362 protein-coding genes, 2 tRNA genes, 2 pseudogenes and 1 riboswitch (1 of these 367 running past the window's edge) are annotated in these 461373 nt (G+C 71.8%); of the genes and pseudogenes, 216 read left to right on the top strand and 150 right to left on the bottom strand.

Features of this window, described 5'->3' with window-relative positions:
- Positions 1 to 60: 60 nt before the first annotated feature.
- Positions 61 to 1083: a non-homologous end-joining DNA ligase gene (gene ligD, locus DVK44_RS30635; protein ID WP_181957568.1), complete on the top strand. Its 1023-nt coding sequence runs from the start codon at positions 61 to 63 to the stop codon at positions 1081 to 1083.
- A gap of 97 nt (positions 1084 to 1180) precedes the next feature.
- Here ligD and DVK44_RS30640 read toward each other — a convergent pair whose 3' ends face one another.
- Together DVK44_RS30640 and DVK44_RS30645 are read right to left on the bottom strand one after the other, a co-directional pair.
- Entirely contained in the window at positions 1181 to 3403 is a 2223-nt protein-coding gene (locus tag DVK44_RS30640; RefSeq protein ID WP_408055418.1) for an OmpL47-type beta-barrel domain-containing protein, read from the bottom strand.
- A gap of 35 nt (positions 3404 to 3438) precedes the next feature.
- Positions 3439 to 5925 (bottom strand): ThuA domain-containing protein, encoded by a 2487-nt coding sequence (locus tag DVK44_RS30645; RefSeq protein WP_114663881.1) that lies wholly within the window; start codon positions 5923 to 5925, stop codon positions 3439 to 3441.
- A 230-nt stretch (positions 5926 to 6155) separates the two neighbouring features.
- On the opposite strand from DVK44_RS30645, the gene DVK44_RS30650 reads away from it, so the two are divergent.
- Positions 6156 to 7202, top strand: a complete 1047-nt coding sequence (locus DVK44_RS30650) for a multicopper oxidase domain-containing protein (protein WP_114665541.1) — start codon at positions 6156 to 6158, stop codon at positions 7200 to 7202.
- Positions 7203 to 7318: 116 nt separating this feature from the next.
- On the top strand, positions 7319 to 7678 hold the full coding sequence (locus DVK44_RS30655) for a cupin domain-containing protein (protein ID WP_408055419.1): 360 nt from the start codon (positions 7319 to 7321) through the stop codon (positions 7676 to 7678).
- 27 nt (positions 7679 to 7705) lie between these two features.
- On the opposite strand, the gene DVK44_RS30660 is transcribed toward DVK44_RS30655, so the two are convergent.
- On the bottom strand, positions 7706 to 8386 hold the full coding sequence (locus tag DVK44_RS30660; RefSeq protein ID WP_114663883.1) for an endonuclease V: 681 nt from the start codon (positions 8384 to 8386) through the stop codon (positions 7706 to 7708).
- A 100-nt stretch (positions 8387 to 8486) separates the two neighbouring features.
- Here DVK44_RS30660 and DVK44_RS30665 point away from each other — a divergent pair, with 100 nt between their 5' ends.
- The 6 genes from DVK44_RS30665 to DVK44_RS30690 all read left to right on the top strand — a co-directional run bounded on the left by DVK44_RS30665 (position 8487) and on the right by DVK44_RS30690 (position 14481).
- Positions 8487 to 8789: a YciI family protein gene (locus DVK44_RS30665; protein WP_114665542.1), complete on the top strand. Its 303-nt coding sequence runs from the start codon at positions 8487 to 8489 to the stop codon at positions 8787 to 8789.
- Between the two features lie 125 nt (positions 8790 to 8914).
- Positions 8915 to 9331: a spore wall synthesis regulator SsgD gene (ssgD, locus tag DVK44_RS30670; protein ID WP_114663884.1), complete on the top strand. Its 417-nt coding sequence runs from the start codon at positions 8915 to 8917 to the stop codon at positions 9329 to 9331.
- A gap of 354 nt (positions 9332 to 9685) precedes the next feature.
- A complete protein-coding gene (locus DVK44_RS30675) occupies positions 9686 to 11317 on the top strand; it encodes an ABC-F family ATP-binding cassette domain-containing protein (protein ID WP_114663885.1) in 1632 nt (543 codons plus the stop codon).
- A 146-nt stretch (positions 11318 to 11463) separates the two neighbouring features.
- Complete coding sequence (gene ddaH, locus DVK44_RS30680; RefSeq protein ID WP_114663886.1) at positions 11464 to 12240, top strand: dimethylargininase; 777 nt, start codon at positions 11464 to 11466, stop codon at positions 12238 to 12240.
- Between the two features lie 115 nt (positions 12241 to 12355).
- Positions 12356 to 13333 (top strand): acyl-ACP desaturase, encoded by a 978-nt coding sequence (locus DVK44_RS30685; protein ID WP_114663887.1) that lies wholly within the window; start codon positions 12356 to 12358, stop codon positions 13331 to 13333.
- A 191-nt stretch (positions 13334 to 13524) separates the two neighbouring features.
- Positions 13525 to 14481, top strand: coding sequence for a chitosanase (locus DVK44_RS30690; protein WP_114663888.1), 957 nt, complete (start codon positions 13525 to 13527; stop codon positions 14479 to 14481).
- 104 nt (positions 14482 to 14585) lie between these two features.
- Here the strand turns inward: DVK44_RS30690 and DVK44_RS30695 are convergent, their stop codons facing one another.
- Complete coding sequence (locus DVK44_RS30695; RefSeq protein WP_408055420.1) at positions 14586 to 14846, bottom strand: WhiB family transcriptional regulator; 261 nt, start codon at positions 14844 to 14846, stop codon at positions 14586 to 14588.
- A gap of 207 nt (positions 14847 to 15053) precedes the next feature.
- Positions 15054 to 16253 carry a saccharopine dehydrogenase family protein gene (locus tag DVK44_RS30700; protein ID WP_114663890.1) on the bottom strand — a complete coding sequence of 400 codons (1200 nt, stop codon included), beginning with the start codon at positions 16251 to 16253 and terminating at the stop codon, positions 15054 to 15056.
- A 268-nt stretch (positions 16254 to 16521) separates the two neighbouring features.
- Between DVK44_RS30700 and DVK44_RS30705 the strand changes: the two genes are divergently transcribed.
- The 3 genes from DVK44_RS30705 (at position 16522) to DVK44_RS30715 (ending at position 21177) form a co-directional block, all read left to right on the top strand.
- The gene (locus DVK44_RS30705) at positions 16522 to 17721 is read left to right on the top strand and encodes a CaiB/BaiF CoA transferase family protein (RefSeq protein WP_114663891.1); all 1200 of its coding nucleotides are present in this window, start codon (positions 16522 to 16524) and stop codon (positions 17719 to 17721) included.
- Positions 17718 to 18932 (top strand): acetyl-CoA C-acetyltransferase, encoded by a 1215-nt coding sequence (locus DVK44_RS30710; protein WP_114663892.1) that lies wholly within the window; start codon positions 17718 to 17720, stop codon positions 18930 to 18932. The genes DVK44_RS30705 and DVK44_RS30710 overlap by 4 nt, the downstream gene beginning before the upstream one ends.
- A gap of 64 nt (positions 18933 to 18996) precedes the next feature.
- Positions 18997 to 21177 (top strand): 3-hydroxyacyl-CoA dehydrogenase NAD-binding domain-containing protein, encoded by a 2181-nt coding sequence (locus DVK44_RS30715; RefSeq protein ID WP_114663893.1) that lies wholly within the window; start codon positions 18997 to 18999, stop codon positions 21175 to 21177.
- A 60-nt stretch (positions 21178 to 21237) separates the two neighbouring features.
- Here DVK44_RS30715 and DVK44_RS30720 read toward each other — a convergent pair whose 3' ends face one another.
- From DVK44_RS30720 to DVK44_RS30740, 5 genes are all read right to left on the bottom strand, one after another.
- Entirely contained in the window at positions 21238 to 21900 is a 663-nt protein-coding gene (locus tag DVK44_RS30720) for a TetR/AcrR family transcriptional regulator (protein WP_114663894.1), read from the bottom strand.
- Positions 21901 to 21963: 63 nt separating this feature from the next.
- Entirely contained in the window at positions 21964 to 23787 is a 1824-nt protein-coding gene (locus DVK44_RS30725) for a bifunctional sugar phosphate isomerase/epimerase/4-hydroxyphenylpyruvate dioxygenase family protein (RefSeq protein ID WP_114663895.1), read from the bottom strand.
- Between the two features lie 54 nt (positions 23788 to 23841).
- Positions 23842 to 24726: a shikimate dehydrogenase gene (locus DVK44_RS30730; protein WP_114665543.1), complete on the bottom strand. Its 885-nt coding sequence runs from the start codon at positions 24724 to 24726 to the stop codon at positions 23842 to 23844.
- Between the two features lie 72 nt (positions 24727 to 24798).
- Complete coding sequence (locus DVK44_RS30735; protein WP_114663896.1) at positions 24799 to 26169, bottom strand: MFS transporter; 1371 nt, start codon at positions 26167 to 26169, stop codon at positions 24799 to 24801.
- A 208-nt stretch (positions 26170 to 26377) separates the two neighbouring features.
- Entirely contained in the window at positions 26378 to 27490 is a 1113-nt protein-coding gene (locus DVK44_RS30740) for a LacI family DNA-binding transcriptional regulator (protein WP_114663897.1), read from the bottom strand.
- Positions 27491 to 27712: 222 nt separating this feature from the next.
- Here DVK44_RS30740 and DVK44_RS30745 point away from each other — a divergent pair, with 222 nt between their 5' ends.
- Positions 27713 to 29728, top strand: coding sequence for a Xaa-Pro dipeptidyl-peptidase (locus DVK44_RS30745; protein WP_114663898.1), 2016 nt, complete (start codon positions 27713 to 27715; stop codon positions 29726 to 29728).
- Positions 29728 to 31059 (top strand): M14 family metallopeptidase, encoded by a 1332-nt coding sequence (locus DVK44_RS30750; protein ID WP_114663899.1) that lies wholly within the window; start codon positions 29728 to 29730, stop codon positions 31057 to 31059. The genes DVK44_RS30745 and DVK44_RS30750 overlap by 1 nt, the downstream gene beginning before the upstream one ends.
- 72 nt (positions 31060 to 31131) lie before the next feature.
- On the opposite strand, the gene DVK44_RS30755 is transcribed toward DVK44_RS30750, so the two are convergent.
- A complete protein-coding gene (locus DVK44_RS30755; RefSeq protein WP_114663900.1) occupies positions 31132 to 32094 on the bottom strand; it encodes an FAD-dependent oxidoreductase in 963 nt (320 codons plus the stop codon).
- A 176-nt stretch (positions 32095 to 32270) separates the two neighbouring features.
- Between DVK44_RS30755 and DVK44_RS30760 the strand changes: the two genes are divergently transcribed.
- Positions 32271 to 33908 (top strand): ABC-F family ATP-binding cassette domain-containing protein, encoded by a 1638-nt coding sequence (locus DVK44_RS30760; protein WP_114663901.1) that lies wholly within the window; start codon positions 32271 to 32273, stop codon positions 33906 to 33908.
- Between the two features lie 84 nt (positions 33909 to 33992).
- Here the strand turns inward: DVK44_RS30760 and DVK44_RS30765 are convergent, their stop codons facing one another.
- The 3 genes from DVK44_RS30765 to DVK44_RS30775 all read right to left on the bottom strand — a co-directional run bounded on the left by DVK44_RS30765 (position 33993) and on the right by DVK44_RS30775 (position 38234).
- Positions 33993 to 36389, bottom strand: a complete 2397-nt coding sequence (locus DVK44_RS30765; RefSeq protein WP_114665544.1) for a Tex family protein — start codon at positions 36387 to 36389, stop codon at positions 33993 to 33995.
- Positions 36390 to 36501: 112 nt separating this feature from the next.
- On the bottom strand, positions 36502 to 37359 hold the full coding sequence (locus DVK44_RS30770) for an SCO6745 family protein (RefSeq protein ID WP_114663902.1): 858 nt from the start codon (positions 37357 to 37359) through the stop codon (positions 36502 to 36504).
- A gap of 92 nt (positions 37360 to 37451) precedes the next feature.
- Complete coding sequence (locus DVK44_RS30775) at positions 37452 to 38234, bottom strand: enoyl-CoA hydratase/isomerase family protein (protein WP_114663903.1); 783 nt, start codon at positions 38232 to 38234, stop codon at positions 37452 to 37454.
- Positions 38235 to 38470: 236 nt separating this feature from the next.
- Here DVK44_RS30775 and DVK44_RS30780 point away from each other — a divergent pair, with 236 nt between their 5' ends.
- The gene (locus DVK44_RS30780; protein ID WP_114663904.1) at positions 38471 to 38989 is read left to right on the top strand and encodes an ATP-binding protein; all 519 of its coding nucleotides are present in this window, start codon (positions 38471 to 38473) and stop codon (positions 38987 to 38989) included.
- Here the strand turns inward: DVK44_RS30780 and idi are convergent.
- From idi to galE, 3 genes are all read right to left on the bottom strand, one after another.
- Positions 38955 to 39548 (bottom strand): isopentenyl-diphosphate Delta-isomerase, encoded by a 594-nt coding sequence (gene idi, locus DVK44_RS30785; RefSeq protein ID WP_114663905.1) that lies wholly within the window; start codon positions 39546 to 39548, stop codon positions 38955 to 38957. The two genes, DVK44_RS30780 and idi, sit on opposite strands and share 35 nt — an antisense overlap.
- A 99-nt stretch (positions 39549 to 39647) precedes the next feature.
- The gene (locus DVK44_RS30790; protein ID WP_114663906.1) at positions 39648 to 40586 is read right to left on the bottom strand and encodes a cation diffusion facilitator family transporter; all 939 of its coding nucleotides are present in this window, start codon (positions 40584 to 40586) and stop codon (positions 39648 to 39650) included.
- A 177-nt stretch (positions 40587 to 40763) separates the two neighbouring features.
- Positions 40764 to 41756: a UDP-glucose 4-epimerase GalE gene (galE, locus tag DVK44_RS30795; RefSeq protein ID WP_114663907.1), complete on the bottom strand. Its 993-nt coding sequence runs from the start codon at positions 41754 to 41756 to the stop codon at positions 40764 to 40766.
- Positions 41757 to 42059: 303 nt separating this feature from the next.
- Here galE and DVK44_RS30800 point away from each other — a divergent pair, with 303 nt between their 5' ends.
- The 17 genes from DVK44_RS30800 to DVK44_RS30880 all read left to right on the top strand — a co-directional run bounded on the left by DVK44_RS30800 (position 42060) and on the right by DVK44_RS30880 (position 60714).
- The gene (locus DVK44_RS30800) at positions 42060 to 44006 is read left to right on the top strand and encodes a DUF5941 domain-containing protein (protein ID WP_114663908.1); all 1947 of its coding nucleotides are present in this window, start codon (positions 42060 to 42062) and stop codon (positions 44004 to 44006) included.
- On the top strand, positions 44003 to 44752 hold the full coding sequence (locus DVK44_RS30805; RefSeq protein ID WP_114663909.1) for a phosphocholine cytidylyltransferase family protein: 750 nt from the start codon (positions 44003 to 44005) through the stop codon (positions 44750 to 44752). Before DVK44_RS30800 ends, DVK44_RS30805 begins: the two co-directional genes overlap by 4 nt.
- Complete coding sequence (locus DVK44_RS30810; RefSeq protein WP_114663910.1) at positions 44740 to 45801, top strand: iron-containing alcohol dehydrogenase family protein; 1062 nt, start codon at positions 44740 to 44742, stop codon at positions 45799 to 45801. The genes DVK44_RS30805 and DVK44_RS30810 overlap by 13 nt, the downstream gene beginning before the upstream one ends.
- Positions 45779 to 46558 (top strand): CDP-alcohol phosphatidyltransferase family protein, encoded by a 780-nt coding sequence (locus tag DVK44_RS30815; protein WP_114663911.1) that lies wholly within the window; start codon positions 45779 to 45781, stop codon positions 46556 to 46558. The genes DVK44_RS30810 and DVK44_RS30815 overlap by 23 nt, the downstream gene beginning before the upstream one ends.
- Before the next feature lie 44 nt (positions 46559 to 46602).
- Positions 46603 to 47448 carry a glycosyltransferase family 2 protein gene (locus DVK44_RS30820; protein ID WP_114665545.1) on the top strand — a complete coding sequence of 282 codons (846 nt, stop codon included), beginning with the start codon at positions 46603 to 46605 and terminating at the stop codon, positions 47446 to 47448.
- 129 nt (positions 47449 to 47577) lie between these two features.
- Positions 47578 to 48507 (top strand): ABC transporter permease, encoded by a 930-nt coding sequence (locus DVK44_RS30825; protein WP_114663912.1) that lies wholly within the window; start codon positions 47578 to 47580, stop codon positions 48505 to 48507.
- Positions 48500 to 49288: an ABC transporter ATP-binding protein gene (locus tag DVK44_RS30830; RefSeq protein WP_114663913.1), complete on the top strand. Its 789-nt coding sequence runs from the start codon at positions 48500 to 48502 to the stop codon at positions 49286 to 49288. The genes DVK44_RS30825 and DVK44_RS30830 overlap by 8 nt, the downstream gene beginning before the upstream one ends.
- Before the next feature lie 404 nt (positions 49289 to 49692).
- Entirely contained in the window at positions 49693 to 50613 is a 921-nt protein-coding gene (gene hpnC / locus DVK44_RS30835; protein ID WP_114663914.1) for a squalene synthase HpnC, read from the top strand.
- The gene (hpnD, locus tag DVK44_RS30840) at positions 50610 to 51560 is read left to right on the top strand and encodes a presqualene diphosphate synthase HpnD (RefSeq protein WP_408055373.1); all 951 of its coding nucleotides are present in this window, start codon (positions 50610 to 50612) and stop codon (positions 51558 to 51560) included. The genes hpnC and hpnD overlap by 4 nt, the downstream gene beginning before the upstream one ends.
- 340 nt (positions 51561 to 51900) lie before the next feature.
- Positions 51901 to 53295 carry a hydroxysqualene dehydroxylase HpnE gene (gene hpnE, locus DVK44_RS30845; protein WP_114663915.1) on the top strand — a complete coding sequence of 465 codons (1395 nt, stop codon included), beginning with the start codon at positions 51901 to 51903 and terminating at the stop codon, positions 53293 to 53295.
- A 53-nt stretch (positions 53296 to 53348) separates the two neighbouring features.
- The gene (locus DVK44_RS30850) at positions 53349 to 54407 is read left to right on the top strand and encodes a polyprenyl synthetase family protein (RefSeq protein WP_162794297.1); all 1059 of its coding nucleotides are present in this window, start codon (positions 53349 to 53351) and stop codon (positions 54405 to 54407) included.
- Positions 54408 to 54543: 136 nt separating this feature from the next.
- Positions 54544 to 56556: a squalene--hopene cyclase gene (shc, locus tag DVK44_RS30855; RefSeq protein ID WP_114663917.1), complete on the top strand. Its 2013-nt coding sequence runs from the start codon at positions 54544 to 54546 to the stop codon at positions 56554 to 56556.
- The gene (locus tag DVK44_RS30860) at positions 56556 to 57263 is read left to right on the top strand and encodes a phosphorylase family protein (RefSeq protein WP_114663918.1); all 708 of its coding nucleotides are present in this window, start codon (positions 56556 to 56558) and stop codon (positions 57261 to 57263) included. Before shc ends, DVK44_RS30860 begins: the two co-directional genes overlap by 1 nt.
- 5 nt (positions 57264 to 57268) lie before the next feature.
- Complete coding sequence (gene hpnH / locus DVK44_RS30865) at positions 57269 to 58288, top strand: adenosyl-hopene transferase HpnH (protein ID WP_114663919.1); 1020 nt, start codon at positions 57269 to 57271, stop codon at positions 58286 to 58288.
- A gap of 110 nt (positions 58289 to 58398) precedes the next feature.
- Positions 58399 to 59793, top strand: a complete 1395-nt coding sequence (locus tag DVK44_RS30870) for an aspartate aminotransferase family protein (protein ID WP_114663920.1) — start codon at positions 58399 to 58401, stop codon at positions 59791 to 59793.
- 76 nt (positions 59794 to 59869) lie between these two features.
- Positions 59870 to 60493, top strand: a complete 624-nt coding sequence (locus DVK44_RS30875) for a helix-turn-helix domain-containing protein (RefSeq protein WP_114663921.1) — start codon at positions 59870 to 59872, stop codon at positions 60491 to 60493.
- A 23-nt stretch (positions 60494 to 60516) separates the two neighbouring features.
- The gene (locus DVK44_RS30880; RefSeq protein ID WP_114663922.1) at positions 60517 to 60714 is read left to right on the top strand and encodes a DUF6126 family protein; all 198 of its coding nucleotides are present in this window, start codon (positions 60517 to 60519) and stop codon (positions 60712 to 60714) included.
- A 6-nt stretch (positions 60715 to 60720) separates the two neighbouring features.
- On the opposite strand, the gene DVK44_RS30885 is transcribed toward DVK44_RS30880, so the two are convergent.
- The gene (locus DVK44_RS30885) at positions 60721 to 61557 is read right to left on the bottom strand and encodes a tyrosine-protein phosphatase (protein ID WP_162794130.1); all 837 of its coding nucleotides are present in this window, start codon (positions 61555 to 61557) and stop codon (positions 60721 to 60723) included.
- Positions 61558 to 61951: 394 nt separating this feature from the next.
- Positions 61952 to 62085, top strand: a riboswitch (cyclic di-AMP (ydaO/yuaA leader).
- A 21-nt stretch (positions 62086 to 62106) separates the two neighbouring features.
- On the opposite strand from DVK44_RS30885, the gene DVK44_RS30890 reads away from it, so the two are divergent.
- Positions 62107 to 63153: a M23 family metallopeptidase gene (locus tag DVK44_RS30890; protein WP_114663923.1), complete on the top strand. Its 1047-nt coding sequence runs from the start codon at positions 62107 to 62109 to the stop codon at positions 63151 to 63153.
- Positions 63154 to 63328: 175 nt separating this feature from the next.
- Positions 63329 to 64153, top strand: a complete 825-nt coding sequence (locus tag DVK44_RS30895; RefSeq protein WP_114663924.1) for an SGNH/GDSL hydrolase family protein — start codon at positions 63329 to 63331, stop codon at positions 64151 to 64153.
- Positions 64154 to 64169: 16 nt separating this feature from the next.
- Here the strand turns inward: DVK44_RS30895 and DVK44_RS30900 are convergent, their stop codons facing one another.
- From DVK44_RS30900 to DVK44_RS30925, 6 genes are all read right to left on the bottom strand, one after another.
- Positions 64170 to 65066, bottom strand: a complete 897-nt coding sequence (locus DVK44_RS30900; RefSeq protein WP_114663925.1) for an STM4011 family radical SAM protein — start codon at positions 65064 to 65066, stop codon at positions 64170 to 64172.
- 7 nt (positions 65067 to 65073) lie between these two features.
- On the bottom strand, positions 65074 to 66423 hold the full coding sequence (locus DVK44_RS30905; protein WP_114663926.1) for an STM4012 family radical SAM protein: 1350 nt from the start codon (positions 66421 to 66423) through the stop codon (positions 65074 to 65076).
- Positions 66420 to 67232, bottom strand: coding sequence for an STM4013/SEN3800 family hydrolase (locus DVK44_RS30910; protein WP_114663927.1), 813 nt, complete (start codon positions 67230 to 67232; stop codon positions 66420 to 66422). The genes DVK44_RS30905 and DVK44_RS30910 overlap by 4 nt, the downstream gene beginning before the upstream one ends.
- A gap of 1 nt (position 67233) precedes the next feature.
- Positions 67234 to 68445 (bottom strand): STM4014 family protein, encoded by a 1212-nt coding sequence (locus DVK44_RS30915; protein WP_181957570.1) that lies wholly within the window; start codon positions 68443 to 68445, stop codon positions 67234 to 67236.
- Between the two features lie 3 nt (positions 68446 to 68448).
- Positions 68449 to 69414 carry an STM4015 family protein gene (locus DVK44_RS30920; RefSeq protein WP_114663928.1) on the bottom strand — a complete coding sequence of 322 codons (966 nt, stop codon included), beginning with the start codon at positions 69412 to 69414 and terminating at the stop codon, positions 68449 to 68451.
- Positions 69415 to 69516: 102 nt separating this feature from the next.
- The gene (locus DVK44_RS30925; protein ID WP_228447704.1) at positions 69517 to 70395 is read right to left on the bottom strand and encodes a carbohydrate kinase family protein; all 879 of its coding nucleotides are present in this window, start codon (positions 70393 to 70395) and stop codon (positions 69517 to 69519) included.
- 271 nt (positions 70396 to 70666) lie between these two features.
- Between DVK44_RS30925 and DVK44_RS30930 the strand changes: the two genes are divergently transcribed.
- Positions 70667 to 71869: an MBL fold metallo-hydrolase gene (locus tag DVK44_RS30930; protein WP_114663929.1), complete on the top strand. Its 1203-nt coding sequence runs from the start codon at positions 70667 to 70669 to the stop codon at positions 71867 to 71869.
- Positions 71870 to 71893: 24 nt separating this feature from the next.
- Here the strand turns inward: DVK44_RS30930 and DVK44_RS30935 are convergent, their stop codons facing one another.
- From DVK44_RS30935 to DVK44_RS30990, 12 genes are all read right to left on the bottom strand, one after another.
- Positions 71894 to 72811: a lysophospholipid acyltransferase family protein gene (locus tag DVK44_RS30935; RefSeq protein WP_114663930.1), complete on the bottom strand. Its 918-nt coding sequence runs from the start codon at positions 72809 to 72811 to the stop codon at positions 71894 to 71896.
- Between the two features lie 65 nt (positions 72812 to 72876).
- Positions 72877 to 73530 carry a DUF1295 domain-containing protein gene (locus tag DVK44_RS30940; RefSeq protein WP_114663931.1) on the bottom strand — a complete coding sequence of 218 codons (654 nt, stop codon included), beginning with the start codon at positions 73528 to 73530 and terminating at the stop codon, positions 72877 to 72879.
- A gap of 40 nt (positions 73531 to 73570) precedes the next feature.
- Positions 73571 to 74749, bottom strand: coding sequence for an aromatic ring-hydroxylating oxygenase subunit alpha (locus DVK44_RS30945; RefSeq protein ID WP_114663932.1), 1179 nt, complete (start codon positions 74747 to 74749; stop codon positions 73571 to 73573).
- Between the two features lie 72 nt (positions 74750 to 74821).
- Positions 74822 to 77536: a PEP/pyruvate-binding domain-containing protein gene (locus DVK44_RS30950; protein WP_114663933.1), complete on the bottom strand. Its 2715-nt coding sequence runs from the start codon at positions 77534 to 77536 to the stop codon at positions 74822 to 74824.
- Positions 77537 to 77555: 19 nt separating this feature from the next.
- A complete protein-coding gene (locus DVK44_RS30955) occupies positions 77556 to 78644 on the bottom strand; it encodes an SAM-dependent methyltransferase (RefSeq protein WP_114663934.1) in 1089 nt (362 codons plus the stop codon).
- A 5-nt stretch (positions 78645 to 78649) separates the two neighbouring features.
- Positions 78650 to 79516 (bottom strand): thioesterase II family protein, encoded by an 867-nt coding sequence (locus DVK44_RS30960; RefSeq protein WP_114663935.1) that lies wholly within the window; start codon positions 79514 to 79516, stop codon positions 78650 to 78652.
- A 20-nt stretch (positions 79517 to 79536) separates the two neighbouring features.
- The gene (locus tag DVK44_RS30965; RefSeq protein ID WP_114663936.1) at positions 79537 to 87516 is read right to left on the bottom strand and encodes a type I polyketide synthase; all 7980 of its coding nucleotides are present in this window, start codon (positions 87514 to 87516) and stop codon (positions 79537 to 79539) included.
- 11 nt (positions 87517 to 87527) lie between these two features.
- The gene (locus tag DVK44_RS30970; protein ID WP_228447438.1) at positions 87528 to 89240 is read right to left on the bottom strand and encodes a D-alanine--poly(phosphoribitol) ligase; all 1713 of its coding nucleotides are present in this window, start codon (positions 89238 to 89240) and stop codon (positions 87528 to 87530) included.
- Positions 89241 to 89262: 22 nt separating this feature from the next.
- Positions 89263 to 91233, bottom strand: a complete 1971-nt coding sequence (locus tag DVK44_RS30975) for an aminotransferase class I/II-fold pyridoxal phosphate-dependent enzyme (protein ID WP_114663937.1) — start codon at positions 91231 to 91233, stop codon at positions 89263 to 89265.
- Positions 91230 to 91490, bottom strand: coding sequence for an acyl carrier protein (locus tag DVK44_RS30980; RefSeq protein ID WP_114663938.1), 261 nt, complete (start codon positions 91488 to 91490; stop codon positions 91230 to 91232). Before DVK44_RS30980 ends, DVK44_RS30975 begins: the two co-directional genes overlap by 4 nt.
- A gap of 86 nt (positions 91491 to 91576) precedes the next feature.
- Positions 91577 to 91825: an acyl carrier protein gene (locus tag DVK44_RS30985; RefSeq protein WP_114663939.1), complete on the bottom strand. Its 249-nt coding sequence runs from the start codon at positions 91823 to 91825 to the stop codon at positions 91577 to 91579.
- Positions 91826 to 91864: 39 nt separating this feature from the next.
- The gene (locus DVK44_RS30990) at positions 91865 to 92872 is read right to left on the bottom strand and encodes a beta-ketoacyl-ACP synthase III (RefSeq protein WP_114663940.1); all 1008 of its coding nucleotides are present in this window, start codon (positions 92870 to 92872) and stop codon (positions 91865 to 91867) included.
- A 416-nt stretch (positions 92873 to 93288) separates the two neighbouring features.
- Here DVK44_RS30990 and DVK44_RS30995 point away from each other — a divergent pair, with 416 nt between their 5' ends.
- The 7 genes from DVK44_RS30995 to DVK44_RS31025 all read left to right on the top strand — a co-directional run bounded on the left by DVK44_RS30995 (position 93289) and on the right by DVK44_RS31025 (position 99357).
- On the top strand, positions 93289 to 93537 hold the full coding sequence (locus DVK44_RS30995) for an acyl carrier protein (protein WP_114663941.1): 249 nt from the start codon (positions 93289 to 93291) through the stop codon (positions 93535 to 93537).
- Positions 93534 to 94772: a beta-ketoacyl-[acyl-carrier-protein] synthase family protein gene (locus DVK44_RS31000; RefSeq protein ID WP_114663942.1), complete on the top strand. Its 1239-nt coding sequence runs from the start codon at positions 93534 to 93536 to the stop codon at positions 94770 to 94772. Before DVK44_RS30995 ends, DVK44_RS31000 begins: the two co-directional genes overlap by 4 nt.
- 94 nt (positions 94773 to 94866) lie before the next feature.
- A complete protein-coding gene (locus DVK44_RS31005; protein WP_114663943.1) occupies positions 94867 to 95310 on the top strand; it encodes a DUF6041 domain-containing protein in 444 nt (147 codons plus the stop codon).
- A 10-nt stretch (positions 95311 to 95320) separates the two neighbouring features.
- Complete coding sequence (locus tag DVK44_RS31010; RefSeq protein WP_114663944.1) at positions 95321 to 96211, top strand: DUF6206 family protein; 891 nt, start codon at positions 95321 to 95323, stop codon at positions 96209 to 96211.
- 9 nt (positions 96212 to 96220) lie between these two features.
- The gene (locus DVK44_RS31015) at positions 96221 to 97003 is read left to right on the top strand and encodes a 4'-phosphopantetheinyl transferase family protein (protein WP_114663945.1); all 783 of its coding nucleotides are present in this window, start codon (positions 96221 to 96223) and stop codon (positions 97001 to 97003) included.
- Between the two features lie 12 nt (positions 97004 to 97015).
- Positions 97016 to 98278, top strand: a complete 1263-nt coding sequence (locus DVK44_RS31020; protein WP_162794132.1) for a RedV protein — start codon at positions 97016 to 97018, stop codon at positions 98276 to 98278.
- 314 nt (positions 98279 to 98592) lie between these two features.
- Positions 98593 to 99357 carry a response regulator transcription factor gene (locus DVK44_RS31025; protein WP_228447439.1) on the top strand — a complete coding sequence of 255 codons (765 nt, stop codon included), beginning with the start codon at positions 98593 to 98595 and terminating at the stop codon, positions 99355 to 99357.
- Positions 99358 to 99386: 29 nt separating this feature from the next.
- On the opposite strand, the gene DVK44_RS31030 is transcribed toward DVK44_RS31025, so the two are convergent.
- The 4 genes from DVK44_RS31030 to DVK44_RS31045 form a co-directional block, all read right to left on the bottom strand.
- Positions 99387 to 99761: a RedY protein gene (locus DVK44_RS31030; protein ID WP_114663946.1), complete on the bottom strand. Its 375-nt coding sequence runs from the start codon at positions 99759 to 99761 to the stop codon at positions 99387 to 99389.
- 67 nt (positions 99762 to 99828) lie between these two features.
- Positions 99829 to 101007, bottom strand: coding sequence for an L-prolyl-[peptidyl-carrier protein] dehydrogenase (gene redW, locus DVK44_RS31035; RefSeq protein WP_114663947.1), 1179 nt, complete (start codon positions 101005 to 101007; stop codon positions 99829 to 99831).
- Positions 101004 to 103937, bottom strand: a complete 2934-nt coding sequence (locus tag DVK44_RS31040; protein WP_114663948.1) for a beta-ketoacyl [acyl carrier protein] synthase domain-containing protein — start codon at positions 103935 to 103937, stop codon at positions 101004 to 101006. Before DVK44_RS31040 ends, redW begins: the two co-directional genes overlap by 4 nt.
- Before the next feature lie 72 nt (positions 103938 to 104009).
- The gene (locus DVK44_RS31045) at positions 104010 to 104798 is read right to left on the bottom strand and encodes an AfsR/SARP family transcriptional regulator (RefSeq protein ID WP_228447440.1); all 789 of its coding nucleotides are present in this window, start codon (positions 104796 to 104798) and stop codon (positions 104010 to 104012) included.
- 604 nt (positions 104799 to 105402) lie between these two features.
- On the opposite strand from DVK44_RS31045, the gene DVK44_RS31050 reads away from it, so the two are divergent.
- From DVK44_RS31050 to DVK44_RS31080, 7 genes are all read left to right on the top strand, one after another.
- The gene (locus DVK44_RS31050; protein WP_114663950.1) at positions 105403 to 107184 is read left to right on the top strand and encodes a sensor histidine kinase; all 1782 of its coding nucleotides are present in this window, start codon (positions 105403 to 105405) and stop codon (positions 107182 to 107184) included.
- Positions 107185 to 107191: 7 nt separating this feature from the next.
- Entirely contained in the window at positions 107192 to 107629 is a 438-nt protein-coding gene (locus tag DVK44_RS31055; RefSeq protein ID WP_114663951.1) for a roadblock/LC7 domain-containing protein, read from the top strand.
- A gap of 2 nt (positions 107630 to 107631) precedes the next feature.
- The gene (locus DVK44_RS31060) at positions 107632 to 108003 is read left to right on the top strand and encodes a DUF742 domain-containing protein (protein WP_114663952.1); all 372 of its coding nucleotides are present in this window, start codon (positions 107632 to 107634) and stop codon (positions 108001 to 108003) included.
- Complete coding sequence (locus tag DVK44_RS31065) at positions 107981 to 108610, top strand: GTP-binding protein (RefSeq protein WP_114663953.1); 630 nt, start codon at positions 107981 to 107983, stop codon at positions 108608 to 108610. The genes DVK44_RS31060 and DVK44_RS31065 overlap by 23 nt, the downstream gene beginning before the upstream one ends.
- Positions 108611 to 108641: 31 nt before the next feature.
- Positions 108642 to 109247: a GAF domain-containing protein gene (locus DVK44_RS31070; protein ID WP_114663954.1), complete on the top strand. Its 606-nt coding sequence runs from the start codon at positions 108642 to 108644 to the stop codon at positions 109245 to 109247.
- A 62-nt stretch (positions 109248 to 109309) separates the two neighbouring features.
- On the top strand, positions 109310 to 109906 hold the full coding sequence (locus tag DVK44_RS31075) for a helix-turn-helix domain-containing protein (protein WP_114663955.1): 597 nt from the start codon (positions 109310 to 109312) through the stop codon (positions 109904 to 109906).
- On the top strand, positions 109903 to 110535 hold the full coding sequence (locus tag DVK44_RS31080) for a GNAT family N-acetyltransferase (RefSeq protein ID WP_114663956.1): 633 nt from the start codon (positions 109903 to 109905) through the stop codon (positions 110533 to 110535). Before DVK44_RS31075 ends, DVK44_RS31080 begins: the two co-directional genes overlap by 4 nt.
- Here the strand turns inward: DVK44_RS31080 and DVK44_RS31085 are convergent.
- The 3 genes from DVK44_RS31085 to DVK44_RS31095 all read right to left on the bottom strand — a co-directional run bounded on the left by DVK44_RS31085 (position 110510) and on the right by DVK44_RS31095 (position 112905).
- Positions 110510 to 111028 (bottom strand): mycothiol transferase, encoded by a 519-nt coding sequence (locus DVK44_RS31085; RefSeq protein ID WP_114663957.1) that lies wholly within the window; start codon positions 111026 to 111028, stop codon positions 110510 to 110512. The genes DVK44_RS31080 and DVK44_RS31085 overlap by 26 nt on opposite strands.
- A 121-nt stretch (positions 111029 to 111149) precedes the next feature.
- Positions 111150 to 112097, bottom strand: a complete 948-nt coding sequence (locus tag DVK44_RS31090) for a transketolase family protein (protein ID WP_114663958.1) — start codon at positions 112095 to 112097, stop codon at positions 111150 to 111152.
- A gap of 94 nt (positions 112098 to 112191) precedes the next feature.
- Positions 112192 to 112905, bottom strand: a complete 714-nt coding sequence (locus tag DVK44_RS31095; RefSeq protein WP_114663959.1) for a thiamine pyrophosphate-dependent enzyme — start codon at positions 112903 to 112905, stop codon at positions 112192 to 112194.
- 152 nt (positions 112906 to 113057) lie between these two features.
- Here DVK44_RS31095 and DVK44_RS31100 point away from each other — a divergent pair.
- The 3 genes and pseudogenes from DVK44_RS31100 (at position 113058) to DVK44_RS31110 (ending at position 116683) form a co-directional block, all read left to right on the top strand.
- A tRNA-Pro gene (locus DVK44_RS31100) sits at positions 113058 to 113131 on the top strand.
- Between the two features lie 490 nt (positions 113132 to 113621).
- A pseudogene (locus DVK44_RS31105) lies at positions 113622 to 115061 on the top strand (S8 family peptidase); the annotation flags it as partial.
- Between the two features lie 200 nt (positions 115062 to 115261).
- Positions 115262 to 116683 (top strand): ricin-type beta-trefoil lectin domain protein, encoded by a 1422-nt coding sequence (locus DVK44_RS31110; protein ID WP_114663961.1) that lies wholly within the window; start codon positions 115262 to 115264, stop codon positions 116681 to 116683.
- A gap of 105 nt (positions 116684 to 116788) precedes the next feature.
- Here the strand turns inward: DVK44_RS31110 and DVK44_RS31115 are convergent, their stop codons facing one another.
- The 3 genes from DVK44_RS31115 to DVK44_RS31125 all read right to left on the bottom strand — a co-directional run bounded on the left by DVK44_RS31115 (position 116789) and on the right by DVK44_RS31125 (position 120219).
- Entirely contained in the window at positions 116789 to 118063 is a 1275-nt protein-coding gene (locus DVK44_RS31115; protein ID WP_114663962.1) for a pyridoxal phosphate-dependent aminotransferase, read from the bottom strand.
- Positions 118064 to 118190: 127 nt separating this feature from the next.
- Positions 118191 to 119264 (bottom strand): lytic polysaccharide monooxygenase auxiliary activity family 9 protein, encoded by a 1074-nt coding sequence (locus DVK44_RS31120; RefSeq protein ID WP_114663963.1) that lies wholly within the window; start codon positions 119262 to 119264, stop codon positions 118191 to 118193.
- Positions 119265 to 119430: 166 nt separating this feature from the next.
- On the bottom strand, positions 119431 to 120219 hold the full coding sequence (locus DVK44_RS31125) for a GntR family transcriptional regulator (RefSeq protein ID WP_114663964.1): 789 nt from the start codon (positions 120217 to 120219) through the stop codon (positions 119431 to 119433).
- 362 nt (positions 120220 to 120581) lie between these two features.
- Here DVK44_RS31125 and DVK44_RS31130 point away from each other — a divergent pair, with 362 nt between their 5' ends.
- The 7 genes from DVK44_RS31130 to DVK44_RS31160 all read left to right on the top strand — a co-directional run bounded on the left by DVK44_RS31130 (position 120582) and on the right by DVK44_RS31160 (position 128889).
- On the top strand, positions 120582 to 121844 hold the full coding sequence (locus DVK44_RS31130; protein ID WP_114663965.1) for a peroxidase-related enzyme: 1263 nt from the start codon (positions 120582 to 120584) through the stop codon (positions 121842 to 121844).
- A gap of 121 nt (positions 121845 to 121965) precedes the next feature.
- On the top strand, positions 121966 to 123054 hold the full coding sequence (locus DVK44_RS31135) for an ABC transporter substrate-binding protein (RefSeq protein ID WP_114663966.1): 1089 nt from the start codon (positions 121966 to 121968) through the stop codon (positions 123052 to 123054).
- Complete coding sequence (locus DVK44_RS31140; protein ID WP_114663967.1) at positions 123047 to 124234, top strand: ABC transporter ATP-binding protein; 1188 nt, start codon at positions 123047 to 123049, stop codon at positions 124232 to 124234. Before DVK44_RS31135 ends, DVK44_RS31140 begins: the two co-directional genes overlap by 8 nt.
- Positions 124231 to 125190 carry an ABC transporter permease gene (locus tag DVK44_RS31145; protein ID WP_114663968.1) on the top strand — a complete coding sequence of 320 codons (960 nt, stop codon included), beginning with the start codon at positions 124231 to 124233 and terminating at the stop codon, positions 125188 to 125190. Before DVK44_RS31140 ends, DVK44_RS31145 begins: the two co-directional genes overlap by 4 nt.
- Entirely contained in the window at positions 125187 to 125984 is a 798-nt protein-coding gene (locus DVK44_RS31150) for an ABC transporter permease (RefSeq protein ID WP_181957571.1), read from the top strand. The genes DVK44_RS31145 and DVK44_RS31150 overlap by 4 nt, the downstream gene beginning before the upstream one ends.
- 65 nt (positions 125985 to 126049) lie before the next feature.
- Positions 126050 to 127096, top strand: coding sequence for a dipeptidase (locus DVK44_RS31155; protein WP_162794134.1), 1047 nt, complete (start codon positions 126050 to 126052; stop codon positions 127094 to 127096).
- 2 nt (positions 127097 to 127098) lie between these two features.
- Positions 127099 to 128889, top strand: coding sequence for an FAD/NAD(P)-binding protein (locus DVK44_RS31160; protein ID WP_162794136.1), 1791 nt, complete (start codon positions 127099 to 127101; stop codon positions 128887 to 128889).
- 53 nt (positions 128890 to 128942) lie between these two features.
- Here the strand turns inward: DVK44_RS31160 and DVK44_RS31165 are convergent, their stop codons facing one another.
- On the bottom strand, positions 128943 to 129863 hold the full coding sequence (locus DVK44_RS31165) for an AEC family transporter (protein WP_114663970.1): 921 nt from the start codon (positions 129861 to 129863) through the stop codon (positions 128943 to 128945).
- A 266-nt stretch (positions 129864 to 130129) separates the two neighbouring features.
- Here DVK44_RS31165 and DVK44_RS31170 point away from each other — a divergent pair, with 266 nt between their 5' ends.
- The 3 genes from DVK44_RS31170 (at position 130130) to DVK44_RS31180 (ending at position 132987) form a co-directional block, all read left to right on the top strand.
- Positions 130130 to 131068, top strand: a complete 939-nt coding sequence (locus tag DVK44_RS31170; protein WP_114663971.1) for a 5-dehydro-4-deoxyglucarate dehydratase — start codon at positions 130130 to 130132, stop codon at positions 131066 to 131068.
- A 29-nt stretch (positions 131069 to 131097) separates the two neighbouring features.
- Positions 131098 to 132378, top strand: a complete 1281-nt coding sequence (locus DVK44_RS31175; protein WP_114663972.1) for a glucarate dehydratase family protein — start codon at positions 131098 to 131100, stop codon at positions 132376 to 132378.
- Between the two features lie 141 nt (positions 132379 to 132519).
- On the top strand, positions 132520 to 132987 hold the full coding sequence (locus DVK44_RS31180) for an ATP-binding protein (protein WP_114663973.1): 468 nt from the start codon (positions 132520 to 132522) through the stop codon (positions 132985 to 132987).
- A 165-nt stretch (positions 132988 to 133152) separates the two neighbouring features.
- Here the strand turns inward: DVK44_RS31180 and cobF are convergent, their stop codons facing one another.
- Complete coding sequence (cobF, locus tag DVK44_RS31185) at positions 133153 to 133938, bottom strand: precorrin-6A synthase (deacetylating) (RefSeq protein WP_114663974.1); 786 nt, start codon at positions 133936 to 133938, stop codon at positions 133153 to 133155.
- A 115-nt stretch (positions 133939 to 134053) separates the two neighbouring features.
- On the opposite strand from cobF, the gene DVK44_RS31190 reads away from it, so the two are divergent.
- Genes DVK44_RS31190 through DVK44_RS31200 form a run of 3 tightly spaced genes read left to right on the top strand, consistent with a single transcriptional unit; the run spans position 134054 to position 136874 of the window.
- On the top strand, positions 134054 to 134773 hold the full coding sequence (locus DVK44_RS31190; protein WP_114663975.1) for a (Fe-S)-binding protein: 720 nt from the start codon (positions 134054 to 134056) through the stop codon (positions 134771 to 134773).
- Entirely contained in the window at positions 134770 to 136212 is a 1443-nt protein-coding gene (locus tag DVK44_RS31195) for a LutB/LldF family L-lactate oxidation iron-sulfur protein (protein WP_114663976.1), read from the top strand. Before DVK44_RS31190 ends, DVK44_RS31195 begins: the two co-directional genes overlap by 4 nt.
- Positions 136209 to 136874, top strand: a complete 666-nt coding sequence (locus DVK44_RS31200; RefSeq protein ID WP_114663977.1) for a LutC/YkgG family protein — start codon at positions 136209 to 136211, stop codon at positions 136872 to 136874. Before DVK44_RS31195 ends, DVK44_RS31200 begins: the two co-directional genes overlap by 4 nt.
- A 33-nt stretch (positions 136875 to 136907) precedes the next feature.
- Here DVK44_RS31200 and DVK44_RS31205 read toward each other — a convergent pair whose 3' ends face one another.
- Positions 136908 to 137426, bottom strand: coding sequence for a DUF309 domain-containing protein (locus DVK44_RS31205; RefSeq protein WP_114663978.1), 519 nt, complete (start codon positions 137424 to 137426; stop codon positions 136908 to 136910).
- 112 nt (positions 137427 to 137538) lie between these two features.
- On the opposite strand from DVK44_RS31205, the gene DVK44_RS31210 reads away from it, so the two are divergent.
- Positions 137539 to 137612, top strand: a tRNA-Pro gene (locus tag DVK44_RS31210).
- Positions 137613 to 137671: 59 nt separating this feature from the next.
- Here the strand turns inward: DVK44_RS31210 and DVK44_RS31215 are convergent.
- From DVK44_RS31215 to DVK44_RS31230, 4 genes are all read right to left on the bottom strand, one after another.
- Positions 137672 to 138295 (bottom strand): TetR/AcrR family transcriptional regulator, encoded by a 624-nt coding sequence (locus DVK44_RS31215; protein WP_114663979.1) that lies wholly within the window; start codon positions 138293 to 138295, stop codon positions 137672 to 137674.
- Between the two features lie 158 nt (positions 138296 to 138453).
- Positions 138454 to 139806, bottom strand: coding sequence for an NAD-dependent succinate-semialdehyde dehydrogenase (locus DVK44_RS31220; RefSeq protein ID WP_114663980.1), 1353 nt, complete (start codon positions 139804 to 139806; stop codon positions 138454 to 138456).
- A gap of 61 nt (positions 139807 to 139867) precedes the next feature.
- Positions 139868 to 140968: an alcohol dehydrogenase catalytic domain-containing protein gene (locus DVK44_RS31225; RefSeq protein ID WP_114663981.1), complete on the bottom strand. Its 1101-nt coding sequence runs from the start codon at positions 140966 to 140968 to the stop codon at positions 139868 to 139870.
- Positions 140968 to 142452: an APC family permease gene (locus tag DVK44_RS31230; protein WP_114663982.1), complete on the bottom strand. Its 1485-nt coding sequence runs from the start codon at positions 142450 to 142452 to the stop codon at positions 140968 to 140970. The genes DVK44_RS31225 and DVK44_RS31230 overlap by 1 nt, the downstream gene beginning before the upstream one ends.
- Positions 142453 to 142653: 201 nt before the next feature.
- Between DVK44_RS31230 and DVK44_RS31235 the strand changes: the two genes are divergently transcribed.
- From DVK44_RS31235 to DVK44_RS31245, 3 genes are all read left to right on the top strand, one after another.
- Positions 142654 to 143310, top strand: a complete 657-nt coding sequence (locus DVK44_RS31235; RefSeq protein WP_114663983.1) for a TetR/AcrR family transcriptional regulator — start codon at positions 142654 to 142656, stop codon at positions 143308 to 143310.
- A 4-nt stretch (positions 143311 to 143314) separates the two neighbouring features.
- Complete coding sequence (locus DVK44_RS31240) at positions 143315 to 143500, top strand: hypothetical protein (protein ID WP_114663984.1); 186 nt, start codon at positions 143315 to 143317, stop codon at positions 143498 to 143500.
- A 175-nt stretch (positions 143501 to 143675) separates the two neighbouring features.
- Entirely contained in the window at positions 143676 to 145136 is a 1461-nt protein-coding gene (locus DVK44_RS31245; RefSeq protein WP_114663985.1) for an MFS transporter, read from the top strand.
- Between the two features lie 116 nt (positions 145137 to 145252).
- On the opposite strand, the gene DVK44_RS31250 is transcribed toward DVK44_RS31245, so the two are convergent.
- Entirely contained in the window at positions 145253 to 146299 is a 1047-nt protein-coding gene (locus DVK44_RS31250; RefSeq protein WP_114663986.1) for a cyclase family protein, read from the bottom strand.
- Between the two features lie 196 nt (positions 146300 to 146495).
- On the opposite strand from DVK44_RS31250, the gene DVK44_RS31255 reads away from it, so the two are divergent.
- The 3 genes from DVK44_RS31255 (at position 146496) to DVK44_RS31265 (ending at position 148366) form a co-directional block, all read left to right on the top strand.
- Positions 146496 to 146909 (top strand): nuclear transport factor 2 family protein, encoded by a 414-nt coding sequence (locus DVK44_RS31255; RefSeq protein ID WP_114663987.1) that lies wholly within the window; start codon positions 146496 to 146498, stop codon positions 146907 to 146909.
- 52 nt (positions 146910 to 146961) lie between these two features.
- Entirely contained in the window at positions 146962 to 147360 is a 399-nt protein-coding gene (locus tag DVK44_RS31260; protein WP_114663988.1) for a nuclear transport factor 2 family protein, read from the top strand.
- 61 nt (positions 147361 to 147421) lie between these two features.
- Complete coding sequence (locus DVK44_RS31265) at positions 147422 to 148366, top strand: SDR family NAD(P)-dependent oxidoreductase (protein WP_114663989.1); 945 nt, start codon at positions 147422 to 147424, stop codon at positions 148364 to 148366.
- A 22-nt stretch (positions 148367 to 148388) separates the two neighbouring features.
- Here the strand turns inward: DVK44_RS31265 and DVK44_RS31270 are convergent, their stop codons facing one another.
- From DVK44_RS31270 to DVK44_RS31285, 4 genes are all read right to left on the bottom strand, one after another.
- On the bottom strand, positions 148389 to 148949 hold the full coding sequence (locus DVK44_RS31270) for an ATP-binding protein (RefSeq protein ID WP_114663990.1): 561 nt from the start codon (positions 148947 to 148949) through the stop codon (positions 148389 to 148391).
- Positions 148950 to 149188: 239 nt separating this feature from the next.
- Positions 149189 to 149659, bottom strand: coding sequence for a MarR family winged helix-turn-helix transcriptional regulator (locus DVK44_RS31275; protein ID WP_114665554.1), 471 nt, complete (start codon positions 149657 to 149659; stop codon positions 149189 to 149191).
- Positions 149660 to 149802: 143 nt separating this feature from the next.
- Positions 149803 to 150609 (bottom strand): SDR family NAD(P)-dependent oxidoreductase, encoded by an 807-nt coding sequence (locus DVK44_RS31280; protein WP_114663991.1) that lies wholly within the window; start codon positions 150607 to 150609, stop codon positions 149803 to 149805.
- Complete coding sequence (locus DVK44_RS31285) at positions 150606 to 152186, bottom strand: acyl-CoA synthetase (RefSeq protein ID WP_114665555.1); 1581 nt, start codon at positions 152184 to 152186, stop codon at positions 150606 to 150608. The genes DVK44_RS31280 and DVK44_RS31285 overlap by 4 nt, the downstream gene beginning before the upstream one ends.
- Positions 152187 to 152353: 167 nt before the next feature.
- On the opposite strand from DVK44_RS31285, the gene DVK44_RS31290 reads away from it, so the two are divergent.
- From DVK44_RS31290 to DVK44_RS31310, 5 genes are all read left to right on the top strand, one after another.
- Positions 152354 to 153199: an enoyl-CoA hydratase/isomerase family protein gene (locus DVK44_RS31290; RefSeq protein ID WP_114663992.1), complete on the top strand. Its 846-nt coding sequence runs from the start codon at positions 152354 to 152356 to the stop codon at positions 153197 to 153199.
- Positions 153200 to 153212: 13 nt separating this feature from the next.
- Entirely contained in the window at positions 153213 to 154271 is a 1059-nt protein-coding gene (locus DVK44_RS31295) for an alcohol dehydrogenase catalytic domain-containing protein (protein WP_114663993.1), read from the top strand.
- 1 nt (position 154272) lies between these two features.
- Complete coding sequence (locus DVK44_RS31300) at positions 154273 to 155427, top strand: acyl-CoA dehydrogenase family protein (RefSeq protein WP_114663994.1); 1155 nt, start codon at positions 154273 to 154275, stop codon at positions 155425 to 155427.
- 92 nt (positions 155428 to 155519) lie between these two features.
- Entirely contained in the window at positions 155520 to 157517 is a 1998-nt protein-coding gene (locus tag DVK44_RS31305) for an alpha-ketoacid dehydrogenase subunit alpha/beta (protein ID WP_228447442.1), read from the top strand.
- 43 nt (positions 157518 to 157560) lie between these two features.
- Positions 157561 to 158250, top strand: coding sequence for a TetR/AcrR family transcriptional regulator (locus DVK44_RS31310; protein ID WP_114663995.1), 690 nt, complete (start codon positions 157561 to 157563; stop codon positions 158248 to 158250).
- Between the two features lie 61 nt (positions 158251 to 158311).
- On the opposite strand, the gene DVK44_RS31315 is transcribed toward DVK44_RS31310, so the two are convergent.
- Positions 158312 to 159976 carry a flavin-containing monooxygenase gene (locus DVK44_RS31315; RefSeq protein WP_114663996.1) on the bottom strand — a complete coding sequence of 555 codons (1665 nt, stop codon included), beginning with the start codon at positions 159974 to 159976 and terminating at the stop codon, positions 158312 to 158314.
- Between the two features lie 189 nt (positions 159977 to 160165).
- On the opposite strand from DVK44_RS31315, the gene DVK44_RS31320 reads away from it, so the two are divergent.
- The 5 genes from DVK44_RS31320 (at position 160166) to DVK44_RS31340 (ending at position 164255) form a co-directional block, all read left to right on the top strand.
- The gene (locus DVK44_RS31320) at positions 160166 to 160594 is read left to right on the top strand and encodes a carboxymuconolactone decarboxylase family protein (protein ID WP_228447443.1); all 429 of its coding nucleotides are present in this window, start codon (positions 160166 to 160168) and stop codon (positions 160592 to 160594) included.
- A gap of 35 nt (positions 160595 to 160629) precedes the next feature.
- Positions 160630 to 161370 (top strand): SDR family NAD(P)-dependent oxidoreductase, encoded by a 741-nt coding sequence (locus tag DVK44_RS31325; RefSeq protein ID WP_114663997.1) that lies wholly within the window; start codon positions 160630 to 160632, stop codon positions 161368 to 161370.
- Positions 161371 to 161405: 35 nt separating this feature from the next.
- Positions 161406 to 162665 (top strand): NAD(P)/FAD-dependent oxidoreductase, encoded by a 1260-nt coding sequence (locus DVK44_RS31330; protein WP_114663998.1) that lies wholly within the window; start codon positions 161406 to 161408, stop codon positions 162663 to 162665.
- Positions 162666 to 162722: 57 nt separating this feature from the next.
- Positions 162723 to 162917 (top strand): ferredoxin, encoded by a 195-nt coding sequence (locus DVK44_RS31335; protein ID WP_114665558.1) that lies wholly within the window; start codon positions 162723 to 162725, stop codon positions 162915 to 162917.
- Positions 162918 to 163013: 96 nt separating this feature from the next.
- Positions 163014 to 164255 carry a cytochrome P450 gene (locus tag DVK44_RS31340; protein WP_162794138.1) on the top strand — a complete coding sequence of 414 codons (1242 nt, stop codon included), beginning with the start codon at positions 163014 to 163016 and terminating at the stop codon, positions 164253 to 164255.
- A 78-nt stretch (positions 164256 to 164333) separates the two neighbouring features.
- Here DVK44_RS31340 and DVK44_RS31345 read toward each other — a convergent pair whose 3' ends face one another.
- Positions 164334 to 166043: a glycoside hydrolase family 13 protein gene (locus DVK44_RS31345; RefSeq protein WP_114663999.1), complete on the bottom strand. Its 1710-nt coding sequence runs from the start codon at positions 166041 to 166043 to the stop codon at positions 164334 to 164336.
- A gap of 306 nt (positions 166044 to 166349) precedes the next feature.
- Between DVK44_RS31345 and DVK44_RS31350 the strand changes: the two genes are divergently transcribed.
- From DVK44_RS31350 to DVK44_RS31360, 3 genes are all read left to right on the top strand, one after another.
- Positions 166350 to 167459 (top strand): LacI family DNA-binding transcriptional regulator, encoded by a 1110-nt coding sequence (locus DVK44_RS31350; protein WP_228447444.1) that lies wholly within the window; start codon positions 166350 to 166352, stop codon positions 167457 to 167459.
- 49 nt (positions 167460 to 167508) lie between these two features.
- Positions 167509 to 169386, top strand: coding sequence for a hypothetical protein (locus DVK44_RS31355; protein WP_114664000.1), 1878 nt, complete (start codon positions 167509 to 167511; stop codon positions 169384 to 169386).
- A gap of 76 nt (positions 169387 to 169462) precedes the next feature.
- The gene (locus DVK44_RS31360; protein ID WP_114664001.1) at positions 169463 to 170242 is read left to right on the top strand and encodes a GIDE domain-containing protein; all 780 of its coding nucleotides are present in this window, start codon (positions 169463 to 169465) and stop codon (positions 170240 to 170242) included.
- Positions 170243 to 170327: 85 nt separating this feature from the next.
- Here the strand turns inward: DVK44_RS31360 and DVK44_RS31365 are convergent, their stop codons facing one another.
- A complete protein-coding gene (locus tag DVK44_RS31365) occupies positions 170328 to 171263 on the bottom strand; it encodes a zinc-binding dehydrogenase (RefSeq protein ID WP_114664002.1) in 936 nt (311 codons plus the stop codon).
- A gap of 157 nt (positions 171264 to 171420) precedes the next feature.
- Here DVK44_RS31365 and DVK44_RS31370 point away from each other — a divergent pair, with 157 nt between their 5' ends.
- A complete protein-coding gene (locus DVK44_RS31370) occupies positions 171421 to 172062 on the top strand; it encodes an acyl-CoA-like ligand-binding transcription factor (protein WP_162794140.1) in 642 nt (213 codons plus the stop codon).
- A gap of 19 nt (positions 172063 to 172081) precedes the next feature.
- Here the strand turns inward: DVK44_RS31370 and DVK44_RS31375 are convergent, their stop codons facing one another.
- From DVK44_RS31375 to DVK44_RS31385, 3 genes are all read right to left on the bottom strand, one after another.
- Positions 172082 to 172753 carry an alpha-ketoglutarate-dependent dioxygenase AlkB family protein gene (locus DVK44_RS31375; RefSeq protein ID WP_114664004.1) on the bottom strand — a complete coding sequence of 224 codons (672 nt, stop codon included), beginning with the start codon at positions 172751 to 172753 and terminating at the stop codon, positions 172082 to 172084.
- Positions 172750 to 173289, bottom strand: a complete 540-nt coding sequence (locus tag DVK44_RS31380) for a methylated-DNA--[protein]-cysteine S-methyltransferase (RefSeq protein WP_114664005.1) — start codon at positions 173287 to 173289, stop codon at positions 172750 to 172752. Before DVK44_RS31380 ends, DVK44_RS31375 begins: the two co-directional genes overlap by 4 nt.
- A 122-nt stretch (positions 173290 to 173411) precedes the next feature.
- Entirely contained in the window at positions 173412 to 174026 is a 615-nt protein-coding gene (locus tag DVK44_RS31385; RefSeq protein ID WP_114664006.1) for a TetR/AcrR family transcriptional regulator, read from the bottom strand.
- A gap of 67 nt (positions 174027 to 174093) precedes the next feature.
- On the opposite strand from DVK44_RS31385, the gene DVK44_RS31390 reads away from it, so the two are divergent.
- Positions 174094 to 174660 carry a GNAT family N-acetyltransferase gene (locus DVK44_RS31390; RefSeq protein ID WP_114664007.1) on the top strand — a complete coding sequence of 189 codons (567 nt, stop codon included), beginning with the start codon at positions 174094 to 174096 and terminating at the stop codon, positions 174658 to 174660.
- Positions 174661 to 174713: 53 nt separating this feature from the next.
- Here the strand turns inward: DVK44_RS31390 and DVK44_RS31395 are convergent, their stop codons facing one another.
- Positions 174714 to 175379 carry a hypothetical protein gene (locus DVK44_RS31395; RefSeq protein WP_114664008.1) on the bottom strand — a complete coding sequence of 222 codons (666 nt, stop codon included), beginning with the start codon at positions 175377 to 175379 and terminating at the stop codon, positions 174714 to 174716.
- 84 nt (positions 175380 to 175463) lie between these two features.
- Between DVK44_RS31395 and DVK44_RS31400 the strand changes: the two genes are divergently transcribed.
- Positions 175464 to 176093 (top strand): DedA family protein, encoded by a 630-nt coding sequence (locus tag DVK44_RS31400; protein ID WP_114664009.1) that lies wholly within the window; start codon positions 175464 to 175466, stop codon positions 176091 to 176093.
- A 10-nt stretch (positions 176094 to 176103) separates the two neighbouring features.
- On the opposite strand, the gene DVK44_RS31405 is transcribed toward DVK44_RS31400, so the two are convergent.
- The gene (locus tag DVK44_RS31405; protein ID WP_114664010.1) at positions 176104 to 176937 is read right to left on the bottom strand and encodes an ABC transporter permease; all 834 of its coding nucleotides are present in this window, start codon (positions 176935 to 176937) and stop codon (positions 176104 to 176106) included.
- Entirely contained in the window at positions 176934 to 177857 is a 924-nt protein-coding gene (locus DVK44_RS31410; RefSeq protein ID WP_181957572.1) for an ABC transporter ATP-binding protein, read from the bottom strand. Before DVK44_RS31410 ends, DVK44_RS31405 begins: the two co-directional genes overlap by 4 nt.
- Positions 177858 to 177990: 133 nt before the next feature.
- Here DVK44_RS31410 and DVK44_RS31415 point away from each other — a divergent pair, with 133 nt between their 5' ends.
- Both DVK44_RS31415 and DVK44_RS31420 read left to right on the top strand, forming a co-directional pair.
- Positions 177991 to 179187, top strand: coding sequence for a sensor histidine kinase (locus DVK44_RS31415; RefSeq protein ID WP_114664011.1), 1197 nt, complete (start codon positions 177991 to 177993; stop codon positions 179185 to 179187).
- Positions 179184 to 179858, top strand: coding sequence for a response regulator (locus tag DVK44_RS31420; RefSeq protein WP_114664012.1), 675 nt, complete (start codon positions 179184 to 179186; stop codon positions 179856 to 179858). The genes DVK44_RS31415 and DVK44_RS31420 overlap by 4 nt, the downstream gene beginning before the upstream one ends.
- A gap of 21 nt (positions 179859 to 179879) precedes the next feature.
- Here DVK44_RS31420 and pgm read toward each other — a convergent pair whose 3' ends face one another.
- Positions 179880 to 181520, bottom strand: coding sequence for a phosphoglucomutase (alpha-D-glucose-1,6-bisphosphate-dependent) (gene pgm, locus DVK44_RS31425; protein WP_114664013.1), 1641 nt, complete (start codon positions 181518 to 181520; stop codon positions 179880 to 179882).
- A 141-nt stretch (positions 181521 to 181661) separates the two neighbouring features.
- A complete protein-coding gene (locus tag DVK44_RS31430; RefSeq protein ID WP_228447445.1) occupies positions 181662 to 182702 on the bottom strand; it encodes a LacI family DNA-binding transcriptional regulator in 1041 nt (346 codons plus the stop codon).
- 150 nt (positions 182703 to 182852) lie between these two features.
- Between DVK44_RS31430 and DVK44_RS31435 the strand changes: the two genes are divergently transcribed.
- From DVK44_RS31435 to DVK44_RS31495, 13 genes are all read left to right on the top strand, one after another.
- Positions 182853 to 183863, top strand: a complete 1011-nt coding sequence (locus DVK44_RS31435; RefSeq protein ID WP_114664014.1) for an asparaginase — start codon at positions 182853 to 182855, stop codon at positions 183861 to 183863.
- 91 nt (positions 183864 to 183954) lie between these two features.
- Complete coding sequence (locus DVK44_RS31440; protein ID WP_114664015.1) at positions 183955 to 184833, top strand: polysaccharide deacetylase family protein; 879 nt, start codon at positions 183955 to 183957, stop codon at positions 184831 to 184833.
- Positions 184834 to 185055: 222 nt separating this feature from the next.
- The gene (locus DVK44_RS31445; RefSeq protein WP_114664016.1) at positions 185056 to 186444 is read left to right on the top strand and encodes an MFS transporter; all 1389 of its coding nucleotides are present in this window, start codon (positions 185056 to 185058) and stop codon (positions 186442 to 186444) included.
- A gap of 107 nt (positions 186445 to 186551) precedes the next feature.
- Entirely contained in the window at positions 186552 to 187325 is a 774-nt protein-coding gene (locus DVK44_RS31450) for an SDR family NAD(P)-dependent oxidoreductase (protein ID WP_114664017.1), read from the top strand.
- Positions 187326 to 187399: 74 nt separating this feature from the next.
- Entirely contained in the window at positions 187400 to 188161 is a 762-nt protein-coding gene (locus tag DVK44_RS31455; protein WP_114664018.1) for an SDR family NAD(P)-dependent oxidoreductase, read from the top strand.
- Positions 188162 to 188236: 75 nt separating this feature from the next.
- The gene (locus tag DVK44_RS31460) at positions 188237 to 188761 is read left to right on the top strand and encodes a hypothetical protein (RefSeq protein WP_114664019.1); all 525 of its coding nucleotides are present in this window, start codon (positions 188237 to 188239) and stop codon (positions 188759 to 188761) included.
- A gap of 157 nt (positions 188762 to 188918) precedes the next feature.
- Positions 188919 to 189989 carry a LacI family DNA-binding transcriptional regulator gene (locus tag DVK44_RS31465; protein ID WP_114664020.1) on the top strand — a complete coding sequence of 357 codons (1071 nt, stop codon included), beginning with the start codon at positions 188919 to 188921 and terminating at the stop codon, positions 189987 to 189989.
- A 279-nt stretch (positions 189990 to 190268) separates the two neighbouring features.
- Positions 190269 to 191495: an extracellular solute-binding protein gene (locus DVK44_RS31470; protein ID WP_114664021.1), complete on the top strand. Its 1227-nt coding sequence runs from the start codon at positions 190269 to 190271 to the stop codon at positions 191493 to 191495.
- A gap of 14 nt (positions 191496 to 191509) precedes the next feature.
- Positions 191510 to 192472: a carbohydrate ABC transporter permease gene (locus DVK44_RS31475; protein WP_114664022.1), complete on the top strand. Its 963-nt coding sequence runs from the start codon at positions 191510 to 191512 to the stop codon at positions 192470 to 192472.
- A complete protein-coding gene (locus DVK44_RS31480) occupies positions 192469 to 193320 on the top strand; it encodes a carbohydrate ABC transporter permease (protein ID WP_408055374.1) in 852 nt (283 codons plus the stop codon). The genes DVK44_RS31475 and DVK44_RS31480 overlap by 4 nt, the downstream gene beginning before the upstream one ends.
- A gap of 55 nt (positions 193321 to 193375) precedes the next feature.
- Positions 193376 to 195688, top strand: coding sequence for an alpha-xylosidase (yicI, locus tag DVK44_RS31485; protein WP_114664023.1), 2313 nt, complete (start codon positions 193376 to 193378; stop codon positions 195686 to 195688).
- Between the two features lie 221 nt (positions 195689 to 195909).
- The gene (locus DVK44_RS31490) at positions 195910 to 196473 is read left to right on the top strand and encodes a DoxX family protein (protein WP_114664024.1); all 564 of its coding nucleotides are present in this window, start codon (positions 195910 to 195912) and stop codon (positions 196471 to 196473) included.
- A 384-nt stretch (positions 196474 to 196857) separates the two neighbouring features.
- Positions 196858 to 197601: an arylsulfatase gene (locus DVK44_RS31495; RefSeq protein ID WP_228447446.1), complete on the top strand. Its 744-nt coding sequence runs from the start codon at positions 196858 to 196860 to the stop codon at positions 197599 to 197601.
- A 272-nt stretch (positions 197602 to 197873) separates the two neighbouring features.
- On the opposite strand, the gene gndA is transcribed toward DVK44_RS31495, so the two are convergent.
- Positions 197874 to 199313, bottom strand: coding sequence for an NADP-dependent phosphogluconate dehydrogenase (gene gndA, locus DVK44_RS31505; RefSeq protein ID WP_114664026.1), 1440 nt, complete (start codon positions 199311 to 199313; stop codon positions 197874 to 197876).
- Positions 199314 to 199735: 422 nt separating this feature from the next.
- Here gndA and DVK44_RS31510 point away from each other — a divergent pair, with 422 nt between their 5' ends.
- From DVK44_RS31510 to DVK44_RS31540, 7 genes are all read left to right on the top strand, one after another.
- Positions 199736 to 200497: a DeoR/GlpR family DNA-binding transcription regulator gene (locus tag DVK44_RS31510; RefSeq protein WP_114664027.1), complete on the top strand. Its 762-nt coding sequence runs from the start codon at positions 199736 to 199738 to the stop codon at positions 200495 to 200497.
- 129 nt (positions 200498 to 200626) lie between these two features.
- A complete protein-coding gene (locus DVK44_RS31515) occupies positions 200627 to 201985 on the top strand; it encodes an ABC transporter substrate-binding protein (RefSeq protein ID WP_114664028.1) in 1359 nt (452 codons plus the stop codon).
- Positions 201982 to 202968 carry a carbohydrate ABC transporter permease gene (locus tag DVK44_RS31520; protein ID WP_114664029.1) on the top strand — a complete coding sequence of 329 codons (987 nt, stop codon included), beginning with the start codon at positions 201982 to 201984 and terminating at the stop codon, positions 202966 to 202968. The genes DVK44_RS31515 and DVK44_RS31520 overlap by 4 nt, the downstream gene beginning before the upstream one ends.
- Positions 202965 to 203864: a carbohydrate ABC transporter permease gene (locus DVK44_RS31525; protein ID WP_114664030.1), complete on the top strand. Its 900-nt coding sequence runs from the start codon at positions 202965 to 202967 to the stop codon at positions 203862 to 203864. Before DVK44_RS31520 ends, DVK44_RS31525 begins: the two co-directional genes overlap by 4 nt.
- Positions 203865 to 204854, top strand: coding sequence for a zinc-dependent alcohol dehydrogenase family protein (locus DVK44_RS31530; protein WP_114664031.1), 990 nt, complete (start codon positions 203865 to 203867; stop codon positions 204852 to 204854). It abuts the gene before it with no gap.
- Positions 204851 to 205798: a PfkB family carbohydrate kinase gene (locus DVK44_RS31535; protein WP_114664032.1), complete on the top strand. Its 948-nt coding sequence runs from the start codon at positions 204851 to 204853 to the stop codon at positions 205796 to 205798. Before DVK44_RS31530 ends, DVK44_RS31535 begins: the two co-directional genes overlap by 4 nt.
- 300 nt (positions 205799 to 206098) lie before the next feature.
- Positions 206099 to 207379, top strand: a complete 1281-nt coding sequence (locus DVK44_RS31540; protein WP_114664033.1) for a transglycosylase family protein — start codon at positions 206099 to 206101, stop codon at positions 207377 to 207379.
- Here DVK44_RS31540 and DVK44_RS31545 read toward each other — a convergent pair.
- Positions 207260 to 208291, bottom strand: a complete 1032-nt coding sequence (locus DVK44_RS31545; protein ID WP_181957573.1) for a DMT family transporter — start codon at positions 208289 to 208291, stop codon at positions 207260 to 207262. The genes DVK44_RS31540 and DVK44_RS31545 overlap by 120 nt on opposite strands.
- A 213-nt stretch (positions 208292 to 208504) precedes the next feature.
- Here DVK44_RS31545 and DVK44_RS31550 point away from each other — a divergent pair, with 213 nt between their 5' ends.
- From DVK44_RS31550 to DVK44_RS31580, 8 genes are all read left to right on the top strand, one after another.
- On the top strand, positions 208505 to 211102 hold the full coding sequence (locus DVK44_RS31550; protein ID WP_114664034.1) for a PA14 domain-containing protein: 2598 nt from the start codon (positions 208505 to 208507) through the stop codon (positions 211100 to 211102).
- Positions 211103 to 211203: 101 nt separating this feature from the next.
- Positions 211204 to 211971, top strand: coding sequence for a GNAT family N-acetyltransferase (locus DVK44_RS31555; protein WP_114664035.1), 768 nt, complete (start codon positions 211204 to 211206; stop codon positions 211969 to 211971).
- 188 nt (positions 211972 to 212159) lie between these two features.
- Entirely contained in the window at positions 212160 to 213665 is a 1506-nt protein-coding gene (locus tag DVK44_RS31560) for an SDR family NAD(P)-dependent oxidoreductase (RefSeq protein WP_114664036.1), read from the top strand.
- Between the two features lie 262 nt (positions 213666 to 213927).
- Complete coding sequence (locus DVK44_RS36855) at positions 213928 to 214101, top strand: hypothetical protein (protein WP_181957574.1); 174 nt, start codon at positions 213928 to 213930, stop codon at positions 214099 to 214101.
- Positions 214102 to 214264: 163 nt separating this feature from the next.
- A complete protein-coding gene (locus DVK44_RS31565) occupies positions 214265 to 215371 on the top strand; it encodes a DUF6777 domain-containing protein (RefSeq protein ID WP_114664037.1) in 1107 nt (368 codons plus the stop codon).
- Between the two features lie 39 nt (positions 215372 to 215410).
- Positions 215411 to 217483: a SpoIIE family protein phosphatase gene (locus tag DVK44_RS31570; protein WP_114664038.1), complete on the top strand. Its 2073-nt coding sequence runs from the start codon at positions 215411 to 215413 to the stop codon at positions 217481 to 217483.
- Positions 217484 to 217567: 84 nt separating this feature from the next.
- Positions 217568 to 218587 (top strand): aldo/keto reductase, encoded by a 1020-nt coding sequence (locus DVK44_RS31575; RefSeq protein WP_114664039.1) that lies wholly within the window; start codon positions 217568 to 217570, stop codon positions 218585 to 218587.
- Positions 218584 to 219525 (top strand): amidohydrolase family protein, encoded by a 942-nt coding sequence (locus DVK44_RS31580; RefSeq protein ID WP_114664040.1) that lies wholly within the window; start codon positions 218584 to 218586, stop codon positions 219523 to 219525. The genes DVK44_RS31575 and DVK44_RS31580 overlap by 4 nt, the downstream gene beginning before the upstream one ends.
- Here DVK44_RS31580 and DVK44_RS31585 read toward each other — a convergent pair.
- Positions 219479 to 220198 carry an alpha/beta hydrolase gene (locus tag DVK44_RS31585; protein WP_228447447.1) on the bottom strand — a complete coding sequence of 240 codons (720 nt, stop codon included), beginning with the start codon at positions 220196 to 220198 and terminating at the stop codon, positions 219479 to 219481. The genes DVK44_RS31580 and DVK44_RS31585 overlap by 47 nt on opposite strands.
- 139 nt (positions 220199 to 220337) lie before the next feature.
- Between DVK44_RS31585 and DVK44_RS31590 the strand changes: the two genes are divergently transcribed.
- The gene (locus DVK44_RS31590; RefSeq protein WP_114664041.1) at positions 220338 to 221213 is read left to right on the top strand and encodes an Fpg/Nei family DNA glycosylase; all 876 of its coding nucleotides are present in this window, start codon (positions 220338 to 220340) and stop codon (positions 221211 to 221213) included.
- A 14-nt stretch (positions 221214 to 221227) separates the two neighbouring features.
- Here the strand turns inward: DVK44_RS31590 and DVK44_RS31595 are convergent, their stop codons facing one another.
- Positions 221228 to 221896 carry a zf-HC2 domain-containing protein gene (locus DVK44_RS31595; RefSeq protein ID WP_114664042.1) on the bottom strand — a complete coding sequence of 223 codons (669 nt, stop codon included), beginning with the start codon at positions 221894 to 221896 and terminating at the stop codon, positions 221228 to 221230.
- 69 nt (positions 221897 to 221965) lie between these two features.
- Positions 221966 to 223150, bottom strand: a complete 1185-nt coding sequence (locus DVK44_RS31600) for an enolase C-terminal domain-like protein (protein WP_114664043.1) — start codon at positions 223148 to 223150, stop codon at positions 221966 to 221968.
- A gap of 118 nt (positions 223151 to 223268) precedes the next feature.
- Here DVK44_RS31600 and DVK44_RS31605 point away from each other — a divergent pair, with 118 nt between their 5' ends.
- From DVK44_RS31605 to DVK44_RS31655, 11 genes are all read left to right on the top strand, one after another.
- Positions 223269 to 224357 (top strand): zinc-dependent alcohol dehydrogenase, encoded by a 1089-nt coding sequence (locus tag DVK44_RS31605; protein WP_162794144.1) that lies wholly within the window; start codon positions 223269 to 223271, stop codon positions 224355 to 224357.
- The gene (locus DVK44_RS31610) at positions 224354 to 225136 is read left to right on the top strand and encodes an SDR family oxidoreductase (protein WP_114664045.1); all 783 of its coding nucleotides are present in this window, start codon (positions 224354 to 224356) and stop codon (positions 225134 to 225136) included. Before DVK44_RS31605 ends, DVK44_RS31610 begins: the two co-directional genes overlap by 4 nt.
- 1 nt (position 225137) lies before the next feature.
- Entirely contained in the window at positions 225138 to 226136 is a 999-nt protein-coding gene (locus DVK44_RS31615; protein WP_114664046.1) for a 2-hydroxyacid dehydrogenase, read from the top strand.
- Complete coding sequence (locus DVK44_RS31620) at positions 226133 to 227167, top strand: sugar kinase (RefSeq protein WP_114664047.1); 1035 nt, start codon at positions 226133 to 226135, stop codon at positions 227165 to 227167. Before DVK44_RS31615 ends, DVK44_RS31620 begins: the two co-directional genes overlap by 4 nt.
- Positions 227139 to 227900: an IclR family transcriptional regulator gene (locus DVK44_RS31625; RefSeq protein ID WP_114664048.1), complete on the top strand. Its 762-nt coding sequence runs from the start codon at positions 227139 to 227141 to the stop codon at positions 227898 to 227900. The genes DVK44_RS31620 and DVK44_RS31625 overlap by 29 nt, the downstream gene beginning before the upstream one ends.
- Positions 227887 to 228495, top strand: a complete 609-nt coding sequence (locus DVK44_RS31630; RefSeq protein WP_114664049.1) for a bifunctional 4-hydroxy-2-oxoglutarate aldolase/2-dehydro-3-deoxy-phosphogluconate aldolase — start codon at positions 227887 to 227889, stop codon at positions 228493 to 228495. The genes DVK44_RS31625 and DVK44_RS31630 overlap by 14 nt, the downstream gene beginning before the upstream one ends.
- A gap of 180 nt (positions 228496 to 228675) precedes the next feature.
- Positions 228676 to 230061 (top strand): MFS transporter, encoded by a 1386-nt coding sequence (locus DVK44_RS31635; RefSeq protein ID WP_114664050.1) that lies wholly within the window; start codon positions 228676 to 228678, stop codon positions 230059 to 230061.
- A 97-nt stretch (positions 230062 to 230158) separates the two neighbouring features.
- Positions 230159 to 230911 (top strand): LytR/AlgR family response regulator transcription factor, encoded by a 753-nt coding sequence (locus DVK44_RS31640; protein ID WP_114664051.1) that lies wholly within the window; start codon positions 230159 to 230161, stop codon positions 230909 to 230911.
- A 137-nt stretch (positions 230912 to 231048) separates the two neighbouring features.
- Entirely contained in the window at positions 231049 to 231348 is a 300-nt protein-coding gene (locus DVK44_RS31645) for a hypothetical protein (RefSeq protein WP_114665565.1), read from the top strand.
- A complete protein-coding gene (locus DVK44_RS31650; protein ID WP_114664052.1) occupies positions 231345 to 232811 on the top strand; it encodes a sodium/solute symporter in 1467 nt (488 codons plus the stop codon). The genes DVK44_RS31645 and DVK44_RS31650 overlap by 4 nt, the downstream gene beginning before the upstream one ends.
- Entirely contained in the window at positions 232808 to 234001 is a 1194-nt protein-coding gene (locus tag DVK44_RS31655) for a histidine kinase (protein WP_114664053.1), read from the top strand. The genes DVK44_RS31650 and DVK44_RS31655 overlap by 4 nt, the downstream gene beginning before the upstream one ends.
- Before the next feature lie 53 nt (positions 234002 to 234054).
- Here DVK44_RS31655 and DVK44_RS31660 read toward each other — a convergent pair whose 3' ends face one another.
- Complete coding sequence (locus DVK44_RS31660) at positions 234055 to 234576, bottom strand: hypothetical protein (protein WP_114664054.1); 522 nt, start codon at positions 234574 to 234576, stop codon at positions 234055 to 234057.
- 123 nt (positions 234577 to 234699) lie between these two features.
- Between DVK44_RS31660 and DVK44_RS31665 the strand changes: the two genes are divergently transcribed.
- On the top strand, positions 234700 to 234915 hold the full coding sequence (locus DVK44_RS31665) for a zf-HC2 domain-containing protein (RefSeq protein ID WP_114664055.1): 216 nt from the start codon (positions 234700 to 234702) through the stop codon (positions 234913 to 234915).
- Positions 234916 to 234962: 47 nt separating this feature from the next.
- Here DVK44_RS31665 and DVK44_RS31670 read toward each other — a convergent pair whose 3' ends face one another.
- Positions 234963 to 235610: a sigma-70 family RNA polymerase sigma factor gene (locus tag DVK44_RS31670; RefSeq protein WP_114664056.1), complete on the bottom strand. Its 648-nt coding sequence runs from the start codon at positions 235608 to 235610 to the stop codon at positions 234963 to 234965.
- Positions 235611 to 235908: 298 nt separating this feature from the next.
- Between DVK44_RS31670 and DVK44_RS31675 the strand changes: the two genes are divergently transcribed.
- Entirely contained in the window at positions 235909 to 237090 is a 1182-nt protein-coding gene (locus DVK44_RS31675; protein ID WP_114664057.1) for a CapA family protein, read from the top strand.
- A gap of 46 nt (positions 237091 to 237136) precedes the next feature.
- Here DVK44_RS31675 and DVK44_RS31680 read toward each other — a convergent pair whose 3' ends face one another.
- Positions 237137 to 237601 (bottom strand): universal stress protein, encoded by a 465-nt coding sequence (locus DVK44_RS31680; RefSeq protein ID WP_228447448.1) that lies wholly within the window; start codon positions 237599 to 237601, stop codon positions 237137 to 237139.
- Positions 237602 to 237737: 136 nt separating this feature from the next.
- Here DVK44_RS31680 and DVK44_RS31685 point away from each other — a divergent pair, with 136 nt between their 5' ends.
- The gene (locus DVK44_RS31685; RefSeq protein ID WP_114664059.1) at positions 237738 to 238622 is read left to right on the top strand and encodes a polysaccharide deacetylase family protein; all 885 of its coding nucleotides are present in this window, start codon (positions 237738 to 237740) and stop codon (positions 238620 to 238622) included.
- A gap of 74 nt (positions 238623 to 238696) precedes the next feature.
- On the opposite strand, the gene DVK44_RS31690 is transcribed toward DVK44_RS31685, so the two are convergent.
- Positions 238697 to 239359 (bottom strand): class F sortase, encoded by a 663-nt coding sequence (locus tag DVK44_RS31690; protein WP_114664060.1) that lies wholly within the window; start codon positions 239357 to 239359, stop codon positions 238697 to 238699.
- A gap of 311 nt (positions 239360 to 239670) precedes the next feature.
- Here DVK44_RS31690 and DVK44_RS31695 point away from each other — a divergent pair, with 311 nt between their 5' ends.
- Positions 239671 to 240156: a hypothetical protein gene (locus DVK44_RS31695; RefSeq protein ID WP_114664061.1), complete on the top strand. Its 486-nt coding sequence runs from the start codon at positions 239671 to 239673 to the stop codon at positions 240154 to 240156.
- Positions 240157 to 240244: 88 nt separating this feature from the next.
- On the opposite strand, the gene DVK44_RS31700 is transcribed toward DVK44_RS31695, so the two are convergent.
- The 3 genes from DVK44_RS31700 to DVK44_RS31710 form a co-directional block, all read right to left on the bottom strand.
- Entirely contained in the window at positions 240245 to 240778 is a 534-nt protein-coding gene (locus DVK44_RS31700; protein ID WP_114664062.1) for a hypothetical protein, read from the bottom strand.
- Positions 240779 to 240984: 206 nt separating this feature from the next.
- Positions 240985 to 241749 (bottom strand): bestrophin-like domain, encoded by a 765-nt coding sequence (locus tag DVK44_RS31705; protein ID WP_114664063.1) that lies wholly within the window; start codon positions 241747 to 241749, stop codon positions 240985 to 240987.
- 112 nt (positions 241750 to 241861) lie between these two features.
- Positions 241862 to 242290, bottom strand: a complete 429-nt coding sequence (locus DVK44_RS31710) for a hypothetical protein (protein WP_162794146.1) — start codon at positions 242288 to 242290, stop codon at positions 241862 to 241864.
- A gap of 336 nt (positions 242291 to 242626) precedes the next feature.
- Here DVK44_RS31710 and DVK44_RS31715 point away from each other — a divergent pair, with 336 nt between their 5' ends.
- The 3 genes from DVK44_RS31715 (at position 242627) to DVK44_RS31725 (ending at position 246811) form a co-directional block, all read left to right on the top strand.
- Positions 242627 to 243625 carry an SCO0930 family lipoprotein gene (locus DVK44_RS31715; RefSeq protein WP_114664065.1) on the top strand — a complete coding sequence of 333 codons (999 nt, stop codon included), beginning with the start codon at positions 242627 to 242629 and terminating at the stop codon, positions 243623 to 243625.
- A 208-nt stretch (positions 243626 to 243833) separates the two neighbouring features.
- Positions 243834 to 244646: an SAM-dependent methyltransferase gene (locus tag DVK44_RS31720; RefSeq protein ID WP_114664066.1), complete on the top strand. Its 813-nt coding sequence runs from the start codon at positions 243834 to 243836 to the stop codon at positions 244644 to 244646.
- Positions 244643 to 246811 carry a putative bifunctional diguanylate cyclase/phosphodiesterase gene (locus DVK44_RS31725; protein WP_114664067.1) on the top strand — a complete coding sequence of 723 codons (2169 nt, stop codon included), beginning with the start codon at positions 244643 to 244645 and terminating at the stop codon, positions 246809 to 246811. Before DVK44_RS31720 ends, DVK44_RS31725 begins: the two co-directional genes overlap by 4 nt.
- Positions 246812 to 246890: 79 nt before the next feature.
- Here the strand turns inward: DVK44_RS31725 and DVK44_RS31730 are convergent, their stop codons facing one another.
- Positions 246891 to 247811 (bottom strand): LysR family transcriptional regulator, encoded by a 921-nt coding sequence (locus DVK44_RS31730; protein WP_114665566.1) that lies wholly within the window; start codon positions 247809 to 247811, stop codon positions 246891 to 246893.
- Positions 247812 to 247905: 94 nt separating this feature from the next.
- On the opposite strand from DVK44_RS31730, the gene DVK44_RS31735 reads away from it, so the two are divergent.
- The 3 genes from DVK44_RS31735 to DVK44_RS31745 are packed head-to-tail and all read left to right on the top strand — an operon-like array spanning position 247906 to position 251376.
- Positions 247906 to 248667 (top strand): succinate dehydrogenase, encoded by a 762-nt coding sequence (locus DVK44_RS31735; RefSeq protein ID WP_114665567.1) that lies wholly within the window; start codon positions 247906 to 247908, stop codon positions 248665 to 248667.
- Between the two features lies 1 nt (position 248668).
- Positions 248669 to 250633, top strand: a complete 1965-nt coding sequence (locus DVK44_RS31740; RefSeq protein WP_114664068.1) for a fumarate reductase/succinate dehydrogenase flavoprotein subunit — start codon at positions 248669 to 248671, stop codon at positions 250631 to 250633.
- A complete protein-coding gene (locus DVK44_RS31745; RefSeq protein WP_114664069.1) occupies positions 250630 to 251376 on the top strand; it encodes a succinate dehydrogenase/fumarate reductase iron-sulfur subunit in 747 nt (248 codons plus the stop codon). Before DVK44_RS31740 ends, DVK44_RS31745 begins: the two co-directional genes overlap by 4 nt.
- A 15-nt stretch (positions 251377 to 251391) precedes the next feature.
- Here the strand turns inward: DVK44_RS31745 and DVK44_RS31750 are convergent, their stop codons facing one another.
- Both DVK44_RS31750 and DVK44_RS31755 read right to left on the bottom strand, forming a co-directional pair.
- Positions 251392 to 252402, bottom strand: a complete 1011-nt coding sequence (locus tag DVK44_RS31750) for an MsnO8 family LLM class oxidoreductase (protein ID WP_114664070.1) — start codon at positions 252400 to 252402, stop codon at positions 251392 to 251394.
- A 69-nt stretch (positions 252403 to 252471) separates the two neighbouring features.
- On the bottom strand, positions 252472 to 252687 hold the full coding sequence (locus DVK44_RS31755; RefSeq protein ID WP_114664071.1) for a dodecin: 216 nt from the start codon (positions 252685 to 252687) through the stop codon (positions 252472 to 252474).
- Positions 252688 to 253020: 333 nt separating this feature from the next.
- Here DVK44_RS31755 and DVK44_RS31760 point away from each other — a divergent pair, with 333 nt between their 5' ends.
- Together DVK44_RS31760 and DVK44_RS31765 are read left to right on the top strand one after the other, a co-directional pair.
- Complete coding sequence (locus DVK44_RS31760; protein WP_228447707.1) at positions 253021 to 253893, top strand: GNAT family N-acetyltransferase; 873 nt, start codon at positions 253021 to 253023, stop codon at positions 253891 to 253893.
- Positions 253890 to 254852: a lysophospholipid acyltransferase family protein gene (locus DVK44_RS31765; protein WP_114664072.1), complete on the top strand. Its 963-nt coding sequence runs from the start codon at positions 253890 to 253892 to the stop codon at positions 254850 to 254852. Before DVK44_RS31760 ends, DVK44_RS31765 begins: the two co-directional genes overlap by 4 nt.
- On the opposite strand, the gene egtD is transcribed toward DVK44_RS31765, so the two are convergent.
- Genes egtD through egtA form a run of 4 tightly spaced genes read right to left on the bottom strand, consistent with a single transcriptional unit; the run spans position 254747 to position 259171 of the window.
- Complete coding sequence (egtD, locus tag DVK44_RS31770; protein ID WP_114664073.1) at positions 254747 to 255709, bottom strand: L-histidine N(alpha)-methyltransferase; 963 nt, start codon at positions 255707 to 255709, stop codon at positions 254747 to 254749. The two genes, DVK44_RS31765 and egtD, sit on opposite strands and share 106 nt — an antisense overlap.
- Positions 255706 to 256476 carry an ergothioneine biosynthesis protein EgtC gene (gene egtC, locus DVK44_RS31775; protein ID WP_114664074.1) on the bottom strand — a complete coding sequence of 257 codons (771 nt, stop codon included), beginning with the start codon at positions 256474 to 256476 and terminating at the stop codon, positions 255706 to 255708. The genes egtD and egtC overlap by 4 nt, the downstream gene beginning before the upstream one ends.
- The gene (gene egtB, locus DVK44_RS31780) at positions 256476 to 257843 is read right to left on the bottom strand and encodes an ergothioneine biosynthesis protein EgtB (RefSeq protein ID WP_114664075.1); all 1368 of its coding nucleotides are present in this window, start codon (positions 257841 to 257843) and stop codon (positions 256476 to 256478) included. The genes egtC and egtB overlap by 1 nt, the downstream gene beginning before the upstream one ends.
- Positions 257840 to 259171 (bottom strand): ergothioneine biosynthesis glutamate--cysteine ligase EgtA, encoded by a 1332-nt coding sequence (egtA, locus tag DVK44_RS31785; protein WP_114664076.1) that lies wholly within the window; start codon positions 259169 to 259171, stop codon positions 257840 to 257842. The genes egtB and egtA overlap by 4 nt, the downstream gene beginning before the upstream one ends.
- A 175-nt stretch (positions 259172 to 259346) precedes the next feature.
- Here egtA and DVK44_RS31790 point away from each other — a divergent pair, with 175 nt between their 5' ends.
- Complete coding sequence (locus DVK44_RS31790) at positions 259347 to 260246, top strand: TIGR02452 family protein (RefSeq protein WP_114664077.1); 900 nt, start codon at positions 259347 to 259349, stop codon at positions 260244 to 260246.
- Here the strand turns inward: DVK44_RS31790 and DVK44_RS31795 are convergent.
- Positions 260231 to 260728 (bottom strand): type II toxin-antitoxin system PemK/MazF family toxin, encoded by a 498-nt coding sequence (locus DVK44_RS31795; protein ID WP_114664078.1) that lies wholly within the window; start codon positions 260726 to 260728, stop codon positions 260231 to 260233. The two genes, DVK44_RS31790 and DVK44_RS31795, sit on opposite strands and share 16 nt — an antisense overlap.
- A gap of 160 nt (positions 260729 to 260888) precedes the next feature.
- On the opposite strand from DVK44_RS31795, the gene DVK44_RS31800 reads away from it, so the two are divergent.
- Positions 260889 to 261158, top strand: a complete 270-nt coding sequence (locus tag DVK44_RS31800; protein WP_114664079.1) for a hypothetical protein — start codon at positions 260889 to 260891, stop codon at positions 261156 to 261158.
- Positions 261159 to 261242: 84 nt separating this feature from the next.
- Here the strand turns inward: DVK44_RS31800 and trxA are convergent, their stop codons facing one another.
- On the bottom strand, positions 261243 to 261623 hold the full coding sequence (gene trxA / locus DVK44_RS31805; protein ID WP_114664080.1) for a thioredoxin: 381 nt from the start codon (positions 261621 to 261623) through the stop codon (positions 261243 to 261245).
- Positions 261624 to 261766: 143 nt separating this feature from the next.
- On the opposite strand from trxA, the gene DVK44_RS31810 reads away from it, so the two are divergent.
- Positions 261767 to 263263: a dihydrolipoyl dehydrogenase family protein gene (locus tag DVK44_RS31810; protein WP_114664081.1), complete on the top strand. Its 1497-nt coding sequence runs from the start codon at positions 261767 to 261769 to the stop codon at positions 263261 to 263263.
- 72 nt (positions 263264 to 263335) lie between these two features.
- Here DVK44_RS31810 and DVK44_RS31815 read toward each other — a convergent pair whose 3' ends face one another.
- Positions 263336 to 265288 (bottom strand): polymer-forming cytoskeletal protein, encoded by a 1953-nt coding sequence (locus DVK44_RS31815; protein WP_162794148.1) that lies wholly within the window; start codon positions 265286 to 265288, stop codon positions 263336 to 263338.
- A 227-nt stretch (positions 265289 to 265515) separates the two neighbouring features.
- Between DVK44_RS31815 and DVK44_RS31820 the strand changes: the two genes are divergently transcribed.
- Positions 265516 to 267558, top strand: a complete 2043-nt coding sequence (locus DVK44_RS31820; protein ID WP_114665569.1) for a cellulase family glycosylhydrolase — start codon at positions 265516 to 265518, stop codon at positions 267556 to 267558.
- A 46-nt stretch (positions 267559 to 267604) separates the two neighbouring features.
- Here DVK44_RS31820 and DVK44_RS31825 read toward each other — a convergent pair whose 3' ends face one another.
- Positions 267605 to 267994, bottom strand: a complete 390-nt coding sequence (locus tag DVK44_RS31825) for a DUF488 domain-containing protein (RefSeq protein ID WP_114664083.1) — start codon at positions 267992 to 267994, stop codon at positions 267605 to 267607.
- 192 nt (positions 267995 to 268186) lie between these two features.
- On the opposite strand from DVK44_RS31825, the gene DVK44_RS31830 reads away from it, so the two are divergent.
- From DVK44_RS31830 to DVK44_RS31855, 6 genes are all read left to right on the top strand, one after another.
- On the top strand, positions 268187 to 268885 hold the full coding sequence (locus DVK44_RS31830; RefSeq protein WP_114664084.1) for a FadR/GntR family transcriptional regulator: 699 nt from the start codon (positions 268187 to 268189) through the stop codon (positions 268883 to 268885).
- Between the two features lie 199 nt (positions 268886 to 269084).
- Positions 269085 to 270512: a four-carbon acid sugar kinase family protein gene (locus DVK44_RS31835; RefSeq protein WP_114664085.1), complete on the top strand. Its 1428-nt coding sequence runs from the start codon at positions 269085 to 269087 to the stop codon at positions 270510 to 270512.
- The gene (locus DVK44_RS31840) at positions 270512 to 271369 is read left to right on the top strand and encodes a class II fructose-bisphosphate aldolase (protein WP_114664086.1); all 858 of its coding nucleotides are present in this window, start codon (positions 270512 to 270514) and stop codon (positions 271367 to 271369) included. Before DVK44_RS31835 ends, DVK44_RS31840 begins: the two co-directional genes overlap by 1 nt.
- A gap of 76 nt (positions 271370 to 271445) precedes the next feature.
- Entirely contained in the window at positions 271446 to 272411 is a 966-nt protein-coding gene (locus tag DVK44_RS31845; RefSeq protein WP_114664087.1) for an NAD(P)-dependent oxidoreductase, read from the top strand.
- Entirely contained in the window at positions 272408 to 273820 is a 1413-nt protein-coding gene (locus tag DVK44_RS31850) for a GntP family transporter (RefSeq protein ID WP_114664088.1), read from the top strand. Before DVK44_RS31845 ends, DVK44_RS31850 begins: the two co-directional genes overlap by 4 nt.
- A 279-nt stretch (positions 273821 to 274099) precedes the next feature.
- Positions 274100 to 277324 (top strand): alpha-L-rhamnosidase, encoded by a 3225-nt coding sequence (locus DVK44_RS31855; protein WP_181957683.1) that lies wholly within the window; start codon positions 274100 to 274102, stop codon positions 277322 to 277324.
- Positions 277325 to 277353: 29 nt separating this feature from the next.
- Here DVK44_RS31855 and DVK44_RS31860 read toward each other — a convergent pair whose 3' ends face one another.
- A complete protein-coding gene (locus tag DVK44_RS31860) occupies positions 277354 to 277845 on the bottom strand; it encodes a hypothetical protein (protein ID WP_114665571.1) in 492 nt (163 codons plus the stop codon).
- Positions 277846 to 278020: 175 nt separating this feature from the next.
- On the opposite strand from DVK44_RS31860, the gene DVK44_RS31865 reads away from it, so the two are divergent.
- Positions 278021 to 279364, top strand: a complete 1344-nt coding sequence (locus tag DVK44_RS31865; protein ID WP_228447449.1) for an LCP family protein — start codon at positions 278021 to 278023, stop codon at positions 279362 to 279364.
- A 196-nt stretch (positions 279365 to 279560) separates the two neighbouring features.
- Here the strand turns inward: DVK44_RS31865 and DVK44_RS31870 are convergent, their stop codons facing one another.
- The 10 genes from DVK44_RS31870 to DVK44_RS31915 all read right to left on the bottom strand — a co-directional run bounded on the left by DVK44_RS31870 (position 279561) and on the right by DVK44_RS31915 (position 290217).
- Positions 279561 to 280826: a serine hydrolase domain-containing protein gene (locus tag DVK44_RS31870; protein WP_228447450.1), complete on the bottom strand. Its 1266-nt coding sequence runs from the start codon at positions 280824 to 280826 to the stop codon at positions 279561 to 279563.
- A gap of 44 nt (positions 280827 to 280870) precedes the next feature.
- On the bottom strand, positions 280871 to 281803 hold the full coding sequence (locus DVK44_RS31875; protein ID WP_114664090.1) for a DUF6895 family protein: 933 nt from the start codon (positions 281801 to 281803) through the stop codon (positions 280871 to 280873).
- Positions 281804 to 281961: 158 nt separating this feature from the next.
- On the bottom strand, positions 281962 to 282798 hold the full coding sequence (locus DVK44_RS31880; RefSeq protein ID WP_114664091.1) for a hypothetical protein: 837 nt from the start codon (positions 282796 to 282798) through the stop codon (positions 281962 to 281964).
- Positions 282795 to 282998 (bottom strand): hypothetical protein, encoded by a 204-nt coding sequence (locus tag DVK44_RS31885; RefSeq protein WP_114664092.1) that lies wholly within the window; start codon positions 282996 to 282998, stop codon positions 282795 to 282797. The genes DVK44_RS31880 and DVK44_RS31885 overlap by 4 nt, the downstream gene beginning before the upstream one ends.
- Before the next feature lie 30 nt (positions 282999 to 283028).
- Positions 283029 to 284951 (bottom strand): APC family permease, encoded by a 1923-nt coding sequence (locus DVK44_RS31890; RefSeq protein WP_408055421.1) that lies wholly within the window; start codon positions 284949 to 284951, stop codon positions 283029 to 283031.
- 573 nt (positions 284952 to 285524) lie between these two features.
- Positions 285525 to 286523: an ABC transporter substrate-binding protein gene (locus DVK44_RS31895; RefSeq protein ID WP_114664094.1), complete on the bottom strand. Its 999-nt coding sequence runs from the start codon at positions 286521 to 286523 to the stop codon at positions 285525 to 285527.
- Positions 286524 to 286611: 88 nt separating this feature from the next.
- Positions 286612 to 287388 (bottom strand): amino acid ABC transporter ATP-binding protein, encoded by a 777-nt coding sequence (locus DVK44_RS31900; protein WP_269439634.1) that lies wholly within the window; start codon positions 287386 to 287388, stop codon positions 286612 to 286614.
- Entirely contained in the window at positions 287385 to 288419 is a 1035-nt protein-coding gene (locus DVK44_RS31905) for an amino acid ABC transporter permease (RefSeq protein ID WP_114664095.1), read from the bottom strand. Before DVK44_RS31905 ends, DVK44_RS31900 begins: the two co-directional genes overlap by 4 nt.
- Positions 288420 to 288436: 17 nt before the next feature.
- On the bottom strand, positions 288437 to 289006 hold the full coding sequence (locus tag DVK44_RS31910; RefSeq protein ID WP_114664096.1) for a GNAT family N-acetyltransferase: 570 nt from the start codon (positions 289004 to 289006) through the stop codon (positions 288437 to 288439).
- Complete coding sequence (locus DVK44_RS31915; protein ID WP_114664097.1) at positions 289003 to 290217, bottom strand: LLM class flavin-dependent oxidoreductase; 1215 nt, start codon at positions 290215 to 290217, stop codon at positions 289003 to 289005. Before DVK44_RS31915 ends, DVK44_RS31910 begins: the two co-directional genes overlap by 4 nt.
- Positions 290218 to 290665: 448 nt before the next feature.
- Here DVK44_RS31915 and DVK44_RS31920 point away from each other — a divergent pair, with 448 nt between their 5' ends.
- From DVK44_RS31920 to DVK44_RS31930, 3 genes are all read left to right on the top strand, one after another.
- Positions 290666 to 291046: a hypothetical protein gene (locus DVK44_RS31920; RefSeq protein ID WP_114664098.1), complete on the top strand. Its 381-nt coding sequence runs from the start codon at positions 290666 to 290668 to the stop codon at positions 291044 to 291046.
- A gap of 218 nt (positions 291047 to 291264) precedes the next feature.
- Positions 291265 to 291726, top strand: a complete 462-nt coding sequence (locus DVK44_RS31925; protein WP_114664099.1) for an ATP-binding protein — start codon at positions 291265 to 291267, stop codon at positions 291724 to 291726.
- Between the two features lie 83 nt (positions 291727 to 291809).
- On the top strand, positions 291810 to 292775 hold the full coding sequence (locus DVK44_RS31930) for a pirin family protein (RefSeq protein WP_114664100.1): 966 nt from the start codon (positions 291810 to 291812) through the stop codon (positions 292773 to 292775).
- Positions 292776 to 292955: 180 nt separating this feature from the next.
- Here the strand turns inward: DVK44_RS31930 and DVK44_RS31935 are convergent, their stop codons facing one another.
- From DVK44_RS31935 to DVK44_RS37425, 6 genes are all read right to left on the bottom strand, one after another.
- Positions 292956 to 293597, bottom strand: coding sequence for a TetR/AcrR family transcriptional regulator (locus DVK44_RS31935; RefSeq protein WP_228447451.1), 642 nt, complete (start codon positions 293595 to 293597; stop codon positions 292956 to 292958).
- Positions 293598 to 293828: 231 nt separating this feature from the next.
- The gene (locus DVK44_RS31940; protein ID WP_228447452.1) at positions 293829 to 294470 is read right to left on the bottom strand and encodes a response regulator; all 642 of its coding nucleotides are present in this window, start codon (positions 294468 to 294470) and stop codon (positions 293829 to 293831) included.
- 35 nt (positions 294471 to 294505) lie between these two features.
- Entirely contained in the window at positions 294506 to 295654 is a 1149-nt protein-coding gene (locus DVK44_RS31945) for a sensor histidine kinase (protein ID WP_331461641.1), read from the bottom strand.
- Between the two features lie 167 nt (positions 295655 to 295821).
- Positions 295822 to 298044: an MMPL family transporter gene (locus DVK44_RS31950; protein WP_162794150.1), complete on the bottom strand. Its 2223-nt coding sequence runs from the start codon at positions 298042 to 298044 to the stop codon at positions 295822 to 295824.
- A 493-nt stretch (positions 298045 to 298537) separates the two neighbouring features.
- Positions 298538 to 299488 carry a quinone oxidoreductase family protein gene (locus DVK44_RS31955; RefSeq protein WP_114664103.1) on the bottom strand — a complete coding sequence of 317 codons (951 nt, stop codon included), beginning with the start codon at positions 299486 to 299488 and terminating at the stop codon, positions 298538 to 298540.
- Positions 299489 to 299908: 420 nt separating this feature from the next.
- Positions 299909 to 300073, bottom strand: coding sequence for a hypothetical protein (locus DVK44_RS37425; protein ID WP_228447726.1), 165 nt, complete (start codon positions 300071 to 300073; stop codon positions 299909 to 299911).
- A 192-nt stretch (positions 300074 to 300265) separates the two neighbouring features.
- On the opposite strand from DVK44_RS37425, the gene DVK44_RS31965 reads away from it, so the two are divergent.
- The 5 genes from DVK44_RS31965 (at position 300266) to DVK44_RS31985 (ending at position 306767) form a co-directional block, all read left to right on the top strand.
- Positions 300266 to 301768: an FAD-dependent monooxygenase gene (locus DVK44_RS31965; RefSeq protein ID WP_114664105.1), complete on the top strand. Its 1503-nt coding sequence runs from the start codon at positions 300266 to 300268 to the stop codon at positions 301766 to 301768.
- A 123-nt stretch (positions 301769 to 301891) separates the two neighbouring features.
- Positions 301892 to 302845, top strand: a complete 954-nt coding sequence (locus tag DVK44_RS31970; RefSeq protein WP_114664106.1) for an alpha/beta hydrolase — start codon at positions 301892 to 301894, stop codon at positions 302843 to 302845.
- A 13-nt stretch (positions 302846 to 302858) separates the two neighbouring features.
- Positions 302859 to 303665: an amidohydrolase family protein gene (locus DVK44_RS31975; RefSeq protein ID WP_114664107.1), complete on the top strand. Its 807-nt coding sequence runs from the start codon at positions 302859 to 302861 to the stop codon at positions 303663 to 303665.
- Positions 303666 to 303879: 214 nt separating this feature from the next.
- Positions 303880 to 305997, top strand: a complete 2118-nt coding sequence (locus DVK44_RS31980; protein ID WP_228447453.1) for a hypothetical protein — start codon at positions 303880 to 303882, stop codon at positions 305995 to 305997.
- A 128-nt stretch (positions 305998 to 306125) separates the two neighbouring features.
- Complete coding sequence (locus tag DVK44_RS31985; protein WP_114664109.1) at positions 306126 to 306767, top strand: TetR/AcrR family transcriptional regulator; 642 nt, start codon at positions 306126 to 306128, stop codon at positions 306765 to 306767.
- A 46-nt stretch (positions 306768 to 306813) separates the two neighbouring features.
- Here DVK44_RS31985 and DVK44_RS31990 read toward each other — a convergent pair whose 3' ends face one another.
- Entirely contained in the window at positions 306814 to 307749 is a 936-nt protein-coding gene (locus DVK44_RS31990; protein ID WP_162794154.1) for a LacI family DNA-binding transcriptional regulator, read from the bottom strand.
- A gap of 402 nt (positions 307750 to 308151) precedes the next feature.
- On the opposite strand from DVK44_RS31990, the gene DVK44_RS31995 reads away from it, so the two are divergent.
- From DVK44_RS31995 to DVK44_RS37430, 6 genes and pseudogenes are all read left to right on the top strand, one after another.
- Positions 308152 to 309513, top strand: a complete 1362-nt coding sequence (locus DVK44_RS31995; RefSeq protein WP_114664111.1) for an MFS transporter — start codon at positions 308152 to 308154, stop codon at positions 309511 to 309513.
- A 107-nt stretch (positions 309514 to 309620) separates the two neighbouring features.
- Entirely contained in the window at positions 309621 to 313652 is a 4032-nt protein-coding gene (locus DVK44_RS36560; RefSeq protein WP_162794156.1) for a glycoside hydrolase family 3 C-terminal domain-containing protein, read from the top strand.
- Between the two features lie 55 nt (positions 313653 to 313707).
- On the top strand, positions 313708 to 313905 hold the full coding sequence (locus DVK44_RS32005) for a hypothetical protein (RefSeq protein ID WP_114664112.1): 198 nt from the start codon (positions 313708 to 313710) through the stop codon (positions 313903 to 313905).
- A 13-nt stretch (positions 313906 to 313918) separates the two neighbouring features.
- Entirely contained in the window at positions 313919 to 314698 is a 780-nt protein-coding gene (locus DVK44_RS32010) for an SDR family NAD(P)-dependent oxidoreductase (protein WP_114664113.1), read from the top strand.
- 129 nt (positions 314699 to 314827) lie between these two features.
- Positions 314828 to 315826: an aldo/keto reductase gene (locus tag DVK44_RS32015; protein ID WP_228447454.1), complete on the top strand. Its 999-nt coding sequence runs from the start codon at positions 314828 to 314830 to the stop codon at positions 315824 to 315826.
- Between the two features lie 1225 nt (positions 315827 to 317051).
- Positions 317052 to 317494, top strand: a pseudogene (locus DVK44_RS37430) (Tn3 family transposase); the annotation flags it as partial.
- 161 nt (positions 317495 to 317655) lie between these two features.
- On the opposite strand, the gene DVK44_RS32025 reads toward DVK44_RS37430, so the two are convergent.
- A complete protein-coding gene (locus DVK44_RS32025; RefSeq protein ID WP_114664114.1) occupies positions 317656 to 318339 on the bottom strand; it encodes a TetR/AcrR family transcriptional regulator in 684 nt (227 codons plus the stop codon).
- Positions 318340 to 318501: 162 nt separating this feature from the next.
- On the opposite strand from DVK44_RS32025, the gene DVK44_RS32030 reads away from it, so the two are divergent.
- Positions 318502 to 319206 carry an SDR family NAD(P)-dependent oxidoreductase gene (locus tag DVK44_RS32030; RefSeq protein WP_114664115.1) on the top strand — a complete coding sequence of 235 codons (705 nt, stop codon included), beginning with the start codon at positions 318502 to 318504 and terminating at the stop codon, positions 319204 to 319206.
- A gap of 356 nt (positions 319207 to 319562) precedes the next feature.
- Here the strand turns inward: DVK44_RS32030 and DVK44_RS32040 are convergent, their stop codons facing one another.
- The 6 genes from DVK44_RS32040 to DVK44_RS32065 all read right to left on the bottom strand — a co-directional run bounded on the left by DVK44_RS32040 (position 319563) and on the right by DVK44_RS32065 (position 325665).
- Positions 319563 to 320432 (bottom strand): dihydrodipicolinate synthase family protein, encoded by an 870-nt coding sequence (locus DVK44_RS32040; protein ID WP_114664116.1) that lies wholly within the window; start codon positions 320430 to 320432, stop codon positions 319563 to 319565.
- Positions 320433 to 320505: 73 nt separating this feature from the next.
- A complete protein-coding gene (locus tag DVK44_RS32045) occupies positions 320506 to 321495 on the bottom strand; it encodes a phosphoglycerate dehydrogenase (RefSeq protein WP_114664117.1) in 990 nt (329 codons plus the stop codon).
- Positions 321492 to 322532: an Ldh family oxidoreductase gene (locus tag DVK44_RS32050; RefSeq protein ID WP_162794158.1), complete on the bottom strand. Its 1041-nt coding sequence runs from the start codon at positions 322530 to 322532 to the stop codon at positions 321492 to 321494. Before DVK44_RS32050 ends, DVK44_RS32045 begins: the two co-directional genes overlap by 4 nt.
- Positions 322533 to 322552: 20 nt before the next feature.
- On the bottom strand, positions 322553 to 323377 hold the full coding sequence (locus tag DVK44_RS32055) for a carbohydrate ABC transporter permease (protein ID WP_114664119.1): 825 nt from the start codon (positions 323375 to 323377) through the stop codon (positions 322553 to 322555).
- A 2-nt stretch (positions 323378 to 323379) separates the two neighbouring features.
- Positions 323380 to 324204, bottom strand: coding sequence for a carbohydrate ABC transporter permease (locus DVK44_RS32060; protein ID WP_228447456.1), 825 nt, complete (start codon positions 324202 to 324204; stop codon positions 323380 to 323382).
- A 156-nt stretch (positions 324205 to 324360) separates the two neighbouring features.
- Positions 324361 to 325665 (bottom strand): ABC transporter substrate-binding protein, encoded by a 1305-nt coding sequence (locus DVK44_RS32065; RefSeq protein ID WP_114664121.1) that lies wholly within the window; start codon positions 325663 to 325665, stop codon positions 324361 to 324363.
- 169 nt (positions 325666 to 325834) lie between these two features.
- On the opposite strand from DVK44_RS32065, the gene DVK44_RS32070 reads away from it, so the two are divergent.
- From DVK44_RS32070 to DVK44_RS32100, 7 genes are all read left to right on the top strand, one after another.
- Positions 325835 to 326509 (top strand): GntR family transcriptional regulator, encoded by a 675-nt coding sequence (locus DVK44_RS32070; RefSeq protein ID WP_114664122.1) that lies wholly within the window; start codon positions 325835 to 325837, stop codon positions 326507 to 326509.
- A 491-nt stretch (positions 326510 to 327000) separates the two neighbouring features.
- On the top strand, positions 327001 to 328251 hold the full coding sequence (locus DVK44_RS32075) for an MFS transporter (protein ID WP_228447457.1): 1251 nt from the start codon (positions 327001 to 327003) through the stop codon (positions 328249 to 328251).
- A 295-nt stretch (positions 328252 to 328546) separates the two neighbouring features.
- The gene (locus DVK44_RS32080) at positions 328547 to 328993 is read left to right on the top strand and encodes an RlpA-like double-psi beta-barrel domain-containing protein (protein WP_114664123.1); all 447 of its coding nucleotides are present in this window, start codon (positions 328547 to 328549) and stop codon (positions 328991 to 328993) included.
- Positions 328994 to 329187: 194 nt separating this feature from the next.
- Complete coding sequence (locus DVK44_RS32085; protein WP_114665577.1) at positions 329188 to 330438, top strand: serine hydrolase domain-containing protein; 1251 nt, start codon at positions 329188 to 329190, stop codon at positions 330436 to 330438.
- Between the two features lie 8 nt (positions 330439 to 330446).
- Positions 330447 to 331142, top strand: coding sequence for a VanZ family protein (locus DVK44_RS32090; RefSeq protein WP_114664124.1), 696 nt, complete (start codon positions 330447 to 330449; stop codon positions 331140 to 331142).
- Positions 331143 to 331200: 58 nt separating this feature from the next.
- Positions 331201 to 331917 (top strand): response regulator transcription factor, encoded by a 717-nt coding sequence (locus DVK44_RS32095; protein WP_114664125.1) that lies wholly within the window; start codon positions 331201 to 331203, stop codon positions 331915 to 331917.
- Positions 331910 to 333058: a sensor histidine kinase gene (locus DVK44_RS32100; protein WP_114664126.1), complete on the top strand. Its 1149-nt coding sequence runs from the start codon at positions 331910 to 331912 to the stop codon at positions 333056 to 333058. Before DVK44_RS32095 ends, DVK44_RS32100 begins: the two co-directional genes overlap by 8 nt.
- Here DVK44_RS32100 and DVK44_RS32105 read toward each other — a convergent pair.
- Both DVK44_RS32105 and DVK44_RS32110 read right to left on the bottom strand, forming a co-directional pair.
- The gene (locus tag DVK44_RS32105) at positions 333014 to 335080 is read right to left on the bottom strand and encodes an ABC transporter ATP-binding protein (RefSeq protein ID WP_228447458.1); all 2067 of its coding nucleotides are present in this window, start codon (positions 335078 to 335080) and stop codon (positions 333014 to 333016) included. The two genes, DVK44_RS32100 and DVK44_RS32105, sit on opposite strands and share 45 nt — an antisense overlap.
- 235 nt (positions 335081 to 335315) lie before the next feature.
- Positions 335316 to 336185, bottom strand: a complete 870-nt coding sequence (locus DVK44_RS32110; RefSeq protein ID WP_228447459.1) for an SDR family NAD(P)-dependent oxidoreductase — start codon at positions 336183 to 336185, stop codon at positions 335316 to 335318.
- Between the two features lie 228 nt (positions 336186 to 336413).
- Here DVK44_RS32110 and DVK44_RS32115 point away from each other — a divergent pair, with 228 nt between their 5' ends.
- The 3 genes from DVK44_RS32115 to DVK44_RS32125 all read left to right on the top strand — a co-directional run bounded on the left by DVK44_RS32115 (position 336414) and on the right by DVK44_RS32125 (position 343058).
- Positions 336414 to 336659, top strand: a complete 246-nt coding sequence (locus DVK44_RS32115; RefSeq protein WP_162794160.1) for an acyl carrier protein — start codon at positions 336414 to 336416, stop codon at positions 336657 to 336659.
- 88 nt (positions 336660 to 336747) lie between these two features.
- Positions 336748 to 338319, top strand: a complete 1572-nt coding sequence (locus tag DVK44_RS32120; RefSeq protein WP_162794162.1) for an amino acid adenylation domain-containing protein — start codon at positions 336748 to 336750, stop codon at positions 338317 to 338319.
- Between the two features lie 221 nt (positions 338320 to 338540).
- Positions 338541 to 343058, top strand: coding sequence for a non-ribosomal peptide synthetase (locus tag DVK44_RS32125; RefSeq protein ID WP_162794164.1), 4518 nt, complete (start codon positions 338541 to 338543; stop codon positions 343056 to 343058).
- A gap of 120 nt (positions 343059 to 343178) precedes the next feature.
- On the opposite strand, the gene DVK44_RS32130 is transcribed toward DVK44_RS32125, so the two are convergent.
- From DVK44_RS32130 to DVK44_RS32140, 3 genes are all read right to left on the bottom strand, one after another.
- Positions 343179 to 344387: an aldo/keto reductase gene (locus DVK44_RS32130; protein ID WP_228447460.1), complete on the bottom strand. Its 1209-nt coding sequence runs from the start codon at positions 344385 to 344387 to the stop codon at positions 343179 to 343181.
- Positions 344388 to 344517: 130 nt separating this feature from the next.
- Complete coding sequence (locus tag DVK44_RS32135) at positions 344518 to 345369, bottom strand: aldo/keto reductase (protein WP_114664133.1); 852 nt, start codon at positions 345367 to 345369, stop codon at positions 344518 to 344520.
- Between the two features lie 57 nt (positions 345370 to 345426).
- A complete protein-coding gene (locus DVK44_RS32140; RefSeq protein ID WP_114664134.1) occupies positions 345427 to 346929 on the bottom strand; it encodes an MFS transporter in 1503 nt (500 codons plus the stop codon).
- A gap of 128 nt (positions 346930 to 347057) precedes the next feature.
- On the opposite strand from DVK44_RS32140, the gene DVK44_RS32145 reads away from it, so the two are divergent.
- The gene (locus DVK44_RS32145; RefSeq protein ID WP_114664135.1) at positions 347058 to 347996 is read left to right on the top strand and encodes a helix-turn-helix transcriptional regulator; all 939 of its coding nucleotides are present in this window, start codon (positions 347058 to 347060) and stop codon (positions 347994 to 347996) included.
- Positions 347997 to 348048: 52 nt separating this feature from the next.
- Here the strand turns inward: DVK44_RS32145 and DVK44_RS32150 are convergent, their stop codons facing one another.
- The gene (locus tag DVK44_RS32150) at positions 348049 to 348741 is read right to left on the bottom strand and encodes an MmyB family transcriptional regulator (protein WP_114664136.1); all 693 of its coding nucleotides are present in this window, start codon (positions 348739 to 348741) and stop codon (positions 348049 to 348051) included.
- 390 nt (positions 348742 to 349131) lie between these two features.
- Between DVK44_RS32150 and DVK44_RS32155 the strand changes: the two genes are divergently transcribed.
- A complete protein-coding gene (locus DVK44_RS32155) occupies positions 349132 to 350406 on the top strand; it encodes an FAD-binding oxidoreductase (RefSeq protein ID WP_114664137.1) in 1275 nt (424 codons plus the stop codon).
- A gap of 3 nt (positions 350407 to 350409) precedes the next feature.
- Positions 350410 to 351123: a flavodoxin gene (locus DVK44_RS32160; protein ID WP_114664138.1), complete on the top strand. Its 714-nt coding sequence runs from the start codon at positions 350410 to 350412 to the stop codon at positions 351121 to 351123.
- Between the two features lie 109 nt (positions 351124 to 351232).
- Here the strand turns inward: DVK44_RS32160 and DVK44_RS32165 are convergent, their stop codons facing one another.
- The 6 genes from DVK44_RS32165 to DVK44_RS32190 form a co-directional block, all read right to left on the bottom strand.
- A complete protein-coding gene (locus DVK44_RS32165; protein ID WP_114664139.1) occupies positions 351233 to 351646 on the bottom strand; it encodes an alpha/beta hydrolase domain-containing protein in 414 nt (137 codons plus the stop codon).
- A complete protein-coding gene (locus DVK44_RS32170; protein ID WP_114664140.1) occupies positions 351643 to 351873 on the bottom strand; it encodes a hypothetical protein in 231 nt (76 codons plus the stop codon). Before DVK44_RS32170 ends, DVK44_RS32165 begins: the two co-directional genes overlap by 4 nt.
- A 156-nt stretch (positions 351874 to 352029) precedes the next feature.
- Positions 352030 to 353781 carry a CocE/NonD family hydrolase gene (locus DVK44_RS32175; RefSeq protein WP_114664141.1) on the bottom strand — a complete coding sequence of 584 codons (1752 nt, stop codon included), beginning with the start codon at positions 353779 to 353781 and terminating at the stop codon, positions 352030 to 352032.
- Between the two features lie 116 nt (positions 353782 to 353897).
- Positions 353898 to 354647: an SDR family oxidoreductase gene (locus tag DVK44_RS32180; protein WP_114664142.1), complete on the bottom strand. Its 750-nt coding sequence runs from the start codon at positions 354645 to 354647 to the stop codon at positions 353898 to 353900.
- Between the two features lie 4 nt (positions 354648 to 354651).
- Positions 354652 to 355410, bottom strand: a complete 759-nt coding sequence (locus DVK44_RS32185) for an enoyl-CoA hydratase/isomerase family protein (RefSeq protein WP_114664143.1) — start codon at positions 355408 to 355410, stop codon at positions 354652 to 354654.
- Entirely contained in the window at positions 355407 to 357155 is a 1749-nt protein-coding gene (locus DVK44_RS32190; protein WP_114664144.1) for an AMP-binding protein, read from the bottom strand. Before DVK44_RS32190 ends, DVK44_RS32185 begins: the two co-directional genes overlap by 4 nt.
- A 448-nt stretch (positions 357156 to 357603) precedes the next feature.
- On the opposite strand from DVK44_RS32190, the gene DVK44_RS32195 reads away from it, so the two are divergent.
- The 5 genes from DVK44_RS32195 to DVK44_RS32220 all read left to right on the top strand — a co-directional run bounded on the left by DVK44_RS32195 (position 357604) and on the right by DVK44_RS32220 (position 378395).
- Positions 357604 to 358905 carry a damage-control phosphatase ARMT1 family protein gene (locus tag DVK44_RS32195; protein WP_114664145.1) on the top strand — a complete coding sequence of 434 codons (1302 nt, stop codon included), beginning with the start codon at positions 357604 to 357606 and terminating at the stop codon, positions 358903 to 358905.
- Positions 358906 to 359573: 668 nt separating this feature from the next.
- A complete protein-coding gene (locus tag DVK44_RS32205; RefSeq protein ID WP_114664147.1) occupies positions 359574 to 376517 on the top strand; it encodes a non-ribosomal peptide synthetase in 16944 nt (5647 codons plus the stop codon).
- A gap of 50 nt (positions 376518 to 376567) precedes the next feature.
- The gene (locus DVK44_RS32210) at positions 376568 to 376780 is read left to right on the top strand and encodes an MbtH family protein (protein WP_114665578.1); all 213 of its coding nucleotides are present in this window, start codon (positions 376568 to 376570) and stop codon (positions 376778 to 376780) included.
- 303 nt (positions 376781 to 377083) lie between these two features.
- A complete protein-coding gene (locus tag DVK44_RS32215; protein WP_162794170.1) occupies positions 377084 to 377548 on the top strand; it encodes an RICIN domain-containing protein in 465 nt (154 codons plus the stop codon).
- Between the two features lie 133 nt (positions 377549 to 377681).
- A complete protein-coding gene (locus tag DVK44_RS32220; RefSeq protein ID WP_114665579.1) occupies positions 377682 to 378395 on the top strand; it encodes a TetR/AcrR family transcriptional regulator in 714 nt (237 codons plus the stop codon).
- 76 nt (positions 378396 to 378471) lie between these two features.
- Here DVK44_RS32220 and DVK44_RS32225 read toward each other — a convergent pair whose 3' ends face one another.
- The 3 genes from DVK44_RS32225 to DVK44_RS32235 form a co-directional block, all read right to left on the bottom strand.
- Positions 378472 to 380103, bottom strand: a complete 1632-nt coding sequence (locus DVK44_RS32225; protein WP_114664149.1) for an MFS transporter — start codon at positions 380101 to 380103, stop codon at positions 378472 to 378474.
- Between the two features lie 164 nt (positions 380104 to 380267).
- Positions 380268 to 381686 carry a cryptochrome/photolyase family protein gene (locus DVK44_RS32230; RefSeq protein WP_114664150.1) on the bottom strand — a complete coding sequence of 473 codons (1419 nt, stop codon included), beginning with the start codon at positions 381684 to 381686 and terminating at the stop codon, positions 380268 to 380270.
- A 41-nt stretch (positions 381687 to 381727) separates the two neighbouring features.
- Positions 381728 to 383299 (bottom strand): SDR family oxidoreductase, encoded by a 1572-nt coding sequence (locus DVK44_RS32235; protein WP_228447461.1) that lies wholly within the window; start codon positions 383297 to 383299, stop codon positions 381728 to 381730.
- 364 nt (positions 383300 to 383663) lie between these two features.
- On the opposite strand from DVK44_RS32235, the gene DVK44_RS32240 reads away from it, so the two are divergent.
- The gene (locus tag DVK44_RS32240) at positions 383664 to 384503 is read left to right on the top strand and encodes an SDR family NAD(P)-dependent oxidoreductase (RefSeq protein WP_114664152.1); all 840 of its coding nucleotides are present in this window, start codon (positions 383664 to 383666) and stop codon (positions 384501 to 384503) included.
- A 152-nt stretch (positions 384504 to 384655) separates the two neighbouring features.
- On the opposite strand, the gene DVK44_RS32245 is transcribed toward DVK44_RS32240, so the two are convergent.
- Positions 384656 to 385798, bottom strand: coding sequence for an FAD-dependent oxidoreductase (locus DVK44_RS32245; RefSeq protein ID WP_114664153.1), 1143 nt, complete (start codon positions 385796 to 385798; stop codon positions 384656 to 384658).
- A gap of 257 nt (positions 385799 to 386055) precedes the next feature.
- On the opposite strand from DVK44_RS32245, the gene DVK44_RS32250 reads away from it, so the two are divergent.
- From DVK44_RS32250 to DVK44_RS32265, 4 genes are all read left to right on the top strand, one after another.
- Positions 386056 to 387048 carry an AfsR/SARP family transcriptional regulator gene (locus DVK44_RS32250; RefSeq protein WP_114664154.1) on the top strand — a complete coding sequence of 331 codons (993 nt, stop codon included), beginning with the start codon at positions 386056 to 386058 and terminating at the stop codon, positions 387046 to 387048.
- A gap of 71 nt (positions 387049 to 387119) precedes the next feature.
- Positions 387120 to 387539, top strand: a complete 420-nt coding sequence (locus DVK44_RS32255; RefSeq protein ID WP_114664155.1) for a type II toxin-antitoxin system RatA family toxin — start codon at positions 387120 to 387122, stop codon at positions 387537 to 387539.
- Positions 387540 to 387550: 11 nt separating this feature from the next.
- A complete protein-coding gene (locus DVK44_RS32260) occupies positions 387551 to 388837 on the top strand; it encodes an aspartate aminotransferase family protein (protein ID WP_228447462.1) in 1287 nt (428 codons plus the stop codon).
- Positions 388838 to 388888: 51 nt separating this feature from the next.
- Positions 388889 to 390100 carry a thioester reductase domain-containing protein gene (locus DVK44_RS32265; protein ID WP_114664156.1) on the top strand — a complete coding sequence of 404 codons (1212 nt, stop codon included), beginning with the start codon at positions 388889 to 388891 and terminating at the stop codon, positions 390098 to 390100.
- Between the two features lie 111 nt (positions 390101 to 390211).
- On the opposite strand, the gene DVK44_RS32270 is transcribed toward DVK44_RS32265, so the two are convergent.
- The 4 genes from DVK44_RS32270 to DVK44_RS32285 form a co-directional block, all read right to left on the bottom strand.
- Positions 390212 to 392965 (bottom strand): LuxR family transcriptional regulator, encoded by a 2754-nt coding sequence (locus tag DVK44_RS32270; protein ID WP_114664157.1) that lies wholly within the window; start codon positions 392963 to 392965, stop codon positions 390212 to 390214.
- Positions 392966 to 393526: 561 nt separating this feature from the next.
- Positions 393527 to 395263 (bottom strand): ABC transporter ATP-binding protein, encoded by a 1737-nt coding sequence (locus DVK44_RS32275; RefSeq protein WP_114664158.1) that lies wholly within the window; start codon positions 395261 to 395263, stop codon positions 393527 to 393529.
- A complete protein-coding gene (locus DVK44_RS32280) occupies positions 395263 to 397059 on the bottom strand; it encodes an ABC transporter ATP-binding protein (protein WP_114664159.1) in 1797 nt (598 codons plus the stop codon). The genes DVK44_RS32275 and DVK44_RS32280 overlap by 1 nt, the downstream gene beginning before the upstream one ends.
- A gap of 173 nt (positions 397060 to 397232) precedes the next feature.
- Positions 397233 to 399398 carry an MMPL family transporter gene (locus DVK44_RS32285; protein WP_114664160.1) on the bottom strand — a complete coding sequence of 722 codons (2166 nt, stop codon included), beginning with the start codon at positions 399396 to 399398 and terminating at the stop codon, positions 397233 to 397235.
- 257 nt (positions 399399 to 399655) lie between these two features.
- Here DVK44_RS32285 and DVK44_RS32290 point away from each other — a divergent pair, with 257 nt between their 5' ends.
- Positions 399656 to 400252, top strand: coding sequence for a TetR/AcrR family transcriptional regulator (locus DVK44_RS32290; RefSeq protein ID WP_114664161.1), 597 nt, complete (start codon positions 399656 to 399658; stop codon positions 400250 to 400252).
- Between the two features lie 16 nt (positions 400253 to 400268).
- Here the strand turns inward: DVK44_RS32290 and DVK44_RS32295 are convergent, their stop codons facing one another.
- From DVK44_RS32295 to DVK44_RS32340, 10 genes are all read right to left on the bottom strand, one after another.
- Positions 400269 to 401969, bottom strand: coding sequence for an SDR family NAD(P)-dependent oxidoreductase (locus DVK44_RS32295; RefSeq protein ID WP_114664162.1), 1701 nt, complete (start codon positions 401967 to 401969; stop codon positions 400269 to 400271).
- Positions 401966 to 403195, bottom strand: coding sequence for an ACP S-malonyltransferase (locus DVK44_RS32300; RefSeq protein WP_114664163.1), 1230 nt, complete (start codon positions 403193 to 403195; stop codon positions 401966 to 401968). The genes DVK44_RS32295 and DVK44_RS32300 overlap by 4 nt, the downstream gene beginning before the upstream one ends.
- A 114-nt stretch (positions 403196 to 403309) precedes the next feature.
- A complete protein-coding gene (locus DVK44_RS32305) occupies positions 403310 to 404692 on the bottom strand; it encodes a 3-deoxy-7-phosphoheptulonate synthase (protein WP_114664164.1) in 1383 nt (460 codons plus the stop codon).
- Positions 404689 to 406569: an anthranilate synthase family protein gene (locus DVK44_RS32310; protein ID WP_114664165.1), complete on the bottom strand. Its 1881-nt coding sequence runs from the start codon at positions 406567 to 406569 to the stop codon at positions 404689 to 404691. The genes DVK44_RS32305 and DVK44_RS32310 overlap by 4 nt, the downstream gene beginning before the upstream one ends.
- Positions 406566 to 407243, bottom strand: a complete 678-nt coding sequence (locus tag DVK44_RS32315; RefSeq protein WP_181957576.1) for an isochorismatase family protein — start codon at positions 407241 to 407243, stop codon at positions 406566 to 406568. Before DVK44_RS32315 ends, DVK44_RS32310 begins: the two co-directional genes overlap by 4 nt.
- Positions 407244 to 407332: 89 nt before the next feature.
- Positions 407333 to 408142, bottom strand: coding sequence for a 2,3-dihydro-2,3-dihydroxybenzoate dehydrogenase (locus DVK44_RS32320; RefSeq protein WP_114664166.1), 810 nt, complete (start codon positions 408140 to 408142; stop codon positions 407333 to 407335).
- Positions 408139 to 409623 carry an amidohydrolase family protein gene (locus tag DVK44_RS32325; protein ID WP_114664167.1) on the bottom strand — a complete coding sequence of 495 codons (1485 nt, stop codon included), beginning with the start codon at positions 409621 to 409623 and terminating at the stop codon, positions 408139 to 408141. The genes DVK44_RS32320 and DVK44_RS32325 overlap by 4 nt, the downstream gene beginning before the upstream one ends.
- Positions 409623 to 409892 (bottom strand): phosphopantetheine-binding protein, encoded by a 270-nt coding sequence (locus DVK44_RS32330; protein ID WP_114664168.1) that lies wholly within the window; start codon positions 409890 to 409892, stop codon positions 409623 to 409625. Before DVK44_RS32330 ends, DVK44_RS32325 begins: the two co-directional genes overlap by 1 nt.
- Position 409893: 1 nt before the next feature.
- The gene (locus DVK44_RS32335) at positions 409894 to 411513 is read right to left on the bottom strand and encodes a (2,3-dihydroxybenzoyl)adenylate synthase (protein ID WP_114664169.1); all 1620 of its coding nucleotides are present in this window, start codon (positions 411511 to 411513) and stop codon (positions 409894 to 409896) included.
- 13 nt (positions 411514 to 411526) lie between these two features.
- Positions 411527 to 412624: a ketoacyl-ACP synthase III family protein gene (locus tag DVK44_RS32340; RefSeq protein WP_114664170.1), complete on the bottom strand. Its 1098-nt coding sequence runs from the start codon at positions 412622 to 412624 to the stop codon at positions 411527 to 411529.
- Positions 412625 to 413013: 389 nt separating this feature from the next.
- On the opposite strand from DVK44_RS32340, the gene DVK44_RS32345 reads away from it, so the two are divergent.
- On the top strand, positions 413014 to 414324 hold the full coding sequence (locus DVK44_RS32345; protein ID WP_114664171.1) for a phenylacetate--CoA ligase family protein: 1311 nt from the start codon (positions 413014 to 413016) through the stop codon (positions 414322 to 414324).
- Positions 414325 to 414469: 145 nt separating this feature from the next.
- A complete protein-coding gene (locus DVK44_RS32350; protein WP_114664172.1) occupies positions 414470 to 419638 on the top strand; it encodes a type I polyketide synthase in 5169 nt (1722 codons plus the stop codon).
- A gap of 64 nt (positions 419639 to 419702) precedes the next feature.
- Here DVK44_RS32350 and DVK44_RS32355 read toward each other — a convergent pair whose 3' ends face one another.
- Positions 419703 to 420401: a TetR/AcrR family transcriptional regulator gene (locus tag DVK44_RS32355; RefSeq protein WP_114664173.1), complete on the bottom strand. Its 699-nt coding sequence runs from the start codon at positions 420399 to 420401 to the stop codon at positions 419703 to 419705.
- A gap of 334 nt (positions 420402 to 420735) precedes the next feature.
- Between DVK44_RS32355 and DVK44_RS32360 the strand changes: the two genes are divergently transcribed.
- From DVK44_RS32360 to DVK44_RS32405, 10 genes are all read left to right on the top strand, one after another.
- Positions 420736 to 422256, top strand: a complete 1521-nt coding sequence (locus DVK44_RS32360; protein ID WP_114664174.1) for an MFS transporter — start codon at positions 420736 to 420738, stop codon at positions 422254 to 422256.
- Positions 422257 to 422490: 234 nt separating this feature from the next.
- On the top strand, positions 422491 to 424398 hold the full coding sequence (locus tag DVK44_RS32365; protein ID WP_114664175.1) for a BTAD domain-containing putative transcriptional regulator: 1908 nt from the start codon (positions 422491 to 422493) through the stop codon (positions 424396 to 424398).
- A gap of 299 nt (positions 424399 to 424697) precedes the next feature.
- Positions 424698 to 424964, top strand: coding sequence for an acyl carrier protein (locus DVK44_RS32370; protein WP_114664176.1), 267 nt, complete (start codon positions 424698 to 424700; stop codon positions 424962 to 424964).
- Positions 424965 to 425182: 218 nt separating this feature from the next.
- Entirely contained in the window at positions 425183 to 432046 is a 6864-nt protein-coding gene (locus tag DVK44_RS32375; RefSeq protein WP_114664177.1) for a type I polyketide synthase, read from the top strand.
- A 104-nt stretch (positions 432047 to 432150) separates the two neighbouring features.
- Entirely contained in the window at positions 432151 to 439704 is a 7554-nt protein-coding gene (locus DVK44_RS37760) for a beta-ketoacyl synthase N-terminal-like domain-containing protein (protein WP_114664178.1), read from the top strand.
- A gap of 47 nt (positions 439705 to 439751) precedes the next feature.
- A complete protein-coding gene (locus tag DVK44_RS32385) occupies positions 439752 to 441377 on the top strand; it encodes a PfaD family polyunsaturated fatty acid/polyketide biosynthesis protein (protein WP_114664179.1) in 1626 nt (541 codons plus the stop codon).
- Positions 441374 to 443083, top strand: a complete 1710-nt coding sequence (locus DVK44_RS32390; RefSeq protein WP_114664180.1) for an acyl-CoA dehydrogenase family protein — start codon at positions 441374 to 441376, stop codon at positions 443081 to 443083. The genes DVK44_RS32385 and DVK44_RS32390 overlap by 4 nt, the downstream gene beginning before the upstream one ends.
- 1 nt (position 443084) lies before the next feature.
- Positions 443085 to 444878: an acyl-CoA dehydrogenase family protein gene (locus DVK44_RS32395; RefSeq protein ID WP_114664181.1), complete on the top strand. Its 1794-nt coding sequence runs from the start codon at positions 443085 to 443087 to the stop codon at positions 444876 to 444878.
- Positions 444879 to 444922: 44 nt separating this feature from the next.
- Positions 444923 to 445762: a 4'-phosphopantetheinyl transferase family protein gene (locus DVK44_RS32400; protein WP_114664182.1), complete on the top strand. Its 840-nt coding sequence runs from the start codon at positions 444923 to 444925 to the stop codon at positions 445760 to 445762.
- Positions 445763 to 445764: 2 nt separating this feature from the next.
- The gene (locus DVK44_RS32405; protein WP_114664183.1) at positions 445765 to 447054 is read left to right on the top strand and encodes an NAD(P)/FAD-dependent oxidoreductase; all 1290 of its coding nucleotides are present in this window, start codon (positions 445765 to 445767) and stop codon (positions 447052 to 447054) included.
- A 110-nt stretch (positions 447055 to 447164) separates the two neighbouring features.
- Here DVK44_RS32405 and DVK44_RS32410 read toward each other — a convergent pair whose 3' ends face one another.
- Together DVK44_RS32410 and DVK44_RS32415 are read right to left on the bottom strand one after the other, a co-directional pair.
- Positions 447165 to 448064, bottom strand: a complete 900-nt coding sequence (locus DVK44_RS32410; RefSeq protein WP_114664184.1) for an AfsR/SARP family transcriptional regulator — start codon at positions 448062 to 448064, stop codon at positions 447165 to 447167.
- Between the two features lie 175 nt (positions 448065 to 448239).
- On the bottom strand, positions 448240 to 449025 hold the full coding sequence (locus DVK44_RS32415; protein WP_181957577.1) for a MerR family transcriptional regulator: 786 nt from the start codon (positions 449023 to 449025) through the stop codon (positions 448240 to 448242).
- A gap of 91 nt (positions 449026 to 449116) precedes the next feature.
- On the opposite strand from DVK44_RS32415, the gene DVK44_RS32420 reads away from it, so the two are divergent.
- From DVK44_RS32420 to DVK44_RS32470, 11 genes are all read left to right on the top strand, one after another.
- Positions 449117 to 449542, top strand: coding sequence for a DUF3291 domain-containing protein (locus DVK44_RS32420; RefSeq protein WP_114665582.1), 426 nt, complete (start codon positions 449117 to 449119; stop codon positions 449540 to 449542).
- Positions 449543 to 449868: 326 nt separating this feature from the next.
- Positions 449869 to 451125, top strand: a complete 1257-nt coding sequence (locus DVK44_RS32425; protein ID WP_181957578.1) for an ATP-grasp domain-containing protein — start codon at positions 449869 to 449871, stop codon at positions 451123 to 451125.
- Positions 451122 to 452021: a hypothetical protein gene (locus DVK44_RS32430; protein ID WP_228447463.1), complete on the top strand. Its 900-nt coding sequence runs from the start codon at positions 451122 to 451124 to the stop codon at positions 452019 to 452021. Before DVK44_RS32425 ends, DVK44_RS32430 begins: the two co-directional genes overlap by 4 nt.
- On the top strand, positions 452018 to 453103 hold the full coding sequence (locus tag DVK44_RS32435; protein WP_114664186.1) for a PLP-dependent cysteine synthase family protein: 1086 nt from the start codon (positions 452018 to 452020) through the stop codon (positions 453101 to 453103). The genes DVK44_RS32430 and DVK44_RS32435 overlap by 4 nt, the downstream gene beginning before the upstream one ends.
- Positions 453100 to 454299, top strand: a complete 1200-nt coding sequence (locus tag DVK44_RS32440) for a dipeptide epimerase (RefSeq protein WP_114664187.1) — start codon at positions 453100 to 453102, stop codon at positions 454297 to 454299. The genes DVK44_RS32435 and DVK44_RS32440 overlap by 4 nt, the downstream gene beginning before the upstream one ends.
- Complete coding sequence (locus DVK44_RS32445) at positions 454296 to 455570, top strand: MFS transporter (protein WP_114664188.1); 1275 nt, start codon at positions 454296 to 454298, stop codon at positions 455568 to 455570. Before DVK44_RS32440 ends, DVK44_RS32445 begins: the two co-directional genes overlap by 4 nt.
- Before the next feature lie 10 nt (positions 455571 to 455580).
- Positions 455581 to 456510 (top strand): class I SAM-dependent DNA methyltransferase, encoded by a 930-nt coding sequence (locus DVK44_RS32450; RefSeq protein WP_114664189.1) that lies wholly within the window; start codon positions 455581 to 455583, stop codon positions 456508 to 456510.
- A gap of 10 nt (positions 456511 to 456520) precedes the next feature.
- Positions 456521 to 458131, top strand: a complete 1611-nt coding sequence (locus tag DVK44_RS32455) for an ABC transporter substrate-binding protein (RefSeq protein ID WP_114664190.1) — start codon at positions 456521 to 456523, stop codon at positions 458129 to 458131.
- The gene (locus DVK44_RS32460) at positions 458128 to 459102 is read left to right on the top strand and encodes an ABC transporter permease (RefSeq protein WP_114664191.1); all 975 of its coding nucleotides are present in this window, start codon (positions 458128 to 458130) and stop codon (positions 459100 to 459102) included. Before DVK44_RS32455 ends, DVK44_RS32460 begins: the two co-directional genes overlap by 4 nt.
- The gene (locus DVK44_RS32465) at positions 459099 to 459923 is read left to right on the top strand and encodes an ABC transporter permease subunit (RefSeq protein WP_114664192.1); all 825 of its coding nucleotides are present in this window, start codon (positions 459099 to 459101) and stop codon (positions 459921 to 459923) included. The genes DVK44_RS32460 and DVK44_RS32465 overlap by 4 nt, the downstream gene beginning before the upstream one ends.
- Positions 459920 to 461373, top strand: partial view of an ABC transporter ATP-binding protein gene (locus DVK44_RS32470; protein ID WP_114664193.1) — the 5' portion only. Its footprint extends 76 nt past the window's final position; only the first 1454 of its 1530 coding nucleotides appear in the window; it begins with the start codon at positions 459920 to 459922; the stop codon falls past the right edge of the window. Before DVK44_RS32465 ends, DVK44_RS32470 begins: the two co-directional genes overlap by 4 nt.

Raw genomic sequence — 461373 nt, forward strand, 5'->3', positions numbered from 1 at the left:
CGGGACCGCCGCCGCGCGCCCGATATGCGCACCGCGCCCACCCGGCCTAGCGTGGCCCCCATGGGATCGGGAGCGGGTCAGGCGGTGGAGCTGGAGGCGGACGGCCGGACCGTACGGCTGTCCAGCCCCGACAAGGTCTACTTTCCGGCGCGCGGCTTCACCAAGCTGGATGTCGCGCGCTACTACCTCGCCGTCGCGCCCGGCATCACCCGCGCCCTGCGCGACCGGCCCACCACCCTCGAACGCTTCCCGGACGGTGTCGAGGGCGAGTCCTTCTTCCAGAAACGCGCGCCCAAGAACCTGCCCGACTGGATCCCCACCGCCCGTATCGACTTCCCCAGCGGCCGGTCCGCCGACGAGATCTGCCCCACCGAGCCCGCCGCCGTCCTCTGGGCCGCGAACCTCGGCTGCCTCACCTTCCACCCCTGGCCGGTCCGCGGCGACCGCACCGACCACCCCGACGAACTGCGCATCGACCTCGACCCCCAGCCCGGCACCGACTTCGCCGACGCCGTCAGGGCCGCCCACGAACTCCACGCCTTCCTGGACGAACTGGGCCTGACCGGCTGGCCCAAAACCTCCGGCGGCCGGGGCCTGCACGTCTTCGTCCCCATCGAACCGCGCTGGACCTTCACCGAGGTACGCCGCTGCGCCATCACCGTCGGCCGCGAACTGGAGCGCCGTATGCCGGGCCGGGTCACCACCGCGTGGTGGAAGGAGGAACGCGGCGAACGCATCTTCGTCGACTACAACCAGACCGCCCGCGACCGCACCATCGCCAGCGCCTACTCCATCCGCCCCCACCCGCACGCCCCGGTCTCCGCCCCCCTGCGCTGGGACGAACTGGACGAGGTGACCCCACGCGACTTCGACCTGGCCACCATGCCCGTACGCTACGCCGAACTCGGCGACGTACACGCGGACATGGACCAGCACCGCCACACCCTGAACGGCCTGCTCGAACTGGCCGACCGCCACGACCACGACCACGGCCCGAGCGACATGCCGTACCCCCCGGACTACCCCAAAATGCCCGGCGAACCCAAACGCGTCCAACCGAGCCGGGCCCGGCACGAGAAGTAACCGCGGTACGGGAGACGGCACTCCGCCCCGCCGGACGGGAGCCGGCGGGGCGGAGTTCATCCCTTGGGCCGGGTAACCGGCCGTCCGGGGAAGGCGGTTACAGCTCCTTGATGCGGATGTTGCGGTAGGAGATGACGTCCGTTGTGCCGTGGACCTGGAGGCCGATGTAGCCGGTGGCGTAGCGGCGGCCGTCGGTGCCTGGGTCGCCGGCTCGGGCGGGGTAGAAGTCCTGGCCGCCGAAGTTGTCGAACTCGTTGATCAGGACGCCGTTGCGCAGGATCTCGTAGTGCTGGTCGACCACGCGGATCTCGTAGTCGTTCCAGGTGCCCTTCGGGGTGACTCCGGCGCCGCCGAGGCCGACGCGGTCGAAGCCGTAGATGGAGCCGGTCTTGTACAGGTCGCCGTCCGGCCGGTCGAGGATCTGGATCTCATGGCCGTAGTTGATGGCGACCCACTCGGGCCGGGACTCCTCCGGGTGGTTGTGGACGTACGGGAAGCGGACGAAGACACCGGCGTTGGCGTTGCCGTTGCCCGGGGCGTCGTCGCGGAACTGGAGCTTCAGCGAGAAGTCCCCGTACTTGCGCTGCGGGAACCAGAGCATGCCCATGCCGGCGACCGTACTGCTACTGGTGATCGCGCCGTCGCCGGAGAGGGCGAAGCTGCCGCCGCCGACCTGTGCCCACTTGCCGAGGGAGGCGGCCGAGCCGTCGAAGAGATCGCGGTAGCCCTCGGTCTGGCCCGGGGTGCCGATCCGGGAGTCCCGGGCGGCCTCGGCGATCCTCGCGTGCTCGCGCTCGTCGATGACGTTGTCGGTGAGGAGCTTGTCGAGCACCGCGTCGACGTGCTTGAGGAAGAGGGCCTGTGAGGTCCACTCGCGCTCGTCCTCGATCAGCTCGTTTATCGTGCACCGGTTACGGGTCAGCCGGTTGGGCACGCCCGTGTCGACCGTACCGACGAAGACCGTCAACCGCTCGTCGAACTCAGGGCAGTTGGGGGCCGGGACGCCGCCGCTCTGGGCGATCGTGAACGACACCTGCTGGGCCGGCGAGGTGTTGCCCGCCTTGTCCGTCGCCCGGTAGGAGAGGGTGTGGAAGCCGACCCGGTCGACGATGACCGGCGCGGTGTAGGCGAGATACGGGCCGGCGTCGAGGGAGTACTCGATCCGGTCCACGCCCGACTCGGTGTCGGTTGCCGTGAGGGTCACCCGGGCGCTGGTGAGATACGCGCCGTTGGCGTTCTTGTCGCCCGTCACCACCGCGCCGGTGACCGGCGGTGTGGTGTCCTTCACCGGCGGGGCGACCACGGTGAAGGAGACGGACTTCTCGGCGGCCATGTTGCCCGCGCGGTCGGTGGCGCGGTAGCGGACGGTGTGTGCGCCGAGCGCGTGGACCATCACCGGCGCGGTGTACGGCTGCCAGGCACCGGAGGCGCCGAGCGCGTACTCGATGGTGTTGACGCCCGAGCCGGTGTCCGACGCGGTGACGGTGACCGTGGCCATCGACAGATAGTTCCCCGCGCCGTCCCGCTCGCCGCTCACCGTCGCCGAGGTCTCCGGCGGCGCGGTGTCGTCGGTGGGCGGGGCGACCACGGTGAAGGAGACGGACTTCTCCGCCGCCGTGTTGCCCGCCCGGTCGGTCGCGCGGTAGCGGACGGTGTGCTCGCCGACCTGGTCGACCACCACGGGGTTGATGTAGGGCTGCCACGGCCCGTCGGCCCCGAGCGCGTACTCGGTGGTCGCCACACCGGAACCGGCGTCGGACGCCGACACGGTCACCGTCGCGGAGCCCACGTACGCGCCGTCGGCGTTCCGCTGGCCGGTGACCGCGGCCGAGGTCTCCGGCGCCTCGGTGTCGTCCCCGCCGCCCGCCTCGGTCACGGTGAGCGTGCCCGTCATCAGGCCGTGGCCCGGGATGACGCAGTGGTAGCGGTAGGTGCCCGGGGTCAGGGTGACCTCGGTGGTGTACTTGCCGCCGTTGCTGTCACCGGGGTTGGCCAGGATGTTCAGCTGGACGTCGTTGTTGTACCGCGGATCGGACACATCGAAGGTCAGTGTGTGCGGCATCCCGAGGGTGTTGCCGGTGGCCACGCTGTTCTCGAAGACGATTGTCGCGGGACCGGCCTCGGCCGTGGTGGGGAAGGTGAGATAGTGGTCGATGGAGTCACCGGCGGTCCAGGTGAGCACCTGCGCGGCGGCCGTCGCCCGGTCCTCGGCGCCGCTCGCGGTCCCGCCCGTACCGTCGCCGGTACGGCCGTACGCCGCCGTCGAGGTCAGCCCGAGCAGCAGCACCAGTGTGCCCACCAGCGCCGTCCACAGGCGCACCGCCCGGAGCCGGTACGGATCCCTCACGCGCTGTCTCACTGTGCCGCCTTTCTGACCAGGTCCTTGGCCGCCGGGGTCGGCGCGCCGCCCTTGAACGTCACACGCCACAGCGCGGACTGCGAGTCGGAGTTGAAGAAGCCGCGCCCGTAGTCGAGGACGTAGAGCGAGCCGTCCGGGGCGAACTTCCAGTCCATCAGATTGCGGATCCCGCCCTGGCCGACCGGGATGATCCTCTTCAGTGTGTCGGCGGAGGTGGGCAGCCCGCCCTTCGCCAGGGTCTTCGGGTCCATCAGCACCGCGTGGCGCGGATTGTCCGCGTCGTAGAAGTCACCGATGAACCACTTGCCGTCCCAGTACTCGGGCCACTTGTCGGCGCTGTTGCTGTTCGGGTCGTAGCGGTAGAGCGGGCCGTCCATGGCCGCCTGGCCGCCGCCCTTGAGCCACGGCAGCAGGAAGGTGCCCTGGTCGGCGCGGTAGCTGGGGACACCGTTGGCGTCGCGCGGGAAGTCCGGACCGCCGCCCTGCGGCGAGTACCAGATATTGGTGGGGGTGACCGGCGGCAGATTCACCAGGCCGTTGTTGTTGGGGGACTCGTTCTTCGGCGCGGCGCAGTCGTACCAGCCGAGCGGCCGGGTCGGATCGGGCAGATTACGGTCCCGGTAGGGCTGGTTGTTGCCCATGCAGAACGGCCAGCCGAAGTTGCCCGGCTTGGTGATCGCCGCGAACGACTCGTACTTCGCCGGGCCCCAGGTGGTGGACGGGGAGCCCGCGTCGGGGCCGACCCAGCCCGCGTACAGGGTGTCGGTCTGCTTGTCGATCGAGATCCGGGACGGGTTGCGTACGCCCATCACATAGATCTCGCCGCGGGTCTTGCCACCGCCCTCGGCCTGCTCCTTGCCCGTGAAGAGGTTGCCCTCGGGCAGGGTGGCGGTGCCGTCCTGCTCCGGGTGGATGCGCAGGATCTTCCCGTTGAGGTTGTTGGTGTTGCCCGAGGTGCGGCGGGCGTCGGCGAACGAGACGCCCTTGTAGGCCGGCACCGGGTTGTTGCCGGAGTAACCGTCGCTGAATTGAGACGAGTTGTTGTCACCGGTCGCGATGTACAGGTTGCCCTTCGAGTCGAAGGCCATACCGCCGCCGGAGTGGCAGCAACTGTGCACCTGTACGGGCCACTTCAGCAGGACCTTCTCGGAGGTGAGGTCCAGCCGGTTGGTCGTACGGTTCAGGGTGAAGCGGGAGACGCGCCGTTCGGCGATCCGCTTGTCGCGGTCGAGCCCGGTGTGCGGGGTGTAGTGGAGATAGACCCAGCCGTTGGAGGTGAAGGCGGGGTCCAGCTCGATACCGAGCAACCCCTCCTCGACCTTGACCAGTTCGCCGCCGCCGCCCTTGTTGCCGAAGACCGTCAGGGCGCCGGCGAGCGTCACCGCCTTGGTCCGCGGGTCGTAGACATGGATCTGGCCGAGCCCCTTGCCGATGTCCGGGTCGTCCCAGTCGGTGATCACCGGGGCGCCGCCGGCGCCGCCGCCGCGGCCGATGTAGAGCACCCGGCCGTCGGGCGCGGTGACCAGTCCGTGCGGTTCGCCGATCTGGTCCTGCTGCCCCGGCTGGTTGGGCTGAGTGACGCGCTCCGCCCGGTAGTTGGCGTCGATGGTGGCCTTGCAGTCGGCGGCGGAGACCCGGGTGGTCCACTGGAGGGCGCCGCGCAGATGGGCGCGGAAGTCGGTCTCCGCGTACGAGTCGGCCGTACCGCCCATGGCGGTGTAGAAGGACCGGCCGCCGTCGTAGTCACGGCACCAGGAGACGGGGTGGTCGACCCCGTTGGCCCCGGTGCCGGGTTTGTAGGTGGTCTCCCTGACCCGGGCGACGGTGTGCACCGAACCGGACGGGTTCTGCGACCAGTTGAACCACTTGTCGGAGCGCTTCCACTCCTGCGGGAGGCTCTTGGTGGCCGGGTGGACGCGGTCACCGACCTCGACCGTCGCGCGCTGGACGGTGCTGGGGGCGCCGGTCGGCCGGGCGCCGATCAGCCCGGTGAACCAGTCGGAGTACGGCTCGGTCCTGGCCGCCTCGTGGAGACCGAGGAAGCCGCCGCCGGCCTTCACATACGACTCCAGCCCCGCTTCCTGCGCCGGGTCGAGCACATCGCCGCCGCCGGTGAGGAAGACGATCGCGTTGTAGCCGCTGAGCCTGCTCGCGTTGGTGAAGACCGCGGGGTTGGCCGTGGCCTCCGTCGTGAACCGGCCGGCGAGCGGACCCGTCAGCCCGATCGACTCGATGGCCTCGATCCCCGCGTCGACGACCGGCGACTCCTCGGAGGCGGAGGCGTGGAAGACAAGGACCTTGACGTTCTCGCCGCCGGGCGGCGAGGCGATGGACAACGTTGTCGAGGCTGTTCTCGGGGACGGATCGGCGGTGGCGGCCGTGCCGCCGAGCAGGGACGCCGCCATGGTGCCGGCCACCAGGGCCGCGGCTGTCGCCCGTCTGGACCGAGGCGATCCCGACCGGTGATGTGGTGTGCGCTGCATGTGTTCACCCACCCCTTCTCTGGCCAAAGAAACGATTGGTTCGGTTGGTTCGGAGCAACAGCGCCTGAAGCTAGACCTCTTTCGCCAACTCGCCAATAGATACGACCGGAATCCTCTGAACTTTGTCCTGAGTGTGGAAAAACGGGGATCCCTGGACTACGGTGTCGCCGTCACCGGGGTCAGCCGCACCCCGTCAACCTCCGCACGAAACCGGGGAGTTCGGCATGGCGATGGACAGGCGGAGCTTCAACCGGCGACTACTGGCGGGAGGCGCGGTGGCGGCGGCCGGTGCCGGGGCGACATCGTTGTCACTCGCCTCGGCCGCGACCCCCGGGGCGAACGTGGCGACGGCGGCGGACACCCCGCCGAGGACCGCCCCGGCGGGCGGCCAGGTCCGACGGCTCAGAATGTTCGCCGAGACCCTGCCGAACGGGCAGCTGGGCTACGGCTTCGAACGCGGCAAGGCGTCCATCCCCGGGCCGCTGATCGAGCTGAACGAGGGCGACACCGTCCACATCGAGTTCGAGAACACCACGACCATCCCCGTCAGCCTCCATGTCCACGGCGTCGACTACGACATCGCCAACGACGGCACCCGGATGAGCGGCAGCCATGTCGAGCCCGGCGCCACCCGTACCTACACCTGGCGCACCCACGCCCCGGGCCCCCGCGCCGACGGCACCTGGCAGCCGGGCAGCGCCGGTTACTGGCACTACCACGACCATGTCGTCGGCACGGACCACGGCACGGGCGGCATCCGCAGGGGCCTCTACGGCGGACTCGTCGTGCGCAGGAAGGGCGACATCCTGCCGGACAAGCAGTTCACCATCGTCTTCAACGACATGACGATCAACAACAAACCCGCCGCGGAGAGCCCCGACTTCGAGGCGACGGTGGGGGACCGGGTGGAGATCATCATGATCACGCACGGCGAGTTCTACCACACGTTCCATATGCACGGTCACCGCTGGGCCGACAACCGGACGGGCCTGCTCACCGGCCCCGACGACCCCAGCCGGGTGATCGACAACAAGATCACAGGACCGGCCGACTCCTTCGGCTTCCAGATCATCGCGGGCGAGCGCGGCGGCGCCGGCGCCTGGATGTACCACTGTCATGTCCAGAGCCACTCCGACATGGGCATGGCCGGCCTTTTCCTGGTCGCCCGGCCGGACGGCACGATCCCGGGCTACGAGCCCCACCACAGGGCGGCGGGCGGCTCGGCCGATACGGGTACGGCGGACGCGCCGGCCGGCCACGCGGATCACCAGGGCTGAGCCGGCGCCCCCGCGCGCCGTACGACGTGCGGCGTACGCTGGAAAGCGGGCCCGGGGGTGGGTCGCACCCAGCCAGGAGGCTGATCAGGATGACGCGCCTCATGTCCAGGAAAATGATGTGCGTGAACTTCGACGAACCCGACGAGACCCGTCCGTTCGAGGGCGGCATGGGCCGGCTGGACGTCATCGACACGGACAACGGGCCGGTCGGCCGCGCGGTCTTCGAGCCGGGCTGGCGCTGGTCCCAGCATGTGAAGCCCATCGCCGGAACGGACAGCTGCGAAGCCGCCCACACCGGCTATGTCATCAGCGGCCGGATCAAGATCGTCATGGACGACGGCGACGCGCTGGAGGCGGGCCCCGGCGACTTCGTCTCCGTGGCACCCGGCCATGACGCCTGGGTGCTCGGCGACACGCCGTGCGTGGTGATCGACTGGGTCGGCTACGGGACGTACGCGAAACCGGCCGGCGCCTGAAAGCCGGATGGCCGGGGCTCAGGACTACTACGCCGTCGCCTCCCGCAGCGCCCGGCGGCAGAGCGCGTCCGCGCGCCGGGTGGACTCCGGAAGCCGGTAGTCACGGGCGAGGCGCAGCGTGTGCGCGCAGGCGGTCGCCAGATCGACCCGGTGGCCGACCGAGACGAAGACCGGCTTCACGCCCTCCCGCGTACGCAGCGCCCGCCCCACCTCCTCGCCGTTCTCGGCCAGCAGCGGCGAGGAGTCGCCACGCCGCGCGCCCGGCGGCTCGTACGAGAAGGTGAACGGGTTCTTCGCCACGCCCAGCGCCGGCAGCCCCGTGACCACGCCGAGGTGCGCGGCGAGCCCGAAGCGGCGCGGATGGGCCAGCCCGTAGCCGTCGCAGACCACCAGACCGGGATCCGACCTCAGCGCCGCGAGCGCGGCCAGGACCGTCGGCAGCTCCCGGAAGGCCAGCAGACCCGGGATGTACGGGAAGGCCACCCGCCCCACGGCGGTGGCCTCCTCGACCACCGCGAGGGTCGCCGCGTCCAGCACGACCGCCGCCGCCGCGACCATGTCCCGCTCGTCGTCGTACGCCACATCGACGCCGGTCACCAGGCCCGTACCGGGCGGCGGCCCCGGCTCGTCGTGGACGACCAGACCCCGCAGCTCGTCCTGGACGGCGTGGGCCTCGGCCTCGTCGGCGGGTGTCGCGATCTCTGTCATGGTGGCCACAGCGTAGGCGCGCGGGCCCGCGCGATCCACGCGGGGATCCCCCGGGCATCCATTCACGCGGGCCGCGGACGCGAAGCCTAGGCTGGTGATCATGTTCGTACTGGAATTGACCTATACCGAGCCCATCGAGCGCGTCGAAGCGCTCATCGAGGACCATGTGGCCTGGCTGGACGCCGGATTCGCGGACGGTGTCTTTCTCGCCTCCGGCCGGAAGAACCCCCGTGACGGCGGCGTGATCCTGGCCGTCGGCGACGACCGCGCCGAGGTGGAGCGGCTGGCGGCGGCCGATCCGTTCGTGACCGGCGGTGTGTGCGTGTACCGGATCACCGAGTTCGCCGCGACGAAGACCGCCCCCGCGCTGGCTCCCTACCGCGAGGCGCCGCGACAGCCGTAAGACGGTGACACACCTCACTTCCTTTTCGCGCACGTATTGGGCCCGTCCGCCGTCTTTCCCTGTGGGAGACCGCGACAACCCGGTCCGACGGCGTCGGGCCCTCGTGCGACGAAGGGGAGCAGGACATGTCACCCGTCATCGAGCAGGCTGTGCACGCCAGACTCGTTTCGTCCGCGCCTCGGATGGAAATCGTGCCCGCGACACTCCACTACGACCAGGACGACCCCTTCGCCGTCCGGATGGCCTTCCCGCCGCCCGCGACCCTGGAGGGCACGGAGGTGACCTGGGAGTTCTCCCGCGAGCTGCTGGCCACCGGTGTCACCGAGGCCGCCGGGGTGGGCGATGTGCGGGTACGGCCGTTCGGTTACGGGCGTACGGTCCTGGAGTTCCACGCCCCCGAGGGGACCGCGATGGTGCATCTGCGCACCTCGGAGCTGCGGCGCTTCCTGGACCGGGTGCACGGGCTCGTCCCGGCCGGCCACGAGTACCTCTATCTCAATCTCGACCACGATCTGACCGAACTCCTGCGCGACGCCCGCTGATTCACCGGCCCCGAGCCTGAACCGAGCCCAATTCCGAGCCCGAGCCCGAGCCCGATCCGTAAGCCCCGACTCGCACACCGGCCCCGCCGCGCCGGAAAACGCGTTGACGCCCGCCGTCGCCCTTCCTACGGTGGGTGATGTCCTGTTGTCGTCGATCGGAGCAGTACGTTGCGCATCTGAGGTCCTGAGACACCGTGTCGCACAGCCATGCCCGCCGTACTCCGGCCGCGCTGTGTGTTCCGGGTGTGACCTCGGCTGCCCAGCCGCTCCCTCCTCGACCGGGATTCCTCCCCTTCGCGGTGTCTCCACACGTTGCCCACCACACCCCGCAACGACCGGAGAGACATCCCTTCCATGGCCACCACCCCCGCCCGGCTCACCTGCGCCGACCTGTCCTTCGCCTGGCCCGACGGGACCCCGGTCCTCGACGGCTTCCAACTGGCCGTCGGCCCCGGCAGGACCGGGCTGATCGGACTCAACGGATGCGGTAAATCAACCCTGTTGAAGCTGTTCGCCGGTGAACTCGCCCCGGCCGCCGGCCGCGTCGACGCCGTCGGCGAGATCGGCTATCTCCCGCAGACCGTGGTGCTCGACACCGCGCTCCGGGTGGACGAGGCCCTCGGGATCGCCGCGACCCGGACCGCCCTGCACGCCATCGAGGCCGGAGACGTACGGGAGGAGCACTTCGCGGCCGTCGGGGACGACTGGGACGTCGAGGAACGCGCCGTCGCCACCCTCGACCAGCTCGGACTGGGCCGGATCGGACTCGACCGGACCGTCGGCGAGCTGTCGGGCGGCGAGTGCGTTTTGCTCCGACTGGCCGCGCTGCTGCTGGCCCGCCCCGACATCCTCCTGCTCGACGAGCCGACCAACAACCTCGATCTGCCCGCCCGGCGGCGCCTCCACCGCGCCGTCGACTCCTGGCCCGGCGTGCTGGTCGTGGTCAGCCACGACCGGGAGCTGCTGGAGCGCGTCGACCGCATCGCGGAACTGCGGGACGGCGAGGTGCGCTGGTACGGCGGGAACCACTCCGCGTACGAGGAGGCCGTCGACCGGGAGCAGGCGGCGGCCGAACGCGCCGTACGCGCCGCGGAGGCCGATGTCCAGCGCCAGAAGCGTGAACTGGCCGATGCCCAGATGCTGCTGGCCCGCCGCAAGCGCTACGGCCAGAAGATGCACGACACCAAGCGCGAGCCGAGGATCGTCATGAACGGGCGCAAACGGGCCGCCCAGGAGTCCGCCGGGAAGCACCGCGCCACCCACGTCGAGCGGCTCGACCGGGCGAAGGAACGCCTGGACGAGGCGGTGGAGGCCGTACGCGACGACGACGAGGTACGTATCGAGCTGCCGCACACCAAGGTCCACCCGGGCCGGAGCGTGCTGACCCTGCGCGAACTGCGGCTGCGGTACGGGGCCGAGGTGCGCGGTGAGTACGCGATCCACGGCCCGGAGCGGATCGCGCTCGTCGGGCGCAACGGCGCGGGCAAGACCACCCTGCTGCGCACGATCGCGGGCGAGCTGTCCCCGGTCGGCGGCGAGGCGCTGGCCCATGTGCCGCTGCGCTTCCTGCCGCAGCGGCTCGATGTCCTCGACGACGGGCTGAGCGTCGTGGCGAACATGGCGCGCTTCGCTCCCTCGGCCACCCACCGCACCGTCCGGGCCCAGCTCGCCCGCTTCCTCTTCCGGGGCGCGCGGGCCGATCAGCCGGTCGGCACCCTCTCGGGCGGCGAACGCTTCCGGGCCTCGCTGGCGGCCCTGCTGCTCGCCGAACCGGCACCCCGGCTGCTGCTGCTCGACGAGCCGACCAACAGCCTCGACCTGGCCAGCGTGCGCCGGCTCACGGCCGCGCTGGAGTCGTACGAGGGCGCGCTGGTCGTGGCGAGCCACGATGTGCCGTTCCTGGAGTCCCTCGGCCCGACCCGCTGGCTGCTCCTGGACGGCGAGCTGCGCGACACCACCGCCGAGGAGGTACGGGAGACCATGTAGGGCCGGCGGAGGCGGAGAACCGGGCACGGAGCGGCCGGGTGCGGGGCGCCGCGGGCCGGCGGGTCATGATGGGCCCGCCGGTCCGACCCCCGGCCGGGCCCGCCCCGGCGCGCCCCCTCACGATCCGCACACCTGGAGTTCCGCCCGTGTCCCGTGTGAAAGCCCTGATCCGCCGCCCCGGCCCGCGACTCGCCGAAGGGCTGGTCACGCATATCTCCCGCACCGCCGTCGACACCGGTCTCGCGCTGCGGCAGTGGGAGGAGTACGCGCGGACACTGCGCGCCCACGGCTGGGAGACCGTCGAGGTACCGGCGGCCGACGACTGTCCGGACGCGGTGTTCGTGGAGGACACCGTCGTGATGTTCCGGAACGTCGCCCTGATCTCCCGGCCCGGTGCCCCCTCCCGGCGCCCGGAGACGGCCGCCGTCGAGGCGGAACTCGTCGCCCTCGGCTGCTCGGTGAACCGGGTGCGCGAGCCCGGCACCCTGGACGGCGGCGATGTGCTCAAGGTCGGCGACACGGTGTACGTCGGCCGGGGCGGCCGGACGAACGCCGAGGGGGTGCGCCAGCTGCGCGCCGCGTTCGAGCCGCTCGGCGCGCGTGTGGTGGCCGTACCCGTACAGCGGGTGCTGCACCTCAAGTCCGCCGTGACGGCGCTGCCCGACGCCACGGTCATCGGGTACGAGCCGCTGGTGGACGCCGCGTCGCTCTTCCCGCGCTTTCTGTCCGTGCCGGAGGAGTCCGGCGGCCATGTGGTGCTGCTGGGGGACGGGAAACTGCTGCTCGCGGCGAGCGCGCCGCGCACGGCGGAGCTGCTCTCGGATCTCGGATACGCCCCGGTTCCGGTCGACATCAGCGAGTTCGAGAAGCTCGAAGGCTGCGTGACCTGCCTCTCCGTACGCGTACGCGACCTGCGTACATAACGGAGCGCAACGACCGGTCCGGCCTCCCGGCTTGGCCTCCGGCTTACTGCGGCCTTAACCTACGGTGTCGTAACCTACGAACCCGTAGGTACACCTCCCGTCCCCTGGAGCCCTCGTGTCGATCACCTCTCCCCACCTCGGCAGTTCGTCGGACGCATGGACAGACGCCCGGCTGCTGTTCGCCCTGGAAGAGGTGGTGGAAAAGGAGCTGAACCGCCACCTCAAGGTGGCCAAGGACTGGATGCCGCACGAGTACGTCCCCTGGACCGACGGCCGGAACTTCCCCGGCTTCTTCGAGGACGGCGAGGAGTGGGAGCGCGGGCAGTCGAAGGTCACGGAGGTCGGCAGGATCGCGCTCGTGGTCAATCTGCTCACCGAGGACAACCTCCCCAGCTACCACCACGAGATCGCCACGCTCTTCGGCCGGAACGGCGCCTGGGGCACCTGGGTGCACCGCTGGACGGCCGAGGAGGGCCGGCACGGCATCGTGATGCGCGACTACCTGCTCACCTCGCGCGCGGTCGACCCGGACCAGCTGGAGCGCTTCCGGATGGCGCACATGGCGGAGGGGTACGAGTCGGACAACGCGCACTCGATGCTGCACTCCGTCGCGTACGTCGCCTTCCAGGAGCTGGCGACCCGCGTCTCGCACCGCAACACCGGACACCAGTCGGGCGACCCGGTCTGCGACCGGATGCTGGCGCGGATCTCCACCGACGAGAACCTGCACATGGTCTTCTACCGGAATCTGCTGGCCGCCGCCTTCGAGCTGGCCCCGGACCTGACCATGCAGTCCGTCCGCGATGTGGTCGTGGACTTCCGGATGCCCGGTCACGGCATGCCGGGCTTCGAGCGGGCCGCCGCGCAGATGGCCATCGGCGAGATCTACAACCTGCGGATCCACCACGACGATGTGATCCAGCCGGTGCTGCGCTACCTGAAGGTCATGGACATAAGCGGACTCGGCCCCGAGGGACTCAAGGCGCAGGAGGAACTGGGCCTCTACATGGGCGGCCTGAACAGCGAGGCGAGCAAGTTCGACGAGAAGCTCGCCGCCCGCAAGGCGCGGATGGCGGCCCGCGCGGCCGGCTGACCGCCGCGCCCGGCCCGCCCGCCGCCCTCCCCGTGCGGCAGGACTGACGATACGTCAACTACCGTTCCGCGTAACGGAATTCGCATCCCGGGCATACCGGCCCCAGCCCCGTTCCCCGCGCCGGACCGCTCTCCGGCGGTACGGGGGACGGGGCTGTCGGCTGCCCGGGGCGTCCCCCTACGCTGGGCCGGATGAAGCCCGTCACCCGTCTCTTCCTCATCGGTGCCCCCGTGCTCGTCGTCGCCGCCGTACTCTTCGGCGGCGGTGGCGGTTCGGAGGTCCTCGCCGACCATCCGCCGGAGCGCCCCGACCGCAGCGACGCCCCCGATCCGCTCGGGTCCGGGGCGTCGGGCGGCAAGGACGGCAAGGGGGACAAGGAGAAGGCGGAGGAGTCCGAGGAGACGGAGCGCCGGCTCGCCGCGCTGCCGCCCGGGCTGGCCGACCCGGGGATGAAGGAGATCGCCGCGAAGATCATGGCGAGCGCCGACCACTCCACACTCGAATGGCGCGGACAGTACGGTGTCATCGAGGACCTCGGCGACGGCAACGGCTACACGGCCGGGATCATCGGCTTCTGCTCCGGCACCGCCGACATGCTCCACCTCGTCGAGTCGTACACCAGCGACCATCCGGACAATCCGCTCGCGCGCTACCTGCCGGCCCTGCGCGAGGTCAACGGCACCGACTCGCACGAGGGACTCGACCCGGACTTCCCGGCGGCCTGGGCGAAGGCCGCCGAATCCCCGGACTTCCGCGCGGCGCAGGACCGGACCCGGGACCGGCTCTACTTCGAACCGGCCGTACGGCTCGCCAAGCTCGACGGGCTGGGCACCCTGGGGCAGTTCATCTACTACGACGCGATGGTCCTGCACGGGCCCGGCACCGACGCCAGGGGCTTCTACGGCATCCGGAAGACGGCGCGGGAGCGGGCGGCGACCGCGGCCGACGGCGGTGACGAGAAGACGTATCTGAACGCCTTCCTGGACGGCGCCCGGCAGGTGATGAAGACGAAGTCCGTCGTGTCCCAGCGGGACTCGTCGCGGATCGACACCGCTCAGCGGATCTTCCTGCGGGACGGCAACACGGCGCTGGAACCCCCGCTGACCTGGCAGATGTACGGGGAGACCTTCCGGATCCCCGCCCGCTGAGGAGGGCGCGGGCCTCTCTCGGCGTCATGGCGCCAGGTCGCCCGGGTCCGGCGGCGTGCGGTGTCATACGCGTCCTGCGACGTCGTACGGCGTCCTGCGGCGGATCAGCCGCCCGCGCGCCGGAGGCGGTGCCGCTCCTTCTCCGAGAGGCCGCCCCACACGCCGAAGCGCTCGTCATGGGTGAGGGCGTACTGAAGGCAGGCGATCCGGCCCTCGCAGGCACCGCAGAGGCGCTTGGCCTCGCGGGTGGAGGAGCCGGGCTCGGGGAAGAAGAACTCGGGCCCGGTCTGGGCGCACAACGCACTCTCCTGCCAGGAGAGTTCTTTCCTCGCGCGGTCGGTCGTGGTGCTGGTGGTGATGTTCATCGGCATAGCGGAAGAGTGCCCGGCCGGGATAAACGCATGATTGATGAACCGTCAATGCCGCCCGGCGAAGGGGCGGTTCGGCCGTGGGGACCGCTCGGCTCGATCCCCGCGGTCACCCTAGCGTCGCGGTGCGTGACGCCGAAAGGGTACGGAGACACGGCGCGCCGCCCGCGTACTTCGCACCGGGCCGCGCCGCCCGGCAGATGCTCAGCCGACGGCCCTGCTGTCGGCCACCCGGAACACCGTCCCCGCCGCCCGCAGCCGCTCCCGCAGCGCGCCCCCCATCGCCATCGCCGTGGTGACCTGCCCCGAGGTCTCCGGCAGCGCGTCGAAGGCGAGACAGAGCGCCGACTCGGCCAGCGACTTCGACGATTCGTCGTAGCCGGGATCACCGCCCGAGACCTCGGTGAGGACCCGCCGCCCGCCGCCCGTGCCGACGAAGCGCAACGAGAACCGGCTCGCCTCACGCCGGGTGGCGTCCGGACCCGTGCCCGGCGCGTACCGCCCCAGCAAGGCACGTCTCGCCGGGGGCAGTTGGGCGGCGACCAGCAGCCCGCCGGCGATCAGCGGGGCGGACAGCGCGACCGGCAGGGTCCGTACCGACGCGTAGTGCCGGTAGCCGAAGTCCGGGCCGTACCGGGGCAGCGCGGCGGCGGAGCGCGCCACGACCCACGGGTCGGGGGCGGGCAGCGGCAGGGCCCAGGTCCCCGTCTCCCGGCTGAAGCGCGGCGCGCCGAACGAGGCCCCGGCCCGCCGGCCGACCGGTCTCGGCTCGTACAGCCGCCGCTCCCGCGCCGCCGCCATCAGCTGCCGGCCGCGGCTCATGGCGGTCACGGTCGCGGCCAGGGTCCCGCCGGAGAAGAAGGCGTTGGTCCGGACGAATCCGTCCACCCGGAGGGGAACGCCCTCGGGCAGCCGCTCCACGGTGAACTGCGTGCCCAGATCGGCCGGTACGGAGTCGAAGCCGCAGCCGTGCACCAGCCGCGCACCCGTCTCCCGGGCGCGTACGTCGTGGCGCAGATACATCCGGTCCGCGAACTCGGCCTCGCCGCACAGATCGGCGTAGTCCGTCCCCGCCTCCGCGCAGGCCGCGACCAGACCTTCGCCGTACCAGAGATACGGGCCGACGGTGGACGCGACCACCCGCGCCGACTCCGCGAGCGCCCGCAGCGAGTCCGGGTCGCGCACATCGGCGCGCAGCAGGGGCAGCACGGCGCAGCGCGGATCGATCGCGGTGAGCCGCTCGCGCAGCAGCTCCAGCCGGGCGTGGTCGCGCCCCGCCACGGCCCACCGGCAGCCCTCGGGCGCGTGGGCCGCGAGATACTCCGCGGTGAGCGCTCCGGTGAAGCCCGTCGCTCCGAAGAGCACAATGTCGTACGGGCGTTCCGCCCTGTTCCTGTCGGCCATCGGGCCCTCCCCCATCGGTCCGCAGACGCTGCCGAGCCGAAGGCTAGACGAGTAAGTCCGAAGTCGCGTCTGCGGGGAAGCGCCATGCACGCACATCCGCGGCGTTGTCGGCGCGGGCCCGGCGCGGCTTCGGCGTCGACCAAGCGCTTGCTCGGGTGGCCGGGTGGGGCACTAGCATCACGGTGTGACACCAGGTGAGCCGGAGACCGAGTCGGGAATCGGGTCGGAAACAGGGTCGGAAATCGGCTCGGACAGCGCGGGGAGCAAGATGGCAGCGACAGGAAGCGGTCCGCTGACCGGCGTACGCGTGGTCGAGCTGGCCGGGATCGGACCGGGGCCCTTCGCCGCGATGACGCTCGCGGACCTCGGCGCCGATGTCGTCCGCGTCGACCGGCCCGGCGGCCCCGGGCTCGGTATCGACCCGGCGCACGACCTCACCAACCGCAACAAGCGCTCCGTGCTCATCGACCTGAAGACTCCCCAGGGCGCCGCTCGCGTGCTCGAACTCGCCGGGCGTGCCGACATCCTCATCGAGGGGTACCGGCCGGGCGTCGCCGAGCGGCTCGGCATCGGCCCCGACGTATGCCTGGCCCGTAATCCCCGGCTCGTGTACGGGCGGATGACCGGCTGGGGCCAGGACGGGCCGCTCGCGGAACGGGCCGGGCACGACATCGGCTACATCGCCGTCAGCGGCGCGCTCTCCATGATCGGTACGGCCGGGGAGCCGCCCGCGCTGCCCGCCAATCTGCTCGGGGACTACGCGGGCGGCGCGCTCTACCTGGTCATCGGGGTGCTCGCGGCGCTCCAGCACGCCCGTACCCCGGACGGCGCCGGACAGGTGGTGGACGCGGCGGTCGTGGACGGCTCCGCCCATCTCACCACCATGATCCACGCGATGATGGCCGCGGGCGGCTGGCAGGACCGGCGCGGCGCCAATCTGCTCGACGGCGGCAGCCCCTTCTACGGTTCGTACGAGACCTCCGACGGCGCCTATATGGCGGTCGGCGCGCTGGAGCAGCGCTTCTACCGCGAGTTCACCGAACTGCTGGGCATCGCCGACGAGTTGCCCGCCCGTACGGACTTCGCGCGCTGGGACGAGCTGCGGGAGGCCGTCGCCGCCCGCTTCCGTACGCGGACCCGCGCCGAGTGGACGGCGGTCTTCGAGGGCTCGGACGCCTGCGTGGCCCCCGTACTCACCCTCCGTGAGGCGCCCGCGCACCCGCATCTCGTCGCCCGCGGCACCTTCACCGACCACGCGGGCACCGTCCAGCCCGCCCCCGCGCCCCGCTTCTCCGCCACCCCGGGATCCCTGCGCCGGCCGCCCGCCCGGCCGGGCGCGGACGGCGCCGAAGTGGCCCGCGACTGGGGGCTCCCGGACGCAGACGCGGCGTCAGCACCGGCCCCGGCGTCAGGAGCGGCCCCGGACGCGGCCGATGGATCCGACCGAAACGAAAGGCAGTCGCCATGAGCACCGAAGCGTTCGTGTACGACGCGATCCGCACCCCGCGCGGCCGGGGCAAGGCCAACGGCGCCCTGCACGGCACCAAACCCATCGATCTCGTCGTCGGCCTGATCCACGAGACCCGCGCCCGGTTCCCCGGGCTCGACCCGGCGGCCATCGACGACATCGTCCTCGGTGTGGTCAGCCCGCTCGGTGACCAGGGCTCGGACATCGCCCGGATCGCGGCCGTCGCCGCCGGACTGCCCGACTCCGTCGCCGGGGTACAGGAGAACCGCTTCTGTGCCTCCGGCCTCGAAGCCGTCAACCTGGCCGCCGCCAAGATCCGTTCCGGCTGGGAGGACCTCGTCCTCGCGGGCGGCGTCGAGTCGATGTCGCGCGTGCCGATGGGCTCCGACGGCGGCGCCTGGGCGATGGACCCGATGACCAGCTTCGAGGTCGGCTTCGCCCCCCAGGGCATCGGCGCCGACCTGATCGCCACCCTCGGCGGCTACAGCAGGCGCGATGTGGACGAGTACGCCGCGCTCTCGCAGGAACGGGCCGCCACCGCGTGGAAGGAGGGCCGCTTCGCCCGCTCGGTGGTGCCCGTCCTGGACCGCAACGGCCTCACCGTCCTCGACCACGACGAACACCCGCGCCCCGGCACCACCGCCGACTCCCTCGCCGCGCTGAAGCCGTCCTTCGCGGCCATCGGCGAGGCGGGCGGCTTCGACGCCGTCGCGCTCCGGAAGTACCACTGGGTCGAGGCGATCGACCATGTCCACCACGCGGGCAACTCCTCCGGCATCGTGGACGGCGCGGCGCTCGTCACCCTCGGCTCCCGGGAGACCGGCGAGCGGTACGGGATGACACCGCGCGCCCGGATCGTCTCGGCCGCCGTCTGCGGCTCCGAGCCCACGATCATGCTCACCGGCCCGGCCCCCGCCAGCCGCAAGGCCCTCGCCAAGGCCGGGCTGACCATTGACGACATCGACCTGGTCGAGATGAACGAGGCGTTCGCCGCCGTCGTGCTGCGCTTCGTGGACGACATGGACCTCACCCTCGACAAGGTCAACGTCAACGGCGGCGCCATCGCGCTCGGCCATCCGCTCGGGGCCACCGGCGCCATGCTCCTGGGCACCCTCGTGGACGAACTGGAACGCCAGGACAAGCGGTACGGGCTCGTCACGCTCTGCGTCGGCGGCGGCATGGGCGTCGCCACCGTCGTGGAACGCGTCTGACCGGTCCGGCCCGCCCGGCCCGCACCCGACCACCGATCCGGAACTCCCCCTACGGAGAAGCAGCATGAGCGAGCCCATCTCCCCGGCCATCCGCTGGGAGCGGGACGACACCGGCGTCGTCACCCTGGTCCTCGACGCCCCGGACCAGTCCGCCAACACCATGAACCAGGCGTTCCGGGACTCCATCGAGGCCGTCGCCGCCCGCGCCGAGGCCGAGCGCGACTCCATCCGGGGCATCGTCGTCACCTCCGCCAAGAAGACCTTCTTCGCGGGCGGCGACCTCAAGGAGATGATCACCTACAGCCCCGGGGACGCCCGGCGGATCTTCGAGGGCGGCATGGCCGTCAAGCGCGCCCTGCGGCGTATCGAGACCCTCGGCAAGCCCGTCGTCGCCGCGATCAACGGCGCGGCCCTGGGCGGCGGTTACGAGATCGCCCTCGCCTGCCACCACCGCATCGCCCTCGACGCCCCCGGCTCCCGGATCGGGCTGCCCGAGGTCACCCTCGGCCTGCTGCCCGCCGGCGGCGGGGTCACCCGTACCGTACGGCTCCTGGGCATCGCCGACGCGCTGCTCAAGGTGCTGCTCCAGGGGACCCGGTACACCCCGGCGCGCGCCCTGGAGAACGGGCTGGTCCACGAAGTCGCCGCCACCCCCGAGGAGATGCTCGACCGGGCCCGCGCCTTCATCGACGCCCACCCGGAATCGCGGCAGCCCTGGGACACCAAGGGCTACCGGATCCCCGGCGGCACACCGTCGAGCCCGCGGCTGGCCGCCCAACTCCCGGCCTTCCCGGCCAACTTGACCAAGCAGCTGGGCGGCGCCCCGTTCCCCGCGCCGCGTGCCGTCCTCGCGGCGGCCGTCGAGGGCTCGCAGGTCGACTTCGAGACCGCGCAGACCATCGAGGCCCGCTACTTCACCGGTCTGGTCACCGGGCAGACCGCCAAGAACATGACCCAGGCGTTCTTCTTCGACCTCCAGGCCGTCAACTCCGGCGCGAGCCGCCCCGAGGGCGTCCCGCCGCGCGAGGTCCGCCGGGTGGCCGTCCTCGGCGCCGGGATGATGGGCGCGGGCATCGCGTACGCCTGCGCGCGCGCCGGTCTCGACGTCGTCCTCAAGGACGTCTCCCAGGAGGCCGCCGACCGGGGCAGGGCGTACGCGGAGAAGCAGCTCGCCAAGGCGCTCGCCCGGGGCCGTACGACCGAGGCCGACCGTGACGCGCTGCTCGCCCGGATCACCCCCACCGCCGACCCCGCCGCGCTCGCCGGCTGCGACGCGGTGATCGAGGCGGTCTTCGAGGACACCGCGCTCAAGCAGCGGGTGTTCCAGGAGATCCAGGACATCGTGGCCCCCGACGCGCTGCTCTGCTCCAACACCTCCACCCTGCCCATCGGCACCCTCGCCGAAGGCCTCTCCCGGCCCGCCGACTTCATCGGACTGCACTTCTTCTCCCCGGCCGACCGGATGCCGCTCGTGGAGATCATCCGGGGCGCGGAGACCGGCGACGAGGCGACGGCCCGCGCCTTCGACCTCGTACGCGCCCTCGGCAAGACCCCGATCGTCGTCAACGACGCGCGTGGTTTCTTCACCTCACGGGTGATCGGCCAGTTCCTCAACGAGGGCGTCGCCCTGCTCGGCGAGGGCATCGAACCGGCCTCCGTCGAACAGGCCGCCGCGCAGGCCGGCTACCCCGGCAAGGTGCTCGCCCTGCTGGACGAGCTGACGCTCACCCTGCCGCGCCGTATCCGCGACGAGGCCAAGCGGGCGGAGGAGGAGGCAGGCCGCGTCTGGACCGGCCACCCCGCCGAGTGGGTGATTGACCGGATGGTGGACGAGTTCGGCCGCACGGGCCGGGCCGCCGGCGCGGGCTTCTACGAGTACGACGAGAACGGCGCCCGGGTCCGGCTCTGGCCGGGGCTGCGCGAGCACTTCTGTACGGACGCCACCGATGTGCCGTTCCGCGACATGAAGGAGCGGATGCTCTTCGCCGAGTCGCTGGACGCCGTGCGCTGTCTGGAGGAGTCCGTGCTGACCTCGGTCGCGGACGCCAACATCGGCTCACTCCTGGGCATCGGGTTCCCGGCGTGGACGGGCGGCGTGCTCCAGTACATCAACGGGTACGAGGGCGGCCTGCCCGGCTATGTCGCGCGCGCCCGCGAGCTGGCGGAGCTGTACGGCGAGCGCTTCGAACCGCCGGCGCTGCTGGTGGCCAAGGCGGAGAAGGGCGACACGTTCACGGACGCCTGACGCCCGGCCGCCGGCGGGTCCTGGCCGTTACCGGGACCCGCCCGGCCGCCCGCCGCCGTATCAGCCGTGCTCCGCCGTCAGATAGGCGATGACCATGTCGCCCAGCAGCGCGCGGTAGTGCTCGCGGCGGTCGGGCGCGGTCAGGTCCCGGCCGAACAGGCTCTGGAACGTATGCCGGTTGGCCACCCGGAAGAAGCAGAACGAACTGATCATCACATGCAGGTCGATCGCGTCGACCTCGGCCGTGAACACGCCCTGCGCCTGGCCCTCGGCCAGGATCCGCCCGGTCACATCGAGCGCGGGGGAGCTGAGCGAACCGAGCCGGGACGAGGCCGCGATGTGCTCGGCCTCATGGATGTTCTCGATCGAGACGAGCCGGATGAAGTCCGGATGCGCCTCGTGGTGGTCGAACGTCACCTCGGCCAGCCGCCGGATCGCGGACACCGGGTCCAGATGCGCGACGTCGATCTCCTGCTCGGCGGCCCGGATCACCCCGTACGCGCGCTCCAGCACCGTGGTGAACAACTGCTCCTTGCTGCCGAAGTAGTAGTAGATCATCCGCTTGGTGGTCCGGGTCAGCGCGGCGATCTCGTCCACCCGGGCGCCCGCGAAACCGGCCCGGGCGAACTCCCGGGTCGCGACATCGAGGATCTCCTCCCGCGTCCGGGCCTTGTCCCGGGTACGCGGGACGGGCGGTGTCGACGGGGGGACGGCGGCTCCCATGGGGCTCCTCGCGGCGAAGGACACGATGATCCCCGAGTCTAATAACGCCAGGCCCCGGCGGATCTAGCGCACCGGCCTGCCCCCGTCCGCCGCGTGCTGGGCCGCCAGGCGTACGGCGGCGTTCTGGGCCCCGTACCCCCGGTAGCCGCCGGTGCGCTGGACGATCTCGAAGAAGACGCGGCCCACGGTGGCCGTGTAGCAGTGGTGGAACTCCCCGTACGCGTCGCGGTCGTACAGGATTCCCCACGCGGCCAGCTCGGCGAGCCGCTCCGGGGGCAGTTCGTAGCGGGCGGCGAGATCGTCGTAGTAGTTGCCGGGGATCGCCAGCAGCCCGGCGCCGCGCCCGTGCAGCAGCCGCGCCGCGGCGACGATGTCGTCCGTGGCGAACGCGATGTGCTGCGGCCGTGCCTCCCGTTCACCGGGGCCCGGGGCGACGTTCAGGGCGATCCGCAGGGAGCCGTCCGCCGTGGACACGGCGCGGCTGCGCAGCAGGCCGAAGGGGTCGGCGAGATCCAGGCTCTCGTCTGGTACGAGACCGAGCACGCCCCGGTAGAAGAGGGACGCCTCGTCGAACTGGTGCCAGGGCTGGGGAAGCGCCACATGGTCGATCCGGGTGATCCCGGCCGCCCCGCCGCCCTCGCCGTCCTCGGTGTTCCCGGGCACCGCCGGGAAGTCGTGCGTCCAGTCGACGGCCCCCGGAGCCGCGTCCGTACGGCAGAAGAACAGCTCCGTGCCGTCCGGCGCGGCCACCGCGTCCAGCGGCGCGTCCCCGGCCGCCCGCCGGCGCGGCACCACCGGCGCCAGCAGCGCCTCGGCCCGTCGTACGGCGGCGGACTGGTCCGGGGTCTCCAGCCCGAGCGCGGCCAGGGTCGCCCCGTCGCGCCGGTCGCCGCCCGCGCTGCTCAGCAGGACACGCGCGGCGCCCTGCTGCCACAGGTCGACCGGTTTGGTGGCGTGCCGGCCGGTCCGGGTGAAGCCGAGCGCCCGCAGCAGCGCGCGCGGCTGTTCGGTGTCGGCGGTCACCAGCTCGGCGAAGGCGAAGCCGGTCGGCGGCACGACGGGAACGGGCGGCGTACCGATCCCCGCCGCCTCCTCCAGCGTGAGCAGCGAGCGCATCGCGTCGACCGCCGTGCGCGCCGCGTCGCCCTGCCGGAAGACGTCGTTGAACACCTCCAGCGACAGGGGTCCCGCGTATCCGGCCCGTACGGTGTGCGCCACCAGGCCCGTGACATCGAAGTCGCCCTGCCCGGGGAAGCAGCGGTAGTGCCGGCTCCACTGGAGCACGTCCATCGCGATACGCGGCGCGTCGGCCAGCTGGAGGAAGAAGATCTTCTCGCCGGGGATGTCCTCGATGCCCCGGGGGTCGGAGCCGCGCGACAGGATGTGGAAGCTGTCCAGGCAGACGCCGAGCGCCGGGTGGTCCGCCGCCTCGACGATGCGCCAGGCATGGTCGTACGTACGGACGTGCCGCCCCCAGGCCAGCGCCTCGTAGGCGAGCCGCACACCGTGCTCGGCGGCGCGTGCGGCGAGCCGGTGGAGGCTCTCGGCGGCGAGGGCGTCGTCGTCCAGGGCGTCGGGCGAGACGCTGGAGCAGACCAGCAGGGTGTCCGCGCCGAGCCGCTCCATCACGGCGAACTTCCGTTCCGCGCGCCGCAGATTGCGGACGAGGACGGCCTCGGGCACGGCCTCGGCGTCCCGGAACGGCTGGTAGAGATCGATGGCCAGCCCGAGATCGGCGGCGCGGGTACGGACCTCCTCGGGGCTCAGGGCGCTCGCGATCAGGTCGTTCTCGAAGATCTCGACCCCGTCGAACCCGGCCGCGGCGGCGGCCGTGAGCTTCTCGGAGAGGGAGCCGCTCAGCGACACCGTGGCGATGGACTTGCGCATGGCGGGGTTCCTCACAGGTGATTCCTCACAGGGCGGCTCCTTGCGGGACGTTCCTCACGGGGCTTTCCTCAAGGGGGTGGGGGCGCCGACCAGATCGGCGAAGTCTTCGAGCATCCGCTCCGGATGGGGTTCGAGGCCGGTGAAGAGCCGGAAGGCGTCGGCGGCCTGGAAGACCGCCATCGCGCCGCCGTCGAGGGTGGCGCAGCCCGTCCGCCGAGCCAGGCGCAGCAGCGCGGTGTCCAGCGGCCGGTAGACCACCTCGGCCACCCACAGCTCCGGCCGCAGCAGCGCGGCCGGCAGCGGCAGCCCCGGGTGGTCGGCCATGCCGGTGGGGGTGGCGTGCACGAGCCCGTCGGCGCGGCTCATCGCGTCGGCCAGCTCGTCCGGCGCGAGGGCCGTCGCCCGGTCCGCGCCGAAGCGCGTACGGAGCGCGGCGGCGAGCGCCGCCGCCCGGCCGGGGTCGGTGTCGGAGACGGCGAGCCGGTCCGTACCGAGCGTGAGCAGCGCGTGTGCGACGGCGGCGCCGGCCCCGCCCGCGCCGAGCTGGACCACCCGGCCGGTCGGCACCCCGAGCAGACCGCGGGCGAAGGACTCCGCGAAGCCGGTGACATCGGTGTTGTGGCCGATGGCGCGGCCGTCCCGGAGGACGACGGTGTTGACCGCGCCGAGCGCCTCGGCGCCCGGCGACAGCTCGTCCAGGTGCCGGATCACCAACTGCTTGCACGGATGGGTGATGTTGAGCCCGTCGAAGCCCAGCGCGCGCGCCGCCCGCACCAGTTCGCCGACCGCCTCGGGCGCCACGCCCAGCTCCGTGATGTCGATGGTGCGGTAGAGCAGCCGCAGCCCGTGCCGGTCGGCCTCGCGCTGGTGCAGCGCGGGGCTCAGCGACGGGCCGATGCCCGCGCCGATCAGGCCGGTGAGATACGAAACGTCGGTCATCATGCCCTTTTCGCTGGATCGGTGGGGGAGCGGAGCGGGGTAGGAGGGGGGAGCGGAGCGCGCGAGCGCGGCTCAGGCGGGGACGGACCGCGACGCGTCGGACGCGTTCGTATCCGCGGGTCCGGGCTTCGCGCCGAGTTCGGCGGTGGGCACCCGGTGGGTCTCCCGGCCGGTCAGCACCGCGAGTGAACTGACCACGCAGAAGGCCGCGGTGAAGATGCCGACACCGATCCAGTTGTCCCCGTCAGGACCGGCGATCTCGGCGGCGAAGGTCACAGCGAACCCGGCGACGGCGAAGCCGATCTGGGTGCCGATGGCCATGCCGGAGAGCCGGACCCGGGTGGGGAACATCTCCCCGTACAGCGAGGGCCACACCCCGTTGGCCGCGCTGTAGACGACACCGAAGAACGCGATGCCGGCGAGGAACACCAGCGGGTAGGAGCCGCTGGAGACGGCCCACAGATAGACGAAGATCATGACCGCCGAGCCGAGCGCCCCGATGAGGAAGACCGGCCGGCGGCCGATCCGGTCGGAGAGCCTGGCCCAGAGCGGAATGGCGCCGAGCGCCACGAGGTTCGCGGTGACCCCGACCCAGAGCATGACGGACTTGTCGAGGCCGACGCTGTCGCTGGTGGCGAACGCCAGCGACCAGACGGTGAAGATGGTGCTGACGGTGGCGATGGTGGCCGCCGCGACGACGCGCAGCACATCGCGCCAGTAGTGGCGCAGCAGATGGACGAGCGGGAGTTCGGCCGCCGGACCGGCCACCGCCGCCGCGTTCTGCTGGAAGGCGGGCGTCTCCTCCAGATTGCGCCGGATCAGATAGCCGACGACCGCGACGACCACGCTGAGCAGGAACGGGATGCGCCAGCCCCAGGAGTAGAGCTGCGCGTCGGGCAGCGCGGCGACCGGGATGAAGACCAGGGTGGCGATGATCTGGCCCGCCTGGGTGCCGTTCAGGGTGAAGCTCGTGTAGAAGCCGCGCCGGTGCTCCGGGGCGTGCTCCAGCGTCATGGAGTTGGCGCTCGCCTGCTCACCGGCGGCCGAGAGCCCCTGGAGCAGCCGCATCAGGACGAGCAGGACCGGTGCGGCGGCCCCGATCTGCGCGTAGGTGGGCAGACAGCCGATGAGGAACGTCGACACGCCCATCAGCATCAGGGTGAAGACCATGACCTGCCGCCGGCCGAGCCGGTCCCCGATATGGCCGAGGAACAGCGCGCCGACCGGACGGGCCGCGTACGCGACTCCGAAGGTGGCGAGCGAGATCAGCGTGGCGGTCGCCGGGTCGTCGGGGTTGAAGAAGACCTTGGGGAAGATCAGGGCCGAGGCGCTGCCGTAGATGAAGAAGTCGTAGTACTCCAGGGCGCTACCGATCCAGGCGGCGACGGCGGCCTTGCGCGGCTTGCCCTGCGGGGGAGAGGCGTCGAGCGGGTGTGCGGACACGCGGGCTCCTCGGAAGGGGGGACGGGGAGGTGGGGGGGAAGAGAGAGCGGTGAGGGCGCTAATTAACGCACTAGGTAGTTAATTACGCTGAGGGGGATCCTGGGACGGGCACCGGAAACTGTCAAGACATCGCGCGGAAACCGCTTCGGAAGCGGTGAGCGGTGAGCCGTGGGCGGTGGGCGGTCGGTGGGCGGTCTTCGGACCCGGATCAGGCCGAGGCGCGCCGGATCAGCGTCGTCGGGGTGATCACCGAGGCGGGCGCCGAACCGTCCTCGGGCCGTATGCCGTCCTCGGGCCGTACGTCGCCTTCGGGCCGTACGCCGCCCTGTTCCGGGCGCGCCCGGCCGAGGTCGCGCAGCAGCAGCCGCGCCATCAGCCGGCCCATCCCCTCGACGTCCTGCCGGACGGTGGTCAGCGGCGGGTCGGTGACCTCGGCGACCGCGTCCATGTCGTCGAAACCGACCAGCGCCACGTCTCCGGGCACCGTCCGGCCGTGCTCCTTGAGGACCCGCAGGGCGCCCGAGGCCATCAGATCGTTCGCGGCGAAGACCGCGTCCAGACCGGGGCACCGCGCCAGCAGCTCCGCCATGGCCAGCGCCCCGCTCTCCACGGTGAACGCCCCCTCGGCGATCAGCGCCGGATCCGCGCCGGGCGCCTGCTCCTCCCGGTAGCCGTCGAGCCGGTCGAGCGCCGAGGTCTGGTCGAGCGGCCCGGCGATATGCGCGATCCGCCGCCGGCCCAGACCGCGCAGATACCGCACCGCCGCGCGGGCGCCGCCCCGGTTGTCGGCGTCCACGTACCGCACGGCCGCCGGGTCCGCGGCCGGCCGGCCGCCGTACACCGTCGGCATCCCGGCCCGCCGGATGATCGCCGGGATCGGGTCGTCGGTGTGCAGCGAGAAGGCGAGCGCGCCATCGGCGTGACCGCCCGCCAGATAGCGCGCGAGCCGGTCGTGGTCGCCCGGCCCGTCGAGCAGCAGCAGCACCAACTGCGTGTCGTGCGCGGACAGTTCCCTGCTGATACCGCGGATCTGCCGGGAGAAGAACGGATCGGAGAAGATCCGTACCTCCGGTTCCGCGATGATCACGGCGACCGCGCCGGTACGCCGGGTCACCAGCGTCCGGGCCGCGTGGTTCGGTACGTACCCCAGCTCCGCGACGGCCCCGCGCACCTTCTCGGCCAGCGCCTCACGCACCCCGGCGCCCCCGCGCACCACCCGGGAGGCCGTGGCCCGGGAGACCCCGGCCCGCGCCGCGACGGCTTCGAGCGTCGGGCGGGAGCCCGGAAACGGCTCGGAGGGCGCGGACGGCTCGGACGGCACGGGGTGTGCTCCTCGGCGGGGGACAAAGCGGGACCGGCCACAGCGTAACCGCTCCCCCCACCCCGCCGAGAGCGCTCTCACCCGCCGCCGGACGCGGCCTTCACCGCGCACCGCGCGCCGCCTCCACTGCGCCGTTGACCGTACGGCTCCGGTCCCGGTCGCGCCCGCCGTGCCGTTAAGGCGCTCTTTTGAACGGGAGTTGACCGGGGTAGCTTCCGCCCCATGGAGATCCGTGAGCGAGGAGCCCGCTGGTCGTACAGAACCCTGGTCGCGGTGGCGTCCGCCGCCCTCTGCGGGGTGCTCGTCGCCCCCGCCGGAGCGGCCCAGGCCGCGCCACCGGGCCCGGCGTCCGCCGGCCGGCCGGCCCCGTCCGTACCGCCGTTGAAGGTGAGCCGGCCGGTCCACTCCTACGAGAACGCCATCCGCGAGTCCGTCTGGGTGGACACCGGGCTCGACGCGGACGGCGACGGCCGCACCGACCGCGTCGCCGTCGACATCGTCCGCCCCGCCGAACTCGCCCGCCAGGGCCGCAAGGTCCCCGTCATCATGGACGCCAGCCCCTACTACTCCTGCTGCGGCCGGGGCAACGAGAGCCAGCGCAAGACATACGACGCGGACGGCAATCCGCTGAACTTCCCGCTCTACTACGACAATTACTTTGTCCCGCGCGGCTACGCCTTCGTCGCCGTCGACCTCGCCGGCACCAACCGCTCCGACGGCTGCGTCGATGTCGGCGGACGCTCCGACATCCAGTCCGCCAAGGCCGTCGTCGACTGGCTGAACGGCCGCGCCCGCGGCTACGCCACCCTCACCGGCACCACCGCCGTACGCGCCGACTGGAGCACCGGCGCCACCGGCATGATCGGCAAGAGCTACGACGGCACCGTCGCCAACGGCGTCGCCGCCACCGGAGTCAAGGGCCTGAAGACGATCGTCCCCATCGGCGCCATCAGCTCCTGGTACGACTACTACTTCCAGCAGGGCGCGCCCCTCTACGGCTCCGGACCGGACTGGCTCTCCAACTACGTCGAGAGCCCCGCCGCCCGCGCCCGCTGCCAGGCCGTCCAGCGCGAGCTGGTCGCCGGAGCGCCGCGCGGCGGCGACTGGACACCGCTGTGGCAGGAGCGCGACTACGTACGCGACGCCCGCAAGGTGAAGGCCAGTGTCTTCGCCGTCCACGGCATGCAGGACCTCAACGTCCGCACCAAGCACCTCGGACAGTGGTGGGACGCCCTCGCCGACGCGGGCGTCGAGCGCAAGATCTGGCTCTCCCAGACCGGTCATGTCGACCCGTTCGACTTCCGCCGCGCCGCCTGGGTCGACACCCTGCACCGCTGGTTCGACCACTATCTCCTCGGCTACGCGAACGGTATCGAGCGCGAGCCCATGGCAGATATCGAGCACGCCCCCGACCAGTGGTCCACCGACCGCGTCTGGCCGCCGCGCACCACCGCCGCCACCACCCTGCGCCCCGGTACGGGCGAGCTGCCCGGCGTCGGCACCCTGACCCGTACGGCCGCGAAGCCCGGCGCCACCGAGACGTTCACCGACGACCGGCGCCTGGGCGAGCAGGACTGGGCCGCCGCCGTCGACCGCACCACCGCCGCCAAGGCGGGCTTCGTCACCGCCCCGCTCAGCCGGCCGCTGCGGCTCTCCGGCTCCTCGAAGGTCACCGTCACCGCGACCCCGTCCACCACCAGCGCCCATCTCTCCGCCGTCCTCGTGGACCTCGGCCCCGACACCATCCGGGACTACGCCGCCGCCGGCGAGGGCATCACCACCCTCGCCGAACGCACCTGCTGGGGACCGAGCACCACCGCCGACAGCTCCTGCTACCGGGAGACCGCCACCCGCACCACCACCGTGGGCCACACCGTCTTCAGCCGGGGCTGGGCCGACCTCGGACACCCGGCCCCGGACGGCCCCCTCGTCCCCGGGACCCCGTACACCGTCACCCTCGAACTCGCCGCGAGCGACCACATCGTGCCGGCCGGCCACCGGCTCGCGCTGATCGTGGCGGGCACCGACCGCGGTCTTGTCGACCCGCCCTCCACCACCCCCACCCTCACCCTCGATCTGGCCAGGACGGCCGCGCGGCTGCCGCTCGTCGGCGGCGCCGCCGCGTTCGACCGCGCCACCACCGGAACCGCCCCGTCGTACAGCACACCGCGCACAGCGGGCCCCAGCGGTGTGTCCCCCCACCGTCCGACCCAGCCGATACCGGGAGACCGCAGTTGATGACACTCCGCCCCCGACACTCTCTCGCCCTGGCGATGGCCACCGCGGCGCTCGTCGTCCCCACCACCGTGCTCCCCGCGCAGGCGGTCACAGCCCAGACCGCGACCGCCCGTGCCACCACCGCCCCGGCCATCAGCGTCTCCGCCGGGCCGCGCACCGGCTTCGAGGCCAACGGCGGTACGGCCTGGACCAGTCAGCCTCAGGAACAGGAGTTCCTCGCCGAGGTCGCCCGGGACGGCGCCGCCTCCCTCACCACCATCGGCACCACCCTGCGGGGCCGCCCGCTCCAGCTCGTGGAGCTGGGCGCCCGGCACGCGCCCGCCACCGTCCTGCTCGTGTGCAGCCAGCACGGCAACGAACCCTCCGGCCGCGAGGCGTGTCTGACCACGGTCCGCGATCTCGCCTACGCGAAGGACGGCGCCACCAAGCGCTTCCTCGCCCGGACGAGCGTCCTCGTCCTGCCCACCGCCAACCCGGACGGCCGCGCGGCCAACACCCGCGGCAACTCCGAGGGTGTCGACATCAACCGCGACCACATCGAACTCGCCACCGCCGAGGCCCGCGCCATGGCCGCCGTCATCCGCGACCGGCGGCCCGACATCATCTACGACCTGCACGAGTACGGCGCCACCCCGCCCTACTACGACAAGGACCTCTTCGACCTCTGGCCGCGCAACCTCAACACCGCCGCCCATGTGCACGACGAGTCACGGACCCTGTCCGAGGGGTACGTCCGCCCCGCCGCGACCGCCGCCGGCCACTCCACCGGCACCTACGGCATCTGGACCGACCCGGTCTCCGGCGACCCCATCCGGCAGACCGCCGGCGACGGACAGGAACGCATCCTGCGCAACGCGTCCGGCGTCAAGCACTCCCTCGGACTGCTCATCGAGAGCCGCGTCAACCCGCTCACCGACGCCGAGAAGGCCGACCCCGCGCTCAACAACCGGCGCCGGGTGACCAGCCAACTCGACGCGCTGAAGGGCCTGTTCACCTTCACCGACGAGCGTCGCGGCCGGATCGCGGCCGCCACGGCCGCCGCCCGGCTGGCCGGCCTCGCCGACCGCGGACCGATCTACCTCGGCGGCGCGGACAACGAACCCGCCACCCCCGAGCAGACGATCCAGCACCCGCCCTGCGGCTACCGGCTCGACGCCGCCCAGTACACGGACGTCAAGGAACGGCTCGCCCTGCACGGCGTGTTCGCCGTACCCGTGGGCAGGACGGGCGCCTTCGTACCGCTGCGCCAGTCGCAGCGCGCCCTCGCCGCGCTGCTCCTCGACGAACGGGCCGAATACCACCTCACGAAGGGCACCCCCGTGGCCTGCTGAGACGGATGAGACGGGGGAGACAGGTGAGACGGGTGGGACGCCGCTGTCCGGCGGGAGTCGGGCAGCGCCGTCTCACCCCACCGCCAGCCGCGCGGCCTCCGCCGCGCACCCCCAGGCCACGGTGACCCCCGCGCCGCCGTGCCCGTAGTTGTGCACCAGCCGCCCGCCGCCCGGCAGGGGTACGGCCTCCAGCCGTACCCTCGGGCGCGCGGGCCGCAGCCCCACCCGGTGCTCCAGCACCCGCGCCCCGGCCAGCTCGGGCCGGATCCTGGCGCAGCGCGCGACGATCGCCCCGGCCTCGGCCGCGTCGGGCCCCAGATCCCAGGAGTGATCGGTCGAGGTCCCGCCGAGCAGCACCCCGTACGGCTGCGGAAAGACATGGGTCATCTCGACCGTCCCGGGCACGATCCCCACGAACCACTCGTCGATCCCCGGGTTCTCCACGATGACGACCTGCCCGCGCACCGGATGCACCGACGGGTCCGAGGCCAGCTCCCGGGCGCCGAGCCCGGTGCAGTCGACCACCACGTCCGTCTCCCGGGCCGGCTCGTCGAAGCCCGTCACCGTACGCCGCTCCACCAGCGCGCCCGCCGCCCGCAACCGCGTCTTGAGATACCGCAGATGGACCGGCATGTCGATCAGCGGCACGGTCGCCCGCAGCCCCTGGCCGAACCCCTCCGGCAGCTCGTCCACGCGCGCCTCGCGCAGCCCGCGCACCTTCGTGGCCCAGCTGCCAAGACCGTCGAGCGGGGTGTTGGCCATCAGCCCGGTCACCATCCGCACCCCGGTCAGCTCCGGTGTAAGCGCCAGCTCCTCGTAGTGGCGCAGCGACTCCTCCAGCCAGCCGCCGACCCGGTGGGCGGGCTCGATGCGGTACGGCCAGAACAGCGCGCCCGCGACCGCCGAGGTGGTCCGGGCGACCGGATCGCGTGTCCACAGCCCGACACGGCGGCCGCTCTCCGCGAGCACCAACGCGGTGGTCAGCCCGATGACTCCGCCGCCGACCACGATCACATCGCTCCTGCTGCCGCTCATGCCCCGGACCGTAGCGGAATCCGGCTGCCAGGCCCATTCGGCGGGGAGGACCGGGGCCGAATCAGGGTGGCTCCCGTACACAATCGTGACCATGGTCACCGCTCCGCCGCACAGCGGCGTGCCCGCGCATAACGGCGTGCCCCGTACCGTGGCCCCCCGTTAGGATCGGCGGTCTGATGACAGCCACGCTCGTAGCCAAGGATCTCGCCGCAGTCCACGGGGACCGCTCGCTCTTCTCGGGACTCGACCTCGTCGTCGCGCCCGGAGACGTGATCGGACTCGTGGGCGCCAACGGCGCCGGCAAGTCCACCCTGCTCCGGCTGCTCGCCGGACTCGACACCGCCGAGCAGGGGCAGCTCCGGCTCTCCCCGCCGACCGCCGCCGTGGGCCATCTGCCCCAGGAACCGGAACGCCGCGCGGGCGAGACGGTACGGGACTTCCTCGGCCGCCGTACGGGAGTCACCGCCGCGCAGACCGCGCTGGACGAGGCCACCCAGGCGCTCGTGGACGGCGCGCCCGGCGCCGACGACGCCTACGCCGCCGGACTGGAGCGCTGGCTGAGCCTCGGCGGCGCCGATCTGGACGAACGGGCCGAGGAGACCGCCGCGTCGCTGGGTCTGACCGTCGGGCTCGACCAGCCCATGACGACCCTCTCCGGCGGCCAGGCCGCCCGCGCGGGCCTCGCCTCGCTGCTGCTCTCGCGGTACGACGTCTTCCTGCTGGACGAGCCCACCAACGATCTCGATCTGGACGGCCTCGAACGCCTGGAGAACTTCGTCACCGGTCTGCGCGCCGGCACGGTCGTCGTCAGCCACGACCGGGAGTTCCTCGTCCGCACCGTGACCAAGATCCTCGAACTCGACCTGGCCCAGCAGAAGATCACCCTCTTCGGCGGCGGCTACGAGGCGTATCTCGAAGAGCGCGAGACGGCCCGCCGCCACGCCCGTGAGGAGTTCGAGGAGTACGCGGACCGGAAGTCGTCGCTGGAGTCCCGCGCCCGCACCCAGCGCGCCTGGATGGAGAAGGGCGTCAAGAACGCCCGCCGCAAGGCGACCGACAACGACAAGATCGGCCGCAACCTCCGTACGGAGTCCACCGAGAAGCAGGCCGCCAAGGCGCGCCAGACCCAGCGTCTGATCGAACGCCTGGATGTCGTCGAGGAGCCCCGCAAGGAGTGGGAGCTGCGGATGGAGATCGCCTCGGCCGACCGCTCGGGCGCGGTCGTCGCCGTGCTCAACGGCGCGGAGGTGGCGCGGGGCGGCTTCCGTCTCGGCCCGGTGACGCTCCAGATCGACCGGACGGACCGGGTCGCCATCACCGGCGCCAACGGCAGCGGCAAGTCCACCCTGCTGGCGGCCCTTCTCGGCCGTCTCCCGCTGGACGCGGGCCACGCGTCGCTGGGCTCCGGGGTGGTGGTGGGCGAGGTCGACCAGGCCCGCGCGCTCTTCCACGGCCCGGAGACGCTCCTCGACGCGTTCCGCCCGGCCGTCCCCGACACCGAACCGGCCGAGATCCGTACGCTCCTCGCCAAGTTCGGCCTCAAGTCGGACCATCTGGGCCGCCCGGCGACGACGCTCTCCCCGGGCGAGCGCACCCGCGCGGCCCTGGCGCTGCTCCAGGGCCGGGGCGTCAACCTGCTGGTCCTGGACGAGCCCACCAACCATCTGGACCTGCCGGCCATCGAACAGCTGGAGTCGGCGCTCGACTCCTACGACGGCACGCTCCTCCTGGTCACCCACGACCGCCGCATGCTGAACGCCGTCCGCACGACACGGCGCTTCCGGCTGGAGGCGGGCCGGGTGACGGAGGCGTAGGCCCGGCGGCCGTCACACCCCAGGACCGGTGGGCGGGGGCGACGGCCGTCCCCTGCCCACCGTCCGGGACAGTCCCCGCTCTCTCTACCGCTTGCCGCCGCGTCCCGGGTCCGTGAGCCCGGCCCGGCGCAGCGCGTCGGCCATCGCGCTGTTCGCCGGGGCCGGCGCGGACCTTGCCGCCCCGGACTTCGGCGCCGGCGCACCCTGCCGCCGGCCGCCACCACCCCCGCCGCTCTGCCGCTGCTGCGGCGCGCGGCCACCGGCCCCGCCCCCCGACCGTTCCTGCTTCGCCCGGTCACCCGTGGGCGACTCGTCGTCCAGCCGCAGCGTCAGCGAGATCCGCTTGCGCGGGATGTCGATGTCCATGACCTTGACCCGGACCACATCGCCCGGCTTCACGACCTCGCGCGGGTCCTTCACGAAGGTCCGGGACATGGCCGAGACATGGACCAGCCCGTCCTGGTGCACCCCGATGTCCACGAACGCCCCGAACGCCGCGACATTCGTCACGACGCCCTCCAGCACCATCCCGGACTCCAGGTCGCCGAGCTTCTCGACGCCGTCCTTGAACGTGGCCGTCCGGAACGCGGGCCGGGGGTCCCGGCCGGGCTTCTCCAGCTCGCGCAGGATGTCCGTGACGGTCGGCAGCCCGAAGGAGTCGTTGACGAAGTCGGCGGGCCGCAGCGACCGGAGCACCGAGGTGTTCCCGATGAGCGAGGCGACCTCGCCCCCGGTGGTCTTCACCATCGACCGCACCACCGGATACGCCTCGGGGTGCACCGACGAGGCGTCCAGCGGATCGTCCCCGTCCCGGATACGCAGGAAGCCCGCGCACTGCTCGTACGCCTTGGGGCCCAGCCGCGCCACGTCCTTGAGCGCGCGGCGGGAGCGGAAGGGCCCGTTCGTGTCGCGGTGGGCGACGATGTTCTCGGCGAGCCCCGCGCTGATCCCCGAGACCCGCGAGAGCAGCGGCGCGGACGCCGTGTTGACATCGACGCCGACGCCGTTGACACAGTCCTCGACGACGGTGTCGAGCGAGCGGGAGAGCTTCACCTCGGACAGGTCGTGCTGGTACTGGCCGACGCCGATGGACTTGGGATCGATCTTCACCAGTTCGGCCAGCGGGTCCTGGAGCCGGCGCGCGATGGAGACCGCGCCGCGGATCGACACATCCAGCTCCGGCAGCTCCTGCGAGGCGAACGCCGAGGCGGAGTAGACCGAGGCACCGGCCTCGGAGACCATCACCTTCGTGAGCTTCAGCTCCGGGTGCCGGGCGCACAGCTCACCGGCGAGCTTGTCGGTCTCCCGGGACGCCGTGCCGTTGCCGATGGCGATGAGGTCGACCGCGTGCTCCTTCGCCAGCCGGGCCAGCCTGTTCAGCGACTCGTCCCAGCGATTGGCCGGGACGTGCGGATGGATCGTGTCCGTCGCGACGACCTTGCCGGTGGCGTCGACCACGGCGACCTTCACGCCGGTACGGAACCCGGGGTCGAGCCCGAGCGTGGCGCGCGTCCCGGCCGGCGCTGCCAGCAGCAGGTCCCGCAGGTTGGAGGCGAAGACCCGGACGGCCTCGTCCTCGGCGGCGGTCCGCAGCCGCAGCCGCAGATCGAGCCCGAGGTGCGTCAGGATCCTGGTCCGCCAGGCCCACCGGACCGTGTCCCCGAGCCACTTGTCGCCGGGGCGGCCCCGGTCGGCGACGCCGAAGCGCCGGGCGACCATCGTCTCGTACGTACTCGGACCGGGCTGCTCGGACGGCTCCTCGGGCTCCATGACCAGATCGAGGGCGTCCTCCTTCTCGCCCCGGAACATGGCGAGGACCCGGTGCGAGGGCAGCTTCGGGAACGCCTCGGCGAAGTCGAAGTAGTCCGCGAACTTGGCCCCGGCCTCCTCCTTGCCCGCGCGCACCTTCGCGACGAGCCGGCCCCGGGTCCACATCCGCTCGCGCAGCTCGCCGATGAGGTCGGCGTCCTCGGAGAACCGCTCGGTGAGGATGGCGCGGGCGCCCTCCAGCGCGGCGGCCGGGTCCGCGACACCCCGGTCCGCGTCGACGAACGCCGAGGCGGCGGCGAGCGGTTCCACAGACGGGTCGCCCAACAGCCCGTCGGCGAGCGGCTCCAGACCGGCCTCCCGGGCGATCTGCGCCTTGGTGCGCCGCTTGGGCTTGAACGGCAGATAGATGTCCTCCAAGCGCGCCTTCGTGTCGGCGGACCGGATGGCCGCCTCCAGCGCGTCGTCGAGCTTGCCCTGCTCCCGCACCGACTCCAGGATCGCGGTCCGCCGGTCCTCCAGCTCCCGCAGATAGCGCAGCCGCTCCTCCAGGGTGCGCAGCTGGGCGTCGTCGAGCATCTCGGTCGCTTCCTTGCGGTAGCGCGCGATGAACGGCACGGTCGACCCGCCGTCGAGCAGCTCGACGGCGGCCCTCACCTGCCGCTCGCGTACGCCGAGTTCCCCGGCGATCTTGCCTTCGATGGATGTCGTCACGATCACGCTCCGCTGTTCTGTCGTCCGCCGTCTGCATTGTGGCAGGTGGCTGTGACAGTGGCGGGCGCGACCGGCGGGCGGTCGGTGGAAGGTGCCCGGCCGCGCCGCCGTCTCAGTGGAAGAGTTCGGCGGGGAACGCCCCGGCCGCCAGCGCCGTCGCGGTGAAGCCCTTCGCCAGCTCGGTGAGCCGGGCGACCCCCGCCGCGCCCAGCTGCTCGTACGGGGCCCGGTCGAGCCGGTCGGTGTCGCTCTCCAGGTCCTTGCGCAGCCGGGTGCCCGCCTCGGTCAGCCCGCCGTCGGTGTTCAGCAGCCCGCGCTCGCGCAGCCGCTCCTCGGCGGCCTCCCACTCCGCCGTGCTCCAGCCCCGGCTGTCCAGGATCCACCGGGGCGACATGCCGTGGCCGCTCGCGGTGTGGCTGACCAGTGCCTCCAGCGGGTCGAGCCCGGCGGTCAGCAGCAGGGCGAGATGCCCGTCGCCGCGGTGTTCGCGCAGCAGCGTCGCGGCGTGCCAGAAGGCCAGATGGGGCGCTTCGGGCACCGGCAGGTCCGCGTTGGCCGCGTAGAGCGGGCGGCCGGGGCGGCTGCCCGCCCCGGCGGCGCGCAGGGCCAGTCCGGCCGCCTCGGCCAGCTCCGCCGAGGCGATGGCCTCCTCGCCGAGCAGCCGGCGCAGCAGCGTGTCGGCGGCGCGCAGCCGCGCGGCGAGCGCCTCCTCGGGGGAGACGGTGTCCCACACGCCCGGTACGTGCCGGGCGACATGGTCGTGCTTGAAGTTGTAGAAGGCCGCGGTGACGGCCCCCGTGCCGACGCGGCCGAGCGGCGCCGCCCGGGCCGCGAAGTAGGCGGACCGCGCGTCGTCGACCCCGAGGAACGCGAACTCGCGGGTGAGGTCGGGGGAGAAGTAGACGGCCGAGTGGAGCGGATTGACGACGGCCTGACAGTGTCGGCCGGCACGCTCGGGCAGAGTGGTCATAGCGCCACGTTACCGACTGGTTGGTACGGGCGGACCGCCGCCCCGGTGCCCCGCACCCGTGGCAACCCCGGGGGCGCCCGGGCCGCGGCCGGTCACGGACGGCGCCCGGCGTCCGAGGGAGCGCGGGGTACGGGCCGGTCGAACACCGGCGCGCGCCCCTCCAGGAAGGCGGCGACCCCCTCCGCCGTGTCACCACCGGCCCGCGCCCGCTCCGCCCAGTACGCGCCCCGGTCGGTGCGGCCCGAGAGGAACTCCTTGGCAGCCTCCTGGGTCAGCGCCGAGCGCGTGCCGAGCACCCGGGCGAACTCCGTGACCCGCTTGTCCAGTTCCCCGGCCGGCAGCACCTCGTCCACCAGCCCGGTGCGCAGCGCCCGCTCCGCGTCGATCAACTCGGCCGAGAACAGCAGGTACTTGGCGGTCGCGGGCCCCACGAGCGCGGCCAGCCGCCGGGTCGACACCTCCGGGTAGACGATCCCGAGCCGCGCCGGGGTGACCCCGAAGCGGGCGCCCTCCTCCGTGAACCGCAGATCGCAGGCCGCCGCCAACTGGCAGCCGCCGCCCACGCAGTACCCCCGTACGGCGGCGATCGTCGGCCGGGGAAAGGCCGCCAGCGCCTCCTCGGCCCGTACCGCCAGCGCCGGCGGGTCCTCCCGGCACTCCGGCTCCCGCAGCGACGCGATGTCCGCGCCCGCGCAGAAGGTGTCGCCCGACCCGGTCAGGACGAGCGTCCGTACGGCGGGATCGGCCGCCAGCCGCCCGAGCAGCACCGGCAGCTCGCGCCACATCGGCACGGTCATGGCGTTGCGCTTGGCGGGGTGGTGGATGACCACCGTGGCGATGCCGTCGGCGACGGTGTGCAGCAGTCCGGACTCCATACGCCGGATCGTATCCCCGGCGCGGACAGCGCCCCGGGTGCGGAAGACGGCCTTCGACCGGTCGGCGGGCGGTCCATATCCATATGGACCGAGGCACTTTCGGTCACATGCGATCCCGCCGTGCCCATGGGACGCCAATGACAACTGACTTGTGTTCAATACCTCGGGGCGCGTCCGTCCCGTCCGCACACTCGGAGGAGAGCGCGTACGGCCGAACCGAAGGTGGGTACCCCAGCATGGAGAGCCGCACAAGCGTCCCGGTCGCGGTCCGGCCGCTGCCGTACGAGGGGGTCTGGCGCTTCACCGCGCCCGCCGTCGAGGTCTCCGTACCGCGCGCCCGGCACACCGTGCGGGATCTGCTGAGACGACGGCGCGTGCCGGTCAGGGACGGCGTCGTCGCGAGCGTGCTGCTCATCGTCTCCGAGCTGGTCACCAACGCCGTGCGGCACGCGGCGGTGCTCTCGCCGGAACTGGCCGTGGAGATCGCCGTCGGCGCGGAGTGGATCCGGGTCTCCGTCGAGGACGGCCATCCCTACCGGCCCACGGCCCTGGAGACGGACCACACACGGACCGGCGGGCGCGGGCTGCTGCTCGTACGGGAGACCGCCCGCGAGGCCGGCGGAGGCTGCGGAGTCGAGCACACCGCCGGCGGGGGAAAGATCGTCTGGGCCGTGCTGCCCCTCATGTGCCCGGTGGCCGCGGAGCCGCCGGGCGGGAGCGTCACCAGCCCCCGGCCGCTCCGGTCAGCTCCCTGACCGCCGGGCGGGCGGCGTCCAGCACGGTCATGAACCACGCGGAGAACGGCCCCTCGGCATGGCGCGCGGCCAGCTCCGCGGGGGTCACGAACGCGGTCTCGCCGACCTCGTCCGGGTCCGGGGCGAGCGGGGACCGCGCCAGCCCGACGAAGAGGTGGTTGTACTCCTGCTCCACCAGTCCGGACCCGGGGTCGGGGTGGTTGTAGCGCACCGTGCCCGCCTCGGCGAGCAGCGAGGGCGAGATGCCCAGCTCTTCGTGGGTCCGGCGGGCCGCCGCGGCGAACGGCGCCTCGCCGGGGTACGGATGCCCGCAGCAGGTGTTCGACCAGACACCGGGGGAGTGGTACTTGCCGAGCGCGCGGCGCTGGATCAGCAGCCGTCCCCGCTGGTCGAAGAGGAAGACCGAGAACGCCCGGTGCAGCCGGCCCGGTGGCTGATGGGCGCTGAGCTTCTCGGCGGTGCCGATGGTGTTGCCGTTCTCGTCGACCAGCTCCAGCATGATCGTTTCTTGTGTGCCGTTCGACGAGCTGTTCGCCGTAGTGACTGGTGTGGTCGGCATAACCATCCTTCGCTTCGGGCCTCAGCTGCCAAGTCTGCCGTACAAAAGCCCCGTGTCCGCACTTCGGAGGCGCGGGCATGTCCGGCGGCCCGGGCGGGGTCAGTGGCAGAGGCCCGCCTCGTGCTCCGCGTGCCCCCTGGGCTCCAGCTGGAACGTGCAGTGCTCTACGTCGAAGTGATGACCGAGGCACCCCTGGAGATCGTGGAGCATCTGCTCATGGCCGGCCGCGTCCAGCGCGCTCTGGTCGACCACCACATGCGCCGAGAGCACCGGCATCCCCGAGGTGATCGTCCAGACATGGAGATCGTGTACGTCCGCCACCCCGGGCAGGGCCAGCATGTGCGCCCGTACCTCGCCCATGTCCACGTTCTTCGGAGCCGCCTCCAGCAGCACGTCCAGCGTCTCCCGGAGCAGCTTGAGCGTACGCGGAACGATCATGAGGCCGATCACCAGGCCCGCGATCGGGTCGGCGGTCTGCCATCCGGTCGTCATGATGATCCCGGCCGAGACCAGCACGGCGAACGAGCCGAGCGTGTCCGCGAGGACCTCCAGATACGCGCCGCGCACATTGAGACTCTCGCGCTGCCCGCGCATCAGCAGCGAGAGGGAGATCAGATTGGCCAGCATGCCGATGAGGGCGAAGACGATGGTCAGTCCGCTCTTGGTCTCCGGCGGCGAGACAAAGCGGTCGATCGCCTCGTACAGCAGAAAACCGCCCACACCGAGCAGCAGCAGACAGTTGGCCAGCGCGGCGAGGATCTCGGCCCGCGCGAAGCCGAAAGTGCGCTTCGTGTCGGCAGGCCGGCCCGCGAAGTGGATCGCCAGCAGCGCCATCGCCAGCCCCACCGCGTCCGTCGCCATGTGCGCCGCGTCGGCGAGCAGGGCGAGCGAGTCGGAGAGGATCCCGCCGACGATCTCGATCACCATCACGGACAGCGTGATCGACAGCGCGATCCGCAGCCGGCCGCGGTAGGCCGCCGTGGCGGTGCCCCCCGGCGGTCCCGCGTGTGTGTGTCCGTGGCTGTGCCCTGCCCCCATGACCCGGTCCCTCCGGTCGTCCCGACGATGCCTCGACCACGCCAGATGAACACGGGTGGGGGGTATCCGGCAACACGGCACTGAACACCGTTGTCATATGCTCTGACCTGCGGAAATGTTCGCAGGTCAGAGCTTCGGGGCAGGGGGTGCCGGTACGGGGGCGGCCGGCCCGGCCGGTCAGCCGACCGGGGCCACCGGATGGCGCAGCCGCCAGCCCTCCCAGGCCGACTCGACCATCTCGCGCATCCCGCGCCGCGCCGTCCAGCCCAGCTCCTCGGTGATCAGCCCGACCGCGGCGACCGCCCGCGCGGCGTCCCCGGGCCGCCGCGCGCCGACCACCGGCGGCGTACGGTCACCGGTCACGTCCGCCACCAGATCGGCCAGCTCACGGACCGAGACGCCCTCGCCGCGGCCGATGTTGACCGTCAGGTCCCCGTACTCCCCGGACAGGTCCCGCTCGGCCAGCCGGCGCGCGGCGGCGAGATGCGCCTCCGCGATGTCCGCGACATGGATGTAGTCGCGGACACAGGTGCCGTCCGGGGTCGGGTAGTCGGCGCCGAAGATCGTCGGGGCCTCGCCCCGGGTGATCCGGTCGAAGAACATCGGGACGATGTTGAACACCCCGGTGTCCGACAGCTCGGGCAGGGCCGCGCCCGCCACGTTGAAGTAGCGCAGACAGCCGGTGGCCACCGAGTGCGCCTGCCCGGTCGCCCGGACCAGCCACTCGCTCGCGAGCTTGGTCTCGCCGTACGGATTGATCGGCGCCGCCGGGGTCGTCTCCGTGATCAACTCCACATCGGGCACGCCGTACACGGCGGCGGACGACGAGAAGAGGAAGCGCCGGACCCCGGCCGCCACCACGGCCTCCAGCAGCACCGTCAGCCCGTGCAGATTCTCCCGGTAGTACGCCAGCGGCCGTTCGACGGACTCGCCCACCCGCTTCTTCCCCGCCAGGTGCACCACGCCGGTGACCCGGTGCGCGGCCAGGGTGCGGTCGAGCAGCTCCCGGTCCAGCACCGAGCCCTCCACCAGCGGGATCTCCGCGGGCAGCCGCTCGGCGAAGCCGCTCGACAGATCGTCGAGTACGACCACCCGCTCACCCGCGTCGGCCATCGACCGCGCCACATGTGCCCCGATATAACCCGCTCCGCCTGTGATCAGCCACGTCATGGGGCCAGCCTAGGGCTTGGCCGGGAGGGGGCCTGGCGGTAGCGGCGGCGTAAAGGCGGGGTTTGTGGGGGCGGGGGCGATCGATGATGATGATCACCGGACGGGAGCGTTCCGGCGCGGACAACGCGTACGGCGCGGGACGTCCGGCGGGACAACGGGCCCCGAACGGGCGGTGAACTCGCTCTTGCCGCCATCCGATAGCCTCTGCCGACGTGCCGCCGCCCGGACATCGCCGGATTTCCCGGATTTCCGGGTGCCCCCGCCACGCCCCCAGCCCTGATCAGCGCCAAGGAGTGAGTTCGTCTGTCGACCGCCATCCTCGCCGGTCCTCCGGTACCCGGATCGCCGCTCGAAGGCGATCTCCGGGCCCTGGGTTTCGACGTGCACACCGCGCCGGACGCCGACGGCGCCCGGCGGCTGATCGCCTCCGCCGCCCCCGGTGAGCGGGTCGCCCTCGTCGACCCCCGCTTCGTCGGCCATGTCCACGCGCTGCGCCTGGGGCTCACCGACCCCCGGTTCCCCGCCGCCGCCGTCCCCGGCGCGCTCACCGTCCAGCCCGAGGCCAGGCCCGCGCTGCTGCGCGCCCTCGTCCCGGCGACGGACCCGGGCGACCGGCCGCCGGCCGGCACGGACGTCCCCGGCACGGACGCTCCCGGTGCCGAGGGGACAGGCGCGGACGGGTCCGGCCGCGGCGCGGCCACCGCCGTCGCCGCCCACGCGCCGCTCACCGGCTCCCCGGCCGCCGCCCTGCCCGACCGCCTCGCCGCCGCGCTCGACGCCGACGGCACCGCGGTCACCCGGCCGGAGCTGGGGTCGCTCGTCGCCGCCGTACCGGACGACGCGGAGGCCCGGACGCGCGCTGCCGAGGCCGTCGCCGCCGTGGACGACGAGGCCGTACGGCTGCGCTCCGCCGTGAAGGCCCGCGACGGGTTCTTCACCACCTTCTGCATCAGCCCGTACTCCCGCTATCTCGCCCGCTGGTGCGCCCGGCGCGGACTGACCCCCAACCAGGTCACCACCGCCTCGCTGGTCACCGCCCTGATCGCGGCGGCCTGCGCGGCCACCGGCACCCGTGGCGGCTATGTCGCCGCCGGGGCGCTGCTGATCTTCTCCTTCGTCCTGGACTGCACCGACGGACAGCTCGCCCGCTACTCGCTCCAGTACTCCACCCTGGGCGCCTGGCTGGACGCCACGTTCGACCGCGCCAAGGAGTACGCGTACTACGCGGGCCTCGCGCTCGGCGCGGCCCGCGGCGGCGACGACGTCTGGGCGCTCGCGCTCGCCGCGATGGTCCTCCAGAGCTGCCGGCACTTCATCGACTTCTCGTTCAACGAGGCCAACGCCGACGCCGCCACCGCGGCGGCCGACGGCAAGGCCGTGGTCGGCACCCCCACCTCCGCCCTCTCCAGCCGGCTCGACAGCGTCGGCTGGACGGTCTGGGTACGCCGCATGATCGTCCTGCCGATCGGTGAGCGCTGGGCCATGATCGCCGTGCTCACGGCCCTGACCACGCCCCGGATCGTCTTCTACGCCCTGCTCGCCGGCTGCGCCTTCGCCGCCTGCTACACCACCGCCGGCCGGGTGCTGCGCTCGGTGACCCGCAAGGCCGTACGGACCGACCGGGCAGCCCGCGCGCTCGCCGACCTCGCGGACTCGGGCCCGCTCGCCGAGGGCGTCGGCCGGGTGCTGCGCCGCCCGGCCCGCGCGCTCCCCGGCGCGCTGCCCTTCCTGATCGCCCTGGTGGGCGGCGCCGCGGTCGTCGGCGCGGCGGCCCTCGCGCCCCTCGACGGCCCCCTCCCCCTCCTCGGCGCCCTGGTGTACGTGCTGACCTCCGGCCTCGCCGTCGCCCGCCGGATGGGCGGCGCGCTCGACTGGCTGGTCCCGCCGGTCTTCCGGGCGGCCGAGTACAGCACGATCCTGGTCGTCGGCGCCCGCGCCGATGTCCCCGGCGCCCTGCCCGCGGCGTTCGGGCTGGTGGCGGCCGTCGCCTACCATCACTACGACACGGTGTACCGCATCCGCGGCGGCGCCGGAGCCCCGCCCCGCCGGCTCGTCCTGGCGCTCGGCGGGCACGAGGGCCGTACGTTCCTGGTCGTCCTGGCCGCCGCCCTCGCCCCCCGCGGACCCGGCCTCCCGCCGGCCCTGACGGTCCTCGCCGCCGCCGTGGCGCTGATCGCGCTCGTGGAGTCCATCCGGTTCTGGGTCTCCTCCGGAGCCCCCGCCGTACATGACGAAGGAGAACCCGCATGATCGGCCTCGTACTCGCCGCCGGTGCCGGACGGCGTCTGCGCCCCTACACCGACACGCTGCCCAAGGCCCTCGTGCCCGTCGACCCCGCCGGGGAGGGCACCACCACCGTCCTCGACCTGACGCTGGGCAACTTCGCCGCCGTCGGCCTCACCGAGGCCGCCATCGTCGTCGGTTACCGCAAGGAGGCCGTGTACGCGCGCAAGGCCGCCCTGGAGGAGACGTACGGGCTCAAGCTCACCCTGATCGACAACGACAAGGCCGAGGAGTGGAACAACGCCTACTCCCTCTGGTGCGCCCGCGAGGTCCTCGCCCGGGGCGTGATCCTCGCCAACGGCGACACCGTGCACCCCGTCTCCGTCGAGAAGGACCTGCTCGCCGCGCGCGGCGAGGGCCGCCGGATCATCCTCGCCCTCGACACGGTGAAGCAGCTCGCCGACGAGGAGATGAAGGTCATCACCGACGGCGCCAAGGGTGTCACCCGGATCACCAAGCTGATGGACCCGGCCACCGCCACCGGCGAGTACATCGGGGTCACCCTGATCGAGCCCGAGGCCGCCGCCGACCTCGCCGACGCGCTGCGGACCACCTTCGAGCGCGACCCCGACCTCTACTACGAGGACGGCTACCAGGAGCTGGTCAACCGCGGCCTCACCCTCGACGTGATGCCCGTCGGTGACATCCCCTGGGTCGAGATCGACAACCACGCCGACCTCGCGAAGGGCCGGGAGATCGCGTGCCAGTACTGACCCGGCTGATCCCCTCGCCGGTCGTCGTCGACATCCGGACCGGCGCCATGGACGGTCTCGCCGGGCTCCTCGCGGACCAGCGGATCTCCAACTCCGGCCGGCTCGCGATCGCCATCAGCGACGGCTCGGGCCGGGCGCTGCGCGACCGGCTGGGGCCGGTGCTCCCCGACGCCGACTGGTACGGCGTCACCGACGGCACGATCGACTCGGCGGTCAAGCTCGCCGACGACATCAAGGGCAAGCGGTACGACGCGGTGGTCGGCCTCGGCGGCGGCAAGATCATCGACGTGGCCAAGTACGCCGCCGCCCGGGTCGGGCTGCCGATGGTGGCCGTCGCCACCAACCTCTCGCACGACGGCATCTGTTCGCCGGTCTCCATCCTCGACAACGACAACGGCCGCGGCTCGTACGGCGTTCCGACCCCCATCGCGATGGTCGTCGACCTGGACGTGATCCGCGACGCCCCGCCGCGCTTCGTCCGCTCCGGGATCGGGGACGCCGTCTCCAACATCTCGGCCATCGCGGACTGGGAGCTGTCGCACCGGATCAGCGGCGAGTCCGTCGACGGGCTCGCCGCCGCCATGGCCCGTACCGCCGGTGAGGCCGTACTGCGCCACCCCGGCGGCGTCGGGGACGACGCGTTCCTCATCGTCCTCGCCGAGGCGCTCGTCCTCTCCGGCATCGCCATGTCGATCAGCGGGGACACCCGCCCCTCGTCCGGCGCCTGCCACGAGATCAGCCACGCCTTCGACCTCCTCTATCCCAAGCGTTCGGCGCCCCACGGCGAACAGGTCGGCCTCGGCGCCGCCTTCGCCATGCATCTGCGCGGCGCCCGCGAGGAGTCACAGCTGTTCACCGAGGTGCTGCGCCGGCACGGACTGCCGGTGCTGCCCCAGGAGATCGGCTTCACCGCGGACGAGTTCGTCCGGGCCGTCGCCTACGCGCCGCAGACCCGTCCGGGCCGCTTCACCATCCTGGAACACCTCGACCTGTCCACCGACCAGATCAGGGACGCGTACGCCGACTATGCCAAGACCATCAGTAGCTGAACTCCGCCCGGTCGTACACCCGGTGGGAGTGAAGGACCGGCGCAGCGGTGAGCACTGGGCCGGGCGCCTGTACATGCGGGAGGTCTCGCTCCGCGTCGACCGGTACCTGGTGAACACGCGGGTCACGCCCAACCAGCTGACATACGTGATGACCGTCGCCGGTGCCCTCGCCGCGCCCGCCCTTCTGGTGCCGGGCATCACGGGCCCGCTGCTCGCCGTGCTGGCGGTCCAGCTCTATCTGCTGCTGGACTGCGTCGACGGGGAGATCGCCCGCTGGAAGAAGCAGTACTCGATGACCGGGGTGTATCTGGACCGGGTCGCCGCCTATCTGTGCGACGCGGCCGTCCTGGTCGGCTTCGGGCTGCGGGGCGCCGATCTGTGGGGCACCGGCCGGATCGACTGGCTGTGGGCCTTCCTCGGTACGCTCGCCGCCCTCGGCGCCATCCTGGTCAAGGCCGAGACCGACCTGGTCGGTGTCGCCCGGCATCAGCAGGGGCTCGCCCCGGTCAAGGAGTCGGCCTCCGAGCCGCGTTCGTCCGGGATGGCGCTGGCCCGCAGGGCCGCCGGGGCGCTCAAGTTCCACCGGCTCATCCTCGGTATCGAGGCGTCCCTGCTGATCCTGCTGCTGGCGATCGTGGACTCGGTCCGGGGCGATCTGTACTTCACCCGTCTCGGCATCGCGGTCCTCGCCGGGATCGCGCTGCTCCAGACGCTGCTGCACCTGGTCTCCATCCTGGCGTCCAGCAGGCTGAAGTGAGCGACCCGCGGTCCGGGCCGACGCTGGGCGCGGTGATCATCACCATGGGGGAGCGCCCCGGCGAACTGCGGGCGCTGCTCGACTCGGTCGCCCGGCAGGACGGCGACCCGATCGAGACCGTCGTGGTCGGGAACGGCGCCCCCGTGGGCGCCGTCCCGGCCGGGGTGCGGACCGTCGAGCTGCCCGAGAACCTGGGCATCCCCGGCGGCCGCAACGTCGGGATCGAGGCGTTCGGCGCGGCCGGCAGCGAGGTCGATGTGCTGCTCTTCCTCGACGACGACGGGCTGCTGGAGCGGACGGACACCGCCGAGCTGGTCCGCGCCGCGTTCGCCGGCGATCCCGCCCTCGGAATCGTCGGCTTCCGGATCGCGGACCCGGAGACCGGACTCACCCAGCGCCGCCATGTGCCCCGGCTGCGTGCCGCGGACCCGCTGCGGTCGTCCCGGGTGACGACGTTCCTCGGCGGCGCCAACGCGGTACGGACGAAGGTCCTCGCCGAGGTCGGGCCGCTGCCCGGCGACTTCTTCTACGCGCACGAGGAGACCGACCTCGCCTGGCGCGCGCTGGACGCCGGGTGGATGATCGACTACCGCGCCGACATGGTGCTGCTGCACCCGACGATGCCGCCGTCCCGGCACGCCGTCTACCACCGCATGGTCGCCAGGAACCGGGTCTGGCTGGCCCGCCGCAACCTCCCGGCGCCCCTCGTCCCCGTCTACCTCGGGGTGTGGCTGCTGCTCACCCTGGTCAGGCGGCCCTCCGTACCGGCGCTGAAGGCGTGGTTCGGCGGGTTCCGGGAGGGCTGGGCGACTCCGTGCGGACCGCGCCGTCCCATGAAGTGGCGTACGGTGTGGCGGCTGACCCGGTTGGGGCGACCCCCCGTCATCTGACAAGCTCGCCTCGCTCTGAGAGCATCGGGCCTAATCCCCCCAGGGACACGGTTCATTCCCCCCAGGGGCACGGTTTCCGTGTCCCGTGCCCGACCCGGCTGCGCATCTTGAACACGAAAGTTTCAACTTGTGAGTGACACAACCCAAGAGGGAGCGATCGCTGTGAGCGCCCCCCCTTCGCCCGACGACGGTCTGTCCCCGGCGGATCTCGCCGCCAAGTACGGGCTGGCGGTGAGCGGTGCCCGGCCCGGACTGCGGGACTACGTCCGCCAGCTGTGGGGCAGACGCCACTTCATTCTGGCGTTCTCCCAGGCGAAGCTCACGGCCCAGTACAGCCAGGCGAAGCTCGGGCAGCTCTGGCAGGTGGCGACACCGCTGCTGAACGCCCTTGTCTACTACCTGATCTTCGGACTGATCCTCGGTACCCGGAAGGGCTTCTCGCAGGAAGTCTTCATCCCCTTCCTGGTCACCGGGGTCTTTGTCTTTACCTTCACCCAGAACTCGGTGATGGCGGGGGTCCGCGCGATCTCCGGGAACCTGGGCCTGGTCCGGGCGCTGCACTTCCCCCGGGCCTCGCTGCCGGTCTCGTTCGCGCTCCAGCAGCTCCAGCAGCTGATGTTCTCGATGATCGTGCTGATCGTGGTGGCCGTCTCCTTCGGCAGCTACCCCCGGCTCGCCTGGGTGCTGGTGGTGCCCGCGCTGGCGCTCCAGTTCCTCTTCAACACCGGGCTCGCGCTGATCATGGCGCGGCTGGGCAGCAAGACCCCGGACCTCGCCCAGCTGATGCCCTTCATCATGCGGACGTGGATGTACTCGTCCGGCGTGATGTTCTCCATCCCGGTCATGCTGGAGGGCAAGCCGTCCTGGATCGCGGACATCCTCCAGTACAACCCGGCCGCCATCTATATGGATCTCGTCCGGTACGCGCTGATCGACGGCTACGGCTCGCAGAACCTGCCCGCGCACGTCTGGGCGGTCGCGCTGCTGTGGTCCGTACTGCTGGGCGTGGCCGGTTTCGTGTACTTCTGGAAGGCTGAGGAGCGGTACGGCCGTGGCTGAGCAGCAGACGCAGGGGCGGATCCCCACCGTCATCGCCGACGACGTGCACATCGTGTACCGCGTCAACACCGGCGGCAGCGCCCGGGGCAGCGCGACCGCGGCCCTGAGCCGCATACTCCGCCGGGAGAAGACCGAGTCGGCGCGCGGCGTCCGCAAGGTGCACGCCGTACGGGGGGTCACCTTCACCGCGTACCGGGGCGAGGCGATCGGACTGATCGGCACCAACGGCTCGGGCAAGTCGACCCTGCTGCGCGCCATCGCGGGGCTGCTGCCCGCGGAGAGCGGCAAGGTCTACACCGACGGCCAGCCCTCGCTGCTGGGTGTCAACGCGGCCCTGATGAACGACCTGACCGGTGAGCGCAATGTCATCCTCGGCGGTCTCGCCATGGGCATGACGCGCGAACAGATCCGCGACCGGTACCAGTCGATCGTCGACTTCTCCGGCATCAACGAGAAGGGCGACTTCATCACCCTCCCGATGCGGACGTACTCCTCCGGCATGGCCGCCCGGCTCCGGTTCTCCATCGCCGCCGCCAAGGACCACGACGTGCTGATGATCGACGAGGCGCTGGCCACCGGCGACCGCCGGTTCCAGATCCGCTCCGAGCAGCGGATCCGCGAGCTGCGCAAGGAGGCCGGCACGGTCTTCCTGGTCAGCCACAGCAACAAGTCGATCAGGGACACCTGCGACCGGGTGCTCTGGCTGGAGAAGGGCGAGCTGCTGATGGACGGCCCGACCGACGAGGTCATCAAGGCGTACGAGAAGGAGACCGGCAAGTAGCCGGTCCCGGAAGCGGACGTACGGCCCCCGTCGGAGCGGCTCCGGCGGGGGCCGGGCCGTACCGGGGGTCCTGACCACCGGCCCCGAAGGTCATCTTTGGGTCAAGTCCGCTGCCCCGGGGGACGGTTGGGGGCCCCTGCGACGTTCTCGTCATACGCCCCGCACCCCGGCGTGTTCCCCTTGGCCGTACAACGTAAGCTGGGCCGGGCCGATTCGCGGCAAGTGGGGCCAATACCCGCAGGGCCGACCGGCCCGCCGAGCGGCCTCCGGTACTCGGTGTGACGGGCGGCGTGTCCGAAATGGGATGTATTGAGTCGGCAGTGTAGAACGGGAGACGTGACGGCAATGACGGAAGATCTCCAGCTCCGCGAGGGTTCCGCCGTCCCCGTACCGGGCCGTCCGCGGTGACCGGCACCCCTCGGGTACACCCCGACTCCTCCTCGCGCACCACCCTGGACAAGGCCGCCGACGAGAACTTCCCGGTGGCCCCCTTCTTCCTGCCGCGCGCCTGGCGCGACGACCTGATGGCCGTGTACGGCTTCGCCCGGCTCGTCGACGACATCGGCGACGGCGATCTGGCCCCCGGCGGCGCCGACGCCCGCCACCTCGGCGTCGAGCCCGCGCGCGCCGACGACCGGGTGGCGATGCTCGACGCCTTCGAGGCCGATCTGCGGCGCGTCTTCGCCCCGGACGGACCGGCGCCCCGGCACCCGCTGCTGCGCGGCCTGATCCCGACCGTGCGGCGCCGCGCGCTCACCCCCGGACCGTTCCTCGGACTGGTCGCGGCCAACCGCCAGGACCAGCTGGTCCGGCGGTACGAGACGTACGACGACCTGCTCGCCTACTGCGAGCTGTCCGCCAACCCGGTCGGCCGGCTGGTCCTCGGCATCACCGGCACCGCGACCCCCGAGCGGATCCGCCGCTCCGACGCCGTCTGCACCGCGCTCCAGATCGTCGAGCACCTCCAGGACGTGACCGAGGACCTCGGCCGCGACCGGGTCTATCTGCCCGCCGAGGACATGAAGCGCTTCCGTGTCACCGAGGCGGACCTGACCGCCCCCACCGGGAACGCGTCCGTACGCTCCCTCATCGCTTACGAGGCCGAACGGGCCCGCCTGCTGCTCGCCGAGGGAGCGCCCCTGGTGGGCAGCGTCCACGGCCGGCTCCGGCTGCTGCTCGCCGGATTCGTCGCCGGAGGGCGCGCCGCCCTCGTCTCGATCGCGGCCGCCGGGCACGATGTGCTGCCCGGGCCGCCCAGACCCACCAAGCCGCGTCTGCTGCGCGAAGTGGGAGCTGTCCTGCGAAGTGCGCACAGAGAGGGGTGAGCCGGAACGTGGAGGGACAGACGCCCATGTCCGCGCCGGTACTGGCGGCCTACAGCTACTGCGAGGCCGTCACCGGACAGCAGGCCCGTAATTTCGCCTACGGGATCAGACTGCTGCCGACCGAGAAGCGGCAGGCATTGTCCGCGATGTACGCGCTCGCCCGCCGGGTGGACGACATCGGCGACGGCACGCTCGCGCCGGAGACCAAGCAGGCGCGGCTCGACGACACCCGCGCGCTGCTGGACCGGGTCCGCGCGGACGAGGTCGACGAGTACGACACCGACCCGGTCGCGGTCGCGCTCGCGGACGCCGTCCGGCGCTTCCCGATCCCGCTCGGCGGACTCGACGAGCTGATCGACGGCGTCCTGATGGACGTGCGCGGCGACACCTACGAGACCTGGGACGACCTGAAGGTCTACTGCCGGTGCGTCGCGGGCGCCGTGGGCCGGGTGTCGCTCGGTGTGTTCGGCACGGTGGAGGGCGCGCCGGGCGCCGAGCGCGCCGCCGAGTACGCCGACACGCTGGGGCTCGCCCTCCAGCTGACCAACATCCTGCGGGACGTCCGCGAGGACGCGGGCAACGGGCGTACGTATCTGCCCGCCGACGACCTCGCCAAGTTCGGCTGCTCCGCCGGCTTCCGCGACGCCACCCCGCCGCCCGGCGCCGACTTCGCCGGGCTGGTGCACTTCGAGGTGCGCCGCGCCCGCGCGCTGTTCGCCGAGGGGCTGCGGCTGCTGCCCCTGCTGGACCGGCGCAGCGGTGCCTGTACGGCCGCCATGGCGGGGATCTACCGGCGGCTGCTGGACCGTATCGAGCGCGACCCGGAGGCCGTGCTGCGCGGCCGGGTCTCGCTGCCGGGGCACGAGAAGGCGTATGTCGCGGTGCGCGGGCTGTCCGGACTCGACGCCCGGCACATCTCGCGGCAGAGCGTCAGGAGGCGCGGCTGATGCGCCTCCGCGCGCGGGGCGCGGAGGTCCCGTCCGTCACCGGACGCCCCTCCCGCCCCCTTTCGAACGTATGCGCCCATCTTGGAGGCCGCGCGGATAGGTGGGGCGGCGTCGCGGGGCGATGGGCGGCGCCTGGCGGCGTTGTCGTCGGTCCACGACTCCCCCACTGTCTTAAGGGCGTGGGAGGTGCCCCCTCCGCGTCGCCTCTCTCCTCCGCCTTGCCATGCTTGCCCCTCGCCCCGCTCCTTCCTCCGCCCCACCTATCCGCGCGGCCTCTAATTCGCTCAACCTCCCGTTCGAATGACGCGTCCCTGACTACGACGGCCGTAGGAGGGAACGTATGAGGTCGACCGAGGACGGCACACGGGCCCACCACGCGGTCGTGGTCGGCGCTGGGCTCGCCGGGATCACCGCCGCCCTTCAGCTCGCCGACGCGGGGGTGCGGGTGACGCTCGTGGAAGGACGGCCCAGGCTCGGCGGACTCGCGTTCTCCTTCCGGCGCGGGGACCTCGTCGTCGACAACGGCCAGCATGTCTATCTGCGCTGCTGCACCGCCTACCGGTGGTTCCTCGACCGGGTGGACGGCGCCGCGCTCGCGCCCCTCCAGGACCGGCTGGACGTCCCCGTGGTCGACCTCGACGCGCCCGCCGGACGCCGGCTCGGCCGGATCCGCCGCACCGGGCTGCCCGTACCGCTCCACCTGGCCCCCGGGCTCGCCACGTACCCGCATCTCTCCCTCGCGGAACGCGCCTCCGTCGGCCGCGCCGCGCTCGCGCTCCAGCGGCTCGACCTCGGTGACCCCGCCCTGGGCGACACCGACTTCGCCACCTGGCTGCGCCGGCACGGACAGTCCGACCGGACCATCGAGGCCCTCTGGGACCTCGTCGGCGTGGCCACCCTCAACGCCACCGCCCCGCACACCTCCCTCGCGCTCGCCGCGATGGTCTTCCGCACCGGACTGCTCTCCGAGCCCGGCGCCGCCGACATCGGCTGGGCCCGCGTCCCGCTCGGCGACCTGCACGACACCCTGGCCCGCAAGGCGCTGGACTCCGCCGGTGTACGGACCGAGCTGCGCACCCGCGTCCACTCCGTCACCCGCGCCCCCGAGGGCGCCGGCTGGCACGTGGACACGGACGGCGAGCGCCTCGAAGCCGACGCCGTCGTCCTCGCCGTACCCCAGCGCGAGACCCACGACCTGCTGCCCGACGGCGCGCTGGACCACCCGGAGCGGCTGCGGGAGATCGGCACCGCGCCGATCCTCAACATCCACGTGGTCTACGACCGCCCGGTCCTGCGCCGCCCCTTCTTCGCCGCGCTCGGCACCCCCGTCCAGTGGGTCTTCGACCGTACCGACGCGTCCGGACTGAAGGACGGCCAGTATCTGGCGCTCTCCCAGTCGGACGCCGCCGACGAGATCGACGCCCCCGTCGCGGAGCTGCGCGCCCGCTACCTTCCCGAACTCGAACGCCTGCTGCCGCCCACCCGGGACGCGGAGGTACGGGACTTCTTCGTCACCCGGGAACGGACGGCCACGTTCGCTCCCGCCCCCGGCGTGGACCGGCTGCGGCCCGCCGCCCGTACCCGCGCCCCCGGCCTCTTCCTGGCCGGCGCATGGACCGCCACCGGCTGGCCCGCGACCATGGAGGGCGCTGTGCGCAGCGGCTTCAGCGCCGCCGGCGCGGCCCTCTCCGCCCTCGGCCGCCGCCATGAACACCCCTTGGAGGAGGCGGCATGAGCCCGAGTACCGCACCAACGAGTACTGGAACAAGAGGAGAGACCGTGCCGACCGTGCCCCCGGCCCATCCGGCTGTCGACACCGCGGACGTCTACGCGCTGCTGGAACGCGGCCGAGCCCTGTCCACACCGGTGCTGCGCGCCGCCGTCGACCGGCTCGCCCCGCCCATGGACACCGTCGCCGCCTACCACTTCGGCTGGATCGACGCCGACGGCCGGCCCGCCGACGGCGACGGCGGCAAGGCGGTGCGCCCGGCGCTCGCGCTGCTCTCCGCCGAAGCGGCCGGAGCGCCCCCGGAGACGGGCATCCCCGGCGCCGTCGCCGTGGAGCTGGTCCACAACTTCTCGCTGCTGCACGACGATCTGATGGACGGTGACGAGCAGCGCCGCCACCGCGACACCGTCTGGAAGGTGCACGGGCCCGCCCAGGCCATCCTCGTCGGTGACGCGCTCTTCGCCCTCGCCAACGAACTGCTGCTGGAGATCGGCACCGTCGAGGCGGGCCGGGCCACCCGCCGGCTGACCACCGCCACCCGCAAGCTGATCGACGGTCAGGCCCAGGACATCTCCTACGAGCACCGCGAGCGGGTCACGGTCGAGGAGTGCCTGGAGATGGAGGGCAACAAGACCGGCGCCCTGCTGGCCTGCGCGGTCTCCATCGGCGCGGTCCTCGGCGGCGCCGACGACCGGACGGCCGACACGCTGGAGGCGTACGGGCACCACCTCGGGCTGGCCTTCCAGGCCGTCGACGATCTCCTCGGCATCTGGGGCGATCCCGAGGCCACCGGCAAGCAGACCTGGAGCGATCTGCGCCAGCGCAAGAAGTCCCTGCCGGTCGTCGCCGCGCTCGCCGCGGGCGGCCCGGCGTCGCGACGGCTCGGTGAACTGCTGGCCGCCGATGCGAAAAGCAATGATTTCGAGACCTTTTCCGAGGAAGAGTTCGCCACCCGCGCGGCGTTGATCGAGGAAGCTGGTGGCCGTGAGTGGACCTCTCAGGAGGCCCGCAGACAGCACGCGGTCGCCATCGAGGCTCTGGATGGTGTGGACATGCCGGAAAAGGTCCGGGCGCAGCTCGTCGCGCTCGCCGACTTCGTCGTCGTACGGAAGAGATGATCACGATTCCCTTATGCCTTCCTTCTGGGTGATGACCCCCATATCCCGAGCAGTCGCCGTCCGCCGCCCTTGACCGTGCGTCGGACGACGGAGACCCCAGCACAGCAGAAGCACACCACTGCACGAAGGGGAAGCCATGACAGCGACGACCGACGGAAGCACCGGGGCCGTGGGACCCCGCGCACCCTCGGGCAACGGAACGACCGACACCGCGCGGCCCGACCCGGGCGGTGACCTCCGGGTCGCCGCCGAGCGGGCCACCGCACGCTCCGTCGAACATCTGCTCGGCCGACAGGACGCCCAGGGCTGGTGGAAGGGCGACCTCGCCACCAATGTGACGATGGACGCCGAGGATCTGCTGCTCCGTCAGTTCCTCGGCCTCCAGGACCCCCGCGTCACCCACGCCGCCGGCCTCTTCATCCGGGGCGAACAGCGCTCCGACGGCACCTGGGCCACCTTCTACGGCGGCCCCCCCGACCTCTCCGCCACCGTCGAGGCGTATGTGGCGCTGCGGCTGGCCGGGGACCGGCCCGACGACCCGCACATGGCGCGCGCCGCCCAGTGGGTACGCGACCGGGGCGGCATCGCCGCGAGCCGGGTCTTCACCCGGGTCTGGCTGGCGCTCTTCGGCTGGTGGAAGTGGGACGACCTGCCCGAACTCCCGCCCGAACTGGTCTTCCTGCCCAAGTGGTTCCCGCTCAACATCTACGACTTCGGCTGCTGGGCCCGCCAGACCATCGTGCCGCTCACCATCGTCTCGGCGAAACGGCCCGTACGGCCCGCGCCCTTCCCCCTGGACGAACTCCACGCGGCCCCCACCGCCGGGACCGCCGGACCCGCGCTCGCGCCCGTGGCCAGCTGGGACGGGGTCTTCCAGCGCCTGGACAAGGCCCTGCACCTCTACCACCGGGTCGCCCCGCGCAGACTCCGCCGCGGCGCCATGAACGCCGCCGCCCGGTGGATCATCGAGCGCCAGGAGAACGACGGCTGCTGGGGCGGGATCCAGCCGCCCGCCGTCTACTCCGTGATGGCCCTGCATCTGCTCGGCTACGACCTCGACCACCCGATCATGCGCGCCGGACTCGAATCGCTCGACCGGTTCGCCGTCTGGCGCGAGGACGGCGCCCGGATGATCGAGGCGTGCCAGTCCCCGGTCTGGGACACCTGCCTCGCGACCATCGCCCTCGCCGACGCCGGACTGAGCCCCGACCATCCGGCGCTGGTCAAGGCCGCCGACTGGATGATCGGCGAGCAGATCGTCCGCCCCGGCGACTGGGCCGTGCGCCGCCCCGGACTCACCCCCGGCGGCTGGGCGTTCGAGTTCCACAACGACAACTACCCCGACATCGACGACACCGCCGAGGTGATTCTCGCGCTCCGCCGGGTCGGCCACCCCGACCCCGAGCGGCTCGACGCGGCCATCGAGCGCGGCGCCCGGTGGAACCTGGGCATGCAGTCGCGGAACGGGGCCTGGGGCGCCTTCGACGCCGACAACACCAGTCCCTTCCCCAACCGGCTGCCGTTCTGCGACTTCGGCGAGGTCATCGACCCGCCCTCCGCCGATGTCACCGCGCATGTCGTCGAGATGCTCGCCTACGAGGGCAGGGCCCACCACCCGGTCACCCGGCGCGGGGTCGAGTGGCTCCTCGCCGAACAGGAGACCTTCGGCGGCTGGTTCGGCCGCTGGGGCGTCAACTACGTGTACGGGACGGGGGCGGTGGTGCCCGCGCTCACCGCCGCCGGACTGCCGCCCGCCCACCCCGCGATCCGACGCGCCGTCTCCTGGCTCGAATCCGTCCAGAACGAGGACGGCGGCTGGGGCGAGGACCTGCGCTCGTACCGCGAGGAGGGCTGGATCGGGCACGGCGCCACCACCGCCTCACAGACCGCCTGGGCGCTGCTCGCGCTGCTGGCCGCCGGGGAACGGGAGAGCAAGTCCGTCGAGCGGGGCATCGCCTGGCTCGCCGGGACCCAGCGGGAGGACGGCTCCTGGGACGAGCCGTACTTCACCGGCACCGGCTTCCCCTGGGACTTCTCCATCAACTACCACCTGTACCGGCAGGTCTTCCCGCTCACCGCGCTCGGCCGGTACGTCCACGGAGAGCCCAAGGCCCTCACCGCCCTCGCCGGCACGCGCAAGGCCGGCTGATGACACGGTCCCCGGGGCCGTCCTCGCGCCCCGGTACCACCGGTGACTCCGGTACGCCGGGCGGCGCCGGTCCGGGCGTGCCGCTGCTCCTCGCCTGCGCGCTCGGTATCGAACGCCTCGCCCTGCGCGCCGCCCCGCGCGGCGGCGGGGCCGGGGCGGCCGGGCCGGTGACCCTGCTCCGTACCGGCATGGGCCCCGGGAACGCCGAGCGCGCCGTGGCACGCGCGCTCGCGGAGCCCCGGCACCGGGACGCGGCCGTCCTCGCCTCCGGGTTCTGCGCCGGGCTCGCCCCCGGAATGAACCCGGGCGACCTGATCGTCGCCGAGGAGACCCGCGGCCCGGACGCCACCACCCCCTGCACCGGGGTCGGGGCGCTGGTCGACGCCCTGGTCAGAGCCGTACCCGGGCATACGGTCCACACCGGCCCGCTGACCGGCTCCGACCATGTGGTGCGCGGCCGGGAACGGGCCGCGCTGCGGACCACCGGGGCCCTCGCGGTGGACATGGAGTCCGCCGCCACGCTCCGGACCGCCCTGCTGGCCGGCCCCCGCCCGGTTGCCGCCGTCCGGGTGATCGTGGACGCTCCCGAGCATGAGCTGGTCCGTATCGGCACGGTACGCGGTGGAATATCAGCCTTTCGTGTTCTCCGTGCCGTCCTCCCCGCTTTCCATGAATGGCACCGTTCTTTGCTGCTCCCCAGGAGGTGAGCTAGATGGCCATGCCACTCCGTCAGACCATCAGGGTCGGGACGTACCTCTTCGAACAGAAGCTGCGCAAGCGGGAGAAGTTTCCGCTCATCGTCGAGCTGGAACCCCTCTTCGCCTGCAATCTCGCCTGTGAGGGATGCGGGAAGATCCAGCACCCCGCCGGGGTGCTGAAGCAGCGCATGCCCGTCGCCCAGGCCGTCGGCGCGGTGCTGGAGTCCGGCGCGCCGATGGTCTCCATCGCCGGCGGCGAACCGCTGATGCACCCGCAGATCGACGAGATCGTCCGCCAGCTGGTGGCCAGAAGGAAGTACGTCTTCCTCTGCACCAACGCGATGCTCATGCGCAAGAAGCTCGACAAGTTCACCCCCTCGCCGTACTTCGCCTTCGCCGTGCACATCGACGGCCTGCGCGAGCGGCACGACGAGTCCGTCGCCAAGGAAGGCGTGTTCGACGAGGCGGTGGCGGCGATCAAGGAGGCCAAGCGCCGCGGCTTCCGGGTCACCACCAACTCCACCTTCTTCAACACCGACACCCCGCAGACGATCATCGAGGTGCTCAACTACCTCAACGACGAGCTGAAGGTGGACGAGATGATGATCTCGCCCGCCTACGCCTACGAGAAGGCCCCCGACCAGGAGCACTTCCTGGGGGTCGAGCAGACCCGGGAACTCTTCCGGAAGGCGTTCGCCGGCGGCAACCGGGCGCGCTGGCGGCTGAACCACTCGCCGCTCTTCCTGGACTTCCTCGAAGGCAAGGCCGACTTCCCGTGCACGGCCTGGGCCATCCCCAACTACTCGCTCTTCGGCTGGCAGCGGCCCTGCTATCTGATGAGCGACGGGTATGTGCCGACGTACCGTCAGCTGGTCGAGGAGACCGACTGGAGCAAGTACGGCCGCGGCAAGGACCCGCGCTGCGCCAACTGCATGGCGCACTGCGGCTACGAACCGACCGCCGTCCTCGCCACCATGGGCTCGCTGAAGGAGTCCCTGCGGGCGGCCCGCGAGACGGTCGTCGGCACGCGGTGACGACCGGCACCACCACGGGCGACAGGCTCTGAGCCGGTGGCGCCGGAGAGCTGGGCGCCACCGGCCGGTTCCGTGCTCGGTTCCGTAACCGGTCCCAAGGAGGCCATGGCATGACCACCGAACCCGAGGGCTTCGACCTGGGAAAGCTCCTCGCCGAGCGGAGCGCGGAGCGCTACGAGCTGCACACCCGGTATCTCAACCACCAACTCCCGCGCATGCTGCGCACCATCGGCTTCGACCGCGTCTACGAACGGGCCGAGGGCGCCTACTTCTGGGACGACCGGGGCGACGACTACCTCGACATGCTCGCCGGCTTCGGGGTGATGGGCCTCGGCCGGCACCACCCCGTCGTCCGCAAGGCGCTCCACGACGTCCTCGACGCCTCCCTCGCCGACCTCACCCGCTTCGACTGCCAGCCGCTGCCCGGACTGCTCGCCGAGCGGCTCCTCGCCCACAGCCCCCACCTCGACCGGGTGTTCTTCGGCAACAGCGGTACGGAAGCGGTCGAGACCGCGCTCAAGTTCGCCCGTTACGCCACCGGAAAGCCGCGGATCCTCTACTGCCCGCACGCCTTCCACGGGCTGACCACCGGCTCCCTCTCCGTCAACGGAGAGGACGGCTTCCGCGACGGATTCGCCCCCCTGCTGCCCGACACCGCGATCCCGCTCGGCGATCTCGACGCGCTCGAACGGGAGCTGCGCCGCGGCGATGTGGCCGCCTTCGTGGTCGAGCCGATCCAGGGCAAGGGCGTCCACGCGGCGCCGCCCGGCTTTCTGCGGGCCGCGCAGGAGCTGCTGCACCGCCACAAGGCGCTGCTCATCGCCGACGAGGTGCAGACCGGACTCGGCAGGACCGGCGACTTTTACGCGTACCAGCACGAGGACGGCGTCGAACCGGACCTGGTCTGTGTGGCCAAGGCGCTCTCCGGCGGCTATGTGCCCGTCGGCGCGACGCTCGGCAAGGACTGGATCTTCCAGAAGGTCTACTCCTCGATGGACCGCGTCCTGGTCCACTCGGCGAGCTTCGGCTCGAACGCCCAGGCCATGGCGGCCGGTCTGGCCGTCCTCTCGGTGATGGCGGACGAGGAGATCGTCGCCAACGCGCGGGCCACCGGCGATCTGCTCAGGACCCGGCTGGCGGCGCTCGTCGACCGCTACGAGCTGCTGTCGGAGGTACGCGGCCGGGGCCTGATGATCGGTATCGAGTTCGGCCGGCCCCGATCGGTGCGGCTGCGCGGCCGCTGGACGATGCTCCAGGCCGCCCGCAAGGGGCTCTTCGCACAGATGGTGGTCGTACCGCTGCTCCAGAAGCACCGTATCCTCACCCAGGTCTCCGGCGACCGGCTGGAAGTGATCAAGCTGATTCCGCCGCTGACCATCGGTGAACGGGAGGTTGACCGCTTCGTGACCGCCTTCACGGCCGTCATGGACGACGCCCACAGCGGTGGCGGCCTCATGTGGGACTTCGGACGGACCCTGGTGAAACAGGCCGTCGCCAACCGGTAGATCCTCTTCGAAGCGGGCGGGTTGCCTCTGGGGCAAGAAATTTGCCTCTGAGGAAAGATACTGGCGCAATGGGGGCATGAGCACACCTCCCGCCGGAGAGGCGGCCGGCGAACTGCCCGAACAGCTCCCCGACGTCGCGCCCCGCCTGCGCGAGCTGCGCCGGGGCCGCCGCCTCACCCTGGAGGCCGCGGCCCGCCGGGCCGGGCTGTCGCCCGCGCACCTCTCCCGGCTGGAGACGGGGCGCCGGCAGCCGTCGCTGCCCATGCTGCTCGGTCTGGCCCGTATCTACGGTACGACCGTCTCCGAACTGCTCGGGGAGGTGACGCCCGAGCGCGACCCCATCGTCCGGGCCGGCCGGCCGGTGCCCGCGGAGGCCGACGGCTGGACGTACCACCAGGCCGGCAGCCCCGGCCGGGCGATGCAGCCGCTGCGCCTCCAGGTGCCGTACGGGGCACAGGGGGACCTCGTCCGGGTCCACCCGGGGGAGGAGTGGCTCTATGTCCTTACCGGGCCGCTGCGGCTCTACCTCGGCGACACCGCGCATGTGCTCGCGCCCGGGGACAGCGCGCACTTCGACTCGCTCACCCCGCACCGGATCGCCGCGGCCGGTCCCGGGGGGACCGAGCTGCTCTTCGTCCACACCCTGTTGCAGAGTCCCGCCACCGAGCTGTGCCTCGGCGGCGGGGCCCGTCGCAGCTGACCCGCCGAGAGAGGCCCGCCGCCATGTCGGAGACAGAGAAGCCCGTGCCCGCCACCGGTCCCGCGGATCCGGCCGGGCCGGAGCCCCGGCCGGAACGGATCATGGACGAGGAGAAGAAGTTCCCCCGGGGGCTGGTCATCCGGCTCTTCGCCTATCTGGTGGCGGGCCATCTCTTCGCCGCGTTCCTCTACCTGCTCTTCGAGATGGGCGGCAGGGGGTAGACCGCGTCAGCCGTTGCCGTCGCCGTTGCTGTCGCCGTCGTCGAGGAGCCGGGCGCGCAGCCGGTCGCGGGTCGCGGGGGTGAGTCCGAGCCCCTCGGAGAGATAGCGGTCGGTGCTGCCCCAGGTGGTGGTGATGCTCTCGAAGGCCGCCGCGAGGTACTCGGCGCGGGCGTCGAAGAGCGGGCTGAGCAGCTCCATCACCTCGGCGGACTCGTCGGCCGGGGAGCCGTCGCCGCGGCGGACCCGGTAGCGGCGGTGCGGGTCGTTCGACTTGAGGTAGTCGGCCTCGATCGCGTCGGGCTCGACCCCGACCGCGAGCAGGGCGATCGCGACGGAGAGCCCGGCGCGGTCCTTGCCCGCCGCGCAGTGCATCAGCGCCGGGACGCTGTCCTCGGCGAGCGCGTGCAGCACCCGGCTGTGCTCGGCGGTGCGGTCCGTGATGATCGTCCGGTACGAGCCGATCATCCGGGCCGCCGCCCTGTCCTCCGAGAGGAGCGAGCGCAGTTGGCCGAGATCGCCGTCCCGCACCATCCGCCAGAACTCGGCGCCGTCGGCCGGGTCGGAGAGCGGGATGTTCACATGCCGGACGCCGGGCAGTGCCACATCCTCGCCGTCCAGCTTCATATCGGCGGAGTTGCGGAAGTCGAAGACCGTGTGCAGCCCCAGGCCGGTGAGGAACGCCGCGTCGGCGTCGGTGGCGTGGGCGAGATGGCCGCTGCGGAAGAGCGTGCCGCCGCGCACCCGCCGGCCGTCCGTGGTCGGCAGGCCGCCCACGTCACGGAAGTTGCGCACACCGGACAGTTCGGGCTCTGTCGACGGGACTTGCGGCAGCTGCTGCGTCACGGCGGCTCCTCCGTGTCTGCCGTCGGCGCGGCTCGCCGACGAGGTCGTGTCCTGACGATACGACATGGGTTCGGAGCCGAGGAGGTGACCGCGAGGCATCTGTCCGTAATGACTCATTGAACCCAAACTGCCCTGTTAATAGGGGAGATGGGGTGCGGTCCGTGAGCGGAATCATAACGGTGACGTTCCGTGGCGGCGCCCTCGAAGGTAAAGCCAACCCCATGGGGGATTCGAAGATCGGTCATCGACGCAGGGTGACGGGTGGTGCGTGATGATATTCCGGTCAACTCCTGCGGCTGAAAACAACTGCTTGTACCGGACGTCCGACTCGCCTACGTTCACCCTCAATCCGGGCGGAACGCCGAATCCTGCCACTGCCCGGGGACCCACACCCGAACCCTTCACGTGTGGCAGGAGCGGGGGACCCAGGCAGTACGCCGATCCGGGTGTTCCGGACCGGCTCGGGGTGAAGCCGCGCACCACGCGCGGCCGGGCAGCTCCAGCCCGAACCCGACAGCTCACCTCGTATGGCGCCGGAGAGGAACGCACATGCCCGCGAAGGGTAAGCACCGCCGACCGAAGAACAATCCGCTGTCGCGCCGCTTCATCGCCGCGAGTACGGGCGGCGCCGCCATCGCGCTGCCGCTCATCGGCGCCACCGGCGCGCACGCCGCCGGCCAGACCGCCCCCGCCGTCGCCCCGAAGGCGGCCCCGGCGACGACGGACACGGCGACGGCGCGGAGCGCGTCCACCACGAGCACGGCCACGGCGTCGACCGCGACCGCCGCGCAGGGGACCGCCGCCACGCAAATCGGCACCAGGACGACGGCCCGTACCTACTCCGTGGTCTCCGGCGACTATCTGTCGAAGATCGCCGTCGAGCAGCGGGTCAAGGGCGGCTGGCAGCGGCTGTACGAGGACAACCGCCAGGCCATCGGCGCCGACCCCGGTCTGATCCACCCCGGGCTGAAGCTGACGCTCGGCGCGAAGGCGGCGTCGGCCGCCCCCGCCCGTACCTCGGCCGCCCCCACCCGTACGTCCTCCGCGCCGGCCGCGTCCGCTCCCCGGAGCGAGGCCCCGGCGAAGGCGTCCGAGTCCGCGTCGTCCGGCCGTACGTCCTCGGACTCCGGCACCTCCGCCGGTACCTCCTCCGGCACGGCGTCGTCCAACACGGCCACGCAGACCACCGGTTCCGGCTTCCTCAAGCCCGTGGACGCGCCGATCGGCACGTCGTACCGCGCGTCGGGCGGCAGCTGGTCCAGCGGCTACCACACCGGTGTGGACTTCCTCGCCTCCGCCGGCTCCACCGTCCGGGCGGTCGGCACGGGCACCGTCGTCGCGGCCGGCTGGGGCGGCTCGTACGGCAACCAGGTCGTCGTCCAGCACAGCGACGGCAAGTACTCCCAGTACGCCCACCTCTCCGCGCTGTCCGTCTCCGCCGGGCAGAGCGTGAACGCCGGGCAGCAGATAGGCGTCTCCGGCGCCACCGGCAATGTCACGGGCCCCCACCTGCACTTCGAGATCCGCACCGGCCCGGACTACGGCTCGGACATCGACCCGGTGGCCTACCTCCGCTCGCAGGGCGTCACGGTCTGAACCCGCTCCCGACCGCGCCGCACGCGCGGCGACCGCCCGGCACCGCGGTGCCGGGCGGTCGCCTTTCCCCGGCTATTCCCGGTTGGGCGAAACTTGACGGATGGTGTTTCTCACCCACGGTCAACCCCTCCTTACGGTCGCGTAAGTCACATGGCCGGGAGGAAGATGGTCCGCTGTGGCAGACGATTCGAGAACAACAAGAGGAAACAGCGGAATCGAGTCGTACGCGGCGATCGGCGACAGCTTCACGGAAGGTGTGGGGGACCCAGGACCCGACGGGCGGTTCGTCGGCTGGGCGGACCGGCTGGCGGTCCTGCTCGCGGACCGGCTCCCGGACTCCGGCGCGACGGCCGACACCGCGCACGGGGACTTCCGCTACGCCAATCTCGCCGTACGCGGCCGGCTCCTGGACCAGGTCGTCGAGGAGCAGCTCCCCCGGGCGCGGGAACTCGCCCCGGACCTGGTGACCTTCTGCGCGGGCGGGAACGACATCCTGCGGCCCGGCGGCGACCCCGACGATGTCGCGGAGCGCCTTGAGCGCGCCGTCGCCGATCTGACCGGCTCCGTCGGCACCGTCCTGCTGACCACCGGCTTCGACACCCGTGGCGTGCCCGTACTGCGCCATCTGCGCGGCAAGATCGCCACGTTCAACGAACACACCCGGGCCATCGCGGACCGCTACGGCTGTCCCGTACTCGACCTCTGGTCCCTCCGGACCGTCCAGGACCGGCGGGCCTGGGACGGCGACCGGCTGCATCTGTCGCCCGAGGGGCACACCCGGGTCGCGCTGCGCGCCGCCCAGGTGCTCGGCGTCGAGGTGCCCGCGGACCCGGACCAGCCGTGGCCGCCGCTGCCGCCGCGCGGCACCCTGGAGGAACGGCGCGACGACATCCACTGGGCGCGCGAGTACCTGGTGCCGTGGATCGGGCGCAGGCTGCGCGGCGAGTCCTCGGGCGACCACGTCCAGGCGAAGCGGCCCGACCTGCTGCCGCTGCCCTGAGCATCCGGTCCCGGCGCTACGGGCGCGCCGGGACCACCGCGGGGAGCGCCGCCGGGGCCCGGGGCGGGAGCGGTCCGGCAGGGATCCGCTCCAGGACGCCCCCGGCGAAGACGTCGTACAGCGGCAGCGTCTCCAGGTGCACATAGCCGATGTGGCAGTCGCAGACCGCGAGCGGGCAGGCCCGGGGCGCGAGCGCGCGCCGGTAGGAGCCGTCGTACAGATTGCCCAGCTCGGCGGGGACGAAGTGGCAGCGCCGTACGGTGCCCTCGCCGTCCACGGAGATCACCGACTCGCCCGTCCGGCAGGGCAGTCCGGCCGAACGGTGCGGATCGCGGCTGTACGGGAAGAGCGGGTCCAGCTCCGTCCAGCGCGCGGCCTCCTCGTCCGTGTAGCGGTGCCCGTCCGCCGCGTTGACCCAGAGATAGACGTGCGCGGGCAGCTCGGCGCGCAGCCGGCGGGCCTGCTCCAGATGGTCTCCGAGACCGACGACGCCCACGCTGAAGCGGATACCGAGCGCCGTCAGCTCGTGCGCCTTCGTCAGAAAGCGGTCGTACGGCGTCTGTCCGGGGTGATACGTGCACCACAGCGCGAGCTTCGCCGGGTCCGCGTCCGCCAGCCAGCCGGTGCGGCAGCTCAGATTCGTCTGGATCGCCACCCGGCGCAGATGCGGCAGCCGCGACAGCTCCACCAGCGTCCGCCGGTACCAGGACCGCGTCAGGCCCTCGCCCCAGGGCGTGAACAGCACCGACAGCCGGTCCTCCCCGGGCCGCGCGGCCCAGCCGGCGAACCGCTCCAGCGCGGCCCGGTCGGCGCGCAGCTGATCGCCGCTGTCCCGCCGCTTCGCGAACGGGCAGTACGGGCAGTCGTAGTCGCAGGAGGCGAGCGGCCCGCGGTAGAGGATCGTCAGGTCCACAGCGGCCTCACTTCGGCAGATACGCGGCCATGGCGGCCCGTACGGCGGGGGAGAAGAGCGCCGGGCCCAGCGCGTCCGAGTGCGCCAGCCCCTCGGGGGAGAGCCGCAGCAGCCCGGGGCCCGCCGCCGGGTCCAGCCAGCCGAGCGCCGCGAACCGGGCCAGCTCGGCCGGGAAGTCCTCGGCGGGCCCGCCGCCGAACCGCTCGCGGTAGTCGGCCACCTCCATCCCCGCGGCCTGGAGCAGCGACTGGAGCAGATGGCGGCGGCGCGCCTCGTCCCCGTCGACCCGGCGGCCGACCTCCGCGCGCGAGAAGTCCTCCGTCGTCGTGTACGCGTCGATGATCGACCGTATCTCGCGCATGTCGACGGCGTAGTCGAAGGAGTAGTGGAGCGTGGCGGTGTACGAACGGGCCCCGCAGCCCAGGCCGATCATGCCGTCGGTCTGGCACGCGTAGTCGTCGGCGCCTTCGGACGGCGCGTCGGGCCGCCGGAACATCCGCATGGACCGCTGCTCGTACCCCTGGGCGAGGAGATGGTCCCGGCCCTGCCGGTAGAGCCGCAGCCGCTGCTCGTCCCAGGCCGCGTCGCCGCTCGCGCCGAGCCTGCCGAGGCCGGTGAGCGGACGGACGTACAGCGGATAGAGATACAGCTCCTCGGGCCGCCAGGCCAGCGCGGCGTCCAGCGAGCGGCGCCAGCTCGCCGGGGTCTGGCCGTCGATGCCGTAGATCAGATCGATGTTGAGGACGGGGAAGCGCGCGTCGCGGATCCGGCCGAGCGCCGCCTCGACCTCGGCGCGCCGCTGCGGACGTACGGCCGCCCGCGCCTCCTCCTCGACGAAGCTCTGGACGCCGATGCTCAGCCGGGTGGCGCCGCGGTCGGCGAGGACGGCGAGCCGGTCGGCGGTGGCCGTGGCGGGGGAGGTCTCGACGGAGAGCGGCACGGCCCGCAGATCGGCGCCGGCGCCGGTCTCCGCGATGTCGCACAGCCGGTCCAGCTCCCCGGCGGTGAGGAAGGTCGGGGTGCCGCCGCCGAAGGCCGCGGCGGCGAACCGTACGGGACCGTCGTCCCCCAGCGCCTCCCGGACGGCGGTCGCCTGCCGGGCGAGGGCGTCGAGATAGCGCGTCGTCAGCTCGCCGGGCGCGCCGATCCGGGTGAAGAGATTGCAGAAGCCGCAGCGGACTTCGCAGAACGGGATGTGCAGATAGAGCGAGAGGGCGTCCGTGCGCTGCCCGGCCCACAGCGCGCGCAGCGCGGGCCGGTCCGGCAGCGGACGGTAGGCCGTCTTGTGCGGATAGGCGTAGACATAGCTCTCGTACGGGCGGACCGCGGCGGGCGCGGTCACGGGGGCGGTGCTCATGGAGTGGTCCCGGGGTCCAGGAAGAAGTGGGCGTACGGCACGGTCCAGACGGACGCGTGGCCCAGCCGGTGGCCGGTCCAGCCGTCGTCGCCGTAGGCGGTGCCGTGGTCGGAGCAGACGATCGCGAAGCAGCGGCGCCGGCCGCTCATGGCCGCGAAGAGCCGGCCGATGTGCCGGTCGACGTATTCGAGCGCGGCGGCGTGGGTGGCGCGCGAGTCGCCGGCCTCCCTGGTGGCGCCGGGCAGATGGAACCAGTTGGGCTGGTGCAGCGCGGGGACGTTGACGAAGAGGAACAGCCGCCGCCCGGGGTCGAGCGCGGCGATCACCTGCTCCGCGCGGTCGATCTGGGACTCGAAGGAGGTCGGTGAGGTCACCCCGAACTCCGGCTCCCAGTGGCTCTCCTGGAACATCCCGGGCAGCACGGAGCCCAGCGGCCCCCGCTTGTTGAAGAAGCCGACCCCGCCGACGCACACCGTGCGGTACCCGGCCGCCGCGAGGCCGGAGACCAGATCGGGGGTGTCGAAGACATAGGTGCGCTCCGCCGTGGACTCGCTGCCGCCGAAGCGCGCGGCGAACAGCCTCGGATGCGGTCCGGGCGCGGCGGGCGTGGGCAGGAATCCGGCGAAGATCGCCTGGTGCGAGGCGTAGGTGAAGCTGCCGGGCGCGTGCCGCTCCTCCCAGCGTCCGCCCGGCAGACGGCGGGCGAGATGCGGGAGCCGGCCCGCGCCGGCCAGCTCCTGGGCGACGTCGAAGCGCAGGGTGTCGAGGGTGACGAGCAGCAGATCGTCCCGCCCGACGACCTCGTTCATGTCAGGTGCGGGCACGGCGGTCCTCCGTCGCTCGTCGCATCCGTGCAGGTGTCTGCGTATGCGTCTGTGGATGCGTCCGTGCTGTCCGTGCTGTCCGGGCGGGGAGTGCGGCGAGCTGCGCCGCGTAGGTGTCCATCCCCTCGGCCGCCGTGCCGGGCAGCCCGGTGAGCCGGGGCAGCAGATCACCGAAGGCGTTGACCTCGCAGACGGCGAACCGGCGCCAGCCCAGGGCGGGCAGCAGATCTACGCCCACGCAGTGGGTGTCCGGGAAACACGCCGCCGCGCGCTCGCAGAGCGCGAGCGCCCCGGCCCAGCTGCCCCCGGCCGCTTCGATGGCGGCGCGGGCCGCGTCGAGATCGCCGCGGACCCCGCCGAGATGGAGATTGGTCAGGGGGGAGCGGCTGGTCCGCACCACCGCGTGGGTGGCCCGGCCACCGGCCACCACCACCCGCAGATCGGCCGTCCGGCCCGCCTGGGCGGACTTGGGCACCCACTGCTCGATATGCAGCCCGTCGGGCGCCAGGGCGTCCACGATCGCCGCCACCTCGCGCTCCGTCCCGTACGTCCGCACCCGCAGCGAGTTGAAGAGCCGGCCCGTCCCGTCGCGCTCGACGGAGGTGGTGGCCCGCACCCGGCCGGGGCCCGCCGTCTCCAGGGCCAGCACCCCGGAGGCCGAGGAGCCGTGGGCCGGCTTGACGAACGCCCGGCGCAGCCCGGCGGCGGCCATCAGGGTCCGTACGTCGTCCCAGCCGGCGACCGTCGGCGCGGCCGGGCCCGAGGTGGGCGACGCGGGGACCCGTACCCCCGCCGCGTCCAGCGCGCCGTGGCAGAGCCGCTTGTCGAAGAGCACCGCCAGCTCGGCGGGGTCGTCGAGCAGCTCCGCCCCGGCGGCGCGGGCGCGCTCGCCCAGCCCCCGGGCGGCGGCCGTGAACCGCGCGTACCAGAGAGCGGTGCCCTCGACCCTGGCGGGATCCTCGGCACCGCGCAGCAGCCGGTCCACCTCGCGGTCCTCGCCCGGCGAGTCGAGCCGTACGGTCTCGCCGGGCCCGAACGCGGCCCGGCCGCGCAGCACATCGAGCCAGGACACCACCCGGGCGGGCGGCAGCCCGGCGGCCAGGACGGCGTCCTGGAACAGCGTCGTGCGGCGGTTGCCGGGGATCCCGACGACGGTCAGCCGTCGCTCCCGGTCCACGCCGCCGGGGAAGGCCGCCATCGGTTACTCGGCCACCGCGACGTAGTAGTGCGGCTCGTCGTCGTCCCAGTCGTCCGGCTCCGAGACTTCGGAGAGGTCGACCTCCACTCCGGCCGCGCCGAGCGTGGTGCGCAGCCGCTCCCGCAGCTCCTCCCCGATGAAGTGGTGGTGCAGATCGAGCTTCTTCAGATGGGTGAGCGGCCGGCCGGCGAGAAGGGCCCGCGCGCCCTCGTCCCCGAGCGTGCCCATCGAGAGGTCGAGGGTCTCCAGCCGCGCCACCACCGGGGCGTCCGCCACCGCCGCGGCGATCTCGTCCTGCCTCTCGCTGTTGCGCAGGGCCAGCCGGCGCAGCGCGGGCAGCCGTGTCCCCGCCAGGATCGGCGCCAGATCGGCCACCGTCGCGTCCCCGCCGTACTCGTCGACGCCGAGCCAGAGATCGAGGCGCTCCAGCGCCGGGAGGTCGCTGGCCGCGACGGCCCGCACCACCTCGGCGCGCAGCCCCCCGGACTCGACCGTGAGCGAGCGCAGCCGCTCGTGCCGGACGGCGGGCAGGACCAGCTGCTGACTGCCCCGGACACCGAACTCCAGCAGCTCGGGGAAGGCTTCGAGCAGCGGGGCGACCGGCCCCTGGATGATCCAGGAGATCTCGCACTCCTCCCCGACGATGTCCCCGACGAACAGGGCGCGCAGCTCCGGCAGCCGGTCCCGGGCGGCGATGATCGCGTGGATCGCCGCCTCCGGGCCCGACTCGTAGGCATCGGGCCAGGCGCCGACGATCAGCGCCCGCACCCGCGTGCTGTCGACGGCGCCGAGGAAGCGGGCGAACGCCTCCTCCCACGTCTCCTTCGCGTCATACGCGCCGACCGTGATGCGCCAGGCCACCGAGGCGGCGTCCGGCAGCTCCGGCGCCGCCTCCGCGGTGGCGCCGGCGTCGGGGAACACGTACACGGGCAGGCCGTGCAACTCCTGAAGGTGGGCGGAGATGGTCATGGCGGAATGCTCCAGACGCCGTGAGAGAGGAACGACTGATGGGGCAGTTCTACCAAGAGCCACTGACAACGCCCGTCCGTCGCCCCGACCCGCACGGATCGTTCAGACGCTGTCCACCAGCAGGTCGTCGGGCCCGATCAGCGCCGCGCTGCCCTCCCCCGTACAGGCGTGGGCGCCCGCCAGCGCGCCCAGCCGGGCGCACTCCTCCAGCTTCCGGCCGGCCAGCCTGCCGTGCAGGAAGCCGCAGACATACGCGTCCCCCGCGCCGTTGGAGTCCACCACCGGACCGGGCGGCGGGGTGGCCGGCACCGGGCGCGGGGACCGGCCGCCCTCCCGGGTCATCAGATACGAGCCGCCCGCGCCGGCCGTCGCTATCACCGCCTCGGCCCGGCCCTCGCGCAGGATCTCCCGCATCACCGAGGCGATCCGCTCCTTGGCGCCGGCCGCGCTGAGGAACACCAGATCGGCGCGGAAGGCGAAATCCCGGTGGTAGTCGGTCAGCCCGTCCCAGTCGTGCAGGTCCGTGGAGACCGGCACCCCCAGCGCCTCGATGTCGTCGAAGAGATGGCGGGCGAAGTTGGTGAGGGAGAGATGGACATGCCGGGTGCGGCGCAGATGCGGCAGATAGAACGCGCGCGGCATCCGCAGGTCCTCCGGGTCCCGGGCGTCGTGGAAGGACATCCGGCGGCCCGTCCGGTCGACGAGATTGACGGCGCGCCGGGTGCCGGTGGGGGAGATCAGCGCCTCGAAGTCCACACCGCCCGCCGTGAGCCGTTCACGGACCTGCTCCCCTCTCCAGTCGTCGCCCATGTAGTCGAGGAACTTCACATCCAGGCCCAGGGCCCGGCAGCCGATCGCCACATTGCCTCCGGTGTGCCCGGGCCACTCCCGGATCGGCCCCACGGAGACCGAGTCGGCGAGCGGGACGGGCAGTGAGTCGACCCTGACCACGGTGTCCACCCCGCTGCCACCGACCACCAGTACATCGTGCGGCGGCTGATCGGCCTGAACGGTCCGCTGCTGAGTCACGGTCTCCCTCTCCGGTGCCTGGTTGTCCGACCGCCCCAGTATGGCCGCCGCCCCGGACGGCCAGACGATTTCGGGGGCGTATCCGGGAATCCTCGGGGCACGGACAACGTTGGACCGGCGTACGCGGCCGCGGGTCGTCTTCCGATCGGATGTGATCGACTCGACCCGCGCTGTGGTACGTACCCGGCCATAATGGGACGACACCGAACCTCCAGGAGGTGCTGTGACAGGCGCTGGTTCCCCCCTTCCACTCCGCTCCCGGCTGCGCTCGCTGCGCCCCGCGGCCTTCGGGGCCGACTCGGCGGGGAAGAGGCTGGAGCGCATCCACGCCTCGCCCAACTTCGCCGACGGGGTGTTCCAGAACCCGGTGGGTTCCCGGACCAGACCGTCCGGTGCCTCCGGCCTGGAGCTGGCGAAGGTCTACTTCAGCAAGGACGCGCGGGAGCGCCGCGCGCCGTCCGGCACCATCCCCGTCCACCCCACCACCCTCGCGGACCTCGCCGCGCCGCCGGCCTCGGGCCTGCGGCTCACCTGGATGGGGCATTCCACCGTGCTCGCCGAGATCGACGGGCGGCGGGTGCTCTTCGACCCGGTCTGGGGCGACCGCTGTTCGCCGTTCGCCTTCGCGGGACCGAAGCGGCTGCACCCCGTGCCCGTACCGCTCGCCTCGCTCGGTCCGGTCGATGTCGTCGTGATCTCCCACGATCACTACGACCATCTGGACCTGCCCACCATCAAGGCCCTGGTCGCCACCGACACCCTCTTCGCCGTGCCGCTCGGCGTGGGCGCCCATCTGGAGAGCTGGGGCGTGCACCCGTCCCGGCTGCGCGAGCTGGACTGGAACGAGTCCACCGAGGTGGCCGGCATCCGTCTCACCGCCACCCCCGCCCGGCACTTCTGCGGGCGCGGACTGCGCAACCAGCAGCACACCCTCTGGGCGTCCTGGGCGGTGGCCGGGCCCGAGCACCGGATCTACCACAGCGGTGACACCGGCTACTTCCCCGGCTTCCTGGACATCGGCGCCGAGCACGGCCCGTTCGACGCCACCATGATCCAGATCGGCGCGTACAGCGAGTACTGGCCCGACATCCACATGACCCCGGCCGAGGGCATGCGCGCCCACCTCGACCTCCAGGGCGGCCACCCCTCCGGCGTCATGATCCCCATCCACTGGGGCACCTTCAATCTCGCCCCGCACGCGTGGGCGGAGCCGGGGGAGTGGACGCGGTACGAGGGGGAGGAGGCCGGTCAGACGGCGGCGTTCCCGCGGCCGGGGGAGCCGTTCGAGCCTGCGGGGAAGGTGCCGGTGGAGGCGTGGTGGCGGGCGGTGTCCGGTCCGATCGCCCGTCCTTGGCGCCGTCCCCGGCCCGCTGAGGTCGTCGCCGAGTCGCGCAGTGAGGATCTCGACCTCGCGGGTGAGCGCTGACATCGATCAGGGACGGGTGCGGAGCTACCCGAACACCGAGCGGCGCTCGCGGACCATCTCGTCGAGCATGTCCTGGACGGTGTCCCGAACCTCGTCGGAGAGCTTGTGGACGAACATCGGGTCGTCCAGCGCGTCCCGCGTGTAGTGGTCGGTCGGCAGGGGCGTACCGAAGCGGATCGTCCACTTCGTCGGCAACGGGATGGCGCCGAGCGGCCCGAGCAGGGGAAACGTGGGGGTGATCGGAAAGTACGGCAGGCCGAGGCTTCTGGCCACGGGACGGGCGTCCGCGACCATCGGGTAGATCTCCTCCGCGCCCATGACCGCGCAGGGCACGATCGGTCTCCCCGTGCGCAGCGCGGCGGCCGCGAAGCCGCCCCGGCCGAAGCGGCGCAGCCGGTACCGCTCGGAGAAGGGCTTGCCCAGGCCCTTGTAGCCCTCCGGCATCACGCCGACCAGCTCACCGCGCTCCAGCAGCTTCAGCGCGTTGTCCATACGGGCCTGGGTGTGCCCCGCCCGGCGGGCCAGCGTGCGCAGCACGGGCAGGTCGAACACCAGGTCCGCGGCCAGCAGGCGCAGCGCGCGGTGGGCCGGATGATGGTCGCGCAACGCGACCTGGAGCATCAGCGCGTCCAGCGGGAGCGTGCCCGAGTGGTTGGCCACCACCAGGGCACCGCCCTCGCCCGGCACGTTCGCCAGTCCCTCCACCGTCACCCGGAAGTATTTCTTGTACAGGGGGCGGAAGGGAGCGAGGATCATCTCGTCGGTCAGCTCGGGGTCGAAGCCGAAGTCGTCGACGCTCTGCTCGTCCGTGAGGCACCGGTCGAGGAGGTCGCGGCTCCGCGCGATGGTCAGCAGAGCCTGGGCGATCACTTCCGTGCACAACTCGCCGGGGCTCACCCGCTCCTGTGCCGCCCGGGACCGTTCGTCGCCCGCCTCGACCATGCGCTCTTCGCTTCCTCTCGTGCCGTCCGCGCGGTGTTCTGCCAGTGCGGTGGGTCCGGTCCCGTTCAGTAGACGAAGGGGACCAGCTTGGCGGTGTTCTTCTCGTACTCGTCGAACGCCGATCCGTACCGCTCGGCCAGGTACTTGTCGAGCATGGGGATATTCATGAACGAGAACATGAACGCCATGATCACCGGGATGAGCAGGGCCCATGGGCTGCCCGTCACCAGGGCGAATCCGGTGAAGAGCACGACGTCACCGAAGTAGTTGATGTGCATGGAGTACTTGAAGAGGCCCTGGGTGTAGAGCTTGCCCCGGTGTTCCGGTACGCGCTTCCACAGCTTGCGCTGGTACTCCGAACCCGTGTTGAGATACGAACCCACGAGGTAGAGCACCACTCCGAGCCAGGTGAGCGCGCCCACCGAAGCGGTGTTGATGCCCCCCAGATACGCCATCGTGCTGTGGATGACCACGACCCAGACGCCCACGGTCGCGGCCTCGGACCACTCCATGCTCCTCTTCAGCATGACGAACGTCGTGGCGACGAAACGCAGCAGGTAGATCACCGAAAGGGCGAACAGCAAGCCCCGGCGCAGCAGTTCGGCGTGGTCCAGGCCGGTGCCCCCGAAGAGGAACCACCCCGCGGCCGCCACGGCCAGCGTGTTGCACGTGGTCACCAGGATCTTGGCGCCGGTCGAGGAGTCGTACCCGCCGTACATCTTTCACGCTCACTTTCCGGACTCGGTTGTGTGGGGCGTTTCAGGAACGGGCCTTCGTCAGACCGTCCTCCCGTTCGGTCGACCGGGTCCGATTCCGGCGGGTGCCGTGTTTGTCGTTGACCGCGGGCGGTGTCCCGGCGGCCGGTGGGACGGGCGTCTCCGGGCGGGCTGCCTCCGCCGCGGCCGCCGCCCTGGCCTCCGCCTCCGCCTTCAGCCTGTCCCGCATCTGTAGGAACTTGGCGTTCATCTCGTCGACGGCGATGAACTTGTTCACGCCGCGCTCGCTGACCTTGGGCTCCTGACGGAGCATGATGCCCACGTCCTGCGGGTCCTGAACGAGTTTCTCCATGAGGAGCGAGGCACGCAGGACCCAGGGCCTGAGCGGCTTGACGGGCACCATGGTCCGCAGCTGCGGATACTCGTACAGGCGCATGATCGCCAGCGTGTTCTCCTCGTCGATCGGAGTGAGCCATGTCGTGATCTCCAGCAGACCGGTCTTGACATGGGTCAGGCCCGGCGCCTGGTAGATGAGGTTGAAGTGCGCGCTGTTGGCGGGATTCGCCTCCTCGCACTGGTCGAAGGAGGAACGGATCGTGGTGCCGTCGACCTCGACCTCATGGTTGACGATCTTGTTCGCGGCGAGATAGCGCTCCCGGCCGTCCATCCACAGATTGCGCGCGGTGCCGTACATGAAGGTGTAGTCGATGTTGTTCGTCCAGTGATCCCGGTGCACGAACGTCACGTGGTAGAACTCGAGAAGGCTCTCGATGTACCGGGTGTAGTGGACCGGCCGGGTCCAGGAGATCGTCTCGTGGGGCCGCGGGTTGCCCACGAGTTCGTGGGGCAGCTCGATCTCCGGGAGCTGTGCGCGCGCCTCGCCCCACCAGAGCCACACCAGCCCGTGCCGCTCACGCACCGGGTAGGTCTTCAGCTGGAGCGACTGGGGGATCCTGGCGTTCGCGCCGAGGGCGGGGACCACCTTGCAGGTGCCCTCCGCGTCGTAACGGAAGCCGTGGTACGGGCACTCGACCGTGTTGCCCTTGAGCCGGCCCTCGGCGATGTTGGCGCCCTTGTGCGGGCATCGCGCGCTCTGGCAGACGAGGGTGCCGCCGAGGTCGCGCCAGAGCACCAGCTCCTCGCCCATGCGCCGTACACCGGTGGGCCTGTCGCGTTTGATGTCGTCGGTCCGGAGGATCGGGTACCACTGGTCGGGGATCATCTCGCTGCCTTCCTCGGGTGAACCGCTCCACGGGGGCGCGGCGCGGTTCGCTGACGGACGGGGGCCACGCGCTCAGCCTTCGACGACCTCCACGACACCGGTGTCGCCGTCGACGACGACCATGTCGCCCGTGTTGATGCGCTGCGTGGCGTGCTTGGTGTTGACCACGGACGGCACGTTGAACTCCCGCGACACGATCGAGCTGTGGGAGAGCATCGAACCGATGTCGGTGACCACCGCGCCGGCGATGGCGAAGAGCGGTGTCCAGGACGCGTCGGTGTAGCGGGTGACCAGTACCTCGCCGGGCTGGAACTCGTCGGCCTGCCAGACCAGGTCCTCCACGATGCGCGCGCGGCCGACGATCCGCCCCGGGCTGGAACCCAGCCCTTCGAGACGCGTTCCGTCGGCCGCCGGCCGCACCGCCAGGGTGATGTCGTGCTCGCCGACGAACGTGAGCGGCGGTTCGGGCAGCCGGTTGTGGTACTCGTGCAGCCGCCGCCGTTCGTCCAGCTCGGCGCGGGAGAACGCCTCGCGTTCCGTGGCGCCGCCGGCCAGATAGGACCGTACGTCCTCGAACTCCAGGAAGGCGACCTCGTCCAGCGAGTGCAGGACTCCTTCCGCGACAAGCCGCCGGCCCACCTCGTACACGACGTTCCTGACCAGCCAGATCGAGGTGATCATCGACATACGGGTGGTCTCGCGAAGCTCGCTGCACAGGCTGTACATCGAGATGACGGTCTCCAGGACCTTCCGCTGGTGCGGCGGCAGCTTCTCCAGCACCGCCCGGCCGTCGCCCTCCGCGCGGGCACGGCTGCGTCCCATGATGTCGTCGACGGAGATTCCGTCGGCGGCGTAGCGGCGGATCATCTGGAAGATGTACGACGGGTCGTCGATCCAGCGCGGATGGGTGAGTTCCATCTCCTGGCGTCCCCGGGTGCCGTTGGCCCGCAGGAACGGCTCCACCTGCGCGTCCCAGAAGGCCCGGCCCTCGGGATCGCGGCGCAGCCGCTCCTCGATCTCGTCGAGAGGCGACTCGTTGATGATCTCCAGCACACGGGGCCTGGCCTTGGCGGCCCGGGCCACACCCCAGACCTCCTGCGCCGACGCGACGGTCCGCAGACTCGACATGTCGGTCTTGATACGGTTCTGCAGATTCTCGCCGTCGGCACCGAGCCACTTGGCGCACAGCTCCGTGAGAACGCCGTAGAACCCGAACGCGTTGATGTAGTACGGCATGTAGCCGACGTGCGCGTCATGGAAGAAGCCGAGGTAGCGGCCCAGCTCGGCGTCGAGTTCCCGACGGCTCATCCGCGTCAGGTCCAGCCGCCGGGCGCGGTCGAACTCGTAGAGCCGCGAGCCGGCCATCTCCCCGGCGCGGTGCTTCATGCTCACCATCTCGGTGGCCGTGGCCCGCACCCAGTGCACCGTGGAGAGCAGGTCCTCCATACCCCCGGGGAAGGTGCCGAAGGGGTTCCGGTACGCGGCGAGGTCGACCTCCTCGCTGACGAAGCGCTTGGTGAAGTGGCGCTGGTCGCGGGTGGGCAGACACTGCCCGAGCAGATAGGCCGTGTAGGAGATGTTCAGGTACACATGGCCCTGGAAGAAGCCCATCTGAAGGCCGACATCACCGGTGTCCCGCACCCCGAGCGCGGCGGCGCAGTCTCCGTGCACATTCCGCTGGTAGTACTGCGCGAAGCTCAGACCGAGGGGTGACATCAGTCCGACGAAGATCTCCCCGATGTCCATCCGCGACCAGAGCGTGCCATGCCGCACGGCGTCGCTCTGCCGGGTGAGGTACGGGCTGCGCTCCCCGTCCGTCGCCGCGGGGTCCGGGGGACGCGTGGTGACCGGCCTGGCCTGAAGGAGATGGAGCGTTCCGTCGCGCATGGCCCACTCGATGTCCTGCTCCGTGCCGTAGTGCTCGCGGACTTCGACCGCGAGCCCGGCGAGCACACCGAGCTGCTCCCGGGTCAGGCAGGGCGCGTCGCGGTCGGCGGCGTCCACCTTGGTCATACCGATCCGGCCGGGTGCGAGGGGCGCGCACTTGGTCACCTTGTACCGCACATGTTCCTCGATCACCTCCAGCGTGCGGTCGTCGACGACGAAGAAGTCGCTGGACACCCGCCCGGAGACCAGCCCCTCGCCGAGACCGCAACAAGCCTCCACGACAAGGCGGTTGGGCCGTGCGCCGACCGGGTCGACGGTGAACAGCACACCGCTGACATCGGCCTGGATCATCTCCTGCACCACCACGGCGATGGAGCCGGCGGGGCCCGTCCCGTCGCGGTAGGCGGCCGCACGGTCGGACCACAGGGAGGCCCAGCACACCTTCACCGCGGCGAGCAGGTCCTGATCGCCCGAGACGTCCAGGACGGTGTCGTGCTGTCCTGCGAAGGACTGGGCGGCGGAGTCCTCCCGGCAGGCCGACGAACGGACCGCGACCCTCGGCCGGCCCAGGTCCGCGTAGGCGGCGAGGATCGTACGGGCGAGGGGCTCGGGCAGCTCCCCGGCGGTGATCAGCTCACGGATGGTCCCGGGGTCCGCGTCGCGCGCTTCGGCGGCCCGGATCTCCGCGCCGAGGCCCGTCTCGCGCAGGAACAGGTCGAACAGTCCGGTGGTGAGGCAGAACGCGGGCGGGACGGGCAGTCCCGCCTCGATCAGCTCGCTCAGCCGGGCTGCCTTGCCGCCCAGCGTTCCGGTGCCGGTGCCGGATGTGCGGCCGAGCACGACGACGAGTGAGGAGGGAGAGCCGGCGGGGGCCGGAGTGTGTGCCGTTCGTGTGTCCATGATGAGTTCTCCCGGCCCGTCAGGGCTGAACGTTGGTTCCGTTGGTCGCGACGAACACGCGGAACGGCTGTGTGGGGACGATCCGGGCGGCCCGTACGTCCGTGAACCCCGCCTTCTCCAGCTGGGCGACCAGCTCGTCCTCCCGGGGCAGCGGCCCACCGAAGTCGGCGTACTCGAACCAGAGGTTGAGCACGTCGAGCCCGGCGTTGCCGCCGCCCTGGCACGACGAGGTGAGGAGCAGCCGGCCGCCGGGCGCCAGGAAGGAGCGGGCCCGCGCCAGCGCCTCGACCCGCTCGGCCTCGGGGAAGTAGTAGATGTTGTTGTGCAGGGTGACGAGATCGAACTGGGGCTGGAGTTCGAGGGTGCGCAGATCACCCTGGCAGGTCTCCACACGGTCGCTGAGCCCCCATTCGGCCATGTTGGCGGCGGCCCGCAGGGCGACCTCCGGCTGAAGGTCGACCGCAAGGGCGGTCAGGCGGGGGTTGAGCCGTGCGGCGTGGCGGACGTACGCCCCCGTCCCGCAGCCGATCTCCAGCAGCCGGAGCGGAGCGGAGCGCTCCAGGTGCCGGTCGATCGCCTCGCGCACCATGCCCTGGAGTGCCAGGGAGGAGCGGGCGATGACCGTGCCGTCCTGGTCGTCGAGGGAGAAACGGCGGCCCTCCTTGAGCATCCGGGGCGCGTCCAGGAGCGCCGGCAGATGGAAGCGCATGATCTCTTCGAGGGCGGCGGCCACCGCGTCGTTCTCCGTCTTGGCCAGGATCCTGGCCGGGGTGCTCCTGAGGCGGTAACACCCCTCGCGCACGTCGAGTTCACCGAGCCGGACACCGGTGTCGAGCCAGCCGCGCAGCCGCTCCCGGTCCTCGGGCACCTCCAGGTACTCGACGAGGCTGTCCAGGTCGCAGGGCCGGACGGCCAGACACTGGAGCACACCCGAGCCCGAGGCGGACGCCAGGAAGGCCGCCCGGTACAGGGGTGTGACCACCACGGTGGAGAGCGCCAGCAGCAGCGGAGTCCGCGGGTCCGTGACGACCTTCGCCACGGCCAGCGCATCCGTGATCGGTGCCTCCACCCGGTCCTTGACGGTCCTGGCCAGGCTCAGTAGATCCATGAGGGTTACCTCTTCGCAGGGGGCAGTGGGTCGCGCGCCGCCGTGCCCGGAACACCCGACTCGTCGAGGTGGCGGGCGAGTTCGGCACGGATATGACGCAGAAGGCGCGGCCTCGAAGGGCCGTTGAGGAAGAAGTGGTCGCCCTCCAGGTGGTGGCGCAGGAGCGACCCCCGGGTGTGGACGCGCCATGCCTCCATCCGGTGCGCGGGCGCGAGCGGATCACGGGTGGCGGAGAACGCGGTCATCGGGCAGTTCAGGGGGGTGCGAGGGGCCCACCGGTAGGTCTCGCAGACGGTGAGGTCGGCGCGGAGCACCGGGAGACGCCGCTCCAGGTACGAGCTGCCGATGGTGTCGTCGGCGCCCAGACCTCCGAGGTCGCGTACCCGCTGCCGCAGATCCGCGTCTGAGAGTGTGTGGTCGGCCCGGTCGCCGTACAGATGCGGCGCCTTGCTGCCGGAGACGAAGAGGTGTGCCGGCTCGGGCAGGCCGCGGTCCCGCAGCTCGTGGGCGACCTCGTAGGCCAGCAGCGCTCCCATGCTGTGGCCGAACAGCGCGTAGTCATGGGCGAGTTCGTGCTCGGCCAACGCGTCCGCGAGATCCGCGGCCAGCGGAGCCATGGCGGTGTACGGCGCTTCTCGGGCGCGCGGTCCCCGGCCGGGCAGGAGGACGGGGACGACACGCACACCGTCGCCCAGGTCCGCCGCCCAGTTCCGGTAGACGGACGGCGTGCCGCCCGCGTACGGGAGGCAGACAAGACGCAGCGGGGCGGCATGTCTCCCCGTATCCGCGCCCGGGCCGAAACCGTGGAACCACCCGGCGGTTGGTGGCCGCGGAGCCGAGGGCTCCCACGCCGGCCGCTCGATGGTGTGCATGTGGATCCTCTCGGTCGGGGTCAGCGGGTGACGAGCGCGCGGCCCTCCGGTGAGTCCAGCCAGGCCAGCGTCAGCTCGATGCCCTCCTCGAAGCCCACCTCGCTCTTGAACCCGAAGTCGTCGCGCGCCCGGTCGATGGCGTAGGACTGATCACGGTCGAACAGGTGGACGGCATGGCGGGTGAGCACCGGACGGGACGTGATTCCCAGGGCGCCGTAGAGCTTCTCCGACACCGTGGCCACACCGCGCGCCACCGGAGTCGGCAGACTGAACGCGGGGGGCTTCACGCCCAGACCGCGCGCCAGTGCCTCCACGTACTCCCGCCAGGTCGTCGGATCGGGATCCCGCATGTTGTACGCCTTGCCGACCGTGGCCTCCGACGCGCAGGCGGCGATCAGCCCGTCGACGAGATTGCCCACGTAGACGAGACCCGCCGGTACGGCGCCCCCGCGGACGTAGACCATCTGCCGGCCCAGCAGCAGCGTCGCGATCTCGATCACGAAGTCCTTGCTGCGCGGCCCGTAGACCGAGACCGGCCGTACGACGGTGACCGGCAGCCCGGTCCGCTCGGCGGCCTGCCGCACGGCGAGTTCCCCCAGTACCTTGCTGCGGTTGTACGGGAGCCCGATGTCCCTGGGCTCCGCGCTCTCGTCGCAGGGCGTGACCGGATAGCCGTACACGTCGGTGGTGCTGAGGTGGAGGAGACGCTCCACGGTCCCCGCGTGGTGGGCGGCCTCGACGAGATGGCGGCTGCCGTCGACGTTGATCCGCCGGAACTCCTCCCACGGGCCCCAGTCGGCTGACAGGCCCGCACAGTTGTAGACGTGCCGCACACCGGCGGTGGCGCGGCGCAGGCTTTCCGGGTCGCTCAGGTCACCGGTCGCCACCTCGACGTCGGCGCCCGCGAAGGCGGTACGGTCGCTGCCCTCGCGGACCAGCACCCGTACACGGTGGCCGTGTTCGGTCAGCCGACGCGTCAGGTGGCCGCCGATGAAGCCGCTCGCCCCGGCGACCAGGACATCCGCGGCGGTGCCGGCGGAGTGCCGGTGAAGCAGCGCGGGAGCGATCGCGGGCTCCCTCGCGGCCGGGCGCTCCGCCTCCGCGGTGCCGGGCCGGGCCGCGGGGCCGGGGGAAGGGGGCGTGTGCGTGTGTTCCGACATGGCTCGTCCCAGGAGGTCGAGGGAGTGTTCCAGGTCTTCTTCGCTGTGGTCCGCGTTGATGAAGAAGCGCAGACGGCACTCGTCGCGCGCGACGGCCGGGTAGCCGATCGGCATCACGTTCACGCCCCGCTCCAGCAGGGTGTTGGAGAGCGCCATGGTCTTCTCCCAGTCGCCGATGACGACCGGGATCACCGCGGAGGCACGGGACACACCGATGTCGAAGCCGCGCGCGCGGGCCGAGTCGCGGAAGTGCTCGGCGAGTCGCCGCACCCGGGCCACGCGCTGCGGCTCGTCCCTGACGACCCGGATCGCCTCCAGGGCGGCGGCCGTGTTCGCCGGTGAGATACCGGTGCTGAAGATGTGCAGCGGAGCGGTGAACCGGAGGTACTCGATGATCGGTTCGCGGGCCGCGACGTAGCCGCCGAGGCTGCCGAGCGCCTTGCTGAGCGTGCCCATCCACAGATCGACGTCCCGGCGCTCGACCCCGAAGTACTCGCCGATGCCCCGGCCCGTGCGCCCGAGCACACCGATCGAGTGAGCCTCGTCGACCATCAGCATCGCGCCGTGGCGCGCCTTCACCTCGATGAACCTGCGCAGATCGGGAAGGTCACCGTCCTGGCTGTACGCGCCCTCGATGAGGACCAGGGCCCGCCGGTGCCGCGAGCGCAGTGTGTCCAGCATCGAGTCCAGTGCCCGCCAGTCGTTGTGCGGGAAGGGCCGGCGCCGCGCACCCGAGAGCATGCAGCCGCGCAGCGCGCTGTCGTGGATCCACTCGTCGTGCAGCACCAGGTCCTCGGGCCCGAAGAGGTGCCCGATGGTCGCCACGTTCGTCGCGTGGCCGCCGGCGAAGACGATCGCGGCCTCGGTACCGAGGAACGAGGCGATCTCGGCGTCCAGTTCGTGGTGCAGCGGTGTCTCACCGAACAGCAGGGGTGTCGCCGAACTGGAGGTGCCGTAGCGGTCGATGGCCTCCCGCGCGGCCCCGCGCACCCTCGGGTGGTGCGACAGCGCGAGGTAGTTGAAGGAGGCGAAGTTGATGACCGGGCGACCGCCGAGGGTGACCCGGCCGGAGTTGTGGCCCTCGTGGACCCGGCCGTACGGGTTCGAGCCGCTCGCCGTCGTCTGGCGGAGCCGGCCCCGCAGTTCCGCGTACTCGGCCCACTCCTCGAACGCACGCTCCTGCTTCACCGGCGGACCGGCACCGTCCCCGGGAAGCACGGGGCCCGCCGGCGCCACGGGCCTGGGACGGCGGACGGCAGCCGGGGGAGTGCCGTCCCCGGGGAGCGGCGGCCGGTCACCGGTGTCGAGCAGGGCCACCAGCTGGCCGACGGTCGGGTCCTCGGGCAGCGACTTCCGGTAGCGGTCCAGTCGCCCGGGGAATCGCCGGGCGAGGGAGCGTTCGAGTTCGGTCCGCATCAGGGAGTCGAATCCGAGGTCCGCGCCCAGCCGCGCGTCCAGGGGGATCTGCTCGGGAGGGAAGGCACAGGCCCGCGCCACATGGTCGACCACCTCACCGCGGACCCGGCCCCCGCCGGCGGCCGGGGCGGACCGCGCCGGACCGGGCTCCGCGCGGCCGTCCGGCGCGGCACCGCTCGGCGTCGAGGGCGGCGCCGCAGGCGTCCGTACGGCTACGGGGTCCGGCAGTCCACCGGCGGCGGCGGTGTCCGTTTCTGACGGTGGCGAGAACCAGTACGGCCGGCCTTCGAGGACCGCGTGCGGTACCGGGACGCGCGGCCTGCGGGCCCCCTCGTCCAGCGCGGCCCAGTCCACCGATCCGCCCGCGCAGTGCAGACGGCCGAGCGACTGGAGCAGCGTCTGCCAGTCACCGTCGCCCGCGGGGCCGCCGCGCGCGCGGCGCAGGGAGGGCAGCCACAGCACCGACTCCTCGTCGTCCGGGGCCGTCATGGTGCGCGACACGCTGAGCAGGGCCGGATGCGGGCCGATCTCCACGAAGGCATCGCAGCCGAGGCGGCGGAGCGTCGCGAAGCCGTCGGCGAAGCGCACCGGACCCAGCATGTGCCGTGCCCAGTCGTCGGCCCCGACCGGCCCGGTGACCAGCTCTCCCGTGGTGTCGGAGACCCAGGGGATCTCCGGCGGCCGGAACGCGACGCCCTGGGCCGCGGCCCGCAGCGGCTGAGCCGCACCGGCCATCAGCGGCGAGTGGAAGGCGTGCGACACCGCGAGGGGCCTGACGACGACCGACCGGTCCTCCAGCCGCGCTCGTACCCGGTCGATCTCCGTACGGTCTCCGGACAGCACCAGATGCCCGGGAGCGTTGACGGCGGCGACCGCGACCGCGCCGCCGCCCTCAACCGCGCCGCCGTCCGCGACCGCCGCGCGGATGGTCTCCTCGTCCCCGGCACAGGCGATCATCGCGCCGTCGCCGGGCTGCCCGGCCATGTGCCCGCCCCGCACCACGGCCAGCGTCAGAGCGTCCTCCAGCGACATCACCCCGGCGACACAGGCGGCACCGTACGCCCCGACGCTGTGCCCGAGCAGAGCGGTGGGCCGGACCCCCAGCGAGATCCACAGCTCGGCGAGCGCGACCTCCAGCGCCACCAGCGCGGCCTGGCAGTACCGGGTGCTCGCCAGCCGGTCGGCGTACCCCTCCCCGAACAGCAGTTCCGTCAGCGGGACGCCGAGGTGCGGGCGCAGGACGCGGTCGGCGCGCTCCAGGGTGCGGGCGAACCCGCTGTGCGTGCCGTACAGGCCCTTGCCCATTCCCGTGTACTGCGTGCCCTGGCCGCTGAAGAGGAACGCGACCTTCGGCGCCGGTCCCGGCCGGGTCCGGCCGCGCACCACGGCGGCCGACGGTCCGCCACGGGCCAGGGCGTCGAGCGCGTGGTCGAACGTCTCCTGGGAACCACCGGTGACGACGGCCCGGAAGGCGAGCTGGGCGCGGCCGGTGCCGGCCGTGCGGCAGAGATCCGCGAGTTCCGCGTCGGGATGGGCGGCCAGGTGCGTGCGCCAGCGCTGGGCCAGCGTGGTGAGGGCGGTCGGTGTGTGCGCCGACAGGCACAGGGCGTGCGTGGGCCGCTTCGGAGCCACCGCGTCGAGGGGGCCGGGCTCGGGGGCCGATTCGAGCACCACGTGCGCGTTCGCCCCGCCGAACCCGAACGAACTGACACCCGCCCGTACGCTGCCGGTGTCCGGCAGGCCGGTGAGCCGGGTCGGCACGTCGAGCCCCGCGCTGTCCCACGCGAGGTGGCGGTTCGGAGTACGCAGATGGAGCGTCGGCGGAACCTGGCGGTGCCGGACGACGAGGGCCGCCTTGATGAGCCCGGCGATGCCCGCGGCCGACTCCAGGTGGCCGATGTTGGTCTTGACCGACCCCACCAGGCAGCGGCCGCCCTCGGGCCGGCCGCTTCCGTAGGCGGCCGTGAGGCCCTCCCACTCGACGGGGTCGCCGAGCGAGGTGCCGGTGCCGTGCGCCTCGACGTAGTCGATGTCCGAGCCGCTCAGACCCGCCCGGTCCAGGGCCCGTTCGATCACGGCCCGCTGGGCCGAACCCTTCGGCGCCGTCAGGCCGTTGCTCCTGCCGCCGTGCGCGGTGGCCGACCCGCGGACCACGGCGTGGACCGGGTCGCCGTCGGCGAGCGCCGCGGCGAGCGGCTTGAGGAGGACCAGGCCCACCCCCTCACCGCGTACATAGCCGTTCGCCGAGTCGTCGAACGTACGGCACCGGCCGTCGGGGGAGAGCATGTTGCCCTGGGCGAACGCCACCGAAAGCCCCGGCGAGAGCAGCAGGTTGACCCCGCCGGCCAGGGCCGTGTCGCACTCCCCGCGCCGAATGGCCTCGCAGGCCAGGTGAACCGCCAGCAGCGACGACGAGCACGCGGTGTCCACCGCGAGACTCGGTCCGCGCAGGTCGAGTGTGTACGACAGCCTGTTCGCCGCGATGGAGTGCGCGTTGCCGGTCGCCGCGTGGACGTCGATCGTCTCCAGCCGGCTCATCTGCAACGCGGAGTAGTCGTGGCTGCTGATGCCGACGAACACCCCGGTCGCGCTGCCCGCGAGCCCGGTCGGGTCGAGGCCCGCGTCCTCCACGGTCTGCCAGGCGGTCTCCAGCAGCAGCCGCTGCTGGGGATCCATCCGCAGCGCCTCCCTGGCGGACAGGCCGAAGAAACGGGCGTCGAACTCGTCCACGCGATCGAGGAAACCGCCAAAAGCGGGTGCGTCCACCTGCTCGGAGGCCCAACGGTCGCCCGGAACCCCGGTGATCGCGTCACGTCCGTCCACCAGGAGCCGCCAGTAGCTGTCCGGGTCGGGTGCTCCCGGGAAGCGGCACCCCATCCCGATGATCGCGATCGGCTCCTGCCGGGTGTCCCGCCGCCATGACGGCTGGGGTGACGGCTGCCGTGACGGTGTCGCCGCCGCGCCCGCTGAGACTGCCGTGCCCGCCGCGTCCGCCGCGCGCCCGGCAGCGCCGACGTGGGCCGCGACGGCTCGGATGGTCGGGTGCTCGAAAGCGGCACCCGTACTCATCTCGCGCCCTGTCCTCGCGCCGAGTTCCGCGAGGATCGCCACGGACTGCTTCGAGTCCAGACCCAACGAGGCCAGGGGCCTGGTGACATCGACCGAGGCGGCCGGCAGCCCGAGGCGCGTCGCCACCTGCTCCACCAGCCACGCCTCGGCGGCATCCTGCTTCCGCAGGTCGGCCGCCCTGTTGCGGGAGGCCGGCGCGTCCCCGGGTTCCGTACCGAGAAACAGGCCGATCAGGGTGTCGACCCTCGGACGTGCCAGCAGCGCGCCCACGGGGATCCTGGTGCCGAGCCGTTCCTCCAGGAGACGTACGGCGGTGAGGAGCGCCGGGTAGTCCAGGCCGAGTTCGACGAACGCCCGGCCGGTGATGTCCGGCGCGTCGGCCGTCGCCGGGACACCCGTCAGCACCTCGGTGACCGCGTCGGCCACCCGCTGCCGCCGCGCGGCGGCGGGCAGACCGGTGAGATTCCCGGCGGACAGGGGCACCTCGGCGTCGTTCCTCGTGACACCGGCCGCCACCACGGTGAGCCCGAGCGCGAGGAAGTCCCGCTTGCACGCCTGCCGCTGGATCTTGCCGCTGGTCGTCTTGTGGACCGTCGACCTCTTGAGGAGGACGACGGCGTGCGGCGCCACATCGTGCTCCTCGGCGATCGCCGTGCGCAGCCTCGCCAGGAGCGCCGGCGCGCCGTCGAGGCGCCTGCCCTCGACCTCGTGGACGACGACGAGTTCCTCGGCGCCGTCGACCTCGATGGAGAAGGCCGCGCCCGACCCCGGCCGGATCGCCTCGTCGGCCCGCTCCACGGTGCGTTCGACATCCTGCGGGTAGTGGTTGCGGCCCTGCACGATGACGACGTCCTTGATACGGCCGACGACGTGGAGGTGGCCGCCCTTCAGGAAGCCGAGATCGCCGGTGCGCAGGAAGGGCGTCGGCCCTTCGCCCTCGATACGGGCCCGGAAGGTGTCCTCGGTGGTCTCGGGGCGGCCCCAGTATCCGTGCGCCACGCTCCCGCCCGCGATCCAGATCTCGCCGATGTGTCCCTCGGCGCCGATCCGCCGTCGGGTGCCGGTGTCGACGATCGCGATGTCCACCCCGTCGACGGCGGGACCGCACCCGACAAGGCGGATCGCCCGCTCGCTCCGGGACTCGGGTACGGACGTCGCAGGAGGTACGGACGGACCGTGTTCGGACGGCTCGGGTGCGGACGCGGCGATCCCCGTGCCCAGGGCGGCGGACGCGAACGCGCCGACCGGCGGCGGTTCGTGCGCGCCGACTCCCGTGACCATCAGCGTCGCCTCCGCGAGGCCGTAGCAGGGCAGCAGGGCGCGGCGTTCGAAGCCGCAGGGCGCGAACCGTTCGGCGAACAGGTCGAGGGTGTCGGCGCGTACCGGCTCGGCGCCGTTCAGCGCCAGCCTCCAGTGGCTCAGGTCCAGGCCGTCCCGCTGCTCGTCCGTGATCCGGCGTACACAGTGCTCGAACCCGAAGTTGGGTGCCACACTCGTGGACGCCCGGGTCCGCGACAGTGTCTCCAGCCACAGCAGGGGCTGCCGTACGAAGGACATCGCGGACATGAGGTGCGCGGGAAAGCCGCCGTACAGGGGTGTGAGGATGCCGCCGATGAGACCCATGTCGTGGTACGGGGGCAGCCAGGACACCATGCCTGACGCGGCGTCGTGCTCCAGCCTGCGCTGGATCGAACGAAGGTTGTGCAGCAGATTGCCGTTGCTGACCATGACGCCCTTGGGGGACGCGGTCGAACCGGACGTGTACTGGAGGAACGCCGTCGAATCGCTCCCGACGGAGGGATCGCGCCAGTCGTCGGCTCCGTCCGTGCCCGGACCGGACAGCGCCAGCCAGCGCAGACCGGCGAGCCCGAGCGAGTCCATCTCGCGTCGTTTCGTGGCCGCGAAGCGGGACAGGGCCCCGGTCGTGAGGGCGTGGGTGGCCCCGGAGTCCCGGGCGATGGCCGCGAGACGGGGCATGGTCTGGCCGAAGCGGCGGGTGTCCGGCGGGTAGGCCGGCACGGCGATGGCGCCGGCGTACAGGCAGCCGAGGAACCCGGCGATGTAGTCGAGACCCGGGGGACGGAGCAGCAGGACCGGTTTGCCGGTGAGTCCTTCGCGCTGGAGAAGTGCGGCCACGGCCCGGGTGCGAAGGTCGAGCTCCCGGTAGCTCCATGACTCGCCGCCGCCGGTGCCGTCGCCACTGCCGGTCCCGGTTCCGGTTCCGGTTCCGGCCAGGAAACGGTAGGCGAGTGCGTCCGGACGGTCTTCGAGATGGCGGCGCAGCAGCCCGGCGACGGTCTTCGGCTCTGTCCCCCGCCAGGGTTGCCAGGGTGTCTCGTTGGGATCCTGGTTCATGAGCCTCTCCGTCACTTGCCGGGCACGGCCTGCGAGTACCGGACAGGACCGGCCGTCCCGCTGCCCAGGCGGTGGTAGTCGGTCTTGCCGTTGGCGTTGTGCGGCAGTTCCTTGAGGCAGGTGGCCAGGTGGGGCAGCATGTACCGGGGCAGGTGCCGCGCGCAGTGCCGCTTGATCTGGATGAGGTTCGGCCTGCGGGCGCCCGGGCCGAGGGTGTAGTAGAGGGCGATCCGCGGTTCCGTGCCCTGTGTGTCGACCACGACGGCGGCGGACGCGATGCCCGGATGCTTGAGCGCGGTGGCCTCGATCTCCCCCAACTCGACTCGGTAGCCGGAGAGTTTGACCATCCGGTCCCGACGTCCGCGGTAGACGAGGCTGTCTCCCTCGTAGCTCACCAGGTCCCCGGTGGCATGGCGGCCCTCTCCGTGGCCGAGGGCAGTGTGTCCGGCGACCGTGTGTCCGGCGGCGGCGGGGTGTGATTCCCGTCGCCAGTAGCCCGGTGTGACACAGTCACCCGCCACGATCAACTCGCCGAACGCCTCGGGCCCGTGCAGTGTGCGTCCGTCCTCGTCCACGACGGATACGCGGGCGCCGGGCACCGGTGTGCCGATCGGTACGGGCTCGTCCCGCGCGAGGTCCTCCGGGCGGACCCGGTGGTAGGTGCAGACGTTGGTCTCGGTCGGCCCGTACAGGTTGTACAGCTCCGTCTCCTCGGGCAGCCGGGCGGTCAGCGCACGCAACTGCCCGATGGGGTAGACCTCGCCGGCGAAGAGGACGTACCGCAGAGTGCGTACCGTGTCCGGGGTGAGCGCTCCTGACCGGGTCAGGAGATTCAGTACGGAGGGCACGGAATACCACACCGTGACACCGTGCTCGCGTACTCCCCGGGCCAGTGCCGCGACGTCGCGTGTCTGGTCGTCGGCGACGATCCATACGCAGGCGCCCACCGACAGCGCGGTGAAGAGGTCGAAGGTCGACAGGTCGAAGTTGAAGGAGGCGTGGTTGGCGAACACGTCGTCCGGCCCCACCGTCAGTTCGGCGCGCGCCCAGCGGATGAAGTTCGCCAGGTTCCGGTAGGAGATCCGTACCCCTTTCGGCGTGCCGGTCGAGCCCGAGGTGTACAGGATCGCGGCGAGGCCGTCCCGTTCCGGCGTGGGCGGGAGCGCGGCCCGCTCCGCCGCCTCCGCGGCGAAGCCGGCCCACATACGGATCGGTGTCGTCGGCCCTGTGCCGATCCCGATCCCGGTACCGCTCCCGGCACGGTCGGGTTCCTGGTCGGCCACCACGATCATCCGTACGCAGACGGGAAGTTCACGGTCGGCGAGCAGTTCCAGGTGGCGGCGGTCGGTGAAGAGCACAACGGGTTCGCAGTCCGTGAGGATGTGCTCGACCCGTGCGGGAGGCTGGCCTCCGTCGAGGGGGACATAGGCGCAGCCGGCCTGGAGGATCGCGAGAATCGCCTCGGCGTAGCGCGGTGTCTTGTCCATCCAGATCGCCACCCGGTCACCGATCGCCACGCCGAGCCCCAGCAGGCCGGACGTGACGGCGGCGACGTCCGCCGCCAACGTGCCGTACGAGATGGTCCGTTCGCCGACGAAGGCCGGCCGGGCCGCCTGCTCCCGGGACAGCGATCGCGACAGCCGGATCAGCGAGGTGTCGGAGTCGCCCGGTGAGGTGCCGGAGTCGGTCAGTGAGAAATCGCGGCCAGGCGGCATCCGTGTCATGGCTGTTTCCGTCATCGCCGCCTCACCGCGCCGACGGCAGGAGACCGACCTCGCGGCCGGCCTCCACGAAGATGCCCGCCGCCGTCTCCAGGTCCTCCGGGGTGTGCTCCGAGGTGACGCTGACCCGTAGCCGCGCGTCGCCGAGCGGCACGCCCGGGAACACCACCGTCTGGCAGTAGAGCCCCCTCGCGCGGACCGCGCGGCCCATCTCCAGCGCCTTGCGCTCGTCGCCGATGACCAGGGGAAGGATCGCGCTGGCGGTGTTCTCCAGATCGAATCCGGCGTCCGTCAACTGGCTGTGGAGAAGCCGGATGTTGCGCCACAGCTTCGTGATCCGCCCGGGTTCCGACTCGATGACGTCGATGGACGCGATCAGGCCGGCGGCGACGCCCGCGGGAATGTTCGCGGCGAACACGTACGAGTTTGAGTAGAAGCGGAGGTACTCGACGACCTCCTCCTCGCCGACGACGAACCCGCCCATGCCCGCGAGGGTCTTGCTCATCGTGCCGAGTTCGAGGTCGACCTCGCCCTTCAGCCCGAAGTGCTCGGCCGTTCCCGAGCCGCGCCGGCCGAGCACGCCGGTGGAGTGCGCGTCGTCGATCATGACCCTGGCGCCGTGCTCCTTGGCCAGGCGGACGATCTCGGGGAGGTCGCAGATGTCGCCGTGCATGCTGAACACGCCGTCGGCGACGATGAGTTTGCCGCCGGGCCCCTCGTCGGAACGCTTCAGGATGCGCTCCAGGTCGGCCATGTCGTTGTGCTGGTAGATTCTGCGGGTGCCGCCGGAGAGCCGGGCGCCGTCGACGATGCTCATGTGGTTGAGCTTGTCGACGACGACGGTGTCGTAGCTCTTGACCAGCGCGGAGATCGCGCCGATGTTCGCGGCGTAGCCACCGGGATAGACGATGCAGGCCGGCCGTTGTTTGAAGGCCGCGAGGCGCCGCTCCAGTTCCTTGTGGAGCATGTTGGTGCCACCTATGAACCGGGAGCCGGTGTGTGTGGCCCCGTACCGCTGGGTGGCGTCACAGATGGCCTCGATCACCTTCGGGTGGTTGGCGAGGCCGAGGTAGTTGTTGGAGGCGAACATGAGGAACTCGCGTTCACGGCCCTCCAGTTCGTCGAAGATGACGGCCCGGTTCGAGGAGCGGGAGTGCAGGGGCATGCCGTACCAGTAGAGCCGCTCGGCCTTACGCCGCCGCAGGTAGCGGCCGAAGCCGCGGGTCTTGGCGAAGAGGTCGCCGTCGCGTTCCTCCACGAAGTCCTTCATCGACCGGCCGTCCCAGGCCGTGCTCATGTCCTCCGCGCCGGGCTCGCCCGGGACCGCCCCGGCCGGGGACGTCCGGTGGCCGGCAGGCGCCTGGTCCACGGGGCGCGTGCCGTCGTCGTGCGTGTCCTCGTACGGTGTGTTTTCGTACCGGGTGTCCTCGTAGTGCGGGCGCAGGGCCTCCACCAGCTCGTGCAGGGTCGACGCGGTGACGGTGGCCGCCAAGGAGGGGGGAAGACCGAGTTCACGGGCGGCGTCGGCCACGATCGAGGCCAGGACCACGGAGTCGATGCCGAGTTCGCTCTCGAAGTCGGCGCCGGGTGCCAGCTGACCGCGCTGGTACTGGGTATGCCGCATGGTGGTGGTGACGACGGTCTCCAGGAGCGCCGCGTCCCTTTCGGAGGGCGACGGGGCCGAGGGGACCGGTGGGGCTGATACCGCCGGCGTGGCGGCGTCGGACGCGAGGTCGCGGTCAGCGGCATGCTCGACCGCGCGGACGAGGTCGTCGATCGTGGTGAGGCCGGACGGAAGCGGCGCCACCAGCGAGAACTTCTCCCGCACCGACGCCAGGATGGATTCGAGGATGACCGAGTCGATCCCGAGTTCCGCCTCGAAGTGGCTGTCGGGCAGGAGGTAGGACTCGTGGTACAGCGTCCGTGAGGCGATGATGTCGACCACCTGACGTCGGACGCCGTCGCTGTCCCGCCTGTTCCCAGTGAGGTTCGTCATCGGACGGTCTCTCCCTCTCGCCGCAGCCGTTCGACAAGCGCCGCCATCGTGTCGACCGTCCGGAAGTTCGCGGGGGAGATCTCCTGTAGCGGAATGCTGATACGGAAGTCGTCCTGGAGGTAGTGCACGAGGTCGAAGATCCCGGCCGAGTCGATGATGTTGAGCTCGGCGATGGGGACCTGCGCGTCGAGGCCCTCGGCGTCACCGTCGAGCCACACGCCGGCGATGTAGTTGATGATGGACTGCTGGGTGCTCATGGTCGTCCTCGGCTCGTTTTCCGGCGGACTCTGGCCTGGCTACGGCCCGGTGCGGACCGCGGCGGCCGTACGGGCGGCGGACGGGGTCATGCCGGTGCCTCGGCGGTCGCGAGGCGTTCGATCAGGTCGGCGACCTCCGTGATCGTGTCCCCGGGGGACGCGGCGTCGTCGCTGACGTTCACACCGAAGTCGGAGTGGATGACGAGGAGCAGCTCGACGAGGAACAGGGAGTCCATGTCGAGGTCCTCGAACGTGGTGTCAGGGCCGATCTCCGCACGGTCCACCTCGAACCGGTCGACCAGCAGATCGACCAGCCTGCCGTACATCGCGCTCATGGTGTGTGCTCCTTCCCTCGTGCTCGTGCTCGTGCGTGCTCATGCTCGGGCAGGGTCCAGGTCCGGCCACGTCAGTACGGTCGACCCCCAGGTGAGCCCTCCGCCGAACGCGGTGAGCAGCATCCGCCCGCCCGGCCGCAACAGGCCCTCGGTGTGGGCCTGGTCGAGCGCGAGCGGGATGGAGGCGGCCGCGGTGTTGCCGACCTCGGCGATGTTGCTGACACAGCGGCCCCTGGGGATTCCGAGGTCGTCGGCGACATGGTTGGTGATCCGGAGATTCGCCTGGTGGCTCACCAGATGGTCGACGTCCCGCGCCCGCCAGCCCGCCCGGGCGAGGACCGTACGGGCCGATCCGGCCATCCGCAGTACCGCGTGCCGGAAGACCTCCTTGCCCGACATGGCGAAGTACCGTTCTCCGGCGGCCGGTTCCACCCCCGACAGGCGCTGGCGCGAGCCGCCGGCGGGCACGGTGATCAGGTCCTCGCCCGCTCCGTCGCTCCCCAGATCGAACGGACCGAGAGCACCGGGCTCCGCCGGATCGCCCGAGCGCAGTACGACGGCTCCGGCGCCGTCCCCGAAGATCACGGCCGTGGACCGGTCCCCGGGATCGAGCAGGGTGGAGAACGTCTCCGCGCCGATCACCAGCACACGGTCGGCGACGCCCGCGGCGATGAGCCCCGCCGCGGTGGCCAGCCCGTACACGAACCCGGTGCAGACGGCTGACACGTCGTAGGCGGCCGTTCCCCTCATCCCGAGCCGGGCGGCCACCACGGGGGCGGTCGCCGGACAGGGGCGGTCCGGGGTGGTCGTCGCGACGAGTACCGCGTCCACGGTGGAGACGCCCGCGCTCTTCAGGGCTCTCTCGCCCGCCCCGACGGCCAGATCGGAGGTCGCCGTGCCCCGCTCGGCGAAGTACCGCTGCCCGATCCCGGTGCGCGAGCGGATCCATTCCTCGGAACTGTCCAGTCCGGCGGCCAGTTCGTCGTTCGGGACGGCCCTGGGCGGCAGACAGCTGCCGACTCCCGTCAGTACGGCGGCCCGGTTCACCGGGCACCGTCCTTCGGAATGACTCGTCCAGGGCCGGGGCGGTCGGCGGTGACGTTCCGAGGTGCCGGTCGGTCACGCGGACGTGCAACCACGAGCGCTCCTCGTCTTCCGTACGGCCAGGGGTGATGCCACGGATGGTGTCCGGGCCGAGTCTGGTCCGAGGGGCTGACCGATGGCTGACGAGGCACTGACCGATGACTGACACCACACGCCGTCCGCCGGCATGCGGCACCCCGTCCGCCGGCGCGGGGCGACCGTCAGCGCGCTGTCAGTCATCGGTCAGCGAGCGGTCAGCCCCGGCGCCCACACTCGGTGATGACGAAGAGCGACGACGAAGAGCCAGGACGCGTACGCACGTTTGACCGTGGGCCCGGCTGCCGGGTCCGGGGCGGGCCGCGAAGGGCAGGGCGCATCGCATGAGTGTGATGTACGGCAGGCTGGTCGATCTGCTGGTCGACCGGTTCGAGGTGGACCGTGCGGAGATCGGCCCTGACACCACGTTCGAGGACCTCGACATGGACTCCCTGTTCCTCGTCGAGCTGCTCCTCGTCATCCACTCCGACTTCGGTGTGAACGTCAGCGACGACGCCGCGTCCCCCGGGGACACGATCACGGAGGTCGCCGACCTGATCGAACGCCTCGCGACCGCCGAGGCACCGGCATGACCCCGTCCGGGCCGCCCTCGCGGCCCATCGCGGTGACGGGTGTCGGTCTGGTCACCCCGGCCGGGATCGGCGCCGACGACACCTGGAAGGGCGTGTGCGCCGGCCGGTCCCCGGCGGCCAGGAACCCGGTGCTGGCCGGACTTCCCGTGGACATCTCCTGCACCGTGCCCGGCTTCTCCGCCCGCGAACATGTGGGCCGGCGCAGCTCCCTCGCGCACGACCGCTTCAGCCAGCTCTGCATCACCGCGGCACGTGAGGCGGTCGCCGACGCCGGACTGGACCCCCGGACCTGGGACGGCGTCCGCGTCGGGGTCGTCGTCGGATGCGGCCTCGGGGGAGTGGCGACCTGGGAGACCCAGCACCGGCGGATGCTGGAGAAGGGCCCGGCAGCGGTCTCCGCCCTGCTGATCCCGATGCTCGTGCCCAACATGGCCGCCGGACACGTGGCGATGGACCTGCGCGCCAAGGGGCCGAATCTCGTCACGGCGACGGCCTGCGCCTCCGGTGCCACGGCGATCGGCACGGCCCTGCAACTGCTGCGCGACGGAAGCTGTGACGTGGTCGTCGCCGGCGGCGCCGAGGCCGGGGTCAGCCCCCTGATGGTGACGGGATTCGCGCAGATGGGCGCGCTCTCCAGGAGACTCGACGTGCCCTCCGCCGCGTCCCGCCCCTTCGACGCGGACCGCGACGGGTTCGTCATCGGAGAGGGCAGCGGCATGCTTGTCCTTGAGCGCGAGGCGGACGCGCGGGCCCGCCGGGCGAAGGTCCGGGCCAGGATCGCCGGGTACGGGGCCTCCGCCGACGCCTACCACATGACCGCCCCGGACCCCGAAGGCGCGGGGGTTCTGCGAGCGCTGCGCACGGCCCTGTTGGGAGCGGACATCACACCCCAGGAGGTCGACCACGTCAACGCGCACGGCACCTCCACACCGCTCAACGACGCGGCGGAGGCCAAGGTGCTGCGGAGGCTCCTCGGCGAAGGCCCCGCGGTCACCTCCACCAAGGGGGTGACCGGCCACACCCTGGGAGCCGCCGGCGCGATCGAGGCCGCGCTGACCGTGCTGACCGTCGAGAACAGCCTGATCCCGCCGACCGCCAACCTCGAACGGCAGGACCCCGAGGTCGAGTTGGACATCGTCGCCGGATTGCCCCGAGAACGGAGGGTGGAGGTCGCGGTCAGCAACTCGTTCGGCTTCGGCGGTCAGAACGCGGTCCTGGTCATCACCGCCGCCTGAACCGGCGTACGCGCCGGCACTGGGACGCACCAGCCGCGGATCTCGTCCGAAAAAGCCCCGGCCGCCAGGCCACGACACCGGAAGACTCCATCGGGTGACCACACGAGACCTGATCCTCCAGCGCATAGTAGGCGTCCTCTACGTCATCGCCGGCATCGGCAAGTTCTTCCCGGAGATCGAGTCGGTCGAAGAGCGCCTCAACGGCGCCGCGGACGGCAACGACGGCATCGCGCTCGTCGGTCCCTTCACCGACTGGCTCGCCGGACACCCCACAGGCGTCACCGTGTTCGTCGCCGCGGCGATGGCCGTCAGCGGTGTCGTCCTCATTCTCGACCGGATCCTGGTCGTCGCCGCGCTCTACGGCCAACTGCTCATGCTGGTCTGCCTGGTGGTCATCCTCGTCAGCAGCGTGCCGCAGATCCTCGTGCTCGACGCCGCGTTCTTCGCCGCGGCCATTTACCTCCTCGTGCGGCACCGGCGCACACCGTCCCCGTCCACCACGGCAGGCGCACCTGCCGGTACGGACCACCAGACCTAAGGGCCACGCCATGTCCTTCACCGTTCCGCACAGCGAACTCGCACAGCTCGAAGACCGGGTTCGGACAGCACTCAGGACCACGGACGGCAGTGCCCTCGATGTGCTCGGGTACGGCGAAGTCACCCTGGTACTGAGACTCCGGAGCGCGGCCGGGACGTTCGCGTGCAAGCGCCTGCCGGTGTTCCCCGACCGCGAACGCTTCGAGCGGTACGAGACGGGCCTCGACGCGTATCTGCGAAGACTCGCGGACAGCGGCCTCGACGTCGCGGACACCGAGTTGTGGCACACCACGCTGCCGTCGGGGCGGGTCACGGCCTACTGCGTCCAACGCGAGCTGCCGCCGCACCGGTTGTGCTCCAGACTTCTGCACACCGAGGACGACATCTGGGCCAAGGACTTCTTCTCCCGGTTCCTCGACCAGGTCGACCGTGCCGTGGAGCCCACCCTCGGCCTGGACGCACAGGCCGCCAACTGGGTCGATGTCGGCGGCAAGTTGGTGTACCTCGATGTCACCACCCCGCTCATGCGTGACGCCCGTGGGCGTGAACTTCTGGATGTCCGGCTCTTCTTCAGTTCGCTGCCCTGGGTCCTGCGCGACGCCGTCCGGGTCTCGATGAGCAAGTCGATCTTCGACAAGTTCTACGAGACCCGCGGTGTCCTGCTGGACTTCCTCGGCAACCTGTACAAGGAACGGCTCCACGACCTCGTCCCGGTGTTTCTGGAACAGGCCAACGCCCGCCTGTCCCGGCCGATCACCGCGGAGGAAGTGGCCGCGTACTACCGGGACGACGCCCGGATGTGGGAACTCATCCAGCGTCTGCGTCAGGCCGACCGCTTCTGGCACCACAGGATCAGACGCCGCACCTACCCGTTCCTGCTGCCGCCGCGCGTGGAGCGCTGAAGGCCGGCGATGACGATCCCCTCGCCGCACCGCGTCGCCGCGCGCAGCCTCGACGACAGCCTGGCGCTCGATCCCTCGCGTCCCCTCGCCATCAGCCACGCCCGCGGCCCCCTGACCGTCGCCGTGGTGTCGATCGCCTGGCTGCGCGGACGCGACGACACGGACCGCGCGACGATCGGAGCCCGCCATCTGAGCGACGACGAGAGGGAGCAGGCGGCACAACTGCGGCTGGAAAAACGGCGCCTGGAATGGCTGGCAGGGCGCCTCGCCATCAAGCACAGCGTGTGCGCCTACCAGCAGCGGCACGCCGGCGTATCGGTGCGCCCCCGTGACATCACGGTCGGCGCCGTCGCGGACGGGCTCCGCGCCGGGAAGCCCACCGTCGACGCCCGTGTCGAGGTCGGCCTGTCCCACTCGGTGGACTTCGCCGTCGCCGTCTGCGGGCCGCGTACCGTCGGGATCGACGTCGAGCGCAGCAGCCAGGTGCCACCGCCGCTCGCGGAACTGCTCACGCGGCCTCCGGAGATCGCGGCGGATCCCCGGCTCGGGGGAGTGGGCGCCATGCCGCTGCCCCTGCGGTGGGCCTGCAAGGAGGCGGTCCTCAAGCACTTCGGCTTCGGCCTGCGCGTCGACAGCCGCGAGGTGCGGCTCACCCAGTGGTGGCCCGACGGCCGGTTCGCATGGCGAGCGGGGCCGGAACTGCGCCGTCACGCACCCGCGGCCGACGGTGCCCGTTTCGACAGCTGGGCCCGGGAAGTCGACGGATACGCCCTGGCACTCGTGTGGCAGTAGGGAGACCGGACCGTGACCAGTTCACCCACCTCGACGCCTCGGCAGCCCGCCGCGGAACACCGACCGTCCTTCGAGCACGCTCTGTACGAAGCGGCCGGCATCGCCGCGCTCGGTCCGTCGTCGCACAACTGCCAGCCCTGGGGCGTCGCATGGCCCACCGGTCGCGGCGCGCGCCGGGCGGCGGAACGGCTCGTCGACGAAGCGCACGGCGGCAGCGCCGAGGCTGCCGCCAGGATCTCCGGTGTGACCAGCGCCGATGGAAACGAAACGGACGAGTATGTGATCCTGGCCCTCGACCGGGAGCGTGAGCTGACTTCCCTTCCCGCGCACGCCGTCGAGATGCTGATCAGCTGCGGCGCGTACCTCCAGATCCTGTTGCGCGCCCTGGCCGCCCAGGGATGGTCGACGGACCGCGTCCGATTCGTCGAACCACTCGCCGGCGAACGGAGGAGCGGGACCCGTGACGCGTGCCGCTCGCTCGGTGACACCTGGCCGGTGTCATGGTCACCCCTGTGTGTCGTCCGGCTGCGCCGCACGGACGAGGCTTCCGGTTCTCTCGCCGGGCTCCGCCGCACCGCCCTGGCCCGACGGACCAACCGCGCTCCCTACCGCCCCGACGCGGTCGAACCAGCCGTCCTGGACGGCCTCTGCGCCCCGCCGGCAGGTGCCGCCGAGGGCGCGGACGTCACCGTCCGGCATCTCGTGGCCGACAGCGAACGGGAGGTCTTCGCCGGCTTCGTGGCCCGCCACGGGGGACGCGACTTCAGTCATCGACAGGCTTGGCGCGAAACGTATTCCTTCGTGCGCCGCGACGCGGCCGAGGCCGAGGAGCGTGGCGACGGCTTTCCCCTCAGCCAACTGTTCGGGCCGATGCCGACGCCCCGTCGCCTCGCCCTGCGCGTCGCGCTGGCCCCCACCACGATGAGTGTGCTCCGGTACGCGGGCTACCACCGTCTGCTCGCCCGCCAACTGGCCCGCGTCGTCAGGCAGACGCCGGCCGTCGTCGCCATGGGTTTCGCGGACCCGGCACCCGGCGTCGAAGCCACCGTCCGCGGCGGAGCCCGCCTCGCTGAGTACTGGTCGCGCGCCACGGATGCGGGGCTTGTGCTGCACCCCGTCAGCGTGGTACTTCAGCACGACGACGTACGAACGGAGTTGCAGGACCGGCTGGGACTGCCGGGCCGGACCTTCTTCGTGAGCAGATTGGGGCGCCCTCTCACAGATTTCCCGCGGTCACCACGTCGGACCGGTGCCCGTGCTGTCCGCACGATCTGACACGTTGTCCAAGCTTCTCTTGAAATTCTCCCGAGTGTTGTCAGGCCCATCCACCAATTCCGGACACATAAGGCGTGAGGTTACTCGGGGGTAAAAATTCTCGGACCTCAAAGGGCCGTGAGAGTGTCTCCTTTATGTTACCCTGCATTTTTTGTGCGGCCTCGATCTTGCGAGACCGATAAGCAGCGAAGGTCTCCTGGAACACGCAGGGTCGCGTCAATCTCAGGGGAGGAACGAACCTTGCACTGCTCTCGGCGAACGGGCCTTGATGCCACTCATCGTTTCGCGCGGACGACCTACCCGATCACCGAGCGATGAGCGTCCACCGACGGAGGTCGGGACACCGGGCCGTGCGGGACGACTGGTCGGCCTCTCCGGCATGCGCCGCCCCGGGCGGTGGTGCCGGGCGCGGGATCCGTGTGCTGCTCTGCTGCGAGGGATCGATCGTGGCGGCCGGTATGCGGGCCCTGTTGGATCAGCAGCCGGACATCGTTGTCATCGGTTATGCGAGCGGGACGGACAGCGAAGCCGCCGCCGCCGACTCGACGCCCGATGTGACCGTGGTGGTGGCCCCCGCCCTGACCATGGAGAACGAGCGGGAGCTGGCCGCTCTCGCGGCGCTGACCAAAGTCATCCACATCACCAGGGCCGAGAGCGTCAGCCGCTCGATCGAGGTGCTGCGTCTCGGGGTCCGTGCCGTTCTCGCACCCGACACCTCCGCCGACGAATTGATCCATGTCCTGCGGACGGTCAGCGTGGGCAGCACGATGGTCATCCCCGAGGCGGCCCGCAGGAGCCTCGACCATCTGCCGCGGCGTCAGGCGTCCGCACTCGCCGCGAGCGTCGTCCCCTCGCTGACCCCGCGGGAGACCGAGGTGATCGTCCTCCTCACCCAGGGAAAGTCGAACGCGGAGATAGCGGAGAAGTTATCGATTTCCACGGCGACGGTTCGCTCCCACGTTCACCATTTACTGAGGAAGCTGGGCGTCGGAAGTCGCGCCCAGGCTGTGGCCGTCGCCTACGAGACCGGACTCATGGCAGCCATTGAACGGAATTCAAAAGACTCGGGCCGAAGCTGACGGGCCGAAATTGAACGCCTTTCGACTTCCTACGACGCGTTCGCTATTCGCGCGCGATAACCGTCTCCGATACGGTCGCCCACCGTATCGGACACGACCTCGGCCATCTGGTCGAAGTCGGAGACCAGCTTTCGAAAGGGTGGGCTCAGCATGTCGTGCTCGAAGTCCGCGAGGCTGGACACCTCGATGATTTCGAAGTAGGCGGGGGCGCCGGTGCCGGCGTCCGAGACGGTCCCGGTGCCGGCGTGTTCGTCCACCGTCGGCCCGAGAGAGCGCTGGACGCTGAACGACAGGACACTCGGCAGCTCGGGGCACGCGGCGTAGTCGACGTCCCGTACCCACCTCTCGAAGCGGTCCGGTGCCACACCGTCGAGTAGACGGATACGGTGAACAATGATCGTCATGGTGTACTCCGTTCCGGCCCGGACACGGTGACCGGGCCGATGAGTGGTTGCCGGAGCAATCGGTGTGTCAGCGCCGCCCGGCCCGGCGACGGCTGCCGCTCAGTCCCAGCGCCCGCACGATGTTGTTCTTCTGGATCTCGTTGGTGCCGGAGAAGATCCGTGCGGGAAGCGCGTCACGCAACAGCGTCTCGGCCTCCCCTTCGAGGACGCCGAGCGCACCGCGCACCTGAATCGCGTCGAGCCCCAACTGCACGGCGGCCTCGCTGACGGCCAGCTTCGCCAGCGCGGGTGCCACCTCGTCCTCGGCACCTCGCGAAAGCCCCCACGCGGCCTTGTACAGCAGGAGCCGGGCGGACTCCAGCCGCAGGGTCATATCGACGAGGCGATGGCCCACCGCCTGGAAACTGCCGATGGGCGCGCCGAACTGCTCACGTTCTCCGGCGTAGTTGACCGTCGACTCCAGGACACGCTGCATGGCGCCGAGGTAGGCCGCGAAGAGACAGGTGCGCTCCCACTTCATGGAGGAGGTGAACACACTCGCCCCCGCGCCCCGGGCCCCGAGCACATCGGCCGAAGGCACCACACACCCGTCGAAGCGCACATCGGCTGTCGGAGAGCCTCGCAGGCCGACCTTGGTGTAGGGCGGTCCCACGCTGAGCCCGGGGGTATCCGCCTCGACGACGAACGCCGTCAGACCGAAGAAGCCACGGCCCGGTTCGGTCGCCGCCTGCACGACGAAGACATCGGCGACGGGCGCGTTCGTGGTGAAGGACTTGCTGCCGCGGAGCACATAGTGGTCGCCCCGGAACTCGGCGCGCGTGCGCAGGTTCAGCGCGTCCGAACCCGCCTCGGGTTCGGTGATGGCGTGCGCCGCGATGCGCTCTCCCGAGCAGAGCGCCGGCAGCAGACGCCGCTTCTGCTCCTCCGTACCGAACTCCACGATCGGCATGAGGGACGCGAACAGATGCGCGGCGACGGAGAAGGCGAAGCCGGTGTCGGAGGAGCCGTATCCGAGGGCCTCCATGACCGCTGACCCGGCGACCGCGTCCAGGCCACTGCCCCCGTAAGCCGCGGGGACGACGCCACCGACCACGCCCTGTTTGCCGGCGAGCAGCCAGCGCCTGCGGAACTCGTCGGCGTCGAAGGCCGCGCCGGTCTCCTCGCCCCGGCCGGTCAGCTCGCGGCGGGCGAACGCCACGATCATGGCGCGCATCTCCTCCACGTCCGGGTCGAACTCGAAGTTCATCGTGATCCGTCCGTGTGCTCGGTGTTCTCGATGTGCCCCATGCGCTCCTCGTGTTCTTCGACGAGTACGTGATAGTTGATGCCGCCCGTGCCGAACGAGCTGACCGCGGCGCGCCTCGGCTGCCCGGACCGCGCGACCCATGGCGCGGGCTCGGTCGGGACCACGGCGGGAACGGCGGCCAGATCGAGCGCCGGATTGAGGGTGTGCAGGTTGGTGTTGGGCGGCAGGGTCCGCGCCCGCATCGCCAGCAGCGTGCGCAGGAGTCCGGCGCTGCCCGCGGCGGCGAAGGTGTGGCCGTAGAACGACTTCGCCGACCCGATCTCCAGCGGACGTGCCCGCGGCGCCCTGCCGTAGACCTTCGCGATCGCCGCGATCTCCACCCGGTCCCCCACCTTGGTGCCGGTGCCGTGCGCCTCCAGGTAGTCGACCGCCGAGGGGTCGAAGTCGACCTGGGCGAAGGCCCGTTCCATCGCGCGTGCCTGCCCTCCGGCATCGGGCGCGATCAGCGACTTGGCGTCGTTGGACGCTCCGACGCCCCGCACGAGACCGAGGATGTCGTCGCCGTCGCGCAGCGCGTCACCGTAGCGCTTGAGCAGGAACAGACCGCAGCCGTCGCCCGGAGTGAAGCCGTCGGCGCCCGCGTCGAACGGTGCGTTCCCGCTGTGCGACAGCAGGCCGAGGGCGGAGCAGAGGACCATGTCCCGGGCGTTGCACGCCAGCTCGACGCCGCCGGCGATCGCGAAGTCGACGGTCCTGGCGCGGAGCGCGCCGACTGCCATGTCGATCGCCGCGAGGGAGGAGGCGCAGGCCGCCTCCACGGCGAGGGGGACCGCGTCGAGCCCGTACTCGTTGGCGAGGAGAGCGGCGATCCCGCTGGCCAGGCAGCCGTCGAGCAGATCCGGCGGTACGGGCCCGTCCACGGGGCCCACGTGCTCGCGCAGGGAGGTGAGGAGCGACTTCCTCTGGAGCGGGGACAGGCCGTCGAGGGCGTCGAGACGAGTGACCGTGTCCTCCAGATCCCGCAGGGAGGACTCGGCGTTCATACGGCGTTCGCGGGTCAGGCCCAGGCTGCTGCCGACGGCGACCAGTCCGCGACCGTTCGTCGCGCCCCCGCCGTACGTCCGTGTGCCGGTCGTGTGCGGCTGCGGACCGCGCCCGGCGAGGAGCTGGGCGGCGACAGCGAGGGCCAGACGCTGCGCGCCGTCCATGGAGGCGTGGCGCGAGGGAGCGATCCGCAGACCGGGGGGCGGATCGGTCGGTGGCGTCGTATGACCGCCCTGGTCGGTGTAGCTGTGGGTGAGGCTCAGGGCGCCGGGGGCGTAGTACAGGTCCCGGTCGAGGGCGGTCTCCGGCACCGGACCGATCCGGCTGACGCCCGAGCGGATGGCCTGCCAGAAGCTCTCCGCGTCGGGCGAGTCCGCGAACCACCCCGCCAGTCCCACCACCGCGATCGGCTCGGTGTCCGGCGCCGTGTTCCCGACCGCGTACCGCGGCGCCGGTCCGTCCCCCGGCAGCCGGGTCAGCCGTACGGCCCCGGCGGCCGGCGCCCGGCGGCGCGGGGCCGTCCCGTCGTGCTCTTCGAGTACGAGGTGGCAGAGCGTTCCGGTGAGGGAGGCACCGTGCACGGTCGCACGACGCGGCTGTCCCCCGTCGCCCGGCGGCCACGGTTCGCCCGCGCCGGCCAGCCGCAGCGGTGTGCCGGAGCGGGCGAACTCCGCCGCGCCGTCCGGTTCCCGCTGGGGCGGGATCCTGCGGTGGCGCAGCGCGAGCGCGACCTTGCTGACAGCGGCGACTCCCGCGTTGGCGAAGGTGTGTCCGAGCCGGTCCTTCACACTTCCGACGGCCACCGATCCGGCGGCGGCGCCCTCGTGGAGCGCGGCGAGCGCCGCCAGCTCCGCCCGGACCTCCCGGGCGACACCGGAGCCGACGCACTCCACGTACTGGATCGTCTCCGCGCGCACCGCCGCCGCACTCAGTGAGCCGGCGGCCGTCGAGTGGCGGAGTCCCACGGAGAGCGAAGAGGCGAAGGGGCCCGGACGGGGGTCGTGACGCAGCGAGCAGTCGAGGATCGTGGCGTAGATCCGGTCGCCGTCGCGTACAGCGGTGGACAGGCGCTTCAGCAGCAGCGATCCGACGCCCTCGCCGAGCACGAAGCCGGAACCGTCCGCCGCGAAGGGACGGCTCGCGGGGGAGATGAGCCCCTTGGCGTCGAGGGCCCTGGTGAACAGCGGGCTCTCACGGCGCTGGCCGGCGACGACAAGCACCGCGTCCGACAGACCGCCGCGGAGATGGTGCACGGCCTGGGCGACACCCGCGTACGAGGTCGCGTCCGTGGACTCCATCGCCAGGGTCCTGCCGCGGAACTTGAAGGCTGTCGCGATACGCGCCGGGATCGTGCTCGCCATCTCACCGACCCGGTCGTGCGGGGAGCCGGTGAGGCGCCGGGCCAGGAGCAGCCGCAGTTCCTCGGCGGCCCGCCGCGCGCTGTCGGAGCCGGCGCCCGCGGAGAGGGCCGCGCGCTCGACCTCCCGGACATAGCGACTCGCCTCGACGCGCAGCGCGTTGGCGTGCTGGCGGTCCAGACCGAAGCATGTGCCGGTGATGACATCCGTTCGCTCAACGGGCAGAACGCGCTCGGGGTGCCCCGCGTCCGCCAGACACTGCCGGGCGGCCTCAAGCATGAGGATCTGCATGCGGGCCATGGAACGTGCCTGGGCCGGGGGAATTCCAAAACGCGCGACGTCCACTTTTATGTCATCGAGGCCCCGGGCGGCACGGGAGGCCGCCGTGACGGGAAATTCGTCATTCACCAATTGCCAGTACTCTTCGGGTCCTTGCACACCCGGGTACAGAGCGGCGATACCCACGATGGCCACGGGCTCCTGAGTAATGGTGTGCTCCCCTCGCCCCAATACCGAATCGGACCGCATAACAGGTGGAGACTCCCGCTGGTTGGCGTCGGCTGACACGTCGGAAATTCCAGGAAGGTGCGGTCCCGCGCGTCAGTTTCCGGCAGCCGCGGGCTCCCGCCGGCCTGGCATGACCGCGGACGGGAGTGTCAGTGACGGGTCCTGGGCGAGGATCTCCGTGTGACGGCGCTGGAGCAGCGCGCCCGGCCGGATACCCAGCTCCTCGTCCAGCCGCCTCCTGGCCCACTGGAACAGCACCAGGGCCTCACCCTGCCGACCGGTCCGGTACAGAGCCAGCATGAGCAGCTCACAGAACCGCTCGCGCAGCGGGTACCGGGCGACGAGCTGACGGAGCTCCGCGATCGCGCCCGCGTCATCCCCCACCGCCAGATAGGCGCTGACCAGGTTCTCCCAGGCCGTGAGCCGGCGCTCGTCGAGAAGGGCGGCCGCGCCGCGGGCGCGCAGCCCGTCACCGGCGTCGAGCAACGCGGGCCCCTGCCAGAGTCCGAGCGCCTGTTGCAGCAGCTCCAGCGCGCGTTCCGGACGGACGGACAACTCGGCGGCCCCTCGCGCGGCCAGATCGAGAAACCGATTGCTGTCGACGCGCTCGGGCGGCACTTCGAGAAGGTATCCGTTGTGTACGGCCCGCAGGACGGAGGCTCCCTGACTCTGGTGAGCGGAGCCGACGATCACCTTGCGCAGCCGCGTCGCATGCGCCTGCAGGGCGTTTCGGGTGTTGCCCACCATGTGCCCGGACCACAGTTCGTCCGTCAGGTCCTCATTCGATACGGCTCGGCCGGCCTCCAGCGCGAGAAGAGCGAGAAATGCCCGTACCTTGTTGGCGCGTATGGTGTGATGCTCGCCGTTCGCACTTATCGACACAGGGCCCAGAATATTGATCTGCAAGCTCTTCCCCCGTTGTGTGCTGCGTTATGGCGAGGTAGGCGTGAAAACGCACGCCGTCGGGAAAGCGCGGCCGGCGTTTCTGCGGTGCAGTATTTCAGTACTGCCGGCGCATGTCATCGGTCAGCCGGTCGATTTCCCCCCTCCATGGACGGTCGAGTTCAGAGGTGTGGTCGTCTCAGCCTTGCGTTGAGAACGGCACGGACGGGAGTCAACGAAAGGTGGACTCCAGGGGGAGTGCGGAGGGGCGCCACCTCCACCCTTTGGACGACCGCCGGCGGGGCCGGGCGGATGTCCGGCCCCACGGGCATGTCCGCGTCCGTGCCGCCGGTACGCGGAGCGGGGCCGGGGCTGCGCTCCGAATGCCGTATTTCGTGCTGATGTGCGATGGCTCATACCAGGGCGGGATGCTCTGTGGGGAAGTTCGTCAACTGCCCACCGCGAGGGAACGCTTGGCGACTACCGTGTGTGCTCGGTGATCAACGGAGGGCTGAGGCGGTACGCGCGGACCCCGCCGCTGCGCCATTTCCGGACATCAGCACGACGCCGCTTTCTGGGGCCCCACGTAGTACCGAGGACACTCATGTCTCACCTTCGCGCACCCGTCGCGCGGCCGGAACGCCGCGAGGGCGGGCGGCACGGCCGGCCGGGCTCCCGCTCGCTGTCGTCCCTCGTCAAGACGGAGCCGACGGCCCCGCCCGACACCCGCATACGCCCTCAGCTCATGCGGACCGCGGTGCTCCCCGCGATAATCGCCGCGCTGAGCGGCGCGACGGCCGTGGTCGTCGTCCTGCGCACCACCGCGGCGGAACCCACCGCCGAGATCTGGACCGCGCTGTTCGGCACCGCGCTGCTCGCCCTCGCGGCCGTCGCCGCCGCCGCGCTCGGCGCGGAACGTACCGCCAAGTCCCTCCTCGGACGCTGCGAGGCGCTGCGCCGCTCCAACGCGCGGGGACAGGCCGAGCTGCGCGCCGTACTGGAGCTGCTCCGGCGCGGCGAGCCGGTGGCCGCGCGCCGCCCCCCGCCCCCCGGGGCCGAGCCCGGTGCGGGCGAGGAGGACGAGTTCGACCTCCTCGCGCGGGAGCTGACCCGCTCCCAGGCCGTCGCCGTCGGCGCGGTGGTGCAGGCGTCCCGGCTGTCCAGCAGCGTCGGCAACGAGCAGAAGGTGGAGGTCTTCGTCAATCTGGCCCGCCGGCTCCAGTCGCTCGTCCACCGCGAGATCCAGCTGCTCGACGAGCTGGAGAACCAGGTCGAGGACCCCGAGCTGCTCAAGGGCATCTTCCACGTCGACCATCTCGCCACCCGGATCCGCCGCCACGCCGAGAACCTCGCCGTGCTCGGCGGCGCGGTCTCCCGGCGGCAGTGGAGCCGGCCGGTCGCCATGACGGAGGTGCTGCGCTCGGCCATCGCCGAGGTCGAGCAGTACCCGCGGATCAAGCTCGTGCCGCCGATCGACGGCACCCTGCGCGGCCACGCGGTCGCGGACGTCATCCATCTGCTGGCCGAACTCGTCGAAAACGCCACGCTGTTCTCCTCCCCCCACACCCAAGTCCTGCTCCGGGCCCAGCATGTGACGGCGGGGCTCGCCATCGAGGTGGAGGACCGCGGCCTCGGTATGCCGGCCGACGAGCAGAAGCGGATGAACAGCCTGCTCACCGACCCCGATCAGGTCAATGTGGCCCATCTGCTCCAGGACGGGCGGATCGGGCTCTTCGTCGTGTCGGCGCTGGCGCGCAGACACGGGATCGCGGTGCGCCTCCAGTCCAATATCTACGGCGGCGTCCAGGCCGTACTCGTCCTGCCGCAGTCGCTTCTCGGCTCCGACCGCACCGAGCAGGGCGATCAGGGCGTACGGGGCGCACAGGCCGTCCCGGGCGCGCGCTATCCGGTCGCGCCCGCCGTGCCGCCGGCCACCCCGCCGACGACCGCACCCCCGGCCACGCCTCCGACCGCGCCGCCGGTCCCGCCCGTACCGCCTCGGCGCTCCCCGGCGCCCGCGCCCCCGCAGCCGCAGTCCTCGCCGCAGCCCCAGCCCCAGCCTCCGCGTCGGCCCGTGCCCGGTGAGCCCGCCGGGGACGGCACGATCGAGAGCGCCGGCAGCCGGCCCCGGCTGCCCCGCCGCCGCGGCCAGGAGCACCTCGTACCGCAGCTGCGCGACGCCCCGGTGCCGCCGCCCGCCGGGGAGACCGCCCTCCACGACCCCGGCCTGATGGCCGCCTTCCAGCGCGGTATCGGCCTCGCCGAGTCCCAGCCCGCGCCCCGCGCGGATCCCCGGGCGGACCGCGCGGCCCCCCGCCACGAACGCCCCGCGGACCCCCTTCCGGGACCGCGGGGCCGCGACACCACCCCCACGACAAAGGAGTAGACACACCATGGCGAGCGACGTTCCCACCGGCCATGCCTCGGACCTCGACTGGCTGCTGAGCGGCCTGGTCCAGCGCGTCCCCTTCACCCGCAGCGCCGTGCTGCTCTCCTCCGACGGCCTGGTGAGATCCCTGCACGGCATGGACGCCGACAGCGCCGACCACATGGCCGCCCTCGCCTCCGGCCTCTACTCCCTGGGCCGCAGCGCCGGAGCGCGTTTCGGCGACGGCGGCGAGGTCCGCCAGGTCGTGGTCGAGCTGGACTCCACCCTGCTCTTCGTCTCGACCGCCGGATCGGGCACCTGTCTCGCCGTGCTGGCGGGCCGCGAGGCGGACGCGGCGGTGCTCGGCTACGAGATGGCGATGCTGGTCAAGAGCGTACGGCCGTATCTGGCCACCCCGCTCCGACAGGGCGCCGGTGCCGCACCGAGCGCCACGGGCCGCTGACCGTGCCGCTCCCGACGGACGGGCCGTGGCTCGACGACGCGGCCGGCCGGCTCATCCGGCCGTACGCCGTGAGCGGGGGCCGGACCCGGCCGACGGCGGCGCTGGATCTGCTGACCCTGGTGATGTCCACGGGATCGGTGCCCGCGACACATCTCGGTCCCGAGCACGCCCAGGCCGTCGGGCTCTGCCAGGGACCGACCTCCGTCGCGGAGATCGCCGCGCATCTGCGGCTGCCCGCGACGGTCACCAAGGTCCTGCTCTCCGATCTGGTGGACTGCGGAGCGATCGCCGCGCGGCCACCGGACAGCTTCGACAACCCCACCGACCGTTTCCTGCTGGAGGCAGTGCTCGATGGCCTACGACGACAGCTCTGATCCGTCCCTCGCGCCGACCACACTCCCCGAGCCCTTCCCCACCGCGCTGAAGGTCCTGGTCGCGGGCGGCTTCGGGGTCGGCAAGACCACCTTCGTCGGAGCGGTCAGCGAGATCGCGCCGCTGAGTACGGAGGAGCTGCTGACCCAGGTCAGCGCGGCCACCGACGATCTGACGGGGGTCGAGGCCAAGACCTCCACCACGGTCGCCATGGACTTCGGCCGGCTGACGCTCGACGAGCGCCATGTGCTCTATCTCTTCGGCACCCCCGGCCAGGAACGGTTCTGGTTCATGTGGGACGAGCTGTCCCGGGGAGCGCTCGGCGCGGTCGTGCTCGCCGACACCCGGCGGCTCGAATACTCCTTCTCGGCCGTCGACTTCTTCGAACAGCGCGGTATCGGATTCGTGGTCGCGGTCAATGAGTTCGACGGCTCGTACCGGTACGAGCCCGAGGAGGTCAGGGCGGCGATAGACCTCAATCCCGAGGTGCCCATCGTGCTCTGCGACGCGCGGATCGCCAGCTCCGGTATCCAGACCCTGGTCACACTCGTCCAGCATCTGATCACCGCCTCGCCCCCGCCCCTCCTCGCACCGGAGCACGCCCCATGACCCGGATATCCCCGACCGACGGAGCCCGCGCATGACCTACGACCCGCTCGGCCGGCTGCTGCTCACGCCCGTCGACCAGGAGGCGCCGGACCGCGTCGTCCGGCTGCGCGGACTCGGCCTCGGGGAGCGCGCCGAGCCCGCCCTCGACGCGTTCGCCGGGGAGATGGCGCGGCGGACGGGCGCTCCGTACGCGATGGTCAACTTCATTGACGAGAACCGGCAGTTCTTCGCGGGGCTGCACGCGCCGCCGGGCGGTGGCCGGGGGGAGCGGAGCGGCTGGGACGGACGAGGCGAGTGGGGTGAGTGGGACGAGCGGGGTGAGCAGGGCGGGTGGAGTGACCGGTTCATGGCCCGGGACCACGGCTTCTGCCCCTATGTGGTGGTGCGGCGCAAGGCGCTGGTCCTGGAGGACGTACGGGACTTCCCCCGGTTCGCCGGGAACGCGCTGGTCGACGAGGTCGGCATCCGCTCGTACCTCGGCGCGCCGCTCATCGACCGGACCGGTCTGGCGCTGGGCACGGTCTGTGTCGCCGACACCGAGCCGCGCCGGTGGGGGCGGGCCGGACTCGACACGATCAAGACGTTCGCGGCGGAGCTGATGGCGCAGATCCGGCGGCGGGAGGACGGTCTCGGCTGAGCCCCCGGCGGCCGGCCGATCGGGCATCCGATGCATCTCGAATATGGGATAGCCTGTCGAATATGAGAGAAAGCCCCGACGGGTCCTCCGGCGAGCCCATGTCCGATCCCCTCGACGCACTGCTGGCGACCCGGCTCGCCGAGCTGCGCGGCGAGCACCGCTGGTCGCTGGACGAGCTGGCGAGCCGCAGTGGAGTGAGCCGCTCCACGCTGTCGCGCGCCGAGCGCGGCGAGATCAGCCCGACCGCGTCGCTGCTCGGCCGGCTGTGCGCGGTGTACGGGCGCACGATGTCGCAGCTGCTCAGCGAGGTCGAGGCGGAACCGGACCGGCTGGTCAGGGCGGCGGACCAGACCGTATGGACCGACGCGGCCTCCGGCTTCGTACGGCGTTCGGTCTCGCCGCCGGGGGCCGGGCTGCGGGCCGAAGTGGTCGAGGGCACACTGCGGGCCGGCGCGGACGTACCGTACGAGCGGCCCCCGGTGCCGGGCATGGAACAGCATGTGTGGGTCCTGGACGGCACGCTCGAATTCACGGTGGGGCGCGAGGCCCATCTGCTGCACGCGGGCGACTGCCTGCGCACCAGGCTCTGGGGCCCGACCCGGCTGCGCTGTCCGGGGCCCGGCCCGGTCCGGTACGCGATCGTGGTGGTGCGGCCATGAGGCGCGAGGTTGCCGGGCTCTCCGCCGAGGAACTGCTCGCCGCCGCCGACGCCCTCGGTGAGCTGCTGACCGACGCGGTCGCGGGCGGCGCCTCCGTCGGATTCCTGGATCCGCTGGACCGGGCGACCGCGGCGCAGTGGTGGCGGGACCGGGTGCCGGCCGTACGGGAGGGACGGCTGTCCGTGCGGGTCGCCCGGGAGGCGCCGCCGGAGGGAGGGAGCGCGGGGGACGCCGGCGGGGGCCCGGGGCGGATCGTGGGGTGCGTCATGGTGACGTACGCGGACAAGGCCAACGGCCGTCACCGCGCCGAGATCGGCAAGCTGCTCGTCCACCGCGACGCGCGGGGACGCGGGACCGGGCGAGCGCTGCTGGCCGCCGCGGAGGAGGCGGCGGCCCGCTCCGGTGTGACGCTGCTGCTGCTCGACACCGAGACCGGCAGCCCGGCCGAGACGCTGTACCGCTCGGCGGGCTGGACGGCGGTCGGGGTGGTCCCGGGACACGCGGCGGACCCGGGCGGGACGCTCCGGGCGACGACCTTCTTCTACAAGGACGTCGGGGCGACGGCGCGCCCCGGCACCACCGTCTCCGTCTCCGGCACCGAGGTCAGGGGCGCTCCAGCCAGCCCCTGATGAACGCGGCCTGTCCCGCGTGCTGGAGGTCGTCTGAGACCACACTCACCAGCCGCACGCCGAGGGTGACCGGCGGGCTCCACCCCTCGTCGACCACCCGCCCGAGGTCCGTGTCCCGCAGCGCGCCGAGATGGGCGACCGTACGGTCGTGGACGGCGTCGTGGTACGAGAGGAGCGACTCGGCGGTGAGCCCGGCACCGCCGAGCGCGGCGACGTCCTCGGCGGAGTGCGCGTATCCCGTGGCGCGCGGGGAGAACGGCAGCGCGAAGCGCTCCGCCCACTTCCCCGCCGTCCACACCTGCTCCGTACCGGTGGCGTCGGCGAGATGGTCGTCCTGGACCCGGGTGAGATGCCAGACGAGCCACGCGATCGAGTTGGCGCCGTCGTCGACGCGTACCGCCAGCTCATCGGGGGAGAGACCGTCCACCGTGTCATGGACGATCTCGCGGATCCGGCCGAAGGCGTCGATGAGCAGGTCGGTGCTCGCGGTCATGGGGCGCTCCCCTCGTGGTCCGGGTCACTTTTTCTCTGCGTGCGTGGTCACTCTGCCTGCGTGGTCACTTCTCAGGGTCCCTCGCGGGGGCCGCGAGGGCGCGGCGTGCGGGGCGAGGCGGTCAGCGCGCGAGGAACGTCGTGATCCGCTCCCGCAGCGACCTCGGGTCGAGTCCGTGCCCGGCGAGGTGATCGGCCAGTTCCCCGTACGCGCGCAGCTCACGGCGGGCGACCCCGAGCCCCAGCACCCGGTGCGGTGTGGTGGGGAGGGCGTCGTTGGCGGCGGCCGTGGAGGTCCCGGCGAGATACGGCTCCACGAGGACGACATCCGCCGCGTCCCCGGTGAGCGCGGCGACGGCCCGGCGCAGCGCCTCGCCGTCGAAGGGCCGTACGGTCGTCGCGTACAGGACGGTGGTGTCCAGGCCCTCCGTCGCGGCCAGCACGTTGTCCAGCATCGGACCGACGGCGATCACCACCGCGCCGCGCCCCTCGCGGACGGTGGCGAAGCCGGCCCTGAATCCGGTTCCGGTGCCGGTACCAGTCCTGCCTTCGGCCGGGATCAGCGGCCGGGCGCGCGAGTTGCTCTGGAGCGAGAGCCGTACGTAGTCCCGGCCGTCCCCGGCGGCGGCGTGCCGCAGCAGCGCCTCGGCCTCGTCCGGGTGGCCCGGCACATGCACCGCCCAGCCGTCGAGTGTGTCCATGAGCGCGACATCGCCCGGCGCCATATGGGTGAAGCCGCCGGCCGGCCAGTCGTACGAACCACCGGCGCTGACCAGCACACCGCCCACGCCCTGATGGCCGAAGTCCAGTTTCACCTGCTCGAAGGGGCGCTCGACCAGGAAGGCGGCGAAGGTGTGCACGATCGGGCGCACCCCGGCGAGCGCGAGTCCGCCACCGACCCCGATCAGCAGCTGCTCGCGGATTCCGACGTTGATCAGCCGGTCGGGATGGCGCCGAGCGGCCTCGTCAAAGCCGTCCCGGCTGATCTCGGCCAGGACGACGGCGAGCCGGGGGTCCTCGTCCAGCAGTCGGGTGGCGGTGGCGATGAAGCGGTCACGCATGGTGTCCATGGCGGTGTCTTTCGGGTCGGTCGTGGGCGCGGACGGGTGTGGGCGCGGACGGTGTGGGGGTGTGGACGGTGTGGGGTGGACGGCGGTACGGCGTTCAGGACGGGGACTTGGGCTCGACCCGGGCGACGACGGCCCGGGGCCGGCCGGGGTGGGGCGCGGTGAAGGCCGCGTACATCGCCTCGTGGTCCCGGCCGTCGACGGTCTCGGCCGACCAGCCGGCCGCCTCGAAACGGGAGGCGATACCGCCGGGCCAGCCGTGGGTCGCGGAGGAGTTGTCGATCACCAGGGTGTGCAGCTGTTCGAGCCCGGCGGGGCCCGCGTAGGCGATCGCCTCGTGATTGCTGCCCTCGTCCAGCTCGGCGTCCCCGATCAGCACCCAGACCCGGGGCCCGGCGAGCCCTCGCGCCCGTAGCCCCAGCACACTGCCCACGGCGAGCGGCAGCCCGTGCCCGAGCGAACCGCTGCCGATCTCCACACCGGGCACCAGGGTGCGGTCGGGATGGTGGCCGAGCGGCGAACCGTACGAGCCGAACCCCGGCAGCAGCTCCTCGGCGAAGAACCCCTTGGCGGCGAGGACCGCGTAGTACGCCATCGGCCCATGCCCCTTGGACAGCAGAAACCGGTCCCGCCCCGGAGCGTCGGCCTCGGCCGGTGAGACCCGCAGCACCCGGTCGTACAGCACCCAGAGCGCGTCCAGGGTCGAGGTCGCGGCGGGGCCGTGCTTCTCGGCCCCCGTCATCAGGGCCATCAGCCGGGCCGGCTCGGCCGGGACGGAGGACGTGCCGGACGTGCCGGACGTGGAGGGCATCACTTTCGGTGTCATGTGTTTCACCGTGCAACCTCAACCGGACTTGAGGTCAAACCCCGCCCCGCCCGGAAAGCGGTTCGTGATCACCACCCGGAGTGCGGTATTGTTCTCATGCGCGTTCAGGCCGGGGAAACCGCAGGTCAGACGGGCATCGGGACGTGGCGCAGCTTGGTAGCGCACTTGACTGGGGGTCAAGGGGTCGCAGGTTCAAATCCTGTCGTCCCGACTTGTGTTTTCGCAGGTCGCAGGCGGTATCGGAGAAATCCGGTACCGCCTTTTCGTGTGTTGTCCCCGGTCCGCGCTCCGGGCGTCGGCCGGGTGGCGCCGACGAAGGCGGGGGTGGCGCTCGGCGGCGGTCCGGTGTTCGCGTTCGTCGGCGGGTGTGGCATCGCGGGCCGGGGGTGTCGTGGGGGAACGAACACGTCGACGTCGGGTGGGACTCCGTCATTCGGTGGCCAACTGGCGCAAGGAAGTGCCTTCCTGCCCAATTCCCCTGTCCCGCAAGGTCTCTTGTCGTCGAATTGCCGATCTTCCATATCCAGATCGCCCGCGGTGTGGTTAGTGTTCGAACAGAGCCAACTCGCCGGTAACCCCGGCGACGGCTCGCGTTCGGCTGTCCCCCCATGCCGGACCGTCACCCCCCCCCACCGCTTCGACGGCGAAGCGCAGAGACCGCCGCTCCGCCATGTCCGGACGCGGTGCACGAAAGGCATTCCTTGCGTACTTCTCGTGATGTCAGACGAAAGCTCATATCCCTCACCGCGGTGTCCGCGACGCTGCTCTCCGGCACCGTCGTCGCCTCCCTGGCGCTGACCGGCCCGGCCGCCGCCGAGCCGGCCGCCGAGAGTCCCGCGCCGGCCGCCGCCCCCGTCGCCGAGCGGCTGATCGTCGGCTACCGGTCCGGTGCCACCGAGGCCAGGTCGAACGCCGCGGCCGCCGCCGACGCCGAGGCCAAGGGCGTCGGGAGCGACGCCGACCAGGGCTTCCAGCGCAGGCTGGGCACCGGTGCCGCGCTGGTCGACCTGGGAACGGGGGTCAGCAAGAGCGAGGCCGCCGAGGTCATCTCCCGGTACCGGGCGGACCCGCAGGTCGCCTATGTCGTGCCGGACCGGCTGAACACACTGCAGGCGGACCCCAACGACACCGAATACGCCAAGCAGTGGGACCTGTTCGAGGCGACCGCCGGGATGAACGTCCCCGGCGCCTGGGACATCACCGCGGGCAGCGGTGTGACCGTCGCGGTCCTCGACACCGGCTATGTCGCCCACTCCGACCTGGCCGCCAACATCGTCGCCGGCTACGACTTCATCTCCGACCCCGCCGTCGCGGTGGACGGCAACGGGCGCGACAGCGACCCGTCCGACCCGGGCGACTGGGCCCGCGCCGGTGAGTGCTACGCGGGTAGCCCGGCGTCCAACTCCTCCTGGCACGGCACCCATGTGGCGGGCACCATCGCCGCCGTCGCCAACAACGGCAAGGGCATCGCGGGCGTCGCGCACCAGGCGAAGATCTCGCCGGTGCGGGTCCTCGGCAAGTGCGGCGGTTACGACTCCGACATCATCGACGCCATCACCTGGGCCTCCGGCGGTACGGTCTCGGGCGTGCCGGCCAACGCGAATGTCGCGAAGGTCATCAACATGAGCCTCGGCGGCGCCGGTTCGTGCTCCACCGCGACGCAGAGCGCGATCAACGCGGCCGTGAACCGGGGCACCACGGTCGTGGTCGCGGCGGGCAACTCCAATGCCAACGCGGCCAATTACTCGCCCGCCAGCTGCAACAACGTGATCAGTGTCGCCGCGCTGAGCCGTACCGGCTCCCGGGCCACGTACTCCAACTACGGCGCGGCCGTGGACATCGCGGCCCCCGGTGGCCAGACCAGCACCGGCACCGCCAACGGCATCCTGTCCACACTGAACTCCGGCACCACCACCCCGGGCACCGAGTCGTACGCGTACTACCAGGGCACCAGCATGGCGGCGCCGCACATCGCGGGCCTCGCCGCCCTGATGAAGGCCGCGAAGCCCGCGCTCACCCCGGCTCAGATCGAAACCGCGATCAAGGCCAACGCCCGCGCCATCCCCGGCACCTGCTCGGGCGGCTGCGGCGCGGGTCTGGCAGACGCGGCCAAGACCGTCCGGGCGGTCGTGGCCACGGGCTGACCGCGTCGGACGGGAGAACCGGCAAGCGGAAGGCAGGGGCCTGCCCCGGTGCGTGACCCTACGCGCCGGGGCGGGCCCTCGGCCTGTTCCGGTGCCTTTCCCGTGCCTTTCCGGTGCGCTTCCGGTGTGCTTCCGGTACGGGGGCGGGCCCGGCGGTGGAGAGGCGGGGTCCTGCTGACCGGGTGTAAGCAGGAGCTGTGCGAGCGTCGTGTGCTTCCTGGAGCCCGGGCCGGTTCCGCAGGGCGAGCCGGCTGCCGGCCGCCGTGCTGACGGCCCTGCTCGTCGCGGTGACGATCGCGCCGGCGGGCGGGGCGGAGGGCGGGACGGAGGGGCTGGGCGCCCACTGCCGGCCGACCCTGGTGGGTGTGGCGCATCCGGACGACGACCTGTTCTTCGTCAATCCCGAGATCGAACGGACCCTGCGCGCCGGATGCTCCGTCAGCACCGTCTATCTCACGGCCGGGGACGGCGGGGAACGCGATCCCCGAAGGGCGCGGAACTATGTCCAGAACCGTGAGAACGGGGTGCGCAAGGCGTACGCGAAAATGGCGCGCGCCGAAAACCGCTGGAGCCGGGATCCGGTCCGGGTGAAAGACCGTGACATCAGGTCGTTCACGCTCGCCGGAAAGGGCGTCGGGGTGCGGCTGACCTTTCTCCGGCTCCACGACGGAATACCCCGGGGCCGGCAGCGGGAGAGCATGCTGCGCCTCTTCGACGGAGACAGGAAGGAGATCACCCCGTTCCAGGGAACCGGCCGCTACAGCGAGGCGCGCCTGATGGAGGTGCTGACCTCGCTGGTCCAGCGGAGCGGGGCGGAGCGCGTCCTCACCCAGGACCACGACAACGCGTCGTTCGCCTTCGGGGTCGACGGGCGCGTGGACCACAGCGACCACGGCATCGGGGCGCGGTACATGAGGAAAGCCGCGTATCGCGCCGGAATTCCCGTGAAGTCCTATCTCGGGTACACCATGACACCGCTGAAGCGGAATCTGACACCGCGGCAGTCCGCCGAGAAGGAGCGAATGGTCCGGTGGTACGACGCGCAGCGAAAATGCCCGCGCACCAGAATCTGCGGGGAGCGTCCCGTCTACCGGGGAATTCTGACGGCCAATTACCGGAAATGGCTCGTCCGGCAGTATCCGCAGCGGCACCGGGGTCCCCGGTCCGGCGAGATCATGGGGGACATCGGACGCACGACACAGTTTGGTGGAAGGGCGCCGGAGCGGTGTCTCGACGTCAAGGACTCCGCGCTGGGCGCCGGGGTGGTCCAGCTCTTCGGCTGCAACGGCACCACCGCCCAGCGGTGGGACATCAGGAGCGACGGCACGATCAGAACGCGCCTGGGCGCGGGGCACTGTCTCACCCGCTCGGGCGATGACCTCGCTGTCCGCGCGTGCCGGGAGACGGCCGGGGAACAGCGGTGGCGGCGCCTGCCGTGGCAGAGCCCGCGGTGGCGGCGCGAGGCGTGGCGCATCGTCGCGGACGACGGCCGGTGCCTCTACCAGCACGACCGGACGTTCCCCCGGAAGGGCGAGCCGGGCGCCCGGAATCCTCGGCTGGGGCTGGAGCGCTGCGACGGCCCGCGCGAGCCCGAGGCGTACTGGAGCACACGGCCCTGACAGGAGCGGCGCGGGCGGCCAGGGAGACGCGGGAGGCACCGGACCGCGCCCACATACGCCTGTGGGCCGCCGGTCGCCCGGCGGCCCACAGGCGTTCTCGCCGGACTAACGCGCCGTCAGCGCGGGCAGCGACGACATGGTGTGGTGGCCGGTGTGCTGGCCGCCGGTCTGGAACGTCTGGTCGGCGCGGGCCAGACCCGTCGGACCGGCCGGCAGGCACGCCTTCAGCGCGGTCAGCAGCCGCTGGACGTCGTCGTGCGGCCGGACCACCAGCCGGACGAACTGGCTGCTGCTGCCGAGCTTGTTCCCGCACTCGCGGATGAAGATCCCGTACTGGGTGAGCAGCCGGTCGCGCAGCGCCACCCCGTCCACCCCGTCGGGCAGCTTCACCAGCAGGAAGTTCCCCTGCGAGAGGAAGACGATCAGATCGGGCACGGCGGCCAGCGCCTGCGACATGTTGGCCCGGTCACGGGCCAGCAGCGCCAGGCTCTGGTGGTACTCGACGCCGTACTCCTTGATCATGAAGACGACGCTCTCCGCGAAGGAGTTCAGGTTCCACTTCGGCAGCCGCTTGCGGACCTTCGCCGCGAGCGCCGGGTTGGCCACGAGATAGCCGAATCTGATGCCGTGCAGCCCGAAGTTCTTGCCGAGGCTCTTCAGGACGATCACATTCGACCGGATGGCGGCCTCGTCGGCGACCGACGGCGACTTCTCCGCGTCGACGAAGTCGATGAACGACTCGTCGACGATCACCAGGTCGAGGTCCGACAGCTCGTCGAGGAGCCACAGCACCTGGTGGCGGCGGAGATAGCCGCCGTCGGGGTTGTTCGGGTTGCAGATGACGGCGACCTTGGATCCCCGCTGCCGGATGAAGCGCACGTACTCCCGCAGATCGAGGGTGAAGTCCTGGTCCTCCTGGAGCGGGTACATGTCAACGCGCTTGCCGGTCTCCAGCGGCTGGTCCGTCCACCGGCCGAAGGTGGGGATCGGGATCGCCAGGCTCTCCTTCACCAGCAGATGGTCGATCCAGGTGATCAGCTCGGTGGAGCCGTTGCCCATGGCCACCGTCTGCGGGTTGAGCCCGAGCACCGTGCACAGCTCGGAGGTCACCGTGTCGGCGTCGCTCGGGTAGTACTTGAGGATCGACTCCAGGGAGCCCCGCATCCTGTTGAACATGTCCGGCGTGGGGAAGTACGGGTTGCACGGAATGCAGAAGTCGACCCGCTCCTGCACCGGTTCGGCCCTGCCGTACGGGGTGACGCGCCCGCTCTGCTCGGGGGATGCCTCGGCCGAGTCCGTCGGTGACAGCCGGGACAGCATGGCCCAGGACGGACTGTGCGCGGTGGTGTGCAGGAGGCCCGTTTCGGCGGACGGTGACATGGAGGAGGTCTCCTTTTGCGATCGGTGCGTGAGCGGCGGGTGAGGACGAGGCCCTGGGGGAGGCCGGGGGAGGCGAGGGGGCGGCGTTGAAGAGGGCGGCGGGCGGTCGGGTCGGGGGCCGCTCGGATCAGCCGGCGGCGTGCTTGCGGCGCAGCAGGAACACCGCGATGCCCGCGACGATCGCCAGGCCACCGGCGGCCACCGGCGCGTAGTCGGTCTGCGCGCCGACGGGCTGGGCATCGGTCAGCGGCGCGTCGGACGTCGCGTCGGCCGGGGTCTCCGAGGGGAGCGGCGCCCCGGTGGCGGACTGCGCGGCGGTCTCCGCGGTGCTCTGCGTGGGGGACGGGAGAGCCAGGGAGGGGGTGGGCGGCGGCGCCGCGGACGTCTGCTGCTGGACGGGGAGTGTCGCGGCCTGCTGGGGCGCCGACGGGACGGGCTGTCCCGCGGCCTGCCCCGTACCGCCGTCCGTGTCGTTCGCGCCGTCCGCCGCGACGGCGGAGCCGGTGCCGGCACCCCCGTCACCCGGGAAGACGACGTCGGAGCACGAGTAGTAGGTGTCGGGGGTGCTGGTGTTCCGCCAGATCGTGTAGAGCACATGCCGGCCGGTGCGGTTCGACGGCAGTGTGCCCGAGATCCGGTACGCGCCGCCCTCCAGCTGCGGGTCGGTCGCCGAGGCGAACGGCTGGGGTGCCAGATCGTCCCAGGTCAGGGGCGAGTCGGGGGAGTAGCCCTCGCGGGTGAGATAGAGACTGAACGTGCCCTCGTGCGGAATGGTCGACTTGTACGTGAGCGTGAACGAGGCCCCGGGGCGCAGCTCGGTGGCGGGCCAGTCGGTACGGGCGATGTCCAGGCCCTTGTACGCGTCGAGCCCGCCGCTGCACAGCCGGCCGTCGGGGACGGACTGCCGGTCCCGGCCGTCCACCCCCGCGAGCCGCAGATTGTCCCACTCGTCGAACGGCCGGCCGTCGTTGGCGGCCACGGCCGCCCGGCAGGCGTCCGTGGCGGCCGCCGCGCCGCCCTCGGGACCGCAGGCCGCGACCCGGCTCAGGGGATCCGTCGGCGCGCCGTGCGCGTACGCCGGCCCCGCCGTCACTCCCGTCAGCGCGGCGGCGCCCGCGAGGAGAAGGGGGGCGGTGCCGGCGAAGACGGCCCGGGCGCGCCTCGGGACGTGCCCTGGAGCGGCGGTGCGATGGCGGAACATCGGTGACAGACCTCCTCGGAGGGCCCGCCAACCCCGGGGACCCATCAGCCTGTTGTCTATTACGGCCGCCACCCGCCGTGCGTTCAGCGCTTCGTCCGTGATCTTTGGACGAGTCTTCGGAGGCGCCGGAAGGGGGCCTGGGGACAGGTCGGTGCCCGGTGTTCCGTCAGCCGTCCGTGGGCTCGGCGGGAATCTCGTACGCGAGGCGGAACCGCTCGCCCGGGACCACGAGATCGGCCGTCTCCAGGGGGCGTTCGTCCGCGTAATAGGTGCGTTCGATCGCGGCCACGGGGGCGCCCGGGACCAGATCGAGGGCGTCGGCCTCCTCGCGGGTGGCCGTGCGGGCGGTGACGGTCTCGGTGGAGCGGGTGATCCGGAGGCCGATGTAGGACATCCGGGCCACCACGCTGCTGCCCGCCAGGGGGCCCGCGCCCGGGAGCGACACGGGGGTCCCGCCGGTGACGGTGAGCGGCTCCCAGCTGACGCAGTGCATGGCCGGCCTGCCGTCCCGGGTGAGCAGGTACTCGCTGCGGATCACGGGCGCGGCGGCCGGCACGCCGAGACGCTGGGCGATCTCCGCCGGGGCCTCCCCGGTGGTGGAGCGGGGCGTGCCCCGGACCGTACGGCCGTCGTCGTCCATGCCGTCCGGCGGGCTGTCCGGCGGGCCGCCGCTCCGGAGGGCGAGCCGGCCCTGGAGGCGCTCGTGCGTCCACGACCGGGCCATCGTCCCGGAGGAGGGCCGCTCCCGTACGAACACGCCCCGGCCGGCCCGGCCCTTGACCAGGCCCTCGGCGGTCAGGGCCCGGACCGCGGCGGCGGCGACGTTCGAGCCGACGCCGTACATCCGGGCGAGCGCGGCACGGGACGGCAGCGGATCGCCGGGGGCGAACTCGCCCGTGCCGATCCGGCGCCGGAGATCCTCCGCCACCGCCCGATAGGCCGCGACCGCCGCCATTGCGTCTCACCTTCCGGACATCGTTTCAGCATGTGAGAAGTTTTCCCGGGGATCGGACCCGTCCCCGGCGCTCACGGACGGATCCTACGGGGGAGCCGCCGGTCACCTGATGCATCAGGTGAGGCCGAAAATCCACTATCCCGGGCAGTCTGCCACGCGGGCCCCCGCACCTGTTGCATCAGGCCCCGGGGCCCCGGCCCCTCCCGGACCGCCCCGACGCCTGCCCGAACACCCCTGTTCCGCCGGGGTGAGACCTTTGCGCCCGCGCCCCGCACAGGGCTACTTTCACCTCCTGTCCGGCGGCACACGACGTACCGGCCGGACAGGAAACGGACAGCCGAGACGGGTGAGGAGGACCGGGAATGAGCCAAGGCGACAGCACCGCGCACGGCGCCGCTCAGCGCCCCGGTCCGGACGGGCACACCGCCGCCGCCCGCCGTGTCCTGCTCATCCCGGACGAGCCCGGCGCCCTCCCCGTCGAGCTGCGGATCATGGCGGCGGCCCGCGCCGCCGAACGTACGGGACAGCACCGGCTCGCCGCCCGCTACCGGGCCATGGCGCCCGAGGCCGTACCGGTAACCGCATCCGTATCCGAGGCCGCACCCGCGCTGACCGCTGCCGTCCTGGCCTTCACCGACCGCGTCACCGCCGACCCCGCCGGAACCGGCCCGACCGCACTGCGGGACCTGGCCGTCCACGGACTGGACGCGCCGGCCGTCGTCGCCCTCGCGCAGATCGCCGCGTTCGTCGCCTACGAGGCCCGCGTCGAGTCCGGGCTCGCCCTGCTGGCCGGCGGCCCGGCCGCCGAGCCCGGGCCCGAGCCCGATGCCGTACGGGAGCCCGCCGCCGGGTCCGCGCACGAGACCGCTCCGCCTCCGGCCGCGCCGCACGCGCCGGAGGCGGGGCGCTTCACCCTGCGCCCGCTGACCTGGCGGCCCCGCGTCCCCGCCGTCGACGCCGACGCGCTCACCGGCGCGCAGCGCGCCGTCATCGACGCCCACCCCACGCTCTCGGCCGCCTCCCCCTACTACCGCACCCTCCTGCACGACCCCGCCGCGCTCGACCACCGGACGTATGTCTACGACGCGGTCATGTACGGACGCGGCGGGCTGCCCCGCGCCGAGCGCGAGCTGGCGACCCTGCTGGTCTCCCGCGCCAACGGCTGCGTCTACTGCGCCTCCGTGCACGGCAGGAAGTACGCGCAGCTCGTACGGGACGAGGCCGCGGCGCTCCGTGTCCTCGACCGCGGCGGCGAGGCGCTCGCCGGGGACGTCCGGGGCGCGGCCCTCGCCCGCTTCGCGGAGGCCCAGACCCGTACCCCGCCCGCGGCCACCGGCCAGGACGTGGCGGCCCTGCGCGCGGCCGGTCTCGACGACACCGAGCTGACCGGACTCGTCCACGCCGTCGCCCTCTTCGGCTGGGCGAACCGCCTGATGCTCGTCCTCGGCGACGCCCACGACGAGGCTCGCAACGACACGCGCGACGAGGCCCACGGAGACGCGCACCGGGGCGACGCGCCCATGCCCCACCCCGCCCGGACGCTCGACGCCGGCATTCCGCGCACCGACGCACGGGAGTCCTGTAGCAGGACGTCGGTCCCGGCCCCACGGACGGACGGCGCGTAGCCGCTCCCCCTCCCGTGGTCGCGGGCCCGGCGTCGTCGCCCCCGCCGCTTCGCCGCGCGCCCGTACCCGCTTCGGACCCGCGTCCCCCGATCCTTCCGATCCCGTACGACCGGAGACCGTCATGCCCGCTCTGCGCCCCGTCCTCACCGCCACCGCCGTCCTCGCCAGTACCGCCCTGCTCGCGACGGCCTGCTCCTCCAGTGCCACTTCGCCCGCCGGCTCCTCCGGCGACGCGGGCGGCCGGCAGACCGTCACCTTCATGGGGTTCTACGGCACCTTCCAGGACGCCTTCACCAAGACGGTGATCAAGCCCTTCGAGAAGGCCAACCCGGACATCAAGGTCACGTACGTACCGATCCAGAACTCCGCCGAGGTGCTCGCCAAGCTGCGGGCGAGCAGCAAGCGCCCGGTGGCCGATGTCGCCCTCATGGACAGCTCCGTGGCGCCGACGGCCAACAAGGAGAAGCTCTTCGCGCCGATCGACGCGGCGAAGGTCCCCAACGTCGAGAACCTCGTGGACTCCGCGAAGAGCAAGGACGGCTACGGCCCGGCCGTCACCTTCGACAGCCTCTCCATCCTCTACAACTCCAAGAACGTCAAGAAGGCGCCCACCAGCTGGAACGACCTCTGGGACGCGGAGTACCAGGGCAAGCTGGCGATGCCCATCGCCGACACCCGCGGGGTCGCGCTGATCGTCGCCCTGGAGAAGATCCTCGGCGCCGACTACCAGAAGGACATCGACCCGGCGATCGACAAGCTCAAGACGCTCTCCCCGGCCGTCGAGACCTGGCAGCCCACGCCCGACGTCTACACCGCCATCCAGTCGGGCGACGCCGATGTGGCCGTCGGCTGGAACGCGCGCGGCCAGTACTACAAGGACTCCTCGAAGGGCGTCGTCCAGCCGGTCCTCCCCAAGGAGGGCACGGTCACCCAGGTCAACACCATCAACCTGGTGAACAACTCCCAGCACACCGCCGCCGCGCAGAAGTTCATCGACTACGCCATCGGCGCCGAGGCCCAGAAGGCGTTCGACGACGAGGCGTTCTACGCGCCGGTCAACAAGGACGTCCAGCTCGCCGCCGCCACCAAGGAGCGCACCCAGGCGTCCGAGGAGCAGCAGAAGAACCAGATCCCCGTCGACTGGTCCTGGATGACCTCCCGCTACACCGCGTGGGTCGACCGCATCAAGCAGGAGGTCATCGGTGGGTGACACCGCTCCACCACGGCACGACACCGCTCCGGTACGGCACGACCCCGCGCCCGCCGGGCATCTGGTCCTCGACGGGCTGGTCAAGACCTACCCCGGCAAGGACGGCGCCGCCGTGCGCGGGGTCGATCTCGCCGTGGAGCGCGGCCGGCTGCTCGCCCTCCTCGGCCCCTCGGGGTGCGGGAAGTCGACCACGCTGCGCATGATCGCCGGACTCGTGCCGCCCACCGCCGGGCGGATCAGCGTCGACGGCCGGGACCTCACCGACACCCCCGTCCACCGGCGGGACATGGGCGTGGTCTTCCAGTCGTACGCGCTCTTCCCGCATCTCGACGTCGCCCGCAACGTGGCCTTCGGCCTGGAGATGCGCAAGACACCGAAGGCGGAGCTGAAGCGGCGCGTGGGCGAGGCGCTCGATCTCGTACGGCTCGGGCCGCTCGCCGGCCGCCGGATCGCCCAGCTCTCCGGCGGCCAGCAGCAGCGGGTGGCGCTCGCCCGCGCGCTGGTGGTCGGACCGGCCGTACTCCTCCTCGACGAACCGCTGTCGAACCTCGACGCGCAACTGCGCGCCGCGATGCGCGACGAGATCGTCCGGATCCAGCGCGAGACCGGTGTCACCACCGTCTTCGTCACGCACGACCAGCAGGAGGCGCTGTCCATGGCCGACAGCGTCGCCGTCATGAACCAGGGCCGGATCGAGCAGGTGGGCACCCCCGAGGACGTCTACGAACGCCCGGAACGCCCGTTCGTCGCCCGGTTCGTGGGCCGCGCCAACCTGCTCGACGGCACCGTCACCGGCCACACCGGGGACACCACCGAGGTCGCGCTCCCGGGGCTCGGTACGGTCGCCGCCGCCGGGGACCGCGCCACCGGCGCCCGTACCGCGACCGGCCGTACCGCCACCGTCATGCTGCGCCCGCACCGGATCGCCCTGGCCGCCGCCGCACCCGGCGCGGGCAGTGGCAGCGGTACGGGGAGCGGTGGGGCGCGCGGCACCGTCCTGTCGGCCGGATACGCGGGCGAGACCGTCGCCTACCGGGTGCGCGTCGGCGACTCCGGTCCCGTACTCGACGTCGAACAGCCCACCGGCACAAGGGAGTCATACGGTCCCGGCACCGAGGTGGAGCTGTCCTGGGACCCGGCCGCGCCCCGGCTGGTCTCCGCCGGGGAGGGTACGGAGTGACCGCCGCCCCCGAGGCGACGCCCCCGGCGCCCCCGACGCCACCGGCGACAGCGCCGACAGTCACGACGAAGGCTTCGCGTCGGCGCGGTCCGGCCCGGCAGGCGCTCGTCCTGCTCGTACCGGGCCTCCTCGCCCTGCTGCTGACGTACGCGCTGCCGCTGGTCTGGGTGGTGCGGATGTCGCTCAACGAGTCCGGCGAGGGCGGCCTCATCCACCAGACCGTCTCCCTCGCCACCTTCGGCGAGGTGCTCGGCAGCTCCCACTACTGGAACGTGCTCCGGCAAACCGTCGAACTCGGCGTCCTCGTCACCTTCTTCACCCTCGTCGTCTCCTATCCCGTCGCCCTCTTCCTGGCCCGTACCACCAGCCGGTGGCGCAGTCTGCTGATGGCGCTCGCCATCGCGCCCCTGCTCATCTCGTCGGTGGCGCGCACCTTCGGCTGGATGGCGATCCTCGGCCGCCAGGGAGTCATCAACAAGACCCTGGACGCGCTCGGGCTGATCGACAGCCCGCTCCAGCTGGCCAACAACCTCACCGGGGTGGTCATCGCCTCCACCGAGATCTACATGCCGTTCGCGATCCTCGCCATGATCAGCGGCTTCGGCCGGCTCGACCCGGCGCTGGAGCAGGCCGCCGCCTCCTTGGGCGCCCCGCGCCGTACCGTGCTGCGCCGGATCGTCCTGCCGCTGACCCTGCCGGGTGTGCTCACCGCCGGGCTGCTGGTGTTCGTCCTCAGCCTCAGCGGCTATGTCACCCCCCGGCTGATCGGCGGCGGCCGGGTCTTCGTGCTGGCCACCGAGATCTACGACGAGGCGATCACCAGCCTCGACTGGCCGGTGGCGGCGGTGCTCTCGATGCTGCTGCTCGCGGTGTTCGGTGTGGTGATCGCGGTCTATCTGTGGGCACAACGGGCCCTCGAAGCGCGCTTCACCGGCGGACGGGAGGCCCGCTCATGATCACGCGCCGGCTGACGAGAGCCGTGTGGGCCCTCGTCCTCACCGTCCTCTATCTCTTTCTGCTCGCGCCCATCCTGATCGTGCTCGTGGAGTCCTTCGACACCTCGACCTATCTGCGCTTCCCGCCCGAGGGCTTCAGCCTCGACGCGTACCGGCAGGTCTTCGCGAACGACGCCTTCCGCGAGGGCTTCAAGGTCAGCGGGATCACCGCCGCGGTCACCGCGCTGCTGGCGATGGTGACGGGCGTACCGGCGGCGCTCGCGCTGAGCCGGCTGCGGTTCCGGGGGCGGTCGGCGATCGAGGCGGTCTTTCTGTCGCCCCTGCTCGTCCCGCACATCGTGCTCGGGCTCGCGCTGCTGCTGATCATGGCGCCGATCCCGCTGACCGACACCTACTGGGGGCTGATCCTGGCCCATCTCGGGGTGACCGTGCCCTATGTCGTACGGACGGTCTCGGCGGCCCTGGTCTCGGCCGACCCGCGGGCCGAGGAGGCGGCGCGCACACTCGGCGCGAACGGGCTCCGGACGTTCTGGCGGATCACCCTGCCGACCATCAGGCCGGGGCTGCTCTCGGGCGGGGTCATCGCGTTCCTGCTGTCGTTCGACGAGACCGTGATCTCGCTGTTCGTGTCGGGCCAGCACACCGTGCCGCTGCCGGTCGCGGTGCTCCAGTACGTCGAGTACCGCAGCGATCCGTCCGTGGCCTCCCTCTCCGTCCTGCTGGTACTGCTCTCCGTGGTCGTGGTCGTGCTGGTGGAGCGCGGTCTCGGCCTGCGCCGCACCCTGCGCTCCTGAACACACCGCGCCTCGCACACCGCCCCGTACCCCCCCACCGTCCTTACCGTTCCAAGGAGTTCCCCGTGCCCGACACCCAGACGCAGCCCCTCGATCCCGTCGCCCTGCACCGCGACAGCGTCGTCTTCAACGCCCTCGACTGCACCCCGCTCGCCTGGGCGGACGAGACCTACCTCGGCAAGCTCGCCGCCTCCGGGGTCACCGCGATCAACCACGCGGTCTCCGTCTCCCAGGGCTACGACGCGGCGGCAGCCGCCCTCGTCGGCTGGCAGCACCGGCTGGCGGAGACGGACGGGCGGGTCTTCCAGGCGTACGGACTCGACGACGTCACGCGCGCCAAGGAGACCGGGACGGTCGCCTGGTTCGCCGGGTTCGAGGACAGCAAGCCGGTGGGGGAGGACCTGTGGCGGCTGGCCGCCCTGCACCAGCTGGGCCTGCGCTTCATGGGGCTCACGTACCAGAACCGGAACTACGCGGCCGACGGCAGCGGCGAGAGCGCCAACGGCGGGCTGAGCCGCTTCGGCCGCTCCCTCGTCGCGGAGTGCAACCGGCTGGGGATCGCGCTGGACCTCTCGCACACCGGTGAGCGCTCCACCCTGGAGACCATCGAGACCTCCACGAAGCCGGTGCTCGTCACCCACGCCGGACTGACCCACTTCGTCGACAGCCCGCGCAACAAGAGCGATCTCGTCGTCAGGGAACTCGCCGCGCGCGGCGGGGTGTTCGGCCTCGCGGCCAAGTCCGGCTTCCTCACCCCCGACGGGCTGACCCGGCGGCCGGGCGCCGAGGTCTTCGCCGACAACATCGACTACCTGGTCGAGCTGGCCGGCATCGACCATGTCATCGTCGGCACCGACGTCGGCGACGAGCGCAAGTACTCCCGCGAGGGCATGGCGCGGGTGCGCCGGCTCTACCCGGAGATCCCCATCGTCGGCGCGGACCTGGACCTCGAACGGATCCACCCCGAGGGCCTGGGCACCCCCGCCGACCTGCCCCTCATCACCGAGCTGCTGGCCGGGCGCGGTTACAGTGGCGAGGACATCGGCAAGGTGCTCGGCGGAAATCTCCAGCGGGTCCTGGCGGAGATCTGGGATTCGGCTTCGGGAGAGTGACTGTGGCGCGTCGTACGGTGAGTGTGGCGATCGTGGGCGCGGGACCGCGCGGTACGGCCGTACTGGAGCGCCTCATAGCCAACCTCGGGCCGGCCGGGCCCTGGGCGGACACCCCGGCCGAGCTGCATGTCGTCGAGCCGCACACCCCCGGCGCCGGCCGTGTCTGGGACCCGGCGCAGCCCGCGCACCTGCTGATGAACACGGTCGCCGGACACGCGACCGCGTTCCCCGACGACACGGTACGGATGGCCGGCCCGCCGGCGACCGGTCCCACCCTCATGGAGTGGGCGCGCGAACACGCGCCCGGCATCGAGCCGTGGGAGCATCCGAACCGCGCGCTGATGGGCCGCTATCTCGCCTGGGCGCACGCGCGCATCGCCGCCTCCGCCGCCCCCGGCACCCGGATCGTCGCCCATCCGACGCGCGCCGTCGGTCTCGATCCGGACGGCCCCGGCGGCCGGTCGCGGCTGCGGCTCGCGGACGGGACGGAGCTGCTCGCCGACGCGGTGGTCCTGGCCACCGGCCACACCGACCGGCTGCCCTCGCCCGAGCAGCGCGCGCTCGCCGACGCCGCCGACCGCCACGGACTGCTGTATCTGCCGCCGGGACACCCCCGGGAGGCGAGGCTCGATCTGCTGCCGCCGGGCGAGCCCGTGCTCGTGCGCGGGCTCGCGCTCAACTTCTTCGACCAGCTGGCGCTGCTGACCGCCGGTCGCGGCGGACGCTTCGAGGAGGCCGGTCCCGGGGGCCGGCTGCGCTACGTACCGTCCGGGCGGGAGCCGCTGGTCCTGGCGGGGTCCGGGCGCGGGGTGCCGTATCTCGCCCGGAACCAGGTGCCGGGCGAGATGCCGGCCGGACACTCCCTGGTCCACTTCGACGAGGCGGCGCTCGGCCGGCTGACCGCGCGGGAGCCGGGGACGGTCGACTTCGCGAAGGAGGTCCTGCCGCTGATCGAGCGGGAGGCGGCGGAGGCGTGGGACCGTACGGGCGTCGGCGCGGGCATTGGTACGGGCGTCGGTACGGGCGTTCGTACGGCGGGCTCCTTCGACATGGCGGCGGTCGACCGGCCGCTGACCGGCCGCACGTTCGCCGGCCGCGCGGAGTTCGGCGGCTGGCTGCGGGAGTGGCTGCGCGCCGACATGGCCGCCGCCCGCGCGCCGGGACACAGCCCGCTCAAGGCCGCGGCCGGCGCGGTCACGGCGGTGAAGGGACAGGTACGGCGGCTGGTCGCGGCCGGGGTGCTGACCGGCGGCTCGTACCGTGAGCTGGAGTGGTTCCGCTCCTTCGGGGCCCATCTGTCCAGCGGCCCGCCCGCGAGCCGGATCGCCGAACTGATCGCCCTCGGCGAGGCGGGCGTCGTCGAGTTCCTGGGGGCGCGGCCCGTCGTGAGTGTGGACGACACGGCCGGACGGTACGTCATGACCTCCCCGACCACCGGCGGTTCCCCGGCCACGGCCCGCGCCCTGCTGGACGCCTGGCTGCCCGGCCAGGACCTGGCGGAGACCGCGGAGCCGCTGCTCGCCGGACTGGTCGCCGCCGGACTGGCCCGCCCGCACACGGCGGGCACCGGCGCCGGTACGGAGCCGACGGGCGCGCTCGACGTGGGCGCCGGCGATCTGCGGGTACGCGCGGCCGACGGGCGGGCCCACCCGCATCTCTTCGCGGTCGGCATCCCGGTCGAGGGCGTGCACTGGAACACCCCGATCGGCGCGAAGGCGCGCGCGAACGCCGAGATGTTCCGGCAGGCGGACACGATCGCCCGGGCCGCCCTGGAGTGGGCGGCCCGTCCGTAGTCGCGGATACGGCACTGGAGCCAGCCCCGGACACGTCCCCGGGGCGGGCCCCGTCAGCCGAGCAGCGCCGCGATCACCACCAGGACCGGGACCGACGCCACCGTCGACAGCAGAATCGATTCGCGCGCGAGCCGCTCGCCGACCCGGTAGCGCGAGGCGTACGTATAGAGGTTCTGGGCGGCGGGCAGCGCCGAGGTGACGACGACATCGAGCAGCGCCGCGCCGTGCAGCCCGAAGACACCCGCCCCCAGCGCCCAGGCCGCCGCCGGCATGCCCACGGCCTTCAGCCCGGCGGAGAGCAGCACGGCGAACCGGTCCGGGCCCCGGCCCGGCAGCGTGCTGCCGCACAGCGAGATCCCGAAGGCCAGCAGCACGGCGGGCACCGACATATTGCCGATCAGCACCAGCGGATCGAGTACGGGCCCGGGCACCGTCCAGCCGGCCGCCGCGACCACCACGCCCAGCAGTGAGCTGGCACCCACCGGATTACGGAGCGGGGTGGTCACCCGCTGCCAGACCGAACGTTTCTCCGCGCCCCCGGACAGATCGAGCACCGTCAGCGCGATCGGGGTGGCCACGAGCTGCTGGAAGAGCAGGACGGGCGCCACCAGCGAGGCATCGCCGAGCACGTACACCGCGATCGGGATACCGAGATTGCCGGCGTTCACATAGCTGGAGCACAGCGCGCCGATCGTGCTGCGCCCCACGTCCCAGCGGCGGATCAGGGCGACCGCGAGGAACGCCCCGGCCGCCACCGCGGTGCTGATGGCGGTGATCAGCAGCCTGCTGGAGAGGATCACCGACAGATCGGCCCGGGCCAGCGTGGTGAACAGCAGGGCGGGCGTGGCCACATGGAAGGCGAGCTTGGTGAGCACCTCGCGGCCGTTGTCCCCGAGATACTGCCGCCGGCCGATCAGATAGCCGACCCCGATGACCACCGCGATCACGGCGAATCCGGTCAGAACTCCCTGCACGGCATGTTCCCGTCAGGTGAAGGGGCGGCGGTCGGCGGCGAGGTGAATAGATGGAGCATGCAGCCACTTTCCCGAGGAACGCCGGGCCGGGTCAACGTGATCTCACGCACCGATACGCCTCCGTGCGCTCCGTACGCCTCCCCGTGCCGCCGGGACAGCGTGGTGGCCGGGGGCGGGTCGGGTGCTTGACGGGCTCCGTAGGGGGTTTTAGGTTGGCGGAGAGTTCCATAAATATGGATAGCTTTCACATGTATGAACGGAGTCCTATGCTTGACGGAGTGCTGTTCTTTCCGGTCACCCCGTTCGCCCCCGACGGCGGCCTCCACACGGCGGCCCTCGACGCCCATGTCCGGGCCGGGGTGAGCGCCGGCGCCGGCGCGGTCTTCGCCGCCTGCGGCACCGGTGAGTTCCACGCCCTGTCGGCGGGCGAACACACCGACGTCGTCCGCACGGCGGTGGGCGCGGCGAACGGTACGGTCCCCGTCTACGCAGGAGTGGGCGGCGCCCTCCCGACGGCCGTCGCCCTCGCCCGGGCCGCCCGCGACTACGGCGCCGACGGACTGCTCCTGCTGCCGCCGTACCTGGTCAACGCCGACCAGGACGGACTGGTGGAGTACGTACGGCAGGTCGCGGCGGCCACCGGACTGCCCGTCATCGTCTACAACCGCGCCAACGCCCGCTTCGGCCCGCGCGCCGCCGTCGAGGTCGCCGGCCTCGCCAATGTGACCGGCTTCAAGGACGGCGTCGGCGACATCGAGACCCTGGCCCGTACGGTCGTCGCGATCAAGCGGTCACTGCGCGAGAGCGGCAGCGGCGGTGCAGGCGGCGGTGTCAAGTCGTTCCAGTTCTTCAACGGACTGCCCACCGCCGAGGCGACCGTGCCCGCCTACCGGGCCATCGGCGTGCCGCTGTACTCGTCGGCCGTCTTCTGCTTCGCCCCGGAGATCTCCCTGGCGTTCCACCGCGCGGTGACCACCGGCGACGACTCACTCGTCGACGCCCTCCAGGCCGGCTTCTTCCACCCGCTCGTGGCGCTCCGCGAGAAGGTCCCGGGGTACGCGGTCTCCCTGGTCAAGGCGGGCGTACGGCTGCGCGGACTGGATGTCGGTCCGGTCCGGCCGCCGCTGACCGAGCCCGCGCCGGACGATCTGCGCGAACTCGCCGCGCTCCTGGAGCGCGGACTCGACCTGGTGAAGGGTGTCTGACCATGAGCGCGACGAGCGGGACAAGTGCCATGAGCGCGACGGACACCGGACAGCTGCGGATCTCCGCCGTCACCCTCACCCCGGTCGCCTTCCGCGACCCGCCGCTCCTCAACTCGGTCGGCGTCCACGAACCGTACGCCCTGCGCACCGTCGTCGAGGTCCACACCGACGGCGGGCTCACCGGACTCGGCGAGACCTACGCGGACGCCCGCCACCTCGACCGGCTGCGCGCCGTGGCGGAACGGATCACCGGGCTCGACGTGTACGCGACCGAAGAACTGCACCGGCGTGTCGGCGAGGTCATCGCCCGCCTCGGCGGCGTCGGCGGCACGGGGCTGACCGGCATGGTCACCAGCAGCAGCACGGTCGACCGGGTCCACTCCCCGTTCGAGGTCGCCCTGCTCGACATCCAGGGCCAGGCGTGCGGACGGCCCGTCTCCGACCTCCTCGGCGGCGCCGTCCGCGACACGGTGCCGTTCAGCGCGTACCTCTTCTACAAATGGGCCGCCCACCCCGGCGCCGAACCCGACGCGTGGGGCGCGGCGCTGGACCCCGAGGGCATCGTGGCCCAGGCCCGGCGGATGGTCGGCACGTACGGCTTCACCGCGATCAAGCTCAAGGGCGGCGTGCTGCCGCCCGAGGAGGAGATCGAGGCGATACGGGCGCTGCGCGCCGAGTTCCCCGGCCATCCGCTCCGGCTCGACCCCAACGCCGCCTGGACCGTGCCCACCTCCATCGAGGTGGGCCGGGCGCTCGACGGTGTCCTGGAGTATCTGGAGGACCCGACCCCGGGCATCGAGGGCATGGCGGCCGTCGCGCGCGAGGTGCCGATGCCGCTGGCGACCAACATGTGCGTGGTCGCCTTCGACGAACTCCACCCCTCGGTGGCCGTGAACGCCGTACAGGTGATCCTCTCCGACCACCACTACTGGGGCGGACTGCGCCGCTCCAAGCTTCTCTCCGGCATCTGCGACACCTTCGGCATGGGCCTGTCCATGCACTCCAACTCGCATCTGGGCATCAGCCTCGCGGCGATGACCCATCTCGCGGCGGCCACCCCGAACCTCACCTACGCCTGCGACACCCACTGGCCGTGGAAGACCGAGGACGTGATCGAGCCCGGCGTCCTGACGTTCAAGGACGGCTCGGTGGCCGTGCCCACCGCCCCCGGCCTCGGGGTGACGCTCGACCGCGACGCGCTCGGGACCCTGCACGAGCAGTACCTCTCCAGCGGTCTGCGCAACCGGGACGACACCGGCTACATGCGGACCGTCCACCCCACCTACCGGGCCACGATCCCGCGCTGGTGACACGGCCGGTGCCCGGGGCCGGGGGGTCCCGGGCGCCGCGTGACACCTTTCACGGAACCGGCGGGCATACCGGGCGCGTACGAGGGCATAAGGGCATCCGGGAAGCGGTCCCCCCGACCGCCCTCCGGTGTGGCAGGAGCTATGAACGAACAGATCGTCAGCGGTACGGTGTGCGCGGCCCTCGCGGACTCCGTACGGCCGCTGCGCCGGGCCGGCGAGTTCAGCGGCGTTCCCGGGTGTATCGCCGAGGCCCGGCTGCTCGCCGCCCAGTTCCTCCAGCAGCTGGAGGCCGAGTGGCTCGCCGCCCTCGGCGAACGGACGACCGGCGATCTGATGCTGGTCGTCAGCGAGCTGGTGACCAACGCCGAGCGGCACAGCCACGGCCCGTATCTGCTGGAGCTGGAGGGCACGGACCGGCAGGTGCTCGTGACGGTGTACGACAGCAGCCCCGTGCTGCCGCTCCGTTACGAACGGGACCCCGGCCGGCTCGGTGGCCACGGCATGGAGATCGTGTACGCGGTCGCGGACGCGCTCACCGCCGAACGGGTGCCGGTCGGCAAGCGCGTCCAGGCGGTGTTCGACCTGGCGCGCCGCCGGATCACGGCCTGACACTCCCGCTTCCCGCAGGCCCCTTGTAGCACCGCTGCGGGGGCTCTACGATGCGCACCAGGTCATGAAACGTTTCAATGCGCAGGGGCGGGTGAGGGCGTGCGGGGTCGGGGTGCGAGGGACCGGGGCGTGAGGGGCGGCGGGACGTGCCGTCGGCCCGCGCCGCTACGGCTCCCGGCGCAGCAGATACGTGTCCATGATCCAGCCCTTGCGGGCCCGCGCCTCGGCCCGCAGCTCCACGATCCGGCCGGCGACCTCGGAGAGCCGGCCCGACACGAGGATCTCGTCCGTCGTCCCCACATAGGCGCCCCAGAAGATGAGCGGATCGTCCGCCGTGTGACGGAGGAAGGACTGATGGGCGTCGAGCATCACCACCAGATCGTCCACCCCCTCCGGCCAGCCCTCGTCGGCCAGCCGCCGGCCGGTGGTGATCTGCACGGGCGCGCCCACCCGGTTCAGCCCGGTCCGGTGCCGGGCGGCCAGCGCCGAGACACTGCTGATGCCGGGGATCACCTCGTGGTCGAAGCGCACCGCGCCGCGCTCCAGCACCTCGTCGAGCACGGCGAGCGTCGAGTCGTACAGCGAGGGATCGCCCCAGACCAGGAACGCGCCCGTGGCGTCCTCGCCCAGCTCGTCCAGGAACGCGCGCTCGATACGGTCGGCCCGCCGGGCACGCCAGTCGGTGACGGTCCCGGGATAGCCGGCACCGTCGGCCGCGCGGTCCCGTTCCGGGTCGTCGAGTGTGACCAGCCGGTACGGGCGTCCGCCGCCGGAGCGCCCGTCCCCGAGGTGCCGGCGCAGGAGCGCGTGACGCGCCTCGGCCAGATCCGCCTTCTCCGTGCCCTTGTCGAGCAGGAAGAACACGTCGACCCGCCGGAGCGCCTCGACCGCCTGCACGGTGAGCTGGTCCGGGTCGCCCGCGCCGATGCCGATGACAGAGATCTTTCGCATACCGCCGAGTCTGCCGCACGTTCCCCGGAAAGGTCCCATCCCTCGGATGTCTGACGCACCGTCACACCGTATGAGCGGCTCACCCGCTCCCGCACCGGCGGCAGCCGCGCCACCGGTGCGCGCCGCCCTGTTCGTCACCTGCGTCAATGACGCGCTGTACCCGTCCACCGGGATCGCGACCGTACGGCTCCTCGAACGGCTGGGCGTCGAGGTCGACTTCCCGGCGGCCCAGACCTGCTGCGGCCAGCCCCAGTTCAACACCGGCTACCGGCGCGGGACCGAACCGCTGGTCCGCCGGATGACCCGGGTGTTCGACGGCTACGACTATGTGGTCACCCCGTCCGGCTCCTGCGCCGCGATGGTCCGCCACCACTATCCGAGGATCGGCGGCGAGGACGCCGCCGGCCTGGCCTCCCGTACGTACGAACTGACCGAGTTCCTGGTCGACGTGGTGGGCGTGACCGATGTCGGCGCGTACTTCCCGCACACCGTCACCTACCATCCGTCCTGCCACGGACTGCGGATGCTCGGGCTCGGCGAGCGGCCCAGGAAGCTGCTGGAGTCGGTCCGCGGACTGGAGCTGCGCGAGCTGCCCGGCGCCGACGAGTGCTGTGGTTTCGGTGGCACCTTCGCGCTGAAGAACTCCGATGTCTCCGCCGCCATGGGCCAGGACAAGGTGCACCACGCCGTCACGACCGGTGCCGAGGTGCTCTGCGGCGCCGACAACTCCTGTCTCATGCACATCGACGGCATCCTGCGCCGCGAGGGCGCCGCACCGCGCGCCGTGCATCTCGCGGAGATCCTGGCGTCGACCGAAGAGGAGCCCTGGTCATGAGCGGTACGTATCTGGGCATGCCGGCCTTTCCGGTGGCCGCGAAGGAGGCCGTGGGCAACGAGACCCTGCGCGGCAATCTGCGGCACGCCACCCACACCATCCGCGACAAGCGGGCCAGGGCGGTGGCGGAGCTGGCCGACTGGGACCTGCTGCGCGAGGCGGGCAAACAGATCAAGGACCGGACCCTGCGCCATCTGGACCGCTATCTGCTCCAGTTGGAGGAGTCGGTGACGGCGGCGGGCGGGGTGGTCCACTGGGCGGCCGACGCCGAGGAGGCCAACCGCATCGTCGCGGACCTGGTGAAGGCCACCGGCGAGCGCGAGGTCGTCAAGGTCAAGTCGATGGCCACCCAGGAGATCGGCCTCAACGAGGCGCTGGCGGCGGAGGGCATCGCGGCGTACGAGACGGATCTCGCCGAACTCATCGTGCAGCTCGGTGAGGACCGGCCCTCGCACATCCTCGTCCCGGCGATCCACCGCAACCGGGGCGAGATCCGCGAGATCTTCCGCGACCGGATGGGCGAGTGGGGCCGGGCCGCCCCCGACGGTCTCTCCGACACCCCCGCCGAACTCGCCGAGGCCGCCCGGCTTCATCTGCGCGAGAAGTTCCTGCGCGCGAAGGTCGGTGTGTCCGGGGCCAACTTCATGGTCGCGGAGACCGGCACCCTGGTCGTCGTAGAGTCGGAGGGCAACGGGCGGATGTGCCTCACCCTGCCCGAGACCCTGATCTCCGTGGTGGGCATCGAGAAGGTCGTACCGAGCTGGCGCGACCTGGAGGTCTTCCTCCAGACGCTGCCGCGCTCCTCGACGGCGGAGCGGATGAACCCGTACACCAGCATGTGGACCGGCACCCACGACAGCGACGGCCCCCGGAACTTCCACCTCGTCCTGCTGGACAACGGCCGGACCGACACCCTCGCCGACGAGGTCGGCCGGCAGGCGCTGCGCTGTATCCGCTGCTCGGCCTGTCTCAATGTCTGCCCGGTCTACGAACGGGCCGGCGGACACGCGTACGGATCGGTCTACCCGGGACCGATCGGGGCCATCCTCAGCCCCCAGCTCCGTGGCACGCGGAGCGAGATCGACGCCTCGCTGCCGTACGCGTCCTCGCTCTGCGGGGCCTGCTACGAGGTGTGTCCCGTCGCCATCGACATCCCCGAGGTCCTGGTCCATCTGCGCGAACGCGTCGCGGACCAGGGCGGCAAGGGGCACCGGCTGGAGAAGGCGATGATGAAGGCGGCGGGCTGGGTCCTCGACCATCCGGGCGTACTGGCGGCGGGGGAGCGGGCCGCGTCCCGGACCCGCGCGCTCCACCCGTCGAAGCCGCCGGGCGCGGGGGCGTGGACGGACGCGCGCGAACTGCCGGAGCTGCCGCCGGAGCCGTTCCGCGACTGGTGGAAGAAGAACCGCGGCAACGACCGTAAGGACAGCGGAACATGAGCGATGCAAAGGTCACGGTCACGGGCCCGGGCACGGGCTCGCGCGAGCGGATGCTCGCCCGGATCCGCGCCGCCGTCGCCGACGCGCCCGAGGCGCCGGAGCCCGCCCGCGACTACCTCGACACACACACCGCCGACAGCGGGGTCGTCGATCTCCTCGCCGAGAACCTGGCCGACTACCGCGCGCTCGTCCACCGCACCGACGGCGCCGGACTGCCCGCGCTCGTCGGACGCCTGCTGACCGAGCGCGGCGCCCGTACGGTCCTGGTGCCGCCGGGGCTGCCGGCGCCCTGGCTCGCCGCCGTCCCCGACGCCGTCGCCCGGATCGAGGACGACCCGCGCGCCACGGCGGGGGAGCTGGACACGGTGGACAGCGTCGTCACCGGCTGCGCGCTGGCCATCGCCGAGACCGGCACCCTCGTCCTCGACGGCTCCCCCGACCAGGGGCGGCGCCGGATCACCCTCATCCCCGACCACCACATCTGCGTGGTGCGGGTGCCGGACCAGGTCGTCGCCTCCGTGCCGCGCGCGATGCCCAGGATCGTGCCGACCCGGGCGCTGACCTGGATCTCGGGACCGTCCGCGACCAGCGACATCGAACTCGACCGGGTGGAGGGCGTCCACGGACCGCGCACCCTGGAGGTCATCCTGGTCACGGAGTGACCGGGCAGCGGGAGCGGCGCGCGGGGGGCGGGTTCAGCGCCGGGTGAGCCGCGGCGACTCCCGGCCGGCGTCCACCGCCGTCCCGCCCCGCTCCACCCGCCCGGCCAGCGCCCGCGCCCACGCGGCCAGCCCGGCGACATCGAGGCCGTGCGGCTCGGCGTGCCGGGGCTCGGCGCCGGAGCCGCCGTACTCCTCGGTGTACGCGGCGATCCCGCCCGCGCCCCGCCGCAGCAGCCGCGCCCCGCCGGCCGCGTTCCCCCGGGCGGCGTGCGTCAGCCCGACCGCGAGCTGGGCCATCCCCCGCCACAGCGCCCGCTCCTCCTCGGGCCCGGACTTCCACGCGTCCTCGAACACCTCGTGGGCGTGGAACGGCTTGCCCGCGTCCAGCAGCCGCTGCGCCTCCCGCAGGGTCTCGCCGGGCGTACGCACCACACCCTCGGGCTGCCGCTCCACCCCGGCCGCCCCGTACGGCAGCGGCCGCCCCAGCCCGTCCCGGGGCCGCGCGTTCCGAGCCCGCCCCGCCTCGTCCCGGTCCCGCCCGTCATCGCCCATACCCCGATTGTCCCCGCCCCCGGCGCCGCCGGACACCGTCCCGAGCGCGGCGCGGAGTGCGGTAATGTTCTCTTGCGCGGTCGGACCGGGGAAACCCCGGCGAGCCGGGCACCGGGACGTGGCGCAGCTTGGTAGCGCACTTGACTGGGGGTCAAGGGGTCGCAGGTTCAAATCCTGTCGTCCCGACTTGTGTTTTCGCAGGTCGCAGGCGGTATCGGAGAAATCCGATACCGCCTTTCCGTATGTCAGGGAGCCGGCTGGGAGACCGCCGCCAGGACGAGATCGCTCAGCTCGATGAATGCGTCCCCGGAGGACAGCCCCGTGGAGTCGAGCAGCTCGCGGCTGTGGATGCCGTCGATCAGCAGCCCGACGGCCCGGCTGACGAACTCGGCGTGCACGGAGCGGAAGTCGCCCGACTCCACGCCCGCGTGGATCATCCCGCGGACCCTGCTCGTGGCGGCGAGCGAGTTGACCGTGTAGATCTCGCGGGTCGTGTCGTCGTCCAGCATGTCGGCGTAGCAGGCTACCGACATACGGCGCATCTGGGTGCCCACGGCCGCCAGATAGGCGGCGATCCGCTGTGCGGGGTCCGCGACCGTGGCGACCTCCCGCTCCACCTGCTCCGCGGCGTCCCGGAAGAAGTTCTTGAGTGCGGTCGCGACTAGGTGGTGGCGGCTGGAGGAGACCGCGTACAGGGTGGACTTCGAGCACTGGAGACGTGCGGCGAGCGTGTCGACGGTCAGTCTGGCGAAACCTTCCGCCAGAACGATCGCCTGTACGCGCCCGAGCAGTTCGTCCCTGCGGTCGTCGTCGAGGCGCTTGCGTCCGGGACCGGCCGGGCGCCGACCGGTCCGCGAGCGGGGCTGCACGGATGCACCACTCCCTACCGAGGCCGAGCTGTTCCGGTACCGCGTCACGCTTTATCGTACTGCGGGCCGCCGGGCCCCGGCGCGTCTCGTGGAGGGGCGCGTGAGGTGCGACGCCGGCGGGCGGTGGGTGCCCGCCGGCCGTCACCCGGTCCGCGCGGTCATGCCACGGTGCGGATCAGCTTCTTGTTGATGAACTCCTCGATGCCGAGGGGACCGAGTTCGCGGCCGAAGCCCGAGCGCTTCACGCCCCCGAAGGGGAGTTCGGCGCCTTCCGCGGCCACGCCGTTCACAAAGACCATGCCGGCCTCGACGCGGTCGGCGAAGCGGGCGGCCTGGGCGGGGTCGGTGGTGAAGACGTACGAGCCGAGGCCGTACGGGGTGTCGTTGGCGATACGCAGGGCGTCGTCCTCGTCGGCGGCCGGGAAGACCATCGCGACCGGGCCGAAGAGTTCCTGCCGGGCGGCGGTGTGCCCGGTGGTGAGGCCGGTGAGGACGCCCGCCGGGAAGAACGCGCCGTGCCGCTCGCCCGCGCTGTGCAGGGTGGCGCCCTCCGCGACGGCCGCGTCGACCTGGCGGGCCAGGGTGCCGGCCGCGGCGGCGGAGGAGAGCGGGGCGCCGGTCTCGGAGGCGAGCAGCCGCGCGGTGAACTTCTCCACGAACGTGTCGTACAGCTCCCGTACGACGATGAACCGCTTGGCGGCGTTGCACGCCTGGCCGGTGTTGTCGAGGCGGGCGGCGACGGCCGCCGTCACCACGGCGTCGAGGTCGTCGGTGGACAGCACCACGAACGGGTCGGAGCCGCCCAGTTCGAGGACGACCTTCTTCAGATGCCGGCCGGCGATCTCGGCCACGGCGGCACCGGCCCGCTCGGATCCGGTCAGCGAGACGCCCCGTACCCTCGGGTCCGCGATCATGCCGGCGATCTGCTCGTTGGTGGCGTACACGTTCACATAGGCCCCGGCCGGGAAGCCCGCCTCGGTGAACAGCCGCTGGAGGAGCGCGGCCGTGGCCGGGCACTGGGGGGCGTGCTTGAGGACGAGGGTGTTGCCGGCGGCGAGGTTGGGGGCGGCGAACCGGGCGACCTGATAGGCGGGGAAGTTCCACGGCATGATGCCGAGCAGCACGCCGAGGGGATCGCGCCGGACGACGGCGGTGCCGGTGCCGGAGGTGACGGGAAGCGGCTCGTCGGCGAGGAACCGCTCGGCGTGGTCGGCGTAGTAGTGGTAGATGTCGACGCAGAAGTCGATCTCGCCCTCGGCCTCCGGAAGGGGCTTGCCCATCTCCCGCACGATGCTCGCTGCCAGCTCGTCGCGGTGCTGTGTGTGCAGGTCGCCCAGGCGGCGCAGCAGCGCGGCGCGCTCGGCGACGGAGGTCTCGCGGTACTGGGCGGCGGCGGTGTGGGCGGCGTCGAGGGCCTGCTGTATCTCGGTGTCCGTGGCGGTCGGGTAGGTCGCGGCGACCGCGCCGGTCGTCGGGTCGGTGACGGCGTACGTGGTGTCCTTGGCGTGCATGGTTCTCCGTAGGCAGGGGTGGGGCGGGTGCGGGGCGGGCTCAGGGCCCAGGGCTCAGGGCTCAGGGCTCCAGGATCGTCCGCATTCCGGTGTTCGTCCTGAGGTCGTCGAGGGCGTCCGCGGCCTCGCTCATCGGGCGTGTCCTCCCGATCAGTTCGTCCAGGGGCAGCCGGCCGGCCAGATACAGACGGGCCAGCTTCGGGATGTCGATCTCTCCCACGCTGGAACCGTAGTTGCAGCCGAGGATGCGTTTGCCCTGGTCGGCGAGGTCGAAGAGGTTGAAGGAGGCGGTGGCGTCGGTGGCGGCCATACCGACCAGGACGGCGGCGCCGCCGGAGGTGAGCAGGCCGGGCAGGGTCTCGACGACCTTCGGGCTGCCGATGGCCTCGAAGACGTAGTCGGCGCCGCCGAGGTGCTCCCGGCACCAGGCGGCGACGTCCTCGCGGGCCCCGTCGAGGGTGTGGGTGGCGCCGAAGCGCCGTGCGGCGGCGAGGCGTTCGGCGGAGAGGTCCACGGCCACCACGGGATCGGCGCCGACCAGCCGCAGGCCCATCACCACGGAGAGGCCGACCCCGCCGGTCCCGATGACGACGGCGGACTCTCCCGCCCGTACGCCCGCGGTGTTGACCACCGCGCCGACGCCCGTGGTGATGGAGCAGCCGAGGAGCGCGCCGATGCCGAAGGGAAGCTCCTCGGGGACCTTCACGGCGGCGGTCTCGGGGACGACCAGGCGGCCGGTGAAGGCACCGAGTCCCAGGTACGGCCAGATCCGCTCGCCGTCGGCGCCGGTGAACGCGGTGCCGCCGTCGGGGAGGGTGTTGTCGACGGCCTTGGTGCCGGTGCACAGCCATGCCTGGCCGGCGGCGCACTTGCGGCAGCGCCGGCACGGTGCGAACCAGGAGAGCACGACATGGTCGCCGGGGCGTACGGAGGTGACGCCGGCGCCGGTCGCGGTGACCACGCCCGCCGCTTCGTGGCCGAGGACGAGGGGGCGGTCGGTGGGCCAGTCGCCGGACACGATGTGCAGGTCGGAGTGGCAGACGCCGGCGGCGCGGACCTCGATCTCGACCTCGCCGGGCCCGGCGGGCCGTACGGACACCTCCCGGGTGCGCAGGCCGTCGGCGGGCGAGAAGACAACGGCCGGGGAGAGCGGTGTGGGCATCAGAGCGTCTTCATCTCTTCGGTGGTGGCGCGGCCGGGGGTCAGTTTGGTGTGGGGCTTGGCGGCGGTGACGTAGCCGAGGCCGAGGAGGAAGAGGACGGAGAAGACCAGGACCACGGCCCAGACCTGGATCCAGCTGCCGCCGGCCGGGGCGAGTTCGGTGCGCGGCCAGGCGATGTTGACCGCCTCGAAGAGCAGCCACAGCACGGCGAGGACATTGACGACGAGTCCGGTGCGGCCGAGTCTGAGCTGTCCGGCGCCCGGGTTCCAGCGGCCGGTCAGCCGCGCGACGAGCGCCACGACGGCGACCGCGAGGAAGATGAAGTAGAAGCCTCCGGAGCCGAACGCGATCAGGGTGGCCGCCGCGTTGCCGTTCAGCCCGAGCAGCAGGCCGAGGGCGGCGAGGACAGCGGTGGCGATGAGGGAGACGTACGGGATCTGCCGGGGGCCGACGGTGGCGAGCACTGGGGAGAAGGGCAGCTGGCGGTCGCGGGCGAAGGCGTAGACGGCGCGGCCGATGTACGTCTGGATGGAGACGGCGCACGCGAAGAACGCGATCAGGACGACCAGGATGAACGGCTTCTCGCTCCAGCCGCCGAGCCCCTGGGTCACGGCCTCGAAGACGGGGTCCACGACGGTGCCGGCGACGGCGTCCTCGGGGCGGCGCAGGGCCAGGGTGACGGCGAGGCCGGTGAGCAGCACGGTGAAGCCGACGAAGAGGTAGGCCCGCAGCAGGGCGCGCGGCACACTGCGGCGCGGCTGCTCGGTCTCCTCGGCGACCTGGGTGGTGGCGTCGAAGCCGAGGAAGGCCCAGCCGGCCACGGCGAGACAGGTCAGGAAGCCCGCGGTGACGGAGCCGCCCGAGGCGCCTTCGGCCCCCAGCGTCTCGAAGAGCAGGCCGAAGCCGTTGTGGTGGGCGAAGAGCAGGAGGACCAGGCTGACGGCGATGGAGGCGACGCCCTCGGCGATGATGCCCGCGTTGAGAAAGTGCTTGACGGGATCGACCCCGAGGAGGTTGATGCCGAGCGCGACGGCGACGAAGACGACGCCGAGGACCACATGCTGTCCCGGGGACGGGGCGCCGTCGGCGAACAGCATGTGCAGCCAGCTCGCGCCCAGGTAGGCGACGGTGGTCAGCGAGGCGACGGCGGAGGCGAGGTAGATCCAGCCGACCAGCCAGCCCAGACGCGGTCCGGCCAGCCGCCGTACCCACTGGTAGACGCCGCCGGTGACCGGGAACTGCGAGGAGAGTTCGGCGTAGACCACGGCCACGAGGAGCTGGCCGAGGAAGGCGACGACGACGGCCCAGATCCAGGCGGGCCCGGCGAAGACGAAGCCCAGCTGGACGACGGCGTAGATGCCGACCACGGGCGAGATGGTGGCGAAGCCGATGGCGAAGACGGCCCAGGCCGACAGGGTCCGTTTCAGCTCCTGCTGATAGCCGTATTCGGCCAGCTCTCCGGCGTCGGTGCGGGGGTCGTCCACCTGGTTCTCCTGACGTGCTGCGCGGTGCCGCGTGGTGCCGGGCCGGGCCCGGGACGGGCCTGTGACCTGGCCCGTGACCGGGTCGGGTGCCGTACGGAGCGGTCGGCGCCGTGGCCCGGGCGGGTGGTTTCCGGCCGGTCCCGCTTATTGGGCGGGTGGCCAATTAGCTTTATTGGTCACGTACTCAATAGCATCCGTCGCATGACGTCAAGAGGTCAGGGAAAACGCGTCCGCAAGGCTCCGGCCGAACGCCGCCACGAGATCGTCGCCACCGCCGCGCGGATAGGGCTCGGTGAGGGGCTGGAGTGCGTCACCCTGCGGCGTGTCGCCGATGAGCTGGGTGTCCAGCCGGGACTGGTCGGCCATTACTTCCCGGCGGCCGACACCCTGGTGGCCGAGGCGTTCACCAGCGCCACGATGGCCGAGCTGGACGGTCTGCTGCCGCCGTCACCGGCCGAGGGCGACGGATCCACGCCCATCGGTGTGCTGCGCCGCTTCTTCGCGCTGATCTCCAGCGCCGAGTTCGACGATCTGAGCAGGCTGTGGCTGAACGCCCGCCATCTCTCCCGCTACCGGCCGGTGCTGCGCGAGCATGTCGTGGCGCAGGAGCTGCTCTGGTGCCGCCGTATCGAACGGATCGTCACCGACGGTTCGGCGGCGGGGGAGTTCAGCTGCCCGGACCCCTGGGCCACCGCCACCCGGCTGCTCGTCGCCATCGACGGGGTCAACTCCTACATCAACACCAGCGCCGAACACCGTACGGAGCCGATCGCCGCGATGCCCCGGACCGTCGCGGAGGCGGAGCTGGGCCTGCCGCCGGGCGCTCTGATCAGCCCGCGCGCGGAAGGTCACGGATGAACCATTGACAGCGGAAGATTACGCGGCCGAGCACCCCGGTGGCGATGCCGAGGAACTCGGCCGGGCGGGAGCCCTGTTCATCCTCGGCGGGCTGATGCGCGGCCCGGAGGCGCTCGAACATCTGGCGACGGCGACGGCGACGGCGACGGCGACGGCGACGGCGACGGCGGACCGGGCCGGAGACGTGTAAAGCGCGTTTGGGCCGTGTTTGGACCGAGCGATACACACATCGGGGCCGTATGAAGCGGGCACCTCGATGAAGGATGCCGAACGATGTATTGACCGTTCGGTCTACTGCTGTCACGATCCGAAACCGGCCCGAGAATTCGGTGCGCTTCCACCACGCCCGATCGAGAGAGACAAAGATGTCATCTACTCAAGAAGCGAGTGGTACGGCCCGTCCTTCCCGTCCTGTCCGGCCCATCCCCGTCCTGATCGCGGTTCTTGTCCTCGCGGACATCGTCAGCGCCTTCGAGTCGACGATGATGTTCAACGCCCTGCCCCGGATCATCGGCGCGTTCCACACCACGCCCGCCGACGCCAGCTGGGTCCTGACGGCGTTCCTGCTGGTCGCCGCCGCGTCCGCGGCCGTGTGCGGCCGGCTCGGGGATCTCTACGGGCGGCGCAACGTCATCATCGTCCTGCTGCTGATCTCGGCCGTCGGATCCGTCATCAGCGTCTCGACGGGCACACTCACCGGAGTCATCGCCGGGCGGGCCGTCCAGGGCGTGTCCGGCGGCATCCTCCCGCTGTGCTTCGGTGTCGCCCGGGAGATCCTGCCCAAGAAACACGCGCCGGTGGCGGCGGCGATGATCGCGGGAGCGGCGATGCTCGCCGGGGCGGCGGGGAACATCATCTCCGGTGCGCTGATCGACACACTGGACTGGCACTACATCTTCGTCGTGGCCGCCGCGGTGGCCGTGATCGCCGCGGCCGGCTGCCTTCTGCTGCCCCGTTCCCGCGTGGTCGCGGGCGCGCGGCGCGTGAGCTGGTTCGGCAGTGTGCTGTTCGCGCCGGCCATCGGGCTGGTCCTGTTCGGCGTCAACAAGTCGTCGTCCTGGGGCTGGAGCGACGGAAGGACCCTCGGCACGATCGTCACCGGCCTGCTGCTGCTCGCGCTCTGGGTGTGGAGGGAGCTGCGCGTCGACCATCCCATGATCAACCTCCGGCTGTTCTCCGACCGGAAGGTCGCGCTGACCATGCTCGCGACCGCCGTGCTCGCGATCGGCCCCGTGGGCGCCACGGGCTTTCTGCTCCAGATCATCATGCAGACCCCGACGGACGCGCCCGTGGGGCTCGGGCTGAGCGCGACCGACGCGGGATGGGTCTCGTTCTGCATCGCGATCTTCGGCTTCCTGCTGTCGCCCCTCAGCGGCCGGATCTCCGCCCGTGCCGGCTCCCGGCGGGCCCTGATCATCGGCAGTGTCTTCGGTGTGATCAACGCGGCGACCCTCGCGATGCTCCACTCGACCCTCATGGGCCTGATCATCTCCACGGTGTTCCTGACGGTGGCGACGTCCTTCATCCTGTCGTCGCTGCCGAACCTGATCATGGAGGCGGCCCCGGTGGAGAACACCAGTGAGGCCACCGGCCTCAACGTGGTGGTCCGTACCACCTTCTCGGGCGTCGGCACCTCGGTGGCGACGCTGCTGCTGAGCATGTCCCTCGTGTCCGGTACGCACTTCAGCACCCGCGGCGCGTACATGCAGGTCTTCGTTCTCATCGGGATCTCCTGCGCGGTGGCGCTCATCCTCGCGCTGCTCATCCGGCCGGGTGTGCGGGCCGCGTCCGGCGCGGCCCCCGCGGTGGCCGCCTCGAAGGCGTGAGCGACGGCCGGACCATGCCCTGAGCGGGCGAGGGGGAGTGTTTCCCCCTCGCCCGCTCACGGAGTCCTCCGTCGCGGCCGGTTGGCCGTCCGGCCGTCCGGCCGCGACGGCCTTGGTCAGACGGTCGCGATCGGGGTCAGCGGACTGCCCTGTGTCCCGGGCAGGTTCAGCGGGGGCGCGGTGAGCAGGAAGCGGCTGCGGCCGTGCTCGCGCAGCCAGGCCGCGAGATCGTGGAGATACCACAACTCGCCCAGCGGAACGCCGAGTTTGAACAGGCAGAGGTGGTGGATGGGCAGCAGGGTGTGCGGGCCCTCGGCCTTGGTCACACCGACACCCTCGACGGCGTAGTTGTCGGCGATCAGCCCGGAGATCCGCGACTCGGCGATCCAGTCGAGCAGCGCCGGGTCACCGGCGTCGAGGTAGGCCGCCGTCTGGTGGATCGCGACGGGGTCGGGGTTCTTCTCCCAGGCGAGGATCTGGGTGGCGAAGCCCGTGTGGAGCAGGAGCATGTCGCCCGGCTCCACGACGACGTTGTCGGCCGCCATGATGTCCTGGAGCGTCTTCAGGTTCACCGGCTGGTGGCCCGTGCCCAGATGGTGGGCGATGTCGACGAGGACGCCGCGGCCCTGCACGCCGTGCGCCGCCATGTGTTCCAGACCGAGGTGGGCGGCGTGGCTGAGGCTTCCGCTGCCGTCGCCCTTGACGCCCTCCCGGGGGCCGACGATGTCGATGCCGGGGCGGTAGCCGTTGTAGTAGACGGGCTCGGCGACACCGTCGCCGTCCGCGTCGAACTCGGCGCCCTGGTGGGCGAGGGCGTCCCACTGCGTGGAGTACTGGAGCCACAGGGTCACCACGTCGTCCGACCAGACGTCGATGAGCTGCGGGTCGATCTCCTTGCTGGCCACGACGTTGTAGAAGACGTCCTGGTTGTGCTGGAGGTCCTCGGTCGGCCGGAGGACGGGCGGATAGCGGCGCTGGTTGAGCGCGGAACCGCCCGGGTAGTCCAGCGGCAGGCTCAGGCTGAAGGTGATCCCGTGCTCGACCTCGCGCACCCCCTCCAGCACCTTCTCCGCGGTGATCAGATTGACGCGGCCCAGCTCGTCGTCCTCGCCCCAGTCGCCCCACGTAGAGCCCGGCGGCCGCTGCTTCCAACGCTTCGTCACGACAACAACTCCTCGCGTAGCTGACGGTCCCCGTCGACCGTCGTACGCATGCTAGGGAGATTGTACCGAGTGGTCAACAAAATGATCCATTGAACTGTGCACAGCACTTCCCGGACTCCGGGAATGAGTAATAGACTCAGCGGTCGAAAGATAGATCCAGTATCTCGAAGAGCACTTCCTGTTCCGGGAGAGTCGAATGACCGAATCCACGCACGCGGCGGTGGCGGCGGGTGTGCGCGCCGTCATCGCCGCGCACGCCCAGGCCCAGGACGCCGGCCGTACCGACGATGTCGTCGCGCTGTACGCGCCCGACGGCGTCCTCGAACTTCCCGGCGCCGAACCGGTCAAGGGCCACGACGCGCTCCGCGCGGCCTTCGCGGGCTGGCAGCCGACCCGGCCGCAACTGCACCTCACCGGCAATACCGTCGTCACCGTACAGGGGGTGGACGAGGCCACCGCGGTCAGCGATGTGACGTTCTTCCACCGCGGCGACGGAGAGCCGGGCGCGCCGGGCTGGACGGTGCGGATCGTCGGCCGGTACGAGGACACACTGCGCCGGTACGACGGCGCCTGGCGGCTGACCCGAAGGTCCTCCGCCTTCCAGGCATGAGGCGCGGGCGCGGTCCCCTCCCCATTTCCCCATCCCCTGTAGGGAGTTGACGATGAGCACATTCGCCGACGCGTCCGCCACGGCCCAGGTCGAGGCCGCGATCGCCGCGTACGCCCAGGCGCTGGACGCCGACCGGGTCGATGACGTCGCCCGGCTGTTCTGGCCCGACGGTGTGGCCGAGATCGCCGGGGTGGGCACCTTCGAGGGCCATGACGCGATCCGGGCCGGCTACGCGGGATTCGCGCCGGCCCGGCCCCAGCTGCACCTGGTCGGCAACACCGTTGTCACCGCGGTCTCGGAGGACGAGGCGACGGCCGTGAGCAACCTGGCCTTCTTCCAGCGCGGCGAGTCCGGCTGGGGCGTCCAGCTGGTCGGCCGCTACGACGATGTCCTGCGGCGCCGTGACGGCGAGTGGCGGTTCCAGCGCAGGGTGACGACGTTCCTTCCGTGACCCACCCCCGGTTTCGGCCCGAATTCCGGCTCAGTACAGCGCCGTACGACAGGAGTCATCCATGAGCGAGTTGAGTTTCGAAGGACGCGTCGCCGTTGTCACCGGTGCGGGACGGGGCATCGGCCGCGCCCACGCCCGGCTGCTGGCCGAGCGGGGGGCGCGGGTGGTCGTCAACGATCTCGGCGGATCGATGGAGGGGGAGGGCGTCGACGCCGGACCCGCGCGGAGTGTGGCCGACGCGATCGTGGCGGCCGGCGGAGAGGCCGTCGTCGACCACCACGACGTCTCCACCGAGGCGGGCGGCAAGGCCGTCATCGACACCGCGCTCGACGCCTTCGGCCGTGTGGACATCCTCATCAACAACGCCGGCATCATCCAGTGGGCCGGACTGCCCGAGATCGGCCTGGACAACCTCGAACGGCATCTCGCCGTCCATCTGCTCGGTTCGTTCAACACCACACGGGCCGCGTGGCCGCACTTCCTGGAGCAGGGCTACGGACGGGTGGTGCTCACCACGTCCGCCGGGCTGTTCGGCACCGACAACAACCTGTCGTACGCGGCGGCCAAGGGCGGTGTGATCGGTCTGGCCCGCAGTGCGAAGCTCGCCGGCGCACCGCACGGGATCAAGGTGAATGTGATCGCCCCGGCCGCGCTGACACGGATGGGCGGCATCGCGGACGAGGCCGCGGCGGAGGTGGCCGCCCAGCAGGCCGGCATGACCTCGGAGGCGGTCTCGCCGATCGTCGCCTACCTCGCGCACGAGAGCTGCCCGGTCAACGGCGAGGTCTACGCGGCGGGCGCCGGCCGCTTCGCCCGTATCTTCCTCGCGTCCACACCGGGCTATGTGTACGAGGGCGACGGTGTGGCCGGTGTCGAGGACGTCGTGAACAACTGGGACGCCATCAACGACGAGAAGGGCTACTACGTCCCCGCGGACCTGATGGCGTGGACGGGCGCCTTCCTCGGGCACCAGTTCAAGGAGAAGCCCGGTGCGGCGGCTTCGTAGGCCACGCGGACCGCAGCGGTGATCACCACGCGCGCGGCAGTTCCACGGCGACCATGGTGGGGCCGCCCGGTGGGCTGGTGAGGGCCATGACGCCTCCCAGGGCGGTGACCAGTACCCCGATCCGCCGTAGCCCGGTGCCCCGGTCCGGGTCGGCGCCGCCGATGCCGTCGTCCCACACCATGGCCCGCAGCCCTCCGCCCCCGGTGTGTTCGATGCAGACCGAAACGTGGCCGGATCCGCTGTGCTGGGCGGCGTTGGTCAGGGCCTCCTCGACCGCGGTGCGGATGACGTGTGCCGCTTCGCCGCCGTCCCGGGCCGTGTCATCGCCGTCGATGTCACCGACCACGTCGAGCGACACCTCCAACGGGCACGCGTCGGCCAGGGCCCGTACGGCGGCGGTGAGTTGGCCGTCGGGTGCCGTGGGGGTACGGGTCGCGGCCGGCGCGGGAAGCGGCGCCGGCCGGACCGCCCGGAGCAGTGACGGGAGCGCGACCGCGGGCCGGCCCAGGCCGCGCCGTACCCCGTCGTACGCGAGCATGAACGGGAGGGCCGGAAGCGAGAGCAGCAGCATCGATCCGGCCACGCAGTGGTCCGCGGCGTGCCGGATCGCCGCTTCCGGCGCGGTGCGCGGCGCTGCGTACGGTGTGGATGTCGTCGCGGGGCGGGGCTCTACCGATGCCGGCAGCGGTCCGGGGACTGACGGGTCGGGGGCTGACGGTTCGGGGCGTGTCGGGGTCGTTCGTACCTGGGGCATACCGTTCACGCTAGGCGCGGCCGTGCCCCGGCACAGGAGAGCGGGCACCCGGCCGGGGGTGTAGCGGATTACACCTCGGGGTTGCCGGGACGGGGCCAGGGCCGGCGGGTGAGGCGTTCGATGCCGTGGTTGAAGCGCCGGAGGAAGACTGTGAATGAGGCGATGTCCTCGTCGCTCCAGCCCGCCATGATCTTCTTCAGCGAGCCCACGATGCCCTCGCGCTCCACCGCCAGCAGCCGTGTGCCCTTCTCGGTGATGCCGAACTTGCGCGCCGTGCCGCCGGCCGGGTCCGGCATCCGTTCCACCAGACCGGCGCGGAGGGCGGCGGCGGTCTGCCGGTTCAGTGTGGAGGCGTCAAGACCGAACGCGTCGCTCAACTCACCGATGGACATGGGCCCCTGGACCCAGAGACGGCTGAGCAGGATGTAGGCGCTGCGGTCGAGCACACTTCCCTTCCGGCGACCGCCGTACTGGCTGAGCAACGCGTGGCGGTGGAGCAGCATCTGCTCGAACTCGACCTCGTCCGCAAGATGGTTCATGGGTGTCTGCCGCCTCGGGTCCGCGCCGGCGGCGCGTGTCCGCCCGCGCCGGCTGCCGACCTCCATTCTGCCATGCTTCATGCACCATGCATGTCATGTGTGTGCTGCACGTTATATGCACGATGCACAGCCCTGTCGGTGTGTCACCGGGCGGTCCAGCCCCCGTCCACCGTGAGCGTGGTGCCCGTGACGAAGCGGGAGGCGTCCGAGGCGAGGAACACCGCCGCGCCGCCCAGCTCGTCGGCCTCGCCCACCCGGCCCAGGGGAATGGCCCGGACGATCCGCTCGCCCCACTGGCTGTCGAGGAGCCCCGAGCTGAGGTCCGTACGGAAGTAGCCGGGCGCGAGCGCGTTGACCCGGACCCCCCGGGGCGCCCACTCGACCGCGAGGGACCTGGTGAGCGCTTCGACACCGCCCTTGCTGGCCGCGTAGGCCGCGATCCGCTCGAAGCCGGTGCTCGCGTGCACCGAGGAGACGTTGACGATCGAGCCGTACCCCTGCGCCAGCATCACCTTCCCGGCCTCCCGGCAGCAGGAGAAGGTGCCCTGGAGGTTGACGTCGAGGACCTGCCGCCACGCCTCGTCGGTGACCTGCTCGCTCCGGGTGAAGTGGGGGCTGACACCGGCGCAGTTGACGACGGCGTCGAGCCGGCCCGTCCACTCCGTGATCCGGCCGACCGCCGCCCCCACCGCGGCCGGGTCGGCGACCGAGGCGGGCAGCACCAGCACCTTGCCGCCGTGGCCGGCCAGCTCGGACGCGAGCCGCTCCAGGTCGTCCGCGGTACGCGCCGTCACGGCCAGGTCGGCCCCGGCCCGGGACAGGGCGACGGCCATGGCGCGGCCGAGGCCCTTGCCCGCGCCCGTCACCCAGACCGTCTTGCCGTCGAGGCGCGGCACTCCGGACCCACCGGCACCACCGGGCGCACCAGTCGCATTCGTCGTGTCGGTCATACGAGGCGCTCCGTCGGCAGGTCCCGGAGGTTCCGCTTGAGGACCTTCCCGGAGGGGGTACGGGGGAGTTCGTCCACGATGTCGAAGCGGCTCGGCACCTTGAACTTGGCCAGCCGGGCCCGGCAGAACTCCCGCAGCTCCGCCGCCCCGGCGCTCCCGCCGGGGCGGAACACCACGAAGGCCCGGGGGACTTCGCCCCACCGGGGGTGGGCGAGGCCGACCACGGCGGCTTCCAGCACGGCGGGATGCTCGTACAGGACGCGTTCGACCTCGGGTGTGGCGATGTTCTCGCCGCCGGAAACGATCATGTCCTTCTTGCGGTCGTCGATGTAGAGGAAGCCGTCCTCGTCGGTGTGTCCGATGTCGCCGGTGTGGAACCAGCCGTCCTTGAGCGCGGCGGCCGTGGCCTTCTCGTCGCGCCAGTAACCGGCGAAGACCTTCGGGCCGCGCAGGGTGATCTCGCCCAGCTCGCCCGCCGGGACCTCCCGGCCGGTGTCGTCCACGATCCGGACCCTGGTGTGCGGTACGGGCCGGCCGACCGAGCCGAGCTTCGACAGGCTGTGTTCGCGGTCGAGGAAGGTGTCGCCCGAGACGGTCTCGGTCAGTCCGTAGGCATCGGCGAACCAGGCGTGCGGAAACGCGGACATGACGCGCCGCAACACCGGTTCCGGGGTCTTCTCGCCGCCGCCGAGGACGAAGCGGACGGATGTGGTGTCGTACGACGCGCGGCCGGGCACCTCCAGGACCGCGTTCACCATGGCGGGCGCGAGCCAGAGGTTGGTTACCCGGTGCTCCTGGATCGCGTGGAGTGTGTCGGCGGCGTCGAACCTGCGCTGGAGGACGACCTTGCCGCCCGCGTACAGCACTCCGAGGGCCGGCATGTCCAGACCGCCGACGTGGTAGAGCGGTCCGCAGACGAGTGTAGTGTCGGCCGCGGTCAGGCCGAAGTGGACGATATGGGCCAGGTTCTTGGCCTGGAGATTGCCGTAGGTGATGCACACGCCCTTGGGCCGTGAGGTGGTGCCGGAGGTGTACATCAGCCGCTGGAGGTCGTCCGGCGCGACGTCCACGGGCTCCACCTCGGCACCCGGGTGGCGGGCCAGCAGCTCCTCGTAACCGGTCCAGAGCGCATCGGAGTCGTCGGCCCCAGCCGTTCCGTACGCCTCAGCCGCCCCCGCCGTCTCACCGTCGACCCGGATCCGGTGTGCCAGGCCGGGCAGTCCGGAGGCGATACGGTCCGCCGCCGCGACGAAATCCGGCTCCGTGACGAGGACCTTGGCCGAGGCGTGGCCGAGGATGTACTGCCATTCGTCCTCGGACAGCCGGTAGTTCAGCGGCAGGAACACCGCGCCGACCCGGTTGACGGCGTACACCAGCTCCAGGAATTCCGGCCGGTTGTAGAGCAGCAGTCCGACGATGTCACCGCGGCCCACCCCCAGCGCGGACAGGCCGGCCGCGAGCCGGTTGACCCGTTCGTGCAGCTCGCGCACGGTCAGGCGGTGATCGTCCTGCACCACGGCGACGGCGTCGGGCCGTTGGGCCGCGTGATAGTCGAGGATGCTCGCGAAATTGTGCACGGCCACTCTCTCGTTCGGCGACCAGCAATGTTCCGACCGGTCGGTTGCCCGCTGCAAAGTTTTCGTGTACCCATTGGTCTATAAAACCTGTAGCCGCACTTTACGACGCCCCGGTGCCGGCGACAACCGTTGTGCGGGGCGGGATTTCCGGGAAAAGGAGGGCCGCGGTGCCACGTATCCGTGTCGAGGCAGACGGACCGGTTGTCACCCTCCGCCTGGCCGCTCCGCCGGTGAACGCGATCGACTCCGTACTCCGCGAGGAGCTGGCCGCCGCCGTGCGCGAGCTGGCGGACGCGCGGGACGTACGGGCCGTGGTGCTCTACGGCGGCGAGCGGCTGTTCGCGGCGGGGGCGGACATCGAGGCGCTGGCCGCGATGGGGCCGGCGGAGGTACGGGGCTGGAACCGGGCCCTGCAACGGACCTTCGACGAGGTCGCCCGGCTGCCGATGCCCGTGGTGGCCGCGGTGACCGGCTACGCGCTCGGCGGCGGTCTGGAGCTGGCGCTCTGCGCCGACCACCGGGTGGCCGCCGAGGACGCCGTACTCGGCCAGCCGGAGGTGCGGCTCGGGATCATCCCCGGCTCCGGCGGCACCCAGCGCCTGACGCGGCTGCTCGGCCCGGCGCGGGCGAAGAACCTGCTGATGACCGGCCGCACGGTGGCCGCCGCGGAGGCCCTCCGGATCGGGCTGGTGGACGAGGTCGTCCCGGCCGGTGCGGTGTACGAAGCCGCGCTGGCCTACGCGCGCGGGCTCGCCGAGGGGCCGGCGGCGGCCCTGGAGGCGGTCAAGGAGGCGGTGGACCACGGCGGGGACGCCGCGCTCTCCACCGGTCTGGCGCTGGAACGGTCCCTGTTCACCGGGGTCTTCGGGACGGCGGACGCCGCCACCGGACTGCGCTCCTTCCTCGAACACGGCCCGGGAAAGGCCCGGTTCGGGGACACGGCACCGGAGGGCGGCGCGGCACCGGACGGCCATGACGAGGAGCGCGACGACACAAGGCGGCGTACGACATGAGGGGGCGTACGACATGAAAGCACTGCGCTGGCACGGCGCACGGGACCTGCGACTGGACGAGGTGCCCGACCCGCCGGAGCCGAGGCCGCACGAGGCCGTGGTGGAGGTCTCCTGGTGCGGGGTGTGCGGCACCGATCTGCACGAGTACCTCGAAGGCCCGCACATGATCCGCACCGGTCCGCATCCGCTCACCGGCGCCGCGCCGCCGCTCGCCCTGGGGCACGAGTTCAGCGGCAGCGTCCTCGCGCTCGGGAGCGAGGTGCCCGGTATCGCCGTCGGTGACCGGGTGGCCGCCGACCCCGTCTGGCGGTGCGGGGTCTGCTACTGGTGCGCCCGCGGCGAGTACCACATCTGCCCCCGCAGCGGCTCCGTCGGACTGGCGTCGCCCGGGGCGTTCGCCGAGCGGGTCACCGTGCCGCTCGCCGGGCTGACCCGCCTTCCCGACAACGTCAGCGACGAGATGGGCGCCCTCGCGGAACCGCTGGCCGTCGGCCTCCACGCGGTGACCCGCGCGGGTGTGCGGCCGGGTGACAACGTCCTGGTCGTCGGCGGTGGACCGATCGGTGTCGCCGTGGTCCTCGCCGCGCGCGTCGCCGGGGCGGCCGGGCTGTACGTGAGCGAACCGCTCGCCGGACGCCGCGAGATGCTCGGCGCGCTCGGTGTCACCGAGGCGTTCGACCCGCGTACGGCGGACGTACGCCGGGAGGTGTTCCTGCGTACCGGCCGTATCGGACCGGACGCGGTCATCGACGCCACGGGCGTGGCGGCCCTGGCCGGGCAGGCCGTGGCGACCGTACGGCGGGGCGGCCGGGTCGTCCTCGCCGGTGTCGGCCACGGCAAGGCCGAGATCGACATGGGCCAGCTCGTCTTCTACGAGCGCTCCGTGCTCGGCACGCTCGGCTACCGCTTCGACATCCCGCGCGTCATCGGTCTGATGAGCGCCGGGCGCCTGGACGCCTCCGCGCTGCTCACGGGCCGGTTCCCGCTGGACGGGGGCGTCGGGGTCTTCGAGGGCCTGGCCGCCGACCGGGCCCGCCACCTCAAGGTTCTGCTGACCCCGAAGGGACTGTGACATGGATTTCGACCTGCCCGAGGAGACCCGGGCGCTACAGGACATGGTCCGTGACTTCGCGGCTGCGGAGATCACCCCGTACGCGGCCGAGTGGTCGGAGAAGGAGGAGTTCCCGGCGCATATCTTCACCAAGCTGGGCGAGCTGGGGCTGATGGGCATGCTCGTGCCCGAGGAGTACGGCGGCGCGGGATCCGACCTGGTCTCCTACGTCGCCGTGATGGAGGAACTGGGCGCCGCCGACCAGTCGGTGGCCTCTTCCTGGAACGCGCACTCCACCATCGCCACACTGCCGCTGCTGGCCTACGGCACCGAGGAGCAGAAGCACCGCTGGCTCGCCCCGCTGGCCCGCGGCGAGGCCATCGGCGCCTTCGGCCTGACGGAGCCGGAGGCGGGATCCGACGCGAGCGGCATCACCACCACGGCCCGCCGGGCGGACGGCGGCTGGGTGATCAACGGCGCCAAGACCTTCATCACCAACGCCGGTACGGACATCAGCCAGGGCGTCACCCTGCTCGCCGTGACCGGCCGGAACGAGGACGGCCGCAAGCGGTTCGCGACCTTCTACGTCCCGACCGGCACCCCCGGCTACACCCGCGGCCCCAAGTTCCGGAAGCTGGGCTGGCACGCGATGGACACCCGTGAGCTGTTCTTCGACGACTGCCGGATCCCCGACGACCATCTGATCGGGGACGAGGGCGGTGGCCTCCGGCAGTTCCTGTCCGTACTGGACAAGGGCCGGATCAGCGTCGCCGCGCTCGGTCTGTCGCTGGCCGGGGCGGCGCTGGCGCTGGCGGTCCGGCACGCCACGGAACGCCACCAGTTCGGCCGTCCGCTGGCGGAGTTCCAGGCGGTCGCGCACAAGATCGCCGACATCGGCACCGAGTTGCAGGCCGCCCGGTGGATGGTCTACCGCGCCGCCTGGCTCGCCGACCAGGGGCGCCCGCACGCCACGGAGGCCGCCATGGCCAAGCTGTACGCCTCCGAGGCCGCCAACCGCGCGGCCTCCCAGGCGGTGCAGATCCACGGCGGGTACGGCTATGTCCGGGAGTCGCCGATCTCCCGCTTCTACGCCGACGCCAAGATCCTGGAGATCGGTGAGGGCACCAACGAGATCCAGCGCAATGTCATCGCCAGGGCCCTGACCGGCAAGGGCTGAGATTCCTTTTCCCGTACCTTTTCCATTGCATTAGATCAGTCGGTACATTTCAGTCGGTGCATGAAAGATGCGCGAGCGTAGCGAGGACGCAGATGACGGTGGCATCGCAGATGAGCGGCGTGGACTCCCCCCACACGGAACAACTCCTTGAGATGTACCGGCGCATGCGGCGCATCCGCCGGTTCGAGCAGCGGGCGTCGGAGCTGTACAGGGCGACCGAGATACCCGGCTTCCTGCATCTGTCGATCGGCCAGGAGGCCAGTGCCGTCGGCGCCTGCTGGCATCTGACCGCGCGCGACGGCATCACCTCCACCCACCGCGGGCACGGCCATGTCCTGGCCAAGGGGCTGGACACCGCGTCGATGATGGCCGAGCTGATGGGCAAGGACGCCGGTACCTGCCGGGGCCGCGGCGGCTCGATGCACATCGCGGACCCGGGGCTCGGCATCTACGGCGCCAACGGGATCGTCGGCGCCGGGCTGCCCATCGCGGACGGGGTGGCGACGGCGGCCCGGCTGCGCGCCGAGGGCGATGTGGTGGTGGCGTTCTTCGGGGACGGCGCGGTCGCGCAGGGCATGTTCCACGAGGCGGTCAACCTCGCCGCCGTATGGGACCTGCCCGTCGTCTTCCTCTGCGAGAACAACCACTACTCCGAGTTCTCCCCGGCCGCCGACCAGCACCGGGCACCCCTCTCGGCCCGCGCCGCCGGATACGGCGTCGACTACGCGCACGTGGACGGCAACGACGTCCTCGCGGTGGCCGGTCTGATGTCCGGCGTGGTGGAGCGGCTGCGCCGGGGCGGCGGCCCGGTGCTGGTGGAGGCCGAGACGTACCGCTGGCACGGCCACTACGAGGGGGACCCCGAGCGCTACCGCGACGCGGCCGAGGTCGCCGAGGCCAAGGAGCGCGACCCCCTGCTCGTGGCCCGGCGCCATCTCGCGGCGGCCGGGGTGGCCGGGGCCCTGGCCGACGCCGTGGACGAGGAGATCGACCGGGAGATCGAGGCGGCCGTCGCATGGGCGCGGAGCCTGCCCGAGCCGGACCCCGCCACCCTGTACGACCACGTCAGCGCCCCGCGCCCCGCCGTGCCCGAGCCGGCCCCGCCCGCGGCCGACGCCGAGGTCTTCCGCTCCATGGACGCCGTACGGCTCGCCCTGGAGCACGAACTCACCGCGGATCCCACGGTGTTCGTGGCCGGCATCGACGTCGGCGCGGGCGGCAACGTCTTCGGGCTCACCCGCGGACTCGCCCAGGCGTTCCCCGGCCGGGTCCGCGACACGCCGATCAGCGAGAGCGCCGTCATCGGCACGGCGGTCGGGGCGGCCATGGCCGGGATGAGACCCGTCGTGGAGATCATGTACATGGACTTCATCGGGGTCTGTCTGGACATGCTGCTCAACCAGGCGGCCAAGCTCCGCTTCATGACCGGCGGCCGGGCCTCCCTGCCCCTGGTCGTCCGCACCCAGTTCGGCGCGGGCCGCTCCTCCGGCAGCCAGCACTCGCAGAGCCTGGAGGCCGTCCTCGCGCACATCCCCGGACTGACGGTCGTCATGCCGTCCACCCCGGCCGACACCTACGGTCTGCTCCGGGCCGCCATCCAGGACCCGAACCCGGTGGTCTTCGTCGAGAACCGGCTCCAGTACGGCCTGAAGGGGCCCCGCCCGCCGGCCGGGCACCTGATTCCGCTGGGCCGGGCCGCGGTGGTCCGCGAGGGCACCGACATCACCCTGGTCTCCTGGTCACGCATGGTCCAGGACTGTCTCTCCGCCGCCGAAACACTCGCCGCCGAGGGCATCAGTGTCGAGGTCATCGACCTGCGTACGGTGGCGCCGCTCGACCGCGAGACCGTCCTCGCCTCGCTCGCCAAGACCAACCGCCTGGTCATCGCCCACGAGGCCGTACGCGACTTCGGTGTCGGCGCGGAACTGTCGGCCCTCGCCGTCGACGAGGGCTTCTGGCACCTGGACGCCCCGGTCACCCGGGTGGCGCCGCCCCATGTGCCCGCCCCGTACGCGCCCTCGCTGGAGCGGGCCTGGCTGCCCTCGCACGACACGATCGCGGCCACCGTACGCCGTATCGCCGCGGTCTGAGCCCCGGCCCGGACCTGGCCTTCGAGGGCCTAAAATACTGACCATGCCAAGACCACCAGGGCACGGGCCGGGCTACGAGATCAAGCGTCAGGAGATCATCGACAAGGCAGCCGCGCTGTTCGCGAAGAAGGGCTACGCCGCCACCGGCATCGCCGAGGTGGGGGACGTGGCCGGGCTGGCCCGGGGCGCCCTGTACTACTACATCGGCTCCAAGGAGAACCTCCTCGTCGAGATCCAGGACCGGGTCATGCGCCCGATGCTGGCCTCCGTCCACCGGATCGCCGGTCTGGAGGAGGAGCCGGTGCTACGGCTGCGCATGCTGTCGCAGACGCTGCTGGAGAACATCCTGGCCCGGCTCGACCATGTCTGGGTCTACGAGCACGACTACCGGAATCTGCACGGGGACAACCGCGCCCGACTGCTGCGCCAGCGCCGCGAGTTCGAGAACATCGTCCAGGAGCTGCTGGTCGCCGCGATGGACGACGGTTCGTTCCGCAAGCTCGACCCGCGGCTGGCCACGCTCCAGTTCCTCAACCTGCACAACCACACGTACCAGTGGGTCAGGACCGACGGTGAGTGGGACGCCGAGTACCTCTCGCGCGCCTACTGCGCGACCCTCTTCCGCGGCTTCGCCGGTCCCGGCCGTCAGTTCGACGACATCGAGGACCGGATGCGCGCGTATCTCGCCCAGCGGGTGACCCCCGGGCCGCTGCCCCGCACCGGCGAGGAGTGACCCGGGCGGGGAGCGGTCCGGGCGGGGAGCGGCCCGGCGGCGGTCGGGCGCCGGCGGTCGGTCAGGCGTCGGGGGCGCGGGGCTTCCTGAAGTCGAAGGCCGCGTAGTCGTTGTGGCGGAGTTCGCCGATCAGCTCCTGGAGCTTCCAGCGTCCGGCGGGGTTGAGGAGCTGGCTCACGGCCTTGCCGGGGATGTTGCCACCGTAGAAGTAACTGCTGCGCTGGAACATGGAGTACGAGTCGGCCGCGTTCATGAGGCCGGTCCACTCGGTCTCGGCGGCCGGCTTCACCGCCACGACGGTGTGCCCGTGCTCGCGCGCGTGGACGATGATGTCGTGGACGAGGTCCGCCTGGTCCCCGGCATAGCGGGGGTTGTTGCCGGTGGCGCCGTGCGGGCCGCCGGGGAAGAAGAAGTTGGGGAAGCCGGCGGTCGCGACACCGAGGTAGGTGCGGGGGCCGTCGGACCAGTACTCCTTGAGCGGCCGGCCGTCGTGGCCCCGGACGCCGAGGCGGTTGAGCGCGCCCGTACCGAAGTCGTACCCGGTGCCCCAGATGATGATGTCGGTCGGGTACGGGCCCTCGCCGGTCTCGATCGCGTCACCGGTGATACGGAGGATGGGCTCCTCGGGCAGCGAGACGAGCCGGACGGCCGGCTTGTTGTACGCCTCGTAGTAGCCGGTGCCGAACGGGGGACGCCGGGCGCCGTAGCCGCCGTCCTTGGGGATGAGCTTCTCGGCGGTGCCGGGGTCCTTGACGAGGGTGCGGATCTTGGCGGCCATGAAGTCGCACCACTCCGCGTTGATGACGGGATCGGTGGTCATGTCCCGGTAGTGCTCGGTGAGTTTGGTGAAACCGGGGCCGTTCCAGACCTTCTCGTAGAACCGTTGGCGCTCCTCCGCCGGGACATCGCTGCCGCTGACGGGGTTGAGTGTGTGCAGGAAGCCGCTGGGAGAGGTGGCGAGGGTGTCGCGGATACGCTCGAAGTCGCCCTTGAGGGAGGCTTGTTCGTCCGGGGTGATGGGCCGGTTGTTGAGCGGGGTGACCCAGTCCGCCTTCATCTGATAGACGGTCAGTGAGGCCACCTCGTCGGCGATGGCCGGGACGATCTGGACACCGCTGGAGCCGGTGCCGATGAGCGCCACGTGCTTGCCGGTGAAGTCGACGGGCGTCTTCGGCCAGCGGCTGGTGTGGTGCTGTGCGCCCCGGAAGCCGTCGCGGCCCTCGATGCCCGGGATGAACGGCACGGAGAGGTTGCCCGTCGCCGCGACGAGGTAACGGGTGCGCAGCGTCGTGCCGTTGTCGGCGGTGACGGTCCAGAGGCCCGCCTCCTCGTCGAAGACGGCGGAGGTCACCCGCGCGTCGAAGGTGATGTCGTCGCGCAGACCGAAGCGGTCGACCACGTGGTTGAAGTAGCGCTCGATCTCGGGCTGGCCCGCGTACTGCTCGCTCCACTCCCACTCCTCCCACAGCTCCTTGGAGAAGAGATAGCCGTAGCTGTAGCTCTCGGAGTCGAAGCGGGCCTCGGGGTAGCGGTTCCAGTACCAGACACCGCCGACACCGCTCCCCGCCTCCAGCAGCCGCGCCGAGAACCCGGCCTCGCGGGCCCGGTAGAGCTGGTAGATGCCCGTCACCCCGGCTCCGACGACCACGATGTCGAGTGGTCCGTCCTGATCCGGCTGCCGGTCCGGCCGCTGGTCCGACTGCCGTTGTTGTTGTGTTCCGCTCATCTGCCCTCCAGGTGACAGGGGCCCGATCAGTTAAATCGACCGACCGGTCGATTGAATAATGCGAGCGTAGAGGAGAGGGGTGGCCCGATCAATGTCTGTGCACGGGGATTGATTGTACCGACCGATGGGTCTAACTTTCGGTTCCAGGGAATGACCGACTGACGTGATGTCGTGCCGAAGGAGTCGCACATGACGGCTGAGGATGCGCAGGGGCCGGCAGAGAACCCGTCGAAAGCGTCGGTGGAAGCGTCGGTGGATCTGCGGAGTGCGGGGCTCGCGGCCATGCGGGCGGCGCTGCCCGGAGTGTTTCCGGAGGGCGATCTCGATCTGCGGGACGGGCGTCTCGGGGAGGATCTCGTCGAGATCGGTCTGACGAGTGTCTGGGGCTCGCTCTGGGCCCGGGAAGGGCTCGGTCCGCGCGACCGCAGCCTGGTGACCCTGGCGATTCTGATCGCGCTCGGGGCCGAGGCGGAGCTGAGGACCCATGTCCGTATCGCGGTGACGAACGGGCTGACCGAGGACGAGATCGCCGAGGTCCTCTACCACGCCGGCGGCTACGCCGGCTTCCCCCGCGCGACGGCCGCCCGTGCCGTCGTGCGCGAGGTCCTGTCCGCCTGACGCGGGCGGCCGTTACGCACAACGAGGAGCGCGCTATGTCACTGAAGGGCAGGGTCGCCGTCGTCACCGGCGGTGGCCGGGGTATCGGGGAGGCCATCGCCCTCGTCCTCGCGGCGAAGGGCGCCGCGGTCGCGGTGTGGGACCTGGACGGCGCGGGCGCCGAGCGGACCGCCGCCGCGATACGGGAGGCGGGCGGCACGGCCCTGGCCGTGGCGGGGGACGCCGCCGAGGCGTCCGCCGTGGCCGCCGCGGCCGAGCGGACCCGCGTGGAACTCGGCCCCGTCGGGATCCTCGTCAACAACGCGGGTACGACGGCGTATCAGCCATTCACCAGCATCTCCGAGGAGTCCTGGGACCGCATGATCGGCATCAACCTCAAGGGACCGTTCCTGGTCACCAAGGAGCTGGTGCCCGGCATGCTCGACGCGGGCTGGGGCCGGATCATCAACATCTCCTCCTCGTCCGCGCAGACCGGGGCGCCCTCCATGGCGCACTACGTGGCGTCCAAGGGCGGTGTCATCGGCCTCACCAGGGCGCTCGCGATCGAGTACGTCGCCACGGGCGTCACCGTCAACCACGTACCGCCCGGCTTCATCGACACCCCGCTGGTGCGCCAGGGGCCGGTCGACGTGGAGGCGGCAGCCGCGACGATGCCGATGAAGCGGGCCGGTCTGCCCGAGGACGTCGCGCACGCGGTGGCCTATCTGGCCTCGGAGGAGGCCGCCTATGTGACCGGGCAGACGGTCAGTGTCAACGGCGGACGCCACCTCGGCTGATCCACCGGCCGTTCGACGGGCGATCGGAGTCATGAATGAGCGTCGGGAACGACGGTACGGACCGAGTGGCGGAGGCGAGTGCGACGGCCCCGGGCCGTGTGCTGGTGGTGGGTGCCTCCGCGGCCGGGCTCGCCACGGTGGAGGCCCTGCGGCGCAAGGGGTACGAGGGCGCGATCACCGTGCTCGGGGATGAGCCGCACGCCCCCTACGACCGCCCTCCGCTCTCCAAGCAGGTGCTCTCCGGGGCCTGGGAGCCGGGGCGGGCCGCGCTGCGTACGGCGGCGGCGCTGACCGCGCTGGACGCCGCGTTCGTCCTCGGGGACGCGGCAGTCGGCCTGGACACCGCGACCCGGACCGTACGGACGCGGGCGGGACGCGAACTGACCGCCGACGCGGTCGTCATCGCCACCGGCGTACGGCCGCGCACACTGCCCGGCAGCGCCGGACTGTGGGGTGTGCACGTACTGCGGAGCCTTGACGACGCACTGGCCCTGCGCGCCGCGCTCGTGCCGACGGCGCGGCTGGTCGTTGTCGGCGAGGGGGTCCTCGGCTCGGAGATCGCCGCGACGGCGCGCACCCTCGGACTCGATGTGACCCTCGCCGGACCGCTCGACGCGCCCATGGCCCTCCAGGTGGGGCCCGTGGTGTCGGCGGCACTGGCCGGACTGCACCGGGAGAACGGGGTACGGCTGCGCTTCGGCGCCGGTGTCGCCGGAGTCACCGGAACGGCCGGTGTCGCCGGAACGGCCGGTGAGCACGGCCGGGTCACGGGCGTACGGCTGGCCGGCGGGGAGGTGCTGCCCGCCGATGTGGTCGTGGTGGCGATCGGCGCGGTCCCGGCGACGGAGTGGCTGGCGGACAGCGGGCTGGGCCTGGACAACGGAGTGGTGTGCGACTCCCGGTGCCGGGCGGCCGACGGCATCTACGCGGTCGGTGACGTGGCCCGGTTCCACCACGAGCACCTGGGCCGCGCGGTCCGGCTGGAGAACCGGACGAACGCCACCGAGCAGGCCGCCGCCGTCGCCGGAACGATCCTGGGGGAGGACCGTCCGTACGTACCCGTGCCCTACTTCTGGACCGACCAGTTCGACGCGAAGCTCCAGATCCACGGGGTGATCCCCGCCGGCGCGGAGATCGAGGTGGTCGAGGGCGACCTCGCCGCGCGGCGCTTCGTGGCCCGCTTCACCCACGCCGGCGCGGTCACCGGAGTGCTCGGCTGGAACATGCCGAAGCAGACACGGCTGCGCCGCCAGGACGTCGTCGACGCCTTTCCCGTAACGGCTCTCGCCCACTGAGCGGCCACTGAACGCCCACTGAACGCCCACCGAACCGAACGGATGCCGGAGGCCCCCGTGAAAGTTGTCATCGAAGAGGACAAGTGCTGTGCCGCCGGACAGTGTGTGGCCGCCGCTCCGGACGTGTTCGACCAGCGCGACGACGACGGCATCGTCGTCCTGCTGACCGTGCACCCGCCGGACGACCTGGCGGAGGGCGTCCGTGACGCGGTGGCGATGTGCCCCGCCGTGGCGATCCGGGTGGAGCAGTAGCTCGCCATTGAATGTACCGATCGGTCGGCGTAAGGTCGGGGAACAGTTCCTTGACATCGCACGCCGACGTGTATATCGAGGAGAGGAGTGCAGGCCATGGCCGAGAAGGTGGCTGATTCCGAGGTGTCGGAGGGTCTTCCGAAGTATCCGTCGCCCCGTGCGGCGCGGTGCCCGTTCGCTCCGCCGCCGGAATTGCTGGAGCTGCGCGACACGGGGAAATCCGTGGTACGGGTGGAGACCTGGGACGGCACAACGCCCTGGCTGGCCACGACACATGCCGCCGAGCGCGAGCTGCTGTCCGATCCCCGGCTGAGCGCGAACATCGGCGCCCCCGGCTATCCGCACACCACGGAAGCCATGAAAGAGCACTCGGCGCATATGCAGCCGTCGATCAACAACACGGACGGTGCCGAGCACTCCCGCTGGCGCAGGATGCTGACCAGTTCCTTTACCCGCCCTCGAATGCAGAAGCTGCGCCCGGCGATTCAGGAGATCACCGACGACCTGATCGACAAGATGCTCGCCGGGCCGAATCCGGTGGATCTGAACGAGGCGCTGTCACTGCCCCTTCCGTCGCTGATGATCTGTGAACTGCTCGGGGTGCCGTACGAGGACCACGCGTTCTTCCAGGAACACGCGGGCGCCACCAACGCGCGGTTCAAGACGGCCGAGCAGGGCGCGGAGACGACGCGGGTGCTGCGCGAGTACATCGCGGGTCTGATCGAGGCCAAGATCGACCAGCCCGGCGAGGACGTCCTCTCGGACCTCGGCGAGCGGGTGAAGGCCGGGGATCTGCTGATGGAGGAGGCGGCCCCGCTCGGACACATCCTGCTGGTCGCCGGTCATGACACCAGCGCGAACATGATCACGCTGGGGACGGCACTGCTGCTGGAGAACCCCGCCCAGCTCGCCCTGCTGCGGGAGAACAGCGGCGATCCGAAGGCCGTGGCGAACGCGGTGGAGGAGCTGCTGCGCTATCTGACGATCCCTCATCTCCTGGCCCGGCGCGCGGTGGTGGCGGACATCGAGATCGACGGGGAGACGATCCGGGCCGGCGAGGGCGTCATCGCGTCGCTGCCGGCCGGCAACTGGGACCCGGCCGCGTTTCCCGAGCCGGAGAAGGTCGATCTGACCCGGAAGGCATCGCACCATCTGGCGTTCGGCTGGGGTCCGCACCAGTGTGTCGGCCAGCAGCTGGCGCGGGTCGAACTCCAGGTCGTCTTCGGCACCCTGTTCCGCCGGATCCCGACGCTGAGGCTGGCGACGGACCTCGCGGAGCTGAGGTTCAAGGAGGACTCGCAGGCGTACGGCATCTACGAGCTGCCCGTCGCCTGGTAACCGTACGTACGCGGCGAAGGGCCCCGCCCGGCCGGCACACCGTGGCCGGGCCGGACGGGGCACTCTTCCGCCTGCGGGTCACTCCTCGGTGCGCAGCCACACCGTCGTGTGCGCGGGCAGCACCCCGGCCGCGCCCGAGGGGGACTCGTCCAGCGGCCCGCTGGCCAACAGCACGGAACCCGAAGGCAGTTCGGCCGGGCGCGCCGAGAGGTTGGCCACAACGCGCCAGCCACCGGCGCGCCGGAAGCCGAGGACGCCGTCGGACCGTGTCCCGTCCGTACCCTCCCAGGTCAGCGACTCGTCGCGCAGGAGCGTACGGCGCAGCCGCAGCGCCTCGCGGTAGAACTCCAGGGTGGAGCCGGGCGTCCCGTCCTGTGCCTCGACCGCCAGCTCGCCGAACACCGCGGGCTGCGGAAGCCAGGGCGCGGCGCCCTGGCCGAAGCCGTACGAGGGGCCCGTACGGGTCCACGGCAGGGGCACCCGGCAGCCGTCGCGCCCCTTGTCCTGGTGGCTGTTGCGTTCCCAGGTCGGGTCCTGGAGCACCTCGCGGGGCAGGTCGGCGACCTCGGGCAGCCCCAGTTCCTCGCCCTGGAAGAGATACGAGGAGCCGGGCAGGGCCAGCATCAGCAGCGTCGCGGCACGGGCCCGGCGCAGCCCCAGCTCAAGATCGGGGAGCGGGTTGCGGCCGTCACCGAGCAGCCAGGCGGTCCGGGCGGCGCCGTCCAGGGAGTCCGGCAGCGCGTAGCGCGTACGGTGCCGGATCACATCGTGGTTGGAGAGCACCCAGGTCGCGGACGCGCCCGCCGCCCGCGCCGCCGCCAGCTCCTTGTCGATCACCGCGTACAGCGCGGAGGCGTCGGGCGTGGTGTTCAGGAAGTCGAAGTTGAACGCCTGCCCCAGCTCCTCGGCGCTGGCGTACGGGGCGCGCCGGGAGTCCCGTACCCACGCCTCGGCGACCGCGACGCGCGGCGGGTCGTAGGTGTCGAAGACCTGGCGCCACTCCTTGAAGATGGTGTGCACCTCGTCGCGGTCCCACAGCGGGTGGCTGCCGTCCTCGGGGAGGTCCTCCGGCTCGTAGCTCCGTACGGGCCCGATGTCGCGCAGCGGCTCCGCCAGGTCCTTGGCCAGTCCGTGGGCGACATCGACGCGGAAGCCGTCCACACCGCGGTCGGACCAGAAGCGCAGTGTGGTGAGGAAGTCCGCGCGCACCTCCGGGTTCTCCCAGTTGAGATCGGGCTGCTCGGGCGCGAAGAGATGGAGGTACCACCAGCCGTCCGGCAGCCGGGTCCAGGCCGGTCCGCCGAAGCACGACACCCAGTCGGTGGGCGGGAGTTCGCCGCTGTCGCCCTTGCCCTGACGGAAGACATAGCGGTCGCGCTCCGGGCTGCCGGGGGCCGCCGCCAGCGCCGCCCGGAACCACACATGGTCGTTGGAGGTGTGGTTGGGCACGATGTCGACCATGACGCGGATGGACCGCTCGTGGGCCGCGGTCACCAGCGCGTCGAAGTCGTCCAGGGTGCCGAGCCGGGGGTCCACATCGCGGTAGTCGGCCACGTCGTAGCCGCCGTCGGCCAGCGCGGAGGGGTAGAAGGGGCTCAGCCAGATCGCGTCGATGCCGAGCTTCGTCAGATACGGCAGCCGGGAGGTGATGCCCGGCAGGTCACCGAGGCCGTCGCCGTCGGAGTCGGCGAAGCTGCGCGGGTAGATCTGGTAGACCGCGGCCTGGCGCCACCAGTCGCGGTCGACGGGGGCGAGAGCGGCAGTGGCAGGGGATTGCTGATCGGACACGGGATTCCTTCGCGGACGGGCGGCGTCCAGCACCCGTTTTCCTCGCGGGCAGCACACCGGCAAACAGGACGGCAAACAGCTTCTTGCTCGAATGACAGCGTTTGCACGCTAGATCCGGCACGGGAGGCATGTCAACGACGGGTGACCGAATCATTTCCGAAAGATCCCTGTTCGAGCGCTCATTGATCACCCTGCGTGGATGTAATGATCGCGCTGGGCAATGACAGCGATGCCGGAGATCCTCGGGATGCGCGACTGGGGTGCGCGGCTGGGGCGGGCGGCCGGCCGCGTGCTACGGTCCGGCTCATGTCCGTATCGCCGCCCCCCGTACCCGAGGCCGGGCCGGCCGGATCCCCCGCCGGGGCCGAGGCCGCCGCGGCGGCCACCATGGCCGATGTGGCCGAGCGCGCCGGTGTCTCCGTCTCCACGGTGTCCCGCACCCTGCGCGGTCTGCCCTCCGTCTCCGCCGACACTCGCGACCGGGTCGAACGAGCCGCCCACGAGCTGTCGTTCGCGATCTCGCGGAGCGCCTCCAGCCTGGTCACCGGCCGCACCGGACGGATCGCCGTGCTGGGCCCCCGGCTCGAATCCTGGTTCCTCGGCGCGGTCCTGGCGGGCGTCCACACCGTCCTCCGCGAGACGGGCTACGACCTGCTCGTCTACAGCGTGACGGACCTGGCGGAGCGCCGCGCCTTCTTCGACCGGCTGCCCGCCCGGCGCAACGCCGACGCGCTGCTCGTCACCAGCTTCGACCTCACCCCCGAGGAGCACGCCGGACTCGACGCGCTGGGCATGCCCGTCGTCCTGGTCAGCCAGTACGCGCCCGACCGCCCCAGTGTGTACGTGGACGACGCCGCCGGTGCCCGGCAGGGCGTCCGGCATCTGGTCAACCTCGGCCATCGCCGTATCGCCTTCGTGCAGCCCCGGGACGACACCGGCTTCTCGTGGAGTTCCCGGGCCCGGCTCACGGGTTACCGCCAGGCCCTGGAGGCGGCGGGCATCCCGTACGACGACGCTCTCGTCCGCCGCCCGGCACAGCACGTACGCCGTGAACTGAGCGGTACGATCGGCGCGTTCATGAGCCTCCCCGAGCCGCCCACGGCGATCTTCGCGGACTCCGACGAGGTGGCCGTGCAGCTGATCAGCGCGCTGCGCGCCGCCCACCTCGATGTGCCGGGCGACATGTCGGTGATGGGCTTCGACGACCACCAGCTCGCGGAGTGGCTGGACCTGTCGACCGTGGCACAGCCCGCCCGAGAGATCGGCGGCGCGGCGGCGCGGCTGGCGTGCGCGATCATCGAGTCGGCCACCGGTGACGAGCGCACCCGGCATGTGGAGTTCCCGACCTCGGTGGTGGCGCGCGGGAGCACGGCCCCGTACCGCCCGTCGGCGCAGACGTGTCCGGAAGCGCCGTAGCCGGGGAATCCGTTTCGCGCGGGCGGCCCGCCACGTCGATAATGCGCCGGTGAGTCTTCTCCCCGTACCCCTCCCCGGCGAGGCGATACCCCCCGGCGCCCGGGACTGGCGCTCCGCGGACGCCGAGCGCTGGCGCGCCCTCGCCGAGCCGCGCTGGTCACACCCCGTGCTGCCGATCGCCGCCATGGTGGTGGGTTTTGTCTTGCTCGTGGCGTTCTCGCCCTCGTCCCCCGAGGACGTGTGCACCACCAGCAGCCCCTGCGACGCCGACTGGTGGGGCCTCGCGCCCTGGGTGGTGCTGCTGGTGACGCCGTACTGCCTGTGGCGCCTGCCGAGGCTCGCCCTGCCGTGCCTGGCGGTGCTCGTAGTGATCACACTGACCGACGCCGAGTCGGACGGAGTGCTCACCAGGCCGTCGGCGTATCCGTGGTTCGCGGCGATCGGGTACGCGGCGGCGACCGCGCTCCACCGGCTGTCGGTGGCCGCGCGGCAGCGGCGGTGTGCGCGGGAGGCGGCGGGCGAGGCCCGGTTCCCCGTACCGGAGGCGACACGGTGGCGTGAGCGTCCCTCCTTCGTCGCCACCGGTGTGCTGCTGGCCGTGGCGGCGTTCGGCTACTGGATGGCGTCGGACGAGATCTCCACGTACGAGAACCACGCGGCGAACGGCCGGCAGATCGCCGCGACGGTCGTCCGGATCACCGGCGGCGAGGACGACGACGCGGCGGAGCTGACGGTGAAGTCCGAGGAGGGCGTGGTCCACCGGGTCGAGTCGTGGTATCCGGAGGACTTCCCGGTGGGCTCGGCCGTCGATCTGGTGGTGGACGGGGACTACGTCCGCCTGGTCGCGGAGCCCTACGACGTCGAGGGATGGCAGGTGCTGGTGATGGCGGCGCTCGCGGCCGCCGCGGTGTTCCTGGCCAACGGCGTGACGGGCCGCGCGAGTTCGACCCGGCTGCACACCGAGCCGCAGCCGGTACTGAAGGTGCTCGTGCGCAGGGACCGTAAGGACTTCCGGACGCGGGTGTACGCGGCGGACGATCCGGCGGGGGAGAGACCTGTGCTGAGCCTGTTCACCGTGCCGGCCGCGGAGGACGGTGAGGAGGAACCCGAGGACGAGAAGTACGAGGACGCCGCCGAGGACGAGAGGGACGAGGAAGCCTGGGAGCGCCTCGCGCTGACGGCGCCGCGCGAGGCGGTCCTCTACGGATCCCCGCACGCGGATGGTGAACTCGTCCTGGTGACGGCCGCGGCGCCGGGCATCGCCCTGGTGGAGACAGGGGCGACCCCGGTACGCCCGGCGGTGCCGAAGCTCCAGGACGCGCTGCGCGCACACCTCCCCGGCGGACCACGCGGGCGCGGCGATGCCCGCCGGGCGCGTCGCAACCGCTACCCCCGCCGTACGGAGGAGGAGATCGTGGCCGGCATGGTGACCGGGCCGGATCCGGTCTCGTACGCCGCGGACACCCGTTCCCGGCTGGTCGGTGGCTTCCTGCTGCTGGCCCAGGCCGGAGGCATCTGGATTCTGCTGCGTGACGGCTTCTCCTGGCCCTCGGTGCTCCTGATCATCGCTCTGCCCTTCACACTGCGAGACGCGTCGCTCGCCCTCAACTGGCGTATCACCGCCGATCAGCAGGGCGTCTGGGTCACGGGTGCCTGGCGTACGCGCCGGATCCCCTGGGACCGTCTGCACCGCGTCCGGGCGGAGGCGGAAGGCATTCGGATCAAGGTCGTCGGCGGCTCCGAGCACACTCTCCCCGGCCGCCGTCCCGCCGCGCTCCGGGCCGAGGAGGAGCTGAACGTCCTGCGCGGCCGGCCGGAGCTGCGGCCGGGCCGGGACGCGGGGCCGGGCGAACAGGGGATGCCGGTCGGACCGGTCATCGTGGTGGTGGCGGTGCTGTGGGCGGTCGCGGTCCTGCTGCTGTTCTGAACGGGGAGTAGGGTTCCGACGGTTGACGGCGGGGCTGAATCAAGGCAACAGGACAACAAGACAACTCGGGGGTTCCGTGCTCTGGATAGGGCTGATAACAGTGGTGGCGGCGGTCGTCTGCGGCGCTCTGGCGCGTCGGTCGAACGGCCGTGTAAAGGCGCTGGAGAGCGTCGAGACGCTACCCGTGGGGGACCTCGAAGCGCTCCACGGAGCGGCGGCGGGTGCGGCGGGGGCCGGATTCTTCCGCCAGCCCTGCGAAGTCGTCGGCGCCGCCCGCCCGAACGAGGACGGCCCGCTCAGCTCCGAGCTGTCGCGGCTGGAGTGTGTCTGGCACCACCACAAGGTCACCCGCCGTTACGAGGAGACCTACCGCGACAGCGAAGGCAACCGCCGCCGCAGGACCAGGACCGAGGTGGTCGCCGACCACGCCACCACCACCCCCTTCTATGTCGAGGACGCCACCGGCAAGGTGCTCGTCGACCCGGGGAAGCAGAAGGTCGACGGTGCCGAGAAGGTCCAGGACACCTTCGAGGCGCACGAGCGCGGAAGCGGCGGAAAGATCAGCTTCGGAGCCCTCGAACTGCGTCTCGGCCCCCGGAGCGACACCATCGGCTTCGGCCGCGAGGAGTGGATCCTGCGCCCCGGTGCCCGGGTCTTCGTCCACGGTGAGGCCGGCGACGAAACGGGCCGGCTGGTGCTCGGCGCCCCGGCGGAAGGCGGTGTCTTCATCCTCTCCACGAAGACGGAGGGCCAGTTGGTCCGCCGCGAGAACAACCATGTCCTGGGCTGGGGCATCGGGGCGGGTGTGACGGGGACGGCGGCTGTGGTGCTGCTGATCCTGGCGGCGGTGCTCTGACGGCGCGGTTCTTTGACGGTGGTTCTTTGACGGAACCGGAGCCGGAACCGAAGCCGGACCGCCCCCGTATCCGTGAAAGCCGCGGCTACAGCAGGGCGACGGCGCGGCCGGAGACATCACCGGTCGTGAGCTTGTCGACGTACTGCGGGATCTCGTCGAACGTGATCGGGACGGTGTGGGAGCGCAGCCCGCCGGAGGCGATGAGCGCGAGAACGGCCTCCGCCTCGGACTTCTCGCCGTTGGACGCTCCGACGAGGGTGATCTCCTTCATCGTGATCTTCTGCATGGAGAGCGTCGCCGACTCGCGGGCCAGCCCGATCTGTACGATCCGGCCGCCGTGCTTGACGGCGTCGACGGCGGAGACGGTGGTCGTGCCGAAGCCCGCGAAGTCGATGATGACATCGAGCCCGGCGTCCTCGAAGTCACGGATGTCGGCGGACACACCGGCGACGCCGAGTTCCCGTACGCGCTCCCAGGCGGACTCGTTCACCTCGGCCACGTACACGGTCGCTCCGACGGCCTTCGCGATCTGCGCGCCCAGGGAGCCGAGACCGCCGAAGCCGATGATGCCGACGTTCATCCCGGCCGTCACCTGCCCGAACGTCTCGACGGCGCGGTAGGCGGTGCGCGCCGCGTCCATGGCGGGCGCGGCCTGTTCGAAGTCGACGTCGTCGGGGACATGGACGGCGAGGCGCGCCTCGACCGCGACATACTCCGCGAACCCGCCGTCCACGGCGGTGCCGGGGCCCTCCGTGGTGGCCGGGATGCCCACGCGGTCGCCGACGGCGAAGTCGGTGACGTCCCCGCCGACCGCCGTGACGACACCGGCGGTCTCGTGGCCGAGCACGATCGGGACGCGCCCGAGCAGTGGGGTGATGGTGCCGTCGATGAAGCTGACATCGCTGTGGCAGAGGCCGGCCGCCTTCACGGCGAGCACGATCTCGTGCGCGGCCGGAGTCGGTTCGGGCAGCTCGACAAGCCGCAGAGGTTCGTTCACACCGGTGAACTGCCATGCCCTCATGGTTGTTTCCTCTTCCTCGTGGGTTTCCCCTTGGACGTCGCCGCTCGGCACGGGACCTGGGCGGTCACACCGCGCCCGACGGCGTCTTCTATTATGGTACTCAGTACCACAACGTACTCCCCCCTGTCCGGGGACGGGAGTGGGGGGCGAGGAGCAGATGGACCCGACCGCGACGCCGCGACGCCGCTCTCCCGGCCGGCCGGCCGCGTCGTCCCGCGAGCACATCGAGGGCGTCGCGATCCGGCTCTTCCGCGAGCACGGTTACGCGGCCACCACGATCCCGATGATCGCCTCGGCCGCCGGGGTGAGCCGGACGAGTGTGTTCCGCTACTGGGGGACGAAGCCGGAGATCGTCTGGGGCGCGTTCGACCACCACACACGGCGCCTGGCCCGGCTTCTCGACGACAGCGCAGTGGACGACGGGCGGCCCACGATGCGCGTCGTACGGGAGTGTGTGGTCGAGAACCTCGCCCTGTCCATCGAGGACTCGGACCAGTGGATGGAACGCTTCGCGCTCCTCGACACCTCCCCCGAGCTGCGGTCCGAGGGGTCGGCGCACTGGCTCCGCTGGGCGGCCGTGGTGGCCGCGTTCGTCTCCCGGCGGCACGGTGTGCCCGAGGACGGTGTGGTCGCCCAGAGCATCGGCGCCGCCGTACAGGCCGCGTTCCTCGCCGTACTGCGGAGCTGGCTCCCCGAACCGCGGCCGTCCGCCGCCCTGCTGCCGGAGCTGGACCGCGCGCTCGCCCCGCTCTGCGACGCGCTGGAGGCATGGCTCGCCGGCACCGGCCGCGAGGGGTGAGACCGGGCGGTTGACGCGTTCAGCTCTCCGTGTCCGTCAGTCCCGTGACCCGCATCGTGATGTTCAGCCGTCCCCCGGCCATCCCGGTGGCCGCCGGGTCCCCGGTGCCCTCGTGGACCCTGGGCACGCCGTGGTGGATGTAGCGCGAGGGGCCGCCGAAGACGAACAGATCGCCGGAGGCCAGCTCGATATCGGTGTAGGGCCTGGTCCGGGTCTCGGTGTTGCCGACGCGGAAGACACAGGAGTCGCCGATGGACAGGGAGACGACCGGGGCGGCGGACCGCTCGTCCTTGTCCTGGTGCATGCCCATCCTGGCCTGCCCGTCGTAGAAATTGATCAGCGCCGTGTCCGGGGTGTACGCGGCGGCGGCGCTCTCGTCGCCGTACGCCGCCAGCAGCGCGCGGCGGCCCAGCCGGACCATCCAGTCGGGGAAGGCGGCGACCCGCCGCCCGTTCACATCGCCCGCGACACGGGTGTACGTGTACGGGCTCCAGTGCCAGCCGACGCACACCGTACGCACGGACATCACACCACCGCGCGGCAGCGTGGTGTGCCGGATCGGCACCGGGCCGCTCGCCCAGGCGCGGCACGCCGTGACGAGCGCGCGCTGCTCCTCCGGGGTGAGCCAGTCCGGCACATGGACGGCGCCCGGCGCGATCTCCCTGGTGGGGCGGGGGATCAGGGCGTTCACGCGGGCGCTTCGGCGGCGGGGCCGGTCCGGTGGGCGCTCTCCAGATCGAGGAGGTGCCGCTTGCGCTCCAGGCCGCCCGCGTAACCGGTGAGCGCGCCGTCGGCGCCGATCACCCGGTGGCAGGGGCGCACGACCAGCAGCGGGTTCGCGCCGATCGCCGTACCGACGGCGCGGACCGCGGCCCTCGGCGCGCCGATCCGGGCCGCGATGGCGCCGTAGCTGAGGGTCGTCCCGTACGGGATGCCGTCCAGGGCGCCCCACACCCGCCGCTGGAAGTCGCTGCCGCCGTCCGTGTACTCGATGTCGAAGCCGGTCAGCCGGCCGTCGAAGTACGCGCGCAGCTGGGCGGCGATCTCCGCGAACGCCCCGGCGTCCTCGGTCCAGTCCTCGCGCACGGTGGCGCCGCGCTTCTGACCGGGTACGGAGAGCGAGGTGAGCGCCGTGCCGCCCTTCGCGGTGGCCGACTCCCGCCCCGCCAGCAGCAGTTCGCCCAACGGGCTGTCGATCGTCGTGTGGACCGTTGTGTGGACCGTCATCGGTCTCGTTCCCTTCCGGCGCCCGGAGCCGCCTGTTGTCACGCTCCCAGTGTGTGCCGGGAGCGGCGGCCGTACTGGCGGAAAAACGACATCACGTTCCGCTGTGCCCCCTCGGCCCGCGCTCAGTGGGGCGACGACGGGGGTACGTCGGCCGTCAGGCCGCGCAGGAAGCCGTCGACCATGGACGTCTGGACGTCCTCGGGGAAGCGCTCCGGGTCGAAGAGCGCCTGGACGACCAGCCCGTGGACGAAGGCGACCGCCGTGGCGGCGAGCCGCTCCGGGTCGACGGCCGCCGGGAGCTGGCCCAGGTGGCGGGCGGCTTCGAGGTGCGGGCGGAGCAGGGCCCGCATCCGTGTGTAGCGGCCCGCCTGGTCGGCGCCGAGTCCCTCGTCGGCGAGCGCGAGGTCCCAGGAGCTGACCCAGACGCGGTTGCGCGCGGTGTCGTCGGGCGTGAGCGGCAGGATGTCCAGCAGCACCGCCCTGAGCGCGGGCAGTCCCTCGGCCGGTCTGCCGCGCCGCGGGCGGTTGGCGGTGCGCTTCTCCAGAACGTCCAACGCGTGTGCGACCAGCGCCCGTTTGGTCGGGAAGTAGTGCATGAGCATCCCGGTCGAGACACCCATCTCGGTGGCGACGGCACGCAGGGTGAGCCCGCCGAAGCCCTTGGCGGCGAGTGTCCGCCACACCGCCTCGGACACGTCCTCGCGGCGGGCGGCGCGGTCTCCAGGAGCTGGTGGCATGCTGTTATCTTACATACCGAACACTCGTTACGTACCGTCCCACGCCCTACGTCGAAGAGAGACCGTCGTGTTCGCGCTGCCCCTGGGCGACAACGCCCAGCTCCGCCCCCTCGAACCCTGGCAGGCGCCGGAGTTCCTCGCCCACATCGACCGCGCCCGCCCCAACGTGGACCCCTGGATACCCTGGGCGACACTCAGCACCGACCTGGCCTCGGCCACGGCGGTCCTCCAGCGCTACGCCGACAACCAGGCCAGGGACACCGCCCGGATCTACGGCATCTGGCTGGAGTCCACCCTGGTCGGCGGCGTCATGTTCACCTCGTTCGAGGCCGCCGCCGGGGTGTGCGAGGTCGGCTGCTGGCTGGAGGCCGCCGGGCAGGGCCGGGGCCTGGTCACCGCCGCGTCCCGGGCGCTGATCGACTGGGCGTTCCTGGAGCGCGGGATGAGCCGGGTCGAGTGGTGGGCCGCGGTCGGCAACACCCGCAGCTCGGAGGCCGCGCGCCGGCTCGGGATGACCCTCGACGGGGTGCTGCGGCAGCGCTACCCGTACCGGGGCGTCCGGCACGACAAGGAGATCTGGTCCGTGCTCCGCGACGAGTGGCCGACGGCGCCCGGGCCCGCGGTGCGTGGTTGACGGCGCCCGGGCCCGCCGCGCGCGGCTGACCGGCGCTGCTCTCGCGACCCGCCCTACCCCCGGCCCTCCGGCGGGCACCACTCGCCCGGCCCGCGCCGTACCCCGGCCGCGCCGGTCGCCCCGGCCACCCCGTCGACATAGCCGAGCAGCGCCTCGTCCCGGGCCGCGAGCCGTACGTCCCAGACATCGCCGCGCGGCCACGCCAGGGCCAGCAGCCCCTCGCCCGCGTACTGCGCGGTGAACAGCTCGGGTCCCGACAGCCGGCGCAACGGCGCGAGCAGCGGGCGGAGCTGATTCAGCGTCAGCCCGTCGGCCGCCGCGCCGTACCGCGCCCCCTCCACCGTCTCGTGCACCAGCAGCGCCGGCAGGAACTCCGACAGCCGCATCCCGTCGTCGTGCGGCTCCCAGCCCCCCTCGCCGTCGATCTCCCGGCGGTGCACCACCGGGTCCCCGTCCCCGGGCGCGGCCCCGAACTCCTGGTACTCGAAGTCGTCCACGCAGAAGGAGAGCTGCCCCTCGTCCTCGTAGAGGCCGCTCTCCGGCGCGACCTTGTGGTTGAACAGCACCGGCCGTGTGTACGGGGAGACCGCCGCATACCAGGCGCGCAGCGCCGGCGGCACCCGGCCGGGGGTGACAGGGGTGGCGGGGCGGTCCGGCGGGCCGTACCAGGCGGCGAGCAGGCCGCCGACGCCGCCCGCTCCGTCGAGGAGTTCGCGCATGCGGCTCAGTCTGCGCCCTGTCGGCCGGGAATCGGACACCGGGGCGGTTAGGGTCCCCGGACGGATTCCGGAGGGACGCGGCCGATGCACACCATCACCAACTGGCTCAGCGGGCTGTCGGGCCCGCTGGTCTACGCCGTGGTCGGCGCGATCGTCTTCTGCGAGGACGCGCTGTTCTTCGGCTTCGTCCTGCCCGGCGAGACCGCCGCCATCCTCGGCGGTGTGCTGGCCGGCCAGGGCGAGGTGTCGGTGTGGTGGATCACGGTGGTCGTGGTGTTCGCGGCGGTCCTCGGGGACAGTACCGGGTACGCGGTCACCCACCACTTCGGCGACCGCATCCTCACCACCCGCGTGCTGCGCCGCCGCCAGGACCGGATCGACCGCGCCCGCCGGATGATCGGCGAGCGCGGCGCGGCGGCGGTCTTCCTCGCCCGGTTCATCGCCTTCCTCCGGGCGCTGATGCCCGCGCTGGCGGGCCTCTCCGACATGCCGTACCGGCGGTTCCTGCTCTTCAACGCCCTGGGCGGGCTGTGCTGGGGGGTGAGCTGCACGGCGCTCGGCTACTTCGCCGGGGCCGCGTTCACCCGTATCGAGTCGAAGGTGGGGATGGTCGCGGCACTGGCGCTGCTGGCGGCGCTGCTCGTCGCGCTGGCCGTCCGGGCGTACCGCAGACGGCGCGGCGAGCGCGGCGGGCGGAAGGACGACCGGCCGTGAGCGGGCGCGCTCACGGATCGCGCCGGTGTACGGCGACCACGGTGACGACCACCGCCACGAGCGCCCAGAGCCCGTACACGGTCCACGCCCCGGTGAGCGTCCAGGGGTAGGGGACGTGCACGGGCGGGACGCCCAGTTGGGTCAGCCGTTCCCACGCTCCCTGGGGCAGCGCGTGCAGAACAGTGGCCGTCCAGTGGTTGCGCTCGTTGAAGAGGGACGGCAGCAGCAGAAGGACGAAGGTGAGGGTGACGACGGTGGCCGCCGTGTGCCGGACGATCGCGCCGATTCCCATGCCGACGAGCGCGCACACGGGCGCGAGCAGCGCGGAACCGACCACGGCGCGCAGTGCGCCCGGATAACCGATGGAGAGTCCGATGTCCCGGCCCGACAGAATGGCCTGGGAGACCCAGAACGAGAAGGCCGCGACGGCTGTCCCGTACGCCACCATCACCGCTGTCACCACGGCCGTCTTGGCCGCCACGACCGAACGGCGGGCGGGGACGGCCGCGAAGGTCGTGCGCAGCTGGCCGGTGCCGTACTCGCCGACGATCGTGAGTGCGCCGATGCTGCCCGTGATGAGCATCAGTGCCAGCCCGGAGCCGTCCGTGAAGGCGTTGCGTATCGACCAGCTCGGCACGTAGGAGGTCCGGATACCTTCCGGGTAGCGCGGCCAGTTGGTGTAGTCGGCGATGGTGGCGTTCACATTGATCCCGATGATGATCAGCGCGCCGACCGCCAGCGCCCACGGCGTCGACCGCAGCGACCACAACTTCATCCACTCGGCGGCGAGGAGATCGCGGAAGCGGGCGCGGGGCTCGGCCACCGCGGTGCGGGGTCCGGTCATCGGGGCTCTCCCGCGAGGTATTCGACGCTGTCGGCCGTGAGTTCCATGAAGGCTTCCTCCAACGAGGCGGTGCGCGGGGTGAGTTCCTCCAGCCGGACCCCGTGCCGGAAGGCCAGTTCGCCGACCCGGGCCGCGCTCGGCCCGGTCACCGTGAGCGCCCGGTCGCCGTCGGGCCGTACCACCGAGGAGGGCTCCGCCTCCAGCGCGGCCAGCAGGGCCGCCCGCCCGGTGGTGTCGTACGTACGCGCCCACACGCTCGGCGCGGTGGCGCGGGCGGCGAACTCCGCCACACTCTCGGCGGCGATCAGCTCGCCCCTGCCGATCACCACGAGATCGTCGGCGGTGTGTTCCATCTCGGTCATCAGATGGCTGGAGACAAACACCGTGCGCCCCTCGGCGGCCAGCCGCCGGAACAGCCCGCGCACCCACAACACCCCCTCCGGATCAAGGCCGTTGATCGGCTCGTCGAACAGCAGCACCGGCGGATCGCCGAGCAGCGCCGCCGCGATGCCGAGCCGCTGCCGCATGCCCAGCGAGAAGCCGCCGATCCGCCGCCGGCCGGCGGCGGCCAGCCCCACCTCCGCCAGCACCTCGTCCACCCGCCCTCGCGCGATGCCGTTGCTCCGGGCCAGGGCCGCCAGATGCGCCGCCGCCCGGCGTCCGCCGTGGACGTCCCCCGCGTCGAGCAGCGCACCGGCGTGGCGCAGCCCGCGCGGGCGGTCCCGGAACGGGCGGCCGTCGATGGTCGCCGTACCGGCGGTGGGTTCGCTCAGACCGAGGAGCATGCGCAGGGTGGTGCTCTTCCCGGCGCCGTTGGGTCCGAGGAAGCCGGTCACCCGGCCGGGGCGGACCGTGAAGGACAGGTTGTCGACGGCGGTGGTGTCGCCGTACCGCTTGGTGAGTTCGTTGACTTCGATCACCTGCCCCACGGTGCCGGGCGACGGCACCGGCCGGCATCGGCCCGTCGGCGGCATTCCGATGGCACGGGGTGGCCCCCGGGCGTACGCCCATGGGCCAATACCCCCGCGTGGGCACGGCACTTACCATCGGCGCATGGACGCCACCCCGGATCACCCGCGCGCCGCCGGCCGGCCGTCCGCGCGGACCGCCCTGGCCCTGGCCGGCTGCGCGGCGGTGGCGTACCCGGTGCTGCTGTTCTTCGCGGTGCGGGCCGGACCGGACAGGTCGGACGTGCTGCGGTTCGTGCTGGCGGCCCTTCTCACGGCGCTGCCCGTCGCCCTGCTGCGGCGCGCTCCGCTGCCCGCCCTGGCGCTGATGTCCGTCGGTGTGTTCGGAGCCGCGACGGCCGGGCCGCCCTGGGAGGTCGCGTATCTGCTGGTCCTCGTGAACGATGTCGCGGTTGGCCATGCGGTGGCCACCCGGCCGCGCCGCGTTGCGATTCCCGCCGCCGTGATGGTGCTCGGTGCGCAGATCGCCGCGGCGGCCCGTCTCGGCACCGGACGGAACATGTTCGTCAACACGGTCCTGGTGGTCGTTCTGGCGCTGGTGGCGGCCTGGGGCCTCGGCCACTCCGTCCGGCAGCGACGCGAACACGCCCTCGCGCTGCGCGAGCGGGTCGCCGAGCAGGCCGTCACCGCCGAACGGCTGCGGATCGCCCGCGAGTTGCACGACATGATCGCGCACAGCATCGGTGTGATCGCCATCCAGGCGGGGATGGGCAGCCGGGTCATCGACAACCGGCCCGCCGAGGCACGCCAAGCGCTGCGCACCATCGAGGCCACCAGCCGGGAGACCCTGGCGGGGCTGCGGCGGACCCTGGGGGCGCTGCGCCGCGATGAGCACGACCCTGACCGCCTGCCGCTCGAACCCGCCCCCGGGCTCGCCGGTCTCGACCGGCTGGCGGCGGCCACCCTGGACGCGGGGGTACGGGTCGAGGTGCGCCGGAGCGGGGAGCCGGCGGGCGGGGGCCCGCTGCCCGCCGATCTCGACCTCGCCGCGTTCCGGATCGTCCAGGAGGCACTGACCAATGTCGTACGGCACGCGCACACGGGGGAGTGTCTGGTGACGGTCGATCAGCGCGACGGCGAGCTGTCCGTCGAGATCACCGACGAGGGCCGCGGCGGCCTCGGTACGGGCGCCGGGTACGGGATCGCCGGTATGCGCGAACGGGTCGCGCTGTTGGACGGCCGGTTCTCCGCCGGGCCGCGTCCCGAGGGCGGATTCCGGGTGGCGGCGCGGCTGCCGGTGCCGATCGCGGCGTCGAACACCCCGGCGGAGGGGGCCCGATGAGCGGCGCTCCCGTCCGGGTGCTCCTCGCCGACGACCAGCCGCTGGTCCGGGCCGGGCTGCGGGTCCTGATGGCCGACACCCCCGGCCTAGAAGTGGTGGGCGAGGCGGGCACGGGCGCCGAGGCGGTCCGGCTGGCCGGGGAGGTCCGGCCCGATGTGGTGGTGATGGACATCCGGATGCCCGGTATGGACGGCATCGAGGCCACCCGTCACATCACGGAGGGGACCACCGGGGCACACGTCCTCGTGCTCACCACGTTCGACGACGACGCGTATGTGTACGGTGCGCTCCGCGCCGGCGCGAGCGGATTCCTCGTCAAGGACATGGCGCTTGACGACATCCTCGCGGCGGTCCGGGTGGTCGCCGCCGGGGACGCCCTGATCGCGCCGGGCGTCACCCGACGGCTGATCGGGGCGTTCGCGGCCCGGCCGGAGGCCCGTCCCGGATCCGCCGCGCGGACGCGCGCGCTCCCGGGCGTCACCGACCGGGAGCGCGAGGTGATGACGCTCGTCGGGCGCGGACTGTCCAACGCCGAGATCGCCGCCGAACTCTTCATCAGTGTGGCGACCGTCAAGGCACATGTGGCCCGGCTGTTCGCCAAACTCGACGCCCGGGACCGGGTCCACCTGGTCATCCTCGCCTACGACGCCGGCCTGGTGGCGCCGGGCTGAGAAGCTGCCCGAGGCGGTCCGTCAGCCCGCCAGTGCCGCCGACACCACCGCCTTCGCCTCCCGTTGGACCCGGCTCAGATGGTCCGGGCCGTGGAAGGACTCGGCGTAGATCTTGTAGACGTCCTCGGTGCCCGAGGGCCGGGCCGCGAACCAGGCGTTCTCCGTGGTCACCTTGATACCGCCGATGGCCTCGCCGTTGCCGGGCGCCTCGGTGAGTACGGCGGTGACCGGCTCCCCGGCCAGGGTGTCCGCGGCGAGCTGCGCGGGCGAGAGCCGGGCCAGCACCGCCTTCTCCGCCGGGGTCGCGGGCGCGTCGATCCGCGCGTACGCCGGCTCCCCGAAGCGCGCGGTGAGCGCCGCGTAGTGGGCGGAGGGCGAGGTGCCGGTGACGGCGAGGATCTCGGAGGCGAGCAGCGCCAGCAGGATGCCGTCCTTGTCGGTGGTCCACACCGACCCGTCGTGGCGCAGGAACGACGCGCCCGCCGACTCCTCGCCGCCGAACCCGAGCGAACCGTCGGCCAGTCCGTCCACGAACCACTTGAAGCCGACGGGCACTTCGACCAGCCGCCGGCCGAGGTCCGCCGCGACCCGGTCGATCATCCCGGACGACACCAGCGTCTTGCCGACGCCCGCGTCCGCGGGCCAGCGCTCGCGGTGGGCGTAGAGGTAGTTGATGGCGGTGGCGAGATAGTGGTTCGGGTTCATCAGCCCGCCGTCGGGCGTCACGATGCCGTGCCGGTCGGCGTCCGCGTCGTTGCCGGTGGCGATCTGATACGCGTCGCGCCGCTCGATCAGCGAGGCCATCGCGTACGGCGAGGAGCAGTCCATCCGGATCTTGCCGTCCCAGTCCAGCGTCATGAAGCGCCAGGTGGGATCGGTGAGCGGATTGACCACGGTGAGATCGAGCCGGTGCTGCTCGGCGATCCGCCCCCAGTACGCGACGGACGCGCCGCCCAGCGGGTCGGCGCCGATCCGTACCCCGGCCGCGCGCACCGCGGCCAGGTCGAGGACGGAGGGCAGGTCCGTCACGTACGTACCGAGGAAGTCGTAGCGGCCGGTGCCGTCCGCGGCGAGCGCGCGGAGGTACGGGATCCGGCGGACGTCCTTGAGGCCGCCCGCGATGATCTCGTTGGCGCGGTCCTGGATCCAGTTGGTCGCGGCGGAGCCGGCCGGGCCGCCGCTCGGCGGGTTGTACTTGAAGCCGCCGTCGGCGGGCGGGTTGTGGGACGGGGTGACCACCACACCGTCCGCGAGCCCGGTGGCGCGGCCCCGGTTGTGGGTGACGACGGCGTGCGAGACGGCGGGGGTGGGTGTGTAGCCGTCGGCGGTGTCGACGAGCACCGTCACCCCGTTGGCGGCGAACACCTCGACGGCGGTCACCTGCGCGGGCTCGGAGAGCGCGTGGGTGTCGGCGCCCAGGAAGAGCGGCCCGTCGGTGCCCTGCCGGGTCCGGTACTCGCAGATCGCCTGGCTGGTCGCGGCGATGTGATCCTCGTTGAACGCGGTGGCGAACGAGGACCCGCGGTGCCCCGAGGTCCCGAACGCCACGCGCTGTGACGGCTCCTCGGGGTCCGGGTGCAGCGCGTAGTACGCGGTCACCAGCCCGGCGACATCGATGAGATCCTCCGGCCGCGCCGGCTGTCCCGCTCGTTCGTGCGGCATCTGCGCACTCCTCCACATCGGTTGTACCGGATACGTCGGTTGCATCGGTTGCATCGGTTGCATCGGTTTGCCGGTATCGCTTCGTGTGTTCATCTTCGCGCGGGCGCGCGCGTGGCCGGCGCTCGCCCCGCCGCGGGTGCCTCAGTCCGGCGCGACCGTCGAGTCACGCACCATCAGCTCCGGGGCGAAGCGCCGGGACCGGGCCGGGCGGCCCTCGATCTGTCCCACCAGCGCCGCCGCCGCCCGCTCGCCCATGTCCCGCATCGGCGAGCGAACAGAGGTGAGGGGAATGGGCAGTTGGGCGGAGAGCGGTACGTCGTTGAAGCCGGCCACCGCGATGTCCCGGCCCGGTGTCAGACCGGACGCGCGCAGCGCGCCCATCACCCCGATCGCGGCGAAGTCGTTGACGGCGAAGACGGCGGTGGGACGCGGCTCGGCGGCCAGCAGCCGGTGCGCGGCCCGCTCCCCGCCGTGTACGTCGAAGGGCGCGTTGACGATCAGCTCGGGGGGCACCGGTATGCCCGCCCTGGCGAACGCGTCGGTGAAGCCCTTGGTCCGCTCGACCCCGGTGGAGGCGTACGCCTCGCCCGCCACGACCCCCACCCGGCGGTGCCCGAGGGCCAGCAGATGCTCCGCGACCAGCCGCCCGCCGACGAGATCGTCGCAGGTGAAGGAGGGGACACCACGCAGTCGCCGGGACACCAGCACCACCGGTACACCGCGTGCCACCAGCTCCGGTGCCAGGGTGGTGTCACCGCGCGCGTCGCCGAGGAGGAGACCGTCGACCCGGAGCGCGAGCAGCCGCTCCACCTTGGCGCGCTGGACGGCCGGGTCGTCGCCCGTGTTGGCGACCACGGCCTGGTAGCCGGCCGCCGCCGCGCCGGCCTCGATGCCCTCGTAGACCGTGGCCAGCACGATGTCGGTGAGCCGGGGGACCAGCACCCCCAGCAGCCGGGAGCGGCCGGTGCGCAGGCTGGAGGCGGCCGGGTTCACCACATAGCCGAGGCGCCGGGCGGACTCCCGTACCCGGTCGGCGGTGGCGGCCCCCACCCCGGCGCCGTCGCGCAGCGCCCGGGAGGCGGTGGACTGGTGGACACCCGCGTCGGCCGCCACATCGGCCAGGGTCACACCGCTCTCCGCGGGGTCGCGCGGCTCGCGGGTGTCTGCGGGCTGTCGTCTCACGGGCGCCTCTCCTCGTTCCCGCCGGCGTTTCCGCCGACGAATTTCCGGAACCATCATCTTCCATGAAGATCCGATTACGGGGGTTGCCCTCCGGGGTGGGTATGGAGCACAGTTGCGCAATCGTTCTCGCAATCGATTGTGGAGCCTCGCATGCAGCTGCGTCTCATCGGTACGGGTGGCACCATCGCCAGCCGCTCCACACCCGCCGGCCGGGTCGCCTCCGTCGGTGTGAAGGAGCTGCTGGAGACGGCCCGGACCCTCCAGGTGCCGGAGTCCGCGCAGATCACCTGCGACGAGATCGGTCTGCGCGCCAGCTTCGCGCTCGGTCTGCCCGACCTCGCCCGGCTGGCCGGCGCGGTGGGCGACAGCCTGGCCGACGGCGCCGACGCGGTGGTCGTCACACACGGCACGGACTCCATGGAGGAGACCGCCTTCGCGCTCGCCCTCGTCCACGCGGACGACCGGCCCATCGTGCTGACCGGCGCGCAGCGGCCCTCCGACGACCCGGCCGCCGACGGGCCGCGCAATCTCGCCACCGCCCTGACCTGGGCCGTTCACCCCGCCGCCCGGAACCACGGGGTCAGCGCGGTCTTCGACGGGGCCGTCTGGCCGGCCATCGGGCTGCGCAAGACCGACACCCTCGCGCCTGCCGCGTTCGGCGCGCCGGGCCGCGGCCCGCTCGCCCGGGTGGACGACGGCCGGATCCGGCTGATCGGCCGCCCCCCGCGCCCCGCCGCGCTGATCACGGCCGACGACCTGGCCCGGCTGCCCCGGGTCGATGTTGTCCCGCTCTACATCGGCTGTGACACCGCCCTGCTGGACGCGGCCGTGGCCGCCGGGGCGCAGGGCATCGTGCTCTGCGCCTTCGGCGCGGGGAACGCCCCGCCCGAGGTGACCGAGGCCGTCGGCCGGCTGGTCGCGGACGGCGTCGCGGTCGCCGTCGCCAGCCGGGTCCCGGCCGGGGCCACCTCCGCCGCGTACGGTGCCGGCGGCGGTGCCGATCTGCTCCGCGCGGGCGCGGTCTTCGCGGCCGACCTCTCGCCGTGGCAGCTGCGGCTGCTCCTCGCCGCCGCGCTGCACCGCTCGACGGGCCGGGGCCCGGCGGGGGCCGCCGAGGTGATCCGCGCCTGGCTGGCCGGAGCCGGACACCAGCCGAACTGACCACACACCACCCCCCCCCTGGAAACACCACCCGGAACACACCGACAGACCGACAGACGAGCAACACACTCACACTGACAGGAGAAGTGTCATGCCGAAAGAGATCCTCGTGGCGTACGGAGTCGACGTCGACGCGGTCGGCGGCTGGCTGGGTTCGTACGGGGGAGAGGACTCGCCCTGCGACATCTCCCGCGGCCTGTTCGCGGGCGAGGTGGGCGTCCCCCGCATGCTGGAGCTGTTCCGCCGCCGCGGACTGCCCAGCACCTGGTTCTGGCCGGGTCACTCGATCGAGACCTTCCCGGCCGAGTTCGAGGCGTGTACGGCCGCCGGCCACGAGATCGGGGTGCACGGCTACAGCCACGAGAACCCGATCGCGATGAGCCGGACCCAGGAGTCCGACATCCTCGACCACTGCATCGACCTCATCTCCACCCGCACCGGCCGCCGTCCCACCGGCTATGTCGCGCCCTGGTGGGAGTTCTCCGGTGTCACCAACGAACTCCTGCTGGAACGCGGCATCACCTACGACCACTCCCTGATGCACCGGGACTTCGAGCCCTACTACGTCCGGGTCGGCGACAGCTGGACGAAGATCGACTACGACCGGCCCGCCCGGGAGTGGATGAAGCCGCTGGAGCGCGGCGAGGAGACCGATCTGGTGGAGATCCCGGCCAGCTGGTACCTCGACGACCTGCCCCCGATGATGTTCATCAAGGCCAGCCCCAACAGCCACGGCTTTGTCAGCCCCCGCCACCTCGAAGAGATGTGGCGCGACCAGTTCGACTGGGTCTACCGCGAGCACGACTACGCGGTTTTCACCATGACCGTCCACCCCGATGTGTCGGGCCGGCCGCAGAACCTGCTGATGCACGAGCGGCTGATCGACCACATCAGCGCACACCCCGGGGTCCGCTGGGTCACCTTCGACGAGATCGCCACTGATTTCGTCGCCCGCCGCCCCCGCGCCTGACCTCTCGACGCGCCCCCCGCGCCCGGCCCCGCGGACCCACCCCGCCACCGGCCGCGCCTGTACGTACCCCTTTCTCCGCCGGTCTCCGGCGTACGGCCACATCCCCGGGCCGGCGCCGGAGGACCCGCGTCCCGCTCGGCCCTCCCGCTCCACCCCGGCGGTCACACCGCCCCCGCGCCGCAGTCGCGCCCCCGTCCCCACTCCTCCTCGCCGGAGATCGCCATGTCCTCTTCCACCACACCGCCCACCACCACCACACCGTCCAACACACCGACGGCCGTCATAGCCGACGGTGTGGGCGAGCAGCGTCCCGATCCGGCGCTCCCGTCCCGCAAGCTGGTCGTCCGCGCCTCGGTGATCTGCTTCCTGGCCTGGGTCTTCAGCGTCTACGACTTCACCCTCTTCGGCACCCTGCTGCCCAAGATCTCCGAGGACTTCGGCTGGTCCAACGCCACCGCGGCCAATGTCGTCACCGGGGTCACGGCCGGCACCTTCGTGGTCTCGCTCTGCGTCGGCCCGATCCTCGACCGCTTCGGCCGCCGCCCGGCCCTCATGATCACCTCGGCCGGCGCCGCCTTCACCTCCGCCGCCACCGCCCTGGTCATGGGCCCGGTCTCGATGGTCGCCGTACGCGCCTTCTCCGGCTTCGGCTACTCGGAAGAGGTCGTCAACACCGTCTATCTCAAGGAGATCTACGGCAAACACCCCCGGCGCGGGCTGTACTTCAGCTTCGTCCAGAGCGGCTGGCCGGTCGGCGCGCTCGTCGGCGCCGGTGTGACCGCCCTGACCCTGCCGACCTTCGGCTGGCGCGGCAGCTTCGTCATCGCCGCCGTCCCCGCCCTGGTCATCGCCGTACTGATGCGGACCCTGCCCGAGTCCCCGGTCTTCCTCGGGCTCAAGAAGGCCCGCGCCCTGCGCGCCGAGGGCCGTACGGCCGAGGCCGTCGCCGTGGAGCGGTCGGCCGGGATCGAGAGCGACGCCCGCAAGCCCGGGCTGCGCGAGGTCTTCGCCCCCGCGCTGCGCCGTCACACGCTCTGTCTCTCGGCGGCCTGGCTGCTCAACTGGATGGGCATCCAGATCTTCTCGGTGCTGGGCACCACGGTGCTCGTCGAGGCCAAGGGCGTCTCCTTCAGCAGCGCGCTGCTCGTCCTCGTCCTCGCCAACCTGGCCGGCTTCTTCGGCTATGTCTTCCACGGCTGGCTCGGCGACCGCGTCGGCCGCCGTACCACCATCATCATCGGCTGGACCTGCGGCGGCGCGGCGATGACCGCGATGCTCTTCGGGCCCACCACCACCGGCGCGGTGATCGCCCTGTACGCGCTCGGGCTGTTCTTCCTGACCGGTCCCTACTCGGCGATGCTCTTCTACATGAGCGAGTCGTTCCCGGAGCAGGTGCGCGGGCTCGGCGCCAACGTCGCCCACACCATGGGGCCGATCGGGGCCATCGTCGGCTCGGCGCTGCTCGGCGCGCTGCTCGGGGCGGGGGTCTCGATGACCATGGCGGCGTTCGTCGCCGGAGCCGTCGGCATCTTCGGCTCCGGACTGGTGATGCTCGGCGCGCGCCGCGACGAGCGCGCCACCGCGCCGGACGCGCTGCCCACGGCCGCCTGACCACACGCACCGTCCACACGCACCGTCCACACCGATACGCACGCGGCACTCACACCGCAGCACGCACACCGCACATCCCGTACGGAGAACACGGAGACCCGCACACCATGACCGGACAACCACAACGCGGCGCGGCCGTCATCACCGGAGGCGCCAGCGGTATCGGCCGGGCGACGGCCGTCGCCTTCGCCGAGGCGGGCATCGACACGGTGATCGGCTACCACACCGCCGATCCCCACGATCCGCGCGAGACCGTGGACGCCGTCCTCGCGGCCGGCGGCCGATGTCTCGCCGTCGAGGCGGACGTCGCCGGCCACGAGGGCCCGGAAGGGCTCGCCCAGGCCGCCGTCGACACGTACGGCCGGCTCGACATCGCCGTCGCGGCGGCCGGCATCCTGCGCCGGGCGCCGCTGGCCGAACTCTCCGACGGCGCCTGGGACGACATGCTCGGTGTCGACCTCACCGGAGTGATGCGCACCTTCCGCTCCGCCGTCGCGCGGATGACGGGCCCCGGCGCGCTGCTCGCCGTCTCCTCCATCGCGGGCGGGGTCTACGGCTGGGGCGAACACGCCCACTACGCGGCGGCCAAGGCGGGTGTGCTGGGCCTGGTCCGGTCGCTCGCGGTGGAACTGGCGCCGCGCGGGATCCGGGCCAACTCCGTCATCCCCGGCCTGATCGAGACCCCGCAGTCGCTGGACGCGCGCAACTCCCTCGGCCCGGAGGGGCTGCGCGCGGCCGGTGCCGGGATTCCGGCCGGCCGGGTCGGACGCCCGGAGGAGGTCGCCGCCGCGATCCGCTTCCTCTGCGCGCCGGACGCCTCGTACATCACCGGGCAGCAGCTCGTGGTGGACGGCGGGCTGACGGTCCGTTTCCCGGACTGAGGCACCGAGCCCCGGCCCACACCCCCCTTCCCACGTCCCCCCTTCCCACGCCACGCACAGCGAGCGGAGCAGACATGAGCAGCACCGATGACCGCGCGGCCCGGCCGCGTACCGTCCTGATCACCGGCGCGGCCAGCGGCATCGGCGCGGCCGTCGCCGAGGCGTTCGCCCGTGAGGGCGCCCGGCTGGCGCTCGCCGACCGCGACGCGGAGCGGCTGGCCGCCCTGCGCGACCGGCTCACCGGCGCCGCCGCCGTCACCACCCACACCGTCGACGTGGCGGACGCCGGCCAGGTCGCGGCGGCCGTCGAGGAGGTGGTGCGGTGGCACGGCGGGGTGGACGTCCTGGTCAACTCGGCGGGCATCCTCACGGAGGTGCCGCTCGTCGAGATGGACCCGACGGTCTGGGACGAGACCATCGCGGTCGATCTGCGCGGTGTCTTCCTCAGCTGCCGCTACGCCCTGCCGCACATGATCGAGGGCGGCGGCGGACGGATCATCAACATCGCGTCCCAGCTCGGCCAGAAGGGCGGCGAGGGACTCACCCACTACTCCGCCGCGAAGGCCGGTGTCATCGGCTTCACCAAGGCGCTCGCCCGGGAGGCCGCCCCGCACCACGTCCTGGTCAACGCCATCGCCCCGGGCCCGGTGGAGACCCCGCTCGTGGACGGGCTCAGCGCCGACTGGAAACGCGCCAAACAGGCGGAGCTGCCGCTCGGCCGGTTCGGCAGACCGGAGGAGATCGCGCCCACCGTGCTGCTGCTCGCCTCCGACCCGGGCGGCAATCTGTACGTCGGACAGACACTCGGCCCCAACAGCGGCGATGTGATGCTCTGAGCGGCGGTCCCGGGTTCCGAGGAGGCGGACGGTCAGGGGAGGAGGACGATCATGTGCGGTGCGTGCGGACGGCCCGTGACCGGCTGGACCGAGCGCGCGGCCCCGCTCGGGCCGGGCGGCGCGCACGCCCGGCACCGGGCCGTACGGCGGCTGCTCGCGCCGACCCGGACCACGGCGCGGCCCTGGCCCGGCGGCGGCTGGCAGTTCGCCGACCGGGCGGGCCGCTACCGCCACTGCCCGGATCTCGTCGCGCTCTGGACGGCGGTACGGTCGGCCGCCGGCCCGGTCGTCGTCCCCGATCCAGCCGACCGCACCCGCCGCTGGAGCCTGCCGGATCCCCCCGCCCCCGATCCGCACGCCCTGGTCGTCTGGACGGCGGCGGTGCTTTACGCCGGGCCCGCACCGGCGTGGCTGACCGTACGGGCGGTGGGCCTGCGGCTGACGGTGGCTCAGGGTGAGCCGGGTGAGATGGCGCCAGGCGCTCCGGTCGTCACCGTGGCCGGATGCGCGGACGGGGGCATCGGCGTGGAGGCTCCCGCCGGTGCCCGCGCGCTGGCCGAGCGGCTCGCGGACCTCATGGCCCCTCCGGATCTCCGCTGACCGCACGCCCACCGCCGGCCAAAGGCGCAGGTGGCCGCTGTGGCGTGCCGGGTGCCGTGACGGGAAGGGCCGTGCCGGGAGGGGCATTAGGATGTCCCCTCACGCCTTCGGCACGCCCACCGGCGTCGCGTACCCGTCAAGCAGCGAAGGGGCGAGGATGGCCACCATCAGGGACGTCGCCCAGCGGGCCGGGGTCGCGCCCAGCACGGTCAGCTATGTCTTCAACGGCTCGCGCTCCATCTCCGAGGAGACGCGCCGGCGCGTCCAGGAGGCCGTGGACGCGCTCGGCTACCACCCGCGCGCCAGCGCCCGCACCCTGCGCAGCAGCCGTACGCAGGTCCTCGCGCTCGCGCTGCCGCGCGCGGCCGGGGTGCGGCACTCGGTGGACGGCCGGTTCGCCATCGAGGTCAGCGACGCGGCCAACGTCCTCGGCTTCGACCTGCTCCTCACCACCTCCCAGGACAAGGCCGGGGGACTGCGGCGGGTGGCGCGCAGCGGGCTCGCCGACGCGGCGGTCCTGATGGCGGTCGACATGGAGGACGCCCGGATCGACGTCGTACGCGAACTGGTCTTCCCCGCCGCGCTCATCGGACGGCCCGCCGACGAGGACGCCCTGCCGTGGACCGACCTCGACTGGGAGGCGGCGGCGGCCCTCGCGGTCCATGAGCTGGCCGCCGCCGGGCACCGCGAGATGGTCTATCTGGCGCCGTCCGAGACCGAGGTGCGCGGCCGGCGCAGTTACGCGCTGCGCGGGATCGACGGCGCGCGCCGGGGCGGCCGTACCACCGGCGCCACCGTCAAGGTGGTCCACTCGGTCAACGACCCCGCCCGGCAGGCCCACCGGCTCCACGCGCTTCTCGGGGACGGCGGCCCGCCCGGGCGTACACCGCCCACCGCCCTCGTCGTCCAGCACCCCTCCGCGCACCACCACATCCTGGCGTCGGTGACGGCGGCCGGGCTGCGGGTGCCGGAGGATCTCACGGTCGTGGTCATCGGTACGCTCCCGGGCGATCCGTCGAGCCGCCGGCTGCCCCGGATCGAGCTGCCCGTGGAGACCCTGGCCACCGAGGTCACCCGGCTCGCCGTCGCCGCCGCCGAGGCGCTGCGCGAGGACACCGCGCGGGGTGCGGCGCCCGGTGAGCGGCTTCTCGCCGAGTCGGTGGGGCATCTGCTGATCGCGCCGGCCCTGCTGCCGGGCACGGCACCCCTCACCGCGCCCGCGCGCTGACGGACCGTACCCCGCGCGCGAGCGCCCCGCGCGCTGACGGGCCCACGTACCGCGCCGACGGGCCCGCGTACGGGCGGATCCGCGTGCTGACGGACCCGGGCGCTCGCGCGGATCCGTCCATCCCTGTCCCGCCTCTTGTCGCGCTATGCGCGAGCGCCTAGCATCGCCGCATCGCTCAATCGAATCGATTCGACACGGGACCACCCCTTCCCGTTCCCCGCAAGGCGTACCACCTCCGTCTCCATACAGAGCCGTAGACCGAACGGAGAGCCACTCGCCATGCCCGCCCGTCCTCGACCACCCGCACCGGCCCTGATTCTCACCGCGCTCGTGGCCGCCACGAGCCTCGCCGGCTGTGCCCGGGAGCCCGATCCCGGGACCGTGACCGTGCTGAACTCCGCCACCGACACCCATGAGCACGAACAGCAGCAGAAGTTCTTCGACCGGTGCGCGAAGCCGCTCGGGGTACGGGTCCGGCAGACCAGCGTGCCCGCCGCCCAGGTCGCCTCCAAGGCGCTGCGGATGGCCTCCTCGCACTCGCTGACCGACATCCTGGAACTGGACGGCTCCGAGCTGCCGCAGTTCGCCGACACCGGCGGTCTCGTCCCGCTGCGGACCGCGGGCGTCGATGTCACCGGCATGTCCGAGGGCGCCGTGAGCATGGGCAGCTTCCGGGGCACCCCGTACGGCATCGCCCGGTCGGTCAACTCGCTCGCGCTGATCTACAACGCCGACCTGCTGCGCGAGGCCGGTGTCGAACCGCCCACCACCTGGGACGAACTGAGGGCCGCCGCCAAGAAGCTCACCCGCGGGAAGACCTTCGGCATGGCCTTCAGCGCCACCCCCGACGCGGACGGCGTCTACCAGTTCCTGCCGTTCTTCTGGTCGGCGGGCGGCGACGAGGCCCGGCTCGACGACGGCCGGGGCGCGCCCGCCCTCCAGCTCTGGAAGGATCTCGTCGCCGACCGGAGCGCCTCCAGCGCGGTGGTGACCTGGAACCAGCAGGACGTCAACGACCAGTTCATCGCCGGCCGCGCCGCGATGATGATCAACGGCCCCTGGCAGGTACCGGTGCTCAGTACGCACAAGGACCTGAAGTGGGAGGTCGCCGCCGTCCCGGTGCCCGAGGCCGGCCGGCCGCCGGTCCCCCCGATCGGTGGCACGGTCATGACGCTCCCCAGGACCGGTGACACCGCCCGGCAGCGGACCGCCGCGAAGATCCTCAACTGCCTCAACGAGCAGCGCAACCAGGTCGACTGGGGCGAGTCCGTCTACAACGTGCCCACCCGTACGGCGGCGGCCGCCGCGTACAAGACGCAGAATCCAAAGCTCGGCGCCTTCGCCGACCAGGTGGCCACCGCCCGCTCCCGTACCGGCCGCGTCGGCGCCCGCTGGCCGGTCGTCTCCGACGCGCTCGCCGGCGCGTTCCAGTCCGTCCTGACCGGCCGCGCCACCCCCGAAGCGGCCCTGAAGCAGGCCCAGTCACGCGCCACGGCCGGACAGTGAGGAGAGCGACCGCCATGACCACCACCGTCACCACCGCCGCCGCCCCCGCCCCGGCCGGACACCCCGCGCCGGACACCGCCGCCCGCCGGCGCCGCCGCGCCACCCTGCTGCGCTGGTGCTTCGTCGCGCCCGCCGCCCTCTATCTGCTGGCCTTCTTCGGCTATCCGCTCGTCCGCAACATCCTGATGAGCTTCCAGCACTACACACCGCACACCTTCTTCACCGGCGAGTCGCCCTTCAACGGCCTCGACAACTGGCGCGCCGTGTTCCGCAACCCGCTCTTCGTGGACTCGCTCGGACACACCCTCGTCTTCACCGTCGGCTCCCTGCTCGGGCAGTTCGTCCTCGGGCTCGCGCTCGCCGTCTTCTTCTCCCGCCGCTTCCCGCTCTCCGGCGTCGTCCGGGCGGTCCTGCTGCTGCCCTGGCTGGTGCCCATGGTCGTCTCCGCCGTCGTCTGGCGGAAGCTCCTCGACCAGGAGAGCGGCGTGATCAACACACTGCTGATGGACCTGCACCTCACCTCGTCCGCCGTCCCCTGGCTGAGCAGCCCGGACCTGGCCCTGCTGGCCGCGATCCTGGTCAACATCTGGATCGGCATCCCGTTCAACATGGTGATCCTGTACGGCGGGCTCCAGGAGATCCCCCGCGAGCTGCGCGAGGCCGCCGCGCTCGACGGCGCCGGTGCCTGGCGTACGTTCCGCAGTGTCACCCTGCCGCTGCTGCGCCCGGTCGTCACCGTCGTCCTGATCCTCGGCTTCATGTCGACGGTGAAGATCCTCGATCTGATCCTCGCGCTCACCGGCGGCGGCCCCGCCGACTCCACCCAGACCCTGGGCACGGTCACGTACCAACTCTCCTTCCAGCAGCTGGACTTCGGCCAGGGAGCGGTGGTCGGCAATGTCCTCGTCCTGGTCAGCGCGGTCTTCGCCGTGCTCTATCTGCGCGCCAACCGCTCCGACTTCGGACAGGGGAAGTGACCGCCGTGCCCACTCGCGCCCCTCTCGTCAGCCCGTTGACCGCCAGCTCCCGCCGCGCGGTCCACACCGCCGCCGCGCTGGCGATCCTCGCCGTCCTGCTCTTCCCGCTGTACTGGATGCTCAACATCGCCCTCCAGCCCGGCGAGAGCCTCGCCGCCACCCGCTGGCTGCCCACCTCGGGCGGCTGGGACAACTTCCAGCGCGCCCTGAGCAGCCAGGGCGGCTCGCTGGTGACGAGCCTGGTCGTCGCGCTCGGCGCGGTCGTCGTCTGTCTGCTGCTGGCCGCGCCCGCGTCGTACGCGCTGGCCCAGTTCCGGCTGCGCGGCGGCCGGGCCATGGTGTTCGCCACCCTGATCACCCAGATGGTGCCGGGCATCGTCATCGCCAACGCCCTCTACAGCGCCTATGTCGATCTCGGGCTGGTCAACTCCCTGCTGGGACTGATCCTCGCGGACGCCTCCCTGGGCCTGCCGTTCGCCATCGTGCTGCTGCGGGCGTTCATGGTGTCGATCCCCGGCGAGGTGGTGGAGGCGGCACTCGTCGACGGTGCGAATCGATTCACCGCGTTCGTGCGTATCGTGCTGCCGATGAGCCGCAACGCGCTGATCACCGCCGGCCTGTTCACCTTCCTCTTCGCCTGGTCCGACTTCGTGTTCGCGCTGACCCTCAACACCACCGACGACGTCAAACCGATCACGCTGAGCATGTACGAGTACATCGGCGCGCACGTCAGCGACTGGGGAGCGGTCATGGCGACCGCCGTGGTCTCCGCCGTGCCCGCCGCGATCCTGCTGGTGGTGGCACAGAAGTACGTCGCCGCGGGCATCACCGGCGGCTCCGTGAAATAGCCGGCCCCTCCCACACCCCCCACATCCGCAGCCACGAGCAGAAGCAGGAGCACAGATGAAGTTCACCGACGGGTACTGGCTGATGCGCCCCGGTGTCACCACGCGCCACGCGGTTTCCGTGGCCGACGCCGTCGTCACCGACGACCGGGTCACCCTCTACGCACCGGTCGGCAAGGTGACACACCGCGGCGACACCCTCAACAGCCCCCTGCTCACGGTGGAGTGCTGGTCGCCCGCCGAAGGGGTCATCGGCGTCCGCGTCACCCACCACGGCGGCCGGGCCCCGCGCACACCGGAGTTCGCCCTCCGTACCGGTACGGAGAGCGGCGGCCACGCCAAGACGGTCCGCGAGGGCTCCACCGTCGAGCTGGTCTCCGGCCCGCTCACCCTGCGCACCGACACCGACGCCCCCTGGCAGCTGGACTTCACCGCCGACGGCCGGACCCTCACCTCGATCGGCGCGCGCGGCGCCGGCTTCGCCACCGACGCCGACGGCCGGCACTTCATGCTCGCGCAGCACACACTCGGGGTCGGCGAGAGCGTGTACGGGCTCGGTGAGCGCTTCACCCCGTTCGTCAAGAACGGCCAGAGCGTCGACATCTGGCAGGCCGACGGCGGCACCAACAGCGAGCAGGCGTACAAGAACATCCCGTTCCATCTCACCACCCGCGGATACGGCGTCTTCGTCAACCATCCGGGCCGGGTCTCGTACGAGGTGGGCTCGGAGACCGTCGGCCGTGTCCAGTTCAGCGTCGAGGACCAGAGCCTGGAGTTCTTCGTCATCCACGGCCCCGGCCCCCGCGAGATCCTCGCCCGCTACACGGCGCTCACCGGCCGCCCCGCGCTGCCGCCCGCCTGGTCCTTCGGCCTGTGGCTCTCCACCTCCTTCACCACCTCCTACGACGAGACGACGGTCAACCGCTTCGTCCAGGGCATGGAGGACGCCGAGATCCCCCTCAGCGTCTTCCACTTCGACTGCTTCTGGATGCGCGAGTACCAGTGGAGCGACTTCGTCTGGGACCCGGACGTCTTCCCCGACCCCGAGGGCATGATCGCCCGCCTCAAGGAGCGCGGGCTGCGCGTCTGCGTCTGGATCAATCCGTACATCGCGCAGAAGTCCGCGCTCTTCGCCGAGGGGATGGCCGCCGGGCATCTGCTCAGGAAGCCCGACGGCGACGTCTGGCAGTGGGACCGCTGGCAGCCCGGCATGGCGCTGGTCGACTTCACCAGCCCGGCCGCCCGCGCCTGGTACGCGGACAAGCTGCGCGCCCTGCTCGACCAGGGCGTCGACTGCTTCAAGACCGACTTCGGCGAGCGGGTGCCGGTCGAGGTCGTCTGGCACGACGGATCCGACCCGGAGCGGATGCACAACTACTACACACAGCTCTACAACGAGACCGTCTTCGACCTGCTGCGCGAGGAGCGCGGCGAGGGCGAGGCCGTGGTCTTCGCCCGCTCCGCCACCGCCGGCGGGCAGCGGCTGCCGGTGCACTGGGGCGGCGACTGCGAGTCGACGTTCGAGGCGATGGCCGAGTCGCTGCGCGGCGGACTCTCCCTCGGGCTCTCCGGCTTCGGCTTCTGGAGCCATGACATCGGCGGGTTCGAGGGCACGCCCACGCCCGCCGTCTTCAAGCGCTGGGTGCAGTTCGGGCTGCTCTCCTCGCACAGCAGGCTGCACGGCTCCAAGTCGTACCGGGTGCCGTGGGACTACGGGGACGAGGCCGTCGCCGTCACCCGCTCCTTCACCCGGCTCAAGCACCGGCTCATGCCGTACCTCTACCGCGCGGCGCTCCAGGCGAGGGAGTCCGGTACGCCGGTGATGCGGGCGATGGTGCTGGCCTTCCCCGGCGACCCGGCCTGCCATCCGCTCGACCGGCAGTACATGCTCGGCGACGATCTGCTGGTGGCGCCCGTCTTCACCGAGGACGGCACCGTCGACTACTACGTCCCCGAGGGCACCTGGACGCATCTCCTCACCGGCGAGGAGGTACGGGGTCCCGGCTGGCGCCGCGAGACGCACGGCTTCGACACCCTGCCGCTGCTGGTCCGGCCGGGCGCGGTGGTCCCCTTCGGCGCGGTGGACGAGGAGCCGGTGTACGACTGGGCGGACGGGGTGACGCTACGGGTGTACGCGCCGGTGCCCGGCGAGACGGTGACCGCGGTCCCCGCGCCGGACGGCACCGGCGACGCGGCGGTCTTCACCACGACGTGCACGGACACGGAGATCGTCGTCGAGACCACGAGCGACCTGCCCTGGCGGGTCCAGCTCGCCGGCGCGGCCACGGGCGCCGGGGGCGCAGAGGACCCGCTCGGCGCGGTGTACACCTGCGCGGCGGGCACCCACCGGCTGGCCGTCCCCCGGCCGTGACCCCCGGGGTGGTGCCGGCGCCCGCGCGCACCGGCACCACCGGGGGAGGGGGAGGCTGGGCGCTCTGGGACCCGTACGGCCCAGCAACGCTCTCCCCTCGCGGGCCGGGCCGCCGAGAGTGGGACACGTACGTACGCATACCCGCGCGCCCCTGTGCTGGGTACGCCCGCGTACGCCGTGCCCCGCCCGCCCGATGCCCAGACCAGCCCCCGGAGCCCGCCATGACCTGTCACACCCGACGCGACCTCGGCCTGCTCGCCCTGCGGCTAGGCACCGGAGGGGTGCTCGCCGCGCACGGCACCCAGAAGCTCCTCGGCTGGTTCGGCGGCGGGGGGATCGAGGGCACCGCGCAGGGGATGGCGGCCATGGGCTTCCACCCGGCCCGCCAGAGCGCCGTCGCGGCCGGTCTCGCCGAGGCGGGCGGCGGGGTGCTGCTGGCGCTCGGGCTGGCCACGCCCGCCGCGGGCGCCGCCGCCGCGGGCGGCATGGCCGGGGCGGCGGCGGTGCACGCGCCCAACGGGTTCTTCGCCCAGTCGGGCGGCTTCGAGTATCCCGCCTTCCTCGGCTGGACCGCCGCGTCCATCGGACTGATGGGGGCCGGCCGCTTCTCCCTCGACCACGCCACCTGCCACCGCCTCGACCAGCGCTGGATGGTCCCCGTCGCCTTCGCGGCGAGCGCCGTCGCGGCGGCGGCGATCATCCAGAAGCGCGCCAGGGGACTGGCGGCGGCAGCGGGCCCGGCGACCGACGCCCCGCCGGAAGACACACCGCCGTCCGACACCTGACGGCCCCGCGGCGCGCGGCGCCGCTCCCGCCGCGGCCGGGACGCGCTGCGAAAGCACTCGCACCGGACGCCCAGAGGACAGCGCTCCGTTCGCCGCACGCCCCAGTGCCGCGACCGACAGCGTCTGCCCCGAGGAGCGCACCGCCGCGGGGACGCGCGCCGGGCCTCGGCCGGGGTTGTCCAGCGCAGCGGGCGCTAGGGCGTGTTTCGAAAGTCCCGCCTGCCTGGCGACGCCTGGCACGCACGCTCGCGGCGTTGTCGGGATCGCCCCAGTACGTCCAGTACTGGGGCGACCCTCCGCCTTGCGATCGCACGCACCAGACGCCGCCAGGCCCGCCCTCCGGGCGGACGGCGCTACTTTCGAAACACGCCCTAGCCTCGCGGGATGCTCACCCTGCTGCACACCTCGCCGGTCCATGTCGCGGCTTTCGACGCCCTCAGGGACGCCGAGCACCCCGGCGTCGTCCTCCGGCATCTCGTCCACGAGGAGCTGCTCGCCCGGGCCCGGGCCGAGGGGCCCGGGGCGGTCGTCGCCGAGGTCGGGGCCGTGCTCGCGCGGGCCGTGGACGAGGGGGCTACGGCGGTGCTGTGCACCTGCTCGACCATCGGGGACATCGCCGAGCGGGCCGCGCCCGCCCTCGGGGTGCCCGTGCTGCGTGTCGACCGGCCGATGGCCGGAGTCGCGGCGGCGGCCGGGCGGGTCGTGGTCGTCGCCACCGTGGCGAGCACCCTGGGTCCGACCGCCGACCTCGTCCGTGACGAGGCGGCGCGGCAGCGGCGGGAGCCCGGTCCGTTGCTGAGCACCGTGTTCGTCGAGGGGGCCTGGGAGCTGTTCGAGGCCGGTGACCAGGACGGATATCTCGCCGCCGTGGCCGCCGCCGTCGACCGGATCCCGCCCCCGGCGGTGGTCGTCCTCGCCCAGGCGTCGATGGCGGCCGCCGCCGCGCGGGTCACCGGCGAGGTCACCGTGCTCGCCGCGCCCCGCACAGGACTCGCCGCCGCCGTGCGCGCCACGCGGGATCCGGCGCGCGGGGGCGCGCGCTCCGGGGGACATTGGGAACGCACGGCTCCCGTGCGCCGTGCGGGCCGCTCCGGGCCCGCGCCCCGTACCCCTGGAGGAGAGGAATGACCGGCACCTTCCCCGACCCCGTACCGCCGTCGCCCACCCCGCCGCCGGGCCCCGGGCCCGGCCCCTCGCCGGTGCCCTCGCCGCCCGGTCCGGCGCCCATTCCCGGGCCCGACCCGGTGCCGTCACCGCCGGGCCCCGGCCCCGCCCCGCTCCCGCCACCGGAGCCCGAGCCCCTGCCCGGACCGGTCTAAACGCGGTCCGGGAACGCGGAACGGGCCGCCGCGCGACCGCTGAGCGGTCCCGCCGCGGCCCGTTCCCGGCCGGGTGCGTGATCAGCCGGTGACCTCGCTGCGGTCCCCGCCCCACAGGGTGTGGAACGAGCCCTCGCGGTCCGTACGGCGGTAGGTGTGCGCCCCGAAGAAGTCGCGCTGCCCCTGGGTCAGCGCGGCCGGCAGCCGCTCGGCGCGCAGCGCGTCGTAGTACGAGAGCGAGGCGGCGAAGCCCGGCGTCGGCACGCCCTGGTGGACGGCGGCGGCGACCACCGCGCGCCAGTCCTCCTGCGCCGCGCCGATCTCCTCGGCGAACTGCTTGTCGGAGAGCAGGCTCGGCAGGTCGGCGCGCGTGTCGTACGCCTCGCGGATCCGGTCCAGGAACGCCGCGCGGATGATGCAGCCCTCGCGCCAGATCGACGCGACCGCCCCCAGGTCGACGTTCCAGCCGTACTCCTCGCTGCCCGCCTGGATCTGGTGGAAGCCCTGGGTGTACGACACGATCTTCGACGCGTACAGCGCCTGCTCGACCTGGCCGGCGAAGCGCTCCGCCTCCGCCTCGCTCAGCGGGGCCGCCACCGGGCCCGGCAGCGACGCCGACGCCTCGCGCAGCGCGGCGTGGCCGGAGAGCGAGCGGGCGAAGACGGCCTCGGCGATACCGGAGACCGGGACGCCCAGGTCGAGCGCGATCTGCACGGTCCAGCGGCCGGTGCCCTTCTGCTCGGCCTGGTCGACCACGACATCCACGAAGGGCTTGCCGGTGGCCTCATCCGTATGGGCGAGCACCTCCGCGGTGATCTCGATCAGATACGAGTCGAGCCGGCCCGTGTTCCAGGTCCGGAACGTCTCGGCGATCTTCGCGGGGGAGTAGCCGGCCACCGAGCGCAGCAGGTGGTACGCCTCGGCGATCAGCTGCATGTCGGCGTACTCGATGCCGTTGTGCACCATCTTCACGAAGTGACCGGCGCCGTCGGGGCCGATGTGCGTGGAGCACGGCGTGCCGTCCTTCGCCTTGCCGGCGATCCGCTCCAGCAGCGGGCCGAGCGAGGCGTACGACTCGGGCGAGCCGCCCGGCATGATGCTCGGGCCGTGCAGCGCGCCCTCCTCGCCGCCGGAGATGCCGACGCCGACGAAGTGGATGCCGCGCTCGCGCAGGTCCTTCTCCCGGCGGCGGGTGTCCGCGAAGTGCGCGTTGCCGCCGTCGATGATGACGTCGCCCTCTTCGAGCAGCGGCGCGAACTCCTCGATGACCGCGTCCGTGGGGTCGCCGGCCTTCACCATGATGATCAGGCGGCGGGGCCGCTCCAGCGCCGCGACGAACTCCTCGGCCGACTCGGCGGCGATGAACGTACCCTCGTCGCCGAACTCGTCCGCCAGGGCACGGGTCTTGGACGCGGTGCGGTTGTGCAGAGCGACGGTGAAGCCGTTGCGCGCGAAGTTCCTGGCGAGGTTGCGGCCCATCACCGCGAGCCCCGTGACGCCGATCTGGGCAGTACCACTCATGCGTGTGCTCCTGGTATCCGTCGGTTGTTGCTGTGCCGACTGTGCTGTGTGCTTGCCGTGCTCCGCGAAGGAATACGTACTGCTGAACACGGCCGTTCACCCATGGTCAAGTGCCCCGGAAGCTATCGCATTCCGGGCTCCGGGGTTTTTCGGTCTCACCGGCATACGGGCTCCGCTTCCCGGGAACAGGCTGACCGATACGGGCACCGACCGGGCGCCCGTATCGCGGGAACCGGGCAGTGATCCGCGCAACACCGCCCCCTTCCTCTCGGCTGACCTGCGCACTCGTACTTCGTCAAACGGGCATGAACGGTCACAGTAGATGCCGTGAAGAGCCTGGTCGCAGCCGGTCCCTTGCTTGTACAAACGACGCATGAGCCCGAACGGGTGCTGAGCCGCAGCAAGCAGGGAAGTGTGTTGTCGTGGACACCGACGAACGCCGACGAGAAATTCTTGAGATCGCCCGCCGTGACGGGTCAGTGGAAGTGACCGCGCTCGCCGCGAAGCTCGGGGTCGCCAAGGAGACCGTACGGCGTGATCTGCACGCCCTTGAGGGGCACGGCCTCGTCCGGCGCACCCACGGCGGTGCCTACCCGGTGGAGAGCGCGGGTTTTGAAACGACCCTCGCGGTGCGGACCACCCGGCTCGTCCCCCAGAAGTCCCGGATCGCGGCCGCCGCCGCCGATCTCCTCGGTGACGCGGAGACCGTCTTCGTCGACGAGGGGTTCACCCCCCAGCTCGTCGCCGAGGCGCTGCCGCGCGACCGGCCGCTGACCGTCGTCACCGCCTCCCTGGCCGTCGCTACCGCGCTCGCCGACGCCGAGAAGATCGCCGTACTGCTGCTCGGCGGCCGGGTCCGCGGCTCCACCATGGCCACCGTCGACCACTGGACCACCCGGATGCTCTCCGAGTTCGTCATCGACCTGGCGTACGTCGGAGCCAACGGGATCTCCCGCGAGTACGGCCTCACCACCCCCGACCCGGCCGTCAGCGAAGTGAAGGCGCAGGCCATGCGGAGCGCCCGGCGCCGGGTCTTCGCCGGTATCCACACGAAGTTCGGCGCGGTCAGCTTCTGCCGCTTCGCCGGTGTGGGTGATTTCGAGACGATCGTCACCGACGCCGGACTCCCCTCGGCCGAGGCCCAGCGCTACTCGCTGCTCGGACCGCAGGTCATCCGCGTCTGAACCGGGCGGCCCGCCGAGGCCCCGCCCCCCCTTCCACTCCATCGCCGTGTCCGCCGCCGTGCCCTCCGGGGCCGGAGGAGGGTCAGCGGCGCCCGGACCCTTCCGTAACGAATGATCAGGAGAGATCTCATGCCCCTCCAGCAAAGACGACGTGGAATCCGCGCAGTGGGTGCGGGCGCGGCCCTGGTGGGCCTCCTCGCGGGGTGCAGCGGCGCGGGCGGTGCCTCCTCCTCCGGAGGAGGCGAGACACTCAACGTGCTCATGGTGAACAACCCGCAGATGGTCGAGTTGCAGAAGCTGACCGCGGACAACTTCACGAAGGAGACCGGCATCAAGGTCAACTTCTCGGTCCTGCCGGAGAACGACGTCCGCGACAAGATCAGCCAGGACTTCGCCAACCAGGCCGGCCAGTACGACGTGGCCACCATCAGCAACTTCGAGGTGCCGTTCTTCGCGAAGAACGGCTGGCTCCACGCGCTGGACGAGTACACCGAGCAGGACAAGGACTTCGACCAGGCGGACATCCTCCCGCCGCTGAGCGACTCCCTGACCGCCGCGGACGGCAAGCTCTACGGCCAGCCCTTCTACGGCGAGTCGTCCTTCCTGATGTACCGCAAGGACGTCTTCGCCGCGAAGAACCTGACGATGCCGGACAAGCCCACCTGGCAGGAGGTCGCCGACCTCGCCGCCAAGGTCGACGGCGCCGAGAAGGGCATGCGCGGTATCTGTCTGCGCGGTCTGCCCGGCTGGGGCGAGGTCATCGCCCCGCTGACCACCGTCGTCAACACCATGGGCGGCACCTGGTTCAACGAGGACTGGGAGGCCCAGCTCACCTCCCCGGAGTTCAAGAAGGCCACCAAGTTCTACGTGGACCTGGTCCGCGAGCACGGTGAGGCAGGAGCCCCGCAGGCCGGCTACGCCGAGTGCCTCAACAACATGACCCAGGGCCACTCGGCCATGTGGTACGACGCCACCGCCGGCGCCGGATCGCTGGAGGCCAAGGACTCCCCGGTCAAGGGCAAGATGGGCTACGTACCGGCCCCCGTCGACAAGACGGACAGCTCCGGCTGGCTCTACACCTGGGCCTGGGGCATGCAGAAGGCGTCCAAGAAGACCGACAGCGCCTGGAAGTTCATCTCCTGGGCGTCCAGCAAGGAGTACGAGGAGCTGGTCGGCGAGAAGATCGGCTGGTCCAGCGTGCCGGCCGGCAAGCGCGCCTCCACCTACGCCAACGCCGACTATCTGAAGGAGGCCGGGGCGTTCGCCGAGGTCACCAAGGAGGCCATCGCCAGCGCCAACCCGAAGGACCCCGGCACCCAGCCCCGCCCGGCGGCCGGTATCCAGTTCGTCGGCATCCCCGACTTCACCGACCTGGGCACCAAGGTCTCCCAGGAGATCAGCGCCGCCATCGCCGGCAAGAAGTCCGTCGACGAGGCCCTGAAGATCTCGCAGGCGCTCGCCGAGAAGGTGGGCGAGAAGCAGCGGTGAGTACCTCCGTCAGTACGGCCCCCCAGTCCCCCGCCGACGTGTCGGGCGCTCCCGCGCCCCGACGCGCCGGCGGGGGCGCCCCCGGGCGGCGCGCCCGCGCCTGGGCCACCCGGGCGCCCCTGCTGCCCGCCCTGATCTTCCTGATCGCCGTCACCCAGCTGCCCTTCGTGGCGACCCTGGTGATCTCGCTGTTCGACTGGAACTCGCTCGCGCCCGACGACCGCGCCTTCGCGGGGCTGTCCAACTACGGCGAGGTTTTCACCGACGCGCGTCTGCGCGAGTCGGTCTTCACCACGGTCCTGCTCACCGGGACCGTCGTGGTCGTCAGCGTGGTCCTCGGACTGCTGCTGGCGCTCCTGCTGGACCGCAAGTTCTTCGGCCGGGGCTTTGTCCGGACGCTGCTGATCACCCCGTTCCTGCTGGTGCCCGTCTCGGCGGCGCTGATGTGGAAGCACGTGCTCTACAACCCGGAGTACGGCCTGCTCAACGGCGGCTGGGCCTGGTTCACCGGGCTCTTCGGGGTGGAGAACCCCGGCCAGCCCGACTGGATCTCGGACATGCCGCTGATCGCCGTCGAGACCGCCCTGGTCTGGCAGTGGACCCCGTTCATGATGCTCATCCTGCTCGCCGGACTCCAGAGCCGGCCCGCCGAGATCATGGAGGCGGCCAAGCTGGACGGCGCGACGGCCTGGCAGACCTTCCGCCATCTGACCCTGCCGCATCTGCGCCGCTATCTGGAGCTGGGGATCCTGCTCGGGTCGATCTACATCGTGCAGAACTTCGACGCGGTGTTCACCCTCACCTCAGGCGGACTCGGCACGGCAAACCTCCCGTACACCATCTACCAGACCTTCTACCAGGCTCACGAGTACGGACTGGCCTCCGCCGCCGGAGTCGTCGTGGTGATCGGCACGATCGCGATCGCCACCTTCGCCCTGCGGGTGGTCTCGTCCCTCTTCAGTGAGGAGGCGAACCGCGCATGAGCACCCTCTCCGTACCGCAGACCGCCGCCGCCACGCGCCCCCGCGTCGACAAGTACGCCCCCGCCGCCCGCCGGGCCCGGCGCCGCTCCGCCGGACTGGGCCTGCTGGCCTGGATCGTCGGCATCGTCTTCTGCCTGCCGGCGCTCTGGATGCTGCTGACCTCCTTCCACTCCGAGCCGGACGCGGCGACCAACCCGCCCTCCCTCACCGCGCCCCTCACCCTGGACAGCTACCGGGTCTTCTTCGGCGAGGGCGGCGGGGCCAGCCCCTGGCCGCCGCTGATCAACTCCCTGATGGCGTCGCTGTTCTCCACGCTGTTCGTGCTGGTCCTGGCGCTCCCGGCGGCGTACGCGCTCTCCATCAAGCGGGTGGAGAAGTGGACGGACGTCATGTTCTTCTTCCTCTCCACGAAGATGCTGCCGGTGGTCGCCGGGCTGCTGCCGGTGTACCTCTTCGCGAAGAACGCGGGGATGCTCGACAACATCTGGCTGCTGGTCATCCTCTACACGTCGATGAATCTGCCGATCGCCGTCTGGATGATGCAGTCCTTCCTCGCGGACGTACCCGTCTCCATCATCGAGGCGGCGCAGGTGGACGGCGCCCGGCTGCCGACCGTGCTGCTGCGGGTGGTGGCGCCGGTGGCCGCGCCCGGGATCGCGGCGACCTCGCTGATCTGCTTCATCTTCAGCTGGAACGAGCTGCTCTTCGCCCGGGTGCTGACCGGCGTGACGGCCCAGACCGCCCCCGTGTTCCTGACGAGCTTCGTGACCAGCCAGGGCCTCTTCCTCGCCCAGCTGTGCGCGGCGTCCGTCGTCGTCTCCCTGCCGGTGCTCGCCGCGGGGTTCGCCGCCCAGGACAAGCTTGTCCAGGGCCTTTCTCTTGGAGCAGTGAAGTAGATGAGGGCAGCGATCGTCGAAGCCGTCGGCAAGGTCTCCGTCACGACGGTTCCCGACCCGACTCCAGGCCCTCGGGACGTGGTGGTGTCCGTCGCCGCGTGCGGAATCTGCGGTACCGACCTGCATATCCTCCAGGGTGAGTTCGCGCCCACCCTGCCGATCGTCCCCGGCCACGAGTTCGCCGGCGAGATCGTCGGGATCGGCGCGGAGGTGACCGAGCTGGCGATCGGCGACAAGGTCGCCGTCGACCCGTCGCTCTACTGCCACGAGTGCCGCTACTGCCGCACCGGGCGCGGCAACCTCTGCGACCGGTGGAACGCGATCGGCGTCAGCAAGCCGGGCGGCGCCGCCGAGTACGCCGTCGCGCCCGTCGCCAACTGCGTGAAGCTGCCCGACCATGTCGACGTCCGGGACGCGGCGCTGATCGAGCCGCTGTCCTGCGCCGTACGCGGCTACGACGTGCTGAAGTCGAACCTGGGCGCCGAGGTGCTGATCTACGGCTCGGGCACCATGGGGCTCATGATGCTCGAACTCGCCAAGCGCACCGGCGCCGCCTCCGTGGACATCCTGGACGTCAACCCCGAGCGGCTCGCGACCGCCGTCAAGCTCGGCTGCTCGAACTCGGCCGCCGCCGCCGACGAGTTCGACCGGCCCGGCGGCTGGGACCTCGTCGTCGACGCCACCGGCAACGCCCGGGCCATCCAGGACGGTCTGGGCCGGGTCGCCAAGGGCGGTACGTTCCTCCAGTTCGGCGTCGCGGACTACGCGACGACCGCGGTGATCGAGCCGTACCGCATCTACAACCAGGAGATCACCATCACCGGCTCCATGGCGGTGCTGCACAGCTACGAGCGCGCCGCCGCGCTCTTCGCCGCCGGGGTCCTCGACCCGGCGGTCTTCATCAGCGACCGGCTGCCGCTGGAGCAGTACCCGCAGGCCATCGAGAAGTTCAAGGCGGGCCAGGGCCGCAAGATCGTGGTCGAGCCGTGACCGGAGCGGAGCGGACCGTACCGGCCGGCGCCGTGCTGGTGACGGGGGAGGCGCTCATCGACCTCGTACCGTCGCCGGACGGACCGGGGACCTACCGGGCCCAGCCCGGCGGCGCGCCCGCCAATGTCGCGGCCGGACTGGCCCGGCTCGCCACGCCCAGCTGGTTCGCGGGCGCCCTCGGCGGCGACGGGTTCGCCCGGATGATCGAGGAGTGGCTCGTCTCTGCCGGCACCGAACTCGGGCTGTGCGCGCGCTCGGAGCTGCCCACGACGCTCGCGGTCGCCGACCCGGGCCCGCACGGCACCGGCTACCACTTCCACCTCGCGGACACGGCGACCTTCCGGCTGCCGGACCACTCCGCCGAGGCCGGACGGTTCGCGGTGGTGTACGCGGGCGGGGTCGCGGCGGCCGTCGACGCGTCCGCCGACGCCGTGCTGGCCACCGCGCGCGCCGGAGCGGAGCACTCCCTGCTGGTCGTGGACCCCAATCTGCGTACGGACCGGACGATCGACCCGGAGACGGGCGGGCGCCGGCTGCGCGAGCTGTGCGCGCTGGCCCAGGTCGTCAAGGCGAGCGACGAGGACCTGGCCGGACTCTGGCCGGGCAGCGATCCGGACGAGAGCGCCCGGCGGCTGGCGGCCGAGGGCCGGCTCGTCGTACTCACCCGGGGCGCGAAGGGCAGCACGGCGTACGCCGGGACCGCGGAGCCGGTCTCCGTCCCCGCCGTCCCCGTCGAGGTGGTCAACACCATCGGCGCGGGCGACGCGTTCATGACCGGCGTCCTGCACTGGCTGAGCACCGCCGACGTCGACCGCGCGACCGGCCCGGCCGGTCTCGCCCGTGAACGGGTGGCTGAGATGCTCGGCTTCGCGGCGCGCGTCGCCGCCTCCGTATGCGCGCGGAGCGGTACGGAGCCCACTCTTCCGCTGCCCGGCTCGGACTGACGGGCGGCGGGTACCGACGGGGTCCGGCGGGCGACATCACCCGGCCGGGCCCGTGGAGGCCGCCTCCCCGGTGGCCGGAGCCACCGCCCTTCACGACAGGGCGGTGGCTCCGGACGTCCACCGGGGCGCCGGGGGAAATTTCCGGCTCGGCCGGACACACCGGGCCCCGGGGTGGCACGCTGAACGGCGAGAAGCGGACCGGGCGTTGTCCGGGCGGAGGTGAGGTCTTGTCACGATCCTTACCGAGCCCTTACGTTGGCCGGACGCGACGTGTCCTACAGCCAGTGGGGGAGCCAAGCCATGGCCGCAACCGGACGGCACCGCCGGTACCAGCCGAGCCGTATCAACCGTGCCTCGCTGACCGTCACCGCCGGTGGCGCGGGCATGGCGCTGCCGCTCCTCGCGGCGTCCACCGCGCACGGCGCGTCGGTGGAGACCTGGGAGAAGGTCGCGGCTTGCGAGTCGACCAACAACTGGCAGATCAACACCGGTAACGGCTACTTCGGCGGCCTCCAGTTCACCCAGTCCACCTGGGAGGCGTACGGCGGTGCGCGCTTCGCGTCGCGCGCCGATCTCGCCACCAAGGACCAGCAGATCGCCATCGCGGAGAAGGTGCTCAAGGGGCAGGGCCCCGGCGCCTGGCCCGCCTGCTCGGTCCGGGCCGGACTGACACGCGGCGGCGAGACACCCGACCTCTCGACCGGGAGCGCGCCGAGGACCGTCGCCGCCAGGAGCGCCGCCGGGAGTACGCGCGCCGCCGAGCAGAGCGCGAAGAAGACCGAACAGGCCGCCGAGGCCGTGCGGGCCGCGAAGCAGGCCGAGCGGAAGGCCGCCAAGAAGGCCGCCTCCCCGACCTCCGTACCGACCCGCCGCGAGGGCTACACCGTGGCGCGCGGTGACTCGCTCTCCGGGATCGCCGTCTCGGAGTCCGTCAAGGGCGGCTGGCAGCGGCTCTACGAGGAGAACCGCAAGCTCATCGGCCCCGACCCCGACCTGATCTTCCCGGGCCAGAAGCTGGTCCTCCAGACCCGGGCCCCGGTCAAGGGCAGCGCCGTACCGAAGCAGGCCGCCAAGACCGAGCAGCAGCCCAAGCAGCAGACGAAGCCCAGGGCCACCGAGCCGCCCGTGCGGACGGCCGGCGCGAGCGCCGGGAAGAGCACGGCGGCGGCGAAGACCAGCACGCTCACCGCCCCGGTCGCCTCGACGACCACCGGCACCCGCTACCGCCAGTCCGGCTCCTGGGCCAGCGGCTACCACACCGGCGTGGACTTCCCCGTCCCCACCGGCACCTCCGTGAAGGCCGTCGCCGCCGGAAAGGTCGTCTCGGCGGGCTGGGCGGGAGCGTACGGCTACGAGGTGGTCATCCGGCACGCGGACGGCAAGTACAGCCAGTACGCGCACCTCTCCGCGCTCAATGTGCGCGAGGGACAGACGGTCGGCGGCGGCCAGCGGATCGCCCGGTCAGGAACCACCGGCAACAGCACGGGCCCGCATCTCCACTTCGAGATGCGCACGGGACCCGGCTACGGATCCGACATCGACCCCGTCGCCTACCTGCGGGCCGGCGGCGTCCGCCTCTGAGCGCGCCCGCGCCCGGCGCCCGCGCGGCGCCGGCACGGCGCCCCGGACGGCCGTACGGACACCACCGGCGGTACGGCCGGAGCCGGCCCGGACCGGCCGCTCGACGGTGAGCAGGACCAGCCCGGCCGCCGTCACCGCCCCGGTGCCCACCGCCAGCACGGCACCGAGCAGCCCGTACCGGAACCCCTCGTCGAAGAGCGTGACCCCCACCACCGCGGCCACCACCGGATTGATCACGGTGACCGTCGCCAGCGGCGCGGCCAGCCCGGCGCCCCGGTAGGACGCCTGCGAGAGCAGTGTGCCGGCGACCGCGAGGACCCCGATCACGGCCAGGCTCGGCAGCCCCAGGGCGGGCCGGTCCGCGGCCCAGTCCACGGCGACGGCCTTCGTGAAGACCGAGCCGATACCGAACGCGGCGCCCGCCGCGCCGGCCAGCAGCAGGCTCCGTACCGCGGGCCGGCCCACCAACTGCGCGACCAGGAAGAGCAGCCCCACCGCGCCGAAGGTCACCGCGGCCAGCGTCAGCCGCTCACCCCCGCTCACCACGTGGTCGTCGGTGTCACCGGTCAGCGCGAGCAGCCCGGCCAGGCCCGCGGTCGTCAGGAGCGCGCCGCGCCACGCCGTACGCCCGGCCCGCCGGCCCACGAAGAGCGCCGCCAGCGGCAGCGCGAAGACGATGGTGAGCGCGCCGAGCGGCTGCACCAGGCTGAGCGGCCCGTACGCGAGCGCCACGACATGGAGCAGCGCCCCCAGCCCGTTCAGGGAGACGGCGGCCCACCACACCGCGTGGTGGAGCGGGGCGTAGGGCCGGTCGGGGGTGGCCGCCGCGACCCGCTCCTGGAGGATCGCTCCGGAGGCGTAGGCGATCGCGGAGACCAGCGACAGCAGGACGGACAGGGCAAGTGCGCTCATGGCGTCCACGATCTCCTGTCCGGGCCGGTCCAGTCGTCGTCCTCAAGAGGTCATTTCGGCGTACTGCTTCCGTAGTAGGGGGGATGCGCGGAACCCCGGTCCCGATTGGTACGGACCAATCCTTGTCATGCACTGGACGTTGGCGGAATGACGTGTTGTCATGCCAACTGCTCTGCGCAGTGAGCCGCCCCCCTCTCCTTACCAGGAGGATCTGTGCGTATCCGACGAAAACTGGCCCTCTTACTGGCCGTCGTTCTCGGCGTCGCGGGACTCGCCGCCGGCCCGGCCGCCTCCGCCTCCGTATCCGCCTCGGACGACCCGGCCGGACCCCATGGCCTCAAGGGCGAGTACTACACCCACTCCGCCCCCGGAGCCTTCGACTTCCACACGCTCAAGGCCACCGCCTTCGACCCCGCCATCGACTTCGACGACCTCGAACCGAGGCTGCGCGCCACCACCGGACGGACCACCGATGTCAGCGTCCGCTGGACCGGGAAGATCGTCCCGGCCACCAGCGGCGCCCACACCTTCTCGATCATCGGCGACAACGGATTCCGGCTCTGGATCGACGGCCGGCTGACCATCGATTACTGGGTCGACGAATGGAACAGGGAACAGACCGCCCCGCCCGTCGACCTCACCGCGGGCCGCGCCCACGACATCAAGGTCGAGTACTTCCAGCACACCGGAGGCGCCAACCTCCATCTGCGCTGGACCGAGCCCGGCGGCACCAAGCGGCCCGTCCCCTCCTCCGCGTTCCGGCTGCCGGACGGCTTCGCGTACGACGGCGCCCTCGCCGCGACCGTCCTGCCCGACGGCCGCACCCTGCGCCTCGACTTCGCCCAGGAACTCGCCCCGCCGCCCGCCGGGGCCGTCGCCGGCTTCGAGGCCGTCATCGGCGGCGCGCGCTGGCCGCTCGGCGCGCTCCGCGCGGATCCGGACGACGCCCGGCGGCTGCTGATTGCGCTCGGGGAGCCCGTCGTCGGCAGGGGCGGCGGCGCCGATGTGCGCTACGACGGCACGGGCGGGCTCGTCTCCCGGGCCGGCACGCCGGTCGGGGCCTTCTGGAGCGGCGGACCCAACACCTCCACGTACCAGCTGAGCACCCCCTGGGCCGCGGACGTCGGCCCGGACAACGCGCACCCCGAGTACCCCCGGCCCCAGCTCACCCGCGCCGCCTGGCGCAGTCTCAACGGCACCTGGCAGTTCGCCGCCGCCGAGCGCGGCGAGAGCCCGCCGGTGGGCCGGACCCTGGCCGAGCGGATCCTCGTCCCGTACCCCGTGGAGTCGCGGCTCTCCGGTATCGAGCGGCACGAGGACCGGATGTGGTACCGGCGTACGTTCACCGTCCCGGGCGACTGGCGGATCGGCGCGGGCAAGCGGCTGAACCTCCACTTCGACGCAGTCGACTGGCAGGCCGAGGTGTATGTCAACGGCGTCCGGGTCGCCGGGCACAAGGGCGGCTACGACCGGTTCACCGTCGATGTCACCGACGCGCTGAAGCCCGGCCGCGCCCAGGAGCTGATCGTCGGCGTGTACGACCCGACCGACGCCGCCGGCGGCGAGAACCCGCCGATGGGCAAGCAGCGCCTGAGCCCCAGCGGTATCTGGTACACCCCGTCCTCCGGTATCTGGCAGACCGTCTGGATGGAGCCCGTCGCGGCCGACCACATCGGCTCCCTCAAGCTCACCCCCGACGTCCCGGGCGAGCGGCTCGCCGTCGAGGTGCGCGGGATCCGGGCCGGGGTGCCGGTCACGGCCACCGCGTACGACGGCAAGCGCCGGGTGGGCACGGTCTCCGGCCGCGCCGGTACGGAGCTGAGCCTGCCCGTGCGCGCCCCACGCCTCTGGTCGCCCGCCGATCCGCATCTCTACCGGCTGGAGGTCAGGGCCGGCACCGACACCGTCGGCAGCTACTTCGGGATGCGCTCCATCGCCGTCGAGAAGATCGACGGCACCCCGCGCACCGTGCTCAACGGCACCCCGGTCTTTCTGATGGCCACCCTCGACCAGGGCTTCTGGCCCGACGGGCTGCACACCGCGCCGACCGACGAGGCGCTCGCCTTCGACCTCAAGGAGCACAAGCGGCTCGGCTTCAACTCCGTACGCAAACACATCAAGGTCGAGCCCGACCGCTGGTTCTACTGGGCGGACCGGCTGGGACTGCTGGTGTGGCAGGACATGCCGTCCATGAACACGGTCAACCCGGACGCGGCGGCCCGGACCCAGTACGAGCACGAGCTGAAGCGGATGATCGACCAGCACGGCAACAGCCCCTCGGTGATCATGTGGGTCACCTTCAACGAGGGCTGGGGACAGTACGACCAGGCCCGTATCGCGGACCAGGCCAAGGCGTGGGACCCGACCCGGCTGATCAACAACATGAGCGGGGTCAACTGCTGCGGCGCGGTCGACGGCGGCAACGGCGACATCGCCGACGCCCACGGCTACCCGGATCCGCAGCTGCCCGCCCCCGACGGCCGGCGGGCGCTGGTCAGCGGCGAGTACGGCGGCCTCGGCCTCGCCGTGCCGGGCCACGCCTGGCCCGTGCGCCACACCTATGTGAGCGTCGACCAGACCGCGTACACCGACGCCTATCTGGACCGGCTCCGCAAGGTACGGGCGCTCGCCTGCCGGGGCGGGAACGGCGCGGTCTACACCCAGATCACCGATGTGGAGGGCGAGTTGAACGGACTGCTCACCTACGACCGCAAGGTGCTGAAGCCGGACGCGGACCGGCTGAGGGCGGCTCACGAGGCCCTGATCGAGGAGGCCGCGGACCCCGCCACGATGGCGTGCGGCACCTCCTGACCGTGTGCTGAACCACTCATGCGCCGGCCTCCGGGAATAGCGCGTCCGGTGATCCGCCTTCTCCTTCTGTTACCGGGAGAGACAACGATCGAGGTCGGCGCATGAGTGGCAGCCAGCAGTCCGTACGCGACACGGAGCGCGGGGAGCGCGCCGACGGGCGCGGCACGGCCGGACACCCGCTGGACAACCCCGCGTACTCCGCGCTCACCGGAGCGCACGCGCGCTTCGCGGAACGGCACGGCCGGCTGCTGCGCTACCGGCCCGACGTCTCCCCGTGGCTGGCGCTCCCCGACGACCTCGCCGCGGGCGACGGCAGCGACGGCGACGGCGCGCTCTGGGCCGAGGCCGCCGCGCTCGCCGGTCCCGGCGGATCCCTCGCGCTCGCCGGATACACCGTCGCGCCGCCCGCCGGCTGGGAGATCACCTTCGCGGCGGACGGCGTCCAGCTCGTCGACGCGGGCGCCGCCACCGCGCCCGACCCGGCGGCCGTACGCCTCGGCCCCGCCGACGTACCGGAGATCCTCGGCCTGGTGGAGCGCACCCGGCCCGGCCCCTTCCTGCCGCGCACGGTCGAGATGGGCACCTATCTCGGCATCCGCCACGAGGGCGCCCTCGTGGCGATGGCGGGGGAGCGGATGCGGCCCGAGGGCTTCAGCGAGATCAGCGCCGTCTGCACCGCCCCCGAGTTCCGCGGCCGGGGTCTCGCGGCCCGGCTCGTCCTCGCGGTCGCCGACGGCATCCGGGCCCGCGGCGAGACCGCCTTCCTGCACGCCGCCGCCGACAACACGAACGCCATCAGGCTGTACGAGACGCTCGGCTTCGCCCCGCGCCGCCGCACCCGCTTCCTCGGCGTCCGCGTCCCCGCCTGACACGCGCAGGGGCGGGCCGGGGAGAAGCGGGGGCAGCCCGGGACCGCCGCGGCGCGGGCGGCGGCCGCCGTGGCGCACCCGTACCGCGCGACCGGATAAGATGTCGGCATTTTGCTGACGCCCCGCAGGCCCCTCTCGGGGCTCCGGCACACGGGTGACCCACGAGCGACCGAGGAACGGCACGAGCGATGACGGTGACAGAGGACAGCCCCGCGTACGGCGGCGGCCAGGTGCCCGGCCAGGCGTCCGGCGGGACCCCCGCCCACGGTCCCGGCATCGACCCCGACCGGATGGCCGTCTGCCTCGCCGTCCTCGGCGAACTCGACCGGCTGGACGTCGACCACCCCGACGCGATCGCCGTCCGGCGGGCCACCGCCGGAATCTACCGTACGGTCAAGCAGCGCCGCCGCCAGGAGCGCCGGGCCGCCAAGACCGCCCACGACAAGGCCGTCACCGAGGCCACCGCCACCGGCTCCGCCGAGCGCATCGACGACGAGACCCAGGGGCTGCTGCCCACCTCCTCGGCCAGCGGCGAGATCGCGGGCATACTCCAGCGCCCCCGCTCCTGCTACATCTGCAAGACCCGGTATGTCGAGGTCGACGTCTTTTACCACCAGCTCTGCCAGCCGTGCGCCGCCGAGAACCGGGCCCGCCGCGACGCCCGTACCGACCTCACCGGCCGGCGCGCGCTGCTCACCGGCGGCCGGGCCAAGATCGGCATGTACATCGCGCTGCGGCTGCTGCGCGACGGCGCGCACACCACCATCACCACCCGCTTCCCCGGTGACGCGATCCGCCGCTTCAAGGCGATGGAGGACAGCGCGGACTGGATCCACCGCCTCAAGATCGTCGGCATCGATCTGCGCGACCCGGCGCAGGTCGTCGCCCTCGCCGACACCGTCGCCGCCGACGGCCCGCTCGACATCCTGATCAACAACGCCGCGCAGACCGTACGCCGCTCCCCGGGGGCGTACCGCGAACTCCTCGCCGCCGAGTCCGCGCCGCCGCCCGCCGGCGAGCTGCCCGCCGCCCAGGTCATCGGCGCCTTCGGCAGCGGCGCCCAGGCCGTGCTGCCCGCCGCCGGGGTCGCGCCGCTGAGCGCCTCCGACATCACCGGGCTAGCGCTGGTCGGCGGCTCCGCGACGCTCGCCCGGATCGAGGCGGGCACCGCGATCGACGCGGGCGGTCTCGTACCGGATCTGCACGACTCCAACAGCTGGGTCCAGACGGTCTCCGAGGTCGACGCGGTCGAGCTGCTCGAAGTGCAGCTGTGCAACTCCACGGCGCCGTTCATCCTGATCAGCCGGCTGCGCCCGGCGATGGCCGCGGCGGCAGCGGCGGGCCGCGCCTACGTGGTGAACGTCTCCGCCATGGAGGGCGTCTTCAGCCGCGGCTACAAGGGCGCGGGCCATCCGCACACGAACATGGCGAAGGCCGCGCTGAACATGCTCACCCGCACCAGCGCGCAGGAGATGTTCGAGTCCGACCGCATCCTGATGACAGCCGTCGACACCGGCTGGATCACCGACGAGCGCCCGCATCCGGACAAGATGCGCCTCGCCGACGAGGGCTTCCACGCCCCGCTGGACCTGATCGACGGCGCGGCGCGGGTGTACGACCCGATCGTGCGCGGCGAGGGCGGGGAAGACCTCTACGGCTGTTTCCTCAAGGACTACGCGCCCGCGAACTGGTAGAACGTCACCGGCCCGTCGGTCCACCGGGAGTGGGCCGATTGGCCGGAACGTCACCCGAAAGCCAGCCCTATAGAGCGCATGGCCGCTCATCTGGTTACTCTGGTGCCCACGGGCGGCCAAGCGATCACTTCAGGGGGTACACCATCCCCATGGCCGCACCGCTGGGACAGGCCCACCACCAACGGCCGTTCCCGTCCGAAAACGGCGCCACCGCGACGGAACCGCCCCTGTCCCAGAGTTGCGCGACACGAAGGAGTGCGCGGTGACACCAGAAGTCGAGCGGTACGAGGAACGTCCGGCGGAGTCCGCCGAACGGCACCGCCGGGGGCCCGACAAGATCGGGAACCTTGAGGTGTGGGCCCGGTCCGCCCCGATCAGACTCGCCGGTTACGAGGAGGACCTCGCCGAGCCGCACATCCTGCCCGGCGTCGACTGACGTATCCCGTCCCCCCGGTCCGACGACGCCGTCCGGTCCCGTACCCCCGCAGTGGCCCGGTACGGGACCGGACGGCGTAGTGCGTGCCGCCTCCGCTTGCGGGCCGCCCCCGCGTCCGGCAGATATGGAGCGGTATCGCTGGAGGACAGAACGGGAGATCCCGGTGCGCTCACTCATCCGCCGTCGCTGTGCCCTGCTCGCCGCGCTCTCCGCGGGGGTGCTGATCACGGCGGGCTGCGGCGGGAGCGGCGGGACGGACACCCCGGCGGAGCGGGAGCTGTATCTCCAGCCGGCCGCCGCCGCGGGCCCCGACCCGTTCATCCGGCCGGCCGCCGCCGCCCCGCCCCGGGAGACCTCCCGGCCGTCCCCCGGCGCCGCCTCGCCGGACAGTGCCTCGGACGGCGGGCGCCCGGGCGCCGTGCCCGGGGAGCGCCGGGCCGGCGCCGTACCCCGTACCCCGCGCGCGCTGCCCGGCTCCACCCCCGGGCTCTACGGGGGCACGGCCGGCGCGGGCTGCGACACCGCACGCCGGGCGCGGCAGCTGACCGAGGACCCGGCGGTCTCCCGTGCCTTCGCGCGGGGGGCCGGGATCGGCAAGGAGTCCGTCCCCGACTTCCTGCACGCCCTCACCCCGGTCACCCTGCGGGCCGATGTCCGGGTGACGGACCACGGCCACCGCGCCGGGGCCGCCACCTCCTTCCAGGCCGTCCTCCAGAAGGGCACCGCCGTACTGGTCGACGGCCGGGGGCTGCCGAGGGTCCGCTGCGCCTCGGGGAACCCGCTGAGCCCGCCGGTCCCCGTCCCGGGATCGGTCGAGTACCGGGGGGACCGGTGGCCGGACTACCGGGCCGAACGGGTCGTCGTCGTCCGCCCCTCCGACGAGGCCCTGGCCGGTCTCGTGATCGCCGACACCGCCGGCGGCGGCTGGCTGGAGCGGCGGATCGGCACCGACGGCGGGGAGGACATCGTCCCGGCGGTCCCGCCCGCCTACGGCCCCGAGGCCGATGTGACCGACGCCGACGCGGTCCCGCCGCCGGACGCGCTCGCCCCCGCCGCGCCGTCCCCCGCGCCCTCCGGCGCCGTACCGTCCGGCGGGGCGAACCCGCCCGGCCGGGCCCCGATCGCGGTCCCGGACGACGACCCGGCGCCGGTGGCCGATGCGGCCGGTGACGGCACCGGGGACGGCGAGCTGTTCGGGCCGCTGCCCGACGGGGAGCAGCCCGGCGCGGACGCGGGAGTGCTCACCGGCCCCGACCCCGTCCAGGGCTGATCGCTCGAAGAATCCGACAAATGATGACAGAGTGTCTCCATGGCTGAACGGGTAAGGGGTCCCCTGTCGCTCCCCGACGACTGGCCCGTCCACCCGGACATCAGTCTCTCCCTCAACCGGATGGGCACCTTCGACTGGGACATCGCCAGCGGGCTCCTCCACCTCGACGCGCCGGCCCTCGATGTCCTCGGACTGCGCCCCGGCGAGTTCGACGGCCGGATCCGGGGCCTGGCGCCCTGGATCCCGCAGAGCGAGGTCAACCGGCTCGATCTGGTCGTGGAGCAGGCGTTCCGCGACGGCAGCGCGAACTACGGGGCGTACGTCCGGGTACGGCGGCGCGACGGCACCCTCTACTGGGCCCACACCCAGGGCGCCATCCGCCGCGACGAGAACGGCCGGCCCTTCCGCGTCATCGGCGTCATCCGCGACGCGACCCAGGAGCTGGCCGACTCGGCCGCCCGGCTCGAACTGAACGCCGTGCGCCGGGTGCAGACGAGCGTCGTGGAGGGCACCACCGCCGCGCTCGCGCACGCCAGAACGGTCCAGGACGTCATCGACGTGCTCAAGGACTCCCACGGCCTCGCCCACCTCGGCGCCACCAGCCTGGTCATGGGCCTGATGGAGGCCGGCCGTATCCATCTGGTCGCGGAGGGACCCGAGGGCTCGTACGTGCCCGGCACCCGGGTCACCCGCACCGACGAGGGCTATCCGATGAGCGAGGTGGTACGGACCCTCGCGCCGCGCTTCATCGAGTCCGCCGAGGAGTTCGCCGCGTCCTACCCGCTCCTGTGGCCGCACATCGGCGACCTCGGCATCCACAAGGCCGCCTATCTGCCGCTGATCGCCCAGGCCCGCCCCATCGGCGCCATCGGACTGCTCTACAAGGACGAGGGCGGCTTCACCGCCGAGGACCGCAATCTGCTGGTCGCGCTCGGCAGCAGCATCGCCCAGAGCCTCCAGCGTGCCATGCTCTTCGAGCAGGAGCACGACCTCGCGGAGGGGCTCCAGCAGGCGATGCTGCCCCGCCGTATCCCCGCCGTGGAGGGCGCCGAGATCGCCGTACGGTACCGGTCCGCCCGGCTCGGCCGGGACATCGGCGGCGACTGGTACGACGTGATCCCGCTGCCCGGCGGCCGGGTCGGCGCGGTCATCGGCGACGTACAGGGCCATGACACGCACGCCGCCGCCGTCATGGGACAGCTCCGTATCGTGCTGCGCGCCTACGCGGCCGAGGGGCACATCCCGGCCACCGTGATGGCCCGCGCCTCCGTCTTCCTGCACGAACTCGACACCGACCGCTTCGCGACCTGCGTCTACGCGGAGGCCGACCTGACCACGGGACTGATCCAGCTGGTCCGGGCCGGACATGTCGATCCGCTCGTCAGGGAGGCCGACGGCAGCTGCCGCCGGCTGCCGGTGCCCGGCGGGCTGCCGCTCGGGCTCTCGGCGGCCTTCGGCGCGCTGGAGTACCCGGTCGAGACCGTCGAACTGGACCCCGGCCAGAGCCTCCTGCTCTACACCGACGGCCTGGTCGAGCAGCCGGGCGCCGATCTCGACGACGGGATGCAGCTGCTCGCCTCGCTGGTCGCGGACGGCCCGCGCGATCTCCAGCTGCTCGCCGACCGGCTCTGCGAGGTGGTCGACGCGCGCGGCGGCGAGGACGATGTCGCCGTCCTGCTGCTGCGCCGGGGCGGGGCCCGGCCCGTCCGCTCGGCCGGACGGCTCCAGCGCTACGTCCCGCAGGGCGACCCCGAGGCGCTCTCCACCGTGCGCCACATGATCCGGGCGGCGGTGACCGCCTGGGGTGCCCGGGAGAGGTCCGATGAGATCGAGCTGACCGCCGACGAGCTGATCACGAATGCGCTGATGCACGCGAGCAGCGCGGCGACCGTCGTCGTACGGGTGCTGCCCGGGGCGGAGCGGCGGATCAGGGTCGAGGTGGAGGACGGCTCCAGCGCCCTGCCGCACCGCCGTGACGCGGGGGAGTCGGGCACCTCGGGGCGCGGGCTGCTGCTGGTGGACCAGCTGGCCGACGGCTGGGGCGTGGAGTCGCGCGGCAGCGGCAAGTGCGTGTGGTGCGAGTTCCGGGTCCCGGACCGGCCCGCGCGCTGAACGGACTTCCTGGGTGTTGACGGCGCCAGTCATCCGATGAATATTCGGAACTCGACAGACGACGAGGACACCACAGGGGGCGCGATGCGGCACACCACGCTGGGGAACAGCACGGTCCGGGTGACCGGACTCTCCTTCGGAGCCGCCGGGATCGGCAATCTCTACACCCCGGTCGGCGAGGAGGAGGCACGGGCGGCGGTCGACGCCGCCTGGGACGCGGGCATCCGCTACTTCGACACCGCGCCCCACTACGGCCTCGGCCTCTCCGAGTGCCGGCTCGGCGCGGCCCTGCGCGACCGGCCCCGCGACGGGTTCACCGTCTCCACCAAGGTCGGCCGGCTCCTGGAACCCGCGCCGGGCACGGGCGGCGCGCTCCCCGTCGGCGACGACCTGGACAACGGCTTCGCCGTGCCGGCCACCCACCGGCGCGTCTGGGACTTCAGCGCCGACGGCGTACGGCGGAGCATCGAGGAGAGCCTGCTGCGGACCGGTCTCGACCGCTTCGACATCGTCTATCTGCACGACCCCGACGACCACGCGGAAGCCGCCCTCACCGAGGCGTACCCGGCGCTGGAGCGGCTGCGCGGCGAAGGCGTCATCGGCGCGATCGGTGCCGGGATGAACCAGAACGAGCTGCTCACCCGGTTCCTCCGCGACACCGACGCCGATGTCGTCCTGTGCGCGGGACGCTTCACCCTGCTCGACCCGTCGGCGCTCCTCGAACTGCTCCCCGAGGCCGCCGCGCGCGGCCGGAGCGTCGTCGTCGGCGGGGTCTTCAACTCCGGGCTGCTCGCCGACCCGCGCCCCGGCGCCCCCTACGACTACACCGCCGCCCCGCCCCAACTGGCCGCCCGCGCGCTGCGCATGGACGCCGTCACCCGCCGGTACGGGCTCCCGCTGCGGGCCGCCGCCCTGCACTACCCGCGGCGCCACCCGGCCGTGGCCACAGTCCTGGTCGGCACCCGCTCGGCGGCGGAGGTACGGGACACGGCAGAGCTGATGGAGCGTACGGTCCCCGACGACCTGTGGGCCGAACTGCGCGCCGAGGGACTGCTGTTGGACCAGCGCGAGGAGTTCGGGGAGTTCGGGGAGGCCGGCCGATGAGCGGAGCCGTGCCCGCCGGAGCCGTGCAGGCCAGTGGCGGACTGATCGACGCCCACCACCACCTCTGGGATCTGTCCGTACGCGACCAGGACTGGATCACCGGCCCCGAAATGGCCCCCATCGCACGGGACTTCACCCTCGCCGAGCTGACGGCCGAGGCGGTCGCCGCCGGGGTGAGCGGCACGGTCCTCGTCCAGACCGTCGCCGACCCCGGCGAGACCCCCGAACTCCTCGCCACCGCCGCCTCCAGCGAGCTGATCGCGGGCGTCGTCGGCTGGACCGACCTCACCGCGCCGGATGTCGCGGACCGGCTCGCCGCGCTGCGGGAGCTGCCCGGCGGGCACAAGCTGGCCGGCATCCGCCATCCGGTCCAGGGCGAGGCCGATCCCGAGTGGCTGCTCCGCCCCGAGGTGCTGCGCGGGCTGCGCGCCGTGGCCGACGCGGGGCTCGCGTACGACCTGCTGGTGTATCCGCGCCAGCTGCCCGCCGCCGTGCGGGCGGCGCGGCTGCTGCCCGGCCTCCGGCTCGTCCTCGACCACCTGGGCAAGCCGCCCGTCGCCACCGGCGCGCTCACGCCCTGGGCCGGGCACCTCCGGGCGCTGGCCGCCCTGCCCCGTACCGTCTGCAAGCTCTCCGGGCTGGTCACCGAGGCGGCGTGGGACGGGTGGACGGCCGAGGGGCTGCGGCCGTACGCGGACACCGCGCTCGACGCGTTCGGCCCCGGCCGGCTGATGTTCGGCTCCGACTGGCCGGTGTGCCGGCTCGCCGCCACGTACGGGGAGGTGCTGGCGGCGGCCCGTACGGTGACGGACGGGCTGAGCGAGGACGAGCGCGGCGCGGTCTTCGCCGGGACCGCGCGCCGCGTCTACGGGCTCAGCCGGACAGCAGCCTCTACGCCCGCCGTACCGGCTCCGTCCGGCCCCCGGCCGCCCGCGTGAACGCCTCTCCCACCGCCTCGGGGAACGGGTTCATCCCCAGCAGCGCGGTGACCGAGCCGGTGGCCAGCGCGTGCCAGGTACGGGCCCGGCGCAGCATCGCGTGATCGCTGCCGGCGAGCAGCACGGCGCAGGCGTCCGAGCCCGCGGCCCTGGCCCGGGCGGCGAGTTCGACGCTGCCGCGCGGATCCGTCACCCGGTCCCTGTCGCTGTGGAGCAGCACCACCCGGCGGCCGGCGAGCTGCTCCACCGGCTCGTCCGGCGGGCACCAGGGGGCGAGCCCGACCACCCCGGTCACCCGCTCGTGCCCGGCGGCGGCCAGCACCGCCCGGCCGCCCATCGAGTGCCCCACGAGCACCACCGGGACCGTGCCCACCAGCTGGGCCAGCTCGTCCAGCGCCCGGAGCGCGTCGCGCGCCGCGTCCGCGCGGCTGCCGTTCCACCCCCGGTGCCGGTAGCGGACCCGGCCCACCACCACATCGCACCCCTCGGTGGCCTTCAGCACGGCGCGGGTGAACGGCAGCATCCGCGCCGCCGCCGGGTTCAGCCGGGCGGGCGCGGCCATGCTGTCGGCGCGCCCGCCGTGCAGCAGCAGGACGACGGCGCGGGGCCGCGCGGCCGTTCTGTCGAGGACCAGGGCGGGCCGGACGGCGGTTCGGCTGTCGCTCTTGAGCACGTGGGCCTTCCTTCCTGCGGCGGTGTTCCCCGGGGGCCCGGTGAACACCCTTTCCCGGTCTTCGTGGCCGAGGCGGTCCGGGATTGCCCGCCCCCGGTCCCGCCGGGCGGTCGCGCGGGGCCTGCGGCACGCTGGATGTATGCCGGAAGTACCCGAGGTCGAAGCATTGCGGGAGTTTCTCGACGGCCACCTGGTGGGCAAGGAAATCGTCCGTGTCCTGCCGCTGACGGTCAATGCCCTGAAGACGTACGATCCCCCACTCGCCGCGCTGGAGGGCGCGACCGTGACGGCGGTCGGCCGCCACGGCAAGTATCTCGACCTCGTCGCGGGGGACGTCCCGGGGGGTGCGCTGCACCTGGCGGTCCATCTGGCCCGGGCGGGCTGGCTGCGCTGGAAGGACTCCTTCCCCGCCGAGCCGCCGCGGCCGGGCCGGAACCCGCTGGCCCTGCGGACCGTACTCGCCGGCGGTGACGGCTTCGATCTCACGGAGGCGGGCACCGCCAAGCGTCTCGCCGTCCATCTCGTACGGGACCCGGCCGAGGTCCCCGGGATCGCCCGGCTCGGCCCCGATCCGCTCGCCGCCTCCTTCGACCGGACGGCCCTGGCGGGGCTGCTCGCGGGGGAGCGGCGGCGGATCAAGGGCGCGCTGCGCGATCAGCGGCTGATCGCCGGGATCGGCAACGCGTACAGCGACGAGATCCTGCACGCGGCGCGCATGTCGCCCTTCAAGCCGGTGGCGAACCTCTCCGAGGACGAGATCACCACCCTGTACGAGGCGCTGCGCGACACCCTGCGCGAGGCCGTCGAGCGCTCGCGCGGGGTGGCCGCGGGGCGGCTCAAGGCGGAGAAGCGGAGCGGGCTGCGGGTGCACGGCCGGACGGGTGAGGCGTGTCCGGTCTGCGGCGACACGATCCGGGAGGTGTCCTTCAGCGACTCGTCGCTCCAGTACTGCCCCACCTGCCAGACGGGCGGCCGGCCGCTCGCCGACCGGAGGATGTCCCGGCTGCTCAAGTAGGGCCGCCCGTACGGTCATTCGCCGATGGCCACCACCAGCCGTCCGTCCGAGGCCCGTACCTCGAAGCGGGCGATCTCGCCCGGGCGCAGCGCCGCCCCGCCCCGGGTGACCAGCCGGCCGCCGTCCTGCGCGTGGGACGCCCAGGTCATGACGGTCTCCTTCGAGCCGTCGCGGCCCACCGCCACCAGGGCGCACACCTCGGTGGCGCCGGGGCGGACGAGTTCGAGGCCGACGTCCGTGCCCCAGTCGGTCTCGGCCGTCGTCACGACGGCCGAGGTCCCGGTGGTGCCGTCCGAGGCGGTCCACTTGACGGTGCCGGGTTCGCCCGGGTCGCTCGTGCCGGACGGCGCCGCTCCGAGGACGGCCAGGGGGCCGCCCACCATGAGCACCGCCGCGGCGGCCGCCAGCACGAACCGCCGTCGGCGGCTCCGGCGCCGGCCGGCGGCCGTACGGTCGAGCAGCCCGGCCAGCAGCTCCGGGCTCGCGACAGCGTAGGGCGCCACCTCTGCCGGGGTCTGGCGGGCGTACTGGTCGAGCTGCGCCTTCACTCCACCGAAGTCGGCCAGCAGCAGGGTGCACTGCGGGCAGACCATCAGATGATCTTCGAAGCGGAAGGCGTCCGAGGCGTCCAGCACCCCGAGTGCGTAGGCGCCGACATCACGATGGAGGTCCAAGGTCCGCATGTTCTCTGTTACGCAGCGAGGCGCGGAATCACTCAAAGCGTTCTGCCCCCGAATTCAACTCTCCCCGGATCAGGCCCAGTCGGACAGTTCCGGCAGTGCCTTCACATTGATCCGCAGACCGATCCCGGGCTCGGTCGGCAGCTCGGGAGCGCCGTCGGTCACCGCCGGTTCGCCGAGGAACAGCGGCTCGACCCGCTGGTCGCGCCCCCAGTAGGACGGGTTGGTGAGGTGTTCGATCCAGGTGCAGCCGGGCTGGGAGAGCACCACATGGAGCGTGGCCGCGGAGTAGACGTGCGGGATGACGTCGAGTCCGGCGCCGGAGGCCATCTGGCAGACCCGCCGCAGCTCGGTGATCCCGCCGACCCGGTGCACATCGGGCTGGAGCACATCGGCGGCGCCGGCGTCGATGAGGGTCTGGAAGCCGTACCGGGTGAACTCGTGCTCGCCGGTCGCGATGGGCACCAGGCCCAGCTCGCGGAGCATCGCGTGGCCCGCGACATCGTCGGGGATCAGCGGCTCCTCGACCCAGCGCAGCCCCATGCCGGCCAGCCCGCGCAGCATCTCGACGGCGAAGGCGCGGTCCCAGCCCATGTAGGCGTCGCTCATCAGCTCGACCTCGTCGGGCAGTTCGCCGCGGATGGTCTCGATGTGGCGGAGGTTGGCGAGCAGCCCCCGGCGGCCGTCGGCCGGACCGTACGGCCAGTTCGCCTTGACGCCGGTGTAGCCGCGGTCGGCGTAGTCGCGGGCCATGCGCCGGACCTCGGCCGGGTCGTCGTCCGGCTGGACCTTGCTGGCGTACGCGCGGACCGGCCGGCCGTGGTGGCCGCCGAGCAGCTGGTACACCGGCTGCCCCAGCGACTTGCCGACCGCGTCCCAGACCGCGATGTCGAGGGCGCTGATGGCCTCGATCGCGGCGCCCTTGCGCCCGTACACGATCGATGACCGGTACAGCTGCTCCCAGATCTGCTCGGTCGCCCGCGCGTCCAGTCCGGTCGCGATGCGCCCGAGGTGTCCGTTGACCATGAGGGTGGCGGCGCCGATGCCGTCCTCCGAGTAGCCGATTCCGGTGGTGCCGTCGGCGAGCGTGACCCGGACGACCACGACGCCCTGCGGCCAGGTGTACCAGGACCAGCCGTCGCCCCGGCGGGGGAAGCCGTTCATCGGGCTCGGCCCCCGGACGCTCTTCTGCTGCTGCCAGAAGTCGCCCCACATCGAGCGGGCGATGTGCCGTGCTTCGACGCTGATGATCTCCACTGATCTTCCTCTCTCCAGCAGGACGGACCCGTCCGGCCCGTTGACACCATAAACCCGATCGACCTATGTTTTGCACATATCGCGAAGCCATTGCAATATATGCAACACGGAGGACATTGTGGACACCGGAACAATGCGTGCCGTCTCGTGGGCCGGGGCCGGCCTGCTGGACGAACGCGAGGTGCCGATCCCGGCCGTGGGTCCCGGCCGCGTCCTGGTCCGGGTGGACCGGGTCGGGGTGTGCGGATCCGACCTGGCGATTCTGCGGGGACAGCACGCGCGGGCCGAGCCCGGTGTGATCCTCGGGCACGAGTTCACCGGCACCGTCGCCGCCGCGGACGCCCCGGACGCGCCCCCGGCGGGGACCCGGGTCGCGGTCCGGCCGCTCATCGCCTGCGCCGACCGCGGGACCGTACCGCCGTGCCGCGCCTGCGCCTCCGGGAACTCGCACGTCTGCGCCGCGCTCGGGCTGTACGGCGTGGACGAGCCCGGCGGACTCGCCGAGTACATCGCCGTGCGGGCCGCCGCCGTCCACCCGGTGGACGCCTCGGTGGCGCCCGGACTCGCGGCGCTCGCCGAACCGCTGGCCGTCGCCGTGCACGCGGTCGCCCGCTCGGGACTGACCGGCGGCGAGTCCGTCGCGGTCTTCGGCGCGGGCCCGATCGGGCTCTTCACCGCACTCGTCGCCCGGCACCGCGGCGCCGGGGACATCGTCCTCGTCGAACCCAACGCCTGGCGGCGCTCGGTCGCCGAGGAGTACGGCTTCGCCACCCTGGACGCCGGGCCGGACACCCCGGACCAGATCCGCGGCCGTACGGGAGGCGACGGCGCCGACCTCGTCTTCGACTCGGCCGGGCACCCGGCCGTCGCGCTCCAGCTGACCGCGACCGCGCGCATCCAGGGCACGATCGTCGTCGTCGGCGTCTACAAGTCCCCGCCGGCCGTGGACCTCCGTGCGGTCAACTTCGCCGAACACCGGCTGATCGGCACCCGGGTGTACGGGCGGGACGACTTCACCGCGGCCATCGGCCTGATCGAGGCGGACGCGCTGGGACTGGGCCGGCTGCCCGTCCGTACCTTCCCGCTCGGTGAATCCGCCGCCGCCTTCGAGGCGGCGGGCCGCGGCGAGGGCAGCGTGAAGGTACTGATCGAACCGGGCCGCGGCACCGCGGACCACCGCCCCCTCGGAAACCGGGACACCGTATGAACCACCCCACCGGTCACCCCGTGACCCCCGGCGCCTGGGTCATCGGCGGCGGCAGCGGCATCGGCCGGGCCACCGCGCTGCGCCTGGCCCGCGACGGCTACCGCGTCGCCGTCTCCGGCCGCCGCGAGGCCCTGCTAGCCGAGACCGTCGCCGCGATCACCGACGCGGGCGGACAGGCCGTCGCCGTACCGGTCGATGTCACCGACGACGCGTCCGTGACGGCCGCGTATGCCGCCGTCACCGCCGGCGCGGCGCCACTGGAGGTGCTCGTCTGCTCGGCCGGGACCAACGTCCCCAACCGCTGGTGGGCCGACCTCACCGGCGCCGACTTCGCCCGGGTCGTCGACACCAACCTCAACGCGGTGGTCCGCTGTGTCCTCGCCGTCCTGCCCGGCTTCCGTACCGCCGGCTTCGGACAGCTGATCATCGTGTCCTCCTGGGCCGGCCGGCACTACATGTCGGCGGCGGGCGCCGCCTACAGCGGCAGCAAGACGGCGCTCGGCGCCCTGGTCGAGACCCTCAACGACCAGGAGGGCCGCTCCGGAATCCGCGCCACCCACCTCTGCCCCGGCGAGGTCGACACCCCGATCCTGCGCACCCGGCCGGTACCGCCGCCCGACGAGGAGATCGCCCGCATGCTCGTCCCCGCCGACGTGGCGGACGTCATCGCCTCCGTCACCGCGCTGCCGCGCAACGTCTGCGTCAACGAAATGGTCGTCACCCCGGTCTGGAACCGGATGTACGTCGACCACAGCGCGTACCCGCCGAGCGGAGGCTGACATGCGTGTCGTCGTCACCGACGAGAACGTCGGACCGTATCTGCGCGACAGCGCGGAGCTGGCCGCCCGCTCCGTCGAACTGGTCCCGCTGCCCTTCGCCGACCGGCCCCGGCTGCTCGCCGGACTCGGCCGCGCGGACGCCTGCGTCAGCGTCCACTTCGACGCGGAGTGCGCCGGCGCGATCGGCCCCGGCTTCCGCTTCCTCCAGATCACGGCGGCCGGGACGGACCATGTGCCCCTCGACCGGCTCCCCGGCCGGGTCGCGGTCGCCAACGCCTACGGCCACGGCCGCTCCATCGCCGAACACGTCCTCATGGTCACCCTCGCCGCCCGCCGCCAACTGCTCTGGCGCGACGCCGAGTTGCGCCAGGGACGCTGGCGCACCCGGATGACCGACCCCACCGCGCCCGTCTTCACCACCCTGCCCGGCACCGTCGTCGGCATCATCGGCCTCGGCCACATCGGCCGGGCCGTCGCCCGGCTCTGCCGCGCGGCCGGTATGCGGCCCATCGGCGTACGGCGCTCCGCGCGGGGGCGCGACACCGCCGACCCGGACCTGGAGTGGACCGACGGCATGGCCGCGCTCGACGAACTGACCGACGCCTGCGACGTGCTCGTCATCGCCTGCCCGCTCACCGAGGAGACCCGCGGCATCATCGACGCCGCCCGGCTCCGCCGGCTGGGCGCGCGCGGCACGCTGGTCAACGTGGGCCGGGGAGCCGTGGTGGACGAGCGCGCGCTGTACGAGGCGCTGCGCGACGGGACCATCGCCGCCGCCGCGCTCGACGTCTGGACCACCCCGGCGACCGCCCCGCCCGGCACCGCCGCGCCGTCCCCCCACCCCTTCACGGAGCTGGACAACGTCATCGTGACCCCCCACTGCTCGGGCACCGCCGACAACACCTACCAGGACCGGGCGGCGGAAGTCATCGAGAATCTGCTCCGCCGGCTCGACGGCGCGGACCCGCGCAACCTCGTCCAGGGCGGCGCGCCCCGATGACCGACGACGCCCGCACCCCCCGCACCTCCCCGGTCGATGTGCTCGCCATCGGCGAGACCATGGTCATGGTCACCCCGCGGTACGGCGGCGGGATCAGCGCCGACAACACCTTCGTGCTGCGCCCCGGCGGCGCCGAGTCCAATGTCGCGGCCCTCATGGCCCGGCTCGGACACACCACCGCCTGGGCCGGCGCGGTCGGCGACGACCCCTTCGGCGACCTCATCACCGACGCGCTGCGCGACCAGGGCGTCGATGTGACGCTCGTACGGCGCGATCCGCGGCGCCCCACCGCCGTCTACTTCAAGCATCCGACCGCCGACGGCACCGAGGTCTACTACTACCGGACCGGCTCCGCCGCCTCCGCCACCCACCCCGGCGACCTCCCCGCCTGGCGGACCAGGCCCGCGCGCGTCACCCATCTCTCCGGCATCACCGCCGCCCTCTCCGCGCCCAGCCTGGCCCTTGTCCGCCGGCTCGTCGCCGACCGCGCCCTGGGCCCCTCGACGGTCAGCTTCGACGTCAACCACCGGCCCGTCCTGTGGGGCCCCGGCGGCGGCGCGGCCGAACTCCTCGACCTCGCCCGGCACGCCGACATCGTCTTCACCGGCCGCGACGAGGCGCAGGCCCTCTGGGGCACCGCCGACGCCCGCGCCATCCGCGCGCTGATCCCCGAACCCGCCCATCTCATCGTCAAGGACGCCGCGGTCGAGGCCGTCGCCTTCACCCCCGACGGAGAGTTCCGCGCCCCGGCACGGAAGGTCGAGGTCGTGGACGCCGTCGGGGCCGGCGACGCCTTCGCGGCGGGCTGGCTCAGCGGACTCCTCGACGGCCGCGACCAGGACACCCGGCTGCGCCTCGGCCACTACGCCGCCTCCCAGGTCCTGCGCTCCCCGTCCGACCACGCCGACCTGCCGCTCGCCCGGCACGCCGTCGAACTGCTGGAAAATGGTCCGCCGCACACCGGTACGCCCCCCGTACCGCCGATCGAAGGGCAGGCCACCCATGTCGCAGACCGTCGCGCGCGCCATTGAGATCATCGGATTCGTCTCGCGCACCCCCCGCTCCCTTGGCGAGATCGCCGAGATGCTCGGCGTCCACAAGTCGACCGCGCTGCGCCTCCTCCAGACCCTGGAGGAGGGAGGCTTCGTCCGCCGGCTGCCCGAGGGCGGCTACGCGATGGGCTTCCAGCTCATCGCGTACGGCCAGCTCGCGCTGGACCAGGTCGAGGCCCGCTCACTGGCCCGCCCGGTCCTCCAGGAGCTGAACGAACGGTACGGACACACCGTCCACCTCGGTGAACTCGTCGGGGACGGCGTCATCTACGTCGACAAGATCGACGGACGCGGCAGCGTCGCCATGGGCTCCCGGATCGGGCTGCCCGCCCAGACCCACACCGCCGGCGTGGCGAAGGTCATCACGGCCCACCAGGACGAGGCGACCAGGAACCGCATCCTCGACCACGCGACCTTCGAGCGCTACACCCCCAAGACCATCACCAGCCGGTCCGCGCTCGAAGCGGAGCTGGATCTGACCCGGTCCCGGGGGTGGGCCGAGGACGACGGCGAGCACGAGGACTACATCAACTGCGTCGCGCTGCCCGTGTTCGACGCCCGGGGCCGGGCCACCCACGGCATTTCGATCACCGCGCTCAGCGCCGCCGCACCCCTGACCGAACTGCGCGGGCACATCGACGAGTTCCGCGCCGCCGCGCAGCGGATCTCGAAACGACTCGGATGGAGAGGAGACGAACATGGCCACCGATGAGTTCTTCCGGCACCACCTCGCACACAACCCCGTCCTGGGCATCTTCCGCAATCTGGGGCCCGCCGACACGGTCGCGATGTGCGAGCGGGCCTGGGAGTTCGGCGTCGAACTCGTCGAGGTCCCCGTACAGTCCCGCGACGCGCTCCCGTCCCTGCGCGCCGCCGTCGCCGCCGCCGAACCGGCCGGCAAACGCGTCGGCGCCGGTACGGTCACCACGGTCGGGCAACTGACCGCCGTACACGACCTGGGTGCCGCCTTCACGGTGGCACCCGGGTTCCACCCCGAGGTCGTGGCCGCCTCGGCCCGCCTCGGACTGCCCCATCTGCCCGGTGTGGCCACCGCCACCGAGATCGCCACCGCGCTCGCCGCCGGCCTGACCTGGCTCAAGGCGTTCCCCGCCCGGCAGCTGGGCCCCGCGTGGATAGCCGCCCACCTCGCCCCGTTCCCGACGGTCAACTTCGTCGCGACGGGCGGGGTGGACGCCACGAACGCCGCCGCGTTCCTCGCGGCGGGCTGCCGCGGTGTCGCCGTCGGCTCCGCGCTCTCCGACCCGGACGCGCTCGTCGCACTGCGACAGGCGGTCGCCGCGCGCTGAGGACACCCCTCCCGCGCCGCCACCCGCCACACCCGTCCGCCGCCACCCCCTCCGTCCGCCGCACCCCGCCATGCCCGCCGCAGCGCCGCATTCGTGGCTTTCGCGGCATCCGTCCTGGTTTCCCCATCGCGTTCTGCCTTTCAACGACGAACAGCAACAGCGATCCAGAAAAGAGTCACCGTGACACAGCAGCCGCCTTCTCCACCTGCGTACGACAAGCGGGCCGCCAGAAGAGTTGTTATCGCCAGCTCCATCGGAACCGTCATCGAGTGGTACGACTTCGCGCTCTACGGCGCCGCCTCCGCCCTCGTCTTCGGCCCCCTGTTCTTCCCCGACCAGTCCACCGTCGCCGGCACCCTCGCCTCCTTCGCGATCTTCGCCGTCGCCTTCTTCGTACGGCCCATCGGCGGACTCATCGCCGCGCACATCGGGGACCGGGTCGGCCGCAAGCCCGTCCTGATCTTCACCATCACCCTCATGGGCGTGGCCACCGTCGCCGTCGGGCTGCTGCCCACCTACGAGACGATCGGCGTCTGGGCGCCGGTCCTGCTCACCCTCACCCGGATGCTCCAGGGACTCGGCGCGGGCGCCGAGTTCGCGGGCGCCGTCACCGCCGTGTCGGAGTACACACCGGACCACCGGCGCGGCTTCTACACCTCCTTCTCCCAGGCGTCCGTCGGACTGGCCTTCGTCCTGTCCACCGGGTTCTTCGCGATCCTCGGCGCCATCCCGCGCGATGTCCTGCTCGACTGGGCCTGGCGTATCCCGTTCCTCGCGAGCTTCGTCATCTTCGGTGTCGCGCTCTTCATCCGCCGCCGGATCGAGGAGACCCCCGAGTTCGTCGAGGCGAAGAAGACCGCGGTCAAGAACGCCGAGAAGTCGGGCGCGCCCCGGCCCCAGCGGATCCCGCTGATACAGGCGCTCCGCGAGAGCCCCCGGCAGCTGGTCATCGGTGTGCTCTGCGGCTCGGGCCTGAACGTGGCCGGGTATCTCGTCAACACGTTCTCGCTCAGCTACATCAAGAACACCCTGGAGATGTCCGCGACCGTCGCCACCGTCGGTGTGATCGCGGCGACCGGCAGCAGCATCTTCATGGTCCCGCTCTTCGGCCATCTCTCGGACCGGATCGGCCGGATGCCGGTCCTGGCCGGCGGGGCGATCTTCACCGCGCTCTACATCCCGCCGTTCTTCCTGATGCTCGACAGCAGGCAGCCGGTCCTGATCGTCCTGGCCATGGCCATCGCCTACGGGGTCGGCCAGAGCGCCATGCTGGGCTCGCAGTCCGCGTTCCTCGCCGAACTCTTCGAGACCCGCTACCGGTTCACCGCCATCGCCGCCTCGCGCGAACTGAACGTGATGCTGCTCGGCGGTACGACGCCCTTCATCGCCACGGCCCTCGTCGCCGTGAGCGGCGGCCCCTGGCTCGTGGTGGGCTTCGTCGTCCTGTGCCAGTTCCTGACACTCCTGGCCGTCGCGCTCGCACGGCGTACCGCCAGGGCCGACGCCGGTACGGACAAGACCTCCGGCCCCCGCCCCGACGCGCCCACCACGGCGTCGCGCCACTGAGTCCCGCACCGGGACCGACGGTGGTTCCGTCGGTCCCGGTGCACGGGCCCGTCCGGATCCGGCCAGATCCGCTCGGCAGGCCCTACACTCCGGCCTCATGCTGCGCGTACTCGCTGTGGACGACGAAGAGCCGGCCCTCGAAGAGCTGCTCTACCTGCTCAGGGCCGACCCCCGCGTCCGCACCGCCGAGGGGGCCACCGGTGCCACGGAGGCGCTGCGCCGTATCGGGGCCGCGCTGGAGGCGGGGCCCGGCGGACCCGGGGCCGTCGATGTCGTCTTCCTCGACATCCACATGGCCGGGCTGACCGGGCTCGATGTCGCCCGGCTGCTGGCCGGCTTCGCCGAACCCCCGCTGATCGTCTTCGTCACGGCCCACGAGGGCTTCGCCGTCACGGCCTTCGACCTCAAGGCCGTCGACTACGTGCTCAAACCCGTCCGCAGGGAGCGCCTCGCCGAGGCCGTACGCCGGGTCGCCGGACTCGTGGGAGAGCGCGCCCCGCTGCCGGAACGGGCCCCGGCCGCCGACCAGATCGCGGTCGAACGGGGCGGGGTGATCCGCCTCGTCGCCGTCGCCGACATCGCCTACGCCGAGGCGCGCGGCGACTACGCCCGGCTGCACACCGACACCGGCAGCCATCTGGTCCGGATACCGCTCACCACCCTGGAGGAGCGCTGGGGGCCACGCGGTTTCGTACGGATCCACCGCCGCCATCTGGTCGCGCTCGACCGCGTCGACGAACTCCGTCTCGACGCGGGCGCGATGAGCGTCCGCGTCGGGGACGCGGAGCTGGCCGTCAGCCGCCGGCACGCCCGCGCGCTGCGGGAACTGCTGATGCGGCGGCCCCGGTGACGGACCCGAAGGCCGACCCCGAGGCCGACCCGAAGACGGACCCGAGGACCGACCCGGGAGCCCCCGCGCCCGCCCCCGCGCCGGCGCCCGCGCCCCGCCGTGAGGTCGTCACCGGTGAGCCCCGGCGCGTCCGCCCGCTGCCCCGCTACCGCGCCCAGGCCGAGATCCGCGAACACACCGCGCTCGGCGACGCCTACGTCCGCTCCCTCATGCGCGGCCAACTGCGCGCCGCGCTCACCGTGTTCGGGGTCCTCGCGCTGACCGTCGGCACCCTCCCGCTGGCCTTCGCCGCGCTGCGCGACGCGACCGCCGTCTGGGTCGTGCTCGGCTTCGCCGCGTACCCGCTGCTCACCCTCGGCGGCTGGTGGTACGTCCGGCGCGCCGAGCGCAACGAGCGCGACTTCGCCCGGCTCGTGAAGGGCCGGCCCGCCCCGTGAACCAGAGCTACCCCGTCACGGCCGTCGCCGTCGTCGTGCTCGCCACCGTCCTCGTCGGCGGCTTCGGGCTGCGGATATCCCGTACCACCTCCGACTTCTACGTCGCCTCCCGCACCGTCGGGCCCTCCCTCAACGCCGCCGCGATCAGCGGGGAGTACCTCTCCGCTGCCTCCTTCCTCGGCGTCGCCGGACTGGTGCTGCTGCACGGCCCCGACATGCTCTGGTACCCCGTGGGCTACACCGCCGGCTATCTCGTCCTGCTGGTGTTCGTCGCCGCCCCGCTGCGCCGCTCCGGCGCGTACACCCTCCCCGACTTCGCCGAGGGACGGCTCGAATCGCGCGCCGTGCGCCGGCTGGTCGGGGTCTTTGTCGTCGGCGCGGGCTGGCTCTATCTCGTCCCCCAACTCCAGGGCGCCGGGCTGACGCTGAAGATCCTCACCGGTGCGCCCGGCTGGTTCGGCGGGGTGCTCGTCGCACTCGTCGTGGTGGTGGCCGTCGCGGCGGGCGGGATGCGCAGCATCACCTTCGTCCAGGCGTTCCAGTACTGGCTCAAGCTCACCGCGCTGCTTGTCCCGGCGGTCTTCCTGCTGATGGCCTGGTGGGGTCAGGGACGGCCGCGCCCCGAAGCGGCCCTGGCCGCCGCCGTCGCCGTCCGCGCGGACCATCCGCTCTACGCCACCTACGGCCTGATCATCGCGACCTTCCTCGGCACGATGGGACTGCCGCATGTCGTCGTCCGCTTCTACACCAGCCCCGGTGGCCGGGACGCCCGCCGCACCACCGTCGCCGTACTGGCGCTGATCGGCGCGTTCTATCTGCTGCCGCCCGTCTACGGAGCGCTGGGCCGGCTCTACGTCCCCGTACTGCCCCGCGGTACGGACGCCGACGCCACCGTCCTGCTGCTGCCGGCCCGGGCGCTCGGCGGGCTCGCCGGTGATCTGCTCGGCGCGCTGGTCGCGGGCGGCGCCTTCGCCGCGTTCCTCTCCACCGCCTCCGGGCTGACCATGGCCGTCGCGGGGGTCCTCACCCAGGACGTGCTGCCCGCGCGCGGGGTACGGCAGTTCCGGCTGGCCACCCCGATCGCCATGGCCGTCCCGCTCGGCGGGTCGCTGCTGGTCGCCGGGGCGCCGGTGGCCGACTCGGTGGGCATGGCCTTCGCGGTCTCCGCGTCGTCGTTCTGCCCGCTGCTCGTGCTCGGCATCTGGTGGCGGGGGCTCACCCCGCCGGGGGCCGCCGCCGGACTGCTGCTCGGCGGCGGGCTCTCGTTCGCCGCGACGGTCATCACGGTGACCGGGACCGTACGGTCGGGGTGGCCGCACGCGCTGCTCGCCTGGCCCGCCGTCTGGTCCGTGCCCGTCGGCTTCCTCGCCATGATCCTTGTCTCGCTGGCCACCCGGAGCCGGATACCGGCGGGCACGAACGCGGCGATGGCCCGCTTCCATCTGCCGGAGGGCCTGACATGAGCGGATCCGCGCTCGCCGTACTGATCACCCTGGGCCCGCTGCTCGTCGCGGGCGGCTTCGTCCTCGGCCGGCGCACCGCGCCGCACGGCCGTACCAGCGATGTCGGCACCCCCGTGGAACACGCCACCTTCGAGACCCTGCACACCGCCTCGCTCGCCGCGCCCCCGCTGCGCGCCGGGCTCACCGAGGAGAGCGCCCGCAAGGCGGCCCGCCGGCTGCGCTCGCTGCTGGGCACGGACGCGCTCTGTCTCACCGACCGGGAGCGGGTCCTCGCCTGGGACGGTACGGGCGACCACCACGGCGCCCGGGTGATGGAGCGGATCGGCGCGCTGCTGGAGAGCGGTCGCGGTACGGCCTTCGCGGACGCCTGCGACGACCTCGACTGCCCGCAGCGCTGGGCCGTGGCGGCTCCGCTGACCGTCGACCACCGGGTGCTCGGCACCCTGGTCGCCTACGCGCCGCGCGAGTCCGCGGTGCTGGCGCGGGCGGTCGGCGAGGTGGCCCGCTGGGTCTCCGTACAGCTGGAACTGGCCGAGCTGGACCGCTCCCGCACCCGGCTGATCGAGGCGGAGATCAGGGCGCTGCGGGCCCAGATCTCCCCGCACTTCCTCTTCAACTCGCTGGCCGCGATCGCCTCGTTCGTCCGTACCGACCCGGCCCGTGCCCGTGAACTCCTGCTGGAATTCGCGGACTTCACCCGCTACTCGTTCCGCAGTCACGGCGACTTCACCACGCTCGCCGACGAGTTGCACTCCATCGACCAGTATCTGGCCCTGGTCCGGGCCCGGTTCGGTGAGCGGCTCTCGGTCACCCTCCAGATCGCCCCGGAGGTGCTGCCCGTCGCCATGCCGTTCCTCTGTCTCCAGCCGCTCGTGGAGAACGCCGTCAAGCACGGTCTCGAAGGCGCGGACGCCACCGCGAGCCGGATCACCATCAGCGCGCTCGACGCGGGCGCCGAGGCCGAGGTGGTGATCGAGGACGACGGCGTCGGCATGGAGCCGGACCGGCTGCGCCGGATCCTGCGCGGCGAGGGCGGCGCCTCCACCGGGATCGGGCTGCTCAACGTGGACGAGCGGCTGCGCCAGGTGTACGGGGACGCGTACGGCCTCGTCATCGAGACGGGCGTCGGCGCGGGGATGAAGATCACGGTACGTGTGCCCAAGTACCGCGCGGGCGTGCACGGCAGCTGACGCGGGAGCGCCGGGACGGCCGTGACCGCCGGGACGGCCGTGCGGTCGGAACCTCAGAACAGATGGATCGCCAGATGCCCCAGCGGCAGCCCCAGCTGCCAGGCCGGTGTCCACACCTGGGGCCCCTCCGCCTCGTCCGCGGTCAGCGGACCGGGGCCGTACGGGCCCATCGCGTCGAGGTCGGGTGCCAGCAGCTCCGTCTCCTCCAGCCACCGCCAGGCCGTCCCCGCCAGCGCCAGATCCGGATCACGGGTCCCCGAGCCGGACTCGAAGTCGAGCGCCTCCAGCCGGTCGAGCCGGGCGCAGACCCACTCCCGCCAGCCCGTCCCGTACGCCGTGAGCGAGCGCCACTCCTCCATTCTGGCCACCACGCGCGGTCCGCCGACCGAGCCGTCCGAGAGGAAGATGGTCAGGGCCAGCGCGTCCCGGCCCGCCCGGTACTCCAGCGTCGTCGGTGGCATGAGATCACCGGTGCGCAGCAGCTCGTCGGCGATGTACTCCGCGTACATCCACGCCATGGGGACAAGCAGCCCGCCACCGCCCGCCCCTTCCCCTTCAGTGCATTCCGGACGCATCGATTTTCCGCCTTCCTTCCGTTCCCCCGAAACCTGCTTAAGGGAGCATTGAACCGGCGGCAGCCGCTCCGCGTGGCCAGAAGAGCAGGATCGGTCGGCTGACGGGAGCGGATTGTGACGGGTGTGGCCGACGGTGAGGGCGCCGACGATGGAGCGGACGATTCCGGCCCACATGTACGGTCGCTTCTCGGCGTCTATGTGCTCGACGCGCTCCCGCCCGAGGAGGAGCGGCGGGTCGCGGACCATCTGGCGGGGTGCGACGGATGCGGCGCGGCCTACCGGGAGGTGGCCGACACGCCGTCACTGCTCGGGCTGCTGGACGAGGACGACCTGCGGTGACCGGACCCGCCCTGGGCCCCGCCCCCGGACCCGCCCCGGGAGCTGCCCTAGCCCCCGTCACCGGCCCTCTCGCCGGGCTCGCCCCCGGCCCCGTCGCCGGTCCGGCTGTAGCCCGGCAGCGCGTGCGCCAGGGCCCGCAGCGCGTAGTACGTACGGGACTTGACGGTGCCCGGCGGAATGCCGAGCACCCGCGCCGCCTCGTTGACGCCGAGCCCGCGGAAGTAGATCTGCACCAGCACGGCGCGGTGCTCCCCGCTCAGCGTCCGCACCGCCCGCCGTACGTCGAGGGCCGCGACCGCGCTCTCCGTACGGTCCTCGGGGTCGGCCGTGGCGGCCAGCACCGCGTCACCGACCTCCGGCGGGCGGGCCAGCCGGGATCTGCGCGCGTCGATGGCCAGCCGGCGGGCGACGGTGAACAGCCAGGGCCGCATCGACTCGAAAGGGGCGTCGAACGCCTCGGGGTGGAGCCAGGCCCGTACCAGCGTCTCCTGGACGAGGTCCTCGGCGCGCTGGCGGTCGCCGTAGACCAGACCGAGCAGGAAGTGGAGCAGGGCGGGGCCGTGACACCGCTGGAGTTCGGCCAGGGCCCGCTCGTCGGTGGTCGCCTCGGTGGCCGCGCCGGCGGTCGTGCCGGTGCCGGCGGCGGTGCTGGTGGCGGTGGCGGTGCTCGTGGCGGTAGCGGTAGCGGTGGTCATCGTGGGTCGCCCTTTCTCGCCGTTCTCGCGCTGGGTCCGTGCGGCGTATCCGAACGCATGGCGGCGCCGGGGGACAGACAGCGGGCAGAGATCTGCGACGAGCGGTCGCTCACTGCGACGAGTGGTGCGGTGAACGGTCGGCGGCCGGGCGGGGGCCGGGCGGGGGCCGGTCCGGCGGATGGCCGGGGGACGCCGTTCGGTCCTATTCGGGCGTGGTGTCCCCTTGCTTACTTGACATCCATTTATATGACTATATGTATTCACGGGAACGGTATCCCCGGACCCCGGAGCCCGACCCATGACACAGCGTGTGCGACAGGGAGCAGTGGCCGCCGCGGCGCTGCTCATGACAGCGGCGGCGGCCTGCGCGGCCCCCCGGACCCCCACATCCCCGCACGGGCCACCGGCCACCGGCGCGCCGGCCCCGGCGTCCGCGCGCGGATTCACCCTCGTCGCCTCGGGCGATGTCCTGCCGCACGACTCGGTCATCGACCGGGCCCGCGCGGACGCGGGCGGCTCCGGACACGACTTCGCGCCGATGCTCGCCGGCGTCCGGCCCGTCGTCGCCGCGGCGGACGTGGCGATCTGCCACATGGAGACCGTGGCGGGGGAGGAGGACGGCCCCTTCAGCGGCTACCCGGCCTTCGTCTCCCCGCCCGAGGTGGCCCAGGGACTCAAGGACACCGGCTACGACTCCTGCTCCACCGCCTCGAACCACAGCCTGGACGACGGCTCCGCCGGGGTACGGCGCACCCTCGAAGCCCTCGACAAGGCGGGCGTACGGCACGCCGGCACGGCCCGCTCGGACGCCGAGGCGGCCCGCCCGGCCACCCTGACGGCGGGCGGCGCCCGGATCGCCCAACTCTCCTACACCTACGGCACCAACGACTATCCGCTGCCCGACGGAGAGCCCTGGGCGGTCGCCCTCATCGACGAGAAGAAGATCGTCGCCGACGCCCGCGCCGCCCGGCGCGCCGGCGCCGATGTCGTGGTGGTCAGCCTCCACTGGGGCACCGAGTGGCAGACGGCCCCCGACGAGATCCAGCTCGACCTCGGGAAACGGCTCACCGCGTCCCGTACCGGCAGCCGCCCCGACATCGATCTGATCCTCGGCACACACGCCCATGTCCCGCAGGCGTACGAGAAGGTCAACGGCACCTGGATCATCTACGGGATGGGTGACCAGATCGCCGGGATCATGACCAATGACGACGGCGAACTCGACGGACGCGGCAACCAGGGCTCGATCGGCCGCTTCACCTTCGCGCCGCCCGCCGCGCCCGGGGAGCGCTGGCCGGTGCGGAAGGCGGAGTTCGTCCCGCAGATGATGGACACGGACACGGGCCGCGTGGTGGATCTGCGCGACGCCGTGCGCGCGGACCCGGACCGGGAGGACTACGCCGACGCGCTCGCCGGGATCAGCGCCGCCGTCCTGAGCCGCGGCGCCGCCGCCGACGGACTCGCCCTGGGCCGCGATTGATGACGTACCGCCTCCCGGACACGGGCAACTCCCCGGCCCGGCGGGGTTACGGGACGACGGTCACCGGCCAGCGGCCCGCCTTCACCAGCCGCACCGCCACCGAACCCACGAACCGGTGGCCCGCCGACTCCGAGGCGCCCACCACCACGGCGTCCGCCGTCAGTTCGTCCGCCGCCGTGACCAGCCCGTTGTACGGGTCCCCGTGGAAGGTGTGGAACTCCCAGCGCACGTCCCAGACATCCCTGACCCGCTCTATGGCCACCCGGATCTCCTCCGCCAGCTCCTCCGCGATCTCCGCGGTCGTCCCCGCCACCGGCATACCGAGGGACGCGCCGGCCGCCATCACGGGCTGCACGTAGACGACGGCCAGCAGCGCCTTCTGCCGCCGCGCCAGACCACCGGCGTAGGCGGCGGCGCGGTACGAGGACGACGAACCGTCCACACCGACGACGATCACCTTCGGGCCGTCGGTCCCGCGTTCGAACTGGGTGGGCTGCTGCTGGTCGGTCACGGCACGCAGGCTATCCGTTTCCGGTGGCCGCGCCGACCGGCGCCCCCGGCCGGGCCGCTCCTCCCATCGGGTATTTTCCCCTCTGCGCCCGGTGTGGGGGAGCGGCGCGGCGCGTCCGCCGTGCAAGCCATTGGTCATGAAGAAGGATCAGATGCTTCCGGGGCGGCGCACCGCCCTGCGGATCGGCGCGTGTCTCGGGGTGGCGGTGAGCGCCCGGCTGCTGACCGCCGGGCAGGCGCAGACCCCCGGCCGTGCCGCCCCCCTGCCCCCGACCGCCGGGCCGCCCCCCGCGGGCCCGCCCGCCGCGCCCCTCACGGGACCGGCCGCGGGACCGCTCGCGAACGCCCGGCTGCGGTCCACCGCGTACCGGCTCCAGCCCATGACGGAGGGCGCGTTCCCCGGCTTCCGCAGGGCCGCGCCCCCGGTCCGGACCCGGCCCATCCTGGAACTGCCCGAGCTGGGCGACACCGTGGTGCTCACCTTCGACGACGGACCGGACCCGGCGTACACGCCCGCCATCCTGAGCACCCTGCGCCAGTACGACGTCCGCGCGATGTTCCTGGTCTGCGGGGAGATGGTGTACGACCACCCCGACGTGCTCCGGCGCATCGCCGACGACGGCCATGTCGTCGGCAACCACTCCTGGTCGCATCCGCAGATGACCCGTCTCACCCGCTCCGGTATCCGCCGGGAGATGGCGCGGACCAGCGATGTGGTCGAGGAGACCATCGGCGAGGCCCCGCTCTGGTACCGCGCCCCCTACGGCGCCTGGAACCGGCACTCCTTCGAGATCGGCGCCGAACTCGGTATGGAGCCGCTCGGCTGGACCGTCGACTCGCTGGACTGGACCGAGCCGGGCACCACCACGATCGTCCGCCGGGTGGTGGACGGCGCCGGTCCCGGGGTGGTCGTCCTGTCGCACGACGCGGGCGGTGACCGTTCGCAGAGCGTGGCGGCGTTGCGCCGCTATCTGCCCCGGCTGCTGGACGCGGGCTACCGCGTCGCCGTACCGCACCGCTGAGCCGGAGCGCGCCCGCGCCCCTGACCGGACCGCGGGTCGCGCGGTGTGCGGTCAGGGGCGCGTCGGGTCGCCGGTCAGCCGGTGCCGACCAGCCGGGCGAAGACGACGACGTTCCCGTCGTAGCCCCCGGTCTTCGAGTAGCCGCCGCCGCAGGTGATGACCCGCAGCTCGGCGTGGCCGGTGTCGCCGTACACCCGGGAGCCGGGGAAGTCGTTCTTGGCGAACACCTCGACCCCGTAGATCTCGAACTCGGCGGTGCGGCCGTCGTACCGGTCCACCTCGATGCGCTGCCCCCGCTCCAGCGAGCCGAGCCCGTAGAAGACGGCGGGCCCCTTGCGGTTGTCGACATGGCCGACCACCACGGAGGTGCCGCGCTGTCCCGGCGCGACGCCGTTCTGGTACCAGCCGGCCAGATTAGGGTCCTGCGCGGGCGGCGCCGCGATCCAGCCGTCCGGGTCGAGCCCCACGTCCACGACCGGTGTGTCCACCTTGAGGGCGGGGATCCGTACCCGGGACATCGGCGCGTACGGCAGCGGTCTGACGGCCGGGGCCGTGCCGGTCGCGAGCGCCGCCGGGTCGGGACGGGCCACCGGCGCGGCGGCGGCCGCCGGCTGGGGCGGCCCGAGCGGCCCGTCGACCCCGTTCCGCATGACGGCGATCCCGGTGAGCATGACGAGAGCCAGTACGCCCCAGGGCGAGCGCTTCCTCGACTCCGGAGCGTGATGGACCCGGCCCATAGTTCTCCCTTCGTGGGCACCTGCGGGCACGGTAAGCGCACCTCGCCCGTCCGGCGATCACTGGCGTGCGAACGGGTGGTGCGGCCGGGCGGGATGACCCATTGGAGGGCTCCGGCTCCAGATTTTTTCTGACGGTCCGTGACCTGCGGCTCCGTCAGGCCGGGCAGGGGTACGACGGCGTGTCGCCCCATCTGCGCGGACCGTGCCGAAATGCGGCGTTCCGGTCGCGCGGTGAGGGTTCGTCATGGAAGGCGTACTCGTCGAATCTCCCGGAGCACCGCTTTGGGGCGTCTTCCGCTGGAGGTTCAACGATGCGTGCTTCACGCGCTCTCGCGGTGACCGCGACCGCCTGCGCGGCCGTGGCGCTCTCCGCCCCGCTGGCCGTCGCCACCAACGGTCCGAGGAATGTCACCGTCAACCCCTTCGAGGTCCACCAGGGCGGCACGATCCACATCCGCGTCGAAGGCTGCGGCCACGGTGGCAGCGTCACGTCCAACGCGTTCTCCCGGGTGGAGCTGTCGGACAACGAGTCCGGGCACTCCTCGGCCCGGGCCCGGATCCACGAACGCACCACGCCGGGCCACTACAACCTGGCCGTCCGGTGCAGCGACGACGACCGGGTCGCGACGCACCAGTTCCGGGTGGTGGAGGGGCGCGGCGCGCTCGGCGGCCTCGGCGGTTCCGTCGGGCCCAGCTCCACGGACATGGCGGTCGGCGGCGGGCTCGTGGGGGTGGCGGCCGTCGCGGGCTCGCTCTTCGTCGCCCGCCGACGCCGGACGAGCGGCGCGAGCGTCTGACCGCGTGATCCGTGACCGCGCGGACGCCGGTCGCCCCGAGTCCTGGTGGAGGCTCGGGGCGACCGGCGTCCCCATGTGCCGGTCGGTCTCAGTGCGCGCGGCTCGCCGATCCGCGGCGGCGGGCCGCGTGGACGGCTCCGGCGGCGGCCACGACGACCAGCGCCGTACCGGCCGCCAGTTCGCCGCCGGTGACCCCGCCGACGCTGCCGCCCAGCCCGCCCCGGACCCCGGCGGGCGCGATCGCGGTGGACGCGGCTGTCGGGGCGACCGGGGCCCTGGTGGCGCCCGCGACCGTGAGATTCGTCCGCCCGGTCACCCCGTTGCAGGTGAAGGTGACCTGATAGGCCGTACCTGCCCTGGCGTCCCAGTCCACCGTGGCCAGGGCCGTACGGCCCGCGGGGATGTTGACGGTGTCGAAGACGCCGGAGGAGGCGGTGGCGGTCGAGGAGCAGTTGGTGACCCCGAGGGTCACCCGGCCGCCCGGTGCGACCGTGGCGGGGGTGACGCTGAAGCCGAACGGGGTCGTGCCGCCGTCGACCGCCGCCGTCGCGGCGGGGGCGGTCAGGGCGAGCGCGGCCACTCCCAGCAGAGCGACGGCGGACGCGGCAGGTATCGCGCGCATGGTGAGCCTCCGGGTCCCCGAGGAGCAGCTGCGGAACCGTTTTCCACACAAGCCGTACATGCGCCTCGATGCCGGAAACGCTAGGAGCGCGTTATCACAGCCGCGATCGCTGACGGTCGAATGGGGCACGGGAGTCCCCCGGCCGGCGGACCCCGCCCGGCGGACCCCGGCCGGCCGGGGGCTCCCGTACCCCGGAACGTTCCTCCTCAGGACCCCAGGTGCGGGAACAGATGGAGGAAGGGTTCGGGGGTCGCGCCGATGCCCCGGCCGTAGGGCGCGTCGAAGTCCCAGATCAGGAAGAGCAGGAACGCGATCAGCACACTGAACAGCCCCGCCAGCAGCAGCTCGCGGAAGGTGCGGCGGATCTGGAGCACGAAGATCAGCCCCACGGTGACCATCGCGCCGATGATCAGGCCGAACCAGACGACCGCGGGCATCGTGGCCCCCGCGTTCTCGGCGCGGACCCCCCGGGCGTCGTCCACGGCCGCCACCTGGTCGACCAGCGGCTGGTACGCCTGGCCCTCCAGATCCGTGCGCGGTACGAACCGCGTCACGTCCGTGCGGAGCGTGTTGAGCAGTTCGGTGCCCTTCGCGGTCAGCTCCTCGTGGTCGGCCATGTGCGGCCACTCCTTGTGGACGACATAACTGACATACGCGTCCACGTCCGCGCGGATCAGGTCCCGCGTCTCCGTGGGATAGACCTGCACCCGCTGACTGATCTCGTGCAGGGCCTGGGCCTCCTGGCGTACGGAGTCCTGGGCGGCGCTGCGGCCCTCCCAGACGCCGGCGATCGCGAGGCCCAGGACGATCGCGTAGACCACGCCGATCATCATCGTCATGTAGTCCATGACATCGGGGGTTTCGCTGGTGTCGTCGTCCGCGCCGAATCTGCGGCTGTTGAAGACGACGATGGTCAGGACGACCGCGCAGGAGGCGGCCATCGCGATGGACAGAACGAGCCATTCCGACATGAGTGTCTCCGTGGATCAGCGGGAACGGGGGCGCAGCACGGCGACGGCGAGCACCGCCGGGGCCGTGAGCAGGAGCATCATCAGGACCGGAGAGGTGTGGTTCCGTGGCTGGTCACGGGTCGCCTTGCGGTACGCGGGCAGGGCGACTGCGGTCGGGGTGGGGGTGGCGGACGGGGTCGGTTTCGGCGTGGGCGTGGGCGAGGGCGGCGCCGGGCTCGGTGCCGGAGGTGGCCGCCGTACCTGTACGGGTACGGGCGCGGGCGCCGGAGCCGGTGTCGCCCTCGGCGGCCGGGGCGTCGGCCGCGCGGGCGGCGGCGGTGGCGGCGGCTTCGGTACGACGGTCGGCGGGGGCGGCGGGGGCGGTGGTGTGGGCGGTGGCGGTGGGGTCGGAGGGGGTGGCGGTGTGGGCGGCGGTGGAGGTGGCGGTGGTGTCGGGGGAGGCGGCGGCGGGGGTGGAGTCGGGGGAGGCGGCGGCTTCGGCGGTGTCGGTGGGGTCGGGGGCGAGGGCGGCGGACAGTGGCCGTCCCCGGCCGACGCCCACGCGGAGCCACCGGAGCCGTCCGCGCCGGCCGAGGCGTAGGCGCAGCTGTCCGCGGTGGCGGGCGCGGGGGCGGCCGTCAGAGCTATGAGTGCGGCGGCTGCGAGCAGCCGCCCGACGAGCGATCCGTACACGGGCGGGAGCCTGTTCCGCTTCTGGCCGCGGCACGCGGAAAACTGAGCAGATTCCCCCGGATAGGGGGTATTTGGCAGCGGTCTCACAGAGCTTCAGAAGTTTTTTGCGACCACGTTGAACGCGAGCCCACCCCAGCTCCGTACTTAGGGCCATGAAGCAGCGCACATGGGCGCCGCAACTGGCCAACTGATAACAGGAGTCGACATGAACACCTGGCGGAACGCCTCGCTCGCGGTGACCGCGGCGGCCGTACTGGCCCTGACGACGGCGTGCGGTCAGGATCAAGGCGCCACCAACGGGCAGTCCGTCGGCGCTGTGAGCCCGGCCGACGCCGGTGCCGGTTACGGCGGCGCCGGTTCGTCCGGCTCCGGCTCCGGATCGGGCTCGGGCAGCGACTACGGCTCCGACGCGGGTACGGCGAACACGGCGGCCACCAAGCCGGCCGGCCAGCTCGCCGTCGCCACCAACGCGAAGGTCGGCAAGGTCCTCACGGACGGCGAGGGCTTCACGCTCTACCGCTTCGACAGGGACACCGCCAGCCCGCCGAAGTCCAACTGCGAGGGCGACTGCGAGGCGGCCTGGCCGGTGGTCACCGCCGACAACGCCAAGGCCGCGGCCGGTACGGACGCCGAGCTGCTCGGTGAGGTCACCCGTGCCGACGGTACGAAGCAGCTCACCGTCGACGGCTGGCCCATGTACCGCTACGCCAAGGACACCGCCGCCGGCGATGTCAACGGCGAGGGCGTCGGCGGCACGTGGTTCGCCGCGGCCCCCGACGGCACGAAGGCTTCCGGCGGCGCCGGCGGTGGCGCCGCGGGCGGCGAGACGGCTCCGGCCGACCTCAAGGGCCTGTCGGTCCGCAAGGACCCCAAGCTCGGCGACATCATGGTCGACTCCAAGGGCATGACGGTCTACCGGTTCACCAAGGACACCGCGTGGCCGATGAGCACCGCCTGCACCGGTGAGTGCCTCGACAAGTGGCCGGTTGTCGCCCCCGTCGACAAGAACAACGTCGCCGACGGCATCCTCAAGAAGGGCTTCGTGACCTTCGACCGTCCCGACGGAATCAAGCAGCAGACCATCAACTGCTCCCCGATCTACACCTTCGCCAACGACAAGAAGCCCGGTGACACCAACGGTCAGGGCGTCGCCGGCACCTGGTTCGCGGTCACTCCCAACAATGAGCTGGTCAAGACCAGCTAGTCACTCTCGGGCCGCGGAAAACCGCGGCCGCCCGGTCCGCCGTCACACATCCCCGTGTGGCGGCGGACCGTCGCATTGACGCCGGTGTGTGACCAAGAACGGATCGTTAATTTCCGTTTGGGCTCGCTCTCTTGGCGGTCGATCAGTAGCCTCGGCTCGAACAACCGGCCATGTACATGGCTGTCCGTGGCGACTGTTGGAGACATCGATGGAGCGTCCCGCCTGGGCCCCGCAGGGCATCGACATATCGGTGCCGAGCGTTTCCCGCATTTACGACTACTATCTGGGCGGTTCGCACAATTTCGAGGTGGACCGGGAAGCGGCCCGTAAGGCGATGAGTTTCATGCCGGGGCTTCCCACGATCATGAAGACCAACCGGGCCTTCATGCGCCGGGCGGTGAAATTCGCCCTGGACGAGGGTGTTACCCAGTTCCTCGACATCGGCTCCGGCATTCCCACCTTCGGCAATGTCCACGAAGTCGCCCAGAGCCGGAACCCCGACGCCAAGGTGCTCTACGTCGATCACGACCCGGTCGCCGTCGCCCACAGCCGGGCGGTTCTCGAAGGCAACACCAACGCCACCGTCATGAGCGCGGATCTCCGCGATCCGGAGTCGATCCTCAAGAGCCCCGAGACAGCCGGGCTGCTCGATCTGGAACGGCCCGTGGCGCTGCTGCTCGTCTTCGTCCTGCACTTCCTGGAGGACAAGGACGAGCCGTACCGCGCGGTGGAGCGGCTGCGCGAGGCGCTCGCGCCCGGCAGCCTGATCGTCCTGACCCACGCCTCGTACCACGGTGTCCCGCTCTCCCAGGCCGAGGCGGGCGGCGCGGTCGCCGTCTACAAGGACATCCGCAGCCCGCTGGTGATGCGGACGCGCGAGCAGACGGCCCGGTTCTTCGACGGCTTCACCATGGTCGCGCCCGGTCTGGTGGCCATGCCCGACTGGCGCCCCGACTCCCCCGCCGAGGAGGAGGATCCGTACGCGTTCTCCGGCTTCGCCGGTGTGGGACGCAAGGCATGACGGTGCCCGAGGCGGCGGGACCGGCGACGGACCCCGACGGCCTGGAGGACAGACTCAGGCGTTTCGCGACGATCTGGAGCCGGGCGATCTTCCCGGCGACGGCCACGTCCTTGACGCGCCCCGAATTCGAGACACTGCTGCTGCCGCTGGCCCGTGAGCTGCGGGACGCGCTGCACGCGTACCCCTTCGACACCGCCCCGGCCACCCGGGTCGGCTCCGCCCTCGTGGCGGGACACTGCACCGACCCCGAGGCGCTCGGCCGTACGCTCGGTGTGATCGACTCCTATCTGGTCCTGTACTGCGGCGCCGACGAGCTGCCGCCCGAGGAGGGCCGGGCCCGCTGCGCCCGCCTCCAGCACTCCCTGGCCGCCGGCTTCGCCCAGGCGCTGCGCGAACGCACCCTCGCCGAGCAGGAGGCCATCGCCCGCTCCGCGCTCGCCGCGCGCAGCCACGCCGAGTCCGCGCTGCACGCCACCGAGGCGCGCTTCCACGCCGTGTTCGAGGGCGCCGCCATCGGCATCGGCATCGCCGACCTCGACGGCAAGGTGCTGGAGGTCAACGACACCCTCACCCAGATGTTCGGCGGCCTCGAACACCATGTGCGCAGCCGGAATGTGAGCGAGTGGGTCCACCCCGAGGACGCGCCCCACGTCTGGCGGATGTACGGCGAACTGGTGCGCGGGGAGCGGGAGCACTTCCGCGTCGAGAAGGCGTTCTACCGCAACGACGGCACCGTGCTCTGGACCAATCTCACGCTCTCCCTGCTGCGCGACGCCGAGGGCCGGCCGCAGTACCAGCTGGCGCTGATGGAGGACACCACGGAGCGGCGGCTGCTCCATCTGCGGCTGCGCTACGAGGCCACCCACGACGCGCTGACCGGACTGCCCAACCGGACCCTGTTCTTCGAGCGCCTGGAGAAGACGCTCTCCGCCGGAGACGGCGCGCGCTTCGGCCTCTGCTATCTCGACCTCGACGGCTTCAAGGCCATCAACGACAGCCTCGGCCACTCCTCCGGCGACCGGCTCCTGGTCGAGGTCGCCGACCGGCTCCAGAGCTGCGCCACCGCGTCGGGGGAGATGGTGGCCCGGCTCGGCGGCGACGAGTTCGTCGCGCTGACCAGCGGCCCCGACACCCGGACCGGCGTCTCCGAGCTGGCCGCCCGGATCCTCGGGGTGCTCGCCGCGCCCATCCGGATCGAGGGCCGCGAGTTCACCGTACGGGGCAGTATCGGCGTCGTGGAGGGCCCCGCGGCGGGCCGCAGCCCGGCGGAGGTGCTGCGCAGCGCGGACATCACCATGTACCGGGCGAAGGCGGCCGGCGGCAACCGCTTCGAGCTGGCCGACCCGGAGGCGGATGCCCGCGCCATCACCCGGCACGGGCTGACCACCGCGCTGCCGGCGGCGCTGGAGCGCGGCGAGTTCTTCATCGAGTACCAGCCGCTGGTACGGCTGGACGACGGCACCGTGCACGGCGCGGAGGCGCTGGTGCGCTGGTCCCATCCGCAGCACGGCGTCCTCGGCCCCGACCGGTTCATCCCGCTCGCCGAGCACACCGGGCTGATCGTGCCGCTCGGCCGCTGGGTGCTGGAACAGTCCGTACGGCAGGCCCTGTTCTGGCACCAGCAGCTCCCGGAGGGCTCGACCGGGGCGGCGCCGCGCGTCAATGTGAACCTGTCGCCCACCCAGCTGCACCACCCGGGGCTGGTCGCCGACACCGTCGAGGTGCTGGAGCGGATCGGCCTGCCGCCGGGCGGGCTCTGCCTGGAGGTCACCGAGTCGGCGCTGATCGGCGCGGACGAGGACCTGCTCAAGCCGCTGCGCCAGCTCGCGGAGATGGGCGTCGACATCGCGCTGGACGACTTCGGCACCGGCTACTCGAATCTGGCGAATCTGCGCCGGCTGCCGCTGAGCGTCCTCAAGCTGGACCGTTCCTTCACCCAGGGGATGCAGCAGCATCCGGCGGACCCCGTCGATCTGAAGATCGTTGAGGGGATCGTCTCGCTCGCGCACAGCCTTCAGCTGGCCGTGACCGTCGAGGGCGTGGAGACCGGGGCACAGGCGGACCATCTGCGCCGGCTGGGCTGCGACACCGCGCAGGGCTGGTACTACGCCCGGCCGGGACCGCCCGACCAACTGCACACCCTGCTGCTCGCCGACGCGGTCTGACGCTCCCGCCGCACCCGTCCGCCACACCCGCCGCACCCGTCCACCGCCGCACCTGGCTGCCGCACCCGCCGCACCTGCTCTACCGCCCCGGCCGGGCGGCGTGCTCCGCCCGGCCGTCGCCGGGGTACCGCGTGGCCAGCAGCACCCGCTGCAACTCCCGGGCGGCGCGCGGCGGGGCGACATCGCTGCGGTGCGCGAGCGCGATCGTACGGCGCAGTCCCGGCCGGGCGAGCGCCGTCACCCGCAGCCCCGGGGCGCGCGCCGCGACCATGCTGGGCACGACGGCCAGGCCCAGCCCGGCCCGTACGAAGCCCAGTACGGCGTCCATCTCGCCGCCCTCCACGGTGAACGACGGCTCGAACCCCTCGGCGCGGCAGGCGGCCACGGTCAGCTCCCGCAGGTCGTAGCCGTGCCGGAACATCACCAGCGGCTCGCCCGCCAGATCGGCGATCCGGACCGGTCGGCGGGGGGCCGGGCCGGCGGCCGAGGAGACCACGACGAGATCCTCGTGGAGCAGCTCGACCGTGGTCAGCGCGGGCGACGCGGCGGGCAGGGGCATCACCACCAGCGCCAGGTCCAGCGCTCCGCGCGCCAGCTCCCGCACCAGGTCGTGGGAGCCGCTCTCCTCGATGAGCAGCTCGATGCCCGGATGCAGATCGTGGAAGGCGCGCAGTACCTCGGGCAGCAGCCCCGTGCACAGGCTCGGCGGCGCCCCGAGCCGCACCCGGCCGCGCCGCAGCTGGACCAGCTCCTGCACCTCGACCCGCGCCGTCTCGGCGTCGGCGAGGATGCGCCGGGCGAGCGGGAGGAGCGCCTCGCCCGCGTCCGTGGGCGCGACATTGCCCCGGGCGCGGCTGAACAGCTCGGCGCCCAGCTCCTTCTCCAGCGCCCGGATCTGCTGGGAGAGCGAGGGCTGCGAGACATGGACCCGCTCGGCCGCGCGGGTGAAGTGCCGGGTCTCGGCTACGGCCACGAAGTACAGAAGCTGCTGGAACTGCATTCCGCCCATGATAGTCCGACGATAGGCGTGGACTATGGAGATCAGCCGGACCATGTCTTGGACCTCTGGCTTCCGGCGGCCTAGCGTGCTGTGCATGGCTCTGGGAACGGACCGAAAACAAGTGGACCGAAAACCGGCGGACCCCGGACGGGCGGCGCGCGGACGCACGGCGCGGCGGCCGTCGCTCGTACGGATCCTCTGGACCTCCACGATCGGCAAGAAGACGGTCATGGCCGTCAGCGGCCTGATCATGCTCGGCTATCTCGTCGCGCACATGCTCGGCAACCTCAAGATCTTCTTCGGTCCGGCGGAGTTCAACGGCTACGCCCACTGGCTGCGGACCCTGGGCGAGCCCGTCCTGCACCACGAATGGGCGCTCTGGCTCGTCCGGTTCGTCCTTGTCGCCGCCGTCGTCGCGCACGCGGTCTGCGCGTACCAGCTCAGCCGGCGCGACCTCGCCGCCCGCCCGACCGGATACGCGCACAAGCGCCGCCGCGCGAGCTACGCGACCCGCACCATGCGCTGGGGCGGCGTCATCCTCGCCCTTTTCATCGTCTGGCACATCCTCGACCTGACGACCGGCACCGTCCACTCCGGCGGCTTCCAGCCCGGCCACCCGTACCAGAACGTCATCGACACCTTCTCCACCTGGTACGGCAACACCATCTACCTCGTCGCGATGCTCGCCCTCGGACTCCACATCCGGCACGGCTTCTGGAGCGCCGCCCAGACCCTCGGCGTCGGCAGCGCCACCCGCGAGCGGCTGCTGCGTGCCACGGCCGATCTGCTGGCCCTCGCCCTGACCGCCGGCTTCGTCGCCGTACCCGTCGCCGTCATGACCGGAGTGGTGAGCTGACATGAGCACCCCCTACCGCACCCCGTACACCGACTACGCCACCGGCGACCCGATCGCCGACACCAAGGCACCGGACGGGCCCGTCGCCGAGCGCTGGAACCGGCGCCGCTTCGAGGCCAAGCTCGTCAACCCCGCCAACCGCCGCAAGCACACCGTCATCGTCGTCGGCACCGGACTCGCCGGCGGCGCCGCCGGAGCCACCCTCGCCGAACAGGGCTACCACGTCGTCCAGTTCTGCTACCAGGACTCCCCGCGCCGCGCCCACTCCATCGCCGCACAGGGCGGTATCAACGCCGCGAAGAACTACCGCAACGACGGCGACTCCGTCCAGCGCCTCTTCTACGACACCGTCAAGGGCGGTGACTTCCGGGCCCGCGAGTCCAATGTGCACCGGCTCGCCGAGGTCTCCGTCGAGATCATCGACCAGTGTGTCGCCCAGGGCGTGCCCTTCGCCCGGGAGTACGGCGGACTCCTCGACACCCGCTCCTTCGGCGGCGTCCAGGTCTCCCGCACCTTCTACGCGCGCGGCCAGACCGGCCAGCAACTCCTGCTCGGCGCCTACCAGGCACTCTCCCGGCAGATCGCCGCCGGCGCCGTCGAGATGCACGCCCGTACCGAGATGCTCGATCTGCTCGTCGTGGACGGACGCGCCCGCGGCATCGTCGCCCGCGACCTGATCACCGGCGCGGTCTCCACCCACTTCGCCGACGCCGTCGTCCTCGCCTCCGGCGGCTACGGCAATGTCTTCTACCTCTCCACCAACGCGAAGAACAGCAACGCCACCGCGCTCTGGCGCGCCCACCGGCGCGGCGCCCTCTTCGCCAACCCCTGCTTCACCCAGATCCACCCCACCTGCATCCCGCGCTCCGGCGACCACCAGTCCAAGCTGACGCTGATGAGCGAGTCGCTGCGCAACGACGGCCGGATCTGGGTACCGAAGGCGCCCGGCGACCGGCGCCCGCCCGACCGTATCCCCGAGGACGAGCGCGACTACTACCTGGAGCGGATCTACCCGGCCTTCGGCAATCTCGTCCCGCGCGACATCGCCTCGCGCGCCGCCAAGAACGTCTGCGACGAGGGCCGCGGCGTCGGCCCCGGCGGACAGGGCGTCTATCTCGACTTCGCGGACGCGATCGCCCGGCTCGGCCGCGCGGCCGTCGAGGAGAAGTACGGCAACCTCTTCGAGATGTACGAGCGGATCACCGCCGAGAACCCGTACGAGGTCCCGATGCGGATCTATCCGGCGATCCACTACACGATGGGCGGACTCTGGGTCGACTACGACCTCCAGACCACCGTCCCGGGGCTCTTCGCCATCGGAGAGGCCAACTTCTCCGACCACGGCGCCAACCGGCTCGGCGCCTCCGCCCTCATGCAGGGCCTGGCCGACGGCTACTTCGTCCTGCCCTCCACCATCAACGACTATCTGGCCCGCCATCCGCACCACGACCCGGTCGACGACTCCCACCCGGCCGTAGCCGAGGCGGTCGCGGACACCGAGGACCGGCTGCGGCTGCTGCTCACCATCGACGGCGACCGCACCCCCGACTCGTTCCACAAGGAGATCGGTGAACTCCTCTGGGAACACTGCGGCATGGCCCGCACCGAGAGCGGACTGCGCAAGGCGCTCGACCGGATCCCGCTGATCCGCGAGGAGTTCTGGCGCCGCGTCAAGGTGCCCGGCACCGGCGAACAGCTCAACCAGTCGCTGGAGAAGGCCAACCGGATCGTCGACTACCTGGAGCTGGCCGAGCTGATGTGCCTCGACGCCCTGCACCGCGCCGAGTCCTGCGGCGGCCACTTCCGCGCGGAGTACCGGACCGCGGGCGGCGAGGCCGAACGGCGCGACGGGCAGTTCTCGTACGCGGCGGCCTGGGAGTTCAAGGGCACCGGCGCCGCGCCCGTCCTGCACAAGGAAGACCTCGTCTTCGAGTACGTCCACCCCACCCAGCGGAGCTACGCATGAGGCTCACCCTGCGTGTCTGGCGCCAGCCCGACGCCCACGCCCCCGGCGCCATGGTCACCTACCCGCTCGACGGCATCTCCGAGGACATGTCGTTCCTGGAGATGCTCGACACCCTCAACGAGGAGCTGATCCTCCGGGGCGACGAGCCGGTCGCCTTCGACCACGACTGCCGCGAAGGCATCTGCGGCGCCTGCGGGGTCGTCATCAACGGCGACGCCCACGGACCCGAGCGCACCACCACCTGCCAGCTCCACATGCGGCACTTCACCGACGGCGACACCATCGATGTCGAGCCCTGGCGGGCCGGGGCCTTCCCCGTCGTCAAGGACCTGGTCGTGGACCGCTCCGCCTTCGACCGGATCATCGGCTCCGGCGGCTACATCACGGCCCCGACCGGCGCCGCCCCCGAGGCACACGCCACCCCCGTACCCAAACCCGACGCCGACTCCGCCTTCGAACACGCCGAGTGCATCGGCTGCGGCGCCTGCGTCGCGGCCTGCCCCAACGGCTCCGCGATGCTCTTCACCTCGGCGAAGATCAACCATCTCAACGTACTGCCGCAGGGCGCGCCGGAGCGCGAGACCCGGGTGCTCGACATGGTCGCGACGATGGACGAGGAGGGCTTCGGCGGCTGCACCCTCGCCGGCGAGTGCGCCACCGCCTGCCCGAAGGGCATCCCGCTGCCGTCGATCGCGGCGATGAACAAGGAGTGGCTGCGCGCGGCCCGCAGAACCACGCGGTAGCAGGGAAAAGGGCGGTCAGGGGCGGGGCGTCAGGAGGGCGGCCAGCCGGCGGTACGAGTCGAGCAGCGCCGCGCGGTCGTACGTACTCGTCGTCACCAGGAACTCGTCCGCCCCGCTGCGCCCCAGCAGCTTCTCCAGCCCCGCCGCCACCTCCTCGCCGGTGCCGTACAGCCGGCCGCGCGCCGCCTCCTCGAACAGGGTCCGCTGCCGCCCGGTCATCTCCGCGACCGGCGGCACGGACTCCGGGGGCACGAGCGGCGGGAACACCCCCCGGGTGCGCGAGTACGCGGTGGCCCACGCCTCCGGGAGCAGCAGCCGGCGCGCCTCCTCCGCCGTGGCGGCGACCGCGACCGTACCGGACACCACGACGTACGGCCGCGGGTGGGAGCCGGAGGGGCGGAAGTCCGCGCGGTACGCGTCGATCGCCCGCAGCATCTCCTCCTCGCCGCGTACCGGCGCGATCACCAGCGGCAGCCCCGCCTCGGCCGCGACCCGGGCGCCCTTCCCGGTGGCGAGGACGAACGCGGGCACCCGCAGCCCCTCGGTGGGGCGGGCACGCACCCCGGGGCGGCGGCCGGGGCCGCCGGTGAAGTAGCCGAGCAGCTCCGCGAGCTGCCCGGGGAAGTCGTCGGCGTCCCGCTTGTCCCGGCCGAGGGCGGCGCGTATCCCGTCGGTGAACCCCACGGAACGGCCGAGGCCCATGTCGATCCGGCCCGGGAAGAGCGACTCCAGCACACCGAACTGCTCGGCGATCACCAGTGGCCGGTGGTTGGGCAGCATGACCCCGCCCGTGCCGACCCGGATCGTCGAGGTCGCGGCCGCGACGGCCGCCGCGAGCACCGTCGGCGCGGATCCGGCGATACCCGGCACACCGTGGTGCTCCGAGACCCAGAAGCGGTGGTAGCCGAGCGCCTCGATCCGCCGGGCGAGGTCCACGGTGTCGCGCAGCGCCCCGGGGGCGTTGTGCCCCCGCCGGACATGGGAACGGTCGAGTACGGAGAAGCGGGTGGTCGCGAGGGTGGTCACAGCCTCTTCAACAACACGCCGGCCACGGGATTCCCGGCCGCCGGAGCGCGGCCCGTCGTGCCGCCCGCCTCACAGCTCGTCGTCGAGGCGGAAGCCCACCTTCATACCGACCTGGTAGTGCTCGATGTCGCCGTCCACGATATGGCCGCGGACCTCGGTCACCTGGAACCAGTCCAGTCCGCGCAGGGTCCGGGCCGCGCGGGCCACGCCATTGCGGATGGCGTCGTCGACGCCCTCGTGGGAGGTGCCGACGATCTCGGTGACCCGGTAGGTGTGGTGGGACATGGGGCGCTCTCCTCTGCGTGTCGGCACGCCGGTCCGAACCCCGCGCGCCGGGCGTGTCGCGGTGTCACTCCACCGTGCCCCACGGCGCGCCGCGGCGCGAGACGAGACGGCGGGAGACGGGTCGGGAGACGGGGAGAGGAGACGGGGAAGGACGGGGAAGGGGGACGGAGAACGGGTCCGCGCCCGGCATTCAGCCGTCCCACATCCGGACTCCTCCGTGCGGTCATGTCGAATCCAGCCGGTCACGGAAGAAACGAGGTGCCGGGCCGGCGTGTGAGCGGCGGACCCGGCGCACCGCCCGTCCCCACGGCACAGGAGTCCGTCATGTCCGTCATGCCTGCTCTCGCTCCCGCTCCCGTTCTCACGCCCGCTCCCGCCCCGGTCCGCGTGCCCGCGCCCGCCCCCGCCACGGCCGCAGCCGCTTCCGAGACGCGTTACGTCGTCTCCCTCGCCCGTACCGAGGACGACGTACGCGCCGCGCAGCGCCTGCGCCACCTCGTCTTCGCCGGGGAGATGGGCGCCCGGCTCGACGGTCCTGAGCCCGGTCTGGACGGCGACGCGTTCGACGCCTACTGCGACCACCTGCTGGTCCGCGAGGCGACCGGCGGCGAGGTCGTCGGCACCTACCGGCTGCTGCCGCCCGAGCGGGCCAGGGCCGCCGGACGGCTCTACTCCGACGGCGAGTTCGACCTCTCCCGGCTCGACCCGATCCGCTCCGACCTGGTCGAGGTCGGCCGCTCCTGCGTCCACCCCCACCACCGCACCGGCGGTGTGATCGCGCTGATCTGGGCCGGACTCGCCCGCTACATGACCACCAGCGGGCACGAGTGGCTGGCGGGCTGCTGCTCCGTGCCGCTCGCGGACGGCGGCGCGCTCGCCGCCGCCACCTGGAACACCGTCAAGGAGAAGCACCTCGCGCCCGAGGCGCAGTGGGTGACCCCGCACCGCCTCTGGACCCCGGGCCCCGAGGCCGTCGCGGCGGCCGCCGCCCCCACCGAGCTGCCCGCGCTGCTCCGCGGCTATCTGCGGCTCGGCGCCCGGGTCTGCGGCGCGCCCGCGCACGACCCCGAGTTCGGCGTGGCCGACCTCTACGTCCTGCTGTCGATGCGCCGCGTCAACCCCCGCTACCTGCGCCACTTCCTCTCGCTGGCCCCGGCGGCCCCGGCCGCGCCGGTGTCCGCCGCGCTCCCCGCGACCGCGGCATGACCGGCTGGCTGCCCACCGCGCCCTGCACCCCGGGCGGCTGCGCCGGCCACCCCGGCCCGGCCACCGGGCCGCCGGCCGCCGCCGTCCGGCTGGTGGCGGCGATCCTCCTCGTGGCGGCCGGGGCGCTGCTCACGCCCCTCCTCGCGCCGCTGCCCGCCGCGCTGCGGCACCGGCTGACCCGGCGCTGGGCCCGTACCGTACTGAGCGCCTTCGGTGTGCGCGTCACGGTACGGGCCGCCGGGCCGGCGGCCCCCGTGGAGCCCGGCACCGGGGCGCTCGTCGTCGCCAACCACATCTCGTGGCTGGACATCCCGCTGCTGGCCTGCGTGTTCCCCGGGCGGGTGCTCGCCAAGAGCGAGATACGGGGCTGGCCGGTCATCGGCGCGCTCGTGGCCCGGGGCGGCACGCTCTTCGTGGAGCGCGAGCGGCTGCGCGCGCTGCCCGGCACCGTACGCACCCTCGCGACCGCCCTCGGCGCGGGCTCGCACGTGGTGGTCTTCCCCGAGGGCTGCACCTGGTGCGGCCGGGACCAGGGCCCGTTCACCGGCGCCGTTTTCCAGGCGGCGCTGGACGCGGGCGCGCCCGTACAGCCCGTACGGATCGCCTACCGCGCGCCGGACGGCTCGCTCTCGGGCGCGCCCGCGTACGTCGGGGACGGCACCCTGCCCGCCTCGCTCTGGCGGGTGGCGGCGGCCGGCGGGCTCACGGCGGAGATCATGGTCCTGCCGCCGATCCCCGCCGGCCGCCACACCGACCGCCGTTCACTGGCTGGCGCCGCCCGGTCGGCCGTCGTCGTCCGGGGCGTCCGGGAGCCCGTCCGTACGGCCACGGCGGCGCCCGAGCCGCCCCTGGTTCACACCGCCGTCGCGAGCGACAGCGCGAACCGTCCCTCGCCGTCCGTCCACCAGTGCCTCAACTCCATCCCGGCGCAGCCCAGTTCCGTCCGTACCCGCTCCTGACGGAACTTCGCCGACACCTCCGTCCGTACCTCCTCACCCGCCGCGAAGTGCACCACCAGATCCAGTTCCGGGATCTTCACGGTCAGCGCCCGGCGCGCCCGCAGCCGCATCTCGATCCACTCCTCCTCCCGGTCCCAGCGGGCCACATGGCCGAAGTCGGCGGGGTCGAAGTCCGCCCCCAGCTCGCGGTTGATGACACTGAGCACGTTCTTGTTGAACGCGGCCGTCACCCCGGCCGTGTCGTCGTACGCCCTGACCAGCACGGACTCGTCCTTGACCAGATCCGTACCGAGAAGCAGCGCGTCCCCGGGCGCCAGCAGCGCCCGGACCGACGCCAGGAACACCGCGCGCTCCGGCGGGAGCAGATTGCCGATCGTGCCGCCGAGGAACGCGACCAGCCGGGGGCCCGGGGTGGCGGGCAGATCGAGCGCCGCGGTGAAATCGGCGAGCAGCGCGTGCACCCGCAGCCCGGGCCGCTCGGCGAGCAGCGCCCCGGCGGCACCGCGCAGCGCGCTCTCGCTCACATCGACCGGTACGTACAGCTCCAGACCGGTCAGTTCGTCCAGCAGATGACGGGTCTTGTCGGACGATCCCGACCCCAGCTCGATCAGGGTGCGTGCCCCGCTCGCCGCCGCGATCTCCGGGGAGCGCGTCAGCAGGATCTCCCGCTCGGCGCGGGTCGGGTAGTACTCGGGCAGTGCGGTGATCTCGTCGAACAGCTCGCTGCCCCGGGCGTCGTAGAACCACTTGGGAGGGAGCGTCTTCGGTCCGCGGGTCAGCCCCTGGAGCACATCGGCGCGCAGCGCGGCCTCCGTGGCGTGCTCGGGGAGGGTGCGGGTCAGCTGGAACGGGCTCACGCGGGGGGCTCCTTGAGAGGGGACAGCAGAACGTCACCGCCGGCCGCGACCAGCAGCGTGCGGTCGGGGACCTCGCGCCAGCGCGGGTCGTCGTCGTACGGCTCGGAGGCCGCCACCACCCCGCCGGGGGCGGCGGGGCCACCCGCGTCGGCCAGGTACCAGAGGGTGTCGCCCCAGGCGGTCGCGGCGATCCGTACGCCGTCGGTGAGCAGCAGATTGAGCCGGGCGGCGGGCGCGGCCCCGGCGACATCGAGGACGGTGTCGCCGAGCGCCTGGGCAAGCTCGTGCCCGGCGCGCAGCCGGTGCAGCAGCAGCGCCCAGATCAGCGCGGAATCGGTACGGGCCGCCAGCGCGAGCAGCTCCTCGGCAGGCAGCGCCGAGGCCAGCGGCGCGAGCGTGGCCGGCCAGTCGCCGACCGAGCCGTTGTGGCTGAACAGCCAGGGCCCGGCGGCGAACGGCGCCGCCGCGGCCTCCCCGTCGGCCCCCGGGAGCGTCGCGTCCCGTACCGCCGCGAGCAGGGTACGGCTGCGGACCACCCGCGCCAGATCCATGAACCCGAGGTCCGCCCAGATGGGACCGGGGCGCCGGTAGCGGGCGGGCACCGGATCGCCCTCCGCGTACCAGCCCACCCCGAAACCGTCCGCGTTGACCGTCCCGTACCGCTGCCGGCGTGGCGCCCACGACTGCCGGTACAGCGCGTGCGGCGGCGCGGTCAGCAGCTCCCCGAGCGCCACCGGCGGGCCGGTGTAGGCCAGCTGGCGGCACATCAGCCGGCCTTCTGGGGGAGGGCCGAGCGCGCGGTGCGGAAGCCGGCGAAGATCTGCCGGCGCACCGGCAGGTCCCAGTTGCGGAAGGTGCCCCGGCAGGCCACCGCGTCCACCGCGAACGAACCGCCGCGCAGCACCTTGTGCGCGCTGCCGAAGAACACCTCCGAGTACTCGCGGTACGGGAACGCCACAAAGCCCGGATACGGCAGGAAGTCGCTGGCCGTCCACTCCCAGACATCCCCGATCAGCTGCCGCACCCCGAGCGGCGAGGCGCCCCGCGGATAGCTGCCCGCGGGCGCCGGCCGCAGATGGCGCTGGCCGAGGTTGGCGTGGTCCGGGGTGGCGTCCGCGTCGCCCCACGGATGGCGCAGCGACCGGCCGGAGACGGGATCGTGCCGGGCGGCCTTCTCCCACTCCTCCTCGGTCGGCAGCCGCCGCCCGGCCCAGCGGGCGTACGCGTCGGCCTCGTACCAGCTCACATGGACCACCGGCTCGTCCGCCGGGACCGGCTCGACCGTACCGAAGCGGCGGCGCAGCCACTGCCCGCCCACGCGCCGCCAGAACAGCGGCGCGCCGATGGCGTGTTCCCGGATCTGCGCCCAGCCCTCGGGGGCCCACCAGCGCTCGTCGGTGTAGCCGCCGTCCTCGATGAAGTGCTGGTACGCGCCGTTGGTGACCGGCACGGTGTCGAGATGGAACGCCGGTACGAGCCGCTGGTGCGCCGGGCGTTCGTTGTCCAGCGCCCACGGCTCGGTGGAGGTGCCCATCGTGAAGGGCCCGGCCGGTACGAGCACCTCCGCCGGGAGCCCGGACGTGTCCCCGGCGGGCGGCGGGGGAGCGGTCAGCGCGGCCGGTCCGCGGCGCAGCTGGTGGGTGATGAGCATCGTCTCGTCGTGCTGCTGCTCGTGCTGGGCGATCATCCCGAAGGCGAACCCGGCGTCCAGCAGCGGTCCGCCGCGCAGCGGGCTGCGCTCGATGACGTCCAGCACCCGGCCGCGTACGTCGGCGGCGTAGGCGCGGGCCTCGGCCGGCGGCAGCAGCGGCAGCGTGGGCCGGGCCGCGCGCGGATGCTCGAACGCGTCGTAGACGGAGTCGATCTCGGGGCGTATCGGGTCACGGCCCGCGACGGCGCGCAGGAGCCACTGCTCCTCCTGGTTGCCGATATGGGCCAGGTCCCAGACGAGCGGGGACATCAGCGGGGAGTGCTGCGCGGTCAGTTCGTGGTCGTCGACGCAGGACGTCAGCAGGGCGGTACGGTCCCGGGCGGCCGTGAGACCGGCGACGGCGCGGTCGCGGAGCTGTTCGGTGGTGAGGTCCGAGGGATCGGAGGGACCCGAGGGATCCGAGAGATCGGCGAGGTCGGTCATGTGCGGAGGTCCTTCCCGGTGTTTCCGGTGCTGCTGGTGCTGCCGACGCTTCCGGTGATCCCGGTCGTCCCGCTCGCGGAGGTGCGCAGATCGTCCGCCGGACAGCGGCCCGGTACGACATAGCGTTCGGTGAACGCGGCGACCGCCTCCCGGACGGCCGGGCTCGCCCCGATCCGGGGCAGCGCCTCCCCGGCGGTCGCGAAGCAGGCGAGGGCGGCGGCATGCAGCTCCGGGTCGGCCAGCCCGTACCGCGCGGCGTTCGTCCAGAGCGGGTTCCCGGGGGCCGGCCCCTCGCCCGCCGTCTCGGCCAGCGCCTTGACCGTGCGGTAGACGGTCTCCGACGCCTCCGGGTCGTCGAACAGCGCCGTGGTGACCGCGAGCGGCACCAGCCAGCCGTCGTCGCCCGGCTGCGCGTCGATCATCCGCAGCTCCAGATGGCCACGCGGTCTGACCGGCGGGAACAGCGTCGTCAGGTGGTAGTCGAGATCGGCGCGCACCGGTGGCCTCGGCACCCCCGAGCGGATCCACTCCCGGAAGGTCAGCCCCTCCGGGACCGCCCATGGGCCCTCCGGCGCCCGGACGCACATCACCGGCGCGTCGAGGGCGTGCGCCGCCCAGGCGGCCCGCGGTTCGTACCGCGCGGCCGGCGCCGTCGTACGGGCCGGGTCCAGCTCCGCCCAGAGCGCCTGCCGGGTGGAGCGCCAGCCGGTCTGCGCCCCCTCCCGCATCGGGGAGTTCGCGAACGCGGCGACCAGGACCGCGCCCAGCAGATGGGCGAGCTGCCACCGCCGGCCGTAGCCGAGCGGCCCCGGCTCCTCGTGGCCCGCGTCCAGACAGACCTGGATGGAGGCGGTGGACCGCATCATGGTGCGCCCCGCCGCGCCGATCCGGTCGAGATAGGTCTCCATGGCGTCGTACCGGGGCTCGCGCAGCATGCGGTCCGGCAGCCCGTTCCAGGGGTCCCGCCCGATGCCCGCCAGCGCGAGTCCCGCCGTACGCAGCACGGGGCGTACGGCGTCCAGGTCGGCGGCGGTGGTGGTGACGCACTCCATCAGTGAGCCGGCAGGGGCCGAGCTGAGTTCCAGCTGACCGCCGGGCTCGAAGGTGAGGGCGGAGTTGAGCCGAAGGTGCCGCAGTCCCTCGTACGCCTCGCGGAGGCGGTGGGCCGGGACTGCTCTGTGCGGGTCGTACAGGTCGTGCACGAGCCATTCCAGTTCGACACCCACGGTGCGGGGCGGTCCCGTCTTGAAGCAGATGCCGCGCAGCAGATCCTCGGCGTCGTGCTCGCCGAGGGGGAGTCCCTCTTCGGTGAAACCGATCGATGGCATTGGCCGGATCCTCCTGTCGAAGACCGTGCCCGGACTCCGTCCCGCGGGTCGGGGACGGAGCGCTTCGTCCAACCTAAAGCCACTCTCGCCGCTTCGCACAAGAGTGCCCCCATGGTCACTGTTCCGGCAGAAATCCGGTTGCCCCGGAGGAGATCGTTCACTCAGGATTCGGCTTATGAGCGCGCGGCTGCGGGGGATTGCCAAACAGACCGAGTCCATCGTCCGAACGGGCGGTTACCGTGCCCCGGACGGCCATGATGTGCTGATCGGCGCGGCGGTGGACGCGGCGCTGGCGGGGACGCGGATGTACGGGCCCGGGCCGGTCGCCGTCCCGGAAGTCCCCGCTTCCTCCGGTACGGAGCGGGCCGCAGCGCGTGTCGAGGTCACCGGCGAGTCCAGCCTCGAAGCCGCCCGGCGGCTGACAGCGGCGGCCCCCGGGCCCGTGGCGGTCCTCAACTTCTCCTCGGCGCGCAACCCCGGCGGCGGCTATCTCAACGGGGCGCAGGCGCAGGAGGAGGCGCTGTGCCGGGCCTCCGCCCTGTACGTCACGCTGCTGCGCGCCCCCGGCTTCTACGCGCACCACCGCGCGGAGCGCAGCCCCTTCTACAGCGACCGCGTGATCCACTCGCCCGGTGTGCCGGTCTTCCGCGACGACCGGGGCCGGCTGCTCGACACGCCGTACGAGGTCGGCTTCCTCACCTCGGCCGCGCCGAACGCCGGAGTGATCGCGCGTCAGGCCCCCGACGACGTCCCGCGGATCCCGGCGGCGCTCGCCGCCCGCGCCGAACGGGTCCTGGAGACGGCGGCGGAGCGCGGCTACCGGCGGCTGGTCCTCGGGGCCTGGGGGTGCGGGGTCTTCATGAACGACCCGGCGGCGGTCGCGGGGGCGTTCCGGGGGCTGCTCACCGGCGAGGGGCGGTTCGCCCGGCGCTTCGACGAGGCGGTGTTCGCCGTACTGGACCGTACGGCGAACACCACGACGCTCGGCGCGTTCCGGCGGGTGCTGGGGCCCTTCGCGCCGGGCCCCTTTCCCGGCGGGCCCGGCGCGGTACCGGGCGGTCAGTTCCAGCCGTAGCGCTCCCGCAGCCGGTTCACGACCAGGTTGAAGCGGCCCCGGTCCAGCGCGCACGCCTCGCGGCGCATCCCTGCGTCGTGGAGGCGCAGCACCCGGTCGATGTCCACCCAGGACTCGCGGCCCTCGCGGTCCCAGGGCCCCACGCCGATCGGCACCCACTCGTGGTCCTCGTCGTGGCGCTTGCTGGAGAGCTGGACGGCGAGCACCGTCCCGGCCGTCTCACGGGCCACGACCAGCACCGGACGGTCCTTGCCGCGTCCGTCGTTCTCCTCGAACGGCACCCAGGTCCAGACGATTTCGCCCGGGTCGGGGTCGCCGTCGCGCTCCGGCGCGTACGAGGTGCGGACGGGGCCCACGTCACGGGGGTCGGCCTCGGTCGTCGCGCTCGGGCCCGTACGCCCGGGGAAGTCGGTCTCGCGGTCACGGTCACGGTCGCGCGCACTGTCACGGCTGCCGCTGCCGGCAGGGGAAAGGAAGGTCATCCGCGAAACGTTAGAACGCGTACGCCACGCCCCGGGCGCCGGGTCACCGTAAACCGCGGCCATCACCTCTCGGCGAACCGCGGCCATCACCCCCCGGCCACTGGCATCAGCCGCCGCTCCCCGGGTGAAAGCTCGGGGCCACTCGGCTAGCGTCGAACGTATGACTACCGTTCCGCGGCGTTTCGAGATCCTGCTGGTCGCCGCGTTCACCGAGGGCGACGGCGCCCCGCCCGCCCCGGCGACCGCCCTGCGCTCCGCCGTCGTCGAGGCGACGGGCGACACCGGCGCCTCCGGCTACCCGCGGTACGCGGGCGAGGGGATGGAGGCGGACATCGACCCCGAGACCCTGACGGTCGAAGCGCTGCTGGTCGACGGCGCGGAGATCGACTACGGCCTGTCGGTCCGTGTCGCCGCCGCGCCCGCCGACTGAGGCCGTCCCGGCCGGCGGCGGCGCCGACCGCCCCCGGACCGCCCCCCCGGACCGCCCCCGGAACGCCTCACCCTCCGCGGTGACCTACTCGGAGGCGCCCTCGGCGGCCTGCGCCTGCGCCACCGACTTCCGCACCTCGTCCATGTCCAGCGCGCGCGCCTGGCCGATCACATCCTCCAGGGCCGCCTCCGGCAGCGCTCCCGGCTGCGCGAACACCGCGACGTTGTCCCGGACGATCATCAGCGTCGGGATCGAGCGGATCTCGAACGCGGCGGCCAGCTCCTGCTGCGCCTCCGTGTCCACCTTCGCGAAGACGAGATCGCCGTGCCGCTCCGACGCCTTCTCGTAGACGGGGGCGAACTGGCGGCACGGACCGCACCACGAGGCCCAGAAATCGATCAGCACGAAGTCGTTCTCCGACACCGTCCGGTCGAAGTTCTCCTTGGTGAGTTCCACAGTCGCCATGACCCGCTACCTCTTCTTCCTGTTCCTGCCCGCCGCTCGCCGGGGAGACCGCCTGCGACAACGGTCCGTCCCCGCCGCCTATTCCCCCGCGTCTGCCCGAAGATCATGTAGCCATGCGCGGACGGGCCCACCAGACTGGGCCCATGACGGTAGCCACGGAATCCATCGCGTACGACGTCGTGGTTCTGGGCGCGGGACCGGTCGGCGAGAACGTCGCCGACCGCGTCCGGGCGGCCGGGCTGAGCGCGGCGGTCGTCGAGAGCGAACTGATCGGCGGCGAGTGCTCGTACTGGGCCTGCATGCCCAGCAAGGCGCTGCTGCGCCCGGTGATCGCCCGGGCCGAGGCACGCGGGGTGCCGGGGCTGAGCGGGGCCGTCCAGGGGCCGCTCGACACCCGGGCCGTACTCGCCCGCCGCGACGCCTTCACCTCGCACTGGAAGGACGACGGCCAGGTCGCCTGGCTCGACGGCATCGGCGCCCGTATCCACCGGGGACACGGGCGGCTGGACGGTACGAAGCGGGTCACCGTCACCGGACCCGACGGCGGGCGGCTGATCCTGACGGCCCGTCACGCCGTCGCCGTGTGCACCGGCAGCAGGGCCGTCCTGCCGGACCTCCCGGGGATCGCCACCGCCGCGCCGTGGACCAGCCGCGAGGCGACCAGCGCGCAGCGGGTGCCCGCGCGGCTGGCGGTCGTCGGCGGGGGAGTGGTCGGTGTGGAGATGGCCACGGCGTGGCGCGCGCTCGGCGCCGAGGTCACCCTGCTGGTACGGGGCGACGGGCTGCTCCCCCGGATGGAGCCCTTCGCCGGCGAGCTGGTCGCCCGGGCCCTGACGGAGGCCGGCGCCACGGTCCGTACGGGCGTGTCCGTCACCGACGTACGGCGCGACGGCTCCACCGGTCCGGTGACCGTCGTCCTGGGGGACGGCGGGAGCGTCGAGGCGGACGAGGTGCTCTTCGCGACGGGCCGCGCGCCGCGCACGGACGACCTCGGGCTCGACACCGTCGGGCTGGCGCCGGGCTCCTGGCTCACGGTCGACGACAGCTGCCGTGTCGAGGGCAGCGACTGGCTCTACGCGGTCGGGGACGTCAACCACCGCGCCCTGCTGACCCACCAGGGCAAGTACCAGGCCCGTATCGCGGGCGCCGCGATCGCCGCGCGGGCGGGCGCGGCGCGTAACGGCCACGCGGGGACCGGCGCCGGGGCGGTGCCCGGATCCGGCGCCGGGGCCGGTCCGTGGGGCGTCCACGCGGCGACGGCGGACCACCGGGCGGTCACCCAGGTCGTCTTCACCGAACCGGAGATCGCCTCAGTCGGCCTCACCCTCGCCGAGGCCGAGGCGGCGGGCCACCGGGTCCGGGCCGTCGACTACGACCTGTCCGGCGTCGCGGGTGCCGCGCTCTACGCCGACGGCTACCGGGGCTTCGCGCGGATGATCGTCGACCTGGACCGCGAGACGCTCCTCGGCGTCACCTTCGCGGGTCCCGCCGTGGGCGAGATGCTTCACTCGGCGACCGTCGCGGTCGTCGGGGAGGTCCCGATCGGCCGCCTCTGGCACGCCGTTCCCGCGTATCCGACGATCAGCGAGGTGTGGCTGCGGCTGCTGGAGACGTACCGGGACGGTACGGGTCCGTCCTGAGCCGTCCTCGCCGGAACGGGCCGCCCCGCCGGGCCGCATGGGTCCGGCGGGGCGGCCGTCACGCCGCGGCTGTCAGCTGTCGGAGCGGAACGCCCCGTGGACCCGCAAGTTGCCCACGATCTGTGTGCTGTCGTCGTTGATGTGCATGAGCCACTTCTCTCCGTTGCGGACGGAGAGCAGCGCGTTGGCGTTCACCTTCCCCGTGAACAGCGAATCCCCGTGGATCCGGAGCTTGGTCGTGATCGCCACCAGGTCGTCGTTGACATGCATGAGCCAGTTGCCGTTGTTGCGGACGGAGAGCAGTGCGTTGGCGTTGACCCTCCCGGTGAACACGGACTCGCCGCCGACGTCGAGGTCACCGCCGAGGAAGGCTTTGCCCGCGGTGTGCAGTTCGCCTCCGGCGTCGAGCTTGCCGTTGACGGTGAGGTCATCACCGATGACGGTCCTTCCGGCGGACAGCAGTCCGCCCAGGACATCGGCCCGGCCGTTGACGGCGAGGTCACCACCGACGGTGGCCTTCCGGGCGACCAGCAGTTCTCCGATATCGAGCCTGCCGTCGACGGTGAGATCGCCCCCTACGGAGGCGCTTTGAGCGACGTGCAGTTCGCCTTGGGTGTCGACTTTGCCGCCGATGGAGAGGGCGCCGTCCACGACGGCGTTCTGGGCGGCGCGTAGTTCGCCTCCGGCGTTGATGCGGCCGTTGACGGCGAGGTCGCCCGCGACGGTGGCGTTTTGGGCGGCGTGCAGTTCGCCGCCGGTGTCGTTGCGGCCGTTGACGGCGAAGTCGCCGCCGACGGCGAGGTTTCCCGCGACGGTCGCGCTTTGAGCGATGTGCAGTTCGCCTCCGGCGTCGACCCTGCCGCCGACGGCGAGGTCGCCCGCGACGGTGGCGCCTTGAGCGGCGTGCAGTTCGCCTTGGGCGTTGACCCTGCCGTCGACACTGAGGTCGCCCCCTACGGTGGCGCCCTGCGCGACGCGCAGTTCGCTTCGGGCGTCGACCTTGCCGCCGACGGACAGTGTGCCGTCGACGACCGCGTTCTGGGCGGCGTGCAGCTCGCCGCCGGCGTCCACCTTGCCCTTCACGGTGAGGGGGCCGTCGACCGCCGCGTCCTTGACGACGTGCAGCTGGTCCAGTTCCGCCTTCTGGGCCGAGAGGGTGCCCCGCGCGTTGTTCGCTTTGCGGATCTCCGCCCCCTGCGTACGGAAGAAGATCTGCCCCTTGGTCGTCGTGCCCTGGACCCACGGGGTGTTCACCCCGGCGGTGGCGGTGACATGGATGAACTCGGGGCTGCTCAGCTGGACGCTGGTGGTGAGGTGGTACGGCGGGTGCTGCGCGTCCCGGGGCGTGGCGATCAGGGTGTAGGTCGCGGCCAGCTTCGGCTTGCGGTCCGCCTTCGGGGACCATGTCCAGCCGGAGCCGCCGCTCCTCGGCGGGACGGACTCAATGGTGCCGTCCGGATACTGGATGTCGTAGTCCAGGGTGTCGGGACCGTCCCACAGCAGGACGACCTTCTCGCCCGCGGCGAGAAGAGACTTCTCCGGGCGGAAGTTGCGCGGCACCCGGGGCGCGCGCTTCAGCAGGCTCACGGTGGCGGGCGAGTTCCTGACCCTCCCCTTCGTCGGTTTCGAGACCTCCTCCGTCGCTTTGAGCAGGACCGCCCCCGGTGTGCTGGAGACCGGGAAGCCTTCCAGCACCAGGATCAGGGAACCGCCCTTCTTGAAGTGCGCCAGTCCTCCGGTCGACACCGTGAGGACACCCGTGGTGTCGTCCCACGAGGGCGTCGGTGTCTCTCCGGACTCCGTCGCGTTGTTCTGTTCGACCCGTACGTCGACCGCCGACGGGACGGCCGTCAGCGCACCGGTCCCGTTCCCGAGGGGCACCTGGACCTCGATGGAGTACCAGAACACCTGGCGTTCGGTCGGATTGGAGACGACGAGGCAGACCGTCCCCAGGATCACCCCGTCCACCGAGGACACCTCCAGCGGGGCGGGATCGGTGAGAACGTCATACGCAAGAGAAGCCAACGTTGGAACCCCCTGTTTCGGCCTGGGGCGCTCGCCCCCCACGGGCGCAGTCCCCGACGCCACAGCGCTGTCCCGCCGGATAGCACCAAAACCCCCATTCGCCATGACCGGCGCGAACCAGTTCCGAACTGTCCGAAACGGGGACCAATGTTGACATGGTTGGCTCAACAAGCCTTGTTACGCACGAGTATTGACTACCCGTCAGTAGGTGGCTCAGTGTTGTGTCCATGGCGAAAACATGGGCGGAGAGCCGGCCGGGGCATGGCGCGGGCCGGGTGCAGGGGCGCGGGGCGGCGCCCCGGGCGGGCGCGGTATCCGGTACGCGGCGCAGAGGCGTGCTCCTCGGCGCCGCGCTCGTCCTGCTCGCGGCGGGCGCGGTCGGCGGACCGCCGGCCGTCGCGGCGGACAGCGCCACCGCTGCCGCACCGCTCTGGTTCGACGGGGTGACGGCCGATCAGGTGTCCGTCTCCGGCACGCGGTTCGCCGACGGCCACGGCCGCGAGGTCGTACTGCGCGGCTTCAACGTCTCCGGCGAGACCAAACTGGAGGAGTACGGCGGCCTGCCCTTCGCCAGTACGGCCGACGCCCGCGCCTCCGCCGCCGCGCTGCGCTCGCTCACCGGCGGGAACGCCGTCCGCTTCCTGCTGTCCTGGGCCTACGCCGAGCCCCGGCCCGGCCAGGTCGACACCGCCTATCTGGACCGGGCCACCGACCAGATCAAGGCGCTCCTCGATGCCGGGCTGCGGGTGTTCCCCGACTTCCACCAGGACCTCCACTCCCGCTACCTCTTCCACAAGGACAGCTGGTACACGGGTGACGGCGCGCCCCGCTGGGCCGTCGAGGCGGGCGGCTACCCCGTCGAGAACTGCGGAGTCTGCATCCTGTGGGGCCAGAACATCACCCAGAACCAGGCCGTCAAGAACGCCACCCGCGACTTCTGGAACAACCGCGTCCTCACTGTCCCCACCGCCTCCGGGACCCGCTCCGTACCCATCCAGGACGCCTTCCTCGACACCGCGCAGAAGACGATGGCCCATCTCGCCGCGAAACTCACCCCCGCCGAGTTCGCCGGGGTCGTCGGCTTCGACCCGTACAACGAGCCGTACGCGGGTGAGTACGCCTCCGGGCAGACCAGCCGTATGTGGGAACGGGACCGGCTCTGGCCGTTCTACGAGAAGTTCCGCGCCCGGATGGACGCGGCCGGCTGGCGCGACAAGCCCGTCTTCGTCGAACCCAACATGTTCTGGAACGCCAATCTGGACTTCGCCCGGCACGAGGGCGGGCTGCTCGACGCGGGGGCGATCGGCCGCCGCTACGTCTTCAACACGCACTTCTACGACCAGAAGGCCATCTCCGGCGTCTTCATGTGGGGCAAGGCCAACGACGGCCAGTACTCCACCGACTTCGGGACGGTCCGCGACCGCTCCACGGCGCTCAACACGGCCGCGATCGTCAGTGAGTTCGGCCATCCGCTGACCGGCTACACCTCGGACAAGGCCCCGACCGTCAACAAGGCGATGTACCAGGCGCTCGACTCCCGTGTCCCGGGCGCGCGCTGGTGGAGCGCGCCCACCGGGTCCGGGCCCGTGCTCTCGTCCACCCAGTGGCAGTGGGACATCTACAGCGGCCGCCACCGCGAGGCGATGAACGGCAATCCCAACAAGATCCTGACCGAGGGCGACGCCTGGAACGACGAGGACCTGTCCGCCGTCGCCCTCGACTCCTCGGGCCGCGCCGTGCTGCGCCAGGACGCCCGGCTGCTCGACCGGCTCTACCCGGGCGCGGTGGCCGGCCGTACCCTCGCGTTCAGCTACGAGGACCGCTCCCGCGACGGGAACACCATCCTCACCTGGAACAAGATCCCCGACTCGATGCCCAACACGGCCCGGCTGGTGGGCAGCGGCCGGTACGGCATGCTGGTCTGGCGCTCGGAGGGCGCCACCCGGGCCCCGACACAGCTGCATCTGCCGGCGGGCTTCACGGCCGCCGCGACCACGGTCGTCTCCGACCTCGGTACGGTCACCGGTCCGCCCGAGTACACCGCCCGGGACCGGATCGCCGACCACCCCATCGCCTCGGCCGCCGAGACCGGCACCAGCGACGCGCGGCGGCTCCTGCTCTCGGCCCCGGCGGCGGCCGACACCGCCGGCACGCTCCACTACGCCCTGGTGGCCGACGGGACCGCCGCCCCGAGCGCGGAACTCCGGGCGGCGGCGCAGCGCGAACTGACCGCGTGGGCGGCGGGCGCGGGCTTCGGCCCGGCATCGTAATCCTCCCCGTCACCTGTCGCCACGCTCCCCGGCGCCCTGTCACCCGTCACCGGGTGCCGGGGCGCCGGACCTGTCCGAGCCGGCGCAGCAGGGTCGGAAGGTGGCTGTGCTCCACGTCCTTCACCGCCGTGACCAGGGTGACCGGCCGCTCACCGGCGGCGGCGAGGGAGAGCAGGGCCTCCACCACGGGCCGGTGCCCCGGGTCGTCGAGTTCCTTCCGGTAGCGGGCCGCGAACTCCTCGTACCGCGAGGTGTCCCGGTGGTACCAGGAGCGCAGCTCCGCCGACGGCGCGACATCCTTGAACCAGTCGTCGACAGCGGCGCGTTCCCTGGAGATACCCCGGGGCCAGAGCCGGTCCACCAGGACCCGAGGGCCGTCCCGGTCCGCCGGATCCGCGTCGTCGTACACCCGCCGTACCCGGAATACGTCCTCCACGGCAGCCGCTCCTTCCCTTCGCGCGCCCCCTTGTCCGTTCAGCCTCGGCCGGACATCCCCGTGGCGCAAGGCGGCCGGGTTTCCGGGGTGTTTTCGCGCCGAGGTCTTGACGCGGGGGAAAAGTCCCGCCTAGTTTCACCTCCGAGACATCAGACGTCTGATGTCTCGGACTACGCAAGGAGGCCGACAGCAATGCCGCTGTCCGACGAGATCGCCGAACGTCTGCTGTCCTCGATCATCGACGGCCAGTACCCGCCCGGCACCGCGCTTCCCGCCGAAGGCGTGCTGGCCGACGAGCACGCGGTCAGCCGGCTCACGGTCCGCGAGGCGGTCAAGGTGCTGCGGTCCCAGAACGTGGTCCGGATCCAGCGGGGACGCGGTACGTACGTCAACGCCCCCGACCAGTGGACCGCGCTCGAACCGATGATCCGCGCCGCCGCCGGGGCGCCCGCGGCCGGGGCGGTCGCCGAGAAGCTGATCGAGGCACGCCAGCTGATCGAGGTCGGCGCCGCCCGGCTCGCCGCGACCCGGCGGACCGACGGCGATCTCGCCGAACTGGCCGAAACGCTCGACGAGATGAGGGCGGCGGCCGAGGCCGGGGACACCGAGCAGTTCGTCCAGGCCGACATCGCGTTCCACGAGGTGGTGATGCGGTCCTCCGGCAACGCCTTCGTCCCGCTGCTCTTCGAGCCCTTCGGGCGGCTGCTGGTCGAGGGGCGCCGGCAGACCTCGGCCGTACCCCAGATCCGCACGAACGCGATCGGGCACCACGAGGCCGTGCTGGAGGCCCTGCGCTCCGGCGATCCGGAGCGGGCCAGGATCGCCATGGACGACCACATGACACAGACCGCGGACGATCTGCGGACCCACGTCATCGACAAGCCCGCCTGACCGACCGACCGCACCCGCACACCCGCCCCCCCACCCGCACACACCGGGACCCGGCCCCGGGCCACCGGCACGCGCCGCCCCGCCCCGCGACGCCCCGTGCCGGTCCGGCGCGCGCTCCCGCGCCCCCGAGCCGGAGCCCGCCCGGCCGACGCACATCCGGCCGACGCCTGCCCCACGCCACACGAAAGCAGAGCCGCACATGCTCCACACCCCTGTCTTCCCCGACGAGGCCGCGCTGCCCCCGGTCCGCGAGGTCGCCCCCGCCGAGGTGGCCGCCGCCCTCGCCGGAGGGCGCCGGCTGGTCGTCCTCGACGACGATCCGACCGGCACCCAGACCGTCGCCGACATCCCGGTCCTCACCACCTGGACGGTCGACGATCTGCGATGGGCCCTGCGCCAGGACAGCAGCGCGTTCTTCGTCCTCACCAACACCCGCAGCCTCGCCCCCGACGACGCCGCCGCCCGCAACCGCGAGATCGTCCGGGCGCTGACCGAGGCGTCGGCCGCCGAGCACACCGGATTCGTGCTCGCCAGCCGCGGTGACTCCACCCTGCGCGGCCACTACCCGCTGGAGACGGACGTCCTCGCCGAGGAGACACCGGTGGACGGCGTCGTCGTCGTACCGGCGTACATCGAGGCCGGGCGGCTCACGGCCGGATCGGTGCACTGGATGCGCACGGACACGGGCATGCTGCCCGTCGCCGAGAGCGAGTTCGCGAAGGACGCCACCTTCGGCTACTCCCACTCCGGCCTCCCCGAGTGGATCGAGGAGAAGACCGGCGGCCGGATCCCCGCCGGGGACGTGCTCCGCGTCACGCTGGACGACCTCCGGCTGCGCGGCCCCGAGCATGTCGCCACCCTGCTGGCCTCGCTGCGCGCCGGCCGGCCCGCCGTGGTCGACGCGCTGTGCGACGACGACCTGCGCGTCCTGGCCCTCGCCTGCGCCACCGCCGAGAAGTCCGGCACCCGGCTGCTGTACCGGGTCGGCCCCTCCTTCGTACGGGCCAGGGCCGGCCAGGGCGCCCGGGCACCGCTGACCCCGGAGCGGATCCGCGCCGTCCGGCGCGAGCCGGCGGCACCGGCCGCCCCCGCGGCGCACGGACTGATCGTCGTGGGCTCCCATGTCGGCCTGACCACGCGGCAGCTGGACCGGCTGCGGCTGCGCGGCGGACTCGCCGAGTTCGAACTCGACGTACCGGCGCTGCTGGACGGCGAGCGGCGCGCCGCCCACATCGCCGAGGTGGTACGCGCCTGCGCCGGGGCGCTCGGCTCCGCCGAGGTGGTCCTGCGGACCACCCGCGCGGTGGTCACCGGCGCGAGCGCGGACGACTCCCTCGCCCTCGCGCGCTCCGTGTCCGCCGCCGTGGTGGAGACCGTCCGCGCGCTCGTCGCCGAGCGGCGTCCCGCCTTCGTCCTCGCCAAGGGCGGTATCACCTCCAGCGATGTGGCGACCGAAGGGCTGGAGATCCGCCGCGCCGTGGCACGCGGCACCCTGCTGCCCGGCATCGTCTCACTGTGGGAGCCGGTGTCGGGCCCCGCCGAGGGCATCCCGTACATCGTGTTCGCCGGGAACGTCGGCGGCGAGGAAGCCCTCGCCGACGCCGTCGACCTGCTCAGGAGCCGATGATGCTGCTCCACGGAACCGACGCCCTGACCGCCGCCGCCCGCGAGTCCACCGCGATACCCGGCTTCGTCGCCTACAACCTCGAAACCGTCCAGGCCGTCGTGGCGGCGGCCGAGACCTCCGGCCGGCCCGTGCTGCTCCAGGCGGGGTCGAGCGCCTTCAAGCACGCGGGCCGCGAGGCCCTGATGGCCCTCGCGCTGGACACCGCGCGCCGCTCCACCGCCCGGATCGGTGTCCATCTGGACCACAGCCGGGACCTGGCGGAGATCGCCGCCTGTATCGACGCGGGCTACACCTCGGTCATGATCGACGGCTCGCATCTGCCGTTCGCCCAGAACGTGGCGCTCACCCGCACGGCGGTGGCGATGGCCCATGAGGCGGGCGTCTGGGCCGAGGCCGAACTCGGCGCCCTCGCGGGCGACGAGGACGTGTCCACCGGTGCGACGGCGGCCGGCGGTTCGATGACCGACCCGGACCAGGCCGCCGAGTTCACCGCCGCGACCGGGATCGACGCCCTCGCCGTCGCGGTCGGCAATGTGCACGGCTTCACCGCCGAACCCGTCCGTCTCGACCTCGACCGCCTCGCCGCCATCCGCGACGCGGTCCCCGTCCCCCTCGTCCTGCACGGCGCGAGCGGCCTCCCCGAGGAACAGCTCCTGGGCGCGCTGCGGCGCGGCGTCGCGAAGGTCAACGTCAACGCCGAACTGCGGCGCGCCTATCTGACGGCCGTCGAATCCGCCCTGCCGTCGGCGCTGCCCGGCTCCGACACCGTCGCCACCTGGGCCGCCGCCCGCGACGCGGTCACGGCGGCGGCACTGCGCATCACCGAGCGGCTCGCCACCGCGGCCCGTCCCGTCTGAGCCGGCCGACGCCCCGCGCGTACACCGCCCGCGCCCACCACACCTCCCGCATCTCCCACACCGCCAAGGATCCCGCATGTCCTCGACCACCCCCGGCTCCACCACCACCGCCACAGAGACGGCCTCCGCTGCGGCCGCCGTACCGCCGCGCACCGCCGTGATCGGCCTCGGCGCGATGGGCCTCCCGATGGCCCGCCATCTCGCGGGCGCACTGCCCGTGACCGTCTTCGACATCTCCGCCGAGCGACGCGCGCTCGCCGTGGCCGACGGCGCCGCGGAGGTCACCACCCCCGCCGACGCGGCGCGCGACGCCGATGTCGTGCTGCTCGCCGTACGGGACCAGGCCCAGGTCGACAGCGCGCTGTTCGGCCCGGACGGCGTCGCGCCCGCCCTGCGCGCCGGCGCCGTCGTTCTGCTCACCAGCACGGTCGGACCCGACGCGGCCCGCGCCACGGCCACCGCGCTCGCCGAGTACGGCGCCCTGCTGGTGGACGCCCCCATCAGCGGCGGCCCGACCCGCGCCGGCAACGGCGATCTGCTGATCGTCGTCGGCGCGGAACCGGCCGCCCTCGACCGGGCCCGGCCCGTGCTGGACCGGCTCGCGTCCACCCTCACCGTCATCGGCGGCAACCCCGGCGACGGACAGGCGCTCAAGGCCATCAACCAGCTGCTCGCCGGAGTCCACATCGCCGCCGCCGCCGAGGCCGTCGCCCTCGCGCGCGGCGTCGGACTGGACCCCCGGACGGTGATCGACAGCCTCAGCCAGGGGGCCGCCGGGTCGTTCATGTTCGCCGACCGGGGCCCGCGCATGGCGCAGGCGTACGGGGACGACGCCGACGCCGTCGAGGTCCGCTCCCGGCTCGACATCTTCGTCAAGGACATGGGCATCGTCACCGGCATCGCGAAGAACGCGCACGTGCCCGTGCCGCTGGCCTCCGCCGCCGAGCAGCTGTATCTGCTGGGTGAGCGCGCCGGACTGGCCGGCCGTGACGACTCGTCCATCGTCACCGTGCTCTCACCGGTGAGCGAGGGCGACCGATGAGCCACAACTCCCTGCTGCTGATAGCGGCCGCGGGCGTCGCGCTGCTGCTCCTGCTCATCATCAAGGTGAAGGTCCAGCCCTTCGTCGCGCTCATGGTCGTGAGCATCGGGGTCGCCCTCGCGGCCGGGGTGCCCGCCGCGGACCTCGTGGCGACGATCGAGGAGGGAATGGGCTCGACCCTCGGCCATATCGCCACCATCATCGCGCTCGGCGCGATGATCGGCCGGATCGTCGAACTCTCCGGCGGCGCCGCCTCGCTGGCGCACTCGCTCATCGCGCGCTTCGGCGAGAAACGCACCCCGCTCGCCCTCACCGTCGCCGGATTCCTGCTCGGTATCCCGGTCTTCTTCGAGGTCGGGCTGATCATCCTGATGCCGATCGCGTACGGAGTGGCCCGCGCCGCCCGTAAACCGCTGCTCGTCTACGCGCTGCCGATGAGCGCGGCCATGCTCACCGTGCACGCCTTCCTGCCGCCGCACCCCGGCGCGGTCGCCGCCGCCTCCACCATCGGGGCCGACCAGGGCTGGGTGCTGCTGTTCGGCATCCCGCTGACGGCGGTCGTGATCCTTCTCGGCTACCTGCTCGCCCGGCGCATGACGCGCCGTGAGTACAGCCTGGCGGCCGATGTGTACGAGAAGGTCTACGGCGGCCCGGACAGCGGCCCGGGCTCTGCCGAGGCAGGCGCGGAGCACGCCGCGGAGGGGCCGGACGGGCTGCCCGCGGCCACCACCGCGAACCCGCCGTCCTTCGCCATGGTGGTGAGCCTGATCGTCACCCCGATCGCGCTCATCCTGCTGGGCACCATCGGGACGAACACCCTCGCCGAGGGCTCCGTACTCCGCGCCGTGCTGACCGTGCTGGGCGCCCCCATGGTCGCCCTGCTCATCGCGGCGGGGCTCGCCGCCTACTTCCTCGGCGTCCGGCGCGGCTGGACACGCGGTCAGATCTCCACCGTGATGGGCTCGGCGCTGCCGGGCGTGGCCATGGTGATCCTGGTGGCGGGCGCGGGCGGAGTCTTCGGCAAGGTGCTGGTCAAGACCGGCATCGGCGACGCGGTGGCGGACATCCTCGACCGCACCGGACTCCCGCTGCTGGCCCTGGCGTTCGTGATGACCCTGCTGCTGCGCGCCGTACAGGGCTCGGCCACCGTCGCCCTGGTGGCGACGGCCGGACTGATCACCCCGCTGCTGCACCGCACCGATCTGTCGGCGCAGCAACTGGCCCTGGTCTGCCTGGCGATGGGCGCCGGCGCGCTGGCCGTGTCGCACATCAACGACGCCGGGTACTGGATGTTCACCAAGCTGGCCGGGCTCGACGTCAAGGACGGCCTGCGCACCTGGACCGTACTGACCACGGCGATGGGCGTGAGCGGATTCGCCCTGACCACCCTGCTCTGGCTGGTGGTCTGACCGGACCCCGCCCGCCCGCACATCCCTCGGGCGCGGGCGGCGCGGGGCTCCGAACCCGGCCACGCGGTCCATGACCGCGCGGCCGGGTTCGGCATGAAAGGTTTCAACATCCCCTACGGTCAGGGACGTTAAGCCCCCGCCGAATGCCGCGTCAATGGTCCGTACCTGGAAATCTCGCGGCCCCGCTACAACCGTCCCACACCCTTGACACACCTCACATGCCTCCCTACTTTCACCGCTGTGAAACGATTCATCGTCGAGTCGTATCGGAGCCGCATTGTGATCAGCAGAAGACGACTGCTCGGCACCACCGCCACCGCCATGGGATCGGCCATGGTCGCCGGATCCGCCGTCCCGGCACTCGCCGGGACCCCCGACGCGGGAACGGCCCACTCGTCCCCGGTGGCCGCCCCGGCCTCCGCCGTCCATGTCACCGCGCCGACCGTCGAGTACGTACGGCACCCGCTCGGCCTCGACACACCGCGCCCCAGACTGAGCTGGCCCGTCGTGTCCGCCCGACCCGGCCAGACCCAGCGGGCCTACCACGTACGGGTCGCCACCTCCGCGGCCCGGCTCACCCGCCCCGACGTCTGGGACAGCGGGAAGGTCGAGTCGCCGGACTCCGTCCTCGTCCCGTACGGCGGCCCCGCGCTCGCCTCCCGGACCCGCTACTACTGGTCCGTACGCGTCTGGGGTACCGACGGCGCGGTCTCCGCGTGGAGCGCGCCGTCCTGGTGGGAGACCGCCCTCACCGACGCCTCGGACTGGTCCGCGCGCTGGATCGCCGCCCCCGCCGCGCTCGCCGGGGCCCCCGCGCTGGACGGCGCGTCGTGGATCTGGTTCCCCGAGGGCGACCCGGCGAGCAGCGCCCCGGCCGAGACCCGCTGGTTCCGCGGTCGCGCCGATGTCCCGGCGGGCGTCACCCGCGCCCGGCTGGTCATCACGGCGGACGACGGCTGCACCGTGTACGTGAACGGCGCCCAGGTCGCGCACACCGAGGCCGACAGCTCCGCCGACAACTGGCGCCGCCCCGTACTCCTCGACGTCACCGCCCATCTCCGCCCCGGCGCCAATGTGATCGCCGTCTCCGCCACCAACGCCTCCGTCGGACCGGCCGGACTGCTCGGCCTGCTGGAACTGACCACGGCCGACGGCATCCGGACCTTCACCACGGGCGACACCTGGCGGACGGTCCAGCGGGAACCCGCCGACGACTGGCGCTCCGTCGCCTACGACGACACCTCGTGGTCCACCGCCAAGGTCCTCGCCCGCTGGGGCGGTGGCCCCTGGGGCAGGGTGACGGTTCCGTACACGCCCGCCGCCCAGCTGCGCCAGGAGTTCCGGCTCCCGCGCAAGACCGTCGCGCGCGCCCGGCTCTACACCACGGCCCTCGGCCTGTACGAGGCGTACCTCAACGGACAGCGCGTCAGCGAGGACCGGTTCGCCCCCGGCTGGACCGACTACCACAAGCGGGTCCAGTACCAGACCTACGATGTCACCGGCCTGCTCGGCACCGGCGCCAACGCCCTCGGCATCACCCTCGCCGCCGGCTGGTACGCCGGCAGCATCGGCATGTTCGGTCCCCACCAGTACGGCGAACGCCCCGCACTCCTCGCCCAGCTGGAGATCACCTACACCGACGGCAGCACCGAACGCGTCGTCTCCGACGCCGGCTGGCGCAGCACCATCGGCCCCGTCACCAGCGCCGATCTGCTGATGGGCGAGGACTACGACGCCCGGCGGGAGACCCCGGGCTGGACCCGCGCCGGCTTCGACGCCACCGGCTGGGCCGCCGCCGAACCGGTCCCCGCCACAACCGCCGCCCTCGTCGCGGCCGTTGACGGCCCCTCGCGGGTCGAGAGCGAACTCCCGGCCCGTACCGTCACCGAACCGAAGCCCGGCGTCTTCGTCTTCGACCTCGGCCAGAACATGGTCGGCACGGTCCGGCTCACGGTCACCGGCGCCGCCGGCACCACCGTACGGCTGCGCCACGCCGAAGTACTCAACCCCGACGGCACGCTCTACACCACCAACCTCCGCACCGCCCGCGCCACCGACACCTACACCCTCAAGGGCGGGAAGAAGGAGACCTACGAGCCGCGCTTCACCTTCCACGGCTTCCGCTACGTCGAGGTGACCGGCTACCCGGGCCGTCCGCCGCGCGACGCGGTCGTGGGCCGTGTCATCCACACCTCGGCGCCCCTCACCATGGACTTCAGGACGGACAGCCCCCTCCTCAACCAGTTGCACAGCAACATCACCTGGGGCCAGCGGGGCAACTTCCTCTCCGTGCCCACCGACACCCCCGCCCGCGACGAACGCCTCGGCTGGACCGGGGACATCAACGTCTTCGCCCCCACCGCCGCCTACACCATGGAGTCGGCCCGCTTCCTCACCAAATGGCTCTGGGACCTGCGCGACGACCAGGCGTCCGACGGCGGCTTCACCGATGTGGCGCCGTTCGTCGGCACGGTCGGCCGCGGCGTCGCGGGCTGGGGCGACGCCGGAGTCACCGTCCCCTGGGCGCTGTACCAGGCGTACGGAGACCTCCGGGTACTGGAGCAGTCCTGGACCTCGATGCTCAAGTGGCTCGACTACCTGGAGCGGCACAGCAGCGACCGGCTGCGCCCGGACGCGGGCTACGGCGACTGGCTCAACATCCGCGACGAGACCCCCAAGGACGTCATCGGCACCGCCTACTACGCCCACAGCGCCGACCTCGTCGCCCGCACCGCCGAGGCGCTCGGCAAGGACCCCGCGCCCTACCGGGCCCTGTTCGACGAGGTACGGACCGCCTTCCGCACCGCCTACGTCACCGGGGGCGGCCGGGTGAAGGGCGACACCCAGACCGCGTACGTACTGGCCCTCTCCATGGACCTGCTGGCACCCGCCGACCGGGCACCCGCCGCGGACCGGCTCGTCCAGCTCATCGAGGCGAAGGACTGGCATCTCTCGACGGGCTTCCTCGGCACCCCGCGCCTGCTGCCTGTCCTCACCGCCACCGGCCACCAGGACGTCGCGTACCGGCTGCTGCTCCAACGCACCTTCCCCAGCTGGGGCTACCAGATCGACCGGGGCGCCACCACGATGTGGGAGCGCTGGGACTCCATCACCCCCGACGGCGGCTTCCAGGACGCCGGCATGAACTCCTTCAACCACTACGCGTACGGCTCGGTCGGTGAGTGGATGTACGCGAACATCGCGGGCATCGCACCGCGCGCCCCCGGCTTCCGCGAGATCACCGTCCGCCCCCGGCCCGGCGGCGGACTGACCCGGGCGGAGGGCCGTTTCGAGTCGGTCTACGGCCCCATCACCACCAAATGGCGGACAGGCCCCGGCGGTTTCGAACTCACGGTCTCCCTCCCGGCCAACACCACCGCCGAGGTGTGGATACCGGCCACCGGGAGCGGAAAGCCCGGCCCCGCCGGTGCGACGTTCCTGCGGACGGAGGACGGCTGCGCCGTCTTCGCCGTGGGCGCGGGCAGACACCGCTTCACGGCCTGACCGAGGACGGAGCGCCCCACGGCACGGGGTCAGCGGGGCAGGCGCAGCCGTCTGCCCCGCGCCGCGTGCGCGCCCCGGCCGCGCCGCCGGGTGGAGGGAGTGACCAGCAGGAGGATGGTGGCCAGAACGGCGATCGCCTGCGCCACGGCGGCCAGCCGCTTCTCCGTGGACCAGACGGGCTCGTACATGTTCGGGACCGGACCCAGGGTGCCCACGTCGACATACCGGTAGACCAGCAGCAGCGCGAGGCCCCCCGCGGCGACCAGCCAGGCGAAGAGATCTCCCGGCACCCTGCGCCAGGCCAGCACCAGCAGCGCGGCGAGCGAGGCGAGGCCCGCCTCGATACGGAACAGATCCCCCTGGCTGATGGTCCCCGAGACCGTGTCGTACTGATCCGCGAGACGCGCGTGCAGATACGCGTTCCAGGCGAGTGCGGCGGCGGCCACCAGGCGCGCCACCGCCCGCAGAACGCGACGGGTCCCGCCCGTACGGGCGGACACATCGGGGATGAGTGAGGACATCGCTGCTCCCGAGGGGTGCTCTTCCGGCCGGCCGTGTCACGTACGCCCCACTAGACGGCACACGCGGGACCGGGGCCACCGGACGGGCCCGTCCGGCGGAGCCCGCCGGGCCCGTGACCTGTCGGCCGCGCCCGCTGTTCACCGGGTGGAAGTCCGAGGCAAGGAGTCCCACCCCGTGAGAGCAGTGCATCCGCTCCGCCGGATCGGCCGTTGTATCGCCCTGGCCGCCGCCCTCCTGGTGCTGGGCACGGCCACCACGGGCGGCTGGCTCTACACCCGGCTCAGCGGCAACATCCACGGCGCGGCCGTGGACGGCGCGCTCGGCGACAACCGGCCCGGATCCACCCGGGGCGGCCGGAACATCCTGATCATCGGGTCGGACAGCCGCGCGGGACTGGGCGACGACTACGGCGCGGAGCTGACCTCCATGCAGTCCGACACGCTGATGCTGCTCCATGTCGGCGGCAGCGGGAAGTGGGCCACGGTCGTCTCGCTCCCGCGCGACTCCTGGGTGCGCATCCCCGCGTGCCGCCAGGGCGACGGCACCCTCTCCGTCCCGCACAGCTTCAAGATCAATGAGGCGTTCGCCATCGGCGGTTCGGGCGGCGACTCCGCCAGGGCCGCCGCCTGCGCGATCAAGACCGTCGAACAGAACACCCGGGTCCGGGTCGACCACTTCATGATCGCGGACTTCCGGGGCTTCACCGGCATGGTCAACGCCCTGGGCGGGGTGGAGATCTGCCCCGAGCGTCCGATCCACGACCCGAAGGCCCGGCTGGATCTCGCGGCGGGCTGCCAGACCGTGCGCGACGCGCAGGCCCTCGGCTACGTACGGGCCCGCTACAGTCTCGGAGACGGCACGGACCTCGGCCGGATCGGCCGCCAGCAGGAGTTCCTGCGGGCACTGGCGGCCAAGGCCAGGTCCCAGCTCCACCACCCCCGCGCCCTGTACGGCTTCCTCGACTCGGCCACCACCTCGCTGACCACCGATCCCGCCCTGGCCGACCTGCGCCGCCTCTACGACCTCGCCTCCGACATCCGGGGCATGGCCGCCGACCGCATCACCTTCCTCACCGTGCCCAACTACCCCCGGCGGCGCGATGTCCCCGGCGATACGGCGAACGTCGTCTGGAACCCGCCCGGCGCCGAGCGGCTGTTCACCGCGCTGACCCACGACCGTGAGATCACCGCCGACCTGCTGCGCGAGGCGTCCGAACGGCTCCCCCCGACGCCGGACACCGTCCGGGTCGCCGTCCTCAACGGCACCGGTGTGGCCGGCCGGGCGCGCGAGACCGCCGACCGGCTGCGCGCGCTGGGCTTCACCGTCACCACCGTCGCCAACGCCCCCGCCCCGGTCGCGGCGACCACCCTCACCCACCCCGAGGGCCTCGCCGCCCAGGCACTCGCCCTGGCCGCGAGACTGCCGGGGCTCACCGGGCTCACCCCCGAACTCTCCGCCGCCGCGGCCCCGGACACCCTCACGCTCACCATCGGCCCCGATCTGCCCACTCCCGGGTAACAGCCCCGGTGGCCGGTCCCGTGGCGGCCGGATCGTCGCCGCCGACAGCCTCTGGAAGAGAAGCAGCAGCATGACGACAAGCAGAGAGATGACGGTGAAAGCGTGTTGTTTCATGACATCAACGATGCCTGGAGCGCCCGCCCCTGACTATCCGGAAGATCCCTGATCAAGAGGAGAGGGAAAACCCTCAGTTCCGTCAGGGGCGGGAGAGCGCGAGCAGAGCCGAGTACGCGCTCTGGATAAAGGCCCCGTCGACGGCCGGCCCCGTGTTCGCCAGCGCCACCACGGCCGTACGGCGCGCCGGGCCGAAGCCGGCGAACGAGGTGAAGCCGCGCGTACCGCCGGAGTGGTGGTAGATATCGCCGTCCGGCCGGACGCGGATGTTCCAGACGAGCGCCAGCCGCTTCGCTCCGCCGCGCAGGACGAGCCGGGGGCGCACGACATCGGCCAGCGCCGCCCGCAGCTCATCGGACCCCGGCGCGGCGGCGGGGTCCAGCAGGGCATCGAGCAGCGCCAGCAGGTCGCGCGCCGTGGACCGTACGGCACCCGCCCCGGCCAGCCCGGGAATCCGCCAGGACGGCCGCGGCCGCCCGTGCCAGTGGCCGGTGGCCTGCGGACCGTTCGGCGCGCAGCCCGTGTGGCGCAGCCCGAGCGGCTCCAGCACCCGGGCCGCGAGGAGTTCCCCGTACCGCCGGCCCCCGCACTCCAGCTCGCCCCGCGCTCCCGGATCTTCCCGCGATGCCCGCGCGCCCCGCCGCTCTCCCCCCTGCCCCGGCCGGTCGTGGGCGGCCACGGTCAGCAGATGGCCGAGGAGCCCGACCCCGAAGTTGGAGTACCGAACCCGGTCACCGGGCCGGGTGCGGGTACGCGTTCCGGCGAGGGAACTCAGCACATCGGCGGTGGTGAACGCGGCATAGGGGTTGCTGAACCACTGAGGCGCCGCGGCGGCCAGCAGACCTCGGGGCAGCCGAGGCAGCCCCGAGGTGTGGGTGGCCAGATGGAGCGGGGTGATGGCACCGCCCGGCGTCCGGGGGAGCAGGCCGTACGGCAGGAACCGGGAGAGCGGGTCGCCGTACGCCATCTCCCCCCGGGCCACCTGTTCGGCGAGCAGCAGCGCGGTGAGGCACTTGGTGACCGAGCCGACCTCGAACCGGGTATCGGCCGTGACCGGTCCGCTGCCCCCGCCGTATGCCGAGCCGTCGTATGCCGGGCCGCCAAATGCGGAACCGCCGTACTCCGAGCCGCCGTACTCCGAGAGGCCGTTCGCCGCGCCGTCGAATCCCGTACGGCCCTGCGTCACGATGGCCCAGCGGTCGCCCTGCCGCAGCGCGACCGCGACCCCCGAGGCGCCCCGCGCCGCCGCGGCGATCGCGGCGGCCGGGCCGCGCGCCCAGTCGGGCGGTGGCGGGTGGTCCGCGGACTTCATCTCGTACACCCCACCGGTCTCCGCGCCTGCGCCCACGTCCGTACCCGTACCCGTACCCGCACCTGTACCCGTGCCCGCCGTCACGCGCGTGCGCCGAGCGTGCGGGAGACGGCGAGCGTCCCGGCGACAGCGGCGACCACCGTGGTGTGGTGGTGGGTGACGAAGCGTTCGTGTGCGTCCCCGGTGACGGGCTTGCCGTCGCGGGGCATCAGCCCGTCCTCGTGCTGGATCGTGGCCAGCCGCTCCCAGTCCGCCGGAGCGCTGAGCGGTTCGGGCAGACAGTGATCGACGATCAACAGCTCCGCCACCAGGTCCCATTCACCGATCTCGGTCCAGATGTCGATCCAGACGGGCAGCCATCGGGTGAGGTAGCGGCAGATGTCGTCGGGCAGCGCGCCGGGCAGCCGCCCCCAGTCGGTGATGTGGAAGACGGTGTGGGTCATGCTGTACGCGGTCAGCCAGTCGATCAGCCACGGTTCGGGCAGCGCGCCCAGCCAGGTAGCCCCGGTCAGCCCGGCCCAGTCGGTGTCGCTGGACCGCTCACCGCGGTCGAAACCACTGATCCGGGTGGCGTTGGCGACCGCCAGCCGCCGGTTGGGCAGCACCTCGGCCGCGTACGTCGAGCGGAGCGAGGTCGTGTGCGCCAGCAGTGCGTCAAGCTCCTCGTTGCGGTAACCGCAGCGCGCGAAATGGGCGTATGTCTCCAGCGGGTCGCTCATCATCGGATAGCGCAGCAGCCGTTCGTGGAGCATGGAGCCCCCGCCGAGCTGCTTCCAGCTGAAGTCCAGCAGCTCGCGCGCCAGGCGCAGTTCCCCGGTGCCGGCCACCGCCTCGCGCATCACGAGCGAGGCGGCGAGGCCGGTCTCGCCGAGCGGCTTGTAGACGGTGTCGGGCTCGGCCAGCTCGGCCGTGGTGCCCGGTGGCAGCGCGCCGTGCTCCCGGTGGGCGTGGAGCCAGGCCAGCGCCCGGCTGCTGACGCGGTGGGCGTTCTGGGTGACGGACATGATGGCCATCGGGTCTCGGTCCGATCGGGTGGCGCGTACGGGAACGGGCCCGCACACGGGCGGCGGAGGCAGCGAGGACTACGGGGACGACGGGGCCAGCGGTGACAGCAGTGACAGCAGTGACAGTGGTGCCATCAGCGGAGTTGGCGCGACCACGGGAAACCTGGTTACGCGATGAGCAGACGCCTGGCGATCGCCGCGTCCAGCGCCGGCCGGTCGCCGCCCGCCATCAGAGCGATGTGCTCCACCATCGGCCCCGGATCGAGCGGCAGTTCCGCACCGTCCGCGCGCAGCCACGCCAGCCAGCGCGCGATGCGCGCGGCGGTGGCGTAGTCCCGGCGCAGTACGGCGCGGGCCGCTCCGCGGGCCAGCCCCAGCGGCGCGCCCCTGGCGGCGTCGTGCACGGGACCGTCCAGCCCCGGCAGGGCCAGGGTGCACAACTGCCCCATCCTGACCGACCACACGGCCCACTCAGCACCGCCCGCACCGCCCGCATCGCCCGCACCGCCCGCACCGTCCGTACGGACAGCACTGCCCGCACCGCCCGCACCACCCGTACGGTCCGCGCCGCGCGCGGCGTCCTCAGCCGCCCGCGCGGCCGGCGGCTCCGGCCGGGGCGCGTGCACTCCGTCGGTGTGGCGGCCGGTGAGTACGGCCAGGAGACTGACGGTGGCCCAGTCCCGCCAGGCCATCAGCCAGGCGGCCTCGGGCCCGCCGGGCGGTGCGGGCACCACCTCGGCCGGGGGCGGCAGCGCGCTGAAGGACAGGGCGATGGCCTCCGCGTCCCCGGTGTGCAGTACGGCCCCGGTCAGCAGCGCCGGGGCGAGGGCGTCGGCGCCCAGAATCCGGACGGCGGCCAGCGCGGCGCCGGGATCCGCGGCGCTCTCCACATGCTCGGCGACCATGGCGGTGCCCCCGGAGCCCGAAAGGGCTCCGAGAGCACGTCGTGCCAGGCCGGACGCCGACGCTTGGTACGCGGCGGTCCGCGACTGGTCTTCCGTCACCTGTCCTTGGGCTCCTTCGGCGAGAGAAGGGCCAGCAGAAGCAGAATGCCGGCCGCTTCCGGCGCGTAGACCGGGGCGTCGCTTACAGGGGCTTCGGGTTCGGTCATCGCCGTCCCCAATGCCGTTGTGTCCAGAGTGATTTCTCCCGGCCTGATGGTCTGAGAAAGCATCGGTGCGCTCTCCTCGTCGATAGATGCCATCGCCCCGACTGGGCGATACCAGAAGCGACTCTAGTCATTGTGTGACAAACCAGCCATTTGGGGCGGCCTTTCGGTCCTCAACGCGCCTTCCTGCACATGGAACGGAACGGTCGTCACCACGATCTTCGGCAGATGCCGCAGCGCCCGCCGCAGCCGTCCCGCCAGCGGGCTGTGCAGAACGCGATGCCACCAGTGACGTACGACGATCTCCGGAATGATGACGGTGATGGTCAGATCCGGACGCTGATGGTGCAGCGCCTCGATGTAACTGATCAGCGGTGCCACGATCGCGCGGTACGGAGAGACGACGATCCGCAGCGGCAGATGGTCCCCCCACAGCAACCACGCCTCGCGGAAGCGCTCCGCGTCCTCGTCGCTCGGGCTGACATGAAGGGCGAGTACGGGCTGCTGGAGCGAGGCCGCGTAGGCCAGCGCGCGGACGCTGGCCTGGTGGAGCGCGTCGATCGGCACGACGGAGAGATGGCGGATCTCCTCGGGCGTGTCCTCCTCCTCGGAGTCATCTGTGTTTTTTGCGTTCTCGGCATCCTTGAGGCCCGCCCGGCCGCCGTGCGCCGGTGAGCAGGGATCGGGTGGCGGGGGGAGCGTGCCGCCGGGGATCTCGATCATCTGCGGATGCAGCCGCAGCGCCGCGGTCACCCGGTCGTAGTGGCGCCGGATCCGCGTCGTCACCAGCAGGAATCCGGCGACGGCCAGAATCGCGACCCACGCGCCCTCGGTGAACTTCGTGATGCCGGCCGTCACGAAGACGAGCGCCGAGAGCACCGCGCCCGTGACGTTGAAACACAGACTCTTGCGCCAGTGCCGGTCGCGCCGCCGCCACCAGTGCACCACCATGCCGCTCTGGGAGAGGGTGAACGCCAGGAACACCCCGACGGCGTACAGCGGGATCAGCGACGCCGTCCTTCCCTCGAACGCGACATAGACGATCGCCGCCGCCACTGAGAGCACGATGATTCCGTTGCTGAATGCCAGCCGGTCACCCAGCCGGGTGAAGATCCGCGGCGCGTAGTTGTCACGCGCCAGCAGGAACAGCACCCGCGGGAAGTCGTTGTACGCGGTGTTCGCCGCGAGCAGGAGCACCAGGGCCGTCGCCGCCTGGGTGAAGACGTACATCCCGCCGGAACCGAAGCTCCGGTGGGCCAGTTGGGACAGTACGGTCTCCTGGGAGTTCGGAATCACCCCCTCCAGATGCACCATGGCGACCGTCCCCGCGAACAGGGCGACCAGCAGCCCGATCATCCAGGACAGCGTCGTCCGCGCGTTGCGCCACGGGACGGGTTTGAACGCGGGTACGGCGTTGGAGATCGCCTCGATCCCGGTCATCGCCGTCGAGCCGGACGCGAACGCCCGCATCACCAGGAGCAGACCGACCCCCTCCGCCGCGTGCAGCTGCGGCGTCGGTACGGGCTCGAAGCCGCGGCCCGCCGCGTGGTACAGCCCGAAGGCGACCAGCGCCGCGATGGCGACGACGAAGGCGTACGTCGGCGCGGCGAACACCGCGCCCGCCTGCCGGACCCCGCGCAGATTCCCCGCCAGCAGCAGCGCGATGACCAGCACCCCGATCAGTACGGCCTCGTCGTTCAGCCCGGGGAGCGCCGAGGTCACGGCCGCCACCCCCGAGGAGACCGAGACCGCGACGGTCAGCACGTAGTCCGTCATCAGCCCGGCGGCGGCCACCAGCCCCGGCATCCGCCCCAGATTGTCGGTGGCGACGATGTACGAACCACCCCCGTGCGGATACGCACGGATCGTCTGACGGTACGACAACCCCACGGCCAGCATCAGGAAGGCGATCGCCAGCGCCACCGGCACCGCGTAGGCGAGCCCCGCCGTACCGGCGAGGACCAGGACCACGAGCATGGCCTCGGGACCGTACGCCACCGACGACAGCGCGTCCGCCGAGAGCACCGGCAGCGCCACCAGCTTGCGCATCCGCTCGCGCGCGATCGCCGTGCTCCGCAGTGGCGCGCCCAGCACCGCCCGCCGTAGGCGCGCCCCGAACCCGGTGGGCGCCGCCGCGCCGCCCGCGAACGCCGCCGGCCCGCCCGCCCCCGTACCGGACGGCTGCTCACTGAGCGGAAGGACCCGGACGAACCGGCCGAAGCGGGCCGGTACGATCTGCGCCGGCTCGGGGTAGCTGCCGATGTCCGGATCGACCGGCAGTGCCTCGCGCCACGCCTCGGGGCCGACGGACACCCGGCCCCACTCCCGCCCCACCATCCTCAGCAGCATCGACTGCTCGGCGTCGAGCTTCGGTACCGAGACGGGCTGAGCAGCCGAGTCGGCGGAATCCTGGCTGCCCTGACCGACCTGCCTGCCCTGACCGACCTGGCCGCTTTGGCCGTCCGGGACTTCCGGGGCTCCTCGGGTATGCGTCACGTCCGTGAGTCTCTTCGGCGGACCGGCCCAGGGGCCCCACCCGCGCCCGGCGACACACGGGCGCGGGCGTCGACCACCCGTTCGGCGGCACCCCTCAGACGGGCGCGAGGGGAGGCGGACGTACAGCTACTGGTTCGTCTTCGGCAGCCCCTTCGGGTTCAGCTCGGAGGAGGACACGGCCTCGTTCGCCAGCCCCCAGCGGTCCAGGACCTTCTGGTACGTGCCGTTTTTGATCACGGTGTTGAGCGCTTCCTGAACGGCCTTGATCAGCCCGTTTTCCTTTTTCGTCGTGGCCGCGATCTCGCCCTGGACATCGGCGCCGCCGCCCGAGTACGTACCGATGATCTCGGTCTGTCCCACGGACGCCACGTGGTAAGCGGCCGTCGGGTTGGGGCCGAGATAGGCGTCGAGGCGGCCGGAGCCGAGGGCGAGGTAGTAGTCGGTCGCGTTCTGGTAGTACTTGATGTCGGTGGGCTTGAGCCCCTTCTTCACATTCTCCTCGCTCCAGGTGACCAGCAGCTTCTCCTGGTTGGTGCCGGAGCCGACCCCGATGGTCCGGCCCGCCACGTCCGCCGGCTTGCTCACCTTCCAGTCGGCGCCCTTCTTGGCCTCGAAGGCGAGGTTGTCCAGCCGGTACGTGGCGAAGTCGTACTTCTCCTTGCGCTCCTCGGTGACCGTGATGTTGCTGAGCCCGGCGTCGTACTTGCCGCTGTCGAGCCCGACGAAGATGTTCGCCCAGTCGACCGTGTTGTAGTGCGGCTTGAGCCCGAGCACATTCGCGATGAGCGAGGCGATGTCCGGCTCCACCCCGATCACGGTCTTGTCGTCGGTGGCGTAGAAACCCAGCGGAGGCGCGGTACCGGTCGTACCGACGATCTCCAGAGTGCCCCGCTTACGGATCGCCTCCGGTACGAGGGCGGCGATGGAATCCACCTTGGGTGTGGTGACCCGGTTCTGGTCCGGGCCCAGATTGATCTTCGAACCGCTGCCGCCCTTGGCGGAGCCCGTGGCCGCGACCGTGTCGGTGGTGTCGTCGGCGGAAGTGCCGCAGGCGGTGAGCGAGAACGCGGCGGCGAGGCCCAGCAGGGCGGCGGTGGTACGGACGAGGGAACGGCGCGGCGGCACGGTGACTCCTTGGCGGAATGTCGGCTGAGGGAAAGGAACGGCTGAGAGAGGAGAGGCAGAGAGAAAAGAGGAAGAGGCTGGGCGGGAGTCAGAGCACCTTCGAGAGGAACGCCTTCGTCCGCTCGTGACGCGGCCGGTCGAGTACCTCCGCCGGCGGTCCCTGCTCGACGATCACGCCCTCGTCCATGAACACGACGGTGTCGGCGACCTCACGGGCGAAGCCGATCTCATGAGTGACGACGATCATGGTGGTCCCGCTGACGGCCAGATCCTTGATGACGTCGAGGACCTCACCGACCAGCTCCGGGTCGAGCGCCGAGGTCGGCTCGTCGAAGAGCAGCACCTTCGGTTCCAGCGCGAGCGCGCGGGCGATGGCCACACGCTGCTGCTGGCCGCCGGAGAGCTGACGCGGATAGGCGTCCGCCTTGTCCGCGAGCCCCACCCGCTCCAGCAGCGCCCCGGCCTGTTCGACCGCCTCCTTACGGGGGCGGCGCAGTGCCGAGACCGGGGCCTCGATGATGTTCTCGACGACGGTCAGATGCGGGAAGAGATTGAAGTTCTGGAAGACGAATCCGATGTGGAGCCGCTGCTTGAGCACCTCCCGCTCCTTCAGCTCGTGGAGCGCGGAGCCGACGCGGCGGTAGCCGATCAGCTCGCCGTCGATGCTCACGTAACCGCGGTTGAGCTTTTCGAGATGGTTGATGCTGCGCAGCAGTGTCGACTTGCCCGAACCGGACGGGCCGAGCACGACCGTCACCTCACCGGCCCGGACCTGGAGGTCGACTCCGCGCAGGACTTCGAGCGCGCCGAAGTTCTTGTGGACGCCGCGTACTTCGACCATCGGACGGCGGCTGTCGGTGCTCATTTCTGGATCCCTCCGGTGGCGGCGGCAGCCCGCATCCGCAGGCTGAACGCCCGCGCGCGCTGGAGCGGGGTGGGCGGGGGAGTGCGCTCGGCGCCGCGCGCGAAGTGCCGCTCCACGTAGTACTGGGCGATGGACAGCAGCGTGGTCAGCAGGATGTACCAGGCCGTGGCGACCATCAGCAGCGGTACGACCCGTCCGTTGCGGCCGTAGATCACCTGCACCTGGTAGAACAGCTCGCCGATGGCCATCACGGAGACGATCGAGGTGCCCTTGAAGAGGGAGATCACCTCGTTGGCCGCGTTGGGCAGGATGCCGCGCATCGCCTGCGGCAGCAGAACGCGGCGCAGCTGCCGCAGCCGGGGGATACCGAGCGCGGCGGCGGCCTCCAACTGCCCGCTGTCGACGGAGATGATGCCGCCGCGCACGATCTCCGCGGCGTAGGCGGCCTGGTGCAGCGCGAGGCCGATGACGGCGGCCGAGAGGGCACCGACCAGATTCATCGTGTCGAAGCTCCACAGCACCGGCCCGAAGGGGACTCCGACGCCCAACTCCTTGTAGAGATAAGCGAGGTTGAACCAGAACAGCAGTTGCACGATGAGGGGGATCGACCGGAAGGCCCAGATGTACGTCCAGGCGATCGTCTGGAGGATCACACTGCGCGACAGCCGCATGAAGGCGAGGAGGATACCGAGGGCGAAGCCGATCGCCGTTCCGTAGAAGGTGAGTTGGAGGGTCACCCAGACGGCCTTCAGTACGGTGTCGGCCGTGAGATAGCGGAAGAAGGTGTCCCACTCCCACCCCGGGTTGGTGAGCAGACCGTGGCCGAACTGGGCGACGACGACCAGCGCGGCGGCGCCCGCGACCCAGCGCCAGTAGTGGCGCGCGGGAACGACCTTCAGCGCGGCGAGATCGTCGTGGCTCACCTCGCCGCTCACCTCGCCGCTCACCTTGTCGGGACGCGACGCGGGCAAGGCTGAGGGCGAGGACGGGGGAAGGGAAGCCGCTGTGACGGCGGTGGACGTGGTGTCCATTCAAGGGCTCCTGCGGGTCACTGGTGTGCGGGCGGGCTGAACCGGGACGTCTCGACGGGCGCCGCGGCGGCGGTGGACGCGCCGCCGGAACACCCGCGGCCCGCGAGAGCCTTCTCGAACGGCAGCGGGCCGATCGTCTCCGGATCCGCGTCCGTGTCGAACAGCGGTGTGTACCCGGCCGCCAGATACAGCCCACGGGCCTCCGGCTGGCGCGGCCCGGTGGTCAGACAGACCCTGCGGTACCCCCGTACGGTCGCGATCCGCTCCAACTCCCCGACCACGCGCCGCGCGAGCCCGCGCCGCCGGTGCGCGGAGTGCGTCCAGATGCGCTTGAGTTCGGCCGTGGTCGCGTCGTAGCGGCGGAACGCGCCCCCGGCGACCGGCTCGCCGTGCTCCAGCAACAGCAGCAGTTCCCCGTGCGGCGGCTCGAACTCCGTGGCCGGATACCGGGCCATCTCGCCGTGCGCGTCCTTGCCGTACCGGGTCGCGTACTCGTCGCCCAGCTCCCGCAGCATCGGGCGCACCAGCGGATCCGACACCCGGGTCCGCAGCCAGGCCGCCCCGCCCGGCCGGGCCACGGAGGTCATCGGCCGGCCCCGGCCCCGGCGGCGCGCGGGCCCGCGGCGCGCGGACCCTCGCTTCCCGTGGGGACGCTCCTCGGGCCGAGGATCTCCGGGTCGAGGGTCTCCGGACCGCGCCGGGCGCCCTCGGCGTCGCGCCGGGCCACGCCCTCCCGTACCAGCGGGATGACATGCCGGCCGAAGTCGATGGCGTCGCCCAGCAGGTCGTAGCCCCGGGCGGAGATGATGTCCACACCGAGGTCGTAGTAGTCGAGCAGCGCGCGGGCGACCGTCTCCGGTGTGCCGACCAGGGCATTGGAGTTGCCCGCGCCGCCCGTCGCCGCGGCCGTCGGGGTCCAGAGCGCCCGGTCGTACCGTTCGCCGTCCCGCGCGATCGAGATCAGCCGCCGCGACCCCGCGTTCTCGGGCTCGCCGCGCCGGTGGTGGCGGACGACCGCGGAGTCGCCGCGCGCCCTGCGCGCCTTGATCGTGTCCACCGTCCGGTACGCCTTCTCCCAGGCCAGCTCCTCCGTCGGCGCGATGATCGGCCGGAACGCCACCTGGATACGGGGCGGGGTCGCGTGGCCGGCGGCGCGGGCCGCCGCCCGTACCGACGCGATCTGCTCCGCCGTCCTCTCCAGCGGCTCGCCCCACAGCGCGTAGATGTCCGCCTCGGCGCCGCCCGCCGCGTACGCCGCGGCCGAGGAACCGCCGAACGACACATCGGGGCGGGGCTGTTGGACGGGGAACACATCGCTAACGAAGTCGTGGAACCGGTAGTGCTCGCCCTCGTGGTCGAAGGACTCGTGCGAGGTCCAGATCCGCTTGACGATCTCGATGTACTCGCGGGTACGGCCGTACCGCTGGTCCTTGGTGAGTGTGTCGCCCTCGCGTCCCTGCTCGTGGTCGTTGCCGCCGGTGATGAAGTGCACCGTGAGCCGGCCGTCGCTGATCTGATCCAGCGTCGCGAACGTCTTCGCGGCGAACGTCGGGTAGGAGACATTCGGCCGGTGCGCGAGCAGGATCTGGAGCTTGTCCAGCCGGGAGGCGATGTACGCGGCGGCCGGCGCCGGATCGGGAGAGCCGGAACCGTACGCGAACAGCACCCGGTCCCAGCCGTGGTCCTCATGGGCGCGGGCGAGCTTGAGTGTGTATTCCTTGTCGAACGCGGCTCCGGAGCGCGGGCCGGTCTCCGACCCGTCGTTGGTGGCGGCGATTCCGAGGAACTCCACAGGCATGAGGGACCTTTCGGGCAGGGGAGGACAGGGCAGGACGGGGCGCGGCGCGGCGGAGGAACGCGACGTACGGACGCGGACACACCGACATGGCCGACCGACGGCAGCGCGCGGCGACGAGTGGCGCGTCAGCGCCTACGGGAAGTACGGGGGTACGGGAGGCTCGGCGGCAGCGTGCGCTACAGGGTCACCGGGGAAGAAGAGTGGGGCGGCCGGTCAGGGCGGGCCCGCTGCCGGGTCAGGCGCAACAAGAGGCGGACCACACACGACCGAAGTCGATGTGTCCGCGGGTGACCAACGGCAGTTGCTTCTGCATGAAGCCAATTGAGCACGGGACCTTCACCGAAGTCAACATGGGCTCACTCCGTGGGCATGCGCGCGCCGGGGCACCGGCGCGCACAGCCCGCTATCGTCGGAAGTGGGGGCCGTAGCGGCAGAGGAAGTGGTCCACGTGAACAGCACCCGACAGCCCGCGGCGGAGGTCGTGGTCGCGCTCACCGGCGGGGTGAAGGAGGACGCGCGGGAGGTGTTCGGCGCGCTGCGCTCGGCGTACGGCTGCGACCGCGCGGCCGAGGACGTACCGAATGAGGTCCCGGGGGCGGGGGACCGCCCGACCGTGTGGATCGCGACGTTCGACGCCTCCGACGTACGGGCACGCCCGCCGCGCCCGGCGCGGCTGACGGCCCCGGTCGTGGCCACCCTCCAGGGCGGCTACGCGGCGGTGGACAGCCTGCGCGGAAGCCTGGCCTCGGCCTTCGCCGTACGCGAGGTCGGTACGGCCTACGGCGACCAGGAGGAAGAGGTGCAGCTGAGGCTGGAGAGCCGCGTATAGCCGTCCCGCACCCTCGCGCGGCTTGCCCTTGGCGCCTCCCCGCAGCCCTCCGTACCCCCTCGTCCGTTCGTGTTGCGGGGCGGCGCGTACGGGCGCACGCTGGTGATGACCCGTTCAGGGTGATCGCTCACGCTTCGTGCTCGGGAGCCGTTGACGCACAACGCGGTGAAGCTGGTGGGCCCCGTAGCGTGATGAGGCGTGATGAGGAGCCTTCGACCATGACCGTTCCACTCGGGTGTCACTACGTCGTGGAATCGCCCGCCTCCGCGGAACGCGTACCGACACTGCGCCGTATCGTCTCCGCGCGCCTGCGGTTCTGGGGACTCGGCCCGCATGCTGTCGGACCGGTCTGCGCGGGCCTCGGCGAACTGGTCACCAACGTCCACCGCCATGTCGGCGACGGTGCCCGCTGTGTGATCGAACTGCGTTGGACCGGACGTCACTTGACGGTGTCGGTCGAGGACGAGGGGCCGCGGCTGCCCCGGTTGCTGACGGCCGGCGGCGGGGGACTCGCCCACGTGGCCGCGCTCAGCGACAGCTGGGGCACCTGCGCCACGGAGCGCGGCAAGGTGGTCTGGTTCACCAGGAGTGTGGAGGCGCCGCAGGGCGTCCCCAGCCTGCCGCGCACACCGCTCACCGCGGTCAGCGCGGTACGGCGGCTGCCCCTGCCCGCCGGGTGACACGGGCCGGCGGGGTCCTCGGCCGGACAGTTGTCCCGTACACATGCTCCCGGTCGCGGGGGCCGGAGGTTTAGGTTGGGGGCATGAGCAATCTTGATCGTCAGGCCGCCGTCTCCGTCTGCGGCGGACGCGGGTTCGTCGTCGCCGAGCCCGTACGGGAGCTGCTGAGCCCCCGCCGCGTTCAGCTGGGCGAGTCCACGGAGGTCCGCAGACTGCTGCCCAACCTGGGCCGCCGCATGATCGGCGCCTGGGCTTTTGTCGACCACTACGGGCCGGACGACATCGCGGACGAGCCCGGGATGCAGGTGCCACCGCACCCGCACATGGGCCTCCAGACGGTCAGCTGGCTGCACGAGGGCGAGGTGCTGCACCGCGACAGCGTCGGCAGCCTTCAGACCGTACGCCCCCGGGAGCTGGCCCTGATGACATCGGGGCGGGCGATCTCCCACTCCGAGGAGAGCCCGCGCCCGCACGCCCGTTTCCTGCACGGCGCCCAGCTCTGGGTCGCGCTCCCGGACGCACACCGCCAGGTCGCGCCCCACTTCGAGCACCACGCCGACCTGCCCGTCGTCACCGCCCCCGGTGTGACGGCCACGGTCATCCTGGGCACCCTCGACGGAGCCACCTCGCCCGGCACCACCTACACCCCGATCGTCGGCGCCGACCTCGCCCTGACCGGAGGCACCGAGGCCCGCCTCCCCCTGGACCCGGACTTCGAGTACGCCGTCCTGGCCATGTCCGGCGAGGCCCACATCGACGGAGTCCCCGTCACGGCCGGCTCCATGCTCTACCTCGGCTGCGGCCGCACCGAACTCCCCCTGCGCGCCGACTCCGACGCCGGCCTGATGCTCCTCGGCGGCGAGCCCTTCGAGGAGGAGATCGTCATGTTCTGGAACTGGATCGGACGGTCCCAGGAGGATATCGCACAGGCTCGCGAGGACTGGATGACCGGTACCCGCTTCGGCGAGGTGAAGGGCTACGACGGCCCTCCGCTTCCGGCCCCCGAACTGCCCGCCACTCGGCTCAAGTCGAGAGGAAGGGTGCGATGAGCTGGGCTTATGCCGAGAACCAGGGGAGGCCGTGGCGGCTGTGGGGCCATTCCGTTTTTGATCGGGGGGTCGTGTCCGATACGACCGCTGAAGGGCTGTCGGGATCTTGCTGCTGGGCCTCGCGTGGCACAGGGTGGTCACCTTGCCTGTGGCAGGTACGTTCAGGCCCCTGTGGCTTCTTCAGTCCCCTGCGGGGAGTTGACCTCTGGCTTTCTCCAGTCCGTCGAGGAGCAGGTCCAGGCCGAACCGGAACTCCTCGTGCAGTGGTACGGAGGTCAGCTCGTAGGCCGCAGCTGTTGTGGCCGGATAAAGCTCTGGGTCCAGAGAGTTGTAGTAATTCCGCAGCTGCGAATGCTCCTCCGGGTGCGGTGTTCCCGGGCCGTGCTGCTGGATGGCGAAACCGATCACGTAGTGGCCGACAGCGGTGAAGGCGCGCGCGGCCAGGTCGATCGGGAACCCATGACTCAGGAACAGTGTGATGAGCCGTTCTCTGCCTCGGAGACCGTTGGGACCGACTGGAACCTGCGCTGCCAGCAGCGGCAGAGCTTGAGGGTGCCGGCACAGGGTGCCGTAGAAAGCCTCCGCTGCGACGGTCACTGCTTCTCGCCAGGACAGGTCGTGCAGTTCTTCGCGCGAGACGCGTACTTCGCCCAGGACTCTGTCGGCGACAAGAGCGAGGAGCTCGTCTTTGCTGTTGAAATGCCGGTAGAGCGTCGCCGTGCCTGAGTCCAGGGCGTCGGCGAGCATCCGCAGGGTCAGTGCCTGGATTCCCACCTCGTCAATGAGCTTCAGCGCCGTGCCGACGATCCGCCCGACGTCCACGGGGGGGCGCCCGCGCCGGTACACAGGAGCGGGTGCCCGGTTCCCCCACCAAGCGGGACTTCCCGGGACCGGCTCGGCCTCCGAAGACATGAAGTTGTCACCCTCTCGGTCGGATCTGCTGTGGGCACCCCTTCACCACAGGAGTTTCGGCTTTATGGTATCCGTTTCGGTACCGGGCGGATCCGGTCAGCGCCCTCCCGCGCGCGGACTTCAGACGACCAACGCCGTTCCTCAGGGGACGGGCGGTGGAGGCCGTACCAGTCCCGTCCGGTAGGCGATCACGACGAGCTGTGCGCGATCGCGGGCCTTCAGTTTCGCCATGGCGCGTTGGATGTGGGTGCGTACGGTCAGCGGGCTGATCGCGCAGATGTCGGCGATCTCGTCGTTCGGCAGTCCCTCGGCGGCCAGGGCCATGACCTCGCGCTCGCGGGCGGTGAGATGGGCCAGGCTTCCTGTCGCTGTCGGATGAGCGCCGGGGGCGCGTGTGGTGAGGAAGCGTGTAATGAGCGAGCGGGTGGCCCCGGGGGAGAGGAGGGCCTCGCCGGAGGCGACGGTGCGGACGCCGGTGAAGAGTTCGTCGACGGTCGCGTCCTTGCCGAGGTATCCGCTCGCGCCGGCGTGCAGCGCGCGTGCTACGTACTCATCGGTTTCATAGGTGGTCAGGACGAGTACCCGGGTCGCGGACAGCTCCGGAGCCGCGCAGATCGCGGCGGTGGCCGCCAAGCCGTCGGCGCCGGGCATCCGGATGTCCATGAGGACGACGTCGGGGTGGTGGGCATGCGCGAGTTCCACGGCCTGGTTGCCGTCGGAGGCTTCACCGGTCACCTCCATGTCGTCGCAGGAGTCGAGCAGAGTGCGGAAGGTGGCCCGCATCAGGGCCTAGTCGTCGGCCAGCAGGATACGGATCGTCATGGCGTTCGTTCTTTCTTCGGCAGGCAAGGGGGCAGCGGTAGTACAGCGGCGACCTCGAAACCGCCCTCGGGCCGGGGGCCGGCCTGTAGTTCGCCGCCCACGGAGAGGGCGCGTTCCCTCATGCCCAAGAGGCCGAAGCCGCGGCCTTGGGTGGAGTCAGAGGTGAGGGGGGCCGTGGTTCCGTCGTTCGTGACCGTGATGACCAGGCGGGCGGTGGAGTATACGAGCTCTATGTGCGCGGCCCCCGTGGACGCGTGCTTGGTGACGTTGGTGAGGGCCTCCTGCAGGATGCGGAACGCGGTGAGATCCACCCCTGGGGAGAGCCGCCTGGGCTCTCCCCGGGTGGCGAGGGTGACGGTGATTCCGGCGGACTCGCACGCGTTGATCAACGCGGACAGGCGTTCCAGCCCGGGCGCAGGCTCCAGGACGGCGGAGTCCGGGGCGCTCGCCTCGCGCAGGAGCCCGACGGCGGACTTGAGTTCGCGCAGCGCCGAGGCGGTGGTGTCGATCAGGGCGGCGAGGATTCTCTGCGTTTCGTCGGGACGGGCCCGCAGGAAGTGTGCGGCGGCGCCGGCCTGGACCTTGGCCAGGGCCAGATGGTGGGCGACGACGTCGTGGAGGTCACGGGCGATGCGCAGGCGTTCCTCGGCGACGCGCAGACGCGCCTCCTCGTCACGGGTCCGCTCGGCGTGTTCGGCGCGTGCGTGGACGGCTTCCAGATAGGCGCTCCGCAGCCGGGCGCCGCGTCCCAGGGCGAGAGGCAGCACCAGCCACAGGATGGGGCCGATCACCGTGAGATCCGAGGGATCACTGATCACCACCGTGGTCACCACGGCCGCCACGGTGGTGAAGCCGTAGGCATGGGTGGTCCTGTCGTCGGTGCCGGCGGAGAGCCGGTACAGCCCGGCCATGAGGGGTGCAAGGAGCAGGGGAGTGACGACGTAGCCCAGGGCGATGGTGATCACCGTGGCGACGGCAATCACGACCAGGACGGTTCCTGGGCGGCGGCGACTGGCCAGCAACGCGAGGCAGGAAAGACCGGCGAGGGCTTCGGCGGGCCATTCCTCCGCCGGTGACGTGGCGTCGCGGGTGGCGAACGAGTCACCGACCGCGACGCAGGTCCACAGAGCCAGGGAGATCACCACACCCGCGCCCCGGGGGCGGGTTCTCTGGCATCCCGGTGGCCTGGTGATCATCTGCTCTCCGGTGGGTGAGTCGCGGGCCTGCCCCATGTGGGCGACCCGAGCCGCCCGTGGGCATTGCCACGTGCGGCTCGGTAAGGGCGGGGCACTGGAACGGACTGACGGAAGGATCAGACGTGAACCCCGGCCGGGCTGTCCGCTGCGTGGCCGTCCGTGCCGGAGCCGTCGGCCGGCCGGCGGGTGAGCGACTCACCCTCGATGTCGACGCGGGGCAACAGCCGGTCCAGCCGGCCCGGAAGCCACCACGCTTTGTCCCCCACCAGGGCCAGGACCGCGGGGACGATCGCCATCCGCACCACGAAGGCGTCGAGAAGGACCGCGGAGGCCAGACCGAAGCCGATCATCTTGATCATGGAGTCGGCCTCCGTGATGAAGCTGGAGAAGACCGCGATCATGATCAGCGCGGCTGCGACCACTACCCGGGCGCTGTGCCGGAACCCGGTGGTGATCGCCTGCGCGGGCCGGTCCCCGTGGACGTACGCCTCACGCATACGCGAGACGAGGAAGACCTCGTAGTCCATGGCGAGTCCGAAGACGATGCCGACGAGGAAGATCGGCATCAAGCTCATGATCGGTCCGGTCTGGTCGACGCCCAGCAGCCCGGCGCCGTACCCCTCCTGGAAGACGAGGACCACGGAGCCGAGGGCCGCGAGCACCGACAGCAGGAAGCCGAGGGCCGCTTTGACGGGGACCAGGACGGACCGGAAGATCACCAGAAGCAGGACGAAGGCCAGACCGATCACGACCGCGAGATAGGGGAACAGCGCGGCCTGGACCTTGTCGGCGATGTCGATGTTCACCGCGGTGGTGCCGGTGACGAGGAAGGTGGCCCCGGCCGTGGACTCGGTGCCGGGACGTTCGGCACGGACGGTCTTCACCAGGTCCTTGGTCTTGTTGTCCGTCGGCGAGGTCGACGGCACGGCCCTGAAGAGCGCGGTGTCGCCGGTGCCGTTGAACCGGGCCGGTGAGACGGCCACGATTCCCTCCGTGGCAGCGACATTCTCCGAGATCTTCCGCACCGCGCCCTTCGGGTCGGCGGTGCCCTTGGCGTCCACGACGATGGTCAGCGGCCCGTTGAAGCCCGGCCCGAAGCCCTCGGCCAGCGCGTCGTAGGCCCGGCGCTCGGAGGTGGAGGTGGGCTTGGCCTCGTCGCCCGGCATGCCCAGCTGTAGATTTGCCACCGGCAGTGCTATCGCGCCGAGGCCCACCACGCTCAGCACCAGCACAGGGACGGGATGGCGCTGTACGAACCCGGACCAACGGGTACCCCCGTTCCTGGCGCCCTCCTCGACGAGCCTGCCCGTCCGGGCGGCTTTGCGTGAGGCCCGCGAGAGCGCGGCGTTCGGCCACATGCCGAACAACGCCGGTACGAGGGTCAGCGCGACCAGCACCGAGACGACCACCGCGCCCGCGGCTGCCAGCCCCATCTTGGTGAGCATCGGGATGCCCACCACCGACAATCCCGCCAGTGCGATGACGACGGTGAGCCCGGCGAAGACGACGGCCGAGCCGGCTGTGCCGACCGCCAGCCCGGACGCCTCCTGCGGTGCGTGGCCCTTGGCGCGCTCCTCGCGGTAGCGCGATACGACGAAGAGCGCGTAGTCGATGCCGACGGCGAGTCCCAGCATCGTGGCCAGCGTGCTGGCCGTGTCCGACAGCGCGAAAAGGTCTGCCACCGCTGTGATCGTGAAGAGGCTCACGGCGACCCCGAGGAGCGCGGTCAGCAGAGGCAGTCCGGCGGCTACCAGCGAGCCGAAGGTGATCAGCAGCACCAGGGCGGCCACCAGGACACCGATTCCCTCGGCCAGCCCGCCCGCTTCGCCACTGTCCAGTGCCTCACCGCCGGCCTCGACCGTCAGGCCCGCGTCCCGCGCTCGGTCGACGGCCTTCCGTACGGTTGCCTTGCTCGCATCGGTGACATCGGCGACCTTGACCTTGTAGGTGACGGTCGCGTAAGCCGTCGAGCCGTTTTTGCTGACCGCGTCCGTCTGGAAGGGATCATCGACGCTGTCGACCTGTGGGCCGTCCGCCAGCTCCGTCACGGCCCTCTCTATGACCGCCCTCGTGTCGGACGCGGTCACCTTCTGTCCGTCCGGGGCGACGAACACGACCTGGGCGGTGGCGCCGTCGGCCGTGGCCCCCGGGAAGCGCTCCTGCGCCAGGTCGTATGCCTTCTGCGCCTCGATGCCCGGCATGGAGAACCTCTCGTCGGAGGCTCCCGGGGTTTGAGAGGCGGCCAGGGCGGCGGTGGCCAGGACAGCCAGCCACATCAGGACGACGGTCCAGCGTCGCCGGAAGGCCAGACGGCCCAGTCGGTAGAGAAAGGTAGCCACGAGGGATCTCCGTATCTGCGTGCAGGAACCCGCTCAGGCTGTCGGGGAGTGGTCCGTGTCGTCGTCATGCTCTGGATAGGAACCTCACTACTGATGAGGCAGTACAGCTATGGCCGCGAGACCCTCTCAGGTACGACAGGCCCCTCACGCCCGGCGGGGACCGGACGGCCCTGCCCGTCATCGCAGAGGCCGTCCCGCCCGGCACGGGCGGTGCCATATGGACGTCGCCGGTCCCATGAGACTCCGCCGGCGGCGTACGCCGTCTTGCGTACGGCCATGCGTGGTCCGGTGGCGAGCGACAGGGCGGTCAGGCGAAAATGTTATTGGCCACAATGTGGCCGATAAGGGTTCCGTATCGGCTGCGAGCGCGGATCGGGCCGAGGGCGGTGGGGCCGGCAGGCCCTCCTGCTGGCACGCGAGACGCCACCCGGCCGCGCGCCCTGGTGAGGTACTCGGGGCCGTACTCCTGTGTCCTGGCCGCGGACGGTCCGGGTCAGTCTGCGATGAGTACGGGGCGGGGGCCTGCGGGAGCCGCCCACGCCTCGCTGACCTGGGAGAGACGGTAGGTGTGCGCGTCGACGTTTGCTTTGCCGTCGGCGATGAGCTGTACGTAGGCGGAGACCTGGATGAAATAGCGGCGCATGTCGAAGGAGCCGATCCCGCTGCCGCTGAGGCGGAAGGGGCGGCTGCGCAGCAGCGGGGCGGGTACGGCGGCCTGTGCGCCGGCCAGGGAGCCGATCTCCACGTAGCTTGTGGCGCCCTCGCCGGGAACGTCTGCCAGTGCCTGGAAGGCGGACTCGGCCACGCCGCCCCACAGGAAGTCCAGGACGAGGTCGGGTGCCTTGCCGTCGAGAGCCGCACCCATGGCTGCCGCGTCCGCGTGCTTGTCGCCGACGATCTCGACGGTTTCGGCGCCGAGCCCTCTCGCCCGCTTGAGGGCGTCCGTGCCGCGGCCCGCGCCGATCACGCGCCGTACGCCGAGCGCCAGGGCGTTCTGTACGGCGAGACCGCCGGCCGCTCCGGTCACCCCGAGGATCATGACGGTGTCCGGTGTGCCGTGCTCGTCCGCATGGGTGGTCAGCGGCATCCAGGACGACATGCCCGGATTCACACCCGCCGCCACGGAGACGGGATCTGCCCCGTGGGGAAGCGGGACGGCCATGGGGACCGCCATCCGCTCGGCGAATGTGCCCCAGGGCTCCTCGACGCCACCGGTGTACACCAGCGTGCCGTCGTTGGTGCGGGCCACCGCGTCCACGCCCGGCACCAGGGGGAACCGGCCGGTGCTGCTGTAATGCCCGCCGGAGGCCCTGGAGCGCACGACGGGGTGGATGGCGGTGGCGACCAGGTCGACGATCTGGCGCCCCTCTCCGGCTTCCGGATCGCGGAAGTCCTGGTACTCGGGCACGGCACCACCCGTCGTCGCCACTACTGCTGCCTTCATTTCCGCTCTCCTCTGGCTCGTGAAGCGCACTGCGGGCCTCATGGCTCCGGAGTGCGGTGGGGCTGCGGGGAATCCGCAGCCTTTATGGGTACAGTGTAGCCGTAAGTGTGTTTGGGTGCGTCCGCTGAGGCTTTCGGAGTGTGCCGGCCGAAATCCGGGGGCACGACACACTGCCCGCGATGAGGGGAAGTCCCCCCTGTAGAGGTCATGGCCCCGCTCAGTGCCGCGCGCGGGGCGTCGACCATGGTGGTGCGGAAAACGGTCATTGTGGGTGCCTTGCCGTCGAGCAGTGTGTCGGCGCCGTGGTACATGCCCGGTTCGACGGCAACGGGCGGTCGTCCCCGGCGGCGATACGGCCGCGATCCACCCCGAGGTCGGTGGCGTTCTCGCGCAGTCGGCACAACGCGCGGTAGCGGTCGTTCAGTGCGGCAGGGTAAGGATCCTCCGGCGCGACTTCAGGTAGAGCGGGGGATGGCGCGGTTCGGGTGGAATCACGGCGAGGACGCGGTGGCGTGCGGTGATCGCCACGGTGGCCCCGAGGGGCGCGGCAGCGATCGGTCCGCCGAGGGTGCGTCGAAGTGTCATCGGTCGGCACCTTCCTTCTCGTGCGTCGAACGCGCCGGGGCCCGCGCTCGACCCGCTTGTTGCGTTCTCCATAAACGGCTACAGTGTATCCGTAAAAGAGCCCGCGCCCGTCCCCATTGCCCGAGGGGCGTGATGCGCCAGGCGGCTCATCGCCATCGCGCCCCCCGTTCGAATGAGTTGAGGTCGATCACCATGACGCACACCGCCGACATCGACGTCCTCGTCGCCGGAGCCGGCCCGACCGGCTCCGCCCTGGCAGCCGACCTGCAACGGCGCGGTCTTCGCGTCCGTATCGTCAACAAGGCGCCGCACGCCTTCGAGGGCTCCCGCGCCAAGGGGATTCAGCCTCGAACCCAGGAAGTCTTCGAGGATCTCGGTGTTCTGCGCGAGGCGCACGCGGAGGGAGGACCCTATCCGCTCGCGGGACTCCACCTCGGGCCTGTCGCCGTGCCCTGGAAAATGCAGCAGCGGAACAAGCCGACCCCGGACGTCCCCTACCCGAACATCCTGCTGCTGCCGCAGCACCGCACCGACGCCCTCCTGCATCGGCTGCTCGGACGCCTCGGACTGCGCATCGAGTACGGGGTCGCCCTCGAAGGCTTCGAGCAGGACACCGACGGCGTCACGGCGACACTCTCCACCGGCGAGCGGGTACGCAGCAAGTACCTCGTCGGCGCCGACGGCGGAGCGAGCGCCGTCCGGACCGCCACGGGGCTCGGCTTCGCCGGAGAAACCGACGACTCCGACAAGACGCTCATCATCGACGGCACGATCGACGGCCTGTCCCACGACCGCTGGCACATGTGGCCCCGCGCATCCGCGGGTGCGTGCCCGCTGCCCCACTCCGACCAGTTCCAGGTGATGATCCGGCTGAAGCCGGGCGACAGTCCGGACCTCGAACACGGCGCCCTGGCCGACCGGTTCTACGCGCTCGTCGGCCTCAAGCTCCGTGACATCACCTGGACCTCGGTCTTCCGGCCCAACGTCCGACTCGTCGAGCACTACCGTCTGGGCCGGGTTTTCCTGGCGGGCGACGCCGCCCATGTGCACACCCCGGCCGGTGCGCAGGGTCTCAACACAGGTGTGCAAGACGCCTACAACCTGGGCTGGAAGCTCGGCCAGACGATCGCCGGCGCGCCGGACAGCCTGCTGGACAGCTACGAGGCCGAACGGCTCCCGATCGCCGCGAAGGTCCTCGGCAAGTCCAGCGAGCTCTACGAGAGCCTCCGTGACCACCGGGTCGCCGGTCTGAAGCGTGGCGACGAAGAGCGGCAGCTCTCGCTCTCCTACCGTGGGGGCCCGCTGGCCCCCGAGGACGCACCGGCCACCAAGACCCTGCGGGTGGGAGACCGCGCACCGGACTCGCCGTGCTCCACCCGCGACACCGGCCGCCTGTTCGACCTTTTGCGAGGACCGCACTTCACCTTGCTGGCCTTCGGCCCCGCCGCGGCCGAGGCTCTGCCCCACCTGAGGTGGCCGGCCGAAGGCGCCGAACTGCGCCGCTACGAAGTCCGTGGCGGGCGTGGAACCGACAGTGGCCACATCACCGATGACACCGGCCAACTGGCCGACATCTACGGCGTTCACGGTGACGCGCTGATCCTGATCCGGCCCGACGGATACATCGCCGGTATCGTCACGGCCGACTGGGCGGCCTCCTTCGCCACCGTGACCGAGGCATTCACCCCCAGGTGAGTCGGCGAAGCACCCGCACACGCCGTGAAGCGTTGCCGGATCAGGCGGGGGCACGTCCGCCCACGAGCCCTCGCCGGGCCGTTTCTTGGCGCCCTTGTCCTGACGCTCGGCAGGTAACAGCTCATGGTCAATCAGCGCGCTGACGAGGAGACACCTCTCACGCTGCGGTGCGCTCCTGTCCGCCGGACCGAACAGAGGAGCTTCAGGAATGTCAGCACAGCAGGAGGCCGCCGAGGCCGGCTCGGCCTCGGTCGTGACCCTGGCGTTCGTCGCCGGGCGGTCTTCGCGCGGGCCGCTGAGTGTTACGCACGGGCTGCCGGACCGGGTGGTGACCATGAGCGCGTCACGATCCACACCGAGTGCGGTCCCTTGGCGGGGTGGTGGGTACCCGCGAGCGGCATCCCGGTCGGCTCGGCCGTCGTTATCGGCGGTGTCGAAGGCTGGGCCATGGATTTCGACAGCATGGGCGTGGCGCTCGCGGACCGCGGCATTGACACGCTGCTGCTCGACGGCCCGGGCCAGGGCGAGACGAGGCTTACGCACGAGCACTACCTCACCGCCCAATGGTGCGACGCCTACGGGCGAGCCGTCGACTTCCTCGAAGAGCGCTCGCGGAGCCGGCGGATCGGCTTCATCGGCAACAGCATGGGCGGCAGCATCGCCATGGCCGTCGCGGCGCGGGACACCCGGATCCGGGCGTGTGTCGGCAACGGCGGCGTCCACGCCCCGTGGCTCGTGCCGCCGACGATGGGAACCTTCTTCTCGAAGATGGTGGCCGCCTGCGGAACCGAGGACGCGGACCGTGCGGTGGGTGTGTGGAAGACTGTCACCCCCCTCACCGACGAGCCCAACGCGGGCTATCCCCTGCTCGTTGTGCAGGGCGGCAAGGACCCCATGGTCTCGATGGACCTCGCGCGGATCCTTCTGGGCGGTGCTCCCACGGACGACAAGCAGATGGTCGTCTTCTCGGACGGCAACCACTGCGTCTACAACCACAAGCACGACCGCGACGCATTCGTCGCCGATTGGGTGCGGGCGCGCCTCTGCGGCCTGCCGGGCCCCGCCTTCGTGGACTGAGAGGAAGTACCCCATGCAGATCATCGACGCGCAGATCCACCTCTGGGGAGGCGAGAGCGCGCCGCCGCACCACTGGCGCGCGCCGTACACCGTCGACTCCGCTCTGCGTGACATGGACGAGGCCGGCGTGGACCGCGCCGTCAACTGCCCGGCGATCTGGGACGCCGACGCGAACGACTACGCCGTAGAGGCGGCGAAACAGCATCCCGAGAGGTTCGCGACCCTCGGCTGGTTCCCGCTCGATGACACCGCGGACGGCTCCCCGGTCGATACGTGGCTGGACAAGCCCGGCATGCTGGGCCTGCGTTTCATGCTGGCGGCACCTGATTCGGCCGACCGCCTCGCGTCGGGCGGCCTCGACTGGCTGTGGGCGGCCGCGGACCGCCGCGGCATCGCCATGGGCGTCATGGTTCTGCCTCCGTATCTGCCCGCCGTCGGTGACATCGCCGCGCGCTTTCCCGGGATGCGGGTGATGATCGACCACCTCGCGGTGAACCCTTTCGAAAAGCTGCCCGCGGCGGCCGCGCATCTGGACACCCTGCTCGCCCTCGCGCGCCATCCCAACGTCGCGGTCAAGGCCACGGGTGTGCCGTCCATGGCAACCGACCCGTACCCGTTCGCCAGCACTCACGGAGTGCTGCGGCAGGTCTTCGACGCGTACGGAGCCGAGCGCATGTTCTGGGGCACGGACATTACGCGTCTCCACTGTTCGTGGCGCGAGGCGGTGACGCTGTTCGCCGAGGAACTGCCCTGGTTGCGGGTGCGTGACCTGGAGTTGGTCATGGGCCGCGCCGTGGCCGACTGGATCGGCTGGAACTGAGCTCCTGACCCCATGGATCCAGCGCGACCAGTGGTGCGCCGCTCATCCTGGGCGCCAAATTTTTGTAATGATAGATTTTCAATGCCGGGACTTCGTGGTCGGCACCACGCGATGCCGTACGTACGAGGGGCGCGCGCCGGCCGTCCGGCGTCCCGGCGGCCATCGTCGTTACGGCCGGAAGCAGCCGCAGAGGCCACTACCAGGAACGGTGACCATGATCGACCGTGAAGCCCTCGTCCGCCGCCACACCATCGAGATCACCCGGCCCGACCCTTCTCATGTCCTGACAGTCGGGAACGGCGACTTCGCCTACACCGCGGACATCACCGGCATGCAGACCTTCGTCTCGTACCACGACCAGTCCGCGGCCCTCGCCGAGCAGCGGCTCGCCGTCCACAACGCGACCATGTCGAACTGGGGCTGGCACTCCATGCCCAACCCCGACGGATTCGTCCTCGACGACGCGATGTCGACCTACCGGACCTCACGCGGGCCCGTGCGGTACCCGGACAAGTTCGACATCGCCTCGATCATGGGCGGCGAGGTGCCCGAGGAGTCCCGCGCCGGGGCCTGGCTGCACACGAACCCGCACCGGATCGACCTCGGGCGGGTCGGACTGCGGTTGCGTTCCGCTCCCGGTGCCGAGCCGGAGACGGACCCCGGAGCGCTCACGAACCCCTGTCAGCGGCTGGACCTGTGGACGGGCACGATCACCAGCGGTTTCGAGTACGCGGGTCATGAGGTACGGGTCACCACGGTCGCCCATCCGCACCACGCGCGGGTCGCCTTCCGTATCGAGTCGGAGCTGCTGGCGAGCGGCCTCGCGGGTGTCGTCCTGCGCTTCCCCTACGCCAGCGACGGCTTCTTCCGGACCTCCGACTGGACCGGGCCCGCCCGGCACGAGTCGACCCCGGAGCGGCTGGGGGAGCGGTCGGCCCGGATCCGGCGGGTGCTCGACGACACGGTCTACGCGGTACGGCTGGACTGGACCGAGGGGGCGTTCTCCGCGACCCGGGAGCCGCACGAGTTCGAACTGACCGGTTCGGCGACCGTACTGGAGCTTGTGGTCGGCTTCGCTCCGGGTGAGGAACCAGGAGGCGACACGTTCGCGTCCGTGGCCGGCGCTGCCGAGGCATGGTGGCGCGGCTTCTGGACCGCAGGTGCCGCGGTCGACTTCGCGGGCAGCACCGATCCGCGGGCGGCGGAGCTGGAGCGCCGTGTCGTGCTGTCGCAGTATCAGACCGCTGTGAACAACTCCGGTTCCCTCCCGCCCCAGGAGTCGGGACTCGTCGCCAATTCCTGGCAGGGCAAGTTCCATCTGGAGATGCACTGGTGGCACGCTGCTCACTTCGCCGCCTGGGGCCGCCCCGAACTGCTCGCCCGCAGTATGGACTGGTATCTGTCCATCCTCGAATCCGCGCGGGAAACCGCCCGGCGGCAGAGCTACGAGGGGGCTCGCTGGCCCAAGCACATCGGCCCCGACGGCCGGGAGAGCCCGTCGGACATCGGCGCGCTGCTTGTCTGGCAGCAGCCGCATCCCCTCTATCTGCTCGAACTGCTCTACCGCGGTGCGCAGGAGGAGCGGCGGACGGAGCTGGTGGCCCGTTTCGCCGAACTCGTCCAGGAGACGGCCCAGTTCATGGTCTCCTTCGTGGAGGAGCGGTCGGGCGTCTACCATCTGCCCGCGCCCGTGATGCCCGCGCAGGAGTTCTACGACGCGAAGACCACCGAGGATCCCACCTTCGAACTCGCCTACTGGTGGTACGGGCTGCAGATCGCCCAGTCCTGGCGCGAGCGTCTTGGCCTGGACCGGGACAAGCGGTGGCAGCACGTCCAGGACAACCTGGCCACGCCGCACCGGGATCCGGACCGCGGGACGTACTCGGCGATCGCGACCGTCCCCCATCTCCGTCGCGACGACCACCCGTCGATGCTGTGCGCCCTCGGTGTCGTCCCCGCCGGACCGCTCATCGACGCGCGCGTGATGGAGGCGACGTTGCTGGATGTCCTCGACGACTGGCAGTGGGATTCCGCCTGGGGATGGGACTTCCCGGCCATGGCGATGACCGCTGCCCGTGTCGGCCGCCCCGATCTCGCCGTGGACGTCCTGCTCATGGACACACCGAAGAACACGTACTCGTTGGTCGGCCACAATCCGCAGTTCGGCAGCCCCCTGCCGCTCTACAACGCGGCCAACGGTGGCCTGCTCGCCGCGGTGTCCCTCATGGCGGCAGGCTGGGACGCCACCGACGCCACCGGTTCCGACTGCCCGGGTTTCCCGCGTGACGGCCGCTGGCAGGTGCGGCACGAGGGCTTCAACGTCTGGCCGTGACATCCGACGACGAGACGGCCTCCGGCGGCGCGTCCCGCGGCACGGCCGGAGGCCGGCGACCGTCCGGACACAACAACGCGCGCCGTACGCCGACTCGCCGACGAACACGGTGAAGTACGGTCTGGCGGGTGACGAACCAGCGAAAGCCGCGAGGCCCGTACCGCAAGAGCGCGGAACGTCGGGAGCAGATCCTCCAGGCCGCTTACGAGGCCATCGACGAGCACGGGGAACGAGCCTCGCTCCAGGACATCGCCGACCGGGTCGGAGTGACGCAGCCGGCGCTGACCTACTACTTCCCCACGCGCGACGATCTGCTTCTCGCGGTCCTGGAACGGAGGGACGTGGTCGGCAAGGCTTTCGCCGTCGCCGCCGAGGAAGAGCGGCCCATGATCGACAGCATGGTGGCCAGTACACGCCACACCACCGATCACCCCGGCCTGGCCAAGCTGTACGTCACGCTCTCGGCGGCGGCCACCGATCCGGAAAGCCCGGCGCACCGGTACTTCGCCGAGCGCTACAGCGGCCTCGCTGCCGAGGTCACCGAGTACATCCAGGAGCAGCAGCGAACCGGCGAGGTACGGGCCGACGAACCGGCGGAACACCTGGCCCGGACCCTGCTGGCGGTACTGGACGGGCTGCAGATCCAGTGGATGCACGACCCCACGGTCGACATCGCGGCCGTCGCCGAGACATTCACCCGCATGCTGGTGCCTCCGGCCGGCTCGGGGCAACAGACCGGCTCGGGGCAGGCCGCCGAGCCGGCCGGCTGACCGGACGCAACAGGGACTCGGCAGCACCCCGCCGGTTCCGACGGGATCAGGTGGTTTTCCCCTTGACCAGCCGGAGACGCACCTCGACGGGCTCCTCGACGAACCCGGCCTTGTCCAAACGGGAAAGGACCGACTGGACGTTCACCTCCGCCACCCGGGTCGTGTCGTACTCGATAGTCGTCAGCGGGGGGTGGGTGAGCCGGGAGAGAGGGGTGTGGTCCATGCCGATCAGCGCCAGATCCTCCGGCACGCGCCAGCGGCGGAGCGATGCGGCGTGGAGCAGGGCGGTCGCCACGTCGTCGTTGTAGCAACCGACGGCGAAGCCCGGGCTGTCGAGCTGGTCCAGCGCGGCCACCGCGTCCTCGGCATTGATCCCGAGAGTGAGAATCCGCGGGCTTTCGATGCCGCGCGCGCGGCATTCGTTCACGAACTCGCGCTCGCGGGGACCTCCGAAGGTGTCCCCTCGCACATCGCGCACGTGGGCGTAGGCGAGACGCCGATGGCCCAGGTCGATCAGATGGCGCGCCTGCAGTCTGCCGATCTCGGAGTTGACGTCCGGGTGTGACGCGGTATTCGGGTCGATGGCCTCGACACCCCTGCTCTCGAGCAGCCGTCTGTCTTCTTCGGGGAACGGCGTGAGGGACAGGATCGCCCGGGGCTTGAGCCCGATCACCAGACGGTCCAGTGATGCCGCGCCATGTGTCGAGAGCCGCAGGACCAGGGCGAGTCCGCGTTTCGCCAACTCGTCGGTCAGCGCACCGTAGATGTCCTGGAGGTTGCCACCGAAGGTGGTGTCGGGGATGAGCGCGATGACGATGTCGCTCGACCCCTTGGCCAGCGTCCGCCCCGCGGCGGAGGGCTCGTAGCCGAGTTCGGCGACGGCCTGACGGACCCGGTCCTGGGTCTCGGCCGTGAAGGATCCGCCTCGGCCGTTCAAGATCTGGCTGACGGTGGACCGTGAAACACCGGCCCTGTCGGCCACGTCCTGACTGGTGGCGACCACCGTTGCCTCCCGTTGCCTCGTTGTCGGAACCGTTCGGATCCCACTGTAGCGCTCATTGACGCGCGACATCTGTCACCTTCAACCTATTGACGCGCGTCAAGGGTGCCTGTTTATGTAATTGACGCGCGACACCAACGCAACGCCGATGTATCACGACCAAGTCGGCGGACCTCGGCGTTCGCCCCACGGGCCGTGATCCGGCCCGAGGCCCGGGACGACGTCAGGCCAACCGTCCGAGCCGACGGGGGCGACACAGCCCGGCCCGAATCGCGCGCAGGCGCCGTACACCTTCAAAGCGCCAGTTCCCCAAAGCGCCAGTTCCCCGAGCCCGGCCTCACCACAAGCACGACGCACCGTATTTCCAGGGACGAAGGAGTCCTCATGGGCAGGACAGAAGAGACCGAAGAGCCGCCGATCCCCGTGATCGGTCCCGCAACGATCGTCGGCGTACCGGCAGAGCTTCACGGAGAGCGGACGCCGGCGGACGCCGGAACGCCCGGCGACGTCCTGCCCAAGGTGGGGGCCCGCTACATCTGGTTTCTCCTCCTCGCCCTGTTCGGCGCGTACGTCGCGTTCGTCACCCCCATCGCGATCTCGCTGGCCATCCGTATCAAGGCACTCGCACCGGGACACGAGGACTACCTCGGTTACGTGATCGGGGCCGCGGCGACGCTCTCCCTCATCTCGGGACCGGTCACCGGGATCCTCAGCGACCGCACCCGCACCCGCTTCGGCCGGCGCCGCCCGTGGCTCGTCGCCGGCTCTCTCCTCGGCTCGCTGGGGCTGTTCGTCATCGCCGTCGCGCCCGACATCCTCGGTGTCGGAGTGGGGTGGGTGATCGCGGCTCTGGGATGGAACACGGTCATCGGCAACATCACGAACTCGCAGGCAGATCGCCTTCCGGAGTCGCAGCGCGGGAAGGTCGGCGGCCTCGTCGGATTCGTCACCATGGCGGCTCCGGTCTTCGGCTCGGTGCTGGGCGGAACCCTGGCGAGGAACTCCGTCCTGCTGTTCATGGTCCCGGCCGTCATCGGTGTGCTCCTCGTGCTGCTGTTCTGCTTCGTCGTACACGAGGAAGACAGCCGGGACCAGACCTTCGAGCGTCGGCTCGACCTCCGACTGCTGCTGGCGAAGTTCGCCTTCGACCCGCGCCGTTACCCGGACTTCTCCTGGAACTGGCTCGCGCGCTTCCTGTTCTACTTCGGCCTGACCCTCAGCTCCACCTTCACCGCCTTCCTCTTCGCCCAGCGTCTGGGCCGCCCCGTCACCGAGCTGGGTACGGTCATCGCGACCGCCGGGATGCTGGGCGTCGTCGCGGTAATGGCCGGTGCCATCGGCAGCGGTTTCGTCTCCGACAAGCTGCGCCGGCGCAAGCCGTTCGTCCTGGGTGCCGGCCTGATGTTCTCGGCCGGTGCCGTGATCATCGCCTTGTCCACGACTCTTCCACTCCTGCTCGTCGGCCTGTTCATCACCAACCTCGGGCTCGGTGTGTTTTCTGCCGTCGACCAGGCGCTGCTCCTGGATGTGATGCCGGAGAGAGACACGGAGGCCGGCCGGTTCGTCGGAATCACCGGGCTCGCGAACTCCATCGCCCAGTCGGTCGCCCCCGTGGTCGCCCCGCTCTTCCTCGCTGTCGGCGCCACCGCGGGGAACGACAAGAACTACGCGCTGCTCTACTGCGCCGCCGCCGTCTTCACCGTGCTCGGCGGCCTCGTCGTCCTGAAGGTCAGATCCGTTCGCTGACGCGCACGAGCGCCCGGAGCGGAACCGCGCGTCCGTCGCGGTATCCGGCCCCTCACTTCATCACCTCACCGTGGACCCCACCCGGGTCCGGCACAGAAGGACATCGCATGGCGAAAGTCGACCTGGACGCCCTCACACTCGAACAGAAGGCATCGTTGCTGACCGGCGGCGGCTTCTGGTCCAGTACGGCCATTCCCGAGGAGGGCATCGAGGCGATCGTGCTCGCCGACGGTCCGCACGGTGTGCGACGTCAGAAACACGGCACCGACCACCTGGGTCTGCACCACAGCGAGCCGGCGACCTGCTTCCCGCCCGCTGTCGCGGTGGGTTCGAGCTGGAGCGAGGAGGTGGCGGCGAGGATCGGCGCCGCCCTCGCGGAGGAAGCACGGGCGCTGGGAGTGGACGTTCTGCTCGGCCCCGGTGTCAACATCAAGCGCTCACCCCTCGGCGGACGCAACTTCGAGTACTACGCGGAGGACCCGCTTCTGTCGGGGGTGCTGGCCACCGCCTACGTGAGGGCCCTCCAGGCCGGTGGTGTCGGGGCGTCGTTGAAGCACTTCGCGGCCAACGACCAGGAGACCGAGCGCATGGTCATCAGCGCCGACGTCGACGAACGCACGCTGCGGGAGATCCATCTGGCGGTCTTCGAACGGGTCGTCACCGAGGCCGAACCAGCCACGGTCATGTGTTCCTACAACAAGGTCAACGGCATCCAAGCCTCGGAGAACCGGTGGCTGCTCACGCAGGTCCTCCGTACGGAATGGGGGTACACCGGCGCGGTGATCTCCGACTGGGGCGCCGTGCGGGCACGGCCCGCGGCGCTGAACGCGGGTCTGGACCTGTCCATGCCCGGTCCGGGACACCACTCGACACGGGCGCTCGTCGAAGCCGTACGGGACGGTCACGTCGAGGAATCGGCGGTGAATCGCGCGGCGGAGCGCGTACTCGCGCTCATCGACACCGCCGGACACCGGCCGGCCGCTCCGGACCTCGACGCACACCACGAGCTGGCCCGCGAACTCGCCGCGGAGTGCGCGGTACTCCTGAAGAACACGCACCACACTCTTCCGCTCGGCCGGCCGTCGTCCGTCCTCGTGACCGGGGAGTTCGCGACCGTTCCCCGCTACCAGGGCGGTGGCAGCTCCCATGTGAACGCGACCCGTGTCGACGTACCGCTGGAGTTCATCGAAGCCCATGCCGCCGCGCGGGGCACCACCGTCACCTACGCGCGAGGATTCGATACCCGGGACGAGGACGGCGACGCCGGCACACTCCGCGAGGAAGCGGTGCGCGCGGCGGCAGGGGTCGAGGTGGCCGTTGTCTTCGCGGGCAATCCGGAGGCCGAGGAGACCGAGGGCCTCGACCGTGAACGTCTTGAACTCCCGCCCGCGCAGACCCAGCTCATCAGGGAGATCGCGGCGAGCGCGCGGCGGACCGTTGTCGTACTCGCGAACGGAGGAGTGGTCTCGCTCGAGGAGTGGCACGACGATGCCGACGCGATCCTGGAGGGTTTCCTCCTCGGCCAGGGTGGCGGCGCGGCGCTCGCCGATCTGCTTTTCGGCGTGGCCAACCCCTCCGGCCGGCTCGCGGAGACCATCCCCCACCGCATCGAGGACACCCCCACCTTCCTGTCGTTCCCCGGGGAACAGGGGCACGTTCGCTACACCGAGGGCGTCATGGTGGGGTATCGCCACTACGAGACGGTGGGCGTCCCGGTCCGATACCCCTTCGGGCACGGCCTGAGCTACACCGACTTTGAGGTGTCCGAGCCGCGGGTGCGGGCCGAAGGACCCGCTGAGGCATCAGTGGCCGTCACTGTCACCAACACGGGAACGCGTGCCGGAAAGTACGTGACGCAGGTGTACGTCTCCACACAGGCCGGCCCCGTGCGGCGCCCGGAGCGCGTGCTCGCCGCGTTCGCCAAGACCCACCTCGATCCCGGGCAGGCGAAGGAGATTCGCCTCCGGCTGGACCGGCGTGCCTTCGCGTACTGGGATGTCCTCCTCTCCCGATGGGTCGTTCCGGAAGGCACCTACGCTGTCCAGATCGGTGAGAACGCCGCTGCCGTCCTCCACGAGCAGGCCGTCCACCTCGACGGTGACGGCGTCGAACCGCCGCTGTCGCTTCAGTCGAACGCCGGCGAATGGCTCGCGCACCCCGTGGCGGGGCCTCCGCTTCTGGCGCGTATGGCACCGCTCATGGCGCAGGGCGGGACGGAACCGGACGACGACGGCGACCGGATGAGCATGGTGGCGTCGATGCCGATGGCCCAGATCCTCAATCTGACCGGCGGCGCCATCGACGGCGACTGGCTCGTATCGCTGCTGAGCGGTTCCCGCTCCGCTTCCACCCACGAAGAAGGAAGGCAGGCCCTCATGACCTCCGACTCCCGCGACGGCACGACAGCGGTCATCTGCAACCCACTGAACCTCCCCTATCGCTACCAGGACCTGCGCCCCATGAGCGGTGGGCGGACCGTACACCGGGAAGCGGCCGACCCGTCGGTGATCCGTTACCGAGGCCGGTTCTACCTCTTCGCGTCGATGTCGGCCGGCTTCTGGCATTCGACGGACCTGCTGACCTGGGAGTACCGGGCCAGCAGCAGACTTCCGGCGCTCGACTACGCCCCCGACGTCCGGGAGATCAACGGCGCTCTCCTTGTCTCGGCGTCGCGGCAGACCGACAGCCCGTTCTTCCGCAGCGAGGAGCCCCTGACCGACGACTTCACGCTGGTGAATCCGGGGTTCCCCTTCTGGGACCCGAATCTCTTCGAGGACGACGACGGCGCCGTCTACTTCTACTGGGGGTGCTCGAACAAGGAGCCCATCACCGGCGTCCGTGTCGACCCGTCGACCATGGCCAGGATCGGCGAACCGGTCCCGCTCATCGGCGGTGATCCCGAGCGGCACGGCTGGGAGCAGGTCGGGGAGAACCACGTCAAGACCGCGCCCACGACGGAACTGGCGAAGGCGATCGCCGCGTACCTCGGTGACGCCCCGTTCATCGAAGGCGCTTGGATGACCCGCCACCAGGACACCTACTACCTGCAGTACTCCGCGCCGGGCACGGAATGGAACACCTACGCGGACGGCTACTACACCGCGTCATCGCCGCTCGGGCCGTTCGCGTACGCACCGAACAGCCCGTTCTCGTCCAAGCCCGGCGGTTTCATCACCGGCGCGGGCCACGGCAGCACCTTCCAGGACGAGTACGGCAACTGGTGGCACGCCTCGACCATGCGTATCTCGGTGCACCACGAATTCGAACGGCGCGTCGGGCTGTTCCCCGCCGGCTTCGACGCCGACGGCGTGCTCTTCTGCAACCAGAACTTCGCGGACTATCCGATGATCGCGCCGGACCGTCGGGTCGACCCGTGGACCGGAACCTTCACCGGGTGGATGCTGCAGTCGTTCCGCGCGAAGACGGCCGCCTCGTCCAGCGCGGAGGGCCATGCCCCCGGCCTCGCGGTCAACGAGGACATCCGCACCTGGTGGACCGCCGGAACGGACCGGCCCGGCGAGTGGCTCCGGATCGACCTCGGCGAGGAGCGTACTGTCACGGCGATTCAGCTCAACCTCGCCGACCAGGACCTGGCCGCGTACGCGCCCGGGAGAACCGACGGTGGTGAGGCCGCCGGTGCCTGGCGGGCGATCTATCCGGAACTCCAGCCGACCGAAGTGCTCATCGAGGTCTCGCGGGACGGCGAGCAGTGGTACACGGTCTCGGACAACCGAGGGTCGGGCGAAGATGCTCCGCACGCGCTCGTGGTCCTCGAACCCGCCCGACGCGCTCGATTCGTCAGAGTCACGGCCGGCCGTATGCCCTTCGGCGGCCCCTTCTCCATCAGCGGCCTACGCGTCTTCGGCACCGGCGACGGGGCGGCTCCGGAGGCTGCCACGGCGCGAGCCGAACGCGTCGACGGCCGTCAGGCACGGATCGAGTGGAACCCCTGCCGGACAGCCCACGGATACAACGTCCGCTACGGAATCGCGCCCGACAAGCTCTACCACAGCTGGCTGCTTTACGAGCAGAACGACCTCGATCTCCGCAGCCTGAACGCCGGACACGACTACTGGGTCGCCGTCGACTCCTTCAACGAGAACGGCATCACCCCGGGCCCGGTCGTGAAGATCACCTGAGACTGCCGGCCCCGCCCCGCGGCCGATCCGTCACCGAGTACGTAGGAGATCACTTATGCAGGGCCTGCACGACAAGGTCATCGTCTTCGCCGGAGCCGGCGGAATCGCCGCCGCCACCGCGACGTTCCTCGGCGCCGGGGGCGCCCGGATCGTGGTCGGCGACGTCGTCGGGACATCGGCCGAAACCACCGTCCGGGCAGCCAGGGACGCCGGCGGCGACGGCATCGCCGCCGCCGTCAACCTCTCGATATGAAGAAAGCAGACACATGGGAAAGCTGGACGGGAAAGTCGTACTGCTCACCGGAGCCTCCTCGGGCCTGGGCAAGCAGCAGGCGATCCGGATCGCCGAAGAGGGAGCACGTCTCGCGATCTGCGCGAGAAACGAGGGAAAGCTCTCCGAGACCCGGCGCATCTGCGAGGAGCGGGGAGCCGAGGTCCTGGCGATGCCGGTCGACATCGTGGACCACGACGCGTTGTCCGCGTTCGTGACCGCGGCAGCCGAGAGATTCGGCACGATCGACACACTCGTCAACAACGCGCACACGATTACGGTCCCGGCGCCGTTCCTCGAGAAGACCATCGACGATCTCGACGTCGAGATGCGCAGCTCCGTATACGCCTACTGGCACCTCATGAAGCTGTGTTTTCCCTACATGCGCGACCGGACCGGTGCCGGCGCCTCCATCATCAACTTCGCCTCGGAAGCCGGGGTGATGGGCGACGCGCTGTACGCCCCGTACGCGGCGGCGAAGGAAGCGGTCCGAGGACTGTCACGCGTTGTCGCGAGGGAATGGGGAAAACACAACATTCGCGTCAATACGCTGTGCCCGAACGGCATGACGGACAACATCTCCGGTGGGCTCGACTGGATGGAACCCCGGACGCGCGAACACATCGAGAAGAGCTTCGTGAACAACCCGTTCGGTCGTGCGGGGGACCCCTACGAGGATGTGGCGCCGGTGACCGTGTTTCTCGCATCGGACGACAGCCGGTGGATCACCGGGCAGAACATCCATGCGGACGGGGGTGGCCTGATCAACGCCTGAGGAACTACGGCCAGTCGGGAACCCGACTGATCATGCCTCCGCTTACTGGCAGACCTCCCCGAGAACACGCGGCCTCGCCCGACGACACGTTGTGGATTCGACGCGACCTCAGTCAATGAAGGACACAGAATGAGCATTCCCACCCGTACTCTCGGCGGGCACCTCGCAGTCGGTGCCGTGGGCTTCGGCGCCATGGGCTACGCGGCGGCTTACGGCCAGTCGGCCGCCGCCGGTGACTCCCCCGAGAATCTGATCAGCAGGGCCCTGGATCTCGGTGTCACCCTGCTCGACACCGCCGACATCTACGGTGACAGCGAGCAGATCCTCGGCCGGGCGCTGACCGGGCGCCGCGAGTCGGTCGTACTCGCCACCAAGTTCGGCATCGTCGCTCCGCCCATGGGCGGGAATCCCCCTGTCCTGAACGGCACTCCCACCTATATGCGCGAGTGCGTCGAACGCTCCCTCACCTCTCTGAAGACCGATTACATCGACCTGTACTACCTGCACCGCGTCGACCCCGACCTGCCGATCGAGGAGACCGTCGGCGCGATGGCCGAACTGGTCACCGAGGGCAAGATTCGCCACCTCGGACTGTCCGAAGCCGCTCCCGATACGATCCGCAGGGCGCACGCGGTGCACCCCATCACGGCGGTGGAGACCGAATGGTCACTGTGGGCGCGTGACATCGAAGCCCAGATTTTCCCCTTGGCCCGGGAACTGGGCATCAGCGTCGTCCCCTACAGCCCCCTCGGCCGCGGTGCGCTGACCGGCGCCATCACCTCGCGCGACGACCTCCCCGAGAACGACTGGCGACGCACCATGCCCCAGTACGCCGAAGGCACGCTGGACAAGAACCTCACCACTCTTGACGTTGTGCGGGAGATCGCAGCCGCCCACGAGGCCGCTCCGGGACAGATATCACTGGCCTGGCTGCTCGCCAAGGCACCCGATGTGGTGCCGATCCCCGGTACCAGGCGTATCGCCTTCCTCGAACAGAACATCCGGGCAACCGAGGTCGTACTCACGGCCGACGACGTGGCGCGACTCGATGCTGTCACCGTGATCGGCAAGCGGGAGTACATGACGGACAACTGGACGTCCGGGGTCAGCCCTCGGCCGAACAGCTGACCGGAAGAGACACGGTTCACCGGCCGTTCCTCCTGAGCGCTGCTCCTTCGCTCAACTCGTCGGGCAGCGGAGGCACCGCAACAGCGGCGCATGGGCTGATGTGGCCTCTTGTTGTGCTGCAACGACACGGGGTGTCGTTGCAGCACAACAAGTTGTCCAGGGGGTCCTGTTTTCTTGCATGAACGCAGCACACGCGGCCGGTCGCCGAGCGTCGAGCCACACGCTCGGGACACTACTCACTCGGGTCGGTCCCACCAGGCGTAGTACTCGGCCGCGGTGACGGGCGTAGAGGTTCTGGAAGACCGGGACCAGGAGGCCCGCCGCACGCGTGTTCCAGAGGGCGAGGCAGTTGAAAGCGGTGACAGTGAAGCAGACTTGGCTGTCGGGGCTGGTTCCACAAGGCATGCCTGCACAACCGAAGGTGACCGTCAATCCGGTGATCACGTAAAGTCCCTCATCCTTGCGGCCGGGCGTAGGTACTCCGAGAATGGTCACCCACAGTCCGCTCTCGCCGTCAAATGATCTACTCCTCAGACAGTCGCCCACGACCAGCACGAGTAGCCCGAGAGCCGGTCACATCAACCCTTTGACCAGCACCTTCAAGTTGGCGGAGGCTCACGGGAGCCATGACGCGCCAGAGTTCCGGTGCCGAACCGACGTAGGGCCGTGACGCTCATTTGACGCTCTGGGCGCCCGGAGGCTCTCATCCGGGCCCCAAAAGCAGCGCTGACCTGCTGCTTTCCTGCCTGCGTCCAGGCCGACATCTTCCCGATGACGCACCACGTGGAGTGCGTGGCGATCCTGGAGCCGGTCGCGAAGGGCGCCTGACCTGTGGTGCGCGCGCTGCTGGCCCAGGTGCTGTCCCGCTGAACGCGGCCGCGGCCGGGGCCCACCCGGCTCCGGTCCGTACCACGTCCGTACCACCACGACGAAGGAGTGGATCCGCCATGACAGCCCGAACAACTGACCCGGTCACAGACGAAGCGGCTAGACCACTCCGCGCATCATCCGATGACGCCGGGTCCACGATACCGGCAGCCTGGTCGCGCTGACTGACCGGCGGACCTCGGCGGTGCGACCGAAGCAGGCGTCCAATCGTCCGCGTGCGGGAAGCGGGGCCGGAAGGCCGGGGGGGGGAAGACCGGACGGGCGTCACCAACGGTGGCGTGGTAGCCGAAGAACCGGCCGGCCCGGCTGAGATGCCGGGTTCTCCGCGTTACTCGCCGACAACGCCTCGTACACCGGCATGGTGTTCGGCATCCACAAGATCCTGGGCTACGACTTCATTCCGCGCTTCCGCGACCTGGACGACCAACGGTTCTGGCGCGCGACATTGCTCGGGGCGACACCTACCGCCTCAGATGAACCGGGAGCTCATGGTGCAGGAGCCGCGGCACAAGCCGGCCCGCGACGTGTGCCACGGCAAGCGCGGCATCATCCACCAGGCATGCAGGGACGTGATGGGGGATCAGTTCGGCTCGCTGGGACTCTTCTTGAAGGTGATCACGCTGTGGAGGACATGGCCCGGCTGTCCCCGCTCAAGCACCAGAACCTCAACGGCCTGGGCCGTTACAGCTTCACCCTCCGATGCCGTCCGAGGGATCGCGGCCCCTGCGCGACCCGGACGCGGTCGAGTTGGACGACGATGAAGACGGCTCGAAGGCATGAGCCGGACGGGCAGCGGCCACCCGGCCGACTCCCTGGCGGTCAGGTCAGGTGGTCGGTGTCGGTGTCGGTGCGGTGCCGCGCTTTCGCCTCCAGGCGGACGCCGACCGATTGAGCGCGGAGACCGTGACCCAGGTGGTGGGCGACCGGTGGCCGGGTGATGGTCAGCTGCCCTTGCCCGGCTCTGACGCGGTGGTGCCAGTCGAGCCAGCGCGGAGCATGGCCCGGTAGAGGGCGTCGTGCGCGGGCGAGGCGGGTAGGGGGCCTCGGGCGGGGGCCTCGAAGGACTGGATGAAGTAGGCGACGATGCGCCGCCAGGCGTCGGGAGCGGCGTCGCCGGTGGCGTTGACGACGCCGGCGTTGGCCATGTGCATCAGCACGAGGTCGGAGGGGTCGAAGTCCTCGCGCAGGCGGCCTGTGGCCTTGGCGCGGTCGATGAGCCGCAGCATGGCCTCGTATGCCTCGTTGCGGCGCTTCTCCAGGGCCTTGGCGGTGGGAAAGGTCGTGGTCAACACGTCGGCGAAGCCGTAGTCGGCGGCCTGCATGGCGCAGGCGGCCTCGATGTAGCCGGTGAATCCGTGCCAGGGGTCGGGGTCGGCCAGTGCGACGGTGACCGCGTTCGCGTAGGCGTCCATGCGGTCGGCGAAGACCGCCGCGACCAGGTCCGCCTTCGTGGGGAAGTGCCGGAACAGGGTGGCGATGCCTACGCCCGTCTCGCGGGCCACCGAGGCCATGGAGGCGGTCAGGCCGTCTCTCCCGAACACCGTGCGCGCGGCGGCGATGATCCGCCCCCGGTTGCGCTCGGCGTCGCTGCGCAGGGGCTGGGCGGTGGTGTCGTCCTGGCTCATGCCGCCAGTCTAGCTAATCGGAATGCCCTATCCGATTCGTGTTACCGTGGTCGAGACGAACCGGATAGACCTTTCCGGATCAGAAACCGGATAGGTCTATCCACATCATTCAGGGCCGCGCGGGCGCTTCGCCGCCGCGACGGTCCGCGAAAGGAAACTCCTGTGACCAGCATCGCCATCGTCGGAGCCGGCCCCCAGCTGGGCCTGGCCATCGCCCGCGCCTTCGGCTCCCACGGCTTCGACGTCGCCTTGATCTCCCGCAGCCGCGACAAGCTCGACACTCTCGTCAGCGAGCTCGCCGCCGACGGCATCACCGCTGCCGCGTTCCCCGCGGACGTGCTCGACCGCGCCGGGCTCACCCAGGCACTCAAGGACGCCGCCGCCAAATTCGGCGGCATCGACGTCCTGGAGTACTCCCCGGTGGGCACGTTCGGCATCGCCACGCTGACCCCTCCGGCCCAGACCGAGCCGACGCATGTGGAGTTCGAGATGAACTTCCAGCTCTACGGCGCCATCGCCGCCACCAAGGCAGTGCTGCCGGCGATGCGCGAGGCAGGCGCCGGCACTCTGCTGTACACCACCGGCGCCGGCTCGATCTGGCCCGATCCGCGGGTCGCCAACGTCAACGCCGCCGCTGCGGCGCTGCGCAACTGGGCGATGAACCTGCACAAGGAGCTGGCCGACGACGGCAGTGGGATCCAGGCCGCCCACGTCGGCATCGACTCCTCCATCGGCGTCTCCGTCCTGCCCGGGGTCGAGGCGGCCAAGCCCGAGCAGATCTCTCCCCTCTACTGGGACCTGCACACCACCAAGCGCAATGAGGCAGAGCTCGTCTTCCGCCTCGATGCCGACGGCTTCCCCCGCTGACTACCGCACCGGCTCCCTTGTCGAACCCCGACCGCGCCGCGGACCGTGTGGCCGCGGCGCGGTCCCGGGAGCGGGCCGCCGGACCGCCGTTGATCTTGAATTGGTTCTCAGAACCTGCTCTCACGTGAATGACCCTCAAGAGCCTTCCCCGATCGACGCGGACGAGGTCGAGCGGCACCCCTGCCCCCGCTGCGGCGCTGAGCCGGGCTTCCCGTGCCGCTCGCGCGGCGGATATGAGAACCCGCCAGCACCAAGGCCGGTACGGTCTTTCGTGTGGATGTGCGGCTGGATCGGGGAGCGCCCTCCGCGTCAACGGCTGATGCGGCCGTTGGTGCCGCGGGTCCGGACGAGGGGCCCTACGCGTACCGCTCGACGACCTGGGCCAGTCGGGCAAGTACCTCCTTCGACGGCGGCTCCATGGCCATCCGGGTGGTTCCGGCCGGTACTCCGAGAAGGCTGTAGACGGCCTTCATACGTCCCATGTCCCCGGCGACGGCGTCCACGGCGTCGTCGACGGCGGCCTGGGCCGCCGCGGTCGCCGCCGGGTCGCCCGACGCGAGCGCCGCGACGAGTGCGCGGAAAGGCTTGGGCAGCACGGAGCTGACGCCCGAGACCACACCTTGAGCCCCGAAGCCGGCGGCGCTCCCGAGCTGTCGGTCGGCGCCGGTGTAGAGCACGAAGTCGGACGGTACGACCGACCGGTACTCCGCGATCTGCTCCAGGGGCTCCTCGCTGACCTTGGCGCCGACGATGTTGGGCAGCGCCGCGAGCTTCGTCATCAGGGACGGCGTGACGAAGTTGCCCGTCCGCCGGCGGTAGACGTAGACGTACACGTCGAGACCTGTCGCCGACTCGGCAATCCGGCGGTAGAAGTCGAGCAGCGCGGTGTCGGTGGCCGGCAGGTAGTAGGGCGTGATCACCGCCACCTCGGTCGCGCCGGCCCGGCGTGCCTGGTCGAGCAGGGCCAGGACCTCGAAGAGGCTGGCGGCGCCGACGTGGACGACGACGCGCATGTGGGGGGAGAGTTCCTCGACGCTCGCGGCCACCAGTTCGCCGCGTTCGGAGTGGGACAGCGCCGGGAACTCGCCCGTCGTCCCGACCACGAAAGCGCCTTCGTTCCCGGACGCGGCGACGTGGCGGAGGATCGCGCGTGAGCCGGCGAGGTCGAGGCTGCCGTCGTCCCGGAAGGCCACGGGTACGGCGGTGATGATGTCTCTGGTGACCATGGTGTGCTGACTCCTGTGATCAGTTGTTCGATGTGGTGCGGGCGTGGGCGCGGGTACGGTCCGGTTCCGGGGGTCAGTTCGCGAGGCTGACCGGTGTACGTCCCGCGAAGACGTCGATGACGGCCTGGGCGGACGAGAGACCGATCCGCTCGTACGCCTCCTCGCTGTCCGCGGCCGCGTGCGGTGTCGCCACCACGTTCGCGAGGCGCAGCAGCGGATGGCCGGCCGTGGTCGGCTCCGTCCCGAAGACGTCCAGACCGGCTCCTGCCAGGCGGCCCGATTCCAGCGCCGCGCGGAGCGCGGTCTCGTCGACGAGACCGCCGCGGCTGGTGTTGACGAGCACCGCTCCCGGGCGCATCCTGCCGAGGAGTCCGGCGTCGACCAGGTGGTGTGTGCGGGGTGTGTGCGGGGCGTGCAGACTCAGGACGTCGGCTCGTTCGACGACCTCGTCCAACGAGGTGAGCCGCACCCGCAGTTCGGCCGCTTTGCCCGGGTCCGGCCGGGGGTCGAAGGCCAGCAGGGTGACGTCGAAGCCCGCCAGCCGTCTGGCCAGCAGCCGGGCCGTCGCGCCGAATCCGACGAGTCCCACGGTCTTTCCCGCGAGTTCGTTGCCCGCGTACCGGTCCCAGCGGCCCGCCCTGATGTCGCGGTCCATGGTCGGTATTCTGCGCAGTACGGAGAGGATCAGCCCGACCGCCAGTTCGGCGACGGCCGCGGCGTTGCCACCCGGCGCGTTGACGACGTCGATGCCTCGTTCGCGGGCGGCCGTGAGGTCCACGTTGTCCAGCCCTACTCCCAGCCGTGAGATGACACGGAGCCCGGGCGCCTTGGCGAGCATGGCGGCGTCGTACTCCTCGACTCCGCAGATCGCCGCGTCGGCCGAGGGCAGCAGGGGTTCGAGGTCGTGCGGGGCCCAGGGCGCCGTGGTCCGGTTCTCGATCAGGGTGAAACCCGCGTCGACCAGGAGGCGTCGGCCGGAGCCGCAGAGTTCCTCGTAACGAACCGGGCCCACCAGCACGGTCCTGCCCCGGCCCACCGCCGGATCGGACACCGTTCCCCTCATCGCTCCACCGCCTTCGCGAACTGGCTCTCCAGAAGTGCCAACGTCTCTTCCGCCCTTGGTTCCGGTTCCGTCTCCCGGGCGTTCGCGCGCTTGCGCGCCTCGAACTCGCCGGGCACCACCGCGCCGGCGCCGGTCAGGGCCTGGAGCACCGATCCGACACCGCTCTGGTAGCTGCCGTCCTCGCTGCCGAACCTCCGCGGGTCGAAGGCCAGCAGGGTGACGCCTCCGATACGGGGCGAGCCCTCCCGCGCCCCCGAGGTGGCGGCGATTCCGGTCACATCGGCCGGCGACCCGTCGGCGTGGGCCAGCCCGCCCAGCAGCGCGGCCGCGAGTGCCAGTCCGTAGCCCTTGTGGCCGGCCAGGCTGCCACCGAGCGGTGTGAGTGTGCCACCGGCGTAGAAGTCGCCCGGATCCGTGGTGGGCCGGCCGTCGCGGTCGAGGATGGCTCCTTCCGGAAGGCCGCTCCGGCGGTCGCGAGCCGCGTGGACCTTGCCTTCGGCGATGTTGGACATCGATCCGTCGAAGACGAAGTCCTGGCCCTTTCCCGGAACCCCGATGGCGAAGGGATTGGAGTTCAGGAACGGACCCGACCGGGTGCCGAACGGGGCCATCGAGCCGATGCCGGGCCCGGCCGCGCCGACCGTGATGATGGACAGCAGGCCCTGGGCGTTGAGGCGTTCGGTGTATTCCCCCAGCCGCCCGATGTGGGTGGTGTTGCGTATCGAGGCCATGGCCATCCCGTGCTCCAGGGCACGCCGGGCCAGCAGGTCCGTGGCCACGGATGTGGAGTAGTGGCCGAATCCGCGGCGGGCGTCGATGAGCAGGGCGACACCCTCGTCGCGGGTCACCTCGGGCCTCGCGGAGGGGTCGATGATGCCACGGGCGATCTCGTCCTGGTACTGCGGGAGGCGGAGGATGCCGTGCGAGGCGTGCCCGGACGCCTCGGCCCTGAGGAGATGGCGGGCCACTTCGGCGGCGATGTCCGCGTCGGCGCCGAGGTGCTGGAGGACGGAGGTGACTCGTTCTTGCAGTCGCACGCGCTGTTCTGCTCCCTTTCTCATTTGACGCCCCCGAGCGCCAGTCCGCTGACCATCCACCGGTTGGCCGCCAGATAGAGCGCCACGATCGGCAGTGTGGCGATGACGGCCCCTCCCATGAGGGGGCCCCAGGCGAAGACATCGCCGTTGATCATGTCGGCCAGGCCCAGCGGGATCGTCTTCTTGTCAAAGGAATTGATCATGACGAGGCCGTAGAGGTACTCGCTCCAGCACAGGGTGAAGCTGAAGACCGTGGTCGCCGCGATGGCCGGGGCCGACAGGGGAAGGGTGATCTGGAGCATCGCCCGGAGCCGGCCGGCTCCGTCGATCATGGCGGCCTCCTCCAGTTCGACCGGGACGGAGGCGAAGTACGGAACCAGGATCCATGTCGCGTAGGGGATGGTGATCGTCGGGTAGACCAGCACCAGCGCCCAGAGCGAGTCCGCCAGCTGGAGCCGGGAGACCAGCATGTACAGCGGGATGAACAGGACGGCCCGCGGCATGAGGTACGCGTAGAGGACACTCTTGGAGATGGCCTTGCGCCCCCGGAACCTCATCCGCGCGATGGCGTACGCCGCGAAGACGCTGACGGCGATCGACAGGACGGAGACGACGAAGCCGACCAGGAGGCTGTTCCCGATCTGGGTGGGGAACGGCCCTTCGAACAGCTTCCGGTACGACTCAAGAGTGAAGGTCTCGGGCCAGAACGTCGGGTCGATCCGGTAGATCTCGGCGTTGGACTTGAGCGAGGTGTTCAGCATCCAGTAGATCGGGAAAAGCGCCACCACACTCATCGCGACCAGCACGGTGTACAGGAACGCTGTCTTCAGCGGTGAACTCTTCATGGTCAGTCCTGGTCCTTCAGAGTCCGCTTGGTCACGTAGTTGATGAGGACGATCAGCGGGGGAATCGACAGGATCGAGATGGTCGTCGCCTTGGCGATGTCGAGGTTCTGGAACCCGATCGTGTAGCTGAGGGTGGAGAACACCTGCGTGGCGTCGGCCGGGCCGCCCCGGGTCAGCAGCCAGATGATCTCGAAGTCGTTGAGCGTCCAGATGGTGGTGATGACCGCCGCCAGCATCGCGACGTTCCGGATCGACGGCAGCGTGATGTGCAGGAAGCGCTGGAAGACGTTGGTACCGTCCACGCGGGCGGCCTCGTACTGCTCCTGGGACACCGCGGAGAGGCCGGCCAGCAGGGCGATGCCGATGAACGGGGTTCCCCGCCACACGTTGACCGCGATGACCGACAGCATCGCCATCTTGGGATCGGTGAGCCACGGGACGGGTTCGTCCGCCAGTCCGACACCGCGCAGGATCGCGTTGAAGGCGCCGCCGACGTCCGAGAACATCCACTGCCACGCGAACACCGAGACGATGGTCGGGACCGTCCAGGGCAGGAAGAGCAGCACCCGGAACAGGGCGCGTCCCCGGAAGCGTTCATTGAGCGCCAGCGCCATGGCCATGCCGAAGATCAGCTTCAGGACCACGGCACCCAGGGTGAACACCAGGGTGTTCCAGGCCGTCCGCCAGAACAGCGGATCCGTCAGGACATCGGTGTAGTTGGTGAATCCGATCAGCTCGCCGGGCGCCCCGACCCGTTTGTCGGTGAAGCTGATCCACACCGCCCACAGCAGGGGCAGGGCCATGATCAGGACCAAGTACAGGGTCATCGGTCCCGCGAAGAGGTAACCCAGGGCTCCTCCGGTACGACTGGTACGGGACGGATCCCGCCGGGCCGCACCGGACAGCCGCCGTGGGCGGCCGGGGGCGGGGGACGGAGACGTGTCGTGCTTCTCCGGCACGGCTGCCTTCGGCATGGCCGCCCCCTACTTCGCGTAGGACTGGTCGGCGGACTCGCGCAGGGCCGCCAGCGCCTTGGCGGGGTCCACCTTGTTGATCAGGATTTCCTGGAACGTCTTGTTGACCAGCCGGTCGTTGTAGATCTGACCGGCCGCCGGGCTGTACTGGCTCGGCGAGCCCAGGAACGTGGCCCCGGTCACCGAGTCGGCGAACGCCTTGTTCGGCTCCTCGGCCCACACACCGCTCGAACGCAACTCGTCGAAGACCGGGATGGCCAACGGCGCGCCGAGGTCGGTCCACTTCGTGTACCAGTCCTTCTGGAGCATGTAGGAGATGAGGTCCGATCCGCCCTCAGGGTTTCTGGCCTTGGCGAAGATGCCGAAGGTGTTCATGATGCCCGGCGAGACCGTGCCCTCCGGCCCGGCGGGGAACGGGGTGACACCGGTCTTCTCGTAGATCTGCGGTGCTTCCGCCCGCAGCGTCTGGAGCAGGCTGCCCGAGTTGAACACCATGGCCGACTGCCCCGACAGGTACGACCGGTTGTTTCCGGCGTCGTCCCAGTTCAGCGCGTCACGCGGGGCGGAGCCGTCGTCGAAGACGCCCTTGATCAGCTGGGCTGCCCGGACGTTGGCCGGTCCGGTGCCGGCCGCGTCGGCCGGAGAGGCGTCCAGGCTGCCTCCGTAGGACCAGGTGAGGGCACGGGTCCAGAACTCCGCGTCGCTGTTCTTCTGGCCGTAGCCGACACCGGCGCCGTAGACGCCCTTGCCCTTGTCCGTCACCTTCGCGGCATCGGTTCTGAACTGCTCCCAGGTGTCCGGGGCGCTCCTGACTCCCGCGGCCTCCAATAGGTCCTTGCGGTAGATCAGGACCTGTGCCTCCGCCCACGCCGGGATGGCGTACATGGCGCCGTCGAAGGTCACCGGCTTCTTGAGGGTGTCCGAGATCGTGCCGTTGGCCTTCTCGACCCGGTCGGACAGGGAGGTGACGTTCCGCAGCGCCTTCTGGGCGTAGAACTGCCCGACTTCCTGGTACCCGAAGAAGGAGACGTCGGGCACGTTGCCGGACTCCAGGGCCCCGGCCCACTTCGGGTAGAAGTCCTCGTACGCGATGATCTCGACCTTGACGTTCACATCGTGGGCCTTGCCGTACTCCTGTGCGCGCTTGACGAACTCGGTGTTCTGCTCGTCGACGAGCTGCTTCTTCATCCAGACGGTGATCGAACCCTTGCCGCCGCCGGCCGTGTCGGAGGACGAGCAGCCGGAGAGCGCTCCCGCGATCGTCAGCATCACGAAACCGGCCGCGCCGACACGAGACTTCATTGTCCGGGGCATCGTTGCTCCTTCTTCCTGAACGCCAGGAGGTTGTGACAGCGCGGCCGATGGCCGCGAGACGGCTCACCATAGCCACGGTCGACGGTCGACCGTCAACCATCTATCCTGGTTTTCTGACAGAATGAGGCCAGGCGCAACCAGTTCGTGACCATCCCGTCCGAGGAGAGACATGACCGCAGCAACGCCGATCCGACAGGGGTCGTTGGGGGACCGGATCGCAGACGACCTGCGCGTTCGCATCATCAGCGGGACGCTGCGACCCGGAACGCACCTGGTCGAAGGGGTGCTCGCCGACGAGTACGACGTCAGCCGCGCCCCTGTCCGGGAGGCTCTCCAGCGCCTCGCCGGCGAGAGGCTGGTGCGCGACGGTCGACGGCGTGGAGTGCTCGTGGTCGGGTTGACGGCCGCGGACATCGACGAGCTGTACTCGCTGAGGCTGGCACTGGAGCAACTGGCCTACGAGCGCGCTATCACCTGCGACGGTCCTGAGACGAGATGGGACGCCGCGCGAGCCGCGATAGAGGAGATGCGGGCGGCCGCGACCAGCCAGGACGGCGCCCGCTTCGGCGAGGCGGACCTCGCCTTCCATCAGAACTTCTACCGCATCGCGGACCACGGCCGTCTGGAGGCGTTCTGGGACCAGTACCGACCGACGTTCTCCGCGCTGTTCGGCATCTCGATCCGCCCCGTCGCCGATCTCCAGCGCTCGGTCGACGAGCACGTCACCTTGCTGGCACTCGCCCTCGAAGGTGAGATCGAAGGAGGCAAGCGTGAGCTGCGCCTGCATCTCGCGCGGGCTCGCGAGGTCATGATCCAGGCGGTGCTGCCGGGCGATTTAAGCTGATCGAGCCGTGTGCGCGTCCGACCGTGTACGGTTCCGGGCCCGGTCGGATGCCGAGGGCCCACCGTTGGGCGGATCCTGGACAATCCGCTGTGGAACGGCAATTCAGCCGAGGGAAAGATCGTTTCATCGTCGAGCCGGACGAGCGGTTCGGCGTCGTCGTGCTGCGTGCCGGCGTCTGCCTGGTGGGCCGCGTACCAGCCCACCCCTTGTGCCGCGGCCGTCAGGGACGGCGGACGGACGGCGGACGGATCGCTTCGCCGGCCAACGCCGCCGGCGAGGGCCCCGGCCGCACCGACATCACAACACGGCGACAACCTCGGCAACACCGGGACCCACAGCCCGGCGAAGCGCAGTGGATGAAGGTTCCTGCCCGAGCGACCGCGGACCTGCACCACCCGGCCGCGGAGGATCCCCCGGCCCGCTGCGGCGCACTCCAGGCAGGCGTAACCCCACACCTCCGGCTCCGATCAGCAACGGCCACCTGAGTGCCGATGTCCGGCGACCCTGAGACCGCGACACGACGGACCAGGACCCGAAGCGGGGAAGGCGCCGCGCCCGTCCCGCCCCGCGGTGTCGTCCTCCTGTTCGCCGTCGCCTGCGGGGCGGCGGTGGCCAACGTCTACTTCTCCCAGCCGCTCCTGGTGACCATGGGGCACGACCTCGCCATGAGCCCGGCGCTGGTCGGCAGCGTGGTCACCCTCACGCATGTCGGATACGGGCTGGGGCTCTTCTTCCTCGTACCACTGGGCGACGTGGCCGACCGCAGACGGCTCATCGTCGCCCAGTTGCTGCTTCTGGTGGTGGCGCTGGCCGTGGTGTCCACCGCCCGTACGGCGGCGGTCCTGCTCGCGGGCATGGCCGCGACGGGGCTGCTCGCGGTCGTCACACAGACACTCGTCGCCTTCGCGGCGTCACTGGCCCCTCCCGCCGGGCGCGGACGGGTCGTCGGTCTGGTCACCAGCGGCGTGGTCATCGGAATCCTGCTCGCCCGCACGGCGTCCGGCCTCCTCGCCGATCTCGCGGGCTGGCGCTCCGTCTACCTCGCCTCGGCGTCACTCATCGCCCTGCTCTCCCTGGTCCTGTACCGCGTACTGCCACGTCACAACGGCACTCCGCCGGTACCGCTGCGCTACGGACAGCTCCTGCGCTCCACGATCACCCTGTTCGCACGGGAACGACTGCTCCGGCTCCGCGCCCTGTTCGGCCTGCTGGTCTTCGCGGCCTTCAGCACTCTGTGGAGCAGCGTCGCGCTGCCGCTCAGCGAGGCCCCGTACTTCTGGTCCCACAGCGCGATCGGGGCGCTGGGGCTGATCGGTGCCGCCGGCGCCCTGGCCGCGACCGCGGCCGGCCGGCTGAACGACCGCGGACTCTCCCGGCACACCACGGGCATCGCCCTGGCTCTGCTCGCCGCCTCGTGGCTGCCCTTGGCCTTCACCCGTAGCTCGCTCTGGGCCCTGGTCGTCGGGGTGATCCTTCTCTATCTCGCCGTGCAGGCGGTCCATGTCACCAACCAGACCCTCATCTACGCCCTGCATCCGGACGCGGGCAGCCGGCTCATCGGCGGATACATGGTCTTCTACGCCATCGGCAGCGCCACCGGCGCCATCGCCGCGACCGCCCTCTACACGGCGGCCGGCTGGGGCGCCGTCTGCGCACTCGGTGCCACGTTCAGCTGCCTCGGGCTCGTGCTGTGGGTGTTCACTCGACACAGCACCCCGGACCCCACCGCGAAAGCGACCTGAGGGCGCGACCGGATCCCGGGCGCCTCCGGGGGCCGGGCCGCTCCCGCACCGCGTCGGGAAGCCGCCGCGCGGGTGGCCGTCAACCGTCGAGCGCCCGTCCGCCAAGGGGCTTTCGGGTGTGGTGTATGGGGTCAACTCCCTTGCCAATTAACCAGGTTGGAAGAAGTGGCTCTATCTGAGCACAGATTGACCTTGAAACGCCTGTGCCGTGAGTGGCCCCATGGGCCAGCATGACCGTCGCCCGGCAGCCCTGCCCGGCAGTCCTTGAACCACCGTTCTTCAAGGGGTTGACCACTTGTCCCGCTTTGCGAACGTCATCAAGGGAAGTATCCGCAGCCGTGCCGTACTGGCCGGCATCGCCTCCGTGCTGGCCGTGGGAGCCACCGGTATCACCGCTGGTCCCGCCGCCGCCGCGGACGACGGTGCGTCGGTTCAGTACGTCCACTACGGGGACGGCACGTACTACAACACCGGACTCGGCGCCTGCGGGTGGAGGAACAACGACAGCCAGCTGGTCGTGGCCATCTCACAGCGGTGGTACGGCACCGCTCCCAACCCCAACAACTCGGCCGCGTGCGGCAAGCAGCTGAAAGTCCGCGGCCCGCTCGGTGTGGTGTACGTGACGATCGTCGACAAGTGCATGGGCTGTGCGACGGACGACCTGGATCTCAGCCCCGCCGCCTTCCGCAAGATAGCGAACATCAGCCAGGGCCGGGTGTCCATCCGTTGGGTCTGGGCGTAGTCACCTCGCACGGCTGACGGCAGTACGCGTACACCGTCGCCGTCCGCGTCGGCGGCCCGGTCCGAGCCATTCCGTGTATCGCGGGCGTATCGGAAATCGCATACGCCCGCGCAACAGCCCGGCGTCTTCAGTGGAGGCATGAAACACAGTGCATCACTGTCAGCGCCGGATCTGTTCGGGAATGGGGCGTGATCATGGACTCGGACGCGGTACGGGGCGTCGGCCGGCGGCGGCTGTTCGGATGGGGCGGGCTGGCCGCCGCCGGCGCGGTGGCGGGCGGTATGCCGCTGGTGGGCGCCCGGATCGCCCACGCCGACCCGGCTCCCACCGATTCGTACGGGGACGACCGGATCCCGGGGGACACCCTGCCCGGTGGAGCCTACGACCGGTACGTGGCGGGGCTGGCCGCCGAGGGCAGGTTCTCCGGTGTGGTGCTGCTGTCGCACCGGGGCCGCACGGTCCTGTCCCGCAGCTACGGGATGGCCGACAGCGAGAAGGGGATCCCCCACCGCGAGGACACCGCGTTCAGCCTCAGCTCGGCGGGCAAGCCGTTCCACGCGGTGGCCGTCCTGCAACTGGCGCAGCGGGGCAGGCTGCGGCTGTCGGACACGGTGGGCACCCACCTGACCGGCTTCGCCGAGGACATCGCCGGGCAGGTGACCATCCACCACCTGCTGTCCGGCACCTCCGGGCTGGATTCCCCGGACGAGGACGTGCGACGCGTCTTCCACAGCCGGGAGGAGGTGCGCGAGTACTACGAGCGGCGGGCCCGGCAGGCGAGACTGGTGGGCGTCCCGGGCACTCCCGGCACCGGCCACGCGGAGGCTGAGGTCACCATCGCCGCGCTGATCGTGGAGGCCGTGGCCGGCACGACGTACTGGGACTACGTCGAGGAGAACATCTTCGAGCGCTGCGGCATGACCGGCTCGGCGTTCCGCACCAGGCCGCAGTGGCTCACCGACCCGCACATCGCGCACCCGTACATGGAACTGGCCGACGGCAGCGTCGTGGACGCGCTCCGCGACCTGGACCAAGGCAGCGGGTCCCCGTACACACGCGGCAAGAACCCGGGCCGCGCCTTCATCGACGCCCCCGGGGACGGCGGCTTCGCCACCGCGCCGGATCTGGTCCGGTTCGCGCGGGCGCTGACCGACGGTACGGTGCTGGACCGGCCCTGGGCCGATGTGCTATTCGGGGCCAAGATCCCCCGCGGGCGGACGTCGTTCGGTGCGTACGGGCTCGCGGTCGGCATCGTCAATGGCCAGTGGGAGTACCAGCGTGCCGGGGGAAACCCCGGTGTCGGCGCCAACTGGAGCGTCTATCCGTACACCGGCTGGGTCGCCGTCACCCTCATCAACCGCGACTCCGACAATCTGGCGGACATCCTCAGGCAGCAGACACAGGCCATCACCGGCGCCGCGCCCTCCGGCGGGGCGGGCGGCTGAGGGAGAACATGAATCACATTCCGTCCCCCTCAGCACCGCCCCGCCGGATCCTGCTCACCGGCCTGGCGATCCTCGGTCTGGCGGGCGTGCTGTTCGCCGTGCGGCGGCCGCTCCTGATGACCGCTCCGGCCTGTATGGCCGGGCGGTGGCACGGCTGCTTCGACACGTTCAACGGTGTGGTGCTCATGACGCTGGTCGGGCTGCCCCTGGCCGCCGCGGTGGTGTGGGCTCTGGCGCGCCTGCGGCGCGCCGGCGGTGTCACTTCGGCGTGGCGGATGTCGCTGGCCGAGGTGGGCATGGTCTACGGGACGGTGCCGATGGTGTGGCTGACCCTGCAACCGGGCCCGGGGGCCGGTGTCGTCCCCGGCCGGGTGAGTCTGATCCCGCTGCGGGACCTGGTCACGATGGGGCCGGTCGGCATCGGCGGCAATCTGCTGATCTTCGCGGCGCTGGGGTTCTTCGCTCCGGTACGGTGCGCGGCGCTGGCGTCCGTGCCGCGGATCCTGGTGCTCGGGGCGGGCTGCTCGGTCCTGGTCGAGACCGCGCAGTACGTCCTGCGGCTGGACCGGGTGTCGTCCGTGGACGACGTACTGGTCAACGCGGCCGGCGCCGTGCTGTTCGGGCTGGCGTCGCGCCGCCTGTGGCGCACCGCGGCGGAGGTGCCGGCGGACCGGCCTCGCCCCGTACCGACGCACGCACGGTGAGCGGTGTGTCCGTGTGCACCCGTCGCCGCCGATTCCGCGATGACCATAGGCTTCACGTATGCGCGTACTGATCGTGGAGGACGAGCCCTACCTGGCCGAGGCGGTCCGGGACGGTCTGCGGCTGGAGGCGATCGCCGCCGACATCGCCGGCGACGGCGACACCGCCCTGGAACTGCTCGGCGTCCACTCCTACGACCTCGCGGTCCTCGACCGTGACATCCCCGGACCCTCCGGCGACGAGGTCGCCCGGCGTATTGTCGCCTCCGGCAGTGGCATTCCGATCCTCATGCTCACCGCTGCCGACCGGATCGACGACAAGGCGTCCGGTTTCCAGCTCGGCGCCGACGACTACCTCACCAAACCGTTCGAGCTGCGGGAGCTGGTCCTGCGGCTGCGGGCGCTCGACCGCAGACGCGGGTACGCGCGGCCCCCGGTGCACGAGATCGCGGGCCTGCGGCTCGACCCGTTCCGCCGGGAGGTCTTCCGCGACGAACGCTATGTCGCGCTCACCCGTAAGCAGTTCGCGGTGCTGGAAGTCCTCGTCGCCGCCGAGGGCGGGGTCGTCGGGGCCGAAGAGCTGCTGGAACGGGCCTGGGACGAGAACGCCAATCCCTTCACCAACGCCGTGCGCATCACCGTCTCCGCGCTGCGTAAACGGCTCGGCGAACCATGGATCATCGCGACGGTGCCCGGCGTCGGCTACCGGATCGACACCGGTACGCACACCGCCGCCCCGGACCGGGACATCGCCGCCCCCGGCAGTACGTATGCGTAGACGCCCAGGGCTCAGCGCCCGGCTGAGACTCGCCCTCAGCTACGCCGGATTCGTGTCGCTCGCCGGCGCTCTCCTGCTGGCCGTGGTGTGGGTGTTCCTGCTGCGCTACGTACCGGACAGCGATATGGGTCTTCTCGGGATCGCACCCAACCGCTACGTCCTTCTGCAAGCCTTCGTCCCCGCCGCGGCCGCGGCCATGGTCCTCCTGCTCGTGTTCGGGCTCGTCGGGGGATGGATCCTCGCCGGCCGGATGCTCGCCCCACTCGTACAGATCACGGATGCGGCCCGGGCCACCGAGAAGGGGTCGCTCTCCCACCGGATCCGTATGAAGGGCCGCCAGGACGAATTCCGCGCACTCTCCGACGCGTTCGACTCGATGCTCGAACGGCTTGAGTCCCACGTCGCCGAGCAGCGGCGATTCGCCGCGAACGCCTCCCACGAACTGCGCACCCCGCTGGCGATCTCGCGGACGCTCCTCGATGTCGCCCGCAAGGACCCCACGCGGGCACGGGACGACATCATCGAGCGCCTGTACGTAGTCAACCGGCGGGCGACCGATCTCACCGAGGCCCTCCTGCTGCTCAGCCGAGGCGACCGCGGAAATCTCACCCGCGAGAGCGTCGATCTCTCCCTCATCGCCGAAGAAGCTGCGGAGACGCTGCTTCCCCTCGCCGAACAGCGCCGGATCACGCTGGACGTCACCGGAGGGCCGGCGCCGACGAGCGGCTCCGCCGAGCTTCTGTCGCGGATGGTGACGAACCTCGTCCAGAACGCCGTCGTCCACAACCTCCCCGCCGACGGCACCGTGACAGTCCACACCGAGGCGCACGGCGACACGAGCGTGCTGAGGGTCGAGAACACCGGCCGCCGGATCCCCCCGGAACGGGTGCCGACCCTCATCGAACCCTTCCAGCGCGGAACGGAACGCGTACGCACCGACGAGCACGCCGGCGTCGGCCTCGGCCTGGCCATCGTGCACAGCATCGTCCGCGCCCACGACGGGACCCTCGACCTCGCCCCGGGCCGCGCCGGCGGTCTCCTCATCACGGTCCGGCTGCCTGCGGCACCGTGGCCGGCGCGGCCGCACGTCATCACCTCACGGTCGATGGGGGGCCTGCCCGTCCTTCGGGACGGGCGGTGAGGGGCGGCGGGCTGCGGGGACCGTTGTGCTGGGTGTGCCCGGTGTGGCGGTGAGTCCGTACTGGGCGGCCTGGGCGGTGAACATGCGCCGGTAGATACCGTCCCGGTCGGTCATCAGCGCTTCGTGGGTGCCTTCCTCGGCCACACGCCCCTGATCGAGGACGTAGATACGGTCCGCGTTCGCGGTCGCGGCCAGGCGGTGGGTGACGAGTACGACCGCGTGTCCCCGCTCGGCGAGGGACCACAGTCCTTCGAACGCGGCGATCTCCGCGTGCGGATCGAGCGCGGAGGTCGGCTCGTCCACGAGCAGGAACGGCGCGTCGCGGTACAGGCTTCGCGCGGTACCGAGCTTCTGCCACTGTCCGCCCGAGAGCTGGACACCGCGTTCGTAGCCCTTGAAGACGATCGAGTTCCAGCCGTGCGGAAGACTGTCGATGAGGGTGAGAACATCCGCGGCCCGGGCGGCCTTCTTGACGTGGTCCATGTTCCGGACACGGTCGCCCGCGCCGATGGCGACGTTCGCGGCGGCGGTCATCTCCCAGCGCGGGAAGTCCTGCGCGAGCAGTCCCACCGCGGCGAAGACCTGGGCGCGGTCGGCGTCCCGGAGCTGGACCCGCGCGCCTTTCGCGTCCTCCCACCACACACTCCCCTCGGTGGGCACCATCAGCCCGGCGAGCACTTTGGTGAGGGTGGTCTTGCCGGATCCGTTCGCGCCCACCAGCGCCGTCACCTCGCCCCGGCGGACCGACAGGCTCACCCCCTTCAGGGCGGGACTGGTGGCCCCTGGGTACGTGAACGACAGGTCTTCCACGCGGACCCGGTCCACGGCGGAGGGCAGCGCGGCCCCGGTGGGCGGGATGGCGTGTTCGGCGGCCAGCTCGATGGCGGTCTCGGTGTCGGTGAGGAACAGCAGTTCCTCGTAGAGGCGGTTGACCTGCTGGACGAGGGAGGTCAGACGCGTGGTCGAGGTACGGATGGCGATGACCGCGGTGCCGCCGACGGCGAGCGGCAGGCCGCCACTGGCCAGCAGCCACCACAGCAGGCCGTAGCAGGCCAGCGACGCCAGCCCGGCGAGAGCGCCGGCGACCAGGTCCGTGGACGCCTGCGCGCGGGCCAGCCGCCGCTGCTCGGCCTCCGTCTGCCGGGACATCTCCTCATAGCTGCCCAGCAGTTTCGTGCCGGCCGCGTGCACCCGGATCTCGGCCGCCGCGTGCGGGCGGGTCAGATAGGCGAGCAGCGAGGCGATGGCCCGCCGGTGGTCGACCCAGTGCAGTCGCGATACGTACTCACGGCGCGCGGAACGGATCGCGCCCCACCCCTTGGGGAGCGCGATGGCCAGCAGCATCGGCAGCAGGACCGGGTGCAGCGACGCCAGGACCACCGCGGCGGCCACCATCCCGATGAGCACGTTGCCCACGCCGACCGACTGCCGCAGCATGCCCCGCGCGGAGTCGGTACCGAACCGCCCCGCCTCCAGGACCCGTTGAACCTCCGGCCGCTCGGTCGCCGCCACCTCGACCCGGGTGACGGCCGCGTAGTACCGCGCGGACACGGCCCGCTCCACCTGCGGCTCCAGCCGGCCGGACATCGCCGTCGACCACGCCGACAGCAGCGCGGCCCCCACCGCGGTGACGGCCAGCACCACCAGCGAAGGCAGGGCGTCACGGAGCTTGTCCGCGGTCGGGCCTTCCGCGAACAGCCGCGTCAGCACCGAGTTGACCGCGACCAGCCCCCACGCCGCCGTCACCCCCTGCCCCAGCTGGGCCACCACGACGCCGCCCAGCGCCCTGCGGTCCGTCTCCCAGCCCGTACGCAGCACCATGCCCATCATGCGCGGCAGCGCGGCGGCCATATGCCCGAACGACAGCCGGGTCAGCGGGCCCTCGTGCCGCACATAGGACTGGTCGTACCGGAGCCGGCCCCCATAAAGCTCACGCTCCGCGTCCGAGATTCTGCCCTCTCCCGTAGCGGCCTTCGTGTCCTGCGGCGCATCGCGGTGTCGTCCGGTCGTTGTGTTGTCCACATCGCTCCCCTCCGAATGGTCCGTGGCGGTGTCGTCGGGTTCAACGACGCCGCCTGGATTTCGAACACATGTCTTTCGGCCGGTCTGGGAAGCCGGGCGCCGCAGGGACATGGAGGGCGCGAGACGCAGGGACCCTTGTCCCGCAAGAGCGCTTCACTGAGACGGGATGGCCGAAACGCCGACACCGCGGGTGGGGAGGCCGGATCGCGTGAGTACGACGGCGGTCCGCCCGTGGTCAGACGCCCGGCGTGGCCGTCAGGCCCGTGAGCTGCGCGGAGCGTTCCCACAGCTGTTGTGCCAGCTGGGCATCGGCTGCCTGCGCGTTGGCGGACTTCTCGTGTACGAGGCGGTTGAAGTAGGCGCCGTTGCCGGTGGACATGTCCGCGGTGGTGGCCAGATGAACCAGCGGCTCCGCGCCCTGCTCGGGAGTGGACATCATCGCCTTGGCCAGGCGCGTTCCCATCAGTACGCGCATCATCGTGCTGTCCCGCGCGACGTTGCTGGCCACGACCCCCGGATGGAAGCATGCCGCGGTCACGGACGTGTCTCGCGTCCGGCGTGCGAGTTCCTGGGTGAGGACGACGGTGGCGAGCTTGGCCGTCGAGTAGACACGCCGCCAGTTGTATCCACCGCCGGCGCTGTTCAGATTGTCCAGGTCCAGGTGCCCCTTGCCGTGGTCCATGCTGGCCGTGTTCACCACCCGGGCCCCGTCCGGTGCCTCCGCCAGCCGGTCCAGCAGCAGGTTCGTCAGCAGGAACGGGGCGAGGACGTTGACCTGGAAGGTCAGCTCGTGGCCGTCCTCGCTCTCCTTGCGCGAGTTGAAGAAGCCGCCCGCGTTGTTGGCGAGAACGTCGATCCGCGGGTAGCGGGCGAGCAGCTCCTCGGCCAGGCGGCGTACGTCGGTCAGGCGGCCGTAGTCCACCAGGTGGGCCTGCGCGCCGATCTCCCGTGCGAGGGCCGCGGTCCTCTCCGGTGACCGGCCGACCACCGCCACCTCCGCTCCCCGCTCGGCGAAGCGCCGGGCGGCGGCGGCGCCGATTCCCGAACTCGCCCCTGTGACCACCACCGTGCGGCCCTGAAGGTCCGTCTTCACGCGATCACTCACGACAATACTCCAGCCGACGATCTGTGGATTCAGAAGTGAAGCATACATCCATGGGTGACATGCAGTGTCATGAAAGGGTCTGTGATTCAGTGACGTGAGGATCCGACCGTCCGGTTATAGGGGTCCCTTGTCCGATGAGCCGCGGGGTGGGCTGTCACACTGACGGTGTCCGTGGACCGTCATGGAGAGCCACGGGATGCCGCCCCGGGGCGAGACAAGGAGAAGATCGTGACCGAGCAGCACGCCCCCGCTCAGGGGACCGGCAACCATGAGGCCGTCCTGCGTATCGCCGCCGACGTGCTGAAGGTGCCGCGTATCACGGAGGCGGACAGCTTCTACGACTTCGGCGGTACGTCCCTTCAGGCCATGCGCATCTGCGCGCGGATCGGGAAGGAACTCGGCGTACGCGTCACCCCGGAGACCCTGTTCGAGTGCGACACCTTCGCCGAGGTCGTCGCCGCCATCGACGTCTGAGGCGCGAACCGGCCCTCGTGTCCTCGCTTTTACGATCCCTCTCTTACCCGACGTCCCCGATTCCCCCGTTCGTCCTGGAGCAAGTCCCGTGCACGATCCCGCAGTTCCACAGCTCATCCATGAAGCGGTGTCCCGCCAGGCGCGGTTGCGTCCCACCGCCGTCGCGGTCGTCCACCAGGGCGAGCGCATCGATTACGCCACCCTCGACGCCGCCGCGGACACCTATGCCGAAGCTCTGGACGCGGCGGGCGTACGGCCCGGCACGACCGTTCCGGTGCTGCTGCCCCGCTCGGCCCGGTTGGTGGCCGTCCTGCTGGCCGTACTGAAACGGGGTGCCGCGTACGCCGCGCTGGACCGGCGCTGGCCGCAGGAGCGGATCCACCGCATCGCCTCCGTACTGCGGGCACCCGTCATGGTGACCGGCGACAAGCCCGACGCCGGCGAGATGCCCGACGCCGGCGGGCCGCCCGGGGCGGAGGCGTGGTCGCGTACACCCCGCTGGACCGTTCCGGACGAGTCGCCGCGCCAGGCCGCGTCCCGCCGTGGCGTGCCGCAGTCCGTCACCGTCGACAGCGCCGGTCCCGCCACGGTCTTCTTCACCTCGGGCAGTACGGGCGTACCCAAAGGCGTGCTCTCCCCGCACCGCGCGACCACCCGTCTCTTCTCCAACCCCGGGTTCGCGGACTTCGGACCCGGCCGGGTGGTGATCCAGGCCGCCCCGGCCTCCTGGGACGCGTTCAGCATGGAGGTGTGGGGCCCCCTGACCACCGGTGGCACCTGTGTCATCGCGGACACGGACTACCTTCTGCCGGACACCCTCGGGGAACTCGTCACGAGCGCGGGGGTGGACACCGCCTGGCTGACGGCCTCCCTGTTCAACCTCCTCGTCGACGAGGACGACCCCGAACACCCCTGCTTCACCGGCCTGCGCCAGGTCCTCACCGGCGGCGAGCGCCTCTCGCCCGCCCATGTGGGCAGATTCCTGGACCGATACCCGGACATCGCGCTGACCAACGGCTACGGGCCGGTGGAGAGTTGTGTCTTCGCCACCACGCACCGGATCACCGCGGCGGACCGCGCCCGCCCGGACGGCATCCCCGTCGGCGTCCCGGTGCCCGGCACCACCGTGCATATCCTGGACGGGGAACAGGCGCTCCCGCCGGGGACGGTGGGGGAGATCTGCCTCGCCGGAGAAGGACTGGCCCTCGGCTACGTCGGCGATGCCGAGGCCACGGCGTCCGCCTTCCCCTCCTTGTCCCTCTTCCCCCTCGCGGCGGCACCCGTGCGCGTGTACCGGACGGGAGACCTCGGCCTCCTCGACGCCGAAGGGACGCTGCACTTCCGCGGCCGGGCCGACCGCCAGATCAAGATCTCCGGACACCGCGTAGAACCGGGGGAGATCGAGAGCGCCGCCCGCGGGATAGCCGGGATCCGGGAAGCGGCCGTGGTCCCCGTACCGGCCGCGGGCGGCGGATACGACCGGCTGGCCCTCTTCTATACGGCGAAGGATCCCGACGCGCCGTCCCCCACCGCCGTACGCCGCGCGCTGGCCGCCCGGCTGCCCGGCCATCTGGTGCCCCACCGTGTGCTCCAGCGCGTCGTCCTGCCGACGACGACCACCGGCAAGCTCGACCGCGCCGCCCTTCTCGACGCGCTCTGAGCCGAAGTGCTCTGAGCCGAAGTGTTTTGAGCGACGCGCTCTGAGCGACATGTTGTGACCGGCGCGGCTCCGACCGACGTGTTCCGAGCGACACGGCTCCGATCGACGGTTCTGACCGACGTGTTCTGACCGACGTGTTCCGAGTGACGCCGCTCCGATCGGCTCCCGCTGATCGTCTTCCCCGTGATCCATCCTGCTCCCGAAGTAGAAAGCGCTCTCCCGTGACGCTCGTCAGACTCCCGGCACCCCCGGCGACCCGCAGTTTCCCGATGTCGTTCGAGCAGGAGTCGATCTGGCTGAACGACCAGCTCCAGGACGGTCCTTCGCGGTATCTGGAATCGTGGGCGTACCGGCTGCGCGATGCGCGGATCGACGCGACGGCTGTCCAGCGGGCACTCACCGGGATCGTGGCCCGGCACGAGGCGCTCCGCAGCCGCCTGACCCTGGCCGAGACCGGGAGCCCGGGCGGCGCCAGTGGGGACGGCGGCGGGGACGGCGGCGGAATCAACGGCGGCGGGGCGCGGCAGACGGTGATGCCGCCGTCCCCGGTCGAGTTGGACGTACGCCGGGTGACCCCGCGGGAACTGCCCGCCGCCCTGACCGCGGCGGCCACCCGCCCGGTGTCCCTCGTACGGCCGCCCCTGCTCCGGGCCACCCTGCTGGAACTCGCCGAGGACGACACCGTCCTGGTGGTGGCGATCCACCACGCGGTGATCGACGGCTGGTGCTTCGGCCTGCTGGACACCGAGTTCAGCGCCCTCTACCGGGCCGCGCTGGACGGTAAGCCGTCCCCCCTGCCCCCGCTTCCCCTTCAGTTCGGCCCGTACGCCGAGGAACAGCGCCGGGCGGGCGCGGGCGGGCGCGACGACTCCCTGGAGTACTGGCGCGAGACACTGCGCGGGGCCCCGGGCGAGTCCTCGTTCCCCACGGACCGGCCGCGGCCCCCGGTCCTCGGCGCGCGGGGCGACCGCGTCGAGTTCACCCTCGGCGCCGCACTCGGCGCCGGTGTCCGCGGCCTCGCCCGGCGGACGAGGAGCACTCCGTTCACGGTCCTGGCCACGGCGCTGACCGTGCTCGTCTCCCGGCTGTCCGGGCAGGACGACGTGGTGATCGGCACCCCTGTCTCCCGCCGGGACGAGGAGATCCTCGAACCGATGATCGCCTGCCTCTCCGACGTCCTGCCGCTGCGTCAGCGGATCCCGGCCGACGTGTCCTTCGCCGCGCTGACAGCCCGGACCAAGGAGCGGGTGTGGGGCGCGGTCGCGCACCGCGATGTCCCGTACGCCCGGCTGGTCCGTGAGCTGGGGGCGGAGCGCACCCCGGACCGGTTCCCGCTCTTCCAGGTGGTCTTCGGCCTGGACGACGCCCCGGCCCCGGCGCTGGACCTGCCGGGGGTGACCGCCGAACGGCTCTACATCCACTCGGGTACGGCCAAGTACGACGTCTTCCTTCATCTGGTGCCGGCGCGCGGCGGCTTCGACGGCTTCCTGGAGTTCTCCACCGATCTCTTCGACCGCGCCACCGCCCAGCGGCTGGCGGAACGGCTGCGTACCCTGCTGACCGATGCCGTCGCCCACCCCGACCGGCCGGTCCGCGAGCTGGACATCCTCCCGGCCGCCGAACGCCGGCTGATCCTCGGGAACTGGTCCCGGGGGTCCGTTCCGGCGGCCGGGCGCCCCCTCGCACACGAGGCGTTCGCCGCACAGGCGCTCCGTACGCCCCATGCCGCCGCGGTCGTGCACGGGGACCGCGTCCTGTCGTACGCCGAGCTGGACCGGGCGGCGAACGACGTGGCCGCGCACCTGGTGGCGCGGGGTACGGCCGGGCGTCCCGTGGGCGTCTGTCTGCGCCGCGGTCCGGAGCTGGCCGTCGCGGTGCTCGGCGTACTCAAGGCCGGCAGCGGCTGTCTGCCCATCGACCCGGCCCATCCCGCCGACCGGATCGCCGGCATGGCGGCCGACAGCGGGATCGGGATCGCGCTGGTCCAGCGGGACCTGGCCGCGCTGCTCCCCGCGACGGTCGACACGGTCTCCCTGGACGATCTCCCGGCCGCGCCCGAGGCCGGTCTGCCCGCCGTGGCCCCTGGCGACCTCGGCTATCTGATCTACACGTCCGGCTCCACCGGCCGCCCCAAGGGCGTCGCCGTGCCGCACCGGTCCCTGGCCAACCTGCTGGCCTGGCAGCGGACCCGCTCCCCGGCCGGACCCGGCACCCGTACGCTCCAGTTCGCCGCGCTCGGCTTCGACGTGGTCTTCCAGGAGCTGTTCGCCACCTGGGCCGACGGGGGCACCCTGGTCATGGCCGACGACGCGACGAGACGCGACCCGGGCCGCCTGCTCGATCTGCTGGCCGCCGAGCGCGTGGAGCGGCTGTTCCTGCCGTTCGTGGCGCTCCAGCAGCTCGCCGAGTACGCGTGCGCCGCCGACCGCCCGGCGGAGACGCTCCGCGAGGTCGTCACCGCGGGCGAGCAACTGCACGCCACGCCCGCGCTGCGGGAGTTCTTCCGGCGGCTGGCGCCCAACGCGGTGCTGGAGAACCAGTACGGTCCGTCCGAGACCCATGTGGTCACCGCGGAACGCCTGGGACACGACCCCGAGGCATGGCCCGACCTGCCGCCGATCGGCCGTCCCGTCGACGGGACCCGTGTCCTGCTGCTGGACGGGAACCAGCGGCTCGGCCCGATCGGCGCGGTGGGGGAGATCTGCGTCGGCGGTGACGCCCTCGCCGACGGCTATCTGGGCCATCCCTCCCTGACCGAGCGGAAGTTCATCGAGGACCCGGTCCGCCCGGGGGCCCGTCTCTACCGCACCGGCGATCTGGCCCGGTATCTGCCGGACGGGCGGATCCAGTGGCTGGGCCGTCTGGACGACCAGGTCAAGATCCGCGGACACCGGGTGGAGATCGGGGAGGTCGCCTCCGCGGTACGGGCCGTGCCCGGAGTGGCCGATGCGGCGGTGGTGGCGCGGGAGCCGGCCGCCTCGGGTTCGGGGCACAAGCGCCTGATCGCGTACTACCTCCCGGCGGTGGGACCGGTCGGGGGCCGGGCGGCCGGGGCGGCTCCGGGCCCGGACGAGCTGCGCCGCGCGCTGGCGCTCCGGCTGCCGGAGTACATGGTGCCCTCTGTCTGTGTGGCGCTGGAGGAGTTCCCGCGTACGGCGAGCGGCAAGCTGGACCGGGCCGCGCTGCCCCTGCCGGAGGAGGCGGACGCGAGCCCGGCGGACTCGTTCGTGGCGCCCGGGACCCCTACCGAGCGGCTTGTCGCCGCCGCCTGGCAGGACGTGCTGGGCCGGGGCCGGGTCGGAGTCCACGACGACTTCTTCGCACTCGGCGGATACTCCCTGTCGGCGGTCCGCCTGATTCTGAGACTCCGTCAGGATCTGGGAACGCGGATCCCGTTGGGGGCTCTCTCCACGGCACCGACCGTCGCCGGTCTCGCGGCGCTGGTCGACCGAGACCGCGACCGTGATCGCGACCGCAGCCGCGACCGCGACCGGACGGCCGGGTGGGATGCCGGGGACCGAGGCTTCGACCCGGCCGCGGAGGTCCGGCTGCCGGCCGACATCGTGGCGGCCGGCGAGACGATCCGGGTGGCGGAGGATCCCGCTCATGTGCTGCTGACGGGTGCCACCGGCTTCCTGGGCGCGTTCACCGTACGCGCCCTGCTGGACCGTACACGCGCCGTGGTGCACTGCCTGGTCCGCGGCGAGGACGAGGAACGGGCGTCGGCGCGGCTGCGCCGGGTCATGGAGGGCTACGGAATCCTCAATGAGGGCGACGAGGGTGACGAGCGGCGGGTGAGGATCGTCGTCGGTGATCTGGCGCGACCCCGGCTGGGCCTCTCCGAGCAGGACTTCGACGCGCTGGCGCACACCGTGGACGCGGTGTACCACGTGGGCGCGGCGGTGAACCTCGCCTCTCCCTACGGACGGCTCAAGGCCGCCACGGTGGACGGTACGGCCGAGATACTGCGCCTGGCGGCCCGGCACCGCAGTGTGCCGGTGCACCACGTGTCCACGGTCGGTGTGTACGCGAGCGGTGCGGGAGCGACAGGGCATGTTGGGGAGACGGGGTACGCGGGGGAGCGGATCGGCCCTGAGCGTCCCACCGGTCCGGCGGAGGCTCTGGAACACGGCTACACGCAGAGCAAGTGGGCGGCCGAGCAACTGATCGAGGCCGCGCGCGCCCGGTCCCTGCCCGCCACCGTCTACCGGCCGACGCGGATCGCGGGCCACAGCCGTACGGGCGCCTGCCAGAGCGGCGACTACATGTGGCTGATCGTCAAGGGCTGTATCCAGGCCCAGGCCGCGCCCGCCGGAGTGGACACCGCGTTCGACCTGGTGCCCGTGGACTACGCCGGTGACGCCCTCGTTGCCCTGTCCCTGCGGCCCTCGGCGGCGGGCCGCACCTTCCATCTGGCCGCCGGGCGGCTGCTGCGGCTGGACACCGTCCTGGGCTGGCTGCGCGCCAAGGGGTACGCGCTGCCCGCGGTCGATCCCCGGCAGTGGCTGGACCGGATCGGTGCGGACGCGGGCAACGCGGCGTTCCCGTTGCTGGGCACCCTGGCCGGGGAGATGACCGGGGGCGGCTCGGAGGGCGGCCTGCTCTTCGACCCCGGCGCCACCGACACCGCTCTGGCCGGCTCCGGGGTGCGCCGTCCGGAGATGGACGAGGAGCTGTTCGCCACCTACCTCGGCTACTTCACCCGTACGGGATGGCTCCTGGAGCCGGGGGAGCGCTGAGGACGGCTCCCCTCCCGCAGCAAGTGCCCCTCCGCAGCTGCCCAGCACAGCAAGTGCCCAGCACGGCAAGGACTTTGTGCCGGTACTCCTCCAGGACAGCCGTCCTGGAGGAGCGTCCGGTCAGCGCGGCGGTGCTTCGACGCCCGTCATGGCGAGGGCCGCCGGCGGCAGCCGGTCGCCGTGGATGGTGACGCGTGCGACGGCGGCGTTCAGCTCAGCGAGTTCGGCACGGCTGAAACGGACCTCCTCCGCGCCGATGTTCTCCAGGAAGTGGCACAGCCTGGTGGTGCTGGGTATCGGTACGATCCACGGCTTCTGGGCCAGCAGCCAGGCGAGGTCTATCTGCGCGGGCGTGGCTCCCTTCCGTACGGCCCACTCCTCCAGCAGCCGCACCAGCGGCATGTTGGCGGCCAGATTCTCGGTGCTGTTGCGGGGCATCGCGGTCCGGCGGTCCTCCGCCGTGAACCGGGTGTACGGACTCATCGTGCCGGTCGTGAAGCCCATACCGAGGGGCGCCCAGCACACAAAGCCGATGCCGAGTTCCTCGCAGAGCGGCAGGACGCTCTCCTCGGGGCCGCGCCACAGGGTGGAGTACTCGTTCTGGATCGCGGTGAGCGGAAGGACCGCGTGGGCCCGGCGGACGGTGCGCGGACCGGGTTCGGAGAGTCCCCAGTGCAGCACCTTGCCCTGGGCGATGAGGTCCTTGACCGTGTCCGCGACGTCCTCGATCGGAACGGTGGGGTCGACGCGGTGCTGGTAGAGCAGGTCGATGTGGTCGGTCCTGAGCCGCTTCAGCATGCCGTCGACGGCTTTGCGGATGCGGTCGGGGCGGCTGGTGAGGCCGAGCCGCGCCCCGGTGTCCGGGTCGATGTCCCAGCCGAACTTGGACGCGATCACCACCTTGTCGCGGACGGGCCGCAGCGCGTCGCCGACGATCCGCTCCGACTCGAACGGCCCGTACGCCTCCGCCGTGTCGAAGAACGTCACCCCCTGGTCGACGGCTGTCCGGATGAGGGCGACCATGTCCGCGCGGCTGGTGACCGGGCCGTACAGGTCGCCCGGCATGGTCTGGCAGCCCAGACCGATGCTGGACACCTTCAGGGAACCGAGCCGGCGGCGACCGGTCTGGGTGATGGCCGCGGTCACCTGGTGACGAGCGGGGGCGGCGCCCCTGGCGGCCGAGGCGGACGGCGCCGCCGGTGTACGTGTCAGGGCGGACGCCGGAGCGGCGGCCACCGCGGTGGCCGCCAGGCCGGCCGCGCCCGCCAGGAAGCGACGACGGCCGCTGGTGGCCGGTATTCCGTTCGGTGTGCTGTCCTGCTCGTGCATACGTGACATCCCTCGTGGTCGTCAGTGGTCGTCGGTGGTCGTCTATGGGGAGCACCCGTGGTCCGCACCGCCGTCGGTGCCCGGCGGTGCGGCGGGGAGTGTGCCGGAACGGTGTTGTCGTACGGCCGGGTCAGCCGTCCAGGCGCCGCGCGCTGAGCCAGCTGACCATCTCGGGGTCGCGGTGGTCGAAGAACAGCGTCGTCCCGGTGTCCAGGGTGGAGACGGCCGCCATCTGCTCGTCGGTGAGCGCGAAGTCGAAGATGTCGATGTTCTCCGCCATGCGCTCGGCGCGGACCGACTTCGGGATCGCGACGACATCGCGCTGGATGAGCCAGCGGAGCACGACCTGCGCCACGGACTTGCCGTGCTTCTCACCGATGCCGCTCAGGACCGGGTGGGTGAAGATGTCGTTCTTTCCCTCGGCGAAGCCGCCCCACGACTGGATCTGGACCCCGTGCTCGCGCATGAGTTCCTGGTCGGCGGTGCGCTGGAAGAACGGGTGGGTCTCGATCTGGTTGACCGCGGGGGTGATCTCGCTGTTGAGGACGAGGTCGAGGAGCCGGTCGGGGTAGAAGTTGGCGACGCCGATCGCCTTGACACGGCCCGCGCGGTGGAGGCTCTCCATGGCACGCCACTGGCCGTACACGTCGCCGTAGGGCTGGTGCATCAGATAGAGGTCGAGGTAGTCCAGGCCGAGCTTGGACAGCGATGTCTCGAAGGCGCGCGCGGTGTTCTCCTCGGCGGGCGCGTCCTGGACCCACAGCTTGGTGGTGACGAACAGCTCCTCGCGCGGGACGCCGCTGCTCTTGATGGCGCGGCCGACGGCCTCCTCGTTCTGGTACGCGGCGGCGGTGTCGAGCAGCCGGTAACCGGCGGTCAGGGCCTCGGTGACGGCCTGTTCGGTCTGCTCCGCCGGGATCTGGTAGACGCCGAAACCGAGGATCGGCATCTCGACGCCGTTGTTGAGGGTGAGGCTGCGCATGGGATTTTCCTTCTGTACGGGGTGGGACGGGAAAAGGGGGGAGAGAGCGGTAGCCGGTCAGTGGTCGAGCAGGCGCGGGCCCGCATTGGTGGCCGGAGTGTGCGGGGACGGAGTGTGATGGTCCGGAGTGTGTTGGGGGTGGGAGGGGACTCGGGTACGGAGCAGTGTGGTGGCCACCATGGCGGCCACCACGACCGCCGCCGCGATCAGCAGGCTGGTGTGCAGTCCGGGGACGAACCGGGTCCGGTCGGCGACCAGCGCGCCGAAGACCGCGACGGCGAGGGCTCCGCCGAGCTGGCGCGCCGCGTTCAGTACACCGCTCGCGACGCCTGCCCGCTCGGCGGGGACGTTTTCGAGAAGCAGCGTCGTCAGCGCGGTCACGGCCATCGCGCCACCGGCGCCGACGGGCACCATCAGCACCACCGACAGCCATACCGGGGCGCCGCCGGGCACCGCCACCATCGCCACCAGCCCCACGGCCATCAGGCACTGGCCGATGATCACCGGCACCCGGGCACCGAGCCTCGTCGCGAGGCGGGCGGCGAGCGGGCCCATGAAGGACGTGAGTACGGTCATCGGCAGGAACGCCACGCCGGTGGCGAGCGGGCTCAGCCCGTGCACCTGCTGGAAGTACAGCCCCAGCAGGAAGACCATCCCGTAGAAGCCGACGTTCAGGGCGAATCCGATGGCGGCGGCGAGCGACATCGTGCGGGAGCGCAGCAGCGGCAGCGGTGTCATCGGATGGCGGCCGCGGGCCTGGGCGACCAGATAGACGACGGCCGACGCGACCGCCACGAGAAAGGCGGCCAGGACCCGCGGGGCGCCGAACCCCTCGGCACCGGCCTCGATGGCGCCGTAGGTCAGGGCCCCCATCGCGGCCACGGCGGCCACCTGACCGGTCCAGTCGAAGGGCGCCACCTGCCGCGGGGAGGCGTGGGCGTGCCTGAGCAGCAGCAGGGCCACCGCGCCCACCGGCAGATTGACGAAGAAGATCATCCGCCAGTCGATCACGGTGAGCAGTCCACCGGCCACCGGACCGGCGGCCGCCCCGACCGAGCCGCTCACACTCCACAGGGCGATCGCCCTCGCGCGGGCCGCCGGGTCGGGAAAGGTCTCGCGCAGCAGGGCCAGGGAGGACGGGACGACCAGCGCGGCCCCCGCTCCCTGCACGAGCCGCGCCGCCACCAGAACGCCCGGATTCGGCGCGAGCCCGCACACCGCGGACGCCACGACGAACAGGGCCAGCCCAGCGCCGAACGCCTGGCGGGCCCCGACACGGTCGCTGAGGGCGCCGGCGGACAGCAGGAACGCGGCGAAGGCGAGGGCGTAACCGTCCACCACCCACTGCAACCCGGTCATCCCGCTGCCGAACCCGCGCCCGATCGACGGCAGGGCGACATTCACGATCATCGCGTCCACCATGATCGTGAAGAAGCCGATCAGTACGGCGGCCAGGGCCGGCCGGGCACGGGAGGTGTGCGACGGCGGGACGGCGGCGCCGGCCTGGACCGGTGACGTGGGGGACGGCGACGCGGGGGACGACGCGGTGGGGGACGACATGGAAACCAGCGTCGCGATTTTCGGGCGCCGGTGGCAGGCCGAGCCGTACAGGGGCCTGCGCTCAGGGGTAATGACAGGGCCCCCCACACGGGCGCTCCCCAGGTCAGTGTGGTGTGAGACTTGTCCGTATGGCATTCGAGCAGCGCACCGGCAGGGGCGAGGGCATGGAGCTGGGCCGGTTCCTGCGCGCGCGCCGTACGCAGACCAGCCCCGACCAGGTCGGCCTCACCGTGGGTGCCGGACTGCGCCGGACCCCCGGGCTGCGCCGCGAGGAACTGGCCACGCTCGCCGGCATCAGCATCGACTACTACGTCCGGATGGAGCGGGGCAAGGAGACCCGGCCCAGCCCCGCCGTGCTCGACTCCGTCGCCCGCGCCCTGCGCCTGGACGACGCGGAGCACCAGCATCTGCGCGAGCTGGCCACGAGAGCCGCGCGGTACGCCCCCGAGCCCGCGCCGCCGCCCAGCCGCACCGTACCGCCGCATCTGACACAGGTCCTGGAGGCGATGCGGCCGAACCCCGCCTACATCGTCGGCCGCAGCATGGACCTGCTGGCCTGGAATCCCGGCGGCCTCGCGATGTACGCGGGCCTCGAAGACTGGCCCGTCCCCCAGCGCAACCTCGCCCGCTACCTCTTCCTCCACCCGGCCGCGCGTTCTCTCTTTCCCGGCTGGGACGACCTTGTCCGCGGCTGTGTCGCCCGGCTGCGCGCCCAGGCCGGCACCGCCCCGGACGCCCCCGACCTCACCGGTGTCGTGGGTGAACTCCTGCTCAAGAGCCCGGACTTCGTCGAGCTGTGGGAGCGGTACGACGTGGTGGGACGGCGGAAGGTCCGCAAGACGTTCCGCCACCCCCAGGTCGGTGTGTTCACGCTCAGCGGCCAGAGCATGATGCTCGAAGGCACCTCCGGCCTGCGTCTCGGTGTCTACACCGCCGTACCGGGAACCCCTGACCACGATGCCATGGTCCTTCTGGACGCGACCGCGCCCGGGACCGGGTCGGAATCCGAGTCCGAGAGCGCCGGCGGACCGGCCCCGGAAGCGGCCGAACAGCGGCGGCACAGCTGACCGTTGAGGGCCGGCGCGCCCGCCTGCGCGGCCGTGCGGCAGCGCCGCGCGGTCAGGCGGAAGACGCGCCGCTGTTGTGGGACGAGGCGGGTCTGCGGGGTGTCGCCCGCGAGCCGAGCAGGTCGAGGAGCACCAGGGCGTCGTACGCGGCGGTGCCGGGCTCGGCGTAGTAGGTGATGAGCCGGTGGCCGGGAGTGCCCTCCAGATCCATGGACTGGTGGCCGAGGGTGAGATCACCGACCTGGGGGTGGTGGAAGGTCTCGCGTCCGTACGCGTGTCTTCCGGCGTTGTTGTTCCTCCAGAGGCGGCTGAACTCCGGGCTTTTCATGAGGAGTTCACCGGCGAGCCGGGTCAGGTCGGGGGCATCGGGGTCGGCGGCGGCCAGCGTGCGCAGCCGGGCGACACAGCCGCGGACCTGGGTGCCCCAGTCGTGGAACAGCCCGCGGGACGCCGGATGCAGGAAGGCGTACCGGGCGATGTTCCGCTGTCGGGTCGGCCACTCCTCGATCCCGGCGAGCAGGCTCAGACCGCTGGGGTTGGCCGCGAGAAGGTCGTGGGTGCGGCTGACCACATGTGCGGGGTTCGGCCGCAGGCTCTCCAGCAGCAGCTTCACACCCGGTCGTACGGAACGGCTGGGCACCGCCGGCTCGCCGGGCACCGTACGGGCGGCCTGTCGGGGGAGGCCGGGCAGCCGCTCGTGCCCGTCCTGCCCGGCGCCCCCGCCGGTGGGTTGCTCACGCGTCATACCTTCGAGTGTGCGGTCGGCCGGTGACCTGCCGGTAGCCGGGTGAGGGGCCCTGTCGTGCCCCGGAACGCGGTTCCCCGGCACACGGCGGTCTGGCACGGGACACATGTGCGGGAGACGGTTGCCGCTGAGAACGATGCCGCGAGAACGAGATCGCTGAGAACGAGATCGCACGATGAAAAAGGCTTTCGCACGTGAAGACGAAATACAAGACGGTCGTCCTGATTTCCGTTTCCTTACTGATCATGGCGACGCTCATCCATGTCAACCTGGACCATGTGCGGGACACACGGCCACGACGGTTCTCCTCGGTGAGCGAGGACAGCACGGCCGAGACCGAGAGACAAGGGAGCGTGCTCGGAGGGGCCGCAGCCCGAGGAGACCGCCGCGATGCTGCGTAAGCCGCTGTTCTGGAGCGTCGCGATCGTGTTTCCGCTTCCGCTCGTCCTCACCTACGACGCTGTTTCCACGGCGCCCGATGTTCTGAAGTTCTATATTTTCCTCGGCCTGGTCGCCTATGCCTGGTGGCTGCTGTCCATTCTGCTGAGTGTCAGGCCGTCCTGGCTGGACCGTTTCGTGGGACTTCCCGCCATATACGGCCTGCATGGGATGCTCGGTGCGCTGGCGATCGTGGCGGCCTATGTGCACGGTGACTTCGGGTACGCGTCGAACAGCCTGGCGCGGGACCTGGGAGATTGGGCGTTCTACGGGGCGCTCGGGGTGCTGTGCTACTCGGCGTTCTTCATGAGCGGGTGGCTGGTCGACAGATCGAGGCTGCTGCTGAGGACCAAGCAACTCCTGGAGGTTGTCTTCCGCCGGCGGCTCTCGGTGTGGATTCACCGTGTGAGTCTGGTGCTTGTGGCGATGATCTGGCTGCATACCCATCTGCTGGTGCGAGTCAACCAGTACTTCGGGTTCATGATGCTCTTCGATCTGTACACGGTGACGGTGCTGGGCATCTATGTCTGGAAGAAATGGATCGCCCCGGACACCTATCTGACGGGTACGGTCATATCCAATGACGCCCGTGGCGAGTCGACCCGCAGGGTGTCATTGCGCCTTGACACCCGCGCGGCGGCCCTGCGGCCCGGCGATTTCTTCTTCCTCCGCTTCGAGGGGTCCTCCGCCGTGAGCGGGGAATGGCATCCCTTTTCGGTCACGGACGACAACCGGGAGACGCTGACCTTCACGATCCGTCAGCACGGGGACTTCACCCGGCGCCTCGACAGGGTCGGCGCGGGCAGCTCCGTACGCCTGGAAGGGCCGTTCGGCCGCTTCGAATCGATCATTCAGAATCACGACCGTGAGGCCCCGCTCGTCTTCGTCGGAATGGGCGCGGGTGTAGCGCCGCTGCTCAGTCTGGCTGCGGCCCATCACACCACACGGAATATCCATCTGCTGTGGGCCGTGCGCAGCGCGGAGGATGCCTATTACCGGGACGTCCTGGAGGAATACGAGGCGGCGTCGGGCGGCCGTCTCAAGGTCACCACCAACGTCGGCCGGTTCCGCCGTGAGGATCTCGCCGGCGCGCTTTCCGCGGAGGCGGTCGCCAAGGGGGCCTTCTTCATTGTCGGTCCGAACCCCGCCGTGCTGGCGAACCAACGTCTGTTGTGGCGCATGGGAGTCTCCGCGCGGAGGATCCACCAAGAACGTCTCACCATGTAACAGATGCGGAGTTTCCCCAAAGTGACACATACGACACGTCGCACCTTTCTCGCACTGGTCACCGCCGCCGTGGCGGGAGCCGCGGTCACGGGCTGTTCGGCAGACGGGGGCGGTGACTCATTGAGCAGGTCGAAGCCCGTTGAGGTCATCCCTCCGGTCGACGGCAAACGTGCTCTGGTCGCCTATTTTTCGGTACCGGAAACCGATGACCCCAACAACATGAGCAGCGAAGAGGAGAACAGCGCGCACGTCGTTGACGGAAAGGTCCTCGGGAACGTCCAGTACGTCGCCCAGCTGATCGAGGAACGTACTGGAGCCGAGGTGTTCCGCATCGAGACGGCGAAGGACCTACCCCTTGAACACAAGACGCTGACGGATCTCGCGCTCGAACAGCAGGACGCGGGTGACAGGCCGGAACTCAAGGCGACGATCCAGAACCTCGAAGAATATGACACCGTTTTTATCGGCTATCCGATCTGGTGGTACGACCTGCCGATGCCGGTGTACACCTTCCTTGAGCAGCACGACTTCAGCGGAAAGAATATCGTTCTGTTCAGTGTCCATGGCGGCAGCCGCCTGTCGGGAACCGATGAGACCGTCGCGAAAGTTCTCGCCGATTCCACGGTGATCGGCAACGCCTTCACGATATCGCGCGACGACATGGACGACGCCGAGAAGGAGGTCGGCGGCTGGCTCGACGGCCTCGGTCTCTCCTGAAGAATCACTGAGGCAGGTTGACAAGACGTCCTCCGCGTCGGCCCGCGCCGCTCAAGTGCCATGGGCCGCACCGTTACGGCTTCCAGCCGCGGCGGTGCTGCCACCGCCGTTACGGGATCTCCAGCTCCCTTGCCTCGCGCCGCAGATCGCCGGCGTCCTCGGCGAGCAGCCAGCCCTCGGATATGAGCTGGTCCAGACGCCGTTCGAAGCGCTGGAGATAGTCGGCGGAGTCCCGGTACAGCTCCCGCAGCTTCGCCGCGTCGAACGGCTCGTCGCTGCCGATCGTCAGATGGCTCGAAGTGCCGTCCGGACGGGTCGGGTTGGGCCGGTAGGTGGAGTGAGGCACGTCCAGCTGGGCGGTGCGCACACCGCCCCGGGTATTGCCGTGCTCGTCCGTGGCGAAACGGCCGTCGGGCCCCACCTCCAGGCGGTCGGCCCGGGGTGGCACCGTACCGTTCGCCACCCACTCGACCAGATGGTGCAGGCCCATGCTGAACAGCTCGCAGTGCGGGAGGCTGTTCATCGGACCACCCGGTCCACCACCGTCCCCGCGAACGGCCCCTCGGGCGAGCGGAGCGCCGCGCCGACCTGGGCGAGGATCGCGCTCGTGGCCCGGTTGCGGCGTGCCAGCTCCGCGAAGAACGTCCTCGACAGCTCCCGGTTTCCGAGGTTCGCGTTGAGGTCGAAGTCCGCGCTGTCGGGCCCCTTGATGCGCAGGGACCCGTAGCGCCCCGGATCGGACGCCTTCACATGCAGGTCAAGTGTGGTCTTCTCCTCCTCGGCATAGCCGTACGGCCGAGGGAGGGGACATCGGTGGCGTACGGGGAGAACGGCGGGGTGTCACCGTCCGGCGAACGGCGCAGTACGGCGGGAACAACGTTTTCCATAGCGCTCCTTGACGGTTCGTCAGCGGGGGATGACCGGGAGGACCAGCCGGGAGGGGCGCAGTTCGTCGTGGTAGACGCGCTGCTGCGCCGGGACCGTCCTGTCCGTGGTGGCGTGGGTGATGCGCTCACCCGTGTTCGGGTTCAGGTCGTAGGTGGGGAACTCGCTGGAGGAGATGTCGAGCCGGACGCGGTGTCCGGCCTTGAAGACGGTGCTCGTCGACCAGAGGCTGATCTCGTAGCGGTACGGCGTCCCCGGGGTCCGGGGCTCCGTCACACCGTGGCCCGTACGGACGACGCCCTGGCAGACGGGGACGGCGGCGCCGTCGGGGAAGACGTCGATCAGCTTCGCCGTGAAGTCGGTGTTCTCCACGGACGACGACGCCCACAGCTCCAGTGTCACCGGACCCGTGACCTCGATCTCGGCCTCCAGCGGGGGAGTGGAGTAGACGAGCACATCGGGGCGGCCGGCCACCGCGTCGAGGTCGACGGGGTCGCCGTAGGTCGCGCCCGTACGGAGCGAGCCGGGCACGGGGTCGCTGGGGTCGTACACGTAACGGTCAGGTTCCTCATCGCCCGGCGCCCGGGTCGACAGGCTCCGGACACCGTCGGTGCGGAGGTAGTACGGGGTCCACCGGGTCCGGGCGAGCGGCCACTCCCGCTCCTCGCGCCAGACGTTGTCGCCCATCACGTACAGCCGGACGGGCGGCTCCTCCCGCTGGTAGTCCGGGAGTTCACCCTTGAGGTGGTGGGCGAAGAACCGCATGACGGGGGCGTCGGGGCCGAAGTCGACGAACATTCCGGCGTTCTGGTCGGCGTCGGGCCGGATCTGCGCGCAGTTGTGGTTCCAGGGGCCGACGACCAGGCGTTGTGTCTCGCGGGTGCGCTCGGTGGCGCCGTGGTGGGCCAGGGTGGTGTACACGTCCAGATTGCCCTTGGCGAAGAAGTCGTACCAGCCGGCCAGATGGAAGACCGGCAGATCGATGCTGTCGGCGTGGGCGGCTGCGCTGATCCGCCGCCAGTACGGGTCGTTGCCGTCGTCGTGGTCGCAGTGGTCGCGGAACCACGGGGCCAGGTCGCGGAGTTCGGCCGCGTCCCGCAGCGGGCGGCGGTCCAGCATGCCGCGGGTCTCCGCCATCTCCAGCCGGAGCAGCTCGGCCTGTTTCTCCGGGTCTCCGAGACCGCCCTCGTCCATGAGCCGGCCACCGGCGGCGAAGCCGGGCAGCGGCGACGGTATGCCCCGGCGGTCGGCCTCCTCCGTGGTCATGAGGCCGCTCCAGCTCAGTGTGAGACCGAGGTGCAGCACACCGGGCGCGTAGTACCAGGTGCTGTCGCTCCAGTCCCAGCCGCAGGTGAACGGCGCGAGCGCGGTCAGATGGGGCGGCCGGGCGATGGCGGCGGCCCACTGCGAGAAACCGCTGTAGGACATGCCCCACATACCGACCCTGCCGGTCGACCACGGCTGCGTGCCCGCCCACTCGACGGCGTCGTAGCCGTCCTCCACATCCGGTACCAGGGGGTAGAACTCGCCCTCGGAGCCGAAGCGGCCCCGGCAGCTCTGCACGATCACGGCATAGCCCTGCCGGGCGATGATCTTCGCGAACATCGCGGAGATACCGTCGCGCGGAGTGTACGGGTAGCGCTGGAGCAGCACCGGGAAGGGGCCGGGTCCGGCCGGCCGGAAGATGTCCGTACGGAGGCGAACGCCGTCGCGCATCGGGACCATCACGTCGTTCTCTACGACGAGTTCAGCGGTGTCGGTCACATCGGCCATGACTCTGCCCTCTCACATCAATCCGGTGGTGTGCGGTCGGTCGTCCGTGCGCGTGTGCGTGCGCGTGTGCGTGCGCGTGTGCGTGGGCGTGTGTGTGAGTGCGTGTGAGTGCGTGGTCAGCGCAGGGCGCTGCCGACGCTGATCCCGCCGTCCACGTCGAGGACCACCCCCGTCACATACCGGGCGGCCTCCGAGCACAGGTAGGCGGCGGCCTCGGCGATGTCCGTGGGGTCGCCGATGTGCCCCATGGGCACCCGGGCGGCGAGTTTGGCGCGGGCGGCGTCGTTCATCGAGGCCAGCATCGGCGTGGCGATGAGGCCGGGGGCGATGGCGTTCGACGTGATGCCGTGGCGGGCGCCCTCAAGGGCGATCGTACGGGCCATACCCACCACGCCGGCCTTCGCGGCGGCGTAGTTGACCTGGCCGAAGTTGCCGCGCCACGACATGGAGGAGAAGGAGAGGATACGGCCGTACCCCTGCTCCTTCATGTGCGGGAAGACCGCGCGGCAGCAGTGGAACATACCGCGGAGGCTCACATCGACGACGGCGTCCCACTCGTCGTCGGTCATCCGCTCCAGCCGGTTGTCCCGGATCACCCCGGCGTTGTTGACGAGGACGTCGGCGCGGCCGAAGGCGTCCACCGTGCCGGCGACCCACGCGTCGACCTGCCCCGCGTCGGCCACGTTCACGACGGAGGTACGGACGCCCCCGCCGCCGCACGCCTCGGCGGTCTCCCGTACCGCCGCCTCGTTGACATCGCACAACGCCAGCCGCGCGCCCTCCGAGGCGAACCGCAGGGCCATAGCGCGGCCCAGGCCCTGTCCGGCTCCGGTGACCGATACGACTCGGTCCGTATAACGCTGCACGGGGTTACCTCACGGCTCGCTGGTCGAAGAATCGGTCGAGTTCGGCGGCGATGTCCCGCTCGCGCCAGTGCGCGGCGAACATGTCCAGCTCCCGCGACAGGGCGTCCGGGACACCGGGGGCGGCGAGCAGCCGCTTCATCCGTGCCTGGCCGGGCGGCAGTCCGGTGAACGACCGCGCCACGGCCGTGACCGTCGCCTCGAACTCCCCTTCTTCGGCGACGGCTTGGACGAAGCCGCTGGGCACGAAGTGTTCGGCGGGCAGCAGTTCGCCGGTGAGCATCAGACGCCGGGCCAGGGGCTCGCCGACCTTGCGGGGCAGCCGTACGCTCGAACCGGCTCCGGGCAGCAGGCCGTTGCGGATGTGCCCGTCACCGATGACGGTGCCGGTCCGGGCCACGACCGCGTCGCAGGCGAGCGCCAACTCCAGCCCGCCCGCGACCACATGGCCGTGTACAGCGGCGATGACGGGCTTCGTCGCCGTCTCCAGCCGGGTGAAGCACGCGGAGACCCGGCCGAGGAACGCCAGCGGGTCCCCGCCCGCGCGGGCCAGCTCCCGCAGGTGGCGCAGATCGGCGCCGGCGCAGAAGCTGGGCCCGTTCCCGGAGATGACCACCGCCTCGGTGCCGGGGTCGCGCATCGCGTCCGCGACGGCGTTGTCCAGGGCCTGGATCAGCTCCGGGTTGATCGAGTTGCGGCTCTCGGGCCGGTTGAGCCGGATCCGGCGGACGGCGCCGGACTGCTCGGTGAGGACGGCTGTGGTCACGCGTGGGTCCCTGGGTCGGTCGGGGCGGTCGGGGCGGTCGGGTTGGTCAGGTTGGTGGGGTGGGCCGGGCCGTTCGGGTTGGCCTGGTCGGTCCGGCGCTGTTGGCGCAGGACGAATCGCTGGATCTTTCCGCTGGGTGTCTTCGGCAGCTGATCGGTGAAGTGCACCGTGCGGGGATAGGCATGGGCGGCGAAGCGCGTCTTCACCAACTGCTGCAATTCAGAAGTCAGTTGGTCGGACGCCTCGGCTCCTTCCTGGAGGACTACGTAGGCTTCCAGAACCTCGCCGCGGACCTCGTCGGGCGCGGCGACGACCGCGCACTCGACCACCGCGGGGTGGGTGACCAGGACGGACTCGACCTCGAAGGGGCCGATGCGGTAGCCGGCCATGATGATCACGTCGTCGTCCCGGGACGAGAAGTGGAAGTAGCCCTCCTCGTCCACCCGGCCGACATCACCCGTGTAGTACCAGCGGCCGTCGGGGCTGAACTTCTCCGCGCTCTTCACCGGGTCGCCCTCGTACCCCTTGAACCAGGCCAGCGGACTCGCCCCGAGATCGGCCGCGATCCGGCCGACGGTGCCCGTGGGGGCGATCTCGTCCCGGTCCTCGTACAGGACGCGCAGGCTCCAGCCGGGCATTGGATGCCCCATGGAACCGGGGCGCACCGGGCTTCGTAGCGAAGGGAGTTGGTGGTTGTTGACGAGCATGCCCGCCTCGGTCTGCCCGTAGTGGTCATGCACCTGGATGCCGAACGCCTCCTCGGCCCACGCGTTGATCTCGGGGGTCAGGGGCTCTCCGGCACTGGACGCGCGGCGCAGCGCCAGGCCGGCCGGCACCGGGACGCCGGAGGCGCGCAGCGACCGGTAAACGGTGGGCGCGGCGGTGAAGTTGGTGACCCCGAGCGTGTCCATCACCTGCCAGGTGAGCCCGGCGGAGAACCCGGAGTGCAGCAGAACACTGGGGACTCCGAGGCTCAGTGAGGCGATCACACCGAAGTAGAGCCCGTACGCCCAGCCCGGGTCGGCGGCGTTCCAGAAGACATCGTCCTCGCTCACACCGCAGCCGTACTCGGCGTAGAGCCGGAAGCCGGCGATCGCCGCGGTGGGTACGACGACCCCCTTGGGGCGGCCCGTCGTGCCAGACGTGAAGATGTGCACGAGCGGCGCGTCCCCGCCCAGCGCGACGGCGGGATGTCCCGGCGCGTGCGCGTCGAGCAGGTCGGCGAAGCGCAGGTCACCGGTGTGTCCCGTGCCTCCGCTGACGACGACGCGCCACGCCGCGTCGGCCGGGATGTCCGCGCCCGGTGCGAGCTTCGCCCGCTGCGGCGCGTCGCAGATGACGACCTTGGTGTCACTGGCCAGCAGCCGCAGGGCGATCGCCGGGGGAGCGAAGGCGGTGAACAGCGGCACCGTCACCGCGCCGAGCCGCCAGATCGCGAGCAGGGCGACGAGATAGTCGACGCTCTTGCCCATCAGGGTCGCCACCCGGTCGCCCGGCCCGACACCGAGGCCGGCCAGGGCGGCGGCGAACCGCTCGGAGTCCGTCTTCAGCCGCCCGTACGTCAGCACGGTGGCCGAGAGATCCGGCTCGACGACGGTGTACGCGACGGCGTCGGCCGGATGACCGTCGCAGAGCAGCCGGGCGACGGACGCGTGCGGATCGCTGTAGCGGGTGACCAGCTCGTGGACCCGGTCGAGCGGGTCGGCGGCTGATCCGGGATCCGGGCGGGGGCCGGAGAGGGCCATCGTTTGCCTCATAACGGAACGGCGAAGGCGACCTTCGATTACGGGTACGATTTCGCGTACGTTAGTACTGCGTGAAGTATTCATCAAGGGTGTGAACGGTGACGGCCCCGATGGATGTGATGTGTGGGCGCGGTGCGGTGCGGTGCGGTGCGGTGGGACGCGGGCGCCCATGCCGTCCGGCAAAGCGGCGCCGCCGAGTACGAGTGCGGTACGGGTACGCGTACGCCTGCGGACGCGTCAGCCCGTGGCGCCCTCGTTCCACGCCGTCTCCAGGAACTGCCGTGCCTGAGCGACGAGGAGACGGTCTTCCGGGGCGTTGCCACCGAACATCCTGTGACCTGCTCCGGAGCCCGGTTGCCAGCCGGCGGCGTGATGTGGGAGACCTGGGGGACACCAGTGATCAGGAGCGCGACGGCTCCGGCTGGCGAGGTATGAAGGGCTGGACGCCATGGGAGACAGCAGCACCTACACCGCGGGTGAAGGGGACGGGCCCGGCGCCGATGCCGGGTCCGACGCTGGGATCGACGCCGGTTCGGCCGTCGCGGCAGACCTGCCGGTCATCACGGGCGGCGTGCCCGGCTCGTTCGCCCGGGGGGTCCTCGCCGACCGCCATCCCGCGCTCATCCAGCAGGTACGGGACGCCTTCCCGTACGGCCGACGGCAGCATGAGGCCCTCGACAGCCTTCTGGATGAGATCACCCATGGTGTCATCGAGCCGCTCGGCCCCGAGGACCACGATCACGAGCGCTGGGCGGAGTGGGGGCGGGGACACTTCGGGCGGTCCTGGTACGACGTGCCCTTTCTGTGGGCGGAGAGCTACTTCTACCGCAGGCTCCTCGGCGCGGTCGGGTACTTCGGTACCGGGCCGTGGCGGGGAGTCGATCCCTTCGCGCCGTTCAAACGGGCCGAACTGCGGGGCGAGGCGGTGGAGGAGGAGCTGCGGGCCCTGGATGTGTTGGCGGACGCGCCGGCCGAGAAGCGGGCGGAAGCGCTGCTCCTCGGCTCGCTCTGGGGCAACCGCGCGGACCTAGGCTTCCGCGTCTCGGCGGATGAGCGGGTGGGGGAGCGGGCAGCGGAGTCGGTCGCCGCATCGGCCGTCGACTCCGCGCTGGTCGCCGACGGCAGTCCCCTGCTGTGGCGGCTGCTGCCGGCCGGAAGCCCCTCGACCGTCGCGGTGGTGGCGGACAACGCGGGACGCGAGCTGATCCCTGACCTGATCCTCATCGACCATCTCCTTGAACACCGGCGCGCCGAGCGGGTCGTGCTGCACGTCAAGCCGTATCCGTACTTCGTCTCCGACGCGATGATGTCGGACGTGGTCGACTGCCTCCGCCGCCTCACCGAGGCGCCCGGCGAGGCGGGCCGGATCGGCGGTCGACTGTGGAAGGCCATGGCGACGGGGAGCCTGGAGGTCCGGGCCCACCCGTTCTTCTGTGCCCCTCTGCCGTACGAGGAGATGCCCGAGGACCTCCGCGCCGAATTCGCGGGCGCCACGCTTACCGTCCTGAAGGGCGACCTCAACTACCGCCGCCTGGTGGGAGACCGGCTGTGGAGCGCCACGGACTCCTTCGCCGTCCGTACGGCGTACTTCCCGGGAGCCGTCGCGGCGCTGCGCACACTGAAGTCCGACGTTGTGGTCGGCCTGGCCCCGGCGGTCTTGGACACCCTTGAGCACTCCGGCACCGCGTGGCGCACGAGCGGCACGCACGCGCTGATCCAATCGCGGAGGGCGCCCGAACCGCGGTTCTAGACGAGCGAACACACCGCACCCTGCGGAACCGCCGACCTGACCTGTGCGTCGAAGGGCCATGACTGGGAGAATTGGACATGTCGTCGTCGCTGCCGCGCTGGGCGCTGCGGTACTCACGGGCTGTGCCACGGCCGAAGGGGCAGGCGGGACCGGCCGGGCGACACCGGACGCCCGGGCGATTCCCTTTGACCTCTATACGCATTGCGGAATCGACGAGGCACTGGTCGGTTCGACGTACTTCGAAGCGGTTACTCCGCTTTCCGACGGTTCTGGGAACCCGCCCGCTGGATGGGGCAACCCCACTCAGCGGGGCACGATGACGGTGACGTCCGAGAGTGCGGCCGTCTTCACGGATGACGCCGGGCACGAGGTCCACTTCCGTGCCCGGCCGGGTGCGAGCGCACCCAAGCGGGTCTGTGCGTAGGGTGAAAAATTGCCATCAGTGCGGATATTCCAGGTGTTTCGGCTTGTCGGTACTGACGGCGGATATGACAGAACGGTAAACGGTCTTCGCAAATAAACATCAAACACCCTCTAAATGCCTACTTTGCCGAGGATGTTGACAGTGTCCGGTTCCGCTTGAGAGGGTTCCGCTGATCAACATTGTTGCTTAATTTCTTAATCGGTGGCTCCTGGCATGGGGCGCGAGCATTGACCGAGGTGTGGAGATGTCTGGATCCCGTGGTGGCCGTCGTGAATTGATGGCCGGGCAGCTTGGCGTATGGCATGCGCAGCAACTGGATCCGGAAAATCCCATCTACAACATGGGTGAATACATAGAGATTCACGGAAAGGTCAACACCGCATTATTTGAAGCAGCCATCCGAAGGGTCTTCGAAGAGGTCGACTGTTTCGGTATACGCTTCGAGGCGGCCGCAGGGGAAATCCCGCAGCAGTATTTCGACCTGCGGAACGATTGGCCGGTTCATGTGATCGACATGAGCGGTGAGGGCGATCCCCGTTCCCGCGCGGAAAGCTGGATGCGGGCGGACATGCTGCGTCCCGTGGATCTCCGGAGCGGTGACCTGTTCACCCAGGCTCTCATCACGTTGGACGAAGACCGCTTCCTCTGGTACCAACGAATGCACCACATCGCCGCGGACGGACTCGCGGGATCCCTGATAGCCGCCCGAGTCGCCGCGGTCTACACGTCGCTCTTGGCCGGCGAAGCTCCCGCGGACTGTCTGATTCCCTCCAGTTCCGCACTGATGGACGCCGACGCCGATTATCGGACGTCCGCAGAATTCGTGCGGGACCGGGAGTACTGGACGGAACGTCTTTCCGGTCACCCTCAGGCGGTCAGCCTGAGCGGCCGGGAGCCCTCCGCCACGTGCCATGAGCTGACACGTCGTGCGCTCCATATTCCTCCCGACGCCGCCGCGGAACTCAGAAAGTCCGCACGTCGGCTGGGAACAAGTCTCTCCGGTCTGGCCATAGCCGCGAGCGCCGCCTATCTGCATCGGGCGACGGGGCAAGAGGACATCATTCTCGGTGTTCCTGTCATGGGGAGAGCGACCGCACTGCGGGATATCCCGGGAATGACGGCGAATATCGTTCCTCTGCGCCTCGCCGTGCAGCCGAAGGCCAACGTGCGGGACCTGGTGAAGCAGGTGTCCCGTGGCGTGAGAGATGCCTTGCGGCATCAGCGATACCGCTACGAGGACATTCTCAGGGATCTGAAGCTCGTCGGAGGCGGCGGACTTTATCCGCTGCTGGTCAATATCGTCTCCTTTGACTACGACCTGCGATTTGGAGACGCCCCCAGCAGTGCGCACGGACTCGGTGGCATAAACTTCAATGACCTGTCGATCTCCGTGTACGACAGGTCATCCGACGGAAGCATATCCGTGGTTGTCGATGCCAACCCGGATCTCTACAGCCCGGAAGCAGCGCATGAGCATGCTGCGAAATTCCTTGATGTGATGACCTGGATGGCGCGTTCCGCCGCGGCGGAACACATCCACCGGATCACATTGATGAGCCGCTCCGAACAACGTCTGGTTCTCCAGGAATGGAACGACACCGCCCGCGACGTGCCCGCGGCGACGCTGCCGGAGCTGTTCCGGGCCCAGGCCGCCCGTACCCCCGACGCGACGGCGGTGGTCTGCGCCGGCACCGAGGTGACGTACGCCGACCTCAACGTTCGTGCCAATCGCCTTGCCCGGCTGCTGATCGGGCGTGGAGTGGGTCCCGAGTCGCTGGTCGCGGTGATGATGCATCGCTCCGTCGATCTGGTGGTCGCTCTGCTCGCGGTGGTGAAGGCCGGTGGCGCGTATGTCCCCGTGGACCCGGACTATCCCGCCGAGCGGATCGCGTATGTCATTACCGACGCCCAACCCCTTCTGGTGCTCACCAGCGCGGATCTGGCCCCCCGTCTTGGCGGCAGCCACGCGCCGTACGTGGCCGTCGACGACCCCCGGACGGCCGCCGCGCTGGCGAGCCTCTCGCACACTGACCCCACCGACTCCGCCCTGCTGCCCGCCCATCCCGCCTATGTCATCTACACCTCCGGCTCGACCGGGCGGCCCAAGGGTGTGGCCGTACCGCACGCGGGTGTCGTCAACTGGCTGACCTGGTTGCAGGGCACCTACAACCTGACCGCCTCGGACCGGGTGTTGCAGAAGACGCCCTTCGGCTTCGACGTGTCGGTACGGGAGTTCTTCTGGCCGCTGCTCCAGGGCGCGACATTGGTGGTCGCCAAGCCTTCGGGCCACCGCGACCCCGCGTACCTCGCCGAGTTGATCCAACGCGAACGGGTCACGATCGCGCACTTCGTCCCGTCCCTGCTCCAGGTCTTCCTTCGCGAACCGGCCGCCACGGCCTGTACCGACCTGCGCGCTGTGTTCTGTAGCGGCGAGGCGCTCCCCAGCGATGTCGCCGGACAGTTCCGCAACGTTCTGGACGTTCCGCTGCACAATCTCTACGGTCCCACCGAGGCATCGGTCGAGGTCACCGCGTGGACATGTGACGGCGACACGAGCAGGAGCAGTGTCCCCATCGGTCGCCCGGTGTGGAACACCCAGGTCTATGTGCTGGACGCGGCGTTGTGTCCGGTGCCGCCCGGGGTGGCGGGGGAGTTGTACTTGGCGGGTGTGCAGTTGGCTCGTGGGTATCTCGATCGGCCGGGGTTGACGGCGCAGCGGTTTGTGGCCAGCCCGTTCGCCTTGGGTGAGCGGATGTACCGTACGGGTGACCTGGCGCGTTGGAGCGCGGACGGTCAGTTGGAGTATCTGGGGCGTACGGACGATCAAGTGAAGGTCCGGGGGTTCCGGATCGAGCTGGGTGAGGTCGAGGCCGTACTGACCGCGCATGCGTCGGTGGCTCAGTCGGTGGTGGTGGTACGTGAGGACCACCCGGGCGACAAGCGGTTGGTCGGCTATCTCGTTCCCGCGTCCGGTCGTGTGGGTGGTGTGGATACCGCTGTCCTGGGTGCGCACCTCGGCGCGATGCTGCCCGAGTACATGGTGCCGTCGGCGCTGGTGGTGCTGGACGTGCTGCCGTTGACGGTGAACGGCAAGCTGGATCGTAAGGCGTTGCCTGCTCCGGAGTATGAGGCGACCGGTGGTGGGCGGGGTCCGTCGTCGGTGCAGGAGGAGATCCTTTGCGCTGTGTTCGCGGAGGTGCTGGGGCTGCCCTCGGTCGGTGTGGAGGACAACTTCTTCGAGCTGGGCGGCCACTCACTGCTGGCGACCCGGCTCGTGAGCCGTATCCGGTCGGCTTTCGGGTCCGAGGTGCCGATCCGGGCGCTGTTCGAGGCGCCCACCCCGGCTGCCCTGGCGGACCGGTTGACGGTCTCCGGCGCGCGGCGGAAACCGCTCGTACGGGCGGAGCGGGCGGCGTCGGAGCCGGTGCCGCTGTCGTTCGCGCAGCAGCGGCTGTGGTTCCTGGGCGAGCTGGAAGGCCCGTCGGCCACCTACAACATGCCCCTCACCCTGCGACTGACCGGGGCGCTGGACATCGACGCGCTGACGGCCGCCCTGCGCGATGTGATCGGCCGGCACGAGGTTCTGCGCACCGTGTTCGCGACGGTGGACGGGCAGCCGCACCAGCGGATCCTGCCGGCGGCGGACATTCCGGTCCCCCTCGTGGTCGAACGGGCGGCTGATCTGGAGGCCGCGCTCACCGGGATCGCGGGTCACCACTTCGATCTCGCCAACGAACTCCCGCTGCGGGCAAGGCTGTTCACGACCGGTCCCGACAGCCATGTCCTGATGATCGTGGTGCATCACATCGCGGGCGACGGGTGGTCCCTGGCCCCGCTGACACGGGATCTGTCGGCCGCGTACACGGCCCGGTCGACCGGCCGAGCACTGGAGCGTTCGCCGTTGCCGGTGCAGTACGCCGACTACAGCCTCTGGCAGCGCGAGCTGCTGGGGGACGAGACCGACCCCGACAGCCTCCTGACCGGGCAACTGGCCTACTGGCGCCGGGCACTGGCCGGCCTGCCGGAGGAGCTGGCGCTGCCGTTCGACCGGTCGCGTCCCCCGGTCGTCTCCCATCGGGGTGGCAGTGTCGAGCTGACCATTGACGCGCGGCTGCACCAGGAGCTGGTGGAGCTGGCCCGGGTGCAGGGCGTGACGGTGTTCATGGTGGTACAGGCGGCCCTGGCCGTCCTGCTGCACCGGCTGGGGGCCGGAGACGACATTCCGGTCGGCACCCCGATCGCCGGCCGTACCGATGAGGCGCTGGACGATCTGGTGGGGCTGTTCGTCAACACCCTCGTCCTGCGCTCGGACCTGTCCGGCGATCCGACGTTCGAGCAACTGCTGGCCAGAACAAGGGAAGCGGACCTCGGCGCCTACACACACCAGGATGTGCCGTTCGAGCGGCTGGTGGAGGATCTGGCCCCGGCCCGGTCCATGGCCCGCCATCCGCTGTTCCAGGTCATGCTCACCCTCCAGAACACCGCCGAAGCGCATCTCGACCTCCCAGGGCTGAACATCGAGGTGCTGCCTGTCGCGGCCCTTCCCGCCAAGTTCGACCTGGACTTCCAGATCGCCGAACAGATCACCGACGACGGCACCCCGGCGGGCCTGACCGGACTGGTCACCTACGCCACCGACCTGTTCGATGCCGCGAGTGCCGAGGCGATCGCACGGCGCTTCCGTACGGTCCTGGAGGCCGTGACCACGGATCCGTCGGTGCCGATCGGCCGCGTCGATCTCCTCGACGCCGCGGAGCGGGAGCGGATCCTCTCCGGGTGGAACGACACCACCCACGAGGCTCCGCCGGCCACACTGGCCGAGCTGTTCGAAGCCCAGGTCACCCGCACCCCCGACGCGACCGCCGTGGTCTTCGACGGCACCGAGGTGACCTACGCGGAGTTGAACGCCCGGGCCAACCGGCTGGCCCGCCACCTCGTCGGCGGAGGAGCCAGGCCGGAAGAGCGTGTGGCGGTGCTGATGGACCGCTCCACCGACCTCGTCGTCGCCCTCCTGGCCGTGGTCAAGACCGGAGCCGCGTACGTCCCGATCGACCCGGATTACCCCGCCGACCGCATCACCTACACGCTCAACGACGCCCGGACCACCCTGCTGGTGACACACCGGGCCATGACACACCGGGCCATGACGGACCCGGTGGATGACGGTGTGACACGCGTGGTGACGGATGCCCCGGACACCGCGGCGGCCCTGTCCACCATGGCCGGGGATAACCTCACGGACCACGAGCGGGGAGCGGCACTCCTGCCCGCCCACCCCGCCTACGTGATCTACACCTCCGGCTCCACGGGACGCCCCAAGGGCGTAGTGGTGAGCCATGCCGCAGTGTCGTACTACCTCACCTGGGCACGCGGCGCGTATCCCGGGCTGAGCGGCCGGACCGTACTGCACTCGTCGGCGGCGTTCGACCTGACCGTCACCCCGCTGTACGGCACGCTGATCTCGGGCGGTGCCCTGCACATCGCGGATATCTCGCATGGACTCCCCGCCGAACTGGAGCCCACCTTCCTAAAGGTGACGCCTAGTCACCTGGGACTGCTGTCCGAAGGGCCCGCCGGAACCTCCTTCGGACAGGGAGACCTCGTCGTCGGCGGCGAGAGCCTCGCGGGCGAGCAGCTCACACGGTGGCGGTCCGCACACCACGACGTTCTGATCACGAATGAGTACGGTCCGACCGAGGCGGCCGTCGGGTGTGTCACCTTCGTGGTCCGCCCCGAGGACCCGGACACGCCGGGTGGTGTGCCCATCGGACGCCCGGTGCGGAACACCCAGGTCTATGTGCTGGACGCGGCGTTGCGCCCGGTGCCGCCCGGGGTGGCGGGTGAGCTGTACTTGGCGGGTGTGCAGTTGGCTCGGGGGTATTTCGATCGGCCGGGGTTGACGGCGCAGCGGTTTGTGGCCAGTCCGTTCGCCTCGGGTGAGCGGATGTACCGTACCGGCGACCTGGCGCGGTGGAGCGCCGACGGTCAGCTCGCATACCTGGGGCGTACGGATGACCAGGTGAAGGTCCGTGGGTTCCGGATCGAGCTGGGTGAGATCGAGGCCGCACTGACCGGGCTCCCGTACGTGGCCCAGTCGGCGGTGGTGGTACGTGAGGACCATCCGGGCGACAAGCGGCTGGTCGGCTACCTCGTCGCGGCGAGCGGCCCGGAGAGTGTGGACATCGCCGTAGTGCGAAGACGGTTGCAGGGCGTGCTGCCGGAGTACATGGTGCCGTCCGCGCTGGTGGTGCTGGACGCGCTGCCGTTGACGGTGAACGGCAAGCTGGACCGTGGTGCCCTGCCCGCTCCGGAATACCGGACGGCCGGTGGCGGTCGGGGGCCCGCCACGGTGCAGGAGGAGATCCTTTGCACCGTGTTCGCCGAGGTGCTCAGTGTGCCGACGGTCGGTGTGGAGGACAACTTTTTCGAGCTGGGCGGCCACTCGCTGCTGGCGACCCGGTTGGTGAGCCGTATCCGGTCGGTTCTTGGAGCGGAGGTGCCGATCCGGGCGCTGTTCGAGGCGCCCACTCCGGCTGCTCTGGCGGGCCGGTTGACGGCCTCCGGCGCGCGGCGGCAACCGCTGGTACGGGCGGAGCGGACGGAGTCGGAGTCGGAGCCGGTGCCGTTGTCGTTCGCGCAGCGGCGGCTATGGTTCTTGGGGGAGTTGGAGGGGCCGTCTGCGACTTACAACATTCCTGTGGCGCTGCGGTTGCGTGGTGATCTGGATGTTGAGGCGTTGCGGTTGGCGTTGGGTGATGTGGTGGGGCGGCATGAGGTGCTGCGGACGGTGTTCCCGGTGGATGGGGGCAGGCCGCGTCAGCAGATCCTTCCGTCCTCTCCGTCCTTCTCTTTTGATCTGCCGGTGGTGGAGGTGGGGCAGGAGGGTCTGGCTGGGGTGGTTGCCGGGCTTGCGGGGGAGGCGTTTGATCTGGCGGTTGAGGTGCCGTTGCGGGCGTGGTTGGTGCGGGTTATGGGGTCGGGTGAGTGTGTGCTGGTGATGGTGGTGCACCACATCGCCGGTGATGGGTGGTCGATGGGGCCGTTGGCGCGGGATGTGTCGGTGGCGTATACGGCCCGTGCTGCGGGGCGGGTTCCCGGGTGGGTGCCGTTGGGGGTGCAGTACGCGGATTACACGGTGTGGCAGCGCGAGCTGCTGGGTGAGGAGAGTGACCCGGGCAGTCTGCTGAATGAGCAGTTGGGTTACTGGCGGAAGGCATTGGAGGGGGTTCCGGAGGAGCTGGTGCTGCCGTTCGACCGGTTGCGGCCGGCGGTGGCTTCGCATCGGGGTGGTCGGGTCGAGATCCGTGTGCCGGCTGTGGTGCATGCGCGGGTGGCGGAGTTGGCCCGGGCGCGGGGTGTGACGGTGTTCATGGTGGTTCAGGCGGCTTTGGCGGTGTTGCTGTCGCGGGTGGGTGCGGGCAGTGATATTCCGGTGGGTACGCCGGTGGCCGGTCGTACGGATGAGGCGTTGGACGATCTGGTCGGGTTCTTCGTCAATACCCTGGTGATGCGTACGGATCTGTCGGGTGACCCGTCGTTTGTTGGTCTGTTGGAGCGGGTCCGTGACAATGGTCTGGGGGCGTTCGCGCATCAGGATGTGCCGTTCGAGCGGCTGGTGGAGGATCTGGCTCCGGCCCGGTCGATGGCGCGCCATCCGCTCTTCCAGGTCATGCTTGCCTTGCAGAACAACGCCCAGGCCGTACTGAACCTGCCGGGTATCGACGCCACACTGTTGCCCGCTGGCGAGCCGGTGGCCAAGTTCGACCTGTCCTTCAATCTGAGCGAGACCTTCCACACCGAGACCGAGACCGAGACCGACACCGGCATCGGTACGGGCAATCGTCCGGCCGGCCTGCTCGGCGGTGTCGATTACGCCCTTGACCTGTTCGACCGCGAAACGGTGGAGGCACTGGCCGAGCGTTTCGTCCGCGTCCTGGACACCGTCACCGTCGACCCGCACCAGCACATCAGCGCCATCGAGGTACTGGACCCGGCGGAGCGGCACCGTGTCCTGGTCGAGTGGAATGACACTGCCCGGGATGTGCCGGCTGTGACGCTGCCGGAGCTGTTCGAGGCGCAGGCCGTTCGTACCCCTGACGCGACCGCTGTTGTTTTCGAGGACGTGGAGGTGACGTACGCCAACCTCAACGTTCGTGCCAATCGCCTTGCCCGGCTGCTGATCGATCGTGGAGTGGGTCCCGAGTCGTTGGTCGCGGTGATGATGCACCGCTCCGTCGATCTCGTCGTCGCTCTTCTCGCGGTGGTAAAGGCCGGTGGCGCGTATGTCCCCGTGGACCCGGACTATCCCGCCGAGCGGATCGCGTATGTCCTTACCGACGCCCAACCCCTTCTGGTGCTCACCAGCGCGGATCTGGGCTCCCGTCTTGGCGGCAGCCATCCGCCGTACGTGGCCGTGGACGAACCCCGGACGGCCGCCGCGCTGGAGAGCCTCCCGGACACTGACCCCGCCGACGCAGAGCGCCGTACCGCCCTGCTGCCCGCGCATCCCGCCTATGTCATCTACACCTCTGGCTCGACGGGGCGGCCCAAGGGTGTGGCCGTGACGCATCAGGGATTGCCGAGTTTGGCCGTTGTGCAGGCGGCGGAGTTCGGGATCGGGGTGGGGAGCCGGGTGTTGCAGTTCGCTTCCGCGAGCTTTGACGCGGCGGTGTGGGAGGTGGTGATGGCTCTGTGCAACGGGGCGTGCCTCGTGACGGCCGCATCGCACGACGTGCTGCCGGGCCGGGCGCTCGTCGGCCTCGTAGCGGAACGGTCGGTCACCCACGCGCTCGTACCTCCCGCCGCGCTGGCTCTCCTGGAGCCGGACAGTCTGCCGTCGATCACGACCCTCATCACCGGCGGCGAGGCCCTCAGCCAGGGCTTGGCTGCGCGTTGGGCCGAGGGGCGGCGTCTCGTCAACGCGTACGGTCCGACGGAGTCCACCGTCTGCGCCACCGCTACCGGTCCTCTGTGCGCCGACGAACACAACACCCCGCACATCGGCACACCCGTACCGAACACGCGGGTGTATGTGCTGGATGCGGCGTTGCGTCCGGTGCCGGTGGGTGTCGCGGGGGAGTTGTACATCGCCGGTGCGGGCCTGGCCCGTGGCTATCTGGGCCGGCCTGGCTTGACCGCGCAGCGGTTCGTGGCGAACCCCTTCACCCCGGGCGAGCGGATGTACCGTACCGGCGACCTGGCCCGGTGGCAGGCCGACGGTCGGCTCGCATACCTGGGGCGTACGGATGACCAGGTGAAGGTCCGGGGTTTCCGGATCGAGCTGGGTGAGGTCGAGGCCGCGCTGACCGCGCATGCGTCGGTGGCGCAGTCGGTGGTGGTGGTGCGCGAGGACCGTCCCGGGGACAAGCGGCTGGTCGGCTACTTCGTCCTGACCGCTGGTCACCCTGGTGGTGTGGATACGGCTGTCCTGCGCGCGCACCTCGGCGCGATGCTGCCGGAGTACATGGTGCCGTCCGTACTGGTGGTGTTGGACGCACTGCCGTTGACGGTGAACGGCAAGCTGGACCGAAAGGCACTGCCTGCTCCGGAGTATGAGGCGACGGGTGGTGGGCGGGGGCCGTCGACGGTGCAGGAGGAGATCCTGTGCGCCGTGTTCGCGGAGGTCCTGGGGCTGCCCGCGGTCGGTGTGGAGGACAACTTCTTTGAGCTGGGCGGCCATTCACTGCTCGCGGTACGGGTGGTGGAGCTGCTGCGCGCCCGGGGGATATCGGTGGATGTGCGGTCGTTGTTCGCGGCGCCGACGGCTGCCGGACTGGCCGCGTCGGACGGCCGGGCCGAGGTGGCGGTGCCGGAGAACCGCATCCCGGACAACGCCCTGGCTATCTCTCCCGACATGCTTCCCCTGGTGGATCTGACCCGCGAGGAGATCGACCGGCTGGTGGCCCGGGTGCCCGGCGGAGCGGGCAATGTGGCGGATGTGTATCCGCTGGCTCCGTTGCAGGAGGGGATCCTCTTCCACCACCTGATGGGTCACTCGGGTGACGGGACCGATGTGTACGTGCTGCCGGTGCTGCTGGGGTTCGACTCCCGGCAGCGGCTCGACGGGTTCGTGGCGGCCCTTCAGAAGGTCGCCGGCCGGCATGACATCCTGCGGACCGCCGTCCTGTGGGAAGGACTTCCCGAACCGGTCCAGGTCGTCCTGCGCCGTGCCGTGATCCCGGTGGAGAGCGTCGCCCTGCCTGAGGGGCCCGACGACGAGGCGATCGGCCGGATGCTGGCCGCGTGCCCCGGAACGATGGACATCCGCCGGGGGCCGCTGCTCCGCGTGTACACGGCGGCCGAGCCGGTGAACGGCCAGTGGCTCGCGCTCGTCCAGGCCCATCACCTGATCGCGGACCACACCACCCTGGATGTGCTGCTGGCGGAGGTGCGCACGTTCACCGAGGGCCGCGAGGGCACTCTGCCCGCGCCGCTGCCGTTCCGTGACTTCGTTGCCCAGGCCCGTCTGCGGGTCGCGCCGGAGGAACACCACACGTACTTCTCCACCCTGCTGGGGGACGTGACCGAGCCGACCGCGCCGTTCGGCCTGCTCGACGTCCGCGGCGACGGCACCGGTGTGGCGGAGGCCCGTCGTGTGATGGATACGGAACTCGCGCGGCGGCTGCGGGACCAGTCACGTCGGCTGGGCGTGAGCCCGGCCACGGTCCTGCACGTGGTGTGGGCGCGGGTTCTGGTCGCCACCGCGGGCCGGGACGATGTCGTCTTCGGTACGGTCCTGTTCGGCCGCATGGCGGCGGGAAGCGGCGCGGACCGCGTTCTGGGTCTGTTCATCAACTCCCTTCCGGTACGGGTACGGACGCAGGGCGCGCGGGTGCTGGACACCGTCCGGTCGGTGCAGAACCAGCTGGCGGACCTGCTCGCCCATGAACACGCCCCCTTGAAGCTGGCCCGGCAGGCCAGCGGCATCAAGGCGGACACCCCGCTGTTCACCTCCCTGTTCAACTACCGGCACTCCAGGAACGCCGCGCCGGGGGCGGACAACCGCCTGGACGGCGTCGCGATGCTGTACTCCCAGGAGCGGTCGAACTATCCGATCGGGCTGAACGTCGACGACACCGGTGACGGCTTCATCCTCACCGTGCAGGCCGCCGCACCGATCTCGGGCGCGTCACTGTGCGCCATGGTCCACACCGCCGCCGAAGGTGTCGTCACCGCCCTGGAATCGGCACCGGACCAGCGGATCAGCACGGTCGACGTCCTCGATCCCGCCGAACGGCACCGTGTCCTGGCCGAGTGGAACGACACGGCCCGCGTTGTGCCGGCTGTGACGCTGCCGGAGTTGTTCCAGGCACAGGCCGCTCGTACCCCTGACGCGACCGCTGTTGTTTTCGAGGACGTGGAGGTGGGCTATGCGGAACTCAACGCTCGCGCCAATCGCCTTGCCCGGCTGCTGATCGATCGTGGAGTGGGTCCCGAGTCGCTGGTCGCGGTGATGATGCACCGCTCCGTCGATCTCGTCGTCGCCCTCCTCGCGGTGACCAAGGCCGGTGGCGCCTACCTGCCCATGGACCCGGACTACCCGCCCGAGCGGATCGCCTACGTCCTCGCTGATGCCCGGCCTCTACTGGCGCTCACCAGCGCGGACCTGGCGGCTTCCGGCCTCGGCAGTGGAGAACTGCCGTACGTGGCCGTCGACGACCCCCGTATCGCCACGGTGCTTGAGGGCCTCCCGGACACCGATCCCACCGACGGCGAGCGCCGAAGCGCTCTGCTGCCCGCGCATCCCGCCTATGTCATCTACACCTCTGGCTCGACGGGGCGGCCCAAGGGTGTGGCGGTGACGCATGAGGGATTGCCGAGTTTGGCCGTTGTGCAGGCGGCGGAGTTCGGGATTGGGGTGGGGAGCCGGGTGTTGCAGTTCGCTTCCGCGAGCTTTGATGCGGCGCTGTGGGAGGTGGTGATGGCTCTGTGCAACGGGGCGTGCCTCGTGATGGCCGCATCGGACGATCTGCTGCCGGGCCAGGCGCTTGTCGGTCTGGTCGCGGAGCGGTCGGTCACCCATGCCACCCTGCCCCCTGCCGCGCTGGCTCTCCTGGAGCCGGACAGTCTGCCGTCGATCACGACCCTCATCACCGCCGGAGAAGCCCTGAGCCAGGGCTTGGCTGCGCGTTGGGCCGAGGGGCGGCGTCTCGTCAACGCGTACGGTCCGACGGAGTCCACCGTCTGCGCCACGACCACCGGTTCTCTGGCAGCCGATGAGCACAACACCCCGCACATCGGCACGCCCATCGCCAACACGCGGGTGTATGTGCTGGATGCGGCGTTGCGTCCGGTGCCGGTGGGTGTCGCGGGCGAGTTGTACATCGCCGGTGCGAGCCTGGCCCGTGGCTATCTGGGCCGGCCTGGGCTGACCGCGCAGCGGTTCGTGGCGAACCCCTTCACCCGGGGCGAGCGGATGTACCGTACCGGCGACCTGGCGAAATGGAGACCGGACGGTGTTCTGGACTTCCTGGGGCGTACGGATGACCAGGTCAAGGTCCGGGGTTTCCGTATCGAGCTGGGTGAGATCGAGACCGTACTGACCGCGCATGCGTCGGTGGCGCAGTCGGTGGTGGTGGTACGTGAGGACCATCCGGGGGACAAGCGGCTGGTCGGCTATCTCGTTCCGACCGCCGGTCATGTGGGTGGTGTGGATATGGCTGTCCTGCGTGCGCACCTGGGCGCGATGTTGCCGGAGTACATGGTGCCGTCCGCGCTGGTGGTGCTGGATGTGCTGCCGTTGACGGTGAACGGCAAGCTGGACCGCCGGGCTCTGCCTGCTCCGGAGTATGAGTCGACGGGTGGTGGGCGGGGGCCGTCGACGGTGCAGGAGGAGATTCTGTGCGCCGTGTTCGCGGAGGTGCTGGGGCTGCCCTCGGTCGGTGTGGAGGACAACTTCTTCGAGCTGGGCGGCCATTCACTGCTCGCGGTGCAGCTGACCAACAGGATCCGGACGACTCTGGGGGTGGAGGTCGCGATGCGGGCGCTGTTCGAGGCGCCGACCGTGGCCGGACTCGCGCGGCGGCTGACTGATTCGGGGGCGGTACGTCCCGCGCTGGTGGCGATGGCACGGCCCGATTCGGTGCCGCTGTCGTTCGCGCAGCAGCGGTTGTGGTTCTTGGGCGAGTTGGAGGGGCCGTCTGCTACTTACAACATTCCTGTGGCGCTGCGGTTGCGTGGTGATCTGGATGTTGAGGCGTTGCGGTTGGCGTTGGGTGATGTGGTGGGGCGGCACGAGGTGCTGCGGACGGTCTTCGCTGCCGATGAGGGCAGGCCGCGTCAGCGGGTCCTTGCTCCGTCCTTCTCTTTTGATCTGCCGGTGGTGGAGGTGGGGCAGGAGGGTCTGGCCGGTGTGGTTGCTGGGCTTGCGGGGGAGGTGTTTGATCTGGCGGTTGAGGTGCCGTTGCGGGTGTGGTTGGTGCGGGTTGTGGGTGCGGGTGAGTGTGTGTTGGTGATGGTGGTGCACCACATCGCCGGTGATGGGTGGTCGATGGGGCCGTTGGCGCGGGATGTGTCTGTGGCGTACGCGGCCCGTGCTGCGGGGCGGGTTCCCGGGTGGGTGCCGTTGGGGGTGCAGTATGCGGATTACACGGTGTGGCAGCGCGAGCTGCTGGGTGAGGAGAGTGACCCGGGCAGTCTGCTGAATGAGCAGTTGGGGTATTGGCGGAAGGCGTTGGAGGGGGTTCCGGAGGAGTTGGTGCTGCCGTTTGACCGGTTGCGGCCGGCGGTGGCTTCGCATCGGGGTGGTCGGGTTGAGATCCGTGTGCCGGCGGCCGTGCATGCGCGGGTGGCGGAGTTGGCCCGGGCGCGGGGTGTGACGGTGTTCATGGTGCTTCAGGCGGCTTTGGCGGTGCTGTTGTCGCGGGTGGGTGCGGGCAGCGACATTCCGGTGGGTACGCCGGTGGCCGGTCGTACGGATGAGGCGTTGGACGATCTGGTTGGGTTCTTCGTCAACACTTTGGTGATGCGTACGGATCTGTCGGGTGATCCGACCTTCGTCGGTCTGTTGGAGCGGGTCCGTGACAATGGTCTGGGGGTGTTCGCGCATCAGGATGTGCCGTTCGAGCGGCTGGTGGAGGATCTGGCGCCGGCCCGGTCGATGGCGCGCCATCCGCTCTTCCAGGTCATGCTTGCCTTGCAGAACAACGCCCAGGCCGTACTGGACCTGCCCGGCATTCACACCGAACCCGTGTCCACCGGTGAACCGGCGGCGAAATTCGACCTGTTCTTCGCTTTGAGCGAGACCTTCCACACCGACACCGACACCGACACCGACACCGACACCGACACCGACACCGACACCACCACCGGTACGGGTAACCGTCCGGCCGGTCTGCTCGGCGGTGTAGATTACGCCCTTGACCTGTTCGACCGCGAAACGGTGGAGACGCTGGCCGAACGCTTCGTCCGCGTCCTGGATTCGGTGACCAGGGAGCCGCACCAGCGGGTCAGCGGTGTGGAGGTGTTGTCGGCGGCGGAGCGGCACCGGGTGGTGACGGAGTGGAACGACACCGCCCAGGAGGTGCCCGGGGCGTCGCTGCCGGAGCTGTTCGAGGACCGGGCCGCGCGGCAGCCGGACGCGGTCGCGGTGGTCTTCGGTGGCGTTGAGGTCACGTACGCACAGCTCGACGCGCGTGCGAACCGGCTCGCCCGGTTGCTGATCCGTCGCGGTATCGGTCCCGAGCGTATCGTCGGGCTGGCCGTACCCCGTTCGGTGGACCTGATCGTCGCTCTGCTGGCCGTCCTCAAGGCGGGCGCCGGCTATCTGCCGATCGATCCGGAGTACCCGGCCGAGCGGATCGCCTTCATGCTGGCCGATGCCGTCCCCGCGCTGACGCTGACCACCGCGGAGGCCGCCGGACGCGTGGCCGCCGGGCCCGTACTGCTGCTGGACGACCCGCGCGTTGTCGCCGAACTAGGCGCACTGCCGGCCGGCGCTCCCGGCGACGAGGAGCGGACCGGTCCGCTGCTGCCGCAGCACCCCGCGTATCTGATCTACACCTCCGGTTCGACCGGGCGTCCCAAGGGTGTGGTGATGTCAGGTGGCGCGCTGGTCAATCTGATGTCCTGGCACGCTTCCGCCATCCCCGCCGAGGCCGGTTCGCGGGTCGCCCAGTTCACCGCGATCAGCTTCGATGTCTCGGCCCAGGAGATCCTTTCCACTCTCCTGGACGGCAAGACTCTTGTGATTCCGGACGAGGAGACCCGGCGTGACCCGGAAGCGTTCGTGACATGGCTGCGGGAGCAGGAGGCCACCGAGCTGTACGCCCCCCAGATGATGGTGGACGCGCTCGGTGAGGCCCTGGCGGAGCGGGGCACGGAGCTGCCTCGGCTGCGCCATGTCTCGCAGGCCGGTGAGGCCCTTGTGCTGAGTGACCGGGTCCGTGATCTGTGCGGGACGGCCGGGACGGTGCTGCACAACCACTACGGTCCGTCCGAGACCCATGTGGTCACCGCCCATACCCTGCCCGCGGACCGGTCGGCATGGCCCGTGGGTACGGCGCCGATCGGCCGCCCGGTGTGGAACACCCGGGTCCATGTCCTGGACACGGCTCTGCGGCCGGTGCCGGTGGGTGTCGCGGGGGAGCTGTATGTCTCCGGCGCCCAGCTGGCCCGCGGCTATCACGCCCGGCCCGGCTTGACCGCACAGCGGTTCGTCGCGAATCCCTTCACTCCGGGCGAGCGGATGTACCGTACCGGCGACCTCGTCCGGTGGAACGCCGAGGGTCAGCTCGTCTATCTGGGGCGTACGGATGACCAGGTGAAGGTCCGTGGGTTCCGGATCGAGCTGGGTGAGGTCGAGGCCGCGCTGAGCGCACATCCGTCCGTGGCCCGGGCAGCGGTGACGGTGCGTGAGGACCGACCCGGTGACAAGCGCCTGGTCGGCTATCTCGTCCCCCACGGTGTTACGGCCGACGCCGGTACCACCAGCGGTGACAGCGACACCGCGGGGTGTGATCCGGCTGCCCTGCGCGCCCATCTCGGCGCGATGCTGCCGGAGTACATGGTGCCGTCCGCGCTGGTGGTGCTGGACGCGCTGCCGCTGACGGCGAACGGGAAGCTGGACCGACGGGGACTCCTGGCGCCGGAATACAGCTGGTCCGTGCCGAGCCGGGAGCCTTCCTCGATCCAGGAGGAAGTCCTGTGCGGAATTTTCGCCGAAGAGCTGAATGTGCCGCACATCGGCGTTGACGACAACTTCTTCGAACGTGGCGGGCATTCACTTCTGGCGGTCAAGCTGGTGAGCCGGATTCGTTCGGCCATGGGTGTCGATGTCTCCCTCCATATGCTGATGGAAGCGCCCAGCGTCGCCGGACTCGCGCATCGGCTCAGCCTTCCCGCGATGAAGGAATCACTCCGTACACTTCTTCCCATCAGAACGCACGGGAGCCTGCCGCCTCTCTTCTGTGTCCATCCGAGATCCGGGCTGAGCTGGTGCTTCGCGCCGCTGGCCGGATTCGTCACTCCCGGTATTCCCCTGTACGGCCTTCAGGCGCGGGATGTCGACGCCGCGGGGGAGCTGCCGGGATCCATCCGGGAGATGGCGGAGGAGTACGTCAAGGAGCTGCGCGCCGTGCAGCCCGCCGGTCCCTACCGTCTGCTGGGGTGGTCGATGGGAGGCCGCGTGGCTCAGGAGATGGCGGTACAGCTCCAAGAGGACGGCGAGCACGTGGCACTCATCATCATGGGAGGCTACGCACCCGCCCCGATCGGCGCACTTGCCTCGGACGAGCTCGGCCGGGAGTCCGCGGAGACCATCCGCCGGGCGATCCAGGAACGGGCCGGCGCCGATGGCGACGAGCATGCGGAGATATCGGAAACGATCGACGAGGCGCCTTCCCTCCACGATCTCGCCGGACTTCCGGACTACTTCCGCAGTGAGATTTCGGACGAGGAGGCCGAGGTGAGGGCGAGGATCATCGCGAACAACACCCGTATCTACGTGCAGCATTATCCGCGCAGATTCCACGGTGATCTCCTCTTCATTTCTTCGGACGAGCTTGAGGACGGTTGGGGCCGCGCCATGTGGCAGCCCTATACGTCCGGCCGGATAAGTGAGTCCCGACTGCCCTGTTCGCATGACGAAATGGCCGATCCTCCCATGCTCTCTCTGATGTGGGGGGCGATTGCCGGTTGGCTTTCGCAGGAACGGCCCGGAGCCGGCCGCCCCGATTCCGCTACGCCCTGATACCGCACGCCTGATACTGCTACCTCTGAGTGATGGAATAGGACTGAATGATGACGAACCCTTTTGAGGACCAGGACGCCACCTACCTCGTGCTGAAGAACGAGGAGGGCCAGTTCTCGCTCTGGCCCACCTTTGTCGATGTGCCGGACGGGTGGGAGCCGGTCTTCGGGGAGGCCGACCGTCAGGCATGCCTCGACTTCATCGAGGAGACATGGACGGACATGCGCCCCAAGAGCCTGATCGACGCCATGAACGCCGGCTGAGCGGCCCACCGGGCTCCGCCGTCGGCCTCCGGCTCCCCCGTGTACCGCGGGGGAGCCGGAGGCCGTTCGCGGTTACGCATGAGTACAACTCACCTGTAATACAAGCGACTTGATCTGGCGTCAGAGCCAGTGCACTATTGCCACCGGATACACAGCGGGCAAGCAACCGGCGGATACGTCGCACACTGCCTGGCGATCCCTCCCCCCGTGCCGTGCTCCTCCTCGACGGACGCGCGGGGTTCACGAGGTATGACGCGGCGTCTGCGCATTCGCTGCGTGTGCACAACGAAAAGAGAGCCCACCATGACGAAGAGCAGAGTGTCCCGTTTCGCCCGCCTCGCCACCGCCGCCCTCGGGCTCAGCGTGCTGGGTATCGGACTGGCGCCCACGACGGCCAGCGCCGCGACCGGAATCATGCTGGTCCAGTCGGCCACCTGGCGGTGTCTGGACTCCAACTACTACGGAGAGGCGTACACCCGCCCGTGCAGCAGCTCGAACAGCTACCAGAGGTGGACGGCCACCAGCAAGAGTGAACTCAAGAACGTGGCCACCGGGGCCTGTCTCACCGCCACCGGCAACTTGATCTCCACCAGCACCTGTTACGGCAGCACCAACCAGATCTGGACCGAGGTGCCGGCCAGTAACGGCAGCAGCGTGCTGTTCAACAAGAGGAGCGGGCTCGTCCTGGACGGCAACGCGGCCGGCGCTGTCTACGCCCTGGCCAGCAACGGCGGCGCCTACCAGAGGTGGGTCCCCGCGTCGTCGTAGTCCTGACGTCTCCAGCACGCGGTGTGTGTTCCCCGACAGCGGCAGCGGCAGCGACACCGACACCGAGCCGCTGTTCACGGGGCCGGCCGTTCCCGGATTCGCTCCACGGACCGGCCGGGGCCCGCGTGCCAGAATGGCGACGCCCGTTCTCCGCCCTGACACCATCGAGGTTCCCGTCGTGTCCCAGCCCGCCGGCCGTGTACCCCAGCGAAGCAACGCACGGTCCAACCGGGCACGCATCCTGGCCACCGCGCGCCAGGAACTCGGGCGGAACCCCGATGTCACCCTGGAGGAGATCGCCCGCGCCTCCGGTGTCGTACGGCGCACCCTTTTCGGGCACTTCCCCGGGCGGGCCGCGCTGCTGGACGCGCTGGCCGAGGAGGCAGCGGAAGCGCTCCAGGCAGCCGTGGCGGTCGGCGCGAGGGGTACGGAGCCGGCCGAACGGGCGCTCGCACACTTCTCGTTGTCGCTCTGGCCCGTGGGCGACCGGTACCGGATGCTTCTGGCACTGGCCCGGCGGGACCTCGGCGCGGAGCGTGTCGCCGGGATCCTGGCGCCCGCCCGGGTCAGGGCCACGGCCATCGTGGAGCGGGGGCAGCGGGACGGTGTGTTCCACTCCCAGCTGCCGGCCCCGGTGCTGAGCGCCGGTCTGGAGGCGCTGACGGTCGCGCTGCTGGAAGAGGTCAACTCCGGGGCCCTGGCGGACGACGGCACCCGGGTGGCCGTCACCACGCTCATCGCGGCCGGGGTGGCGGAGGAGCGCGCGCGGCTCGTGGTCGACGAGGTAGCCGCGGACGGGGTGGCCGTGGACGGGGTGGCCACGGCATCGGACACGCCGGTCGACTGAACAGCGATACCGCGCCGTTCACCCCGGCGATCGAAAGCCCCAGCGATCGAAGGACCCCCGCGCTCGGCTCCGGGGCTCAGGCGTCCACGGTCTCGGTCCGTGACCCGGTTGCCTCGGCGGCCTCGGGCGCCTCGGCCCTCTCCTCCCCGCCTCGCGCCGCGTGGTGTCCGCGGCCGGGCAGGACGGCGATGACGATCACGGTTCCGGCGGCCATGATGAGGCCGCCGATGAGACTGGTGTGGGCGATGGCGTGGGCGAAGGACTCGTGCACCGCCCCCAGCAGCGTCTGGGCCTGCTCGACACCGCCCTGGGGGTTCCGGGCGACCTGTTCGGCGACCGCGACACCGCCGCCCACCGAATCCTTGGCCGTGTCCATGGCCGCGGCCGGGAGCCGGCCGCCGGCCAGCTCCGTCAGCCTGTCCTTGTAGGACGTGGCGAGGAGCGAGCCGAGGATCGCGATGCCCAGGGAGGCGCCGAGTTCCAGCGCGGTGTCGTTGGCACCGCCGCCGACGCCCAGCTCGTCCTCCGGGAAGGAGCCCATGATGGTGTCGGTGGCCGGGGCGAGGCTCAGGCCGATCGCGAGGCCGAGCAGCAGCAGGGGCGCCAGGAAGCCGGTGTACGTCGAGCCCGACTCGATCTGCGTGAGCAGGAGGACGCCTGCCGTGCCGATCACCATTCCGGTGCCCACGACCAGCTTCACGCCCAGCCTCGGCGCCAGCCTGCCGGTGACCGCGGCGCCCACGAAGACCGCGCCGGCCAGCGGCAGCAGACGGATGCCGGTCTCCAGGGCGTCGTAGCCGAGGACGAATTGCAGGAACTGGGTGGAGTAGTAGATCGAGCCGAAGGTGCCGAAGAAGAAGAACAGCACCGCGATCATCGAGCCGCTGAAGGGGCGCTCCTTGAACTTGCGGACGTTCAGCATCGGGTTCGGATGCCTCAACTCCCAGCCCACGAAGGCCAGCAGGCCCGCGCCGGCGACCACGGCCGCGCTGACCGGGCCGACGCCCCAGCCGAAGTGCGGGCCCTCGATGGTCGCGTACACCAGAGAGCCGACCGACACGATCGACAGCAGCCCGCCTATGTAGTCGATACGGCCCATGCCCGCCGCCTTCGACGGCGGTACGAGGAGCAGCGCGCCGAGCACGCCGAGGACGGCGACGGGCACGTTCATCAGGAACGTCGAGCCCCAGGCGTGGTGCTCCAGCAGCCAGCCCGCGGCCAGCGGGCCCGCGGCTATGGCGAGACCGGAGGTCGCGGACCAGGCGGTTATCGCCTTGGCGCGCTCGGCCCTCGGGAAGATCGCGACCAGCAGTGAGAGCGTGGCCGGCATGACGACGGCGGCGCCGACCCCCATGATCGCGCGGGCGGCGATGACCAGGTTGGTCCCGTCGGCCAGGCCGCCCATCACCGAGCCGCCGATGAAGATCACCAGGCCCAGGACCAGGGCGCCCCGGCGGCTGTACTTGTCGCCGATCGCGCCGAGCACGAGCATCAGCGCGGCGTACGGGACGGTGTAGCCGTCGATGACCCATTGCAGATCGCTGCTGGACAGCCCCAGGTCCCGGGTCATGTCCGGCGCGGCCACGATCAGCGACGTGTTCGCCATGACCACGATCAGCAGGCTCAGACACAGGACCAGCAGGGCCCACCAGCGGCGTGGGTAGGGCCCGGTCATCTTCTCGACAGGCGTGTTCGCGACGAGCGGCATCGTCAGGCTCCTCGGCAGGAGGTGAAGCGGAGGCTTCGGGGTGTGGATTCGACGGAGAGGCGGGCCGTCGCCGGCAGTGGGCGCGACACCGGGAGCGCATTAATTGCTCACTGATGTGCAGATTAGTTTATTGCTCGCCGGTGTGCAAATACCGATCGCCGCGCTCAGTCCTGGCCGCGCGCGTGCCGGAAGCGGGCCAGGCCGTCGGCGAGGTCGATCAGGGGCCCCGGGTAGTCCGGCCGCGCGGGGTCGTCCTCGCGCAGCCGCCACGGTTCGTGGACGAAGGCGGTCGCCACGTCGCGCAGCTCCGGCACCCAGCGGCGGACGTACGCGCCCTCGGGGTCGAACCGCTTTCCCTGGCGTACGGGGTTGAGGACGCGGTTCGGGCGGGTGTCGGTGCCGGTTCCGGCGACCCACTGCCAGTTGAGCTGGTTGTTGACGACATCGCCGTCCACCAGGAGGTCCAGGAAGTGCCGGGCGCCGACCCGCCAGTCCACGTACAGCGTCTTCGTCAGGAAGCTCGCCGCCAGCAGGCGTGCCCGGTTGTGCATCCAGCCCTCGTGGCGCAACTGGCGCATCGCGGCGTCCACCACCGGATAGCCGGTACGGCCCTCCCGCCACGCCGTCACGTCCTCGGCCGCGTCGTCCTCGGTGAGCCAGCGGTCGTGCCGGGGACGGTAGTCGCGTACCGACGTCTCCGGCCGGGAGCACATGACCTGGTGGTGGAAGTCGCGCCAGCACAGCTGGCGCACGAACGCCTCCGCGCCGGGACCGTCCTTCGCGCGGGCCCGTCCGACCAGCTCCACCGGGGAGAGGGCTCCGAAGTGCAGATACGGGGAGAGCCGGGAGGTCGCGTCGCCCGCCAGGTCGTCGTGGCGCGCCTCGTACGCCGGAAGGTCCGCGCGGGCCCACCGGGAGAACCGGTCGCGGCCACGGGTCTCCCCGCCCGGGGGCAGCCCCGGTGAGGTGCCGGGGACCCGGTCGCGGGAAGGCAGCGGCTCGCCCCGCACCGTGTCCGGAACCCGTACGGCGCGCGGAGCGGGCAGAACGGCGCGCAGCCGCTCCTGCGACCAGCGGCGGAAGTACGGGGTGAAGACGGCGTAGTGGTCGCCGCCCGACGGGGTCACCGCGCCGGGGGCGAGGGCGGTGATCACCGCGTCGTGCACCCGCAGCGCCACCCCGCGCGCGCCCAGGACCTCGCGCAGCGCCTCCTGGCGGTGCTGGGCGTAACGGGTCACCCCGGCCGCCAGGTGCACTTCGCTCGCGCCGCACTCGGTGACGACCGCCGCCACCTCCCGGACAACGGGTCCCGTGCGCAGCACGAGCCGGCCGCCGCGACGGCGCAGCGAGGTGTCCAGATCGACGAGGCAGTCGCTGAGGAAGGCGACCCGGTTCGGCGCGTCGAAGCCGGCGGCGTGCACACCGGGATCGCGTACGAACAGCGGCACCACCTCGTCGGCCGCGGCGAGCGCCGCGCGCAGCGGCGGATGGTCGTGCAGCCGCAGGTCGGAGGTGAACAGGACGACGGCGACGGTCCTGGGCGGTGCCGTCCTGGGCCGTGCTGTCGTGGGCGATGCTGTCATGGGGGGTGCTCCTGACGGGTGACGCGCCGGGGCGACCGGCCCTACCGTCCTACACCGTCCGGGCCGCGCGGCGCGCGGACACGCCCGGTGCCCGGCGCGTCCCGGCGCGCGCTCGTGCCCCTGGCGGCGGCCCGCGTGATGTTGCGGGCCATACCGCCGAACACCACGGCGTGGAAGGGGGAGACGGACCACCAGTACGCGTGGCCGGCCAGTCCGCGCGGGTGGAACAGCGCGCGCTGCCGGTAGCGGGTACGGCCCTCGTCGTCCGTCTCGGCGGACAGCTCCAGCCACGCGAGACCGGGCAGCCGCATCTCCGCCCGCAGCCGCAGCAGATGACCGGGCTCGATCTCCTCCACCCGCCAGAAGTCCAGCGAGTCACCGACCCGCAGCCGCTCGGCATCGCGCCGTCCCCGGCGCAGCCCGACCCCGCCGACGAACCGGTCCAGCCAGCCCCGGACCGCCCAGGCCAGCGGGAAGGAGTACCAGCCGTTGTCACCGCCGATGCCCTCGATCACCCTCCACAGCGACTGCCGTGACGCGTCGACCGTCACCCGCTGTTCGTTCTCGTAGAGGCTGCCGCCGGCCCAGTCCGGGTCCGTGGGCAGCGGATCGCTCGGCGCGCCCGGGACGGCGGCGGACGACCAGCGGGTCGCGACCTGGGCCTCCCGCACCCTGCGCAGGGCCAGCGCCAGCGCCTCGTCGAACGGCAGGGGGCGGCCCGGCGGATCGGGTACGTACCGGGCGATGTCGTGCTCGTGGCACACCACCTCGTGACGGAGCGACTCGGTCAGGGGCCGCGCGAGGGAGGCGGGCACCGGGGTCACGAGACCGACCCAGTGGCTGGACAGCCGGGGCGTGAGCATCGGCACCGGCACGATGATCCGGCGCCGCAGCCCGGCGACCTCGGCGTAGCGGAACATCATCTCGCGGTACGTCAGGACATCCGGCCCGCCGATGTCGAACGCCCGGTTGACGCCGGCCGGCATGGCGGCCGAGCCGGTCAGATACCGCAGTACGTCGCGTACCCCGATGGGCTGCGTCCGGGTGCGCACCCAGCTGGGCGTGACCATCAGCGGCAGCCGTTCGGTGAGATAGCGCAGCATCTCGAACGAGGCCGAGCCCGAGCCGATCACGACGGCCGCCCGCAGCACGGTGGCGGGCACGGGTCCGTCGAGGAAGATCCGCCCCACCTCGGCCCGGGAGCGCAGATGCGGGGAGAGCGAGGCTTCGGGGATGCCCCGGGGGGTGAGTCCGCCCAGGTAGACGATCCGCCGCACACCGGCGGCGTGTGCCCGGCCGGCGAAGAGAAGCGCCGCCCGGCGGTCGGTCTCCTCGAAACCGGCGCCGGTGCCCAGCGCGTGCACCAGGTAGTACGCGACATCGATGCCGCGCAGGGCGGCGTCGAGCGAGCCGGCGTCGGTGACATCCCCCCGGACCGTCTCCACGTCCGGGGCCCACGGGTGGTCGCGCAGTGTGCCGGGGGAGCGGGCCAGACAGCGGACCCGGTGGCCCGCCGTCAGCAGCTCAGGGACCAGACGGCCGCCGATGTACCCGGACGCCCCGGTCACCAGGCAGTGCGACCGTTCGGGGGCCGGCTGTCCGTCCGTATCCACGATCGCTCCCTCTCGGTACCGGGGTCCGCCGGGGCGGTCGGCCCCTCTTCTCATCACACCATGGCGGGCGGAACACGGCTCGGGCCGCCGGGTGCGGGCCGTACGGGGGCGGGTCCGTCCGACGGCGTGTCAGGCTCTGTCAGAACCGGAGCGGACCGCGGGGGTGTCTCCGTAGGGTTCCGAGCGCGGGCGTGGCCGAACGCCTCGGGTTCTGTTCGCCGGTGGGCGTGTCGTACCGCGGGTCCTCCCGGCCCGGGGGCCGCACGTGACGGACCGACCCGTCCGAGGTTCTTCGGCGACGCGTCGGCCACGCCCTGCACCACAGGCGCGCGAGGAGTCAGCCGTCATGCCGAAAGGGAACCCGATGAGCACTGCCCCGACCGTCCCGTCCACCGCACTGGTCACCGGTGCCTCCTCCGGACTCGGCACGGAGTTCGCCGCGCAGCTCGCCGCCCGCGGCCACGACCTGGTGCTGGTGGCCCGGTCCCGGGACCGGCTCGAAGAGATCGCCGGGGAGCTGACCCGGGCGCACGGCGTCAAGACCCATGTCGTGGTGAAGGACCTCGCGGAGCCGCACGCGGGCCGGGAGGTGGCGCGCGAGCTGGCCGAGCGCTCGCTCACGGTCGATCTGCTGGTGAACAACGCCGGGTTCGGCACCGTGGGCCGCTTCGAGGAGATCGTCGCCGACCGCGACCACGAGATGCTGATGGTGAACGTCGTCGCGCTCGTCGATCTCACCCACGCGCTGCTGCCGGGCATGCTGGAGCGCGGTACCGGCGCCGTCATCAACGTCGGTTCCACCGCGGGCTACCAGCCCAGCCCGTACCTCTCGGTCTACAGCGCCTCCAAGACGTTCGTCCTCAACTTCTCGCTCGCGCTGCGCCAGGAGTACCGGGGCCGGGGCATCCGGGTCACCGCGCTCTGCCCGGGGCCCGTGGAGACGAAGTTCTTCGAGGTGATCGGCACCCGCAACGCGGCCGTCGCGGGCAGCTTCACCACACCCGAGCCGGTCGTCCGCTCGGCGCTGACGGCCCTCGACCGCGACCGCGCGTATGTCACCCCCGGGCTGGGCAACGCGCTCGCGGCGCATCTGACGCCCCGCCGGCCGCGCACCCTGGTGGCCTGGGTCGGCGAGCGGATCTGCCGCAAGGCCCTGAAGCCGGATCCGGCGTCCGGCGCGGTCGTCCAGGGCGCGGCGCGCTGAGTACGGACGCCGAACGCCCCCGGCGGGCCGGGATCCGGCCGGGCGGGGGCGTTCGGGCGGACGGTCGTGTCCGGGCGGGCACGAGCGCCCGGACGGGTACGGGCGTTCTCGTGGGTACGGTCGTCCGCGTGGGTACGGGCGTCCGGGCGGTGTCAGGCGAAACGGTCCGGGTGGAGGAAGTCCAGCGGCGCCGGCGGCGTGATGCCCTGGACGAGGTCCGCCAGCGCCTCGCCGACGGCCGGCGCATAGCCGAAGCCGTGGGCGTTGTCGCCGCCCGCGACGATCAGGCGCGGGTCGTCGCCGGGCCGGCCGAGCAGGAACCGCCCGTCCGGCGTACGGGTCCGGCTGCCCACCGCCACCCGGGCCGGCAGCGGCCGGAGCCCCGGCACCTTCGCCGGCACCAGCCGGGACAGATCCGCCCAGTCGTCGGGGGCCACGGAGTGGTCGGTGTCCTCGGGATCCGTCGGCTTGGCCGCCACCGCGGTGTCGTCCAGACCGAGCAGGACATCGCGCCCGCCCTCGGCGCCACTGCCCCACAGCACCCGGCCGTCCTCCAACTCGCGCATGAAGAAGGGCAGATGCTCCAGGTCGAAGTCACCGTCCGGCTCGTACGGGCGGAACCAGGTGACCGGCATCCGGACGGTCTCCAGCGGGAGTTCCGGCAGCAGCGCCGGCAGCCACGCGCCCGCCGTCAGTACGGCCTGACGTACCTTCACCGACCGCTGGGGGGTGTGCAGATGGACCCCGCCGGGCACGGGTTCGACGGCCGTGACACGGGAGTCGGCGTGCACACGCGCGCCCGTCTCCTCGGCGAGGGCGACCGCCGTCCGTACGGCCCGCTCCGTCCGCAGGATCCTCGCGGACGGCTCCCACACACCGATGTGATGGGCGGGCACACCGGTGTGGCGCGGGAACCGGAACCGCAGGGCGGCCGCCGTGAACGTACGGACCGGGACCCCGTGCGCGCGGGCCGCGCGGAGGGTGCCGCCCGCCAGCGGTCCGTCGCCGGGGCCGATCAGCAGTGAGCCCGAGGCCACGAACGGACTCCGCCGCCCGCTGTCCTCCAGCTCCGGCCACAGCTCCAGCGCCCGGCGCGCCAGCGGCACCAGACCCGCGTGCCCCGGACCGGCGAGCCGGAGCACCCGGGAGCCGACATGCGGCGGGCCGAGCGTATGGCCCGGTGTGAACCGTTCGAACCCGACGACATCGACGCCCCGGGAGGCCAGTCGCCACAGGGCCGCGGCCCCCCACGCCCCGAGACCCACCACCGCGGTCTCGGCGTCCCAACGCGTCATACCACCCAACTCCCTGCCTCGTACCGGCTATCGGCCCCAGCGCACCACGGGCAGGCCCGCGCCCGCCTGAGTAACCGCTACTCACCTCGGCGCCGTTCGCGGTGCCGTACCCCCTGGTCCGGACCACGGGACGGCGCCGTTGTGACGGTTCGTGACGGGCATGTGGAGTACCTGAGTACTCATGTCCCCGGGCCGGTGCGTGTGATGCCCTTCGGTAGGCAGAGGGGCGCGGATCACAACGACCGGTGGAGGTTTCGATGCAGTTCCGGGTACTGGGGCCTCCTGGGATCTACGACGACGTCAGACGGCGCAGTGTGCGGCTGACCAGTCCCAAGCAGCGGGTGCTGCTGGGGGCCCTGCTGGTGCGTCCCGGGAGTCCGGTGCCGGCCGACGAGCTGATCCGTGAACTGTGGGGGAGCAACGCCCCCGACAAGGCGGCCAACGCGCTCCAGGCGCATGTCTCGCGGCTGCGCCAGCAGCTCATCGAGGTGGAGCCCGTACGGGCCAACACCCCGCGCCTGGTGGCGCGCGGCACCGGCTATGTGCTCCAGGCGCGTCCCGAGGAGCTGGACAGTGTGCGGTTCCGGTTCCTGGTGACCCGGGCCCGGCGCCTGCTGGAGTCCGACCCGCACACCGCGGCGCTGCTGCTGCGCGAGGCCCTCGGCCTGTGGCGCGGCGCGGCGCTGGACGGCGGCTCCCACGGCACGCTCTGCGCCGCCGCGGCGGCGCGGCTGGAGGGGGAGCGGCTGCTCGCCCTGGAGGATCTCGGCGACGCCTCGCTGGCGCTCGGGCAGCACCGGCAGATCGTGCGCCGGCTGGAGGAGCTGGTGGCCGCCCATCCGACCCGTGAGCGCTTCCGTGAGCAACTGGCCGTCGCGCTCCAGCACGGCGGCCGGCACGGCGAGGCCCGCGCGGTCCGCGACACGGCGTGGCGCCCCCGCGCGGGCGAGGCCACGGGGCCCGGCCGGCCCGGCAATGTCCGGGTGCTCCGGGAGCCCGGCAACACCCGTCAGGCGTCCGTGCAGGCGTCCGTGCCGGCGGCGGCCGACCCGGCGTCCCGGGCACGTACGGCCGAGCGGCCGGGCGACGCCGACCTCGTCGACGGGCCCGGCACCCACGGCCACGAACTCGCCCGGCTCCGCGGCAGGGTGGAGGAGCTGACGGCCCAGCAGCACGCCCTGAGGTCCGCGCTGGAGCGCCTCACGGCGCTGGTGGAGGGAGCGCCGGGGGCCCGCAGGGACTCCGCGTGACCGGTCCCGGCGCCCGCCGGGACCGCCGCCGCGGGCGGAGAGCCCGCGTCGTTTCGAGAGGACTGGAACACATGGCCGTCATGCACAGGACCATCACCGGCACCGCCACCCCGGAACAGGTGTGGAAGGTGCTGCTGGACAGCGAGGCGTTCCCCGCCTTCATGGAGGGCGTCAGCGAGGTCACGGTCATCGACCGGGACGGTGAACGCAGTGGCAGCAGCTGGGTCGTGGAGCTGAAGGGCTCGGAGATGGAGTGGGACCAGGAGGACGTGCTGGACCACGCCGGGCGCCGCTGGGAGTTCCGGCAGACCGAGGGCGACCTCGCCCAGTACGAGGGCCACTGGCAGGTCAGTGAGGACCCCGGGGGCGCCGCCCTGGAACTCAAGGTGGAGTTCGACGTCGGGCTTCCCATGATGGCCGAGATGATCCACCCGGCCGTCGCCAAGGCGCTGGAGAGATACCAGCAGGCAATTGTCGCGCAGAGTGCGTAGGAGACAGATCTGTGACCGAGTCGCGAACCATCACCGCGGAACCGCCCGCCGTCGACGCCGCCGGTGCTGTTGACGCCCGAGAGACCTTCCGGCGGGTCAAACGGCACTTCTCGCCCGCGCTTGCGGTGGCCGGCCGGTTCTCCGGCCAGGGGGCCGTGGAAGTGTCCGCCGAGGGCTGCCGGGTGGCCCTCTCGGACGGCCGGGACGTCCTGGACTTCGGCTCCTACGGGGTCGCCCTGCTCGGACACCGTAACCCGGAGATCGTCCGGGCCGTCCGTGCCCAGCTGGACATCATGCCCGCCTCCACCCGCTCCCTCCAGAGCGCGGTCGCGCCGCTGGCCGCCGAGCGCCTCGCCGCGTATGTCGGCGGCGGCCTGAACCGGGTCTACTTCGGCTCCGGCGGGGCCGACGCCGTCGAGGCGGCCCTGAAGCTGGCCCGGATGGCCTCCGGCCGGAACACCGTGGTCGCCGTCGAGGGCGCCTTCCACGGCAAGACCGTCGGCGCCCTCTCGCTGACCGACAACCCCCGCTTCAAGTCCGGTCTGGACCCCGCCTTCCAGGAGGGCGTGCTCCGGGTGAGCCCGGACGACCCCGAGGCCGTCGCGAAGGCCGTACGCGCCCACGACGTGGCGGCGGTCTTCTTCGAGCCGGTCCAGGCCGAGAACGGGGTGCGTGTGCTGGACGAGGCGGTGCTCGCGCGGTGGTGCCGGGACGCCCACGAGCACGGCGCGTTCGTCGTCGCCGACGAGATCCAGGTCGGCCTGAGGCGCTGCGGCGCCCGGTCCCTGGCCCTGGCGGCCGGGCTCGGGGTGGACGCCGTCCTGCTCGGCAAGCAGCTGGGCGGCGGTGTGCTGCCCCTCTCCGCCGCGGTCGGCAACGACCGGCTCTTCGCGCCCCTGCTGGCCGACCCGATGCTGCACACCGCCACCTTCAGCGGCCATCCCCTGAGCACCTCGGTGATCCCGTACGCGCTCGATGTCATCGAACGTCACGCCGAGAACGGCGGGCGGATCGCCGCCGCGATGGAACAGGGGCTGGCCACCGTACGCGAACTGTTCCCGGACGCCGTGGCGGAGATCCGCGGCCGCGGCCTGCTGTGGGGCGTCGATCTGGCCTCGCCCGCGATGGCCGGCGAGGTGCTGACGGGCCTCGCGCGGCGCTCCCTGGTCGTGTCGCCGTGCCTGAGCCGCCCCACCACGATCCGCCTCCTCCCTCCGATCGTCGCCACCGAGGACGACGTGAAAGAGGCGATGACCCTGCTCTCCGATGCGATTGCCGAGGCGGTCGCCGCCCCGTAGCGCATCGGCCCGCTCCCAAGAAATGTCACCGGGAAGGACCGTAGATAACTGATGGCTTCGACGATACCCACGGAAGTCGCCGAGGAGTTCGCCGCCGATGTCGTACTGGCCGACGACATCACCGGCTTTCCGGCCCCGGCCCCGGAGACGGTGTCCGACGTGTTCCTCACCGGTGCGACCGGTTTCCTCGGGGCGTTCCTGCTCAGGGACCTGCTGCGGGAAGGACTCGTCGTGCACTGCCTGGTGCGGGGCGCGGACGCCGGGGTGGCCCGGCAGCGGCTGACGGACAACCTCCGTACCTATGAACTGCTCGACGGTCTCGACGCTGTCGACCTGGACCGGGTCCATGTGTACACCGGTGATGTGACCAAGCCCCGGCTCGGGCTGCCGGAGGACGTGTACGCGGAACTGGCCGGCCGGGTCGGCGCGGTCTACCACTCCGCGGCGAAGGTCAACTTCCTCACGCTGTACAAGTGGCTGCGGAAATCGACGGTGGAGTCCACCCACGGGATCCTGCGGTTCGCCTGCGCCGCGCGGGCCGCGCTGCACCATGTCTCGACCACCGGTGTGTTCGAGCCGAGGAGGGACCTTCCCGCGCGGGGCGAACTCGACCCGACCGGGCCGGGGGAGGCGCTGTCGCTCGGGTACACCAGAAGCAAGTGGGTCGCCGAACAGCTGGTGCTGGAGGCGTCCCGCCGGGGGGTGCCGGTGACGGTGCACCGCCCCGGCCAGGTCTGGGGCGACTCACGGACCGGGGCCTGCCAGCCGAACGACTTCGTGTGGCGGTTCATCAAGGGCGCGATCCAGATCGGCCGGTATCCGCGCAGATTCCGGCTGGAGATGAACATGGTCCCGGTCGACTACGTCAGCGCGGTGATCGTCACGGCCTCCCGGCACCCGGAGGGGCTCGGCGGGATCTACCACCAGGTCAGCCCCGGGACGCTGAAGTCGGAGGAGATCCTGCGGCTGCTGCGCGGCGCCGGGTACGAGCTGGAGGAGGTCAGCATCCTCAAGTGGATGAAGGCCGTCGCGGCGGATGTCACCAACTCCATGGCCCCGTTGCTGAGCATTCTCGTGGAGTCGGAGAAGGTGGAGGTCGCGGAGTTCTCCGACGAGGTCACCCGGGGCCTGCTGGAGGGCTCCGGAGTGAGCTGCCCGGACATCGACGAGAAGGCGTTCGGCGGGTACATCGAGTACTTCGTGCGGCACGGCGTCCTGCCGGCCCCCGGCGCCGACGGGGCGTCCGGCGCCGACAAGGACTGACAGGGACTGACATCGGCTGACAACGGCTGACAACGGCGGCGGTGTCCCGCGAGGAATCTCCTCGCGGGACACCGCCGCCGCCCTACCCGGGTCCGCTCGGCGGGCCGCCGCTCAGGCGACCTGCTCCGAGCCGGGCGCGCCCACGAGCCGGAGCGGAGGTATTCGCTCCCGCTCCCGGGCGCGCCCGGTCAGCCGGTCCATGCTCTGCTTCAGGTCGTTGCGGGCCGTGATGCCGAGCTTGTGGTAGATGCGGTGCAGATGGTTCTCGACGGTACGCACCGAGACCACGAGCCGGTCCGCGATGTCCCGGTTGGACATCCCGGTCGAGGCGAGCGCGGCGACTTCCCGCTCCCTCGGGGTGAGCGAGGCGGAGGGCTTCTCCACCTGGCTGTCCCGCTCCACCCAGGCCGGCAGCGGGATACCGCACTCGCGCTGGAGATCCCGGCCGGCCGCCGCGGCCTCCCGGCTCTTGCGGTGCTGGCCGGCGGCCCGGAACGCGCGGGCCGCCTGCGCCGCCGCCTCGGTGGCCAGCGGCAGCGCGCCCATGTGCCCGAAGTGCCCGGAGACCTCCAGCAGCAGGGCGCCGTCGGCGTCGGAGAGGGCCTGGGCGTACTCCGCGTACAGCCGGATCATCCCGCCGGACGCACGGGCCGCGCGCAGCAGCGCGTGGTGGCGGAAGTGCACCGCCGCCCCGTCCGTGACCCGGGCCGCCAGCAGCAGCGCCGTGACCGCCCGTACCGTACGGCCGGCCCCGAACGCCCGCTCGGCCAGCTCCGTGGCCTGGACGCCCGCGCTGTAGTGGTCCCCGGTGTGGGCCAGGACGAGCGCGTTCTCGAACGCGATCTCGTCCTCGGCGATCGGCGATCTGGGCATCGCGCCGCGCAGCGAGCGGACCTCGACCAGGGCCCGCAGCGCCTCCGTGTGATCGCCGGACTCGGCCAGCGCGCCGGCGAGCTGGGCCAGCGGCCAGGCGTCGGTCACCGGGTACTCGTGGGACGTGTCCGAGGCGATCGCCCGGCGCAGCAGCCCGGCGGCCTCCTCGCAGCGCCCGCGCAGCCGCAGCAGCCGGCAGCGGTCGAGCAGGGGCTGGAGGAGTACGGGCCGGCCGTTGCCGGGCGCGTAGTGATGGGCGCCGTCCAGTTTCTCGGCGGCGCTCCTTAAACTCCCCAGCAGCGAGGAGCAGCGGGCGGAGACGGAGTCGGCCAGCAGTACGGCGTCGGCGTCCCAGTCGGGAGCGGAGTCCCGGTAGCGGCCGAGGAGTTCCAGGGCGCCCGCCGGGTCCCCCAGTTCGCAGCGGGCGAAGGCCACCGTGGGCACCAGCGCCTGGGCGACCGGACGGTCCGCGATCCGGTCGCGCAGCACCGTCTCCCCGATGGCGACCGCCTCGTGGAGCCGGTCGGACATCACCGCCATCACGGCCCGGGTGCCGTGGAGCACCCCGGCGTGGACCGGCGCCACCTCCGCGACCGTACGGGCCAGCAGGTCGCGGGCGTCCTCGACCCGGCGCAGGCTCCAGGCCATGTTGATCACCCGGGTGTGCACCGCCGCGATGCGCTCGGTCACCGGCACCCCCGCACCGGCGTCGAGCGCGGCGGACAGGACCGTCTCGGCCTCGGCCGCGCGGCCCCTGCCCACCAGGACCTCACCGAGCAGCAGGGCCGCCCGGCTCCGGTCCACGGCCTGCGCGGGAGTGTTTTCTATGCGCGTCACTAGACGTCGCAAAGCCGCGCCGTACTCCACGGAGTCCGGGACCGGACCCTCCAGCGGCGCGCTGTCCCGGTCGTCCGGGGCCTCCTGGAGGGCGAGCAGGCACATGCGCTCCGCCAGCGGGAGGTCCCGGCGGCGGATCGCGATGCGGGCGGCGGTGAGCAACTGCTCCCGGCCGGGCACGAGTCCGGCCTGAATGCGCAGGGAGACGACGCGCAGGACGTCCTCGTCCCGGCGGGTCCCGGTCCGCTCCAGGGCGTCCGCGATCTCGCGGCACAGCCGCTGCCTGGTGAGATCGGACATCCGGGCGGCCACCACCACCCGGCTGAGCGGCAGGGCCAGCCGCAGCCGGACGCGCGCCCCGCTGCGCTCCACACCGACGATGCCGCGCAGGTCGAGCGACTCGGCGGCCTTCGCCAGGCCCGCCGCGGCGGCGATCTCGGCCTCCAGCGGCTCGGCTATGGCGAGCATGTGGACGAGTTCGTTCTCGTGCGGGCTGAGGTCGCGGAGCCCGACGCGGATCACGTCCGAGAGCCGTTTGCCCAGCCGTGAGGTCAGCCCCGACCAGCGCCAGGCGCCGTCAACGCTGTGCAGCGAGCCGTCCTCCAGCGCGTTCTCGACGAGTTCGCGCAGCAGCAGCGCGTTGCCGTGCGTCGCCGCCCACAGACGTTCCAGCGTGGCGGTGTCGGTGTGGCCCCCCAGCCTGGCCCGCAGCACCAGGCTCATGGCGATGCTGTCGAAGGGCGCCACCTCGATGTGCTCCACGAGCCGTTCCAGCCACAGCTTGTCGATGCCGGCCGGGGCGGGCGCGTCCTGCGGCGCGGCGGCGAGCACACTGAGCCGTCCCACCGCGACGAGCCGGTGGAGCCGGATGCTCGACGCCGCGTCGACCAGGTGGGCGTCGTCGATGCCGACGAGGGGAGGGATGCCGGCGGAGCCGTCCGGGGCGGACGGACGGATCGTCTCCAGGCATTCGGCCAGGGTGCCGAAGCCCCGCGCGCGCGTGTCGCCGCTCCAGCCCGCACCGCCGACATGCAGGACCGTACGGCCCTCGGCGGCCGCCCGGCGCAGGGCGGTGGACAGCAGAAGGCTCTTGCCGACTCCCGCGGCGCCGACGAGCAGGGCGCCGCCCTGCCGCCGGACGGCGGCCCTGATCACTTGCAGCTCGGTATCCCGTGCCGTTATCGGCCAATCGTAGGTCTCACGCGTTTCCATCTGTTAGTGCCCCCGCACTCGAATATTTCGGCCATCTTGCGAAGAGTGTCCTGATTCGTTGTCCGCCGACCCTATTTTGATTGAAGGGTTGATTAACGGCGCTGGAGTTGCGGCCAACGATTCCGGCCCCCACCGGATAAAACGGAATCCCCCGTTTGGTAATGCCGTTCAGGACTCGATTGTTCGTCGGATATTGGCGAGTATAGAACGGCAGGTCGGTAGGCAATCTGAACTCCGTGCGACACGGAGGTGAGAAGTCGAAGTGCCTGCTCATGGGGGATGTGACAAGGGTTACCAATCGGTAATCGGCAACTTGGACCGGCAAATCCAACTGTTTCGCTGTACCGGTTCGTGGGTACATGGTCGGCGTGATTTATTCCATGGACCAAAGACGTTTGGCGGCTCCCTCGGTAAACCGAGGGAGCCGCCGGTGCGTTCATGTTGCTTCATGGTTGATCGTGGTTGAACAGTTCCTTTGTGACGCGCGCTTTAATTAACTTCCTGTCAAAAAACCTGTCCGGTCAGACTCCAGTCGCGGGCTCTGCTGCGTTCCGCCCAGAATGACGCGTACCGGCCGCCCGCGGCGATGAGTTCGTCATGCGAACCGTGCTCGGTGATCCGCCCCTCGTCCAGGAAAAGGATCTGGTCGGCGGCGGCCACGGTCTGGAGCCGGTGGGCGATGACAAGCAGCGTACGGCCCGCGGTCAGCGCGCTCAGCGCGTCCTGGACGGCCTGCTCGTTCTCCGGGTCGAGCGACGCCGTCGCCTCGTCGAGCAGCACGATCGGCGCGTTCTTCAGGATCGCCCGCGCGATCGACACCCGCTGCCGCTCGCCACCGGACAGCAGCGCGCCGCCCTCGCCCACCTGCGCGTCCCAGCCGTCGGACAGCCGGTGCACGATCTCCTCGACCCTGGCCAGCCGCGCGGCCTCGCGGACCTCGGCGTCGGTGGCCGTGGGACGCCCCACCCGGATGTTCTCCAGGATGGTGCCCTGGAAGAGGTAGACGTCCTGGAACACCACGGAGATACGGGACATGAGCACCTCGGGATCGATGTCCCGCACATCCACACCGCCCACGCGCACCACCCCGGAGTCCACGTCCCAGAAGCGCGGGACGAGCTTGCTCACCGTGGTCTTGCCCGAGCCCGACGGCCCGACGAGAGCCGTCATGGTCCCCTCGCCCAGGGTCAGGGACACCCCCGAGAGCACCGGCTTGCCGTCGTAACCGAAGCTCACGTCCTCGAACCGGACCGCGTTGCCGTCCGGCACCTTCGGGTCCTCGGACCGCGGAAGCGTCGGCTGCGCCAGCAGCTCCGCCACCCGGTCCAGCGCGGCACCGGCCGTGCGCAGGGTCGAGCCGAGCACCGCGGTCTCCGCGATCGGCTCGGTGAACCGTACCGCCAGCACCAGCAGCGCCAGCAGCTTGGCCACACCCAGACCGCCGTCCAGCGCCAGATAGGTGCCGGTGAGCAGGATCAGGGTGAAGGCGGCCTGGATCACCAGGACGAAGCCGACCAGACCCGGCACTCCGGTGACCAGCACCCGCCGGGACGCGTCGGTCTGCGTACGCAGCGCGTCGTCGAGGCGCGCGCCGGAGCGGACCGGACCCCGGCCGAACACCCGCAGCACCGGCTGGACCTGGGCGAACTCCACCACCCGGCCGCCGGTCTCGGCATGGGCGGCGGACCGGGCCACATCGGCCAGCCGGCTCAGCCCGGTGCTCCACCGGTAGACCAGGACGATCAGCGGCACGGTGAGCGTGGCCGCGAGCGCCAGCCGCCAGTCGAAGACGTACATCAGGGCGATCACCGTCACCGGTGTGACGAAACTGGTCACCAGGGGACGGAGCAGATGCGCCGGCACCCCCATGATGTCCATCACGCTCTTCGTGGCCAACTGGCCCAGCTGCCCCACCCGTTCCGGCGCGAACCAGCCCAGCGGCAGCGCGGCCACCCGGTCGCCGATACGGTGGTGCAGGCTCCGCGAGAGCGTCGCCCCCGCCTCGAACCCGATGAGCAGGCTCCAGTAGTACGCCGCGCCGTAGAGCACCGACACACCGAGCAGCGCCCACAGCCACGGCCAGACCTCGTCCGGGTCGGAGCCGAACAGCGCTTCCAGTACGGGCACCAGCAGGGCGAAGGCGATGCCCTGGAGCACCGCGCCCACCACCAGGGCGACGATCATCCGGCGTACCGGCCGGGCCTGTTCGGGGCCCACCACATCAATGAGTCGACGGATCATCAGCTGATTCCTCCCGCCGCGACGGCGCTCGACGGTGACACCACGGCCGCGTCGCCGTGCGGCTGCCACCGCGTTGTACGTTCATGGGCGTGCCACATCCGGGCGAACCGGCCGTCCGCGGCGACGAGTTCGGCGTGCCGGCCCCGCTCGACGATCCGGCCCCCGTCCAGCACGACGATCTGGTCGGCGTCGACCACGGTGGAGAGCCGGTGCGCGATCATCAGCACGATCTTGCTCCGGGTCAGCTCCGACAGGGCGTCCTGCACGGCCGCCTCGGAGTGCGGGTCCGCGTAGGCGGCGGCCTCGTCGAGCACCACCACCGGAGTGTCCGCCAGCAGGGCCCGCGCGATGGAGACCCGCTGCGCCTGGCCGCCGGAGAGCCGGGCGTCCTCGCCGATCACCGAGTCGTAACCGCGCGGCAGGGCCTGGATCACCTCGTCCACACAGGCGGCCCGGGCCGCGGCGCGCACCTCGTCCAGCGACGCGTCCGGCCGGGCCATCCGGATGTTGCCGGCGATGGTGTCACGGGTCAGCCGTACGTCCTGGAAGACGAACGCGACCCGGCTGTAGAGGTCTTCGAGCGACATCTCCCGGACATCGGTCCCGCCGATGCTGATCGAGCCGCCCGTCACATCCCAGAACCTCGGCAGCAGCGCGGCCAGTGTGCTCTTGCCGGAGCCGGACGGGCCCACCAGGGCGGTGACCGTGCCGGGCGCGAGTTCCAGGTCCACCCCGGTGACGGCCGGCTGGTCGCCGTCGTAGGAGAAGCTCACGTCGCGGTAGCTGACCCGGTTGTCGGCCGGGGTGCTCGGGGCGTCCGGCACGGGAAGCTCCTCGGCGTCGAGGATGCCGGTGACCCGCTCGGCCGCGGTCCGCGCGATGCGCAGCTCGTAACTCGCGTAGAACAGCGAGAGGATGGGCGAGGTCAGACCGATGCCGAGCAGGGCGAACGGCAGCAGGTCCACGGCGCCGAGCCAGCCCCGGGTCACGAACAGCGCGCCCCCGGTGAGCGTGGTCAGCAGCACCGCGACCGGCGACAGGACGATCTCGGCGGCGGTCTTGGAGTACTGGGTCGCCCGCACCCAGCCCAGGAAGAAGGTGGCGAAGTCATCGGCCGCCTCGGCGAACTCGCGGTGCGCGCGGCGGGCCTGGCCGAAGGTCTTGACCACGGCGATGCCCTGCACGAACTCCACGGCGCTGCCGTTGATCCGGCCCATGGCCCGGTCGTACTGGGGCAGGTTCTTGGACATCCCGGCCATCGTCGCGCTGTACAGCGTCAGGCCGATGAGCAGGGGAGCGATCACCACCAGTGTCATCCGCCAGTCGACCCAGAACAGATAGGCCAGGGAGGTGGCGGGTACGACGATCGCCGTGGTGATGTCGAGCATCGAGTGGGCGATCAGATGGTGCATCGCGTCGACGTCGTCCTGTACGGCCTGCTTCACCAGACCGGAGTTACGGGACGAGAACCAGCCCAGCGGCACCCGGCCGAGACGGTCGACGAGCGAGCGCCGGATGTGGAACTGCAGGGCGTTGTCGGCGAGATGGGAGATCCCGCCCGCCACGAGCATGACGATCAGCCGGACCAGCAGAGCGCCGGCGGCGATCCCGGCGAGGGTCCAGGCGTCGCTCGTGCGGTCGGGGCCGTCGTCGAGCAGCACCCGCCCCAGCTCGGCGATGGCGATGAACGGGACCACGCCCGCGGCCGCGGCGACGGCCTGGGCGGCGATGGCCCAGCGCAGCCTTCCCCCGATCGGGCTCAGGATCGTGCCGAGTGCGGTCTTTCCCGCGGCCATGAGGGCCTCCAAGCACTTCATTGGACGGTTGTTAGACGGTGTCTAACGAGAGGACTGTACCTGTTCGGTCTTGCGCGTCAAGTCGCACCGGACCGGGACGTGTGAAAACAAGGTGAACTGTCGGCGGTGCCGAAGTACCGCTGCCTGCCGGACACTTCGGCACCGCCGGTGTGTCAGCCCGTCACGCTCGCGGGCTGCTTCACCTCGGGCGCGGCGTCGGACTCCTTGATGCCGAACCTGGTGTAGAAGCGGGCCAGCGGACCCGGGGCCCACCAGGCGGCCCGCCCCATCAGCTTCAGCGCGGCGGGCACCAGCAGAATCCGTACGATGGCGACGTCCGCCAGGATCGCGAACACCATGCCGACACCGAACAGCTTCATCGTGAGCACCCCACTGGTCGCCATCGCCGCCAGCGGGACACACATCAGCAGCGCGGCGTTCACGATCAGGCGCCCGATGTTCTGGAGCCCGGACGCCACGGCGGCCGTGCTGTCGCCCAGCAGGTCGTACTGCTCACGGATCCGGGAGACGAGGAACACCTCGTAGTCCATGGAGAGTCCGAAGATCAGCGCGAACAGCATGATCGGCATGTTCGGCTCGATGTTCCCGGTCGAATCGAAGTTGAGCACACCCTCCAGATGGCCGTCCTGGAAGATCCACACCAGCACACCGAACGTCGCCGACAGCGACAGGAGGTTCATCAGGATCGCCTTCAGCGGCAGCAGCACCGAGCCGAACGCCAGGAACAGCAGGATGTACGTCGCCACCGCGATGTACAGGAGCATCCACGGCAGCGTCGCGCCGAGCGCGTCCAGGGTGTCGTCGAAGACCGCCGTCTCACCGCCGAAGTACGCCGTGGCGCCCTCGGGCGGTGCCACGTCCTTCAGCCGGTTCACCAGGGCGCGGGCGTCGGCCGAGACCGCGGCGCCGTCGAAGGTGACCGACACCCGCGCGGTGGTGCCGGCCGCCCCGGTGACCTGCGCGCCGGTGGCGCCCTTGGTGCTGCCGAGCCGCTCGGCGTACTCCTCCAGCGCGGCGCCCTGCTCCGGCGAGGTGGCCGCCGACTTGAGCACCAGCAGCGAGTCGATGGACTTCACCGCGTCGCTGTCGAAATCGCGCTCCATCGTGTTGTGCACCTGCCGGCCCTCGGCCGAATCGGGCAGCTGCCGCGCGTCGTTGGCGCCGAAGTCGATCCGCAGGAACGGAACGGCCAGCGCCAGCAGCACCGCCAGCGCGCCCGCGGTGACCAGCACCGGACGGCGCATGAGACCGTGCGCCAGCCGGTACCAGGCGCCCTGGCCGTCCTGCCGCGCCTTGCGCTTGCGCAGCGACAGGGCGTTGACCCGCGTGCCGAGCACACCCAGCGCGGCGGGCAGGGCGATCAGCGAGAAGAAGACCGAGAGCACGACCGCGGCCATACCGCCGTACGCCATCGACTTCAGGAAGCCGAGGGGGAAGAAGGTCATACCGAACAGGGCGACCGCCACGGTGATGCCGGAGATCACGATCGTACGGCCGGCGGTGGCGACGGTACGCGCGAGCGCCTCCTCGCCGGTGTGGCCGCGCTCCAGCTCCTCGCGGTAGCGGCTGACGATCAGCAGGCCGTAGTCGATGGCGACCGCCAGGCCCAGAATCGTCACCAGGCTCATGGCGAACACCGACACGTCGGTGATCTGCGCGATCAGCCGCAGTACCGCCATGGAGCCCAGGATGGACAGACCGCCGACGAGCAGCGGCAGACTCGCCGCCGCCAGCCCGCCGAAGACGATCACCAGCAGGATGAAGAGCAGCGGGAAGGAGAGCCCCTCCGCGGTGCCCAGGTCCTTGCCGATCTCGTCACCGGCCTGGTGGCCGGTGGCCACCGCGCCCCCGCGCAGGGTCTCCAGCCCCGGCGCGGCCAGCTTGTCCATGACCGCCTTGTAGGACTCCTCCTTGGCGTTGTCGTCGTCGCCGCGCAGATTGAGTCCGACATAGGTGGCGTGCCGGTCGTGGCTGACCTGCGCCGGCATCTGTGTCATCCAGAACGTGGAGTACCCGGTCACCGCCGACTTCGGCAGCTTCTCGACCGTGCCGGTGACCGCCTCCTGGAAGGACGCGTCGTCGACGGTGCGGTCCTTGTCGCGGTAGACGATCACGGCGTCGGGTGCCCGGTCGGGGAACGCCTTCTCGGCCAGCTGGGCGGCCTTGCGGCTGTCGGAGCCCGGGTCCTCGAACCCGCCGGGCTTCATGTCGCCGAAGACCCCGACGCCATAGGCGCCGGACAGGACGGCGAACAGCAACGTCAGGACCAGCAGCGGGTTGCGCCTGCGGAACAGGAAGCGTCCCAGCGCCTCGAACATGGTTCTCCCTAGGTAGTTGGCGTGCGCCGCATGCCTGCCAGGGTTCGGCGCCGGAATTACCGTAACAGCGTTTTGAATGACTTTCACGGAGTTCTTGCACACTGTCTAACCGGAGGGTGCCCGATGACCCCTGATGACCTGGGGATTCAACGAAAAAACTTCTTGGCCTGCGAGTTGAGCGGATCACCGGGGACTCTGACACCCGCTGACGCCCTGTTCGGCAACCATTCGTAACGCCGTTGTCATAGTGTGGGGGGATGGCCAGGCTCAAGACACATGACGAAGCACTCCGACAGCGGCTCATCAACCGCGCCGCCGCCACGGTGTTCGACCGGGGCACGGCGGCGCTGAGTCTGCGTCAGCTCGCCGCGGACGTGAAGACCTCGACCACGGCGGTCTACTCGCTGTTCGGCAACAAGGCCGGTCTGCTGGCCAGCCTCTACCAGGAGGCCGCACGGCTCTTCGTGGCACGTCTGGCGGCCGTCTCCGCGACCACGGATCCAGCCAACGACGTCGTTCGCCTGGGCGTCGCCTACCGCGAGTACGCCCTCGCCAACCCGCACCTCTACTCGATCCTCTTCGTGGAGAGCGCGGCGCAGTTCGAGAGCAAGGAGGAGGGGCGGCGCCAGGTGGCCGAGATGTACCAGCCGCTCGTCGACGCGGTCAGCCGGGGGCGGCAGGCCGGCCAGTTCACGGACGAGCTGGAACCGGAGGTCGTGGCGCTCTCCTGCTGGGCCACGGCGCACGGACTGGTCTCGCTGGAGCTGTCGGGGACCGAGCCGCCGGGGCTCTCGATCGCGGATTCCTACGAGCGGACGCTGCGCGCGGTGGTGGTGGGCTGGCGGCGCGGCTGAGCGCGGCGCGCGGAGGTCAGGGGGCGGCCGTGCCGAGGGCGGCGCGCTCGGCCGCGCCGAAGAGGACGGTGACGGGCGGCGGCTGCGCCGGGTGGCCGGTTTCGCGCGGGCCGGGTTCGCGCAGATCGAGTTCGCGCAGGAAGTGGTCCACCCCCTCGGCCGTGGGCATGGCGGTGAACCGTCCGCTCTTGGCCAGCAGCGCCCGCATCAGCGGGGTCGCGCCGAGCCCGATGTCCCGCCACAGGGTCCAGCCGAGGGTGAACTCCCGTGCCCCATGGGCGCAGTGGTACAGGGCCGCGGTGTTGAGGTAGTCGTTCGCGGCGGCGTAGTCGGTCTCCCCGGTCTGGCCCGTGAACCCCACGAACGAACCGAAGTTGCACCACAGACGCGGCTGCCGGTCGCCGAACGCCGCCTTGAGATGCGCGTAGGACCGTACCTTCAGATCACGGACGGCCCGGAAGTCCCGCGGCCGTTTCCGGCCCACCGAGGCGGCGCGGTTGGTGCCGGCGATATGGAGCAGCAGATCGACGGTGCCCTCCTCGTCCGTCACCCGGCGTACGACGGCCTCCACCGCCGCCCGGTCGCGCAGGTCGCACACGTGGTAGGTGACCCGGTGCGCCCCGCACAGCCGGCGCAGTTCGGCCAGGTTCGCGCGGATCCGGCGGGCCGTGCCCAGCCGGTCGTACGCCATGGTCGCCTCGCGCACGGTGAGCCGCTCCGGGCCGGTGGTCAGGGCCCGGACGAAGTCCTTGCGCTCCGGGCGTACGTCGGCCTCCCCGGACTCCTCGCCCTCGTAGCCGTCGCCGTCGAGCGGGGTGGAACCGATGATGTGCAGCCGGGGCCGGTCGCGCCGGGCCAGCGCGAGCAGCAGCGCGGCGCCGATGCCGTGGGCGCCGCCGGCCGCCACCACACAGCGCTCCCCGGGGGCGGGCGCGACCCCGGCGGGCGCGCCCGGATCGGCCACCGCCCGCCACAGCAGCCGGGTGCCGCCCGCGTAGTACACGACCGGCGGGAACGGGCCGGCCACGGTCTCGCGGGCCGCGTCCGGCTCCGCGGTGACGAGGTCGCGGGCTTCGTGCACCACGGCCAGCACCGCGGTGTCCGGCCACTCCCGCGCCAGGCTCTTCACGAACCCGGTGAACAGCCCGGCGCACGCGTGCGGGACGCGGGCACCGTCGACCCCGCCCAGCACGACCACGACGAACGACTCCGGGCGCAGCCCCGGCGCTGCGCAAGCCTTCGCCGTACGGAACAGCGCGTCGTGCAGGGCGAGCAGGGCCTCGGAGGGTGTCGGGGGCTCGGCGTACAGGTCGACCAGGACCCGGACATGGCGTGGCCGGATCTGTGCGACGGCGGCTTCGAGCGGGTCGTCGGAGGCGGCGCCGGAGGTGTCGTCGGGAAGGGCGTCGGCGGGGAGAACCTCCACACCGGGCATCCGGTCCGTGGTGTTGGCCAGCAGCACCGTGCCGGGCGGGAAGAGGTCCGGTGGCCCGGCGTCGGCGGTGGTGGTTGCGTCCGGCCCGGGTGCCGGGGCGAGGAGCAGGACATGGCGGTCCAGCAGGGGGCCGTCAGGGGCGGCGGGGCGGTCCGGAACATCCGCTCCGGCCGGCGCGCCCACGCCCGCGTCCGTACGCGCGCCCGAGTCCGCGTCCGTACTCGGGTCCGGGTCCGGGTCCGCCGTGTGCGGCAGGGTCGCCTCCCGGCGCGCCGTGCTCATGCGGCGGCGTTCCGCTCCACGACCGCCAGGACGGGCTGCCCCGCCCCCTCGGCGCCGGGCAGCCGACCGGTGTCCGGGGCGCTCAGCGCGGCGGCGGCCCTCGTCAGCCCGGCCTCCTCGTCACGGCCGGCGAGCGGCGCCGCCGTGTACACGCCGGGATGCGCCTCGGCGGCCAGCCCGGTCAGCACCCGGCCGGCGCCCACCTCGACGAACGTCCGCGCACCGGCGGCGTACAGAGCGGCCACGGACGTACGGTACTCGACCGGGGCCACCAGATGCAGGGCCAGCAGCCCGGCGAGATCGTCGCCGTCCCGGTAGAACCGGCCCAGGATCGCCGAGTACACCGGGACGTTGACCGGCCGGGTGCTGAACACGCCGATACGGGAAGCCAGTTCGCGGCGGGCCCCGGCGAGCAGCGGGTTGTGGAAGGGGTGCGGGAAGCGCAGCGGCGTCGCGGTGATCCCGAGCTGCCGGGCGATCGCCCCCGCGGTGCCGATCGCCTCCGGCGGACCGGAGAGCACGGTCTGCTCCGCCGCGTTGTCCACGGCCACCACGAGCGAGGGATGGCCGATCAGCTCCACCAGCCGCTCGGCCCGTACCCGCCCGCAGCGCAGCGCGAGCATCGTGCCCGCGCCGGACGCGTGCGCGCGGACGACGGAGATCCGCTCGCACAGCAGCGCGGTGGCGTCGGCCAGACCGTAGGCGCCCGCGCAGGTCAGCGCGGCGATCTCGCCCAGGCTGTGGCCCAGGTGGACCGCGGGCCGGGCGCCCCGCTCGGCGAGCAGCCGGTACGTGGCCACCGAGACGGCGAGGACCGCCAGCTGATGGAGGTCCGGGGCCCGGTCGAGAAGGGCCGCGGGGCTCGGCGGCGAAGGCCGGAACAGCGTCGGGGACACCTCCCGGCCGAGCCGCTCCCGGGCGACCGCGTCGACCGTCGCGAACGTGTCCCGTACGGCCGGGGAGCCGCGCTCCCAGAACGCGGCGAGGGCGCCGGGACGGTAGGCGCCCTGCCCGGGGAACAGGGCGACACCCAGGTCCAGGGCGTGTTCCGAAAGGAGCGCCGTCCGGCCGGCGGGCGGGCCCGGCGGCGTCCGGCGCGCCGCACTCGCGTCGCCCGCGCCGGCGGCCCGGACGTACGGGGGTGATCCCGGCAGCGCCGCGAGCGTACGTGCCAGACGCCGCCAGGCGGACGGGACCTTCGAAACACGCCCTGGATCTCGGCTCACAGCGGGAACTCCCGTTTTCGTCGTACGCCCGGCCCCCGGCCGGTGCCGAGCCCTTTCGTATACGTTCCGTGAGCACGCGCGGCGCTCACGGAATCCGTGCCACCTGACGGTCCGTCACCGCCGGGCCTCCTCGACGCCCCCCGGCGGGCGTACGGCGTCGAGCAGGTCCGCGAGCCGGTAGGCCAGGTCGAGCGACTGGTCCCGGTTCAGCCGCGGGTCGCACACGGACCGGTAGCGCTCGGGCAGATCGGCGAAGCCGATGCCCGCGCCGCCGCCGACGCACTCGGTCACGTCGTCGCCGGTCATCTCCAGATGGACGCCGCCCGGATGCGCGCCCAGCCCGAGGAGCACCTCGAAGAAGCCCGCCAGTTCGTCGAGGATGTCGTCGAACCGGCGGGTCTTGTGCCCGGACGGCGAGCCGATCGTGTTGCCGTGCATGGGATCGGACACCCACGCCACGGTCCGGCCCTCGGCCGCGACCCGCTCGACCAGCCCCGGCAGCACCTCCCGCACCCGGCCGGCGCCCATCCGGGCCACCAGCGTGAGCCGGCCGGGCTCGTCGCCCGGGGACAGCCGGTCGATCAGCCGCATCAGGTCGTCCGCCTCGGCACCCGGCCCGACCTTCACCGCGACGGGGTTGCTGATCCGGGAGAAGTACTCCACGTGCGCGCCGCCCAGCAGCCGCGTACGCTCACCGATCCACAGCAGATGCCCCGAAGTGGCGTACGGCCGGCCGGTCGCGGTGTCGACACGGGTCAGCGCGGACTCGTAGTCCAGCAGCAACCCCTCGTGGGACATGAACAGTTCGCCCGGGGTGTGCCAGCCGCCGCCGGTGCCGATGAATCCGCCGGCCCGCTCGATCTCCTGGGTGAGCGCCTCGTAACGGGCCCGCTCGGGCGCCCCCGCGGCGAACTTCCGCAGGGCGTCCAGCGCGTACCCGGGACCGGCCTGCTCACTGGCGCAGTGGGCGCGGACGAGGAGCAGGGTGGCGCCGGACCGGCGGTGGACCCGGACCATCCGGTGCGGGTCGGGGGCGCGGGCCGCCGCCGTGAAGGCATGGCCGTTGACCGCGTCGCCCCGGTACACCGGCAGTTCGACACCCTGCCGGGTCTCGGTCCCGGCGGAGCGCGGCTTGGCGTACTGCCCGGCCATCCGCGCGACCGTGACCACGGGCAGCGACATCATGTACCCGAAGACGGTGGCCAGTTGCTGGAGCGTGCTCGCGGTACGGCCGACCGCGGCGGTGTCGGCCGAGTCCAGGCTCTCCGCGCAGTCACCGCCCTGGACCAGGAACGCCTCGCCGCGCGCCACCGCGGCCAGCCGGCTCTTGAGCAGATCGCACGCGCGCGGCAGCACCAGCGGCGCGCTCGCCGTGAGCGTGCCCACGGCGCTCTCCAGCGCGGCCGGGTCCGGCCACGCGGGCTGCTGGGCGGCCGGCCGCGACCGCCAGCCGGTGTGCACCGCGTGGGCGGAGGGGAGGTCGAGCAGGGGAGTCACGCCGTCAGCTCCGCTCGGTGAGGCACCGGCGTCAGCGCGCCGGTGACCAGGGATTCCAGAATGGCCGCGCCGTGCCGGGTCATCACGGACTCGGGATGGAACTGCGCGGAGGTGAAGCCGGGGCCGCGCAGCGCGTGCACCTCGCCCGTCACCGGATCACGGGCGATCTCCACCGGGCCCGGCAGCCGTACGAGGGTCTGCGGCGTCTCGCCGCCGTACGCGGCGAACGTGTTGTAGAAGTACACCTGCTCCGGCACACCGAACAGATCGACGGTCCGCCGCACCCCCTGGTTCGGGGCGTCCAGACGGCGCAGCTCCAGACCGAGCAGCGCGCAGAGTATCTGATGGCTCAGGCACACCGACACGAAGGGAATGCGCAGATTGAGCAGACTGCCGGTGACCGCCCGCAGATACGCGATCTTGGGGTGGCCGGTCTCCCGCGGATCACCGGGCCCCGGACCGAGCACGACCAGGTCGTAGCCGCTGAGCCGGTACGGCTCGTCGTACCGGCGGACCGTCACGTCGTATCCCGCGCTGCGCAGTTGCAGCGCTCCCATCGCGGTGAACGTGTCCTCCGCGTCGATGATCAGCACCTTCTCGCGGGTCGCCGGACGGACCGGGACCGGGGCGAGCCAGAACTCCGACAGCGGGGTGTTGCGGGCCGCGAGCGCCGCCCGGACACGCGGCTCCCCGTCGAGACCGGCGGGCCGGCGCCGCTCGGCCACCCGGCTCAGCGCGTCCAGCAGACCGGCCGCCTTGGCCGCGGTCTCGGCGGTCTCCTTCGCGGGTTCGGAGTCGCGCACCAGCGTCGCGCCGACCCCGATCCGGACCCGGCCGGCCGCGTCGACATCCGCCGTCCGGATCATGATCGCCGAGTCCATACGACGGCGTCCCGCGCCGTCCCGGCCGATCAGCGCGGCCACCCCGGCGTAGTAACCCCGCCCGGCCGGCTCGAACTTGGCGATCACCCGGCAGGCGCTCTCCACCGGGCTGCCGGTCACCGTCGGGGCGAGCAGTGTCTCCCGCAGGATCTCGCGGACGTCCCGGGCGCTGTGCCCGACGATGCGGTACTCGGTGTGGGCGAGATGGGCCATCTCCTTCAGACGCGGCCCGACCACGTGTGCGTCGTCGCACACGCGGCTCATCATCTTCAGCTCCTCGTCGAGCACCATGTACAGCTCGTTGGTCTCCTTGCCGTCCGCGAGGAACTCCAGTACGGAGGGGACCGTCGCACCGCCCGCCGGATAGCGGTAGGTGCCGCTGATCGGGTTCATCACCGCGACACCGTCGTCGAGGCTGACATGGCGCTCCGGGCTCGCGCCGATGAAGGTGCGCTCCCCGGTGTGGATCAGGAACGTCCAGTAGGCACCGGGCTCGCCGCGCAGCAGCCGTCCCCAGAACGCCAGCGCCGTCCGCGCCGACCAGTCGGGGATCTCGGTGACGAAGGTGCGTTTCAGGACGAAGTTGGCGCCCGAGCCATGGCCGATCTCCTCGGCGAGCACACGGCGCACCAGGGCCCCGTACTCCTCGTCGGAGAGGTCGAAACGGCCCTCGCCGGTGACGACGGGCCAGCCCAGCACCGTATCGAGGACCTCCTCGACGGGCAGCAGTGTCTGCGCGCGCACGGGCATCGCGAGGAGCGGCTCGCCGTCGTCGTGATGGTCGTACCCGCGCTCGCCGATCACCCGGTACGGCAGCAGGGCGAGCACCTCGTGGGTGTCCGGTGTGCCGAAGTCGGGCACCGGCAGCCGGTCCGTACTCGCGACGGCGGTGAACTCGCCCTCCAGCAGCTCGACATGGCCGCCCGGTCCGCTCTCCGGCCGGTGCAGTACGGCGAACGCCCGCCCGCCCTCGGCCAGTTCCTCCAGGGAGGTCATGACAGCCCTCCCGCCGACGCCACGGACGCGGGGGCCGCCGCGGACAGCGCTTCCAGCACGGCCGAAGTCGGCAGGACCACCGCGCACCGGGACGCCGCGTACTGGAGCGCCATCCGGTGGTGGTCCGGGGTGAAGTCGGCGACCGCGTCGGCCACGACGAACGGCTGTACGGAGTGGGCGAACGCGTCGCACGCGGTGAGCAGGACACCCACGTGCGCGTAGACCCCGCAGATGATCAGTTGGTCCCGGCCCCGGTCGCGGAGGAGTTCGAGCAGGGGCGTCGCGTGGAAGGCGCTGGCCCGCCACTTGGTGAGTACGGTGTCGTGCTCACCGGGCGCCAGGGCCTCGGGGATCCCGCTGTCCTCGGGCGCCGCCGACATGCCGGGGCCCCAGAAGTCCACCAGCAGGCCGCGCTGTTCGGGCGTCATGTCACCGGGCTGCGCCGAGTAGACGACCGGTACGCCGAGCCCGGCGCACCGCTCGCGCAGCGCCGCGGTGTGCGCGAGCAGATCGGTGCGGGGCTGCTCGCCGGGCGGGAAGGGCGCGAGGAAGTAGTGCTGCATGTCGTGCACCAGCAGCACCGCGCGGCGCGGATCGATCTGCCAGGAGACGCTGTTGGGGGGCAGCTCGGCGGGCCGTGGCATCGGGTACGGGTCGATCGGGTCGATCGGCACGTCGGGTTCCTTTCCAGGTCGGACGGCGGCGGGGGGCCGTGTTCCGCGGAGCGGGCCGGTGCGGGGCTCAGAGGTCACCCGACAGGCTCTCAGGCACCCAGGGAGGCGCCGCCGTCCACGGTCAGGTCGTGCATGGTGATGTGCGCGGAGCGGTCGGAGAGCAGGAACAGGACGGCCTCCGCGATATGGGCCGGCTCGGCGATCCGGCCGAGCGGAATACCGACCCGGTAGGTGTCCGGTGTGCCGTCCACCGACGCGCGCTCGGCCGCGTCGCCCTGCAACGCGGTCAGCATGGGGGTACGGGTCGAGCCGGGCGCCACCACGTTGCACCGGATGCCGTGCCGGGCCAGCTCCAGACCGAGGCACTTGGTGAACATCGACGAGGCCGCCTTGGACGCCGCGTACGCCGCCATCGACGCCCGCGGTGTCATCGCGGCGTTGGACGCGATCGTCACGATCGATCCCCGGCCGCGCGGCACCATCACCCGTGACACCGCCCGGCTGACATGGAACACACCGCTCGTGTTGACCGCGAACGTGATGTCCCACTCCTCGTCGGTCAGCTCGCTCGCCGGGCCGCTGCGCAGCACCCCCGCACCGTTCACGAGGTAGGTGACGGGCCCGAGTTCGGCCTCGACCTTGGCGATCGCGCTGTCCACGTCCGCGCTGTCCGTCACATCCGCGGCCACCGCCAGCACCCCGCCGGCGGAGCCGTCCAGCTCGGCGGCCAGCTCCCACAGCGGCATGATGTCGCGGTCCAGCAGCGCCACCGGCACCCCGGTGGCGGCCAGCGCGCGGGCCACCACCGCGCCGATACCGCCTGCCGCGCCGGTCACCACGGCCACCGCCGACCGGTCCGCGCCGAGCGCCGTGGCCGTCGGGGACGCTTCGATGCTCATCGGGCCACCTGTCCCAGTACGCGGTCGACCGCCTCGGCGGGCACCCGCAGGACCCGCCGGGTGAAGCCGGCCAGCGCCTCCAGATAGCGGCCGCGCAGCGCCGTCTCGTCGATCCCGACGCCCCGGCCGTCCTCCACCAGCGCCCGGCCGCCGACGATCACGGTGTGCACGTCCGCGGAGCCGGCCAGCCACAGGAAGCTCTCCAGCGGCCGGGGGTTGAGCAGATAGCGCCAGTCGTCGGTCCGTACCAGCAGCAGATCGGCCTGCTTGCCGGGCTCCAGGCTGCCGACGGCGTCGTCCCAGCGCAGCCCCCTGGCCGCGATCCGGGTGCCCATCGCGAGGGCGTCGGTGGGCAGCACCTCCGTCTGGTCGGCGCTCATCTCGTTGTACATCTGCCAGGCCGCGCGCATCGTCTCGGCGATCCCCGCGCCCGGCAGCGCCGCCGCGTCGGTCGACAGCGACACGTCCAGCCCGGCCCGGCGCAGCGCCGGCACCACCCCGGTCTCGGTCAGCGCGGACTCGCCCGAGGGACCGTACTTGCCGGGGGAGTGGCTGATGTGCGCCTGCGCGGCGAGCATCAGCTTCTGCTCGCGCTCGTCGAGGAACGCGGCGTGCCCGGCCATCAACCGGCTCTCCACCAGGCCGTGTTCGGCGAGCCGGCGCAGCCCGGTCTCGCCGTAGTACGTGCGCATCACCTCGGCCTCGTTGCGCAGCGCGCCCACATGCGTGGCGAACGGCAGGTCGTGCCGGGCGACGAGACCGGCCATACCGCGCGCCAGCTCGTCCGTCATGTTGGTGACGTAGGAGACGTTCGGGCGGCACCGGATCCGGCCGGTGGTGTCCGCGGCGACCTCGCCGAGCAGCGACTCGAAGCCGGCCAGGACCGTGTCCGCGTCCCGGGTACGGACGAACCGGGACCCGTCCGGCGGGCAGACCGCGTCGCTCGCCCAGGTGCTCGCCGAGAAACGCATGCCCAGTGAGAGGGCGGCGGCGACCATGGACCGCGGCCGGTTGAGGGAGCCCATGTCGCCGAGCGTCGTCACCCCGCCGCGCAGCTGGGTCCACATCGAGTACTCGGCGATGGCCCGCGCCTCGTCCGGCGTCATGGCCTCGATCAGCTGGTCGAAGCGGTCGAAGGTGGCCGAGATCTGGTGCATGTCACCGCCGCCGCCCATGAACGCGACCTGGTCCGCGCGGTCGGAGACCGGCCGCAGCGCGCCGCGCATGGTGAAACCCATCGCGAACATCTCGTGCCAGTGGGCGTTCACAAAGCCGGGCAGGACCATCATCCGGCTCGCGTCGACGGTACGCAGCCCGGCCCGCACGGCCGGGTCGAGCGCGTCGGCCGCCCGGCCGACCTCGTCGGCGGGGCCGACCGCGGCGATCCGGTCGTCCAGCACCAGCACGGCGCCCCGGGCGTGTACGGACTCGTCCACGTCGGCGGTGTAGACGGTGCCACCGGTGATCAGCAGGGCCCCCATCACACGGCCCCCGCGTCGCCCGGTACGGCCGGGGCCAGGGACGCGAAGTGCGCGAGCCAGCCGTTGAGCGTCGGCGCGGCGACCAGCTCGTCGAACTGCACCGGCACCCGCGCCTTGCGCCAGCGGCTGACCAGCCGCATGATCTCCAGCGAACTCAGGCCGAGCAGCACCAGGTTGGCGTCCGGCTCGATCAGCGCGGGCTCGATGCCCAGCGCCGGCGCGATGACCGCGCGCAGCTCGTGTTCGGTCGGGGGCGGAGAGATGTCCACGTCAGCCTTCCTGGTCGGACGCGGCGTGTGCGGCCAGCGCCTTCTTGTCGACTTTGCCGATGGGGGTCAGGGGAAGCTCGGTCACGTACCGCACCACGTCGGGCAGCTTGTAGTCGGCGACGCCCTGCGCGTGCACGGACCGCTTGAGGTCGGCGAGCGGGATCTCGGGGCCCTTGGCGACGAGGAAGGCGCAGATCCGCTCGCCCAGGAACGCGTCGGGCACCCCGATCACCGCCGCCGCCGCGATACCGGGGTGGACGAGCAGCAGATCCTCGACCTCCCCGGCCGCGATCTTGTCGCCGCCGCGGATGATCGTCTCCTTGATCCGGCCCTCGATCACCAGGTCGCCGTCCTCGGTGAGCCGGGCCAGGTCACCGGTGCGGAAGAAGCCGTCCCGGGTGAACGCGCGGCGGTTGTAGTCGGGCACCCGGTAGTAGCCGCGCAGGGTGTACGGACCGCGGGTGAGCAGCTCACCGACCTCGCCCGGCGGCAGCGCCCGGCCCTCCTCGTCGACGATCCGCAGTTCGTCGGCGGCGGAGACCGGCCTGCCCTGGGTGGTGAGCACCGCCTCGGCCGGGTCGTCCGGCCGGCTGAAGGTGAGCAGGCCCTCCGCCATCCCGAAGACCTGCTGGAGCCGGGCGCCCAGGGCCGGTTCGATCCGGGCGGTGAACTCGCGCAGCATCCGCGCGCCGCCCACCTGGAGCAGCCGCAGGCTGGAGAGGTCCTCCTCGGCCCACTCCGCCGCCTCCAGCCAGAGCGTCAGGATCGAGGGGACCATCGCGGTGACCGTGGCCCCGTGCCGTTCGATCAGCGGGAAGCAGTCCGTAGGATTGGGGGTGTCGGCGAGCACGACGGTGCCGCCCGTGAGCAGGGTGCCGACCACGCCGGGGCAGCCGAAAGCGAAGTTGAACTCGATGGGCAGCACGGCGAGATAGACATCGTCCCCGGTCAGCCCGCAGACCTGGGCCGCCCGGTCCGACATGTACACATAGTCGTCGTGGGTACGCGGGATCAGCTTGGGCAGCGCCGTGGTCCCGCCGGACAGCAGGAAGAACGCGACATCCGCCGGGTCGGGTTCGGGCCGGGGCACGGGGTCCGGCACGGCCGACTCCAGCTCGGCGACCGAGACGAACCCCTCGGCCTTGGCGCCCAGCACGAAGAGGGAACCGAGCGTGCCGGTCGAGTCCCGTACCTGCCGGGCCAGTTCACGGTAGTCGTAGCCGCGGTGTGTCTCGGGCACCAGATAGGCGACCGCGCCGCTCAGCTCCACCAGATGCGTGATCTCGGTGGCGCGGTGCGCGGGCAGCGAGAAGACCAGCTTGGCGCCGAGCCGCATGAGCGCGAACGCGATCGCCACGAACTCCGGCACGTTCGGCAGCTGGACCACGATCCGGTCGCCGGCCCGCAGCCCGTGGGCCGCGAAGCCGGCCGCGAGCCGGTCGGCCCACCGGTCCAGCTCCGCGTAGCCGATCCGCCGCTCGCCGTGCACCAGCACGGTCTTGTCGCCGTACGTGAGCGCGGCCCGGCGCAGCACCGTGCCGAGGGTCTCGCCGCGCCAGATGCCCTGCTCGCGGTAGTGACGGGCGATGTCCTCGGGCCAGGGGACGAATCCTTCGAGCATCCGGGACACCTCCCTACTCCGACTCTGCGGCGGACGGTCCGGCGGCGGCCGGCTCAGCGGTGGACGATCCGGCGACGTTCGGCTCGGGGGCCGCCTCGGTGATCCGTACGACGGCGGCGCCCGCCTCCATACCGGTGCTCGCGCCGATCAGCAGCACATGGTCGCCGGGCCGCACCCCGCCGGTGCGCCACTCGTGCTCCAGGGCCAGAAAGAGGTCCGCCGCGCCGGTGTGGCCGATGGTGTTGACGTAGTCCCAGACCGTCTTCTCCTCCGGGACGTCCAGCGGCAGCAGGAACATCGCCTCCAGAGCGGGCCGGCTGAAGCCGACATGGCACACCTTGGCTACCTGATCGATCGTCAGACCCGCCTGCTTGAGCACGCGTTCGGCGATCTCGGAGACCCGGTCGCCGAAGTTCTTGATCGGCGGCGCCTGCCCGGCCGCCCACTGCTCACGCACCTTCTCGGCCCGCTCGGCGAAGTTCAGCCCCCGGCCGCGGGTGACCCCCGGCGGGAACAGCTCCTCGCCCGCCCGGTGCAGGATCTCCATCGAGGAGTCGGAGAGCGAGTCCAGGGAGAGCAGTTCGGCGAAGCCCGAGCGGCGCGAGAGCACCACGGCACAGCCCGCGTCGGCCAGCACGAACAGCGAGGACGCCCGCCAGCGGTCGACGCCCGGGGTGGAGTAGTTGTCGCCCGTGGTGATCAGCGCGGCCTCGTGCGTCGGATGGGCGATCAGCCGGTTCGCGGCCACATCGAGCGAGGCCAGCATGCCCAGGCAGCCCTGCCGTACCTCCATCGCGGGGACCGGCCGGTCGATCGTGTTGTGGAGGATGTAGTGCACCGCCGACCAGCCGTCCGGGCCCTGGTGGTGGGTGTAGCTGTGCAGCAGGACGCCGATGTCGTCCGGGCCGTGCCCGGAGCCGGCCAGCGCCGTCCGCGCCGCCTCGATCGCCATCTGCGGCGCGGGGGTGGACGCGCTCACGGCGGCCGACCGCATACCGGAGGCGACCCGCGCCTCCTCGTCGTACAGCCCTTCCGCCACCGCCCGCTCGGCGGGGAACAGGGGCGGCAGATGGCTGCCGATCCCGGCGAGATACAGGTTCGCGGTCCTCATCGAGCCGACTCCTTCATGTCCTGGTACGTGTCCGGGGAATGCCTGTCGCGGCAGGTGGTCCGGTGCCGTGCGGGGACGCGTCGTTCTGCTGCGCGACGGACGGGGACGGGCTGCGGTATGCGCCGAAGGCCGGCGCACCTCCCGGCAAGAGCACAGCACCGGGGACGCCGGGCCTCATGAGTAGGCGGTACTCAACCGGGGCGGGGCCGCCGCCTCCCGCCACGTGCCGCGTTGCGCGGGGGAGTGCCGGGGCCGGGTGCCCCGCTCCGGCGGCCGTATTGAGTGGTGACTACTCGCGTCGTGGCCCGGCCCGCGGTGGTGTGCTCAGGCTGCGCAACCGCCGCGTGACGTCCTCCACGCGGCCAGGGCACTCACGAGGGAGATCCTTCATGTCGTGGTCGCGTCCGGAACCGGGCGACTGGTCGAGCCCCGCCGAACTGGCCGCACTCCAGCGGCGCCAACTGCCCCGGGTGATCGCGCAGGCACTGCGCTCGCCCTTCTACGCGGCCCGCTACGAGGGGCGCACCCCGCCGAGCACCGCCGACGACTTCGCCGGCATCGAGCTGACGACCAAACAGGACCTGCGCGACCAGTACCCCTTCGGCATGCTCGCCGTGGAGCGCGAACGGCTCGCCACCTACCACGAGTCCAGCGGCACCTCCGGCGAACCCACCGCCTCGTACTACACGGACGAGGACTGGACGGACCTCGCCGAACGCTTCGCCCGCAAGTGGACCGGGATCGACAGCTCCGACACCTTCCTGGTGCGCACCCCCTACGGCCTCGTCATCACCGGGCATCTCGCGCAGGCCGCCGGCCGGCTGCGCGGCGCCACCGTCGTCCCCGGCGACGCCCGCTCGCTCGCCACCCCGCTCGCCCGGATGGTGCGCGTCCTCAAGTCCCTCGACGTGACGCTCACCTGGTGCAACCCGACCGAGATCACCATGCTCGCGGCGGCGGCGAAGGCCGCCGGACTCCGCCCGGACCGGGACTTCCCCGCGCTGCGCGCCATGTTCACGGCGGCCGAGCCGCTCACCGAGGTGCGCCGGCGCCGGCTCAGCGAGATCTGGGGCGGCATCCCCGTCGTCGAGGAGTACGGCTCCACCGAGACCGGCACCATCGCCGGGCAGTGCCCCGAGGGCCGGCTGCACCTGTGGGCCGACCGCGCGGTCTTCGAGGTGTACGACCCGGCCACCGGCGAGGTGTCGGCGGCGGGCCGCGGCCAGATGGTCGTCACCCCGCTCTACCGCGACGCGATGCCGCTGCTGCGCTACAACCTCGCCGACGAGGTCGAGGTCGCCACGGACCCGTGCCCGTGCGGCTGGCTGCTGCCCACGGTGACCGTGCTCGGCCGGGCCGGTACGGAGCACACCGTCGGCGCCGCCACCGTGACCCAGCAACGGCTGGAGGAGATCGTGTTCTCCCTGCCCGTGTCGTACGAGGTGATGTTCTGGCGGGCGATGGCCCACTCCGACGTACTGCGGCTGGAGTTCGAGGCCCCGGACGCCACGCGCGAGCAGGCGGTCAAGGAGCTGGGCGAGGCCCTCGACCGCGAACTGGGCGTCCCGCACCGCGTCACGGGCCTGCCGCTCGGCACACTCGTACCGGCGGAGGCGCTCACCGCCCAGCGCGACATCCTCAAGGCCCGCTACCTCTTCGCGGAGGGCGAGGACTGGGACAAGGCGGTCATGTACTTCTGAGCCGCCGGGCGGCCGTCGCGGTGTTTCCTCCCGCCTTCCCCTCCCGCGTGTCCCTTCACGTGTCCCTTCCCCCCAGTCCGCCCCTCTCCCTGTCCGTCCCCACAACGTCCCCCGAAATCGGCATCGAATCGTGAGTGGTGACTCCATGAGTGCGCTGTCCTCCCTGCCCCCGAGCCCCGCGGAGCCGGTCGCGGTCGTCGGTATCGGCTGCCGCTTTCCCGGCGGCGCCGACTCCCCGCGGGCGCTGTGGGATCTGCTGATGGACGCGGTGGACGCGTCCGGACCGATACCCGAGGAGCGGTGGGCACCGCAGCGGGCCCAGTCACGGGAGAACGCGGCCGTGCTGACCCGGGTGACCCCCAACGGCTCCTTCCTCGACGACATCGCCGGCTTCGACGCCTCCTTCTTCGGCATCTCGGCGACCGAGGCCCGCCAGCTCGACCCGCAGCAGCGCATCGCGCTGGAGGTCGCCTGGGAGGCCCTGGAACACGCCGGAATCCCGGCGCCCTCCCTCGCCGGCACCGACACCGGCGTCTTCATCGGCGTCGGAACCGACGACTACGGCCGCCGCCTCCTGGAGGACCTGCCCGGTGTCGAGGCGTGGACCGGCATCGGCTCCTCGCTGTGCGGGGTGCCCAACCGCATCTCCTACACCCTCGATCTGCGCGGACCGTCCCTCGCCGTCGACACCGCCTGCTCCTCCTCGCTCGTCGCCGTGCACCAGGCGTGCGCGAGCCTGCGGGCCGGCGAGGTGCCGGTGGCGCTCGCCGGCGGAGTCATGCTGATGGCCGGCCCCGGTCTGACCACGGTCCTGGACCACGCGGGCGCCATCTCGCCGGACGGCCGCTCCAAGGCGTTCGACGACGCGGCCAACGGCTACGGACGCGGCGAGGGCTGCGGCGTCGTCGTCCTCAAGCGGCTCTCCGACGCGCGGCGCGACGGCGACCGGATCCTCGCCCTGATCCGCGGCAGCGCCGTCCACCAGGACGGGCGCACCGACGGCATCATGGCGCCCAGCCCCACCGCGCAGGCGCATCTGCTGCGCAAGGCGTACGAGGCGGCCGGTGTGGTCCCGGGCGAGGTCGACTACGTGGAGGCGCACGGCACCGGCACCAGGGTCGGCGACCCCATCGAGGCGTCCGCCCTCGCCGAGGTCGTCGGCGACCGGCCGGCGGGCGGGCGGCCGTGCCTGATCGGGTCCGTGAAGACCAACATCGGGCACTGCGAGGCCGCCGCCGGTATCGCGGGGCTCATCAAGACGGTCCTCGCCCTGGGGTACGGGGTCATCCCGCCGACCCTGTCCGTCAGCGGCCCGCGCGCCGACATCCCCTGGGAGACCTCGGGCCTCGGCCTGGTCACGGAGACCACCCCCTGGCCCGAGACCGGCCGGCCCCGGCTGGCGGGCGTGGCGAGCTACGGATACGGCGGCACGATCGCCCATGTCGTCCTGGAACAGGCACCCCGGACGGCAGAGGCCGCCCCCGGGTCCGCACCCGATCCCGTATCGGAGCACGGCGCCACCACAGCTCCCGGCGCCCCGGCCCTCTACCCGCTGTCGTCCGCCACCGCCCCCGGTATCGCCGGACAGGCCGAGCGCCTCCTCGGCGCGCTCGGTACGGACGGCGGGCCCGGCCTCGCCGACCTCGGCCACACCCTCGCCCACGGCCGCGCGCACCTCGGCGCCCGCGCCGCCGTACTCGCCACCGGGCGGGACGAACTCGCCGAGGGACTCGCCGCGTTGGCCGAGGGCCGGGCGGACCGGCGCGTGGTCACCGGCGAGCCCACGGGCCCGGAGCGCCACCCCGTGTGGGTCTTCTCCGGCCACGGCGCCCAGTGGGCCGGCATGGGCCGCGAACTGCTCCTGGCGGAGCCGGTGTTCGCCGCGGCGATCGACCGGCTCGGGCCGGTCTACGCCGAGGAGATGGGCATCACCCCCCGCGAGGTGCTCACCAGCGGCGATCTCGGCTCCGTCGACATCATCCAGTCGATGCTGTTCGCCATGCAGATCGGACTCGCCGCGGTGTGGCGCCGCTACGGTGTGCGGCCCGGCGCGATCATCGGGCACTCGGTCGGCGAGATCGCCGCGGCGGTCACCGCCGGAGTGCTGACGGAGGAGGACGGCGCACGGCTCATCTGCCGCCGCTCCCTGCTGCTGCGGAAGGTGGCCGGCAAGGGCGCCATGATCATGGTGGACCGTCCCTTCGACGAGGTGCGCGAGCACATCGGCGCGAACGGCACGCTGTGCGCGGCCATCGCCGCCGCCCCCTCCTCCACCGTCGTCGCCGGTGATGTCCCGGCCGTCGACCGGGCCGCCGAGGACTGGGCCGCCCAGGGCTGGAGCGTCCGCCGGATCGACTCCGACGTCGCCTTCCACAGCGCGCACATGGACGAGCCCGCCGCCGATCTCGCCGACGCCGTCGCGTATCTCCAGCCGCGCGAGCCCGAAGTGCCGCTCTACCTCACCGCCGTGACGGACCCGCGCTCCGGCCGCCGCCAGGACGCCCACTACTGGGCGGACAACCTGCGTCGGCCGGTCCGCTTCCACCAGGCCGTCGAGGCCGCCGTCGAGGACGGCCACCGCCTGTTCCTGGAGATCTCCGCGCACCCGGTGGTCAGCCACTCCGTCACGGAGGTGGCCGGCGCCCTGCCCGGCGCCCTCGTCACCCCCACCCTGCGCCGCAACCAGCCCGAGGTCACCACCCTGCTGACCTCGCTGGCCGCCCTGCACTGCCACGGCGTCCCGGTCGACTGGCGGGTGCTCCAGCCCGCCGGCCGCCACACCGACCTCCCGACGACCGCCTGGCAGCACGAGCGGCACTGGGTCGAGGCCCGCCCGGGCGACGGCGAACCACCGGTGGACACCCTGCTGGGCACCCCGACCGCCGTCCACGGCTCCCGCACCCGCCTCTGGCGGACCACACTCGACCTGCGCACCCGCCCGTACCCGCGCCGCCACCCGGTGCTGGGCACGGAGATCGTGCCCGCGGCCGTGCTGCTCAACACGTTCCTCACCGCAGGCGGCACCGACGAGCTGACCGAGGTACGGCTGCGCCAGCCGGTGGTGGTGCCGGAGCGGGAGACCCGCGAACTACAGATCGTCCACGACGACAACGGGCTGCGGCTCGTCTCCCGGCGGCTCGGCGCGCCCGACACCGCGTGGACCACACACACCCTCGCCGTACCCGGCACCACAGGCCCCGTCGAGCCGGTCGTCCCCGCCGCGACACCCGAGGCGCTCGACCCGGGGTATGTCGTCGAGCGGCTCGCCGAACTCGGCGTCGCCGACATGGGATACCCCTGGACCATCGAGGAACTGCGGCGCGGCGAAGGCACGTTGACCGCCGTCGCGAGCGCGCCCCTGGACCGCAGCTGGGCGGCGGTGCTGGACGCCGCGCTGTCGATGGCCTCGGTCGTCTTCGCCGGCCCGGCGACACTGCGCATGCCCGCGGGCATCGACCGGGTCGTCCGTACGGGAAGCCCGCCGCGCCGGGCGGCCATCTCGGTACGGTTGGACGCGGACCGGCCGACCACCGTGCACGTCGACATCCGGGGCGAGGCGGACGGCGCCGAGTCGGTGCTCTCGCTGCGCGGACTGCACTACGGCGAACTGGACCGCGATCTCACCGGCGAGGAGCAGGGCACCGGCGGACGCTTCGAAACGGTCTGGCGGCCCTTCCCCGTCGACACCACCGCGCGGACCACCCTGACGGGCCGTACCGTGCTGGTGCTCGGGCCGCCCGGCCTCGCCCGCTCCCTGGTGCCGGAGGCCGCGGCCCACGGCGCGACCGTGAGCGCCGACCGGGCGGCGCTGGCCGAGGCCGATCATGTCCTCTTCGCGCCCGGTGTGCCCGGCGCGTTCGGGGCCGAACCGGCCGATGTGGCCGCCGACTTCGCCCGGCTGGTGGCCGAGATCGCCGCGCTGCCGGGCCGCGGGCCGGTGCTGTGGTGCCTGACCGGCGGGGTACGGGACGCGGTGTCCGCCGGGGCGCTCGCGCAGTCCCCGCTGTGGGGGATGGGCCGGGTCGTGGCGAGCGAGCACCCCGAGTTCTGGGGCGGTGTCGTCGATGTCCCGGCCGGCCGGCTCACGGAGCTGCCCGCCCGGCTGCTGCTCAACCTGCTCCATCTGAGGCCCGCGGAACCGGTGCTGGCCGTCACCGACGACGGCGTACGGGTACCGCGGCTCGTCCCCGCCGAAGCCGCCCCGGACGGGGCGCCGTTCACCTGCCGGCCCGACGGCACGTATCTGATCACCGGCGGTCTCGGGGTGCTCGGCCTGGAACTCGCCGGCCATCTGGCCGAGCGCGGCGCGCGCCGGATCGTCCTGCTGGGCCGCACCCCGATGGCGCCGCGCGACGCGTGGTCCGACGGCGATCCCCGGGTCCAGGCGCTGCGCCGGCTGGAGGCGGCCGGGGTCACCGTCCGTACGGTCGCGGTGGACATCACCGACCGGGCCGCCACCGCGGCGGCGCTCGACGCGCTCCAACTCCCGCCGGTGCGCGGGGTCGTGCACGCGGCGGGCACGGTGCACAGCGCGCTGGTCCACCGGCTCCGGGAGAGCGATCTGCGCGAGGTGATGCGCCCCAAGACCGAGGGCGCCCGGGTCCTGCACGAGCTGTTCCCGCCCGGCACGACGGACTTCTTCGTCCTGTTCTCCTCGGCCGGCCCGCTGCTCGGACTGCCCGGCCAGGCCGCGTACGCCGCCGCCAACACGTTTCTCGACGTACTCGCGGCGCACCGGCGCACCACCGGGCACACCGAGTCGGTGTCCCTCGCCTGGACCAGCTGGCGGGGGCTCGGCATGGCGACCTCGGCCGAGGCGACCGATGTCGAACTCCACGCCCGCGGCACCACCGACATCGCTCCGGACCTGGCGCTGCGCGCCTTCGACCAGACGCTCGCGCACCCGGTGAGCGCACTGGTGGCCGTCCTCGGGCTGCTGCACGGGCACACCGGGCCGCGCCCCGCGCTGCTCGCCGAACTCGCCCGGGGCGACGCGGGCCAGCCGGCCGAAGTGCCCGACTGGGTGGGGCTCACCGGCGACGAACTCGCCGCGTACCTGCTGGAGGACGTCCGGGCCCGGGTCGCGTCCGTGCTCGGGGTCCGGCCCGCCGCCGTCGGTGTGCACCGCCCGCTCACCGAGGCGGGGGTGGACTCCCTGCTCGCCGCGGCGGTCCGGGTGGCCCTGGAGCGCGACCTCGGGATCGGCCTGCCGGCGACGCTGCTGTGGAACTACCCGACCGTCGGCGAGATCGCCGGCTATCTCAGCGCCGTCCTCGCCGACGACCACGCCGGGCAGGAACAGCCGACGGCGTAGACGTCAACGGGGGCACGGCGCGTACCGGCGACGGCCGGATACGCGCCGTGCCCCCTGCGGTGTCTCACCGGGAGGCGAGCATGGCCTCCGCGCCGTCGAGGGAACGCTCGACGGTGAAGAGGAAGAACTCCGTCTCCTGGGCCGCGATGTCCTCCGGACCGGTGCCGCGGACCCGGGCGCTGCTGCCCGCGGCGGCGAGGCCGGGCCGGGACTCGTCCTCGGCGAAGGCGGCCATCGCGCGGCCCATGTCGGCGCGGGCCGTGGGGAAGCCGCCCCGGTCGTCCTCGACCGCGACAAGGGTGAAGGCGGTGTTGAAGAGATAGCGGTACACCACGGGCGCCTGCGCGCCGAAGCCCGCTTTCATCAGCACACGGATGCCCGTGTCGATGGTGGGCATCGCGGAGGGCACGTTCGGTCCCACCACACACAGGCGCCGGGCCACACCGGGGAACTCACGCAGTACGGTACGGCCGTTGATCATCATCGCGGCGAACCACTCCCGCCAGGGCCCCTCCTCGCCGGGCACCGGGATCCGGGCGATCACCCGGTCGGTGATGCCCATGACGACGGCCTCGCGGTCCCCGACATGGTGGGCCACCACCCCGGGCCACACATCGAGCCGGGTGGCGATCTGCCGGATCGACCAGCCGTCGAGCCCCCGTTCACCGGTCAGTTCGACCGCCGCATCGATGATCTGCTCCGCCGTGATCGGCGGCAGGCCCGCCGACGCCCGTGACCGGCGGCGAGATGCTGAATCTGACATGACGAAGAACCTCACGCTCAAGGAGTCGGGCGGAAGCGGCGGTGGTCGGCGGCTCGCCGCGGGAGAATCACCCTAACCTATTAGCCACTGTCTAAGAGAGTGCTGTACGCTCTTAGCCAGTGTCCAAGAGGCTGTTGCCCGGCCTCTCGGGGACTGCTCGCGCGTTCCGCGCACGGGGCTCGCACCACGCAGGTACCGCCCGGCGGACGACCGTCACTCGCCCTTCCCGTCCGGCCCGGTGCGCCGCTCCCCCCTCCCTTCTCCGTCCTGTCGCGGGCCACTTGCCCGCCCGCGTCCAACCGTCCCGAAAGGCTCAACCCCCGTGCGTAAATGGATGCCACTACTGGCCGTGTGCCTGGGCACCTTCATGCTGTTGATCGACGTGACCATCGTGAGTGTCGCGCTGCCCCAGATGTCCGACTCGCTCGGCGCGTCGTTCTCCGCCATGCAGTGGGTCGTCGATATCTATGTCCTCGTGCTCGCCGCGCTGCTCATGGCGCTCGGCTCGCTCTCCGACCTCGCGGGCGCCCGCCGCGTCTATCTGGCCGGGCTCGTCGTCTTCGCGCTCGCCTCGCTCGCCTGCGGCCTGGCCGGCAGCAGCGAGACCCTGATCGCCGCGCGCGGTGTGCAGGGTCTCGGCGCGGCGGCCATGTTCGCCACCAACACCGCCCTCCTGGCGGGCAATTACCAGGGCCGTGACCGCGGCGTCGCGTTCGGCATGTGGGGCGCGGTCAACGGCGCCGCCGCCGCGGCCGGCCCGATCATCGGCGGTCTGCTCACCGAACACCTCGACTGGCGCTGGATCTTCTACGTGAACCTGCCGGTCGCCGCGATCGCCCTCTACATCGGCGCCAACCACCTCGCCGCGTCGGCCACCCGCGCCGACCGCCGGGTGGACCTGCCCGGCACGGTCAGCTTCACCCTCGTCGCCACGCTGCTCATCTTCGCCCTGATCCACGCGGGCGAGGAGGGCTGGGCGGGCGGCACCACCCTCGCCCTCTTCGGCGGCTCGGCCCTCGCGCTGGTGGCCTTCGTCCTCGTCGAACGGGGCCGCCGCGACCCGATGCTCGACCTGGGGCTCCTGCGTACCCCGTCCTTCGCCGCACTCATGGCCGGCGCCGTCGTCTTCAGCGCCGCCGCCTTCGCCAACCTGGTCTTCGTGTCGGTGTGGGCGCAGTCGGTCCTCGACTTCAGCCCCGTGAAGGCCGGACTGATCCTCATGCCCTTCAGCGGTATGTCCTTCCTCGCCGCCGGTCTGGCCGGTCGTTTTCTCGCCAACATGCCGCCGCAGTACCCGATCGGGGGCGGCCTGCTGCTGATCGGCATCGGCTCGTTCCTGGAGATGTTCCTCACCGGCACCTCCGGCTGGACCGCGATGCTGGCCGGCTTCCTGGTGGCGGGCGTCGGCGTCGGAATCGCCTCGCCCATCCTGGCCTCCGCCGCGCTCGCCGCCGCCCCGGCCGACCGCGCGGGCATGGCCGGCGGCGCCGCCAACACCTTCCGCCAGCTGGGCTTCGCCCTCGGCATCCCGGCCGTGGGCACCCTGCTGTCCGGAACCGTCGCGGTCAAGCTGGCCGACAGCGGCCTGTTCACCGACACGGACACCACTGCCACACTGGTCACCGGCGGACAGTCCGCCGCCGTGATCGCCGAACTCCCCGCCGAGTCCCGCGCCGCGGCCGAGCGGGTTGTCGAGGACGCCTACGCCGCCGGCCTCGACCGGGTCTTCCTGGCCGGGGGACTGGTCGCGGTCCTCGCGGGCGTCCTCGTCCTGCTCCTGGTCCGGCCCTCCGTCCGGCAGCCCGGAACCGAGACGTCCGTTCCGGTAAGGGAGGGCGAACTCCGGGCCGGGTGAGCGCGCCTCCGGTTAACCCGAGAGAAACGATAAGGAATAAGCCGGAAGAGACAGAACGCCGTTCGGAGGGATTCGTGCGGAAATCAGTTGCCGGGCTTATCCGCTGCCCGTTCCACTCGATTCCGGGTGGCGAATCCCTCCGCATGGTATACATTCAGGCGTTCGCTCCACGGACAGGTCAACACTTCTGTCATTCGGAAGTGCTCTCCTCGAACTGCGCGTGAAGGGTGGGGGATGACTGAAGGGTACGAGGGAGAAGGACTGAGAGCCGCTCGCATCAGAGCGGGTTTGACCCAGGAAGAGGTGGCGCGCCGCGCCGGCATCAGCATACGGACGGTCCGGCACATCGAGCGCGGCCACGTACGCAACCCCCGCCACGAATCCCTGAACCGGGTGGCCCGCGCCGTCGGATACGAACTGCCCCCCGCGCGCGCCCCCCGTACCGCCGGCCCGCACACCGACCGGTCCCGCGTCTGCGAGATACGGCTGCTGGGCCCGCCGACCGTCCTGTACGCCGGGACACCGGTGGCCATGCCGCCCAAACTCCGCGCCCTGCTCGGCCTGCTGGCCGTCCAGCCGGACCAGATCGTCCGGCACGACGAGATGGCCGACGTCCTGTGGCCCGACGAAGTGCCCCCCGGCTACGCCAACCTCCTGCACACCTACGCCGCCCGGCTGCGCCGTATCTTCGACCGCGAGACCCGCCGCCGCGAGAGCGGACACCGGATCGGGACCGTCCGCGGCGGCTATGTCTTCAACAGCTCCGGCGCCTGGCTCGACCTGCGCGACTTCGAGGAACGCGTCGCCCGCGCCAAGCGGACGGAGGCGTCCGACCCGCTGGGCGCGCTGGAGCTGTACGGCCAGGCGCTGCGTGGCAGACGGGGCAGGCTCCTCCAGGACGTACCCCAGCTGTGGCAGCATCCCGCCGCCGTCCGGGTCGCCCAGCACCATGTGGACGTCGCCATCGACTGCGCCGATCTGGCCCTCGGACTCGGCCGGCCCGCCCTGGCCGCGGAGCATCTCGCCGCCGCCGCGCACGACGAGCCGCTGCACGAGTCGCTCCAGGCCCGGATGATGCTCGCGCTGGCCGGCTCCGGCCGCCGCGCCGCCGCCCTGCACCTCTTCTCCGACCTGCGCGCGCGGCTGCGGCAGGAGCTGGGCGTGGAGCCGAGCGACGAGCTGTGGCGGGCCTGCCACACCGTCCTGACGGCGGACAGGGCGCAGCCGGCACCGCCGGCCGGCCCGGTCACCGGCACCTTCCTCCCGCCGAACGCGGCCGACCGGCCGCCGACCGGCAGAGAGCCGGGCAGGGAGCCGGGCAGGGAGCCGGGCAGGCGCCTTCTGGACAAGCCCCCGCGCGGCGGTCTCCCGGTGCCCCGGTTCCTCCAGATCACCACCGCCCCGGCCCAACTGCCCCCTCTCTCCACCCCGTTCGTCGGAAGAGAGCGGCAACTGGACACCCTGGACACGCTGACACGGCGGCTGCGCGGCGACGGCGCCTCCGTGGCCGTCGCGGTGGTGCACGGCCCGCCCGAGACCGGCAAGACCGTGCTCGCCGTACGCTGGGCCCGCGGCCGGAGCGCCGACTTCCCCGACGGCCAGCTCTACGCCGACCTGCGGGGCAGCACCGACCGGCCGGTACCCGTCGCCACCGTCCTCGCCCGTATGCTGCGCTCCCTCGGCGTGCACGACGCCTGGCTCCCGGACGACCCGGACGAGGCGGCCGTGCTCTTCCGCAGCCTCACCGCCGGCCGCCGCTTCCTGGTGCTGCTGGACGATGTCACCGACCCCGGACAGGTCCGCCCCCTGCTGCCCGGCACCCCCGGCAGCCTGGTGCTGGTCACCAGCCGGGTCCCGCTGATGGAGCTGGTCATCCGGGAGAACGCCGTCCCCGTCCCCGTCGGCGCGCTCTCGCCCGCGGAGTCGTACGCCCTCGTCGAGGCGTACCTGGGCGCGACACGCACCGCCGCCGACCCCGGCGCGACCGCCCGGCTGATCGCGCTCTGCGGCAATCTGCCGGTCCCCCTGCGCACGGCCGCCGCCCGGATCGCCGGATACGGACCGGTCCCCCTGCGCGCCGCCGTCGCCGACCGCGCTGCTCCGCAGGCTGACACGGACGCTGACAGCGCCCTCCCGAGCTGACATCACCGACGGCCGTCCCCGCTCCGGCTGAAAACATCCCAGCTCAGCGCCGGGAATATTGACGGAAGACAGTCAAGGGGCCCTTTCGAAGAGGCCCGAATGTCTTTTTCCGGCGCTGAGTTCGGTTGCCCGGACGCGCCCGCGGACCTATGTTCGCGCTCGCGGATCGGTATCCGCCGCGCGGCCCGTTGTGGCCCTCTTTGCTGATATGCCCCCGCGCCCCGGCGGCGGGGAGTTCTCCGGGGAATCCCACAGGAGCCCCAGCAGATGCGCGACAAGCCGTTCGGAGAGGATCGGAAATGGCGAAAATCACGGCCGAGGAGGCCCAGAAGTGGCTGATCGACGAGATCGCACAGCGACTGGGCACTGACCCGTCCGAGGTCCCCGCGGACCAGTACTTCGACGAACTCGACCTCGACAGCACCACCGCACTGATCATCGCGGGCGAGATGGAGAACTGGCTGGGCTTTGAACTGGGCAGCACCGCGCTCTGGTACCACCCGACCATCGAGGCCCTCGCGGCGCACATCGCCGAGGAGTCCGAGCGGCACATCACCGCGGCGTGAGCGCCGTGGGCGCCGGGCCGGTGCCCCCGACCACCGGCCCGACGCCCACCGCGCCCCTGCCGGGAGCGCACCCCACGAGGCCACGGCCGCGGGACCGGTATCCAGCCGGGGCCACCGGTCCCCGGCCGCCGCCCCCGCAAGGCCGCCGCATCGCCGTACCGCCCGGTGGCCAGCCGCCCCCGACCTCCATGTTCGCCCCAGATCCAGAGAGACTCGCCGTGAACTCTTCGCAGGAATCCGACCTCGACCGTCGGCTCGCCCGGGACCCCATCGCCATCGTCGGCCTCTCCGCGCTCTTTCCCAAGTCCAGCAATCTGCGGGAGTTCTGGTCGAACGTCGTCTCGGCCGCCGACTGCATCGACGACGTACCCGCCGGTCACTGGGACATCGACGAGCACTACGACCCCGACCCCACCGTGCCGGACAAGACGTACGCCAAGCGCGGCGGATTCATCCCCGACACCCCGTTCAACCCACTGGAGTTCGGGCTGCCGCCCAACACCCTGGAGGTCACGGACGTCCTCCAGCTGCTCAGCCTGGTCGTCGCCCGCGACCTGCTGAAGGACGCCGGCGCCGACCAGCCCTGGTACGACAAGTCACGCACCGGTGTCGTCCTCGGTATCACCGGCGCCAACCAGCTCACCCAGCCGCTCACCGCGCGCCTCCAGAGCGGTGTGCTCAAGGAGGTCGTCCGCAGCTGCGGCCTCTCCCAGCGGGACGCCGACGAGATCGTCGCCAAGTTCCGCCTCGCGTACGCGCCCTGGGAGGAGAACTCCTTCCCCGGCATGCTCGGCAACGTCGTCGCCGGCCGGATCGCCAACCGGTTCGACCTCGGCGGCATCAACATGACGATCGACGCCGCCTGCGCCAGCTCCCTCGGCGCGGTCCGCGCCGCCGCCAGCGAACTGGTCGAACACCGCGCCGACACCATGCTGGTCGGCGGCTGCGACGCCGAGAACACGATCTTCATGTACCTGTGCTTCAGCAAGACACCCGCCCTGTCGAAGTCCGGGCACATCCGCCCGTTCGACAAGAACGCCGACGGCACGCTCATCGGCGAGGGCATCGGCATGCTGGCCCTGCGCCGCCTCTCCGACGCGGAGCGCGACGGCAACCAGATCTACGCCGTACTGCGCGGCATCGGCACCTCCAGCGACGGCCGCTTCAAGTCCATCTACGCGCCGCGCAAGGAGGGCCAGATGGTCGCCCTCCGCCGCGCCTACGAGGACGCCGACTGCTCACCGGCGAGCGTCGAACTCTTCGAGGCACACGGCACCGGCACCGCCGTCGGTGACGCCACCGAACTCAGCGCGCTCGCCGCCGTGGTCTCCGAGGCCACCGACAGCACCCGCTACGCGGCCCTCGGCAGCATCAAGTCGCAGATCGGGCACACCAAGGCCGCGGCCGGCGCGGCGGGCATGATCAAGCTCGCCCTCGCCCTGCACCACAAGGTGCTGCCGCCGACCATCAACGTGGCGGAGCCCAACCCCGCCATCGACTTCACCTCGGGCCCGGTCTATGTCAACACCGAGGCCCGGCCCTGGATCCGTACCCCGGAGCGGCCCGAACGGCGCGCCGCGCTCTCCTCGTTCGGCTTCGGCGGCACCAACTTCCATGTCGTCATGGAGGAGTACGGCGAGGGCGACGACCTGCGCGTCTCCTTCCCCGTGAGCACGGTGCACCTGTGGCACGCGCCCGACACCGCCGCGCTGGCCGAGGCGCTCGCCGCCGACGCGGCCCCCACCGGCGGCCCGGCCCCCGCCGGCCACGCGCGCGTCGCCTTCGCCGCCCGCACCGGGCGCGAGGCCACCGCGCTGCGGGAACTCGCCCTCGCCGAACTGCGCGCCCGCCCCGACGCCGACACCTGGTCCCACCCCAAGGGCGTCCACTTCCGCCGCACCGCAGCGCCGGCCGGCAAGGTCGCCGCGCTGTTCGCCGGGCAGGGCAGCCAGTACGTCAACCTCGGCCGGGGCGCCGTGATGGCGCTGCCGCCGCTGCGCGCCGCCTTCGACGCCGCCAACCGGCACTTCGAGGACGCCGAGCCGCTCTCCCGCTTCGCCTTCCCGCCGCCCGCCTTCGGCGCCGCCGAGGCCGACGGGCAGGAGACCGCGCTGCGCGCCACCGCGTACGCCCAGCCCGCCATCGGCGCGCTGTCGGCCGGCCAGTTCCGCTATCTCACCGAACTCGGCTTCCGGGCCGAGGGGTTCCTCGGCCACAGCTTCGGCGAGCTGACCGCCCTGTGGGCCGCCGGAGCCCTCACCGACGACGCCTTCCACGCCCTGGCCCGGGCCCGCGGCAAGGCGATGTCACCGCCCCCGGACACCGGCTTCGACGCCGGCGCCATGGCCGCCGTCTCCGCCACCGAGGAGCGGGTGGCCGAGCTGCTCGCCGACCGTACCGGTGTGCTGGTCTGCAACCGCAACGCGCCCGACCAGACCGTGGTCGGCGGTCCCACCGAGGAGATCGAGCGCCTGATCGCCGCCGCCGGGGCGGCCGGGCTGCGCGCCCGCCGGCTGCCCGTCTCGGCCGCCTTCCACACTCCCCTCGTCGGCCACGCCGTGGAGGCGTTCCGCGCCGACGTCGCGCGGTTCGAGGTGGGCGCGCCGAACGGCACGGTCTTCGCCAACACCAGGGGCGCCACGTACGGCGACGACGTCGACGCCAACCGTACGGTCCTCGCCGAACAGCTCATCAACCCCGTCGACTTCTCCACCCGCGTGGAGGAGATGTACGCGGCCGGGTACCGGGTCTTCGTCGAGTTCGGGCCCAAGAGTGTGCTCACCCAGCTGGTACGGCGCGTCCTGGGCGACCGGGAACACACCGTGCTCGCGCTGGACGCAGGACCCGGCAAGGACGCGGACACCGCCCTCAAGCAGGCCGTCGCCCAACTGGCCGTCCTCGGACTGCCACTGGCCACCGCCGACCGCTATGTCGCGCCGCCGGTCGAGCCGACCCGGGCCAAGGGCATGTCGATCCTCCTGAACGGCATCAACTACGTCGCGCCCGAGCGCCGGGCGGCCTACCGGGACGCCATCGAGAACGGCTACCGCGTGGCCGTCCCCACCCTGCCCGGCGGCGGGGGTGCCGTACGGCCGGCGCCCGCGATCGCGGCGAGCGCGCCTGCCGCGCCTGTCGCGCCTGCCGTCGCCCCGGCACCGGCCCCGGCGCCCGTACCGGTTCCCGCGCTCGCGCATGCCGCGGCTCCGGCCCCGGCCTCCGCTCCGGCCGGCACCGGACCGGCGCCCGCACCGGTGGCCGCGCGGACACCCGTTCCCGTGGCATCCGCCCCGACTCCCGCTCCGGCTCCCACCGTCATGGAGACAGCTCACGTGGACAGTGACCGCCTGGCCGATCTCGTGGCCGACCATCTCACCCTGCACGACGACTATCTGACCAGCCAGTTGCAGAGCGCCGAGCGCCTCACGAGCCTGCTGGAGCGTGCCGCCGAGCAGGACCGGCTCGGCCAGGTCCTGCCCGGGATCAACGCCGTGAAGGAACACGGGCTGGACATCGGCCGCAGCCATCTGCGGGCCAACGAGATCCTGCGCGACCTCGCCGGCCTGGAGCTGGGCACGGCGGCCCCCGCTGCGCCCCGCGCCCCCGCCGCCGCCCCGGCGCCCGCCCTCGCCCCCCGGACCGCCCCGGCCGCACTGCCGGCCCCGGTCCCGGCCGCGCCCGCCACCCCGGCCCTCGCCCCGGCCCTGGCACCCGCCCCCCAGGCCCTGGCCTCGACCGCGGCCCTGACTCCCGCGCCCGCCCCGGCCCCCGCGGCGCCCGCTCCGGCTCCCGCGGTGGAGACCGCCGGTGTGGAGTCGGTGTTGTTGGAGGTGGTGGGTCAGAAGACGGGTTATCCGGCGGACATGTTGGATCTGGACATGGATGTCGAGGCGGATTTGGGGATCGACTCGATCAAGCGTGTGGAGATCATGGGGGTGATGCAGGAGCGGTTCGGTGGTGGTGTGGCGGCCGGTCCTGAGCAGCTCGCGGAGTTGCGTACGTTGCGTGACATTGTGGGGTTCATGGCGGGTGGTTCCGCTGCGTCGGGTGGTGTGGTTTCCGTGCCGGTGTCGGCTTCGGCTCCTGTGGTGGACGCTGCTTCTGTGGAGGCTGCGCTGCTGGAGGTGGTGGGTCAGAAGACGGGTTATCCGGCGGACATGTTGGATCTGGACATGGATGTCGAGGCGGATTTGGGGATCGACTCGATCAAGCGTGTGGAGATCATGGGGGTGATGCAGGAGCGGTTCGGTGGTGGTGTGGCGGCCGGTCCTGAGCAGCTCGCGGAGTTGCGTACGTTGCGTGACATTGTGGGGTTCATGGCGGGTGGTTCCGCTGCGTCGGGTGGTGTGGTTTCCGTGCCGGTGTCGGCTTCGGCTCCTGTGGTGGACGCTGCTTCTGTGGAGGCTGCGCTGCTGGAGGTGGTGGGTCAGAAGACGGGTTATCCGGCGGACATGTTGGATCTGGACATGGATGTCGAGGCGGATTTGGGGATCGACTCGATCAAGCGTGTGGAGATCATGGGGGTGATGCAGGAGCGCTTCGGCAGCGGTGTCGCGGCCGGTCCTGAGCAGCTCGCCGAGCTGCGCACGCTCCGTCACATCGTGGACTTCATGGCCGGCGGCCCCGCCGAGTCCGGGCCCGGCGCGGCGGCCTCCGCCACGCGGCCCCCGGCCGCCGCCGCACCGGCCGACCGGCCGGAGGGCGGCATCGGCCGCGCGCAGGCCGCGCTCGTCGAACTGCCCGTCCCCGACCTGCTGGTCGACGCCTACCCCAAGGGCTCCGGCGCGCTCGTCGTCGACGACGGCTCGGAGCTGGCCCCCGCGCTGGCGGCCCGGCTCATCGGCGCCGGACGCCATGTGCACGTCCTGCGGCTGCCCGGGGTGCCCCAGCGCATCACCGGCGTCAAGGACCACTCCCTGACCGGCTGGGGTGTGACGGAGCTGGCCGAGCGGATGGAGCTGGTACTCGCCGACCGGATCAGCCTCGTCGTCGACCTCTCCGCCGCCCACTACCCGGACTGGTCCGACGGCACCCGCCGGCTCGCGCACACCCTGCTCGTCGCCAAGCACGCCGTCGAGCCGCTGACCGCCGCCGTCGACGCGGGGCGCGCCGCCTTCGTCGCCGTGACCCGGCTCGACGGCTCCTTCGGCCTCGGCGGCGTGGACGAGGAGCTGGCCCCCGCCGCCGGTGTGGCCGGTCTGGTCAAGACGCTGGCCGTGGAGGCGCCCCGGCTGTTCTGCCGGACCGTCGACCTCGCCCCGGCGCTCACCGCAGAGGCCGGCGCCGCCCTCGTCCTGGGCGAGGTCCACGACGCCGTCCCGGACATCACCCAGGCCGGCCACGACGGCACCCGCCGCGTCGGACTCGGACTCGCCGAGCGGCCGGCCGGCCCGGCGTCGGCCGACGTCCCCGCGCTCACCTCCGACGACCTCATCGTCGTCACCGGCGGCGGGCGCGGCATCACCGCCGCCTGCGTCACCGAACTGGCCCGCCGCCACCGCCCCGGCCTGCTGCTGCTCGGCCGCACCGCGCCCGAGGACGAACCCGCCTGGGCCCAGGGCGTCGAGGAGGGCGCGCTGAAGGCCGCCGCCGCCGCGGAGCTGAAGGCATCGGGGGAGAAGCCCACCCCCAAGCGCGTCGAGCAGCTCGCCCGCGCCGTGGTCGGCGCCCGGGAGATCCGGGGGACCCTGGCGGACCTGCGCGCCGCCGGGAGCACCGCCGAGTACCTGGCCGTCGACATCACCGACCCGGCCGCCACGGCCGCCGCGCTCGCCCCGTACCGGGAGCGTGTGACCGGTCTGGTGCACGGCGCCGGGGTCCTGGCCGACCAGCTCATCGCCAACAAGAAGGCATCCGAGATCGAGCGGGTCTTCGCCCCGAAGCTGGCCGGACTGCGTGTGGTGTCCGGCGCCCTGGACGCCGACCGGCTGCGCCACCTCGTGCTGTTCTCCTCCGTCGCCGGATTCTTCGGCAACCGGGGCCAGTCCGACTACGCCATGGCCAACGAGGTCCTCAACGCCTGGGCCTCCTCCTGGAAGCTGCGCCACCCCGCCGCCCGGGTCACCTCCCTCAACTGGGGCGCCTGGGACAGCGGCATGGTCTCCCCGGAGATCAAGGCCGTCTTCCGGGAGCGCGGCATCACCCTGATCCCGGTGGAGACCGGCGCCCGGCTGTTCACCGAGCAGTTCGACACCGGGCGGGCCGCCGACGTGGTGACCGTCCTCGGCCCGACCACCCCCCTGTCGGAGCCGGAGCGGCCGGCCCCCGGCACGATCACCGTCGAACGGACACTGGACGGCCTGACCGGGCACCCGCTCGTCACCGACCATGTCATCGGCGACGCGCCCGTGCTGCCCGCGGTCGTCGCGCTCGGCTGGGCCATCGGCGCGGTCGAGCGCGCCCACGGCGCCGAAGTGCGGCAGATCCGCGACTTCGACGTCCACAAGGGCATCGTGCTCGACGCCGGCCGGCCCGACCGCCTCGCCCTGACCATGACCCCGGCGGACGGCACCGTCCAGGTCGCCATCCGCTCCACGGACGGCAAGGGCGCCGTATGCCCGCACTACGCCGCCGTGGCCGTCCCCGGCACCGCACCGGCCACCGCCGCCCCCGTCACCGGGCTGCCGGCGCTCGGCGGCGGACGGGACGCCGAGGGGCTCTACACGGACGGAACCCTCTTCCACGGCCCGGCCCTGCGCGGAGTGCGGCGGATCCTCGCCGAGGACGAAGCGCGGCTGGTCCTCCAGTGCGAACTGGCCGAACTCAGCCCCGAGGGAGGCGCGTTCGGCGGCTCCCGGTTCGCGCCCGGCACCGCCGACCTGCTGCTCCAGGCCGGTCTGGTCTGGGTCCGCCTCTTCAAGGGCACCGCGTCCCTGCCCCTCGGCGCCGCCCGGGTCGACCTGCACCGCGCGCTGCCCGACGGCGAGCCCTTCCTGATCACAGTCGAGCCCGCCGGGGACGGCGGCTCCACCACCACCCTGCTCACCCTCACCGCCTGCGCCCCCGACGGCGAGGTGCTGGCCCGGTTCGACGGCGTCCGCGTGGTCTCGGCCCCGCAGCTGGCGGCCAAGTTCATCAGCGGCTGATCCCGCTTCCGTATCCAGCGCCGGCGATCCGGCCGGCCCGGACGGCTCCTCACCATGCCGCCGTCCGGGCCGGCCGTCGCTCCAGAAGGGACCCGAGAGCTGTCATGAGCAAGTACGCCATCACCGGCCTCTCCTGCCTGTTCCCGGGCGCGGAGACGCCTGCCGAGTTCTGGCAGAACCTCCGCTCCGGCGTCGACAGCCGCCGGGAGGGAGGCGAGGAAGTCTTCGGCCGCACGCCCGGACCTCGCGACATGGACCCGCAGCACGAGATCTACTGCCGCCGGGGCGGCTTCGTCACCGGCTTCGACTTCGACCCCGAGGGCTATCTCCTCGACCCCGACCGTCTCTCCGGCCTCGACCGGATCTTCCACTGGTCCCTGCACGTGGCCCGGGAGGCGCTGCGCGACAGCGGACACGCCGGCCGCCCGGACATCCTGGCCCGCACCGGCCTCGTCCTCGGCAACTACTCCTTCCCGACGCCGGCTTCGGCCCGGGTCAGCGTGCCGCTCGTCCAGGAAGCCGTGCTGGAGGGGCTGCGGCGGGCCGGTCATCCTGCGCTCGGCGCGCTCGCGCCCGACGGCGACCGTATCGACCCCGCCCTGATCAACGCCGAGGACCTGCGGGTCAGCGGCTCCCCGGCCACCGTCGCCGCCGCCGCGCTCGGGCTCGGCGGCCCCCGCTACGCGCTCGACGCCGCCTGCTCGTCCGCCCTGTACGCGCTCAAGCTCGCCTGCGACCATCTCGCCGCCGGGCAGGCCGACCTGGTCCTGGCCGGAGGCGTCTGCGCACCCGACCCGACCCTGATCCACCTCTCCTTCGGCGATCTCCAGGCATACCCGCGCGACGGGTTCAGCCAGCCCTTCGACAGCCGCTCCGGAGGCATCCTCACCGGCCAGGGCGCCGGCATGCTGGCCGTCAGACGGCTGGCCGACGCGGTGCGCGACGGCGACCGTATCCACGCCGTCGTCGACGGCATCGGACTGACCAACGACGGCAGCGGACGCCACCTCCTCGTGCCGCAGGGCGCCGGACAGACCGGCTCGTACGAACTCGCCTACGAGCGGGCCGGGGTCGACCCCGCCACCATCGACTACCTGGAGTGCCACGCCACCGGCACGCCCATCGGTGACGCCACCGAGATCCAGTCCGTGGCCGAGTTCTTCGGCGCGGCGGGCAGCCCCCCGCTGATCGGCTCCGTCAAGGGCAACATCGGCCATCTGCTCACCGTGGCCGGCTTCAGCAGCATGCTCAAGGTCATCCTCGCCATGGACCACGGCCACCTCCCGCCGACCATCGGTGTCGACCGGCCCATCCGCGCCAAGGACGGCCGGGTCGGTGAGGAGTCCCTCGTACGGACCGGCCGCCCCTGGCCCGAGCACGACGGGCCCCGCCGGGCCGCGGTCTCCGCGTTCGGCTTCGGCGGCACCAACGCGCATGTCGTCCTCTCCCAGCCGGAGTCCCAGCGGGCGTCGGAGCCGGCGCCGGCCGGTCCCGCCCCCACCCCGGTGCCCGCGCTCGACATCGCCGGACTTGGCGCGCACTTCGGGGCGTTCGACTCCCTCGACGCGTACGAGCGCGCCGTCCACGGCGGCCGTGACGCGCTGGGCCCGCTGCCCGAACGGCGCTGGCGCGGCCTCGACCAGACCCGCGGCGGCTCCCTGGAGCACGGCGCGGGCATCTCGCCCGACGCCCTGCCGCACGGCGCGTTCGTCGACGGCCTCGGCATCGACCCGATGGACCTGCGGATCCCGCCCGCCGACCTGCGCACCTACAACCTTCAGCACGCCCTCGCCATCAAGGTCGCCGACGAGGCCCTGCACGACGCCGGGTACAGCCGCGCCGTGGCCAAGGGCGCGAGCGCGCCGCCCGAGCGCCGGATCGCCGTCGTCGTCGGCATGGAGATCGAACCCACCACTCATCTGCGGATCACCCGCTACGGACTGGGCACCTTCGTCCGCGAGGAGTTCGCGCGCGCCGGCGTCCCGGTCGACGAGGCGGAGCTGGCCCGGCTCACCGCCGCGGGCCGCGACGCGGTCGTCGACCCGATCGTCGCCAACGAGGTGCTGAGCTACATCGGCAATGTGATGGCGAGCCGTATCTCGTCCCTCTGGAACCTGACCGGCCCCTCGTTCACCGTCTCCTCCGACGGCTCCGGCACCGCCGAGGCCCTCCAGGTCGCGCGGCTGCTGCTGCTCGACCCGGGCATCGAAGCCGTCCTGGTCGGAGCCGTCGACCTCGCCGGCTCCGCCGAGAACCTGCTGCTGCGGTCCGACGCGGTCGCCGGGGCCGGACTCACCTTCGCCGAAGGCTCCGAGGGCCGCCGTACGGGCGAGGGCGCCGGCGCGGTCGTCGTCACCCGGCGCGGGGAGGCCGCGGCGCCCGTCTACGCCCGGCTGGAATCGCTCGCGATCCGGCACGCCCCACCGGTGCGCGGCCGGGTGCCCGAGGCCGACGCCGGCACCTACGCGGCGGCGGCCGAGGCCGCGCTCACCGCGGCGGGCATCACCGCCGAGGACGTCGGCTACGTGGAGGCCCACGCCGGCGGCACCCCCGCCCAGGACCTGGCCGAGATCGCGGGCCTGGCCCAGGTGTTCCCGGCGGCGGCCGGCGAAGCCGGCACAGGCGGTACGGACCGTACGGGCGGCCCCGCCGGCCGGGTCGCGCTCGGCAGCGCCAAGGCGCAGATCGGTGACGCCGGCTGCGCCGCGACCATGGCCGGACTGATCCGGGCCGTGCTCTGCCTGCACCACGGCTATGTCCCGGGCACCACCGGCTGGACCCGCCCCGCCGCCGAACTCGCCGCCGGCTTCGCCGCCTCGGCGCTGTACGTACCGGACGCCTCCCGCCCGTGGCTGCGCCGGACCGCCGCGTCCCGCCGCCACGCGACCGTGGGCTTCATCGGCGCGGCCGGCGCGCACGGCCATCTCGTCCTGTCCGCCGAGTCGACCCGGGGCACCGTCGTGCCCAGCGACTGGCGGCGCGCGGACGGGCCCCTCGTCCTGCCGCTGTCGGCCGACTCGTTCGACGGGCTGCTCGCCGTGATCGAACGGCACCGGGAGCTGCTCGCCGGCGACGCCGACCCGTACGACCTGGCCCGCGAGGCGGCCCGGCGGCTGTCAGGACGGACGGTGCGTGCCGTGCTCGTCGGACGGCACCGGGCCGAACTCCGCGCCCAACTCGACCTCGCCGCCCGGGACCTGCCCGCCACGTACGCCTCCGGCGGCGAGTGGACCACACCGGCCGGCAGCTGCTTCGCCGCCCGCCCGATCGGACCCGACGGCAGGGTCGCGCTGGTCTACCCGGGCGCGTTCAACTCCTATCCCGGGCTCGGCCAGGATCTCTTCCGCGCCTTCCCCGGACTGCTGGAGCGCTTCGAGAGCCAGGCCGACGCGCCGGAACGGCACCTGCGGGCCGCCGATCTGTACCCGCGGACCACCACCGCCCCGGGGCGGCGCGAGCTGATGGAGCTGGAGACCTCCCTCGGCGAGGACATCCCGTTCATGCTCGCCACCGGCACCAGCTTCGCGATCCTCTACACCGACCTCGTCCGGGACGTCCTCGGCATCACCGCGCACGGCGGATTCGGCTACAGCCTCGGCGAGTCGAGCATGCTCTTCGCCACCGGCGGCTGGCGGCCGGAGGGCCGGGACGACGCCCTCATCAGCAACACGCCGATCTTCAAGGACCGGCTGTGCGGACCGCGCCGTACGGTGCGCGAGGCATGGCGGCTGCCCGACGCGACGCCGGACGCGGCGGTCTGGGCGAGCCATGTGCTGCTCACCGACGCCGCGTCCGTACGGGCGGTGCTGCCCCGGTACGACCGGGTCCACCTCACCCATGTCAACACCCCCGCCGAACTGGTCATCGCGGGCGATCCGGCCCAGTGCAAGGCCCTGATCAAGGAGGTCGGCTGCCCCGCCGCGCGGTCGCCCGTCAACGCCGTCATGCACTGCCCGGTGGTCGACGCCGAACTGGACGGACTCGCCGGGCTGAACGACTACCCCACGGGCTCGTCCGACGGTCTCGAACTGTTCAGCGCCTACGACTACGAGGCGCTGCCCGCCCTGGACCGCAAGGAGATCGCCCGCCGGATCGCCCACACCCTGCGCTCCCCGATCGACTTCCCGCGGCTGGTGCGCGGCGCTCACGCGCGCGGCTTCCGCTACTTCATCGAGGTCGGGCCCGGCGCCACCTGCTCCCGCTGGGTCCGCGAGACCCTCGGGAACGACGCGCATGTGGCGCTGCCGGTCGACCGCCGGGGCGTGCCCGCCGCCAAGTCCGTCGCCCAGCTCGCCGCCCGGCTGACCGCCCACGGTCTCGACCTGGATCTGACCGCGCTGCTGGAGTCGGCCGCCGAGCGTGTCCCGGCCCGCCGGGCCCGCCCCACCCGCTTCCGGGTGGGCGGCGCGGACCCGGCCCCGGCGCGGATCGCGCGTGAACTGACCACGTCCCGCGCGCCGGTGGGGAACCCCGGCACCCCGGTGGCGGCTCCGACAACAACCCCGGCGGCGGCTCCCGTCGCTGCCCCGGCCGCGGCCCCGGCGGCGACGGCCGCGGTCACGGTCGCGGGAGCCGCCGGGCCCGCCCGCGCCGCGGTCACCGGCCCGGCCGCCGCTCCGGCCGCCGCCGCGGCCTCCCTACCGGCCGCTCCCGCCGCCGGTACGGGCGTACCCCGCCCCGTCTCCCGCGCCGCGGAACCCGTTCCCGCGCCGGCCACCGCCCCCGTCCCGTCCGTACCGCCGGAGGACTCAGCTCTCATGCCAGCAGACCCGACCCTCGCCGACGCCGAGGTCATCGCCTTCGACGGCACCCCGATCCCTTACCTGCCCTGGTCCCAGCACACGCCGGACGGCACGGGCGCCTCCGCCGCCCCCCTGCCGCCCGCGGCACCGCCCGTGACCCCGTCCGGCCCGTCCGTACCGTCCGCCCCGGCGGGCCCGGCCGGGTACGGGCGCGGCGAGTCCTCGGCCGCCGTCGCGGCCGACCTCGTACGGGAGATGCGCAAGCAGATGGTCGCCACCCACTCGGTGGTGATGGAGACCCAGCACATCCTTCAGTCGGCCACGCTCAACCGGATGGAAGCGGCCCTGGACGGCGCCGCGCCCGCCGCGCCCGTCCCGGCCGCCCCGGTCGGCCACGCGCCCGCGTACGCGGCGCTCCCGCCCGCCCCCGAGGCCCCCGCCGTTCCGGTGGCCCCGGCCGCCGCCCCGGCCCCGGTCCGGCCCACCGCCGTCACCACCACCGGCGACCGCGCCCGCGCCCGCGAGGAAGGCGTCGTCTGGGACGAGGCCGACCTCCTGGAGTTCGCCGTCGGCTCCGTCGCCAAGGTGTTCGGCCCCGAGTTCGGTGTGATCGACGGATACGCCCAGCGCGTCCGGCTGCCCGCACCGCCGTACCACTTCGTCACCCGTGTCACGGCGATCGAGGGAAAGACCGGGGAGTTCAGGCCCTCGACCATCACCACCGAGTACGACGTCCCCGAGGACGCCTGGTACGCCGTCGACGGCGGTGTCCCGCCGGCCGTCACGGTCGAGGCCGGTCAGTGCGACCTCCTGCTGGTCAGCTACCTCGGCATCGACTTCCGCAACAAGGGCGAGCGGGTCTACCGCCTGCTCGACAGCACCCTGATCTTCCGCGGAAACCTGCCCCGCACCGGCCAGACCCTGCGCTACGACATCTCCATCGACCGCTTCGTCCACCAGGGCGAGACCACCCTCTTCTTCTTCAGCTACAAGTGCTACGCCGACGGCGAGCTGATCCTCGAACTGCACGACGCCTGCGCCGGTTTCTTCAGTCAGCAGGAGCTGGACACCCCGCTCGGCGTCGTGATGACGGAGAAGGAGAAGGCCGCCCGCGCCGCCCTGCCCCGGGGCTACTTCAAGCCCCTCGCGTACACCGAGAAGAACCGCCTTGACCGCGACGACCTCGCCCTCCTCGCCGAGGGCCGCCCCGGCGATGTCTTCGGCCCGGACCACGCGCAGGACCCCGGCGTCAACCCGGCACTGCGGCTGCCGGACGAGAAGCTCCGCATGGTCGACGAGGTGGTCATCGACCGCAAGGGCGGCCCGCGCGGCCTCGGCACACTCAGCGCCGTCAAGAAACTGACGCCCGACGCCTGGTACTTCATCTGCCACTTCCCCGACGACCATGTGCTGGCCGGCTCGCTGGTCGCCGAGGGCGCCGTCCAGCTGCTCCAGATCTACCTCCTGCACCAGGGCATGCATCTGACCCTCCCCGACGCCCGCTTCCAGTGCGTCACCGACACCCCCATCGAGGTGCAGGTCCGCGGCCAGATCACCCAGGCCCACGAGGAGATCCGCTACGAGGTCGAGGTCATGGAGCTGACGCTCCTGCCGCGCGCCACCGTGATCGCCGACGTCCTCATCTACCTCGGCGACAAGCCGGTCATCCGGATGAAGAACCTCGGCCTCCAGGTCCGGGAGAAGGAAGGCACGCCCTACCGCCCCGAGGCCGGCGGCATCCCCCAGTTCCTCGGCCGCCGCAACCGCTCCGGCGAAGCCGCGATGATCAACGAAATGCATCTGGCGCACGCCGCCAAGGGCCTGCTCGACGTGGCGATGGGACCGGAGTTCGAGGTCTACCGCAACAGCCGCGCGCCCTACATCCCCAACGGCGACTTCCAGTTCGTCGACCGCGTCATGTCCCTCAAGGGCGTCCGCGGCGAACTGTCGCCCGGCTCCGAGATGGTCACCGAGTACGACTCCCCGGCCGACGCCTGGTACTACGAGCAGAACGCGCACCCGCACATGCCGAACGCCGTCTACATGGAAAGCTCCCTCCAGGCGGCGATCTTCCTCGGCTACTACCTCGGCGCCACACTGAAGAACACCGACGAGCAGTACGCGATCCGCAACCTCGACGGCCGCGCCACCCTGGTGAAGGACATCGACCTGCGCGGCAAAACCGTCCGCCACCACTCCACCCTGCTGATGACCAGCGCCGTCCAGGGCGCCGTGCTCCAGAACTTCCGCTACGAACTCTCCGCCGACGGCGAGGTCTTCTACACCGGCGAGTCGCTCTTCGGCTACTTCAGCGCCGCGGCCCTCGCCAACCAGGTCGGCCTCGACAGCGGCCAGTACGTCGTCCCCTGGATCGAGGCCGAGCAGCCCGACCCGGCCCGGGTCCGCCGTATCGAACTCCCCGCGGACGCACCGGCGTTCACCGACCCGGCCGGCGGCCATCTGCGTCTGCCCGGCGACAAGTTCGCCCTCGTGGACCATGTCGACCTGATGACCGGCGGCGGCCGGCACGGCCACGGCTATCTGCACGGCTACCGCGCGATCCGGCCCGACGAGTGGTACTTCGACTGCCACTTCCACCGCGACCCCGTGATGCCCGGCTCGCTCGGCGTCGAGGCGGTCCTCCAGGCGCTGCGCCTGTTCGTCCTGGACCAGAACCTCGCCGACGGCATCGCCCGCCCCCGCTTCGCGATGGCCACCGGTGTCGAGACGGCGTGGAAGTACCGCGGCCAGATCCTCCGCCACGACAAGGAACTCTTCTTCGACGCGCACATCAAGGAGGTCCGGCGGGAGGAGGGCCGTCTGCTGGTGATCGCGGACGCCGATCTGTGGAAGCCGGGTCTGCGCATCTACGAACTGACCGACCTGGCCATCGAGGTCCGTTCCGCCGAGGCGTGACGGCCCGTCCGCACCCGCCGCAGCTCAGCCAAGGAGCTTCGTTTCCCATGAATATTCGCGACACCCCCCTGCGCTGGTACGGGGAGCGGTACCCCAGCACCGACCCCGGCGACATCTACCGCGCGCTCGCCGAACTGGACCAGCCCTGCTTCATCGCCGTCACCCCCGAGGGCATCGGCGCGGTCGCCGGCGGCTTCGCCTCCCCCGAGGGCGACGGTCTGCCGCTGCTCGCCGCCGTCCAGCCGCTGCCGCCGGAGCGCCTCGGCTCGGCCGCGTTCCGCGCCGCGCACGGCGTCGCCCAGCCGTACATGGCCGGTGCGATGGCCGGCGGCATCGCCTCCGCCGATATGGTGATCGCGCTGGCGAGGGAGGGCTTCCTCGCCTCCTTCGGCGCGGCCGGGCTGCTGCCCGAGCACATCGAGCGCACGCTCTCCCGGTTCGCCACCGAGATCCCCGGACTGCCGTACGCCGTCAACCTGATCCACAGCCCCAGCGAGGACCGGCTGGAGCGGGAGGCCGTCGAACTGTTCCTGCGGCACGGGGTGCGCTGTGTGGAGGCGTCCGCGTACATGGACCTCACCCCGCACGTGGTGCGCTACCGGCTGGCCGGGCTGCGCCGGGACCGGGACGGCCGGGTGGCCGTGGGGAACCGGCTGATCGCCAAGGTCTCCCGCACCGAGACCGCCGAGCGGTTCATGCGGCCGGCCCCGGCCGCGCTGGTCAACACCCTGCTGGAACAGGGCCTGATCACCTCCGAGGAGGCCGCGCTCGCCCACCATGTGCCGCTGGCCGACGACATCACCGTGGAGGCCGACTCCGGCGGCCACACCGACCGGCGCCCGCTGCCCGCGCTGCTGCCGTCCATCCTGCGCCTGCGCGACAGCGTGCAGCGCGAGTTCCGGTACGCCGTACCGGTGCGCGTCGGCGCCGGCGGCGGCCTCGGCACCCCGGTCGCGGTGGCGGCGGCCTTCGCGATGGGCGCCGCCTACGTGGTCACCGGCTCGGTGAACCAGTCCTGTCTGGAGTCGGGCGCCTCCGCCCGCTCCAAGGCGATGCTCGCCGAGGCCGGTATCGCGGACTGCGAAATGGCCCCGGCCGCCGACATGTTCGAGATGGGCGTGGAGCTCCAGGTGCTGAAGAAGGGCACCCTGTTCCCCATGCGGGCCAAGCGCCTGTACGAGCTGTACCAGACCTACGACGGGCTGGAGTCGATCCCGCCGGCCGACCGGGCCCGGCTGGAGCAGCAGATCTTCCGCCGCTCCCTGGAGGACGTCTGGCAGGAGTGCGTCGCGTACTTCGGCCGCCGCGACGCCGAGCAGCTGGAGCGCGCCGCCGGCAGCCCCAAGCGCCGGATGGCCCTGGTCTTCCGCTGGTATCTCGGCATGTCCTCGCGCTGGGCCGTCACCGGTGACGCGGACCGGACCATGGACTACCAGGTCTGGTGCGGACCGGCGATGGGCAGCTTCAACGACTGGGTGACCGGCAGCTATCTGAAGACCCCGGGCAACCGCCGGGTCGCGGACGTCGCCCACCACCTGATGCGCGGCGCCGCCTTCCACACCCGGCTCGCCCAGCTGCGTACCGCGGGTGTGCACATCCCGCCGACCGCCGCGGACTACCGGCCCGTCCCGCTGGAGACCCCGGCGCACGACTCCTCGGCGGGGGCACGATGAGCACGCTGACCCCCGAGGAGCTGGAGGAACGGCTCGGCGACCCCGCCGACGACGCCAACCCGTACGGTTTCGCCGCGGCCGTCGCGCGCGACGAGCGCGACGAGTTCCCCGAGGCGCTCCACGCGGAGCTGGTCGCGGCCGGATTCCACCTCAACTATCTGCCCAAGTCATGGGGCGGCACGCTGGAGTCCTTCGACCGCAGCCTCACGCTCGTACGGTCGGCCGCCCGCCGGGACGTCAACGTCATGCCCGCCACCATGTTCAGCATCATCGCCGCCACCTGTCTGCAACTGCACGGCAGCGCGGCGCAGCAGCGGCGGGCCGCGGAGATCCTGTGCGCGGGCGGAGCCGTGGCCTTCGCACTGACCGAGGCCGGCCACGGCAGCGAACTGCTCGCCAACGAGGTGCGGCTGACCGACGGCGTCCTGACCGGCGAGAAGTGGATGGTCGGCCTCGGGCTGCGCTGCGACGCCGTCTATGTCGTCGCGCGGACGGGGGAACGCGGCCCCGGCGCCTTCACCGCGGTCCTGCTGGAGACGGCCGGGGTGCCCGCCGGCCTGCTGGAGCGGGTGCCCGCGCCCCGCACCGACGGCATGCGCGGTATCGACCTGGCCACCCTGCGCTTCCACGGCACCCCGGTGCCGTCCGGGGCGCTGGTCGGCCGGGCGGGTGAGGCCCTGGAGGCCGCCGTCAAGGCCCAGCAGGCGGTACGGCTGATGAGCATGGCCGGCAGCCTCGGCGTCGCCGACAGCGCCGTCCGTATCGCCCTGGACTTCGCCGCCACCCGCCGCACCGGCCGTACGACACTCGCCGCGTCCCCCCATCCGCGGCGCGAGCTGGCCGTCGGCGCGGCGGCCCTGCTCGCCGCGGACGCCGTCGCGCTGAGCGCGGCGCGCGGGGTGCATGTGGTCCCGGAGTCGTTCAGCGTGTGGGCGCTCGCGGCGAAGCATGTCGTGGCCGAGGCCACCGACGACCTGATCCGGCGCTGCGGCACGGTCCTGGCCACCCGGTCGGTGCTCCGTGAACGCGCCCCCGGCGCCGGGCTGTTCCAGAAGCTCCGGCGCGACTCGGCGGTGATCCGGGTGATCGACGCCAGCACCCTGGCCAATCTGCGGTCGTACGCGGGACAGCTGCCGACGCTCACCGAGGGCGCCGGCCGGCCCGACCCCGCGGCGCTGGAGGCGGTCTTCACCCTGGACGCCGGACTGCCGGAGTACGACCCCGCCCGGCTCGACATGTTCGCCCGCGGCGCCGACCCGGTGCTCGCCGGGCTCCCGGACGCCGCCGCCGAGGCGGCCGGCGCGCTCGGCGCGGCCGGTCCCCCCGTACGGCGGCTGACGGAGGCGGTGGCCGGCCTCGGGGAGCTGACCCGGGCCGCGCGGGAGCCCGGCGCCGACCCCAACGCCCTGGTGGACGCGGCCGAGCGGTACGCCTGGCTGCACGCCGCCGCCTGCTGTCTGCATCTGTGGTCCGCCAACCGGGACCGGTCCCTGTACGGCACGGAGCCCGGCTCCACCGGCTGGCTCGGCGCCGTCCTCGGCTATCTGCTCGCCCGCGCCGACGGCACGGACCCGCGCCGCCACGGGGAGCTGCTGACCCCCGCGCTCGACGCCGTCCTCGAACTGCGGGACTCCCACCGGCTGTTCACCGCCCTGCCCGTACGGCTGGCCCCGCCCACCGGGCCGGCCACCCCGAGAGGAGCCTGAGATGTCCATGTCCGATGTGACGAAACTGGCCGCCCGGCTGGAGGACTTCCTCGGCGACCCGCACGACGCGGACAGCCGGATGCCCTTCGCCCAGATACTCGACCACGACGTACGCGGCGAGTACCCCCACCAGTTCGTCGCCCTGCTGCGCCGCTGGGGCGTGCTCGACCACTGCCTGCCCGAGGCCCAGGGCGGCCGGGCCGGCAACGTCGAGACGGGCATCGCGCTGATGCGGCTGGTGGCCCGGCGCGACCCGTCCACGGCGGTCGCCCTCGCCCTGAACAGCCTCGGCTTCATGCCCGCGTGGATCCTCGGCACCGAGGAGCAGAAGCGCGCGCTCATCTCCGACATGCGGCGCGGCAGTTCGGTGGCCTGGGGCCTGTCCGAGCGGGTGCACGGCAGTGACCTCGTCGCGAACGAGGTACTGGCCGAGAAGACCGACGGCGGCTGGCTGCTCACCGGCGAGAAGTGGCCCATCGGCAATGCCACGGTCGCCGACAAGATGGTCGTCTTCGCCCGCACCGGCAAGCGCCCCGGCCCGGCCGCCTACTCGCTGTTCGTGCTCGACAAGTGGCGGGCCGGGTCCGACACCGTCGAGGACCTGCCGTTCGAGGACCTGTACGGCACCCGCGCCCTGGACCTGAGCGGTGTCCGGATGGACAAGGCGTTCGTCCCGGACACGGCGATGATCGGGCGCGAGGGCCAGGGCCTGGAGATCGCGCTCAAGACCAGCCAGACCGCCCGCGTCGTCCTGATGCACCTGGCGCTCTCCGCCGTCGACACCAGTCTGCGGCTCGCCCTGGACTTCGCCGAGCGCCGGGTGCTGTTCAACGACGCCATCAGCGATGTGCCCTACACCCGGCGCCAGCTCACGGAGGCGTTCGCCGACCTCATGATCGCCGACGCCATGGTCCTCGGCTCGGCCCGCGCCCTCCAGGCGGCCCCCGAACAGATCAGCGTCTGGTCGTCGGTGACCAAATACCTCGTACCGACCCTCCTCCAGCAGACGATGGCTCAGCTGACCGTGGTCCTCGGGGCGCGCACCTTCCTGCGCGCCCACCCGCACTACGGCATGCACCAGAAGATGGTGCGCGACATCCTCATCACGGACATCGCCGACGGCAACACGGTGGTCAACCTCCGCAACCTCGGCCACCAGCTCGGCGGCCTGCTCGACCAGGCCGTCCGGGCCGGCGACGACATCCGCGCGGCCGCCGCCGAGCGCGCCGCCACGCTCTTCGGCATGGACCGCGAACTGCCAGTGTACGAGCCGGTACGCCAGGAGCTGTTCAGCCGCGGCCTGGACGACGCCGTCCTCGCCGCGCCCGACGGGGTGCGCCGGCTGCGGGCCCTCGCCGACGGGGCGCCGGACACCGAGGCCGAACGGCTGCGGTGCGCGGCCGACCTCGCGGAGGAACTGCTCGGCCGCACCGCCCCGCTGCGCGAGCGCGCCGCCGCACTCAAGACGGCGCTCGGCAAGGACTACCCGCAGTCGCCGGAGCTGTTCGAACTGGCCAAGGAGTACTGCCTGCTGCACGCGGTCGCGGCCTGCGTGCTGACCTACGTCCACTCCCGCGAGGCCATGGACGCGCCACTGCCCGGCCCGGCGCTGCTCCTCCTCCAGCTGGAGCGGCTGCGCAGGCAGTGGCACCCGCACGAGCCGGTCACCTCCCAGGCGGTGGTGGACGAGGTGATGGAGACGCTGCGCCACCTCCACCAGGAGAACCGTCTCTTCTCGCACTGGCAGTTCCCGCTGGCGAAGCGGGTCACGGACGAGTCCGCCGCCCGCCGCTGAACCACCCCGCGCACCACAGGCCCGGACCCGGAGGAGGGACCCGCGTGCACCGGAGCGATCCGACGTTTCTCTGGCTCCTGGCCGAAGGCGCCGTGGACGGCTTCGCCACCGCGCTCGGCGGCACCCGGCTGCTCACCGCCGAGGAGCGCGCGAGCCTGGACCGGCGGCTCACCCCGGGCGCCCGGCGCCGCTACCTCGGCGGGCGGCTGCTCTGCCGCTACGCGCTCTCGGCGCGCACCGGCCGCCCCCTGGACCACTGGCGCTTCACCCGCGGCGCCCACGGCCGGCCCGAGCCCGCACCGGCCGGCGGCGCCGGCCCCGGGCCGCGGTTCAACCTCTCGCACAGCGACGGCCTCCTCGCCTGCGTCGTCACCCGGGGGCGCGGCTGCGGGGTCGACGTGGGCCCCACCCCGGCCCCGGCGGCGCTCACCGCCCACCCGGACCGCTGGCTCGCACCCGGCGAACGCGCCGAACTGGACCGCACCGCGCCCGGCGCCCGGGCCGCCCTGGCGGGCGAGCTGTGGGTGCTCAAGGAGGCGTATCTCAAGGCGCTCGGCACCGGACTGACCGGCGGTCCGGACCGCATCGCCTTCGTACGGCGGCCCGGCGGCCGGATCGCCGTACGGGACCCGGCGCGGCCCGGCGCGGAGGCCCGCTGGCGGTTCGACGTGATCCGCCCCGGCCCGCGGCACGTCCTCGCGGTCGCCACCGAGGCCGGCCGGCCGGGACCGCTGCGCCGCACCGACCTGTCCGACCTGTCACACCTGTCCGACCCGTATCACCTGTCCGGCCTGTCCGGTCTCCCCCTCCCCGGCCCGTCCGGCCGCCCGATCCCGTACGACACCGCCCTGGCCCGCCCAGGACACCGACTGCTAAGGACCTGACCATGTCGCAGCCCTCCATCCCCCGTGTCGCCGTCGTCGGTGCCGGTGTCTCCGGCCTCTCCGCCGCCTACCACCTGCGCGACCGCGCCCGTATCACCGTCTACGAGCGGGAGGACCGGCTCGGCGGGCACGCCAACACCGTCGAGGTCGAGGACGACGGCCGGATCCTCGGCATCGACACCGCGTTCGTCGTCTTCAACCGGCCCGCCTACACGAACCTGTGCGAGTTCTTCGACGAGCTGGGGGTCGAGGCGGTCGAGCACCAGGGCGCCTTCAACTTCTTCGATCTGGACTCCGGTCTGGAGTACGGCACCGAGGAGCTGGGCCTGTCCGAGGAGGAGGTGGCCGGCCGCTACTCCGAGGAGTTCCTCACCATCTGGCGCGAGGCCCGCCGCTTCCACACCGAGGGCCGCAAGGACTTCGTCCGCAAGAAGGCCGACATCCCGCTCGGCGAGTATCTCGACCGGGGCGGCTACAGCCAGGCGTTCCGCAGCTCCTACGTCATCCTGCTCTGTTCCGCGGTCTGGTCCATCCCGGCCGAACTGATCTGGGAGATGCCGGCCAGCACCGCCATCGCCTTCTTCATGGGCCACGACGAGGGCGGCCTCGGCGGCCAGCACGTGGACTGGCGCACCGTCGGCGGCGGCTCCATCTCCTACGTCCGCAAGGCGCTCGCCGCCATCGGCCCCGAGATCCGCTCCGGCGAGCCCGTCACCGCGATCCACCAGGACGCCGACGGAGCCACCGTCACCACCGCCCGGGGTACGGAGCGCTACGACTACGTGGTGATCGGCGCGCACGCGGACGAGGCGCTCGCGCTCCTCGACAACCCCGGCGAGCGGCAGCGGGAGGTCCTCTCCAAGGTCCGCTACAACGCCTCCTCGGTCATTCTGCACACCGACAGCTCGGTGATGCCCCCCGAGCGCGAGCGCTGGCAGGCGTGGAACTACGGCAAGGCCGAGGCCGGCGGCGAGGACCGCACCTATGTCGCGTACTACATGAACAAGCTGCACGGATTCACCTCGGAGACGGACTACTTCGTCACGCTGGACTACCCGCGCGAGGTCGACCCGGCCAAGGTCATCGCCTCCTTCCCGTACACCCACCCGGTCATCGACATCCATGTGCGGGAGATGCAGAAGGACATCTACGACGTCAACGCCGGGACACGGGTGAAGCTCTGCGGCTCGTACTTCCACGCCAAGCGGCACGGCGTCGACCAGATCGGTTCGCACGAGGCCGGCTACTCCTCCGGAATGGAGGCGGCCCGACAGCTTCTCGGTGAGCTGTGACGGACGGGTCCGGACGGACGGACACGAGGCGCGCCCTCCACGAAGTGGAGGGCGCGCCTTCGGCTGTGGTGTTCCTCGCGCGTGCGCGCGCGTGCGGCCGGCTTCCCGCGTCAGGAGGAGAGCACGCGGCCACTGAGCAGTTCGGCCAGATACCCGGTGACCGAGAGCGGCGGCGGGTCCGCGACCGTCTCGCCGGGGACCGGTCCGGGGAGGGACGCGGCGGCCGGTCCGGGTTCGGCGGCGGGGTCGGCCAGCACGGGGGAGCAGACGCTGATCTGCTCCAGCCGGGCCGTCAGCAGCGGGGTGCCGCCGGCCGCGTCCACCAGCCGGGCGCGGGCCCGCCGGTAGACACCGATCGCCTCGGGGCCCCGCCCGCAGCGGCACAGGGCCAGCATCAGCTGGTCGTGCAGGCGCTCACGCAGCGGATCGGCGGCGACGGCGTCGCGCAGTTCGGGGACGACGCGCTCATGCCGCCCGGTGCGCAGCGCGCAGTCGAAGTAGATCTCCAGGGCGAGCCGGCGCTCCCGTTCCAGACCGGCCGCCAGCCCGGCGCAGCGCGGGCCGAGCGCGCCGCCGCCCAGCACGGGGCCGCGCCACAGCGCCAGGCCCCGGCGCAGCGACGCGTAAGTGCCCTCGGGATCGAGCGCGGCCGTACGGCGCGCCCGCGCCAGCGTCTGGCCGAAGACCCCGAAGTCGGTCTCCGCCGGACGGACCCGGAGGGCGTATCCGGCCCCGCGGGCGACCAGACGCGAGGAGCCGGGCGTCGTCCCGGGCTCCAGACGCCGCAGTGCCCTTCGGAGAGCCGCCACCTGGACACCGAGTGAGTGGAGCGCCCCGCGCGGGGGTGTGACGCCCCACAGCTCCCGGACGAGTGTCTCCCCGGCCACGGGGGAGTCCGGCCGGGTGAGCAGGGTGCCGAGCAGCCGCCGCGGTCGCGGGGCGCCGATCGGGAGCGACCGGTCGCGGGTCTCGTCGTACAGCTCGGGCGGGCCCAGAATCCGGAACTGCATCCTCTTGCCTCCCCGGTGCGGTGGACGCACGGCGTGCGCCGTACTGCGGTGCGCACATGAGGAGACCACGCGGGGCGGCGGCCCGGCCTGAGTCGCGGGTACTCACCTTCGCCGCCCGGGGCGGCGCGTCCCGCCCCGGGCCGGGGGCCCGTCGCCGGGTGGACGTGAGTAGCGGTCACTCATGATCCGCCGCGGGTACCGGACCGGGTTGGGCAGTGGCGGGAGCGGTGCCGTCGCCGTAGCGGACGATGGACTCGTCCTCCTGGGCGAGCCGGCGCAGCGCCATCAGCGCGGGCTCCAGCAGGAACGTCAGCAGCACCGCCCGCTCGGCCTTCTCCAGCGGGTCCGTGAAGAGCTGGAGCTGGTCCAGGTCGTGCCGCGCCGTCTCCTCCGCCAGCCGGGCGTACGGGAGGAGGGAGCGCCAGTCGTAGTCCATGCCGAGCGAGCGCAGGGTCCGTACGGTCTGGTCGATGATCTGCCGGGCCGGGTTGTAGTCCGAGACCGTCCAGCCCATCGCGTCGACCAGCGCGCCGGCCTCGGTGCCGGTCTTGGGACCGTCCTCCGGAGCGGCCTCGGCAGAGGCTTCCGGACCGGCTTTCGGGCCGATTTCCGGGCCGGCTACCGGACCGGCTTTCTGACCGGCCCCGGCGGGCTTCTCCCCGTCCGCCTTCTCGGGCTTCACGGTGTCCGAGGGCCAGATGCCGAAGACCAGCCCGAGCACATGGTGGGTGTCGGTGTGGCCCTCGGCGAGGGTGTCCAGGAGCTGCTTGGTCGCGGCGACGGACAGCCCGCGGACCCCGATGAGCGCGCGGATCAGCCGCAGCCGTTTGAGGTGCGACTCGTCGTACTCCGCCTGGGTGGCCCCCGTGGCGCGGCCGGCGGGCAGCAGTCCCTCGCGCAGGTAGTACTTGATCGTCGCGTTGGGTACACCGCTGAGGCGGCTGAGTTCCGAGATCCTCACATGCTTCTCCGCTCTGCTGGCGATTGCAATTGGTGAGTGGCACTGTCTAATATAGACAGTGCCACTCACCAATCGTGGAGGCGAGACTACCGTGCCAACTCTTCCTTGGGTCAAACCGAACCCGGCCCGCCCCGACACCAGCGCCTTCGTCATGGCCTCCCGGCTTGAGGTGCGCTCCAAGAAGGACGTCCCCCGCTTCTTCCTGAAGTCCCTCTCCGCGTGGGGCCAGGTCCGCAAGGCGCCGGGGGCCCTCGGGGCCTCCCTGGAGGCCCAGCTGATCGGCGGGGTCTTCTACACCCTGTCCGCGTGGGAGAGCCGGGACGCGCTCTACGCCTACGCCAGGGCGGAACCCCACAAGAGCATCATGATCGGCCTGCGCGCCACGATGCGCGACTCGACCTTCACCTTCTGGGAGGTGCCGGTCGAGCAGCTGCCGATCGACTGGAAGGATGCCAAGCGGCATATCGAGGAGCAGGCGCGCAAAGACGCGGCGAACGGCCCTCGCGCCGCCCACTGAACGCCTGGTCCGAGGTCACCCCCGCCCTCGGGCCGGGCTCCGTCCTGCCAGGGGAGGCGTCGTAGGGGTCACCGCTCGTCGGTGACTCCTGCGACGCCCTGCTCGTTCACCATGTGATCACCATCTGCGCGCCGCGCCCGTCCGGGTCGCGGCGCTTTTGTCGTGGTGCGCGGGCCGGGAAAACGCGGCCGGAAAGAAGGGTGCCGAATCGGATGACAATGAAAACGATTGTCGATAGCGTGGCGTCCTGTCACGGCGCGCGGCCTTCCGGGAGGGGGCCGCCGTCCCGTCGTGCGTTCTCAACCAGTCCGTGAAGAGGGGTAGTTGTGTCTCACCTGCTGATGGTCGAGAGCTGGGTCGGGTCGATGAGCCGGCTGTTGCCCCGGGCGATCAGGGAGGGCGGACACGAGTTCACCTTCCTCACCCGCGATCTCCACCACTATCTGCGCGCGGCCCCGGAGGGCACCGCGCATCCGCTGCTCGGCGCCCGCCATGTGCTGACGGCGGAGACCAACGAGACCGACGCGCTGACCGACTTCGCCGCCCGCGCCCACGAGACCCTCCGGTTCACCGGAGTGATCACCTCCTGCGACTACTACCTGCCGGCGGCGGCCCGGATCGCCGCCCGGCTCGGACTGCCCGGCCCCTCCGCCGAGGCCGTCGAGAACGCCTGCCGCAAGGACGCGACCCGCCGGATCCTGGCCGAAGCCGGGCTGCCGGGGCCGGAGTTCGCGGTCTGCGAGGAGTGGGCCGAGACCGCCGCCGCGGCCCGGGAGATCGGCTATCCGCTGGTCCTCAAACCCGTCGACCTCTGCGCCGGCATGTATGTACGGCGCGTCGACGACGAAGCCGCGCTGGCGGTCGCGTACCACGCGCTGGCCGGCTTCCCCGTCAACGCGCGCGGCCGGCGCCGGGCACCCGTGGTGCTGCTGGAGGAGCTGCTCGACGGGCCCGAAGTCAGCGTCGAGACCGTGTCGTTCGGCGGCACCGCGCACATCGTCGGGGTGACCGACAAGAGCGTCGGCGCGGCACCGGCCTTTGTTGAGACCGGCCATATGTTCCCCGCCGCGCTCACCCCGGCGGACGGGGCCGCCGCCCGGGACACCGCGCTGTACGCGCTGAAGGCCCTCGGCCTGGACAACGTCGTCGCGCACACCGAGATCAAACTGACCTCCCGGGGACCCCGCGTGGTCGAGATCAACCCCCGCCCGGCCGGCAACCGCATCACCGAACTGGTCCGCCATGTCACCGGGATCGACCTCGCCGCCGCCGCCGTGGAGGTCGCCCTCGGCCGCGCGCCCGATCTGCGGCCCCGCTCCACCGGACTGCGCAGCGCCGCCATCGGCTTCCTGCTGCCGGACACCGAAGGGGAGCTGGAGTCCATCGACGGCGCCGACGCCCTGCGCACGGAACCAGGACTGCTGGAGGTCCAACTCGCCGATCCCGGAAGGGTGGTGAAGGCGGCGGACAGCAACAACGACTACCTCGGGCACCTCATGGCCGGCGACCCCGACGGCCCCGGCGCCCGCGACCGGGTGGCCGCGCTGCTCTCGGGACTCCGGCCGCGGGTGGCGACCCGATGACCCCTCCGCCCCCTCGGCCGCCCCTGACATCCGCGTCGGCGACGGCGGCCACAGCGGCCCCCGCGCCCGCCGCCACCTCGTACGACGACCTCCACGCCCGTGTCCTCGCCGGTGAACTCGGCCCCGACCCGCGCACCCGCCGTGTCTCCGTCGCGTTCACCACCCGGCAGGCCGTACGGCACGAGGGCCGCGCCACCGGCTACCGCAACGAAGTGCTCAGCCTGCGCCTCGCCGAGGCCGTCGGCTCCTGCGCCGTCGAGCCCGGTTCCCTGCCGGACGGCGCGCTCGACGACTGCGTCGGGGCCGATATCGCCCGGCTGCTGGCGCACGAGCTGCGGCCGGTACGGGTCGCCGCGCTCGACGCGTATCTGATGCATGTCCGCCCGCACACCCCGGCCGCCGGGGCCCGCCCCGTCCCGCTGCCGGCCGGCGGCTCGCTGGAGAAGTCCCGCTCGCGCGCCGCCGCCGTCGCCGGACTGCTCGGCGCGGCGGCTCCGGGACGTACGACGGTCCTGGTCGTGGGAGTGGTCAACTCCCTGCTGGCGGCGGTGCGGGAGCGCGGCTTCGGCTGTGTGCCGTGCGACCTCAAGGGCGGTACGACCGAGTGGGGCGAGCCGGTACGGACCGACGCGCTCGCCGAACTGGAGCGCTGCGACGCCGTGCTGGCCTCGGGCATGACCCTCGGCAACGGCACCTTCGAACCGCTGCGCGCCCACGCCCTGCGCCACGGAAAGCCGCTGGTCATGTTCGCCCAGACGGGCAGCGCGATCCTGCCGCGGCTGATCGGCGCGGGGGTCGGCGCGGTGTGCGCCGAGCCGTACCCGTTCTTCTGGCTGGACGGCGGACCCGGCACGATCCATCTGTACGGAGCGGACACCGCCGGGGCCGCCCTGTGACCACCGCCGTACTGCGCCCCGCAGGCAACCGGGAGCTGCTCGCGCTCCTCGGCCGGACCCCGCTCGCCCGGGTCACCGTCGATCTGCCGTACCCGCACCCCGGCTTCTGGGCCAAGCTCGAAGGGCTCGGGGCGGGCGGCATGAAGGCCCGCGCCGCCGTCTCCATGCTCCTCGGCGCCGAGGAGCGCGGTGAACTGCGCCCGGGAGCACCCGTGGTGGAGTCCACCTCCGGCACGATGGGCCTCGGCCTCGCCTACGCCGGCCAGGCACTCGGCCACCCGGTCGTCCTCATCGGGGACGCCGAACTCGAACCGTCCATGCGGCAGTTGCTGCGCGCCCACGGCGCGCGCCTCGAACTCGTCGACCGGCCGTCCGCGCGCGGCGGCTGGCAGGCCGCCCGGCTGGACCGGCTGCGCGAGGTGCTGGCGCGGCTGCCCGGCGCGTACTGGCCCGACCAGTACAACAACCCCGACAACAAAGCGGGTTACGCCTCCCTCGCCGCCGAACTGACCGCGCGTCTCGACCATCTCGACATCCTCGTGTGCAGTGTGGGCACCGGCGGCCACAGCGCCGGCATCGTGGGACCGCTGCGCCGGTACTGGCCCGCCCTGCGGCTGATCGGAGTGGACGCCACCGGCTCAACGATCTTCGGCCAGCCCGCCGGGCCCCGTCTGATGCGCGGCCTCGGCAGCAGCATCCATCCGCGCAATGTCGCCTACGAGGCGTTCGACGAGGTCCACTGGGTCGGTCCGGCCGAGGCGGCGGACGGCTGCCGGCGGCTGGCGCGGGGCAACTTCGTCAGCGGCGGCTGGAGCACCGGCGCGGTCGCGCTCGTCTCGGCGTGGGCCGCCCGGGTCCACCCGGGGGCGGTCGTCGCCACCGTCTTCCCCGACGGCCCGCACCGCTATCTCCGCAGTGTGTACGACGACGACTTCGTCGCCGCGCACGGACTCGACCCCGCAGGCGCGGCCACCCGCCCCGTGGAGATCCCGCACCCGAGGGCCGCGGTGGCCACCGGATGGGCGCGGTGCGGACAGGTGAGCGACCCGGCGCGGGACCCCGTCACGGAGGAGGTCAGGTGAAGCTCTCCCAGCGCACCGTACGGCTCCAACTCGCCGAGCCCCTGCGGATATCCCGCTCCACCATGGCGGCCCGTGACGCGGTCTGGGTCTTCATCGAGCACGAAGGACGGTGCGGCCGGGGCGAAGCCGTCGCCAGCGTGTACCAGGGCCTGGACGCGCCCACCATCGAACGGCTGCTGGCACACCAAGCAGCCCCGGAAACAAGCGCGTTCAGCGACCCCGAGAGCGCACTGGACGCGCTGCGCGCCCGGCAGGCGCCCGCGGCGGACACCACCGTACGGCAGCACACCGCGGCCCGGGGCACACCGGCGCCACCACTCCTGCCCCCGGCGGTCACCGCCGCCGTCGAGTCCGCGCTGCTCGACCTCGTCGGCAAACGGGCCGGGATACCCGTGCACCGGCTCCTCGGCATCCCTACCCCGCCCCGCGCGGCCACCGCCCGTACCATCGGCATCACCTCGCCCGGCGGCGCCGCGGCCCGCGCCGTCCGCCTCGCGCACGCCGGATTCTCCGTCATCAAGCTCAAGGCCGGCTCGGCCGACCCCGAGGACGATCTCGCCCGCGTACGGGCCGTCCGCGCCGCCGCGCCCCACGCGCGGCTGCTGCTCGACCCCAACGGCGGCTGGCGCGCCGAGGAGGCCGGCGTCCTGCTGGGCCGCTGCGCCGAACTCGGCGTCGAGGCGGTCGAACAGCCCATCGCCCCCGGCGACCCCGAGGCACTGGCCCGGCTCGCCGAACGCGCGCCCCTGCCCGTCATCGCCGACGAGGACGCCGTCGATCTCGACGACGCCCGCCGGCTCGCGGGGCGGGTGCAGGGCATCAACGTCAAGCTCGCCAAGTGCGGGGGCGTCACCGCCGCCCTGCGTATCGCCGGGCTGATCGCCGGCAGCGGCACGGAGCTGATGCTCGGCTGTCTGACGGCCAGCACCCTCGGCATCGCCCCGGCCGTCCACCTCGCCGGGCGCGCCCGCTGGATCGATCTGGACGGACATCTGCTGCTGGCCCGGGACCCGTGGTGCGGCATCGGCGGCGGCGACGGCACCGTGGCGGCGAGCGGGCACCCCGGTCTGGGCGTACGGCCGCGCGCGACACGGCACACCGCCCCCGGCGAACCGGCCTCGGACCTCTCCGCGCACCGGACACACGCCACCCACCCCGCACACGACGCCCACCACCTCATGAAGGACCAACCGTGAAGACCTGGCGCGAGATACGCGCTTTCCCGCTCGCGATCCGGCTCCTCCTGGTCAACCAGCTCGGCGTCAACATCGGCTTCTACCTCCTCATCCCCTATCTCGCGCTGCACCTGAGCGACGATCTCGGGATGTCGGCCGCCCTCGTCGGCATCGTCCTGGGCGTACGCAACCTCAGCCAGCAGGGCCTGTTCCTCATCGGCGGCTCTGCCGCGGACCGGCTGGGCGCGCGCGGTGTCATCATCGCCGGCTGCGCCCTGCGCACCGTGGGCTTCGGCCTCTTCGCGCTCGGCGACGGGCTGCCCGTCCTGCTCGCCGCGTCCGTGATCAGCGGGCTCGCCGGGGCGCTCTTCAACCCGGCCGTCCGCGCCTACCTCGCGCGGGAGGCGGGGGAGCGCAAGGCCGAGGCGTTCGCGCTCTTCGGTGTCTTCGCCACCACCGGCGCCCTGATCGGACCGCTGCTCGGCAGCGCCCTGCTGCTGGTCGACTTCCGTACGTCCGCGCTCACGGCGGCCGGTATCTTCGCGCTGCTGACCCTCGCCCAGGCGCTGGTCCTCCCGGCGCGCCCGGCCACTCCGTCCACGAACAGCGTCCTCGGCGACTGGCGCGAAGCCGTCCGCAACCGGGCCTTCCTGGCCTTCTCCCTGGCCATGGTCGGCATGTTCACCATGGAGAACCAGCTCTATCTGCTGCTGCCCGCCGGAGCGCGCGACGCCACCGGCTGGGACGGCGCGGCCGGGGCCGTCTTCCTCGTCGGCACCCTCGCCAACCTCTGGCTCCAGCTCCGTATCACCCGGACGCTGAAGACCCGCGGCGCGCGCGGCAGGTGGATCGGCGCGGGGCTGCTGCTGATGGGGCTCGCCTTCGTACCGCCGATGCTGGCCGCGGGCGGCGGTGTCGCCGGGGGAGCGGCGGACGGGCCGGGCGCCGCGCCACGGGTGCTCGCCCTGCTGCCCGTACTCGCGGGGGCGCTGCTGCTGTACGTGGGGATCATGGTCGCGGGGCCCTTCGTGATGGAGCTGATACCCGACTTCGGCAGGCCCGAGCTGACCGGCACGTACTTCGGCCTCTTCTACGTGGTCTCGGGCGTCGCGGCGGCGCTGGGCAACACCCTCGTCGGCTGGGCGATGGACACCGGCGAGAGCGCGGCGGCGCACTGGCTGCCCTGGGCGTGCTGTCTTTTCTTCGGCCTGGTCTCGGCGGCGGGCATCGGCGGACTGCACCGGCTGAGGGCGCTGCCCACCGGCACCGCGGCCGTACCGGCGACGGTGTAGGGGGGACGGGATGACACCGGAACACACCACCGGAGCACGGCACACTCCGACCGGACACACTCCGACCGGACACACTCCGACCGGACACACTCCGACCGGGCAGGCTCCCACCGGGCCCACCCCGGCCCGGCACACCGGCACCACCGTGTCCCACAACCTCCTCACCGACCAACCCGCCCTGTACGAGGCGCGCTTCCCCGATCCCGAACGCCTCGCCGGACGCTGGGCCGAGGACAGCCTGCGCCGGTACGGAGCCGGGCCGCGCGTCCTCGACCTCGGCTGCGGCACCGGCCGCGACGCCGCCCATCTGCACCGCGCCGGCCGCGCGGTCACCGGCGCCGACCTGTCCGACGCCATGCTGGAGTACGCCCGCGCCCACCATCCGGGACCGCGGTACGTCCGCGCGGACCTGCGCTCCTTCGACCTGGGGGAGGGGACCTTCGACGCGGTGGTGTGCCTGGACAGCGCGCTGCTGTACTGCCGTACCAACGACGAACTCGACGGGCTCCTCGCCTCCTGCCGGCGCGCGCTCGCCCCCGGCGGTCTGCTCGTCGCCGAGATGCGCAACGGCGCGTACCACCTGGGGCGTACGGACCTGCTCGGCACCCCCGTCCAGCACACCTTCACCTGGCGGGGCACCGTCCACCGATCCACCACCACCCTCTGGATCGACCGGGCCGCGCAACTCCTGCGCCGCCGCCGGATCTGGCGCGCCGACGACGGCTCGCCCCCGGTCGAGCAGTGCTCCGCCTGGCGCCTGCTCTTCCCCCAGGAGCTGCGGTACGTGCTCGCCCGGCACGGCTTCGAGGTGCTCGGCCTGGACGACGGGCCGGGGCCGCGCACCGAGCCGCCGTGGCACGAGGGCGCAGGCCGGCCCGGGACGGCGGACGGCGACCGGCTGCATGTGACAGCGCGCCGCACGGCATCAACCACCAACTAAGGAAGCGGACATGACCCAGCACGCACACCTCCCCGGCCCGCACCGCCGAGGGCTGCTCACCGCGGCCGGCGGTCTCGCCGCCGGACTCGGCGCGCTCGCGCTCACCGGCTGCTCGGGCACGGAAACGCCCCGCGCCGGCGCCGGCGACGGCGGCGGGAGCGGGAGCGGCGACGGCAAGCCGAGACGCGGCGGCCGGCTGCGCGCCGCGTTCGCCGGCGGCGGCGCCGGCGAGACACTCGACCCGCATCTGAGCAACCTCTTCGCCGACGCCGCCCGCGCCAAGGCGCTCTTCGACAAGCTCGCGGACTACGGCCCCGATCTCGCCGCGCGCCCGCGCCTGGCCGCGGCATGGGAGCCGAACGCCCGTCTCGACCGGTGGAAGGTCACCCTGCGCGAGGCGGCCTTCCACGACGGCAAGCCGGTGACCGCCGCCGACGTCCTGTACAGCTACCGCCGGATCGCCGACCCGAAGCAGGCGTTCCGCGCCCGGGCCTCGCTGGAGCCCATCGACCTGTCCGCCAGCAGGGCGCCGGCCCCCCGTACCGTCGAGTTCGTCCTGAAGCGGCCGACGGCCGAATTCCCCAATGTGCTCGCGGCGTTCGGCGCGTACATCGTCCCGGCGGCCTCCGGTCCGGTGGACTTCGACAAGAACCCCGTCGGCAGCGGCCCCTTCCGCTTCGTCTCCTTCGCCCCCGGCCGCTCCGCGGTCTTCCGGCGCAACGACGCCTACTGGGACGGCCCGCCACACCTCGACGAGCTGGAGATCGTCGTCGCCAACGAGGAGTCCGCGCGCGTCAACGCGCTCCTCGGCGGCCAGATCGAGTACGCGCACGAACTCAACCCCGCCACCGCCCGCGCCCATGAGGACAAGGGGCGGATCGGGATCGTGCGGCTGCGCAACAGCGCCATGCAGGCGTTCGCCATGAAGACCGACCGGCCGCCGTTCGACGACCCGCGCGTCCGCGAGGCGTTCTTCCTGATCGCCGACCGCGAGGAGCTGGTGGCGGGCGCGCTCTCCGGCGCGGGCGAGATCGGCAACGACCTGTTCGGCAAGGGGTACGAGTACTACGCCGGTGAGCTGCCCCAGCGCGCCCAGGATCTCGGCCGCGCCCGTGCCCTGCTGAAGAAGGCGGGCGCCGAGGGACTGCGGGTCACCCTCGACACCTCGCCCGTGGCCGCCGGATTCACCGAGGCCGCCACGGTCTTCCGGGACCAGGCGGCGAAGGCCGGCGTGACGATCACGGTGCGCACGGGCAGCAAGGACAGCTACTGGAAGGACATCCTCGACTCCGGGACGCTGTGCAGCTACCGCTCCGGGGCCATGCCCATCGAGTCGCACATCTCCCAGCGCCTGCTGACCGATTCGACGACGAACGCGACCAAGTGGCACCACAAGGACTTCGACGACCTCTACCAGCAGGCGCAGTCCACCGGCGACCCCGTCCGCCGCGCCGCCGTCTACACCCGGATGCAGCGCCGGCTGCACGCCGAGGGCGGTTTTCTGATCTGGGGGTTCGCCGACTGGATCCTGGGAACCTCCCTCAAGGTGAAGGGAGTTGCCCCGGACGCGCCGGCCAACACACTGGACTGGGCCCGCTTCGACACGGTGTGGCTGGCGTGAGACGGGCCGGTCCGGCCGCCGCACCGCTCCGGAGCTGGGCGGCGCGGCGGCTGCTCCTCGGGGTGGCGCAGACCGCGGCCGTGGTGCTGCTGGTCTTCGTCCTCACCGAGGCGCTGCCGGGCGACGCCGCCGTGGCGCTCGCCGGCGACCAGCCCGATCCGGCGCGTATCGCCGCGATCCGCGAGGCGATGGGGCTGGACCGGCCCGCGTACGTACGGCTGCTGGACTGGGTGGCTGGGCTGGCGCACGGCGATCTGGGCACCTCGCTGGCCTCGGGCCGGCCCGTCTCCACGTACCTCGCCGACGGGTACGGACCGACCCTGCTGCTCGCCGCCGTCACCGTGACACCGCTGGTGCCGCTCGGTGTCGGCCTGGGGGTGCTGGCCGCGCGTTTCGCGGGACGGCCGCTGGACCGGCTGGTCAGCTCCGTGACGCTGGGGATCTACGCCGTACCGGAGTTCGCCCTCGGCACCCTGCTGATCACGGTCTTCGCGCTGCGGCTGGGGTGGCTGCCGCCGACCGCGGTGGGGTACGGCACGGATCTGCTCGCGCATCCGGCGGCGCTGGTCCTGCCCGTGCTGATCCTGCTGTCGCGGCCGGTGTGCTCCCTGACCCGGCTGGTGCGGGCGGGCATGATCGACGCGCTGGCGTCCCCGTATGCCGCGCAGGCCCGGCGGTACGGGATCGCCGGGGCCCGGATCCGCTACGCGCACGCGCTGCCGAACGCGATGGCGCCGGCCGCGCAGCAGCTGGCGCGGACGGTCGACTGGCTGCTCTGCGGGGTGATCGTGGTGGAGGCGCTGTATGTGATCCCGGGGCTGGGGACGGTCCTGATCAACGCGGTGGCGGAGCGCGATGTGCCGGTGGTGCAGGGGCTGGCGGTGGTCTTCGGGGTCACCACCGTGGTGCTCAACCTGGGGGCGGATCTGGTGGCGCGCAGACTGGCGCCGAGGGCGGGGGCGGCGGCATGAGAGCGGGACCGGACACCGGCGGGGGCGCGGTGCGGGTGGCGGCGGCCGTCCTGTTCGCCGTACCCGCCGTACTGGCCCTGTGCGGTCCGCTGTGGGCGGGGGAGCCGGGCCCGCGCGGCACGTCCTTCACCCTGGGCGGCGGCCACTGGCTGGGCACGGACTTCGTGGGGCGTGATGTGTGGCGCCTGGTGCTGCTGGGGGGCCGCCCCGTACTGCTGACCGCGCTGGCGGCGACGGCGCTCACCTACGCGGTGGCGCTGCCCCTGGCCCTGGCCGCCGCGCTCACCCACCGGACCTGGCTCGAAGAGCTGCTGATGCGACCGCTGGACGTGCTGCTCGCCGTACCGTCGCTGCTGCTGATCCTGCTGGTCTCGGCCGTGACGGCGCCGGGTCCGGTGGGCCTCGCGCTGCTGGTGGCGCTCGTCAACATCCCGGACGCGGCCAGGATCGTCCGGGCCGCGGCGGCGGAGGCGGCGTCGCGCCCGGCGGTCGAGGCGCTGCGGATGCAGGGGGAGACCTGGTGGCGTACGGCGGTCGGCTATGTCGGCAGGGCGAGCGCCCGCACCCTGGCGGCGGACATGGGGGTGCGGCTGACGGGGGTGCTGTATCTGGTGTCGACGGCGGCCTTCCTGGGGGTGGGAGTCGCCCCGGACGCGGCCGACTGGGCGGTGATGGTCGACCGCAACCGCACGGGACTCTTCCTCCAGCCCTGGGCCGTGGTGGTGCCCGCCCTGCTGATCGTCGCCCTGACGATGGGCGGCAATGTGCTCTTCGACGCCGTACGGGACCGGCGGCCGGCCAAGGACGGGAGGCACCGTTGAACACGATCGCCGAGATCAGGGACCTGCGCGTGGAGATCGGCGGCGGCGCGGGACGGGCGGGCCGCGCGATCGTCGACGGGGTGAGCCTGCGCGTCGAGCCCGGCGGGATCACCGCGCTGGTCGGCGCCTCCGGCAGCGGAAAGACGACGACGGGCCTGGCCCTGCTGGGCGAGTTCCCGGCGGGGGCGCGGGTGACGGGCACCGTACGGGTGCCGGAGGGCCTGGTCGGTTACGTACCGCAGCACCCCGCCGCGGTGCTGAACCCGGCGCGCCGGGTGGACGCGCTGCTGCGGGACATCGCGCGGGGCGGGCTCAGTGGGCTGTCGCCCGGCGGGCTTCCGCGCGGCGGGCTGTCGCGCGGCGAGCGGCGGGCGGCGGCCCGGGACCGGGTGCGCCGGGCGCTCCGGGACGCCCAACTCGAACCGGACGAAGCGATGTTGAGGCGCTATCCGCATGAGCTGTCGGGCGGCCAGCAGCAGCGGGTGGTGCTGGCGCAGGCCCTGCTGCTGGGCGCCCGGGTGCTGGTGGCGGACGAGCCGACGACGGGTCAGGACCCGCTGACGAAGAGGCTGATCGCGGAGCAGCTGGCCGCGGTGGCCCGACGGGGGATGGCGATCGTGCTGCTCAGCCATGACCTGGGGATCGTCCGGGAGCTGGCGGACGAGGTGCTGGTGATGCGCGGCGGCGCGGTGGTGGAGTCAGGACCGCCGCGGCGGCTGTGGGAGCGGCCGAGGGACCCGTGGACGAAGGAGCTGCTGTCGGGCGACGACGAGGCGATGGCCACGGCGGCGGCGGGCGCGCGGGCGAACGCGCCCGCGCGGTCGGGCCGGACGGTCCTGGAGGCCCGGGGCATCACGGTGCGCCACCTCCGGGTGCGGCACACCGCGCCGGTCCTGAGCGATGCCGCGCTGACGGTGCGCGAGGGCGAGTTCCTGGCGGTGGTGGGCCGCTCCGGCAGCGGGAAGACCACCCTGGCTCGCTGTCTGGCCGGGCTGCACCGGGACCACGAGGGGGAGGTACTGCTCGACGGTGTCCCGCTGCCGCGCAGTGTGCGGGGCAGGAGCCGGGAGCAACTGGCGGCGGTGCAGTACGTGTTCCAGGACGTACGAGCGGCGTTCGACGAGTACCGCCCGGTCCTCGACCAGGTGGCCCGTACGGCCGTACGGCTCCGGAACACCCCCGCGCCCGAGGCCCTGGCCGAGGCCCTGACCACGCTGAACGCGCTGGGCCTCGGCGACGACACGGTACGGCGGCGCCCCGCCGCGCTGTCCGGCGGTGAACTCCAGCGCGCCGCCCTGGCCCGCGCGCTGCTGGCCCGCCCCCGGGTGCTGATCTGCGACGAGATCACCTCCGGGCTCGACACCGTCACCCGCCGCGCGCTGCTGGCGCTCCTCACCGCTCTGCCGGAGACGTACGACGGGCTGTCGCTGGTCCTGATCACCCACGACCC

Source organism: Streptomyces paludis (assembly GCF_003344965.1).
Taxonomy (GTDB): Bacteria; Actinomycetota; Actinomycetes; order Streptomycetales; family Streptomycetaceae; genus Streptomyces; species Streptomyces paludis.

Coding starts and splice junctions, on each gene's coding strand:
- DVK44_RS32455 (WP_114664190.1), top strand. CDS start 456,521: ATGACCCAGCACGCACACCTCCCCGGCCCGCACCGCCGAGGGCTGCTC.
- DVK44_RS30755 (WP_114663900.1), bottom strand. CDS start 32,094: ATGAGCGGCAGCAGGAGCGATGTGATCGTGGTCGGCGGCGGAGTCATC.
- DVK44_RS31740 (WP_114664068.1), top strand. CDS start 248,669: ATGAGCACCCCCTACCGCACCCCGTACACCGACTACGCCACCGGCGAC.
- DVK44_RS30985 (WP_114663939.1), bottom strand. CDS start 91,825: ATGAGCGCGATGTACGGCAGGCTGGTCGATCTGCTGGTCGACCGGTTC.
- DVK44_RS31120 (WP_114663963.1), bottom strand. CDS start 119,264: ATGTTCCGCCATCGCACCGCCGCTCCAGGGCACGTCCCGAGGCGCGCC.
- DVK44_RS31715 (WP_114664065.1), top strand. CDS start 242,627: ATGAACACCTGGCGGAACGCCTCGCTCGCGGTGACCGCGGCGGCCGTA.
- DVK44_RS31595 (WP_114664042.1), bottom strand. CDS start 221,896: ATGCGGACCTTGGACCTCCATCGTGATGTCGGCGCCTACGCACTCGGG.
- DVK44_RS31955 (WP_114664103.1), bottom strand. CDS start 299,488: ATGAAGGCAGCAGTAGTGGCGACGACGGGTGGTGCCGTGCCCGAGTAC.
- DVK44_RS32340 (WP_114664170.1), bottom strand. CDS start 412,624: ATGAGGACCGCGAACCTGTATCTCGCCGGGATCGGCAGCCATCTGCCG.
- galE (WP_114663907.1), bottom strand. CDS start 41,756: ATGACGTGGCTGATCACAGGCGGAGCGGGTTATATCGGGGCACATGTG.
- DVK44_RS31810 (WP_114664081.1), top strand. CDS start 261,767: ATGACGGTAGCCACGGAATCCATCGCGTACGACGTCGTGGTTCTGGGC.
- DVK44_RS31405 (WP_114664010.1), bottom strand. CDS start 176,937: ATGACCGGACCCCGCACCGCGGTGGCCGAGCCCCGCGCCCGCTTCCGC.
- DVK44_RS31305 (WP_228447442.1), top strand. CDS start 155,520: ATGACGGTGGCATCGCAGATGAGCGGCGTGGACTCCCCCCACACGGAA.
- DVK44_RS31860 (WP_114665571.1), bottom strand. CDS start 277,845: ATGTCCTCACTCATCCCCGATGTGTCCGCCCGTACGGGCGGGACCCGT.
- DVK44_RS30935 (WP_114663930.1), bottom strand. CDS start 72,811: ATGGTCGAGGCGGGCGACGAACGGTCCCGGGCGGCACAGGAGCGGGTG.
- DVK44_RS31075 (WP_114663955.1), top strand. CDS start 109,310: ATGAGAGAAAGCCCCGACGGGTCCTCCGGCGAGCCCATGTCCGATCCC.
- DVK44_RS30715 (WP_114663893.1), top strand. CDS start 18,997: ATGAGCGAGCCCATCTCCCCGGCCATCCGCTGGGAGCGGGACGACACC.
- DVK44_RS30710 (WP_114663892.1), top strand. CDS start 17,718: ATGAGCACCGAAGCGTTCGTGTACGACGCGATCCGCACCCCGCGCGGC.
- DVK44_RS31800 (WP_114664079.1), top strand. CDS start 260,889: ATGACTACCGTTCCGCGGCGTTTCGAGATCCTGCTGGTCGCCGCGTTC.
- DVK44_RS31325 (WP_114663997.1), top strand. CDS start 160,630: ATGTCACTGAAGGGCAGGGTCGCCGTCGTCACCGGCGGTGGCCGGGGT.
- DVK44_RS32135 (WP_114664133.1), bottom strand. CDS start 345,369: ATGCGCAGCCTCACCCTCAACAACGGCGTCGAGATGCCGATCCTCGGT.
- pgm (WP_114664013.1), bottom strand. CDS start 181,520: ATGCCGCACGAACGAGCGGGACAGCCGGCGCGGCCGGAGGATCTCATC.
- DVK44_RS32325 (WP_114664167.1), bottom strand. CDS start 409,623: ATGGGGGCCCTGCTGATCACCGGTGGCACCGTCTACACCGCCGACGTG.
- DVK44_RS30720 (WP_114663894.1), bottom strand. CDS start 21,900: ATGGGAGCCGCCGTCCCCCCGTCGACACCGCCCGTCCCGCGTACCCGG.
- DVK44_RS31205 (WP_114663978.1), bottom strand. CDS start 137,426: ATGGGCGATGACGGGCGGGACCGGGACGAGGCGGGGCGGGCTCGGAAC.
- DVK44_RS31915 (WP_114664097.1), bottom strand. CDS start 290,217: ATGCCTGTGGAGTTCCTCGGAATCGCCGCCACCAACGACGGGTCGGAG.
- DVK44_RS32085 (WP_114665577.1), top strand. CDS start 329,188: ATGGACTCGGACGCGGTACGGGGCGTCGGCCGGCGGCGGCTGTTCGGA.
- DVK44_RS31930 (WP_114664100.1), top strand. CDS start 291,810: ATGAGCAATCTTGATCGTCAGGCCGCCGTCTCCGTCTGCGGCGGACGC.
- DVK44_RS31965 (WP_114664105.1), top strand. CDS start 300,266: ATGACGCACACCGCCGACATCGACGTCCTCGTCGCCGGAGCCGGCCCG.
- DVK44_RS32275 (WP_114664158.1), bottom strand. CDS start 395,263: ATGATCCGTCGACTCATTGATGTGGTGGGCCCCGAACAGGCCCGGCCG.
- DVK44_RS32230 (WP_114664150.1), bottom strand. CDS start 381,686: ATGACAGCATCGCCCACGACAGCACGGCCCAGGACGGCACCGCCCAGG.
- DVK44_RS30700 (WP_114663890.1), bottom strand. CDS start 16,253: ATGGCCGACAGGAACAGGGCGGAACGCCCGTACGACATTGTGCTCTTC.
- DVK44_RS31445 (WP_114664016.1), top strand. CDS start 185,056: ATGTCCTCTTCCACCACACCGCCCACCACCACCACACCGTCCAACACA.
- egtA (WP_114664076.1), bottom strand. CDS start 259,171: ATGCCATCGATCGGTTTCACCGAAGAGGGACTCCCCCTCGGCGAGCAC.
- DVK44_RS31995 (WP_114664111.1), top strand. CDS start 308,152: ATGGGCAGGACAGAAGAGACCGAAGAGCCGCCGATCCCCGTGATCGGT.
- DVK44_RS30920 (WP_114663928.1), bottom strand. CDS start 69,414: ATGACCATCTCCGCCCACCTTCAGGAGTTGCACGGCCTGCCCGTGTAC.
- DVK44_RS31400 (WP_114664009.1), top strand. CDS start 175,464: ATGCACACCATCACCAACTGGCTCAGCGGGCTGTCGGGCCCGCTGGTC.
- DVK44_RS31195 (WP_114663976.1), top strand. CDS start 134,770: ATGAGCGGTACGTATCTGGGCATGCCGGCCTTTCCGGTGGCCGCGAAG.
- DVK44_RS30915 (WP_181957570.1), bottom strand. CDS start 68,445: ATGGCGGCCTTCCCCGGCGGCGTGGACCGGGAGCGACGGCTGACCGTC.
- DVK44_RS30675 (WP_114663885.1), top strand. CDS start 9,686: ATGGCCACCACCCCCGCCCGGCTCACCTGCGCCGACCTGTCCTTCGCC.
- DVK44_RS31050 (WP_114663950.1), top strand. CDS start 105,403: ATGTCTCACCTTCGCGCACCCGTCGCGCGGCCGGAACGCCGCGAGGGC.
- DVK44_RS32155 (WP_114664137.1), top strand. CDS start 349,132: ATGCTGCGTAAGCCGCTGTTCTGGAGCGTCGCGATCGTGTTTCCGCTT.
- DVK44_RS31755 (WP_114664071.1), bottom strand. CDS start 252,687: ATGTCCCACCACACCTACCGGGTCACCGAGATCGTCGGCACCTCCCAC.
- DVK44_RS30905 (WP_114663926.1), bottom strand. CDS start 66,423: ATGAGCACCGCCCCCGTGACCGCGCCCGCCGCGGTCCGCCCGTACGAG.
- DVK44_RS31030 (WP_114663946.1), bottom strand. CDS start 99,761: ATGACGATCATTGTTCACCGTATCCGTCTACTCGACGGTGTGGCACCG.
- DVK44_RS31170 (WP_114663971.1), top strand. CDS start 130,130: ATGCTTGACGGAGTGCTGTTCTTTCCGGTCACCCCGTTCGCCCCCGAC.
- DVK44_RS31395 (WP_114664008.1), bottom strand. CDS start 175,379: ATGCGCGAACTCCTCGACGGAGCGGGCGGCGTCGGCGGCCTGCTCGCC.
- DVK44_RS30815 (WP_114663911.1), top strand. CDS start 45,779: ATGCCAAGACCATCAGTAGCTGAACTCCGCCCGGTCGTACACCCGGTG.
- DVK44_RS31130 (WP_114663965.1), top strand. CDS start 120,582: ATGAGCCAAGGCGACAGCACCGCGCACGGCGCCGCTCAGCGCCCCGGT.
- DVK44_RS30745 (WP_114663898.1), top strand. CDS start 27,713: ATGGAGATCCGTGAGCGAGGAGCCCGCTGGTCGTACAGAACCCTGGTC.
- DVK44_RS30695 (WP_408055420.1), bottom strand. CDS start 14,846: ATGAACATCACCACCAGCACCACGACCGACCGCGCGAGGAAAGAACTC.
- DVK44_RS31370 (WP_162794140.1), top strand. CDS start 171,421: ATGGACCCGACCGCGACGCCGCGACGCCGCTCTCCCGGCCGGCCGGCC.
- DVK44_RS31015 (WP_114663945.1), top strand. CDS start 96,221: ATGACGATCCCCTCGCCGCACCGCGTCGCCGCGCGCAGCCTCGACGAC.
- DVK44_RS31275 (WP_114665554.1), bottom strand. CDS start 149,659: ATGAACCATCTTGCGGACGAGGTCGAGTTCGAGCAGATGCTGCTCCAC.
- DVK44_RS31640 (WP_114664051.1), top strand. CDS start 230,159: ATGCTGCGCGTACTCGCTGTGGACGACGAAGAGCCGGCCCTCGAAGAG.
- DVK44_RS32310 (WP_114664165.1), bottom strand. CDS start 406,569: ATGACCTCCCTGGAGGAACTGGCCGAGGGCGGGCGGGCGTTCGCCGTA.
- DVK44_RS31265 (WP_114663989.1), top strand. CDS start 147,422: ATGAGCGAGTTGAGTTTCGAAGGACGCGTCGCCGTTGTCACCGGTGCG.
- DVK44_RS32150 (WP_114664136.1), bottom strand. CDS start 348,741: ATGACGCGTGAGCAACCCACCGGCGGGGGCGCCGGGCAGGACGGGCAC.
- DVK44_RS31630 (WP_114664049.1), top strand. CDS start 227,887: ATGGCCACCGATGAGTTCTTCCGGCACCACCTCGCACACAACCCCGTC.
- DVK44_RS31660 (WP_114664054.1), bottom strand. CDS start 234,576: ATGCGTCCGGAATGCACTGAAGGGGAAGGGGCGGGCGGTGGCGGGCTG.
- DVK44_RS31330 (WP_114663998.1), top strand. CDS start 161,406: ATGAGCGTCGGGAACGACGGTACGGACCGAGTGGCGGAGGCGAGTGCG.
- DVK44_RS31940 (WP_228447452.1), bottom strand. CDS start 294,470: ATGCGGGCCACCTTCCGCACTCTGCTCGACTCCTGCGACGACATGGAG.
- DVK44_RS31260 (WP_114663988.1), top strand. CDS start 146,962: ATGAGCACATTCGCCGACGCGTCCGCCACGGCCCAGGTCGAGGCCGCG.
- DVK44_RS32405 (WP_114664183.1), top strand. CDS start 445,765: ATGTCGCAGCCCTCCATCCCCCGTGTCGCCGTCGTCGGTGCCGGTGTC.
- DVK44_RS32140 (WP_114664134.1), bottom strand. CDS start 346,929: ATGTCGTCCCCCACCGCGTCGTCCCCCGCGTCGCCGTCCCCCACGTCA.
- DVK44_RS31225 (WP_114663981.1), bottom strand. CDS start 140,968: ATGCCCACACCGCTCTCCCCGGCCGTTGTCTTCTCGCCCGCCGACGGC.
- DVK44_RS30970 (WP_228447438.1), bottom strand. CDS start 89,240: ATGACACGGATGCCGCCTGGCCGCGATTTCTCACTGACCGACTCCGGC.
- DVK44_RS30750 (WP_114663899.1), top strand. CDS start 29,728: ATGACACTCCGCCCCCGACACTCTCTCGCCCTGGCGATGGCCACCGCG.
- DVK44_RS32055 (WP_114664119.1), bottom strand. CDS start 323,377: ATGAAGAGTTCACCGCTGAAGACAGCGTTCCTGTACACCGTGCTGGTC.
- DVK44_RS32395 (WP_114664181.1), top strand. CDS start 443,085: ATGTCCATGTCCGATGTGACGAAACTGGCCGCCCGGCTGGAGGACTTC.
- DVK44_RS30960 (WP_114663935.1), bottom strand. CDS start 79,516: ATGCACACCATCGAGCGGCCGGCGTGGGAGCCCTCGGCTCCGCGGCCA.
- DVK44_RS32130 (WP_228447460.1), bottom strand. CDS start 344,387: ATGCACGAGCAGGACAGCACACCGAACGGAATACCGGCCACCAGCGGC.
- DVK44_RS31625 (WP_114664048.1), top strand. CDS start 227,139: ATGTCGCAGACCGTCGCGCGCGCCATTGAGATCATCGGATTCGTCTCG.
- DVK44_RS30790 (WP_114663906.1), bottom strand. CDS start 40,586: ATGGGGGCAGGGCACAGCCACGGACACACACACGCGGGACCGCCGGGG.
- DVK44_RS31465 (WP_114664020.1), top strand. CDS start 188,919: ATGGCCACCATCAGGGACGTCGCCCAGCGGGCCGGGGTCGCGCCCAGC.
- DVK44_RS32250 (WP_114664154.1), top strand. CDS start 386,056: ATGCAGTTCCGGGTACTGGGGCCTCCTGGGATCTACGACGACGTCAGA.
- DVK44_RS31610 (WP_114664045.1), top strand. CDS start 224,354: ATGAACCACCCCACCGGTCACCCCGTGACCCCCGGCGCCTGGGTCATC.
- DVK44_RS32190 (WP_114664144.1), bottom strand. CDS start 357,155: ATGGCCCTCTCCGGCCCCCGCCCGGATCCCGGATCAGCCGCCGACCCG.
- DVK44_RS32100 (WP_114664126.1), top strand. CDS start 331,910: ATGCGTAGACGCCCAGGGCTCAGCGCCCGGCTGAGACTCGCCCTCAGC.
- DVK44_RS31745 (WP_114664069.1), top strand. CDS start 250,630: ATGAGGCTCACCCTGCGTGTCTGGCGCCAGCCCGACGCCCACGCCCCC.
- DVK44_RS32410 (WP_114664184.1), bottom strand. CDS start 448,064: ATGCAGTTCCGGATTCTGGGCCCGCCCGAGCTGTACGACGAGACCCGC.
- DVK44_RS31695 (WP_114664061.1), top strand. CDS start 239,671: ATGCGTGCTTCACGCGCTCTCGCGGTGACCGCGACCGCCTGCGCGGCC.
- DVK44_RS30980 (WP_114663938.1), bottom strand. CDS start 91,490: ATGAGCACCCAGCAGTCCATCATCAACTACATCGCCGGCGTGTGGCTC.
- DVK44_RS32255 (WP_114664155.1), top strand. CDS start 387,120: ATGGCCGTCATGCACAGGACCATCACCGGCACCGCCACCCCGGAACAG.
- DVK44_RS32095 (WP_114664125.1), top strand. CDS start 331,201: ATGCGCGTACTGATCGTGGAGGACGAGCCCTACCTGGCCGAGGCGGTC.
- DVK44_RS31080 (WP_114663956.1), top strand. CDS start 109,903: ATGAGGCGCGAGGTTGCCGGGCTCTCCGCCGAGGAACTGCTCGCCGCC.
- DVK44_RS31890 (WP_408055421.1), bottom strand. CDS start 284,951: ATGCGCAAGCTGGTGGCGCTGCCGGTGCTCTCGGCGGACGCGCTGTCG.
- DVK44_RS31580 (WP_114664040.1), top strand. CDS start 218,584: ATGAGCGGAGCCGTGCCCGCCGGAGCCGTGCAGGCCAGTGGCGGACTG.
- DVK44_RS31900 (WP_269439634.1), bottom strand. CDS start 287,388: ATGAGCACCGACAGCCGCCGTCCGATGGTCGAAGTACGCGGCGTCCAC.
- DVK44_RS31545 (WP_181957573.1), bottom strand. CDS start 208,291: ATGAGCGCACTTGCCCTGTCCGTCCTGCTGTCGCTGGTCTCCGCGATC.
- hpnE (WP_114663915.1), top strand. CDS start 51,901: ATGAGGTCGACCGAGGACGGCACACGGGCCCACCACGCGGTCGTGGTC.
- DVK44_RS31295 (WP_114663993.1), top strand. CDS start 153,213: ATGAAAGCACTGCGCTGGCACGGCGCACGGGACCTGCGACTGGACGAG.
- DVK44_RS31590 (WP_114664041.1), top strand. CDS start 220,338: ATGCCGGAAGTACCCGAGGTCGAAGCATTGCGGGAGTTTCTCGACGGC.
- DVK44_RS37760 (WP_114664178.1), top strand. CDS start 432,151: ATGAGCAAGTACGCCATCACCGGCCTCTCCTGCCTGTTCCCGGGCGCG.
- DVK44_RS31620 (WP_114664047.1), top strand. CDS start 226,133: ATGACCGACGACGCCCGCACCCCCCGCACCTCCCCGGTCGATGTGCTC.
- DVK44_RS30690 (WP_114663888.1), top strand. CDS start 13,525: ATGAAGCCCGTCACCCGTCTCTTCCTCATCGGTGCCCCCGTGCTCGTC.
- DVK44_RS32175 (WP_114664141.1), bottom strand. CDS start 353,781: ATGGCCGATGTGACCGACACCGCTGAACTCGTCGTAGAGAACGACGTG.
- DVK44_RS31010 (WP_114663944.1), top strand. CDS start 95,321: ATGTCCTTCACCGTTCCGCACAGCGAACTCGCACAGCTCGAAGACCGG.
- DVK44_RS31515 (WP_114664028.1), top strand. CDS start 200,627: ATGCCCCTCCAGCAAAGACGACGTGGAATCCGCGCAGTGGGTGCGGGC.
- DVK44_RS37425 (WP_228447726.1), bottom strand. CDS start 300,073: ATGACACTTCGACGCACCCTCGGCGGACCGATCGCTGCCGCGCCCCTC.
- DVK44_RS32010 (WP_114664113.1), top strand. CDS start 313,919: ATGGGAAAGCTGGACGGGAAAGTCGTACTGCTCACCGGAGCCTCCTCG.
- DVK44_RS36560 (WP_162794156.1), top strand. CDS start 309,621: ATGGCGAAAGTCGACCTGGACGCCCTCACACTCGAACAGAAGGCATCG.
- DVK44_RS30725 (WP_114663895.1), bottom strand. CDS start 23,787: ATGCGCAAGTCCATCGCCACGGTGTCGCTGAGCGGCTCCCTCTCCGAG.
- DVK44_RS31875 (WP_114664090.1), bottom strand. CDS start 281,803: ATGGCCATCATGTCCGTCACCCAGAACGCCCACCGCGTCAGCAGCCGG.
- DVK44_RS31555 (WP_114664035.1), top strand. CDS start 211,204: ATGAGTGGCAGCCAGCAGTCCGTACGCGACACGGAGCGCGGGGAGCGC.
- DVK44_RS32160 (WP_114664138.1), top strand. CDS start 350,410: ATGCGGAGTTTCCCCAAAGTGACACATACGACACGTCGCACCTTTCTC.
- yicI (WP_114664023.1), top strand. CDS start 193,376: ATGAAGTTCACCGACGGGTACTGGCTGATGCGCCCCGGTGTCACCACG.
- DVK44_RS31820 (WP_114665569.1), top strand. CDS start 265,516: ATGGCGAAAACATGGGCGGAGAGCCGGCCGGGGCATGGCGCGGGCCGG.
- DVK44_RS31055 (WP_114663951.1), top strand. CDS start 107,192: ATGGCGAGCGACGTTCCCACCGGCCATGCCTCGGACCTCGACTGGCTG.
- DVK44_RS31975 (WP_114664107.1), top strand. CDS start 302,859: ATGCAGATCATCGACGCGCAGATCCACCTCTGGGGAGGCGAGAGCGCG.
- DVK44_RS30870 (WP_114663920.1), top strand. CDS start 58,399: ATGACCACCGAACCCGAGGGCTTCGACCTGGGAAAGCTCCTCGCCGAG.
- DVK44_RS30875 (WP_114663921.1), top strand. CDS start 59,870: ATGAGCACACCTCCCGCCGGAGAGGCGGCCGGCGAACTGCCCGAACAG.
- DVK44_RS30805 (WP_114663909.1), top strand. CDS start 44,003: ATGATCGGCCTCGTACTCGCCGCCGGTGCCGGACGGCGTCTGCGCCCC.
- DVK44_RS31970 (WP_114664106.1), top strand. CDS start 301,892: ATGGTCAATCAGCGCGCTGACGAGGAGACACCTCTCACGCTGCGGTGC.
- DVK44_RS31575 (WP_114664039.1), top strand. CDS start 217,568: ATGCGGCACACCACGCTGGGGAACAGCACGGTCCGGGTGACCGGACTC.
- egtC (WP_114664074.1), bottom strand. CDS start 256,476: ATGTGCCGCCAGCTGGCCTACACCGGCCCGCCGGTGGCGCTCGGGGAG.
- DVK44_RS31720 (WP_114664066.1), top strand. CDS start 243,834: ATGGAGCGTCCCGCCTGGGCCCCGCAGGGCATCGACATATCGGTGCCG.
- DVK44_RS31350 (WP_228447444.1), top strand. CDS start 166,350: ATGTCCGTATCGCCGCCCCCCGTACCCGAGGCCGGGCCGGCCGGATCC.
- DVK44_RS31180 (WP_114663973.1), top strand. CDS start 132,520: ATGAACGAACAGATCGTCAGCGGTACGGTGTGCGCGGCCCTCGCGGAC.
- DVK44_RS31705 (WP_114664063.1), bottom strand. CDS start 241,749: ATGTCGGAATGGCTCGTTCTGTCCATCGCGATGGCCGCCTCCTGCGCG.
- DVK44_RS30650 (WP_114665541.1), top strand. CDS start 6,156: ATGGACAGGCGGAGCTTCAACCGGCGACTACTGGCGGGAGGCGCGGTG.
- DVK44_RS30975 (WP_114663937.1), bottom strand. CDS start 91,233: ATGACGAACCTCACTGGGAACAGGCGGGACAGCGACGGCGTCCGACGT.
- DVK44_RS30955 (WP_114663934.1), bottom strand. CDS start 78,644: ATGGATCTACTGAGCCTGGCCAGGACCGTCAAGGACCGGGTGGAGGCA.
- DVK44_RS32215 (WP_162794170.1), top strand. CDS start 377,084: ATGACGAAGAGCAGAGTGTCCCGTTTCGCCCGCCTCGCCACCGCCGCC.
- DVK44_RS31850 (WP_114664088.1), top strand. CDS start 272,408: ATGAGCCACAACTCCCTGCTGCTGATAGCGGCCGCGGGCGTCGCGCTG.
- DVK44_RS31380 (WP_114664005.1), bottom strand. CDS start 173,289: ATGACGGTCCACACAACGGTCCACACGACGATCGACAGCCCGTTGGGC.
- DVK44_RS31685 (WP_114664059.1), top strand. CDS start 237,738: ATGAAGAAGGATCAGATGCTTCCGGGGCGGCGCACCGCCCTGCGGATC.
- DVK44_RS31530 (WP_114664031.1), top strand. CDS start 203,865: ATGAGGGCAGCGATCGTCGAAGCCGTCGGCAAGGTCTCCGTCACGACG.
- DVK44_RS30910 (WP_114663927.1), bottom strand. CDS start 67,232: ATGAACGAGGTCGTCGGGCGGGACGATCTGCTGCTCGTCACCCTCGAC.
- DVK44_RS31795 (WP_114664078.1), bottom strand. CDS start 260,728: ATGACCTTCCTTTCCCCTGCCGGCAGCGGCAGCCGTGACAGTGCGCGC.
- DVK44_RS32265 (WP_114664156.1), top strand. CDS start 388,889: ATGGCTTCGACGATACCCACGGAAGTCGCCGAGGAGTTCGCCGCCGAT.
- DVK44_RS31905 (WP_114664095.1), bottom strand. CDS start 288,419: ATGGACACCACGTCCACCGCCGTCACAGCGGCTTCCCTTCCCCCGTCC.
- gndA (WP_114664026.1), bottom strand. CDS start 199,313: ATGAGTGGTACTGCCCAGATCGGCGTCACGGGGCTCGCGGTGATGGGC.
- DVK44_RS31065 (WP_114663953.1), top strand. CDS start 107,981: ATGGCCTACGACGACAGCTCTGATCCGTCCCTCGCGCCGACCACACTC.
- DVK44_RS31700 (WP_114664062.1), bottom strand. CDS start 240,778: ATGCGCGCGATACCTGCCGCGTCCGCCGTCGCTCTGCTGGGAGTGGCC.
- DVK44_RS31450 (WP_114664017.1), top strand. CDS start 186,552: ATGACCGGACAACCACAACGCGGCGCGGCCGTCATCACCGGAGGCGCC.
- DVK44_RS30940 (WP_114663931.1), bottom strand. CDS start 73,530: ATGTACGGCGGGTACGACTCCTCGACCGGCGCCAAGATCCTGGTGACC.
- DVK44_RS30950 (WP_114663933.1), bottom strand. CDS start 77,536: ATGGACACACGAACGGCACACACTCCGGCCCCCGCCGGCTCTCCCTCC.
- DVK44_RS32005 (WP_114664112.1), top strand. CDS start 313,708: ATGCAGGGCCTGCACGACAAGGTCATCGTCTTCGCCGGAGCCGGCGGA.
- DVK44_RS31840 (WP_114664086.1), top strand. CDS start 270,512: ATGCTGCTCCACGGAACCGACGCCCTGACCGCCGCCGCCCGCGAGTCC.
- DVK44_RS32165 (WP_114664139.1), bottom strand. CDS start 351,646: ATGAACAGCCTCCCGCACTGCGAGCTGTTCAGCATGGGCCTGCACCAT.
- shc (WP_114663917.1), top strand. CDS start 54,544: ATGACAGCGACGACCGACGGAAGCACCGGGGCCGTGGGACCCCGCGCA.
- DVK44_RS32025 (WP_114664114.1), bottom strand. CDS start 318,339: ATGAGCCAGGACGACACCACCGCCCAGCCCCTGCGCAGCGACGCCGAG.
- DVK44_RS31790 (WP_114664077.1), top strand. CDS start 259,347: ATGAGCGCGCGGCTGCGGGGGATTGCCAAACAGACCGAGTCCATCGTC.
- DVK44_RS31765 (WP_114664072.1), top strand. CDS start 253,890: ATGACCGGCTGGCTGCCCACCGCGCCCTGCACCCCGGGCGGCTGCGCC.
- DVK44_RS31490 (WP_114664024.1), top strand. CDS start 195,910: ATGACCTGTCACACCCGACGCGACCTCGGCCTGCTCGCCCTGCGGCTA.
- DVK44_RS30760 (WP_114663901.1), top strand. CDS start 32,271: ATGACAGCCACGCTCGTAGCCAAGGATCTCGCCGCAGTCCACGGGGAC.
- DVK44_RS30660 (WP_114663883.1), bottom strand. CDS start 8,386: ATGACAGAGATCGCGACACCCGCCGACGAGGCCGAGGCCCACGCCGTC.
- DVK44_RS31540 (WP_114664033.1), top strand. CDS start 206,099: ATGGCCGCAACCGGACGGCACCGCCGGTACCAGCCGAGCCGTATCAAC.
- DVK44_RS31385 (WP_114664006.1), bottom strand. CDS start 174,026: ATGCCACCAGCTCCTGGAGACCGCGCCGCCCGCCGCGAGGACGTGTCC.
- DVK44_RS31200 (WP_114663977.1), top strand. CDS start 136,209: ATGAGCGATGCAAAGGTCACGGTCACGGGCCCGGGCACGGGCTCGCGC.
- DVK44_RS31085 (WP_114663957.1), bottom strand. CDS start 111,028: ATGACCGCGAGCACCGACCTGCTCATCGACGCCTTCGGCCGGATCCGC.
- DVK44_RS31300 (WP_114663994.1), top strand. CDS start 154,273: ATGGATTTCGACCTGCCCGAGGAGACCCGGGCGCTACAGGACATGGTC.
- DVK44_RS31835 (WP_114664085.1), top strand. CDS start 269,085: ATGCTCCACACCCCTGTCTTCCCCGACGAGGCCGCGCTGCCCCCGGTC.
- DVK44_RS32370 (WP_114664176.1), top strand. CDS start 424,698: ATGGCGAAAATCACGGCCGAGGAGGCCCAGAAGTGGCTGATCGACGAG.
- DVK44_RS32060 (WP_228447456.1), bottom strand. CDS start 324,204: ATGACCCTGTACTTGGTCCTGATCATGGCCCTGCCCCTGCTGTGGGCG.
- DVK44_RS31000 (WP_114663942.1), top strand. CDS start 93,534: ATGACCCCGTCCGGGCCGCCCTCGCGGCCCATCGCGGTGACGGGTGTC.
- DVK44_RS31690 (WP_114664060.1), bottom strand. CDS start 239,359: ATGGGCCGGGTCCATCACGCTCCGGAGTCGAGGAAGCGCTCGCCCTGG.
- DVK44_RS32240 (WP_114664152.1), top strand. CDS start 383,664: ATGAGCACTGCCCCGACCGTCCCGTCCACCGCACTGGTCACCGGTGCC.
- DVK44_RS32075 (WP_228447457.1), top strand. CDS start 327,001: ATGTCCGGCGACCCTGAGACCGCGACACGACGGACCAGGACCCGAAGC.
- DVK44_RS32220 (WP_114665579.1), top strand. CDS start 377,682: ATGGCGACGCCCGTTCTCCGCCCTGACACCATCGAGGTTCCCGTCGTG.
- DVK44_RS32360 (WP_114664174.1), top strand. CDS start 420,736: ATGCCACTACTGGCCGTGTGCCTGGGCACCTTCATGCTGTTGATCGAC.
- DVK44_RS30890 (WP_114663923.1), top strand. CDS start 62,107: ATGCCCGCGAAGGGTAAGCACCGCCGACCGAAGAACAATCCGCTGTCG.
- DVK44_RS31115 (WP_114663962.1), bottom strand. CDS start 118,063: ATGTCACCGTCCGCCGAAACGGGCCTCCTGCACACCACCGCGCACAGT.
- DVK44_RS31220 (WP_114663980.1), bottom strand. CDS start 139,806: ATGCACGCCAAGGACACCACGTACGCCGTCACCGACCCGACGACCGGC.
- DVK44_RS31320 (WP_228447443.1), top strand. CDS start 160,166: ATGACGGCTGAGGATGCGCAGGGGCCGGCAGAGAACCCGTCGAAAGCG.
- DVK44_RS31730 (WP_114665566.1), bottom strand. CDS start 247,811: ATGCAGTTCCAGCAGCTTCTGTACTTCGTGGCCGTAGCCGAGACCCGG.
- hpnH (WP_114663919.1), top strand. CDS start 57,269: ATGGCCATGCCACTCCGTCAGACCATCAGGGTCGGGACGTACCTCTTC.
- DVK44_RS31420 (WP_114664012.1), top strand. CDS start 179,184: ATGAGCGGCGCTCCCGTCCGGGTGCTCCTCGCCGACGACCAGCCGCTG.
- DVK44_RS32210 (WP_114665578.1), top strand. CDS start 376,568: ATGACGAACCCTTTTGAGGACCAGGACGCCACCTACCTCGTGCTGAAG.
- DVK44_RS32355 (WP_114664173.1), bottom strand. CDS start 420,401: ATGTCAGATTCAGCATCTCGCCGCCGGTCACGGGCGTCGGCGGGCCTG.
- DVK44_RS30775 (WP_114663903.1), bottom strand. CDS start 38,234: ATGGAGTCCGGACTGCTGCACACCGTCGCCGACGGCATCGCCACGGTG.
- DVK44_RS31315 (WP_114663996.1), bottom strand. CDS start 159,976: ATGAGCGGAACACAACAACAACGGCAGTCGGACCAGCGGCCGGACCGG.
- DVK44_RS30705 (WP_114663891.1), top strand. CDS start 16,522: ATGGCAGCGACAGGAAGCGGTCCGCTGACCGGCGTACGCGTGGTCGAG.
- DVK44_RS32070 (WP_114664122.1), top strand. CDS start 325,835: ATGACCGCAGCAACGCCGATCCGACAGGGGTCGTTGGGGGACCGGATC.
- DVK44_RS31365 (WP_114664002.1), bottom strand. CDS start 171,263: ATGAGGGCATGGCAGTTCACCGGTGTGAACGAACCTCTGCGGCTTGTC.
- DVK44_RS31090 (WP_114663958.1), bottom strand. CDS start 112,097: ATGGACACCATGCGTGACCGCTTCATCGCCACCGCCACCCGACTGCTG.
- DVK44_RS31025 (WP_228447439.1), top strand. CDS start 98,593: ATGAGCGTCCACCGACGGAGGTCGGGACACCGGGCCGTGCGGGACGAC.
- cobF (WP_114663974.1), bottom strand. CDS start 133,938: ATGCGAAAGATCTCTGTCATCGGCATCGGCGCGGGCGACCCGGACCAG.
- DVK44_RS32195 (WP_114664145.1), top strand. CDS start 357,604: ATGGGAGACAGCAGCACCTACACCGCGGGTGAAGGGGACGGGCCCGGC.
- DVK44_RS31235 (WP_114663983.1), top strand. CDS start 142,654: ATGACGTCAAGAGGTCAGGGAAAACGCGTCCGCAAGGCTCCGGCCGAA.
- DVK44_RS31150 (WP_181957571.1), top strand. CDS start 125,187: ATGATCACGCGCCGGCTGACGAGAGCCGTGTGGGCCCTCGTCCTCACC.
- DVK44_RS32335 (WP_114664169.1), bottom strand. CDS start 411,513: ATGCTCGAAGGATTCGTCCCCTGGCCCGAGGACATCGCCCGTCACTAC.
- DVK44_RS32390 (WP_114664180.1), top strand. CDS start 441,374: ATGAGCACGCTGACCCCCGAGGAGCTGGAGGAACGGCTCGGCGACCCC.
- DVK44_RS32040 (WP_114664116.1), bottom strand. CDS start 320,432: ATGGTCACCAGAGACATCATCACCGCCGTACCCGTGGCCTTCCGGGAC.
- DVK44_RS30965 (WP_114663936.1), bottom strand. CDS start 87,516: ATGAACCAGGATCCCAACGAGACACCCTGGCAACCCTGGCGGGGGACA.
- DVK44_RS32045 (WP_114664117.1), bottom strand. CDS start 321,495: ATGAGGGGAACGGTGTCCGATCCGGCGGTGGGCCGGGGCAGGACCGTG.
- DVK44_RS31255 (WP_114663987.1), top strand. CDS start 146,496: ATGACCGAATCCACGCACGCGGCGGTGGCGGCGGGTGTGCGCGCCGTC.
- DVK44_RS32350 (WP_114664172.1), top strand. CDS start 414,470: ATGAGTGCGCTGTCCTCCCTGCCCCCGAGCCCCGCGGAGCCGGTCGCG.
- DVK44_RS32450 (WP_114664189.1), top strand. CDS start 455,581: ATGACACCGGAACACACCACCGGAGCACGGCACACTCCGACCGGACAC.
- DVK44_RS31830 (WP_114664084.1), top strand. CDS start 268,187: ATGCCGCTGTCCGACGAGATCGCCGAACGTCTGCTGTCCTCGATCATC.
- trxA (WP_114664080.1), bottom strand. CDS start 261,623: ATGGCGACTGTGGAACTCACCAAGGAGAACTTCGACCGGACGGTGTCG.
- DVK44_RS31725 (WP_114664067.1), top strand. CDS start 244,643: ATGACGGTGCCCGAGGCGGCGGGACCGGCGACGGACCCCGACGGCCTG.
- DVK44_RS32295 (WP_114664162.1), bottom strand. CDS start 401,969: ATGAGCACGGCGCGCCGGGAGGCGACCCTGCCGCACACGGCGGACCCG.
- DVK44_RS31885 (WP_114664092.1), bottom strand. CDS start 282,998: ATGGCATCTATCGACGAGGAGAGCGCACCGATGCTTTCTCAGACCATC.
- DVK44_RS31435 (WP_114664014.1), top strand. CDS start 182,853: ATGCAGCTGCGTCTCATCGGTACGGGTGGCACCATCGCCAGCCGCTCC.
- DVK44_RS31670 (WP_114664056.1), bottom strand. CDS start 235,610: ATGACCACCGCTACCGCTACCGCCACGAGCACCGCCACCGCCACCAGC.
- DVK44_RS31245 (WP_114663985.1), top strand. CDS start 143,676: ATGTCATCTACTCAAGAAGCGAGTGGTACGGCCCGTCCTTCCCGTCCT.
- DVK44_RS32245 (WP_114664153.1), bottom strand. CDS start 385,798: ATGACGCGTTGGGACGCCGAGACCGCGGTGGTGGGTCTCGGGGCGTGG.
- DVK44_RS32290 (WP_114664161.1), top strand. CDS start 399,656: ATGGCCAGGCTCAAGACACATGACGAAGCACTCCGACAGCGGCTCATC.
- DVK44_RS31310 (WP_114663995.1), top strand. CDS start 157,561: ATGCCAAGACCACCAGGGCACGGGCCGGGCTACGAGATCAAGCGTCAG.
- DVK44_RS30645 (WP_114663881.1), bottom strand. CDS start 5,925: ATGCAGCGCACACCACATCACCGGTCGGGATCGCCTCGGTCCAGACGG.
- DVK44_RS31925 (WP_114664099.1), top strand. CDS start 291,265: ATGACCGTTCCACTCGGGTGTCACTACGTCGTGGAATCGCCCGCCTCC.
- DVK44_RS31495 (WP_228447446.1), top strand. CDS start 196,858: ATGCTCACCCTGCTGCACACCTCGCCGGTCCATGTCGCGGCTTTCGAC.
- ssgD (WP_114663884.1), top strand. CDS start 8,915: ATGTCACCCGTCATCGAGCAGGCTGTGCACGCCAGACTCGTTTCGTCC.
- DVK44_RS30655 (WP_408055419.1), top strand. CDS start 7,319: ATGTGCGTGAACTTCGACGAACCCGACGAGACCCGTCCGTTCGAGGGC.
- DVK44_RS31910 (WP_114664096.1), bottom strand. CDS start 289,006: ATGACCTCCGTGGCCCGGCCGGGCGGGGCGGCCTGGCTGCGGACCCGG.
- DVK44_RS31415 (WP_114664011.1), top strand. CDS start 177,991: ATGGACGCCACCCCGGATCACCCGCGCGCCGCCGGCCGGCCGTCCGCG.
- DVK44_RS31095 (WP_114663959.1), bottom strand. CDS start 112,905: ATGCCCTCCACGTCCGGCACGTCCGGCACGTCCTCCGTCCCGGCCGAG.
- DVK44_RS31675 (WP_114664057.1), top strand. CDS start 235,909: ATGACACAGCGTGTGCGACAGGGAGCAGTGGCCGCCGCGGCGCTGCTC.
- DVK44_RS32385 (WP_114664179.1), top strand. CDS start 439,752: ATGAATATTCGCGACACCCCCCTGCGCTGGTACGGGGAGCGGTACCCC.
- egtB (WP_114664075.1), bottom strand. CDS start 257,843: ATGACCGACCTCGCCGATCTCTCGGATCCCTCGGGTCCCTCCGATCCC.
- DVK44_RS31845 (WP_114664087.1), top strand. CDS start 271,446: ATGTCCTCGACCACCCCCGGCTCCACCACCACCGCCACAGAGACGGCC.
- DVK44_RS31570 (WP_114664038.1), top strand. CDS start 215,411: ATGGCTGAACGGGTAAGGGGTCCCCTGTCGCTCCCCGACGACTGGCCC.
- DVK44_RS31040 (WP_114663948.1), bottom strand. CDS start 103,937: ATGCGGTCCGATTCGGTATTGGGGCGAGGGGAGCACACCATTACTCAG.
- DVK44_RS31175 (WP_114663972.1), top strand. CDS start 131,098: ATGAGCGCGACGGACACCGGACAGCTGCGGATCTCCGCCGTCACCCTC.
- DVK44_RS31125 (WP_114663964.1), bottom strand. CDS start 120,219: ATGGCGGCGGTCGCGGCCTATCGGGCGGTGGCGGAGGATCTCCGGCGC.
- DVK44_RS30995 (WP_114663941.1), top strand. CDS start 93,289: ATGAGTGTGATGTACGGCAGGCTGGTCGATCTGCTGGTCGACCGGTTC.
- idi (WP_114663905.1), bottom strand. CDS start 39,548: ATGCCGACCACACCAGTCACTACGGCGAACAGCTCGTCGAACGGCACA.
- DVK44_RS32285 (WP_114664160.1), bottom strand. CDS start 399,398: ATGTTCGAGGCGCTGGGACGCTTCCTGTTCCGCAGGCGCAACCCGCTG.
- DVK44_RS31655 (WP_114664053.1), top strand. CDS start 232,808: ATGAGCGGATCCGCGCTCGCCGTACTGATCACCCTGGGCCCGCTGCTC.
- DVK44_RS30820 (WP_114665545.1), top strand. CDS start 46,603: ATGGGGGAGCGCCCCGGCGAACTGCGGGCGCTGCTCGACTCGGTCGCC.
- DVK44_RS31525 (WP_114664030.1), top strand. CDS start 202,965: ATGAGCACCCTCTCCGTACCGCAGACCGCCGCCGCCACGCGCCCCCGC.
- DVK44_RS32465 (WP_114664192.1), top strand. CDS start 459,099: ATGAGAGCGGGACCGGACACCGGCGGGGGCGCGGTGCGGGTGGCGGCG.
- DVK44_RS31560 (WP_114664036.1), top strand. CDS start 212,160: ATGACGGTGACAGAGGACAGCCCCGCGTACGGCGGCGGCCAGGTGCCC.
- DVK44_RS30665 (WP_114665542.1), top strand. CDS start 8,487: ATGTTCGTACTGGAATTGACCTATACCGAGCCCATCGAGCGCGTCGAA.
- DVK44_RS32090 (WP_114664124.1), top strand. CDS start 330,447: ATGAATCACATTCCGTCCCCCTCAGCACCGCCCCGCCGGATCCTGCTC.
- DVK44_RS31280 (WP_114663991.1), bottom strand. CDS start 150,609: ATGACCGACACGACGAATGCGACTGGTGCGCCCGGTGGTGCCGGTGGG.
- DVK44_RS31980 (WP_228447453.1), top strand. CDS start 303,880: ATGATCGACCGTGAAGCCCTCGTCCGCCGCCACACCATCGAGATCACC.
- DVK44_RS31760 (WP_228447707.1), top strand. CDS start 253,021: ATGCCTGCTCTCGCTCCCGCTCCCGTTCTCACGCCCGCTCCCGCCCCG.
- DVK44_RS30880 (WP_114663922.1), top strand. CDS start 60,517: ATGTCGGAGACAGAGAAGCCCGTGCCCGCCACCGGTCCCGCGGATCCG.
- DVK44_RS30945 (WP_114663932.1), bottom strand. CDS start 74,749: ATGATCCCCGACCAGTGGTACCCGATCCTCCGGACCGACGACATCAAA.
- DVK44_RS30780 (WP_114663904.1), top strand. CDS start 38,471: ATGGAGAGCCGCACAAGCGTCCCGGTCGCGGTCCGGCCGCTGCCGTAC.
- DVK44_RS32225 (WP_114664149.1), bottom strand. CDS start 380,103: ATGCCGCTCGTCGCGAACACGCCTGTCGAGAAGATGACCGGGCCCTAC.
- DVK44_RS31070 (WP_114663954.1), top strand. CDS start 108,642: ATGACCTACGACCCGCTCGGCCGGCTGCTGCTCACGCCCGTCGACCAG.
- DVK44_RS31615 (WP_114664046.1), top strand. CDS start 225,138: ATGCGTGTCGTCGTCACCGACGAGAACGTCGGACCGTATCTGCGCGAC.
- ligD (WP_181957568.1), top strand. CDS start 61: ATGGGATCGGGAGCGGGTCAGGCGGTGGAGCTGGAGGCGGACGGCCGG.
- DVK44_RS31440 (WP_114664015.1), top strand. CDS start 183,955: ATGCCGAAAGAGATCCTCGTGGCGTACGGAGTCGACGTCGACGCGGTC.
- DVK44_RS31455 (WP_114664018.1), top strand. CDS start 187,400: ATGAGCAGCACCGATGACCGCGCGGCCCGGCCGCGTACCGTCCTGATC.
- DVK44_RS30730 (WP_114665543.1), bottom strand. CDS start 24,726: ATGACCGACGTTTCGTATCTCACCGGCCTGATCGGCGCGGGCATCGGC.
- DVK44_RS31135 (WP_114663966.1), top strand. CDS start 121,966: ATGCCCGCTCTGCGCCCCGTCCTCACCGCCACCGCCGTCCTCGCCAGT.
- DVK44_RS32365 (WP_114664175.1), top strand. CDS start 422,491: ATGACTGAAGGGTACGAGGGAGAAGGACTGAGAGCCGCTCGCATCAGA.
- DVK44_RS31470 (WP_114664021.1), top strand. CDS start 190,269: ATGCCCGCCCGTCCTCGACCACCCGCACCGGCCCTGATTCTCACCGCG.
- DVK44_RS32280 (WP_114664159.1), bottom strand. CDS start 397,059: ATGGCCGCGGGAAAGACCGCACTCGGCACGATCCTGAGCCCGATCGGG.
- DVK44_RS32205 (WP_114664147.1), top strand. CDS start 359,574: ATGTCTGGATCCCGTGGTGGCCGTCGTGAATTGATGGCCGGGCAGCTT.
- DVK44_RS30860 (WP_114663918.1), top strand. CDS start 56,556: ATGACACGGTCCCCGGGGCCGTCCTCGCGCCCCGGTACCACCGGTGAC.
- DVK44_RS30770 (WP_114663902.1), bottom strand. CDS start 37,359: ATGACCACTCTGCCCGAGCGTGCCGGCCGACACTGTCAGGCCGTCGTC.
- DVK44_RS32320 (WP_114664166.1), bottom strand. CDS start 408,142: ATGAGCATCGAAGCGTCCCCGACGGCCACGGCGCTCGGCGCGGACCGG.
- DVK44_RS32145 (WP_114664135.1), top strand. CDS start 347,058: ATGGCATTCGAGCAGCGCACCGGCAGGGGCGAGGGCATGGAGCTGGGC.
- redW (WP_114663947.1), bottom strand. CDS start 101,007: ATGAACTTCGAGTTCGACCCGGACGTGGAGGAGATGCGCGCCATGATC.
- DVK44_RS31475 (WP_114664022.1), top strand. CDS start 191,510: ATGACCACCACCGTCACCACCGCCGCCGCCCCCGCCCCGGCCGGACAC.
- DVK44_RS32065 (WP_114664121.1), bottom strand. CDS start 325,665: ATGCCCCGGACAATGAAGTCTCGTGTCGGCGCGGCCGGTTTCGTGATG.
- DVK44_RS32015 (WP_228447454.1), top strand. CDS start 314,828: ATGAGCATTCCCACCCGTACTCTCGGCGGGCACCTCGCAGTCGGTGCC.
- DVK44_RS32345 (WP_114664171.1), top strand. CDS start 413,014: ATGTCGTGGTCGCGTCCGGAACCGGGCGACTGGTCGAGCCCCGCCGAA.
- DVK44_RS31340 (WP_162794138.1), top strand. CDS start 163,014: ATGGCCGAGAAGGTGGCTGATTCCGAGGTGTCGGAGGGTCTTCCGAAG.
- DVK44_RS32430 (WP_228447463.1), top strand. CDS start 451,122: ATGACCCCTCCGCCCCCTCGGCCGCCCCTGACATCCGCGTCGGCGACG.
- DVK44_RS31735 (WP_114665567.1), top strand. CDS start 247,906: ATGGCTCTGGGAACGGACCGAAAACAAGTGGACCGAAAACCGGCGGAC.